Origin of the sequence: Neorhizobium sp. R1-B (genome assembly GCF_004368875.1) — a bacterium.
In the GTDB taxonomy this organism is placed as follows: domain Bacteria; phylum Pseudomonadota; class Alphaproteobacteria; order Rhizobiales; family Rhizobiaceae; genus Neorhizobium; species Neorhizobium huautlense.
Genome location: NZ_SOEM01000002.1, coordinates 53,433 through 452,771, shown reverse-complemented (window position 1 = coordinate 452,771; position 399,339 = coordinate 53,433). Strand labels below are relative to the sequence as shown.

General features: G+C 59.0%; 376 protein-coding genes, 7 tRNA genes, 3 pseudogenes and 1 other annotated feature (1 of these 387 cut by a window edge). Of the genes and pseudogenes, 203 read left to right on the top strand and 183 right to left on the bottom strand.

All coding sequences use genetic code 11. The annotated features are described in order from the left end of the window. From EDE05_RS04935 to EDE05_RS04920, 4 genes are all read right to left on the bottom strand, one after another. Positions 1-94 (bottom strand): GTP-binding protein (locus EDE05_RS04935; protein WP_018010120.1); only part of this gene is annotated, 94 nt, incomplete at its 3' end. Between the two features lie 266 nt (positions 95-360). Continuing rightward, a complete protein-coding gene (locus tag EDE05_RS04930) occupies positions 361-858 on the bottom strand; it encodes a histidine kinase (RefSeq protein ID WP_105374386.1) in 498 nt (165 codons plus the stop codon). 124 nt (positions 859-982) lie between these two features. Beyond that, positions 983-1,056, bottom strand: a tRNA-Gly gene (locus EDE05_RS04925). A gap of 25 nt (positions 1,057-1,081) precedes the next feature. After that, positions 1,082-1,166, bottom strand: a tRNA-Tyr gene (locus EDE05_RS04920). A gap of 203 nt (positions 1,167-1,369) precedes the next feature. Between EDE05_RS04920 and rlmB the strand changes: the two genes are divergently transcribed. From rlmB to EDE05_RS04890, 6 genes are all read left to right on the top strand, one after another. After that, positions 1,370-2,248, top strand: a complete 879-nt coding sequence (rlmB, locus tag EDE05_RS04915) for a 23S rRNA (guanosine(2251)-2'-O)-methyltransferase RlmB (RefSeq protein WP_134100512.1) — start codon at positions 1,370-1,372, stop codon at positions 2,246-2,248. 19 nt (positions 2,249-2,267) lie between these two features. Next, entirely contained in the window at positions 2,268-3,062 is a 795-nt protein-coding gene (gene cysQ, locus EDE05_RS04910; protein WP_134100508.1) for a 3'(2'),5'-bisphosphate nucleotidase CysQ, read from the top strand. A gap of 238 nt (positions 3,063-3,300) precedes the next feature. Further along, entirely contained in the window at positions 3,301-4,605 is a 1,305-nt protein-coding gene (locus EDE05_RS04905; protein ID WP_112802304.1) for a UDP-glucose/GDP-mannose dehydrogenase family protein, read from the top strand. 313 nt (positions 4,606-4,918) lie between these two features. Beyond that, on the top strand, positions 4,919-5,920 hold the full coding sequence (locus EDE05_RS04900) for an ABC transporter substrate-binding protein (protein WP_105374383.1): 1,002 nt from the start codon (positions 4,919-4,921) through the stop codon (positions 5,918-5,920). A gap of 58 nt (positions 5,921-5,978) precedes the next feature. Further along, the gene (locus EDE05_RS04895) at positions 5,979-6,866 is read left to right on the top strand and encodes a proline/glycine betaine ABC transporter permease (protein WP_105374382.1); all 888 of its coding nucleotides are present in this window, start codon (positions 5,979-5,981) and stop codon (positions 6,864-6,866) included. A gap of 620 nt (positions 6,867-7,486) precedes the next feature. Continuing rightward, complete coding sequence (locus EDE05_RS04890) at positions 7,487-8,575, top strand: Fic family protein (protein ID WP_134100505.1); 1,089 nt, start codon at positions 7,487-7,489, stop codon at positions 8,573-8,575. A gap of 568 nt (positions 8,576-9,143) precedes the next feature. Here EDE05_RS04890 and EDE05_RS27395 read toward each other — a convergent pair. Continuing rightward, complete coding sequence (locus EDE05_RS27395; protein WP_281033679.1) at positions 9,144-9,275, bottom strand: hypothetical protein; 132 nt, start codon at positions 9,273-9,275, stop codon at positions 9,144-9,146. Positions 9,276-9,903: 628 nt separating this feature from the next. Here EDE05_RS27395 and EDE05_RS04885 point away from each other — a divergent pair. Continuing rightward, on the top strand, positions 9,904-11,253 hold the full coding sequence (locus tag EDE05_RS04885; RefSeq protein ID WP_134100502.1) for a site-specific integrase: 1,350 nt from the start codon (positions 9,904-9,906) through the stop codon (positions 11,251-11,253). Between the two features lie 5 nt (positions 11,254-11,258). On the opposite strand, the gene EDE05_RS04880 is transcribed toward EDE05_RS04885, so the two are convergent. Then, a complete protein-coding gene (locus EDE05_RS04880) occupies positions 11,259-11,543 on the bottom strand; it encodes an Arc family DNA-binding protein (protein ID WP_134100499.1) in 285 nt (94 codons plus the stop codon). Between the two features lie 97 nt (positions 11,544-11,640). Here EDE05_RS04880 and EDE05_RS04875 point away from each other — a divergent pair, with 97 nt between their 5' ends. The 9 genes from EDE05_RS04875 to EDE05_RS04835 all read left to right on the top strand — a co-directional run bounded on the left by EDE05_RS04875 (position 11,641) and on the right by EDE05_RS04835 (position 16,524). Beyond that, on the top strand, positions 11,641-11,805 hold the full coding sequence (locus EDE05_RS04875; protein ID WP_112802290.1) for an Arc family DNA-binding protein: 165 nt from the start codon (positions 11,641-11,643) through the stop codon (positions 11,803-11,805). Next, positions 11,802-12,002, top strand: a complete 201-nt coding sequence (locus tag EDE05_RS04870) for an AlpA family phage regulatory protein (RefSeq protein WP_112802287.1) — start codon at positions 11,802-11,804, stop codon at positions 12,000-12,002. The genes EDE05_RS04875 and EDE05_RS04870 overlap by 4 nt, the downstream gene beginning before the upstream one ends. Then, complete coding sequence (locus tag EDE05_RS04865) at positions 11,999-12,187, top strand: hypothetical protein (RefSeq protein ID WP_112802285.1); 189 nt, start codon at positions 11,999-12,001, stop codon at positions 12,185-12,187. Before EDE05_RS04870 ends, EDE05_RS04865 begins: the two co-directional genes overlap by 4 nt. A gap of 259 nt (positions 12,188-12,446) precedes the next feature. Next, positions 12,447-13,409, top strand: coding sequence for a hypothetical protein (locus EDE05_RS04860; protein WP_134100495.1), 963 nt, complete (start codon positions 12,447-12,449; stop codon positions 13,407-13,409). A gap of 592 nt (positions 13,410-14,001) precedes the next feature. Next, positions 14,002-14,220 (top strand): hypothetical protein, encoded by a 219-nt coding sequence (locus tag EDE05_RS04855; protein WP_134100491.1) that lies wholly within the window; start codon positions 14,002-14,004, stop codon positions 14,218-14,220. A 201-nt stretch (positions 14,221-14,421) separates the two neighbouring features. Further along, positions 14,422-14,670: a hypothetical protein gene (locus tag EDE05_RS04850; protein WP_134100488.1), complete on the top strand. Its 249-nt coding sequence runs from the start codon at positions 14,422-14,424 to the stop codon at positions 14,668-14,670. Between the two features lie 5 nt (positions 14,671-14,675). Beyond that, the gene (locus EDE05_RS04845; protein WP_134100485.1) at positions 14,676-15,245 is read left to right on the top strand and encodes a hypothetical protein; all 570 of its coding nucleotides are present in this window, start codon (positions 14,676-14,678) and stop codon (positions 15,243-15,245) included. Beyond that, positions 15,232-15,843, top strand: a complete 612-nt coding sequence (locus EDE05_RS04840; RefSeq protein ID WP_134100481.1) for a hypothetical protein — start codon at positions 15,232-15,234, stop codon at positions 15,841-15,843. Before EDE05_RS04845 ends, EDE05_RS04840 begins: the two co-directional genes overlap by 14 nt. 315 nt (positions 15,844-16,158) lie before the next feature. Beyond that, complete coding sequence (locus EDE05_RS04835; RefSeq protein WP_134100478.1) at positions 16,159-16,524, top strand: hypothetical protein; 366 nt, start codon at positions 16,159-16,161, stop codon at positions 16,522-16,524. A 78-nt stretch (positions 16,525-16,602) separates the two neighbouring features. On the opposite strand, the gene EDE05_RS04830 is transcribed toward EDE05_RS04835, so the two are convergent. Beyond that, positions 16,603-18,015, bottom strand: a complete 1,413-nt coding sequence (locus tag EDE05_RS04830) for a hypothetical protein (protein ID WP_134100475.1) — start codon at positions 18,013-18,015, stop codon at positions 16,603-16,605. 142 nt (positions 18,016-18,157) lie between these two features. Between EDE05_RS04830 and EDE05_RS04825 the strand changes: the two genes are divergently transcribed. The 7 genes from EDE05_RS04825 to EDE05_RS27140 all read left to right on the top strand — a co-directional run bounded on the left by EDE05_RS04825 (position 18,158) and on the right by EDE05_RS27140 (position 22,855). Then, positions 18,158-20,221: a hypothetical protein gene (locus tag EDE05_RS04825; RefSeq protein WP_134100471.1), complete on the top strand. Its 2,064-nt coding sequence runs from the start codon at positions 18,158-18,160 to the stop codon at positions 20,219-20,221. A gap of 27 nt (positions 20,222-20,248) precedes the next feature. Beyond that, positions 20,249-20,449, top strand: a complete 201-nt coding sequence (locus EDE05_RS04820; protein WP_134100468.1) for a hypothetical protein — start codon at positions 20,249-20,251, stop codon at positions 20,447-20,449. Beyond that, complete coding sequence (locus tag EDE05_RS04815; protein WP_134100465.1) at positions 20,436-20,654, top strand: hypothetical protein; 219 nt, start codon at positions 20,436-20,438, stop codon at positions 20,652-20,654. Before EDE05_RS04820 ends, EDE05_RS04815 begins: the two co-directional genes overlap by 14 nt. 107 nt (positions 20,655-20,761) lie before the next feature. Then, entirely contained in the window at positions 20,762-21,430 is a 669-nt protein-coding gene (locus EDE05_RS04810) for a hypothetical protein (protein ID WP_134100461.1), read from the top strand. A gap of 5 nt (positions 21,431-21,435) precedes the next feature. Continuing rightward, a complete protein-coding gene (locus EDE05_RS04805; RefSeq protein WP_134100459.1) occupies positions 21,436-21,945 on the top strand; it encodes a helix-turn-helix domain-containing protein in 510 nt (169 codons plus the stop codon). Between the two features lie 56 nt (positions 21,946-22,001). Beyond that, complete coding sequence (locus tag EDE05_RS04800; RefSeq protein WP_134100457.1) at positions 22,002-22,277, top strand: hypothetical protein; 276 nt, start codon at positions 22,002-22,004, stop codon at positions 22,275-22,277. A gap of 278 nt (positions 22,278-22,555) precedes the next feature. Continuing rightward, positions 22,556-22,855, top strand: coding sequence for a winged helix-turn-helix domain-containing protein (locus EDE05_RS27140; RefSeq protein ID WP_245519866.1), 300 nt, complete (start codon positions 22,556-22,558; stop codon positions 22,853-22,855). Positions 22,856-22,861: 6 nt separating this feature from the next. Here the strand turns inward: EDE05_RS27140 and EDE05_RS04790 are convergent, their stop codons facing one another. The 4 genes from EDE05_RS04790 to EDE05_RS04775 all read right to left on the bottom strand — a co-directional run bounded on the left by EDE05_RS04790 (position 22,862) and on the right by EDE05_RS04775 (position 24,949). Beyond that, the gene (locus EDE05_RS04790; RefSeq protein WP_134100455.1) at positions 22,862-23,383 is read right to left on the bottom strand and encodes a hypothetical protein; all 522 of its coding nucleotides are present in this window, start codon (positions 23,381-23,383) and stop codon (positions 22,862-22,864) included. A 3-nt stretch (positions 23,384-23,386) separates the two neighbouring features. After that, positions 23,387-23,731, bottom strand: coding sequence for a hypothetical protein (locus EDE05_RS04785; RefSeq protein WP_245519865.1), 345 nt, complete (start codon positions 23,729-23,731; stop codon positions 23,387-23,389). A 301-nt stretch (positions 23,732-24,032) separates the two neighbouring features. Then, positions 24,033-24,716 carry a hypothetical protein gene (locus EDE05_RS04780; RefSeq protein ID WP_134100451.1) on the bottom strand — a complete coding sequence of 228 codons (684 nt, stop codon included), beginning with the start codon at positions 24,714-24,716 and terminating at the stop codon, positions 24,033-24,035. Next, positions 24,713-24,949 carry a helix-turn-helix transcriptional regulator gene (locus EDE05_RS04775; protein WP_134100449.1) on the bottom strand — a complete coding sequence of 79 codons (237 nt, stop codon included), beginning with the start codon at positions 24,947-24,949 and terminating at the stop codon, positions 24,713-24,715. The genes EDE05_RS04780 and EDE05_RS04775 overlap by 4 nt, the downstream gene beginning before the upstream one ends. A gap of 111 nt (positions 24,950-25,060) precedes the next feature. Here EDE05_RS04775 and EDE05_RS04770 point away from each other — a divergent pair, with 111 nt between their 5' ends. Beyond that, positions 25,061-25,456, top strand: coding sequence for a hypothetical protein (locus EDE05_RS04770; RefSeq protein WP_134100446.1), 396 nt, complete (start codon positions 25,061-25,063; stop codon positions 25,454-25,456). 83 nt (positions 25,457-25,539) lie between these two features. On the opposite strand, the gene EDE05_RS04765 is transcribed toward EDE05_RS04770, so the two are convergent. Continuing rightward, positions 25,540-25,615, bottom strand: a tRNA-Thr gene (locus EDE05_RS04765). A gap of 245 nt (positions 25,616-25,860) precedes the next feature. On the opposite strand from EDE05_RS04765, the gene EDE05_RS04760 reads away from it, so the two are divergent. Then, positions 25,861-26,634: an NAD kinase gene (locus EDE05_RS04760; RefSeq protein WP_134100555.1), complete on the top strand. Its 774-nt coding sequence runs from the start codon at positions 25,861-25,863 to the stop codon at positions 26,632-26,634. A gap of 46 nt (positions 26,635-26,680) precedes the next feature. Here EDE05_RS04760 and EDE05_RS04755 read toward each other — a convergent pair whose 3' ends face one another. Beyond that, the gene (locus EDE05_RS04755; RefSeq protein ID WP_112803618.1) at positions 26,681-27,337 is read right to left on the bottom strand and encodes a TetR/AcrR family transcriptional regulator; all 657 of its coding nucleotides are present in this window, start codon (positions 27,335-27,337) and stop codon (positions 26,681-26,683) included. A gap of 166 nt (positions 27,338-27,503) precedes the next feature. Here EDE05_RS04755 and EDE05_RS04750 point away from each other — a divergent pair, with 166 nt between their 5' ends. Next, the gene (locus EDE05_RS04750) at positions 27,504-28,706 is read left to right on the top strand and encodes a multidrug effflux MFS transporter (RefSeq protein WP_134100443.1); all 1,203 of its coding nucleotides are present in this window, start codon (positions 27,504-27,506) and stop codon (positions 28,704-28,706) included. Between the two features lie 71 nt (positions 28,707-28,777). On the opposite strand, the gene prfB is transcribed toward EDE05_RS04750, so the two are convergent. From prfB to EDE05_RS04735, 3 genes are all read right to left on the bottom strand, one after another. Further along, a protein-coding gene (gene prfB, locus EDE05_RS04745; protein ID WP_162712562.1) for a peptide chain release factor 2 occupies positions 28,778-29,909 on the bottom strand; the annotation gives its coding sequence in 2 pieces (ribosomal slippage) (positions 28,778-29,839 and positions 29,841-29,909; 1,131 coding nt in all). Positions 29,910-30,017: 108 nt separating this feature from the next. Next, positions 30,018-32,474, bottom strand: a complete 2,457-nt coding sequence (locus EDE05_RS04740; RefSeq protein WP_112823792.1) for a penicillin-binding protein 1A — start codon at positions 32,472-32,474, stop codon at positions 30,018-30,020. A gap of 253 nt (positions 32,475-32,727) precedes the next feature. Continuing rightward, the gene (locus EDE05_RS04735; protein ID WP_134100552.1) at positions 32,728-33,891 is read right to left on the bottom strand and encodes an N-acetylmuramoyl-L-alanine amidase; all 1,164 of its coding nucleotides are present in this window, start codon (positions 33,889-33,891) and stop codon (positions 32,728-32,730) included. Between the two features lie 710 nt (positions 33,892-34,601). On the opposite strand from EDE05_RS04735, the gene EDE05_RS04730 reads away from it, so the two are divergent. The 6 genes from EDE05_RS04730 to aat all read left to right on the top strand — a co-directional run bounded on the left by EDE05_RS04730 (position 34,602) and on the right by aat (position 41,649). Next, positions 34,602-37,532, top strand: a complete 2,931-nt coding sequence (locus EDE05_RS04730; RefSeq protein WP_134100440.1) for an Rne/Rng family ribonuclease — start codon at positions 34,602-34,604, stop codon at positions 37,530-37,532. Between the two features lie 306 nt (positions 37,533-37,838). Continuing rightward, positions 37,839-38,600, top strand: a complete 762-nt coding sequence (locus EDE05_RS04725) for a DsbA family protein (RefSeq protein ID WP_134100437.1) — start codon at positions 37,839-37,841, stop codon at positions 38,598-38,600. A 131-nt stretch (positions 38,601-38,731) separates the two neighbouring features. Continuing rightward, the gene (gene aroQ, locus EDE05_RS04720) at positions 38,732-39,169 is read left to right on the top strand and encodes a type II 3-dehydroquinate dehydratase (protein WP_105371865.1); all 438 of its coding nucleotides are present in this window, start codon (positions 38,732-38,734) and stop codon (positions 39,167-39,169) included. Between the two features lie 28 nt (positions 39,170-39,197). Then, complete coding sequence (accB, locus tag EDE05_RS04715; RefSeq protein WP_105371866.1) at positions 39,198-39,662, top strand: acetyl-CoA carboxylase biotin carboxyl carrier protein; 465 nt, start codon at positions 39,198-39,200, stop codon at positions 39,660-39,662. A gap of 10 nt (positions 39,663-39,672) precedes the next feature. Beyond that, complete coding sequence (gene accC / locus EDE05_RS04710; protein WP_105371867.1) at positions 39,673-41,019, top strand: acetyl-CoA carboxylase biotin carboxylase subunit; 1,347 nt, start codon at positions 39,673-39,675, stop codon at positions 41,017-41,019. Positions 41,020-41,031: 12 nt separating this feature from the next. Continuing rightward, positions 41,032-41,649, top strand: a complete 618-nt coding sequence (gene aat / locus EDE05_RS04705) for a leucyl/phenylalanyl-tRNA--protein transferase (RefSeq protein WP_112800489.1) — start codon at positions 41,032-41,034, stop codon at positions 41,647-41,649. Positions 41,650-41,652: 3 nt separating this feature from the next. Here the strand turns inward: aat and EDE05_RS04700 are convergent, their stop codons facing one another. The 3 genes from EDE05_RS04700 to EDE05_RS04690 all read right to left on the bottom strand — a co-directional run bounded on the left by EDE05_RS04700 (position 41,653) and on the right by EDE05_RS04690 (position 43,165). After that, positions 41,653-42,072, bottom strand: coding sequence for a DUF2155 domain-containing protein (locus tag EDE05_RS04700; RefSeq protein ID WP_134100549.1), 420 nt, complete (start codon positions 42,070-42,072; stop codon positions 41,653-41,655). A gap of 76 nt (positions 42,073-42,148) precedes the next feature. Next, on the bottom strand, positions 42,149-42,547 hold the full coding sequence (locus EDE05_RS04695) for an NADH:ubiquinone oxidoreductase subunit NDUFA12 (protein ID WP_112800493.1): 399 nt from the start codon (positions 42,545-42,547) through the stop codon (positions 42,149-42,151). A gap of 105 nt (positions 42,548-42,652) precedes the next feature. Then, on the bottom strand, positions 42,653-43,165 hold the full coding sequence (locus tag EDE05_RS04690; RefSeq protein WP_134100434.1) for a GNAT family N-acetyltransferase: 513 nt from the start codon (positions 43,163-43,165) through the stop codon (positions 42,653-42,655). A 14-nt stretch (positions 43,166-43,179) separates the two neighbouring features. Between EDE05_RS04690 and EDE05_RS04685 the strand changes: the two genes are divergently transcribed. Then, a complete protein-coding gene (locus EDE05_RS04685; protein ID WP_134100431.1) occupies positions 43,180-43,608 on the top strand; it encodes a hypothetical protein in 429 nt (142 codons plus the stop codon). A gap of 9 nt (positions 43,609-43,617) precedes the next feature. Here the strand turns inward: EDE05_RS04685 and EDE05_RS04680 are convergent, their stop codons facing one another. The 3 genes from EDE05_RS04680 to EDE05_RS04670 form a co-directional block, all read right to left on the bottom strand. Next, positions 43,618-44,121 carry a GNAT family N-acetyltransferase gene (locus EDE05_RS04680; RefSeq protein WP_134100427.1) on the bottom strand — a complete coding sequence of 168 codons (504 nt, stop codon included), beginning with the start codon at positions 44,119-44,121 and terminating at the stop codon, positions 43,618-43,620. Positions 44,122-44,125: 4 nt separating this feature from the next. Beyond that, positions 44,126-45,628 carry an Asp-tRNA(Asn)/Glu-tRNA(Gln) amidotransferase subunit GatB gene (gatB, locus tag EDE05_RS04675; protein ID WP_132409691.1) on the bottom strand — a complete coding sequence of 501 codons (1,503 nt, stop codon included), beginning with the start codon at positions 45,626-45,628 and terminating at the stop codon, positions 44,126-44,128. Between the two features lie 68 nt (positions 45,629-45,696). After that, positions 45,697-46,206, bottom strand: coding sequence for a GNAT family N-acetyltransferase (locus EDE05_RS04670; protein ID WP_105371875.1), 510 nt, complete (start codon positions 46,204-46,206; stop codon positions 45,697-45,699). A gap of 282 nt (positions 46,207-46,488) precedes the next feature. Here EDE05_RS04670 and EDE05_RS04665 point away from each other — a divergent pair, with 282 nt between their 5' ends. Beyond that, positions 46,489-46,746: a YjhX family toxin gene (locus EDE05_RS04665; RefSeq protein ID WP_105371876.1), complete on the top strand. Its 258-nt coding sequence runs from the start codon at positions 46,489-46,491 to the stop codon at positions 46,744-46,746. A 225-nt stretch (positions 46,747-46,971) separates the two neighbouring features. Further along, on the top strand, positions 46,972-47,367 hold the full coding sequence (locus tag EDE05_RS04660; protein WP_207914823.1) for a hypothetical protein: 396 nt from the start codon (positions 46,972-46,974) through the stop codon (positions 47,365-47,367). Positions 47,368-47,400: 33 nt separating this feature from the next. Here EDE05_RS04660 and EDE05_RS04655 read toward each other — a convergent pair whose 3' ends face one another. The 5 genes from EDE05_RS04655 to EDE05_RS04635 form a co-directional block, all read right to left on the bottom strand. After that, positions 47,401-47,667: a hypothetical protein gene (locus EDE05_RS04655; RefSeq protein WP_112800500.1), complete on the bottom strand. Its 267-nt coding sequence runs from the start codon at positions 47,665-47,667 to the stop codon at positions 47,401-47,403. Between the two features lie 17 nt (positions 47,668-47,684). After that, entirely contained in the window at positions 47,685-48,155 is a 471-nt protein-coding gene (locus tag EDE05_RS04650; protein WP_134100425.1) for a GNAT family N-acetyltransferase, read from the bottom strand. A 20-nt stretch (positions 48,156-48,175) separates the two neighbouring features. After that, entirely contained in the window at positions 48,176-49,657 is a 1,482-nt protein-coding gene (gene gatA / locus EDE05_RS04645; protein WP_134100423.1) for an Asp-tRNA(Asn)/Glu-tRNA(Gln) amidotransferase subunit GatA, read from the bottom strand. Positions 49,658-49,712: 55 nt separating this feature from the next. Continuing rightward, positions 49,713-50,000, bottom strand: a complete 288-nt coding sequence (gene gatC / locus EDE05_RS04640) for an Asp-tRNA(Asn)/Glu-tRNA(Gln) amidotransferase subunit GatC (RefSeq protein WP_112800507.1) — start codon at positions 49,998-50,000, stop codon at positions 49,713-49,715. 112 nt (positions 50,001-50,112) lie between these two features. Continuing rightward, a complete protein-coding gene (locus EDE05_RS04635; RefSeq protein WP_112803707.1) occupies positions 50,113-50,817 on the bottom strand; it encodes a metal-dependent hydrolase in 705 nt (234 codons plus the stop codon). Positions 50,818-50,933: 116 nt separating this feature from the next. On the opposite strand from EDE05_RS04635, the gene ruvX reads away from it, so the two are divergent. Next, a complete protein-coding gene (gene ruvX / locus EDE05_RS04630; RefSeq protein ID WP_134100421.1) occupies positions 50,934-51,425 on the top strand; it encodes a Holliday junction resolvase RuvX in 492 nt (163 codons plus the stop codon). On the opposite strand, the gene EDE05_RS04625 is transcribed toward ruvX, so the two are convergent. The 3 genes from EDE05_RS04625 to EDE05_RS04620 all read right to left on the bottom strand — a co-directional run bounded on the left by EDE05_RS04625 (position 51,365) and on the right by EDE05_RS04620 (position 52,633). Continuing rightward, on the bottom strand, positions 51,365-51,694 hold the full coding sequence (locus tag EDE05_RS04625; protein ID WP_134100418.1) for a DUF6105 family protein: 330 nt from the start codon (positions 51,692-51,694) through the stop codon (positions 51,365-51,367). The two genes, ruvX and EDE05_RS04625, sit on opposite strands and share 61 nt — an antisense overlap. After that, on the bottom strand, positions 51,691-51,861 hold the full coding sequence (locus EDE05_RS26715; RefSeq protein ID WP_166675433.1) for a hypothetical protein: 171 nt from the start codon (positions 51,859-51,861) through the stop codon (positions 51,691-51,693). The genes EDE05_RS04625 and EDE05_RS26715 overlap by 4 nt, the downstream gene beginning before the upstream one ends. A 127-nt stretch (positions 51,862-51,988) precedes the next feature. Beyond that, positions 51,989-52,633: a TetR/AcrR family transcriptional regulator gene (locus EDE05_RS04620; RefSeq protein WP_134100415.1), complete on the bottom strand. Its 645-nt coding sequence runs from the start codon at positions 52,631-52,633 to the stop codon at positions 51,989-51,991. A gap of 184 nt (positions 52,634-52,817) precedes the next feature. On the opposite strand from EDE05_RS04620, the gene EDE05_RS04615 reads away from it, so the two are divergent. Continuing rightward, positions 52,818-53,753: an AEC family transporter gene (locus tag EDE05_RS04615; RefSeq protein ID WP_134100412.1), complete on the top strand. Its 936-nt coding sequence runs from the start codon at positions 52,818-52,820 to the stop codon at positions 53,751-53,753. Here EDE05_RS04615 and EDE05_RS04610 read toward each other — a convergent pair. After that, on the bottom strand, positions 53,735-55,387 hold the full coding sequence (locus EDE05_RS04610; RefSeq protein ID WP_134100410.1) for an acyl-CoA dehydrogenase family protein: 1,653 nt from the start codon (positions 55,385-55,387) through the stop codon (positions 53,735-53,737). The genes EDE05_RS04615 and EDE05_RS04610 overlap by 19 nt on opposite strands. Before the next feature lie 199 nt (positions 55,388-55,586). Here EDE05_RS04610 and EDE05_RS04605 point away from each other — a divergent pair, with 199 nt between their 5' ends. The 4 genes and pseudogenes from EDE05_RS04605 to dprA all read left to right on the top strand — a co-directional run bounded on the left by EDE05_RS04605 (position 55,587) and on the right by dprA (position 59,610). Then, on the top strand, positions 55,587-56,528 hold the full coding sequence (locus EDE05_RS04605) for an aspartate carbamoyltransferase catalytic subunit (protein ID WP_105371887.1): 942 nt from the start codon (positions 55,587-55,589) through the stop codon (positions 56,526-56,528). After that, positions 56,525-57,811 carry a dihydroorotase gene (locus tag EDE05_RS04600; RefSeq protein WP_134100407.1) on the top strand — a complete coding sequence of 429 codons (1,287 nt, stop codon included), beginning with the start codon at positions 56,525-56,527 and terminating at the stop codon, positions 57,809-57,811. Before EDE05_RS04605 ends, EDE05_RS04600 begins: the two co-directional genes overlap by 4 nt. Positions 57,812-57,824: 13 nt before the next feature. Next, on the top strand, positions 57,825-58,442 hold the full coding sequence (gene plsY, locus EDE05_RS04595; protein ID WP_112802233.1) for a glycerol-3-phosphate 1-O-acyltransferase PlsY: 618 nt from the start codon (positions 57,825-57,827) through the stop codon (positions 58,440-58,442). A 1-nt stretch (position 58,443) separates the two neighbouring features. Next, positions 58,444-59,610, top strand: a pseudogene (gene dprA, locus EDE05_RS04590) (DNA-processing protein DprA). Here the strand turns inward: dprA and EDE05_RS27485 are convergent. Continuing rightward, a pseudogene (locus tag EDE05_RS27485) lies at positions 59,505-59,773 on the bottom strand (hypothetical protein). The pseudogenes dprA and EDE05_RS27485 overlap by 106 nt on opposite strands. 242 nt (positions 59,774-60,015) lie before the next feature. Here EDE05_RS27485 and topA point away from each other — a divergent pair. The 6 genes from topA (at position 60,016) to rpmG (ending at position 67,627) form a co-directional block, all read left to right on the top strand. Beyond that, entirely contained in the window at positions 60,016-62,673 is a 2,658-nt protein-coding gene (topA, locus tag EDE05_RS04585) for a type I DNA topoisomerase (protein ID WP_132409695.1), read from the top strand. Positions 62,674-62,759: 86 nt separating this feature from the next. Beyond that, positions 62,760-65,036, top strand: coding sequence for a ribonuclease R (rnr, locus tag EDE05_RS04580; RefSeq protein ID WP_245505102.1), 2,277 nt, complete (start codon positions 62,760-62,762; stop codon positions 65,034-65,036). A 2-nt stretch (positions 65,037-65,038) separates the two neighbouring features. Beyond that, entirely contained in the window at positions 65,039-65,491 is a 453-nt protein-coding gene (locus tag EDE05_RS04575) for a DUF983 domain-containing protein (RefSeq protein ID WP_112802227.1), read from the top strand. A 32-nt stretch (positions 65,492-65,523) separates the two neighbouring features. Continuing rightward, positions 65,524-66,174 (top strand): NUDIX domain-containing protein, encoded by a 651-nt coding sequence (locus EDE05_RS04570; protein WP_245519870.1) that lies wholly within the window; start codon positions 65,524-65,526, stop codon positions 66,172-66,174. 10 nt (positions 66,175-66,184) lie between these two features. After that, positions 66,185-67,369, top strand: a complete 1,185-nt coding sequence (locus EDE05_RS04565; protein ID WP_112802223.1) for an MFS transporter — start codon at positions 66,185-66,187, stop codon at positions 67,367-67,369. Between the two features lie 90 nt (positions 67,370-67,459). Beyond that, the gene (gene rpmG, locus EDE05_RS04560; RefSeq protein WP_003547442.1) at positions 67,460-67,627 is read left to right on the top strand and encodes a 50S ribosomal protein L33; all 168 of its coding nucleotides are present in this window, start codon (positions 67,460-67,462) and stop codon (positions 67,625-67,627) included. A gap of 770 nt (positions 67,628-68,397) precedes the next feature. Here rpmG and EDE05_RS04550 read toward each other — a convergent pair. Next, entirely contained in the window at positions 68,398-69,768 is a 1,371-nt protein-coding gene (locus EDE05_RS04550; protein ID WP_105372059.1) for a PleD family two-component system response regulator, read from the bottom strand. A gap of 16 nt (positions 69,769-69,784) precedes the next feature. Further along, entirely contained in the window at positions 69,785-70,156 is a 372-nt protein-coding gene (locus EDE05_RS04545) for a response regulator (protein ID WP_085423079.1), read from the bottom strand. Positions 70,157-70,286: 130 nt separating this feature from the next. Here EDE05_RS04545 and EDE05_RS04540 point away from each other — a divergent pair, with 130 nt between their 5' ends. Beyond that, positions 70,287-70,595: a DUF3572 domain-containing protein gene (locus tag EDE05_RS04540; protein WP_112802217.1), complete on the top strand. Its 309-nt coding sequence runs from the start codon at positions 70,287-70,289 to the stop codon at positions 70,593-70,595. Between the two features lie 158 nt (positions 70,596-70,753). Here EDE05_RS04540 and EDE05_RS04535 read toward each other — a convergent pair whose 3' ends face one another. Further along, on the bottom strand, positions 70,754-71,335 hold the full coding sequence (locus EDE05_RS04535; protein WP_112802215.1) for a GNAT family N-acetyltransferase: 582 nt from the start codon (positions 71,333-71,335) through the stop codon (positions 70,754-70,756). A gap of 77 nt (positions 71,336-71,412) precedes the next feature. Here EDE05_RS04535 and EDE05_RS04530 point away from each other — a divergent pair, with 77 nt between their 5' ends. Further along, positions 71,413-72,705: a DNA polymerase IV gene (locus tag EDE05_RS04530; protein ID WP_134100401.1), complete on the top strand. Its 1,293-nt coding sequence runs from the start codon at positions 71,413-71,415 to the stop codon at positions 72,703-72,705. Positions 72,706-72,814: 109 nt separating this feature from the next. Beyond that, positions 72,815-74,164, top strand: coding sequence for a L,D-transpeptidase family protein (locus EDE05_RS04525; RefSeq protein ID WP_134100398.1), 1,350 nt, complete (start codon positions 72,815-72,817; stop codon positions 74,162-74,164). Positions 74,165-74,168: 4 nt separating this feature from the next. On the opposite strand, the gene dnaE is transcribed toward EDE05_RS04525, so the two are convergent. The 28 genes from dnaE to EDE05_RS04385 all read right to left on the bottom strand — a co-directional run bounded on the left by dnaE (position 74,169) and on the right by EDE05_RS04385 (position 103,504). Further along, positions 74,169-77,666, bottom strand: a complete 3,498-nt coding sequence (gene dnaE / locus EDE05_RS04520; RefSeq protein ID WP_134100395.1) for a DNA polymerase III subunit alpha — start codon at positions 77,664-77,666, stop codon at positions 74,169-74,171. 336 nt (positions 77,667-78,002) lie between these two features. After that, on the bottom strand, positions 78,003-78,719 hold the full coding sequence (locus tag EDE05_RS04515) for a phosphatase PAP2 family protein (RefSeq protein ID WP_112802207.1): 717 nt from the start codon (positions 78,717-78,719) through the stop codon (positions 78,003-78,005). 31 nt (positions 78,720-78,750) lie between these two features. After that, positions 78,751-79,569: a DUF1206 domain-containing protein gene (locus EDE05_RS04510; RefSeq protein WP_132409703.1), complete on the bottom strand. Its 819-nt coding sequence runs from the start codon at positions 79,567-79,569 to the stop codon at positions 78,751-78,753. A gap of 126 nt (positions 79,570-79,695) precedes the next feature. Continuing rightward, the gene (locus EDE05_RS04505; RefSeq protein WP_162712514.1) at positions 79,696-80,379 is read right to left on the bottom strand and encodes an ABC transporter ATP-binding protein; all 684 of its coding nucleotides are present in this window, start codon (positions 80,377-80,379) and stop codon (positions 79,696-79,698) included. 11 nt (positions 80,380-80,390) lie between these two features. Next, on the bottom strand, positions 80,391-81,698 hold the full coding sequence (locus EDE05_RS04500) for a lipoprotein-releasing ABC transporter permease subunit (protein WP_112802201.1): 1,308 nt from the start codon (positions 81,696-81,698) through the stop codon (positions 80,391-80,393). Between the two features lie 80 nt (positions 81,699-81,778). Further along, positions 81,779-83,104 (bottom strand): proline--tRNA ligase, encoded by a 1,326-nt coding sequence (gene proS / locus EDE05_RS04495; protein WP_134100392.1) that lies wholly within the window; start codon positions 83,102-83,104, stop codon positions 81,779-81,781. A 523-nt stretch (positions 83,105-83,627) separates the two neighbouring features. Continuing rightward, on the bottom strand, positions 83,628-83,897 hold the full coding sequence (locus tag EDE05_RS04490) for a DUF1467 family protein (protein ID WP_134100389.1): 270 nt from the start codon (positions 83,895-83,897) through the stop codon (positions 83,628-83,630). A gap of 160 nt (positions 83,898-84,057) precedes the next feature. Further along, entirely contained in the window at positions 84,058-84,462 is a 405-nt protein-coding gene (gene mce, locus EDE05_RS04485) for a methylmalonyl-CoA epimerase (RefSeq protein ID WP_134100386.1), read from the bottom strand. 24 nt (positions 84,463-84,486) lie between these two features. Beyond that, positions 84,487-86,154: a ribonuclease J gene (locus EDE05_RS04480; protein WP_105371909.1), complete on the bottom strand. Its 1,668-nt coding sequence runs from the start codon at positions 86,152-86,154 to the stop codon at positions 84,487-84,489. Between the two features lie 7 nt (positions 86,155-86,161). Beyond that, the gene (locus EDE05_RS04475) at positions 86,162-86,932 is read right to left on the bottom strand and encodes a biotin--[acetyl-CoA-carboxylase] ligase (protein WP_134100383.1); all 771 of its coding nucleotides are present in this window, start codon (positions 86,930-86,932) and stop codon (positions 86,162-86,164) included. 2 nt (positions 86,933-86,934) lie between these two features. Next, positions 86,935-88,377 carry an NADH-quinone oxidoreductase subunit NuoN gene (gene nuoN, locus EDE05_RS04470; protein WP_112802190.1) on the bottom strand — a complete coding sequence of 481 codons (1,443 nt, stop codon included), beginning with the start codon at positions 88,375-88,377 and terminating at the stop codon, positions 86,935-86,937. Positions 88,378-88,395: 18 nt separating this feature from the next. Beyond that, positions 88,396-89,907, bottom strand: a complete 1,512-nt coding sequence (locus EDE05_RS04465) for an NADH-quinone oxidoreductase subunit M (RefSeq protein WP_112802188.1) — start codon at positions 89,905-89,907, stop codon at positions 88,396-88,398. Continuing rightward, positions 89,907-91,907, bottom strand: coding sequence for an NADH-quinone oxidoreductase subunit L (nuoL, locus tag EDE05_RS04460; protein WP_112802185.1), 2,001 nt, complete (start codon positions 91,905-91,907; stop codon positions 89,907-89,909). Before nuoL ends, EDE05_RS04465 begins: the two co-directional genes overlap by 1 nt. A gap of 7 nt (positions 91,908-91,914) precedes the next feature. Beyond that, a complete protein-coding gene (gene nuoK, locus EDE05_RS04455; RefSeq protein WP_085423062.1) occupies positions 91,915-92,223 on the bottom strand; it encodes an NADH-quinone oxidoreductase subunit NuoK in 309 nt (102 codons plus the stop codon). Positions 92,224-92,244: 21 nt separating this feature from the next. Then, positions 92,245-92,859: an NADH-quinone oxidoreductase subunit J gene (locus EDE05_RS04450; RefSeq protein ID WP_105371914.1), complete on the bottom strand. Its 615-nt coding sequence runs from the start codon at positions 92,857-92,859 to the stop codon at positions 92,245-92,247. Between the two features lie 147 nt (positions 92,860-93,006). Next, entirely contained in the window at positions 93,007-93,498 is a 492-nt protein-coding gene (gene nuoI, locus EDE05_RS04445; RefSeq protein WP_105371915.1) for an NADH-quinone oxidoreductase subunit NuoI, read from the bottom strand. 40 nt (positions 93,499-93,538) lie between these two features. Then, a complete protein-coding gene (gene nuoH, locus EDE05_RS04440) occupies positions 93,539-94,582 on the bottom strand; it encodes an NADH-quinone oxidoreductase subunit NuoH (RefSeq protein WP_112802280.1) in 1,044 nt (347 codons plus the stop codon). Positions 94,583-94,590: 8 nt separating this feature from the next. Then, positions 94,591-96,672: an NADH-quinone oxidoreductase subunit NuoG gene (nuoG, locus tag EDE05_RS04435; protein ID WP_134100380.1), complete on the bottom strand. Its 2,082-nt coding sequence runs from the start codon at positions 96,670-96,672 to the stop codon at positions 94,591-94,593. Between the two features lie 58 nt (positions 96,673-96,730). After that, positions 96,731-97,399 carry a 5' DNA nuclease gene (locus tag EDE05_RS04430; RefSeq protein ID WP_134100377.1) on the bottom strand — a complete coding sequence of 223 codons (669 nt, stop codon included), beginning with the start codon at positions 97,397-97,399 and terminating at the stop codon, positions 96,731-96,733. Between the two features lie 4 nt (positions 97,400-97,403). After that, positions 97,404-98,708 carry an NADH-quinone oxidoreductase subunit NuoF gene (gene nuoF, locus EDE05_RS04425; RefSeq protein ID WP_105371918.1) on the bottom strand — a complete coding sequence of 435 codons (1,305 nt, stop codon included), beginning with the start codon at positions 98,706-98,708 and terminating at the stop codon, positions 97,404-97,406. Between the two features lie 89 nt (positions 98,709-98,797). After that, entirely contained in the window at positions 98,798-99,742 is a 945-nt protein-coding gene (gene nuoE / locus EDE05_RS04420; RefSeq protein ID WP_112802177.1) for an NADH-quinone oxidoreductase subunit NuoE, read from the bottom strand. 16 nt (positions 99,743-99,758) lie between these two features. Next, on the bottom strand, positions 99,759-100,022 hold the full coding sequence (locus tag EDE05_RS27135; RefSeq protein WP_205839330.1) for a hypothetical protein: 264 nt from the start codon (positions 100,020-100,022) through the stop codon (positions 99,759-99,761). Continuing rightward, the gene (locus tag EDE05_RS04410) at positions 100,019-101,209 is read right to left on the bottom strand and encodes an NADH-quinone oxidoreductase subunit D (RefSeq protein WP_105371921.1); all 1,191 of its coding nucleotides are present in this window, start codon (positions 101,207-101,209) and stop codon (positions 100,019-100,021) included. Before EDE05_RS04410 ends, EDE05_RS27135 begins: the two co-directional genes overlap by 4 nt. Positions 101,210-101,284: 75 nt before the next feature. Then, positions 101,285-101,887 (bottom strand): NADH-quinone oxidoreductase subunit C, encoded by a 603-nt coding sequence (locus tag EDE05_RS04405; RefSeq protein ID WP_112802278.1) that lies wholly within the window; start codon positions 101,885-101,887, stop codon positions 101,285-101,287. A 31-nt stretch (positions 101,888-101,918) separates the two neighbouring features. Then, the gene (locus EDE05_RS04400; RefSeq protein ID WP_105371922.1) at positions 101,919-102,500 is read right to left on the bottom strand and encodes an NADH-quinone oxidoreductase subunit B; all 582 of its coding nucleotides are present in this window, start codon (positions 102,498-102,500) and stop codon (positions 101,919-101,921) included. Further along, positions 102,491-102,856, bottom strand: coding sequence for an NADH-quinone oxidoreductase subunit A (locus EDE05_RS04395; RefSeq protein WP_105371923.1), 366 nt, complete (start codon positions 102,854-102,856; stop codon positions 102,491-102,493). The genes EDE05_RS04400 and EDE05_RS04395 overlap by 10 nt, the downstream gene beginning before the upstream one ends. 423 nt (positions 102,857-103,279) lie before the next feature. Next, positions 103,280-103,356, bottom strand: a tRNA-Asp gene (locus EDE05_RS04390). A gap of 71 nt (positions 103,357-103,427) precedes the next feature. Continuing rightward, positions 103,428-103,504: transfer RNA gene (locus tag EDE05_RS04385), tRNA-Asp, on the bottom strand. A gap of 263 nt (positions 103,505-103,767) precedes the next feature. On the opposite strand from EDE05_RS04385, the gene EDE05_RS04380 reads away from it, so the two are divergent. After that, positions 103,768-103,843, top strand: a tRNA-Val gene (locus tag EDE05_RS04380). A gap of 500 nt (positions 103,844-104,343) precedes the next feature. Next, positions 104,344-104,718: a hypothetical protein gene (locus EDE05_RS04375; RefSeq protein ID WP_134100374.1), complete on the top strand. Its 375-nt coding sequence runs from the start codon at positions 104,344-104,346 to the stop codon at positions 104,716-104,718. Between the two features lie 510 nt (positions 104,719-105,228). On the opposite strand, the gene EDE05_RS04370 is transcribed toward EDE05_RS04375, so the two are convergent. Beyond that, complete coding sequence (locus EDE05_RS04370) at positions 105,229-108,444, bottom strand: calcium-binding protein (RefSeq protein ID WP_134100371.1); 3,216 nt, start codon at positions 108,442-108,444, stop codon at positions 105,229-105,231. Positions 108,445-109,166: 722 nt separating this feature from the next. Between EDE05_RS04370 and EDE05_RS04365 the strand changes: the two genes are divergently transcribed. From EDE05_RS04365 to EDE05_RS04325, 9 genes are all read left to right on the top strand, one after another. Next, positions 109,167-110,735: an MBOAT family O-acyltransferase gene (locus tag EDE05_RS04365; RefSeq protein ID WP_134100368.1), complete on the top strand. Its 1,569-nt coding sequence runs from the start codon at positions 109,167-109,169 to the stop codon at positions 110,733-110,735. A gap of 23 nt (positions 110,736-110,758) precedes the next feature. Beyond that, entirely contained in the window at positions 110,759-111,955 is a 1,197-nt protein-coding gene (locus tag EDE05_RS04360) for a TonB-dependent receptor (protein ID WP_134100365.1), read from the top strand. Positions 111,956-112,019: 64 nt separating this feature from the next. After that, positions 112,020-112,265, top strand: a complete 246-nt coding sequence (locus EDE05_RS04355) for an acyl carrier protein (RefSeq protein ID WP_112802167.1) — start codon at positions 112,020-112,022, stop codon at positions 112,263-112,265. Positions 112,266-112,333: 68 nt separating this feature from the next. Continuing rightward, positions 112,334-114,238 (top strand): HAD family hydrolase, encoded by a 1,905-nt coding sequence (locus EDE05_RS04350; RefSeq protein ID WP_134100361.1) that lies wholly within the window; start codon positions 112,334-112,336, stop codon positions 114,236-114,238. Between the two features lie 370 nt (positions 114,239-114,608). Then, entirely contained in the window at positions 114,609-115,508 is a 900-nt protein-coding gene (locus EDE05_RS04345; RefSeq protein WP_166675432.1) for a sulfotransferase domain-containing protein, read from the top strand. A 224-nt stretch (positions 115,509-115,732) separates the two neighbouring features. Then, on the top strand, positions 115,733-117,052 hold the full coding sequence (locus EDE05_RS04340; protein ID WP_134100546.1) for an oligosaccharide flippase family protein: 1,320 nt from the start codon (positions 115,733-115,735) through the stop codon (positions 117,050-117,052). Positions 117,053-117,461: 409 nt separating this feature from the next. Next, positions 117,462-118,292, top strand: coding sequence for a sulfotransferase (locus tag EDE05_RS04335; RefSeq protein WP_134100355.1), 831 nt, complete (start codon positions 117,462-117,464; stop codon positions 118,290-118,292). Positions 118,293-118,364: 72 nt separating this feature from the next. Next, positions 118,365-119,645 (top strand): O-antigen ligase family protein, encoded by a 1,281-nt coding sequence (locus tag EDE05_RS04330; protein WP_134100352.1) that lies wholly within the window; start codon positions 118,365-118,367, stop codon positions 119,643-119,645. Between the two features lie 85 nt (positions 119,646-119,730). After that, a complete protein-coding gene (locus EDE05_RS04325; protein ID WP_134100349.1) occupies positions 119,731-121,707 on the top strand; it encodes a polysaccharide biosynthesis tyrosine autokinase in 1,977 nt (658 codons plus the stop codon). 89 nt (positions 121,708-121,796) lie between these two features. Here EDE05_RS04325 and EDE05_RS04320 read toward each other — a convergent pair whose 3' ends face one another. The 3 genes from EDE05_RS04320 to EDE05_RS04310 form a co-directional block, all read right to left on the bottom strand. Next, complete coding sequence (locus EDE05_RS04320; protein ID WP_134100543.1) at positions 121,797-123,206, bottom strand: pectate lyase; 1,410 nt, start codon at positions 123,204-123,206, stop codon at positions 121,797-121,799. A 186-nt stretch (positions 123,207-123,392) separates the two neighbouring features. Beyond that, complete coding sequence (locus EDE05_RS04315) at positions 123,393-124,331, bottom strand: sulfotransferase (RefSeq protein ID WP_166675430.1); 939 nt, start codon at positions 124,329-124,331, stop codon at positions 123,393-123,395. A gap of 128 nt (positions 124,332-124,459) precedes the next feature. After that, positions 124,460-125,311, bottom strand: a complete 852-nt coding sequence (locus EDE05_RS04310; RefSeq protein ID WP_112802154.1) for an ATP-binding protein — start codon at positions 125,309-125,311, stop codon at positions 124,460-124,462. 544 nt (positions 125,312-125,855) lie between these two features. Between EDE05_RS04310 and EDE05_RS04305 the strand changes: the two genes are divergently transcribed. Further along, positions 125,856-127,046, top strand: coding sequence for a calcium-binding protein (locus tag EDE05_RS04305; RefSeq protein ID WP_134100343.1), 1,191 nt, complete (start codon positions 125,856-125,858; stop codon positions 127,044-127,046). Positions 127,047-127,142: 96 nt separating this feature from the next. Here EDE05_RS04305 and EDE05_RS04300 read toward each other — a convergent pair whose 3' ends face one another. The 7 genes from EDE05_RS04300 to cysD form a co-directional block, all read right to left on the bottom strand. Further along, positions 127,143-128,321, bottom strand: a complete 1,179-nt coding sequence (locus tag EDE05_RS04300; RefSeq protein ID WP_162712510.1) for a glycosyltransferase family 4 protein — start codon at positions 128,319-128,321, stop codon at positions 127,143-127,145. Between the two features lie 78 nt (positions 128,322-128,399). Continuing rightward, positions 128,400-129,386 (bottom strand): NAD(P)-dependent oxidoreductase, encoded by a 987-nt coding sequence (locus EDE05_RS04295; RefSeq protein WP_134100340.1) that lies wholly within the window; start codon positions 129,384-129,386, stop codon positions 128,400-128,402. A 134-nt stretch (positions 129,387-129,520) separates the two neighbouring features. Further along, a complete protein-coding gene (locus EDE05_RS04290) occupies positions 129,521-130,513 on the bottom strand; it encodes an ATP-grasp domain-containing protein (protein WP_112802146.1) in 993 nt (330 codons plus the stop codon). Further along, positions 130,510-131,250 carry a PHP domain-containing protein gene (locus EDE05_RS04285; RefSeq protein ID WP_112802144.1) on the bottom strand — a complete coding sequence of 247 codons (741 nt, stop codon included), beginning with the start codon at positions 131,248-131,250 and terminating at the stop codon, positions 130,510-130,512. The genes EDE05_RS04290 and EDE05_RS04285 overlap by 4 nt, the downstream gene beginning before the upstream one ends. A gap of 83 nt (positions 131,251-131,333) precedes the next feature. Beyond that, positions 131,334-132,143, bottom strand: a complete 810-nt coding sequence (cysQ, locus tag EDE05_RS04280) for a 3'(2'),5'-bisphosphate nucleotidase CysQ (RefSeq protein ID WP_134100337.1) — start codon at positions 132,141-132,143, stop codon at positions 131,334-131,336. Next, complete coding sequence (gene cysN, locus EDE05_RS04275; protein ID WP_134100334.1) at positions 132,140-134,032, bottom strand: sulfate adenylyltransferase subunit CysN; 1,893 nt, start codon at positions 134,030-134,032, stop codon at positions 132,140-132,142. The genes cysQ (EDE05_RS04280) and cysN overlap by 4 nt, the downstream gene beginning before the upstream one ends. Then, complete coding sequence (cysD, locus tag EDE05_RS04270; RefSeq protein WP_134100331.1) at positions 134,032-134,931, bottom strand: sulfate adenylyltransferase subunit CysD; 900 nt, start codon at positions 134,929-134,931, stop codon at positions 134,032-134,034. Before cysD ends, cysN begins: the two co-directional genes overlap by 1 nt. Before the next feature lie 361 nt (positions 134,932-135,292). Between cysD and EDE05_RS26710 the strand changes: the two genes are divergently transcribed. Next, complete coding sequence (locus tag EDE05_RS26710) at positions 135,293-135,463, top strand: hypothetical protein (protein WP_162715288.1); 171 nt, start codon at positions 135,293-135,295, stop codon at positions 135,461-135,463. Positions 135,464-135,514: 51 nt separating this feature from the next. After that, a complete protein-coding gene (locus tag EDE05_RS04265; protein ID WP_134100328.1) occupies positions 135,515-136,426 on the top strand; it encodes a methionyl-tRNA formyltransferase in 912 nt (303 codons plus the stop codon). A 105-nt stretch (positions 136,427-136,531) separates the two neighbouring features. Here the strand turns inward: EDE05_RS04265 and EDE05_RS04260 are convergent, their stop codons facing one another. The 4 genes from EDE05_RS04260 to EDE05_RS04245 all read right to left on the bottom strand — a co-directional run bounded on the left by EDE05_RS04260 (position 136,532) and on the right by EDE05_RS04245 (position 140,559). Next, on the bottom strand, positions 136,532-137,710 hold the full coding sequence (locus EDE05_RS04260; protein ID WP_112802270.1) for a DegT/DnrJ/EryC1/StrS aminotransferase family protein: 1,179 nt from the start codon (positions 137,708-137,710) through the stop codon (positions 136,532-136,534). 80 nt (positions 137,711-137,790) lie between these two features. Further along, the gene (locus EDE05_RS04255) at positions 137,791-138,477 is read right to left on the bottom strand and encodes a PIG-L deacetylase family protein (protein WP_134100326.1); all 687 of its coding nucleotides are present in this window, start codon (positions 138,475-138,477) and stop codon (positions 137,791-137,793) included. 113 nt (positions 138,478-138,590) lie between these two features. After that, positions 138,591-139,262, bottom strand: coding sequence for a sugar transferase (locus EDE05_RS04250; protein ID WP_112802268.1), 672 nt, complete (start codon positions 139,260-139,262; stop codon positions 138,591-138,593). 46 nt (positions 139,263-139,308) lie between these two features. Continuing rightward, positions 139,309-140,559, bottom strand: coding sequence for a polysaccharide biosynthesis/export family protein (locus tag EDE05_RS04245; RefSeq protein ID WP_245519864.1), 1,251 nt, complete (start codon positions 140,557-140,559; stop codon positions 139,309-139,311). Between the two features lie 748 nt (positions 140,560-141,307). Between EDE05_RS04245 and EDE05_RS04240 the strand changes: the two genes are divergently transcribed. The 7 genes from EDE05_RS04240 (at position 141,308) to EDE05_RS04210 (ending at position 152,183) form a co-directional block, all read left to right on the top strand. After that, complete coding sequence (locus EDE05_RS04240; RefSeq protein WP_134100323.1) at positions 141,308-143,506, top strand: nucleoside-diphosphate sugar epimerase/dehydratase; 2,199 nt, start codon at positions 141,308-141,310, stop codon at positions 143,504-143,506. 283 nt (positions 143,507-143,789) lie between these two features. Then, a complete protein-coding gene (locus EDE05_RS04235) occupies positions 143,790-144,938 on the top strand; it encodes a glycosyltransferase family 4 protein (protein WP_245519869.1) in 1,149 nt (382 codons plus the stop codon). Positions 144,939-145,160: 222 nt separating this feature from the next. Next, on the top strand, positions 145,161-146,240 hold the full coding sequence (locus tag EDE05_RS04230; RefSeq protein ID WP_134100537.1) for a glycosyltransferase: 1,080 nt from the start codon (positions 145,161-145,163) through the stop codon (positions 146,238-146,240). A 186-nt stretch (positions 146,241-146,426) separates the two neighbouring features. Next, entirely contained in the window at positions 146,427-147,665 is a 1,239-nt protein-coding gene (locus tag EDE05_RS04225; RefSeq protein WP_134100316.1) for a glycosyltransferase family 4 protein, read from the top strand. An 874-nt stretch (positions 147,666-148,539) separates the two neighbouring features. Continuing rightward, positions 148,540-148,797 carry a DUF982 domain-containing protein gene (locus tag EDE05_RS04220; protein WP_134100313.1) on the top strand — a complete coding sequence of 86 codons (258 nt, stop codon included), beginning with the start codon at positions 148,540-148,542 and terminating at the stop codon, positions 148,795-148,797. Positions 148,798-150,665: 1,868 nt separating this feature from the next. After that, positions 150,666-151,388 carry a LuxR family transcriptional regulator gene (locus tag EDE05_RS04215; RefSeq protein WP_134100310.1) on the top strand — a complete coding sequence of 241 codons (723 nt, stop codon included), beginning with the start codon at positions 150,666-150,668 and terminating at the stop codon, positions 151,386-151,388. Positions 151,389-151,463: 75 nt separating this feature from the next. After that, complete coding sequence (locus EDE05_RS04210) at positions 151,464-152,183, top strand: acyl-homoserine-lactone synthase (protein ID WP_134100307.1); 720 nt, start codon at positions 151,464-151,466, stop codon at positions 152,181-152,183. 62 nt (positions 152,184-152,245) lie between these two features. Here the strand turns inward: EDE05_RS04210 and EDE05_RS27390 are convergent, their stop codons facing one another. Continuing rightward, positions 152,246-152,716 carry a helix-turn-helix transcriptional regulator gene (locus tag EDE05_RS27390; RefSeq protein ID WP_105371925.1) on the bottom strand — a complete coding sequence of 157 codons (471 nt, stop codon included), beginning with the start codon at positions 152,714-152,716 and terminating at the stop codon, positions 152,246-152,248. A 51-nt stretch (positions 152,717-152,767) separates the two neighbouring features. Here EDE05_RS27390 and EDE05_RS04200 point away from each other — a divergent pair, with 51 nt between their 5' ends. Beyond that, positions 152,768-153,124, top strand: coding sequence for a hypothetical protein (locus tag EDE05_RS04200; RefSeq protein ID WP_134100304.1), 357 nt, complete (start codon positions 152,768-152,770; stop codon positions 153,122-153,124). A gap of 178 nt (positions 153,125-153,302) precedes the next feature. Here the strand turns inward: EDE05_RS04200 and EDE05_RS04195 are convergent, their stop codons facing one another. After that, the gene (locus EDE05_RS04195; RefSeq protein WP_134100301.1) at positions 153,303-154,280 is read right to left on the bottom strand and encodes a sensor domain-containing diguanylate cyclase; all 978 of its coding nucleotides are present in this window, start codon (positions 154,278-154,280) and stop codon (positions 153,303-153,305) included. Between the two features lie 263 nt (positions 154,281-154,543). Continuing rightward, positions 154,544-155,164 (bottom strand): hypothetical protein, encoded by a 621-nt coding sequence (locus EDE05_RS04190; RefSeq protein WP_245505093.1) that lies wholly within the window; start codon positions 155,162-155,164, stop codon positions 154,544-154,546. Positions 155,165-155,304: 140 nt separating this feature from the next. On the opposite strand from EDE05_RS04190, the gene EDE05_RS04185 reads away from it, so the two are divergent. From EDE05_RS04185 to EDE05_RS04125, 12 genes are all read left to right on the top strand, one after another. Then, positions 155,305-156,258, top strand: a complete 954-nt coding sequence (locus tag EDE05_RS04185) for a lytic transglycosylase domain-containing protein (RefSeq protein WP_245519863.1) — start codon at positions 155,305-155,307, stop codon at positions 156,256-156,258. Between the two features lie 13 nt (positions 156,259-156,271). Further along, positions 156,272-156,613 (top strand): TrbC/VirB2 family protein, encoded by a 342-nt coding sequence (locus EDE05_RS04180; protein ID WP_112802106.1) that lies wholly within the window; start codon positions 156,272-156,274, stop codon positions 156,611-156,613. Between the two features lie 3 nt (positions 156,614-156,616). After that, positions 156,617-156,919 (top strand): VirB3 family type IV secretion system protein, encoded by a 303-nt coding sequence (locus EDE05_RS04175; protein ID WP_134100298.1) that lies wholly within the window; start codon positions 156,617-156,619, stop codon positions 156,917-156,919. A 2-nt stretch (positions 156,920-156,921) separates the two neighbouring features. Then, on the top strand, positions 156,922-159,381 hold the full coding sequence (locus tag EDE05_RS04170; protein ID WP_134100296.1) for a VirB4 family type IV secretion/conjugal transfer ATPase: 2,460 nt from the start codon (positions 156,922-156,924) through the stop codon (positions 159,379-159,381). Then, positions 159,378-160,466 carry a lytic transglycosylase domain-containing protein gene (locus tag EDE05_RS04165; protein WP_134100293.1) on the top strand — a complete coding sequence of 363 codons (1,089 nt, stop codon included), beginning with the start codon at positions 159,378-159,380 and terminating at the stop codon, positions 160,464-160,466. The genes EDE05_RS04170 and EDE05_RS04165 overlap by 4 nt, the downstream gene beginning before the upstream one ends. A gap of 11 nt (positions 160,467-160,477) precedes the next feature. Then, positions 160,478-161,179: a type IV secretion system protein gene (locus EDE05_RS04160; RefSeq protein WP_105371933.1), complete on the top strand. Its 702-nt coding sequence runs from the start codon at positions 160,478-160,480 to the stop codon at positions 161,177-161,179. 228 nt (positions 161,180-161,407) lie between these two features. Next, the gene (locus EDE05_RS04150; protein ID WP_134100288.1) at positions 161,408-162,436 is read left to right on the top strand and encodes a type IV secretion system protein; all 1,029 of its coding nucleotides are present in this window, start codon (positions 161,408-161,410) and stop codon (positions 162,434-162,436) included. A gap of 34 nt (positions 162,437-162,470) precedes the next feature. Next, positions 162,471-163,166 (top strand): type IV secretion system protein, encoded by a 696-nt coding sequence (locus tag EDE05_RS04145; RefSeq protein WP_105371936.1) that lies wholly within the window; start codon positions 162,471-162,473, stop codon positions 163,164-163,166. After that, complete coding sequence (gene virB9 / locus EDE05_RS04140) at positions 163,163-163,975, top strand: P-type conjugative transfer protein VirB9 (RefSeq protein WP_134100285.1); 813 nt, start codon at positions 163,163-163,165, stop codon at positions 163,973-163,975. The genes EDE05_RS04145 and virB9 overlap by 4 nt, the downstream gene beginning before the upstream one ends. After that, positions 163,972-165,177, top strand: a complete 1,206-nt coding sequence (virB10, locus tag EDE05_RS04135) for a type IV secretion system protein VirB10 (RefSeq protein ID WP_134100282.1) — start codon at positions 163,972-163,974, stop codon at positions 165,175-165,177. The genes virB9 and virB10 overlap by 4 nt, the downstream gene beginning before the upstream one ends. Next, complete coding sequence (virB11, locus tag EDE05_RS04130; RefSeq protein WP_134100279.1) at positions 165,158-166,186, top strand: P-type DNA transfer ATPase VirB11; 1,029 nt, start codon at positions 165,158-165,160, stop codon at positions 166,184-166,186. Before virB10 ends, virB11 begins: the two co-directional genes overlap by 20 nt. Next, entirely contained in the window at positions 166,183-167,913 is a 1,731-nt protein-coding gene (locus tag EDE05_RS04125; RefSeq protein ID WP_245519862.1) for a type IV secretory system conjugative DNA transfer family protein, read from the top strand. Before virB11 ends, EDE05_RS04125 begins: the two co-directional genes overlap by 4 nt. A gap of 1,003 nt (positions 167,914-168,916) precedes the next feature. Here EDE05_RS04125 and EDE05_RS04120 read toward each other — a convergent pair. The 4 genes from EDE05_RS04120 to EDE05_RS04105 all read right to left on the bottom strand — a co-directional run bounded on the left by EDE05_RS04120 (position 168,917) and on the right by EDE05_RS04105 (position 175,441). Then, a complete protein-coding gene (locus tag EDE05_RS04120; protein WP_134100276.1) occupies positions 168,917-169,903 on the bottom strand; it encodes a GDP-L-fucose synthase in 987 nt (328 codons plus the stop codon). Further along, complete coding sequence (gmd, locus tag EDE05_RS04115; protein ID WP_105371942.1) at positions 169,896-170,999, bottom strand: GDP-mannose 4,6-dehydratase; 1,104 nt, start codon at positions 170,997-170,999, stop codon at positions 169,896-169,898. Before gmd ends, EDE05_RS04120 begins: the two co-directional genes overlap by 8 nt. Positions 171,000-171,494: 495 nt before the next feature. Further along, positions 171,495-171,896 (bottom strand): hypothetical protein, encoded by a 402-nt coding sequence (locus tag EDE05_RS04110; RefSeq protein WP_134100273.1) that lies wholly within the window; start codon positions 171,894-171,896, stop codon positions 171,495-171,497. A gap of 203 nt (positions 171,897-172,099) precedes the next feature. Next, the gene (locus EDE05_RS04105; protein ID WP_134100270.1) at positions 172,100-175,441 is read right to left on the bottom strand and encodes a M10 family metallopeptidase C-terminal domain-containing protein; all 3,342 of its coding nucleotides are present in this window, start codon (positions 175,439-175,441) and stop codon (positions 172,100-172,102) included. Between the two features lie 267 nt (positions 175,442-175,708). Between EDE05_RS04105 and EDE05_RS04100 the strand changes: the two are divergent. Further along, a pseudogene (locus tag EDE05_RS04100) lies at positions 175,709-176,691 on the top strand (IS66 family transposase); the annotation flags it as partial. 119 nt (positions 176,692-176,810) lie between these two features. On the opposite strand, the gene EDE05_RS04095 reads toward EDE05_RS04100, so the two are convergent. The 5 genes from EDE05_RS04095 to EDE05_RS04075 all read right to left on the bottom strand — a co-directional run bounded on the left by EDE05_RS04095 (position 176,811) and on the right by EDE05_RS04075 (position 183,683). Beyond that, entirely contained in the window at positions 176,811-178,298 is a 1,488-nt protein-coding gene (locus EDE05_RS04095; protein ID WP_134100267.1) for a SulP family inorganic anion transporter, read from the bottom strand. 74 nt (positions 178,299-178,372) lie between these two features. Further along, positions 178,373-178,428: a sequence feature (sul1 is cis-regulatory element that is thought to sense ions involved in sulfur or methionine metabolism; They are found in Alphaproteobacteria), on the bottom strand. Positions 178,429-178,920: 492 nt separating this feature from the next. Beyond that, a complete protein-coding gene (locus tag EDE05_RS04090) occupies positions 178,921-181,143 on the bottom strand; it encodes a xanthine dehydrogenase family protein molybdopterin-binding subunit (RefSeq protein ID WP_134100264.1) in 2,223 nt (740 codons plus the stop codon). Positions 181,144-181,146: 3 nt separating this feature from the next. Then, positions 181,147-181,605 carry a (2Fe-2S)-binding protein gene (locus tag EDE05_RS04085; protein WP_105371947.1) on the bottom strand — a complete coding sequence of 153 codons (459 nt, stop codon included), beginning with the start codon at positions 181,603-181,605 and terminating at the stop codon, positions 181,147-181,149. 224 nt (positions 181,606-181,829) lie between these two features. Next, positions 181,830-182,792: an AraC family transcriptional regulator gene (locus EDE05_RS04080; RefSeq protein ID WP_134100261.1), complete on the bottom strand. Its 963-nt coding sequence runs from the start codon at positions 182,790-182,792 to the stop codon at positions 181,830-181,832. A gap of 420 nt (positions 182,793-183,212) precedes the next feature. Then, positions 183,213-183,683, bottom strand: coding sequence for a helix-turn-helix domain-containing protein (locus tag EDE05_RS04075; RefSeq protein ID WP_105371949.1), 471 nt, complete (start codon positions 183,681-183,683; stop codon positions 183,213-183,215). A gap of 386 nt (positions 183,684-184,069) precedes the next feature. Here EDE05_RS04075 and EDE05_RS04070 point away from each other — a divergent pair, with 386 nt between their 5' ends. The 4 genes from EDE05_RS04070 (at position 184,070) to EDE05_RS04050 (ending at position 187,504) form a co-directional block, all read left to right on the top strand. Continuing rightward, positions 184,070-185,359 (top strand): aminotransferase class I/II-fold pyridoxal phosphate-dependent enzyme, encoded by a 1,290-nt coding sequence (locus EDE05_RS04070; protein ID WP_245519861.1) that lies wholly within the window; start codon positions 184,070-184,072, stop codon positions 185,357-185,359. 376 nt (positions 185,360-185,735) lie between these two features. Continuing rightward, positions 185,736-186,266, top strand: coding sequence for a GNAT family N-acetyltransferase (locus EDE05_RS04065; RefSeq protein WP_105371952.1), 531 nt, complete (start codon positions 185,736-185,738; stop codon positions 186,264-186,266). Positions 186,267-186,292: 26 nt separating this feature from the next. Further along, positions 186,293-186,478 carry a hypothetical protein gene (locus EDE05_RS04060; RefSeq protein ID WP_112823799.1) on the top strand — a complete coding sequence of 62 codons (186 nt, stop codon included), beginning with the start codon at positions 186,293-186,295 and terminating at the stop codon, positions 186,476-186,478. Positions 186,479-186,748: 270 nt separating this feature from the next. Continuing rightward, positions 186,749-187,504: an SDR family oxidoreductase gene (locus EDE05_RS04050; protein WP_105371954.1), complete on the top strand. Its 756-nt coding sequence runs from the start codon at positions 186,749-186,751 to the stop codon at positions 187,502-187,504. A 302-nt stretch (positions 187,505-187,806) separates the two neighbouring features. Here EDE05_RS04050 and EDE05_RS04045 read toward each other — a convergent pair whose 3' ends face one another. The 5 genes from EDE05_RS04045 to EDE05_RS04025 all read right to left on the bottom strand — a co-directional run bounded on the left by EDE05_RS04045 (position 187,807) and on the right by EDE05_RS04025 (position 193,402). After that, positions 187,807-189,384, bottom strand: coding sequence for a M81 family metallopeptidase (locus tag EDE05_RS04045; RefSeq protein WP_132409748.1), 1,578 nt, complete (start codon positions 189,382-189,384; stop codon positions 187,807-187,809). After that, positions 189,365-190,408 carry an ABC transporter substrate-binding protein gene (locus tag EDE05_RS04040; protein WP_245422831.1) on the bottom strand — a complete coding sequence of 348 codons (1,044 nt, stop codon included), beginning with the start codon at positions 190,406-190,408 and terminating at the stop codon, positions 189,365-189,367. The genes EDE05_RS04045 and EDE05_RS04040 overlap by 20 nt, the downstream gene beginning before the upstream one ends. A 108-nt stretch (positions 190,409-190,516) precedes the next feature. Next, positions 190,517-191,401: an ABC transporter permease gene (locus tag EDE05_RS04035; protein ID WP_105371957.1), complete on the bottom strand. Its 885-nt coding sequence runs from the start codon at positions 191,399-191,401 to the stop codon at positions 190,517-190,519. Next, positions 191,391-192,299, bottom strand: a complete 909-nt coding sequence (locus tag EDE05_RS04030) for an ABC transporter permease (RefSeq protein WP_162712505.1) — start codon at positions 192,297-192,299, stop codon at positions 191,391-191,393. Before EDE05_RS04030 ends, EDE05_RS04035 begins: the two co-directional genes overlap by 11 nt. After that, positions 192,296-193,402 carry an ABC transporter ATP-binding protein gene (locus tag EDE05_RS04025; RefSeq protein ID WP_105371958.1) on the bottom strand — a complete coding sequence of 369 codons (1,107 nt, stop codon included), beginning with the start codon at positions 193,400-193,402 and terminating at the stop codon, positions 192,296-192,298. The genes EDE05_RS04030 and EDE05_RS04025 overlap by 4 nt, the downstream gene beginning before the upstream one ends. Before the next feature lie 255 nt (positions 193,403-193,657). Between EDE05_RS04025 and EDE05_RS04020 the strand changes: the two genes are divergently transcribed. From EDE05_RS04020 to fabG (EDE05_RS04005), 4 genes are all read left to right on the top strand, one after another. Beyond that, positions 193,658-194,338, top strand: coding sequence for a GntR family transcriptional regulator (locus EDE05_RS04020; RefSeq protein ID WP_134100258.1), 681 nt, complete (start codon positions 193,658-193,660; stop codon positions 194,336-194,338). Between the two features lie 99 nt (positions 194,339-194,437). Continuing rightward, positions 194,438-195,781 (top strand): aspartate aminotransferase family protein, encoded by a 1,344-nt coding sequence (locus EDE05_RS04015; protein WP_134100255.1) that lies wholly within the window; start codon positions 194,438-194,440, stop codon positions 195,779-195,781. Continuing rightward, positions 195,778-197,487, top strand: coding sequence for an acetolactate synthase catalytic subunit (locus EDE05_RS04010; protein ID WP_134100252.1), 1,710 nt, complete (start codon positions 195,778-195,780; stop codon positions 197,485-197,487). The genes EDE05_RS04015 and EDE05_RS04010 overlap by 4 nt, the downstream gene beginning before the upstream one ends. Next, entirely contained in the window at positions 197,484-198,260 is a 777-nt protein-coding gene (gene fabG, locus EDE05_RS04005) for a 3-oxoacyl-ACP reductase FabG (protein WP_105371962.1), read from the top strand. Before EDE05_RS04010 ends, fabG (EDE05_RS04005) begins: the two co-directional genes overlap by 4 nt. A 7-nt stretch (positions 198,261-198,267) precedes the next feature. Here fabG (EDE05_RS04005) and EDE05_RS04000 read toward each other — a convergent pair whose 3' ends face one another. From EDE05_RS04000 to EDE05_RS03990, 3 genes are all read right to left on the bottom strand, one after another. After that, entirely contained in the window at positions 198,268-199,122 is an 855-nt protein-coding gene (locus EDE05_RS04000) for a GntR family transcriptional regulator (protein WP_105371963.1), read from the bottom strand. Positions 199,123-199,161: 39 nt separating this feature from the next. Next, the gene (locus EDE05_RS03995; protein ID WP_134100249.1) at positions 199,162-200,997 is read right to left on the bottom strand and encodes a hypothetical protein; all 1,836 of its coding nucleotides are present in this window, start codon (positions 200,995-200,997) and stop codon (positions 199,162-199,164) included. Positions 200,998-201,163: 166 nt separating this feature from the next. Continuing rightward, positions 201,164-201,631 carry a hypothetical protein gene (locus EDE05_RS03990; RefSeq protein ID WP_157949028.1) on the bottom strand — a complete coding sequence of 156 codons (468 nt, stop codon included), beginning with the start codon at positions 201,629-201,631 and terminating at the stop codon, positions 201,164-201,166. Between the two features lie 509 nt (positions 201,632-202,140). On the opposite strand from EDE05_RS03990, the gene EDE05_RS03985 reads away from it, so the two are divergent. Then, positions 202,141-202,926, top strand: a complete 786-nt coding sequence (locus tag EDE05_RS03985) for a metallophosphoesterase family protein (protein WP_134100246.1) — start codon at positions 202,141-202,143, stop codon at positions 202,924-202,926. 153 nt (positions 202,927-203,079) lie between these two features. Here EDE05_RS03985 and EDE05_RS03980 read toward each other — a convergent pair whose 3' ends face one another. Beyond that, the gene (locus tag EDE05_RS03980; RefSeq protein WP_134100243.1) at positions 203,080-204,408 is read right to left on the bottom strand and encodes a dicarboxylate/amino acid:cation symporter; all 1,329 of its coding nucleotides are present in this window, start codon (positions 204,406-204,408) and stop codon (positions 203,080-203,082) included. A 258-nt stretch (positions 204,409-204,666) separates the two neighbouring features. Between EDE05_RS03980 and EDE05_RS03975 the strand changes: the two genes are divergently transcribed. Both EDE05_RS03975 and EDE05_RS03970 read left to right on the top strand, forming a co-directional pair. Then, positions 204,667-206,511, top strand: a complete 1,845-nt coding sequence (locus tag EDE05_RS03975; RefSeq protein WP_245519860.1) for a sensor histidine kinase — start codon at positions 204,667-204,669, stop codon at positions 206,509-206,511. Further along, complete coding sequence (locus EDE05_RS03970) at positions 206,508-207,872, top strand: sigma-54 dependent transcriptional regulator (RefSeq protein ID WP_134100238.1); 1,365 nt, start codon at positions 206,508-206,510, stop codon at positions 207,870-207,872. Before EDE05_RS03975 ends, EDE05_RS03970 begins: the two co-directional genes overlap by 4 nt. A gap of 40 nt (positions 207,873-207,912) precedes the next feature. On the opposite strand, the gene EDE05_RS03965 is transcribed toward EDE05_RS03970, so the two are convergent. The 4 genes from EDE05_RS03965 to EDE05_RS03950 all read right to left on the bottom strand — a co-directional run bounded on the left by EDE05_RS03965 (position 207,913) and on the right by EDE05_RS03950 (position 219,067). Beyond that, on the bottom strand, positions 207,913-208,698 hold the full coding sequence (locus EDE05_RS03965) for an SDR family oxidoreductase (RefSeq protein WP_134100235.1): 786 nt from the start codon (positions 208,696-208,698) through the stop codon (positions 207,913-207,915). A 64-nt stretch (positions 208,699-208,762) separates the two neighbouring features. Then, positions 208,763-210,193, bottom strand: a complete 1,431-nt coding sequence (locus EDE05_RS03960; protein ID WP_134100233.1) for an aminotransferase class I/II-fold pyridoxal phosphate-dependent enzyme — start codon at positions 210,191-210,193, stop codon at positions 208,763-208,765. Beyond that, the gene (locus EDE05_RS03955) at positions 210,193-217,647 is read right to left on the bottom strand and encodes a type I polyketide synthase (RefSeq protein ID WP_134100231.1); all 7,455 of its coding nucleotides are present in this window, start codon (positions 217,645-217,647) and stop codon (positions 210,193-210,195) included. The genes EDE05_RS03960 and EDE05_RS03955 overlap by 1 nt, the downstream gene beginning before the upstream one ends. 229 nt (positions 217,648-217,876) lie before the next feature. Next, positions 217,877-219,067 (bottom strand): polysaccharide biosynthesis/export family protein, encoded by a 1,191-nt coding sequence (locus tag EDE05_RS03950; protein WP_165924141.1) that lies wholly within the window; start codon positions 219,065-219,067, stop codon positions 217,877-217,879. Between the two features lie 397 nt (positions 219,068-219,464). Here EDE05_RS03950 and EDE05_RS03945 point away from each other — a divergent pair, with 397 nt between their 5' ends. Beyond that, positions 219,465-220,307, top strand: coding sequence for a DUF6030 family protein (locus EDE05_RS03945; protein ID WP_134100228.1), 843 nt, complete (start codon positions 219,465-219,467; stop codon positions 220,305-220,307). On the opposite strand, the gene EDE05_RS03940 is transcribed toward EDE05_RS03945, so the two are convergent. Both EDE05_RS03940 and EDE05_RS03935 read right to left on the bottom strand, forming a co-directional pair. Next, the gene (locus EDE05_RS03940; protein ID WP_134100225.1) at positions 220,304-223,756 is read right to left on the bottom strand and encodes a YhaN family protein; all 3,453 of its coding nucleotides are present in this window, start codon (positions 223,754-223,756) and stop codon (positions 220,304-220,306) included. The two genes, EDE05_RS03945 and EDE05_RS03940, sit on opposite strands and share 4 nt — an antisense overlap. After that, positions 223,756-224,988 carry a DNA repair exonuclease gene (locus EDE05_RS03935; RefSeq protein WP_134100222.1) on the bottom strand — a complete coding sequence of 411 codons (1,233 nt, stop codon included), beginning with the start codon at positions 224,986-224,988 and terminating at the stop codon, positions 223,756-223,758. The genes EDE05_RS03940 and EDE05_RS03935 overlap by 1 nt, the downstream gene beginning before the upstream one ends. Before the next feature lie 110 nt (positions 224,989-225,098). Here EDE05_RS03935 and EDE05_RS03930 point away from each other — a divergent pair, with 110 nt between their 5' ends. Further along, positions 225,099-226,085: an aldo/keto reductase gene (locus tag EDE05_RS03930; protein WP_134100219.1), complete on the top strand. Its 987-nt coding sequence runs from the start codon at positions 225,099-225,101 to the stop codon at positions 226,083-226,085. A 61-nt stretch (positions 226,086-226,146) separates the two neighbouring features. Here the strand turns inward: EDE05_RS03930 and EDE05_RS03925 are convergent, their stop codons facing one another. The 5 genes from EDE05_RS03925 to clpP all read right to left on the bottom strand — a co-directional run bounded on the left by EDE05_RS03925 (position 226,147) and on the right by clpP (position 233,974). After that, positions 226,147-228,339, bottom strand: a complete 2,193-nt coding sequence (locus EDE05_RS03925; RefSeq protein ID WP_134100217.1) for an esterase-like activity of phytase family protein — start codon at positions 228,337-228,339, stop codon at positions 226,147-226,149. A gap of 145 nt (positions 228,340-228,484) precedes the next feature. Then, positions 228,485-228,760 carry a DNA-binding protein HupB gene (gene hupB / locus EDE05_RS03920; protein WP_007753405.1) on the bottom strand — a complete coding sequence of 92 codons (276 nt, stop codon included), beginning with the start codon at positions 228,758-228,760 and terminating at the stop codon, positions 228,485-228,487. Between the two features lie 200 nt (positions 228,761-228,960). After that, entirely contained in the window at positions 228,961-231,381 is a 2,421-nt protein-coding gene (gene lon / locus EDE05_RS03915) for an endopeptidase La (protein ID WP_105371979.1), read from the bottom strand. Between the two features lie 402 nt (positions 231,382-231,783). After that, the gene (gene clpX, locus EDE05_RS03910) at positions 231,784-233,061 is read right to left on the bottom strand and encodes an ATP-dependent Clp protease ATP-binding subunit ClpX (RefSeq protein ID WP_105371980.1); all 1,278 of its coding nucleotides are present in this window, start codon (positions 233,059-233,061) and stop codon (positions 231,784-231,786) included. A gap of 280 nt (positions 233,062-233,341) precedes the next feature. Continuing rightward, positions 233,342-233,974, bottom strand: coding sequence for an ATP-dependent Clp endopeptidase proteolytic subunit ClpP (gene clpP, locus EDE05_RS03905; RefSeq protein WP_105371981.1), 633 nt, complete (start codon positions 233,972-233,974; stop codon positions 233,342-233,344). Between the two features lie 376 nt (positions 233,975-234,350). Here clpP and EDE05_RS03900 point away from each other — a divergent pair, with 376 nt between their 5' ends. The 3 genes from EDE05_RS03900 to EDE05_RS03890 all read left to right on the top strand — a co-directional run bounded on the left by EDE05_RS03900 (position 234,351) and on the right by EDE05_RS03890 (position 238,718). Then, entirely contained in the window at positions 234,351-235,601 is a 1,251-nt protein-coding gene (locus tag EDE05_RS03900) for a GGDEF domain-containing protein (protein ID WP_166675429.1), read from the top strand. 66 nt (positions 235,602-235,667) lie between these two features. After that, positions 235,668-237,425 (top strand): gamma-glutamyltransferase, encoded by a 1,758-nt coding sequence (ggt, locus tag EDE05_RS03895; RefSeq protein ID WP_112801955.1) that lies wholly within the window; start codon positions 235,668-235,670, stop codon positions 237,423-237,425. Positions 237,426-237,464: 39 nt separating this feature from the next. Then, positions 237,465-238,718: a cytochrome P450 gene (locus EDE05_RS03890; protein ID WP_134100211.1), complete on the top strand. Its 1,254-nt coding sequence runs from the start codon at positions 237,465-237,467 to the stop codon at positions 238,716-238,718. Here the strand turns inward: EDE05_RS03890 and EDE05_RS03885 are convergent, their stop codons facing one another. Beyond that, positions 238,719-239,537 carry an SDR family oxidoreductase gene (locus EDE05_RS03885; protein WP_134100209.1) on the bottom strand — a complete coding sequence of 273 codons (819 nt, stop codon included), beginning with the start codon at positions 239,535-239,537 and terminating at the stop codon, positions 238,719-238,721. A gap of 151 nt (positions 239,538-239,688) precedes the next feature. On the opposite strand from EDE05_RS03885, the gene EDE05_RS03880 reads away from it, so the two are divergent. Then, positions 239,689-240,156, top strand: a complete 468-nt coding sequence (locus EDE05_RS03880) for a MarR family winged helix-turn-helix transcriptional regulator (protein ID WP_112801949.1) — start codon at positions 239,689-239,691, stop codon at positions 240,154-240,156. Positions 240,157-240,166: 10 nt separating this feature from the next. On the opposite strand, the gene EDE05_RS03875 is transcribed toward EDE05_RS03880, so the two are convergent. Both EDE05_RS03875 and EDE05_RS03870 read right to left on the bottom strand, forming a co-directional pair. After that, on the bottom strand, positions 240,167-240,511 hold the full coding sequence (locus tag EDE05_RS03875; RefSeq protein WP_134100207.1) for a cupin domain-containing protein: 345 nt from the start codon (positions 240,509-240,511) through the stop codon (positions 240,167-240,169). Between the two features lie 7 nt (positions 240,512-240,518). Further along, a complete protein-coding gene (locus EDE05_RS03870) occupies positions 240,519-241,802 on the bottom strand; it encodes an O-acetylhomoserine aminocarboxypropyltransferase (protein WP_132409798.1) in 1,284 nt (427 codons plus the stop codon). A 135-nt stretch (positions 241,803-241,937) separates the two neighbouring features. Between EDE05_RS03870 and EDE05_RS03865 the strand changes: the two genes are divergently transcribed. After that, positions 241,938-242,366: a DUF6455 family protein gene (locus EDE05_RS03865; RefSeq protein WP_112801943.1), complete on the top strand. Its 429-nt coding sequence runs from the start codon at positions 241,938-241,940 to the stop codon at positions 242,364-242,366. Between the two features lie 5 nt (positions 242,367-242,371). Here the strand turns inward: EDE05_RS03865 and EDE05_RS03860 are convergent, their stop codons facing one another. Further along, positions 242,372-242,800 carry a CoA-binding protein gene (locus tag EDE05_RS03860; protein WP_134100204.1) on the bottom strand — a complete coding sequence of 143 codons (429 nt, stop codon included), beginning with the start codon at positions 242,798-242,800 and terminating at the stop codon, positions 242,372-242,374. Between the two features lie 87 nt (positions 242,801-242,887). Between EDE05_RS03860 and EDE05_RS03855 the strand changes: the two genes are divergently transcribed. The 3 genes from EDE05_RS03855 to rpsI all read left to right on the top strand — a co-directional run bounded on the left by EDE05_RS03855 (position 242,888) and on the right by rpsI (position 244,831). Continuing rightward, complete coding sequence (locus EDE05_RS03855) at positions 242,888-243,238, top strand: hypothetical protein (protein WP_134100202.1); 351 nt, start codon at positions 242,888-242,890, stop codon at positions 243,236-243,238. Between the two features lie 658 nt (positions 243,239-243,896). Beyond that, entirely contained in the window at positions 243,897-244,361 is a 465-nt protein-coding gene (gene rplM, locus EDE05_RS03850; protein ID WP_105371991.1) for a 50S ribosomal protein L13, read from the top strand. 2 nt (positions 244,362-244,363) lie between these two features. Further along, a complete protein-coding gene (gene rpsI, locus EDE05_RS03845; RefSeq protein ID WP_105371992.1) occupies positions 244,364-244,831 on the top strand; it encodes a 30S ribosomal protein S9 in 468 nt (155 codons plus the stop codon). A 76-nt stretch (positions 244,832-244,907) separates the two neighbouring features. Here the strand turns inward: rpsI and EDE05_RS03840 are convergent, their stop codons facing one another. Further along, complete coding sequence (locus EDE05_RS03840) at positions 244,908-245,369, bottom strand: Lrp/AsnC family transcriptional regulator (protein ID WP_112802260.1); 462 nt, start codon at positions 245,367-245,369, stop codon at positions 244,908-244,910. Between the two features lie 147 nt (positions 245,370-245,516). On the opposite strand from EDE05_RS03840, the gene EDE05_RS03835 reads away from it, so the two are divergent. From EDE05_RS03835 to EDE05_RS03820, 4 genes are all read left to right on the top strand, one after another. Next, a complete protein-coding gene (locus EDE05_RS03835; RefSeq protein ID WP_134100199.1) occupies positions 245,517-246,308 on the top strand; it encodes a phenylalanine 4-monooxygenase in 792 nt (263 codons plus the stop codon). Positions 246,309-246,386: 78 nt separating this feature from the next. After that, a complete protein-coding gene (gene speB, locus EDE05_RS03830; protein ID WP_112801935.1) occupies positions 246,387-247,337 on the top strand; it encodes an agmatinase in 951 nt (316 codons plus the stop codon). A 73-nt stretch (positions 247,338-247,410) separates the two neighbouring features. Next, positions 247,411-248,343, top strand: a complete 933-nt coding sequence (gene argC / locus EDE05_RS03825) for an N-acetyl-gamma-glutamyl-phosphate reductase (RefSeq protein ID WP_134100196.1) — start codon at positions 247,411-247,413, stop codon at positions 248,341-248,343. Next, positions 248,343-249,182, top strand: a complete 840-nt coding sequence (locus EDE05_RS03820; protein ID WP_134100193.1) for an aminoglycoside phosphotransferase family protein — start codon at positions 248,343-248,345, stop codon at positions 249,180-249,182. Before argC ends, EDE05_RS03820 begins: the two co-directional genes overlap by 1 nt. Here EDE05_RS03820 and EDE05_RS03815 read toward each other — a convergent pair. From EDE05_RS03815 to EDE05_RS03800, 4 genes are all read right to left on the bottom strand, one after another. After that, complete coding sequence (locus EDE05_RS03815) at positions 249,179-249,604, bottom strand: DoxX family protein (protein WP_134100190.1); 426 nt, start codon at positions 249,602-249,604, stop codon at positions 249,179-249,181. The two genes, EDE05_RS03820 and EDE05_RS03815, sit on opposite strands and share 4 nt — an antisense overlap. A gap of 127 nt (positions 249,605-249,731) precedes the next feature. Continuing rightward, entirely contained in the window at positions 249,732-250,202 is a 471-nt protein-coding gene (locus EDE05_RS03810; protein ID WP_166675428.1) for a cupin domain-containing protein, read from the bottom strand. Beyond that, positions 250,195-250,803, bottom strand: a complete 609-nt coding sequence (locus tag EDE05_RS03805) for a TetR/AcrR family transcriptional regulator (protein WP_166675427.1) — start codon at positions 250,801-250,803, stop codon at positions 250,195-250,197. Before EDE05_RS03805 ends, EDE05_RS03810 begins: the two co-directional genes overlap by 8 nt. A 115-nt stretch (positions 250,804-250,918) precedes the next feature. Continuing rightward, entirely contained in the window at positions 250,919-252,019 is a 1,101-nt protein-coding gene (locus EDE05_RS03800; RefSeq protein WP_134100181.1) for a COX15/CtaA family protein, read from the bottom strand. 135 nt (positions 252,020-252,154) lie between these two features. Between EDE05_RS03800 and EDE05_RS03795 the strand changes: the two genes are divergently transcribed. Further along, complete coding sequence (locus tag EDE05_RS03795) at positions 252,155-252,370, top strand: DUF2842 domain-containing protein (RefSeq protein WP_112801920.1); 216 nt, start codon at positions 252,155-252,157, stop codon at positions 252,368-252,370. Between the two features lie 115 nt (positions 252,371-252,485). After that, positions 252,486-253,727, top strand: coding sequence for a GNAT family N-acetyltransferase (locus EDE05_RS03790; RefSeq protein WP_134100179.1), 1,242 nt, complete (start codon positions 252,486-252,488; stop codon positions 253,725-253,727). A gap of 4 nt (positions 253,728-253,731) precedes the next feature. On the opposite strand, the gene EDE05_RS03785 is transcribed toward EDE05_RS03790, so the two are convergent. After that, positions 253,732-255,948: an exopolysaccharide transport family protein gene (locus EDE05_RS03785; RefSeq protein WP_134100176.1), complete on the bottom strand. Its 2,217-nt coding sequence runs from the start codon at positions 255,946-255,948 to the stop codon at positions 253,732-253,734. Between the two features lie 184 nt (positions 255,949-256,132). Here EDE05_RS03785 and EDE05_RS03780 point away from each other — a divergent pair, with 184 nt between their 5' ends. The 7 genes from EDE05_RS03780 to EDE05_RS03750 all read left to right on the top strand — a co-directional run bounded on the left by EDE05_RS03780 (position 256,133) and on the right by EDE05_RS03750 (position 262,004). Next, on the top strand, positions 256,133-256,723 hold the full coding sequence (locus EDE05_RS03780; protein WP_105372004.1) for a polysaccharide biosynthesis/export family protein: 591 nt from the start codon (positions 256,133-256,135) through the stop codon (positions 256,721-256,723). Positions 256,724-256,730: 7 nt separating this feature from the next. Beyond that, complete coding sequence (locus tag EDE05_RS03775; protein WP_134100173.1) at positions 256,731-257,891, top strand: glycosyltransferase family 4 protein; 1,161 nt, start codon at positions 256,731-256,733, stop codon at positions 257,889-257,891. Positions 257,892-257,971: 80 nt separating this feature from the next. Beyond that, complete coding sequence (locus EDE05_RS03770; protein WP_134100170.1) at positions 257,972-259,525, top strand: undecaprenyl-phosphate glucose phosphotransferase; 1,554 nt, start codon at positions 257,972-257,974, stop codon at positions 259,523-259,525. A gap of 5 nt (positions 259,526-259,530) precedes the next feature. Then, positions 259,531-260,787, top strand: a complete 1,257-nt coding sequence (locus EDE05_RS03765) for an O-antigen ligase family protein (RefSeq protein ID WP_134100530.1) — start codon at positions 259,531-259,533, stop codon at positions 260,785-260,787. Between the two features lie 30 nt (positions 260,788-260,817). After that, on the top strand, positions 260,818-261,114 hold the full coding sequence (locus tag EDE05_RS03760; RefSeq protein WP_105372007.1) for a helix-turn-helix transcriptional regulator: 297 nt from the start codon (positions 260,818-260,820) through the stop codon (positions 261,112-261,114). A 207-nt stretch (positions 261,115-261,321) separates the two neighbouring features. After that, on the top strand, positions 261,322-261,510 hold the full coding sequence (locus EDE05_RS03755; RefSeq protein WP_105372008.1) for a hypothetical protein: 189 nt from the start codon (positions 261,322-261,324) through the stop codon (positions 261,508-261,510). A gap of 173 nt (positions 261,511-261,683) precedes the next feature. Continuing rightward, positions 261,684-262,004 carry a hypothetical protein gene (locus EDE05_RS03750; protein WP_132409835.1) on the top strand — a complete coding sequence of 107 codons (321 nt, stop codon included), beginning with the start codon at positions 261,684-261,686 and terminating at the stop codon, positions 262,002-262,004. 92 nt (positions 262,005-262,096) lie between these two features. Here EDE05_RS03750 and EDE05_RS03745 read toward each other — a convergent pair. The 8 genes from EDE05_RS03745 to EDE05_RS03710 form a co-directional block, all read right to left on the bottom strand. Then, a tRNA-Pro gene (locus EDE05_RS03745) sits at positions 262,097-262,173 on the bottom strand. Positions 262,174-262,320: 147 nt separating this feature from the next. After that, on the bottom strand, positions 262,321-262,803 hold the full coding sequence (locus EDE05_RS03740) for a BA14K family protein (protein WP_132409837.1): 483 nt from the start codon (positions 262,801-262,803) through the stop codon (positions 262,321-262,323). A gap of 111 nt (positions 262,804-262,914) precedes the next feature. Next, on the bottom strand, positions 262,915-263,451 hold the full coding sequence (locus tag EDE05_RS03735) for a MerR family transcriptional regulator (protein ID WP_105372011.1): 537 nt from the start codon (positions 263,449-263,451) through the stop codon (positions 262,915-262,917). 156 nt (positions 263,452-263,607) lie between these two features. Beyond that, entirely contained in the window at positions 263,608-263,946 is a 339-nt protein-coding gene (locus EDE05_RS03730) for an integration host factor subunit alpha (protein ID WP_105372012.1), read from the bottom strand. A 119-nt stretch (positions 263,947-264,065) separates the two neighbouring features. Continuing rightward, positions 264,066-265,037 carry a beta-ketoacyl-ACP synthase III gene (locus EDE05_RS03725; protein WP_132409839.1) on the bottom strand — a complete coding sequence of 324 codons (972 nt, stop codon included), beginning with the start codon at positions 265,035-265,037 and terminating at the stop codon, positions 264,066-264,068. A 19-nt stretch (positions 265,038-265,056) separates the two neighbouring features. Further along, the gene (gene plsX, locus EDE05_RS03720; RefSeq protein WP_105372070.1) at positions 265,057-266,103 is read right to left on the bottom strand and encodes a phosphate acyltransferase PlsX; all 1,047 of its coding nucleotides are present in this window, start codon (positions 266,101-266,103) and stop codon (positions 265,057-265,059) included. A 148-nt stretch (positions 266,104-266,251) separates the two neighbouring features. Further along, a complete protein-coding gene (locus EDE05_RS03715) occupies positions 266,252-266,818 on the bottom strand; it encodes a DUF177 domain-containing protein (RefSeq protein ID WP_112801906.1) in 567 nt (188 codons plus the stop codon). 6 nt (positions 266,819-266,824) lie between these two features. Further along, entirely contained in the window at positions 266,825-267,361 is a 537-nt protein-coding gene (locus EDE05_RS03710) for a ubiquinol-cytochrome C chaperone family protein (protein WP_134100166.1), read from the bottom strand. 223 nt (positions 267,362-267,584) lie between these two features. On the opposite strand from EDE05_RS03710, the gene EDE05_RS03705 reads away from it, so the two are divergent. Continuing rightward, positions 267,585-268,118, top strand: a complete 534-nt coding sequence (locus tag EDE05_RS03705; RefSeq protein WP_105372016.1) for an outer membrane protein assembly factor BamE — start codon at positions 267,585-267,587, stop codon at positions 268,116-268,118. Between the two features lie 87 nt (positions 268,119-268,205). Here the strand turns inward: EDE05_RS03705 and EDE05_RS03700 are convergent, their stop codons facing one another. The 4 genes from EDE05_RS03700 to ribH all read right to left on the bottom strand — a co-directional run bounded on the left by EDE05_RS03700 (position 268,206) and on the right by ribH (position 272,745). Continuing rightward, complete coding sequence (locus EDE05_RS03700; protein WP_105372017.1) at positions 268,206-270,347, bottom strand: sodium-translocating pyrophosphatase; 2,142 nt, start codon at positions 270,345-270,347, stop codon at positions 268,206-268,208. A gap of 216 nt (positions 270,348-270,563) precedes the next feature. Further along, a complete protein-coding gene (locus EDE05_RS03695) occupies positions 270,564-271,787 on the bottom strand; it encodes an MFS transporter (RefSeq protein ID WP_132409847.1) in 1,224 nt (407 codons plus the stop codon). 15 nt (positions 271,788-271,802) lie between these two features. Further along, positions 271,803-272,282, bottom strand: coding sequence for a transcription antitermination factor NusB (gene nusB / locus EDE05_RS03690; RefSeq protein WP_105372071.1), 480 nt, complete (start codon positions 272,280-272,282; stop codon positions 271,803-271,805). 4 nt (positions 272,283-272,286) lie between these two features. Continuing rightward, the gene (gene ribH / locus EDE05_RS03685) at positions 272,287-272,745 is read right to left on the bottom strand and encodes a 6,7-dimethyl-8-ribityllumazine synthase (RefSeq protein ID WP_112801900.1); all 459 of its coding nucleotides are present in this window, start codon (positions 272,743-272,745) and stop codon (positions 272,287-272,289) included. Between the two features lie 175 nt (positions 272,746-272,920). Here ribH and EDE05_RS03680 point away from each other — a divergent pair, with 175 nt between their 5' ends. Continuing rightward, the gene (locus EDE05_RS03680) at positions 272,921-273,433 is read left to right on the top strand and encodes a GNAT family N-acetyltransferase (protein ID WP_112802258.1); all 513 of its coding nucleotides are present in this window, start codon (positions 272,921-272,923) and stop codon (positions 273,431-273,433) included. A gap of 94 nt (positions 273,434-273,527) precedes the next feature. After that, positions 273,528-274,682, top strand: a complete 1,155-nt coding sequence (locus tag EDE05_RS26705) for an HD domain-containing phosphohydrolase (RefSeq protein WP_166675426.1) — start codon at positions 273,528-273,530, stop codon at positions 274,680-274,682. A 1-nt stretch (position 274,683) separates the two neighbouring features. On the opposite strand, the gene EDE05_RS03670 is transcribed toward EDE05_RS26705, so the two are convergent. The 7 genes from EDE05_RS03670 to EDE05_RS03640 form a co-directional block, all read right to left on the bottom strand. After that, positions 274,684-275,298, bottom strand: coding sequence for a riboflavin synthase (locus EDE05_RS03670; protein WP_134100163.1), 615 nt, complete (start codon positions 275,296-275,298; stop codon positions 274,684-274,686). Further along, positions 275,298-276,395, bottom strand: coding sequence for a bifunctional diaminohydroxyphosphoribosylaminopyrimidine deaminase/5-amino-6-(5-phosphoribosylamino)uracil reductase RibD (gene ribD / locus EDE05_RS03665; protein ID WP_134100160.1), 1,098 nt, complete (start codon positions 276,393-276,395; stop codon positions 275,298-275,300). Before ribD ends, EDE05_RS03670 begins: the two co-directional genes overlap by 1 nt. 3 nt (positions 276,396-276,398) lie before the next feature. Next, a complete protein-coding gene (gene nrdR, locus EDE05_RS03660) occupies positions 276,399-276,878 on the bottom strand; it encodes a transcriptional regulator NrdR (protein WP_105372023.1) in 480 nt (159 codons plus the stop codon). Positions 276,879-276,894: 16 nt separating this feature from the next. Continuing rightward, on the bottom strand, positions 276,895-278,184 hold the full coding sequence (gene glyA / locus EDE05_RS03655) for a serine hydroxymethyltransferase (RefSeq protein WP_134100157.1): 1,290 nt from the start codon (positions 278,182-278,184) through the stop codon (positions 276,895-276,897). Positions 278,185-278,360: 176 nt separating this feature from the next. Beyond that, on the bottom strand, positions 278,361-279,692 hold the full coding sequence (locus EDE05_RS03650; RefSeq protein WP_112802254.1) for a L,D-transpeptidase family protein: 1,332 nt from the start codon (positions 279,690-279,692) through the stop codon (positions 278,361-278,363). Between the two features lie 343 nt (positions 279,693-280,035). Continuing rightward, the gene (locus EDE05_RS03645) at positions 280,036-280,551 is read right to left on the bottom strand and encodes a MarR family winged helix-turn-helix transcriptional regulator (protein WP_105372074.1); all 516 of its coding nucleotides are present in this window, start codon (positions 280,549-280,551) and stop codon (positions 280,036-280,038) included. A 240-nt stretch (positions 280,552-280,791) separates the two neighbouring features. Beyond that, positions 280,792-281,223, bottom strand: coding sequence for a DUF6163 family protein (locus tag EDE05_RS03640; protein ID WP_105372025.1), 432 nt, complete (start codon positions 281,221-281,223; stop codon positions 280,792-280,794). A 119-nt stretch (positions 281,224-281,342) separates the two neighbouring features. Here EDE05_RS03640 and EDE05_RS03635 point away from each other — a divergent pair, with 119 nt between their 5' ends. The 6 genes from EDE05_RS03635 (at position 281,343) to EDE05_RS03610 (ending at position 284,927) form a co-directional block, all read left to right on the top strand. Then, entirely contained in the window at positions 281,343-281,723 is a 381-nt protein-coding gene (locus EDE05_RS03635; RefSeq protein WP_132409851.1) for a cupin domain-containing protein, read from the top strand. An 87-nt stretch (positions 281,724-281,810) separates the two neighbouring features. Further along, the gene (hemB, locus tag EDE05_RS03630) at positions 281,811-282,821 is read left to right on the top strand and encodes a porphobilinogen synthase (protein ID WP_134100155.1); all 1,011 of its coding nucleotides are present in this window, start codon (positions 281,811-281,813) and stop codon (positions 282,819-282,821) included. Positions 282,822-282,881: 60 nt separating this feature from the next. Then, positions 282,882-283,340 carry an RDD family protein gene (locus EDE05_RS03625; protein WP_105372028.1) on the top strand — a complete coding sequence of 153 codons (459 nt, stop codon included), beginning with the start codon at positions 282,882-282,884 and terminating at the stop codon, positions 283,338-283,340. A 127-nt stretch (positions 283,341-283,467) separates the two neighbouring features. After that, a complete protein-coding gene (locus EDE05_RS03620; protein ID WP_134100152.1) occupies positions 283,468-284,229 on the top strand; it encodes an arginyltransferase in 762 nt (253 codons plus the stop codon). Between the two features lie 90 nt (positions 284,230-284,319). Beyond that, positions 284,320-284,541, top strand: coding sequence for an AbrB/MazE/SpoVT family DNA-binding domain-containing protein (locus tag EDE05_RS03615; protein WP_105372030.1), 222 nt, complete (start codon positions 284,320-284,322; stop codon positions 284,539-284,541). Further along, the gene (locus EDE05_RS03610; RefSeq protein ID WP_134100149.1) at positions 284,538-284,927 is read left to right on the top strand and encodes a type II toxin-antitoxin system death-on-curing family toxin; all 390 of its coding nucleotides are present in this window, start codon (positions 284,538-284,540) and stop codon (positions 284,925-284,927) included. The genes EDE05_RS03615 and EDE05_RS03610 overlap by 4 nt, the downstream gene beginning before the upstream one ends. Here the strand turns inward: EDE05_RS03610 and parC are convergent, their stop codons facing one another. Next, positions 284,928-287,180 carry a DNA topoisomerase IV subunit A gene (gene parC, locus EDE05_RS03605; RefSeq protein WP_134100146.1) on the bottom strand — a complete coding sequence of 751 codons (2,253 nt, stop codon included), beginning with the start codon at positions 287,178-287,180 and terminating at the stop codon, positions 284,928-284,930. It lies immediately after the preceding gene. A gap of 231 nt (positions 287,181-287,411) precedes the next feature. Here parC and EDE05_RS03600 point away from each other — a divergent pair, with 231 nt between their 5' ends. After that, entirely contained in the window at positions 287,412-288,605 is a 1,194-nt protein-coding gene (locus EDE05_RS03600) for a hypothetical protein (RefSeq protein WP_134100143.1), read from the top strand. Positions 288,606-288,677: 72 nt separating this feature from the next. Here the strand turns inward: EDE05_RS03600 and EDE05_RS03595 are convergent, their stop codons facing one another. Next, a complete protein-coding gene (locus tag EDE05_RS03595) occupies positions 288,678-288,998 on the bottom strand; it encodes a DUF1236 domain-containing protein (protein ID WP_112801882.1) in 321 nt (106 codons plus the stop codon). Between the two features lie 187 nt (positions 288,999-289,185). On the opposite strand from EDE05_RS03595, the gene EDE05_RS03590 reads away from it, so the two are divergent. Genes EDE05_RS03590 through EDE05_RS03580 form a run of 3 tightly spaced genes read left to right on the top strand, consistent with a single transcriptional unit; the run spans position 289,186 to position 292,794 of the window. Further along, entirely contained in the window at positions 289,186-290,598 is a 1,413-nt protein-coding gene (locus EDE05_RS03590) for a cytochrome P450 (RefSeq protein ID WP_134100140.1), read from the top strand. A 9-nt stretch (positions 290,599-290,607) separates the two neighbouring features. Then, entirely contained in the window at positions 290,608-291,612 is a 1,005-nt protein-coding gene (locus tag EDE05_RS03585) for a hypothetical protein (RefSeq protein ID WP_134100137.1), read from the top strand. Between the two features lie 36 nt (positions 291,613-291,648). Next, a complete protein-coding gene (locus tag EDE05_RS03580) occupies positions 291,649-292,794 on the top strand; it encodes a serine hydrolase domain-containing protein (protein ID WP_134100134.1) in 1,146 nt (381 codons plus the stop codon). Between the two features lie 108 nt (positions 292,795-292,902). On the opposite strand, the gene aspS is transcribed toward EDE05_RS03580, so the two are convergent. Continuing rightward, entirely contained in the window at positions 292,903-294,693 is a 1,791-nt protein-coding gene (gene aspS, locus EDE05_RS03575) for an aspartate--tRNA ligase (protein ID WP_134100131.1), read from the bottom strand. Between the two features lie 159 nt (positions 294,694-294,852). Next, positions 294,853-295,131 (bottom strand): isoprenylcysteine carboxylmethyltransferase family protein, encoded by a 279-nt coding sequence (locus tag EDE05_RS27115; RefSeq protein WP_245519859.1) that lies wholly within the window; start codon positions 295,129-295,131, stop codon positions 294,853-294,855. A gap of 403 nt (positions 295,132-295,534) precedes the next feature. On the opposite strand from EDE05_RS27115, the gene EDE05_RS03565 reads away from it, so the two are divergent. From EDE05_RS03565 to EDE05_RS03555, 3 genes are all read left to right on the top strand, one after another. After that, positions 295,535-296,773, top strand: a complete 1,239-nt coding sequence (locus EDE05_RS03565; RefSeq protein ID WP_134100129.1) for an MFS transporter — start codon at positions 295,535-295,537, stop codon at positions 296,771-296,773. 77 nt (positions 296,774-296,850) lie between these two features. Beyond that, positions 296,851-297,996 carry a ribonuclease D gene (gene rnd, locus EDE05_RS03560; protein WP_105372076.1) on the top strand — a complete coding sequence of 382 codons (1,146 nt, stop codon included), beginning with the start codon at positions 296,851-296,853 and terminating at the stop codon, positions 297,994-297,996. A 4-nt stretch (positions 297,997-298,000) separates the two neighbouring features. Continuing rightward, positions 298,001-299,005 carry a DUF2891 domain-containing protein gene (locus EDE05_RS03555; RefSeq protein WP_134100125.1) on the top strand — a complete coding sequence of 335 codons (1,005 nt, stop codon included), beginning with the start codon at positions 298,001-298,003 and terminating at the stop codon, positions 299,003-299,005. An 8-nt stretch (positions 299,006-299,013) separates the two neighbouring features. Here EDE05_RS03555 and EDE05_RS03550 read toward each other — a convergent pair whose 3' ends face one another. Beyond that, positions 299,014-299,421, bottom strand: coding sequence for a DUF2000 family protein (locus EDE05_RS03550; protein ID WP_134100122.1), 408 nt, complete (start codon positions 299,419-299,421; stop codon positions 299,014-299,016). Between the two features lie 106 nt (positions 299,422-299,527). Between EDE05_RS03550 and EDE05_RS03545 the strand changes: the two genes are divergently transcribed. The 3 genes from EDE05_RS03545 to EDE05_RS03535 all read left to right on the top strand — a co-directional run bounded on the left by EDE05_RS03545 (position 299,528) and on the right by EDE05_RS03535 (position 302,299). Continuing rightward, on the top strand, positions 299,528-300,316 hold the full coding sequence (locus tag EDE05_RS03545; RefSeq protein WP_166675436.1) for an AraC family transcriptional regulator: 789 nt from the start codon (positions 299,528-299,530) through the stop codon (positions 300,314-300,316). A 122-nt stretch (positions 300,317-300,438) separates the two neighbouring features. Beyond that, positions 300,439-301,797 carry an esterase-like activity of phytase family protein gene (locus tag EDE05_RS03540; protein WP_112801864.1) on the top strand — a complete coding sequence of 453 codons (1,359 nt, stop codon included), beginning with the start codon at positions 300,439-300,441 and terminating at the stop codon, positions 301,795-301,797. Positions 301,798-301,948: 151 nt separating this feature from the next. Further along, on the top strand, positions 301,949-302,299 hold the full coding sequence (locus tag EDE05_RS03535; RefSeq protein WP_134100116.1) for an AraC family ligand binding domain-containing protein: 351 nt from the start codon (positions 301,949-301,951) through the stop codon (positions 302,297-302,299). A gap of 25 nt (positions 302,300-302,324) precedes the next feature. Here the strand turns inward: EDE05_RS03535 and ppx are convergent, their stop codons facing one another. From ppx to EDE05_RS03515, 4 genes are read right to left on the bottom strand one after another with little or no spacing between them, the layout of a single operon-like run. Next, positions 302,325-303,845: an exopolyphosphatase gene (gene ppx, locus EDE05_RS03530; protein WP_105372046.1), complete on the bottom strand. Its 1,521-nt coding sequence runs from the start codon at positions 303,843-303,845 to the stop codon at positions 302,325-302,327. Positions 303,846-303,850: 5 nt separating this feature from the next. Next, positions 303,851-306,043: an RNA degradosome polyphosphate kinase gene (locus EDE05_RS03525; RefSeq protein WP_134100113.1), complete on the bottom strand. Its 2,193-nt coding sequence runs from the start codon at positions 306,041-306,043 to the stop codon at positions 303,851-303,853. A gap of 59 nt (positions 306,044-306,102) precedes the next feature. Further along, positions 306,103-306,810, bottom strand: a complete 708-nt coding sequence (gene hdaA, locus EDE05_RS03520; RefSeq protein WP_134100110.1) for a DnaA regulatory inactivator HdaA — start codon at positions 306,808-306,810, stop codon at positions 306,103-306,105. Further along, positions 306,807-307,976: an AI-2E family transporter gene (locus EDE05_RS03515; protein WP_132409883.1), complete on the bottom strand. Its 1,170-nt coding sequence runs from the start codon at positions 307,974-307,976 to the stop codon at positions 306,807-306,809. Before EDE05_RS03515 ends, hdaA begins: the two co-directional genes overlap by 4 nt. 183 nt (positions 307,977-308,159) lie before the next feature. Here EDE05_RS03515 and purM point away from each other — a divergent pair, with 183 nt between their 5' ends. After that, positions 308,160-309,233: a phosphoribosylformylglycinamidine cyclo-ligase gene (gene purM, locus EDE05_RS03510; protein WP_112801854.1), complete on the top strand. Its 1,074-nt coding sequence runs from the start codon at positions 308,160-308,162 to the stop codon at positions 309,231-309,233. Then, positions 309,230-309,892: a phosphoribosylglycinamide formyltransferase gene (purN, locus tag EDE05_RS03505; protein WP_134100107.1), complete on the top strand. Its 663-nt coding sequence runs from the start codon at positions 309,230-309,232 to the stop codon at positions 309,890-309,892. Before purM ends, purN begins: the two co-directional genes overlap by 4 nt. A gap of 28 nt (positions 309,893-309,920) precedes the next feature. Here the strand turns inward: purN and EDE05_RS03500 are convergent, their stop codons facing one another. Continuing rightward, positions 309,921-310,514 (bottom strand): NUDIX domain-containing protein, encoded by a 594-nt coding sequence (locus EDE05_RS03500; protein ID WP_134100104.1) that lies wholly within the window; start codon positions 310,512-310,514, stop codon positions 309,921-309,923. After that, the gene (locus tag EDE05_RS03495; protein WP_134100102.1) at positions 310,511-312,649 is read right to left on the bottom strand and encodes a molybdopterin oxidoreductase family protein; all 2,139 of its coding nucleotides are present in this window, start codon (positions 312,647-312,649) and stop codon (positions 310,511-310,513) included. Before EDE05_RS03495 ends, EDE05_RS03500 begins: the two co-directional genes overlap by 4 nt. An 83-nt stretch (positions 312,650-312,732) precedes the next feature. Here EDE05_RS03495 and EDE05_RS03490 point away from each other — a divergent pair, with 83 nt between their 5' ends. After that, positions 312,733-313,581: a 23S rRNA (adenine(2030)-N(6))-methyltransferase RlmJ gene (locus EDE05_RS03490; RefSeq protein WP_134100099.1), complete on the top strand. Its 849-nt coding sequence runs from the start codon at positions 312,733-312,735 to the stop codon at positions 313,579-313,581. Positions 313,582-313,587: 6 nt separating this feature from the next. Here EDE05_RS03490 and EDE05_RS03485 read toward each other — a convergent pair whose 3' ends face one another. After that, positions 313,588-314,553: a lysylphosphatidylglycerol synthase domain-containing protein gene (locus EDE05_RS03485; protein WP_134100097.1), complete on the bottom strand. Its 966-nt coding sequence runs from the start codon at positions 314,551-314,553 to the stop codon at positions 313,588-313,590. 147 nt (positions 314,554-314,700) lie between these two features. Here EDE05_RS03485 and EDE05_RS03480 point away from each other — a divergent pair, with 147 nt between their 5' ends. After that, a complete protein-coding gene (locus tag EDE05_RS03480; RefSeq protein ID WP_245519867.1) occupies positions 314,701-315,294 on the top strand; it encodes a ribonuclease in 594 nt (197 codons plus the stop codon). Between the two features lie 19 nt (positions 315,295-315,313). Beyond that, positions 315,314-315,910 carry a glutathione S-transferase gene (locus EDE05_RS03475; RefSeq protein WP_134100524.1) on the top strand — a complete coding sequence of 199 codons (597 nt, stop codon included), beginning with the start codon at positions 315,314-315,316 and terminating at the stop codon, positions 315,908-315,910. Between the two features lie 60 nt (positions 315,911-315,970). On the opposite strand, the gene EDE05_RS03470 is transcribed toward EDE05_RS03475, so the two are convergent. Beyond that, positions 315,971-316,609, bottom strand: coding sequence for an outer membrane protein (locus tag EDE05_RS03470; protein ID WP_105375086.1), 639 nt, complete (start codon positions 316,607-316,609; stop codon positions 315,971-315,973). 669 nt (positions 316,610-317,278) lie between these two features. On the opposite strand from EDE05_RS03470, the gene uvrC reads away from it, so the two are divergent. The 4 genes from uvrC (at position 317,279) to EDE05_RS03450 (ending at position 320,722) form a co-directional block, all read left to right on the top strand. Next, positions 317,279-319,315, top strand: coding sequence for an excinuclease ABC subunit UvrC (uvrC, locus tag EDE05_RS03465; RefSeq protein ID WP_134100091.1), 2,037 nt, complete (start codon positions 317,279-317,281; stop codon positions 319,313-319,315). A 99-nt stretch (positions 319,316-319,414) separates the two neighbouring features. Beyond that, positions 319,415-320,002: a CDP-diacylglycerol--glycerol-3-phosphate 3-phosphatidyltransferase gene (gene pgsA, locus EDE05_RS03460; RefSeq protein ID WP_112801837.1), complete on the top strand. Its 588-nt coding sequence runs from the start codon at positions 319,415-319,417 to the stop codon at positions 320,000-320,002. Beyond that, on the top strand, positions 319,999-320,256 hold the full coding sequence (gene moaD, locus EDE05_RS03455; RefSeq protein ID WP_105375083.1) for a molybdopterin converting factor subunit 1: 258 nt from the start codon (positions 319,999-320,001) through the stop codon (positions 320,254-320,256). The genes pgsA and moaD overlap by 4 nt, the downstream gene beginning before the upstream one ends. A 4-nt stretch (positions 320,257-320,260) precedes the next feature. Beyond that, on the top strand, positions 320,261-320,722 hold the full coding sequence (locus EDE05_RS03450; RefSeq protein WP_134100088.1) for a molybdenum cofactor biosynthesis protein MoaE: 462 nt from the start codon (positions 320,261-320,263) through the stop codon (positions 320,720-320,722). A 29-nt stretch (positions 320,723-320,751) separates the two neighbouring features. Here the strand turns inward: EDE05_RS03450 and EDE05_RS03445 are convergent, their stop codons facing one another. Together EDE05_RS03445 and EDE05_RS03440 are read right to left on the bottom strand one after the other, a co-directional pair. Next, on the bottom strand, positions 320,752-321,240 hold the full coding sequence (locus EDE05_RS03445) for a ricin-type beta-trefoil lectin domain protein (protein WP_166675425.1): 489 nt from the start codon (positions 321,238-321,240) through the stop codon (positions 320,752-320,754). A gap of 129 nt (positions 321,241-321,369) precedes the next feature. Further along, positions 321,370-322,266 carry a branched-chain amino acid ABC transporter permease gene (locus tag EDE05_RS03440; protein ID WP_112801831.1) on the bottom strand — a complete coding sequence of 299 codons (897 nt, stop codon included), beginning with the start codon at positions 322,264-322,266 and terminating at the stop codon, positions 321,370-321,372. Positions 322,267-322,330: 64 nt separating this feature from the next. Between EDE05_RS03440 and EDE05_RS03435 the strand changes: the two genes are divergently transcribed. Both EDE05_RS03435 and EDE05_RS03430 read left to right on the top strand, forming a co-directional pair. Then, positions 322,331-322,879, top strand: a complete 549-nt coding sequence (locus tag EDE05_RS03435; RefSeq protein ID WP_132409907.1) for a CGNR zinc finger domain-containing protein — start codon at positions 322,331-322,333, stop codon at positions 322,877-322,879. Then, positions 322,879-323,379 (top strand): hypothetical protein, encoded by a 501-nt coding sequence (locus tag EDE05_RS03430; protein WP_105375087.1) that lies wholly within the window; start codon positions 322,879-322,881, stop codon positions 323,377-323,379. The genes EDE05_RS03435 and EDE05_RS03430 overlap by 1 nt, the downstream gene beginning before the upstream one ends. Before the next feature lie 74 nt (positions 323,380-323,453). Here the strand turns inward: EDE05_RS03430 and ndk are convergent, their stop codons facing one another. Both ndk and EDE05_RS03420 read right to left on the bottom strand, forming a co-directional pair. Then, on the bottom strand, positions 323,454-323,876 hold the full coding sequence (gene ndk, locus EDE05_RS03425; protein WP_105375079.1) for a nucleoside-diphosphate kinase: 423 nt from the start codon (positions 323,874-323,876) through the stop codon (positions 323,454-323,456). An 81-nt stretch (positions 323,877-323,957) separates the two neighbouring features. Further along, on the bottom strand, positions 323,958-324,647 hold the full coding sequence (locus EDE05_RS03420) for a glutathione S-transferase family protein (RefSeq protein ID WP_134100081.1): 690 nt from the start codon (positions 324,645-324,647) through the stop codon (positions 323,958-323,960). Positions 324,648-324,873: 226 nt separating this feature from the next. Here EDE05_RS03420 and EDE05_RS03415 point away from each other — a divergent pair, with 226 nt between their 5' ends. From EDE05_RS03415 to EDE05_RS03380, 8 genes are all read left to right on the top strand, one after another. Continuing rightward, on the top strand, positions 324,874-325,902 hold the full coding sequence (locus EDE05_RS03415; protein WP_166675424.1) for a GGDEF domain-containing protein: 1,029 nt from the start codon (positions 324,874-324,876) through the stop codon (positions 325,900-325,902). A gap of 78 nt (positions 325,903-325,980) precedes the next feature. After that, positions 325,981-327,864, top strand: a complete 1,884-nt coding sequence (locus EDE05_RS03410) for an ABC-F family ATP-binding cassette domain-containing protein (protein ID WP_105373652.1) — start codon at positions 325,981-325,983, stop codon at positions 327,862-327,864. 58 nt (positions 327,865-327,922) lie between these two features. Beyond that, on the top strand, positions 327,923-328,180 hold the full coding sequence (locus tag EDE05_RS03405; RefSeq protein WP_134100075.1) for a type II toxin-antitoxin system VapB family antitoxin: 258 nt from the start codon (positions 327,923-327,925) through the stop codon (positions 328,178-328,180). Further along, positions 328,180-328,572 carry a type II toxin-antitoxin system VapC family toxin gene (locus EDE05_RS03400; protein WP_134100072.1) on the top strand — a complete coding sequence of 131 codons (393 nt, stop codon included), beginning with the start codon at positions 328,180-328,182 and terminating at the stop codon, positions 328,570-328,572. The genes EDE05_RS03405 and EDE05_RS03400 overlap by 1 nt, the downstream gene beginning before the upstream one ends. Before the next feature lie 47 nt (positions 328,573-328,619). Beyond that, complete coding sequence (locus EDE05_RS03395; RefSeq protein WP_134100069.1) at positions 328,620-330,677, top strand: prolyl oligopeptidase family serine peptidase; 2,058 nt, start codon at positions 328,620-328,622, stop codon at positions 330,675-330,677. Between the two features lie 165 nt (positions 330,678-330,842). After that, positions 330,843-332,201, top strand: coding sequence for a TadE/TadG family type IV pilus assembly protein (locus tag EDE05_RS03390; RefSeq protein ID WP_245505100.1), 1,359 nt, complete (start codon positions 330,843-330,845; stop codon positions 332,199-332,201). A gap of 5 nt (positions 332,202-332,206) precedes the next feature. Continuing rightward, positions 332,207-332,716 carry a TadE/TadG family type IV pilus assembly protein gene (locus EDE05_RS03385; RefSeq protein WP_132409919.1) on the top strand — a complete coding sequence of 170 codons (510 nt, stop codon included), beginning with the start codon at positions 332,207-332,209 and terminating at the stop codon, positions 332,714-332,716. A gap of 10 nt (positions 332,717-332,726) precedes the next feature. Continuing rightward, positions 332,727-333,317 carry a TadE/TadG family type IV pilus assembly protein gene (locus EDE05_RS03380; RefSeq protein ID WP_166675423.1) on the top strand — a complete coding sequence of 197 codons (591 nt, stop codon included), beginning with the start codon at positions 332,727-332,729 and terminating at the stop codon, positions 333,315-333,317. A 24-nt stretch (positions 333,318-333,341) separates the two neighbouring features. Here the strand turns inward: EDE05_RS03380 and EDE05_RS03375 are convergent, their stop codons facing one another. Together EDE05_RS03375 and EDE05_RS03370 are read right to left on the bottom strand one after the other, a co-directional pair. Beyond that, the gene (locus EDE05_RS03375) at positions 333,342-333,791 is read right to left on the bottom strand and encodes a DNA polymerase III subunit chi (RefSeq protein WP_132409923.1); all 450 of its coding nucleotides are present in this window, start codon (positions 333,789-333,791) and stop codon (positions 333,342-333,344) included. Between the two features lie 45 nt (positions 333,792-333,836). Next, the gene (locus EDE05_RS03370; protein ID WP_134100063.1) at positions 333,837-335,330 is read right to left on the bottom strand and encodes a leucyl aminopeptidase; all 1,494 of its coding nucleotides are present in this window, start codon (positions 335,328-335,330) and stop codon (positions 333,837-333,839) included. Between the two features lie 251 nt (positions 335,331-335,581). Here EDE05_RS03370 and EDE05_RS03365 point away from each other — a divergent pair, with 251 nt between their 5' ends. The 7 genes from EDE05_RS03365 (at position 335,582) to rsmA (ending at position 343,992) form a co-directional block, all read left to right on the top strand. Continuing rightward, positions 335,582-336,373 carry a phosphatase PAP2 family protein gene (locus EDE05_RS03365; protein WP_134100060.1) on the top strand — a complete coding sequence of 264 codons (792 nt, stop codon included), beginning with the start codon at positions 335,582-335,584 and terminating at the stop codon, positions 336,371-336,373. A 90-nt stretch (positions 336,374-336,463) separates the two neighbouring features. Next, positions 336,464-337,636, top strand: coding sequence for an LPS export ABC transporter permease LptF (lptF, locus tag EDE05_RS03360; RefSeq protein ID WP_132409927.1), 1,173 nt, complete (start codon positions 336,464-336,466; stop codon positions 337,634-337,636). After that, a complete protein-coding gene (lptG, locus tag EDE05_RS03355) occupies positions 337,636-338,724 on the top strand; it encodes an LPS export ABC transporter permease LptG (RefSeq protein WP_112802247.1) in 1,089 nt (362 codons plus the stop codon). Before lptF ends, lptG begins: the two co-directional genes overlap by 1 nt. Then, positions 338,724-341,048, top strand: a complete 2,325-nt coding sequence (locus EDE05_RS03350; RefSeq protein ID WP_134100057.1) for an LPS-assembly protein LptD — start codon at positions 338,724-338,726, stop codon at positions 341,046-341,048. Before lptG ends, EDE05_RS03350 begins: the two co-directional genes overlap by 1 nt. Positions 341,049-341,178: 130 nt before the next feature. Then, entirely contained in the window at positions 341,179-342,120 is a 942-nt protein-coding gene (locus EDE05_RS03345) for a SurA N-terminal domain-containing protein (RefSeq protein WP_134100054.1), read from the top strand. Positions 342,121-342,145: 25 nt separating this feature from the next. Next, positions 342,146-343,159, top strand: coding sequence for a 4-hydroxythreonine-4-phosphate dehydrogenase PdxA (pdxA, locus tag EDE05_RS03340; protein ID WP_134100051.1), 1,014 nt, complete (start codon positions 342,146-342,148; stop codon positions 343,157-343,159). Beyond that, positions 343,159-343,992, top strand: coding sequence for a 16S rRNA (adenine(1518)-N(6)/adenine(1519)-N(6))-dimethyltransferase RsmA (gene rsmA, locus EDE05_RS03335; protein ID WP_134100048.1), 834 nt, complete (start codon positions 343,159-343,161; stop codon positions 343,990-343,992). The genes pdxA and rsmA overlap by 1 nt, the downstream gene beginning before the upstream one ends. 29 nt (positions 343,993-344,021) lie before the next feature. Here rsmA and EDE05_RS03330 read toward each other — a convergent pair whose 3' ends face one another. Next, on the bottom strand, positions 344,022-344,660 hold the full coding sequence (locus tag EDE05_RS03330; RefSeq protein ID WP_134100043.1) for a glutathione S-transferase family protein: 639 nt from the start codon (positions 344,658-344,660) through the stop codon (positions 344,022-344,024). A 293-nt stretch (positions 344,661-344,953) separates the two neighbouring features. Here EDE05_RS03330 and EDE05_RS03325 point away from each other — a divergent pair, with 293 nt between their 5' ends. Further along, positions 344,954-345,397 carry an SRPBCC family protein gene (locus EDE05_RS03325; protein WP_132409937.1) on the top strand — a complete coding sequence of 148 codons (444 nt, stop codon included), beginning with the start codon at positions 344,954-344,956 and terminating at the stop codon, positions 345,395-345,397. A gap of 90 nt (positions 345,398-345,487) precedes the next feature. Here the strand turns inward: EDE05_RS03325 and EDE05_RS03320 are convergent, their stop codons facing one another. The 8 genes from EDE05_RS03320 to fabD all read right to left on the bottom strand — a co-directional run bounded on the left by EDE05_RS03320 (position 345,488) and on the right by fabD (position 352,766). Next, positions 345,488-346,123: a YcxB family protein gene (locus EDE05_RS03320; protein ID WP_134100040.1), complete on the bottom strand. Its 636-nt coding sequence runs from the start codon at positions 346,121-346,123 to the stop codon at positions 345,488-345,490. Between the two features lie 110 nt (positions 346,124-346,233). Continuing rightward, positions 346,234-346,914, bottom strand: a complete 681-nt coding sequence (gene gmk, locus EDE05_RS03315) for a guanylate kinase (protein WP_132409941.1) — start codon at positions 346,912-346,914, stop codon at positions 346,234-346,236. Positions 346,915-346,917: 3 nt separating this feature from the next. Beyond that, the gene (locus EDE05_RS03310) at positions 346,918-347,805 is read right to left on the bottom strand and encodes a YicC/YloC family endoribonuclease (RefSeq protein WP_132409943.1); all 888 of its coding nucleotides are present in this window, start codon (positions 347,803-347,805) and stop codon (positions 346,918-346,920) included. A gap of 34 nt (positions 347,806-347,839) precedes the next feature. After that, positions 347,840-349,039, bottom strand: a complete 1,200-nt coding sequence (gene mltG / locus EDE05_RS03305) for an endolytic transglycosylase MltG (protein WP_112801789.1) — start codon at positions 349,037-349,039, stop codon at positions 347,840-347,842. A 120-nt stretch (positions 349,040-349,159) separates the two neighbouring features. Then, positions 349,160-350,422 (bottom strand): beta-ketoacyl-ACP synthase II, encoded by a 1,263-nt coding sequence (gene fabF / locus EDE05_RS03300; RefSeq protein WP_105373673.1) that lies wholly within the window; start codon positions 350,420-350,422, stop codon positions 349,160-349,162. A 110-nt stretch (positions 350,423-350,532) separates the two neighbouring features. Next, the gene (locus EDE05_RS03295) at positions 350,533-350,769 is read right to left on the bottom strand and encodes an acyl carrier protein (RefSeq protein WP_003502080.1); all 237 of its coding nucleotides are present in this window, start codon (positions 350,767-350,769) and stop codon (positions 350,533-350,535) included. A 285-nt stretch (positions 350,770-351,054) separates the two neighbouring features. Further along, a complete protein-coding gene (gene fabG / locus EDE05_RS03290) occupies positions 351,055-351,795 on the bottom strand; it encodes a 3-oxoacyl-[acyl-carrier-protein] reductase (RefSeq protein ID WP_134100038.1) in 741 nt (246 codons plus the stop codon). A 26-nt stretch (positions 351,796-351,821) separates the two neighbouring features. After that, on the bottom strand, positions 351,822-352,766 hold the full coding sequence (fabD, locus tag EDE05_RS03285; RefSeq protein ID WP_134100036.1) for an ACP S-malonyltransferase: 945 nt from the start codon (positions 352,764-352,766) through the stop codon (positions 351,822-351,824). Between the two features lie 160 nt (positions 352,767-352,926). Between fabD and EDE05_RS03280 the strand changes: the two genes are divergently transcribed. The 8 genes from EDE05_RS03280 (at position 352,927) to EDE05_RS03245 (ending at position 360,445) form a co-directional block, all read left to right on the top strand. Next, positions 352,927-353,970, top strand: coding sequence for an aldo/keto reductase (locus EDE05_RS03280; protein ID WP_134100034.1), 1,044 nt, complete (start codon positions 352,927-352,929; stop codon positions 353,968-353,970). 105 nt (positions 353,971-354,075) lie between these two features. Beyond that, positions 354,076-354,351 (top strand): helix-turn-helix transcriptional regulator, encoded by a 276-nt coding sequence (locus EDE05_RS03275; RefSeq protein ID WP_105373677.1) that lies wholly within the window; start codon positions 354,076-354,078, stop codon positions 354,349-354,351. A gap of 298 nt (positions 354,352-354,649) precedes the next feature. Further along, positions 354,650-355,126 carry a 30S ribosomal protein S6 gene (rpsF, locus tag EDE05_RS03270; RefSeq protein WP_105373678.1) on the top strand — a complete coding sequence of 159 codons (477 nt, stop codon included), beginning with the start codon at positions 354,650-354,652 and terminating at the stop codon, positions 355,124-355,126. 22 nt (positions 355,127-355,148) lie between these two features. Further along, positions 355,149-355,397, top strand: a complete 249-nt coding sequence (gene rpsR / locus EDE05_RS03265) for a 30S ribosomal protein S18 (protein ID WP_105373679.1) — start codon at positions 355,149-355,151, stop codon at positions 355,395-355,397. Between the two features lie 162 nt (positions 355,398-355,559). Further along, positions 355,560-356,534: a DUF2232 domain-containing protein gene (locus tag EDE05_RS03260; protein WP_134100032.1), complete on the top strand. Its 975-nt coding sequence runs from the start codon at positions 355,560-355,562 to the stop codon at positions 356,532-356,534. Between the two features lie 21 nt (positions 356,535-356,555). Further along, the gene (gene rplI, locus EDE05_RS03255) at positions 356,556-357,131 is read left to right on the top strand and encodes a 50S ribosomal protein L9 (RefSeq protein WP_105373680.1); all 576 of its coding nucleotides are present in this window, start codon (positions 356,556-356,558) and stop codon (positions 357,129-357,131) included. A gap of 175 nt (positions 357,132-357,306) precedes the next feature. Beyond that, a complete protein-coding gene (locus tag EDE05_RS03250; RefSeq protein ID WP_132409955.1) occupies positions 357,307-358,290 on the top strand; it encodes a TAXI family TRAP transporter solute-binding subunit in 984 nt (327 codons plus the stop codon). A 103-nt stretch (positions 358,291-358,393) separates the two neighbouring features. Next, a complete protein-coding gene (locus EDE05_RS03245) occupies positions 358,394-360,445 on the top strand; it encodes a TRAP transporter permease (protein WP_134100030.1) in 2,052 nt (683 codons plus the stop codon). 76 nt (positions 360,446-360,521) lie between these two features. Here the strand turns inward: EDE05_RS03245 and EDE05_RS03240 are convergent, their stop codons facing one another. Then, the gene (locus EDE05_RS03240; protein ID WP_134100027.1) at positions 360,522-362,102 is read right to left on the bottom strand and encodes an alpha/beta hydrolase; all 1,581 of its coding nucleotides are present in this window, start codon (positions 362,100-362,102) and stop codon (positions 360,522-360,524) included. Between the two features lie 402 nt (positions 362,103-362,504). Between EDE05_RS03240 and EDE05_RS03235 the strand changes: the two genes are divergently transcribed. From EDE05_RS03235 to EDE05_RS03215, 5 genes are all read left to right on the top strand, one after another. Further along, complete coding sequence (locus EDE05_RS03235; RefSeq protein ID WP_166675422.1) at positions 362,505-363,059, top strand: class I SAM-dependent methyltransferase; 555 nt, start codon at positions 362,505-362,507, stop codon at positions 363,057-363,059. A gap of 228 nt (positions 363,060-363,287) precedes the next feature. Continuing rightward, positions 363,288-364,790 carry a replicative DNA helicase gene (locus tag EDE05_RS03230; protein ID WP_105373685.1) on the top strand — a complete coding sequence of 501 codons (1,503 nt, stop codon included), beginning with the start codon at positions 363,288-363,290 and terminating at the stop codon, positions 364,788-364,790. Positions 364,791-364,943: 153 nt separating this feature from the next. Then, positions 364,944-365,741, top strand: coding sequence for a transporter substrate-binding domain-containing protein (locus EDE05_RS03225; RefSeq protein ID WP_134100021.1), 798 nt, complete (start codon positions 364,944-364,946; stop codon positions 365,739-365,741). Between the two features lie 70 nt (positions 365,742-365,811). Beyond that, complete coding sequence (locus EDE05_RS03220) at positions 365,812-366,483, top strand: amino acid ABC transporter permease (protein WP_134100018.1); 672 nt, start codon at positions 365,812-365,814, stop codon at positions 366,481-366,483. Beyond that, positions 366,480-367,139, top strand: a complete 660-nt coding sequence (locus EDE05_RS03215; RefSeq protein ID WP_134100015.1) for an amino acid ABC transporter permease — start codon at positions 366,480-366,482, stop codon at positions 367,137-367,139. The genes EDE05_RS03220 and EDE05_RS03215 overlap by 4 nt, the downstream gene beginning before the upstream one ends. Positions 367,140-367,335: 196 nt before the next feature. On the opposite strand, the gene EDE05_RS03210 is transcribed toward EDE05_RS03215, so the two are convergent. The 8 genes from EDE05_RS03210 to EDE05_RS03180 all read right to left on the bottom strand — a co-directional run bounded on the left by EDE05_RS03210 (position 367,336) and on the right by EDE05_RS03180 (position 371,543). Beyond that, positions 367,336-367,695 carry a hypothetical protein gene (locus tag EDE05_RS03210; protein ID WP_245519858.1) on the bottom strand — a complete coding sequence of 120 codons (360 nt, stop codon included), beginning with the start codon at positions 367,693-367,695 and terminating at the stop codon, positions 367,336-367,338. A 419-nt stretch (positions 367,696-368,114) separates the two neighbouring features. Continuing rightward, on the bottom strand, positions 368,115-368,831 hold the full coding sequence (locus EDE05_RS03205; RefSeq protein ID WP_134100012.1) for an FkbM family methyltransferase: 717 nt from the start codon (positions 368,829-368,831) through the stop codon (positions 368,115-368,117). 94 nt (positions 368,832-368,925) lie between these two features. Further along, the gene (locus EDE05_RS03200; RefSeq protein ID WP_245519857.1) at positions 368,926-369,456 is read right to left on the bottom strand and encodes an acyltransferase; all 531 of its coding nucleotides are present in this window, start codon (positions 369,454-369,456) and stop codon (positions 368,926-368,928) included. A gap of 239 nt (positions 369,457-369,695) precedes the next feature. Beyond that, a complete protein-coding gene (locus EDE05_RS03195) occupies positions 369,696-370,037 on the bottom strand; it encodes a DUF6572 domain-containing protein (RefSeq protein ID WP_134100009.1) in 342 nt (113 codons plus the stop codon). A 396-nt stretch (positions 370,038-370,433) separates the two neighbouring features. Continuing rightward, positions 370,434-370,703 (bottom strand): hypothetical protein, encoded by a 270-nt coding sequence (locus EDE05_RS26700; protein WP_166675421.1) that lies wholly within the window; start codon positions 370,701-370,703, stop codon positions 370,434-370,436. A 21-nt stretch (positions 370,704-370,724) separates the two neighbouring features. Next, on the bottom strand, positions 370,725-370,847 hold the full coding sequence (locus tag EDE05_RS27385) for a hypothetical protein (RefSeq protein WP_281033718.1): 123 nt from the start codon (positions 370,845-370,847) through the stop codon (positions 370,725-370,727). Then, positions 370,844-371,122: a hypothetical protein gene (locus tag EDE05_RS03185; protein ID WP_134100006.1), complete on the bottom strand. Its 279-nt coding sequence runs from the start codon at positions 371,120-371,122 to the stop codon at positions 370,844-370,846. The genes EDE05_RS27385 and EDE05_RS03185 overlap by 4 nt, the downstream gene beginning before the upstream one ends. Positions 371,123-371,147: 25 nt before the next feature. Further along, positions 371,148-371,543: a hypothetical protein gene (locus EDE05_RS03180; RefSeq protein WP_134100003.1), complete on the bottom strand. Its 396-nt coding sequence runs from the start codon at positions 371,541-371,543 to the stop codon at positions 371,148-371,150. Positions 371,544-371,623: 80 nt separating this feature from the next. Here EDE05_RS03180 and alr point away from each other — a divergent pair, with 80 nt between their 5' ends. The 16 genes from alr (at position 371,624) to EDE05_RS03100 (ending at position 385,879) form a co-directional block, all read left to right on the top strand. After that, positions 371,624-372,787: an alanine racemase gene (alr, locus tag EDE05_RS03175; RefSeq protein WP_134100001.1), complete on the top strand. Its 1,164-nt coding sequence runs from the start codon at positions 371,624-371,626 to the stop codon at positions 372,785-372,787. Positions 372,788-372,888: 101 nt separating this feature from the next. Then, entirely contained in the window at positions 372,889-374,292 is a 1,404-nt protein-coding gene (radA, locus tag EDE05_RS03170; RefSeq protein WP_112802239.1) for a DNA repair protein RadA, read from the top strand. An 86-nt stretch (positions 374,293-374,378) separates the two neighbouring features. Further along, entirely contained in the window at positions 374,379-374,966 is a 588-nt protein-coding gene (locus tag EDE05_RS03165) for a CvpA family protein (RefSeq protein ID WP_105373690.1), read from the top strand. Positions 374,967-375,114: 148 nt separating this feature from the next. Continuing rightward, a complete protein-coding gene (purF, locus tag EDE05_RS03160; protein WP_134099998.1) occupies positions 375,115-376,617 on the top strand; it encodes an amidophosphoribosyltransferase in 1,503 nt (500 codons plus the stop codon). A gap of 95 nt (positions 376,618-376,712) precedes the next feature. Then, the gene (locus tag EDE05_RS03155) at positions 376,713-377,453 is read left to right on the top strand and encodes an SDR family NAD(P)-dependent oxidoreductase (RefSeq protein WP_134099995.1); all 741 of its coding nucleotides are present in this window, start codon (positions 376,713-376,715) and stop codon (positions 377,451-377,453) included. 142 nt (positions 377,454-377,595) lie between these two features. Continuing rightward, the gene (locus EDE05_RS03150) at positions 377,596-377,976 is read left to right on the top strand and encodes a hypothetical protein (RefSeq protein WP_134099992.1); all 381 of its coding nucleotides are present in this window, start codon (positions 377,596-377,598) and stop codon (positions 377,974-377,976) included. 211 nt (positions 377,977-378,187) lie between these two features. Continuing rightward, on the top strand, positions 378,188-379,573 hold the full coding sequence (gene cysS, locus EDE05_RS03145) for a cysteine--tRNA ligase (protein WP_134099989.1): 1,386 nt from the start codon (positions 378,188-378,190) through the stop codon (positions 379,571-379,573). A 33-nt stretch (positions 379,574-379,606) separates the two neighbouring features. Further along, positions 379,607-380,005, top strand: coding sequence for a VOC family protein (locus EDE05_RS03140; RefSeq protein WP_134099987.1), 399 nt, complete (start codon positions 379,607-379,609; stop codon positions 380,003-380,005). Further along, positions 380,002-380,487, top strand: a complete 486-nt coding sequence (locus EDE05_RS03135) for a GFA family protein (RefSeq protein WP_134099984.1) — start codon at positions 380,002-380,004, stop codon at positions 380,485-380,487. The genes EDE05_RS03140 and EDE05_RS03135 overlap by 4 nt, the downstream gene beginning before the upstream one ends. Next, positions 380,484-380,978 carry a GFA family protein gene (locus EDE05_RS03130; RefSeq protein ID WP_134099981.1) on the top strand — a complete coding sequence of 165 codons (495 nt, stop codon included), beginning with the start codon at positions 380,484-380,486 and terminating at the stop codon, positions 380,976-380,978. The genes EDE05_RS03135 and EDE05_RS03130 overlap by 4 nt, the downstream gene beginning before the upstream one ends. Beyond that, positions 380,975-381,445 carry a GFA family protein gene (locus tag EDE05_RS03125; protein ID WP_132409985.1) on the top strand — a complete coding sequence of 157 codons (471 nt, stop codon included), beginning with the start codon at positions 380,975-380,977 and terminating at the stop codon, positions 381,443-381,445. Before EDE05_RS03130 ends, EDE05_RS03125 begins: the two co-directional genes overlap by 4 nt. A gap of 162 nt (positions 381,446-381,607) precedes the next feature. Next, the gene (gene pip / locus EDE05_RS03120; protein ID WP_134099978.1) at positions 381,608-382,567 is read left to right on the top strand and encodes a prolyl aminopeptidase; all 960 of its coding nucleotides are present in this window, start codon (positions 381,608-381,610) and stop codon (positions 382,565-382,567) included. 192 nt (positions 382,568-382,759) lie between these two features. Continuing rightward, positions 382,760-384,376 carry a citramalate synthase gene (gene cimA / locus EDE05_RS03115; protein WP_134099975.1) on the top strand — a complete coding sequence of 539 codons (1,617 nt, stop codon included), beginning with the start codon at positions 382,760-382,762 and terminating at the stop codon, positions 384,374-384,376. A 21-nt stretch (positions 384,377-384,397) separates the two neighbouring features. Further along, a complete protein-coding gene (locus EDE05_RS03110; protein WP_112802235.1) occupies positions 384,398-385,018 on the top strand; it encodes a YdeI/OmpD-associated family protein in 621 nt (206 codons plus the stop codon). 157 nt (positions 385,019-385,175) lie between these two features. Continuing rightward, positions 385,176-385,661: a VOC family protein gene (locus EDE05_RS03105; protein ID WP_134099972.1), complete on the top strand. Its 486-nt coding sequence runs from the start codon at positions 385,176-385,178 to the stop codon at positions 385,659-385,661. Further along, the gene (locus tag EDE05_RS03100) at positions 385,658-385,879 is read left to right on the top strand and encodes a DUF4287 domain-containing protein (protein ID WP_132409993.1); all 222 of its coding nucleotides are present in this window, start codon (positions 385,658-385,660) and stop codon (positions 385,877-385,879) included. The genes EDE05_RS03105 and EDE05_RS03100 overlap by 4 nt, the downstream gene beginning before the upstream one ends. Before the next feature lie 47 nt (positions 385,880-385,926). Here EDE05_RS03100 and EDE05_RS03095 read toward each other — a convergent pair whose 3' ends face one another. From EDE05_RS03095 to EDE05_RS03080, 4 genes are all read right to left on the bottom strand, one after another. Continuing rightward, complete coding sequence (locus EDE05_RS03095; RefSeq protein WP_134099969.1) at positions 385,927-386,160, bottom strand: zinc ribbon domain-containing protein; 234 nt, start codon at positions 386,158-386,160, stop codon at positions 385,927-385,929. Between the two features lies 1 nt (position 386,161). Beyond that, a complete protein-coding gene (locus EDE05_RS03090) occupies positions 386,162-386,767 on the bottom strand; it encodes an OmpA family protein (RefSeq protein ID WP_166675420.1) in 606 nt (201 codons plus the stop codon). Positions 386,768-386,793: 26 nt separating this feature from the next. Then, positions 386,794-387,273, bottom strand: a complete 480-nt coding sequence (locus tag EDE05_RS03085) for a hypothetical protein (protein ID WP_134099964.1) — start codon at positions 387,271-387,273, stop codon at positions 386,794-386,796. Positions 387,274-387,474: 201 nt separating this feature from the next. After that, the gene (locus EDE05_RS03080) at positions 387,475-388,350 is read right to left on the bottom strand and encodes a methyltransferase domain-containing protein (protein ID WP_134099961.1); all 876 of its coding nucleotides are present in this window, start codon (positions 388,348-388,350) and stop codon (positions 387,475-387,477) included. A 151-nt stretch (positions 388,351-388,501) separates the two neighbouring features. On the opposite strand from EDE05_RS03080, the gene rarD reads away from it, so the two are divergent. After that, positions 388,502-389,419 (top strand): EamA family transporter RarD, encoded by a 918-nt coding sequence (rarD, locus tag EDE05_RS03075; RefSeq protein ID WP_134099958.1) that lies wholly within the window; start codon positions 388,502-388,504, stop codon positions 389,417-389,419. A 17-nt stretch (positions 389,420-389,436) separates the two neighbouring features. Further along, complete coding sequence (locus tag EDE05_RS03070) at positions 389,437-389,766, top strand: DHCW motif cupin fold protein (RefSeq protein WP_132410003.1); 330 nt, start codon at positions 389,437-389,439, stop codon at positions 389,764-389,766. 31 nt (positions 389,767-389,797) lie between these two features. Here EDE05_RS03070 and EDE05_RS03065 read toward each other — a convergent pair whose 3' ends face one another. Continuing rightward, on the bottom strand, positions 389,798-390,403 hold the full coding sequence (locus EDE05_RS03065) for a TIGR00730 family Rossman fold protein (RefSeq protein ID WP_134099955.1): 606 nt from the start codon (positions 390,401-390,403) through the stop codon (positions 389,798-389,800). A gap of 212 nt (positions 390,404-390,615) precedes the next feature. Here EDE05_RS03065 and EDE05_RS03060 point away from each other — a divergent pair, with 212 nt between their 5' ends. From EDE05_RS03060 to EDE05_RS03050, 3 genes are all read left to right on the top strand, one after another. Beyond that, positions 390,616-392,394, top strand: coding sequence for a LysM peptidoglycan-binding domain-containing protein (locus tag EDE05_RS03060; RefSeq protein ID WP_134099952.1), 1,779 nt, complete (start codon positions 390,616-390,618; stop codon positions 392,392-392,394). 546 nt (positions 392,395-392,940) lie between these two features. Beyond that, the gene (locus EDE05_RS03055) at positions 392,941-393,345 is read left to right on the top strand and encodes a VOC family protein (RefSeq protein WP_134099949.1); all 405 of its coding nucleotides are present in this window, start codon (positions 392,941-392,943) and stop codon (positions 393,343-393,345) included. Between the two features lie 508 nt (positions 393,346-393,853). Next, a complete protein-coding gene (locus EDE05_RS03050; protein WP_134099946.1) occupies positions 393,854-394,078 on the top strand; it encodes a hypothetical protein in 225 nt (74 codons plus the stop codon). A 115-nt stretch (positions 394,079-394,193) separates the two neighbouring features. Here EDE05_RS03050 and EDE05_RS27480 read toward each other — a convergent pair whose 3' ends face one another. After that, positions 394,194-394,631 (bottom strand): helix-turn-helix domain-containing protein, encoded by a 438-nt coding sequence (locus tag EDE05_RS27480; protein ID WP_348631311.1) that lies wholly within the window; start codon positions 394,629-394,631, stop codon positions 394,194-394,196. A 469-nt stretch (positions 394,632-395,100) separates the two neighbouring features. On the opposite strand from EDE05_RS27480, the gene EDE05_RS03040 reads away from it, so the two are divergent. Together EDE05_RS03040 and EDE05_RS03035 are read left to right on the top strand one after the other, a co-directional pair. Beyond that, complete coding sequence (locus EDE05_RS03040; RefSeq protein ID WP_105373714.1) at positions 395,101-395,469, top strand: response regulator; 369 nt, start codon at positions 395,101-395,103, stop codon at positions 395,467-395,469. A gap of 183 nt (positions 395,470-395,652) precedes the next feature. Next, positions 395,653-397,542 (top strand): ABC transporter ATP-binding protein/permease, encoded by a 1,890-nt coding sequence (locus tag EDE05_RS03035; protein WP_105373715.1) that lies wholly within the window; start codon positions 395,653-395,655, stop codon positions 397,540-397,542. A gap of 215 nt (positions 397,543-397,757) precedes the next feature. Here EDE05_RS03035 and EDE05_RS03030 read toward each other — a convergent pair whose 3' ends face one another. Then, entirely contained in the window at positions 397,758-397,955 is a 198-nt protein-coding gene (locus EDE05_RS03030; RefSeq protein ID WP_105373716.1) for a hypothetical protein, read from the bottom strand. Positions 397,956-398,462: 507 nt separating this feature from the next. Here EDE05_RS03030 and EDE05_RS03025 point away from each other — a divergent pair. Further along, a complete protein-coding gene (locus EDE05_RS03025) occupies positions 398,463-399,161 on the top strand; it encodes a phosphatidylserine decarboxylase (protein ID WP_105373762.1) in 699 nt (232 codons plus the stop codon). A 19-nt stretch (positions 399,162-399,180) separates the two neighbouring features. Then, positions 399,181-399,339 carry the start of a CDP-diacylglycerol--serine O-phosphatidyltransferase gene (gene pssA / locus EDE05_RS03020; protein WP_105373717.1) on the top strand. 678 nt of this gene lie beyond the right edge of the window, so 159 of the gene's 837 nt are visible here — the first part of the coding sequence; it begins with the start codon at positions 399,181-399,183; its stop codon lies off the right edge, out of view.

The following is a 399,339-nucleotide window of genomic DNA, read 5'->3' as shown; positions in this document are numbered from 1 at the left end:
TCGCGGCCGTCAGCGACGTCTTGCCATGGTCAACGTGACCGATCGTGCCAATGTTGACGTGAGGCTTGTTGCGCTCAAACTTGCTCTTTGCCATTGAAAGCTTCCTGTGAACATAAGAGGTGAACCCGGCGGGCGGGTTTGGTGTCGCCGTTTAAGGCTTTCCACCAGAATGCGCAAGACATAATTACGACGCGTGCCGGGACAAGGGCATCGCGTAAAATGGATGCGGAAGGCCCACGGAATATGCGCTTTCGGCAGCGAACAAAGCGTAGGAAACGGCGTAGATGACGGGCAGACGAAATCAGGACCGGGAATCGCCCCGACGGAAATGCTGGCCGCTGGCCGCCGTTTCATGGAATCCTATTTGCCGGCAGCTTTCAGAGAGCTGATGAGCGCCAGCAGCTCTTCGGCATGCTTTTCCTGCTCGCCCTTGGTCCCCCAATAGGTGATGACCAGCAGCTTGCCCCGCTTCGGCGAGACGAGCGACAGGCCGATGCTCGCCGGGCCGTCCTTGTCCGTACCGCTCCAATCGAAATTCGACATCTTCATGCCGTTGAAGGTATCTTCCGACTGCTTCTGGGTGGCTGGATCGATCGTCACGCCATTGTCGTCCAAAAAGGCGATCGCATCCTCAATCACCTTGTCGGTCGTTTTTTCGTCGGCGACATCGATCGAGAGATAGATCGCTTCATCCTCCGACGTCGCCTGGATTCCGGTCTCGGTTTCTTCCGGGCTCCAAGAGTCGGGGATGGTGATTTCTGCAACAGGCGCATCGCTTGGAAACCGCATGGTTTCTGCGAAGGATACAGACGGCAGCAGCATGGTCGCGAATGCCGCGGCGGCAATTATTTTCTTCATGGACGAACTTCCATTCAAGGAGGAGGCGGCTTCAGGAGCCAAACATGAAGCTTTTATCCGGAATGGCTTAAGAAGTCTCAAGCAACACACCGAAAAAGCCAAGCAACCACGAACAAGCAGTGAATGGAGCGGGTAGCGGGAATCGAACCCGCGTATTCAGCTTGGAAGGCTGCTGCTCTACCATTGAGCTATACCCGCGGGGTGGTCCGATCCGGCGACAGAATGGTGGAGGGAGTTGGATTTGAACCAACGTAGGCTGAGCCAACGGATTTACAGTCCGTCCCCTTTAACCACTCGGGCATCCCTCCAGTTTTCCGTCTGGATCAGCGACCAAGCTCGTCAGACCTAGGAGCATTTCCGTGCCCCTCGATCTGCGCCGCGTATATGACCGCACCGTTCTCGTCTGTCAACACGAGGTTTTTGGAAAAATGAGGAAAAATAATCACCGCTCACTGGACTGCGCGCCGCTCGTGGGGCTTTGCCGAACGAGCCGGCATCGTTATAAGGCGCCATGAGCAAGGACAGCAAACAAGACAAATCCGGCCGCGACGGCCACTATGCGACGCTGAGGCGCGCCGTGCGCGACGCCAAGCGCGAGCGCGGAGAAATTCCGACGCCGCAACAGAAGCGGCAGAAATCCAATAAGGATTGGAAGCCCCCACAGCTGCAGCTTGAACAGGTCTTCCTGTATGGCCTGCACACGGTGCGAGCTGCAATTGAAAATCCCGAACGCAAGCTGATCAAACTGTCCGTGACACAAAATGCCTTTGCGCGTCTGGACATCGGAGAGGCAGACGCAATGCCCTTCCCGATCGAATTCGTCTCCCCTCAGGATATCGACAAGGTGCTGGGTCCCGAAGCCATCCACCAGGGAGTCATGCTGGAAACCCGGCCCCTGCCCTCGCGCCGGCTGGAGGCATTGAAGGAAAGCCCACTGCTTCTGGTGCTCGATCAGGTGACCGACCCGCATAATGTGGGAGCGATCATGCGTTCGGCCGTCGCCTTCGGCGCCGGCGCCATCATCACCACACAGAGACATAGCCCGACCGAATCCGGCGTACTTGCGAAATCCGCCTCCGGTGCGCTGGAGCTCATACCTTATATACAGATCACCAACCTGGCCGACGCTCTCGGTGAACTCCACAAGCTCGGTTTCCAGACGATCGGGCTCGATTCGGAAGGTCCAGCCGCGCTCGAAGGCACTTTTGTGGCCGACAAGGTCGCGCTCGTGCTCGGCTCGGAGGGCAAGGGATTGCGGCAAAAGACCCGCGAGACGGTGACGGCATTGGCGAGGCTCGACATGCCGGGTGCGATCAAATCGCTGAACGTGTCGAATGCCGCGGCGGTAGCGCTTTACGCCACCCGCCAGCATCTGGCCAAATCGAAATAAGCCGCTCGGGATCGCGCTGATGTCCATGTTGGCCGCTTTCGAACACGCCGCCCTGCTCGCCGGAAAAGTGATTCTCGATGTCTACGAGGCGGGACCGACCGCAAGTTACAAGGAAGACCGCTCGCCGGTCACCGAAGCGGATGAACGAGCCGAAGCCATCATCCTTTCCGAACTTGCAAAGGCATGCCCGGGAATTCCGGTCATTGCGGAAGAATCGGTTGCAGCAGGCCGAGTGCCGCGGATTGAGGGAGGAGCGTTCATCCTCGTCGATCCGCTGGACGGCACCAAGGAATTCATCAGCAAGCAGGTGGACTTCACCGTCAATATCGCCCTGGTGGAAAATGGAACGCCTGTGCTCGGTGCCGTCTACGCCCCCGCTCTCAAGACGGCTTATCTCGGGGGAAATGGAACCGCTGAAAAACTGGTGATTGGCGACGATCATAGGGTTTTACGCCGCGAGAGAATTTCGACGAGAGCGGTCTCCACGCCGCCTGTCGCGGTCGCAAGCCGATCGCACGGCTCCGCCGAGACTGAGGCCTTCCTGAGGCGATCGGGTGCCTGTGATATCCGCTGCATCGGGTCGTCCTTGAAATTCTGCCTATTGGCCGAAGGGGCTGCCGATCTCTACCCCCGCTTCGGACGGACGATGGAATGGGATACGGCGGCAGGCGACGCGGTTTTGCGCGCAGCCGGCGGCGTCACGCTCGATCTTGACGGCGAGCCGCTTTCCTACGGCAAAATCGGCCGGACGGGTATGATCGACTTCGCCAATCCCGATTTCATCGCCTGGGGAAGGCGCGTGGCGGAGGCATAAGATGCCTTCACTCACCGACAATTGTCTCCAGACCCTCATATCGAGATCATGCGCAACGCCGACATTCGCGAGCACCACAGTATGCTTAACTGCCGCTTGAGAATCCAGCTCTGGCAAACCGCGCGGTGGGTGCGGATCGATGCTGCACCTTTGATACATTGCAATAAAACCTGGATGCGCTAGGAAAAATGATAGTTGACAGCAGAAGGCCTTGCTCGGCCGCTATGAGGACTTGCAGATGCATATTGTAATGGTTGGATCGGGTTATGTCGGTCTTGTTTCCGGAGCTTGCTTTGCCGATTTCGGACATCACGTCACCTGCGTCGACAAGGCTGTCGAAAAAATCGAAGCCCTGAAGAAGGGCGTGATCCCGATCTTCGAACCGGGGCTCGATGCATTGGTCGAATCGAATGTCAAAGCTGGACGCCTTTCATTCACGACCGATCTGAAGGGCGCCGTTGCCAAGGCAGATGTCGTCTTCATCGCGGTCGGCACCCCCTCCCGCCGCGGAGACGGTCACGCCGACCTCGGTTACGTCTATGCTGCCGCGGGGGAGATTGCCGAAGCGATCAATGGTTTCACGGTCGTCGTCACCAAGTCCACCGTCCCCGTCGGTACCGGCGACGAGGTGGAACGGATCATTCGCGAAGCCAATCCGCAGGCCGATTTCGCGGTCGTCTCCAATCCTGAATTTCTCCGTGAAGGCGCCGCAATTGAAGACTTCAAGCGGCCGGACCGTATCGTCGTCGGGCTGTCCGACGAGCGCGCCCGCTCCGTGATGACGGAAGTCTACAGGCCGCTCTACCTCAACCAGTCGCCGCTGCTCTTCACGAGCCGCCGCACATCCGAGCTCATCAAATATGCGGCCAACGGCTTCCTTGCGATGAAGATCACCTTCATCAACGAAATAGCCGACCTTTGCGAGCGCGTCGGTGCCGACGTTCAGGATGTCTCGCGCGGCATCGGCCTCGACGGTCGCATCGGCTCGAAATTCCTGCATGCCGGCCCTGGCTACGGCGGCTCCTGCTTTCCGAAGGACACGCTGGCGCTGGCCAAGACTGCGCAGGACAACGAAAGCCCTGTCCGTCTAATCGAAACGACGATCGCCATCAACGACAACCGCAAGCGCGCCATGGGCCGCAAGGTGATCGCCGCTGCCGGCGGCGATGTACGGGGCAAGAAGGTCGCGATCTTCGGCCTTACCTTCAAACCAAATACCGATGACATGCGCGACAGCCCGGCGATCGCTGTTGTCCAGACCCTCAAGGACGCAGGTGCGATCGTATCCGGCTATGATCCCGAGGGAATGGAAAATGCAAGGCGGATGATGGATATCGAATTCGCCAGCGGCCCGTACCAGGCCGCGGAAGGGGCCGATGTTGCCGTCCTCGTCACGGAATGGAACGAATTTCGGGCATTGGATCTCCAACACCTCAAATCCATAATGAAGAGCCCGGTTCTGGTCGATCTGCGCAACGTCTACCGCAAGCCGGAAGTGGAAGCCCATGGCTTCACCTATTCCGGCATCGGCAAGCCGTTCTGACGACACCAGTAGAAAGCGATCTTGAAGGACGCCCGTAACGCCATGCGTTGCGGGCGTTTTGCGTCCCGGTCTCTGGAGGAGGTTGCTGCGATCCCGGCAGACGCTATTGTAGGCGCTACATCCAGCTCGAGGAGACAAGATAGCCGCGCCTCACTACACGGCGAACTTCGCCTCTTCCTTTTCGCCGACGTGGCGGAAAAAGGATCACGATCGGCGTGATTGAAACAGCGTCATTTCTGGACCTTGCAAAACTGTCCTAGGAGGGGCTCAATCTGCCTCTTCTTAAAAACCATACAGAAGAGGGAACTGCGAAATGAACAAGCTACTCGCCTCCACCTGCCTTGCCTTGGGCATGTTCGGAGCCTTTGCGGGCGCCGAAGCAGCGGAATGCGGTGACGTCACGATCGCGAGCATGAACTGGCAGAGCGCCGAGGTGCTGGCGAGCCTCGACAAGATCATCCTGACCGAAGGCTACGGCTGCGACGCGGAAATCATTGTCGGCGACACGGTTCCCACCATCACCTCGATGGTGGAAAAGGGTGAACCCGACATCGCACCTGAAGGCTGGGTAGATCTGTTGCCGGAAGTCGTCAGCCGCGGCATTGCCGAAGGCAAGCTGGTCGGAGCCGCCGTGGCGCTTTCCGATGGCGCCGTGCAGGGCTGGTGGATTCCGAAATATGTGGCCGATGCCCATCCCGACATCAAGACCATTCAGGACGTCCTCAAGCATCCGGAACTTTTCCCGGATCCGGAAGACAAAAAGAAGGGTGCCGTCCACAATGGCCCGCAGGGCTGGGGCGGAACGGTTGCCACCACACAACTCTATAAGGCTTATGGTGCCGAAAAGGCCGGCTTCACGCTTGTCGACACCGGATCGGCTGCCGGTCTCGACGGCTCGATCGCAAAGGCTTACGAGCGCAAGGAGGGTTGGGTCGGATATTACTGGGCGCCGACAGCGCTTCTCGGGAAGTATCAGATGGTAAAGCTCGGTCATGGTGTGCCGGCCGACATGGCCGAATGGAAGCGGTGCAACACCGTCGCCGACTGCCCGGATCCGAAGCCGAACGACTGGCCGAAGGACAAGGTGCAAACGCTTGTCACCAAAGCTTTCGCGGATCGGGCCGGCGCCGATGTCATGGCCTATCTCAACAAACGGTCGTGGAGCAACGATACCGTCAATGCCCTCATGGCCTGGATGACCGACAATCAGGCGAGCGGGGACGACGGCGCCAAGCAGTTCCTCAAGGAGCATGAAGATCTTTGGACCAAGTGGGTGACGCCGGAAGCGGCTGAAAAAATCAAGTCATCGCTCTGACCAGACGCGCCGTCGCCAGCACCCGTTGGCGACGGCTCTTTTAAGGATGGAGCAGGCGATGGACTGGCTTACCAAATTCCCGCATATGGACGACGAGACGCTGCGGAACCTCAAAAAAGGTATCGATGAAGGATTCCGCGCCTTTACGCGCACCTATGGCGATGCGATCGAATCGTTCTTCGATCCGCTGCAGTTCTTTCTGATCTACGCCGAGCGGATCATGGTCCGAACCCCTTGGCCGATCATCATGCTGGCGATTGCCGTCATCGCCTGGTTCGCCAGCCGCAATTGGAAGATCGTGGCAGGCTGTGTGGCCACCTTGTTTGCCATCGGTTACTTCGACATGTGGGAAGACACGATGAAGACCATGTCGATGATCTTCGTCTGCACGGTCCTGTCGATTGTGATCGGGCTGCCCATGGGGATTGCCATGTCGCGGTCGGAGCGGCTGCAGAATACCATCAATCCCGTGCTCGACGTGATGCAGACGATGCCGAGCTTCGTCTATCTCATACCTGTCGTCATGCTGCTTGGCATCGGCAAGGTGCCCGGATTGATCGCCGTCGTGATCTACGCGATCCCGCCGATGATACGGCTGACGAACCTCGGAATCAGGCTGGTGGACAAGGAAGTGCTGGAGGCGGCCAACGCCTTCGGCTCCTCGAGCTGGCAAAAGCTGCGCGACGTGCAGATGCCGCTTGCCCTGCCGACGATCATGGCGGGGATCAACCAGACCATCATGATGGCCCTGGCCATGGTTGTCATCGCGTCGATGATCGGCGTTCAGGGACTCGGTCAGCCGGTCCTGAAGGCTATCGCCAACCAGTACTTCACACTCGGCATATTCAATGGGATGGCGATCGTCGGCATCGCAATTGTGTTCGACCGTATCAGCCAGGCCTATGGCCGCCGTCTCCAGAGGCATATGGAGATGACGCATCAGTGATGGGTGATGGGAATGCCTGCCGGAACTGCAGTGCCGTCTACGCGCTCAATCACTGCTCGGATTTACGGTTTCGTGAGGCTGCGCTCTGCTGAAGCCAGGCCCATTACGGGTATTCGGATATAGAGGGCTTAGTGGGGCAGGAAGTCGCATCGTATGGACTTATAGACCCGCGGGCCCTTCTCACTCTAGTCGGATCGGCTTGGCAGCCGGGTCTCGCCACCTGCCTCAGGCTCCCTCTCGCTGAAGTGGCCGCAGTCTGGTTCCTGTGAGAATCCACTAACGGAAGTCAACTACGTCTTCATTTCCACCACTCCGACGCTAATTTTCGCAGCCCTTCGCTATCGACGGGTCCCAATATGGAGGGCCAGATTGGCAGGGGAATGGGCGCTGAAGCCGTCAGAAAACCCTGAATTTCAGCGCATGCCGGCCACTGCAAGGCAGAGAGACAAGGCCCAGAGACGTTAACAAATGATCGTTTACCTACATCTTCTGAAATGACCAGACCGGTTGCCAGCGATACAATATGTCGATAAATTCCGTTTCTATCGACACGTTTTAGCAACATGTCGCCGCCGTCGACATATCCGGAAATCCCACTGACCGGAAAAGGAAGCTTCAGAATGCCTTTCCGGCCGGACCGTCCCTATAATGATCTACCAGCGTTGCCCCCGAAAGAGGATGTCGAGACGAAAGCCGTTCTCAAAGCCTGCATAGCCGCGCGGGCCGCTCTGGCAGAGCTAAAAGTCTCTGGCGAGCTGATCCCGAACCAGTCGGTGCTGATCAATTCGATTCCCTTGCTCGAAGCGCAGGCGAGCTCTGAAATCGAGAATATCGTCACGACGACCGATCGGCTGTTTCGCTTTGCCGGCGAGGACGGAAATCCTCCCGACGCCGCCACGAAGGAAGCTCTGCGCTATCGCACCGCGTTGCACCAGGGATTCCGAATGCTAAAGGAGCGGCCGGTCTCCACCACAATGGCAGTCCAAATGTGTCGGACGATAAAGGGTATTGACCTCGATATACGATCCACACCGGGGACCGCGCTCTACAACGAAGCCACTGGGGAAGTCATTTACACCCCTCCCGAAGGACGCGACCTCCTGAAGGACAAGCTTTCGAATTGGGAGCGTTACATTCACGAGGCCGAAGAGATAGATCCGCTCATCCGCCTGGCAGTCATGCACTACCAGTTCGAGGCCATTCACCCTTTCACTGACGGTAATGGTAGGACTGGGCGCATTCTCAATCTGCTTTATCTCGTCGACAAGGGCCTGCTAGAGATCCCGGTGCTATATCTCAGCCGCTACATCATCGGCAATAAGCGCGCCTATTACGAGAAGCTGTTGAGAGTGACCACGGAGGGTGCTTGGGAAACGTGGATCCTCTACATGCTCGAGGCAATCAGAGAGACGGCAGAATGGTCGAACAGGAAGATCCACGCAATCCGGGATCTGCTCGGTGAGACGGGCGCCCGGATGCGCCGCGACTTGCCGAAGATATATTCGCGCGAGCTGGCAGAAGTGATCTTCGTCAATCCCTATTGTCGGATCGCCGACGTCGTGTCAGCCGGCATCGCCAAGCGACAGGCCGCGGCAGTTTACCTGAAGGCCCTCGTCGACGCCGGAATTCTGGCGGAGATGAAGGCCGGTCGCGAGAACTTGTATATCAATCCCGCGCTTCTTGAGCTCCTGACGGGAACTCGCCCGTGAATTCTTCTGCTCGTGGCCGCCTGATTGGATAGCCGTCGCTCAATCAGGTATCCTCACTGTGTCAGGGTTTCATCCTGTGCGCCGCGGCGACAGTATCTAGATCAATCGATATTCTCGTCCCATGCCCGTGAACGCGGTACCTTTCGCGTAAGCAATGAACTGCCAGCGATGGGTACCCAAAGATGCTGCGATGCAAAGCCTGTCGGGATACGGGATGGGTTTGTGAGATGCACCCCGATCGCCTTGGACGGGAACGCACGGTTGCGGATGTGGGTCGGCCGGGATGCCCTGTCCTGCATGCAACGAGACCGGCAAGAGCTTTCCCGATGTGTCGAAGGTTTTCCGGTCGGTGATTGATTTGGCCGGGAAGATGGTGAACTAGTTTTAGGACGATGGCTATCATGATCTTCATGGCCGCGCCTTTCAAGCGCATGAGACCACGGAACTGCCGCAAGCGGCTGCTGCTCCCGAGACTGCTCGGATCATAATCATCACAGAATTGCGAGTGGAACATTGGCGGCTTCTTTTGTATCCCAAAAGAATGCTCCAGAATCATAATGCGGCTGCGTCAGCGATAGAGCCGAACGAGCTCCAGATGCTTCAGCGTGTCTTCGACCTCGCATGCCAACGGCGCGGTATTGCCAAAAACACCAGCAAAGCGCAATTGCTGGCCGCTGACGTCATAGATCTCTTCCAGCATGGAGTTCGGAGTGAGGCACAGCTCATCGCGATGCTTTCCGGGGACAGGGATTACCCTTAATCGGTTCTGTGAAGCGGCTTAGTGGCTACGCGCTTTCAGTGTAGATCGTGGAGGCCGGAACGTTTCCCGATCGAGTTGGTTTGGGCCGGGAAGCGGGTTATCCCCCCGCACGATCCATTGGCCCGCTTCGCCCTGATGATGTTGACGGAAAGGTCTGCTTTCGGGCAGGCCTTTCCTTTCAAGGCCGCGAGACTTTGCATGAAAACGAGATGATCTTTCCAGCGTCCGCTTCGGATTAGCGAAGCGGATTTGACAGGCGTTTATCAAGTGCTGAAGAGACGGTTGCGGCCACCTTATTTGCCCCCTTTGTGCCCCCGGTTATTTTTCTTGGACGAGGCGGAGGCATAAGTGCCTCAAAATTAATGGTGCCCCCGGCAGGGTTCGAACCCGCGACCCCCTGATTACAAATCAGATGCTCCGCTGTTCGCATGAATTCATATGCATTCGTGCTACCAGCGCCGACCGCCGGAAACACTTGCCTTCCGGCGGTTTTAGTGTTCGTATGAATTCGTGCGAATTCATATGTAGCCCCGGCTTTTCGTAGCCCCGGCGTAGCCCGAGATCAAAGATGGCGAAAGAGAACCTTACCGACCGGCGTCTAAAGGCGCTGAAGCCTGCACCGAAAGACGTCGGCCGGTACGAAATCGGTGATGCGATTGTGCCGGGTCTTCTGGTCCGGGTTACCTCCGCCGGCAAGAAATCGTTTGTGCTGTACACGCGGTTTGGCGGGAGTAAGAAACCTACTCGGCGTCTCATCGGAGAATACGGCGCGATTACGCTGGAGGATGCACGGCGGATCGCACGCGACTGGCTGGACATGCTTGGCAAGGGTGTCGATCCAAAGATCCACATCGCCGAGACCAAAGCCAAAGAAATCGAGCGTCAAGACAACACGTTTCGGAGTGCGGTCGAAGACTACCTTTCGATCGTGGTCATCGGTAGCGACCCAGACAACCCGATACTTCGTCAGGGCAACGAGGTTGCTCGATGCCTGAATTTGGAGTTCGTGGAAGATAGGATTGATCCACGCCCGGGGAAAGCAAAGCGGCCCGGCCTTGGTGATCGGCCAATCAGCGGAATCACGAAAGCTGACATCATGCGCGTTATCGACGACGCCATGGCTCGTGGCGCCAAAACCATGGCTCATAACCTTCTCGCCTACGTCAGAGCGTTCTTCAATTGGGCTGTTGATTCCGAACGATACGGGCTTGAGTTTTCGCCGTGCGACCGGATCAACGCGAAGAAGGTGATCGGCAAAAAGGTCAAGCGGAAGCGTGTTCTGGATGAGGACGAGCTGGCGGCATTTTGGGAAGCTACGGCAGTCATGGGCTATCCCTACGGTCCCGCCTACCGACTTCTGCTGATAACCTGCCTACGCCTCAATGAAGTCGCGGAGGTACCAGAAACGGAGCTTCGCCTTGAAAAACGAATGTGGTCGATCCCTGCCCTTCGGATGAAGAAGGACAATGATCATCACGTTCCACTAAGCGACCTCGCCTACGACATCTTCAAAGCCCTCCCCGAGCATAAAGATGGACCGTTCCTCTTCACAACGACGAAAGGCGTGAAGCCGATCAACGGTTTCAGCAAGGCAAAGGTGATCCTCGATCGCGAGATGCTGACCGTGCTGAAGCGTAAGGCGGGAGAAGCCGGGCGAGATCCTGAGCAAGTCACGCTCCGCCCCTTCGTGAACCACGATCTGCGCCGGACGGCTCGCACCTGGTTATCCGGGCTCAAAGTGCCGAAGGTTGTTGCCGAACTGATCATGGCCCATACCCAGAAAGACCTGGATGCGGTTTATGATCAGTGGGCGTTCATCGACGAGCGGAAGGACGCGCTGCAGCGGTGGGCGAACAAGGTGCGGTCGGTGGTCGAGCCACCGCCGGAAAACGTGGTCCCGATCCGGAAACGCCGCTGACGCTCTTAGTCATTACTCTCCGGGTAAAGCTTCATCTTCCGATTGATCTCCTCGATATTGGACATCAGGTAATCGAAATCCCTCTTCGGAATCGTTACCGCTGTGACCTTACCATCCGTTAGGTGCAGATTGGTGAAGCTTGCCTCGAGCCGTGCAACGATCTCGGCGTTCATGCTGCGATTGTTTTCTTGAGCAGCGGCCTCAACACGCTGCTTCAGTTCGGGGAGCATACGCAGACCGAACGGTGCAATGCTGCCGATCTTCTCTTCTGGTGTCTTCTTGTTACTCATGACATCACTATGTAGCTAACCAACGTTGACGGCAATAACTTCACACTGTAGCTATAGCTACACAGTGATGTTAAACGAGTCGTTAACGAGGTCAGCGATGACAGACAAGAAGATTTTCGGGCTACGTCTGCCTGATGATGTCCGGCGGTGGCTGAAAGCATCCGCCGAACAAAACATGCGCTCTCAGAACGCGGAGATCACCGTCATTCTCCGGGAGAAGATGCAGCGAAGCGCCGCCATTGAAAATGGAGGCGCGAAATGACGCAGCGCGCGATCCCCCGGAGTAGCCTTCCCGAAAAAGGCATCACCATGAAGAACACCAAGCTTTGGCAAATGGTCAAAGCGGGGCTTTTCCCCAAACCGTTCACCAATGGCGGCCGGGAGCGCGTCTGGCTCGAAGCAGACATCGACCGCTGGCTCCTAGAGCGAGCGGACCAGGGCAAAGGGGACGCACCATGACCGGCGCCGATCACGAGCAAAGCGATTCCGTCGTCGTCGCGGCACAATGGCTTGCTGACGAGCAGCAGCCACCGCAGCCAATCATTCCCGAACTGCGTCGTCGTTTCGGGCTGTCGGCGCTCGAGGCGTGCGAAGCTTCAGCAATGGCACAGCGCTTCCGGATCTACCGGAGGGCGCACGGATGACAGCGCGCGATTTCGCAAAGAACCGTGTGCGTCAGCGCATGTCCCGGAAAGGCGCCGAGTGCGTCACGGGCGGCGGCCCCTGGCTGGGTGAAGGATCACCGCCTCGCCGTCTGAAATCCAAGATCGAGGCACGGCAGGAGGCGTCTGCGCTGACATCGCCTTCCACTATGATCACCAAGACAATCATCTGCCGGTGCGGCCACAAGGGGAAGGTTCGCATTCCTGTCGCGCGGGCTGAGGGACCGTTCAGGTGCGTGAAGTGTCAGACAAGGAAGCCTTGAACAATCCCGACCGTTTCGCCGATATCAACGCGCGCTTTTTCAAGGTCGACATGCATGCGTTCCGAGTTGCTGCGGCGCTGGGGAGCAATCAAGCGGCCTCGTACCTGGTTCTCGCCTGCGGCACCGGTCCAGACCACCGCACGACGGGTTGGTCGGCAAAAGCCATCGAAGACCGAACCAGCTTGAAAGGCACGAAGGCGAAAGAGGCCATACATCAGCTCGCCGACGCCGGCCTGCTGCACATCGTGAGAGACGGCACGCGCCCTCTATACGAGTTGAATGTCTTCCAGGGCGAGCAGCCGCAAGAGGCTTGGATTCCGCAATCGTTCATTGGGACGAAGGAAAACAAGGGGCCGCTTAAGTTCTTTCGTTCGCAGAAGAACACATCGCAGCTCGAAATGATGCTTGAGATCTACAGTCGGACCAACATGGACATCTCCTGTGGGGTGGACTGGAGGTTGCCGTCGAACCCGAGAATGCTCTACGAAAAGCGAGTCATCCGGGTGTTGTCCGAATACATTGTGCACGGCTTCAGATCAGATCGATGGGCCGGTAGCGACATGGACTATGGGCTGCTCAACAGCCTCGTGAATGCCAGACAAGTCGTTGTTGCCCCGCATATTGTCGAGCATGACGGATCAGGTGCGGAGATCATCACTCCGATCGGCCGGGGCTGGAATTGTCTCGATTGGGAAAACAAGATCGGGTTCGCATACCAGAACGCTGGCGATGCCATGCTGCAGAGACTTGAGTTCGAGCAGAAGGCCAATGAACTCATCGTTCCATTTTCACGCTTTCTGCCCGATATCGAGGTCGTCGGCATCGTCCGGCCATACCTGCTTCCCGCAACTGCGCCCACGCTGAAATGGTCGATGAACCGCGCCGAGTGGATCGCCGGCGCCGACCGGTGCAATGAATTGGCGCAGAGCTTCACCTTCTGATCAACCCCATCGAAATCTTCCGACATTAAGAGCCGGAGTAATCTTCCGACATTAAGAGGTTTGACCCGCTTTCCGACATTAAGGAGAGATCAAGGGGATACTAACAGTTATGATTATTCATCGCTCCGCTCTTCATAATCATGACCATGCGATGAGATCGTGCTCCGCACGACGATACCCTCGGCAAGACATCCTCATCCCATTCGAATGCTATCCCCATGGCATCCATAGCCCATAGCCAAGGCTTTGACAGCGACACCCTTCTCGCCCTCAGTAGCTGATTTGGGGTCAATGGTCGTGTCTTGAACACGCGCCAGAGGGCCGCCAGCATTTCTCCCTTACGAGCCGAAATTCATGGTCGGCTGTTGATGGAGCAGCTGATCCACAATCAGTAGGGACTGTTCAACTAATTCCGTTGCATGTCCCCTATTTCATAGGCATATTGCTCTTGCATTGTCTTCGTCGCGTATCGTGGAAATCTCGACTCGGGCTACCATGGGGCTACGCCAAGTGAGATTTCAGCTACGTTTTTCGAGGAATTGCCGATTGAGCGATGGCAATCGATTGCAAAAGAGCAACGGAGATAGCTGCAATGACCCATTCGGTTGAATCGCGCGCCCATTACGGCACCACCCAGATCAAGGTTCATCGGATCAACGGCGAGAGCGCCTGGCAGGCCTCCGTCGACGCCCGCCAGACAGTCCGCGAACATCCGGATGAATGGTCCTTTACGCCCTTCTCTGCAGCCGAGCAGCGGGCAGCACAGCGGGATATCCCAGCTGATCCTGCCTTGCTCGATCGGGCGTCATGATCCCACTGGCTTAGCGTCATCTGCGGAGCCATCGAACCGCGGGCCGACGCAAGCCACCCCCACCCCCTTCAAACCCGTGTGGGATGGACTGAGGGGGGTGGGGGGCAAAATTGGGCGCGAGATTTCCAGTTCCACCCCCACACTGTATTCGGCCTCCCCCAGATGTTCGGGCTCGAATTTTTTAAACCAAGGAGAATTCCGATGCCCGATATGGCCATTGATCGAGGTCGCGAACTTCAAGGTCGGAAGCAAGTCGTAGTCTTCCGAGCGACAGGGGGCGAATCCGTATGGATGGACGTGCTGGACGCGAAGCAACTGGTCGCCCGCCTACCGGCCGAATGGTCGAAAGATCCGTTTGGAGGCCAGACCTATGGTGTCGCGAAAGATCCCTGGGCAGTGGAAGCGCTTCGCGGCGGAGTAACAGCCATAGAGCGTCCCTGGGGCTACTGAGAGCGATGGCTGTCCGGCACGATGCAGATCCGAAGGCCCTGATTTCCGCTCGAAAGCGCGAGGCGTCGAAGCCTGGCCGTCACAAACCTGCTGGTCGAGGGTCGGGGTGCACCCCGCGCGTACGCAAAGCCATTGAGCTGATGATCTTCGGTGGCGATGACGGCACCATGTACGCCAGCGATCGGGAGGCAGCGCCGGCCGCGGGCTTGTCAGTCCGTGCTCTGCGAGCGGCGATGTTGAAGCCATCGGTCGAAGCGTATCATCGGCAGCAACTCATAGCCAAGCGAAACGGAATGAAGGCGCTCGGACTAAACACGATCGAGGGCGTCATGACCGATCCGGAGCTGAAGAAGACGGCAGCTGGCGCCAAGGTCCGCGTTGACGCCGCGAAGGTCGTCCTCGTCGACCCCCCTGGTGCGCAGGTGAACCTTCAGATCAACAACAATCTCAATGTGACACCAGGATATGTCCTGGATCTTACGCCTGATTCGCCGCCGGTGGCGATCGCGCACGACGAGATCATCACAATTGAACAGGTTACGCATCCTGCGGAGATCGATCATGAACGGATCTGAAGTCAGCAATACGGACGCAAGCGCAGGTCAGGCGTCCGAAGTGTCCCCGGCGATCGAATCGGCGCCGGCACCACCAGCATTTCCAGACACGCCTATGGGCTACGAAGTCCGCTTACCGGGCGATTTCGCGCTCCCAGACGGTATTGACGTCGGCGATGGCCTGATCAAGGTCGATGACCCGCGGATTGCAAACCTCCGGGAATTTGCTCACGCGAACCAGCTCACCCAGGAGCAGTTCGAGAAGATGGTCGGTCTCGGCGCGCAGATGGAAATTGCCGAGCACAATGCGCTCCGGGAAGCTATGGGTCGCCAGATCGAAGCACTCGGACCGAAGGCGCAAGAGCGGATAGGCGCGGTCAAGCAGTGGGTCGCGGCAAAGCTGCCGGCGGATCAGGCAGAGTCCCTTCTTGGCGTCTTGTTTACTGCCAGACAGATCGAGGCGATGGAAACACTGATGCGGCTCAATCGCGGCGCGGTGCCGGGCAATCCTGGCGCCGGGCGCGATATCGGCCGGCAGGACCTTTCAGACGAGGAATGGGACAAGATGTCCGCTGCCGATCGGATCACTTACGCTCGCGAAACCTCGCCAAGAAGATGATCGCCAGTGAAAGCGGCAGAATGTCGTTTGGAACAGCCGTTGTAGTAGCGGCGATCCGACATATATCGAAAGGCCGTGCGTGCCAATTGTGTCATCTTGTTACGACGGCGAGACACGCGCATTGATCGATACCTCGCACATTTGCGGTAAGTCGCCCACGCCGAACTCCGGCCAAGTGGAGACGGCACGACTGGCAACGCAGATGGTCGAGGAATAGTGGGACAGGTGCAAGGCGGTAATGACGCCGCGGTAAGATCACTTTGACTGTGTGAAGGATTTCTGTCAGCCTGCGATTGCAACTATGGGGGGCAATCAATGGAACTTCTTAAAGGGCTAGCCGGAGGCTTCTTATTTCTGGCCGTGATGGGTATTTGTCTCGTCGTTCTGGGCTTCTATGTCCTGGCTGCGGCAGCCGGCGTAGAGGAATTGCTTGGCTGGTCCGGCTGGTGGGTCGGCGCCATTCTCTTCCTGATGATCTCGATGCGTGTCGGCTTTTTCATCATCAGTTGCCTTGGGGCATACGGTGCCTATGCGGCATGGGGCTGGGATTGGTATTGGGTGGCCGGCGTATTCTTCCCATTTCTAATCATCGCCATCGCGGCGACCCTTGGAGGCGGGATTTTGGCTATCGCTGGCGGGTTCTATCAAAAGATTTTCGGCGGGAGACGGGCGGGCGCGTAATCATGCGCCCTTCCCCTTCCTCGGCCGTGGCGGCAAATCGACAAACAGTAGTTGAATCGCGGTGGTACGGCCGCGTTCCTATTCTAGCTTAGCGCGCTTGAGACCTGCGTTTATGACCTCAGTAAAGTCAGGTGGCTCTATACCGTCCGGTCCATGTCCAGGGGTCTGGCGGAAGAGCGCCCAAAGAACAAGCGGCCGGTCGCGTTCGTCAGCTCGCCCTTTCTCGCTCAACAAGAAGTAAGTATCCAGCATCGTCTGCCGCTGCCGGGCGTCATCCATCAAGAGCATCGATCGCATGAAGTAGCGCATCAACGCCCGTCCTGCCCAAAGCCACACGAAGACCGGCACAGAGAACACGATCAGCCGGCCGAATTGATGAATGATCGCGATCGCGACCGAGTCCTCCTTCGGGATCGCAAAAGTTGGGATTGGAGGGGGTGCCGCCGGCGCTGCTGAGCCGGCCTGGGCTGTCGCGGGGGTAATTGCCACTCCCTGGGCATCGGCAACTGCCTTCTGCTCAATACTGGCGAGAGCCTGGACGATGGGAATTCCCCAGTGCGCAGCGACGCCGATGGTGATCACGAGATAGGCCAACAACAACCCGCAGGCGATGCCGAAAGCTAACCTGGCTTCTTCAAAACGGCCGGCCCAGCTGCGGCGAACGCTCTCAAGCTTCAGCTGCTCACGGGTGGTCGTTTCGAAATTTTGAAGTTCCTCACGCCTCTTTTCGATGTCGCTATGGAAATCGGCGCGCAGCGCATCGATCTCAACTTGAGCTTCATCAATGGTATGGTCGATCTTGTCCTTCGTTTCTGAATTGGCTTGTGTCAATTGAGCGGCGGCCGCGGCAAGTGCGTCCAGGCGGCTGCGGTAATCAGTGACCTCGCGCTCAAAAGCGGCTCGATGGTTGTCGATGTGACCTTTTGCTTTCGCAATCTCGTCTTGGAGAGAGACTTCGACAGATCTCGCAACGGCTCGCGATTCCTTAGCCGCAACGTAATTTGCGAGACCGATAAGCAGACGTCCGCGCTCGCTGTCATGAGTTCGGCTCTCGGCAATTTGCATCATATTTGCGTTGGGCATCTCGACCGCGAGCGCCGACGCTGAGATAAACATGTATTGGTGCGCCTCTTCGGCAGTACGCCGCCCTGATATGCTGGTGACAAATCGCGCCAGGGCTTGAACTTCTTCATCCCGTAAAATTGGCCAAGTAGACGTAACAACGGTCTTGTCATCGGTCTGGACCACCGGGGGACTACTCTGCACAACAGCCACAGCATTGCCAAATAGCGCCTGACATAGCGCGGAGTTTCCAACGGATCCTTTATTCCGCAAGTCGCTAAATGGCACCTCCCTAAAGGTTTGGCCTAGGGTTTTGTAAAGGCCTTGCTGCTGGGCGATCAACGCCCTGGCCTCGCCGCCGCTGGAATTGGTGAATTCTACCTGCCTTGTTGAAAGCAGCTTGATCAACCTGTCGAGCAACTCTTCCACAGTTCCCCCCACATATGATGAACAAAGCTACCGTTAGAAGTAACAAAAATGGAATGCAACCTAAGTCTGCTACCAAGGTAAACTGAGGCGCACGCTACGTGTGCTTTGTGCAACTCAAGAATGACAGGGATAAATCCCTGTCATGAGCATCACAGCCCCTGACACTCGAATTTCCGAATATAATCCTGTTGTCGCGACGACTGAGTTTGCGGCAAACTTTCCTGTCTTCGACAATGACGACTTGATCGTTGTCCATGATGGGTTGGAGCGGGATGACTTCGCGGTCTCAGCGACCTATGCGGAAGGCGTTTCGAGCAACGCCAAGGCAGTCTTTGCTGTCGGCATTACCGGAAACGTCAAGGTAGTCGGTCGACGAGATCCGCACCGCACAAGCCGCTTCGTCAACGGTGGCGCCCTCCCAATCCGCGACTTCAACCTCGCGCTCGATACGCTTCAAGCGGAGATGCAAGAGGCGCGGCGAGATATCGCTCAATCGTTCAGGGCGCCATATGGACTTGCCCCGCCGGAAATCCCGGGGTCTGTTGATCGCAGAGTTCTTGGCTGGAACGGTCAGGTTCTTTCGAACATCGATCCGGCCGAGTTCGTCAATGATGCGGGCTTTGCTACCGCGGCTCAGGGCGCGAAAGCGGATAGCGCGTTGCAGCCCGAAACCCTTTCCGTTGATGACGATCACCTGGCCGCGCCTTCCCGCATCCGGAACAAGCTCGATTTCTGGACGATTTACGATTTCTTCTCGAGCTACAATGAGGCTCAGGCGGTCAGGGCCGGATCTGCGACAGGTGACCATCTCGCCTTCCTGCAAGCTGCTGCCGATAGCCAAGAGGTCGTGCAGTTTCCTCCGCGCGTCTTCAACGTTTCCAATGAACTGGTGATCAAGGACGGAACGAAGCTTATCGGCTCCGGCGCCAACTGGAAGCGACGGACGGGCTATTCCCGCCCGACAGATGGCAACTTCACATGCTTCAAGTGGATTGGCGCGGATGCGTCCCTAACGGCAGTCGTTCGTGTATCCAGCGAACCTGTCGGCACGGCTGGAGACGATTTCAGTGCACCTGGAACTGACGACCTGGTCAACGTCATCTTGCGTGATATCCACGTCGATGCCGACAATAAGGCGCGGTATGGTTGGTATATCTATCGCGTTGGCAATCAGAGCACGATAGGCAACCTGACAGCGGAAAAAGCACGTCTCAGGAACTTCGTGTTTCTCGGCTGCTTCGCGTCACGCTTCGGGCATTTCGGAGCTTACGAATGCCAAAGCCACGGCGTTAGCGTTGGTGAAGACTTGTTTGCGTTCGGCGTTGAGGCGGCTTGTTTTGAGTTCTCTGCGAGCTTCCATTTGTGCAACAACGGCACGAATGGAACATTCGTTCTGAATAATGCCAACCCAGGTTCTGGTTCGGATTACGCCGAAAGCGGCGGCATATTCTGCCTCGGGCGAGGCAGTTCCGTTATAATCACTTCCGAAGGAAATTTCGGACGCGCCGCCATCCTAAAGCCATCATCCCAGGCGTCGGGAACGGATGGCCCCGCCGACTACCATGTGCCCTATATCGAGGGCAACGGCGGCGGCATAGCTATCGACTACCGACCGGGAACGCGAGGGCATCGCATCTACAACGGATTCATTCACCCTGGTAACGGTTCGTCCCTGATTTCGCAGGATATCTGCATCCGGTCTTTCAACTCCGCAGGCGTCGAGACTGACAACGAAGGACCGACCGATAGCGGGCAATGGCTGGTGCTTGAGCGGCTATTCGGTGAGCTCTCCGGCGTAGGGTTCGCGGTCCATTCGAACACTTACAAATACCGCGCCCGCGACTGCGCGAGGACGATCGTTTTTTCGGAGAAGTACCCCGCTTCGGAAGGCGTCTTTGCAAGGGCCTTCTTCAAGGCCGATGCGACGCTTTCCGACACGCGTTTGGTCGCGGGGGGCACGCTGACCCGTCAGTCTGCCGGTCGCTTCAGGCTGACGTTCATCGCACCGCAAGCCGATGCAAACTACAGCGTTTCGATCCAACGTATGGGCTCTGGCACTGTGACACACTTCCTGCAGATCGGCCCAAACAAAGGGACCGATTTTGTGGAGATCGAGCAATTTGCTTCGGGCGCTCTCGGCACACCTGTCGATACAGCCACGGGCTTCGTCGAGATCGTATGTATGCGGCTTGAGGACGGCAGATAGCCGGTTGGCGGGGTCATTGAGGTCATCATGAAAAAGTCATCCATCGAAGAACTATCGGAAAAGAGATCGGTCATTGATGTCCAGGTCACTCGGCTCATTGAAGAAGATGTCTCTTCGGTTCTTGCCGGCGGGACGATCAAGAACAGCGCCCTGATCAGCAGGCTCGGCCAGGATCGCAATACACTCGATGCTGCGATCGACCGGCTGCGCGACGATGAGCAGCACTGACGACATCGTCCTGAACTCCGCCTGCTTCCCCCAGATCAATGGCATGCGTTTCAACGGCCACCGCTGGGTGGCTGCGGATAGCCTCGACAGCGTTCGCGCCGCTGTACCCAAAGACCCTTCGGAATACTTCGTCGGGGTCGCACAGCGCCGGCCGCCCTCCCCGCTTCCAGAAAAGCCGAAAAGCCGCCGCCGAGGTGGCTTTTAGCTCTCGTCTGCGCAACATTTTACGTGCTCGGAAGGTGTGCTTTGCGGGCCGGAGTTCCGCTTGTTACCGATTGTTACCAATCGATGTTACCTAACGGAGAAAAAATCGTGTCCCAGGATACCCGCGAAAAACTGGCTTTCCTCACCGCCCAGCGCACCTCGATGGTGAGCGAGAGCAAGACCCTTACGAAGCAGCGCGCAACCGCAAAGCTAAACGGTACCGAGTTCGCGGGCGCCTTCCGCCTGGAAGAGCTGACGCGGGAACTTCAGGAGCTTGACGACACTATCGAGTTGGCCACCAAAATGGTCGCCGACGACGAGGAGCGTGAGATCGCACTTGTCCAAGCCGACCGCGTCGAACAGCAGATAGCGAGCCTTGAGGATGTCCGAGAGCAGTACCTCGCCGAGGTGGAGCGGCTGCAGAAAAACGTTGAGGGAATCGCTGGATCATTATCGAGCATTAATCAGCTAATGCCCAAACTCGCAGCACTCGGATACGACATCTCGGGGTTCACAAACATGCCGGACCTCCAACCCGTCGGTTATGAAGCTCGTTTTATATCCCGGATCGCGGAAACGACTGCCGGATTTTTCAAGAGCACCGACGCGTTGGGCCGGTTCCGCGTCGCGAGGGTTGATTCCGAAAAGTGGCTTCCGTCCTGGGCAGACGACGAGCGCCGCCGGTTGTCGAACCTTCTCGGCACTCCAGTACTCAAAGCTCGGAAGAAGGCGGAACAGCTACGCCTTGCCGCAGCAAGCGTCGGCGCCGACGAGTGACCGCCATGAAGCTGGGTGAACGTCACCTCGATAGCGCGCAAGTCCTGGCGCGCTTCGGCGTCTGCAAGATGACGCTCTCTCGCTGGCTCAAAGATCCCGAGCTGGGGTTTCCAAAGCCGGTGCGGATCAGAAAGCGGTATTACTTTTCCGAGGCTGCTATCGTGGCCTGGGAGGTCAAGCAGGGGAAGATCGATCAGCCGGAACCAGAAACCGTCGGCGGCCGCCCAGTCGTTTCTGGCGTCATTCAGGATTATGGCGATTTCGTAAAGGCAATGACAGCCCGCAGGAAACAATTGGATATGGCTTGTCTTGAGGTCGACCTATTGTCTGGGATGCAGGAAGGTTATGCCAACAAGCTAGAGAACTGGAAAAAGGGCTATGGCAGAGGTATAGGGCCAGAGACGCTGCCCCTATGGCTGGGCGGATTGCGCGTCGGGATCATCCTGGTGGATCTGCCGCGCCGGCCGAGGAAGCCGCGGTCGCATCCCCAGCTTGACGCATCGGCTGCAGCCTGAATGATCCTCCTGCCAATAAAGGGGTATCCGGATTTTGACGTGTAAAGGGAGCAGTGATGTCCAACTTGTATTCGTGGAAAGAACTCATCATCGCCGAGATGAACCATCACGGCGATGATTGGTCTAAACTCGTATCGATTACCCTTAGTGACGAAGAGGCCTACCAGAAATTTGATAGTGGTTACGGCGTCACGAACGGAAAACCTTTCACTGCCTGGACTGATGCCCGGGTCTACTTTCCCCTCTGCCACGATGGGGCTGAGTGGTGCGGCAGCGCTCCTCGAAATCCGAATGGAGAAGCGCTCGACCATCTGGGCGCTGACATACCCTAGGCCTGCAAGCATTGCGGCGTGGTCGGACGGTTGTACCGTGACGGCGTTACGATGCTGGACTACAAGCACCTCCCGGCCTATCGCCACCGCGTTATCATTCGCGCAAAGGTCGTTCGGTATCGAAGCAGTGACTGTGGCAAGACGATAATGGATCCGTGGGCCACGCCGAAGCCCATTCTTTGCCAGCGCTGCACACCCAAATTCCACGTGGAAGAGAACTGGAAGCGAGCAATCGAATCCACAGGAAAATCCGGATAGCTCAATAAAGAGGTTCCATCATGGCAAGATCAGACACCCTTTTCGTCACCGAGGCCCAGTGTGCCAATCGCCTGGGCCTTTCCCTTGAGCAGTTTAAAATCGCGCTTCATGCAGCGACGCAGGCGGGCTTTCCGATGAAGGACCCGCTCTTCGCTGATCGCCGGTATTGGCCTGCAGTTCGGGCTTGGCTCGATCGCAGGTATGGAATGCATGATGGCGCCGGCAAGTTCGGCGCAGCCGATCAGGTCGAACCGTGGCGTGGCCGCCGCGGTATCACAGCCCCACCTGGGTTCGATGGCGAAGAGAACTGGAAGAAGTAGCGCCCATTACCTCTGCTTCTCGTCGGCGTAGCTCAGGCGAATGCGATTTTTCTCCCGGAGAAAGTCAATGGGAGATAGGGCGATCTTATGATCCATCCTCATGTACGGCCCAAAAACGTCAGGCGCGTCCCTGTAGAACCGCTGAATCGTCCCAAACGTTTCTACGCGCTTTTTTGCACTCGACACCACCCCGCTTTTTATCTCCTCGTTTAGGCTGTTCAGCCTAATGAACTCGGTCCATATCGACATCAGGTAGAATTTGACCTCCGTTCCAAATAAGAATGTGGATCGGTCAATCGCATCCATGATCTTCTTTTCGGAGTCGGGAGAGCATTTGCCTTGAGCGAGCACCATTCCAACGGCATTCTTGGCAGAGGCATAAACCTCGATCCGCTTATCAAAAAGATCTAAGACCGATTTGTTGTGTGCGGTCCGCCACTGCATGAAGGCGACGCCCCCCACCGCGATAGCTACCGCTGGGGTCAACAGAGCTTGCAGGAGTTGGATCCAGACGGGCAGATCTGTCATATCTTAGCCGCACACATTCACGCCATCTTTAACGATCGCGGACCACTTTGGTCCGAGTGTTTCCCGAGCCGAAAGGGCTTGCTGCGAACCCGGCTCGCCTTCCTTGAACATCCGGACGCCAACGGCTTGATCGTGAGTCCCGGCATAAACGACGGGACCGGGCGTATAAGTAGTTGTCGCGTTCATGGTGCCGTATCCGCCATAGGAATTCACGGTCCCGTAGGTCTGATAGCTGCCAGGCATCCGCGTCGCGCGAACGTTGTTTGCGGATGACGCTGCGGTGATAACGTAGCGGTCATAGCCGGCCTTGATGGTTTCGATCGCGGCCTGCTTTTCAGCCGCCTTCATTGCACCAGTTCCGCCACAGACTGGTGCAGCGCTTGTTTTAATGATGGCCTCGTTCTGCGAAACTCGCATCGTGCTGGATTGCACGCACGAAGAAAGAGGCAGCACTACGCATGCGACTGCAATAACCGTTCTTACCATAGAAATTCCCCAACCCTGCACCGAGGGGAGCTTGTCAGGTTGGGAAGAAGAGTCAATCTGGCCGATAGTCGATTTCGTCGCTAGCCGTCTAGGTCATCTCGGAAGACAACCGGACAACTCAGATCAAAGGGAAGTTGGAAATTGAATTCCGGCTGGCGATCGGTCACTTGAGTTGGCACCCAAATGGATGTCCCAGTTCGTGGCTGCTGATAAGGTGAATTTGGCGGAATGGCATTCCGGCCGCGCGTGCCCGAAGTTTTTCGAATACCGGTAGCCAGCGTTCACGCGGCAATCGAAAAACCGGCACCTCAACCAGCAGATCCAGCCCTTCATAACGGGCTTGGTCTTTTCCATCTAGACAGTCGAGTACCGCACGAGTCGTGAGATCAAATAGCTTTGACGTTTCGATCATCCTACTAGGGCGGCTTGCCCACTCATCGAATTCTCTTTGGGACGCACCATCGCGAAGATGCGGATGGCCGGGACTGGCACCCTGCCTGTTGAGTCGACGTCCACCCTCAAATTGAGCTCTCGACAATGCGATTGTCACCTCTATTCCTACTTCTTCTTGGCCGTTGAGCCGCAGCCAAGCGTCGGGAGGATCATTGTTCAAGCTGAACCTGACCTCACCCATGAAGCCACGAGCGCGCAAATGGTTGTACACCGGTACGATCTCATCTCTCAGCCGCTTTAGCCTCCCTCGCTTTTCTCGATACGCCTCCACCTCCGCATGCTGACGCTCCGAACGGAAATACGAATCATGGAGTTCGGCGAAGGTGGGCATATCGGTCCATTCTCGCAGCCTTTCCAGCATCGCTTCGAGACAAGGGTTTTCGACATGCGTCATTTGCGAAGCCTCACCCCTGCCCCGCCATCGACCAAGACCCCATCTTCGAGAAACACGACGCCCGCGGCTTCGAGCGCAGCCTTGATCGCCGCCAGGTTATTGGTGCTCGGCACGCGCCTGCCCTTCTCGAAATCTCGAACTGTGCTTTCGCCCAAGTTCGAATGCCCGGCCAACTGGGACTGGGACCAGTCTAGAAGCCCCCGGGCGGCTCGTGATTGTTCTTTCGTGATCATGCTTCCCTCATATCAACGTTTATCGTTTACCAGAAACGAAAACCGTTGACATCAAGTTAATTCAACGCTATCCGTTTATCGTCAACGAATATCGTTAATGGAGCAATTCATATGCCGAACACCACCGTTCCGGCCGCCGCCGAAGGCGTGCCAACTGATCCGATCCTTTATAATCGCATTCGCGAGCTGATGAAGGAATTGGCGACGCTGCTAGATCGCACAAGATCTGGCGCCGCGTCATTCGCGACGGTCCACGCGGCGAGTAGCGGGAGAGCCAACATCATCGGTTTCGACCTGGATCTAGATGAGCCTTCCCTGTCGACGCTGTTGATTCGCGGGGAGGATGATCTGGACGATGCTAGCTCGTTCGTTGATCTCGTGCATTGCGCCTTGGAGGGGATGGCCCCCGATCGCGACATCAATGCCCTTCAGTACGGGGTGCGAGAGATCCGGAAAGCCCTGGGCAGAGCACACGAGGCGATCGAAGCGGCACGGGACCAAATCTAGCCGATGTAGCCCAGGAAGTAGCCCCGATCGCCTGATAAGACGGATATCGGCCTACAAATTCCCCGTAACCTGTTGAAATCTTTTGGTGCCCCCGGCAGGGTTCGAACCCGCGACCCCCTGATTACAAATCAGGTGCTCTACCAACTGAGCTACAAGGGCACTCTCCAGACGGGGAGTTACCAGATTTTCTCTTTCTGTAAAGGGAAAATCGCCCGCCGCCTCCGGCTGAGATGCGATCTTCACGCAAAGACGGAACGGTTGGGCAGCGGAAGGCGCTTGTCCAGAAGCCGGTTTCTCCTGTACCAAGGCGCTCTCACCGGCAGGCTTCATCCGGAGCCGTGCCAGATCAACCCGTCAAGCGGCCCTGCGCGCCTTCGGGCGACGGCGCCGTCGAAAGCTCGTTCATGTCGCTGCAGTCGAAAAAGCTTTCCTTCATAGCATCCGCGACGCCGGAGGCGCAGTCCGGACTGGAGGAATTAAGCCGATTGTACGGCAATGTTCCGACGGCGGAAGCCGATGTACTCGTTGCGCTCGGCGGCGACGGCTTCATGCTGCAGACGTTGCACGAGACGATCAACACCGCAAAACGTGTCTATGGCATGAATTGCGGTTCGGTCGGGTTTCTGATGAACGACTACCGCACAGAAAACCTTCACGAGCGGATCGCCTCCGCCATCGAGAATGAATTTCATCCGCTCAAGATGACGACCACCAATGCCGACGGGACGACCTCCGTCGCGCTGGCCATCAATGAGGTCTATCTCTTCCGCCAGTCCTATCAGGCAGCCAAGCTCAAGGTCGTGATCGACGGTCATGTGCGGTTGGAGGAACTGATCTGCGATGGCCTCATGATTGCCACTCCAGCCGGATCGACCGCCTACAATCTCTCCGCTCACGGACCGATCCTGCCGCTGGAAGCGCCTCTTCTGGCCATGACGCCGGTTTCGGCTTTTAGGCCGCGGCGCTGGCGCGGGGCGCTGCTCCCGAACCATGTCTGCGTCGACATAGACATCCTCGAACCGGAAAAGCGGCCGGTCAACGCCGTTGCCGACAATGCCGAAGTCAAGTCCGTGCTGCATGTGAGGATCGCGCAATCCGCCGAGGTTACCGCGCGCATCCTCTCCGATCCGGATCATTCCTGGTCGGATCGCATCCTGGCGGAACAATTCAACAACTGACTCTGCGTCAGGCGACCTTACGGAAGCGTCTGACTCTGCGGGAGGATCAATGCCTGCGGGCGAAGGCGCGCAGAAAGGTGCGCGTTGCGTTGGCAGCCATCTGGTCGATCTCGGATTCCGGCGTCTGCCGTCCAAGCTGCTGGTCGATGCGAAGATCAGCACCCAGCAGAGCCATATATTGACGGGCAGCGAGAGCCGGGTCGTCGAGGTCCAGATAGCCCGCAAGGGCAAGCTGGGCGAGACGGGCGGCAACGGCCGGATATTTCTTTCCCGGACCATATTCCTTCCAGGTTTCGAAGAGCTTTGGAAAACGGGCGCCTTCTGTTTCCACGAGCTTGCGCAACCAACGGCCGTTCGGGTCGCACATCGCCTTGCGCAGAAGCCGAGCGGAAAATTCGGTCAGCTCCTTTTCAAGGTCCTGCGGCGCAACAGGAAACGTGTCCAGAACCCGAAAGAAACCTGCGGTCGAACGTTCGGTAATCTCGGTCACGACAACTTTGAAGAGATTATCTTTGTCACCGAGCTGATTGTAGATCGTCTGCCGCGATACCCCTGCCCTCACCGCAATCGCATCGATGCTCGCTCCAGCAAACCCTTCTTCGGCGAAAATATCAGCCGCGGCATTCAGGATTGCCTGACGCTTGTTTTGCGCCGGCGGCCATGTGTCCTGGTCCTGACTGCGTTCGGCAGACGAATTTTTCATGACACTACCATACCGGCACTTGACGAATTGGACAATTGTGTCCAAAATATTTTACATGACTGCTGTGCACCCGTCATATTCACGCCGGCTCTCATATTCATCTTCCATAGTCGTCTTCCGCCCTGCCGTACCACGGCAGATGTGGTGACGGGAAAGGTTTTTTCCAATGCCAAGCAGAGCCTCTTCGCATGCCCTTTCGCTCGGGCTGCTCTCGGCCATCGGGCTTTTTGCCCTCGACATGTATCTTCCATCGCTTCCCACCATCAGCGCCAGCCTGAATGCCGACACGCACGCGGTACAGGCGAGCCTGATTTCCTTTTTCGCAGCCATGGCGGTCTCGCAGATCGTCTATGGCCCACTCTCCGACATGTTCGGACGCAAGCGGCCTCTTTATGCCGGCCTTGTCCTTTACAGCATCGGCGCAATCGGCTGTGCTCTGTCGCCCTCCATCGAATGGCTGATTGCGTTCCGTTTCCTGCAGGGCATGGGCGCCTGCGCCGGCGTCGTCATCTCTCGCGCCATCGTCCGCGATCTCTATACCGGTCCTGCCGCGGCCCAACTAATGTCACGGCTGATGCTGGTCTTCAGCGTATCGCCGATCCTAGCCCCGCTTGCCGGCAGCATGATCACGGCCTTCGGCGACTGGCGGGTGATCTTCCTCGTCATGGTTGGCGCCGGGGCTCTGGGGCTTGTCGTTGCGATCTTCTTCCTTGAAGAAACGCGACTGCCGGCCGCCCGCAGCGAAAGCAGCATCGCCAGCGCGCTTTCGTCCTATACGACGCTGCTCAAGGATCCCTACTATCTCGGACTCGTGCTGATCGCTTCCTTCGGCATGTCCAGTTACATGATCTATGTCGCAAACTCGTCCTTCGTACTGATCAATCATTACGGTCTGTCGCCATCCTTCTTCAGCGTGGTCTTCTCCTGCAACGCGGTCGCCTTCATCGGCATGTCTCAGATGAACGGCTGGCTTTCCCGCAAGATCGGGCTCAAAAGGGTCATTCGCGGCGCGGTCGTCGGCTATTCCACGATGATGGTCATGCTGGCGCTCGTCACCTCGCTCGGATTCGACCGGCTCGAGGTGATGGCGGTTTTCTTGTTTGGAGGTTACGGCTTCCTCGGCATGATCATTCCGACCGCCGCGGTGCTGGCACTCGAACATCACGGCCGGATCGCAGGTACGGCTTCCGCCATGATGGGCACTCTCCAGCTCGTGGCATCGGCGATCGTTGTCGGTATCGGCGGCCTTTTCACCGACGGCACTTCGAGACCGATGGTGACCGTCATCGCGATCTGCTCGGTGGTGGTCCTCATGCTGTCGCTGATGGTGCTGCGCAGCCAGCGTGGCGCCATGGCTGCCGCGGAATAGGCCCCTTCGCCCAAACGAAAGCGGCCGGGTTTTGAAGCCCGGCCGCTTTTTTGTCTCGTGAAGACGAACCGTCAGTCGACGTCGGCCACTTCCACATCCGCCTTGCCGCTGATGCGGTGTGCGAGCGCTGCCTCCATGAACTCGTTCAAATCGCCATCCAGCACATCGCCGGGCGCCGTGCTTTCCACGCCGGTGCGCAGATCCTTCACCAGCTGATAGGGCTGAAGCACGTAAGAGCGAATCTGATGCCCCCAGCCGATATCCGTCTTTGACGCGGCTTCCGCGTTCGCAGCCTCTTCCCGCTTCTTCAGCTCCGCTTCGTAGAGGCGGGCCCGCAGCATGTCCCAGGCCTTGGCACGGTTCTTGTGCTGTGACCGCTCCTGCTGGCACTGAACGACGATGCCGGAGGGAATATGCGTGATGCGCACGGCGGAGTCGGTGGTGTTGACGTGCTGGCCGCCTGCACCGGAGGAACGATAGGTATCGATGCGGCAATCGCTCTCGTTGATATCGATGTTGATCGAGTCGTCGACCACCGGGTAAACCCAGATCGAGGAGAAGGATGTGTGGCGGCGCGCATTGCTGTCATAGGGCGAAATGCGGACCAGGCGGTGAACGCCCGATTCGGTCTTCAGCCAGCCATAGGCATTGTGGCCCTTGACGAGGATCGTCGCGGACTTGATGCCGGCCTCTTCGCCGTCATGCACTTCCAGAAGTTCGACCTTGAAGCGCTGACGTTCGGCCCAGCGGGTGTACATGCGAAGCAGCATGTTCGCCCAATCCTGGCTCTCGGTGCCGCCGGCGCCGGAATGGACTTCGAGATAGGTGTCGTTGCCGTCCGCCTCGCCGGAAAGCATTGCCTCCACCTGACGGCGTCCGGCTTCGACTTTCAATGCCTTCAGCGCATCTTCGGCTTCCTTGACGATCGCCTCGTCGCCCTCTTCCTCACCGAGTTCGATGAGTCCGATATTGTCGTTAAGCTGCTGGTCGAGAGCCTTCACCCCGTTGATGCCGTCATCGAGCTGCTGACGCTCGCGCATCAGCTTCTGCGCTTCCGCAGCATCGTTCCAGAGGTTGGGATCCTCAGCCTTGTTGTTCAACCAGTCCAGTCGTCTTACCGCCTGGTCCCAGTCAAAGATGCCTCCTCAGCAGGCTTATGGCCTGCTTGATTTCGTCGACTATATTGATGATTTCCGCACGCATGGCGCTTGCTTTTCACTCTTCATTTTGGGTGTTTCTCGGTGCCGAGGACATAGTTGCACCGGACCGGGATGTAAAGCCCAGGCCCGATGGCTATCCGTCATCGACGGGTCAGAAGAGACCCGGCATGCCCGAAGTCACGGCCTGCTGAGCCTGGGGCGAGTTGTTGAAGATCTGGTCCTGGGTCAGGTATTCCCCTTCGCCGATGACCTGGAAGACGTCAGCCGGGCCGGTGCCGGGTTTGAAGCCTTCGACGATCGTATCGGGTTCGCCTTCCATTGCAGCCATGCCGGTCTTGCGGTTCACGGCGACGAACTGCATGCCTTCCGGAACATGGAACTTTTCGGCCGGCGTCAGCTTGGCGGCTTCGGCCAGGAACTTGCCGAAGATCGGAGCGGATAGAGACCCGCCGGTGCCGCCTCTGCCGAGAGGGGCAGGCGTGTCGAAGCCGAGATAGAGGCCGGCGACCAGGTTCGGCGTGTAACCGACGAACCAGGCGTCCTTCTCGTCATTAGTGGTGCCGGTCTTGCCGGCGACCGGGCGATCCTTGACCGGAATCTTGCCGGCGGCCGTACCACGCGTAACCACGCCCTCCATCATCGAGGTGATCTGATAGGCGGTCATCGGGTCGAGAACCTGTTCGCGGTTATCCACCACGGTGGGCTCTTCCTGGTTCGCCCAATCATTGGCGTTGCAGCCTTCGCAGGTGCGCTCTTCGTGGCGGAAGATCGTCTTGCCGTAACGGTCCTGGATGCGGTCGATCACGGTCGGCTTGATCTGCTTTCCGCCATTGGCAAACACGGCATAGGCGGAAACCATCCGCATGACAGTCGTTTCGCCGGACCCGAGGGACATGGCCAGGACGGGCATCATTTTGTCATAAATGCCGAAGCGCTCGGCATATTCGGCAACGAGCTCCATGCCCATGTCCTGCGCCAGGCGCACCGTCATCTGGTTTCGCGACTTTTCGATACCCGTGCGCAGCGTCGAGGGGCCGGCGGATTCGCCGCCGTAGTTTTCTGGCCGCCAGACCTGGCCGCCAGAGACGATTTCAATTGGAGCGTCCATGATGACCGACGCGGGCGTATAGCCGTTGTCGAGCGCTGCGGCATAAACGAAAGGCTTGAACGAGGAGCCCGGCTGGCGCATCGCCTGGGTGGCGCGGTTGAACTCGGATTGCGAATAGGAAAATCCGCCGACCATGGCGAGCACGCGGCCCGTATTCGGGTCCATCGCGACCAGACCGCCCTGCACTTTCGGCGGCTGACGCAACCGGTAGGTCTTAGATGCCTCGTTGATCGGTTCGACGTAAACGACATCCCCCGGCTTCAGCACACCGTCCGGCGACTTCGCCGTCTTGCGGGTGCCGGAGGCATCACGGAACGCCCACTTCATATCGTCTGCCGCGATCACGCCGGTCTCGCGGGCAGGATCAACCTTGCCGCCCGCGTCGGTCGAAGGCTGTAGCCCGATCGAAACCGATTTGGCTGAAACCTCGGTGACGACGGCAAGCTTCCACTCCGGCACATCGCGCAGCGGGGGCAGCTTGGCGAGTTCAGGTCCCCAGTCACCCGTCACGCTGATCTGAGCGGCAGGGCCATGGAAACCGCGACGTTCGTCATAATCCAGGAGACCCTCCTGGAGGACCCGACGCGCGATGACCTGGAGATCGGGATCAAGCGAGGTGCGCACCGACAGGCCACCTTCGTAGAGCGACTTGTCGCCGTAACGCTCAATGATTTGGCGGCGAACCTCTTCAGAGAAATAATCGGATGCAAAGAGATGCGTGCCCGTACGGCGCTGCTTGACGCCAAGCGGCTGCTTCTTGGCATCGTCCGCATCGGCCTGGGTGATGTAACCATTCTCCGCCATACGATCGATGACCCAGTTGCGGCGCTCGAGCGCCTGCTTTTCGCGACGGAACGGGTGATAGTTGGCAGGTCCTTTGGGAAGCGCGGCAAGATAGGCCGCCTCCGCCGTGGTCAATTCCGTTACCGATTTGTCGAAATAGGTCAGTGCGGCGCCGGCAATGCCGTATGAGTTAAGGCCGAAGAAGATTTCGTTCAAATAAAGCTCGAGAATCTTGTCCTTCGAATAGGTCTGCTCGATGCGGAACGATAGTATGGCTTCCTTGACCTTGCGGTCGATGGTCTGGTCGGCAGTCAGAAGAAAGTTCTTCGCGACCTGCTGGGTGATCGTGGAAGCACCCTCTGGGCGCCTGCCCGAACCGAAATTCTGGAGGTTGGTCAGGATCGCACGGCCGAGGCCGGTAATATCGATGCCTGGGTGGTTGTAAAAATTCTTGTCTTCCGCCGAGAGAAACGCCGCCTTCACGCGATCGGGAACCGCCTGGATGGGCAAAAACAGCCGCCGCTCTCGTGCATATTCTGCCATCAACGCGCCATTGCCGGCGTGAACACGCGTTGCAACCGGCGGCTCGTAGGACGCCAGCACCTCGTAATTCGGCAATCCCTTGGTCATCCCTGTGAGGTAGATACCCACACCGGCGGCTACGACCAAAAACAGGACGCAAGCCAATCCAAAGAGATAACCAATCAATCTGATCATATCGAAGCTACCGTTCAGCTTTCATTCGGCGCACGAAACGCACCATCGCATGGTTTGACGCGTTTTGCACGGTGATTGCGGCAACGCAAGGTGGAAGCGGATCAAACGTCCGTCATAAATTGCATCTCACACCCACTGAGTAATCGCTGGAATGTGAGTAAAATAGGGCTCCGACATCCGTTTTGGATCAGGCCGTGCGGTTCCGCAGACATTCCAAGGGTCCTGTGGCAGGCAGGCCACGGAACAGCCTGTCTCAACCGCCGTTAGCCAGCGCCCGGTCCCGATAGCGTCGCACGGCGTCAGCTAGCCGATCGGTGACCTTTGTACGCCAGGCCTCATCGAGCAGGAGCTTCTCGTCTTCGGTATTGGAAAGGAAGCCCAACTCGAGCAGGACGGAGGGGATGTCAGGGGCGCGCAAAACCTGAAAACCGGCATAGCGATGCGGGTTGTTGATCAAACCGATCTGACCTTCGAAGGATTCAACGACATTCGAGGCGAGCGCGACGGAAAAGGCCTGCGTCTCGCGCCGCGCCAGATCGAGCAGAATGTCGGCCACTTCCGGCGGACCGCTGTGGATGCTGAAACCTGCGAGTTCGTCCGAGAGGTTTTCGCGCGCCGCGAGATTTTCGGCCATGCGGTCGGAGGCCCGGTCGGACAAAGTATATACGGTTGCGCCGCGGATATCCTTCTGCGCCAGCGTATCGGCATGCAGTGAAACAAAAAGGTCCGCATGTCCCTGGCGAGCGAGCGTGACGCGCTCGGACAACGACAGGAAGGTGTCGTCGTCGCGGGTCAGGAATGCCTTGATGCCCGCGATCTTGTTCAGCCGCTCGGAAAGCATCCTGGCGAAAGCCAGCGTGATCGTCTTTTCCGACGTCTTGGTCGCCGCACCGGTCGCGCCCGCATCGATTCCGCCATGTCCGGCATCGACTGCGACCGTGAAAACATTGTCCTGTTCACCCGTGGCCAAGGCGTTCGGTGCGGGTTCGACCGGCATCTGCCAATCCTGCGTCTTAACGAGGTCGCTGAAGATCTCCTTCGAGGTCATCTCCGCGTCCAGCACCAGACGGAAGGTGCCGTTTTCATTCGGCTGCGTTTCGGCGAGCACCAGCTTAACCGGCTTCTTCGCCGTCAGCACGATGCGGGCGCTCGATTCGTCCATCGTACCGTAGCGAATGTCCCTGAAGAGCCCACGGGCGGAAAGATCCTCGGCGGGAAAGCCGAACGCTGTTGCGGGCAACTCGACGACCACCCGCTCGGGTGCAGCGACATAATGAACGGAAAATTCCGGTTTCTTCTCGAAATCGATTACGATGCGGGTGCGCGCGTCGTCACCTGCGACCCGTGCGCTGAATGCCAGAAGGGTCTGCGTCGAGGCATGCGCCGGCAGCAACGGCAAGGCGACTGCAACGACCATTAGAAAGAGCAGTGCAGGAATGATTCGCGCCAACGCCAGCTTCGGCCGACCGTTATGGGCTACGACCGCCCTTGCCTTCACACTCGCCCTCAACTCGAAACCCGCATCAAAGACCCGCCACCTGCCTATAAGATCCGCCGCCAAGCGCCCGCTTCGGAAGGAGTTTACCCCTCCGGACACGCGAATCATTCACCCGTTCCATGCCACTCATAAGAGCGCTAATTCCATCCAGAATATGGCAAACTTGGCTTTTCCCTTGCTATTGTGACAGATAAACCATACAACGCGAATGAGGGTTAAAGTGTTGACGGGATAGTCTGTCGATAGGCCGCCAGCCACAGTGGAAACTGGCGCCGAAGACCGGCAGTCATCCGCCGTCGTTACACTTTGTCCTGATACTCGATCCATCCGGCGGTGGCCGGAACAATCCCGGGTGGCATGCCACCCACCGCTCATATGGAGCACATTCATCGGGCCTTTTTCAGGGCCTATAGTATCGTCATTCTCGTTTGGTCTTTGATGTCACGGCACAAATTTCAGAACCTGGAAGGACTGAGGGAGCGAGGAGCCCCGTCATCTTTCCGGTTGCCGTCACAGCCGCGCCTGACGGGAGCATATTTATCCGGCGCAACGACCGTACTGCATGACGGCCCAGTCCTCGCGGCAGGCTCTACTGCACCCTCCCGGCGGCGCCGAGGAGCAGAATTTCAATGGCAGACAAAATGCTTATCGATGCGTCTCACGAAGAGGAGACGCGCGTAGTCGTCGTTCGCGGCAACCGGATCGAGGAATTCGATTTCGAATCGCAGCATAAGAAGCAGATACGCGGCAACATCTATCTGGCAAAGGTAACGAGGGTCGAGCCCTCATTGCAGGCCGCCTTTGTCGATTATGGCGGCAATCGCCACGGCTTCCTGGCCTTCGCGGAAATCCATCCGGACTATTACCAGATCCCGCTTGCCGACCGTCAGGCCCTGATGCAGCAGGAAGCGGAAGACCAGCGCAAGATTGCAGAAGCCGAGGCAGCCGACCCGGCGACCGATCCCGCCCAACAGGAGCAGCCGGATATCGGCATTGCTTCCGTTCCGCCCCCGGCGGATGAACCTGTCAGCGAAGCCGGATCGGAAGCAACCGAAGCCAGCCCGAACGAAGCGGCCGCGGAACAAAAGAGCGAAAAGCCGAAAGCCAAGCCGAAGCGCAGTCGCTCCCGCAAGAAGCCGGTCGAAGCCGCTGCGGAGGAAACTCCAACAGCCTCCGAGGATGCGCCGAGCGAAGGTGACGTCCCCTCGTCCAGCGAGACCAGCGGCGACGACGAAGGATCCACGCCTGGCGAAATGGCTGCGATGGTCGATACCGATTCGATTTCGGAAGATGTCGATATCCGTCGCGGCCGCGACGACGTGGACGACGACGATGACGACGACCACGGTGAGAAGGAAGTTATCGAATCGGTCGGCGCCGAAGACGCGATGGAAGAAGTTCCGGACCGGATCGTCCGCAAGCCGCGCAAGCAGTACCGCATCCAGGAAGTCATCAAGCGCCGCCAGATCCTGCTTGTGCAGGTCGCCAAGGAAGAACGCGGCAACAAGGGTGCTGCCCTCACGACTTATCTTTCGCTTGCCGGCCGCTATTCGGTGCTGATGCCGAACACGGCGCGCGGCGGCGGCATTTCCCGCAAGATCACCCAGCCGCAGGACCGCAAGCGCCTCAAGGAAATCGCCCGCGAACTGGACGTGCCGCAGGGCATGGGCGTCATCCTGCGCACCGCCGGCGCCAACCGCACCCGCGTCGAGGTCAAGCGCGACTTCGAGTACCTGATGCGCCTGTGGGAAAACGTCCGCACGCTGACATTGAACTCGACCGCACCCTGCCTCGTTTATGAAGAAGGTTCGCTGATCAAGCGCTCGATTCGCGACCTCTACAACAAGGATATCTCTGAGATCATCGTGTCGGGCGAGGAAGGCTATCGTGAAGCGAAAGACTTCATGAAGATGCTGATGCCGAGCCATGCCAAGGTGGTCCAGCCCTATCGCGACCTGCATCCGATCTTCTCGCGTTCCGGCATCGAGGCGCAGCTTGATCGCATGCTGCAGCCGCAGGTGACGCTGAAGTCCGGCGGCTACCTGATCATGAACCAGACGGAAGCGCTCGTCGCCATCGACGTCAACTCCGGCCGCTCGACCCGCGAACATTCCATCGAGGAAACGGCGCTCCAGACGAACCTCGAAGCCGCCGAAGAGGTGGCGCGCCAGCTTCGCCTGCGCGACCTTGCCGGCCTGATCGTCATCGACTTCATCGACATGGAAGAGAAGCGCAACAACCGCGCTGTCGAGAAGAAGCTGAAAGATTGCCTGAAGAACGACCGCGCCCGCATCCAGGTCGGCCGCATCTCGCATTTCGGCCTGCTCGAAATGTCGCGCCAGCGCATCCGCGCCTCGGTGTTGGAATCGACGACCCAGATCTGCTCGCATTGCGGCGGCACCGGCCACGTGCGCTCACAGTCGTCGGTCGCGCTGCATGTGCTGCGTGGCGTCGAGGAATATCTGCTCAAGAATACCACGCATGACATCAACGTCCGCACCACGCCGGACATCGCGCTCTATCTCCTGAACCACAAGCGCGGCACGGTCGTCGATTACGAGAACCGCTTCGGTGTCTCGATCTTCATCGAGTCGGATGTCAGCATCGGCTCGAACCATTTCGCGATCGACCGCGGCGAGCCCGTGGAGAACCCGGTCAAGATCGAAAGCCTGATGCAGTTCGCCGCCATCCCCGTCGAAGAGGATGATGACGACGTCATCATCGAAGCCGACGAGGACGAAGAGGAAGAGATCGCGGCCTCGGCCTCGCAGCCTGCTGCCGCCAGCGCGGAGCGTACTCCGCAGGGCGACGACCAGAATGGCCGCAAGCGCAAGCGCCGCCGCCGCCGCCGCAACCGCAATGGCGAACGGGGCACGGACGCCCAGGCAGCACAGGGCGGCAGCGAGAATGTCATCGGCGAGGACGAAGATGGCGACGAAGGCGAAGACGACGTCGCGGAAGTCTCCGACGTCGATGCTGCCGCGGACACCGATGAAAACAACCGCCGCAAGCGCCGCCGCCGCGGCAAGCGTGGCGGTCGTCGCAACCGCAATGGCGACGACGAAGGCAGTGAATTGAGCGCCGACGATGCCGGCGATACGGATGAAGTTGAGAGCGACGAAACGGCAGTTGCCATCGAAGTCTCTGAAGAGACTCCGGCTGAGGCAGTCACCGTCGCCGCCGAGCCGGAAGCAGCTCCGGTTCTTGAAACCCCGGCAAAACCCCGGCGGTCGCGTCGTGGAAAAGCTACCGTGGTAGACGCTCCGGCTATCGAGGACGTATCGCCGCCGGTCGAAACCATGGTGGAACAGGTCGAAGCCGCGCTTGGCGAAGAGCCTCAGGCACCTGCGGCAACAGCCGTGCAGGACATCGCGCCTGACGAGGTAGAGCAAGCGGATGCCGAGGACGCAAAGCCGGTGCGCGCCAACCGCGCATCGAATATCTCCTCCTCGTCCGAAGCTGTTGTGAAGAGTTCGGATCCTGCCGCCGCGCAGGAAACCGATGGCGAAGCCGCAAAGCCGAAGAAGGCCGGCTGGTGGCAGCGCCGCGGCTTCTTCTGATTTGCCAGAGTGATAACTTTTGAAGACAACGGCCGCGCCAGACGCGGCCGTTTTGCGTTGGCGGCGTCCGAATCGCGCATGAGAAACTGAATCAACCGGATAAGGGATCGATTCCGAAAAACTCGCTATCGTCTTGAAGACGAATCAATTTTCCGGATTCGAGAAGCCCGCCTATACGCAGTTGTGATGAGCCCAAATTGCCGAGATGTGATTTTGCGGCTTTTCGAAAGGTACGCCTGGCTTATTTTGGGCGCAAACCGAAACAATGGTCGCAGGATTCGCTTGCGCCGACCAATGAGGATAAGGATGACCCACACCTTGAAAACGCTCGCCACCAGTTCGATGCTGGCATTGGCTGTTTTTTCTGCCGCGCCGGCCGTCGCATTGGATGAGCAGCAGAAAAAGGAGATGGGCGCTTTCATCCGCGAATACCTCATCGAGAATCCCGAGATTCTCATTGAAGCGCAGAACGCGCTGGAAGCGAAACAGCAGTCGAAGCGCGTCGAGCAGTCCATGAGGGGCATTGCCGACAACCGCCAGCAGATTTTCTCCTCCCCGACCGACATCACACTCGGCAATCCAAAGGGCGATGTCACGGTCGTTGAGTTCTTCGACTACAATTGCGGCTACTGCAAGCGTGCGCTCAGCGACATGGAGGAGATTCTTGCCAAGGATAAGAATGTCCGCTTCATCCTGAAGGAATTCCCGATTCTTGGACCGGATTCACTTGCCGCGCACCGTGTGGCCAATGCGGTGCGCCTTCTCGCACCGGAAAAATATGCCCAGTTCCATCGCACGCTGCTCGGCGCAGAGGAGCACGCGTCGGAGGCCACCGCAGTTGCAGTCGCTACCTCCCTCGGGCTGAGTGAGGCCGCAATCCGCAAATCCATGGCCGAGAAGCCGAACGACGATATCGTGCGGCAAGCCTACCAGCTCGCCAACAGCATCGGCATTACCGGCACCCCGACCTATATCCTCGGCGACGAGGCTGTCTTCGGTGCCGTCGGCTCCGAAGTGATCGAGGAAAAGGTCGCCAACGTCCGCGCCTGCGGCAAGGCAACCTGCTGAGCGCGCCATATTACTCATCAAATGTTCCGTCGCAGTGGACGCCCCGGCTTTCGGCATGCCGGGGGCTTTTCCTTGCGCGCTTGCCGGTCTATAGGTGGCCCTGAATTTCTGGATGGAACAACAGATAACTGATGAGCAAGACGGTCTTCGTCCTCAACGGCCCCAACCTCAACATGCTGGGAAAGCGCGAGCCCGGCATCTACGGCGGCAAGACACTCACGGATGTTGAAAACGACTGCATCGCGGCTGGTCGGGATCTGGGTTTCGATGTCGATTTTCGCCAGAGCAATCATGAAGGCGACCTCATCGGCTGGATCCACGAAGCCGGCGAGAAGGCCGTGGGCGTCGCGATAAACGCGGGCGCCTATACCCACACTTCGATTGCGTTGCATGATGCGATCAAGGCCATTTCCGTTCCCGTGGTGGAACTTCATATTTCGAATGTGCATGCACGGGAGGAATTCCGTCACCATTCGATGATCGCACCGGCTGTAAAGGGCGTGATCTGCGGCTTTGGTACCGCAAGCTACATTCTTGCGCTTCACGCCTTGAAATCCATTACCGCCTGACAAGATAAACAGAACAATAGGGTTTGCCATGTCTGAGAAGAAGAATGGGATCGACAAAGGATTGATCCGCGACCTCGCGAACATCCTCAACGAGACCGACCTGACCGAAATCGAAGTCGAGCAGGAGGACCTGCGCATCCGGGTCTCGCGCGCCGGAACGACACAGTATGTTCAGGCACCAATCGCATCCGCTCCGGCATTTGCTCCTTCGGCGGTCGCCGCAGCGCCGACCCCTGCAGCTCCGGCACCGCAGGACAACAAAAACGCCGTGACGGCGCCGATGGTAGGCACCGTCTATCTCGCGGCCGCCCCGGGCGCCCGCGCCTTCATCGAAGTGGGCGCTACCATCAAGGAAGGCCAGACGCTGCTGATCATCGAGGCCATGAAGACGATGAACCAGATCCCATCGCCGCGCTCCGGCAAAATCACGGAGATCCTGGTCAACGACTCGCAGCCTGTCGAGTATGGCCAGCCACTCGTGATCATCGAGTAAGGCCCGGTCCATGATTTCCAAGATCCTCATAGCCAACCGCGGTGAGATTGCACTTCGCGTGCTTCGCGCCTGTAAGGAACTGGGCATCGCGACCGTCGCGGTCCACTCCACCGCAGACGCAGACGCCATGCATGTGCGGCTTGCCGACGAAAGCGTCTGCATCGGCCCGCCGCCGTCACGAGAGAGCTATCTGAACATCCATCAGATCGTTGCGGCCTGCGAAATCACCGGCGCCGACGCCGTTCATCCGGGCTACGGTTTTCTGTCGGAAAACGCCAAGTTCGCCGATATCCTCGACGCGCACGGCATCACATTCATCGGCCCGACGGCCGAGCACATCCGCATCATGGGTGACAAGATCACCGCCAAGCTGACCGCGCAGGAACTCGGCATTCCCGTCGTTCCGGGTTCCGATGGCGAGGTCAAGCCGGAAAACGCTCTGGAGATCGCCCGCAAGATCGGTTTCCCTGTGCTTATTAAGGCCACAGCCGGCGGCGGCGGTCGCGGCATGAAGGTCGCCAAGACGGAGGCGGATCTCGAAGAAGCCGTCTCCACGGCACGCTCCGAAGCTTTGGCCGCTTTCGGCAATGACGCGGTCTATATGGAGAAGTATCTCGGCAAGCCGCGCCATATCGAAATCCAGGTGGTCGGCGACGGCGAAGGCAATGCGATCCATCTCGGCGAACGGGATTGCTCGCTGCAGCGCCGGCACCAGAAGGTTTGGGAAGAGGCCAACTCGCCTGCCCTCAATGTCGAACAGCGGATGAAAATCGGACAGATTTGCGCCGATGCGATGAAAAAGCTGAAATACCGCGGCGCCGGCACCATCGAATTCCTTTACGAGAACGGCGAGTTCTATTTCATCGAGATGAACACCCGCCTGCAGGTGGAGCATCCGATCACGGAAGCCATCACCGGGATCGATCTCGTCCATGAACAGATCCGAGTGGCATCGGGCGGCGGGCTATCGGTAAAGCAGGAAGACATCGTCTTCTCCGGCCATGCCATCGAATGCCGCATCAATGCTGAAGACCCGCGTACCTTCGTACCGTCACCTGGGACGATCACCCATTTCCATGCCCCCGGGGGCCTCGGCGTGCGCGTCGATTCCGGCGCCTATGCGGGCTACCGTATCCCGCCATACTACGACAGTCTGATCGGCAAGCTCATCGTGCACGGGCGCACCCGCGTCGAATGCATGATGCGTCTGCGTCGCGTTCTGGACGAGTTCGTTGTGGACGGAATCAAGACAACCCTGCCGTTGTTCCAGGACCTCGTTTCAAACCCGGACATAGCCAACGGCGATTACGACATCCACTGGCTGGAGGATTATCTGGCCGGGGACAAAGCGCACTAGAGAAAGACCTGAATGGCAGGGCGGCGCGGCAGATATTACCCGGCGATCACTCCGGACATACTGCTGCGCGCCTATTCCATCGGCCTTTTTCCGATGGCCGAATCCTCCGACGACCCGGAAATCTTCTGGGTCGAACCGGAAATGCGCGGCATCCTGCCCCTTGACGGTTTTCATATCTCGAAAAGCCTTGCCAAAACGGTCCGAAAGAGGCCGTTCGATATTCGCTTCGACACGGCCTTCGAGCGGGTGATCACCTACTGCGCCGAACCCGCTGAAGATCGGCCAAGCACCTGGATCAACACCACCATTCGCAAACTCTACACGGAGCTTCATCGGATGGGGCATGCGCACAGTGTCGAGGCGTGGGAAGACGAGGAACTGGTAGGTGGTCTCTACGGCGTATCGCTGGGTTCAGCCTTTTTCGGGGAAAGCATGTTTTCCAGGCGCACCAACGCCTCGAAGATCTGCCTTGTTCATCTTGTCGAACGTTTGAGAGCAAAGGGCTTTACGCTGCTCGACACGCAGTTCACCACCGAACACCTGAAGACTTTCGGTGCGATCGACATCCCCAAGGATGAGTATCTCAAGCTTCTCAAGAAAGCGGTCGATGTGCCGGACAAAGAGTTCTGACGCCTAGTTCGTCGCCTTGGGCGGCGGCACGTCCGAGCTCGGCTTGCAGCCGGTCAGCCAAACGTCATAGATCGGGTGCTCGACGGCATTCAGGCCGGGGCTGTCGGCAAACATCCAGCCAGTGAAGATGCGCCGGATCTTGCGGTCGAGCGTGATCTCATCGACTTCTATAAAGCCGTCTATCTTCTGTGCTTCCGTATCGTCGCGCGAATAACAAACCTTCGGCGTCACCTGAAGCGCGCCATACTGCACGGTCTCGTCGACATAGACGTCGAAGGTCGTGATGCGGCCGGTAATCTTGTCGATGCCCTTGAATACGGCAACAGGATTGGAGATACGCGCAGCAAAAGCCCCTTCCCCCGCAAAAACGGAGACTGCCGCCATCACCGTGCCGGCGACCAGTTTTCGTGGGGAAAGCTTCATCCGTGTCATTCCGTGTCCCGTTCTCGACAACATGTCAGAGTCGACGCCTAAGGCCCGAATATGGCCAAAACAGGTGTCAGTTGCCGGGGGTCCAGGCGTCATAATCGCCGGTCACGCGCGGACGTTCGCCGGTCGCGGCAAGCGAGCCCTTGGGACGATATGCGAGCGGCGTACCGGTCATGTTCGGCTTGTGGGACTTTTGCCACTCACGCGCCTTGTAGTCTTCCTGCGACGGGGCAATGTCGGTGCGATAGTGCATCCAACCGTGCCAGCCCGGCGGAATGGCGGAGGCTTCGGCATAGTTCTTGTAGATAACCCAGCGCTTGGGAGGCCCCCAGGACGTCAGAGGGCCTTCGTAATAAACGTTGCCCAACTCGTCTTCACCAACCTTCTTGCCGTGACGCCAGGTGAAGAACCGCGTCCCGATCGTCTGTCCATTCCACCAGGTGAAAATCTGCAGCAGGAGGTTTTTCATGAATATTCCGTCGGCTTGGCAAACAGGAGAGATACCATAGACATGGCTGATCCGCTTATGCCGCTTGATCTTAGGGATGTCCAGTGATTCCCGTTGTCGCAGCCCTCATTTGAGCCGCATCTTGAAGCCGAAATGGCTCTTGGCGAAGCCGAGGCGCTCGTAAAAACGGTGCGCATCGACGCGCGCCATATTGGAGGTGAGCTGGACGGACCGGCAGTCGCGGCGCCTGGCCTCTTCGATCGCGTAGCCGATCATCTGCGCACCGATCCCTTGGCCGCGCATGTCGGCTCGCGTCTGCACGGCTTCTATAATCATCGAGAGCGATCCCCTGCCCGTCAGGGTGCGGTTGAAGAGGACCTGAAAGGTGCCCACCACTTCGCCCCCACGTTCAGCCACGAAAAGCTGCTCGTTCTGGGAGGCGTCGATCATGTGGAAAGCGCGCAGATAGTCCTCGAAAGCCTCGTCCGCCATCGTGTCTGCGTGGCCGCCGATAGCGTCTGCGGCAAAGAGGGCAATGAGTGCGGCAAGATCCGTTTCCCGTGCCCGGCGGATCAGCAGATTATCCGTCACCTGTTTTCCTTTCCGACAAGAATCAGCAATGATCGGTACGGGGACCATAGAGGGATCGGGTAATGGGACAAAGGCTTGCGGCGGTATTATTCTCACTGGGAGTAGCCGCGTTCACAATCACCAACGCTCAGGCCCGCAACGCGATCGCCTTTTCGCAGGCGCCTGAAATGAGCAGCGGCACCTGCGTCGGCAAGTCGATCCGCAAAGCGCTGGACTGCGCAAAGAAGCAATGCGTGGACGGCGGCGGCACGGCGGAGGATTGTCTCGAAACGACCGCTTGTTTTCCCGCCGGTTGGAGCATCGACATCTTCGTACAACAGAAAGACGGACCGCATTGGCATGAAGTGCACTGCGGTTTCGACAGCAAGGAAACAGCACTGCAGGCTTCCAAATCCGTCTGCGATCGCAAACGGCGCAAGGATCTCATCGAATGCAGTATAGTCACGATCTACAACGAGGACGGCAAGGCACTCGAGCCTCCCGCCGAGTGAGCCGATTTTTCAGGCTGGCAGGCGCTTCTCCAGAATGACCGCCGGCAGACCGGAATTGGGAGCTCCCCATTCCTCCATGCGGTCGACCTGGGAAAATCCGAGCCTGGTGTAAAAGGAAATCGCACGGACGTTTTGCAGCGCCACCTCGACGCGCATGATCTCCGCATCCGGAAAACAGGTTTCGAGTTCGGCAAAGATATCGCGCCCGATGCCTTCGCTCTGGCAGGAGGGCCTGACGTAAAGCTGGTGAAGCATCGCCGTCTTGGCCATCTTCGGATACACGGCGGCGTAACCGATGCCGCCGATGCCCTTGCCGTTGTCGGCAACCAGGAATTCGCCTTCTCTTTTTTGAATTCGCGATCGAATGGCGGCAAGGGAATGCCAGCCATCAATCATCTTCTGCACCCGTTCGGACCCGTAAAATGGATCGTAGGTGGCATGAAACGTTTCCGCCAAAAGGCTGCGGATTTGCTCCACATCCCGTTCTCCGGCGGTGCGTACGAAGTAGACCATGGGTCTATTCTTCTATGCCCAGTTTGGCTTTTACGAGGGCTTGGACAGCCTGCGGGTTGGCCTTGCCGCCGGTCGCCTTCATGACCTGACCCACGAACCAGCCAGCGAGCGTCGGCTTTGCCTGCACCTTGGCAACCTGATCCGGGTTGGCGGCAATGATCTCGTCGACAGCTTTTTCGATCGCGCCGGTGTCGGTCACCTGCTTCATGCCGCGGGCTTCGACAATCTCGGCCGGATCCCCGCCCTCGTTCCAGATGATCTCGAAGAGATCCTTGGCGATCTTGCCGGAGATAGTTTCGGACTTGATGAGATCGATGATCGCGCCGAGCTGAGCGGGCGAAACCGGAGTCTGATCAATGTCTTTGCCGGCTTTGTTCAAGGCGCCAAGCAGGTCGTTGATGACCCAGTTCGCAGCGATCTTGCCGTCGCGGCCTTCGGCGACGGCTTCGAAATAATCGGCGATCGCCTTTTCCGAAACGAGAACCGAGGCATCATAGATCGACAAGCCGAGGTCGCGTACGAAGCGTGCCTTTTTATCGTCCGGCAGTTCGGGAAGATGCTCTTTCAATTCGGCAATGAAAGCGTCGTCGAATTCGAGCGGCAGCAGGTCAGGATCGGGGAAATAACGATAGTCGTGTGCGTCCTCCTTGGAGCGCATCGAGCGGGTTTCGCCCTTGCCCGGATCGAAGAGACGGGTTTCCTGGTCGATCGATCCACCGTCCTCGAGGATGGCAATCTGGCGACGTGCCTCGTATTCGATCGCCTGGCCGATGAAGCGGATCGAGTTGACGTTCTTGATCTCGCAACGGGTACCGAATTCCGCGCCCGGACGGCGGACCGAAACGTTGACGTCGGCGCGCATCGAGCCCTCGTCCATGTTGCCGTCGCAGGTGCCGAGATAACGCACGATCGAACGCAGCTTGGTCATATAGGCCTTGGCTTCGTCGGACGAGCGCATGTCGGGCTTGGAGACAATTTCCATCAGCGCCACGCCGGAACGGTTCAGGTCCACATAAGACATGGTCGGATGCTGGTCATGCATCGACTTGCCGGCGTCCTGCTCCAGATGCAGGCGCTCGATGCCGACCTCGATATCCTCGAATTGACCCTGGCGGTCCGGGCCGAGCGAGATGACGATCTTGCCCTCGCCAACAATCGGATCCTTGTACTGGGAGATCTGATAACCCTGCGGCAGGTCCGGATAGAAATAGTTCTTGCGGTCGAAAACGGAGCGCTTGTTGATCTGCGCCTTGAGGCCGAGGCCGGTGCGTACCGCCTGCTTGACGCATTCCTCGTTGATCACCGGCAGCATGCCGGGCATGGCGGCATCGACCAGCGATACGTTGGAATTGGCAGGCTTGCCGAATTCGGTGGAAGCGCCCGAAAAGAGCTTGGAATTGGACAGAACCTGGGCGTGCACCTCCATGCCGATGATAACCTCCCAGTCGCCGGTTGCACCGGGAATGAAGCGTTTCGGGTCAGGCGTGCGGACGTCAACAATGGTCATCTGATGCTCGTGAAATGGTCTCGATTATTTTGTCTGGAGGTAGAGCAAATGGCGATGAGGCGCAAGCTTTAGAAGCTCGGTCCATAGGTATCCGGCGCTTCCACCACGAGACGCTTGGAGAGCCCTACCGATTGCACATCCCGGTCGATCTTGGGCGAATAGGCCACAGTCAGCCAGTTGACCGAATAGCCGTGCTTTTCGAAGAAGCCGACAGCCTCCGTATTGCGGGCGTGGGTTTCGACCCGCGCAACCTCAAATCCCTGATGGACGATCTGTGCTTCAATCTCTTCCAGAAGCAGCTTACCGAGCCCCTGGCCCTGAAATGCCGGATCGATCCAGAAATCGGAAATCAACTCGTCCAGCTTCTCGCGCGCAGCCCAACCGGCGACATTGCCGCCCTGCTCTACGATCGTAATCGTGAGCCACGAGGAATGGGTGAAATTCTGGAAGGCGGAAAAGGCGCTTTCCCGCATATCGGTCATCTCGCCGATCGAGATCATGGCCTTTTCCCAAGCGCGAAATCCCACTTCCGCAAGGGTATCCACTTCATCTTCACGCGCATTGCGAATGCTGGCCATGGCACCCCCTGTTGTTGCGCCAGTAGAACACTGAGTCTTGCCTTTTGCCAGCAGAACATCGGCCGGACTGCATAATGCAGCTTGACGCTTGGGGAAAACGTGCTAGCAGCGAATTCGTACCGATGGAGTTTTGATGTTCTCTTCCGTGGAGACCTTCTAAGGGGCCGGTCAGCGACGTAAGCCGCACCGGCCCAGACAAAAACGAGAGCCCCGACGCCAACCAAAGCGCCGGCAACGTTTTTGTGCGCTCGCGAGCGAGCGCCTATCCGGACATCAAGACCAATGGACATCTCCCGCGCCGAACAGCGCATCCTCCACCTGCTCGCCCAGGGCGGCAGGATCGAAATCACCCGCGACGAAAACCGCAAGATCGAAAAGCTGCAGCTCTTTACCCGCGAAGGCTGGGTTTTCTCCCGCATCGATCTGATCACTTTCCGCAAACTCAAGCAGAAGAAGGCGATCCGATCCAAAGCTGGCAAGCCTTACCGCATCACCGAAAGGGGGTTGGTGCTGGTGAGAGCCGAACAGGACAACCGGTAGTCAGGAACCGATATCCCGCGTCGATATTGACGCGGGATATCCACTGCGAGCTGCGTCCCGGTCCGCCATCGGCGGCCTAACCATGCTCTCGTTCGCCACCCATTCCTGCACTACAAAAGGCGTCATCTCAACCGCCCTCCAAGAACCGGCAACTCGTCCCAGAAAGACTCGGAACAAACCAACGCCGGTCGTGTTGATCGAGCATCTGGATCTGGAGGCCTCCAAATGAAACTGCTTGCCCTCACCACAGCCGCCGCCCTCTCCTTTTCGGCGAGCGTGCCCTATGCTCAACAGACCCCTGAGACGCCACCGAGTTCCCCGCCCCAGGCGGATGCGCCTCCCCGCGACGCGCCACCGCCCGCAGCACCGGCCGAACAGGATCAGGATACGGTCAAAGGCGAATGGCGGATGCATCCGCCGCTCCGTGAGAGAGGGGCGCGCTTCCGGATCGAGACAGGCCGTACGACCATCGATCTTCGCTGCCCAGACGGAGAGCCGGCGAAAGACTGCGCCGATCTCCTCCTGCAGGTGCTTGACCGGCTACAGGGGGACACGTCCTCGGACAGCAACGACCGCCGCGACTATGACCAGGACCGTCAGCGTTCCCGCTGGGATAGATGAGAAGATAACGGCGGCATCTGGGCCCACCGCCTATCAAGCGAGCAACTCCGCCTTCATCGCCGACCATTCCTCGGCGACCGTTCCCACACGTGCTTTACCGGCGCGGCGATACCAGTAGTCCGCATTCCAATCATCGCCTTCGATGCGATGGCAAAGCGCGTGGCCCCAGTCGAAGGGCTTTTCGCCCTCGTGAGCCTGGCAGATTTCATGGACCGCCTGCCAATCCGCGCCCATTGTGAAGCCGGCAGCCGCAAGACGGTCGAAGGCTGCGACCAATTTTGCCAAATCTGAGTTCTCCATGACCGTTTCCTCCTCCGTTAAGGGCGGCCAAGCATCTTTTCCAGATGCACCTTTTCCAGCTCGACGCCCATGGCTTTGGAATGTTCAAAACCGCGCCAGACAATAGCAAAGCCGCAATGCTCATACAGACGGATGGCGCCGAAATTCTTTGCATGGGTATCGAGGCGGACCGTCCGCAGACCTTCCGCTGCGATCACGTCGCAAAGATGAAGGAGCAGCGACCGACCGACACCGCGGCCCTGGCGATCCGGGCGAACCCAAAGATCCGACACATAATTCGGTGCGTTTTCGCGCGCGCCCCAACCGACAATCTCTCCATCCAGCTCCGCGACATGGATCTCGGCGCCACCTTCTGACGGAAAGATCGCGAACTCATGTTTTACCCGGACAACCACCTCGGGATCGAGATAGCTCTCCTCGAACGCATCACTGGCGGACCAGGCCGCAAAACCGACTTCGCCGACCACGTGGTGATCGGCGATTATCATTTTCCGGATTTTAAGACCGCTTACCACCACTTTGCCGGCGTGAACCGACCGGCGGCCTGTTCGATGACATGGGCAGTGCGGAACAGCGTTTCTTCCTCAAAGGGTTTGCCGATCAGCTGCAGACCGAGCGGCAGGCCCTTGTGGTCCAGACCGGCAGGAACGGCAATGCCCGGCAGGCCGGCCATGTTCACGGTCACGGTGAAGATGTCGTTCAGATACATCTTCACCGGATCGGAAGCCAGATCCTCGTCGGCGACGCCAAAGGCAGAGGACGGGGTAGCGGGCGTCAAGATGGCATCGACGCCGGCATCGAAGACGAGTTCGAAGTCGCGCTTGATGAGGGTGCGGACCTTCTGCGCCTGCAGGTAATACGCATCGTAGTAGCCAGCGGACAGAACGTAGGTGCCGATCATGATGCGGCGCTTGACTTCCGTACCGAAGCCGGCGGCGCGAGTCTTTTCGTACATATCGACGATGTCCTTGCCGTCGACGCGCAGGCCGTAGCGCACGCCGTCGTAGCGAGCGAGGTTCGAAGAGGCTTCCGCCGGCGCCACGATGTAATAGGCCGGAAGTGCGTATTTGGTGTGCGGCAGGGTGATGTCGACAATCTCGGCGCCGGCATCTTTCAGCCAGGCGATGCCCTGCTGCCAGAGCTTTTCGATTTCGTCCGGCATGCCGTCGACACGGTATTCCCTGGGAATGCCGATCTTCATACCCTTCAGCGACTGGCCGAGCGCGGCCTCGTAATCCGGCACTGGCAGATCGACCGAGGTCGTGTCCTTGGCATCGACGCTTGCCATGGATTTCAACATGATGGCGGCATCCCGCACGTCACGGGCGATCGGGCCTGCCTGATCCAGTGAAGAGGCGAAGGCGACGATGCCCCAGCGGGAGCAGCGGCCATAGGTGGGCTTGATGCCGACGGTGCCGGTGAAGGCTGCGGGCTGGCGGATCGAGCCGCCGGTATCGGTCGCCGTCGCGCCGGCGCAAAGATGTGCCGCAACGGCCGCGGCCGAACCACCGGAGGAACCGCCCGGCACCAGCTGCTGATTGGAGCCCTCGGCCTTCCAGGGGTTGATCACCGCACCGTAATGCGACGTCTCGTTGGAGGAGCCCATGGCGAACTCGTCCATGTTGAGCTTGCCCAGCATGACGGCGCCATCGTCCCAGAGGTTCTGAGAGACGGTCGATTCATATTTCGGTTTGAAACCGTCGAGGATATGCGAGCAGGCTTGAGTATGGACGTCGCGGGTGGCGAAAAGATCCTTGATGCCGAGCGGAATGCCCTCCAGAGCACCGACCTTGCCGGCAGCACGGCGCTCATCCGAAGCCTTGGCCATATCCAGGGCCTTTTCCGGCGTGACGGCCACATAGGCGTTCAGCACGCCGTTAGCCGCTTCGATCGCATCGAGATAAGCCTGCGTCAGCTCGACGGACGTCAATTCCTTGGCCTTCAGTTTTTCGCGGGCTTCGGCAATGGTGAGGCTGGTGAGTTCGGTCATGGTCTCTTCAAAATGTTCGAATACGTGAAAAGGAGAGAAGCGGCGCTGTCCGCGCTCACTCGACGACCTTCGGCACCAGGAAGAAATTGTAGTCGGTGGACGGCGCATTGGCCACGATGTCGTCCGCCTTGTCGCCATCCGTGACATTGTCGGTGCGCTTGCGCATTTCCATCGGGGTCACGGAAGTCATCGGCTCGACACCGGCGACGTCGACTTCGCCGAGCTGCTCGACAAAGCCGAGGATACCGTTCAGCTCGCCGACCATGCGATTGGCATCTTCCTCGGTGACCGCAATGCGGGCAAGGCGCGCGACGCGCTTCACAGTGGCGAGATCGACGGACATGGCATAACTCCGGGCAAGAAAAATCCTCCCCGCTATAATGGCCACGCCCGCCCTTCGCAACAGGATAACGCGCGCCAGCTCAACGCGCGGCCACTCCCCGCTCGACCAAGCCTCAATAGCTCAGGCTGGCCCCCACGGACGGCGTTTCCACGCGGGTGCGGGTGCCTTCCATGCCTTTGACGAATTTTTCCGGCGTCTGGTCGATGATGGGGAAGCTTCCGTAGTGGCAGGGAATGGCGTGCTTGAAATCGAAGAAGCGTTGGCAGGCAAGCGCGGCGACGGCCCCGCCCATCGTGAACCGGTCTCCGATCGGCACGATGCCGATATCCGGCTGGTGCAGTTCGTTGATCAGCCCCATATCGGTAAAAATGTCGGTATCGCCCATATGCAGCACGGACGGTTCGTCGTCAAAATGCAGCATCAGTCCATTTGCATTGCCGAGGCTATGGGAAACGCCGTCCTCGGTGATCTGCGCAGAGGAATGGTGCGCCTGAGTGAAGGTCGCGGTAAAGCCGTCAAAGGCCACCGTTCCACCGGTATTGCCCATTTCAAGCTTTTCGACGCCCTTGCTGCCGAGCCATGCGGCAAGGTCGGCATTGGCAAGAACCGTTGCGCCGGTTTCCTTAGCAATCCTGACGGTATCGCCGACGTGATCGCCATGGCCGTGGGTCAGCAGAATATGGGTCACTCCCTCTGCCGCGGCTTTTGCATCCTGCCCGCTAAAGGCGGGATTCCCTGTGAAAAATGGGTCGATCAGTATCTTCGCCTTTGCGGTTTCTAGGCGAAAGGCGGAATGGCCGAGCCAGGTCAGCTTCATGAAATTACTCCTGCTATACGGGTCAACATGGTAACGACAGATAGCCGATATGGAGCTAAAGGAAAGGGGCGGAGCGAGGAACCAGCGGCCGCTTCACCACAGGGAACGGAGAGCAAATGGCAGTGATGACGATCGAGGAACTGGCCGAAGCCCTCGAGCCCGCGCAGGCAATCGCCGGTATCGATCTCGGCACGAAAACGATCGGGCTTGCCATGTCGGACATCGGCCGGCGGTTTGCCTCCCCTCGTCCGGTCATCAGGCGGGTGAAATTCACCAAGGACGCGGAACTGATGCTGAATTTCGCGGAAAAGGAAAAGGTGGCGGCTTTCATCATCGGCCTGCCGGTAAATATGGACGGTTCGTCCGGGCCTCGCGTCCAGGCAACCCGAGCCTTCGTGCGTTCTATGGGCGAGAAGACCCCCATTCCCTTTGTCTTCTGGGACGAACGGCTTTCCACGGTCGCGGCCGAGCGGGCGCTTCTTGAAATGGATGTTTCCCGGGCAAAGCGGGCCGAGCGGATCGATTCCGCTGCGGCAAGCTTCATTCTTCAGGGAGCTCTCGACAGACTTTCCTCGCTCGGCAGGGAAATCTCCTCCCGCGACGCCTGACGCTGACGCCACCAGGCAGCAATCTGCCGGCGCTTGCGGAACCCGATGATCGCAAAAACGATCAGACTGTCGAACGCGATGGCACGGGCCACCAGCGGGGGAATGGTCTCCGGCGGTATGCCCAGGACATGCCCGTATATCTGAAAGACCAGATCATGCGTCTGACGCGTCAGCATGAAGAAGCCGAAGCTCATGTCGTAGTAGGAGAGCCCGTACCAGCTGGTCAGCAGCAAGACGGGCCCGGCCCATAAAATCAGGAACCACTTCATGCGGTCCTCCCCCTCGGCTCGACCGGATACATCTCCGGCGCCATGAGCCATCTCGTTAGCGCCATGACACTCAAAACCACAGCCGGAACGGCAATATTCAGTGCCAGCATGGCGAAGATTGCGGTCAGGGCGACCAGCAATGCCTTACCCCTTACTGCAGTTCCCATGTCGTCCGCGTCCCGATCATCTTTGGTTAATGATGCGTTAACGTCAAACTTAGAGGGCCAGAGATTTACCGCAACGGAAACCGCGGCGCATGGTTAATTCGAAGAGGCGGGACTGTGGAAAAGTCGATCAGCCATAGATGGCGCGGACCAGGCGGGAGATGGCGCCCACGACCTTGTCCCAGTCCTTGTTGGTGCGCAGCGCAACCCCGGCGAACTGCCCGCTCACGGCGGCCGAAATCACCAGATGCTGGATTGCGGCAAACAGGATCGCGTTGGTGGTCGTGGCGTCGACACCCTTGGGCGGTGTCAGCGATCCCCGCATCCGGTCCAGCCATTTGCCGAGAGCCTTCGTTCGGGCTTCCGAGAGGCGGCGAACCTGCGGCGTGTCCTGCGAGACCTCCCAGGCAACGATCTTGCAGACGAGTGGATCGTCGCGCAGCGCCTCCATGAAATAGATCGCAAGCTTCTCCATCAGGTCGCCATAGGTCAGCAGGAACATGCCGCCGGTGTCTTCCGGTATCCGTTCCTTGACCCAAGTGCCGAGATCAGCGCCGATCGCCTCGACCAAACCTTCGAGGCCGCCGTAGTAGCGGTAGATAAGTTGTTTGTCGCAACCGGCCTTGCGGGCGATGGCATTGATACCGAAGCCCTGGAATCCCTGTTCGGCCAGAAGATTACGCGCAGCGAGAAAGATCGCGCGTTCCGTGCTGGCGCGATTGCGCACTTTTGCAGCCGGACTTGCCTGCGCCGTGACTTCGGGGATCTGGAGCATCTGTCGCCTGTACCAATTGAGCTTGTCATCGCGATAAAGCGGGGCCTCGGGCACTGCAAGCCGTCCGAAGAGCCATGCACAAGATTGCGGCGCATTATGATATGTCGTTCAGCAACTGTCTGATTGCACAAGGGCTTGCGAGGGACTAACGAGGGGAACACCTCCTCGATCCCGTTACTGGCAAATGCTCCTGATATTCGAAAGTATCCTGCCGATCTTCCTTCTGGTGCTACTCGGTGCGGCTTTGAAGCGAAGTTCCTTCATCAATGCGACGCTTTGGGACGGGCTTGAGCAACTGGGCTACTACGTCCTGTTTCCGGCCCTGCTTTTTTATACGCTGGCGACCGCAGACTTCACGAAAATCGATATAGGACTGATCGGCGCGGTAGCGAACGGCGCAGTGATACTGATGGCGGGCCTGGTTCTGGCTCTTTGGCCAGTCCTTCGCCGAGCCGGCGTTGGCGCGCCGGCCTTCAGTTCGCTTTTCCAGTGCTCGACCCGCTGGAATGCGTTTGTCGCTCTTGCAATCGGTCAGAAAATTTTTGGAACTGAGGGGATTGCGATAATCGCCGTCATCATGGCAGCGATCATCGTGCCCATCAACCTGATCAACGTCTCGGTGCTGCTCTGGTTTTCCGGTCGATGGCAGGGATATCGGATATTTGCCCTTCGTATCGTGACCAATCCGCTGATTTTCAGCAGTGTTGCCGGCATCGTCGTCAATCTTCTGAACATCCCGATCTATCAGCCGTTAATGGTGACGGTCGGGCTCGTCTCGCAGGCATCGCTAAGCCTTGGCCTGATCGCCGTCGGCGCCGGTCTGCGGATCGCCGATGCCCTCAAGCCAGGCGCCATGGTGATGCTCGGCACCGCGCTGAAGCTCTTGATGTTTCCGGCAGTCATGGTCGGCTTGGCGATTCTTTGCCGTGTCGGCGGCGAAACGCTCGTGCTGCTCGCCTTGAGCGCAAGCGTGCCGACGGCCATGAACGGATATCTGCTCGCCAAGAAGATGGGCGGCGACGCGGACCTCTATGCCGCGACCGCAACAGTGCAGACGGTCGCCTCGTTCTTCACCATCCCGCTGGTGATGATCGCTGCCAGTCAGCTTGCCGCGGGATAAAGAAGATCGATGATGTAGCGGGCATCGAATCTCGCATCAAGCATGCCGTAGGTCGAACGCCAGCCGCCCGCCAATCGGGTTTCAAGAAACGCATCGGCGATCTTGCCCGCGCCGAGGCGCATGAGTTCGGATGCACCGGCTGCGAGAGCGAGCTGCTCGACCAGGAGGCGCGCCGCCCCCTCATCGGTTTCGCAGAGCGCCATGGCGGCGCGCAGCACCTCCACCGTCTTTCTGCCGGACGCACCGAGATCGCGCTCGAAACCGGCGAGCACCGTGTTGAACAGGTCCTTGCCGCGCGACAGCACACGCAGCACGTCGAGCGCCATTACGTTGCCGGAGCCTTCCCATATCGCGTTGACCGGAGCCTCGCGGTAGTGACGGGCGATCGGCCTCTCTTCGACATAACCGTTGCCGCCCAGGCACTCCATCGCCTCGTAGATGAGCGAGGGCGCCAGCTTGCAGTTCCAGTATTTGACCACAGGGGTCATGACACGGGCAAAGGCAGCGTCCGCCGGATCGGAGGCGGCGCGGTCGAAGGCATCGGCCAGCCTGAAACTGAGTGCCGTTGCCGCTGCGACATCCAGGGCCATGTCGGCCAATACGCGCGTCATCAAAGGCTGGTCGATCAGCTTTTTGCCGAAGACACCGCGGCCCCGGCAATGGTGCACCGCCTCGGCCAGCGAAGCCCGCATAATACCAGCGGATGCCAGGGCGCAATCGAGCCGCGTCAGCGTCACCATGTCGAGGATGGTGCGGATACCGGCGCCCGGATCGCCGAGCAGATAACCGAAGGCATCGGTGAATTCGACTTCCGACGACGCGTTCGAGCGGTTGCCGAGCTTGTCCTTGAGCCGCTGAAACTGCAGGCCGTTCGCCGATCCGTCTTCCAGAAGACGCGGAACAAGGAAGCAGCCGATGCCCTCGTTCGTCTTGGCCAACATGACGAAGCCGTCGCTCATCGGTGCCGACATGAACCACTTGTGGCCGGAAAGCCGGTAAATGCCCTCTCCCACCCGCTCGGCGGTCGAACGATTGGCGCGTACATCCGTACCGCCCTGTTTCTCCGTCATGCCCATGCCAAGCGTGACGGCGGTTTTCTGCAGCGCCGGGCGATTCGTCGAATCGTATTTGCGCGACAGGATCTTCGGCGCCCATTCCTTCTGGACGCGCGGAGAGGCCATCAGGGCCGCGACCGAGGCGCTGGTCATCGTCAGCGGGCAAAGATGGCCGCATTCGAGCTGCGCCGTCAGATAGAAGCGCGTTGCGCGCGCCTTGTGCTCATGGCCCTTGGCTTCCGGTATGTTTTCCCAGACGGAGGAATGCAGTCCCGCCTGCATCGAGCGGCGCATCAGCGCATGCCAAGCCGGGTGAAACTCCACGGTGTCCAGCCGCTCGCCACGCGGGCCATGGGTCTTGAGCTTCGGCGGATTTTCGTTCGCCATGCGCGCAAGTTCCTGCGCCTCCGGCGAAGTCACGTAACGGCCCAGCTGGTCGTATTCCTCCCGAACCGTACGATGCAGGCCACTCGTCAGGTCGACAACCAACGGATCGGATCGATACGCATTGATCCCCGACCAGGGTTTCGGCTGGTTCAGTTCGACAAATTTTTCTTCGGCGCGCGATATCTGGTTCATGAGGCGGTTCTAGCGGAAGTTACAGAGTCTGGAAACGGCAGCCTTTAACGATTTCGGTCGTTCTGCACAAAAGGCCGCGACGGGGGCAGAGAAGATCTGCCGGCACGGCCCGAACAAGTGGTGAGATAACTCTTCTGCCGCTTGCGACCTTCACCATCAGACCTTATAGACCGCCGAACGCAAGCGGAGACATGATCTTATGGTCTTCTTCCCCCATCGCCATCTCCTTGGCATCAAGGGCCTTACCGAACAGGACATCACCTTTCTTCTCGACAAGGCCGATGAGGCCGTGAAGATTTCCCGCCAGCGGGAAAAGAAGACGTCGACCTTACGCGGCCTCACGCAAATCAACCTCTTCTTCGAGGCCTCTACACGCACCCAATCCTCATTCGAACTCGCCGGCAAACGGCTTGGCGCCGATGTGATGAACATGTCGGTGGGCAATTCGTCGGTAAAAAAAGGCGAGACCCTGATCGACACGGCGATGACGCTCAATGCGATGCGTCCCGACGTGCTGGTGCTGCGCCATTCCTCGGCGGGTGCGGCCGCACTGCTTGCACAGAAGGTGGCCTGCTCGGTCGTCAATGCCGGCGATGGTCAGCACGAACACCCGACCCAGGCCCTGCTCGACGCGTTGACGATCCGCCGCGCCAAGGGAAAGCTGTCGCGCATCATCGTGGCGATCTGTGGCGACGTGCTGCACTCGCGCGTCGCCCGCTCCAACATCCTTCTGCTCAACGCGATGGGCGCTCGGGTTCGGGTGGTCGCGCCGTCGACGCTTTTGCCCTCCGGCATCCGGGAGATGGGCGTGGAGGTCTTCCACTCGATGGAGGAAGGCCTGAAGGATGCCGATGTGGTAATGATGCTCAGGCTTCAGCGAGAGCGCATGGCCGGGGCGTTCGTACCCTCCGTGCGCGAATATTTCCGCTTCTACGGTCTCGACGCGGAAAAACTCAAGGCGGCCAAAGAGGACGCACTCGTCATGCATCCCGGCCCGATGAACCGCGGCGTTGAGATTGCCTCCGAAGTGGCGGACGGACCGCAGAGCGTCATAGAGCAACAGGTGGAAATGGGGGTCGCGGTGCGCATGGCGGTGATGGAGACCTTGCTCGTCTCGCATAACCAGGGAGAGCGCGCATGACCGCGACTGTTCTGAAGAACCTCCGCATCATCGACCCCTCACGTAATCTTGATGAGACCGGCACGATTCTAATCGGCGACGACGGCCGCATCCTCGCCGCCGGCAAGGACGCTCAGAACCAGGGCACACCGGAAGGCGCAACGATCAAGGATTGCCTGGGTCTCGTCGCGACGCCGGGCCTCGTGGACGCCCGCGTCTACGTCGGTGAGCCGGGCGCCGAGCACACCGAGACGATCGAATCGGCGAGCCGTGCGGCCGCCGCCGGAGGGGTCACCTCCTTCATCATGATGCCGGACACCGATCCAGTGCTGGACGATATCGCGCTGATCGAGTTCGTGCAGAAGACGGCGCGCGACAAGGCGCTGGTCAACGTTCATCCGGCCGCAGCACTGACCAAAGGGCTTGCCGGCGAAGAGATGACCGAGATCGGGCTGTTGCAGCAGTCCGGTGCGGTTGCCTTCACCAACGGTCGCCATGGCCTTTCCGACAGCCTGCTTCTTCGCCGCGCCATGACCTATGCGCGGGAATTCGATGCGGTCATAGCTCTCGAATTACGGGAACGATATCTCGGCAACGGGGTCATGAACGAGGGGCTGTTCGCGAGTTGGCTCGGTCTGTCGGGCGTGCCGAAGGAAGCGGAGATCATTCCGCTCGAGCGCGATTTACGAATCGCCGGCCTGACCGGTGCGAAGTATCATGCGGCCAAGATCTCCGTGGCGGAATCGGCTGAGGCGGTCCGTGTCGCTCGCTCGCGCGGCGCGAAGGTCACCTGCGGCGTATCGATCAATCATTTGTCGCTCAACGAGAACGACATCGGCGAATACCGGACGTTCTTCAAGCTTTCGCCGCCGCTGCGCTCCGAAGACGATCGCGTTGCGATGGCCGAGGCAATTGCCGACGGCACGATCGACATCATCGTGTCCTCGCACGACCCGCAGGATGTCGACACCAAGCGCCTTCCTTTTGCGGATGCCGCCGACGGCGCGATCGGGCTTGAGACGATGCTCGCCGCGGCCCTCCGGCTGCATCACGACGGCCGGGTGCCGTTGATGCGCCTGATCGACGCCATGTCTACCCGTCCGGCGCAGATTTTCGGCCTCGACGCCGGCACGCTGAAACCGGGGGCCAAGGCTGATATCACGCTCATCGATCTCGACGAGCCTTGGATCGTATCGAAGGATATGCTTTTGTCCCGTTCGAAGAACACGCCTTTTGAAGACGCGCGTTTCTCAGGTCGCGCCATGGCGACCTACGTGGCGGGCAAATGCGTACATTCGCTTTGATGGGGGACGATGCTTGAGTGAGCTATTCAACTGGCAGATCACGCTGCCTATCGCAATTGCAGTGCTCATCTTCGGCTACCTGCTAGGCTCCATTCCCTTCGGCCTCATCCTCACCCGAGCGGCGGGCCTCGGCGATATCCGGTCGATCGGTTCCGGCAATATCGGCGCGACAAACGTTCTGCGCACCGGCAACAAGAAGCTCGCGGCGGCAACTCTTTTGCTCGATGCTCTGAAGGCCACGGCCGCGGCCGTGATCGGTTGGTATTTCTTCGGTGAAGAAGCGGGGCTGCTGGCGGGATCTGCAGCCTTTTTGGGCCACCTCTTCCCCGTCTGGCTGGGTTTCAAGGGCGGCAAGGGCGTCGCCACCTATATCGGCACCCTGCTCGGCGTGGCGCCGATGATGGTTCTCGTCTTCGCCGCGATCTGGCTTGCAACCGCGAAGCTCAGCAAATATTCCTCGCTGTCCGCTCTGGTTGCAACTCTTGTCATCCCGGTTGTGCTGTGGTTCATAGATGAGCCGAAGATTGCACTGATCATGGCGATCATGACAGTCATCTCCTGGTGGAAGCACGAAACCAATATCAAGCGGTTGATCGCCGGTACGGAAAGCAAGATCGGCCAAAAGGGATAATATGGATGGCAGCGCAAGGCGGACTGGGATTGCGCTGACGGAAAGACGAAGAATCGCCTGGCTCAGGCTGATCCGTTCCGACAATGTCGGCCCCGCGACCTTTCGCGACCTCATCAATCATTGCGGTTCCGCAGAAAAAACGCTCTCGCCATGTTGCCGGAACTTTCCAAACGCGGTGGTGCGGCAAGAGCGATCCGCATCGCCACGGTCGCGGAAGCAGAAAGCGAGCTCGACGCCACCCGTCGCCACGGCGCACGGTTTATCGGCATCGGCGAACCGGATTACCGGCCAGCTCTTCGCCAGATCGATGGCGCCCCACCGCTATTGGCCGTCAAAGGTCACCTCCCGGCGGCAACGCGCCCGTCAGTCGGTGTCGTGGGATCACGCAATGCCTCGATTGCTGGCGCCAAGTTCGCGGCAATGATTGCCCGCGATTGTGGTCGCGCAGGCTATACAGTCACGTCCCGCCTCGCTCGGGGGATCGACACCGCAGCGCATCGCGCCAGCCTCGAGAGCGGAACGATTGCGGTGCTTGCCGGAGGGCTCGACCAGCCTTACCCGCCGGAAAACAGTCCGCTTGTCGACGAGATCACCGACCGCGCCGGCCTGGCAGTGAGCGAAATGCCCTTCGGCTGGGAACCCCGCGCAAGGGATTTCCCCCGTCGCAACCGACTGATTGCCGGCATCTCGCTTCGTGTCGTCGTGGGGGACGCAGCAGAACGCTCGGGCTCGCTCATCACCGCGCGGATTGCCACCGATTTCGGTCGACTGGTCTTTGCCGTTCCCGGCTCGCCGCTCGACCCCAGGTGTCACGGCACAAACGGCCTGCTTAAACAGGGCGCTTATCGTAACCACCGCCTCGACCGACGTCATCGAGGCCCTAGCGCCACTTTCCGAGCTTGATCTTTTCGACGGATCGGTCGTGGAAGAACCGGACAAGACGAGCGGCAGCATGCTCCCGCCCGATGACGACGACCGCGCAAGGATCGTTTCCGCGCTCGGACCGACGCCGGTGGAGGTGGATGACGTCATCCGGCATACCGGACTGCCCGCCTCCTGCGTTTACCTGATCTTGCTTGAGCTCGACCTGGCCGGCCGTCTACACCGACACGTTGGGGATTTGTCTCGCTCGCGATGGAGGAATGACCTGGGACGGCGCCCGGCCTGAACATCCCCGCCTCGACATAGGCCATTTTGATCAGATAGCAGAGCATATCCGCCCCCTCCCCAAGAGCAACCTGCCTCAATTCTCCAAGCATCTGCCGGATATAGGCAATATTCTCCCTGGTATTCTCCTCACGCCGACCGTTCATCTCATTTTGAGGGACCATGTTACATTCCTGTCGAGCAACGCGGCGGGTTGGATGCCACGCATAGCAGCATGTGCAACCGACCATATAGCATTTATTTAAGATTGCAACCGATTGGAAATCTTCCTTGGGTTGCATTCCGTTGTATCCCGATTTTGTCGATCACCTCTTGACCGCGGGGCAAACGCCCTCCATGTCGGGAGGTCAAGATTTCCGCCTGGCCGCGACCGCTGCTGGGCGAAGCCTCTATTCAGAGAAAAAAGATGAATGTTGTTGTTGTAGAATCTCCAGCCAAAGCCAAGACGATCAATAAGTATCTCGGTTCCGGCTACAAGGTTCTCGCCTCTTTCGGCCACGTGCGCGATCTTCCAGCGAAGGATGGGTCCGTGCTTCCCGACCAGGATTTCGAAATGTCCTGGGAGGTCGATGGTGCGTCCCAGAAGCGCATGAAGGATATTGCCGACGCGGTGAAGGGTTCGGACGGGCTGTTTCTGGCGACCGACCCTGATCGCGAGGGTGAAGCTATCTCCTGGCATGTGCTCGATCTTCTGAAGAAAAAGCGAGTGATAGGCGACAAGCCGGTCAAGCGGGTCGTCTTCAACGCTATCACCAAGAAAGCCGTGCTTGATGCCATGGCCAATCCGCGTGACATCGACGTGCCTCTGGTCGATGCTTATCTCGCCCGCCGTGCGCTAGATTATCTCGTCGGCTTCAATCTTTCGCCGGTTCTCTGGCGCAAGCTGCCGGGCGCACGCTCGGCGGGCCGCGTTCAATCCGTCGCGCTGCGGCTCGTCTGCGACCGGGAATCGGAAATCGAACGCTTCGTCTCGGAAGAGTATTGGAACCTGTCCGCCCTGCTGCGCACCCCGCGCGGGGACGAGTTCGAGGCCCGCCTCGTTTCCGCAGACGGGAAACGCCTGCAGAACCGCTCCATCAAAAACGGCGAGGACGCCAATCGGCTGAAGACGCTCCTCGACGGCGCCAGCTATGTCGTTGACACGGTCGAGGCAAAGCCCGTCAAACGCAATCCTGGCCCGCCCTTCACCACTTCAACCCTGCAGCAGGCTGCGTCCTCCAATCTCGGCTTCAATGCCTCGCGTACCATGCAGGTCGCGCAGAAGCTCTATGAGGGCGTGGATATAGGCGGCGAAACCGTCGGTCTCATCACCTATATGCGTACCGACGGCGTGCAGATGGCGCCCGAAGCCATTGAAGGGGCCCGTCACGCTATCGCCGACCAATTCGGAAACCGCTACCTGCCGGAAAAGCCCCGCTTCTATTCCACCAAGGCGAAGAACGCACAGGAAGCGCACGAAGCCGTTCGCCCCACCGATTTCAACCGCTCGCCGGACAAGGTGCGCCGCTACCTCGATGCCGACCAGGCCCGGCTTTACGAACTGATCTGGAAGCGCGGGATCGCAAGCCAGATGGCATCCGCCGAAATCGAGCGCACCACGGTCGAGATCCTTGCAGACAACAACGGCCAGCGGGCCGGTCTCAGAGCAGTGGGCTCCGTCATTCGCTTCGACGGCTTCCTTGGCGCCTATATGGACCAACGCGAGGACGGCGAAAAAGGCGACGATGATGAGGACGACGGCCGGCTTCCTGAAATCAATGCGCGCGAAAAGCTCGACAAGAGCAAGGTGAATGCCAGCCAGCACTTCACCGAGCCCCCGCCCCGCTATTCGGAAGCATCGCTGATCAAGAAGATGGAAGAGCTCGGTATCGGCCGGCCCTCCACCTATGCCGCGACACTGAAGACGTTGAGCGACCGTGAATACGTGACGATCGACAAACGCAAGCTCGTTCCCGAGGCGAAGGGCCGGCTGGTAACCGCCTTCCTCGAGAGCTTCTTCACCAGATACGTGGAATACGACTTTACCGCCGACCTTGAAGAGAAGCTCGACAAGATTTCCGCCGGTGAACTCGACTGGAAACAAGTCCTGCGCGAATTCTGGCAGGATTTCTTCGCCCAGATCGAAGACACGAAGGAGCTGCGTGTCACCAACGTGCTCGACGCGCTGAACGAGGCTTTGGCGCCGCTCGTCTTCCCGAAACGGGAGGACGGCAGCGACCCGCGCACCTGTCAGGTCTGCGGCACCGGCCAACTATCGCTGAAACTCGGCAAATACGGCGCCTTCGTCGGCTGCTCGAATTACCCGGAATGCAACTATACGCGCCAGCTTTCCTCAGAAGGCGGCGCGGAGGCGGAAGCGAACGGCCTGAACGAACCGAAGGCACTGGGCGCCGACCCGCATACCGGCGAGCAGCTGACGCTGCGTTCCGGCCGGTTCGGTCCCTATATCCAGCGTGGCGAGGGCAAGGATGCCAAACGCTCGTCGCTGCCGAAGGGCTGGAAGCCGGAGGAGATCGATCACGAGAAAGCGCTCGCTCTGATTAGCTTGCCGCGCGATGTGGGCAAGCATCCCGAAAGCGGCAAGATGATCTCGACCGGCCTTGGCCGTTACGGTCCCTTCGTCCTGCATGACGGCACCTATGCCAATCTCGAATCTATCGAGGACGTCTTCACAATCGGACTTAACCGGGCCGTGACGGTGCTTGCGGAGAAGCAGAGCAAGGGTCCCGGCGGGAGAACCCGAGGAACACCTGCGGCTCTGAAGGAGCTCGGCGACCATCCCGATGGAGGATCGATCACGGTGCGTGACGGCCGCTACGGCCCTTACGTAAACTGGGGCAAGGTGAATGCCACTCTGCCGAAGGGCATGGACCCGCAAGGGGTCACCCTGGAACAGGCGCTCGCGCTGATTGTTGAAAAGGGCGGCAAGGCGCCTGCAGGCAAAGCCACGCCGAAAAAGGCAGCCGCCAAGGCGGGCACCGGCGCCAAGAAAGCTGCGCCGAAGGCAAAGGCAAAAGCGCCTGCCAAGAAGGCGGCGCCCAAGGCGAAGAAGACGGGAACGTGAGAGAACCGCGCGACAGATCGAAACACCACGGCAAACGGCAGGACAGAACTGTCGGCGCGACTACCTCTTCCGCCGGCGAGAAGCGCGTGATCATTCACGGCGCGGTGCCGCCCCGGGAGGTCCTGCTCGAATTCATCGCCGAAAACCCCGACAAGGCTTCGAAGCGGGAGATTGCCAAAGCCTTCGGCCTGAAGGGAGAAACGCGAGTCGAGCTGAAGGATCTTTTGCGGACGCTGGAGGATGAAGGCCTTCTCACCAAGAACCGCAAGTCGCTGACACGCCCCGGCGCATTGCCCCCGGTGACGGTGCTCGACATCACCACTCGCGACAAGGACGGCGAATTGATAGGCCGTCCCGCCGAATGGCCGGAAGAACAGGGCGCCGCACCCGCTGTTCTCATCCGCCAGCCTTCGGAAAACCGTGGCAAGGGCAAGACGCCGGCCGCAGGCCTCAACGACAGGGTGCTGGCAAAAATCTTCGCGAACAAGGACCGCTCCGGCCCCGCCTACACGGCCCGGATCATCAAGGTTATCGACAAGCGCCGCGGTGCCTCGCTCGGCGTCGTCAAAAAGCTCGCCGATGGTGAACTGCGCCTGCTGCCGACCGACCGGCGGGGCGAGGAAATGGTGATCGAGAGCACCGACATCGGCGACGCCAAGGACGGAGACCTGGTCGAGACGGAAGTCGTCCGTTCAGGCCGTTTCGGTCTTCCCCGCGCCCGCGTGCTATCCGTTGTCGGCTCCGTCGGGTCGGAGAAGGCGATCTCGATGATCGCCATTTATTCTCACGGTATCCCGCATATTTTCCCTCAGGCGGTTCTCAATGAGGCAGAAGCCGCCAAGCCCGCGACCATGTCCCGACGGGACGATTGGCGCGATCTTCCGCTCATCACCATCGATCCGGCCGACGCCAAGGACCATGACGACGCCGTCTACGCCGAACCGGACCCCTCCCCTGACAACCCGGACGGCGTGATCGTCACGGTCGCGATAGCCGACGTTTCCTGGTATGTCCGCACCGGTTCGCCGCTCGACCGGGAAGCGCTGAAGCGCGGCAATTCCGTTTATTTTCCGGATCGCGTCGTGCCGATGCTGCCTGAACGTATCTCGAACGATCTCTGCTCTCTTCGTGAAGGCGAGGACCGGCCGGCACTCGCCGTGCGCATGGTTTTCTCCAAGGAAGGTCGAAAATCCGGCCACACGTTCCATCGTGTTATGATGAAGAGCGCCGCCAAGCTCTCGTACCAGCAGGCGCAAGCGGCGATCGACGGAAAGCCTGACGATAAGACCGGGCCACTGCTGGAGCCGATTCTCAAGCCCCTATGGCACGCCTATCGCATCCTGAAACGCGGCCGGGACCGCCGTCAGCCGCTCGAACTGGACATGCCCGAACGCAAGATCATCTTGAAGCCGGACGGCACGGTCGACCGTGTTCATGTGCCCGAACGCCTCGACGCGCACAAGCTCATCGAGGAGATGATGATCCAGGCTAACGTCGCTGCGGCCGAGACCCTTGAGAAGAAGCGCCAGCCGCTCGTCTATCGCGTTCACGACACGCCGGCTCTTTCCAAACAGGAGGCGCTGAGGGAGTTTCTGGCTACGATCGGCATTTCGATGGCCAAAGGCGGGCAAATGCGGGCAAATTCCTTCAACGGCATCCTCGCCCGCGCGCTCGATACGCCGCATCAGAGCATGGTCAACGAGATGGTGCTGCGCTCCCAGAGCCAGGCCATCTACAGCCCCGAGAATATCGGCCATTTCGGCCTCAACCTGATGAAATACGCGCATTTCACCTCACCGATCCGCCGTTATGCAGATCTGATCGTGCATCGTGCGCTGGTCGGCTCCCTGGGGCTCGGCGAAGGCGGGATTACGCCGGACGAAGAGGCACAGCTCGACGATATTGCTGCGGAAATTTCAACGTTCGAGCGCCGCGCCATGGCGGCGGAGCGTGACACGATCAACCGGCTGATTGCCTATCATCTCAGTGAAAGGGTCGGCGAGGAATTCGAAGGCCGCGTCTCCGGCGTCACGAAGGCGGGACTATTTGTCTCGCTTCCGGCCTATGGTGCCGACGGTTTCATCCCTATATCTACCCTCGGCAACGACTACTTCATCTACGACGAGGCGCATCAGGCGCTGTCCGGCGAGAAAACGGGAGTAGGTTATCAGCTCGGCGATACCGTCGATGTGAAGCTTGTGCAAGCCATCCCGCTTGCCGGTTCGCTGCAGTTCGAAATGCTGAGCGAGGGTAAAAAACTGCCCACGGCGAGCCGCTCCTTCCACAAGTCGGGACGGCGCGACCGATCCAGCGGCCGAGCAAAGCCCGGTACGCGGCCGCCACGCAGCGGCCGGAGGAGATAGGAATGGAAAGACAGGACGAGCAGACGGTCCGGTACGGAAGTGCCGTGGAAGCCGGGAGGCCGCTCGGGCGCTCGATAAAACGGGGTATGCTGAACCGCTGTCCGAACTGCGGGACCGGCCGTCTTTTTCGAGCCTTTCTGAAACCGGTGGATGCTTGTGCTGCCTGTGGCGAGGACATTTCTCATCACCGCGCCGACGACCTGCCGGCTTACCTGGTCATCGTCGTCGTCGGGCACGTTCTGCTTACAGGTTATATGCTGACCGACATGGTCTTGCTCGTTTCCCCATGGGTGCACCTTGCGATCTGGGTGCCGCTTGCCGTGCTCGCCGCACTGCTGACCATTCAGCCGATCAAAGGCGGTGTCATCGGCCTGCAATGGGCGCTAAGGATGCACGGCTTCGGCGGTGAGGACGGCGGGGTAGCAGATCCCGGCCGCGGCGGACCGATCGCATGATTTCCTCTGCCGAGGAACAGATGCCGTCGGCAATGGACTCGCTGAAGCATGCGCCCGTCGCCGGCGTGCGGCCGAAAGATGCAGCGTCGCTCATCCTGATCGATCGCTCCGCAGGCGGTGCGCGCGTCCTCGTGGGCCGGCGCGGCAGCGGCCATGTCTTCATGCCGGATGTCTATGTCTTTCCCGGCGGACGGCGGGATGCACGGGATCATGCCCTGCCCTTCAGCGCCGATCTCGATACGCTTGTTCTGGAAAAACTCCTTCTCGGCACATCGTCCCGCTTGACCCCAAATCGCGCGCGGGCGCTCGCGCTTGCCGCATTGAGGGAGCTTCGTGAGGAGACGGGAATAGCCAGCGGGATGGCACCGGACCTTTCACGTCTGCGTTATGTCGCACGCGCGATCACTCCTCCCGGCAATGTACGTCGCTACGACACGCGCTTCTTCCTTGCCTTTTCGGACGAGACTGTCTTCGACATGACGAGTTTGGGAGATTCCAGCGAACTTCAGGACGTGCGCTGGCTTGACATCGCCGACCTTTCCGGTCTGAAACTCCCGGCCATTACGAAGACGGTCTTGGAGGACGTGAAAAGTCTCATGACAGCCGATCCCTCTTTGTCGTTCGGAAATCCGGTGTCCTTCTACTTCATGCGCCATGGACGATTCGTCCGCAGCCGACTGTAAGGAATATCGAATGCCCCAGCCGACGACCGACGCCAACGGCCATGTCGAGCGGATCCATTGGCCGTCGCTCATCGCCGCTATCGCCGCCATCAGCGCAGTCGGGATTGCCATCGGGCTCGGTCTGCCGCTCCTCAGCATTATCCTGGAGAAGCGCGGAATTCCCTCAACGCTGATCGGGCTCAACGCGGCCATGGCGGGCGTCGCTTCAATGCTTGCCGCCCCCGTCACGACCAAACTCGCGCATGACTACGGCGTTGCAAGGACCATGATATTCGCCGTCGTGGTGGCGGCATTGAGCGCTATCGGCTTTTATTACGCCGACGCCTTCTGGATGTGGTTCCCGCTTCGATTTACGTTTCATGGCGCGACCACCACCCTCTTCATCCTATCGGAATTCTGGATCAACGAGGCCGCACCTCCGCGGCGACGCGGGCTTGTGCTGGGGATCTATGCAACCGTCCTGGCAATCGGCTTTGCGAGTGGCCCCTTGCTTTTCTCGGCGCTCGGCAGCGATGGCATCCTGCCCTTCCTGGTGGGTGCCGGCATCATCATGCTCGCGGTGATCCCGATCTTCATCGCCCGGCACGAAAGCCCGGTGCTCGACACCAAGCCCGACCGGCATTTCTTCCACTATATTTTTCTGGTGCCCACCGCGACGGCAGCCGTCTTCGCTTTCGGGGCAGTTTCGGCAGGCGGCCTCTCACTCTTCCCGATCTATGCGCTTCGCGAGCAATTGAGCGAGCAGCAGGCTGCGGTCCTTCTCACGGTAATGGGAATCGGCAACATGGCTTTTCAGATTCCCCTTGGCCTGATTTCCGATAAAATGCGCGACCGCCGACCGCTTCTGACCGCTATGGCAGCGCTGGGAGTTGCAGGCTCGCTGGCGCTCCCCATGCTGATCGAAAACTGGATCCTGATGGCCGTCGTCCTGTTTTTCTGGGGCGGCTGTGTGTCCGGGCTCTATACAGTGGGCCTGGCGCACTTGGGCGCAAGGCTGAGCGGCCCGGATCTTGCAGCCGCCAATGCGGCCTTTATCTTTTGCTACGCAGTGGGTACGGTCGCAGGACCGCAGAGCATCGGGGCCGCGATGGACGTCGGCGGCAATGACGGTTTTGCGTGGGCACTGGCCGGTTTCTTCGGCTTCTATGTGGTGGTTTCGGGCTGCCGCTTACTTTTCCGATCAAAACGAGGTTGACTTTTCGGGCGCGATTTGTAATTTCGCGCCAGATTTTGCCGTGGAGCTCACCCGCGTCCACGGCTTCATTTTTTTAGAGGCAGAACGACCATGGCGAAAGCTACGACCATCAAGATCAAGCTGCTGTCGACGGCTGACACCGGTTTCTTCTACGTCACGACGAAGAACAGCCGCACGATGACGGACAAGATGACAAAGACCAAGTACGATCCGGTTGCCAAGAAGCACGTTGAATTCAAGGAAACCAAGATCAAGTAAACCTTGATCCGAGGTTGTCAGAAGGCGCCGGCCGTCAGGCTTCAGGCGCCTTTTCTTTTGGCCGAGGTTCGGCCTTCGCTGCTCGACGCACTCGCATAAAAGAAAAGCGCCGCTCCCATGACATGGAAGCGGCGCTTTTTAAATGGGGGTCGACCAGCTTGCAATCACGGCACGAGGAACCGCTTTGGTATGCCTGCCAGTCGACCGACCCCACGACCCAGGAGATGCGGCGGACCTGAACATCATGGGGTATGACGATCCCTTTAGGGAACCCATAGTTTCGGTTGCGGCCAAAATTGCTCAAAACGAAAAGAAAATCAACAGATTCTTAACTCGATGTTCAATCCACATACCTTGTTGGTTAAAATTCACGCTGGAACATCTCCACGTCATCTGACTTTTGGAGAAACCCATCAACAATTGATGAAAATCAACCTTTTCTACTCAGGTAATTTTCAACAAACTATCGGCCGTTCCAAGAATAAGCTTTAGCGTCAGAGTGTTTTTTCTGCGCCCCGCAAAAAACGTGAAGCTGCATCAGCCCGCTAGTTTCATTCCACTTGGGAAATGGGTAGGCGATACAGCTTAAGACTTCTCGAAGCTGTTCAACCAGAAGATTTATGGTCTTCCTAGCAAGGTCTTTTTCTGTGCAAACTTTAATCCCCAAAAACCCTGCGCGAGGGGCAAATAATGAGGGATGAACAGCAGTGATTGCCGAAATCGAAAATCCATAGGCGTTCAAATAGGTATTTTAGAATTAAATGATTCTCTTATGCTGCGGCGGCGACTACTCGGTTGCGCCCGCCGTTCTTGGCTTCGTAGAGCGCCCGATCGGCCTGCTTCAAGAGTTGTTCCGGAGTTTCGGCTCCGTACGTGTTGCACGCGATTCCGAGTGACGCAGTGACGTTGAGGGCAGCGCCCGCACTCTTCAGAGAGAATGGTTGGCTTTCGATGATGCCGCGCAGGCGCTCGGCGATAGCGGTCGCGGCCACGGCATCGGTATCGGGCATCACGACCACAAATTCCTCGCCGCCGTATCGGCAGGCAAGATCGGCTCCCCTCACAGTGGAGCGTATGCGCGCAGCAAACTCTCTCAGCACCTCGTCTCCGGCATCATGCCCGTAGGTATCGTTGACGGACTTGAAGCGATCGATGTCGGTGATGCAAACGGAGAGTGGCCGGCCCCGCGCCGCGGCGCGGTTGAACAACACCTTCAGGTGGTTGTCGAGATAGCGGCGGTTATTGAGGCCGGTCAGCCCGTCGGTTACAGCAAGTTCGATCGTCTGGCGGACGCTCATCCTCAGGCGATCGTTATAGCGCTTGCGCTTGATCTGCGTCAGGACGCGGGCGATCAGCTCGTTCGGGTCAAGCGGTCGTACGATATAGTCATTGACGCCCAGATCCAGCGCCCGAACGATCAGGTCGTCGGCCCCCAGCTCCGTCACCAGCAATAGCGGGAGGAAGCGGGTACGCTCCAGCGAACGAAGCTGCGAGCAGAGACGCAAGGGATCATATTCGTCGAAATTGGCGTTGACGATGACCAGGTCGACCGGATTTTCCGCGGCTTCGAAGAGCGCCGCCTGCGGGTCGGACATTGCGATGACTTCGGCAATCGGCTTCAATGCCTTGACGATCCGCTCCTGAGAGCTTGCACGTCCATCGACCAGCAGGACCTGGGCAGGCTCCTCACGACCGTCTACCCCCTTCAATACATCTTCAAGCACGATATTGTGGGCGGTGTCGGCACGGATACGCAGCTCGTCCGTCAGGGCTTTCAATCTTACCAGGCTTTTTACGCGGGAAATGAGCTGCAGGTCATTGACCGGCTTGGTCAGGAAATCGTCGGCGCCGGCTTTTAAGCCCCGAACCCTATCGGAAGGCTGGTCGAGCGCGGTGACCATGACGACCGGAATATGGGCAGTCCGCGGATTGGCCTTCAGCCGCTCGCAGACTTCGAAACCATCGATGCCGGGCATCATGATGTCGAGCAGGATCAGATCGACATGGGTGCTTTCACAGATCGCAAGCGCCTTGTACCCGTCATCTGCCGTCAGCACATCGAAATACTCGGCGAGCAGCCGCGCTTCGAGCAGCTTCACATTTGCAGGAACATCGTCGACTACCAACAGGCGTGCGGTCATGCCATCCGATCCGATTTCACGCGTCACCCAGATAAGTCTTGATCGTCTCTATGAATTTCGGGACCGAAATCGGCTTGGAGACATAGGCTTCGCAGCCGCCCTGACGAATGCGTTCTTCGTCCCCCTTCATCGCGAAGGCAGTTACGGCGATCACGGGGATAATGTGAAGCTCATCATCCTCCTTCAGCCACTTGGTGACTTCGAGGCCCGAAACTTCCGGGAGCTGGATGTCCATGAGGATGAGGTCCGGCCGATGCTTGCGGGCGAGGTCGAGCGCCTCCATGCCATTGCGGGTCTGGATGGTATCGTATCCCGATGCTTCGATCAGGTCGCGGAAGAGCTTCATGTTCAGCTCGTTGTCCTCGACGATCATGACCCGTTTGGGCATAGCGATCCGTTCCTTAATCCCGCCTTGCAAGCGTGCCTTCTGTATATAAGCTCTGCCAACGGTCGATTCCACAGGCCTTATTTTAGGCATAGTAAGACGATTTGGTTGAAGAAAAGGTAACCTTCAGACGATGCGCCGCGAACCGACAAGAACCAACACCAGCGCGGCCAATGCGGAGGAAACGGCTGCCGCTGTGCTCGGCTGGCTGGCCAACGAGCCGGAGATGCTCGGGCGCTTCCTTGCTTTATCGGGCCTGCAGCCCAATCAAATGCGCCATGCCGTCAACGATCCGGGCTTTCTTGCGGGCATGATCGACTTCCTGATGGGGCATGAGCCCACATTGCTTGCGTTCTGCCAGGCAACGGATACCAGGCCGGAAACCGTGGCGGCGGCCTGGCAGCACTACGCCGGGACCAGCTTCGATTCCAGCGAATACTGAAATGACCAACCGCTCGCGTCCCTCCTCTCCATAAGATGCTCGACTCACCGCTGCCATCGTCCCGCTCCGAAACCCGCTGGAAGGCGCTGGGCGAGCGATCGACGGATGTCATGCGGTAAACTCGTGCGGACCTATATCCGTTCCGAGGACGCCCGACGTCAAAGCTCCAGCCGCATCAGCGGCCGGCCATCCTTGCGGCGGGCTATCACTTCGAAGCCGGCGGCGTCGAAGATCGCCGTCGAGCCGATGCACAGCGTCACCGATTTCGACTGCTTAACATGATCGATCGGACAGGCATCGACGAACCGCGCTCCCATCCGGCGCGCATAGTCGATGGCACCCGACAGCAGGCGGTGGCTCAGCCCTTTGCCCCGGAGCTTCGGCGTCAGGAAAAAACAGCTGACCGCCCAGACAGAGGGATCGGTTGCATCCGCCTCGTCCAGCGGGCGCGAGACGGTACGCGGCGAATTGAACTGCGGCACATCATGGCGCGGTCCGACCTGTACCCAGGCGACCGGCCCGCCATCCGCGTAGGCCAGAATGCCGGGCGGCGGACCAGCATTTATGCGGTTGTGGATATGATCCTTCCGCTCTTGCGGCTGCATCTTGGTGCGCACCGCATGCGGCAGGCGCAGAGCGACGCACCAACAGTGGCAGAAGGCACCCTGCGGGCCGAAGAGCATCTCGAAATCCTCCCAGCGCTCCGCTGTCACAGGCTCGAAATGAAGCTCGATATCCACGCCAAACCTCCACATCGCCCCTTGTGACTCGCGAGCTTAGGCCTTAACGTCGCGGTGTTCAACCTTTGTTCTCTGTCATGACGCCCACGCCTGATACGACATCCGGCTTCTGTCGCGACTGCCTTGCGGAGCAGAAGGCGCAAACGCGCCGGTGCCGCAGTTGCGGCAGCCCCCGCCTCCTATATCACAAGGAACTTTATGGGCTGACGCTGGCGCATATCGATTGCGATGCCTTTTATGCGACGATCGAAAAACGCGATAATCCAGACCTTGCGGACAAGCCGGTGATCATCGGCGGAGGCAAGCGAGGCGTCGTCTCGACTGCCTGCTATATCGCGCGGATCAACGGCGTTCGCTCTGCCATGCCGATGTTCAAGGCGCTGGAACTGTGCCCGGATGCGGTCGTCATCCGACCGAATATGGACAAATATGTCCAGGTGGGGCGCCAGGTGCGGCAGATGATGATGGATCTGACGCCATTGGTTCAGCCACTTTCCATCGATGAAGCCTTTCTTGAACTGGCTGGAACGCAGCGGCTGCATCACGATCCGCCGGCTCGCACGCTCGCCCGGCTCGCTACGCGGGTGCAGAGCGAACTCGGTATTACCATCTCGATCGGTCTTTCCTATTGCAAGTTTCTCGCCAAGGTCGCTTCCGATCTCGACAAGCCTCGCGGGTTTTCCGTCATCGGCCGCGAAGAAGCCCTGGAATTTCTCATGGCGCGTCCGGTGACGACCATCTGGGGGGTCGGCAAGGCCTTCAATGCCACCCTGGAGGCCGACGGCATCCGCACCATCGGCCAACTTCAGAGTATGGAGGAAAGCGACCTGATGCGTCGGTACGGGAGCATGGGGCAGCGCCTTTATCGCCTGGCGCGAGGCATAGACGACCGCGAGGTGCATCCCAACGAGGCGGCAAAGAGCGTCTCTGCCGAGACGACGTTCTTTGACGATATTTCGAGCCACGATGAACTGGTGCCGATCCTGCGCCGGCTTTCGGAAAAGGTCTCCACACGCCTTAAGAAACATGGAATCGCCGGGCAGACCGTCGTCCTGAAGATGAAGACTGCCGACTTCAAGGGCAGGACGCGCAATCGGCGGCTCGAGGATCCGACGCAGCTTGCGGATCGGATCTTCCGCACAGGCCTCTCCTTGATGGAAAGAGAAACCGACGGTACCAAGTTTCGATTGATCGGAATCGGGGTCACCGACCTCACCGATCCGGCCCTTGCCGATCCGCCGGACCTCGTCGACCAACAATCCGGCCGCCGCGCCGCAGCGGAGGCGGCGATGGACAAGCTGCGCGACAAGTTCGGCAAGGCGGCAGTGGAGACCGGTTACACCTTCGCAGACCGCCGTCGGGATCAATGAAATGTGATCCGTTTTCAACCACCACATTCGAACTTTTCGACCCGCGGAAAATCTTCGTTAAACCTCGTTAGCTAATATGCCGCCTGTGTATTGCGTATAGGGTCGAGACATGCTGCGTCGTATTGCGTTCGGAATTGGGCTCTTGTCTGCGACCATGCTGTCGCATCCGGCTTTGGCGGAAGGCGCCCGCACACTTCAGATCATCGTTTCCAAGGACAAGCAGCAGCTGGTCGTCTATGACGGAGCCAACGTCGTGACCACCTCCAAGGTGTCGACCGGCAAGGCCGGACATACGACACCGAGCGGGATCTTCTCGATCCTCGAAAAGCGCAAGTATCACGAGTCGAATCTCTATTCGAATGCGCCGATGCCGTGGATGCAGCGGCTGACATGGTCGGGCATTGCGCTTCACGAATCCAACAGCGTGCCCAATTATCCGGCGTCGCACGGCTGCGTCCGTATGCCGGGCGCATTTGCGAAGTCCCTCTTTCAGATGACCGAGCAGGGCGCGCATGTGATCATCACCGACGCGCCGGTCGAGCCCGAGCGGATAGACCATGCCGGTCTGTTCCGCCCCCGCAAACCGCTTCCGACCGGTCCCTTGATGTCCGACGTGGAGCTGCGCGCCTCTGCGATCCGCGCGGGCGATAGGCCCGTCGAAGTGGCCATGAACATCGTGCCGGGCAATCCTGCCGCCCCCCATCCAGCCCCTGCCCCTGCAATCGCCGCCACAGACCCTGACGCCGCCCCGCTCCGGATCCTGATCACCCGTCGAGGTGAACGGGAGACGCTGATGGATGCCCAGCTGCTGCTTCAGGATCTGGGTTTCGCGACAGGCGGATCGGACGGATATTCAGGGCCGCTTACCCGACAAGCCATTGCGGGCTTCAAGCGCTGGAAGGGGCTTTCCCAAAAGGGGCCGTTGCTGACACCTGACTTTCTGACCGCCCTTTACGAAGCGGCCGGCAAACCCCAGCCGCCGGCGGGTCAGATCATGGTGCGCCGGAATTTCGAGCCGCTGTTCGAAGCACCTGTCGGCATCAAGAATCCCGAAATCGCGCTCGGCACCCATTTCTTCACGGTGGACAAGGTGGAGCGTAACGCAGAAACGGCCGAATGGACCGCTCTGACGCTGCCGAATCAACTCGGCGAGGCGACCGAGCAGCGGCTCGGCATCACTGTCACCGTAGATCGCTCCGCACCGGCAACCGCTGCCAGCGCGCTCGATCGGATCGAGATCCCTGCCGATATTCGCGACCGGATCGAGACGCTTATGACCGACGGCACATCGGTAACGATAAACGACCAGGGTATCGGGCCGGAGACCGGCAAGGGGACGGATTTCGTCACTGTCACCCATCCGCAGCGCCAAGCAGCGGCCCAGGCATCCGTTACGAAGGTCCGCCCGGTGCGTCAGACATCCGCTGCCTTGAAGCCCCGCGGGATCGGGCTGTATTGAAAGCCTAAACCAATTCCACGTCGAGAACGCCCGGCGCTGTTCTGAGCGCTGCGGCTATCTCGGGGGAAATGCGGTATTTCTCCGTCAACTCCACCTCGATCTCCCGCTTGCCATCATCCTTGATGACGACGAAGGAGACGAGGCCGTCGCCCCTTGCGTTGAGGTGCCGCGCAACCGCCTTCAACGGACCGGAATCCCGGACATAGACACGCAGCGCCTTCTGCATCTGCACCGACTTCTCTTCAAGAGACTGGGCCGTCTGAATCCGCAACCCGATGCCTTCCGGCCGTTCTTCCGCCTGCACGGTAATCACCAGGGATTTGCCCGGCTCGAGGAGATCTCGATACTGCGCCAATCCTTCCGAAAACAGCACGGCTTCGAACTGGCCTGACGAATCTGAAAAAGCGACAATGCCCATCTTGTTGCCGGTGCGCGTCTTACGCTCCTGCTTGCTCGTTACCGTGCCGGCCAGGCGGCCGGCCGTAGCACCCTGCTTCACGGCAGCGGAAAATTCCGCAAAGGTCTGGACACGCATCTTGGCGAGCACGGCGGCGTAAGAATCAAGAGGGTGAGCCGACAGATAGAAGCCCAGGACCTGATACTCGCGCATCAGCTTTTCCGATGGCGTCCAGGGATTGAACTGCGGCAGGATGAGCTTCTCCGGGCCGGCGCTCGCCGACGATCCGAAGAAATCAGACTGGCCGCTAACCTTCTCCTCCTGCGCGCGCTGTGCATAACCGATGATGCGATCAAGACCGCCGAGGAGTTCGGCACGGTCTATTCCAAAGCAGTCAAACGCACCGGCGGAGATGAGGCTCTCCATCACGCGACGGTTGATCTGTTTCGGGTCGATACGAAGGCAGAAGTCCTCGATGCTCTTGAACGACCGATCGCCGCGCACGGCGGTAATATGATCAACGGCCGCTTCGCCCACACCCTTGAGAGCCGCGAGTGCGTAGTAGATCTTGTTTTCACCCGTTTCGAAATGCCGAAAGGAGGTCTGGACGGACGGCGGAACGACGTTAATCCCGAGACGACCGGCATCCTGGCGGAAGTCGTTCAGCTTCTCGCTGTTTGCCATATCGTAGGTCATCGATGCGGCAAGGAACTCGACGGGGAAATGCGCCTTCATATAGGCGGTCTGGTAAGAGACAATCGCGTAAGCGGCGGCGTGCGACTTGTTGAAGCCGTAATTGGCGAACTTGGCCAGAAGATCGAAGATATTGTCGGCCTGCGGCTTCGAAACGCCGTTCTTCACCGCACCGTCGACGAAACGGGCACGCTGCTTGTCCATTTCCTCCTTGATCTTCTTACCCATGGCGCGGCGCAGAAGATCGGCCTCGCCGAGCGAATAGCCTGACAGGACCTGGGCGATCTGCATGACCTGCTCTTGGTAGACGATGACACCCTGCGTCTCCTTGAGCAGATAATCGATCATCGGATGAATCGATTCGATCTCCTCCTCGCCATGCTTGCGGGCGTTATAGGTCGGGATATTCTCCATCGGTCCCGGACGGTAGAGCGCCACAAGCGCGATGATATCCTCAATGCAGTCCGGCCGCATGCCGATCAGCGCCTTGCGCATGCCGGCACTTTCCACCTGGAACACGCCGACCGTCTCGCCGCGCGACAGCATCTCGTAGGTCTTCTGATCGTCGAGCGGGATCTTTTCCAGCTCGACTTCGATGCCGCGTTTCCTGCAGAAATCCACCGCCGTTTTCAGCACTGTCAGGGTCTTCAGGCCGAGGAAGTCGAACTTTACGAGACCCGCCTGCTCCACCCACTTCATGTTGAATTGGGTCACCGGCATATCCGAGCGCGGGTCTCGATACATAGGCACGAGCTTGGACAACGGCCGGTCGCCGATAACGATGCCGGCAGCATGCGTCGAAGCGTGACGGTAAAGACCCTCGATCTTCTGCGCGATGTCCAGCAGTCGCGCGACGACAGGTTCCTTCTCGGCCTCCTCCCGAAGCTTCGGCTCCTCCTCGATCGCCTTGGAAAGCGGCGTCGGGTTGGCTGGGTTGTTCGGCACCAGCTTGCAGATCTTGTCGACCTGCCCATAGGGCATTTCCAGCACGCGACCGACGTCGCGAAGCGCGGCACGCGCCTGCAGCGAACCGAAGGTGATGATCTGCGCCACCTGCTCGCGACCGTATTTCTGCTGTACGTAGCGGATCACCTCTTCTCGGCGGTCCTGGCAGAAATCGATGTCGAAGTCCGGCATCGAGACGCGGTCGGGATTGAGGAAGCGTTCGAACAGAAGCGAGAAGCGCAGCGGATCGACGTCGGTAATGGTCAGCGCATAGGCGACAAGCGAGCCCGCACCTGAACCGCGGCCAGGCCCGACCGGGATGCCCTGCTGTTTCGCCCATTTGATGAAGTCGGCAACGATCAGGAAGTAGCCTGGAAACTTCATCTTCTCGATGACGCTGAGTTCGAAATCCAGTCGCTCCCGATAATCCTGTTCGGTAAAACCGCGAGTCATGCCCAGCGTGGCTATACGCTCTTCCAGACCTTCGATCGATTGACGACGAAGTTCGTCCGCCTCGGCACGTTCGGCTTCTGCCGGATCGTCGGTGGCGCCAGTAAAGCGCGGCAGGATTGGGTTGCGTGTCTTCAGAACGAACGAACAACGCCTGGCGATTTCGACGGTGTTTTCCAGCGCCTCCGGCAGGTCGGCAAACAGCGCGGACATTTCGGCACGGCTTTTCAAATAGTGGTCCGGTGTCAGGCGGAAACGGCTGTCGTCGGAAACGATGGCATTGTGAGCAACCGCCATCAGCGCGTCATGGGCGTCGTAGTCGGCTTTGGACGGAAAGAAGGCTTCGTTCGTGGCGACCAGCGGCAGGTCATGGTCGTAGGCAAGCGTCACGACCTTGTGCTCGTGGCGCCGGTCGTAGGCGCCGTGGCGCTGCAGTTCGACATATAGCCGGTCACCGAATATCTCCTTGAGCTTGAGCAGTCTTGCTTCGGCAAGCGTTGCGTTGCCTTCTTTCAGGACTACGTCCACCGGGCCGGTGCCGGCGCCGGTCAGGGCGATCAGGCCCTCGGTGCCGCCTTCCTCCAACCAGGAGCGGCAGATATGGGTGGAGTGATGCCCCTCACCGCTGAGATAGGCGCGGCTGATGAGGTCAACGAGACGTTCGTAACCGACGGCATTTGCCGCCAGCACGACGATCGTCGGTAGCTTGGCGAGTTGCTGGTGGCTGTTTCGCCGTTCATCCGAATGATCTTCCATATCGATCGACAGTTGGCAGCCGATGATCGGCTGTAACCCGTCGCCGACTGCCTTCTGGGCAAATTCCAGTGCAACGAAGAGATTGTTCGTGTCGGTGATGGCGATCGCGGGCTGATTGTCCGCTATCGCCTTGGAGAGTATCTTCTTAAGAGGCAGCGCTCCTTCCAGGAGCGAATAGGCAGAATGAACCCGAAGGTGCACAAATTGCGGGGAATCCCCTTGCCCTTCGGCACCCGATCCCATCTGCGTCAAATCTGCCATGTCCGCGCCATACCCATTTCCTGAATCGGGTCATTTTCCAGTGCGGCGTCCAGAGAGTCCAGATCGGATTTCCTTGCTCAACGTCTTTCGGAGACAGGCCGGGATGTCACATTGCCATGACGATCATGGAAAGGCTGGCCACGAAGGTGGCGATGGAAGCAAATGCGGCAATGTCACGAAGAAGGTCAGTCATCGTCGTCTCCCTTGTTCCTTTATGTTTTCAATTTGTTCTCATTTTGTTTGAGAGTCAACAGAGGAACAAAACGGGAATTGCGGATTTTGAATTATAGTTAAGAGGCGGGCATATGCGCCCTTTTCGCACGCTTGCGCGGCCAATCAGGCGTTTGCGGACGGCTTTGCAGAAATGAAGCGGCGCGCGATCATCCAGCAACCGACAGCCCAGGTGGCACCGCCGCACCAGCCGCCCAGCACATCCGTGGGGTAGTGGACGCCCAGATAAATCCGGCTGAAGCCGATTAGAAGCGTAAGAAATATAGCGGCGGCGATCAGGAAGATGCGGGTGGACCGATACTGCTGCGCTCGCGACAGGAGTGCTCCGAGCGTCAGATAGGTAACGGCGGAAAGCATGGCGTGACCGCTCGGAAAACTGAGGTCATGAACTTCGATCAGATGAGGCACGATATCCGGCCTCGGTCTCGCGACGCCAAGCTTCAAGGCGTTGCTGACCAGCCATCCGCCGAGGATCGACAGGAACATGAAGATCGCGATCGCCCTTTGCCTGGCGAGCAGAAGGTAAGTGGTCCCCATGATAGTCATCAGCGACAGCACCGTGGTGCCGCCGAGCGCGGTGATGTCATCGAAGGCATGGCTGAGCCAATAGGGACCCACCGGTATCGACAGGTCGGCTGTCGTCCTCAGGGCAAGCAGAATACGCTCGTCAAACGCACGCGTATCGCCTTCAACGACCTCGCTTGTCAGGTTGAAGAAGATAAACAGACCGCCCGCCAGAAATGCGAACATCATCAAACCGATCGGCTCGAAGGTCATGAACCTTTCGACGATCCTCTGTCTCATCCGAGAATGGAAGACCATGTTCTCCTTCCTGTTGTACTTTGTGCTGGTCTCAGACCGGGAGCGCATGACGCGCGTCGGAAAGCGTTGGCGGTGCGATGTTCCTGAAGCGGGCCTCGATCAGGCCATAGGCGCCGAAGGCGAAAAGACCAAGAGCCCCCAAGGCATACAAAATGGAACCGAATGGCAGCTGGCGTATCCAGGCGAGCGCGTCTGCCAGGCTTCCCGCTTGCGACGGGTCAACCGCGAATGCTGCATAGAGGAAAAATCCGCCGAGGATCAGAAAAACTGCACCCCGCGCCACGAGCCCATACATGCAGATACCGTTCAGGAGCGACCTCCGCTCCCAATCCGCGCCGAAATATTTCAAATAACTCTTTCTCATTCCCTTGACGATCTGTGCCACTCCGGCCGCGATGATGGCAATGCCCACCATCCCCACCAGATAGGGACCGAAGGGCTGCTGTATCAACCATGCAGCCCAGCTTTTTTCGTCGCCCGACTGGCTGCCGCCAAGCCCCACCTGCATTGCCTGCCCCAGGGCATAAAACGCCAGACTGGTATAGGTGGCTGCACTGACGAAAAGAGCGGCTCTTACCGCATAACCTTTGGCATCGGAGGCGTGCCGGTCGGTGTTGAAGACCGCCTGCACCACCCGCCACAGGACGAAACCAATCAGCCCGATGCCGATCAGCGCCAGCCAGATCGCACCGAGCGGTTGCTCCAGTACGAGCTGCAGAGCAGACTTGCTGTCAGGCTCCCCGCCGCCAAAGCTCGTCAACAGCGCCATGCCACCAATGAGAACATAAACGATACCGCGAGCAGCATAACCAAAGCGTGCCAGCCGTTCGAACTTCGCTTCCTTCAGCATCCGGCTCCTCCATGAGGCAGATGCAACGCATGTCTGCGATCCCTGTTCCACCCGGCCGTTAGGAAGTGGTGAGGTCAACGGTCCGGCGAGGGTCGGCAAAAGACCTCCGTATTGACCGGAGGTTCGTCACATTTCCACGACTTTGCCGCCTTGGATCGTCACGCGGCGGTCCATACGTTGAGCAAGATCATGATTGTGAGTGGCGATCAGGGCAGCCAGACCTGATTGGCGCACCAGTGCTTCAAGCGCCTCGAAAACGTATGATGCCGTCTTCGGATCGAGATTGCCCGTCGGCTCGTCTGCCAACAGCACGCGCGGCGCGTTCGCCACGGCTCGTGCGATTGCCACGCGTTGCTGCTCGCCGCCGGAAAGCTCCGCCGGACGGTGGTCGGCCCGGTGGCCTATGCGCATGTAGTCGAGGAGCTGGCTTGCTCGCTCCTTGGCCTCGGTCTTGGCAAGACCCGCAATGAGCTGCGGCATCATGATGTTTTCCAAAGCCGAGAATTCAGGCAGGAGATGATGGAACTGGTAGACGAAGCCGATCTGGTTGCGCCGGATGGCTGTGCGTTCGTCGTCGCTCAGATCGTTGCAGGGCTGGCCGGCGATGAAGACTTCGCCACCGTCTGGATGTTCCAGCAGACCGGCAAGATGCAGCAAGGTCGATTTACCGGTGCCGGACGGTGCAACCAGGGCAACGGTCTCTCCGCTTCTAAGCTCGAAGTCAGCCCCCTTGAGGATCGAAAGCGTGGTCTCGCCCTGGCCGTAAATACGTTCGACGCCAGAGAGTTGCAGGACGGGTTTACGTGCCAAGGATGCGGGTCCTATTCGTACCGAAGGGCCTGGACTGGATCGAGCTTCGAGGCCCGCCATGCAGGGAAGATCGTCGCGATGAAGGAGAGCGCCAACGCCATGATCACGACCGACAGGGTTTCGCTAAAGCTCATCTCGGCCGGCAGCTGGCTCAAGAAATAAAGCTCCGGATCGAAGAGCACGGTGCCTGACAACCACGAGAAGAACTGCCGGATCGACTCGACGTTGAGACAGACGACGACGCCGAGCACCACGCCTGCGATCGTACCGACGATGCCGATCGCAGCCCCGGTCATGAAGAAGATCCGCATGATTGCGCCGGCCCCCGCGCCCATGGTGCGCAGGATCGCGATATCGCTGCCCTTGTCCTTCACGAGCATGATGAGACCGGAGATGATGTTGAGCGCTGCCACCAGCACGATCAGAGTCAGGATCATGAACATCACGTTCCGCTCTACCTGTAGCGCGGAGAAGAAGGTCTGATTGCGCTGGCGCCAGTCGGTGATGAATATTTGTCGTCCGGCGGCTGCTTCCACCAGCGGGCGCAATGCATCGACATTATCCGGATTGTCGACGAAGAGCTCGATCGATTGCACGATGCCATCGGCGTTGAAATAGAGCTGCGACTCCTCAAGCGGCATATAGATGATCGTCGCATCGTATTCCGACATGCCAATCTCGAAGATGCCGGATACGGGATAGGATTTCACGCGCGGATTGACGCCCATGGGAGTAACGTCTCCCTCGGGCGAAATAAGTGTGATCTGATCGCCTGCACTCAGGCCGAGCTGCGCCGCGAGCCTTGAACCAACAAGCACGCCCTGCCCCGAGGCAAAACCCACCATGTCGCCGGATTTTACGTTTCCGGCGACCTCGGCCAGCTTTTCAAGATCTTCCGGACGGACGCCGCGAACCAGGGCTCCAGACCCCGCACCGCCGCGACCCGAAGCCAGTGTCTGCCCCTCCACCAGGGGCAGAGCCATCTTCACCCCAGGGACGGCCGCGAATTTCCGCGTCAGCTCGGCGTAATCGTTAAAAGGACCGTCGATCGGCTGGACGATCATATGGCCGTTGATGCCAAGGATCCGGGAAATGAGCTCGGTGCGGAAACCGTTCATTACCGCCATGACGATAATGAGCGTTGCAACACCGAGCATGATGCCGACGAAGGAGAAACCAGCAATGACGGATATAAACGCCTCGCGTCGCCGAGAGCGGAGGTAACGCCAGGCGACCATGCGCTCGAAGGCCGAAAAAGGGCCTGCCGAAGGGGAGCGCCCCGCCTTTTCCGCTTCACCATTCGTCGCGACGCTCGCCATGCCGTCTCCTCAACCAGCCCAGTCTCTGTCTTTGACAGTTCCAGACAGATGATCTGGAACTGCTCCGGCAAATCGCCGTATCAGGCCCCGGCGAGCTTGTTCATGGCCGCTTCGAGGGTAAGCACTTCGCGCTCGCCCGTCTTGCGGTTCTTAAGCTCCACCTCGCCGTTGCCGGCGGAGCGCGGACCGACAATCACCTGGAACGGCACGCCGATCAAATCGGCCGTGGCGAACTTGGTCCCGGCGCGCTCGTCGGTATCGTCATGAAGTACGTCCTTGCCAATCGTCGTCAGCCCGCTGTGAACGGTTTCGGAGAGACGATCGCAGGCGTCGTCGCCCGGCTTCATGTTGATCACCACGACGTCAAAGGGCGCCACCGATGCCGGCCAGATGATTCCATTCTCATCATGCGATGCTTCTATGATGGCGGGAACAAGGCGGGTCGGTCCGATACCATAGGAACCCATGTGAACAAGGTGTTCCTTGCCGTCCGGACCTTGCACCTTGGCGCCCATGGGCTCTGAATATTTGGTGCCGAAATAGAAGATATGGCCGACTTCGATACCCCGGGCTGAAAGCCGGTCGCCTTCGGGGATGGCATTGAACGCTGCCTCATCATGCATCTCGGAGGTCGCCGCATAAACCGACGTCCACTTGTCGAAGATCGCCTGCAGGCCTGCGACATCGTCAAAATCGGTTTCCGCACCGGGAATTTCGAAATTTACGAAATCCTTGTGGGAAAATACTTCCGACTCGCCGGTCTCGGCCAGGATGATGAATTCATGAGAAAGGTTGCCGCCGATCGGGCCGGTATCGGCGCGCATCGGAATGGCGCGCAACCCCAACCGCGAGAACGTGCGCAGGTAGGCGGCAAACATCTTGCGATAGGAATGTTCGGCAGCTTCCTTCGTCAGATCAAACGAATAGGCATCCTTCATCAGGAACTCGCGGGACCGCATGGTGCCAAACCGCGGACGGATCTCGTCACGGAACTTCAACTGGATGTGGTAGAGGTTGAGCGGCAGGTTCTTGTAAGATTTGACATAGGACCGAAAGATGTCCGTGACCATTTCCTCGTTGGTAGGACCATAAAGCATCGGCCGATCCTGGCGGTCCTTGATGCGCAGCATTTCCTTGCCGTAGGCGTCGTAACGACCGCTTTCCTGCCAGAGTTCGGCTGACTGCAGCGTCGGCATCAAAAGCTCGATCGCACCGGAGCGGTTCTGCTCCTCGCGAATGATGGCGTTGACCTTGTCCAGAACCCTCTTGCCGAGCGGCAGCCACGAATAGATGCCCTGGCTCTGCTGGCGGATCATGCCCGCGCGCAGCATCAGCCGGTGGGAGACGATTTCCGCTTCCTTGGGATTTTCCTTCAGAATGGGCATAAAATAGCGGGAAAGGCGCATCGAGATTTCCGAGGTTGCCGGGCCGATTTCTCGGTCGAGGAATCAGGCCATTTTGTAAGGATATCGCGCGGCTACATAGCGGTTTCAGAGAAGGATGGGAACCCGCTCCCGCAGGAATCGCGAGAAAGCCGACGATTCGAGACCGCGCTTGAAGATCGCGAAAAAGTGGGGATTTCATGGCAAGTCCGCGACATTTGTGTCAACGAAAAAATTTTATCGAAGTGTGTCAAAAATACAAAAAAATCGAGTGACAAAGCCCAACCGTTGAGCTAGGTTCAGCTCACAAAAGAGGCAAGGAGTTCAAATTCTTGCCATTTCGCGGTCAAGTCTTGGGAGGATCAGATCTTAGGCGCGCTTGTTCGCTGCCCCGGTAACGGTTAAGGATCACGCGAAACTAGAAACAAGGCTTAACCGCCTTGTTTTTTTTTGCCTTTAAATCCCAAAGCGCCTCTGCGGCGTGATTGACGCGCCCGCTATGCATAGGAAACGTAACAGGAATATGACATGCTTCGTGCGGTAGTTTCTATTCGAAGCTTGGCACGATGTTCGGAATATTGGTGATCCCGAAACCGAACCAGGTCGAAGCCAGATAATAGGTAGCGTAAAGCAAAGCGGAGATCAGAGTTGTGAGTATCACGACCCGGCCGCCGCGGAATTTGGTAGGAGCACTCTCGACCGTTCCGACAGTCACTTCGCCGTCTTCCTGCTGACTGCGGTAGCCAAGCGGCAGGACCATGAAGAGGACAGTCCACCAAAGAATAAAATAGATGGCCGCGACCGTCAGCAGGGACATGATCTCTTTCCCGAATTTAAGAAACAGGCGGCGTTATAGGACGAAAGCGTGTGAAGCTCAAACGACGGCGGCGGACGGGATGTCGCAGCTTGCGAAAGTGAATCCGGGTCGGCGCTTAACTCGCGGAAGGAACTGTGATTTCCGGATTCTTGGTACTAGTTCAGACCTCTTCGAGTTCGATGAGGGTGCCGTTAAAATCCTTGGGATGAAGGAAGATGACCGGCTTTCCGTGTGCACCAGTTCTCGGATTGCCGTCACCAAGCACACGCGCGCCCCCTGCCTTCAGCCGGTCGCGCGCAGCCAGGATATCGTCCACTTCGTAACAGATGTGGTGCATGCCACCCGCCGGGCTCTTCTCCAAAAAAGCGGCAATGGGTGAGTCCGCGCCAAGGGGCTCGAGAAGCTCGACCTTGGTATTTTCGAGCTCCACGAAGACCACCGTGACGCCGTGTTCCGGAAGAGCCTGGGCCTGGGATACGCGCGCCCCCAAAGTGTCGCGATAGGTCGCGGTGGCGGCAGATAGGTCCGGCACCGCGATGGCTATGTGATTGACGCGTCCCAGCATGATCTCTTCCTTCCGGCCTGACCTTTAAAGCCGCGTGACGAATACCGTGACGACCGGCTTCTTGCCCCATGTTTCGTTGGCGGCGGCGCGCACTGCCCGGCGGACCGCCTCGCGCAGCATGTCGAGATCCTTGCGGCGGGCGCGAGGAATGCTTTCTACGGCTCCAAGCACGGCATCGTAGAGTGCATCCTCCATGTCCTCGCCTTCGTCATCAAATTCCGGCAGGCCGAACGATACCAGATCGGGATCCGTCAGGAACTCATAGCGGTTGTCGAGAAGCACATTCACTGCCACATGACCGACATAGGAGAGCTTGCGCCGATCGCCGATGCCCATTTCATCGAAATCGCCGATGAGCTTGCCGTCCTTGAATATCCGGCCGTGCGGCGCCTCGTCGACGACTTCAACCGGTCCCGGCGCAAGCCGAAGTATATCGCCGTTGCGCACCCGCGGCACGGTCTTGATACCGGCCGATGCAGCAAGTTCGGCCTGCGCCGTCAGGTGCGCAGCCTCGCCATGCACGGGCACCAGAATCTGCGGCCGCGTCCACTCGTACATCTTGAGGAGTTCATTGCGCCTCGGATGGCCCGAAACATGCACCAGCGCATCTGAATCCGTGACGATCTTGATGCCCTGCTCGATGAGGCCATTCTTGATTTCGATAATGGCCTTTTCGTTGCCCGGAATGGTACGCGATGAGAAGACCACCGTATCTCCGGCCGACAGCGCAACGTTGCGCATCTCGTCGCGCGAGATCTTGGCAAGCGCTGCGCGCGGCTCGCCCTGGCTGCCCGTGAGGATAACGACGATCTTGTCGCGCGGAATATAGCCATATTCGTCTTCGGCTATGAACGGCTTCAAGCCTTCCATAATGCCGATGTCGCGGGCGACATCGACGACGCGCTTCAAGGAGCTGCCGAGCAGCAGCACCTCCCGGCCTGCTGCCTCCGCGGCCTGCGCGATCGAGCGGATGCGGCCGACATTCGATGAAAAGGTTGTAATCGCAACGCGGCCTTCGGCTTCTTCGATCACCTTGCGCAGTCCCTCGGAGACCTCCTCTTCGGAAGGCGACACGCCTTCGCGCATCGCATTGGTGGAGTCGCACATGAGGGCCAGCACGCCCTCGTCTCCCAGCTGACGGAACCGATGTTCGTCGGTCAGCGGCCCGAGTGTGGGCGCCGCATCGATCTTCCAGTCGCCGGTATGGACGACATTGCCGAGCGGCGTGCGGATGACGAGCGACATCGGCTCGGGGATCGAATGATTGACCCCCACCGCCTCGATTTCAAAGGGGCCGATATTGATCCGGTCACCCGCCTTGAAGATCGTGACGGGAATATCGGCGCGGGAGCCTTCGTAGTTTCGCTTCGCTTCCAGCATGCCCGCCGTAAACGGCGAGGCATAGACCGGTACGTTGAGACCCGGCCACAGGTCGTTCATCGCACCGTAATGATCCTCGTGGGCATGTGTGATGATCATGGCCTTGAGGTTGTTGCGCTGACTTGCGAGATAGCGGATGTCCGGGAGAACCAGATCGACACCCGGCAGGTCAGGCCCCGGAAAGGTAACCCCGCAATCGACCATGATCCACTGGCGCTTCTCCGGCGAACCATAGCCGTAGAGGGCGAGGTTCATGCCGATCTCGCCCACGCCGCCGAGCGGCAGAAACACCAGTTCTTCCTGTTTTGCCATTTCTCTCTTATTCCGTTCTGTCGAAAAATACATCACCGGCGGCAATCGGCAAAATCTCGCCGTGCCCGGTGTCCAGCATCAGAAACCCCTTGTCATCGATACCTGCGAATGTTCCGACAAGCGAGCGGTCGGACAGGTTTACGGTGATTTTTTCGCCGATGCCACAGGCGACGGCACGCCAGCGCCTGCTGATCTCTGTCATGCCACGCCCCTCGTCCCAAACTTTCAGAACATCGGCCATCTCCCTGAAGAGATGAGCAAAAACCTCTTCCGGAGACGCGCCAAAGCCATGATCGGCGAGCCGGGTGACACCATAGGGCACATCCTGCGGCATGTGGCGGATATTGATGCCGATACCGATGACGAGTGCACGGCGGCCGTCCGGCAGCCCCTCGCCTTCCAGTAGAATGCCGCAGGTCTTCCTGCGTCCGATCAAGATATCATTCGGCCATTTAACTTCGACCGGATCGCCACCCGGCGGCAGCACGGCTCGGATCGCCGCATGCACGGCAACAGCGACGGCCAGGGGCAGCGAGGCCAAACGTTCAGGCGGAGCCGGGTCGATCAACAGCAAGGAGGCGTAGAGGTTGCCGGGCTCCGACGTCCAGGCGCGCCCTCGCCTTCCGCGTCCGGCAAGCTGGCGGCTGGCGGTGATCCACGACAAACCGAAATCGCCCGCGCGAGCGCGGGCGAGACATTCGCTATTTGTCGAACCAACTTCGCTCAGAGCTTCGTGGCGAAACTCATCAAGCGAAAAGCGGCTGCCCCGACTTGGCATCCTCAGAAGAAGGACTTGGCTGCCGCATTTGCAGCGATGCCGATCGGGCCACCAAAGAGTACGTAGGCTGTGACGAAGAGCCCGGAAAGGCCAAAGACAAGGCGCAACTCACCGGAAATGCGGGCAAATTCGCCTTGGGCTTCATCAAACCACATGAGCTTGACGATGCGCAGGTAATAATAGGCACCCACGACGGACGAAAGTACGCCGATGACCGACAATGCATAGAGCTTGGCTTCGATCGCTGCCACGAACACGAAATACTTGGCGAAGAAGCCTGCCAGCGGCGGGATACCCGCCATGGAAAACATCAGCGCCGTCAGCACGATCGCCATGAAAGGCTTGGTGGAAGAAAGCCCGGCGAGATCGTCCACGTTTTCGACATTGCCGCCTTCCTTGCGGCGCATCGCCATGATGCAGGCGAAGGTTCCAAGCGTCATGACCATGTAGATCGTCATGTAGAGGACGACGCCGGATACGCCGGTTTCGGACCCTGCAGCAAGACCTACCAGTGCGTAGCCCATATGGCCGATCGAGGAATAGGCCATCAGCCGCTTGATGTTGCGCTGGCCGATCGCGGCGAAGGAACCGAGCAGCATCGAGGCGATCGACACGAAGACGATGATCTGGCGCCAGTCGGCCAGGATCGGCAGGAAGGCTTCCGATACGATGCGCACCAGGATCGCCATCGCAGCAACCTTCGGGCCAGCCGCAAAGAATGCCGTGACGGGGGTTGGCGCGCCTTCATAAACGTCCGGCGTCCACATGTGGAACGGCACAGCCGAAATCTTGAAGCAGGCGCCGGCGAGTATGAAGACCATGCCGAAGATGAGGCCCATATGCCGGGGCTCAGAGCTCAGTATGCCGGCGATTTCGTCGAAACCGGTATTACCGGTGAAGCCGTAGACCAGCGACATGCCGTAAAGCATCATGCCGGAAGACAGGGCGCCGAGGACAAAATATTTAAGGCCGGCTTCCGTCGAGCGGATGCTGTCGCGGTTGAAGGCCGCGATGACATAGAGCGCCAGCGACATCAATTCGAGGCCGAGATAGAACGCAATGAGATCGTTTGCCGAGATCAGCAGCATCATCCCGAGCGTCGAAAGCACCAGCAGAACCGGAAATTCGAAGTGGTCGAGCTGATCCGACTGGGCACGGCCAACCGACATCACCATGGCGGTGATCGAACCGATCAGAGCGATGACTTTCATGAACCGGGCAAAGGGATCAAGCATGAATGCGCCGCCATAGGCTTCGCCCTCGCCCGGCATGAAGATCAGCCACAGTCCGGCGACCAAAAGCAGCGCCACCGCAAGACCCGTGACCGTCGACGTCGACTTGTCGCCGGAGAAAACTCCGATCATCAGGAGAGCGAGCGAACCCACGGCCAGAATGATCTCCGGCATCGAGAGCTGCAGGCTTAGAGAGAGTATTTCAGCGGTCATGTCCTGTCGTGTCCCGTCTCAGTGCACATTGAGTGCAAGGTCTTTCGCCGCCTGCAGGGCTGCGGAATAATTGTTCACCAGCTGGTCTACCGAGGCCGCCGTCGCATCGAAGATCGGGGCCGGATAGAAGCCATAGAAGATGGTAAGTGCGACCAGCGGATAGAGAATGAGCTTCTCACGCGCCGAAAGGTCGAGCAGACCTTTAAGGCTTTCCTTTTCCAGCGCGCCGAAGATCACCCGGCGGTAGAGCCATAGCGCATAGGAGGCCGAAAGGATGACGCCCGTGGCAGCGAAAAGCGCGACCCAGGTATTGACCCGAAAGACGCCGATGATCGTCAGGAATTCGCCGACGAAACCGGAGGTGCCCGGCAAGCCGACATTCGCCATCGTGAAGATCATGAAGGCGACGGCATATTTCGGCATATTGTTGACAAGCCCGCCATAGGCCGCGATTTCGCGGGTGTGGAGGCGATCGTAAACGACGCCGACGCAGAGGAAGAGCGCGCCGGAGACGATGCCGTGCGACAGCATCTGGAAGAGCGCTCCCTGGAGGCCCTGCACATTGGCCGCAAAGATGCCCATGGTGACGTAACCCATATGGGCAACGGAAGAATAGGCGATCAGCTTCTTGATGTCGTCCTGCATCATCGCGACCAGCGAGGTATAGATGATCGCCAGCACCGACAGCGTGAACACGAAAGGCGCGAAGTAGTCGGATGCCAGGGGGAACATGGCAAGCGAGAAGCGGACGAAACCGTAGCCGCCGAGCTTCAGCATGACGCCGGCCAGGATGACCGATCCGGCCGTCGGAGCCTGGACGTGGGCGTCCGGAAGCCAGGTATGGACAGGCCACATCGGCATCTTGACCGAAAAGGCCGCAAAGCAGGCGAGCCACAGCCAGGTCTGCATGCCGGCCGGGAAGCCGTATTTCAGGAGTTCGGTGATATCGGTCGTGCCGGTCTGCCAGTACATGGCCATGACGGCAAGCATCATCAGCACGGAACCGGTCAGGGTGTAGAGGAAGAACTTATACGACGCGTAGACCCGGTCCTTGCCGCCCCAAACGCCGATGATGACGAACATCGGAATGAGGGTCGCTTCGAAAAAGACGTAGAAGAGTACGATATCCAGCGAAACGAAGACGCCGACCATGACCACTTCCAGGAGGAGGAAGGCGATCATGTATTCTTTGAGGCGCTTGCCCACGGAATCCCAACTGGCAAGTACGCAGAAGGGCATCAGGAAGGTGGTGAGGATGACGAACAGCATGGAAATGCCGTCGACGCCCAAATGATAAGAGATGCCGGTGCCGAGCCAGGCATGCTTCTCGACCATCTGGAAGCCCGGATTGGAATTATCGAAACCGATCCAGATGAACAAGGATACCACGAAGGTGAAGGCCGTCGTGAACAGGGAGACGTTCAGGATATTGCGGCGACCGTAGGGACCCTCCTCCCGCGTGAGCAGCAGCAGCAGGACGCCGACCAGCGGCAGGAAGGTGACCGTCGAGAGAATTGGCCAGTCGGTCATTACATTGAGCTCCCGAGCATCATCCAGGTGACGAGGGCGGCGATGCCGATCAGCATCGCGAACGCATAGTGATAAAGGTAACCGGACTGCAGCTTGACGACCCGGTTGGTGACGTCGACCACGCGGGCGGCAACGCCGTTCGGGCCGTAGGTATCGATGACGCCGATGTCACCCTTCTTCCACAGGAACCGGCCGAGCGCCTTCGCGGAGCGGACGAAGAGGAAGTCGTAGAGTTCGTCGAAGTACCATTTGTTGAGCAGGAACTCGTAGAGGACCTTTTGCGACTGCGCCAGACGATGCGGCGTCGAAGGCGACTTGATATACATGTACCAGGCCGTCACGAAGCCGATCGCCATGGCGATGAAGGGGCTCCACTTCACAAGCGCCGGCACATGGTGGAATTCTTCAAGAATTTCATTTTCCGGCAGCGTGAACAGGGCGCCCTTCCAGAACTCCGCATATTCGTGACCGAAGAAATAACCTTCGAAGAGAACACCGGCCAAAACGGCGCCGACCGCCAGCACGTAGAGTGGCGCCAGCATGACCATCGGCGATTCATGCACATGGTGCATCACGTCGGCGGAGGCGCGTGGCTTGCCGAAGAAGGTCAGGAAGGCCAGGCGCCAGGAATAGAAGCTGGTGAAAAGCGCGGCGATCACCAGAAGCGTGAAAGCAATGCCGGATACCACCGAATGGGAGGCATAGGCACTCTCAATGATCACGTCCTTGGAGAAGAACCCGGCGAAGCCGAACATGGTGCCTGGAATGCCGACGCCAGTCAGCGCAAGCGTGCCGATCGTCATCATCCAGAAGGTGATCGGGATATGCTTCCGCAAGCCGCCCATGTAGCGCATGTCCTGCTCACCATCCACAGCGTGGATGACCGAGCCGGCGCCGAGGAACAGCAGCGCCTTAAAGAAGGCGTGCGTGAAGAGGTGGAAGATCGCCGCGCCATAGGCACCGACCCCGAGCGCCACAAACATGTAACCGAGCTGCGAGCAGGTCGAATAGGCAATGACGCGTTTGATGTCGTTCTGCACCAGGCCGACCGTCGCTGCGAAGAAGGCGGTGATTGCACCGATGAACGTCACGACAACGAGTGCATCGTGCGACAATTCGAAGATCGGGGACATGCGGGCGACAAGGAAGACGCCGGCCGTGACCATGGTTGCTGCATGGATGAGAGCCGAAACCGGAGTCGGGCCTTCCATCGCGTCCGGCAGCCAGGTGTGCAGGAGAAACTGGGCCGACTTGCCCATGGCGCCCATGAAGAGCAACAGGCAGACGACGGTTATCGCATTGGCCTTGTCGAGCGTCATGCCGAAGATGTTGACGATCGCCTGTCCAGCCTCCGGGGAGCCTTCGGCTGGCAGATAGCTGGCGGCAGCGGCAAAGATCGTTTCGAAGCTGATCGAGCCGAACAGGACGAACACACCGGCAATGCCAAGGACGAAACCGAAATCGCCGACGCGGTTGACGATGAAGGCCTTCATGGCTGCGGCTGAAGCCGACGGCTTCTTGTACCAGAAACCGATCAGCAGATAGGAGGCGAGACCGACGCCTTCCCAGCCGAAGAACATCTGGGCGAGGTTGTCGGAGGTCACCAGCATCAACATGGCAAAGGTGAAGAGCGACAGATAGGCGAAGAACCGCGGCCGATGCGGATCGTGATGCATGTAGCCGATCGAATAGATGTGCACCAACGTCGAGACGGTATTGACGACAACGAACATGACCGCCGTCAGGGTATCGACGCGGAAGGCCCATTCGACATCGATGCCGCCGGACTGGATCCAGCGCATGACCTCGACCTTGATGACCTCATGGCCTTCACCATGGGCAAGGGCCACGTTGAAGAAAACGATCCAGGAGAGGATGGCCGCGATCACCATGAAGCCGCTGGTGACGTATTCGGACGCCTTGGCGCCGATCGAGCGACCGAACAGGCCGGCGATCAGGAAGCCGATCAGGGGAAGGAAGACGATTGCCTTGTAGATCATGACCTGATCAGCCCTTCATCATATTGACGTCTTCGACGGCGATCGAACCACGGTTGCGGTAGAAGACGACGAGAATTGCAAGACCGATGGCCGCTTCCGCAGCAGCAACGGTCAGAATGAACAACGCGAAGACCTGGCCGACGATATCGTTCAGGAAGGAGGAGAAGGCCACCATGTTCAGGTTGACCGAAAGCAGGATCAGTTCGACCGACATCAGGATGATGATGACGTTCTTGCGGTTCAGGAAGATGCCGAAAACGCCGAGAATGAAGAGGATGGCGCTGACCGTGAGATAATGGGAAAGTCCGATTTCCATTTCTTTTTTCCTTTTTCCGCCTCAGACGCCCTGACCCGGCTTGACCTTGACCACCTCGACGGCGGTCGCGGGCGTACGGGCCACCTGCTTGGAAATATCCTGGCGTTTGATGTTGGTGCGGTGACGCAGCGTCAGCACGATCGCGCCAATCATCGCCACAAGAAGGACAAGGCCGGCGATCTGGAAGAAATACACATAATTCGTATAAAGCACGTCGCCGAGGGCGGCGGTGTTGGTGCGCACCGTCGGGTTCGGGATCGGCATGGTGATCGACCGCGCCGCATCGGGAGTCAGGACACTGCCGCCAATGACGACGATCAGTTCCGCCGCGACGATCAATCCGATGAGTATCCCGACCGGCGCGTATTGCAGCACGCCCGAGCGCAGTTCCGCGAAGTCGATATCGAGCATCATGACGACGAAGAGGAAGAGAACCGCAACCGCGCCGATATAAACGACCAGCAAGATCATCGCCAGGAATTCGGCGCCCGTCAGCAAAAAGAGCCCGGCCGAATTGAAGAAGACGAGGATGAGGAAGAGCACCGAGTGGACCGGGTTCTTGGCCGAAATGACCATAAACGCCGACGCCACCGCGATGAACGCGAAGAGATAGAAGAAGATAGCCTGCAGACCCATCGTGGTGCCTTTTCGTCCCTCAGCGGGATCGGAGCGAGTGCCCCTTCCCGTCGAAACCCGGCCGCGTTCTACGCACCGGGCATTTCATCCAGATATCATCGGCGCACTGCCCGCAGACGCGGCGGCACCGACAGATGCGTCCCGCCCTTAGCGATAGGGCGCATCCAGAGCGAGATTGCGGGCGATTTCCCGCTCCCAGCGGTCGCCGTTCTCGAGAAGCCGCGCTTTGTCGAAATAAAGCTCTTCGCGCGTCTCGGTCGAGAACTCGAAGTTCGGTCCCTCGACAATCGCGTCGACCGGGCAGGCCTCCTGGCAGAAACCGCAATAGATGCACTTCACCATGTCGATGTCGTAACGCACGGTGCGGCGGGTGCCGTCGTTGCGGCGCGGGCCTGCTTCGATGGTGATGGCCTGGGCAGGACAGATCGCCTCGCAGAGTTTGCAAGCGATGCAGCGCTCCTCCCCGTTCGGATAGCGGCGAAGGGCGTGCTCGCCGCGGAAGCGCGGCGAATAATACATCTTTTCGAACGGGTAGTTGATCGTTGCCTTCTGCTTGAAGAAGTAGCGCATCGACAGGAAGAACGCGCCTACAAACTCCTTTAGGAACAACGAATTAATGGCTTGGCCGAGACTTGCCATCCTTATTCTCCAATGATGCCAGAAGCCAAGATGGTCATAGTCATGCCCACCCTGCCAGCTTCAGCACGAATGCGGTGATGATGACCATGGCAAGCGACAGCGGGAGGAACACCTTCCAGCCGAGCCGCATGAGTTGGTCGTAGCGGTAGCGAGGCACGAAAGCCTTCACCATTGCAAAGAGGAAGAAGACGAACGATCCCTTCAGCACGAACCAGATAATGCCGGGAACCCAGTTGAGAACGGCAATATCGAGCGGCGGCAGCCAGCCTCCCAGGAAAAGGATCGTCGTCAGCGAGCAGATAAGCAGGATGGCGGCATATTCGCCAAGCATCAGCATCATGTACGGAGCGGAGGAATATTCCACCATGTAGCCCGCAACCAGCTCCGATTCCGCTTCCGGAAGGTCGAATGGCGGACGATTGGTTTCCGCCAGTCCCGAGATGAAGAAGATCACGAACATCGGGAACAGCGACAGCCAGTGCCAGTCGAGGAACGAGTTCGGCAGGCCGACCATCGTGCCGAGACCGTCCTTCTGTGCATAAACGATGTCGGTGAGGTTCAAGGAGCCCACGCAGAGGAGAACCGTCACGATCACGAAGCCGATCGACACTTCGTAAGAAACCATCTGCGCCGCAGAACGCAAAGCACCGAGGAACGGATACTTCGAGTTCGACGCCCAGCCCGACATGATGATGCCGTAGACTTCAAGGGAAGAGATCGCGAAGACGTAGAGAATGCCGACATTGATGTTGGCGATCACCCAGTTTTCGTTGAGAGGGATGACGGCCCAGGTGGCCAGCGCCAGCGTCACGGACACGAGCGGAGCCAGAAGGAAGACGCCCTTGTTGGCACCGGCCGGAATGATCGGTTCTTTGAAGACGAATTTCAAAAGGTCGGCGAAAGACTGAAAGAGGCCAAACGGACCGACGACGTTCGGACCGCGGCGCAACTGCACGGCTGCCCAGATCTTGCGGTCGGCAAGCAGGATATAGGCGATGAAGACGAGCAGGCAGACCAGAAGCAGCAGCGACTGCGCGACCATGATCAGGCCCGGCCAGACATAGATGGAAAAGAACGAGTCCATGTTCAAAATTACTCCGCCGCAGCCTGGAAATTGTTGCGGGCCAATGCCGAGCACTCGGCCATCACTGCCGAAGCCCGTGCAATTGGGTTCGTCAAATAGAAGTCTTTGACCGGCGACGCAAACCCGGACTTCGACATCTCACCGGCTTTTTGGCCGAGTATGGCAATTTCGTTCACCGAACCAGCCGCGATCTCGTCCAAAGCGGCAAAATGCGGATATGCTTCGTAGAGCTTTGCGCGCAGTGCGCTCAGCGAATCGAACGGCAGCTTGTTTCCAAGCACGTCCGAGAGCGCACGCAGAATTGCCCAATCTTCGCGTGCTTCGCCCGGGGCAAACCCGGCTCGCGTGCTCATCTGGACACGTCCTTCGGTGTTGACCCAGGTCCCGGACTTTTCCGTATAGGCCGCACCCGGCAGAATAACGTCCGCATTATGCGCACCCGCATCACCGTGGCTGCCGATATAGACGGTAAACCTGGCACCCTTCTTCGAAAAATCGAGCTCGTCGGCACCGAGCAGGAAGAGGACATCCATGCCGGTGAGCATTTTCGCGGCATTCACGCCCTTGGATCCCGGAACGAAGCCGAGATCAAGGCCACCGACGCGGGCGGCAGCCGTGTGCAGCACGGCAAAGCCGTTCCAGTCTTCCGTCAATGCGCCGACCGAGCCGGCAAGCTGGGCGGCCGCGGCAAGAACCGCAGGGCCGTCCGGACGCGCGAGAGCCCCCTGCCCTATAATGATCATCGGGTTCTTGGCATTGCGAAGCTTATCAGCAAAGCTGTTCGCCCCGGAGGCAAGCTCGGAGAGCGTTTCCGGGCCGGCGCCGAGATAATCGTAGGCATAACGCAGTTCGCTGACTTCGCCGATCACGCCGATCGGGAAGTTGCCGCGGCGGAAACGCTTGCGGATGCGGGCGTTGAGAACAGCAGCCTCGAGGCGCGGATTAGCGCCGATCAGAAGCAGCGCTCCGGCCTGTTCAATGCCTTCGATCGTGGGGTTGAAGAGGTAGCTTGCGCGGCCGATCGACGGATCAAGCGCCGTCCCGTCCTGCCGACAGTCGAGGTTTTCCGATCCGAGCGAGCGGATCAGTTCCTTCAAGGCATACATTTCTTCGACAGATGCCAGGTCACCGGCAATCGCCCCAATCTTCTGCGCCGACGTTGCCGAGACCGCAGCCTTGATGGCGCCGAAAGCCTCACCCCAGGATGCAGCCTGAAGGCGGCCGTCCTTGCGAACGTACGGACGGTCGAGGCGTTGCGTCTTCAAGCCGTCCCATATGAAGCGGGTCTTGTCGGAGATCCACTCTTCGTTCACCTGCTCGTTGACGCGCGGCATGATGCGCATCACTTCCCGACCGCGAGTATCGACGCGGATAGCGGATCCGACCGCATCCATGACGTCGATCGATTCGGTCTTGCCGAGCTCCCACGGACGCGCAGTGAAGGCGAAGGGGCGCGAGGTCAGCGCGCCAACCGGGCAAAGGTCGATGACGTTGCCCTGCAACTCGGACGTCATGGCATGCTCGAGATAAGTGGTGATCTCGGCATCCTCGCCGCGGCCGATCAAGCCGAGCTCCGAAATGCCGCCGACTTCAGTCGTGAAGCGAACGCAGCGCGTGCAGTGAATACAGCGGTTCATCACCGTCTTGACGAGCGGCCCAATATATTTGTCTTCGACGGCGCGCTTATTCTCCGTGTAGCGAGACGAGTCGATGCCAAAGGCCATCGCCTGGTCCTGCAAATCGCATTCGCCGCCCTGGTCGCAGATCGGGCAATCCAGCGGGTGGTTGATCAGCAGGAATTCCATCACGCCTTCGCGGGCCTTCTTGACCATTGGCGTATTGGTGAAGATTTCCGGCAGTTCACCATTCGGTCCGCCGCGAACGTCGCGCACGCCCATGGCGCAGGATGCCGCCGGTTTCGGCGGTCCGCCCTTCACCTCGATCAGGCACATGCGGCAATTGCCGGCGACCGACAGGCGTTCGTGGAAACAAAAACGCGGCACCTCAGCGCCGGCTTCCTCGCACGCCTGAAGCAGCGTGAAATGATCCGGAACCTCGATCTCCTTGCCGTCTACCCTCAGCTTTGCCATCGTATCACTTACGTCCCTAGTTCCATCCCTTGAGCCGAAGGCCCGGGACATAATCCTTTTATTTCAACAGAGCTTTCGCCTGGCCTACCCAGTCGTCCCGCTTGATGCGTCCTTCGAAACCCAGTTCCTTGTCAAAACGGGTGATGTCCGCATCCTTCCAGGCGGCAATCTGAGACACGCTCGTCACGCCAAGCCCCTTCAAGACAGCTTCCAGCTTTGGGCCGATCCCGGAAATTCGCTTCAAATCATCGGCGCCCGACACAGCGGCAGACTTCCCTGTAACCGCCTTCTTGGCTTTGACAACAGGGGCCTCTGGTTGCACAGGCTTTGCAGCAGTTTTCTTTTGGGCGGCAGGTTTGCGAGCCGGCTTCGCCTTGGGCTTTTCAGGCGCCACGCCAGAGGTCTTGGCAACGGACGGTGCGTCGACTGCAAGACCGGCGGCCGAAGCGGGCGCCTCAGGCGCTTCCACCGTCCTCGATGCCTCGGCTTGCTTCTCGGTACTCTTCTGACCGGCGGTTTCCAGCGCCCCCTGCAAGGCTCCGAAGAAGGCGCTTGCCATCTGGTTCGCGAAACCAAAGCCTATCGCCGTCGCCGCGGCCATGGCTGCAGCCGAGTGCGCAAACAGCGGGTTGAGCGACAATGCCTCGGAAAAATCAGGCGCGCGCGCGCGATCGACCGTAGGATCGTCCGCCGTTCCTATCTTCCGCTCGTCACTCTTCTTGGCCAAGTGCTTACTCCGCGGCTTCCATGACAGCGCCATGCGCCATGGCGTTATAGGTATACTGGTCGATACGTGCCTCGATCTCCGGTCGGAAATTGCGGATGAGGCCCTGGACAGGCCAGGCAGCCGCATCACCGAGCGCGCAGATGGTGTGCCCTTCGATCTGTTTCGATACCTGCAAGAGCATGTCGATCTCGCGCTTCTGGGCATTGCCCTTCACCATGCGCTCCATGACGCGCCACATCCAGCCCGTACCTTCGCGGCATGGCGTGCACTGTCCGCAGCTTTCATGCTTGAAGAACGCCGAGAGGCGGGCAATCGCCTTGATGACGTCGGTCGACTTATCCATGACGATGATCGCAGCGGTACCGAAGGACGACTTCTTGTCACGCATCCCGTCGAAGTCCATGATCGCGTCGCCCATGTCTTCGCCCTTGATGACCGGGCAGGATGCACCGCCCGGAATGACGGCAAGCAGGTTGTCCCAGCCACCGCGGATGCCGCCGGCATGCTTATCGATCAACTCACGGAACGGAATGCTCATGGCCTCTTCGACCGTGCAGGGCTTGTTCACATGGCCGGAGATCATGAAGAGCTTGGTGCCGACATTGTTCGGCCGACCGATCGAGGAAAACCAGCCGGCGCCGCGACGCAGGATTGTCGGGGCAACGGCGATCGACTCGACATTGTTGACGGTCGTCGGGCAACCATAGAGGCCCATATTCGCCGGGAACGGCGGTTTAAGGCGCGGCTGCCCCTTCTTGCCTTCGAGGCTTTCGAGCAAGGCGGTCTCCTCGCCGCAGATATAGGCGCCGGCACCGTGGTGCACGTAAATGTCAAAATCCCAGCCGTTCTTGTTGTTTTTTCCCAACAATCCGGCATCGTAGCATTCGTCGATCGCCGCCTGAAGCGCCTCACGTTCGCGCATATATTCGCCGCGGACGTAGATGTAGGCGGTATGTGCGGCCATCGCAAAACCGGCAATCAGGCAACCTTCGATCAGCGTGTGCGGATCGTGGCGCATGATTTCGCGGTCCTTGCAGGTACCGGGCTCGGATTCGTCGGCATTGACCACCAGGTAATGCGGACGACCGTCCGATTCCTTCGGCATGAATGACCATTTGAGACCAGTCGGGAACCCGGCACCACCGCGTCCACGAAGACCGGAGGCCTTCATCTCGTTGATGATCCAGTCCCTGCCCTTCTCGATGATGGTCTTGGTGCCATCCCAGTGGCCGCGGCTCATCGCGCCTTTCAGGGACTTGTCCTTGAGGCCGTAGATATTGGTAAAGATGCGATCCTGATCTTTCAACATGATCTATTCCACAAGTCCGCCGAGATTGAACCGGTCATTGTTTAGCATCATGCAGCCGTTTTCGAAGGCCGCACAAGATTTCTCGATGATCACGACGACTCACCTTCCGTGGTCGTCTTACGCCTGGTGCGCTTCGGCTTCAAATCGCCAGATACCGCACCCGGTTCCGGCGGAGCACCCTCTGCGACGCTGCCCGCCGCCTTGGGATCAGGCTTGCTTTTCGCCGTTCCCGAGAGCGGCTGCTTCTCCGCAGTCTTGGCGCGCTTCCTGGCGCCTTCCTTATCCGTCGCCGGCGTCTTCAGGGTCGGATTGGTTTCCGGCGCCGTGTCTTTGGGACGTGCGGCATCGGCCGGCGGCACGGTAGTGGCAGCCGCAGTCTCCGCCAGATCGCGCTGCGGTTCCAGATTGGTGCGAACCGGCTTGACGTCTTCGAGAAGCGTCAGCGGGCCTCCTTCAGGTGCTGCGAAATGACGGTCGATCTGCGGGCCCGGCTTGATTTGGTCGCCTTTGCCGGCCTCGAAAGCGTCGATGATCTCCTCCAGCCGCTGTGGCGTCAGGTCCTCATAGGCATCCTTGAAGATGATGACCATCGGCGCGTTGACGCAGGCGCCCTGACATTCGACCTCTTCCCAGGAGAGCGTACCCTCGGCGTTCAACGCAAAGGGATCGTGATGGATCTTGTGCTGACAGACCTTCATCAGGTCTTCGGCGCCGCGCAGCATGCAGGGGGTGGTGCCGCAGACCTGGATATGGGCGCGGGTGCCGACCGGCTTCAGCTGGAACTGCGTATAAAAGGTCGCAACTTCCAGCACGCGGATATAGGGCATGTCCAATCGATTGGCGACATGCTCGATTGCTGCCCGGGTCACCCAGCCGTCCTGCTCCTGCGCGCGCATCAGAAGCGGAATCACGGCAGATTGCTGCCGGCCTTCCGGATATTTCCTGATCGTTGCCTCGGCCCAGGCCGCATTCTCCTCGTTGAAGGCAAACGCTACCGGCTGGACGCTATCTTCGGCTAATCGACGAACGGACATTCTTTTCCACGCCTTATCAGTTTATGGATCCACACCTGGTTTTCGTGAGCGTCACGAATTCGCAGGCATAGGCAGACTTCTCTTTCTGCATGAACACTATGAACTTTGTTCCATTCGGAACGCTTGCCTTGATCTCGTACCCTTCCGACAAAAGATCAGGCATTGATCTGGACCCGCCGCTGACCGTCGACCCACCGGACACCTGCGCCTGATCCTGCTGCGCGAAAGCAACAGGAGCCGCAAGGACCATTCCGGCAGCGACGATAGCGCGGATCATCAGCGGTCGACCTCACCGAACACGATATCCAGAGAGCCGAGGACCGCCGAAACGTCCGCCAGCTGATGCCCGCGACAGATGAAATCCATCGCCTGCAGATGGGCATAACCCGGCGCGCGAATCTTGCAGCGGTAAGGCTTGTTCGTACCATCAGCAACGAGGAAGACGCCGAACTCGCCCTTCGGCGCTTCGACTGCCGCATATACCTCTCCGGCCGGCACGTGGTAACCTTCGGTGTAGAGCTTGAAGTGGTGGATCAAGGCTTCCATCGAGCGCTTCATCTCGCCACGCTTCGGCGGCACGACCTTGCCGTCTGTGGAGGAGAACGGTCCGGTCTTGGCATCGCCCAGCAGGCGGTCGACGCACTGCTTCATGATCTTGCAGGACTCGCGCATCTCGATCATGCGGATGAGGTATCGGTCGTAGCAATCGCCGTTCTTGCCGATCGGGATATCGAAATCCAGCTCCGAATAACATTCGTAGGGCTGCGCGCGGCGCAGGTCCCAGGCAGCGCCCGAACCGCGAACCATGACGCCTGAGAATCCCCAGGCCCAGGCGTCTTCCAGCTTCACGACGCCGATATCGACGTTACGCTGTTTGAAGATACGATTGCCGGTGAGCAGGTCGTCGATGTCGTCCAATTTTGACGGAAATTCATCGCACCACTTGCCGATGTCTTCCACCAGTTCGGGCGGCAGATCCTGATGAACCCCGCCTGGACGGAAGTAGGCGGCATGCATGCGCGCGCCTGAGGCACGCTCGTAGAACACCATCAGCTTTTCACGCTCTTCGAAGCCCCAGAGCGGCGGCGTCAAGGCGCCCACGTCCATGGCCTGAGTGGTGACGTTCAGCAGATGCGAGAGGATGCGGCCGATTTCGGAATAGAGCACGCGGATCAGCTGCCCCCGGATCGGGATCTCAAGGCCGATCAATTTTTCGACGGCCAAGGCAAAAGCGTGCTCCTGGTTCATCGGCGCGACGTAATCGAGCCGGTCGAAATAGGGAATCGCCTGCAGATAGGTCTTGGTTTCGATCAGCTTTTCGGTGCCGCGATGCAAAAGACCGATATGCGGATCGACACGCTCTACGATCTCGCCATCCAGCTCCAGCACAAGCCGCAACACGCCGTGCGCCGCCGGATGCTGCGGTCCGAAATTGATGTTGAAGTTGCGGACGTTGTGTTCAGTCATACTGCTTGCTCCATGCCGGGCGAAGACCGAGCGGGAAGGAATGCGTTTGACCGGCGCTCACCGCGCCGGTTTTTCTTAAACCTTGGCTTTTTCATCACCTGGAAGGACGTAGTCGGTGCCTTCCCAGGGAGAAAGAAAGTCAAAGCTGCGGAATTCCTGGCGAAGCTCGACCGGCTCGTAGACCACCCGCTTGGCGCTGTCGTCATAACGAACTTCGACAAATCCGGTGGTCGGGAAATCCTTGCGGAGCGGATGACCTTCAAAACCATAATCGGTCAGGATGCGGCGCAGATCGGGATGGCCGGTAAACAGAATGCCGTACATATCCCACGCTTCGCGCTCGAACCAATCGGCTCCCGGATAAACCGAGCAGGCAGACGGGACCGGTTCATCCTCAGCGGTTGCTACCTTCACACGGATACGCAGATTCTGGCGCGGCGAAAGCAGATGGTAGATCACGTCGAAACGCTTCTCACGCGCGGGATAATCTACACCGCAGATGTCGATGAAGCTCACGAAACCGCACTGCACGTCGTCCCTGAGAAAGGTCAGCAGGGACAGAAGGTTTTGCGATGCCGTCGTCAGCGTCAGTTCGCCATAGGCAATCGTCGCGTCCTCCACGAGCGACGGACGCGCTTCGCGGATATAGGTCGAAAGCTCATTCAGGGCTTCACTCATGATCTTGTCCAATTACCCTTAGCCTTTGGCCTCAACGCTCGATCGTGCCGGTCCGCCGGATTTTCTTCTGCAGCAGAAGCACGCCGTAAAGGAGCGCCTCCGCCGTGGGGGGACAGCCCGGAACATAAATGTCGATCGGCACGACCCGATCACAGCCGCGGACCACCGAATAGGAATAGTGATAATAGCCGCCGCCATTGGCACAGGAGCCCATCGAGATCACGTAGCGTGGCTCCGGCATCTGGTCATAGACCTTGCGAAGCGCCGGCGCCATCTTGTTGGTCAACGTGCCCGCGACAATCATCACGTCCGACTGACGCGGCGACGCGCGGGGAGCAAACCCGAAGCGCTCCACATCATAACGCGGCATCGAGAGCTGCATCATTTCCACGGCGCAGCACGCAAGGCCGAAGGTCATCCACATCAGCGAGCCGGTACGGGCCCAGTTGATCAGCTCGTCGGTCGAGGTGACGAGAAAACCCTTGTCTGCGAGCTCGTTGTTGATCTCGCCAAAGAAGGCGTCGTCGCTGCCGATGGGCTTGCCGGTATTGGGATCGATGATCCCCTTCGGCTTTGGCGCCACCAGGGTATTGCCGCTATCGACTACTCCCATTCCAGCGCTCCTTTCTTCCATTCATAAATGAAGCCGATCGTCAGAACGGCAAGAAAAACCATCATGGACCAGAAGCCGAACCAGCCGATGGCACCGAAGGACACTGCCCAGGGGAACAGGAAGGCCACTTCCAAGTCAAAGATGATGAAGAGAATCGAGACGAGGTAGAACCGAATATCGAACTTCATGCGCGCATCATCAAAGGCGTTGAAGCCGCACTCGTAGGCTGACAGCTTTTCCGAGTCGGGGGCCTTGTAGGCAACAGCAAACGGCGCGATCAAAAGCGCCAATCCGATCACCATGGAGATGCCGATAAAAATCGCGATCGGGACATAGGAAGTGAGGAGTTCACTCATGATATTCGATCCCTGCTTGCCACAGCGCCGGGGCGGCGCTCATCATTCGTACGCGGCAAGCGAACGTGCATTGCAATAAGCCGTGACTAGCGCAGCCGAAGGCGCGGCGCAAGACTTTTGAACGGCAGCCCCTGCACCAAAATGAAGCAGTTCCAAAGCACAATTTGCAATGAGCGCGTGGCTTGGGCCGAAGGACCGGCATGAGTGCCCTCGGCAGAAACCTGCCGAGCTCCAAAAGGATCACGAAGTTGGACAGACGACGCTTCCTAAAGCTCGCCTCGACAGACACATCGCTCAGCCGCAAGCGACGCCGCGGAAATATGCAAATCGCGCTTCGGATGCAATAGTCGGAGGGATAAATATTTTAGAGGACGCTCATTTACATAAGATCAACAGCAACAAATGGAGATGAGTCCCGAAAAATGGCGCGAGTGACGGGGCTCGAACCCGCGACCTCCGGCGTGACAGGCCGGCACTCTAACCGACTGAGCTACACCCGCGCATATTGCCGATTTTCGGCGTCCGCTTCATCACGCTGATCGCGCGACTGGCGGATATTCGAGGAGGAGAATGGCGCGAGTGACGGGGCTCGAACCCGCGACCTCCGGCGTGACAGGCCGGCACTCTAACCGACTGAGCTACACCCGCGCATCTCTCAAGGGCAAAGAGCCCTCCCCTTGCGGCCTCGACCGCTCGGTTGAGCGGCTAACTAAGAGGTTCGTGATCGGGTGTCAAGCAGGTTTCAAGACAAAAGGATGACGCCTCGCCTGTTTGCCCTGCTCCACCTGTTGATTATAAAGGTCTGCCCAAAAATTTCAAAAAAACATCACGAAGGCTCTTGCGGTTTTCCCACGATCCGCATAGATCACGGCCACCGACGCGGCGGGACATCTTCTCCCGAAGCCGCAGACGGGCGATTAGCTCAGTTGGTAGAGCGCCTCGTTTACACCGAGGATGTCGGGAGTTCGAGTCTCTCATCGCCCACCATTGCCCCCCCGCAATCGATCGACTTTTCTACGTGGACCATCACTTGGTTGACGCTGATTTGTCTGCCACATCAAGGCCTGATCCTCAGGTCTCAGTCAAACCGAGCCCAATGAACCTGAGACTTTCGGCGGTATCGGGTGAGACTGAGGTCCCACCCGCTCGGGTCTTTAGTCCTATGGCGGGAACTGGGGCTTTCTTTTTTCGATTAGCCAAACGTAAGATAGCGGCTTCGGCCGGCTTGACGGCTACCGGAGGCACAGCAGGCCAATCGATCGATCAAGTTGACCACATCCCCAGGATGGCGTTCACGTCGATCATCGCCCCGGACCCCTTTTGGCGTCAGCGGCAACAGGAGGCTTCAATGCTCTCTCGCAGACAGCTTTTCATCCGTTCATTGTCCTCGGTCGTCGCGTTGACTACTGCGCGCACTGCCTTGGGCAGTGTGGCCCTTATTGCAAGCGAGATGCCCGCCCAAGCTCAGCAGGGCGGTGGAAACGGAAATGCCGGCAACGGGAATGGGGGCGGCAACGGGAACGGGGGCGGCAACGGGAACGGGGGCGGCAACGGGAACGGGGGCGGCAACGGGAACGGGGGCGGCAACGGGAACGGGGGCGGCAACGGAAACGGGAACGGGGCGTCCAACGGTAATGCAAGCGGAAATTCAGGTGGCCAGCAAGGCAATTCAGGCGGCAGCAGCCCTGCGTCTGCAACGCCCGACCTCCATGCGGCTGACGGCCCGCCTTTGGAAGTCCGCCACCGAAATGGTGCCCGCGAGCGCCTCGCCAACGGCCGCTATGTTATGCGCGACCCTCGCGGCCGGAAAATTGTCGATCGGTTGGCCACGGGGACCGATAGAACGCGGCTCCGGTCCTTGATCGACCAATGGTCTTCGGATTGATCCACGACAGCCGAAGCTACCACACCCCTCCTCCCGCCTATTCGATCGTAGACGGGCAGCAAGGGCGTTGCGAGGATTGCCTATAACTTGAGGGCAACCAGCAGCCTCAGTCGATCGACAGCTTTTCGGATACCCGGTTACATAACGAAAAACTGGCTGCATCGGTGATCTGAGAACTGTCACGACCATGACAGCACCGTCCACTTGTTGACGGCCAGGAGAACCTTCCCCGCCAGCGAGGTTCAAACGGGAAAGGCAGCGGCAGGCAGATCAGCCTCATGTCCAAAACTCGCCCACAGTGGCAGACGAAACCTGCAAAGGGCGACAGTTTGGCGAGGCTTCTCGGCAGGAACCTCCCCTACCATTTCCCTCCGTTCGAATGATTGGCTCCCTCCCCTAAAATCCCCACCAATGCTCATGCAGCGTTTCAGAGTGCATCTTGCTGAATACTCCGACATGGCTCTCTTATTGGTAGTGACTGGCGCAACTAAACCAGGACAAAATCCCCCGCCGTCAGGCCCGGATTCGTCGCAAGCATGGCAAACTGAACCGCGGCATGCCCAGAAAGGCTTCCGTCTGCGTCATAGTAGAGAGCCCCAGTTGTCGTGTCGTAGATGACTTTCTGGTTCGCATTTTGCGCCCCGGTAGCACCGGCCGCGGCGTAAAACTGCGTCGCAGACAGCGAACCGCCACTCAACGAGGTAAAGACACTCTTCGATAAAAAGAGCCTGTCTCCCGATGTAAAGTCCGAAATTGAGTCAACATTGGTTGCTCCGAGAGCGAAATCGAATTGGAAGATATCCGCGCCCGCTCCGCCGAAGAGCGTGTCACTCCCGCCGCCGCCAGAAAGGAGATTGGCGTTCAAATCACCGATCATGCTGTCATCGCCGGTTCCGCCCCAGATGTTCTCGATATTGCGGATCGTATCCTCAGCCAGGCCACCGACCGTGACGGTTGAAAAGGTGACGCCATTAAGCGTCACGGAGATCGATGCCGTCTTGTCTCGATAGTTGGCAGTGTCAGATGCCACACCGCCGTCGAGAGTGTCTGCGCCGCCGCCACCGCTAAGCAAATCCTTGCCCTCGTTGCCGTTGAAGGTGTTGGCGAAGTCGTCGCCCGTCAGCGTGTCATTACCCTTGCCGCCGAACACGACCTCGATATTGCGGACTGTGTCTTCAACAATTCCGCCCACGAAGACGAAGCTGTCATTGCCGCCAAAGAGGGTCACATTCACGGAGGTGCTTTTTTCCCGGTAATCGGCAGTGTCCACGCCTGCACCACCGTCGATCAGGTCGGCGCCGAGCGCCCCGCGGAACATGTTGTTGGCGGCGTCGCCGATTAGAGTATCGTTACCAGAACCTGACAGGATACCCTCCACACTGCGAATGGTGTCTTCGGCAACGCCACCGACAACGACGGTGGCGTTGGCCGCTCCGTTGAGGGTGATGGAGATCGCGCCAGTCTTCTCGAGAAAATCCGCGATATCCACGCCGATGCCACCATCCAAGACGTCGTTGCCAAGGCCGCCTTTGAGTGTGTCGGCGCCGTCGTTGCCGGACAGAACATTGGCAAGGCTGTCGCCGGTGAGCGTATCGGCGGCGGAGCCGCCGGAGATGTTTTCAATATTGCGGATCGTATCCTCTACTAAGCCGCCCAACCTAACCGTTGCGGGGTTGGCCCCATCTAGGGTGACGACCACGGACTTGATCTGGTCGCGATAATCGGCCGTGTCCATACCGGCACCACCATCCAGACTGTCGGCGCCGGCACCACCGCGGATCGTGTTGCTGTTATTATCGCCTGTGAGCGTGTCGGCGGCGGAACCGCCGAAAATGTGTTCTATATTGCGGACGGTGTCCTCGGCTACTCCGCCGATCGTCGCGATTGCATTGGCTGCGCCCGCCAGCACCAGAACGACCCCTGCAGTCTTGTCGCGGAAGTCGATCGTGTCCGATCCGATGCCGCCGTCGATGACGTCTTGTCCGCCTCCGCCCCTTAGCAGATCTGCCCCGCTTCCTCCGAGGATGGAGTTTGCCTGTACATCACCGTTTACCACGTCCGAGAGGTCCGTCCCGATGACGTTTTCAACGTTGCGCAACGTGTCCTCCGCAGCCCCGCCAACACTCACCGTTGCATCAATGGCGCCATTAAGCGTCACTGCGATTCCCTTGATTGAGGTTGAATAGTCGACGGTGTCGTTGCCGCCGCGGCCATCGAACAGGTTTTGGAAACCATCACCAGAAAATAGGTCATTGGCTGAACCGCCAATAATATTCTCGATGTTGCGTAGCCCATCCTCAGCCACGCCGTCGATCATGACGGTGGCCAAATTTGCGCCGGCGAGTGCCACGACCAAAGGCCCCGTCCTGTCGCTGTAGTCCGCTATGTCGCTGCCGGCACCTCCATCCAGCAGGTCGGCGCCCAAGCCGCCATTGAACATGTTGGCGAAAGCATCTCCGGTCAGTTCGTCGTTGCCCGATCCACCCATGATGTTCTCGATATTGCGGACGGTATCTTCCGCCGTTCCACCGATTGTCACAAGAGCGTCAACCGCACCGTTGAGGGTGAGCACCACGGCCTCCGTCTTATCGCTGAAGTCGACCGTATCGCTGCTGCCTCCGCCGTCGAGGACGTCGGCACCGGAGCCTCCGCGAAACGTGTTGGCAAATGTATCGCCGGTGATCGTGTCTGCGCCCGAGCCACCGACAATGTTTTCGATCTTTGCGATCAAGTCCTCCGCAATGCCGCCTACAGTCACTGTGACGGCATTGCTCCCGTTCAAGGTCACAGCGATTGCTGCCGTTTTGTCGCTATAACTGGCCGTATCGATGTCTTCGCCACCGTCCAAAGTATCGGCGCCGTCTCCACCCATGAGCAAGTCATTGCCGCGGGCGCCAGAAAGCTTATTTCCAGCCCCATCACCAAGGAGCGTATCGCCAGCCAACCCGCCGACGATGTTCTCAAAATTCGCGATGGTGTCCTCCGCGGCGCCGCCCACGAAGACTGTGGAGGCATTTGCGCCGTTCAGCTGCACCACAATTGAAGATGTTTTCTCGCGCAGATCGAAGGTGTCCACCCCAACGCCGCCGTCGGCGGTGTCGTCGCCGCTGCCGCCGAAGATCGAATCGTCGCCGGCTCCGCCGTTAAGAATGTCATCTCCACTTTCGCCGCGAAGGATGTTGTTTCGGTCGTCACCGGTCAAGGCGTCGTTGCCCGCCCCCCCATATACATTTTCAAAGTTGCTGATTGTATCCTCGGCGACCCCATCCACGAAGACCGTCGAAGGGACCGACCCCATAAGCGTAACCACGACCGAGGTGGTCTTATCTGTGTAATCAACTGTGTCGTTTCCGCCGCCGCCGTCGAGCACATCGCTTCCACCACCTCCCCTGATGAGGTTGTTTTGCGCATCCCCGGTGATTTGGTCGTCACCCGCGCCGCCGTAGACGTTTTCGATCGCGCGCAGGATGTCCTCGGCAGCGCCGTTGACCAATACCACGGCATCGTTCGTCCCGTTGAGCGTAACGATGATTCCCGCTGTCTTCTCACGATAGTCGACCGTATCGACGCCGGAGCCGCCGTTGATGATGTCTGGTCCTGCAAGCCCCTGAATAAGATCGTCGCCGGCCAAGCCGTTGATCGTGTCATCCAGAGCCGTTCCAATGATGACGTTGTTTCCGGATGTGCCGTTGATGACTGCCATGGGTAATGTCCTCCATATACCCGTGCTCCCCGGCGGAGAGCGTCGCAAACCCCGCCCGATGTTTCTGGCTGCCGCTTTTCTTTGCAGCCGGCTCGAACGTTCTTTTACTCAGCCACATGTTAGCCCTTGCAGCGCCACTGACCTTCACGTGCAGTCAATTTGTCACTGCATGCCGAGCGGCAAAAGTGAACCGTACACGGCATTCTCACCGCGCTAGAGGCTCACGGAAGCATTCTAGCTGCTGAAGAGGTAGAAGGAGACGGGGCCAGCACCTGCTCCGCCCAGTGCTTTGCGCATTCGCTTAACGCAATAAACATTGTCACGCAGGTGTTGCTGCGGGGTAATCACGATTGCACGGAAGCGTTGGCTTGCAAATATATCGGACGATTTAGCCCAATCCTCTGCGGTTATCCGATCGGGCCGCGAAGATAATTCTATCGAGCTATACCTCGAAGAATCACTCTATTGGCTTGGATTCATGAGTGAGAAAAGAGTTTACAATGGCTGTTTAAGATGTTTTCTTAGTAAGCAAACGCTAAATTGCACTCCCACCTAAAGGATGCTTGAGCTACGGGCACTTCCTATGGGTAACGTGCTGGCACGCGCAACACGCGAATTGGTGGGCTAGGAGAAGCCGCTTAACCCCACGCCAGAATGGATAGCGAAAATATTTCCAAGCAATCGGAGCAGATGCTGGGCAATTGAGTAGTGAGGATTCTGGTATGATATTTATCGATCCACTATTTCTTTTTTTATTTCTTCCCGCTGTTTTGTTTACATTCTACACTGCCGCCGCCATTTGGGGGAGAAGCTGCGCATTAATCGTTTTGTTTATTTCTTCCCTCATATTCTATATTCCGTATGGAATCTTCTCGGCCATCTTATTGCTGACGGCATTGCTCGTCAATTTCGCCATCGCTGCTGCGCTTTTACGGTTGCCTGACGAAAATCAATGGAGGGCGAAACTGTATGGCGTGGGACAATGCTACAACATTTTCTCCCTCTTATACTTCAAATATAAAATTGTTTCAGTACTCCTAAATACCAGCGGTTGGCTCATGACCGATGTGGCCGCTGTGGCAATTCCAGCGGGCATCTCATTTTACACTTTTCACCAAGCGGCGTTCCTGGCAGACGCCTATGGACGCGAAAAAAGCGTCGTGGAGCTCTTTAGGGAAGCCCGCTCTTGGAGAGCAGGTTTTTGGACGTTTTGCCGCTATGGCGCCTTCGTCAGCTTTTTTCCGCAACTGATAATCGGGCCGATTACGTATTTCCACGAATTCCACCCACAGGTCAGATCGAAAAAGTTTCTGCGCTTCGATCCCGTAAACATCGCCGTAGGGTTAGCGTTCATCTCAATCGGCATGTTCAAAAAGATCGTCATAGCTGACAACATTGCGCCAACGGTGGATCGCGTGTTCGGCGCGGCACAGGCCGGCGCTGTTATGGACCCCGCTCACGCGTGGATCGGCGCACTTTCGTACATGGCGCAACTCTACTTTGATTTCTCTGGTTATTCCGATATGGCACTCGGACTGGCACGTATGTTCGGCTTGCGCTACCCCATTAATTTTTTCTCACCCTTCAAGGCGGTCGGCATCATCGACTACTACCGGCGATGGCATATGACATTGACGCGGGTGATCGCGCGATTTCTCTTCACACCCTTATCTATCGCTGGGACAAGGTACAGCGTACAGCACAGGCTTTCCCCGGTGCCTACGCAAATTCTGAGCCTGTGGATCCCGATTATAATCAATTTTCAAATCATCAGCCTTTGGCACGGCGCGACATGGACGTTCGTCGCGTTCGGTCTGATACACGGCTTCTGGTATGCCGCCGAAGCGCAAATCCGGTCCAGCAAAAAATATAAAAGCCTCAGCAAAACAACGAACCCGGCCATCCGGCGGCTGGTTGAGCGGGCAATATTCTTCTTGCTGCTCTGCCTCAGTCTCTCGATGTTCCGCGCAGATAGCCTCGGGGCGGCGTTTCATCTCTATGCACAGATGTTTGGAGCCTCACCGGGAGCGCCATCCACCTTCGAAATGCGCGAGCCTGTCTTCATGCTGCTCTGCGCATTTTCCATCATTTATGGGATGCCGAACGGCGTCGAATTGCTTCGTCGTTATCGTCCGGCGATCATGACCTATGACAACGAAAGTTACGGCTTCCAATTCCTGCGCATCCTTTGGAGGCCATCGTGGACTTGGGCGACGTTTGCAGGCGTTCTTGCGCTTTCGTCGATGTTCTATGTCAGTCGGCAGCCGCCATTTCTCTATCAGGGTTTTTGAGCAACAACAGGGGGAACTTTGTCATGTCCGCAGAGGCGCCGTCCCCATCGGGAATAACCAGATTGGTGGGGGTTCGCCGAAATCCTGTGTCGAAAGGCAAAACGCCAAATCCTCAAGGCCGGGGGCGATTGCACGCCGTAAAGCCCATGCTGGCCGTCTTCGCAGCGATTTGGCTGACATACCTGTCCGTCGTTGCAATGGTTCTAGCGATAGATCCCTACGACATTTACCGTTGGGGCTCGAAGGTTCAGTTCGCTATGAACGATGTGCCGCGGGACAATGTCGTTCGCTTGATTGACGCCTTAGCGAAAAATCGCGACATCAAAACATTCCTTGTCGGCGGTTCGACGACTGCCATGTATTCTCCCGATGACATTGAAACTGCGCTTGGCGGAAAGACGGTTGCATATAACCTTAGTTATGGCGGGCCTCGACCGATGGATCGCGACATCGTTCTTGACCAACTCGCTGCAAACGCCCGTAGTGAGCGTATCATCATCACGTTTGACTGGATGTACATCCTCGAGTCGGAGACTATGCGTCCCGATTTTCCCCAGTTCCTCTATGATCATGAGATCACCGACGATATCCGAATGGTGGATCTTCCCGCCATCTCCCGGACGCTGGAAATTTTGGCTGGCCAAGTTCAATACGATTCCGGCGATCACGATCGATATAGCCGGTTCGTCAGTCGCCAGTACAGAGGGTTCCAAACGCCGGCTCAGATGGCCAAGCTTCAAACGCTCATCCGACAATACCGTCCGATGATAGACGCTCCTAGCGGGCGGTCTTGCTCAAGCTTCACTGCCATAAACGAGCAGCTTGTGCCAAGGATTCGCAGATTTGCAGAAACGGGCGTCGAGATTGATATACTGATACCCATTCTATCTTACGCGAACTACTATCTACGTATGAGCGAAATAAGCCCGACGCTGCTCGATGAAGTTTTGCTTTCGCGACGGTGCCTCGTCGAGGCTGTAGATGGCCTGAGAAACGTCCGAGTTTTTGCGTTCGATGACGACCCGCAGATCGCAGGAGATCTAGGTAATTTTCGGGATCCGGGTCATGTCTACGATCCGGATCTGCTGAAGAAAACCCTCGCATCTATCTACAGCGGCAAGGGCATGCTTTCCAAGGCAAATATAGATAGCTACGAGAGAAGGATCCGGCAGGAAGTCAAGAACTACAACGTTTGGAACAGCTACTTGCGCATACACTAATAGCTTTGGACGATTATTAAAACGATCACCCTGCATCAATGTAACTGTGTAAAACGGGGACAAAATGCCGACACGCGAGGCTTACTTAACTCAACTTACAGAACTGATCCTCAACCTGTTCGACGAATTTGACGGTCGAATTACTGAGGAAACGACGGCGAGGGATGTTCCGCAATGGGACAGCCTTTCGCATGTGAAGCTAATGGTGCTTGTCGAGCAGGAATTCGAGGTCCGCTTCAGCACTGCCGAAGTTCAGGGATTTAAAAACCTTGGAAGCCTGATTGACGCACTGGTCACCCGTAAAGGTTAGCTAGGTTGGGTTACGCGGCCAGCTTTTCTGGGAGCGCATGCCATGAATAAACATAGCCAGGACGCCTCATGAACACGCTCTTTCCATGGCGAAAGCCGCTCGATCGTGATTGGGATGCGCAGGCCGCGGCAATTGAAGACGCCCTGCGCAAGGGAGAGATCCCTCCGTATGAGCGCATCAAAGGCCTCGCTAACCAACAGCTACGTTTGCGTGAGCAACTCAAAACAGAGCGTGTGGCCGAGCGTATCGATAACGCCGACGTCAACGGTTTCACCCGGATGGAAATCGGTCTCCTTGGCAGCCGTACGTTGACTTACCTCATAAGCCCCCTTCGGGCTGCGGGTCTGGCGCGGGGCCTCCTGCTAAGGCCTCACGAAGCGCCTTACGATCAGGTCGCAAGCTTTGCCTATTCAGCCTATAACTGCTTCAACCGCCAACTCGATGCACTCCTCGTTGTTTTGGACGAAAGCGCCTTTCCAAGTCCGCGTCCGTTATTGAACAGGGAAGCAGAAGACGAGACGCTTCGGCAGGCGGAGATGCTCATTGACGCGATTGCAGCGGCCGCACGGGCCAAAACGGACGGTCCGGCAATCATTGCTACCTTGCCGCTCCTGTATCCTATTTCCTCGATGGACACTTCTACACCTGGTTCAAACCTTCGCTTCAGGTTGCGGTTCAATCTGATGCTTGCCGATGGGGCGGCGCACGGGCGCTGGCTGCTTTGGGACCAAGCAGCCCTTGCAGCAAGGGTAGGACTCGAGCGTTGGCTCGATCCTATCTCCTTCTATTCGGCGAAAGTTCCCTTCAGTATTCAGATGTGCCCGTTAGCAGCGGACAATATAACGGCGTTGCTCGCCGCGATGAAAGGCAAGTCGGCGCGTGCCCTTATACTTGACCTCGACAACACGCTTTGGGGCGGAGTGATTGGCGATGATGGAATAGCCGGAATCCGACTTGGCCAAAATTCCGTTGAAGGCGAAGCTTTCATCGCATTTCAGTCCTTTGTGCTAAATCTGAGAGAACGCGGCGTCGTCTTGGCGGTTTGTTCAAAAAATGACGAGCCGGTGGCCCGTGCGCCCTTTGCAGATCACCCAGAAATGGTTCTGAGGGAGCAGCACCTTTCAGTGTTCCAAGCCAATTGGAACGACAAGGCGACCAACATCAGCTCAATTGCGCAGCAGTTGAACCTCGGCTTGGAGTCTCTTGCCTATGTCGACGATAATCCCGCCGAGCGGGAGCGAGTACGGCAGGAACTCCCACTTGTGGCAACGATAGAAGTCGGCGAGGATCCCTCCCTCTTCATAGACCGGGTTGTGCAGTCTGGACTATTCGATCATTTACCTTTGAATTCGGACGACTTGGCACGAGCCGACAGCTATAAGGGTCGCGCCAAAGTGGCGGAGCTGCGTGCACAGATAGGCAACTATGACGAATACCTGACTTCGTTGGAAATGCGAATGGCCATTTCACCTTTCGATGACATCAACCGGCCTCGCATCGTGCAGCTCATAAACAAGTCTAATCAATTCAATCTGACGACACGTCGATACAGCGATGAAGACATCAGGCGGATGGAGGGCGATGCGAGCGTTGTCGGTTGGCACGTCCGTCTCGACGACAAGTTCGCGAATCATGGGATAATCGGTATCGTCATCATCCGATTACGAGGGTCAGATTGGGAGATCGACACGTGGCTCCAGTCGTGCCGCGTGCTGGAACGCGGCGTCGAACAATGCCTGATGAACACGCTTTTCGAGGAAGCATCCAAGGCAAAGGTTGAGCGGGTGATAGCCCGATACATTCCAACCAGCCGCAATCAAATGGTAGCGGGATTTTATCCGCGCCTCGGCTTCGAAGTGTCCGCCCGCAATTGCGACAACTCTGTCGATTTTCATTGCGCCGTACGCACATACGCCCCTCACCCTGTATTCATGAAAGTGATTGGCCCGTCTGGGTATGCCTCTCCCTATTGACGGATCGGCCAGGGCGGCCACGATTTGGATCCTGTGATCGTAAGCGTCCGACGCCACAACGTCTCCGCGTCGCGCTCCAACTCTGGTCATAGCAAGTGCATTCAATTGATCTGACGTCGGCCCCAGTGGAGTCCTCGGGAGCTGGAATGCTTATGATACTGCGCCGGCGTTCTCTTCCCAAGCCTTTCGAAGTAGATGAGCGCCCTCTGGCTTCCTTCTTTTTGCTGAGCGCCAAAACCCCTTGGTTCCAGTATAGCCTGTAGTGTCAATTGCCGGTCGAAGCTTTTGAAAGTAGCTTTAACGCTAGCCATGCATCACCGGCGACGGCATGCTATCCAGGAGATCTCCGCTCAGGACCGGGGAGAGGCACGTGAAACCTAACCTTTTCATCGTTGGGGCACCCAAATGCGGCACAACTGCTTGGGTGAAATACCTTGGGTCCCATCCGCGCATCTTCTTTTCGAAGGCGAAAGAGCCGCACCACTTCTCGCACGACTTTCCGAAATGGTGCTGGGCCCGAACGCGGGAGGATTATCTCGCTTTGTTCCACGAGAGCGGGGACGCGCCTGTGGTTGGCGAGGGCTCGGTTCGCTACCTTTATTCGCGAGTGGCCGCGCGGGAGATTGGTAAGTTCAATCCCAATGCCAAAATCCTCATATTCTTGCGAAGTCAGGAAGATTTTCTGCCAAGTCTCCATAACCAGCAGCTTTACAATCGCGACGAGTCGATTGAAAATTTTGAAGAGGTCTGGCGGCTTTCCGGCAAGCGCCCCGTAGACACCATACCGGCATGTTGCCGGGAGATTACCTTTCTAGATTACAAGGCAATGGGCCGGTTCCGCGAGCAGGTGGAACGGTATCTTGCTGTTTTCCCCGTCGAACAAATACGGATATTTGCGTTTCGCGATTGGATCGCCAATCCGCGTGAGACATATCTTGAAATCTTGCAATTTTTGAATTTGGAGGACGATGGACGGACAGAGTTCCCGCCCGTCAATGAAGCTAAGCACCACAAAAGCAAGCTGGTGGCTACGCTGACGCAGAACCCAGCGCCATGGGTGCGGGGGATTTCAACACGTCTGACACAAGCGGCAGGCCGACAGCTTGGCCTTTTATCGTGGCTACGCGAATTGAACCGCGGTGCTGGATACCGGTCGTCATCGATCAACCCCTCCCTTAAGCAGGAAATCAAGGAGTATTATAAGGACGAAAACTCGTCGCTGCTACCTCTGATCAGCAGTCGTGGCGCCGGTCACGACCAGCGCCTTTAAAGCCGCTCAAGCCAAGCTGCCTGTGGTGGCTAGATCGCCTCGAGCCGCCCCAACTGGTTCGGTGAATGTTTCTATTACTTCCGGCGACGGATGTATATTCGCTATATCTTGCGGCAAAACGCTTGATAAAAGAATTTGAATATTCAGCTGAGCTATAATTTCGAAACCGGTCTAGCTTACGCTTTCTTCATGCGGAAAGGCCTGCCTAGGTGATTTTCAACAAGATGAAGGGGAAGTTCGCGAAGTTGTGGCGATCGCTTCACAAGGAGCGGCGGCTTCGAGATCGGCTAACACACATTGGACATCTTCTAACCGGTAGTTTCTTATCTTCGATTATCGGACTTGTCGGTTTCGCTCTAACAGCTAGAGCTCTCGGCCCGCAAGATTACGGAATACTCGCCCTTTGTCTTACCTATACCAGCGCAATTGAAGGATTGGTCAGCTTTCAGTCGTGGCAGCCGCTCATAAAGTACGGCGCTGAAGCAGATCGCGTCGGAAACATTGAGGAGTTGCAGTCTCTCCTGAAGTTCGGCTGGTTGCTCGACATCTCTGCTGCGGTCGTCGGTTGGCTGATCGCGGTTATTCTAATCCTGAGCGCCGGCGCGTTTTTTGGAATTTCCGGACAGTACTCAAATCTGGCAATCATGTTCTGTTCTATCCTTCCCCTGCGGATCTCGGGAGTGCCGCTGGCGGTGCTGCGGCTGTTTGGGCGCTTCAGATCCGTCGCCTACGGTCAGGTGATCTCAAGCATTCTTCGTTTAATTCTCTGTGCCCTAGGGATAATCTCGGGGGGCGGCCTTTTCGAATTTGCTCTAATCTGGATGGCATCTCAGACAATAAATTCACTCATTATGGTCACATTTGCCCTCTTAGAGTTACGCCGGCAAAGAATACTAGCGGGCCTTTTTAGAGCGCCGCTGCGAGGCATTACATCCCGTTTCCCCGGGATTTGGCGTTTTGCTATATCTGCGAATCTTTCTCTCACCATTGGCTCGAGCGCCAATCAAATTGATATCCTTTTGGTCGGATATCTCGCAGACCCGGCATCCGCCGGGTTGTATCATATTGCAAAGCGTATTGGACGCATTGCGCGACAAACTGGCAATCAAGTTCAGGCCGTGCTTTATCCAGAGCTGGCTCGCGCCTGGGCATCTCAGGCGATCGACGAATTCCGGCGCGCGATATCACAAATGCAGGGTCTGCTCTTGATCTTCGGCCTAGCGCTAGTCGTGGGCCTGTATTTCACGATTGCTCCGGTGCTTCGTTGGGCGGCAGGCCCTGGATTTGTTGGAGCGGCCCCGCTGGTGATCGTTCAGTCCATCGCCGTTACGCTAACCTTGTGCGGCGCGGTTACACGCTCCGCACTTCTTGCCATGGGGCGTGAAACTCAAATACTTTGGACGGTATTGATAGCCACTGCTGCCTTTTTCTCGACCGCGTTCATTTTAGTGCCGCAGATGGGTGCCATCGGCGCAAATATCGCTCACGTCGTTCTCGCATTTATCTGGGTGAGCATGATGACCTGGCAGAGCCGTCGTGAATGATGGTAGACAAAACCGCGCTGAGGTTAGGTTTTCTCTTTCCCCTGGCGGCCATAGCCCCTTTTCATCAGTCATCTAGCGCACTATCCACGATCCAGCTGGTGCGGCCGCAAGAGACCAATGTGGTAAGGAACGGCATTGTGGCCTGGTGTCGGGTTCCGTAAAAAACTCTATTGCATCCTGCCTCCGACGGGTGTGAAATACCTCAAGGAATTTCCGCTCAATACTTTCAGGCTTGGCGGATAAACTGTGGTCTTGTGGCTCGCACTTCACCGACAGGCGTCGTCCGGCGACCTCCACTGGTGGTGTGCCAGCAAAACGTACGACGAGATCGGCCAGTGTATTGGAGAAACGCGTTCAAGACAGGACGCAAGCCAGCTCATTAGTGGCTAGCACACGGTGGGGAATGGACGTGCAATTTCGCGACATCGACTTCCTCATTATCGGCGCGACGAAGAGCGCGACAACTTGGCTCCAGCAGTCCTTGCAGCAGGATGCCAACATATTCATGCCAGACCCCGAGTTGCACTACTTCAGCCGCTATTACGACCGAGGAGACGATTGGTATTTATCGAATTTTGTTGGGCAAGAGCACCGGCGGCTGCGAGGCGAAAAATCCAACTCCTATCTCGGTATGTCCCAGTCGGCAGAAAGGATACGTCAAAAGCTGCCTCAGGCCCTCCTTGTCGCGCAACTTCGCAACCCTGTAGACCGGGCCTATTCCGACTACTGCATGCTTTATCGCCGGGCTGAGGTCAGTCGTGACATCGCGCAGTACCTGGATCCGCGCCAGGCCGCGGGTGGCCGATTCTTGGATCGCGGCCTGTATTACCAGCAGTTGCAACGCTACATCGACCGATTTCCGATGGAGCAGCTTCTTGTACTATTCTTCGAGGACCTAAAGGTCGATGCCGGCGCGCAACTTTCTCGTGTGCGCCGCTTCTTGAACCTCAACGACGACTTCCCGCCCCAGCCACTCGCGAAAAAGGTGAAGGACAAGTCGCAACCGATTATCGGCCCAAGACTGCGCCTCCTCCTGCGCCCAGTGAAACCAGCTCTGGCTCCCTTTAGACAGACTGCAGGCTTTAGACGGCTGCACTCAATGATGACCAAAGAGCTTCAATATGAGCCGCTCAGCGGAGATCTGCGCGAACGAATGGTTGAATATTATGCCTCTGAGACGGAAAAGCTTGGAGCCCTGGTCGGCAGAGATCTGACTGGTTGGTTAATGCAGGGGAAGTGACACCGCTTGAGCTAAGATCAAGCCGGCGACGGTGACGATCTGCGATCAAACAGGAACTCGTGGGGATTGGTGATGTTAGATTCCAACAAGGCGGCCGCTCCCCAGCGATATCTTGGAGAACGCTCAACCACCTCTGATCCCTACTTAGCAAAAATTGAACGTCCTGTTGTTTATGCCGCCGTTTTTTTAGCGCCCTACGCGACTTTTCGGTTTTCGGACTTATTCTTTACGGTTAGCGATTTTTTCTTCTGCGTTAGCCTTATCCTTCTGCTCGTCAGCGGGCGAACCAATAGCAAGCCGCTCGATAATTTGACTGGGCTCTGGCTTTTGGCATTCATGTTCCTCTTCGTTGGAATAATGGTGAGCAGCTTGGCTCGCGGCAGTCCCGAGCGTGGGCTGATTGTGATGGCGCAGTATGTCTTTGCGTACCTCATCTTGATGCTCATTTTAATGCGTCACGATCATAGAGAGATCTACAAACTAGCCGCAATATTCCTCGTCAGCGTTCTCATAGTAGATGCGCATGGAATTATCACTTTTTATACTGTTGGATACGTCGCAGGGGAGGGTAAAGGGGTCGTAACCGGAGGAAAACGCCTTGCCACGGCGCTTCGAAATCCAAATCTAGCGGCCTCGATCAACGCATTGACGTTGCCAATTCTTCTATACTTCTGGTCTTCCGGCAGGCTTAAATTCTTTATTGCTTTGCCGGCAGCCGGCCTCATCCTTGTCACCGTTGTTCTGACAAGTTCCAACAGTGGCCTTTTCGTGACTATTCTTACCATGGCAGTGTTTACCGCCGGCATCTCTACGCCACGGCTTCTTCTGCGGCTCACGTTCGGAGCGGCCATCTTGATTGGAGCATTTGCTCTGTTTGGCAATAAAGAAATGCTGCCAAAGACATTTCAAACCCGCGTTCTGAGCGCGCTTTCGTCGGGTGACATTTCTGAAGCAGGAACCTTTGCATCGCGAACTGACCTTATGCGCGAGGCAATTCAGATGATTTCTGATCAAGGTATCTGGTTTGTTGGGGTTGGGGCTGATCAATTCCGAGAGAAGAGTGTACAGGATGCTCCCGTTCACAATCTCTATCTTCTTCTTTGGGTAGAAGGTGGATTGCTCGCCTTGATCGGCTGGTTGATGTTTTCGGGAGTTGGCTTTCTGCTTTGGCTTGCGGTCAAAAGGGCTGGCGGCGACAGGTATGCAATGGCCGCAGTTTCGACGACCGTCGTGGCGCTCTTGACCATCGCGATGTCTAATCCGCACATGTACGCAAGATACTGGACGATACCGGTCTTCTTGTCCTTCGCGCTAGCGCTTGTAGGATTGAAGCGCGCTGCACTTCGCAGCTGAGGCTAACGCCATCGAGCCGATGCCACCAATGGAGTAATTGCGCCACATCTAACATTCAAATAGACTTTCGGAACGGAGAGGGTCGATGACAACATTCGTTTCGAATGACAGCCTAACCGCTCGCGCCCGATATCGCGAAGGCGTGGAATTTGCCATGGATCAGAATGGCCAGACGGTGGGCCTGTCTGACGTCTGGGCATCAATAAAGCGCCGTCGTTGGCTTATTTTTTCGGTAGTCGTCGGGTGTACTTTGTTGGCTGTGGCTGCCTGCTACGTCCTTCCGACGACATACACGGCGAGTTCCGTCGTAGTACTGGAGCGGAAAGACATTCGACCGTTCGCCACTGATGCGGCGTTAACCTCCCTTGAGCGTGATCGCTCGGCTGCGGAGACCGAAATGGACGTGCTTCAGTCGCGGCAGTTCGCGGGTCGTATCGTGGACCAATTGAATTTGATCAGGAATCCGAGCTTCAATCCATACGCTACCAATGGGCCAGAACCGAAGTCTCTTAACCAGCAGCTTCTCGAATATCCGAAAAAAGCCATGGGGGTTGCTCCCTCGACCAAAGCTGCCAGAATCGTTCCGGATGAACAAGAACAGCGAGATCGCGCGATCTCTGTGCTGCTTTCTCAAATCGATGTCAGCCGCACCGGAGAAAGCCTTGCCGTTCGGATCACGGTGTCAAACCCCGAGCCTAGGCTTGCAGCGGAAATTGCAAACACCATGGCAAAGCTCTACGTGGAATCCTCGCTTGAATTTAAACAAGACGAGCGGATCGCCGACACGCAGCGCGCGCTCAATACCGGCGGAGCCGTGGCATTTCTTCGCCAAAGCACCACCCAGCCCCTATTGATCACCTTGCGCAACGAAGAGGCTCGGCTGCTGCAGAACAAGGCCGAGCTCGGAGCCAAGTTCGGCAAGAACCACCCGCAAATGATTGAGGCGGATTCCCAATTGGCAGGCGTCCGTGGAATGATCGGAGATGAAGTTCAACGCATCTTGTCTGACCTGGAGGCCGAGTCACTGAAGCCCAGCGCGCGAATTGTTTCAACCGCAGCTCTTCCCACCTCTCCCTCGTTTCCCAAGCCGGAGATCATTATTCCGGCGGCGTTTGCCAGTTCCACACTTCTTGGCCTATTGCTCGCCCTCTTGTTGGAGAGCACTGACACTCACGTTCGCAGTGGTCAACGCACCGCACAACTCCTACGCGTCCCTCACCTTGGCTATGTTCCTAGAATTCCAAAGCAGAGGATGAAGCGATTTCACTCTAGTCCCGGCTGGAACAGTGTCACGTTTGCAGAAGCAGAGCGGGCCGTCTACATGGCCTGCCGCTATTCAGATGCAAAACAGGCTCATCGCACCCTGATGATAACGTCGTGTCGTCCCGACACTGCGAACGCGTCAACGGCGTGGGGGATCGCGACGGCCGCAGCATCTGACGGCCGGACCACTGTATTCGTGAACCTAGATGTTCACCAACCCAATGCGCCAGCGTCTTATCCGGGCTCTATCCCACGTGCGGAACGGATAGAAAGCTATCTTAGGAAAGAAGCTCCATTGCAGGAGATTATACAAACCATTCCTACGTTGCCCGGATTTGGCTTCATCGATATGGCACCAATAATGATCGAGCCATTCATAACGATGGACGCAGATAGACTAAGCGAATTGGTAGCAGACCTGAAGCAGAGCGGTTACGATCTGATCGTGCTTCACGCTCCGCCAATCCTTGCAACGGGGGACGCGAGCTGGCTGTCACCCTTCGTTGATGGAGTCGTCGTCATTGCCAATTGGGGCAAAACGACGGAAGAGGAACTGTTAGATGCGGTGTCGCAGCTGAGGCTGAACCACGCGAACCTGATCGGCACCGTCATCAATCAAGTGAACGCGAAAATTCATGCACGGCATCACTACGGCGGGTTTGTTTTGACGGCCAAACGCGCGCCCACTCCGTTATGGAAACAAGGACGCCTACGCGGCCGGAATGGTAGCTCGACGCGGTGGGAGGCAACCATCGATCCCTCGCCTGCTCCAACGACACGAAGTTCGCTCGATGGTTGAACGCACCTAGGCCTCAGGCGATGTCGCGAAAATTCACCTGATCAAGGCTTCAGGAAGGCGCAAGGTTTCTTGAGCTCGAACCCCAATCTCTATTTTGTTGGTTCTTGAGGCGTTCTTGCACTGACGTCGCCCGCCATGAAATGGAGAAACTCTTCGAGATTTGTCCATCCGTCGCCGTCCAGATCCTGGCGTCCATCGTCGGAATTTTCAGGATCCAGCGAATTTTCAAACTCCCAATCATCTGCAATGCCATCGTTATCCCGATCACTGTAGGGTGCTCCGGCAGCAAGTTCTGGCCATCCACCGACCTCAGTCGGATCCGTTTTGAGCAACTGGCCGCTACGGCTTTTGACCAGTTCAACAATTCGTCGATCGACCGCATCACGTTTGGGCTTCGTTGCTCCAGCGCTTTTCAGGACATCCTCGTAAGCATGCCTCGGGTCGGATGTGCGGACGGCGGGGGCATCAAATCGAGTTGATGTGATAATTTTTCGCTGCTCCGCGGCGATCACCAAAGCATCAGGTTGCTGGGCTTTGGTGCGATAAGGTTCGTCGTAGTTGTCTTTGAGATAAATCGAGTGTCCGAGCCCGCTTTCGTCAAAAACATGCACGGTATGGGCGTCATTGTTTTTTCTGCCTGCAATCTTGTAATTGCCAACAACGTTGGCCTGGGTCCGAGCCCATTCATCGCCAAAACTTACAACATATTGCCACACTGGTGAGAAGAACACGTTGTTTACAACATCCGCCACTGCCCCAGGTATTTTCATTTTGATTTGTGGATTTCGAAACTTTCCGAGGGCAAAGAGGGAGTGATGTACAGAGATGTTGCCCCCTTTTGTGAACAACATGTTTCGCGCCCGGTTCCTTTTTTTTGGCCCGCCTCGTAACAGTGGCTCGCTCGTAATACCCCATTGCCAAGTGACGTTGGTGGCGTCTTCTGCATCGATCGTCTCGTCGGATCCCCAACTCGCAGAGATATGATCCAGCATGATATTTCTTGCCGCCGGAGTGTACATCCCGAGCCCTCCCGAACAGCAAGCCGCTATGGCATGGGGACCCGGGCGCAGGCGGAGGTATCTGACGATAACATCATTCGTTACGATCTCGATCGATGGACGGATTTGTTTTTCACCGTTGCGGATCGCGATCCCGCCACCGGGCGCGGTCTCTCCGGCGATAGTCAAGAACGGGTTGCTGACAACCAAAGACTGCTCACGAAGAACAATAGTGCCGCCGGTGCGGAAGACGCACACTCGAGGTCCGGATGCTTCTATACAGTCGCGCAATGAACCGGGACCTGCCTCGTTTGTATTAACCACCTGGATCACCCTTCCCGCCCTGCCTCCAACAGCGGCGGCGCCAAACCCTTCAGCCGTTGGAAAGGCGCGCTGTCGACCATCCGGAAGCTTCGGCGAAAGCGGCTCCTGAGCTTTTGCCTGCCAAGGCCCTGAGGCAAGACCGATAATGATCAGTGCTCCAAAAGTTCGACGACGCATGCTCTCCGAGCGACAGATGCTGGCAGCGCGCACTTGGCTTTTGATTTTCATGCACATGTCCCGCCTCTTAGAAAACTCATATCCGGCAGCATCTCTCGAAGCTGTGCCCCCGTAGAAGCGCAAAGCGAAAGAAGCGTTCGACATTGCCCCGACCGAGGTCGGTAGACAGAGGTCAGTTAAACGTACTCAGAGATAGCCATAGCGCCTTAGCATCCAACCGCCCAACCGCTGGAACGATAGCTGCTGACTGACCGGCATCCGCGTTTGCCAGGACTCGTCCTTTTTAAGTTCGATGGACGACGTCATCCGCAATCGGTTGCCGGCGACTTGGTGGCCCGGCCCCATCGGCTCGCCTCTTTGCAGAGATGAGCCGATCTGACTGAGGTCGAGCTTGAGAAATGAGCCTATTTGCTGTAGCGTCGCCGCCGGGTTGGAGGTGAAATCCTCGTATCTCACGCGGATGATCCTTTCCGGGCCTAATGTTCGCGAGAGATATTCGACCGCCAAATTGACAATGCTCCATCGCAACGCTGTTCGAAATACAGATTTAGGCTTGATTTCTTTCTGTAGTCCCGATTTCGCGTCTCGCTCATAACCTTTGAGCAGCGACCAAGCCACTCCGCGCCCGTCGCGCACCAGATGGATGATACGCATGTCGATCCCCGGCATCCGGGAAAGGGCAATTGCCCTTCCCGGTAATTTTGAGGAGTCGACGATCATCTCCTTGTTGGAATAGGAGAGCATGGTGGTAAACAGCCTTGTCGTATGCAGTGAGTATTCTTCAAACTGCGGGCCGAGCCCTATTCCAGAGATCGATTTCAACAACATTGAGAGCCCTTCGAACTTCTTTTGAAGAACGCAATAGTCCCGAATGAACTCTGCTTCGCGACCGTTGGACCAGTGTCGGCTAACGGTGCTCCAAAAACCGCAATCGGTTATTGCACTTCCGCAGGCACAATATTCATTTTGGGCCAAAACGTGTCGTGTAAGCGCTGCAATCTCACCTGCTCCGACTACCGCAGCATGTTGTCCCAAGGCGATATCAAGGATCGTCGAACCGCTACGTCCATAACCGGCAATATAAGCAATGCGAACTGACTGCGACGGCATTTGGAAGCCTTCCATTGAGCGACATGTTCGGTGTGGTTTAAGGAGCCACCCCTCCTGAACTATTCCTCTGCGCTTCAGGTGATCCGCGACCGTCCCCAACCTTTAGGTTTGTGTTATCTTCGACGACATGACACGGGCGCCGGTTATGTCTTCCGAAAGTCCAGAAGAAGCCTTTCAATCTCTGAGCCGCCTCGCACACGCCCCAAGACGGCAAACGAGCCGTCATCCTTCAGTTCAAACAGCGTCCCATTGTTTTCCTGCGTGCGACTAGTCCTTGTGACCATGACCATAGCTCCAGGGCCTCGGAGATAAGAATAGACGTTGGCAATAGCTGTCTTGAGCTGATCGACGGAAAAATAGTTGGTATTGAGGATATTGGCGGCTCTTACCAAGTCAAAACGGCCGCGGAGATGCTCCGAGGGGCTCATTATATCATCCTCGATGAAGTCTATCTCACAGTGCTGTGGCAGCGACCGCGTAATCATTTGCACCTTGTTGCTCCTACCCGCGCGAATTCGCGAACACAGTCGTGGTTGCAGCGTGGTGCGCGCCAGAAGCAGTGGGATGAAGGCGAAAGTTGCGTAGTCTAGCCTCCTGATCCAGGGACGAATGGGAACGCCGAAGAGCTCATATTGCAGGGGCCAGCCCTCGGGGTCACAGAAGACCGTGACTTCCGGGAAGAGTTCGACGATATGAGCCTGCACGAAAAGATCTGTCGCCGTGATTTGAACTGTGGCTCCGCAGTCTTTCAGGAAGTGCGCAAGTTCAACTGTCGTCAGCCCAGTGGAGACGCCGACATCCAGAACCTGATGCAGAGAATGAGCACGATCCATAATGATCGACCTAAAGGCGACCTCTAACTCGCGGAATCTCGAGACCTGAGTCAACTTGAAGGTGCCATTTCGCATCTTCAGTCGTGAGAAGAAAGCTGACTCCGCCGCCAAATCAGCCGCGTTGAAATTGGCTGAATAGAACTTTCTGGCACTGACCGTCATGGCCCCCACTCCAACCCAATCCTCCTCAGCGGAAACTTAATCGCGCTTTAAGTGTCCCATCCCAGGGTTCCGTAATGCCACTCACTATTCACATCTGGACAATCCTCGCACAACGCGGAAGGCCCGCGAGTGAAAAGGCGGAATAACGTCCTTCAGGCTCATCCAGGTTAGTGAAAATTCTTACGCGATAGTCTGTGAACCTGACGTGTTTACTGCCCCCAGTCTCACAACTTGGGTCGAGGTTTTGCTCAAGGCGAGGTAACGCCCCCTCCTACTGCCGAAGATTGGGTGCCCGTCTCAAATCTCCATTTAGGTTAGTAAATGGGGAATATATCGAGTATAATGTACTTCATCCCCGTCTCTTCGCCAACTCTTATATTAGAGAAATAGGGGTCACGAAGCTTCGCTTTCACTCGCCGCGATTGTGATAGACATTGGGCCTTCGCATGAAGATCCCTCGCCAAAGCAGGCGCGGAGCCGGCCTCTGTAGTGCCTCATTTTCGACTTTTAACCAGCGACCTCGCAAGTTCTAAAGGAGAAGACGGTGAAACTTAACGGGAACAATGCGGCCAACCAGCTTCATGGGACGAGCCTCTCGGATACAATCCGTGGCTACGACGGCGACGACGAAATTTGGGGCTACGCGGGCGATGACTACCTTGATGGTGGTTTTGGAAATGATCGGCTGTACGGAGGGATCGGAAACGACTTCTTCAAGGCCGGCAGCGGAGATGACTATGCCGAAGGCGGGGATGGTAACGACCGCTTTGACGGTGGCGCGGGTGCAGACACTCTCCTAGGTGGACTGGGCAATGACACTTTCGACGGCGAAGACGGAGACGATACCATCGACGGCGGTGACGGTCACGACCAAATCCTCGGGGGAGCCGGCAACGACACGATCTATGGCGGAGCTGGTGAAGAATACATCGACGGCGGAATTGGCAACGATGTCATCTATGCGGGATCTGGAGACGACGGATTCCTCAACCGGATAAACCCCGCTACCGGCAAACTCACCCAGCAGGCGGTCGGCGGGGGGGCCGGCAACGATACGATCTACGGTGAAGAAGGCAATGACGCGCTGAAGGGCCAGTCAGGTGACGACAAGGTTTATGGCGGTATCGGCAACGATGTCGTCGACGGCGGTGACGGAAACAACTACCTCGACGGCGGTGACGGCAACGATATCCTCGATTCCGAGGCTGGTGTGGACGTCGCACGGGGCGGCCAAGGATCCGACAGGATCAGCGTTGGCGGAGGCAACGACCGGGCAAATGGCGACGCCGGCAACGATTCTATCGCCGGCGAAGCTGGCGCGGACATCCTCGACGGTGGCGTCGGCAACGACCTCCTCTACGGCGGTGACGGCAACGACACCTTGTTAGGTTCTGCAGGTGAAGACACTTTGCTTGGTGATGCCGGAGCTGACATTCTCTGGGGCGGGTCCGACACCGACCGATTTGTATTTAAAAAAACGAGCGCATTGGCGGGTCAGGATGTCGTAATGGACTTCCAAGACACGATGGATTTACTCGTCTTTGAGGGTCTTGGAATCAAGCAGTATTCGGGCTCCAATGCAGCGGGGACGGTGTATGCTTACGACGTGGTAGATGGCGATGTCCTGCTGAAGGGCTTTGATGCCACTGGCCAGTCCGTGTCGGTGCTCATCGATGATCCTGCGGGTCAGTTGACAGCTTCCAACTTCTCGAGCGCTGATTTTCTATTTGCCTAACATCGAGGAGGAAGGACGCTGGGTGTTGCGCACCGAGATTCTGCCTCGGAAGGATCCCGGAATTCATCGGGATCCGGCACAGATACTTCAAGCTATTCATCGATTTTCAACGCTGCGGGTAGGTGCTGCCGCTCCCCCTGAAGCCAGCAACGCGTCCCAAGCCTGCAATACATGTTCCTGCGAATAGGCCTTGGCGCTGCAGACCGCATTCCTCGCCAGGCTTTCCCTCAGTCCGCTATCGCGCAGAAGCAAATCAAGTGCATCGGCAAGATCATCGACACTTTCTGGTTCGACCAAGATCCCGTCGTGTCCGTGGACAACCATTTCGCCGGGGCCCCATTTGCAGTTATAGCTGACTACCGGAATGCCCGCTGCCATCGCCTCAAGAAGGACAATACCCCAACCTTCATAGCGCGACGAGAGAACGAAAACATCTGCTGTCTCGACCCATTGCCCAGGCGATGAAGTAACACCTGGCATCTCCACCCGGTGCTGCAGTCCAAGTTGAGTGCAAAGAGCCTGCAGCCGGCCGCGCTCTTCGCCCTCGCCCCAGATGACGAGCTTCCACTCCCGGTGCTGCTCGGAAACTTTTGCGAACGCTTTTAGGAGCAGATCAAAACCCTTCTGATGGGTCAGCCTGCCGACCGCTGTCAGCGTGCTGCCGGTCCGCCGATCAGTCCAATTTGCCGGAAGATCGACCGCGTTTGGAATGACGCGCGCCTTTCGTTTGACGGCGTCGGGGAAATAGGCAAGCGCCCCATGCGTCATCGTTACAAGGCAAAAAGCACGGGGATAAAGCAAGTTTCTCAGCCGCCGCCATATTGCTCCGAAGGGCTGAGCTGCGGGGTTATTGCGTTCTGAAACGGCAGTTGGAACATCTGAACCCAACATCGCAATTAGCGTAATGACGTTTGTGCGCGTGAGGAAACTGACTACGAAAGCCGGGTCAGCTTGGCGGATTGCGCGTCGCAGGCGCCAAATCCGCTGCCAGACCGAAGTGGCGGAGGAGAGCCTGCTCCTCTGCCCAGGAGGCAGGCCGAGCCGGATTATGCGGACATCGCTCCGGAAGCTGTAGTAGGGCTTAGTGCCCTGCGCTTCGAACGTTATGATTGTCACGGCATAGCCCAATTTTGCCCAATGGTTTGCAATAAGGCTAACCACATGTTCTGTGCCGCCTGCGGATAAGCCGGGGATTACAATGGCCACCCTGGCGTTCGGCGCTTTGCCGGGGATAGGAGCTGACGCAGTGTGCAGACTGCTATTTGCAAAAGTCATTGCCGGTCCCTTCCGGCTCGCCATCCCTGGAAAGCTGCCTTCTTAGTCAGCTCAATCGCGTTAGACCACATGACCGGATCATTTCGCATCGCCTAGACCCCGCGCCAACCTTGGCGATAAGCCGAGCATGTCAACATGCTGGCCGATTTCAAAACAATCGGCAAAGCCAGTCTCCACTTTCCAAGCTTCGATCCCCTCACGGAAAGAACGCGGCCGATATCCCAGTTGCTCGGTTGCCTTGGTAATGTCCATCGCCGAAAATCCGATCATTGTCCCGTCCTTGCGTTCTCCTTCGACGCTGATAAGGCACGGGTCCGCGCCGAGCGCGCCGGCTATGATGCGAGCCGCCTCTAACGACCTGCACGCTTGGCCGCTGCCCGCATTAAACACCCCGGCACACTCTTGCTCTACGGCCGCCAAAGCCAACGCGATCACGTCGTCAACGTGGACGAGGTCGACGCGGTAATGTCCGCCGTCCTTAAGAATCACGGAGCGCCCGTTGCCGAGCGCACGGATAAACGTGAGGACCATGCCGGCACCATGCATTGCCGGCCCATAGACCGAGCCGAGACGCAGTAGCGTAACAGGCAGTGCGTTTGCGGCTCCAAAGGCAGACAAGCATATCTCCGCTGAAAGCTTACTCGCGAGATAATAACTGCCACGATGGATGGGAAAGGTCGGGCTGGTCTCAGACACGGGGGTAAGAGAGGGCGTGTAGACCTGACCCGATCCGAAGAATATCAACCGCCTTACGCCCTGTGCTAGGGCATCCATCGCGATCTGTAATGCCCCATTGGTATTGACGCTGAAGCATTTTGCAGCCTGGTTGGCGTCGTTGAAATCGGTGGGAATAAAGGCAGCGAGATTAAGAATGGCATCGGCTTTACCCACCGCCGGTAAGGGATCGCCACTCGCCCACTTTTCGACAGTTAGTAGAGGGCTTTGTCTCCGCGCCATCTGCTCCGGGTCCCGCGCCAGGGCCGTAACGCGGTGACCTTTCAAAAGCGCGTGGTCGATCAATCTGGAGGAGATGAAACCTGTCGCGCCGGTAACAACGAGCTGCATCGACGTCAGTCCCACATTGCCTGATAGCCCGAGAAAATCATGCCGGTTCGATAAAGCCGCAGGGACACCCCGATGACTCCGTGGTTTTTCAACACCTCAACCAAAGACAAATGCGCAGGTCCGGCAAACATACGTCATGCCTCTTCCTGCAGCGACTTTGATGGGGTGATCAACTGGGCGGGCGTCACGACTGTCTCCGACCAGTGCCGCAAGATCGTTACCTGTCTGATCTCTGGCTGCTCAATTGGTTCGTCAAAGAGGATATGCCGGATGCACATCTCCACCTCATTGAAACCCGCATGGAGCCTAATGGCCGTAGTCCCGGAAAAACGGGCATTGATCTCGAAAATACGTGGAACGCCGTCATCCAGGCGGAACTGGAAATTTGCCGGGCCATGTGCGCCCAGAGCATTGGCGGCCTGTATCATGGCGGCGTTCAGCTCGGGGAAACGTTCGGCAAAAGCCCTGTAGGTGTTGCCGTCCCGCAAGTCTCTTCGCATGACAATTGTCGCATGACATTTTCCACCGAAGGTGAGAGTCCCTGCGGTATATTCGGTCTGGTCTGAACCGACATATTTCTGGATGACCACATTAGATTGCGCTGCGATCGCGCGCTCCAATTGTTCCCGGCTATGTACAACGTTAACCCCGATTGATCTCGCGCCGACGCGGGGCTTAACGACAAGAGGATATCCAAATTGTTCGAGTAGCGCTTCCTCGCCGCCGGGCAGGCACGACGGAACATAACCCAACCCTTGCTCCCGAAGGAACTCGGAGGTCATCCATTTGTCGTTCGCGATCGATACAACACGTGGGGAACTGATGATCACCTTGGCGCCATAAGTTTGCTCAATCAGCTCTCGATTGGCTGCAATGATGGGGAGTTCCACGTCGGTCCCGGGAATGAGTACGTCAGGCCGTTCTACTTGCAAAAGTTCGAGCAGGCGGTTGAGATAGTCGGGATCTCTGGCCATCGGCAAGAGATGGGCTATATCGCCCCAATAAAGTCCGGCAGAAAGGGGGCTTGGGTCGCCCACGACAACCGTCGCATTCAAGCTCGAACGCTTTAATGCGCGGATGATCCCTTGCCCTAGGAGGGCGCCGGCGCCGGTGATAAACACCTTCATGACGTGCCTAGCCCCAGTGCCATTAGCTGGTCCCTGCAACGCGCGAGTTCGCTCACCTTATGGGCATCGGATCCAATCGAAACGAATGGATTGACCTCTTCGCACAAAGTTAAAAAAGCCGGCATATCCACGAGATAGGAGGAATTGATCTCGATGGCGATCTGCCTGTCGAGGGATGTGTTCATCAGGGCTCGAAAATACGCCTCCGGAAAATGGCCATGCCGCCTTAGGCTCATGCCCCCTGGATGCCCTAAAACGTCAATTGGGGCCTTGGCAATCATCCCCATCGACAGCCTGTACTCCATCTCAGAGGTCTCATCGGCGGAAAGGTGCTTGAAGTCGAGGTAGCCGCCCCGGCTGTCGGGCAAGCGATGAACAACTCCCAAGACTATGTCGCAAGCGTTGATCACTGTGTCCGATACGTCCAATCGACCGTCATAGTCCGTCGCCTTGGTCTCACAGCCGACATAAATTCTCATCCCTTCGAAACCTGGCGCTGCCGAAACAACTTCGTCTCTAAACTCTGAAAACCACGACGTCTCTTCCCGAACATGCTCCGTGAACGCCAGGGCGCCGAGATCGAGTTCCTTCGCTGCTCGTAAGATCTCCAGTACTGATGCCTGCCCATCGGTCCAGTTGGTGTGGACCTGGAATTCGACATTCAATTGCTCTCGAGTGAGATCACGAAACCTGCAAAAGGTAAGTTTATGGGTTTGTCTTCTGGCTTGCAGGTTCATTGCTCGGTCTGCCTTTTGTCTTTTGGGCGGTGAGGTTTGCCTGTTTGAACCCGCCGCAATCAAGCGAGCAGCAAAACGAGCGATCAGACTAGTGTAGCCGGAGCGGCTGCCATTCCGCCCCAAGCGACGAAGTGTGGATTGGCAAAGTCGCTGTCTTCGGTCTGCCCGGTCTTACCGTAGAGCAGTCGCGAGCCGTCGAGCCGCAAGACTGAGCCGCCGGCGCAGCTCAAGACGGCATCCCCGGCCGCCGTGTCCCACTCCATCGTTCGGCCAAAGCGCGGATAAACGTCCGCTTTGCCCTCAGCAAGCATGCAAAATTTCAGCGACGAGCCAACGGAGGCATATTCAGTAATCCGGTGCTCGATCAGGAACGCTTCAGTCGCGGAATTATCGTGCGAACGGCTGACGATCCCCGTAAGCCCTGCGCCAGGCTCTCTCACGCGTATCGCCTGCCTTTGCTCAATATCATGACCGTGACCGATGAAGAGCTTCTCCGATCTACCCCCGTCGGCCACATAGGCGCAGCGTTGCGCGGGCGCATAGACGATACCGGCGATTGGCACACCTCCCTCAATCAGTGCGATATTCACCGTAAAATCGTGGCGCCGGTTGATGAACTCCTTTGTCCCATCCAGAGGATCGACAAGGAAAAAGGAGCCGTTGCGGATGTCGGGAACGTGACCGGATGAAACAGCCTCTTCCGCAACAGCTGGAATAGTGGGAAACGCGGAGGCAAGACAGCCGAGAATGATTTCCTCAGCCCTTTCATCCGCCTCAGTGACGGGCGAATGGTCATCCTTGTAGGAGATATTGGGGCCGTGATCGTAGACTTCGAGGATAGCTGCGCCTGCCTCAAGTGCAATTCGTTCAAGCAGTTCACAAAGAGGTGTCATTTCTCCCCCAATCTCAAGTCAAGAAATTTGTCGATCTTGAGTGCGAGGGCGATCGGCTCGTTGCCGACTGTGTGAAGATGCAGTTCCGGATTGTTAGGGGCCTCATACGGCGAGGAGACACCAGTGAAGTTGGCAATCTTCCCCGCGAAAGCTTTCTCATACAATCCCTTCGGATCACGGCGCGCGCATTCCTCGATTGGAGTATCGACGAAGATCTCGAAAAATTCGCCCTCGTCCATCAGTTCGCGCGCCATCCGTCGCTCGTCGCGAAACGGTGATATGAAGGAAACGAGAACGATCAGACCGGCATCTGCCATAAGCTTCGCCACTTCTGCCACGCGCCGAATATTTTCAACCCGATCCTCCTCAGTGAAGCCGAGATCACGGTTGAGGCCATGGCGGACGTTATCGCCATCTAGAAGATAAGTATGTTTACCCCTTACATGCAAAACCCGCTCAAGTGCGTTGGCAATGGTTGACTTGCCGGAACCTGAGAGCCCTGTAAACCAGAGCACCGCGGGCCGCTGGTTCTTCATCGCACTGCGGGCATTTTTGCTGACATCGGTTGCCTGCCAATGGACATTGTCCGCCCGCCGTAGCGGGAAATCTATCATGCCGGCGCCGACGGTTGCGTTTGTCAACCGATCGACGAAGATGAAGTTGCCGGTCGCGCGGTTCTCGCTGTAGGCGTCAAAGGCGATGGGCGACTGGGTTGAGATGTTGCAGACACCGATCTCGTTCATTCGCAGGGATTTTGCAGCTTCGCGGATGAAGCTATTTATGTTCACGCGGTGCTTCAGCGCCGTTACCGTCGCACTAACGCTGTCGTTTTCGGTCCGCAGAATATAGCTTCGCCCAGGCTTCATGGAATTGCCGTCGAACCAAACGACGTTTGCTTGAAATTGGTCTGCCACGAATGGCCTAGCCGTCGGCGAAACAAGCATATCGCCTCTCGAGGCATCGACCTCATCGGAAAGAACCAGCGTGACGGCCTCGCCTTCCTCTGCCGAGGTGAGGTTTCCGTCCTGCGTCACGATCGATTTTACCGACGAACATTGCCCGGATTTTGCGACCAAAACGGCGTCGCCGACAGAAACCCGCCCCGAGGCAACCTGCCCCGCGTATCCGCGAAAATTCGCGTTGGGCCGCATCACCAACTGCACTGGGAAACGGAGCGGCTTGTCCAGTTCTAAAGGACCTAGTTCTACCGTCTCTAAGTAATCTAGTAGGGCTGGCCCGCGGTACCAAGGCGTGAATTCCGACAGCCGTATGACATTGTCGCCCAAGCTCGCCGACATAGGGATCGGCTGAATGCAGGTAAACCCCAGATCCTCAGCGAATACGTTGTAATCGGCGACGATGTCGTCAAAGACCTGCTGACGGAAATCGACCAAATCGATCTTGTTGATCGCGAGGACAATATTTCGAATGCCAAGCAATGACGCGATATAGGAATGGCGCCTGGTTTGCGGCAGGATACCCCGGCGGCTATCGATGAGAACGACAGCTAGATCGGCAGTCGAGGCACCCGTCACCATGTTTCGGGTATATTCCTCGTGGCCTGGGGTGTCGGCGACGACGAACTTGCGCTTCGCTGTAGCGAAGTAGCGATAGGCGACGTCGATTGTGATTCCCTGCTCTCGCTCCGCTTCAAGCCCGTCCAGTAGGAGGGCTAAATCTAGCTCTTTGCCGTTGGCAGTGCCTACTCGACCGAGGTTTGCAAGCTGGTCCTCAAAGATCAACTTCGCATCGTAGAGCAGCCGTCCGATAAGCGTCGACTTCCCGTCGTCTACGGAACCGCACGTAATGAATCTAAGGATCGATTTGTCGTCTTGCTCGGCCAGCCGAGCCTTGATCTCCTGCTGGCGTACAGTTTGAACATACGACATCAGAAGTATCCCTCACGCTTCTTTTTCTCCATGGCACCGGTCTCATCGGTGTCGATGAGGCGACTGTGCCGCTCGGAGGTGCGCACGCTCAGCATTTCGTGCAAGATGTCTGGAACCGTGGTCGCCTCGGACTCGATTGCGCCAGTTAGCGGGTAGCAACCGAGCGTGCGGAAGCGGATCATCTTCTTCGAAACGACCTCGTCCGGCTCAAGCGGCATCCGCTCATCATCGACCATGATAAGCATGCCATCGCGGCGAACGACGGGCCGGCGGGCCGCGAAATACAGCGGCACAATCGGAATGTTTTCAGCCAGAATGTACTGCCAGATGTCGTATTCGGTCCAATTGGAGAGCGGAAAGACCCGCATCGTCTCGCCCTTGCCGATGCGAGTATTATAGGTCTTCCACATTTCTGGGCGCTGGCGTTTGGGATCCCAACCATGCTGTGCGTTTCGAATGGAAAAGATGCGTTCCTTCGCACGCGCTTTTTCTTCGTCCCGCCGAGCTCCAGCGATCGCCGCGTCGAAACCATATTTTTCCAGCGCCTGCTTGAGCGCGATTGTCTTCATAATGTGGGTGTGAAGGTTTGAGCCGTGGGAAAAGGGGCCGATGCCTTGATCGATACCGTCTTGGTTGGTGTGAACAAGGAGGTTAAAGCCAAGCTCTCGTGCCATGCGGTCGCGGAACTCGATCATTTCACGGAACTTCCACGTGGTATCCACGTGGAGGAACGGGAAAGGTGGTTTACCGGGGTAGAACGCCTTCATGGCCAGGTGCAGCAGAACCGAGGAGTCTTTGCCGATCGAATAGAGCACCACAGGTTTTGAGAAAGTTGCGGCAACCTCGCGAACGACATGGATTGCTTCAGCTTCCAGCCGCCTCAAATGAGGAAGAGACATGTCATCATCCCTTTAATCTTGGACGAGAAGTTCTTGCCTGCAACGAAGCTTTGCAAAACGACTTACAAGCGTGGTCAAGTAATTAGGGGTCAGACAATGCTGCCATCTCGCGCAACCATTTGGCGCCATGAGGAGAGTATTTAGGGGGGAGACTTTCCGCAACCTAACAAAAAGAGCGATTTTTGCTGCCCCCCTCGTCCGAAAGGATGAAGGAGGCTCAGCCTTTGCCAGCCGACTAATGGGACACAGCAAACTCTCAATGGTAGGCTGAGGTGCCCGACCGTCAGATCGAGCCATTTAAGGTTGCTAAGATATTCGTGGTTGCTGACAATGGTTCCCCCACGATAGGTCTGCCGGATTCATGCAAAAGATGCAGCGGCTCTTTCACAGACACATCGACATCATGCAGACTGTCGTGCTGCGCTTTGCCTATTACGGCGGCTGCTCAATAGACACCGCTTCCCTTATGGTGTTTGATGAAGCAACTGCTTTGGCTGTCGATCAGGATCTCGCTCGTTCCTGGTTCCAATAAAGCAGTCTGAGATTTGGAAGCGACCCTTGCTGTTTGCGTTGGTGCCCGCTCATGCGTATTGCACTTGTTGGTGCGGTTGAAGCCTCCAATATTGCGTTGAAAGCGCTAATCGAAGCGGGGCACGCGCCTACGCTGGTTGTGACACTGCCCGAGGATGCATCGGCGCGACATTCCGACTTCGTTGACGTCGGCGAGCAAGCGCGTGCAGCGGAAAGCCTCATTCACTACACCACTGATATCAATGCGCCCGACACCATAGAGGCTCTGAAACTCACCTGTCCCGATTTAACCCTGGTGCTCGGTTGGTCGCAGGTGTGCCATAAACCGTTTCGAGATATTGCCCGCCATGGTACTGTCGGCTTCCATCCCGCTGCGCTTCCCCGCTTCCGTGGGCGGGCTGTCATTCCTTGGACAATCTTGCGTAGCGAGCGCGTCACCGGCTCCACATTATTCTGGCTCGATGACGGTGTGGATTCCGGGCCAATCCTGATCCAGAGACTTTTCCCGGTCTCCGCTGACGAGACAGCCCGCAGCCTCTACGACAAGCATGCGCTAAACCTTGCCGCGATGGTCGTCGAGGCCGTTGCCCTCTTTGAAACGGGGAGAGCGCCTCGGATAATGCAGGACGATCGCCAGGCTAGCTATTGCGCCAAGCGAACACCGGAGGATGGTCTCATTGACTGGAACGCGTCAGCCGAGGCGGTGCAGCGCCTGATCCGGGCGGTCGGCGACCCTTATCCTGGTGCTTACACCTGGTATAGGGATGACAAGATCCACATCTACCATGCAAGACGACTTGAAAATTCCGATCGATTCGTGGGTCTTGTCGGCCAAGTCCAGGCTCACACCGAGCGCGCCTTCATCGTCCTATGTGGAGGCAACGACTGCGTTGAAGTGTTGGAGTGGGCTTCGTCCTCGGGAAAGCGCCCCCCGGTCCATTGCAAGTTAGGGAGTATGCAGTAACTTCGGGGCAACGTCAGCGGGCGCCGGCGAGTGGCTCCAATTAGAGATTTGGGCTAAGGAGCGGCACAACGGCCAGGCTTGCAGGTGCCGTTCGAATGAGTTTCGTCAAGCACCCACCATCCTCCCGATGCTGGCGCTGGCACACACCTCTTGTAAGACATGCGCTGCCTTCTCCAACGCTGAGGATTCTTGCGAGGGGTCGACTAAAAAAGCAAGGCTGGTCTCGCCAAGCTCGCGCGCAACAGGCAGTCTTTCCGCAGGCGCCATTCCAATGGCGGTAAAAGCCTTCTCCAGATAGATTTCGGAGCAACTACCGCTGAAGCAAGGGACGCCGGCCGCGTTGATCTCGGCGATGATGCGATCTCTGCTCCAGTTCGGCTTGAGACGTTCCGGTCTAACGAAGGTGTAAAATCGATACCAGGCGTGGCGTATTCGCGTTGGCGGCCGCGGGGTGCGCAACACCTCGATTTCTTCCGTCGCTCTGGCAAGGATCGCGGCGTTATGCGCTCGCATCCTCCTGTACTGCGTCAGACGTTGCAACTGCCGAACGCCTAAAACCGCCTGGATCGAAGTCATCCGCCAATTGGTGCCGATCGTCTCGTGCAGCCAACGGAAACCCGGCGGGTGCGCTTTGTTATAGACGGCTTCGTAAGACTTGCCGTGGTCCTTCCGACTCCAGGCCCTCTTCCATAGTTCGTCGTCATTCGTTGCCACCAATCCGCCCTCACCTCCTGTGGTGATGATTTTGTCCTGGCAAAAGGAGAAGGCAGCTACATCGGCGAAACTACCCACCGGCCGACCGTCGATCTCGGCGCCATGGGCCTGTGCACAGTCTTCTATGACCCACAATCGCTTTTCCCGCGCTAGCGCCATGATGGCGGGCATATCGCATGGCCAACCGGCAAGATGCACGACGATGATCCCTCGGGTACGTGCGGTTAGCTTTGCGCGTATGGTTTCCACTGTTATATTCTGGCTCTCAGGATCGACGTCTGCAAAGACGGCCACGCCGCCTGCCATTGGAACACTCGAGGCAGAAGCAATGAAACTTCGAGGCGTTACGATCACCTCGTCACCGGCCTGAAGCCCAAGGGCGAACAATGCCAGGTCAAGTGCGACAGTGCCGTTTGCAACGGCAACGGCATGCTTAACGCCTAGAAACCGCTCGTATTCAGATTCAAAGTTACGCACGTGAGGCGCCGTCCAAGCATTCACCTCACCCGAACGAAGTACGGAAACGACGTCTTCGATCTGCTCTTCGTCATATACTGGCCACCGTCCCACTTTCGCCTCCTGCCTTTGGTGCCCCGAGCAGATTGGCAGCGTCAAGCGCTGGCATCTTCTCAAGTGCCAACTCCTCGGCGTCAGGCGATATGCCTGACCAACACAAATGCTTCCGCGGCCTCCAGCATTACGGTCGCTCCGCGAAGTGTCGCCAGCGCGCGCAAGGCGTGGAGCGACCGCTCGTGCGGCGGCTCGCGCAGCTGCGACGCGAAACTCTCCATCGCCTTTAGTTTGGTTTCGACGTCCTTCGAGATATCGACGAAGACGTTCGGAGCGAATGCGGGCGATAGGTATGGCGCATTCCAATTTGTCTCCGACAAGGTCTCGTAGGCCAGGATGAGTTTTGGAAACTCCAATTGGTGCGGCCGGCAGGCAACCAGCGCTGAATTGAAGGTCAGTTGATGGTCGAAATGCATATCGCCTATGAAGGGCAGAAGCACCGTTTGTGGGCACAAATGGCGAACGATTTCGGTCAAGGCTCCGTTGACGGTTGCATGTGGCGTTTCGGCAAGTTGCGCCGCCGGCAATCTCAGCCAATAGGTATCCTTAACGCCCAGCACGCGGTGCGCGTCGACCGCTTCGGCCTGCGTGCGAACGACGTCCGAAGAACTGAATGTCGGTGGCTTGCCTTCTGTCATGATGACGACAAAGACTTCTTGGCCTTCGCGCGCTAGCCTTGCGATCGTACCGCCAGCGCCAAGCACCTCGTCATCGGGATGCGGTGCTACGACGAGAGTTCGTCCGAAATTAATCTGCGAGCCAGTCATCAAAACCCTCAGCTATTTCTGCAATCGCATGCATCCAAGAACCAGGTTCTAAAGCCGCTCGCGATCAGCGTCGTCAGAACGTCGTGTCCGCAGTAGTATGGATCTATCGTTCCCTATTCGGCCGATGACATCCATCGATCTGACAGAAACTCCTTGGCAAGTCTCAGACGACCGACATGCACCCGCTCTCCTGCTAAGAGCATTTTGAGCGTCAGCAGGAGAATTTTGATATCAAGCCAGAGACTGGCATTGGCGACGTACCAGAGATCAAGTGCCACCTTGTCTTGGTCAGACAAACGCGTATTGCCGTTAACCTGCGCCCAGCCGGTTAGGCCAGGAGCGACTAAACTGCGTATGCGGCCAAGGTCACCGAACGCGGCGACCGTCGCGAAGGGAAGCGGGCGTGGTCCGACCAGCGACATGTCGCCGGAAAGCACCGAAAGCAACTGCGGCAGTTCATCCAAACGTAGTCGGCGCAAAAGGCGCGTTGCTCCGGTCTGCCGCATATTGTCGGGCAACAATAGACCATCTGGACCGCGCTGATCGGTCATCGTGCGAAACTTGCGAACCGTGAAAACCCTCATTCCCGCACCAACTCGGGCCTGATGGAAAAACAGGGGGAGCCCTAAACTCGTCCAAACAACGAGGGCCGTTACGGCCATTAGCGGCAGGCATAGGACGAAAAGGATGCCGGCTAACAGGCATTCAAGCCGCCGCTTGAAACTGTGAGGTCCCGAGGCGGCAGGAAAATCAAAAGCGGCGGCATGCTCTCGACGAGATTTCAACGCAATGCCCCTCGGCGTAAGTACAACCATTTTCCCGTGACGATGATCACGTTCCGGCAATAGCCACCAAAAGCACATCGCCAGGCAGCAGTTCCGTCAGAGGCGAGGCCTTAATGCTGGTATGGGAGCCGTCTAAAATCTTTCGCCGGACCTCGTAGGTATAGGAGACTTCGTTTTCCTTGGCTTCTTCGTCAGCCTCTACTGCAGCGAGCAACAAGATTTGCTCTTCAGCTGCGCGCTTTTGCGAGATCAGCTTCTGAATGGCGATCTCACGAGCTTGGAGCTGCGTTAGGATGTCCTTTTCCCGATCGGCCGCGAGCTTTGCCAACTGCAGCTTCAACGCACTGACCTCTTGGCGCGACCGCTCTAGGGAGGCGAGGATTTCAAGAAGATGGGCCTTCTCAGTTGATTCGGTATTCTCTGCGCGAGAAAGGTCGCTTTCCGTTGTTAGACCGCGCTTGCGAAGATCGGCGACGCGCCGCAAATCATCCTCGCTGTTCTTGATCACTTGCCTTTGTTGCAGAACAAGTTCATCCAATAGCTTGATGCCATTTTCGGAATGCATGATCCCCTCGGCCAGAATCTGGGATTGAGACGTCCTTGCGGTCAGATCCGCCTTAAGGATCTTCTCCTCCACCTCCACCAAGCCCTCCAGTGGTGCTCCGTCCACATAGGCGCGCGCGATCTTCGGCACGGCACTTAGATCGACTTTGTCACTGGACTTTAACTGCGCCACCAGTCTGGCGGCATAAATGGCCTCGTGGACGATCTCGGCGGTCGCCGATTCGATGTCTCCACGCAAACGGGCCCGCAGGATAATCCGGTCTGAGGCGTTTGCTGCAACCACCTGCGTCCCACCGGCAAGGCCAATCGCCTGATCAACGGTCAGGTCGGAAAAGAATGCGAACGAACCCGGGTTCTTCACCTCGCCAAGAACAAAAACCGGTCGAAACGTCGCAACCTCCAGCGACACCTTCGGGTCGACGAGGAGATCGCGGGTTCGGTATTCGCCCTTGAGTTTCGCCAGCGCCTCGGGAATTGTAAGACCCATGACAGTTACCGCACCGATAAGCGGAAATGAGGCCTCGCCGTTGCGGGCGACCGTTGCAGTCACAGGCAGTTCAGTGTCATCGAGGAAGTCGAAGGTAAGCGCATCGCCCGCGCTTAGCCGGTAGTCTGCCGCGATCGAAAGCGACACGGGGCCGCCAGCAGAATACGCAATTCCAAGGCAGGCCACAAGGAGCGGACGTACGGCTTGGCGCATCCTGAAGGTCATCCAGGTGAAGGCCTGTGACACATTCATCTCAGCAGCACTCCATCAGAGTCGACAGGGATGTCTTAGAAAATTGTATTACGCCCCGTGCGATCTCGTCAAAGGAATTTCAAGTACATCCTGGAGATCGGCAACGCGGCGCAGAGCCCGCATCCCAATCCCTAGGCGAACGCCCGCCTTGATTAATCCAGAACACCTAAGTGAAAATCTACATGAATTTTCCTTCTTTCGAACCTATTTATGAACTATTCCGAAATACGAACAATTATTATCTGTATTCTTTGCATAAATAATTTGAACATTTACGTACAAAATCAATTTAAGTCCGAACCTATATCTATCTGGGTCGAAATTATTCATGACAACTCTACAGATAATTACTATAAGTTCATCTTGTCGACGCGAAATTGCCGGTAGACCCGAAGCACCATCCATAAAGCACCTACACCTTAAGGAGTAGGTTAGGGCAATATAGCAACCCCCTTACGTACTTTGAATTAGATTAATGTGACTATGGCTGTCGGACGGATGGGCGGTTTACAACCAACCCGTTCGATGCTTTTACTATGACCCCAAGATTAAGCCGAGTTCGTCGCCATCTAAACCATGGTGAACGCGATGTTTCTTGACGTTATGACGTCGCGCGTGTCGGGGTCGCATCCACGATAACAATGTCGGAAGCACTTTGAGTTCTCCCCCCATGAGCTTTGCGGGGAGTGTGCTGCCGTTTTTTGTGGGTGCGGCGGGCTTATCGACGTTAGGAGGGGCACTAATGCCGCGCATCCACGCCGCCGCGAAGGCAGTTCGTGATCAATTCCTAGGGCTACAGTCGATTATATCAGAAGGCAAACGCACGCGAGCAACTGGCGACGCTCTCGTAGCAATGCGCGATGCCGCCCTCGATATCGGCATATGTCGTCTACAGACAGCCATTCGCCGGGTGCGCAAATATTGCGCATTGTATATCGCTGACCTCGGGTCTGCCAGCCTTGCACTGGCCACCGCCCTGCTGCTTCGTTACGGCCCAGCAGAACTGAATGCTCGGCCAGAACTGATCTCGATTCTCCTATGGTCCGGAGCACAATATCTCTTCGTCTGCGCGCTCGTTTTTCCCTTGTGTGGCCTTTACAGTCGCAACTGGCGGTATGGCTCTGTTTCCGACCTCTTCACTATTTTGCGTGCGGTGCTGCTAACATCCATGCTGCTGGTTTCGCTACTGTTTTTCTCTACTCGCTTGAGCGACATGCCGCGCACAGTCGTTCCAATGCAGTCCCTCCTGCTGATCGCGTTCTTGTCCGCTGCCCGACTGAGTTTTCGCGCGGGTGAGTTTTCGCTGGCCCGCCCTGGTTTCAAGACTCGACGCAGTAATGCGGTGATCGGGGATCACCATATACCGCTGCTGCTGGTTGGAGCCGGTGACGCTGCCGACCTCTATCTGCGCGCGCTCTGCCGCGATCCCAATTCCACTTATTTGCCAGTTGCCTGTATCGACAAGAACGAGGATCAGATCGGTACGAGCTTGCGTGGCGTGCCGGTCGCAGGTCGCATCGAAGATTTCGAGCGGGTGGTGGCGGAGCTGCAGCGAGCAAACAAGCAGCCGCGTCATGTTGTTTTCACGGAGGCGCCAGCAGCCTTTGGCGAAGCCGCCTCGGATAACCTTCTGCGTTCGGCCGAACGGCTCGGGATTGCCGTCTCGCGCTTGTCGCAGATAACGGAGTTCCAGCGCGCCGAAGGACACAACCCGTACGAGTTGCACTCCATCGAACTCACTGATCTCTTGGAACGACCACAGGCAACGCTCGATCGCGAGGCGATTGAACGGCTCGTGCGCGGACGGCGAGTCCTTATTACAGGCGCCGGCGGCTCCATTGGCAGTGAGCTAACGTTACAGGTGGCTCGGTGCCGCCCGGCAGAACTCGTGCTCGTCGACAATACCGAATACAACCTCTACGAGATCGATATGACACTTTCGGAGCAGGCACCGGAAGTGCCCCGGCGGAGCTATCTCTGCAGCATTCGGCGTAGCCAGAGGGTTGAGCAAGTTTTCAAGCGGCATCGACCCGAACTGGTCTTTCACGCCGCGGCTCTCAAACACGTCCCCATGGTGCAAATGAATTCGTGTGAGGGAATTCTCACCAACGTCATCGGCACGATGAATGTCGCCAATGCGTCGAAGAAATATGGCGCACTCGCCATGGTTCAGATATCAACCGACAAGGTCGTGAACTCGACAAGCGTTATGGGCGCAACCAAACGCCTGGCCGAGCTTTACTGCCAAGCTCTGGACCTCGACGGCCTCAAGGCTGAAGGGGGGACCCGATTCATGACCGTACGGTTTGGAAACGTGCTTGGCTCGAGTGGTTCGCTCATTCCGCTCTTCAAACGTCAACTGACGAAAGGTGGCCCGCTCACCGTAACGGACCCCGGCATGACACGGTTTTTCATGACGATCCGCGAGGCGGTCGAACTGACGTTGCAGGCTTCCGCCTACGGCTTCGAAAAGCAGCTCGGCCAAGGTGAGATCTTCGTTCTCGACATGGGAGAGCCGATCAAGGTCATCGATATAGCAAAGCGTATGATCCGGCTGGCGGGTTTTTCCCCAGACAAGGACATCAAGATCAAGATCGTCGGCTGCCGTCCTGGGGAAAAGCTCTTTGAGGAGCTTTTCGACGAGACTGACAAACGCATAGACTCGCCCGTTCCAGGCGTTCTGGGAGCGGTACCGGCGCCTGTACCGTTGCCGACGCTGAAGAATGCTTTCATGCGGCTGCAGCATTACGCGGAGAGAGGTAACGAACCGGCAGTGGTTTCTGTCATGCGCGAACTGCTCCCGCGTTACGAGCATGAGGCCACGACAAAGTACAGGCCATCGAACGAAAGCAAACTAGTGGGCCCCTCACGGAAGAGCAGGCCAAAAGTCCCTGGTTCCGGGAATATCCAGCAGTCAAATGCGCAGAAAACTGCCTATTAAGGATGTCTATGGGTAACGATAAGCGAGAGCGAGGCAAGCAAACTAAATGCGAGGTGCCGCTTGCAGGTCGCTCTCAGGAAAAGTTTTTTGCAATCCCCAGCAGATCCAGTTCATCCGCTGGCCGTTTAGCATCGCGTGTCGGTCCCTTTCCGTTCGGCGCAGACGGCGCCAAGTTTTGGCGGGAGATTTTGTCTTGAGTCCAAAGCTCTCTTTGAAGCTCGTCACCGCTGACCACCTTGTCCTCCTACCCCCTGCGCGACTAGGGGAAGAACCGGATTACGAAATACAATCAGAGCAACGCAAGCGAGTGATTGCAGTCATAGCAAGCCTGACCGTCTCATTGACAATTTTCCGACTAGAATTGCTCAAACGAATGGTACGGGCTGGCCATAAGGTTTTCGCCTTCGCTCCCGACAACGATGTGCGGGTTGAACGCCAACTGGCTGCGATCGGTGTCGATTTCGTTCGCATACCGATGGCGCGCACCGGCCTCAATCCGTTTCAAGATTTGGCCACTTTGTGGGCGCTGCGACGGCATCTACGGCAACTGAAGCCAGACATGGTGCTGCCTTACACCATGAAACCGATCATCTATGCCGGGATCGCAGCCAGGACATTAGCGGTCAAGGAACGCTGTTTCCTTGTCACTGGACTTGGACACGTGTTTTCCGACCAAACTACACCGGTAATGAGATCCAAGGTCATTCGCCAACTCTGTGTTGTCCTCTATCGGATTGCGTTTCGAGGTGCCAAGGTCGTCTTCGCCTATAACGAAGCTGATGCCGATGACCTGCGACGGTACCGGATGCTGGAGGACAATTCCAAGATCGTATTAGTCTCTGGTTCCGGCGTTGACCTTGAGCACTTCGAGCTTTCAAGGCCACCTCAGCGAGGCCCAGTTTTCCTTATGATTGCGCGTCTTTTGCGTGACAAAGGAGTAGCAGAGTTCGTAGACGCTGCGCGGCGGTTGCAGCGTGAATTTCCTCAGGCACGGTTTCAGCTCCTGGGACATTTCGATTGCAATCCGACGTCCATTTCGCACGATCAGATCAACAGCTGGGTGAACGAAGGCGTCCTCGAATACCTAGGACACACTGACGATGTCCGCCCCTATCTTGCAGCGTGCACTGTCTTTGTCTTGCCCTCCTACTATCGCGAGGGCATCCCCCGAAGCATCCTAGAGGCGCTGGCGACCGGGCGGCCCATCATCACAACCGACCTGCCGGGTTGCCGTGAAACCGTGCAGCCTGGAGTGAATGGATTCCTGGTCGAGCCTCGCGATGCTGAGAGCCTTGCCGATGCAATGGCCGCTTTTGCTCGCCAACCAGAATTGGCTGTGACGATGGGACAGCGTTCGCGTGAGTTAGCAGAAGCAAGGTTCGATGTGCACGAGATCAATCGGGTCCTATTTGCTTGGATGCAGCTTGAATGACTGGCCTCCCTACGGCTCCTCCGCTTTACGTTGGCGGCCACAGAATATGCACCCGTCCATGCTCTGCGATCGTCACCTCCAATGGGACGTTGCTCGATATCCGGTTAAGCCTTCCGTCTGAGGATAGAACCGATGGCCGTTGATATGAAATTGAGCCCCTCCCAGAGCAATCTGGCCGGCAAAGCCAAACCGTCAAGCCGCCATGCTCCACTTAGGACGATTATGCATATCATCACCAACTTTACCGCGAGCGCCGGGGCCGAGACAATGTTGGCTCGCCTTCTCAGAGAATCGCGCACCGAGCGCATTATCGTTGTCTCTTTGCTGGATATTTCGGAGCGGAACCGAAATCTCGCCGATAACCCCAACGTATTCTACTTTCCGCTCAAGGCGGGTGGCGCTGCAACTTTTCCGATGGCGATACTGCGCTTGGCCCAGCTCATTCGCGAGCATCAGCCTGATCTAATCCTATGCTGGATGTACCACGCGATGGTCGCTGGAACTATCGGAGTTCGCGTTGCGCGCAAGCGTACTCCTATTTTCTGGAATGTCCGCCAATCATTGGACGACCCCGCGTCGCTCTCGCGAAGTTCACGCGCGGCTATCACGATGGGAAAGTGGCTATCGGGGACTGCCTCTGGCGTTATCTACAACAGCTATCGCGCTCGCGAATTGCACGAGGTTTACGGCTATAGCAGGCGCAACGCGGTGGTCATCCCGAACGGGGTTGACTTACCCCCCTTGGTTCAGTCGAAGCCTAGAGAGTTGCTGCGCATCGGCATCGCCGGCCGATTTCATCCGCAAAAGGACCATGCCACGTTTTTTCACGCAGCTGCATCCGTCCTGAGAACGCACCCCAACGTCAAATTTTATGCCGCCGGCCACGGTCTAACTCTCGACAACCCAGCCGTTAGAAGCCTCATCGCTGAGGCAGAGCTCCCGCTAAACTCCATCGAATTTTGGGGTGAAGTCTCGGACATGTCGAGGTTCTATGATAGCATTGACCTCTTCGTACTTTCGTCAAGGACAGAAGGGTTTCCAAACGTCATCGCGGAGGCCATGAGTCACTCAAAGCCCGTTGTTACCACCAATGTGGGAGACGCAGCGGCTTTAGTTGGAAGAGCCGGGGTAGCAGTTCCCTCTCGACGTCCAGAGGCTCTGGCATCGGCTATTCGTGCGATGATTGACTTGTCTCCCGACGAATATGCACGCTTGGCTCGCCGTGCACGCAGACGGATTGAAGTTGAATACACGCTGGCAGCAGTTGCGCAGAAATACGACGAGTTTTTGCACCCAACTTGATGACGTCTCCCTTATCGGTCCCCCAGACCCCGATAAAAAAGGCACAGTGATGATAGGATCAACGTCAGCGTTTCGTTTCGGTGAAAGCAGCTCCGCCTGGACAATGGTACCCGCGCTTATCTGCATGAGAACCAGTCTAACTACGAAATCAAAATATCCTGTCAGGTAGATTGGGGATAAATTTCCGTGCTCCTCGCCGAAAAAACCATGGAACAACACGGTCCGCTCCCGCGCAAAATTACTATCGCTTTTCCGTTCGTGGGCGACAAGTTAGGGGGAAGCCATATTTCCGCGGCCGGCCTCATTGCGGGCCTCGACAGGACAAGGTTTGACCCGCTAATCGTTATCCACAGAAGCGGCTTGGTCCTTGAGAGATACATGCACGAGCGTGGACTTCCGGTCACCCTGGCCCCGGAGGTCGATATCTTATCTCCGACGAAAGATCGAGGACTAAAAGGCGGCATTGCGAGGGCTCGTTCGCTCATGCGGAACACCGCTCGTCTAGTTCCATTTCTGCGGGCCAACGCAGTCGACATCGTACACACGAACGACAGCGAGATGCACGCGACCTGGGCTCTGGCGGCACGTCTGTCTGGCGGCAAGCTCCTGTGGCACCACCGGGCAGATCCGCTAGCGCAAGGCGTCAACACTCTAGCGCCCCTCTTGGCAAATCACATCGTGGGGGTGTCAAGGTTTGTTCAACCGGCGAGACCCCTTTTGCCGATTGGCCACAAGTTCACGGTGCTCCATAGTCCGTTCGACCATCCCAGCTCATTGCCCGACCGCGAGGCCTGCCGTAGAGCATTTGTCGACGAATTGCGCCTCCCCCTCAATACACGTTTCGTCGGGTATGTCGGCGGATTGGTCGCACGCAAGCAACCGGTGGCATTCGTTGAGGCGGTACACGCGTTCCTTCAAAGCTATCCCGACTTCGCTCTTGCCGGCCTGATCTTTGGCACGTCTCCTCCCAACAGGCCGGATCTTGGCGAAGATGTTAAACGGCGCGCAAAGGCGCTCGGGATATCGGATCGGATTCATCTGATGGGCTTTCGAACGCCGGTGGCTCCTTGTATGGGTGCCCTGGAAGCTCTCCTGGTTCCCGCTTTGAACGAACCATTTGGGCGCACGCTGATCGAAGCCATGCTGCTCGGGACGCCTGTTATTGCGACTAATCATGGAGGAAATCCGGAGGCCATTGAAGATGGAATCACGGGTTACCTAGTAGAGCCAGGAAAGCCGGACGCATTCGTCGCGCCACTGACATGGCTTCTCACCGATCGGCAGCAATGGCACCATATTAGCAGCACGGCGCGAACTCAGGCGCTGATCAAATACGGGGATAAAGCGCATATCGATGGGATTAGTAAGCTATACGAACGCCTCGTCGCCCATAGAACCCAGTCGGAATGCAGTCAAAGCAGATGATCATCATTTTAGCGTCCGTCTTTCGTGCTGGGCCGTGGCGATATGGGGGCGCGATCGCAACGAAGAAGAGCCGCGCTTACCGCATCTGGCTAGCCGAGAAAGAAAGGTGAGCTGGGGCAAGGAAACGGCTGTTACCGTTTTTTCGCTCTGACAGTCAGGACCGCCTACGTCCGTATCGTCCGAAGCGACAGCGAAATTTCTCGAAGGGCATAACCTACGCCTTTCGGATGAAGTCTGAAACAAGTCGGGAAATGGTCAGTTCTGTTAGGTCACGGCGGCGGACGCCCCCTTCCCTCCATCATTTTCTGTGTCCGTCTCCGTGGCGATCGACAGAGACGATGCGGAGTGCAGGGTCATACCTGCTTGCGAAAGCGCGGTGTCCCCCCCGCCGCGACCCTGCGCTCCACCACTTCCAAGCCGTCGCTTTCGCGCGGCGGCGCAAACCGCTTGGAACTGTGGAATTGACCTGACAATATAGGTTAGATCGGGACGCCCCTGACGCCATAGCAATCCTAGTATTGCCACCGACTGGCAGACTTTGCGGGTCTAATTATTTGGTACCTATCCAAACATAGCCCTCATTCGTCGATATGCCTATCATTTGATTGATGCCGATCTCAGTTTATCATTCGGATGGTTAATTGCCTCTGCGATCTGATAGCAGTATACTTACGGTCTGGTGGGCGACTTCGAAAATAGACCTAGGGATAAACACAGATCAGACGCCGTTTCGTCTCTGTTTTGACCTGCGCAGGCCGCATTGTCCTATGGCGAGTTCATGTAAAATACTACGACGATCTAATTTTTTGCGCAAGCCGGCAGAACTGTTCGTTTCCGTCGCGCTCCTTGTGTGAAATACGATGGAGGAGGAAAAATGACTGTTCAACAAAATTATGAAGTCGGCCTTTGGCAAGTCCCAGTCTATGTCAGGATTGGCTACGGTGCCTCCGAAAGCGTTCACGGTCCGAACGAGGCACTAACCTATCTCGAGGATCGATGGCCGGCCGAACGCGGGCCCCACTACGATCGGGCTCACCAGACCTGCCAGCTGGCGACCATAAGAAGGAGACCGGGTGAGCTGGCGAGAGAGGCCTTCATTGCCGCCGCAATCGAAGCGAGAATCATCGCCTAATTGTTGCTTCGTGCTCCATCCCTCGCAGCACTGCTTTATCAGCACCCATTTGTTAGTCAGCCCAACCGCGTTCGCCACAAGGTTACCAACGTCGCGTTGACGTTGATGGCTCGCGATATGGTTTATAGATCCTCAGCTCTCGCCTCACCAAGCGGTTGATTGGAGGTCTCTGACCGAATTTCAGCGGAGTTTACGGGGGATAAATGAACGGCGGCCGGGTGGTGAAACTCGTCGGTACCGTTGGGTCTGACAGGCTTGCCTGAGGCCGGGGTCCTTATTTTGTCAGCCCATCCAAACGGCCAGTTTGATCGTGCATCGGTGTTTGGATGGAGTGATTTTCCTGAGAACTTGCGGTCTACCCCCGACCAGCAATCTCAGCGGTCAGCGCCTGCGGCGCTGGCCGTCTTTTCGGTAGCTGATCGTTTGCTCTAATTCTTTCTAGTTAGTTTGCGGCTGCAGCCGGCTAAGCTACCATCATTGCATCACTAGGCCGAGCATAGAAGAGTCTCAGGCTTAGGAAGAGCCCGCGCCGGGGGTCTGCGCGGGCTCTTTATGTCTGCAAAGACCATCAGCGGCAGCCCTTTGAAAAGCGCCTGCTACCCGAGCGGATCGTGGTTGAACCAGTACCCCAACGAAGTCCTGCTCAATTTCAGAGATTTGCGGGATGTGACAGAATTCCGGGCGTCGGGGCGTACCGCCATCGCAAGGGCTGTCCGGCGCGTCGGCGAAAGCGCGTGTTCTGACGTTCTGCACCGAAGCACGCAAATTAAATCATTTCCCACCTCGACGACCGGCAAAGTAGCCAACTCGGTCGGCTGACGTAAACGATCTACGAAATCCACCGTCGCCCCGGCTTATTCGAACCGGAAACTCTCGTTCGCGATATGCGCTCGAGTTAACTGCGCACCGTCGTGCTTTCGACGCCAATCTGCTCGGCGATCGCGGACACCGACGCCAATAAAATTTCCAGAACCATCGTTGTCGCCCTTCAGATCGGATCTCCGACTTCCGCTTCAGACTATCGGAAAGAGAATTGGTAATGACGTGCCGCCGCTCTTCTGGGGCACCGGAAGAACACCCGCACTCAGACCGCGCGAGAATCAGACGACGCCTCCGGGGAAAATCTTCCGGTAGTAGCAAGACGCTGGCGCCAATCATCGGCTTGGAGTGATGGCTGGCGGGGAAGGCGTGGTTACGGGCGGAGGCGTATCAGCCGGCGCTACCACACCTGATCGGCTTGGCTGGCTTGGTCCACGCATCAAAACCGCCGCCACCAGAACTATAACCACGATCAGGAGCAGGCCTATCATCCCATTCTTCGTCATGGGGCCGTCCTCGCATGGTTGGCCGATGTACCGGTCCTAATCTGCAACTATGTTAGAACCGATTTTGAGGCACGCGGGTTCCCTAACGAAAGCTCCGCTCGATTGTTTGGACGGCCATCTGGCGCGGACTCAACCGACGGGACGAAACGGATGGGTTTGAACGGTAGCGAGCCCAGCATCGTGGCCCGCGAAGCCACCATTCTTGCGGATAGAAGATGGCCTGGCGCGAACATGCGAAATCTCGCAATTTACAGTGGCAGCGGCGCTTTAATAAGATAGGGGCTTTACTGGCAGCGGGAGTGGTGTCGTCTTGATCGACCGGTCCTGCGAAAGACTGGAGGTAGTCGGAGCTGACCTCGATAACTCAGCGTCGCACCTCTCGGCCGGCTCATCGAGCTCTGGTCTGAGAGGCGTCCCGCTGCCATGGATGGGTTCAGGTGGGCCGCCACAATTATATCTAAATCTCCAGCGGCTCCCCCGCCCTATGGGACATATCGTCAGCGGCTCTGCCAAGATCACCAGCAATGGAGCGCGGAGTTTGAGATGTTATCGGCGAGTTTGCTGCTTCAGTTTTGCGAAGCTTGTACCGCAGCGCGGAGCCCAGCGGAAGTTTCGGCTTTGGTCGAGCGCGTCACCGCATCGTTAGGTTTCGAGCGATTTGCCATGGCAGGATATCCCCTCCCTCATGAGAGTCTGGAGGCCTACTTTCTCTTGAACGGCTGGTCCCCTGGATGGTTTAAGGTTTACGTTGAGAAGAACTACTTTTTTAGCGACCCGATCGTAAACCTTGTCCGTCGCGCCGACCGCACAATCGTCTGGTCGGAGGCCATCAGGGGGCAGGCCCTGTCGTCCAAAGGCCGTAAGATCATGCGCGAAGCTGCCGATTTCGGGCTAGTGGACGGCGTGACGGTCCCTATTTTCTCGCGGTGCGGTCTTGTAGGTCTCTTTTCTCTGGCCGGCCGCCAAGTCTCATTGTCTGTCGCCCACCGAGACCTCCTGCGAATTATTGCAATATGCGCCCACACCCGCCTTCAAGATCTCAGGGGAACAAACGACAAAAAGATGACCGATGTCATGATTACGCCCAGCGAGAGTGAATGTCTCGCCTGGTGTGTTGCTGGCAAGACGGCCAAGGAAATAGGAAGCTTAATGCGACGCTCGGAGCGAACCGTGGAGACGCATCTCGCCAACCTGCAGCGCAAGCTCGATGCAGGAAATCGGGCTCAGCTAATTGCAGAGGCGTTTCGACGCGGACTGCAACGATGAAATCTACGAACTTTTACGGATAGAATTCAGTCACCTCCGGTTGCACAATGACCACGCTCGATCGGAGGAAATTCGATGCTTGAAATCATAACAGGCAGCCAAATCGGACAAAAACGGACAACCATGGAGAAGGTCTGGCGTTTTCGCCATCAGCGCTTTGTCGAAGAGCTTGGCTGGGAAGCACTCCGACGGTCCGATAAGCGCGAACAGGATCAGTTCGATACGCGGTCCACCATTCACCTGGTACTAATGGAAATGAGCGAGGTCGTTGGATATTCTCGCCTGCTTCCGACGACAAAACCGCACCTTCTCTCCCATATTTATCCGGAATTACTTGGTGGAAAGAGTTATCCAAAAGGACGGCATGTCTTCGAATGGGGACGTTGTGCAACCGACGCTCGTGTTCCTTGTATCGGGGATGTCGCAACCGCGGACATCTTGATGACCGGAGTTCTTGAATTCCTTGTCCGTCTGAGAGTGGAAACGGTCATCATCCAGACAAATCCGATGCTCGTAGAGATGATCCGGAAGAGAGGCTACCCTCTGCAGGTTCTTTGTGAACCGATGTTTTCCTGCGGCGAAATGCTCATGGCGATTGCCGCCAAACCCTCGCCCCAACTGCTCGAACTGCACCGGAAAACGCATGGGATACGGCAATCCCTGTTATCCATGCCATCTGCCGAGCAACCGAAGAACGACGTTCCGTTCAGAAGAGACGCAGACAGTGATGTGGCGCTCAACTTCTCAGACGGCGTCGTGAGCACGGGATGCGTCGAAAACGGACACGGTCTGTGAGGAACTTCGTGACTTTTTTGACGAATGCAGACAAGGGCTGCAATGTCACAGTCGCTGCGCCATTAGTTTTCTGTTTTCGGCGGCAATCTGGTCATTGCATCGACCAGCGATAACAATGAATCCACGGCGTCGGCCGGAAGGGTTTCGACAATCTTGATCAGTTCCCGGCGCCTTTCTGCTTCGCGTTCAGTTTTCCCAAATCGATATGGGGCGGCGGCCATGACGACATCAATCGGCGAAAAATCCAAAAGCTCACTCAGATGAATGAGCCGCGTGACATTCATCTTCGTCTCGTTGCGCTCATATCGACCGTAGACTTGAGGGTGAAGTCCAAGCAAAGGCGCAACATCAGCATGGGTAAGTCCGGTCCGCTCCCGCGCCTGCCTCAGCGCATCCGAAATTCGGCTGTCGAGTTCGGAAAACTCAGGCACCCCTTCAAACCCCGGCCCCCGAAAAATCGGCTTGTCGACCTCGGGATCTCTCGTCTGAAGGAGACCTTTGTCCTCAATGTATTTCTCAACTCTGCTTCTCATGAAAGGCGCCTATCATTGTTTTCTAACCCTCATACATCAACGGCGCTTCCAATGGCCAGACGCGAAGGTCCGGCGTCAACCGAGAGTGACAACCAAGCGATCAAATCAGGTTGGACGATGGATGATAGTAACGTTCTGGACAATCTTACGACCCTCATCGCGCTCCATCGGAGGCTCCTCCTTGCACTGAAGGGGCAGCGCAATCCTGCTCGAGACAACCCATTTGCCGCGCAGCTTCGGAACGCCGAACGTGACGTTCGCAGCAGGATCGTGTCATGGCAACCCTTGGATGAACACGAAGCCCACCTGAAACTTGAGCACTTGGCGAGCTACATATTGGCGACCGGGACTCATCTTGATGCGGTGGAGATCAAAGCCATTTGCCGATCAGTGGCAAGATTCTTCTGAGCTTACTCTTAGAAACATCGCTTTGATTGAAGACGGATCGAGTTGCCGGCAGACTTCCAGACGCTATGAATGCGGGATCCTCGGGGTCAGAACCACGCTACCATTACGCCCTTGGTCATCTCTTTTTCGAAGCCATTTAGCTGCTTCAGCACATTACCGTTTTGGCGAGCTTTTAGCCTTATTGCCCGGTCAAACTTTGGCGCAACTCTGGTTCTCGCTCGTCCTGGCGAACACGGTTTCGGCCGGCGGACTTCGCCTCGTATAGCGCCTTGTCGGCATTCGAGTATAGGGCGTCGAAGGAACTGTCGGCTGCCCTTTGCCAAGCCAGACCAATGGAGACTGTCATCCGGCATGTCCCCGCCGCCGATAAGACGGGCCGCTCCTCGATCTCACGCCTCACCTGTTCGCATATCTTAAGTACTTTGGCCGGTTCGACAGCCGGAAACACGATCATGAATTCCTCACCACCGACACGGGCAAAGGTCATCTCGCTGGACGGATCGGCGGCGATGATCTCCTGGATCGACCCCGTCAAGGATTTCAGAGCGGTGTCGCCTGCTGCGTGGCCGAAGGTGTCGTTTACGCGCTTGAAATGGTCGACGTCGAGGACAGCCACGGCGAGTTTGCGGTGACCGGCTTTCGCTTCGTTGAACAAACCGTGGCCAACTGCGAAAGCATGGCGGCGGTTGAACGCACCGGTCAGTTCATCGGTCACGGCCAAGAGGTGTAGTCTGTCCTGGATCATCTTTAGATCGGTAATATCCTGTAGGAGAAGCTGAACGACTGGGTTGCCTTCCCAAGGCAAGGCGCCTGCGATCAATTTAATCGTCCGTGTTTCACCCGCGGCGGTTTTGACCTCAGCCTCGGTCGGCTCAACACTGATCCGCCCGTCAAAGGCCTGCTCCATCTGTCGGGCGGCGTCTTCAGCATGTGTGGTCAAAAAATCGAGGAAGTGTTTGCCGACGACTTCACTTTGCGGCACTTGCAATAGGCGTGCCGCCTCCTGGTTTCCGAAAATGATTCCCTGCCTGGTATGAATGAGCAGCCCCATCGGCATGAGATCGAGCATCATGCCCATCCTCTCCTGTGTGTCGACAAGTGTCTGCTTGGTAAGCTCTGCTGCTTCGAGTGCTTCGTGATCTTCATCCAAGAACATGGCTGGACTTTCGTAGAAAAATCTTCCGGCTCGGCATTCGAGGGGCGCCACAGATCGGACGATAGTGATGAAAACATAGATAACTTAATTAGAAATAACGTACCGACGCCTCCTGGAAAAAAGTGTAAGTCCTCAGGTACTACGAGCCTTCATACAGACAGTGCGTCAGCGACCATCAGCTGACACATGGCCTGCCCGTATCCGATGAAGGCGTCTCTATCGCCGGCGAGAAACAAACGCGCTAGCCACCCCCCGCCCTTAAATCAACGCTGACCTGCTCCCGGATCGGCCCACATCCCAAAGGAGCCATTCTTGCCGATTTCCTCCGCCGGTTTAAGATCTGGACGGGCTAAGGTTCCATCGGGCTTTTTTATAAGACGGAGCGCGCCAAGCGATACAAGCTGCTCCTCGAACATGTCGATGCTGTCGAGACTGCCCGGAAAATAGTGATACGCATAACAGGTGGCGTTTTGAATCGGCGCGTTCGTTTCAGTGAAGAACGCCCGACAGAAGACCACCTTGGGATTTTTCAGCATGATTGCGAGCTGTTGACGGGCAAAATCAATGCAGCGTCCGGCAAAGCCGTCCCGCCGATTGACCATCTCGCCTTCGCAAGGCTCGACACCATAGAGATGGATGACCATCGTATCGTGGACGCGGAAGTCGGTCCCCGACAGCACTTCAAAAGAGCCTGAAGTTGCATATCCCTTCCGCTCCAACACCTCGCCCTGGCCTTCGTAATATTCGATCACCAACACAACCTTTCCTGGTGCCGCCAGCGACCGAACATAGTTTTCGTCGATCGGCTGAACGGCCCACGTGGGACGGGCGAGAAGGCCGCTGCCAATCGCAACAACCATCACAAGCCTTACGAGACGTACCATATCAACTCCGTATACAATTTTCCCGAGAAAGGGTCTTGAAATTCTATTCTCTCTCTGCAAAACTATACTCATACAGTATAGCACCTCGGACTGTAGCCTACCCAACATCGGAGCTCAAGTCAAAAGCGAGCCAGAGAAAAATGCGCCACGACCGTCGCCTTTCCCGATGCGTATGCAGGGCGTTCCTAGCCCTCACGGCAGGCTTCGCAGCTGCGACAGGTGAAACTAATGCGGAGGAAATTTTCCAAAAAACTCCTTTACTTTCTGGTATTTACGCGATCTCACCTCTTTCATCGGGGAAGATTTCCCAATCTCTCATCTCTGCGCCTTCGGGTGACACGAACCAGCCCCCCTGCCCTTCATCTAAAAAGATCGTCAGCGCTGCCGGCGTAAGCTGCGGACGCTCGATCATTGATAACTATTTCAGTGATATTCCACTTCAAAGAAAAAGAATACTAAATTCGTCTTCAAACATGACGAGTGGTGCCAATCCTGAAGGGTCCGGCGTCAGACCCTCAAGCTTAAAACCTCCAAGGATCAAAAGTGGGCAACGGGCTCTCGAATGCGGTCCCTCGCCGTTGATGCCAGCCGACGTCCAACGTCTCGTCGCCGAAACCGCGAGACGCTACGAGGTCAACGAAGACTTGGCAGTGGCAATTGCTTGGGCCGAGAGCGATTTCGACACGAAGCGAAATTCCCCGAAGGGCGCGCGTGGTCCGATGCAACTGATGCCCGAAACCGCTGCTCGCTTCGGCGTTGAGGACATTTGCGACCCAACACAAAACGTCGAAGGCGGGGTAAGATACCTGCGGGTACTACAGGAGGAATTTAAGAATCCTCTCTTGATTGCGGCCGCTTACAACAGTGGCGAGCAGCGCATTTACCAATATGCCGGGATTCCGCCCTTTCCCGAAACCGTCAGATATGTCGCAAAGGTAATCAACTATCAACTCGGTCTGAGGATGCCCACGCCGAAATCTCGCGTTGGGATCAGCGGGGCTCGCACGTTTGCGGGGACCGATCGCGGCAAAGATATACGCATTGTCCCGATTGAAAAGAATGGCCGGTTTATCGGCGGTGTGATGCATTTTTGAAGGAGAAAAATCGATGCATACCCCATTGCAGAAGATCGAGCGACGGGCACCGAAAGTTGTAGCCCTGATAGGCATCATCGCCCTCCTCCAGATCATCACCGCCGATGCCGTCCTGGCCCAAACCAGCGGTGGCGGTGCTTTCGCACCGCTTGAAACGGCCGTTCAGATGATCGTTGATTTCATTACCGGCCCCTTTGGCCGGCTTTTGGCGATCATTGCAGTGATCGGGCTTGGATTTTTGGCCTTTGCTGGTCGCCTTTCCTGGTTCACGGCTGGGGCCGTCGTCATCGGTATCGGCTTGGTATTTGGCGCACCGGCGATCGTCGACCAGATGATATCAGCGGTCGGACAGTGACCGATGACTGCACTTGTCGAAGATGAAAGGCCAACTCTCACGCCACTTGCGGTCGGCTTGACTAGGTCACCGACGTTATGGGGCGTTCCCTATATGGCGGTCGTCATCATCGTGGGCATCACCATTATCGGCTGGCTCGCGACGAACGATCTTTTGGCACTCTTGATCGCACCAGCCACCTATCTTGTCTTATTCTCGCTCTACGCCTTCGACAGCAAGATACTCGACGTGCTGCAAGTGGCCTCTCGCACAACCCCCCGGACGCCTAACAAGCATTTCTGGGGCTCGAACTCTTACGGGCCGTAACCATGCTGAAGGTGGTCAGGCAAGAGCTTGGTTTCGGCCCCATCGCCCGAAGGGAGCGGCCGATGTCGCGACATATCCCGTATCTGCGGCATGTGTCGGATACCATCATTGGACTTGAAGACGGATCGCTCCTGAGCGTCATCAAGTTGCAGGGGTTATTCTTCCAAACGGAAGACCAGGCTGAACTCAATATGCGTTCAGTCGTACAAAATACAATGATCCGGGCTCTCGGCTCCAGCCGCTATTCACTTTGGTCGACGGTCGTGCGGAGAGAGGTCGAAACCGACCTTGATGCCACCTTCGATGATGGGTTCTGCGATCTTTTGAACAGACGCTATATGGACCAATTGCGCGACAAGCGCATGTTCAAAAACGAAATCTACCTTACCATCATACGCTCGGGGATGCGTGGTGTTCTCGGCATTGGTGATCGTTTCAACAAGATTTTCAGGCGTTCGGACAGGCGTGGCAAACGACAGCAGAGCCCTGACGACATCACCGAGCTTGAGGAGCTTGTTGCCACCATCGTGCAGGATCTCAGCAAATATGGTGCGCATGCGCTTGGCATCACCCATCGGACGCGTCACGACGACCCCATACCTGCAGAAGAGCAGACGGACGGGACGCGGGCAGAACCTTTTTCTGAACCCTGTGAATTCTTCAATACGATCCTGACCTGCGGCGCGCCAAAAAAAATGCGCTTGCCGCGCATGGGGATCCGCAACTTTGTCGGCAGCTCACGACTGCATTTCGGCAAGCGGACCATGCAGGCGCAAGCGGCTGTCGATGAAGACAGTCGCTATGGCGCTATATTGTCGATCAAGGAATATCCCCCTTTTACAGGCCCCGGCATGCTGGATGGTCTTTTACAGGTCAACCACGAGTTTATACTTACCCAGTCATTCACCATCGCCGACAAGCCGATTGCGCAGGAGCGGATTTCCCGACTGCAAAGACAAATTAGGGCCTCGGATGAAGCCGGCAGCTCGGTCGAACTTGAGATCGACTATGCGCTAAATAGCCTGATGAACCAGGAGGCCGTATTTGGCTTCCATCACCTGTCGTTACTTTGCCTGTCGCGCGATCTGGACGGCATCAGCCGCAGTGTTTCTGAGCTTGGCGCCTGCCTCACCGATATGAACATCAATTGGCTGCGCGAGGACCTCAACCTTGAAGCGGCATTTTGGGCGCAGCTTCCAGGCAATCATTCCTACATTGCGCGCAAGGCGATGTTATCGAGTGCAAATTTTTCGGGCCTGTCCTCTATGCATAATTTTGCCACCGGACAGGCGGATCGCGCACATTGGGGCCTGCCGATCACCATCCTCGAGACGACGTCGCAGACCCCCTACTGGTTCAATTTTCATCGCCGTGACATCGGCCACTTCTTGGTCACCGGCCCGACGGGATCGGGGAAGACTGTTGTATTAACCTTCCTACTTTCGCAGGCCATGCGTGTTTCACCGAAGCCAAAGGCTGTATTCTTCGACAAGGATCGGGGCGCAGAGATCTTCATAAGAGCGATCGGGGGCTCGTACGAGATCTTGGTGCCGGGAACGCCGACCGGCTTTAACCCGCTGCAACTCGACAATACAGGTCCGAACCGTGATTTCCTCCTCCGGCTCACCAAGGCGATGCTGCGATCTGGCGATCGCAGCGAACTCACCCAGGAAGACGAGGACACACTGGAAAGGGCAATCCTGCGCCTGATGCAAGAGCCGCGGGCCGAGCGAAACCTTATAAACCTCGCAGGCCTTCTGATCGGCCGCTCACGGGCGGATGCCAATGACCTTCATTCTCGCCTTCGCGCTTGGATCGATGGCGAGAAGGCCTGGCTGTTTAATGCCGCAGACGACGTCCTGTCGCTGTCGTCCCGTCGCGTCTTCGGTTTCGACATGACCCACATTCTCGCAAACGAGGACGTCCGCACGCCAGCGCTGATGTACCTTTACCACCGCCTTGACGAGCTGCTCGATGGAAATCCCGCGATGTTCTTCATGGACGAAGGTTGGCAGCTTTTAATGGACGAGACGTTTAGCAACTTCATCATCGACAAGATGAAGACGATCCGAAAGCTGAACGGCATTGTCGGCTTCGGCACACAATCTGCGGCCGACATCGCTAAGGCGAAAGCCTCCAATACGTTGATTGAGCAGACGGCCACCCATATTCACTTTCCCAACCCCCGAGCCGACGAAGAAAGCTATATCAAACGCTTTGACCTCACGATGAAGGAATTCAACTTCATCAAGGCCACGCCTCCGGAAAAAAGGACCTTCCTGATCAAGCACGGCAATGACTCCGTCATCGCCAGACTCGATCTGTCGGCCATGCCCGATCTCGTCAAGGTTCTGTCTGGGCGTAAAGAGACGATCGAGGAATGTGCACGCCTGCGCGAACTTCATGGCGAGGAACCGGAGCGTTGGCTTGCTCGGTTCTGTGGATGGGAGACGGGCGAATGAAGGGGCGGTCTGTCCTATGGCTGTTGAGCAGCGCACTGGCGCTCTCGATTGTAGATCCGGCCTCTTCTCAAGTTCCGGTCATCGATCGGGCGGTCCTGACAATCGATACCCACCGGGACCGGATTTCCTCAAATATTGAGGAAACGGATTATAACCGTTTTTCCGTTGGCAAGAGCGTGACCTGCTCGATTTATCAGCCCGGTCGCACCGGAGATGCCGCCTCGACCGCGGCGGCCAATCCAGAGATCACGGAGCTCGTGAGGCGTATCGCTCGGGAGGAGGATGTCAACGAGAGCCTGTTTTTAGCTTTGGTTTATCAGGAGAGCCGTTTTAATCCCTGTGCCAGATCGCCGGCCGGAGCAATCGGACTAGCGCAGCTCATGCCGGAGACGGCAAGAGAGCTTGGGGTCGATCCCTATGACATGGAAGACAACCTGTCGGGCGGAGCCCGATACTTAAAACAACAGCTGCAACGGTTTGGCGGTAATCCAAAACTTGCATTGGCGGCCTATAACGCCGGTCCTGGCCGTGTTGTCACATATGGCGGCATTCCGCCTTTCAAAGAAACACAAGGTTATGTTGCGGCTATAACCCAAAAATGGCTGCCCGCCTTCGGCGGGGCGAACGTTGCCGGCATACCGGCTCAGTATGGTGGCGATGCGACCGCTTTTAATCAGATGCGAAATTCCGCCATTAGGTCGATGGCGACAGGACAAGCTATCTCCGATGGGAGCGGCAACGTTACCTCGTGGTTTCAGCAGTTGGGCCAGATGCCGAGCGGCGCCGTGCAGGATAGTTGGGATCATAATTCGGGCGCCCGGAACGCAAATCTTGAAATGCTGAACCAGGTCATTCGTCTTGGGATAACGATCGCAGATCTCGCCAACTCCCGGAATGCTCTTCAGATCAGCGGCTTGTCCGGCTCATCGCACACGGGAAGCTATAGCCAAAACGGCGGCGATGGCGATCCCGGGGCTGGTTTTTGCGATGGCCGTCGGGGGGTTGCATGGAACCCGAAGGAAAAGGCTTGCGTGCAGGTGCGCGAACGGTTGGCCGATATAGCACTGATGTTGAACGCTCGATGAGGAGACATGCCATGAAGAGAATGATGTTCGTTGCATTCCTGCTGCCCATTGCATCCGCCGCATTCGCGCAGGTGCCTGTCATCGACAATGCAAATTTGCGCGTTGCTAGAAAAACCTCTGAGACAACAGACAAGATCCTCGAAACCAACAGGCAAGTTCTCAAGACGGCCGAGGAAACCTTAAAGGCCGTAACTGGCGATCGCGGCAACGACGCCAGCCCTCTGCAAAACCTTGCGGTGGGCCGGGGTTTCAGTGTCTCGCAGCTACCGTCTTTTGACCGCCTGATGTCAGGTGGGGCCGCAAATCTCGGGAGCGTGAGCCCAGATGTCGCGGAGGTCGCAACGACGCTCATCAATGGCCTCAAGCTCGTCAAAAACCTTTCGGGCCGCGAGGACAGCTCGTTTTCGGGAGACAAGTCCTACGAAGAGATGGTGAAGACGGTAGTTGGCGTGGCCGCCCTTGTCGCCGGCTCGCAGCAAGCCGTTCAGACCCGCCGCACGTCGCTTGAACAGGCGGGTTCAAAAATTGGTCAAGCCAAGGATATCAAAGGCTCGATCGACCAGAATACGCAGCTCCAGGTCCAAGCCGGCCTCACCATCAACGAATTGATCGGCGTCATGAATGGCGCTGTGTCTTCGCTGCAGGCCGACAATCAGCGTCGGCTGACGGACATGTCTAACTCCAAAAAAGCACTCAGCTATACCGAGGAGTGAGCTCATCATGACCGCCAGGATGTTTGCTTTCCTACTTGCTGCTGGCGCCCTTGCCGGGTGCGGTAGCGCTTACAAGGAAAAGACCGCGCCCTGCAGAAGACCCGCCAATCTGATCTCCTATGCACCTCATCCTCGGCCGGATTGCGGTCCGACGGCGAGGATAAATAGCAACGCATCGAGCGTTTTGGCGGCGATCGATGCGATGGTGGTAAGATAGGAGCTGTCGGCATGCACGATTTCCTTGGTGATCTTCTGGCAAGAGTTGAAAAGACGGGAGCAAACTTCACTGAAGAGGCCTTCGGAATCGTCGGCGACGAAGTCGTGCCATTCCTCACCATCCTCTTCATTGCCTATGTCAGTTATTACGGCGTCCAGCTGGTGATGGGAACGGCGCGGGTCAGCATCAGCGAGATCATCAGCCGGGTCGTGCGGATGCTGGTCATCCTAACGCTTGTCAGCGAGTGGAGAAATTTCAACAGCCTTTTTTACGCCTGGCTGACGGATACGCCCGAAGATGTCGGACGGGCGATTCTAACCGCCACTGGCACCGGCATCACCGAGCCCACCAACGGGCTTTCGCTGATCTGGAAAACGGCAAATGAAGCCGCCTCTGCTTTTGCCGAGCAGTCTGGTTTTCTTTCCGTCCTTCCTTCCATGGTCGGATTTTTAATCCTGCTGTGTGTTGCGGTCTTCATCGCGGTGGCGCTGGCTATCCTTTTGCTTGCAAAGGTAATGATGTGGGTGCTGATCGGCACTGCTCCGATCTTCATCGCCTGCATGCTTTTCGAACGGTCCCGAGGCCTCGGCGTTGCCTGGTTTCAGCAGGTACTGATGTATGCGCTCATTCCTTTGTTCGTCTATGTCGTTGCCGCTTTCTTGATTGCAGCGCTGGATCCAGAGCTGACCAAGGTGACGAACGCCGCTGGTCAGAAAGAGCTTCGGCTGAGCGACATCTCCGCCCTTCTTCTGCTCTGCTGCGCCGGTGCGTTTGTGCTTTTCAACATCCAGGTGCTTGCGCAGGGCATTACCGGCGGGGTTGCCGCTGGAATCGGAAGAGTTGCCCGCGACACGGGACGGTTCGTGTCCTGGACGCTGCCGAAGGCGGCGGTCGGGGTGGGGCGTACATTATTAGGGATTGCTGGTGATCTCGGGATGAAAGCGAAAGCCAGAACGATGGAAGGCATGAGAACAAATATTCGAAATGCAACTGCCGAAGCGATGCAGAACCGCATCAGCAGCAACAGCCTTCCCCGTTGAACCCGTTATTCGTCATTGTCTTGGAGTACCACGGATGACCCAATCGCATGAGGCTGCTCTTTATAGCTATTTTCAAGATGGCCAGCGCTGGGAACAGGAAATCTTGAAGCAGGCGGAGCGATCGCGAACGATCGCCTGGTTCCTTACCACCATCTTCGGCACGATCACATTGTTGTCGTTGACGGCACTCATCATGCTCGTGCCACTCAAGACGTTTGAGCCCTATATCATCGAAGTCGATAAAAACACGGGCTACCTCGAGGTTAAATCCGGTCTCACCCGATCTGGGAAGCTGACCGACCAGCAAGCCGTCACCCAGGCCAATGTCGTGCGCTACATTCGTGCGCGCGAGAGCTACGATCCTTTTGCGATCACGGAAAATTTCGGCATTGCCGCACTTCTTTCTGCGGAGCACGCGGCCCGGGAGCTGCAGGAGCTTTATAGCGCGGCCAATCCGGATAATCCAGCAAAGGTCTATGGCAAAAACCGGCAAGTGACAGTCGAGATCAAGTCCGTCTCCTTCCCAAATTCTAGCACCGCCTTGGTCCGGTTTTCGACCACCGAAAAGTCAGACACCGATCAGATCATGCGCCATTTTATTTCGGTGGTTCGGTATCGTTACACCGAAACCCCTGCCACCAATGAGTGGCGGTTTGAAAATCCGCTCGGCTTCCAGGTCTATAACTACCGTCGCGACCAGGAGACGGTGACGCCGGGAGAGGCCGGATGATGAGGCGACTTACCCTCCCAGCGACCTTTATTGTCGCCATGGCCAGCGAGGCTCTTGCCGCCCAAGTGCCGCGAGCGGGCTCGCTTGATCAACGGGTTACCAGCGTCGTCTACCAGGGCAACAATGTGGTGAAGGTTTCCGCCACCTACGGCATCTCGACAATGATCATTTTCGACGAGGACGAAAAGTTCGAAACCATCTCACTTGGTGACACTGATAGCTGGCAGGTCGCTCCATCGGAAAAGGGCAATATCCTATTTGTAAAACCGGTCGCAAAAGATGTCGCCACCAACATGAATGTGGTGACCTCGAAGCGGATCTATTTCCTCGAACTCAATGACCACGCACCGAGCGACGACAAGCAGGTATTCGGTATCCGCTTTATTTATCCCGAGAAGGATCTGAATGCGCGATTGCGTAAAGAAGCCGAACATAGGGCGGTTTTTCCCAATGTCTGGAATATCGACACGGCAAACCTCAACATCGACTATTCGTTTTCGGGCGATCCGGCGCTGAAGCCGCAGATGATCTTTGATGACGGCAAGAAGACTTTCTTCAGGTTCCAAAGGCGGGTACCGGCCATTTTCGCCGTCCAATCCGATTTTTCCGAATCGCTGCGCAACTTTCGCAAAGAGGGCGACTACATCGTCGTCGATGGCGTTGCCACACAATATACACTGCGCGATGGCGACCAATGGACCTGCATTTTTAACCTCAAAAGATCTGACTTCGCTGTTTCGGACCCAGACACCCTGGGGCCGGTTTTCGACACGCAAGCAACCACGCGTTGGAGGAGCGGCAATCGATGAAGCTAAGCCCCGAATTGCAGGCAATGGTTGCGGCGGACGACGCGGCAGTCAGCGACAGGAACGCCGCACGCAATCAGACGCTGGGAATGGCGACCCTGTTACTGGGTGGCGTCATCGCTGCCTATTTTGCCCTTACAACCTCGACGCAAAAGCCCGAAAACAATGTCCAGAGCGACGAGGAGTTTCAAACAACGACTTTTCAGCCGCCGTCATTTTTAAGAGAGACCGAAAAACCGAACCCTGAGCCTCCACAACCGGTCATCCATCTGCCGCCTCCCCCACCGTCGGTCGAACCGTCACCTCAAACGACGACATTCGACGTTCCTCCACCGCCCGATGTAATTTCGCCGCCACAGGCCTCGCCACCTGTCGAGCAGGCCTTCCCGGAGCGATACAAGTCAAAGCTGGTCACGCTTAGTCAGGGCAAGCCGGGTGGAACAGGAAGCGAAAGCGAGGAAGATCCGTCAGGACTGGTGGTTGCCGGAGAAGACCGCAACAGCAAATATCTTAACGCTGCTGCCGGTCTTTCCGACCGCAGTGCAAGGGCAGGCCGGATCGAGCGGATTGATGCCATGGTCCCGGAGGGGACCTTGATTCCCGGTATTTTGGAAACCGCGATCAACAGCGACCTGCCCGGCCAGATCAGGGCACTTACATCTGAGGACGTCTATTCGTTTGATGGACGGCGTATCCTCGTCCCGGCTGGCACACGCCTCATTGGCGAATATCAGTCGGAATTGACGCGGGGCCAAAAGCGGATTTTTGTCATCTGGAGCCGCCTAATTCGCGATGATGGCGTGTCCATCCGGCTCAATTCGATCGGCGCCGATAGCCTGGGGCGTTCAGGGCTGACCGGCCATGTGGACAACAAGTTCCGTGAACGGTTCGGCGCGTCAATGATGCTGTCGATCGTTGGTGCCGGTGCCAGCTATCTGACCGGCTACGGAAGCAGACAATCGTCCGGTAACCGCGATGACGCCGAGCGCGGCGCAGAGCTTGCACGCGAAACCATCGCCGAAACTTTCAGCGATATGGCAAATACGGTCCTTGCCGAAAACCTACGCATCCCACCGACAATCAGTGTTGATCAAGGGGAGCGCATCTTCGTCTATGTGCGCCAGGACCTCGATTTCAGCGGCCTTTACGACGATCCCGTAACCGAAGCGATGAAGGAGATCAGACGTGAACGTCGCGGCAGGTAATCCAACCAGGATCAGGCACGATCCCCATTATTTCCTCAATCGCGCTCTTGAACCGATCAGGCAATTTCTCGACGATCCAAACGTGGTTGAAATCGCGGTAAACAAGCCCGGCGACGTTTATGTCGAACGTTTTGGAAGCGACCATATGGAGCATCATCCGATCGTTGCTCTGACGGCCGACGAGATCCAGAACATCGGCGAGCGGGTTGCCGCTGCCACCAACCAGTTTATCAGCCGCGCAAAACCGATTCTCAGCGCCTCGCTTCCGACCGGCGAACGCATCCAGGTCGTCTTGCCGCCTGCAGCGCCGCAGGGCGGCTCTATTTCGGTCAGAAAACAGGTCGTCAGTAATTTCGCGCTCGAGGACTATCGCGACAGAGGCTTTCTGGACCAGGTGTCGGTTGCGGTCGGCGGCCTCAGCGAGGTCGATCGAGAACTGATCGAGCATCTGCATGAAAACAGGATCTACGACTTTATCCATACTGCCGTTACCAGGCGGGTTTCGATCCTGATCAGCGGCGGCACGTCTTCAGGCAAGACGACATTCCTGAATGCCTGCCTGAAATGCGTGCCGGCATCTGAGCGGATCATTACGCTCGAAGACACACGTGAACTGTTTCCGCCGCAAACCAATATAGTCCACCTGATAGCCTCAAAAGGCGATCAGGGGACGGCGGACGTGACGATCCAGAACCTGCTTGAAGCCTCGCTACGCATGCGGCCAGATCGTTTGTTTGTGGGAGAAATCCGAGGCACAGAAGCTTTTTCCTTTCTGCGCGCCATCAATACCGGTCATCCCGGCAGCATGTCGACGATCCACGCCGATACGCCGGTTGGCGCCTACGAACAGATCATCATGATGATGCAACAGGCTGGCATGTCTGCGAGCGTCTCAAAGCTGGATCTTATGTCCTATATCCAGATGGTCATCCCGATCGTCATCCAACTTCGCCGCGAGGGGGGAAAACGCAGTGTCTGCGAAGTCTTCTTTGCTCGGGATGCATCATGACCAAAGGCCTGCGAACCATTTATCTCATCTTCTGTGCCGGGATAGCATTTGTCGGCTGGATGCTCGGTTATGGTCTTGGGCTTCAGTTTTTTTACAAAGACGGGCGGATACTAGAAGCCACGATCAGCAGCAATCCGCTGGCGCCGATTGAGCAATTGTGGTTTTACAAAACGAACCCCACCCTGCAGAAAGTAGCGCTCGGATCGGTGATGCCGGCGCTGTTTCTAGCCGGTCTTGTCGCCTATGCTGGTCTGAAGTCCGCGAGCAATCCTTTGGGTAACGCGGCGTTTCAGAACATGGCTTCGCTTCGGCGCGGCAAGTGGTTCCAAAAGCAGGGTCACGTCTTCGGCCGAGTGGGACGGCGCCTTCTGCGCGTCAAGGATGACCGCCATCATGTGATTATTGGCCCGACGCGCTCGGGCAAGGGCGCCGGTTACGTCGTCCCCAATGCCCTGATGCACGAGGGATCGATGATCGTCACCGATCTCAAAGGTGAGATATTTAAAGCAACAGCCGGATACCGCCGCCGACAAGGCTCCCAGGTCTTTTTATTTGCGCCGGCGTCAGAGAGGACAAACCGCTATAATCCGCTTGACTTCGTGCGGGCGGAACGCGGCGACCGCACCACAGATATTCAAAACATCGTCAGCATCCTTGTCCCTGAAAACATAGACTCTGAAAATTCAGTCTGGCAGGCGACTGCGCAACAGGTTCTGGCCGGCGTCATCAGCTACATTCTGGAAAGCCCGCTTTATAAGGATCGCCGCAATCTCGGCGAGGTCAATTCCTTCTTCAACACGGGACAGGATCTCCAGTCCTTGATGAAGCTCATCAAGGAGAAAGAGCCTTTTCTTTCGAAGTTCACTGTGGAGAGCTTCAATTCCTATATCGCGCTTTCCGATCGCGCTGCAGCTTCCGCTCTTCTCGATATCCAGAAGGCCTTGCGTCCCTTCAAGAATGAACGGGTTATTGCCGCGACCACCGTCACCGACATGAATATCCGTGCCTTGAAGCACCGGGCGATCTCGATCTATCTGGCGCCCAATATCACCGATCTGACGCTATTGCGTCCCCTACTAACCCTGTTCGTGCAGCAGGTGATGACCATGCTGACGCTAAACCACGACCCAAGGTCTGTGCCGGTCTATTTCCTCCTCGACGAGTTCGTTCAGTTGAAGCGGATGGACGAGATCGTGACGAAGCTTCCCTATGTCGCGGGCTACAATATCAAGCTCGCTTTCATCATCCAGGACCTAAAGGCCCTCGATGAAGTTTACGGCGAAACCGCGCGCCATTCGTTGCTTGGCAATTGCGGTTATCAGCTGATTCTCGGGGCCAATGACCTGGTGACGGCGGACTATGTGTCCAAGGCGCTCGGCAAGCGTACGATCCGCTATCAATCGGAATCGCGAACGGTGGAATTGCTCGGCCTGTCGCGGCGGACCAAGATGGAGCAGATCCGTGAACGGGATCTGATGATGCCGCAGGAGGTCCGGCAAATGCGGGAGGATAGGATGGTGCTCCTCGTCGAAGGGCAGATCCCGATCTTCGGAGAAAAGCTTCGGTTCTTCCAGACGCGTCCCTTCAAATCAGCAGAAGCCTATTCGCAGGCAAACATTCCAGATGTGCCGCAGGTTGAATACTTCTCGCCAAGACCGGTTCCGGCGACGACCGCGCAATACGCAAGTCAGGGGGATTCGTTATTCGAGCCGCCTCTTGCCCCATGATGTTGCAAGAGAAATACCCACTGAGACCGGAGCAATCCAGGGGATGATCTCGATCTGAACAGTTAGTCGGAAGTTTCCGGTAAGACCGGCGCTTCGCTTTCAAAAAAGACCACCTTAATCCCAATACACATATCTCGTTCAATGCCGCAATGCTGCAAAGGCAACATCAGCCGGAACCTTCTGCGTAAAAATATACAAAGCCGATTTTGCCCCGGGCAGTAACATCATGGCAGATAGCACGCCCGTAAGCCAACGAAGACCGAAAGCAGCGTGAGATGCTGCTCAGCCCATTGTAGATCTGACCCCTGCTTACCCCTCAAGCAAGTTGTTCAGCCTGTTATGAATGTGCAGGTTCGATATGATGCCGTTCGAATGTGCAAATCGGTAGCTCTCGCGAAGTACAAAGAAGCTCGTTGACCATAACAGGAGACTGATCAGCAACGCAATTATATACGCCTGAACTCTCATATCGCTCCTCCTCTTGCCTTCCCAGCGTGATATTGTCCCATTCTGGAAAGCATGTCGAGGTTCAAACACGCGCTCGCCGTTCGGCTGACCTTTGCGTTTGTCCCCTCAAGGTGAGGTGGTGACTAGCCGATTATCGGAATACCAAACGAAACGAAGGGCATAGCTCTGCATTGGGGAGAGACTGCCGCAGATACACGGCTCTTCTTTATTGGCGAAAGCCATCTCATCGGCAGCAAACAAGTTACCTGCCATCGGATACATCCGTAGGTCGACTTCCCGGACTTGCTGACCAGCGCGCCGGGTCACCATCGTTATTCGTCGTAACAGCCTCCTGAATTTTGCCAGTAGCCCACCGGCCGCAGCATGTGTGTGGGCGCCCATTGGCGTGCCTATGATTGGCACGACACCCGGCTAAACACGCGCGGTACCGGCCAGGGCAAGGCGACTAGGTACATTCAATCTTGTGGTCCGTGTTTGCGGTGGCCTACGGCGCAAATCAACACATGCGTCAAACCGTTGCTCGGAGGCCATTCCATCAACAGTCCGCGCCTGTTCGCGTGTTCGTGCTAATCACGCCGACATGGCTCTCCTCGAGAAACGACCGATAGACGCTCTCAATTGCCTGTCTCAGCTCAAACTTCGGAAACCACCCTAGACTAAGAAGCTTTTCGGAGCTCATCATCTTGCGAGGCGTACCGTCTGGCTTTGAAAGATCCTTGACTATGGCGCCCTGAAATCCGACGATCTTGCAGACTAGCCGCGCCAATTCGAGGATCGTCAAGTCTTCACCAGATCCCACATTGACATGAGTGTCACCAGAGTAAACCTTCATCAGGTGGACGCAGGCGTCAGCGCAGTCATCCACATGTAGAAACTCGCGCCGTGGCGTTCCCGTGCCCCAGATGGTAATTTCAGGCAGATTGTTTAGCTTGGCCTCATGCGCCTTGCGGATCAGAGCCGGCATAACGTGGCTGGAATTCAGGTCGAAATTATCACCGGGACCAAAGAGATTGGTCGGCATCGCGGAGATAAAGTCGCTCCCATGTTGCTTACGATAGGCCTGGCACAACTTGATGCCGGCGATCTTAGCAATCGCATACCATTCGTTGGTCGGCTCTAGCGGCCCAGTCAGCAATGCTTCTTCGACGATCGGCTGGTCAGCAAATTTCGGATAAATGCAGGATGAGCCGAGAAACAGGAGCTTTTCTACGCCCACCTTGTGGGCAGCGTGTATGATGTTCGCCTCGAGGATCAGGTTGTCGTAAAGGAAATCGGCGGGATAGGTATCGTTGGCGAGGATGCCGCCAACCCTGGCAGCCGCCAGGAAGACAGCATCCGGTTGATTCTTCTCCATCCAGGCCTCGACCTCGCTCTGGCGGGTCAAGTCCACTTCGGAACGTGTTGCCGTTAGAAGTTCGCAATCTTCAGCGACCAGGCGACGAACGAGCGCCGAGCCGACCATGCCGCGGTGGCCGGCGACATAGACCCTTTTGCCGGCAAGGCTGTAGATCACTTCAGGCATGGGAAAGACCCTTGTTGCCGCCGGCGGTCGGCACATTGCGCGCCATGACCTTCAAATCTTCGCGGACCATTTCAGCAACGAGCTGGTCAAGATTGGTCTCATGCCTCCAGCCAAGCTTCTGATGGGCTTTCGCGGGATTGCCTATCAGCAGGTCCACTTCCGTCGGCCGGAAGTAGCGGGGATCGATTTCGACAACACACTGGCCGGATGTCACGTCATATCCTTTTTCGTCGACGCCCTGCCCCCGCCATTCGATCGGCATGCCGACCTTGGCAAAGGACTTTTCAACGAAGGAACGGACGGTGTGTGTTTCGCCGGTTGCGAGCACATAATCGTCGGGCTCGTCTTGCTGCAGCATCAGCCACATGCCGCGCACATATTCGCGCGCATGGCCCCAGTCGCGCTTGGCATCCAGGTTGCCGAGGAACAGCCGCTCCTGAAGGCCCAAATGAATGGCAGCCGCTGCACGGGTGATCTTGCGGGTGACGAAGGTTTCGCCGCGGATCGGGCTCTCATGGTTGAACAGGATGCCATTGGATGCATGCATGCCGTAGGCTTCGCGATAATTCACGACGATCCAGTAGGCGTAGAGCTTTGCTACGGCGTAAGGAGAACGCGGATAAAAGGGTGTCGTCTCACTCTGAGGCACTTCCTGTACCTTGCCGTAAAGCTCGGAGGTGGAGGCCTGGTAGAAGCGCGTCTTCTTCGTCAGCCCCAAAAGGCGGATCGCTTCCAATAGACGTAGCGTTCCAGTACCGTCTGCATTGGCAGTATATTCAGGCGTTTCGAAGGAAACCTGGACGTGGCTCTGCGCCGCGAGGTTATAGATTTCATCCGGCTGCGTTTCCTGCACGACGCGAATGAGATTGGTCGAATCCGTCATATCGCCGAAATGCAGGATGAAGCGCGGATTCTCGATATGCGGATCCTCGTAGAGGTGTTCGATGCGATTGGTATTGAAACTTGAAGAGCGCCGCTTGATGCCGTGAACGGTATAGCCCTTCCGGAGAAGCAGTTCGGCAAGATAGGCACCGTCCTGGCCGGTGACGCCGGTGATCAATGCAACCTTGCCGTTGCCCTTCGAAATTTCGCTCATAATGTCCCTCTGCCAAATGCGTCCGCTATCGAAGCACTGCTTCCTTGATTCGCATCATTTTGACGCGGGAAGTTGGCATCAACCTTGCGCAATACCATCGAAGCGGTGCTCCGTGCGCGAAGTGTAGTCATTGTGATCGGTTACGTCGTGTCAAAATTCGTTTTCTTCTCCGATGCCATGCAGGTTCGAGCCAAGGAGGATGTCGTAGCCGGAGCGGTAACCGCTCTTATGATCTTCCACCAGCCACGGCGGGCAGCTCAAAAACAATCTAGATTGATAGTTCTCACTGCTAGAACATTATAGGAACTTGCAAGGTGAGCTGGACGCGGTCATCCACATGTTATCCACAGCTTAAGAACGTGCAATTCACACGTTTGACGACCGTTGCCATTGGCCTGAAAGCAGACATGTCGAGCTTGATTGAGACTGCGCAGGCCTTCCCCTCGATGATGCTATCGGCGATCTCGACTGGCGTTGAAGGTTGATTTCTACCTCCTAATACATAACGGTGTTGAGCGTCACATGAACAGGTTCGCCCGCCTTGAATTGTGTGCTGCCCCGCGCCAGCAGCCAGCCATCCGCGCGCTCCAGGCGCGCAATGATCTGCAACGTCGGCGACGCACTCGAGCTGACCGGCGGCGTCAAGGAAAAGGCTATCGTCTTCGACCCGCCATTGCTTTTGACGCGCGTCTCCGTGACGCGACGTCGCTTACTATCCTGAACGGCGGGGTCCTCCAGATATATCTCGATATGACCTTCCGGGATAACAGCGCTGCCCTCGAACGTGACTGCGCCGCGAATATCCGCCGATTGCCCAGCGGCTGGGCCTGCGACCGCGGCGACAGCCGCAACTCCGACGGTCATCAATACTGTGCGGCGGTCGGTCGGGCGCTTCATTCCACATTCTCCACTATCGCCCCGCAAGGCGCTTAGCGGCACTGCCGCTCATCTTGTGGTTCGAAAATCGTACGGTTGCATGTTTCCGGCAAACATAGGCCGTTTCAAGGATGAAACGCTGGCGCCGGAGGATGCCGCACTTTTTGGGCATCTGAAAAGATGGTCGCGGGAGGGCGTCTCAACGGCGCCCTCCCGGAGTTACGCTAGATGATAATGAAATCGGACGCCGACAACCTCAGATTTGCGTTCAACTGCGCAAACTGAATGGCTTCGCCTTCTCCACTGCCATCGATGTCATAAAACAGGGCGCCGCTGTCGGTGTCATAGACGATGCGATCATCGGCGTCGTGAGCGGCGCCTGCCGCATTCCCGTAAAACGCCCCCAGACCTAGGACTCCGTCGACACCCACAGTCTCAAAGATGAGATTGTCCAGGAGGATCGTGTCGTCGATGACGTTGAAGTCTCTGATCCAGTCGATATTGCCGTTCCCAATCTCGGTCGAGAAGCGGAATGTATCCTCTCCTGCGCCGCCGATGAGCGTGTCGGCCGCCAGACCGCCATCCAGCAGATCGCTGCCGGCACCGCCGGTGAGCTTATCGGATCCCGCCTCTCCTGGCTGAGCCGGTGCCGGGGGAAACTCGACCGATACGTTCAACTCGTATGTCGAGCCGTCCGGTACAGCTTCCGCCCAGCCGTCACCCGGCACATCGGGGGACCAACTGCCCTCCAGTATGTAATAGGATCCGGTCTCCTGAACGACGAATACCAGGCTTGAATCCCGGTTGCTCGCTGAGCCCGGATCGCCGCCGCCATCGTCATTCTGAGCGACTATGTTGCCGGCGCTGTCGAGCAGCCTGACCCAGCTGTCGTGGACATTGGGATCGGCAATCCCGTCAATATCGATCGTAATGACCGTACCGGCGGCCAGATCGACCTTGTAATATCCGCCCTGGCCGTTGCCCGTGGCGTTGACGGTCGTATGAAGAACGGTCGTCGAATCGAAGATATCGGGATCGCTGGCGAGCGAAAAATTATTAGAAATGTCGAACGCGGCTGCGACCGAGTTGTTGGTCGCGTCCGGCCCCAGCGTAGCATAACCGGTTCCCATGCCCGGACGTGGCGGCGCGTCGCCCTGATAGGCGAAATCGCCGAGCAGGATGTCGTCGCCGCGGCCGCCATCGAGCACATCGTTCCCGCCCTGGCCGGTCAGGACATTGGCTGCGCCGTTGCCGGTCAGACGGTCATTGAATCCAGAGCCTGCAAGGTTTTCGATGGAGATATATCTATCTCCGCCGGACCTGCCCCCGGCAAGACTAAGCCTTAGTCCACTTGTCGCGTCAGCATAGTCTGCCGTGTCGCTTCCGGCGCCGCCATTCAATATATCGGCCCCGCCGCCGCCGGTCAGCGTGTCGTCGCCGGTGCCGCCGGAGAGCTCGTTGGCGAGCGTATTGCCGATGAGGTGGTCGTCGAAAGATGACCCGACGGCATTTTCGAAGCCGACGAGTATATCATGACGGATTACTGCACCTCGGCCAACGATTTGCACCGGGCCATCACCATCGCCACCATTGGCCGTGCCGTTCATAAGATCGATCGTCACACCGTCGGAACTGCCGGCATAGACGACCGTGTCGATACCGGAACCACCATCCAGATAGTCCTGGCCGGCGCCACCGATGATCGTATCGTCGCCCTCCTCGCCATAGAGGATATCGCCGTCATTGCCGCCATCCAGGATGTCATTGCCGCCGCCGCCGTTGAAATAATCACCGCCGCCCTGCCCCCAGAAATGGTTTGCGTCGGCCGTGCCGATAAAGCGGTCGATGCGGTCGTCGGAACCGATCAAGTTTTCGATACTGTAGAAAGTATCTCCCGAGGCGGTGCCTCCGCTGGCGACATTGGTGGCAAGGTTGACGAGCAGCTGGAAAGGGCTCTCCTTGCTGTAATCGACCGTGTCGACGCCAGAGCCGCCCCTGAATATGTCAACGCCGTCCTGGCCGCTCAGCGTATCGTCGCCGGCGCCGCCATCCAGAATATCGTTGCCCCGGCCGCCAAGAATGGTGTCATTGCCGCCGCCGCCGTAGAGCGTGTCGTTACCGTCATCGCTTTCGGTCTGGTCTTCAAGATCCTCGACATCGATCGTGTTGTTGATGTCACGGCTGGCGAGCGAGTCGCGGCCGCCGATGATCAGGTCGTCACCGCCCTGGCCGAAGATCGTGTCGTCGCCGGCGCCGCCATCAAGCGTGTTGTTTCCATTGTCGCCGAAGATGATGCTCGTCAGTGTATTGTCGCCAAAAACGGGCGCGGGTGCGTTGTCGCCCGCGGGCGGCTGAAGCGTCGATTCGTCGGCATAGATGATATTTTCGACGTTGGCGATTCTCCGAATCCTCAGATCTCGGGACAGCAGAATGACCGTGTCGTTGCCGCCGTTGGCCTCTTCGCGAACGATGTCATCCAACGAGTCGACGAAATAGATATCGTCGCCGCCGTTGCCGGCCATGCGATCGGCGCCGTATCGGCCGTCGAGAACGTTGGCGCCGTCATTGCCGATCAGAATGTCATTGTAACCGCTGCCGATACCGTTTTCGATGTAGTAGTCGGTCCCATCCGCATTGTGTCCGGCAAAGATCGATACATTGTTGCTATGACCGTTGACGCTGGAGAACTGTCCCGCACGCAGGTCAAGGATCGTGCCAGCCGTCGAGCCCGAGAAGTCGATCGTGTCGGTGCCGCCGGTATCATGGATCGCAAAACCGATGTCATGTTGCATGCCTGATGCGGTCAACTGATAGCCATACTGCGTGCTCCCGAAGCCGTAAACATTGTCCCCGGTGTTGAGGTCGATGTGCTGATAGGTGCGCACGCCGTTCTCGTCGACGGTTGAAAAGAAGCGACGAATGACGGCTTCGATGTCAGCCATAAGCGGCGTCGCTGCAGACCAGCGGGTGGTTTCGCCGACATCGATCCCATCGAAATAGGACATGACGCTGTATTGCTGGCGGTCATAGGTCCAGGTCGCATTGTTCAGATAGTTGATCTGCACGCCACCGGGGCCGCTGTAGTTGTAGAGCCCGGGATGGTTCAGGCCGAATTCATGGCCGAATTCGTGGATGAAGGAATCGAAGACATATCCGCCGATATCGGTCTTGTTTGGCTCCGTATCGTGAAAACGCTGACCGATGCTGACATAGCGATTGCTCGAATAAGCGCTGCCATCGTCCTCCTCGCCGAGTTCGGGGCTGACAACCTCCATCCAGTCCGTTGTGCTGTCGAACGGCACGTCGTCGACGATCTCGAATTTCAAGGGCGTGACGGACGCCCACATCTGTAAGGCGCCGATCGCGGCGGCCTTGTACTCTGGATGGTCATTGAGCTCGTAAACGTTGATCCTCAGCGTACCCGCGGCGATCTCGGGCGTCAGGCTGCGCGGCAATGCCCCAAGATAATCGAGAAAGGATTCATAATCCTCGCTTTTCCCATAAGGGTTGTCCGGTGTCTGATCGTTTTCCCACCATTCGTCGCTGGTCTGGCTTGGGTTCGGCATCGTGAGGCTCCTCTCCGACGATTGTGCGCAGTAACGGCTAACCCGTTCTGCGGCGGCCAATTTTCAACAGGCAACGCATGCGTCTGCCTGTCGGTCCCGACACCCCTTGAAGTAGTGTAGTGGGAAACTTCAACTTGTCACCCCTGCAAAGGCGCCTGGGCCACGGTAGATCTAGCAATTGAAAATCCGGTCAGCTGCCCTAGCGCGGCGTAACCGGTGTTCTCCCTTCACATTGTCCTCCGCCGTCTGATCTGTGATCGGCTGTCCATGGAAGAGGTGATCGAGCCGGAAAGCCTGATCTGCGGCGGTTGCCTGCATTGCATCGGCGAGGATGTGTCCGAGCGCTTGGACGTGGTCCCGGCGCAGTTCCGGGTTATCGTCACGCGTCGTCCCAACTATGCATGCCGCGCCTGCACCGACGGCATCGTTCAGGCCCCGGCTCTACCAAGGCTGATCCCGGCAGGACTACCGACCGAAGCGACCGTCGCCCATGTGCTGGTCTCCAAGTATGCCGATCACCTTCCGCTCTATCGGCAGGCTCAGATCATGGGCCGCCAGGGCATCAATCTCGACCGCTCCACGCTTGCCGACTGGGTCGGCCGGGCAGCATTCGAACTGCCCCCGTCTTCGATGCGCTGATCGCCGACCTCAAGCTCTCGACCAAGCTCTTCATGGACGAGACCCGTGCTCCGGTTCTCGATCCCGGCTCGCGGAAGACCAAGACTGGATACTTCTGGGCGCTGGCGAGGGATGATCGTTCATGGGGCGGCGATGCTCCGCCAGGTGTCGCGTTCACCTATGCGCCCGGTCGCGGGGGCATTCATGCCGAACGGATATTGCAGGGCTTCTCGGGCGTCCTGCAGGTCGATGGCTATGCCGGATACAACAGGCTGATCGCACCAGAGCGCGTCGGCCCGGACATTCGGCTTGCCTATTGTTGGGCGCATGCCCGTCACAGGCTGGTGGAGATCACCCGAAACGCAACAGCGCCGATTGCTGAGGACGGCGTTAAACGGATCGGCGAGCTATATCGGATCGAGGCCGTACTGCGGCCTTGATCCGCAGGCTCGTCTTACTGGTCAGCGCCACTGGTCGCCGAGATGCAGACTTGGCTTGTCCATCACCGTGCCCGTGTCGCCAGGAAGTCCCCACTCGGCGAAGCTTTGGCCTACCTCGCCAAATACTGAGATGGTTTGAAGCTCTTTCTGACCGACGGGCGTATCGAGATCGATACGGATGTTGGTGAACAGCCCCTTTCTCAGCCCTTTTGTGGTTTTGTGGCCTATTTCTCCAGGCTTCGACCATGGCCGCGTAGGCTGCCTCCGCCTGTGCAACGAGCTCCATCTCTCGATGGCGGCAGCCATGTTGTTCAGTGTAGTGAAGCGCTTGCCGCAAGCCGCTCATCCTTGTCGTGCAGCGCGAAGCGGTCAATCATATCAGCACTCGCTTCGTTAAAGCCGAGAACCTCGACCTCGTCGCCCGCCTCACGGAACTTCAGCACGATCTTATCCAACGCGCCAATTGCGGTGATGTCCCAGAGGTGGGCCCCTGTGAGATCGATGATAATCCGCTTACCCTTATCCGTGAAGTCGAACGCGTGGATAAAGGCTTCTGCCGAGGCAAAGAAGACCTGCCCCACCACTGCATAGGTGACACTGTTCTGTTCGGGATTCTCCCGGCGCGTGATCCTGAACAGACGGGCTACCTTGCCAGCAAAAAAGATGCCGGACAGCAGGACGCCAACGATCACGCCTTTTGCCAGATCATGCGTTGCGACGACGGTGATGACCGTCGCCAGCATGACGACGGATGACGGAAGCGGATGGCGTCTCAGGTCGAGGATCGACCGCCAGGAGAAAGTGCCAATGGAAACCATAATCATAACCGCAACAAGCGCGGCCATGGGGATGATCTGGACGAGGTCGTTAAGGACGACGATCAGGAATAACAGGAAAGCACCCGCGACGAACGTTGAAAGCCGTCCTCGACCGCCAGATGTTACGTTGATGACCGACTGTCCGATCATGGCGCATCCGCCCATGCCGCCGATCAGTGCCGAGGCGATATTCCCCGCGCCCTGTCCAACGCATTCCTGACTCTTGTTGCTGGGCGTATCCGTCATGTCGTCGACGATCTGCGCGGTAAGCAGCGATTCCAGCAGTCCTACGGCGGCGAGCGTCACTGAGTATGGGAAGATGATCTGCAGCGTTTCCCAGGTCAACGGAACCTGCGGAAGCATCAGGAATGGGATCGAAGACGGAAGTTCGCCGAGGTCGCCGACGGTGCGCAGGTCCATGCCGAACCACCACGCCATGGCCGTGAGGACCGCGATGGCCACGAGCGGCGATGGAATAGCCTTGGTCACGTATGGAAAGAGGTAGATGATGGCGAGGCCGCCCGCGATCATCACGTAGGTGAGCGTCGGGACCCCAATAAGTTCAGGCAACTGGGCCATGAAGATCAGGATCGCAAGTGCGTTAACGAAGCCCGTGATGACCGACCGGGAGACGAAGCGCATCACGCGGCCGAGCCTCAGCCATCCCGCGACGATCTGGATGGTGCCCATCAGGATGGTCGCGGCGAACAGATACTGAAGGCCGTGCTCCTTGACCAGGGAGATCATGACGACAGCGGTCGCGGCCGTTGCAGCAGAGATCATGCCGGGCCGGCCGCCCACAAAGGCCGCCACGCAGGCGATTGCGAAGGAGGCGTACAGGCCAACCTTGGGATCGACACCCGCAATCACCGAAAAGCCTATCGCTTCCGGGATAAGCGCGAGAGCGACGACGATACCCGAAAGCACGTCGCCACGGATGTTGGAGAACCACTCCTGACGGTAGTTTGAAAGAGTTCGCATTGATGATTTTTCACAGTTGAGGCAACGGGCCGAGCAAAACTCGGTCCTCGAAAATGGAATAGGTTGCGTTGCTGTGTTGTCTGGCGGATCGGCGGCCAGAAGAGCCACCCGGAGTTTCACCGGGTCCTTGTGGATGACGCTAAGTAGCTCACGCAGTCCAGTTTTGCAATTACGTCTCGGTCTGAACCAGCCACAAAACATAGGACGCGGCGGTCAAGGTGCGGATGCGACACCGGTTACAGCGCGGCAGGTGAGGTCCGATGCCGTTAGCTGCGCCCGACCAGCTCTTACCGCCGGGTGTTCTGCGGTCGCGCTATCGAAGGCTGGGCGTGTAATTTTTCTATCGGCGTCTACTTAAAATCCATCTCCGCGCGGCAATTGCATGCGCACGATTGGTATGATGGTCTTGCCGCTTTCGGGATCGTGGATCGCCTGGTTGATCTGGCCAAAGTCACAGAACTTCATCAGCTTGGCCGAAGGGGAAGCGGCTCTCAGGCGTAGAGTTCGGCCAGCATAGGAATGAAAGCCGGAGATTTGCCTCAGCCGAGGCACTCAGGCGCGCCGAAGCCGAGCTCTATCACGCGGTAACATCTCCGGCCGCGTGAGGCGGCCGGAGATCAAATCATGCATTTAATGTCTTGGTGAAGGGCATGACGCGGATCCGTTTGCCCAACGCTTTGTAGATGGCATTGGCAACTGCAGGTCCGATCGGCGGAACACCCGGCTCGCCGATACCTGATGGCGGATTTGTGGAGGCAAGAATGTGAACCTCCACCGCCGGCATCGCATCGATCCGTAAAGGCGTGTACGCGTCGAAGTTACCTTGATCGACCTTGCCTGCGGTCAAAGTGATCTCTTCGCCCAAAATGGCGCCCAAACCGAAACCTATGCCTCCCTCAACTTGGGCACGCACCTGATCCGGATTGACTGCAAGGCCGCAATCGACGGCGGCAACGACACGTTCGACCTTGATGCCCCCGCTGCCATCGAGAGAAACTTCGGCAATCTGTGCAACGACCGACCCGAAGCTCTCCGCCACGGCAACTCCGCGGAAACGGCCTTCCGGCAAGGGCTTTGTCCATTCGGCCTTTTCTGCTGCGAGCTTGAGGACCACCGCGTGACGCGATTCCGGCTCAAGCATCGACAGGCGGTATTCGATCGGATCACGCCCTGCCGCTTCGGCCACTTCGTCAATAAAGGCTTCGGCGGCAAAAGCGGTATGCGTCGAACCCACCGAACGCCACCACAGAACCGGAACCCCGACCTCGGTGGTCGTCAGGCCGACCATCTGGTTGGGAATGGCATAAGGCAGGTTGTTTGCCCCTTCCACAGACGTCGGGTCGACGCCGTTCTGTACCATGCCGTCAAAGGCCGTCTTGGCCATGATCGACTGACCCACAATGTGGTCGCTCCAGGCCACGAGCTTCCCGTCACCATCGATCCCGGCTTTGAGCTTATGCACATAGGATGGCCGATAGCGACCGGCGCGCATGTCGTCCTCGCGGGTCCATTGCACCTTTACAGGCGCCCGGAAGCCGATTGCCTTGGCGACATAGACGGACTCGACGACCACGTCGCCGTCGAACACCGCGCGCCGACCAAAGCTGCCGCCTGTTTTCATGACATGCAACTGCACCTTGTCGGGCGCAATACCGACGATCTGGCTGGCAAGCATCTGATAAACATCGGGGAACTGATGTCCGCCCCAGATCTCTAGCGTGCCGTCATCGTTTTTGCGCGCCACCGCGTTGAGCGGCTCCATCGCGGAATGCGCCAGATAGGGGAACTCGAAACTCGCCTCGATGACCTTGGCTGCTGCCGCAAAGCCGGCATCGGTATCGCCGTCCTTGCGCGCAACGGCTACTGGGGCCTTGTCTGCGAGTTCGTTATACATCGTCATAAGTTCAGCTGTGCTGCGCTTTTCGGCGCCTGTCTCGTCCCAAACGACAGTGACCACTTCGCGGCCCTTGATCGCGGCCCACATATGCTCGCCGACGACGGCAATACCGCGCGGCGTCTCGACGACATCGACAACACCTTTGACGGAACGTGCGGCCGCAGCGTCGAAGGATTTTACCTTGGCGCCGAACATGGGCGGATGGATCATCACGGCCGTCAGCATTCCCGGCAGCTTGATGTCGATCGTATATTGCTCGGTTCCGTTCGTCTTGCGCGCGCTATCGAACCGCTTCAGTTTGGCGTTGCCGATAAGCTTCCAATCGCCGGGCTGCTTGAGTGTTACATCGCTCGGCACAGGCATCGCCGCTGCCTTGGCGGCAAACGCTCCGAACCCGCCGCTCTTGCCCGATGGATGCGCCAGGACCCCGTTTTCGACGGTAATCTCTGCCGGTTGGACACCCCATTCGGATGCGGCGGCAGCCACCAGCATGGCGCGCGCCGCCGCGCCTGCCTTTCGATAGCGCTCCCAGGAAGTGACCATGGAGGTGGACCCGCCCGTTCCTTGAATGGTACCGCCGAAGGCGACGTTGCCATAAGCCTTGACGTTGCCGGCGACGCCGCGGACATCGATGGAATGCCAATCTGCGTCGAGTTCTTCTGCAACAAGGGTTGCAAGGCCGTTATACGAGCCCTGCCCCATTTCGAACTGGGAGGAAAGCACCACGACTTTACCGTCACCGTCGATGGTGAGGTAGGGTGTAAAGGCGGCAGCTGCTTTATTAGCATCAGCGGCAGTTTCGCTCGCGGCCGCAGGCGACGAAGCCAGAACCTGGTAGCCGATGGCGAGACCGCCACCAGCTGCGAGCGCGCCGAGCATGAACTGCCGGCGAGACGCCGGTGTCTTTGCGACGGGAAGGGCAAGCGATTGCATCAGTTTCGGGATCATGGTTCAGGCCTCCAAGCGCTTGGCAGCTTCGTGAATCCCGGCACGGATTCGGTGATAGGTGGCGCAACGACAGAGATTGCCCGCCATCGCAGCGTCGATATCATCATCGGTCGGCTTTGGATTGTTGGTAAGTAAATCGGTGGCCGAGATGATTTGGCCAGACTGACAGTAACCGCACTGGGGTACGTCGAGATCGGCCCAGACGATCTGCACGGTTTCCGCCACTTTGCCCGCAAGCCCCTCGATGGTCGTCACCTTTGCGTTGTCGATATCACTGACGAATGTCTGACAGGAACGCACCGGCGCGCCGTCCAGAAGAACGGTGCAGGCGCCACATTGCGCCATCCCGCAGCCGAATTTCGTTCCCGTCAATCCGACTAGATCGCGGATCGCCCAGAGCAGCGGCATATCCGCTTCGGCTTCGATTTTATGTTCTTTGCCGTTGATCGTTAAAGTCACCATGGCGTTCGTCCTACGTTGCGACGGGCGGAATTTCGCGCCAACCCGACCGGTTTCGACCTTCCGATTTCGTCATTTGCGCCGCAAACTTAAAAGACGACGCTCACTGCCGATAGGTTCGATCCTGCCTGATTATTGCTCAATCCTGTCGTGATCAGTCACGTTCTGTTTATTTTACCCGTTACACTACAGGCAGCCCGGATCGCTTCATCCGATCGCCGATCGCTCTAACCGACGGAGTTGCGCCTGTTCGGCTGATCCGAATTGAGGATTGCCTTGACGGCACGTAGCGGCGGGTGACCGAACATTCGCCGGTATTCCCGGTTGAATTGAGTCGGGCTCTCGTAGCCGACCCTGAGCGCGGCCGTCGCCGCATCGAGGGATCCTGACAGCATCAGTTCCCGCGCATGATGCAGCCGCAGATGCTTCTGGAATTGCAGCGGGCTCATGGCCGTCATCGCCCGGAAATGATGATGCAGCGTGGACACACCCATATTTGCAATCTCCGCCAGTTCGTCGAGGCGAAGCGGCAGAACGTAATTCTCCTTTAGCCAGGCGACCGCCTTCGCCACCCGATTGCTATTCGTTCCGGCAAGTGCATAACGGCGCAGCCTGGCCCCCTGTTCGCTGGTCAGCAGTCGGTAGAAGATCTCATCTTGGATGTGTGCTGCCATGAAGGGCATGTCGTCAGGCGAATTCGCAAGCGAAATCAAGCGCAAGAAGGCGTCGAACAGTTCCGGCGTGGCCCGACCCACCACGACGCCGCGGTCTTGGTCACGGTCAGATGAAACTGGCGGATGCAATTCGTAGTTTACGATCAGGCGCCGAAGTGCCTCAAGATCCAGGCGCAGCATGGCGGCCACATACGGCTCCGACTTGCTCGCTTCGCAGATCTGACCTGTCATCGGCAGACCGATGGGGGTTAGGAAGAAACAGGACTCGTCGTAGACAAGCGTTTTATCCCCGACGCTGACGCGCTTGCTTCCTTTGATGATGATCGAGAGACTGGGCTCATACAAAGTGAAAAAAGGCCCGACGGGCTCAACGACGCTATAGAGCGAAAGCCCTGGAATTTCATGCTTGAACCTGAGGCCATCCCACGGCAATTGCGCCAGGACATCAAGGATGCGGATGCGAATTGCGCTCGCTTGAGCTTGAAATTCGTCTTGGTCGCGCAAAATTTTCTCCATCAAACCTTTATTTCCAACTATCGCTGAGCAGAAAGAGCCGTCGCCACATTATCATATCGGTTTGATTTCAACAGTATCAGGCAATGATGACTGCGCCCACACAGTGCCTATGTGGCGGTAGTGCGGATTCGCCAACGATGCGGAGGCCCAGCGACCGCCACTGTCAGTGTTCCGGACCTATTTATATGTACCGTCAGCGAGCCCCATTGGGCTCAACCGATGTTTCGCCACGAAGACCGAGTTGGCCGCTTGGTCCTGACTTTTTCCTGTACAATCTGCTGGACTATTCCAGGACATTGAAGTGGGTTTTAGGCAAGTTCGTTGCTGACGAGGAATGGCCTTTCCCAGGTTCGATCGCGCCGCGATAGGCATCAGCCAGCAATCGCGACAAGTCTTAAGAACAGCTAATAAAAACTTCTGTCAGGCAACAGATTCGGCGGCTGGACGCGTCAGTTCATCCGCCGCCAGGCCTCCCACTCTTGCCAGGGTTCGCACCATCCCCAAAATACTGGCGCGAACCGGTATCGGCAGATCCTGGAAGGCATCCACAAGGTGCTGCCCCTCGGGCGTCGAGATATAGGCAAGCCTTCCTGCCCATTCAGGCCCCATTTCGGCTCCCTCGCGCATTGGATTTGGCAGCGCACTGAAGAAGAATTCGACGGGAACTTTCAAAATGAGGCTCATTTCATAAAGGGTCGAGGAATTGACCCGATTGGCGCCGGTCTCATATTTCTGCACCTGTTGAAATGAAACCCCCAGCCGCTTTCCGAGCCCTGTCTGCGTCAAACCGCAATGGGTGCGGCGGAGTCGGATTTGCTGGCCAACCAACTGATCGACGGTTTTTTCCCCTGCTTGCAATGATAGGGCTCGGCGAACGACTGCATGCGTCATGAACTCCTCCAGGGCGGACGTTTCGCCCGCTGGTTAGAAAACCTGGTGATCGGGGAGTTCGAATGCCGATAGATTCAGCCCCTGCGGCCTTCGGCTAAGCCTGTTTTATACGCCGCAGGCTCCCCGACCATAGAGGAGTGTTGCCTTCCGGTGGCACGGACCGACCTATGGGGATTCGAAGCCCCAAGCAGCATGGCTGCTCAATATTCTTATACACTATCAGATTTCCAATGCAAGCATTACGAGCATAAAATTCTCGATTTTTTGACTGTCGAAAGAACAAGGAAGCTCTTCGTCCCAAAACATGCCGAACTAAACAGAGGATATTCGATAGATATATCAAGATGATATAAAAGATATCACTTTCTCCGTCTAGCTTCGCCCCTATGCTCGTTACAGTTGATCTGGAGGGTAAAATGGCCATAAATTCAATTCATGAGGGAGCCGCTGCTGTCTCCATCACAGCCACACGCAACACCCGTGCAATGATCGACAAGGCCCGCCCGCATTTTGATCTCGCCTACCAAACAGAAGTGATGGGATTGTCTGCCAGACCTTTGGAGAAAAGGCACGTTTCTGTTGATCTTAACTCTGGTGCTCGCAGTCTCCTGGATTTCGTTCGTTGCTCCTATCTCGGTCTAGACAACCATCCAGAAATCGCCGCTGGCGCAATCGACGCCGTAAAAGACTATCGCTGCCTGCATTGGTCTTGCGCCCGTACGCGTCTCAATTTCGCATTATCGACGACGCTTGAGGAGGATCTCGCCGATCTGTTTGGGGCTTCCGTGATTGTCTATTCGAGCGTTCTTGCGGCCAATATGAGCGCACTTCCGCTTCTTGCATCGGGCCATCTCACAAAAGAACAGAAACCGGTCATCGTCTTTGACCGCTTCGCGCATGCAACGCTCGCGTTTCATAAGGCAACGCTTGGCGCAGAAACCGCCGTTGTCACGATCGACCACAATGACGTTTCCACACTCGAAGAGATCTGCAGACAAAATCCCCTCGCTGCATATATTTGTGATGGTGTCTATTCCATGGGTGGCGCAGCACCTCTTGATCAGCTTCTATCCCTTCAACAGAAATATGGGCTTTTCCTTTACATCGACGATGCGCATGGCATCTCGCTCTTTGGCCGCCAGGGAGAGGGTTTTGCACGTTCGCAAATTCGAGGTGCTCTAGGCGATCGGACGATCATCGCCGCCTCTCTCGGTAAGGGTTTTGGCGCGTCAGGCGGTCTTTTGATGTTTGGTAGCGAGAACCATGAAAAACTCTTCCGCCAATTTGCGATAGCACATGCGTTTTCCGCCTCCCTCAACGTGGCCGGTCTCGGCGCTGCACTTGCCTCAGCAAGACTGCATCGCAGGGTTGACCTCTTGCACCGCCAGATTGCCCTTGGCGAACGAATTGAGCAGTTCGACCGGCTATTTGAGACACCTCAGCGGGGCCTGCCGCTTCCCATCCGCACCATCAGGATCGGCGATGAGGCAAGCGCGATCAGCACGGCTCGAAAGCTGATCGATCGAGGCTTTTACACCTCCGCAATCTTCTTTCCGACGGTACCGCAAGGTGAGGCGGGTCTGCGGGTTTGCGTAACGGCAAGCCATACCCAGGAAGAGATCGCAAGTCTCTGCCGTGCGCTCATTGAGGTCCTGCCGCAAGGTAAGGAGCCCTAACGATGTCGGTTGAACGTTCACGAGCCGCATATTTGCAAGCGCTGGATGTCATGCCGGGCGGCAATACCCGCGCATCAAACTTCGAATGCCCGCACCCAAGGCGCGATCACCGGCCAAGGATCGCTTTTCCGCCTCTTTATCGGCTCTGAACAGATTTCGAGTTACGCCGACACTTTTGGGTAAGCGCGCGATCCCCGACTGAAATCAGTTGTCATCCGAATGCGCCAAAACGGAGTGTTGTTGTCGCCGATCGGTCTTGGAGCACTCTCCACTGCGATGACGGAGACCGACATTTCACATCTTGGCGAAATTTTCGAAACGGTGCTGCGATCACTGAAACGCTAAGGTAACGCTGGATAGCGATGGAGAGAGCGTGATGAATCTGGAAACAGAAAGGCTGTTCATGCGGCCAGTTAGCGCGCGCGACGGCGATGCGCTTTATAGACTGCATTGCGATCCGCTGGTGGTGGAGTTGATCATGCAGGGCAAGCCGCTGAGCCGCGAACAATCCGACGCAAGGCTTGCGCTTTATCTCGATGAATGGCGGCGGTACGGCTACGGCTTTTGGATGCTTTACCAGCGCCAAGCCAATGGCGACCTCACCTTTGTCGGGCGGGCAGGTCTCAGACACTATGATGAACACGATATCGAGATCGGCTGCTGCCTCTTTGGGTTCAGTTCCGGCAAGAAGATTGCGCTAGAGGCTCTAAGACCAATCGTCGCCTATGCGTTCGAACGTCTTCCGATCGATAGGCTCGTCTCCGTTATTCGACCGGAAAACATCCGCTCCCAGAAGATGACAACGGCACTTGGCTTTTCCTATCGCGGCATGACCGAACATCGGGGCGTAACTTTCCGATTTTACGAGATGAAGCGCTCCGACACCTCTCTGCCTTCCCCACATTGAGTGGATCGCTGCTATAGAAATTAGCCTTGGAGGCGTTTTGTGGCCGCAATCCCGACCAAGCCAGAGACGCGTTACCGGCTCGTCTTGCGGCCTATAAGCTCTGGTTTAATCGTAATGTGCGGAACGCCTCGCTTTCCGTCGAGCAGATCGAGGATCAGTTTACCCGCGCGTTCGCCGATTTCGTGGGCAATCAGCGCGCCGATGAAGACTAAACGGCCCGCGCGTGTCTCGGCGGTGACATGAGCTTGCAATGATAGCCATTACTGCCAAGGAACCGGATCTGCGCATTTCCACGAAGAATTTGCAACCACGATCCGTTTGATGCAGGGCAGCCTGATCGATGTCAATCCGTTGATGACCCATACCTTGCCACTACCGGATACGCGCAAAGCCTTCGAGATGGCCTCACAAGGGACAATCGATCAAAACCCAGATCGACTTCAGTTGATATACGAAGCAACGAACCGCTTCGGGAGGAAAAGATGAGCACTGAACTTTTTGATCTAAAGGGCAAACGCGCGCTTGTCACTGGCTCCTCACAGGGCATCGGCTTTGCCTTGGCGCGCGGTCTGGCGGGGGCCGGTGCGGAGATCGTTTTGAATGGTCGAGACCAGGCTAAGTTAGAGGCGGCCGCCGAAAAGCTGGGAGCAAAGCATATACTCGCTTTTGACGCCACCGATCACCAGGCCGTGCGCGCAGCTATCGACACTTTCGAGGCGCAAGTCGGGGCGATCGACATCCTCGTCAACAATGCCGGGATGCAGCACCGGACACCGCTGGAGGATTTTCCCGCAGATGCCTTCGAGCGCCTCTTAAAAACGAATATCTCGACCGTCTTTCATGTCGGCCAAGCCGTTGCACGCCACATGATCAAGCGCGGGGCGGGCAAGATCATCAACATTGCGAGCGTGCAGACCGCACTTGCCCGTCCCGGCATTGCCCCCTATGCCGCGACCAAAGGCGCCGTCGGCAACCTTACCAAGGGTATGGCGACGGATTGGGCGAAATACGGCCTGCAATGCAATGCGATCGCGCCTGGCTATTTCGATACGCCATTGAACGCCGCGCTCGTGGCTGATCCGGCCTTTTCCACATGGCTCGAAAAGCGCACGCCAGCCGGCCGCTGGGGCAAGGTGGAAGAATTGGTCGGCGCTTGCATCTTCTTGTCCTCCGGCGCGTCCTCCTTTGTGAACGGACACGTGCTTTACGTCGACGGCGGCATCACAGCTTCGCTTTGAGCTGCCGCGACGTATCGTCCTCACGGGCGTCGCCGGTTCGGGCAATCCGTCGTGGGTGCTGCGCTCGCCGAGCGGCTAAGCGCGTCCTATCACGATGGTGACGGCCTGCGCTCATCGAAAATCGTCGCCCAAATGAGCCGTGGCCAACCACTGACGGATGACGATCGCTGGCCGTGGCTTTCCCTCTTGCGTGGACCAAGGCGCCATATTTTCAATCTCCTTAGCCATTGGCGTCTGCGCCAGGATATACGGCGGATCACCGTGGAGGATCTATTCTCCCTCAGGATGGAGCGCTCATACTGCTAAGCAACGGCTTGGCATTTGTTGTCGGTCATCGCCCTGACACCAGCGTAAACTACCGCAGTGATCTTAGATGAATCGACTTCATGCTCGGGCCAAAAGCGAGACTTTTCATATGAAAAGATACCCTTCTTGTAGTAGCCCACTCCCGGTGTTTCGACGAGCAGCGGCGTTGCGATACCGGCAAAGTTCATCGTGAAATGGTATCCGGATTTGACAACCACAAAATCCATGGCGCCGATGTCAATCCCTTGGCTGGTGAAGACTGCCGGATCATGGCTGAAGGCCGGTTTGCTGGTTAAAACCAGGAATATCCGTTCCTCGATCAACAGGACAGCCGTGTCACCGAGCGAACTGGCCTCGCCGCCATGAAACGGACCAGCCAGAGTGAAGGTGCCATCGCTGACATGGATCACCTTTCCCGTCACCTGGCGCGGAACAAAGCCCGGTGTGATTTGCCCTCCGACCTCCAAAGTTACCGTAGCCCCCATCCCGGCAGCGACGGCAGTCCTGGCGTTATCCGGATCGGTGATCGTCAACGCGCCCTTGAGATCGGTGAACTGGTCGAGTGCAGCCGACAGCAAAATTACGCTATCGCCTGGAGCGCCGGCAAGAATACGGTCGCCCATATCCGCCATGACATAAGGCCTTGCTTGCGCGTGATCGCGAATCCTTAAGAAAGCAGCGTCAACCGACAATAGGTCATCCTTGAACCGTTCCCGGTATTGCCAAAAGTCTGCGGCCAGATCGCTTGCGATCTTCGCTGCAACGGGTCGGGGTCCATTCGTCATCACCGTAATGACCTGGCCGATATGGCGATCGTCTGCGTAACGAAAGACATTGTAGATCGACAGATCGATGATCTCAGGCAAGACCTTCTGGATCGCTCTCGCTTTTGCATGGATTTCCCCAAGCGGCCCGGAGGCGGTTTCGCCAGCCCCGGGCAAGATCATTGGCACGCGAATACTGGTGGTGACGGGTGACAGCGAACCCCGAAGAACCTCAAGCACAAGCTTTGCAACCTTGGCGCCGCATTCTACCACATCGGAATGCGGATTTTCCTTGCAGGCAATGCAGATATCGGTGCTGCGTAGCATCGCATCGGTAAGATGCGCATGGAGGTCGAGACCAATACCGATTGGCACCGCCGGCCCAACCAACGCCCGCAACCTCGAAAGGAGATCCCCTTCTAGGTCGGCAAGCCGACTCGTGGCAGCAGCGCCATGCAGGTCGAGGACCACCGCATCAGGCTTCAGTTTTTCGATCTCGTCCAAAAACTCCTGGGCGACCTGTTCGTAAAACTCATGGTCGATCAAGCCGCTCGGCGGCGCGGCGACGGAGACTGTCGGCTGGACGATCGCCTCGCCCTGAAGTTCGCTCACAATTCCGGCCAAGGTTGAACCGGAAGCGTTCAAAACGGCCCCGCCCCGCTCGATCTCAAACTGCTCTTGTGCAGCCGGTTGCGGGTTAAGCCGATTGGACTCGTGATAGAACCGACCGACAGCGATGCAAAAAGGTCCACCTGTCATCATATACCTCCCATAGGTAGCCAAATGAAAACTATTGTTGGTTCCATTCATTCCAGCGCTCGATCAAAAGCTGGGTATTGGCATTGATCCATTCCGCATCCGGCTTGATCAGCCGGTCGAACACTTCCGGCGACGTCGGAACCATGGCGCGTGCCGCCTCCCCCATGGCCATCGCCGCAGAATTACGAGCAGGCGTGCAGACCAGCGCCTCACACACCTTGGCTTGTGCATCTGGATGATCGAGGAAATAGCGAAGAAAACGGATCGCGTTATCGCGATTGGGTGCATTCTTGATCAATGCCCATCGGTCCCCGACCAAAAACGCCTGGTCTTGGCGCCAGGCGAGCGGCTGGCCTTCCTGCTTCAAAGCCGCCGCACGGGTCTGCCAGATTTGCCCGATCACATATTCGCCGGTCCTGAACCCTTGCGTCGACTGATCGCCGGTCTTCCACCAAAGCCCGACATGCGGCCTCAGGTCATTAAGCTTCTTCAGGGCCCGATCGACATCCAGCGGAAAGAGGACTTTTGGCTCGACACCGTCGGCAAGTAGCGCTGCTGCCATGACCCGCCAGGGATCGTTGAAATTCGGTAGGGCCCTTGGACCTGGATATCGCTCGACATCGAAAAAGTCCCTCCAGTTCGAAGGTCCACCTTTGGGAAAACTCTCCGTGTTATAGACCATCAATGTCGTGCCGTAGCCAGACAGCACGCCAGACCGGTTGCAGGCATCTGGAAGCAGATCTTTGTCAGCCAGATAGTCGGCGCAAAACGCCGTCATGTCTTCGTTGAGGGTCCGGTGCAGGTCCGAGGCGGCTTGTATCTCGCCTGCCTGATAAAGATCCCATTCGATCTTGCCGGTCGCCACCATCGCCTTGACGCGGGCGACATTTTCCGTCCCCGTGCCGGAGACCGTCACGACCTTGATGCCGGTTTCTTTGGTGAAGGGGTCAAAGAAATGCTCCCGCATCTGGCGTTCCCAGGTGCCGCCGGTGGTGGCAATCACGATCTGCTGGTCCGCGAACGAGGGGTTAGCCGCAGCAATGGAGAAAGCAAGCAAGCACGTGGCAAAATTCAAATGCGCTCGAGGCGCCGAGATAGCTTGGTTGTTCGATCTGCACAAATGAACAGGCACAATAGACATTGGAATGCCCCCTTTGGTTTATGCTGTTGATGATCTTTGTGCTCAGCGCTGTGCTGAGACGGTAGCGCGGTTGAAGGCCTGCAATACGCCCATCACGATCAGCGATATGACGGTGAGTACCACCGACACCGCAGCGATGACTGGCGTCAGATTAAAGTCGATGTCCTCGAACATTTTTCGGGTAATGGTCTTTCCTTCGACGCCGGACAGGAAGAACGCAACCGTCGCCTCGTCGAAGGAAGCCAGGAACGCAAATACGGCTCCGCTGGCAACGCCGACCCGGATATTGGGCAAGACAACTGAGAAGAAGGCGCGGATGCGACCGGCGCCGCAATTGAGAGCTGCAAGCTCGAGGGTCGTGTCGAAACGCTCAAGGGCGGCAACCACCGTCAGCACGACATAGGGCACCGCAAGCATTGTATGGGCGATCAAAAAACCGAAGAAATTACCGGACAGATTGAGCGGCGAAAAAGCGATAAACACGGCCACCGCGATGACGATGTGGGGAATGATCATCGGGCTTAGCGTCAAGGCCTGAAACAGGCTTTTTCCCAAAAACTTGCCCCTTGCGAAGGCGATGGCGGCAAGCGTGCCGACCATCGTCGCCGAGAAGGTCGTCGCCAGCGCAATCTTGACGCTGAAAAAGGTGGCGGCGCGCCAGTCCGGATCCGACAGATATTGCCGATACCAGTTCAGCGTCAGGCCGCGCGGAGGAAACTCAAGATAGCTGGCGCTGCCAAACGACATGGGAAAAATGACAATGATCGGCAAAACCAGGAAGAGCAGAATGAGGAACAGAAAAAAGCCTGCAACCGTCGAAGTGAGGAAGTTTGAAAGCGACCGGCGGCGGCGAGGCAGCAGCAAAAGGCCCTCACCACCCTCTTCCACTTGGCGCGTTGCAAGCGCGAACTCCGCGTCAGGCGACATTGGAAATCCCCCTATTGTAAGAAAGTGCTTTGCGGAACAAGAGAACGATCAAAAGGGTAACGCAAAGCAGGACGGTGGAAAGCGCGCCGGCAAATCCCCAATCGAGCGTCTCTGTTGTCTGCTGGCCGATTAGGGTTGCCATCAGGAGGCTGCTTGGACCACCGACGAGAGCCGGCGTCACGTAAAAGCCAAGGGCAAGGATGAAGGTCATGAGGCAGCCGGCGAAGATACCGGGCAGACTGAGCGGGAGGAGGACTTTTGCAAATACCGTCGTCTTGCCCGCTCCGAGATTTCGCGCCGCCTGTACCAATTCCGGCTGGATTGCCCGGATCGCTCCGAAGACCGGCAGGATCATGAAGGGCACGAGCACATGCGTCATTGCCAGGATGACGGCACCTTCGGTATATATGAGCTTGATCGGTTGGGAGATCACGCCCGATGCCAAAAGCACGTCGTTGACCAGACCGCGCCGTTGCAGGATCACGATCCACGCATAGGAGCGCACCAATGCCGAGGTCCAAAGCGGCAGCAATACACAGGCCATGACCAGGTTTGAAAGACCGCGCCTCAGCCTTGCCATGGCCAATGCCACCGGATAACCGAGGACCAGGCTTGCCGACATTACTACCAAGGCAACGAAGACCGTTCGGGCCAGTACGCGCATATAAAGTGGTGTTTCGAGAAGGCGGCGATAGTTGTCCAGCCCGAATTCCGGCGCAAAGAAGCTTTGGCCCAACAGGCGCCCCACCGGATAGACAAATCCGAAACCGAGTAGCAAGCAGAGCGGCGCGATTAAAAATACCGACACGCCGAGAGGATATTGGCGCCATGATGGACTGCTGGTCATGGATGCAGCAGCCCGCCCAGCAAATTTTCCGATGCGCATTGGTGTCGTCATGCCGCTTGCCTTTTTTGATTGACAAAGACCCGCAGCGCATGCGGTTCAAAGGTGATGTTCACTCGGTCGCCCGCAACGAATGGCTGCGCCCCGCCGGCGGCTGGCAACCGTGCCTCAAAGACCTTGCCGGGACGTTCCTCAATCGCAACCAAGACGATATAGACCGCCCCCACAAAGAGGGCCGCTTCAACTGTGCCTGCTAAGCCCTGCGACGATGAACCTTCGCGTGGCGTGACGTTTAAATCCTCGGGACGAATGGCAACGGTCAAACGCTGACCGACAGCCGCAGGTGCGATGGAAACCGGGCCCTTTATCGTCGCTGTTTGGGTAAGGCGGACCACCGCCTCACCGCCATCTTGACCAAGATATTCACCGTCGAGGAAATTCATCTTGCCGATGAAACCGGCAACGAATGCATTGGTCGGCCGGTGATAGAGGTCGGCCGGAGCGCCGATCTGCATCAATTCACCCTCCGCCATAACCGCTATGCGATCCGACATTGTCAGCGCCTCCTCCTGATCATGGGTGACGTAGACGACCGTGACGGCGAGACGTTTTTGGATCCGCTTGATCTCGATCTGCAGGGTTTCACGCAGCTTCTTGTCAAGGGCGCTTAAGGGCTCGTCCATCAACAGGACCGGCGGCTCGGCAACCAGGGCTCTTGCGAGCGCGACCCGCTGCTGCTGTCCGCCCGACAATTGCTGCGGCAAACGGTTGGCAAACCCCTCTAGCTGTACCGTGGCCAGCATCGCGTCAACACGATCGCGAGCCTCCGCTTTACCAAAGCGGCGCATTCGCAGTGGAAAAGCGATGTTCTGCGCTACCGTCATGTGTGGGAACAGCGCATATCTTTGGAACACCATGCCCACGTCGCGTTTGTTTGGAGCTTCAAAGGTGATATCCCGCGCCCCGACACTGATGCGCCCGCGATTGGGTGTCTCAAATCCTGCGATCATCATTAGCAGGGTTGTTTTCCCAGAACCTGATGGACCAAGCAGCGACAAGAACTCGCCTGCCTGGACGGCAATCGAGACGTTGCGAACGACCGCAGTCTTAGCAAAGCTCTTATCAATTTCTTCAAGCGTTACCGCTTCACCTTTCATGTTCAACCTCCTCCTCACGAAAAATTTAAGATCAGAAAGCCTTAGAGCGACTACCAAAGAATACTATTTATTCATTTTTCAAATTATACGAGATATATATTTGAGTATATTCCGTAGATTGATTTTTTTACTACAAGATCGCTCGAACTATCGCGATAGTAGAAGACTTAATTCTCTATGATTTCTTAAAAATACATCGTTATTGACTTTGATGCAACAAAATTGTTTCGGCAAACCGAGAAGGGCAGGAAAAGTATGAGCCAGAACCACGATCCGCGAGACGAGACATCGGGAAAAGGCAACGCCTTAGGGGATCAGGCCTATGCCGTCCTCAAGGAAAAGTTGCTTCGCGGCTCGTTCCGACCGGGCGAAAAACTCACGGTGAGGAAGATCGCCCAAGAGTTTGGCTTATCCAGCACACCCGCCCGCGACGCACTAAACCGCCTGGCGATCCAACACGCACTGGTCTACGCCGGCCCCAAAACAGTGGTCGTTCCAAACCTGACACTTTCGCAATTGCGAGAGGTCACGGAAATGCGGCTTGCACTTGAGGGCTTGGCAGCAGAAAAGGGTGCGGCAAAGGCCTCACCCGAGATCCTTTTTCAACTCGAAGAGGCCCAAAACCGTATCAACTCAGCGCTGGACAAGCACGCCTATACAGATGCCCTGTGGGCCAACAAGGAGTTCCACTTCCTCCTCTACGGCTGCTCGAACATGCCGATCCTGATCTCAACGATTGAGCAACTGTGGCTGCGCATAGGCGCAACCCTCCACCATCTTTATCCAGACTTTGCGATTTCCAGGTCAGGAGTGACTAATCATCGCGCCGCGATGGAAGGCCTTCAAAACGGCGAACCAGCCGAGGTGCGCGCCGCCATCGAAGCCGATATCCGCGACGGCTACCGCCAGTTGCGGCGGGCTATTTCCGAGCAGTAACCACAAAAACAACCTAAGCTCGCAATTTTTTGTTGCATCAAAATTGAAAATCTGGCTTCCTTTACATATTGCTGGCTTACCGCCGGCGCGGAGGAGCCTATGCCGATACGAACACCAGCCCCACAGCAAGCGAGTCTTTCGGAGATCTCTAAGAGACTTTTCGAACGGGCATGCATCGTTATCCCCGATGGCGTCAATCGCGCCACGGTCGATCGCGACCCCTTCCCCGACTACGTGGGTTGGGGCCGAGGCGCCTATCTCTACGACGTCGACGGCAGTAAATATCTCGATCTCAACAACAACTTTACCACGCTCATCCACGGCCATGCATTTGAGCCCGTGATCGAGGTCGCCCGCCGCGTGCTCAAAGACGGCAGCTGCTTTTCCAATCCCACGTTACACGAGATCAATCTCGCCGAACTTTTGTGCGAGAGAATCCCGGCTGTCGAACAGGTCCGGTTCGTCAATACCGGCACTGAGGCCGTGATGTTTGCGATCAAGGCGGCGCGGGCGGCAACCGGTCGTCCCGCGATCGCCAAGATTGAAGGCGCCTATCACGGTGCCTATGACTGGGCGGAGGTCGGACAAGCTGGGACACCCGACACTTGGGGGGCACCCGAGGCGCCCATCACGGTTCCCAATTATGCCGGCCAGCCCCGCTCGGTCACGGACGACGTTATTCTGCTTCGTTTCAACGACGCTGCGGCGGCTCGTCGCCGCATTGCGGCCAATCACCAACGACTCGCCTGCATCTTGATCGATCCGGTACCAAGTCGCGCTGGACTTTTGGCGCCGGATGACAGTTTTCTTGCGGCTATCGTTGAGACAGCAAGACAGTACGGAATTCTCGTTATCGCCGACGAAGTTCTCAATTTGCGACAGGGTTATCAGGGTGCATCAGCCCGCTTCGGGCTCAATCCCGATTTGATTTGCATGGGTAAGATAATCGGTGGGGGATTTCCGATCGGTGCAGTCGGCGGAACGAAGACTGCCATGGCCGTGTTCGGCGGAAGCGGCGGTCCGCCTTTGCTCCCACAAGCGGGCACTTTTTCTGCCAATCCAATTTCCATGGTCGCCGGTCTTGCCAGCATGACGGCCATGACGGTCGAGCAATTCGACCGGCTCGAGCGACTTGGCGATCATCTGCGTGCGCGTTTGCGGCAGGTGATCGCAAAATACGAAGCGCCATTCAGCGTCACCGGCTCGGCATCACTGTTTCGCCTTCACCCAAAGCCCGATGCACCGCGAGAATATCGAGATGCCTATCTTTCAAAAAGCGAGGCCGAAACCATGCGCCTGCTTGGGCGGCATTTCAAAAAACATGGGATTATCCTGCCTTTTGCCGCTGCCGCCAGCCTCTCGACGGCGATGGGCGATACCGAAATCGAGCTGATCATCCAGACCTTCGAGCATGCTCTGGCTTACGAGGAACTGACCCTATGAATTGCGAACCGAATCCCACTGTGGCCGAACGTATTGCACTTGCGCTAAAACGACATGGCGTCGAAACGATTTTCGCCCAGAGCCTCCCGTCGGCGGTTATCCTCGCGGCCGAAGCGATGGGGATCCGCCAAATCGCCTACCGGCAGGAAAATATGGGGGGTGCCATGGCTGACGGTTACGCGCGCCGCATAGGTAAGGTGGCGGTCGTGGCGGCGCAGAACGGTCCGGCGGCAACGCTGCTCGTGCCACCACTTGCGGAAGCGATGAAGGCAAGTGTTCCAATCGTTGCCCTCGTCCAGGACGTCGAACGCGATCAGGCCGATCGCAATGCATTTCAGGAACTCGATCACCTGGATCTCTTTCGGGCCTGCGCCAAATGGGTGCGCCGTGTGATCACTGCCGGGCGGATTGATGGTTATATCGACATGGCATTCACTGCCGCCGCCTCCGGCCGCCCTGGGCCGGCCGTGCTGCTTCTGCCCGCCGATCTCTTGCGTGAGCCAGGAGCACCTGTACTATTTAGCCGCAGCTCCAGTCTCGGATCTTCACCGATCGATATTACCCGACCGGCCGACACCCTGATTTATGAAGCTGCCGAACGCATCGCAACGGCACGCTCGCCTGTCGCAATCGTGGGAGGTGGCATCCACAACGGTCAGGGCGTTTCGGCGCTTGGCGGACTTCAAGAACTTGCCAGCCTCCCGGTGTTCACCACCAATATGGGCAAGGGCGCTGTCGACGAAAATCATCCTCTTTCGGCGGGCGTCATCACCATGACCGGTCCGAGATCCCTCGGCAGCCATTCCCGCGCTTTGATCGACGACGCGGATCTGGTGTTACTGGTGGGCACTCGTACCAATCAGAATGGCACCGACAGCTGGCGGCTTATCCCTCAAGCCGCAACTGTCATTCATGTGGACGTTGACCCACAGGAGATTGGACGCAGCTATGAAGCGATCCGGCTGGTCGGCGACGCCGGCGAGACACTTTCGGCGCTTTGTGCGGCTCTTGAAACTCACGATCTTAGTATCCGCCACGCCAACCGCAAACCAGTAGAGGACACGATTGCGGCAGCCTGGGCAAGTTTTGAGGACGATCGCCGATCGCTCATCGATCCCCGTCAATCGCCTCTTCGTCCCGAACTTGTCATGATCGAACTGCAAAAGCGATTGACCCCGGAAACAACGGTTGTGGCGGATGCCAGTTATTCCTCCATGTGGATCGTTGGCCAATTGCGCAGCCTTAAAGCCGGGATGCGGTTCATCAGCCCAAGGGGACTTGCCGGGCTCGGCTGGGGCCTCCCGCTCGCCATCGGCGCGAAGGCGGCGGTGCCGGAACAGCCTGTTGTCGTCGTCGCGGGTGACGGCGGCTTCGCCCACAGCTGGGCCGAGATGGAAACTCTGGTGCGTTGCAATCTGCCGGTGATCATTATCGTGTTGAACAACGGGATCCTCGGCTTTCAAAAACACGCGGAGACCGTGAAGTTTGGACGCTTCACCAGCGCCTGCCACCTTAACGCCGTCGACCATGTAAAAATCGCCGAAGCCTGCGGCTGCACCGCTTTGCGTGTCGCGGAACATTCAGCTTTAATTGACGCGCTCGACCAGGCCTTTGCGTATGAAGGGCCTCTATTGATCGAGGTCATGACGAGCCCCCACGCCTTCCCGCCCTTGTCGCTATTCGCCCATCTGGAGGATGTGGCATGACAGATGACAACCCTTTGCGCGTCGCTGTCGTCACGGGAGGAACGACAGGGATAGGCCTTGCCTGCGCACAACGGCTCCTGCGAAGCGGGCATCGCGTCGCCGTGTTCAGTCAAAATAGGGAAAAAGTCGACCACGCCCGTAGACTTCTCGTTGAGGCGTTCGGCACTGATCGCGTCATCGCTGCGGAGGTCGACATCCGCAACCTCGACGCTCTCGAGGGTTTTTTCGTCAAGGTGAAGTCGCTCTGGGAGCATCCGAAAGTTCTTGTCCTCAACGCCGGATCGTCGCCCAAATCAAATGGCAAAAGGACCGCATTTGGTTGTATTTCGCAGCAGGAATGGAACGACACGTTAGCGGTCAACCTGACAGGAGCGATGGCATGTTGCCAGCTTGCTGCGCCAGCCATGTCAGCGGCTGGTTTTGGCCGAATTGTCTTTATTGGATCCGTCGCGGCGCGTACCCTTCCGCGCATTGCGGGAACAAGCTACGTAGTGTCAAAGTCCGCTTTGGCCGGTCTGGCTAGATCACTGGTGGGCGAATATAGCGCACTAGGCGTCACCATCAACACAGTTGCGCCCGGGCGCATTCTTACCGATATGACGGGTCCCGCAGATAGTCCGGAAAACACCGCCGCACGTCATCGCATACCCCTTGGACGTTTAGGCCGCCCGGATGAAGTTGCAGCGGTCGTTGATTTCCTCACCTCCGATAGCGCCAGCTTCGTGAACGGCGCAGTGATTGACGTCAATGGAGGAGAATTCGTGCCCCTGTGAACGATGCCTAGACGAGCTCCTCGAGAGGCGTCGGAACATGTTGCGCGCGCAGATGAATGGTTTTCACAAGTTCGGGGAGCATCGACATCGTTTCCTGACATCGTAGCTCAAGCATGCGTAGCGCTTGCTTGCGCGAGCCACTTTGCAAAAGGTGAGCGAGCCTATTGAGATCCGATGGAACGTCAAGTGGGCGGGGCATCGACTTCAGCGCCAGGAGGTGGACAACTCGAGCTCGGTCATTGAATTGGCGCACCGAATGCACGAGACGGAGATTGCCGCCCATGAGCGCAATCCGTTCGTAGAAACTCTCCACATAAGCGGCGCAGGCTCGGGCCAAATCACCTTCGTCCGGCATATGGCTATGATTTGCTGGAAGAAGAGGCAAATCATGTGGGTCGAACGGGTTGGCGCTTCTTTCGATCGCAAATCGAAGCATTAGGAATGTCAATTCATAGTCAGCGCGCAAATCATCGAGATCGAGCGGTTTGACGTAATAGCCCCTACCCGGAACGAAGCCGATCACTCCTTCATGCACAAGCTTGATCAACGCCTCCCGGATCGGCGTCGGGCTCACCTTCATTTTCTCGGCAAGTGTCCGAATGTTAAAGAATGTTCCGGGAAACGACCTATAACTCATCACAGCCGCTTTAAGCCGGGTGTAAGCGTCCGTTGTTTTGTCAGGTGATGAGGGATCTCCAGAAATCGATTTCATAATATGCAGCTGCCATTGATCGAATGCCGTCCAAGGTGATTCCAAATACACGCTGTGGTAGATTAGCACGATCTGCTCTTCCGCCGTGGTATATCCAGCTGATATCGCCGATATATGATTGGTATTTGGATGCCTGACTGAGATACCCATCAGGATCGACAACCGCTCACGGGGAGCCAAAGCGTCGCCTTACCGTTCGTAGTCATCGCGGTTTAATTTGCGCTCACTTGGAGCGCGGCCCCTTTCAACAGTTTGAGACGTTATCCTTGCAGCCGCATCTGGACTTCCTTCACGAGCTGACCGCTCTGTCTCGCCGCCCCTATCCTCCCGAGTTTGAATTGAAGTAGCATCTCGCGCCTGCTCCGGTGAGCGGGGGGGCCGTGGAGCGTTTGGCTCCTCAATTGGAGAGTCACGTTTTTCGCCCAGGATTTCGGCGAATCTGGAGATTCCTGCCTCAATCATGCGTTTAGCGTCCGATCTTGCGGCATCACCGTCATAGTCGTCGGAATGGAAAGAAACCCTCGCTTCACGTGCTCGTCCGATCGCGTCGAGCAATGAGGCCGCTGCGCTTGAAACTGATCGAACGGACCGCTTTTTTTGAACGTCTGTCCCCTCCTTTTCCTGTCGCCTCTGGGGATCGGCGTGGCCCTGTTGGTTTGGGACCGGTGACGACCTCCCCCGTTGCTGTCCGTTGTTTACCGTCGATCCTTCCTGCTCAAAGCGGTGTTGAATTTCCGGTTTTGCGTTTCCTGATTGCTTGCCGGCTGCGCTGGGAAACCCCTCGGCTCCGAGCGATGGAGTTCGCAAGAATGCTGCCTGTTGGCCGTTCCGTCGATCTGCCTCCTCAAAACGAGCCAGAGTGCGCATTGCAAATTGGCGAACCGCTTCTGTACGGCCTTCAATAGCAAGCATCTGCCAATTCTGCCTTGCGAGTTCACTGTGTCGGCCGTAATCCGAACGCGAAAGATGCGGAACCTCCCACCGCTTGTTTTCATATCGGTGCTGTCCCGCGGCACTGGTACCCTCAAACGTGGTGCGTCCCACGTAGTTGGTAGGACGAACTTGCTTATGAGAATAAGCGGGTGAAGAAGCCGTTTCGCGGCGCTCGGTCATTTCCAGGTCGATACCGTTGGCACGCGCATTTTCTGCAAACCGCGTCCGCCACCGCGCCAAATCCGAAATCCAAACCTTAAGCCGATCCCCATAGTCGGAGAGCGTTGCGATCACCGCATGAGCATGCGGGTGGGGCCTTTTGCCTCCGTCATGTAGCGGTCTCGGATCGTTTTCCGGATCATGCACGGCGAAAATATACCGATGCCCCCTGAATTCATGTGCCAGAAAATTTCGGACTGCATCTTGGAACCGCGTCGCGTCGGTTCCGAGGGGAGCCGCAACCAGGACATGGATGGTGTCGCGAGGCCCCCGGCTTTGAAGGCTTGAGCGCCATTCACGCTGGACGAGCGACTTGGCTGCTTTAACGTCTGCGACAATCTCCCCGCGATCGTTACGAACTTGACCCGTGCGGCTTTCAACAAGCCGCCGGAGCAGTGCTGTGCCAAAGCGAACACCATGCCCCTGACCGGTAATGCGAAGTTCAAGCGCATCAGCCTTTTCCGCCAGCGCGTTCTTCAACCGCTCTTTTGCGGCATCGTAATCATCCCCTGTGGCGACAAGACGGCCTTGAGTTGGTGAATAGAGGACGACCACGCCCTCGATCTTGGTCGCATGAGCGGCCTGGCTCACGGCGAATGCGAACGGCCTGTCAGTGAAAACAGATTTCAAGATAGCCTGACTGTCGCTCGGCAGTCGGAGATCAGGAGACCGCCACGAAATCTCGACGGTGAAAAGCCCGATGTCCCGGCTCGCGTGGCGATTGCCAAGAACGGGCCGCCAATCGGAGAAGATGGCGGCCGGCGCGTCCTGCCCGCCATATCTCTCGCCACGTTCGTTCTCGATCGCAATCTCACCACCCCTCGAGACATATTTTACGAGCTTTTTGACACCGGAGCTTTCTCCGAAGCTCAAAACCTTCACAACGGCAGGCTGTGCGCCTGCCGCAAGGCGCGCGAACCTTTTCCGCATGTCAAGTTCAAGACCGCGGTCCTTGCTGCCAGTCGCCGAACGACGAGGCCCCGCTCCGAACCCAGCCGGAGGCTCAGCCGAACCCGCTCTTCCACGCCGCCACCACTCCTCATCGAGAGATGGTGGTTTCGTCGACAGTTCCAGAATAAGACTCTGACGCCGAGCGAGCCACTCTTCCTCGAAGTGATGTAAGCTGGTCCACATATGAGGTGGTCCTCCGCTGTCTCGTTTCCTTTCTCGCGCATCCCGATAGTTCAATGCACAGTGCAGCGATTACGCGCTGCATCGACAAAATTTCCTTCTTCAACGGCAAGTCAGAAAAGCGCTCGGCACGGTTAAGAGCAATCAATGCACCGGTAAGATTGAAACCTTCAGCTCGCAACTCGTCACGCAGATGGAGCAGTAACAAGCGATCCTCGTCGGAGAAAAATGGTTGGATCCCCCCGAATTCGAGAGCAGCCGTTCTACAGAAATTGGAAACCGTCATTCCCGCCTGAGCCGCAGCTTCCTTAATCATCTGCAACTCATGCCGTCCAATCCAGACCGCAACGGTGGTACTCTTATCGCGCTGTCCCATCATGACCTACCTTGACAACTTAGGCTTTAACAACTTGGCCTCGCGAAGATACGAGCAGCCTGAGGCGGATATACCGAAGGCCGCGTGGAAAAGAATTAATAACTTATATAGTTATCACGTCAAGACCACAGAAGGCGAGGCCGCAAGTTTTTATTGCCGTCACGATGCAGTAAATGTCTGTTTTATATAATTTTCTTACTCTCGTGTCGCAACGTTGATAAATTTAATCCCCTCACATACGAATACTAAATTCGTCACAATTATGCAGCTGACATTGACTGTTAGCACTCATGCCTAAGAGAACAGCAGATCAAAGAGTGGGCATGCCCCGCCTGCGGCTCCTCTTCAAAGGAGTGCCATAACGAATAAGAAATCACCTGTTTCCGAGGATCTTTATCGTCTTCCTGCAATAGGTCTGATAGTCCCATGCAAATCCTTCTTAAGACTCCCTTAGGCGCCAATTCCCATTGTCATCGTTGATGACCTTAATAAGACTGACGGCAGCGAGAATGCGCAAACTCAAAGACTGGTTTTCGGGACGTCGCTCCACAAGTGTCGGTAATCTCAAGCGCCGCCGGATCGATCTTGGCCGCGCCATCCCGAGCTATCCGATCTATGTCATCGGTGATGTGCATGGATGCCTCAAAGAGCTTAAAAATGCCGAGGCGCAGATCGCAGCGGATATCAACTCATCCGAGCGGGCCGGCCCTATCGTGCTGCTTGGCGATTATGTTGACCGCGGTCCAAGCTCTAGCCAAGTTCTGGAATATCTCATCAGGCCGAGCGAGTTTGGGCTGAAACGACTTCCTCTGTGCGGCAATCACGACGACATCTTCCTCAAATTCCTGAATGAACCCGAGCTTTATTCCGAATGGCTAGGTTTAGGCGGCGAACAGACCTTGATGTCTTACGGCATCGACCTGCATCACTTGGGCGTCCGTCAGAAATATCGGAATGCGAAACTGACTGAACTGCTGACGGAGGCTGTGCCTGACAGCCACAGACAATTTCTCGCCGATCTGCCCATCTGTCTAAAAATCGCCGACTTGTTCTTTGTTCATGCCGGGATCAGACCCGGCGTCCCGCTCGATGAACAGGATGACGAAGACATGCTGTGGATTCGCGATCCTTTCCTGAGCGAAGGGCCTAAACTCCCGGTTCTCGTCGTACACGGGCATACGCCACACCTGTCCCTGAACCTTGGCCCCGGAAGAATTGGCATCGACACCGGCGCCTATTATACCGGCAACCTTACCGTCCTTAAAATCGACGGCGGACGAGCGACGGTTCTCTAGACTTCGAAAGCTTGGGCGAGCTTCAACCGAAGGCGGCCCAACCGAAGAGAGCTCGGCCTGTGCGTCACCATGCCGGGCGCCCCACTCGGAAACGCCGCGCCCTTAGAGGGCGCGACTGCTTTTGCCTATTGGTCTTCCACTGGATATTTGCTTTTACTCCGCTGCCTGCAGTGCCGGCAGGGCGGCAGCGTCCAGCGAATCTCCCGCCAGTGCCGCGGCAAACTTTGTTTGATCCAACTCGTTCTCCCAGCGCGCGACGACAACCGTGGCAACGGCATTTCCGACGAAATTCGTCAGAGCGCGGCATTCCGACATGAAGCGATCGACACCAAGGATGAGCGCCATGCCGGCGACGGGTACCGAGGGAACCACAGACAGCGTTGCAGCAAGCGTGATGAAACCCGCGCCGGTAATCCCTGCTGCACCTTTCGAACTCAGCATCGCGACCAGCAACAGCAGGACCTGGTCGGCGAAGGAGAGCGGCGTATCCGTTGCCTGAGCAATGAACAGGGCTGCCAGCGTCATGTAGATATTGGTGCCGTCGAGGTTGAAAGAATAGCCGGTCGGAATGACGAGACCGACAACGGAGCGCTTGCAGCCGGCGTGTTCCATCTTGGCCATCAGGCCAGGAAGTGCAGCCTCTGACGACGACGTGCCAAGAACCAGAAGCAATTCTTCCTTGATGTAGCGGATCAGCGCCAGGATCGAAAACCCGTTGTAGCGGGCGACCGCGCCGAGGACGACCAGCACGAAAAGTAGCGAGGTCAGATAGAAGGTGCCGATCAGCATGGCCAGGTTGGCGATTGAGCCGATGCCGTATTTGCCGATCGTAAAAGCCATCGCGCCGAAAGCGCCGATTGGAGCAGCCTTCATCAGGATCGCTACAAGACGAAAGATCGGGGTCGTTAAGGCTTGCAGAAAGTCCACGACCGGACGGCCGCGGTCACCGACCATCGCAAGAGCAATACCAAACAATACCGAGAAGAACAGAACCTGCAGGATGTCGCCATCAGCAAAAGCGCCGACGATGGTCGTCGGGATGACGTTCATCAGGAAGCCGGTGATCGTTGCGTCATGGGCTTTCGCAGTATAAGTCGCGACCGCCTGGGCATCGAGGCTCGCCGCATCGATATGCATGCCGGCACCTGGTTGGATGACGTTTGCAACGAGAAGACCAACGGCAAGCGCCAGGGTGGAGAAGGAGAGGAAATAGATCATCGCCTTGCCCGCGACGCGTCCGACCTTCTGGAGATCGGACATGCCGGCTATGCCGGTTGCGACGGTGAGAAAGATGACTGGGGCAATAATCATCTTGACGAGCTTGATAAATGCGTCGCCCAGCGGTTTCAGCGTCGTACCGATCTCAGGATAGAAATGACCCAAAAGGATGCCTGCGAAGATTGCGCAAATGACCTGCACATAGAGATGGCGATAGACGGGAACTTTGCCGCGCGTTGACGCGGCTGGAATTGCTATGCTCATGGTAATCCTCCATAAAGCCCCCAACCGACGACGGCCTCCCGGGGCAGATAAGCTGGCGATTCAACAGCCTGCGGCGGCTGCATGCATAGCTTCTGCAACCGGCGTGCCAGTCTGAGGCCTATCGCCAACATATTGTTTTGCCTGATACTTTTCCGATTAGCTTAAGAAAGCAGCCCGATTTGCGCGTCTTTTCGCACAAATTCATTTGACCCGTGTGCGAAATTACGCACATTCTCCGCCATGCATCAGCGATCCACCATGCAGAGCTTCCAAACGCAGAAGGACCTCAACTCGCAGACGCGACGGGTCTGGTTCTTCTTCCTGGTCGTATCTGCAACCCTTACCGCCGCAGCACTCGCCGGAGGGGAATACTACGGCCGGCGTTTCGCCATCGAGACACTGGGAAACCAGGGCCGCACCGACGCCAATCTCAAAATCGCGTTGTTGACGGCGGTGCTAGAGCGCCCCCGCGCGCTGCCGCTTCTGCTTTCGGAGGACCAACAGGTTCTCGATGCGCTCTCATCGGCAAATGGCGACGCAGCCGATCGCTTGAACCGCAAATTGGAACGCCTCGTCGCCGGCACGCAAGCCGCCGTGCTCTATGTCGTTGGCCCGAATGGGATAGCAGTCTCCTCAAGCAATTGGCGCGAACCTATCAGCTTCGTCGGCAACGACTACGCGTTCCGGGACTATTTCCGTCGCGCGATGGAGGACGGCACAGCCGAACATTTCGCGCTTGGCAGCGTCAGCAAACGCCCCGGCCTTTACATCTCCCGCAGGGTTGGCAGCGCGGCAGCTCCTCTTGGCGTCGTGGTCGTCAAAATGGAATTCGACCGCTTGGAAAATGACTGGCGCGACGCCAGTCGGCCCGTCTACGTCACGGACGAACATGGAGTCGTTTTGATCACGAGCATACCTTCCTGGCGTTTCATGACGACACGACCAGTACAGCGGCAGGATCTCGCCTCCATTCGGAACAGTCTCCAGTTTGGAGATGCGCCGCTGGCACAGCTTCCCATCATGCCTGCGGTAGCCACCAATACGGACGTATCGATCGTTTCCGCCGTACTGCCTGGTCGCGGTGAAGCCCTGTATCTCCACCTCTCCGCGGCCGTACCGACGACGCCATGGCGGCTGGAATACCTACTGCCGACCGAGCTACCGGTCGCGTCCGCCGTGCGGGAGATGCGACTTATCTCGGTAGCGTTCTTGCTGCCTATTTTTGCAATCGCCGCTTTCTTGCTGAGACGACGGCAGGTCTCGCTAATGAAGATAGCCAGCGAACAAGCCATGCGCGAAGAACTGGAACGGCGGGTTGTCGCCCGGACAGAAGAACTAAGCCGCGCTCGTGATCACCTGCAGGCGGAAATTGTCGATCATCGCGATACGGAAACGAAGCTGCAAATCGTGCAACAAGAACTCGTTCAGGCAAACCGGCTCGCTATCCTCGGCCAGGTAGCAGCTGGCGTCGCCCATGAAATCAACCAGCCGGTCGCCACCATTCGCGCTTATGCAGACAATGCCCGGGTCTTCCTTCAGCGCAAAGAGCCAGGCCCGGCGGATGAAAACCTTGGCGCCATTGCCGAGCTCACCGAAAGAATCGGCACGATCACCGATGAATTGAAAGCCTTTGCGCGCAAGGGAAGGACCGCGGCTGAGCCCGTTGAGCTACGCTCTATCATCGAAGGCGCCATCGTCTTGCTGAAGAGCAGATTTGCCGGGAAGCTAAATGCGCTTGACGTTCGATTGCCGCCGGCAGGCCTTTTGGTGCTGGGTAATCGGATCCGGCTGGAACAGGTCCTGATCAATCTCCTCCAGAATGCGCTTGAAGCGCTCGACGACCGCGCGGACGCAAAGGTGGAGATATCCGTTGCAGAAACGCCCGAACTTGTCGCGGTGGCTGTTTCCGACAATGGCCCCGGCATTCCACCGACAATTCTCGGCACACTATTCACACCGTTCCATACATCCAAGGAAAAAGGCTTGGGCCTCGGCCTCGTGATTTCGAAGGATATCGTTGCCGATTATGGCGGCCGGATCGATGTTACGAGCAACGACAACGGCAGCTGTTTTACCGTCCACCTTTTGAAAGCAAAAGCATGAGCGATCCGTTATCAATCTTTCTTATCGATGATGACAGGGACCTTCTGCGGGCCACCCGGCAAACACTTGAGCTTGCGGGGTTCAAGGTTTCGGCCTTTTCGGTGGCAAGTGAAGCACTTTCTGCTCTTGAGGGCGATCTCATAGGCGCGGTCGTTTCCGACATACGCATGCCGCACATCGACGGGTTGCAGCTCTTCAGGCGCGTACAGGAAGAAGACGAGGACCTGCCGGTGATCCTGATCACCGGCCACGGCGATATTCCGATGGCCGTGAAGGCCATGCAGGACGGCGCCTATGACTTCATTACCAAGCCGTTTGCGACCGAAAGGCTGGTCCAAGCAGTCAAAAGAGCGGTAGAAAAGCGCCGCCTCATTTTGGAAAACAGGGTCTTGCGCCAGGCAGCCGATCAAGCACGCGACGACCTGCCGCTGATCGGGCAGACGCCGACCATGGAGCGGCTGCGTCGAACTTTGCGGCAGATCGCCGACACCGAGGTCGACGTGCTTGTTATGGGCGAAACCGGCAGCGGCAAAGAAGTCGTCGCCAGCCTGCTGCATCGATGGAGCCGTAGAGCATCCGGCAACTTTGTTGCGCTCAACTGCGGAGCTCTGCCTGAGACGGTCATGGAAAGCGAGCTCTTCGGCCACGAAGCCGGCGCCTTTACGGGAGCGCAGAAGAAGCGCGTCGGACGCATCGAGCATGCGAACGGCGGCACGCTTTTCCTGGACGAAATCGAGAGCATGCCGCCATCGACCCAGATACAGATGCTGCGCGTTCTGGAGATGCGGGAAGTGACGCCCCTCGGAACCAATGAAGTCCGGCCCGTTGACCTTCGCGTTGTCGCCGCCGCAAAGGTGGATCTTGGAGACCCGCAACGGCGTGGGGATTTTCGCGATGATCTCTATTACCGGCTCAACGTTGTGACGATCTCCATTCCGCCGCTTAGGGAGCGCCGCGACGACATTCCGCTCCTCTTTGGCCATTTTGCCGAGCGTGCGGCTACTCGCTTCAAACGAGAGGTTCCGGCGATCTCGTCGGCCGTTCATCGCCATTTGCGGGATCATGATTGGCCCGGCAACGTGCGCGAGCTGTCACATTTTGCAGAGCGTTTCATCCTTGGCGTTGAGCAGTTGCCGGCAAAGCTCCCTCTGTTGGAGACAGAAACGGCCGAGACGCTTTCCTTGCCCGAACGGATGGACCGCTATGAAGCCAACATCATCCGGGAGGCGCTCGATTCCAATGGAGGCGACGTCCGCCGTACGATCGCGGAACTCGGCATACCACGCAAGACGTTCTACGATAAGCTCCAGCGCCACGGCATCGTCCGCAGCCGATTTGCAGCCAAATCCGGGCAGCTTTAAAATCAGACGTACCCAGCCTTGCGATAGAGAGATTAAATCATCACATCAGCCGGCGCTGATACCACCACAGCAGAAACGGCTTGATCAGAGAACCGAAGAAGCCGAGGGCGGTGATCGAGAACCCGAAATAGACCTTGGACCTGCGCCGATCGATGCCATCGACAATACGCTCCGCAACGGCCTTTGCGGTCCAGGGCAGAGCTTTGCCCATCAGCAGTTGCGCCTCGGCGGGGCGTTTGGCCAATTCCCGCTCGAACTGCGGCGTGAACGTGTCGGGAGGAAAGCAGATCGAGACGCAGATGCCCGATCCCGCCGCCTCAGATGCAAGGGCTTCGACAAAACCAACCAGTGCGGATTTGGAGGCGCAATAGGCCGTGTAACCATAAAGACCGATGAGCGCTGCACCGGATGAGACAACCATGATGCGCCCCTGTCCGCGCCGCTTCATTTCCGGATAAACGGCACGGACTGCGCTGACAACGCCCAGGAGATTGACCGTCACCTGTTCGGTAAAAGCGGCGCTGGAAAGCGCTTCGAATCGTCCTGGTTCAACGACACCTGCCGATGCGACCAACACGTCGCACGGGCCTAGCGTCGCCTCGGCGGAGCTGATTGCGCTTAAGACCTCGTTCTCGACGCCTACATCGGCCGTGGCGATGTAGACATCCGTCTCCGACATTTCGTTAGTTGAAAGCAGCTCCTGCCTGGCCAGTTCAAGCCTCGCCGGATCTCGGGCGATGAGCGTCAGACGTGCGCCGCGGGCTGCATAGAGCCGTGCGACATCGAACCCGATGCCGCTCGATCCACCAGTAACGATGACGTGCATGAACCCTCTCGTCCGGCGCCGCCGAGACACCCAGCGCTATTGTATGGATAAGTATCAGCGCGGCCTAAGCTTCACCAGTGGTCTGAAACAGCGGCGAAAGCTTCATCACCTTGTCCATATCAAGCGACGCCAGACCGAAATTGCGATCCATCAGATCCTTGAGCCTGCGGGCCGTGACCTCCACCGAATGGCGGATCTGATCTTCGGTGTGATCGCAGGTGATGAAAAACCGGAGCCTTGCCATGCCCTCCGGCACCGCGGGATGGATAATCGGCAGCACGTTGATCCCCTCCTCCAGCAGCTCATTGGAAAGCTGCACGGCGCGAAGGGAATCACCCACGATGACAGGCACGACGGAATAGCCCAGGCTGAGGCCGGTATCGAGGCCCGCTTCCCTGGCGTATTTGAGAAACAGCGCGCCGTTTCGATGCAGTCTCTCGGTGCGTTCCGGCTCGGTGCGCAGAATATGCAGACCGGAGCGGGCTGCCGCGGCAAGAACGGGCGCCAGCCCGACGCTGTAGACGAACCCGCCTGCCTCGGCCTTCAGGACGTCGACAAGTGCCTGCGAGCCGGCAATATATCCGCCGCAGCTCGAGGTCGTCTTGGAGAGTGTTCCCATCCAGATATCGACGTCGCGGGGATCGGTGCCGAAATGCTCGAAGGTACCCCGCCCCGTCTTACCGAGCACGCCGAGCGCATGAGCCTCGTCCACCATCAGCCAGAAGCCGTAACGGGACCGCAATTCCATCAGCGCCGGCAGATCGGCAACATCGCCGTCCATGGAATAGACGCCTTCGACGATAACCAGGATGCGCCGGAAATCAGCGGACAGCGTCCGGAGCACAAACTCCAGATTATCCATATCGTTGTGGCGGAAAAGGCGCCGCGTCGCACCAGATTGCTTGATGCCTGCCAATGCGCTGTTGTGAATGAACTCGTCGTGGATCACCAGGTCCAACGGCCCCATGAGACAGCTGATCGCTGCAACATTGGTGAGATATCCGCTCACGAAACAGACGGCTGCATCAACGCCGTATACGGAGGCAAGGTCGGCCTCCAGGTCGGTATGCACCGGTCGCTCGCCGGCGACCAGGCGGCTTGCCGAGGCCGAAATGCCAAAGCGGTCGATGGCCGCTTTTGCCCGTTCCGTCGTCTGCGGATCCGTATTGGTGGCCAGATAGTCGTAGGATGCGAAATTGATGAATTCGCGCCCGCCGATTTCCGTGGTGGCGCCGGCTGCCTTGTCATGCGAACGGTAGAAAGGATTGGCAACGCCGATCATTTCGCCTGCCATCCGCTGGACATGCACGCGCTGATATTCCGGCAGCTCGTCAAAGCGTAGTACCTGGCGGACTTGCGGCGCGGGCTGCCGGCTCAGCCGGGCCGCGCGGTTGCGGCCGGACGTTTCGCTCGCCTGACGCATCTTGTCCAGCAGGCCGCGCTTTCCCTCCACGCCGAGGCCGGCGGAGATTTCGTCATCCGGACCTTTTTTCATCACTGCGTCGCTGCTTTCTGCGGCTGGGTGGTGGAGTGGCTCTTCACCAGCCGGTCGACCACCTCATTTTGAGGCTCAGCCGCATCTTCCGCCTCATCATTGTGTTTCGATACACGTTCACGCAAGCGCGTGACGACATCACCGACGGTCGTGTCGTCCCCAACGCCGCTCAATGGGATATCAAATCCGGTCTTCTGTTGGAAGCCCATGCCGAGTTCCATGGCCATCAAGCTGTCGAGGCCGATGTCCTTGAGCACCTTGTCAGGTGTGATCGTATCTTCGGTTACCCTCAGGATCGCCGCAATCTCACCGGCGACGAATTTGTGAAGAATCTGCTGCGCCTCTTCCGCAGATTTGCCGTGGATCAGTTCCTCCAGATCGACGGTATCGCCGTCGGCAACAGCATTGCCGCTGCCTGCCTGGCGGACAATCGTCTCGAAGATCGCACCCTTGGCAATCGGCAACATGCGGATTGCATTCCAGTCGAGCTCCGCGATCATGACGGCTGCGGCGTCGATACGTCCGGTATCCGCCACGATATAACGCTCGACCTGCTCCAGCGCCTCACGCGCCTTCATGGCCGTCTTGCCGATGCGCTTGGCAAGTATCTCGTTGACTTCAGCGTTGCGGGCAAGGAAGCCGGTGTCCGCGATTGCGCCGAAGCCGACAGCGAGCGCCGGCAGGCCTGCAGCCCGCCGCTTGCGCGCAAGGCCCTCCAAGTAGCCATTGGCAATAACGTAGTTTGCCTGACCGGGGTTGCCGATCATCGTCGTTGCGGAGGAGAACAGCAGGAAGAGTTCCAGAGCATCCTTGGAGGTCAAGCGGTGCAGGACTTCGGCACCCCTGACCTTCACGTCTACGACCGGTTTGTTCCGTTCGGGCGTCAGATTCGAGAGCAACGCGTCATCCAGCACCATGGCCGCATGAATAACGCCCTTCAGCGGCGCTTCGGAGCGAAGAAACTCAAGCAGCGAAGCGGTTGCCGCTTCGTCCGTGATGTCGCAGGCATATACGGTCGCGTGGACACCCTTCTTTTGCCATTCTGCAATCGCTGCCGTCGTCTCCTCGTCCGCGACGCCGCGGCGCGAGCAGAGCGCGATACGCCGAGCACCCTTGGCCACCAGCCAGTCTGCCGCCGACAGGCCGAACCCACCAATGCCTCCCGCAACCAGGAAAATGCCCTCGGCCGAGAACCGCAAGGGCTTGCCTGCAGCGGCAAGCACTTTGTGTTTGCCCGAAACCGGCGGCCGAACAACGATCTTGCCGATGTGACCCGCATTCTGCATCAGACGGAACGCGGTCCCGATTTCGTCGTGGCCGAAGGCGCGATAGGGAAGCGGCGTCAGCTTACCATCGGCGAACAGGCGCCCGATCTCTGCAAAGATCTTCTTGGTGACTGCCGGCAGGTTGACGAGAAGTTGATCCGCGTCGATCCCGAAATAGCTGATATTGCGCCGGAACGGCCGAAGTCCGATCTTTCGATCGGAGTAATAATCGCGCTTGCCGAGTTCGAGGAAACGGCCGAATGGCTTCACCAGTTCGATGCTTCGCTCCATGGCCTCGGAGAAGAGCGAATTCAGGACAAGATCGACGCCCTCGCCGTTGGTAATGCTGCGGATATGCGTCACAAAATCCAGCGACCGCGAATCGAAGATATGATCCGCTCCGAGCGCCTCCAGGAAGCGCCGTTTCTCCACCGTACCGGCGGTGGCGATCACGGTCGCGCCCTTCAACTTGGCAATCTGCAGCGCCGCAAGCCCGACGCCGCCTGCGGCGCCATGGATTAGGATCGTCTCGCCCTTTTCGATGTGGCCGAGATGGACCATCGCATAGTAGGCCGTCAGGAATGCAACCGGGACCGTTGCCGCGGCGGCAAAATCCATCCGTTCGGGTAATTTTGTCACGCCGTCGCGGCGAACGCGAACATGCGTGGAGAAGGCCGCCGGCGCGATGCCCATGACCCGGTCGCCGGGCTTGAGGTCGGTTACAGCGGACCCCACCTCGATCACGCGCCCGGCGAGCTCCATGCCGATTGTAGCGCCGGCAAAACCGTCCTCCAACGCTTCCTCAGGCAGAAGGCCCATGGCCCACATGACATCGCGGAAGTTGAGGCCGGTCGCCTCAACCGCAATCACAACCTCATCCCTGTCCACTCTCGGCAGGTCGCACTCTTCCCAGGCGATACTGTCCACGCGGCCGCTGACGAGCTGCCGGATGGTCGCCGCGGAATAATCGGAAACCATTACATCGGCAGACGGGAACGGACCGACTGCGGCGCGAACTTCGCGGAGGTGGTCATCGACCAGCATCCACTCGCGATTGGCCGTCGAAGCGGAAAACACTTGGCTCAGAACTGAAGACGTAACGGCGCCCTCAGTTTCGGCATCCAGAAGATGGACGTCGAAGGTGTCGTATTCGTTCTGCAGGACGCGGGCGAATGCCCAAAGGCCGGCATTGGCCTCATCGGTACGCTCCGCTGCCAGAGGTGATCCACCAGGAGCCAAGATGAGAAGCTGTGGTTTTTCGGCTGTCGCAGCGGCATTCCGAAGGTGGGCCGACAACGCCTCTGCCAGAAAGCCCAGCCGGCGCAGGCGATCCTGCTCCAGCGCAGAGACGTCACGCGTCCCCTTACGCTCGGCAGCGTAGAGCAGACGGAGCTGTTGTCCGTCGGCTCGCGCAAAGGCTTCAGCGAGCCCCGCTCCGTCGGCCTCGATATCAAGCACCTCGATCTTCGCCTCGCCAACAGCAACGGCTCGGTCGGGAGATTCGTTGAGCACCAATATGGAGCCGATATGGGCACCTGCGACCGGCTGCTGCGCAGAATCATGCGTCTCGGCCGATGCCAGGATCAGCGCCCCTTCCGGATAGGTCCGCTCCTCCACCTGCGGCTTTTCAAAGCCCAAGGTAACGATCATGTCCTCTATCTGACGCGAGGTGCCAAGCTGACCAACAGGGAAATCCGCAGATTGGCTGCCTGCGAACCAACCCTCCGACTGACCGAATACGAATTCGTTGAACGCAGACGGAGCGCGATCGGCAAAAACGAGAACAGCACCCCGCTCAGAGGCGGCACGGATCGCCGCCCGCACCCCTTCGTGGCTCGACAAGAGAGCCTGACTTTGCGTGCCTGCGGATACGATCAAGTCGACAACCGGATGCCCCGCCAGTTTCTCAATTTCCGGCAGGACGATATGGACATCCTGTTCGAAGGCAATTTCCAGCGTGCGGCGGACGCTCTCGCGCGGCTCGGCGATGATCAGCGAGGCGCCGTTCTGCGCCACGACGGCTGCCAGACGGCGACTGAAGGCAACGGACGCTGTGCCAACCTCCAGAACGTGACGAACCCGGCCCTTGCCGGCAACAAGAACGCCCTCGACAGCCTCAAGAATGGTCGAGAGCCGTCTTTCCGCCAGAGGCGAATGAACGAGGACGTGATCGAGCGTCGCTTCACTGACGGCATCGATCCATCCGGCCTGTTCGGCGTCATCGCGCAGTGCAGTTACGGACAGACGCTCAATTATCGCTCTGTAGGCGTCGTTAACGAGAACCGCCTCTGCCACGCGACCAGCGTTTTCCCGGCATGCCTCCTGCAGGATTTCGCTCACCGGCGGCAGCGTGAACTCTTTCGGGATGTGCCACTCACCTTCATCCGCCGTCGCAATGCCTGCGTCCTCGAGAATGAACAGGCAGTTGGTCAGGAACGAACGAAGCAGCGTATCTGCCGGCAAACGTCTTGCCGAAACGATGCCTCGGTGATCTGCCAGCGTCGCCGCGATTTCATGACAGGCTCTATAGATCGCGGCATCGAGAAGCAGTGTCGCGTTGTCGGTCGTGCCAGCTGGAAAATTGCCAAATGCTGCGGCAAGGCCAGGGCCCAGCTCTCTTGCCGACGGAGGCAGCGAAGCCGGTACCGTTTCATAGTGGAACGCCACGGAAGCCAAAGTATGATGACGGCGCAGCGACGTACGGCGGAAGCGGCAGTCATCAAAGCTTGCTACGGTATTGCCGGATGCGTCCAGCATCTGAAAGCGGACCTTGATGGAGAAGCCGCTAAAGCGTTCGATTTCGATCAATGCCTTGGCGATCGGAGTCTTTTTGCCCGTCACCCGGATCGAGCCGAAGCGGACGGGGATATAGGGGGCTCCCCCTTCATTGCCCGAAAGTTGGTCGAACAGCGCCACCAGGCCGTGGAAGGCGGCATCCACCGAAAAGGGGTTGAGGTTATATTCCACGAAGGGATGAGCCGGCTTGCCGGCCAGTTTCAGATTAACCTCGATAAACGTGCGCCCAAACGCCTCGGCGCTGGAAAGAAGCTGGAACCGAGGACCATATTGAAGCCCGAAACGCTCCGCTGTCCCGTAGGCCAGATCCGACGTTACAAGTCTACCCTCTTCGCCCGCAGGCCGGTTCATCGGCTTGTCGGCTTCAAAACCGATTGAGTGACGGCTACGGGCAATTGCATGCACGGTCCAGTCATCATTGCTGAGCCGCTCGCGGGACCGGATTTCGATATCGCCGGTCTCCGGCGATAGCAACGTCGACAGTTCCACGACCCGGTCTTGACGCAATTCCAGCGGCCGAACAATTTCAAGGTTGGAAATCTCGGCTGAATCCGTGCCGTAATAGCGTTGCGCTGCCGTCACCGCGATTTCGATGAAGCCGCTGCCGGGCAGGATCGGACGCGAATCCACCACATGCTCGGCGAGATCGGGAAAGAGCCGGGAATCGATGTGGTTCTTCCAATGGGAGGCATTGGGATCACTACGCCAGCCCAGAAGAGTGTAGGGTTGGCTGGCGTTGCGGCCGAAGAGATCGATTTCGTCACTTGTCGCTGGCGTCCTCAGATCCATCGGTTCGAACGGCAGGGTCGGCAAATCGACGGAGGCGTTGCGCTTTCCGCTATGGCGAGACAGAAGCGGCGATGCGCCGTTGGCGACAGCACGGGCGAAAGACTGCGCCACCGGGTCCCTGCCCGGCATCGGTGTCTCGCGCTGCAGTGTCGCCGTCACCACGGCCTGCGCTGATTGGCTCTTTGCGATATCGCTGACGTAATTCGAAAGGATCGACCTGGGAGAAATCTCGATGAACAGGTTGCAGCCCATCTCCAATGCGGCCTCAACGGCGGCTTTGAAGAGGACTGGTTCGCGAACATTGTGCCACCAGTATTCGGCATCCAATCCACGGCCATCCTGAATCGTGCCAGTCACCGTCGAGACATAGGTGTAGACGCCGGTCTCCGGTTCGATCTGCGGCAGGTCGGCAAGAAAGGCTTCCTTGGCGCTGTCGATGATCGGGTGATGGAAGGGATAATTGATGTCCAGGACATGCGCGACGATCTGCGCCTTTCGGGCGGCGTCGCGAAAGGCCTGGATTTCCTCCGTGGGGCCGGAGATGGTCACCGAATTCGGAGCATTGATCGCAGCGACACAGACATTGTCAAGACCATGCGATCTGGCAAAGGCAAGCGCAGCCTCGTCGTTCAAGACGACAGCCGCCATCTTGCCCTGGCCTGCAAAGAGATCCTGATACCTCGACCGCTTCGCCACGATCGCAACGGCCTCGGCCGCCGTAAGCGCCTTTGCAGCGTAGGCCGCCGCGATCTCGCCCACCGAGTGACCAAAAACGGCTTCCGGTTTGACGCCTAGTGCGACCAGGCAATCGGAAAGTGCTGCTTGCACTGCAAAAAGCAGGGGCTGGGCAATTTTTGTGTCACCGAGCCTAAGAGCCAGGTCCGGGGAAACGAGCAAATCCGTGAGCTTTTCGCCGAGATGATATTCGAAGAGGGCGCTGAACGACTGGAAACATTGGCGGAAATGCTGGTTTTCCTGATAGGCCTCGACACCCATTCCGGCCCATTGAGCGCCGTTCCCGGAAAAGACAAAAGCGATTTTCGCGGCTTGAGACGGAGCCTCGCCGCGTTCTCCCTGGGAGGTTTCTCCGGCCAGGTGGGCCTCGATTGCCCGCAACACGCCGTCAGTATCCTTGGCCTCCACGGCAAAGCGATGGCGAAGCGTCTCGCGGTTGGCCGCCGTCGCACTAATCACGCAGCGAGCGTGATCCGGCGCCGCGGCAGCGAGGCGCTCGCGGTAGTCCTCAAGAAGTTGCGACAGAGCAGACGCCGTGTGGGCACTCGCAACAAACAGGGAGCTTTCGCCCTTCGGCGGGTCGAGCGGCGCCAGCCGCTCCGGATCGCTGATCACCACATGCGCATTCGTCCCGCCAAAACCGAACGAATTTATGCCCGCAAAGCGGATTTCCTTAGCGGGCAACAATTTCACTGCGGAGGTATTCACCCGAACATTCAAGGCCTCGAAGTCGATATCTTCGTTGACCTTTTCGATATGAAGGGAAGCCGGCAGGAAATTGTTCTGAAGCGCAATCATCGCCTTCAGCAGACCGAACAGACCGGAAGCCGGCTCGGTGTGACCAATGTTCGTCTTGATCGAACCGAGTGGCACCGGCGCGCGCCGCCGCTTGCCGATGACGGTTCCAATCGCCCAGACCTCGGCCGGATCCCCGACGCGCGTGCCCGTACCGTGGCCTTCGATGAATGCGATGCGGTTCACATCGATGGCACTGTCTTCGTAGATCGATTGCAAAAGCGCCGCCTGGGCTTCGCGCGAAGGCAAACTGATGAAATTCGTGCGACCGGAGGAATTGACCGCCACGGCATGGAGCGTAGCGTAACTCCGGTCCCGCTCCCGCCTTGCCTTGTCTGTGCGGCGAAGGACAATCGCAACACCGCCTTCAGAGCGCACGTAGCCGTGGCCATTGGTGTCATAGGCTCGGCAAAGCCCTTCCGGAGAAAGCATGCGCGCCTGGGCAAAACCCACGAACGACAGCGGATGAACGAGCAGATTTATGCCGCCGACGATTGCGGTATCGATATCGCCTTTTTCCAAGGCCGCCACCGCCTGATCCAGCGCGACCAGCGATGAAGAACAGGCCGTGTCGATCGTCATACTCGGCCCCTTCAGGCCGAAGATGTGCGAAATGCGATTGGAAACGATCGACAGCGTATTGCCCGTCATGAAATACGGGCTGCCCGCGGCTGGATCTTCGGAGAGCAGGTTTCCGCTTTCAAGGCTCGATGCGCCGATATAGACGCCGACGCGCTCGTCCGTGAGCTTGCTTGCCGGCAGATTGGCGTCTTCAAGCGCCTGCCAGACCAGATTGAGGAGAATACGCTGCTGCGGGTCCATCTGCATCGCTTCGCGCTGCGACAGGCCGAAAGCTGCCGGATCGAAAGCGTAGATGTCGTCGAGAACACCCGCGGCGAAGGTATAGGTCTTGCCCGGCACACCCTGTCCCGGATGCCAGAAACGAGCCCGATCCCATCGATCGGCTGGTATCTGAGTGATCGTGCAGCGCCCTTCGCTCAGAACCTTCTGCAAGTCATCTACAGAATTTGCGCCTGGGGCAACACTGGCCCTGCCGATGATTTCGATCGTCATGGTCACTCGAATTTTGTTACGTCTAGTCCTAGCGAACCGTTTAACACCCTTATTCGCCGGATCCCTCTAACAACATACTTATCGAAAGTTGTCACTCAAAAATCTGGTACGGTCGACACCTAACGGAGCTAAGATGCCGCAAACTTCTTCGCGGCATGCATGCCCAGCATCGCACCAACCCGGACAATCTAGCTTGATTTCAAGTACAGTGCCTTGGCGGCGAGAGGTTTTAGTTGCCAACGCGCTGAATATTGTAGGCCGCCCCCGCGCCTTGCGCTGCAACTCCCAATGGTGCTCCAACGATCCCCAGGAATTTGGCGAAGTCGACAGACATATGCCGTGCGGCATAGATCACGTCGCGGCTCTTGACCGGGAATGTTTGCCCAACGACGAGGCTGTCCGGATTTCTCATATTGAAGCGATAGACGATCGGATAGCGCCCATCCTTGTTCGGCTTCATGCCTTTGCGAACGAGTTCATCAAAGCGCTGCCGACCGATCAGGCCAAGAACCACGTCGGGTTCCTCGTAACGGAAAAGGAAGTATCCTTCCGTGTCGACGGCATTGTCGTTGCCGCCGCCGCCAAGCGCAACCGCCTCAAGCAGGTTGAGGTCATTGGCTCCAAATTCAACACGGGCATTGCCCTTGATCGCGCCGAGCAAGGTGAATGTGCGCGGATCGCGCGTGACAAAAACCTGGTCACCTGGCTGGACGTAGATATTCTCCGATGGATTGTCGATGACCGACTTCAGCAAGACGGTGCCGGTGCGTTTGCCACGTACGAGCGTCACATAGCTTTCGTAGGGCTGGGCGACCGGACCGCCCGCCTTGGCGATCACGTCAGTGATCTGCTCACCAGTAAGATTGAGTGGAATTTGGGCCGATTTGGCGACAGCTCCCGATACGGTTACACTTCTCGACGGCGTATTGAGGCTGGATACGATGACATCCGGCTCGACAGCTTTGCTTGCCAAAGCGGCCAAGATTGCCTGGCGCGCCTCCTCAAGGGTCTTGCCCACGAAACGTACGGAACCGACATAGGGGATAGCCGCAGTTCCATCGGGCTGCACGACGACGTCAAGGCTCGTCTGCTTCGATTCACTGGTGGAGAACAGACCGTCCGCGCCGGCTTCGAAGATCGTCACTTTCAACTGGTCGCCGACGCCGATAACAGCTCTGCCAGCCCCGCCGCCGCCAAAACCGAAGCGTCTTTTCAAAGCCGTCGATACATAGTCGGATACCAGACGCGCCGAACGGCCATCCACATCAACAACCTCGAACACGGCCGCGTTCGGACGGCCGATTTCGGGCCCGGACCGGCCACTATCGGCGTTGATTGCGGAAGCCAAAGGACCCTCGCCAGGTACGCTCTGGCAACCAGCCAGAACCGCACAGATCATGATCGCAGTCACTCGAACCAAATTCCGACACTCCAAGTCAGCACCGATGCCGTCTGCCGACGATTCAGCACCACACATCTTCCATGAATCCGACTGCCCCTGAAAAGCACAGCGAGCACCGAACAACAAGAAGGATTCCTAACGGTTACCCAAAATAAAATTTCTGTGCGCTTTTAAGGCCATAGTCGCATACAACCTAATATCCGACCTCGAACCTAAACAAGTTGAGTTAAATGCCTTTTAAGTGATTTGGTTAATGCAGAGCCTGTGAAGCCGGCATTTGAAACCGACATCTTTGGTACGAAACAGCTTCATGACCTCAGTTCGACCGGGCCGGCAGAAACTGTTCCGGGCGGCTCGGCAATGTGTTATGCGCCTTGACCATCGAAGGGATATCCATCGGTAGGAAATGAGGTTGATGCCGAAAGAGGCCGAGGCAAATATCGTGACACCTGCCGATCAGCGCCGAAAGCAGCGCTCGGCCGCAATTGTCTTCGGCGTGTTCCTGGTGGTGGTTCTGGCGGCACTCGCGGCAACGGTACTCCTGGTCAACGATGGACGAAACTACAAGCGCATGGTTCGCGAATTCGGATTGGAAGAATACCTTCTTCCTGCGCCGCCGGATCTGCGTGTCGACCGACAACGGCAGATTCGGCCTGCCGGCCGCTATCCATCCTGGCTGCTGAGGGCCAGGCTGGAACGGAAAGCCGTCTTCGAAAACAGCGTGTCATTTTCCCCCGAGGAGCGCTGCGATCGGTTGGGCGAGGAGCGAAATGCCGATCCCGAATTCAGAAGTACCAAGGACGATTGGGAGTGCCTGTTCTTTGAGAGCTTCGGAACAGCAACGGAACCTGCCTCCATTTTTGTTCAGGCCAGAGGCATCTTGCCCGACACGCTTCATAGCTTTCGCGTGAAGCTCAGCTTGATCGATCCGCTCGTGGAACGCGCTATTGCCGACGAAGCCATGGCCACCATCAATCGCTTTGGCATTCCGATGACGGCGGAAACGCGGAGTTACCTAGAAGACAAGATTTCAAGGCGTGAAGACTTCACGTCGGTGCTCGAAAACTACCGACTGACATTCACCCGGGAAATGACGGACGATCGGCGCCACAACCTGCTTATTCTGCCGCGGCCGCCGAAAATCGCCTGCGGCGAACCGGCACTTCCCTCGCCGGATAAGTGGTTCAGACCGATCCATCGAATGCCGATTGGTTGCCTGGCCTTGACCGGCCCGTCTAAGGGCCTGCCCGAATCCTAAAGCCTTTCCAACTGAATGAGATCCAGTCGATCGCCGATTTCCCGTCGGGCAATGTCTACCAGGCTCGTCTGATGCGTGAAGAGCACCGTCTGGAAGATCTTGCCCCCTTCCGCCAACACCCGAATGCCGGCTGCCGTGCGCTCGTCGTCGAATGTCTGGAAAATATCATCGAGGATCAGCGGTACCGGTTCGTTGCGGCTGCAATAGTCCTCCAGGAATGCGAGGCGCAACGCTAGATAAAGCTGATCGCCAGTCCCTTCGCTCAACCCCGGAAGCGGCACCTGCTCGCCCGTCCTGCGCTCCACGGCAAGCTGCAATTCGTCTTTCTCATCGTAAACCTGCACCAGGCGGGAAAAGCGCCCGCCGGTCAGATCGGCAAAAATCCGACCGGCCCGCTTCATCACCGGATCGGCCTGTCGTTCCCGATAGGCTTCCATCGAATTTGCAAGCAGGCTTGACGCGAGCTTCAGCACCACCCAGCGCCGCGCGAGCTCCTTCGCCTCCTGCTCGGCGGCGAGCTTCTGGAAAACCGCGCGCTCGGCGCCGATGCCTGTTTCCAGCTCCCGGCGGCGACGAATATTGTCGGCCTCGGCAGTTCGCAGGGCGGAAATGCGATCGACCTGCCGATTGTCATCCGCGTCTAAATTTTCGATTTCGAGCCCCGCCGCTATCCGGTCGAACGCAACAAGCGCGGCGCGCACCTCATCCTCGTCGGAACCGTCCGCCTGCTCGAAAAACCGGGCGCGACACTGGCGAAGATCCGCTTCGATGCGGCTGCGCTGCCGCAGGTCTTCAAGCACGGTCTGGAGATCGGAAACTGATTTCAATGCCAATGCGGCCAATTCTTCCAGTTCCGACTGACGATCGCTCATTTCCTCGGAAAGCCTGGCCAACGCCAGTTCGGCACGCTGCAGCGCCGCCGACAATGTCTGCCGCTGGTTCTCCTCCGCCTTGGCGGCCATTGCGCGCTCGTTCATCAGACCGGCTGCGACATCTGCAGGTAAACCGGCCAGATCCGGCGCGACGTCACTGCAAATTGCTCTTACCTCGGCTTCGAAATTCTCCATATCACGCGCCATTCCGCGCACGCGGCGGTCGCGGTTTTCCCGTTCCGACAAAAGATCGGGGACCGTTCGCCACACCTCGAGTGCTGCTGAAGCCATATCCACCGTCGCGTCCTCGGAAAGCCCCGCGAGAACGGCGGCGTTGGCGAAATCGGCGCGCCAGCGCAGGATATCACGGCGCAATTCGGCCTCTCGTTCCTCCATCTTGTCGAGCGCCTCCTGAGCGGAATGACGCTTGCCCTCGCGCGAGCGGCTTTCGTTCCAACGATCGGTGATTTCGCCGATCCGACGCTCGAGCGCGCGGGCAAGAGCAATCGGCGGCAGAGCGGTCGAAGCGGGCTCGATCGCCTCGGCGATCGCGAGAAGGGCAGATTTTATCCCCTCTTCCTTGATCCGCAGCGTCTCCAACTCATCCTTTGCCTCGTCCAGCGTTTCGGAAAGCACAAGAATCCGATCCACGGCACGGCGCCATTCGATCATTCGATCGGGGTTGGAGGGCAAAACGGGGGCTGCGTGAAAGAGGTCTTCGAAGTCCGTAACGGCGTCGGATGCTGCAATTTCCGCCTCCCTTGCGGCCATTTCCGCCGCGGTGATCGCCTCTTCGAGATCTCTCCGCCTCAAGGAAAGCTGGGCGTGCCGGGAAACGCGCTCGGCATCCGAGAGTGCGACATCGGAAAGACTATCGGCCTCCCTGATTGCGCTCTTTACCTCGCCCAATATATCCGCGGAAGGTTTTCCGCCTGACGTGTCGATCAGGGCGTCGCGCCTCGCCCGGGCAGCGGCGATATCCTCGCGGGAAACGATCCTCCCCTCACCTTCCAGTATCAAAAGCTGGCCACCGACGGACTTCGCTTCCTCGCGCAGCGTCGCAAGCTTTTGCGCTGCCTTCATGCTTTCGGCTCTCGCAGCTTCGACAACGCCTCGGTGTTTGGTAAGCGTCGCTATATCGGGCAGTGGCGCGGAAAGAAGGCGGGCAATATCCCTGACCGGCGGATCGAGGCGGTCGCAGGCTGCTGCAAGATCGGATTCTGCCCGCGCGACACGCACTTTCGAAGAGTCCATGCCCGAAAGCTCACCGAGCTCGGGACGTAGCGCCGCAAGCTGGTCCGCCCAAGGTTTCGGATCGATCAGCCGTCCATTCGGCCCATCGCTTTCTAGCCGGCGCAATACGTCCTGCGCATCTTCGAGCTGTCGGCGATGCAGCTTCAGGCTGCGATCGAGTTCCATCCCTTCATCCGCAAGCCGCCTGAGGCGGGCAAGGTCGGCATCGGCCGGCTGGGCCTGTTGCAGAAGGTCGAGCCCTGCAAAACCGAGACGCCGCGCGGCCTGCGAAAGGCGCATATCAAAACCGTCGACCTCATGCCGGACCCTGGCGATATCCTCTTTCGCGTTGAGATACGCTCCCTTTTGAGCATGCATGGCAACTATTGTCGGCGCGGCTGCGATCAACCCCTCATCGACTTGGATGGCTCTGATCTCATCATTGAGCCGCGCCACTTCCGCCTCGGCAATATCCCTGGCCTCGACATTCTTGCGGGTGGCCTCGAGTGCGTGTGCAAGCCGCGCTTCGAAGTCGGCCGACAAGCCTTCGAGCGCCTCGTACTGCGCCAGCAGCGCGCGTTCACGATCGATCTCGCGTAATACCGGCTCCAGGCGCATGAGCTTGCGCAATCGATCCAAAGCTCGTTTGGTTTCCTCCCGTTGCGCTTGAACCGCTTTCAGATCGGCCTCAATCTCGGTCTGCTCGGCCAGCAACTTCTTCCAGTCCGCGGACTTCAGCTCATTGTCGCGTTCGGCTTTGCGGGCATCTTCGTGGGCGTCGAGCACCTGGTAGAAGAGCCTGTCCTTCGACTTTCGCGGCGCGTAAATACCGTCCGCTTCCGCCTCGAACTGCCTGCGCAGATCCGAAAGCCCGGTGAGCCCCGAGGCTGCGGAAAATAACAGGCTGCCGATCTCCCCGCCGCTCTTCAGCATCGTTTCTCCGCCAGCTCGCAGAGAAGCGGAATCAAGACCAAAAGCACGTTCGAAGACTTCCCGCGAGAGCGCGCCGAGGAAACGTGCCAAGATATCCTCGGGCAAGGCGTCTTCACCTTCGCTCGCGGCCAGCAGGGTATTCTTGCGGCCTCGCCTGCGGCGGAAAGAAAGCGTCTCCCCGTCGCGCGCAGTTATTTTTGCCCCCACCCGCAATGACGCCGGATCATGGAGAAAGCTGTATTCCGCCGCGTTGGGAAAGCCGAACAGCAGATCCGATATTGCCGAGAGGGCCGACGACTTTCCGGCTTCGTTCGGCCCATAGATCACGTGAAGCCCGGCGTCGGGCCGGAACGCCAGCACCCGGTCCGTCAGCACGCCGTAACGCAGAATATCGAGGCGGTCGAAACGCATCAATCCCTCGCCGCCCGTGCAAGGAGAAGATCGCGAGCCTCCGCCAGCAGCGCTTCTGCGTCATTGCCGAGCGCCAATTCGCCCGCACCGATGCCGCCGGGAAGGCGCGCGGTGATCTCGGCGATCTTGGCATTCGCGTCGGCGAGCAGTTCCGCGGGAAAGCCGGCCACGGGGATGAGGCCTTCGAGGCCGAGCATATCGGTCGCGATCCTTGTTCCATTCGTTTCCGGTTCAAGCCGCATATCGAGCTTTTCCAGCCAGATATCCTCGTGAGAGCGGTGGCAGGCCGCCTGTACCTCGTCCCGGAAATCCTCGGCACGCGCCACGACTTCGTGACGGAAGCGGCTCATGCCGGTCAGCCGGATGCGCAGAGCGAGCGGCCTGCCCTCCATGCGCTCGACAACGTCGTCCAGTGCATTTTCAATACGGCGAAGAATTGCCGGGATATCGGCATCGGGTTCTATCCCGACGGCAAGTTCAGCGAAACGGGCGCTATCGGTAATGATCCGCTCGTGGGTGACGCGGCCATCCTCTACTGTCACCAGAACAGCTCCCTTGGCGCCTTGTTCGCGGATGGAGCGGCCCTGCAGATTGCCAGGGAAAATCACCAGCGGATCGCTCGAAACGACCTCGAAATCGTGGACATGGCCAAGCGCCCAATAGTCGTAACCGCGCGAACGCAGGTCTTCGACCGAGCACGGCGCATAAGGCGCATGCGGTTCGCGGCCGGTGAGCGAGGTATGCAATACGCCGATGTTGAACCAGCCGGGCTCCGGCTTTGGATAGGCAAGTGCGAGGTTTTCGCTTGCCGAACGTTCGGCAAAACCCTGACCATGCAAAGCCACCTTCAACTGCTCCAATCGGAACGTGCCGGGCTTGTTGACCGGGAATTCGCTGACATTCTTCGGCAGCGTGATCGTCCTGGTGATGACGCTTTCGGCGTCATGATTGCCTTTCAGCAGGAAGACTGGAATTCCGGCGCGCTCCAGCCGCGCCACTTCGCGGTTGAAGAACAGCCCGATCTTGTTGTCCTTCCAGTTGCCGTCATAAACGTCCCCGGCTACGACGAAAAAATCCACCTTACGCTCGACCGCCTGGTCGACCAGCGCCGAGAACGCCTTGCGGCTCGCCTCGATAAAAAGTTCGGCAATTGCAGCATCCTTTGCCGCCAGCCCCTGAAACGGACTGCCAAGATGAAGGTCGGCGGAATGGATGAAACGGAAAGAACTCATCGAATCGCTTGTTTTGATTGCCCGATAGGAACAGGTGTTTTAGGCAAATGCCGGGCACGAAGAAAGCTTAAGGCGCCATATCCTGTGGATAGGCCATTTTGGAGGTTATCATGAGAAACCATTCGTTCGGGCGCACAGCCTTCAACGTCAGCGAGATCGGCTTCGGCGCTTGGCAGATCGGTGGTTCTTGGGGTGATGTCAGGGAGGCGGACGGCAGGGCGGCACTTGAAGCCGCGCTCGATGCCGGCGTCACCTTCATCGATACGGCGGACGTCTATGGCGACGGCCGCTCCGAAAAGATCATCGCAAACGCACTTAAATCCCGGGGCGGTGCCCGTCCGATGGTAGCGACCAAGGCTGGCCGCCGGCTTAGCCCGCATGTGGCGGACGGCTATACCAAGGCCAATCTCGAAAGCTTCATCGACCGCAGCCTCAAAAATCTTGAAGTCGACTGCCTAGACCTCGTGCAGCTCCACTGCCCGCCGACGGAAGTCCTTTACCGCCCGGAAGTCTTCGGCGCTCTCGACGACCTTCGCCACGCCGGCAAGATCAAAAACTACGGGGTCAGCGTCGAGAAGGTCGAGGAAGCGCTGAAAGCCATCGAATATCCGGATGTCGTCAGCATCCAGATCATCTACAATATCTTCCGGCAGCGCCCGGCCGATCTATTCTTCAAGGAAGCCAAGCGAAAGAACGTTGCCGTCATCGTGCGCGTGCCGCTCGCAAGCGGGCTGCTCTCCGGCAAGATCAGCCGCGAAACCGCCTTTGCCAAGGATGACCACCGCAATTTCAATCGCCATGGTGAGGCCTTCGACGTCGGCGAGACCTTTGCCGGTGTGCCCTTCGAGGTGGGCCTGGAAGCCGTCGAGGGAGTGCGCAAGCTCGTGCCCGCCGGCGCATCGATGGCAGCTTTCGCTCTCAAATGGATCCTGATGAACGAAGCGGTTACTGTCGTGATCCCCGGCGCCCGCAACGCCGCCCAGGCCAAGGCCAACGCGGCAGCCGCCGAGCTTGCCGCGATTTCCGACGACGTGATGACCGCTGCAAGAGAGATCTATGCGCGGCTCGTCGCTCCGCATGTGCACCAGCGCTGGTAGGAGCGAGTGAACATAAAAAAGGCCGGACAACGCCCGGCCTTTCCATATCTCTTCGTGATGCTCAGTTCGTTCCCTTCAACTCGACCGGGAAGAGTAGCGTCTCGCCCGAGGAATCGTCGATGCCGTCGTTGTCGGTGACGGCAAAGGCCTTGCCGGACTTGTCGAAGGTAAAGCCTTCCAGCTTGTCGAGGACATAGCCGTTGGTCGCCTTCAGATCCGGAATGAAGTCGTGGACTTCTTCCTTCTTTACCAGTGGCAGTTCGCCGCCGAGCTTCACCGGCTTCAGGTCGGCGATCGCGACGCGATAGAGCTTCTTCAGCTTGGCATTGTCGCCGATCTGGTTGTCGCGCTCGACGATATAGACGTGGTCACCGTGCGCGGTGATTTCCGACAGGCCGACCCAGCCGGCATCCGCCTTGTCCAGCGGATAACGGACGGCGCCCCATTCCTTGCTCTTCGGCTTGTAGGAGACGAGCTTCACTGTACTTTTCGGATCGTCCTTCCACTCGCGCTGGATTGCCATCCAGAGCGTGAGGTCGTCGCCGGAGCCGACGGTTGTCACACCCTCAAAGCCGAAGCGGGTTTCGCCGGCAAGGAGGTCGGCCGGCAGGCCGATTTCAGCCTTGATCTCACCTTTGGCGTTGACGTTGTAGAGGCCGTGGCCGGTCAGCTTGGCCGAATCGCCTTCCGACGCCAGCCAGAAACCACCCTTTCCATCAAGCGCTACACCCTCGATATCAAGCTTTTGGGCCGGCTGTCCGTTGCGGGTCACCCGCAGGACATTGGTAATCTCGGCCGGCTTCCTCGTCGTATCGATGGTGAAGATCGACGGCTGCATGTTGTAGACGCTGTCGCTGACCGCATAGAGAATGCCATCCTTTTCAGCGTCGCCGACAAGGCCGGAGAGAGCGCCCCAGCCGACTACATTGCCGTCGACATCCTTCGAGACGAGCGTCGGATAGCTAGGCCGGCCTTCGGCAAGCTCATAGATCATCACATGTGAGCGGGCGCCGCCGTCTTCGCCGAGATCGGCTTCATTGGCCGTGGCGAGCAGGTTGCGGCCAGGAATGGCGACAGCACCTTCCGGCGAGATGCCCGAGGGCAGAAGCTGGGCAAGTTGCGGTTCGGCGCCGGTATCCTTGTAAACGGCCACGACGGAAGCGCGTTCGGAGAGAACAAAAATGTAATTGCGGCCGTTGAAGGAAGCGAACTCCATACCTTCCAATTCGACACCCTTTGACTTCGCACGCTTGTCCGGAAAATGGCCGATTCGAGCGATCTCGCGCTCCAGCGAGGCGCCGGATTCATAGAGGACCTTGCCGCTGCGGTCGAAGATGGTGAAGCTGCGCGAACCGCCCTTCCAGTCGCCTTCGTTGGCGACAGCCAGACGATTGTGGTCGAGCCACTTGATCGCGTCGGGCTCGCGGAGCACGCCTTCGGCCTTGCCCGTAAACGCAAGCTGGCCGTCGGTCTTGTTGTCGATGCCATCCAAGTCGGTCTTGCCGGCGGAGAAGTGACCGATGACCTTGGCCGTCTTGCCGTCGATGATAGCGATATGGTTGTTTTCCTGCAGCGTCACGGCGATTTCGCCGGCATCGTTGATGGCGACGAATTCGGGCTCCGGATCTTCCGGCGCGACTTCGGCAATGCCCCTCAGATCGACATGCTTGATCGACGCGCAGTCGGCAGTGCCCCCCTTGAGCGACACGATGACGAGGTCGCCGGCCGGCATCTGCGGGAGAGCTCCGTCGTTCACATCCTCGTCGCGCTCGTTTTCGATCGCGATCGCCGCAAAGGTCTTGTCCCTGGAGACTGCGATCGAATCCGGCTGGCCACCCAGATCGCAGGTCAGGTCGACCTTCTTCGTGGCGATGTCGACGACGGCGAGCATGCCGGTTGGCTTGGCCTTGCTTTCGCCGGTATTGACGGCTGCAAGGACCTTGTTGCCGACCGCGGCAACCGACGTTGGTTCGCCCTTGAAAGTCACGGCGCCGAGTGCCTTCGGAGCCTTGGGATCGGTGATGTCGATGAAACCGATCGCGCCGAGCGGGCTGTCGGAATAGATGAGCGTCTTGCCGTCTTCGCTGGCGGTGATGATCTCTGCCGATGTGGTTGCCTTCTTGTCCTTATCGGCAGGAAGATTGCTGACAACGGGGAAAGATGCAATGCGGTTGAACACCTGCTCGGCGCTGGCCGGCACTGAGACCGACGCCAGAAGCGCAGCGGTCATGGCGGCACGAAGTGAAAATGTCATGGGAAGCCCCTCCTGTCCTGGAAACGAACAGATGGCTTGTGGGCCAGATGCGTGACAGGCAGATGACAATGCCGCCAAAAGGAAAAGGCCCGGAAACCGGGCCTTTTCTTGTTCGAGACTGTAAGGGTGCCTGAAAGGCAGCGCGTTAGCTGTTGACTGCGTCCTTCAGGCCCTTACCGGCCGAGAACTTCGGCACGTTGCGTGCCGGAATGTCGACTTCAGCGCCGGTCGAAGGGTTACGACCCTTGGACGCTTCGCGACGGGAAACGGAGAAGCTGCCGAAACCGGCAAGACGGATATCGCCGCCCTTCTTCAGTTCAGCCTGTACGGTCTCAAAAACGGCATCAACAGCGGATGCGGCATCGGCCTTGGAGAGGCCAGCCTTTTCGGCCACTGCGGATACCAGCTCGTTCTTGTTCATGTTTCCACCCCTTTCAACGGTTTTGGAACGACTCATGTATTTCGGGGCCGACAATAGTTTTCCGTCCGGCCTTGGCAACCCAAAAGCTCCGCAATCGCCTGAAAAACAAGGGGTCTCCGAAAGTTTTCACAAAAAAAGCCGGCTTTAAGCCGGCTTTTTCAGTGGTCAGTGCCAAATTGGCATATACGGAAGCCTGTCGATCAATGCGCGATCGCGGCGCCGACGTCGTCAACGCCCTCGACTGTGGCGATGACCGGCGTTTCCACCGTGCCGTCCCATTCAATGGGCTCGGGCTGGCGAACGAGCGCATGGCGGATCACTTCTCCCATGCGGGAAACCGGAATGATCTCCATGCTGTTCTTCACATTGTCCGGAATTTCAGCCAGATCCTTGGCATTCTCTTCCGGGATCAGAACCTTGGTGATACCGCCCCGGAGAGCTGCGAGCAGCTTTTCCTTGAGGCCACCGATCGGCAGCACACGACCGCGAAGCGTAATTTCACCGGTCATCGCCACATTTTTGTTGACCGGAATCCCGGTCATGGTCGACACGATGGCGGTTGCCATGGCGACACCTGCGGACGGACCGTCCTTAGGGGTCGCCCCCTCCGGCACGTGAACGTGGATGTCGGACTTGTCGAATCGGGGAGGCTCGATGCCGAAATCGACGGCGCGCGAACGGACATAGGATGCCGCAGCCGAAATCGATTCCTTCATGACCTCCTTGAGGTTGCCGGTGACCGTCATACGGCCCTTGCCCGGCATCATCACCCCTTCGATGGTCAGCAGTTCACCGCCGACCTCGGTCCAGGCAAGGCCGGTAACGACCCCGACCTGATCCTCGCGCTCTGCTTCGCCATGGCGGAAGCGGGGCACGCCGAGATAGTCGTGAATGTTGGCCGCCGTGATTTCGACCGATTTCGTCTTGCCTTTGATGATCTCGGTGACCGCCTTGCGGGCGAGCTTCATCAATTCGCGCTCGAAGTTACGGACACCCGCTTCACGGGTATACTGCTGAATCACCGCCATCAGGGCATCGTCGCTGACCGAGAACTCGTTCGGCTGCAGCGCATGTTCCTTGATTGCCTTTGGCAGAAGGTGACGCTTGGCGATTTCGCGCTTTTCGTCTTCCGTGTAACCGGCGATGCGGATGATTTCCATGCGGTCCATCAGCGGTGCCGGAATGTTCAGCGTGTTCGCCGTGGTGATGAACATCACATCCGACAGGTCGTATTCGACCTCCAGATAGTGGTCCATGAACGTCGAGTTCTGCGCCGGATCAAGCACTTCGAGCAGGGCCGAAGACGGGTCGCCACGGAAATCCATGCCCATCTTGTCGATTTCGTCGAGTAGGAAAAGCGGATTGGATTTCTTCGCCTTCTTCATCGACTGGATGACCTTGCCGGGCATCGAGCCGATATAGGTACGGCGATGGCCGCGGATCTCGGCCTCGTCACGAACGCCACCGAGCGCCATGCGGACATATTCGCGGCCGGTCGCCTTGGCGATCGACTGAGCCAGCGAAGTCTTGCCGACACCCGGAGGACCGACCAGGCACAGGATAGGACCTTTGATCTTGGTGGCACGGGCCTGCACCGCGAGATACTCGATGATGCGCTCCTTGACCTTGTCGAGACCGAAGTGATCCTGCTCGAGGATCTTTTCGGCATTGTGGAGGTCGGCCTTGATCTTCGACTTCTTGCCCCACGGAATGCCGAGCAGCCAGTCGAGATAGTTGCGCACGACGGTGGCTTCCGCCGACATCGGGCTCATCTGCCGGAGCTTCTTCAGCTCGGCATCGGCCTTTTCCTTGGCTTCCTTGGACAGCTTCGTCTTGGAGATGCGCTCTTCCAGTTCGGCCATCTCGTCGCGGCCTTCCTCGCCGTCGCCGAGCTCCTTCTGGATCGCCTTCATCTGTTCGTTGAGGTAGTATTCGCGCTGGGTCTTTTCCATCTGGCGCTTGACGCGCGAGCGGATGCGCTTTTCCACCTGCAGGACTGAGATCTCGCCTTCCATGAAGCCGAGCGCCTTTTCGAGCCGCAGCTTGACGGAAACCGTCTCGAGCATTTCCTGCTTTTCGGTGATCTTGATCGACAGATGCGAGGCGACCGTGTCGGCAAGCTTCGAATAGTCTTCGATCTGGCTTGCAGCACCCACCACTTCAGGGGAGATCTTCTTGTTCAGCTTGACGTAGTTTTCGAATTCGGAAACCACGGAGCGCGACAACGCCTCCACCTCGACCGCATCTTCGTCAGGTTCGGCCAGCACATCGGCCTTTGCTTCGTAGAACTCTTCCCGATCGGTATAACTTTCGATCTTGGCGCGGGCGCGCCCTTCGACAAGCACCTTCACGGTACCATCGGGAAGCTTCAGGAGCTGCAGCACATTGGCGACTGTGCCAACCTTGTAGATCGCGGACGGTTCGGGATCATCGTCGCTGGCATTGATCTGGGTGACGAGCATGATCTGCTTGTCGGATCCCATGACCTCTTCAAGCGCGCGAATTGATTTTTCCCGTCCGACGAACAGGGGCACGATCATATGCGGAAAGACCACAATGTCGCGCAGCGGCAGCACCGGATAGGTTTCGCCGCCAGATGCCGCAGACGTTGAATTCGTCATTTCATTTCCTTTCCATCGTCCCGTTTCCGGGAAACGTTCTGGGCAAATCACCCAGGTATTTCACTCCCGCTCAAAGTGGAGTGTTTGAAAATCGATTTCAAGCCTTGCAAGCCTGCTGCCTCGGAGGATTGTGACAATGCTATTGCAAAGCGTGCTTCAACTCAAACGCTTACGCAGAACGCCAAGGATACGGACATGATCGCCGACAGTCCCACTTGCAATCGCAAACAAACGAAGCAGCCGTAACAACGATGATCTTCCCGCGCCGCTTCTAATGCAAGGCGAATATCGTGCAATTCTTCGCCATGGAAAAATCATGGATAATCAAAAAACAGGAGGTCATGCTGCTTAGCAAAGAGGCCCCATTGGGGCCTCTTCAAGGTTATTGTCAGGTCACTCGGATCAGGCGGAAACGTTCGCCTTCTCATCCTGGCGATCCGCGTAGATGTAGAGCGGACGCGCAGTGCCGCGCACGACCTCTTCGGAAATCACCACTTCACGGACGCCTTCCAGAGCCGGCAGTTCGAACATCGTGTCGAGCAGGATCTTTTCCATGATCGACCGAAGGCCACGAGCGCCGGTTTTGCGGACGATCGCTCTCTTGGCGATTTCGCGCAACGCGTCTTCGTGGAAAGTCAGCTCCACGTCCTCCATCTCGAACAGGCGCTGGTACTGCTTGACGAGCGCGTTCTTCGGTTCGGAAAGGATCTGGATCAGTGCATCTTCGTCGAGGTCTTCGAGCGTCGCCAGAACCGGCAGCCGACCGATGAATTCCGGAATCAGGCCGAACTTCACGAGATCTTCCGGCTCGAGTTCGCGCAGCACTTCGCCGACGCGGCGCTCATCCTGGGCACGAACCGTTGCGGCAAAGCCGATCGAGGTCTTTTCGCCGCGGGCGGAGATGATCTTGTCCAGACCGGCAAAGGCACCGCCGCAGATGAACAGGATGTTCGTCGTATCGACCTGCAGGAATTCCTGCTGCGGATGCTTGCGGCCGCCCTGCGGCGGAACCGAGGCAACCGTGCCTTCCATGATCTTCAGAAGCGCCTGCTGGACGCCCTCGCCCGACACATCACGGGTGATCGAAGGGTTGTCCGACTTGCGGGAGATCTTGTCGACTTCGTCGATATAGACGATGCCGCGCTGGGCGCGTTCGACATTGTAATCCGCAGCCTGCAGGAGCTTCAGGATGATGTTTTCGACGTCTTCGCCGACATAACCGGCTTCGGTCAAGGTCGTCGCGTCCGCCATCGTGAAGGGAACGTCGATGATGCGGGCGAGCGTCTGGGCAAGGTAGGTCTTGCCGCAGCCGGTCGGACCGACCAACATGATGTTCGACTTCGCGAGCTCGACATCGCCGCCCTTGGAGGCGTGCGCGAGGCGCTTGTAATGGTTATGCACGGCAACCGACAGGATGCGCTTGGCCTGTTTCTGGCCGATGACATATTCGTCGAGAACCTTGATGATGTCCTGCGGCGTCGGAACCCCGTCGCGCGACTTGACCATCGAGGTCTTGTTCTCTTCGCGGATGATGTCCATGCACAGTTCGACGCATTCATCGCAGATGAATACCGTCGGTCCGGCGATCAGCTTCCGGACCTCGTGCTGGCTCTTTCCGCAGAAAGAGCAATACAGGGTATTTTTCGAGTCGCCGCCGTTGCTGCCGCTGACTTTGCTCATATCACTTTCCTTCCAGCACTCCGCGCTCACGTCAAACGGGCGCGGTCCACTCTACAGCCCGCCGGCACGCGTCCTGACGGACTGACGCACCGCCTGCCCTAAGGGTACTCTACCGATCCGGCCACACCATGCAGATCGGCGGCAACGAAACCCTCAAGAAACGCATGCTATGTCACAAAAGTTCAACACAGCATTAATAGGTACTAATAGCGCTTTCCGTGCGACTTGAAACCCTTTTTTGCTCACAACGGGGTGAGACGCACAGGATCCGCCATCACACTCAATCTGCAGCGCCACCCTCAAGTTCCAGACGCGAGGTCAGGATCTTGTCGATGACGCCCCAGTCCTGGGCCTCGTCAGGCGCCATGAAGTGGTCGCGGTCGAGCGTCTTCTCGACCTCTTCATAGGTGCGGCCCGTGTGCTTCACATAGACCTCGTTCAGGCGTCTTTTCATCTTCAATATGTCACGGGCATGGCGCTCGATATCTGACGCCTGGCCCTGGAAACCACCCGAGGGCTGGTGCACCATGATGCGGGCGTTCGGGGTTGCAAAACGCATGCCCTTTTCGCCGGCGCAAAGCAGCAGCGAGCCCATCGAAGCCGCCTGGCCGATGCAAAGTGTCGAAACTGCAGGCTTGATGAACTGCATCGTATCGTAGATCGCCATGCCGGCGGTCACGACGCCGCCGGGCGAATTGATATACAGGGCGATTTCCTTTTTGGGATTCTCGGCCTCGAGGAAAAGGAGCTGCGCGCAGACGAGCGACGCCATCTGATCCTCCACCGGACCGGTCAGGAAGATGATGCGCTCCTTGAGAAGCCGCGAAAAGATGTCGTAGGAGCGCTCACCGCGATTGGTCTGTTCGACGACCATCGGCACCAAGGCCATTGCGGTATCAACTGGATTTCTCATGTCCGTCCTTTGTCAAGCTTCTCTTGATCCCGGGCCGAAGGCAGAAAGGCGCTCCGGAATCAAATGGAATGGGTCATCCCTACATAGAGTGTCAACGCCCGGTACTTCAAGACGGAGCATCCGATATCCTTAATCGCCGTAGGATGTGCGAAACTGACCGCTATCGCGATTTTCCCGAGATCGCAGCCGGCCAGAACCTGGTTTTGTCAAGCCGCACAAGTTTTTGACGGATCAGAGTAAAGCGGGGGTGAAGATCGAGAGCGTATTTAAAATCCCTGCTCGATTCCCTCGGCGGATCCGAGCGTGGTCGGCAACGTCATTTTAAAGACTTTCCGTCATGCTGGCCGTGCCCGAAGCTGGGGCGTGGGGGTTTGATGTGGATATTTTGACGGGCCTGGTGATTTGGGCTGCCGAGGCGATGACGCTTGCTGTGCTTCTCTGGTCACGCTGGTTCTATGAGCGAGAACGCTTTTACCTGAGTTGGGGTGGCGGTTTTGCGCTCCATGGGTTGGGTGTGACGCTGCTGGCCCTGCGCGGCTATATCCCCGACTTCGTATCGATCGAGATCGCCAATACTGTCGTCTTCACGGGCGTCGGCTTTTGGATCGCCGGTTTTCTGCAGTTCGATGGCAAATCAGTCGGAGGTTTTGTCGCCATTCCGGCACTCATCTGGATCGCTGGCATGTTTCTCGACCCGGTGCGCGAGAGCTTCCCTAACCGCGTCGTCCTCTACAACGGCGCGGCCATAGTCGGCTATGCGATCCTGATCGGCATACTTGTGCGAAACAACGGCCCCTCCCGCTCGACCCGCCGCTTCCTGGCGGTCTTGATCGGCATCCAGCTTCTCGCAAACGGGGTCAGCGCCGTATTGGCGATCATGCGTCCCCCGGTGTCCTTCGCATCCGCCCCGAATGCCGCGCTCCTCTTTTTTCCCGCCGCCTTCTGCTTCATCGCCTTCGTCGCCGGCACTGCAAGGCTGCTGACGGAACGCTCGGAGGAAAAGCTGAAGGCATTGGCCCTGACTGACCCGCTGACGGGCGCGCTCAACCGGCGCGGCCTGATCAACGAATTCCACGGGCTCTGCGGCGTTTTGAGGAGTGACAGGCCACTGATCGCCATGCTGCAGTTCGATCTTGACTGCTTCAAACAGATAAACGACCGCTGCGGCCATCAGGCGGGCGACGCCGTTTTGGTCGCTTTCTCGATGGTCGGCCAGACGTCGCTGCGAGGCCGCGGTTCGTTCGGCCGGATGGGCGGCGAGGAATTCGCGTCCATCCTGCGGGTGGGCGATATGGTGGAGGCAGCCAGCATCGCGGAAGCAATCCGGCTCACGCTAAAGCGACAGACGATCAACGCCGGCGACCACCAGATCAAGGTCACGGTGAGTGTCGGGATCGCCCTTGCAGTGGCCGACAATGCCGATCTCGATCTCCTGTTCACCGCGGCCGACCGGGCTCTCTATACCGCAAAGGAGTGCGGCCGCGACCGCACCGCGATCGATACCGGCATAGAAGCCTTCATCGTTCCCGCCGTCGATCGGCAGGGCGAAGTCGAATCCCCGACCGACCTGCGCGCCGACCGCCAAGTGGTAGCGCTCAAACAACTGGCCGCCCTCGGTCAGCGCTGACCTCTTGCCCTTCGCGTCCGGACGCCCACATTCCGGTGATGGGCAAAGCGTTGCGGAGGATGCATCATGCGGACGGGACTTTTCAGTGGCATTGTATTTTCCTTGGTGCTTTGGGCTGCGCCGCTGCCGGCCCAGCAAGCATCCGACACCGTGGCGCCGGAACGAGCGACGGGCTTCACCGCCGCAAAACGCGTAGAAACAAAGGACTTCATGGTCGCGGCGGCCAATCCGCTCGCCGCAGAGGCAGGCCGCGAGATCATCGCCAACGGCGGCAATGCGATTGATGCTATGGTCGCCGTCCAGACGGTGCTGGGGCTCGTGGAACCGCAAAGCTCCGGCCTCGGCGGGGGCTCCTTCCTCGTCTATTACGATGCGGGATCTGCTAAGCTGACCACGTTCGACGGCCGCGAGACCGCGCCGATGGAGGCGACACCGAAACTCTTCCTCGATGCGCAGGGCCAGCCGTTGAAATTCATGGACGCCGTGGTCGGTGGGCGTTCGGTCGGCACGCCCGGTACAGTGCGCCTGCTTGAAGACGTGCACAAACGCTATGGGAAGGCGGAATGGGCCGGTCTTTTCCAACCGGCAGAAAAGCTTGCGGCGGAGGGCTTTTCCGTTTCTCCCCGCCTTGCCTCACTCCTTGCGGCCGAAGGCGAACGACTGAAGAAATACGACGGGCCTCGGGGTTATTTCTATGATGCCGCCGGAGCGCCATTGAAAGCCGGGATGACACTCAAGAACCCCGCCTATGCCGATACGCTGAAGGCGATTGCATCGGGCGGCGCCGACGCCTTCTACAAGGGGCCGATTGCAGAGGCCATTGTGAAGACCGTTCGCGAGGCGGCCGGCAATCCGGGCGTTCTGTCGCTTGCCGATCTCGCCAATTACCGGATCAAGGAACGAGAGTCCGTCTGCTTCAACTATCGCGCGCTGGATGTCTGCGGCATGGGGCCTCCCTCCTCCGGTGCGGTTGCCATCGGGCAGATGCTCGGCGTCATCGAGAATTTCGACGTAAAGGCGCTCGGGCCGCAAAATGTGGAAAGCTGGCGGATCATCGGCGACGCCCAGCGCCTGGCCTTCGCAGATCGCGAACGTTATCTCGCCGACGCCGATTTCACGCCCCTGCCGATCAAAGGCCTCCTCAAGAAAGACTATCTCGGCAAGCGCGCCGACCTGCTCGACGGTGGCAAGCCGCTTGCCGCCGATGCGGTGAAGGCTGGCGAGCCGGAATGGGACCATGCCCTGCTCTTCGGCCGCGACGCGGCGATCGAACTGCCCTCCACCAGCCATTTCGTGATAGTGGACAAGGAAGGCAATGTCGTCTCGATGACCACGACCATCGAAAGCGGCTTCGGTTCACGGCTGATGACGAACGGCTTTCTGCTCAATAACGAACTCACTGACTTCTCCTTCAAGACCCATGACGGCAGCCTGCCGGTCGCCAATCGCGTCGAGCCCGGCAAGCGGCCTCGTTCGTCTATGTCGCCGACGATCGTCATGAAGGAGGGCAAGCCGTTGCTCGCCATCGGCTCGCCGGGCGGCAGCCAGATCATCGGCTACGTCGCGCAAGCGCTCATTGCCTATATCGACTGGGGCATGCCGGTGGAGCAGATCGTCGCGCAGCCGCATCTCATCAACCGGTTCGGCACCTACGACATCGAAGCCGGGACCGACGCCGAGAAGCTTGCCGAGCCGCTGAAGGCGCTTGGATACGAGGTGAAGGCCGGCGAGATGAATTCCGGCCTGCATGCGATCGAGATCACCGCAAATGGACTGGCCGGCAGTGCCGATCCTCGCCGCGAGGGAGCCGCGGTCGGGCAATAGCGGCTTTCGCGGTAGAAGAGATTGCGATAGGCATCGGGCATGACAGCACTGCCCGATTTCCTCCGCATCGACCTGAAAGTCCGCCGCGTCTTTCTCGACGGCCGCAACCCGGCATTTTACAGTAATCCCAACCGCGTCTATGCGGCTCTCCACGAGCACTGCCCGACCTTCTATTGGGCGGAGCAGAAGCAATGGTTCTTCACCGGTTACGACCACGTGAACGCGCTTCTACGTGACCGGCGATTCGGCCGCCAGATCCTGCATATCGCCAGCCGCCAGGAGCTTGGCTTACCGGAGCCAGAGCTGCATCTGAAAAATTTCGATCTGGCCGAGCGTCATTCCCTGCTGGAGCTTGAACCGCCGGAGCACACGCGGCTGCGCACGCTTGTCAATCGCGCCTTCGTTTCCCGACACATCGAAAAGCTCCGGCCGGAAATCGCGGACCTTGCGGAGCGGCTGATCGACGGGTTCGAGAAGGAGGGCAAGACGGAACTCCTGTCATCCTTTGCCGACATCATTCCGGTTACCATGATCGCCCGAATGATCGGCATTCCGGACGAGATGGGGCCGCAACTTCTCAAGTGGTCGCATGCCTATGTGGGCATGTACATGTTCAAGCGCAGCCGCGAGGACGAATACGCCGCAGACCGTGCCGCCAAAGAATTCGCCGATTACGTCAGGCGACTGATCGCCGAACGGCGCCGTCAGCCGCGAGAAGATCTTCTGACTCACATGATCCACACCGAGCACAAGGGCCAGTACCTCACCGATGACGAACTGGTATCGACGACCATCGTACTCCTGAACGCCGGGCACGAGGCGACGGTCCACCAGATCGGCAACTCGGTTCGCGTGATCCTGGAAAGCGGACTGCCGGCGACCGATCTCTTCCGCGACGAGGCGGCAACGGAACGGACGGTCGAAGAGACGCTACGCATATGCGCGCCGGTGCATATTTTTCAGCGTTGGGCTTTGGAGGATGTCGAAATCGACGGCGTCACATTCAAGCGTGGCGACAAGGTAAGCCTCATCCTCGCCGCCGCCAATCTCGATCCGGCAAAGTTCCCAAATCCGCTGGCCTTCAAACCAGACCGGCAGGAGGCGCCGAACCTTTCGTTCGGCGCCGGCATCCATTTCTGCATCGGCGCGCCATTGGCAAGGCTGGAGTTGAATACGGTACTGCCGATCCTCTTCCGGCGGCTGCCGGGGCTCAATATCGCCAAGCCGCCGTCGGTCAAGGATGTCTACCACTTCCATGGGTTGGAGAGACTTGATCTTTCGTGGGGACGTTGATCAGGTCGCTGCCGTCTCCGCTCCGACTCCATAACGGGAAGCCGGCTTGCTGAGTGAGAGATGCGGTTGCAATTCGCTCCGCGCCTTTTCAAAGCTGTCATAGAGTGTCTTGTCCGAAAGCGACGGGATGGTGACCAGTTCGCCCTGATCAAAACCGGCCAGCGCGGCATCGACCAGATCGCCGACATTCATCACCATGTTCGGATCCATGTTGTCGAACGATCCGCCGACCCGATCGAATAGTTCCGTCCGGGTGAGCCCCGGTAGAACCGCCTGGATACGCACACCGGTCCCCGCGAGCTCGGTCGCCAGCGATTCCGTCAGGCTCAGAACAAAGGCCTTGCTTGCCGTATAGGTGCCGCTGAAGACCTGAGGCCACAGCGCAACCACCGAGGCCGTATTGATGATAGCGCCCCTGCCGCGACCGACAAATGCCTGCGCTGCGGCAACCGCAAGCCGATTTGCCGCCGTGACATTGAGATCGACCATCTGGTCGAGATAGTCGAGCTCGGTCTTGAGCAGCGGGCCTTTAGGGCCAATGCCGGCATTGTTGACGAAAAGTGTGATCGAATCGTCTCGCCGCAGGCGCATCTCGACCGCCGCGACGTCCCCACGCTGCGTCAGATCTGCGCGAAGCACATCAGCCTTGACGCCTGTCTCACGTGACAAACGCCCGGCGGTGGTCTTCAGACGATCCTCGTCGCGGGCAACAAGGACGAGATCGTAGCCGCGGCGCGCCAGCCGCTCGGCATAAGCCGCGCCGATGCCGGAGGATGCACCTGTCACCAAGGCGGTTCCGAGTTTCAAGGTTTCAGTCATTGTTTATCTCCTGATCTGGATTTTACTGGCATATACCACTAAATAGATGAAAGCGACCAGACGACTGTGCAAGAGGCGCGAAGATTTTTTATTGGCGGTAGCAGAGCCAGGGAAAATCGGGCACTCTGCGTCGCGACGAAACAGAAGTCCCATGACGAAAAAAGATCAGCTCGAGGACGGTATTTGGCTTCACTGCAGCAACAGCGCAGTACGCCGCGCCGCCAGACAACTTGGCCAGCTCTATGAGGATGCCATGGGGGATACCGGCCTTAAGGGCACACAATTCTCACTCATGTCGCAGATCGCCCGCTCCGGCGAACCAACTCTGAAAAGCCTCGCGGAAACCATGGTCATGGACCTTTCCGCGCTTGGTCATACGCTGAAGCCGCTTATCCGCGACGGATATGTCGAACTTACCCCCGACCAGACGGACCGTAGGGTGAAGCGGGTGCGGCTGACGGATGCGGGTACCGCGAAGCAGCGGGACCTAACCGCCCGTTGGCAGGTTGCCCAGGATCACTTCGACAAAGCTTTTGGCAAGGAGAAGTCCGAGGAATTCCGGCGCAGCCTTGCCTTCATCTCCTCGCCTGAATTCGCTAAGGCTTTCAACAAAGAATGAAATCCGCCTCTTAGACCCTGATCACATAGTCCTTGCGAGTCGTTTCAATCACTTCCCAGGTTCCGTTGAAGCCGGGTCTCAGTACCATGCTGTCGCCCGCTTTCAACTGGATGGCCTCGCCGCCATCCTCCGTCACGATCGAATGACCTGAGAGAATGTGGAAATATTCCCATTCGTCGTAAGAGATCTGCCACTTGCCGGGCGTTGCCTCCCATATGCCGGCATAGAGGCCGTCATCGGCCTCTTCGAAATTCCATGTGCGAAAGGTGGGGCTACCGGAAATGACCCGGTCGAGCCCCGGAGCGCCCTCTTCCGCCTCGATCGCAGCAGCGTCGAAAGTCAGCCAGAATGCCATTTTTTCCTCAGATTTTTGACAAAGCCTGTTCGAGATCGGCGATAATGTCGGCAGCATCCTCGATGCCGATCGACAGCCTCACCACGTCCGGACCGGCGCCGGCGGCGATCTGCTGTTCTTCGGTCAGTTGTCGGTGGGTCGTGGAAGCCGGGTGGATGACCAGCGAACGGGTGTCGCCGATATTGGCCAGATGGGAGAAAAGCTGCAGGCTTTCGACAAAGGTCTTGCCCGCCTCGTAGCCGCCGGTGATGCCGAAGGTGAAGACCGAACCGGCGCCTTTCGGCGAATACCGCGTCTGCAGGGCGTGGTTCGGATCGCCCTCCAGACCGGCATAGCGAACCCAGGCAACCTTCGGGTGCCCCTTCAGCCATTTGGCGGCCGCGGCGGCATTGTCGCAATGCTTCTGCATGCGCAAAGGCAAGGTCTCGATGCCGGTCAGGATCATGAAGGCGTTGAAAGGCGAGATCGCAGGGCCGATATCGCGCAGGCCCAGCACGCGGGCTGCGATGGCAAAGCCGATATTGCCGAACGTCTGGTGCAGCACGACACCGGCATATTCCGGCCGCGGCTCCGAAAGCATCGGATAGTTGCCCGATTTCGACCAGTTGAACGTGCCTCCGTCGACGATCACGCCGCCCATGGAGTTGCCATGGCCGCCCATGAACTTGGTCAGCGAATGGACGACGATATCGGCGCCGTGTTCGAGCGGCCGGACGAGATAGGGCGTCGCCATCGTGTTGTCGACGATCAGCGGAATGCCGCGCCGCTGCGCCACCTCGGCGATTGCCGCGATATCCACGAATGTGCCGGCGGGATTAGCGAGACTCTCGATGAAGATTGCGCGGGTGCGGGCGTCGATCTGGCTGTCGAAGCTTGCCGGATCTTCCGTATCGGCCCAGCGTACATGCCAGTCGAAATTCCTGAACGCATGGCCGAACTGGTTGATTGACCCGCCGTAAAGTTTTCGCGCAGCGACGAAATTGTCGCCCGGCTGCATGATCGTGTGGAAAGTCAGCATCTGCGCCGCATGGCCAGACGCGACCGCGAGCCCCGCGGTGCCCCCCTCGAGTGCCGCCACCCGTTCCTCCAGCACCGCCTGGGTCGGGTTCATGATGCGGGTATAGATATTGCCGAACTGCTGCAGGCCAAACAATGCCGCGGCGTGATCGGCATCGTTGAACACGAAGGATGTGGTCTGGTAGATAGGCGTCGCCCTGGCTCCGGTCGTCGGATCAGGCTGTGCGCCCGCGTGAACTGCCAGAGTTGAAAAGCCCGGATTGATTGTCGGCATAGTCTCTCTCCCTCAATGTCTCTCGTATCTTTTCCAAGCCCTGTTATCAGGCTTCCCAAAACCAAACTGGTTGATCTTGGTCAACGACTGCTGTTCTTGTGGGCCTATCCTCTCGACAATAGAGAGGAGAATACCATGACCGATCAAGCCCCTATCCGCCATGAAAGCCTCGCTTCCAGAATTGCCCGCTGGTGTTCCTCGGCGTGGGACACGGTCGAGGAGGCAAAGATCCTCGCAAGCCTTGATAACGAGATGGTCGAAGTGCTCGCCCGCGACAATGCACTATCGAAGGACGAATTCGTTTCTCTGATCCGTCGCGGACCTCATGCAGCAGACGAAATGCTGACCCTCATGCGGGTCCTGAATATCGATCCGGAAGAGGTAAGGCTCCTGGAACCCCTGGAATTCCGGGAAATGCACATCAACTGCTCGAACTGCGGAGAAAAGGGCCGCTGTCGCAGGGAACTGGCCGACGGAACTGCCGCCATCGATTTCGCGAGCTTTTGCGGCAATGCCGATCATCTCAACGAGATGCGCGCCCGGCCGGAACTGTTGGCGGACTGATACCGTCAGGCGACAAGCCGTGGATATTCGATCGCCGGGCATCGGTCCATTACGACCTTGATGCCGGCCGCTTCCGCCTTTGCCGCCGCCCTGTCGTCCCGTACGCTGAGCTGGCCCCAGATGACCTTGGGCTTCGTTTCAAGAGCGATGGCCTCGTCGACGACGCCATCCAGATACTCGGCGGCGCGGAAGACGTCGACCAGGTCGACCGGTTGCGGCACGTCGCCAAGGGTCTTGTACACCGTCTGACCGAGAATCTGCTTGCCTGCCTGACCGGGATTGACCGGATATACCGTGTATCCCTTGCCAAGCAGGAACCCCATAACACGATTGCTTGGCCGGTCCGGATTTGGCGAAGCCCCCAGAAGAGCGATCGTCCTGGTGTTCTTGAGGATGTCGGCAATATATCCGTTATCATAATGGTCGTGGTTCATGACGGCAGCTCCGGTGATGAAACGCCTCTGGCGGCGCGGTCGCTTCGCTCTATGTATGGCTCTATCTCTGTAAATGGGATGCAGGTCATGAAAAAATTTCTCGCAAGCCTTGCGATCGCCTGCGCCGTCGCCGTTGCGTCGGCTGAACCCGCCTTTTCTATCTCACGCTATAATTCGGCAGGCATGTCCTGCGCCGCAGTGCAACGTGTGATCGACCGGGAGGGCGCGGTCATCCTGCGTTATCCTTCCCGAAACGTACGCGGGATGACCCTTTACGACCGCTATGTTGCAGACAGCGGCTTCTGCGATGGCCACGAATTTGCAGATCGCGTCACCGTCCCGACGATGGACACTCCTCGCTGCCCCGTCCGCGCCTGCAAAAGGCGCCCCGATCCCGAAGACTGTTTTCCGCTGCAGCCGGGATGCACCCGGTTCTGACCGGAGGATGGCAGACAGGCCGTGTTCAATAGATGTTCTCGCAATTTTCCGCTTCCGTACGAAGCATATTAGAAGCATCTTATAGTTGAATTAGGCGCACCTACTATTCATCACCCGTGAAAAATCATAGCCATTGATTTTTCGGCCGACATTTTCTTGATGCGCAAAAATAATACTTATCACAAGGCGTTGACAGGAAAATTCGATGTTCACCTCTTTTGCCGATAGCCTGCTATCGGTTTCCGCGGCGCCTCGACGATCTGTGCCCACAGGTTGTATGCAGCATTAGGCCGAAGGTTCTTCGTTCCAGCCGCAGATGTTCCGTTGCCGCAACGGCATCTCTCAGCAAAAACCCACATCTGACCTAGAGTAGCCTGCAAAAGCAGTTCCTACACCATCTGCCGCAAAGAGGCCTGCATGCGAAAATTAAGTGTGGTAAATGCATACCTCATAGATAAACCATTGAAATGTTTGGGATTATTTTTTCTAAGTCAAGATCGGTTGCCTTGACGCATCCTTATCTCACCGGTATAAGCCGCCACAGATTGCGGACCCCTGTGGCCCGCATTCTTTTTGGCGGTTCTGCCGTCGAACCAAGCAACAAGAAACGCCCTGTGTCCGATATCGGATGTCACGGGTCCAGACGAAAGAGAAAACCATGTCAACCTTCGTTCAGAAGCCCGCCGAGGTGGAGAAGAAGTGGGTGATCATCGATGCCGAAGGCCTCGTAGTCGGTCGCCTCGCCACCATCGTAGCAAACCGCCTGCGCGGCAAGCACAAGGCCACTTACACCCCTCACGTCGATGACGGCGACAACGTCATCGTCATCAATGCGGAAAAGGTTGCCCTCACCGGCAAGAAATATTCCGACAAGACCTATTACTGGCACACCGGTTACCCGGGCGGCATCAAGGAGCGCACTGCGCGCCAGATCATCGAAGGCCGCTTCCCGGAGCGCGTCATCGAAAAGGCCGTTGAGCGCATGATTCCCCGCGGCCCCCTCGGTCGTCGCCAGATGAAGAACCTGCGCGTTTACGCCGGTTCCAACCATCCCCACGAAGCCCAGCAGCCGGTCGCTCTCGACGTGGCCTCGCTGAACAAGAAGAATGTAAGGAGCGCCTGATCATGGCCGATCTCTCCTCTCTGAAGGATCTCGCTCCGGCGGCCGAAAGCCAGGCTCCGGTTCACGTCCGTAAGGTCGACAATCTTGGCCGTTCCTACGCGACCGGCAAGCGCAAGAACGCAGTCGCCCGCGTTTGGGTCAAGGCTGGTTCCGGCAAGATCATCGTCAACGGCAAGGACTTCTCGGCTTATTTCGCCCGTCCGGTCCTGCAGATGATCCTGCAGCAGCCGATCGTTGCAGCTGCCCGCACCGGCCAGTTCGACATCATTGCGACCGTCACCGGCGGCGGCCTCTCCGGTCAGGCTGGCGCTGTGCGCCACGGCCTTTCCAAGGCTCTCACCTATTTCGAGCCGGGCCTGCGTTCGGTTCTCAAGAAGGGTGGCTTCCTGACCCGCGACAGCCGCGTTGTCGAGCGTAAGAAGTACGGTAAAGCCAAGGCTCGCCGTTCCTTCCAGTTCTCCAAGCGCTAATCGTCTCTGGATCTTGCACTTTCAAAAGGCGGGGCTTCGGTTCCGCCTTTTTTCGTTTGGGGCTTTTGACATCTCTTCAGATCGGCAGTTCGGTCGTCGACTTCAGTTCGCGCAGGACGAAGCTGGAAACCACGTTGCGCACATGCGGATTGCGCATCAGATGGCGGGTCATGAAGGCTTCATAGGCTTCGACATCGGCTGCCCTGATCTTCAGCATGTAGTCGAACGTTCCAGACAGCGCATAACATTCCATGATCTCCGGTCGATCGCGCACGACGTTCGCAAAAGCTTCGATGGCCTCCTCGTGGTGATCCTCCAAGGTCACATGGGCGATGATGCAGAGCTTGAGATCGAGCTTGGCAGGATCAAGAAGGGCAACCCGCTTTCTGATCACACCATCTGCCTCCAGTTCCTGGATCTTACGCCACGCGGTGCTTTGCGACATCCCGGCTTTCTCCGCCAACTCGGCAAGCGAGAAACCGTCTCCCGCCTGCACGAGCTGAAGGAGTTTTCGGGCGGCCTTCAAAGTTTCTTTCATTCCGGCGCCTCCTTTCGGGATATTTTCCCATCCTTGCATCATAAACCGGCAAAGCTGAAAAGTTTATCCGTGTTTTTCGGGATATTGTGGTGACAGCAGGCCAAGGCTGGAGGAGCCCGGCTGCGGGATCGAAATCGGGAGGCGCTCATGCCCAAGGAAAGCACCTATACGGCGAAGCTGCCGGATGCGGACGGTACCTATCATTACACGACCGAAGAAGATGGGATCTGGAGCGAACTCTACCAACGCCAGATGACGCTGCTGGCCGACAAGGCCTGTAAGGAATATCTGGATGGGGTAAACCTGCTCGGCTTGAAGCCTGACAAGGTTCCTCAGCTTCACGATATCAACCGACGCCTCAACGAAACCACCGGCTTCGGCGTGGAAGGCGTGCCGGCACTTATCCCGCCGTCGCGCTTTTACGAATTGCTGTCGCAGGGCAAGTTTCCGCTGGCGACCTTCATCCGCCGCCGGGAGCACATCGACTACATCGAAGAGCCGGATATCTTCCATGAGGTCTTCGGCCACTGCCCTCTGCTGACGAACCAGAGCTATGCCAATTTCGTTCGCCGCTTCGGTGAGAAAGCCGTCGGGCTCGGCAAGGAATATTCCTGGCACTTGTTCCGGATATTCTGGTTCACTGTCGAATTCGGTCTCATCGACACGCCGCAGGGACGCCGCTGCTTCGGCGCCGGTATCGTCTCTTCTCCCAACGAGACGCGGGCAGCGATGGGAGGCAGAGGAAGCGAATTCCGCCCCTTCGACCTGATGACGGTGCTTAGAACGCCCTATCGAATCGATATCGTCCAGCCGATCTACTACGTCATCGACAGCTTCGCGCAGCTGGAAGCAATCATTGAGGAGGATATCGGCGCTCGCATCAGAGACGCCAAGGCCCTTGGCGATTTTCCGCCCGCCTTCGAGGCCAAGGCCTCCTAAGCATGCCACTTTTATCAGAAGGAGGCTTGCCTTGTCGGCCCTCATTGGCCAACGTCCCCCAAATGATGGAGGGACGCAATGGTGGAAAAGTCGATCGATCACGCCTTCACGGCAACCAGCCTTACCTCTGCCGCGACCGATCCCACCTTTGCGGGCGCGCTGTCTTTCATGCGGCGACGCTTCGCGAAAGATCTGGCGGGTGCCGATGCGGTGGTGTGGGGCATCCCCTTTGATGCGGCGACCTCCAACCGGCCGGGCGCGCGCTTTGGACCGCAGGCGATCCGCCGGGCCTCCGCGATCTTCGACAACGACCCCCAGTATCCGTTCTCCCGCGATCTCTTTTCGGAAATGGCGGTGATTGACTATGGCGACTGCCTGCTCGACTACGGGAACCATCAGAAGACGCCGGCGGCAATCGAGGCCCAAGCAAATGTGATCCTCGACAGCGGTGCTTTTCTGCTGACGCTCGGAGGCGACCATTACGTCACCTGGCCGCTGCTCAAGGCGCATGTGGCCAGGCACGGCCCTCTTGCCCTTGTCCAATTCGATGCTCACCAGGATACGTGGCTCGACGACGACCGTCGTATCGACCACGGTTCTTTCGTAGCGCGGGCAGTGCGCGACGGCATTATCGATGCCACGCGCTCGATCCAGATCGGCATCCGCACCCATGCCCCGGAAACTTTCGGCATCCGCCTCCTCTATGGCCATGAGATCGAGGAAATGAGTGCAGCCGAAATCGCCGCGACGATTCTCGACCATACCGGCGGAAAACCGGCCTATCTCACCTTCGATATCGATTGTCTCGACCCTGCTTTTGCGCCAGGCACCGGAACGCCCGTAGCCGGCGGTCCCTCGAGCGCCAAGATCCTCTCGGTTCTGCGCCAGCTCGGCGGCCTCGATATCCGTGGCGCGGATGTGGTTGAAGTCGCGCCCGCCTATGATCATGCCGATATCACCGCCATTGCCGGAGCGACCGTTGCGATGTATATGCTCGGGCTTCGCGCGGAGCGGCAGGCACTGCGTTAAACTTCTGAATCAAGCGGCTGGTAAACTGAATCCGGCCGTCAAGCCAAGGCACTGACATCACAGGATAAAGACAATGGCAGCGAAAATCTTCATCGATGGCGAACACGGCACCACGGGACTGCAGATCCGCACCCGCATGGCCGGCCGCCGCGACGTCGAACTGCTGTCGATCCCGGAAGCCGAGCGGCGCAATGCCGCGATGCGCGAGGATCTCCTGAACAGCGCCGACATCGCCATCCTCTGCCTGCCGGACGACGCCTCCCGCGAGGCCGTCTCCATGCTTTCCGGCAACAACAAGGTGCGGGTGATCGACACCTCGACGGCTTTCCGTGTCGATCCGTCCTGGGCCTATGGTTTTGCCGAGATGGATCAGGCTCAGGCCGACCGGATCAAATCCGCCCGTTTGGTTAGCAATCCGGGCTGCTATCCTACCGGCGCCATCGGTCTCATCCGGCCGTTGCGCGCTGCCGGCATCCTGCCGGACGGTTATCCGGTAACGGTCAACGCCATCTCCGGTTATACCGGCGGCGGAAAGCAGATGATCGCACAGATGGAGAATCCTGACCATCCGGAGGCTATCAGGGCCAATAACTTTCTCTATGGCCTGCCGCTCAAGCACAAGCACGTCCCGGAGATGAAGGTTCACGGCCTGCTCGATCGCCCGCCGCTGTTCTCGCCGTCCGTCGGCCGCTTTGCGCAAGGCATGATCGTGCAGGTACCGCTGTTCCTGGAGGACTTGAAGGGTGATGCGACGGTTGAGGGCATCCACAGAGCGCTTGTCGAGCATTATGCCGGGCAGGACATCGTTACGGTCGTCCCGCTCGAAGAGAGCAAGGCGCTTCCTCGCGTCGATGCGGAAGAACTGGTCGGCAAGGACACGATGAAGCTCTTCGTGTTCGGAACGCCGGGCGGTGCGCATGCCAACCTCGTCGCCCTGCTCGACAATCTCGGCAAGGGCGCTTCGGGTGCGGCCGTTCAGAACATGGATCTGATGCTCTCGGCCTGATGACCGGCAGCATTCCCTTCCCCTTGGAATGGCGGATCGAAGGCGCCCGCCAAATCGCCGATACGATCGTCGGCACCGTCTACGAAGTGACGCGTGCCGGCGGCGAACTCGATATCGTCAAAGTCCTTAAACCCAGAGCATTGGAAGACAATCTTCGCGGCGCCGATTTTCTTGCGTGGCGCGATGGTGTCGGCTGCGTTCGGCTGATCGGGCGCTCCGGCAACATCCTGTTGATGGAACATGCCGGCGGGGCGACGCTCCGCGATCATCTTGTCGCTCACAGCGACCGCGACGCCACCCGGATCGCGAGCGAGGTGCTGACGGAATACCACCGCCCATCGGACACACCGCCACCCGCTAGCCTGCAGCCGCTGTCCCGTTACTTCGCGAGCCTGTTCAACAAGGCAGAAGCCGACCGCCACCTTGGTGTTGCCAGCCCCTTCGTCGAGGCGGCCGCTATGGCGGAAGACCTGATCGGCAATCAGCAGGACATCAAACCGCTACACGGGGACTTGCACCACGAGAACATTATGCTTGGGCCACGCGGCTGGCTGATCATCGATCCGGCCGGCCTGATCGGCGACGCCGCGCTCGATGTCGCCAACATGTTTTCCAACCCGCTCGACCGTTTCGACCTGACACGCAACGAGGAACGCATCGCTTCCATGGCCGAGGTGTTCTCCGGAGCGCTGAGGCGCGATGTCCGCACCATCCTCCGTTATGGCTTTGCCTATGGCTGCCTTTCCGCCGCCTGGCATTACGAAGACGGCAACGCCAAAGATTGCGAAGACGAGCTTGCCGTCGCTGCAGCGATTGGCAGCGTATTGCGGCAGGCCTAGGCGACCCGCCTTACCGATCCGAATGTCTGTTTCAGACCAAGGTTGAGCGCGAGCCTCTCGCCCGGTCCGTGTACGGCAGCGAACAGCAGACCGGCGAGAAACGTGAAATGATCGACGAAGAAGCCGAACTCCGCCTGATTGCCTTCCCAATGGCTCGGCCCGTGAAAGGCGAATGCCAGAAAGATGACATAGATGCCCGCAAGCAGCGCCGCTTCCGAAAAGAAGGCGCCGGTCAGGAAAGCAACAGCCAATCCCGCTTCGAAGATCGCAGCGGACCATGCGAGGACGAGCGGAAACGGAAAACCGGCGCCGGCGATATAGCCCGCCGTCGACGGCATATCGAAGAATTTGAAGCTCGTCGCCATGACGAACAGGCCGCAGAAAATTAGCCTTGCAACGAGAACCGCGATTGTCCTTGCCATTGTCCTGCCCTCGCTCCTTGGTGCAGCCGTGCGGCTATGCTCCAAGGACGGGTGGTCAGAAGATTTGCCGACAGTCGGGTTGAGACAATTACCCAAAACGGGGCCATTGGGTGATGCCCGTCCCACTTCAGGCTGCCTGCAGGATGTGAATGCCGTGGGTTTCGGTCAACGCCATGATCCGCTCGATTACCTCCGGCGTTGGCGGGCCTGCCGGCGGTTCATGGCTGGCGGCGGCTTCGAAGAAACCCATCATCCCGTCATCAACGATGGCCATCATTATCGCCGGCTCGGAAGAAGAATTACGATAGGCATGCGGCGCATGGGCAGGAATGGTGACGACATCGCCGACCACAGCTTCGATTTCGGCGGGCTTTCCGTCCACCATACTCCATATGGTCATAGTACCCTCCAGAATGCGGAAGATTTCCGGAGAGGCGTGCATATGCGGCGGCGTGCCGCTTCCCGGGGGCACCAGCACGTCGATGACGTTGAACCCGGTGCCTTCCAATTTGCCTCGCTTCATCACCTGGTCGCCCATGACCCAGAAGACGCCGGCGCTCGCGGCCGGATGGACCCTTGCGGAAAAATTATCATTCATCTCTTTCGTCCTTCGATATGCGCCCTTCGCGTCTTGCCGCATCGAGCAGAGCGCCGATCGCCCATGCGGCCGCTCTTCCCGCCTCTTCGCCGGATAGCCCCCAATAATCCTTCATGGTCTGCCAGGCCGTGGCACTGAAAAGCAGCTGGACCGTCGCCTCCAGCTGTCGCGCCCGTTCGGGTTGGAGAAGGCTCGACACGTCCGAGAGACTTCTTTTGAAGGCTGCCTGCCGCTCGTCGTTGGCCTGCAGCCGCATCTGTCGGCCCGGGCCGCTCGCATGGGAGGCGCGCACGATGCCTTCGATGCCATCCAGCGAAGTGAAGAGTGCCGGCGGCAGATCGACGAGATCGCGCTCGCTCTCTGGCCAGAAGCGCACGCCGAGCGAGGCATTGGTGCTCTGCCAGAAGGCCGAGAGCAGATCCTCTTTGGTCGGGAAATGACGAAAGATGGTCCGGCGATTGACGCCACTCACCTCCGCCAGTTCGTCGAATCCGAGAGCGCTGTCCGGATCGCTTTCCAGTATTGCCCTGACGCCGGCCAGGATGCGCTCTCGCGTTTGCTGTGCCTGTTCCGTCCGTAGCGGACTTTCGTACTTTGTCACTTTTAGTGCATTCATGTCACTTGTAATGACATTAATAACGAGAGCCGTCAACCCAAAAAAAAAGGCGGACGGAACTAGATCCGTCCGCCTTGGAAAGGCCTTTGATGATGGGAGATCAGCTGCGGGTAACGACCGCCGTTTCGGGAGGATATTCTCCGATGAAACCGCGCCAGTGGGCTATGGCAAATCCGAGAACGATCATGGCCATGGCCTGATGGGTAAGCGCCAGATGCATCGGAACCTGCATCACCAAGGTTGAAATCCCGATCAGCGCCTGGATGCCGACCAGCACGAAGAGCAGGATTGAACGGCGGGCATGGGTGCTGCCCGGCGCCTTGGAGAGCGAAACGATCATGTGAACGAGTGCGACGGCAAACAGCAGATAGGCGCCGCATCGATGCGCGAACTGCACCGTCTTCGGATTTTCGAAAAGATTGATCCACCAGGGCTCTTGAATAAACAGGTCGCCCGGCACCAGCGCGCCGTCCATCATCGGCCAGGTCGTGTAACTAAGGCCGGCATCGAGACCTGCGACCAGGGCGCCAAGATAGATCTGAAAGAGAACGAGGAGAGCGATGCCACCCGCTGCCCAGACGGACTTTCCAGTCGGTGGCGCGTCATGGCTATGAGGCGACAGGCCACGCATAATCCAGACACAGGCGGCGAAGATCAGACAGGCAATCGTCAGATGCGTGGCGAGCCGGTATTGCGAGACGCTGACGAGTTTGCTGAGGCCGGAGGAGACCATCCACCAGCCGATAAAGCCCTGAAAACCGCCAAGTGCCAGGACGCCCACCAGCGGCCAGCGCAACCGCTTTTCAATGCGGCCCGTTAGCCAGAAGAAGACAAGCGGAGCGGCAAAGACCACGCCGATGGAGCGGGCCAGGAAGCGGTGTGCCCATTCCCACCAGAAGATCGACTTGAATTCGTCAACCGTCATGTCCCTGTTGACCTGCTGGTATTGCGGAATGCGCTGATAAAGGCGGAACTCCTCCTCCCACTCCTCCGCCGAGAGCGGCGGTATCACCCCATGGATCGGCTTCCATTCGGTGATCGAGAGTCCGGAATCGGTGAGCCTGGTCGCTCCCCCGACCAGCACCAGACAGAAAAGCGTGAAGATAACGACCCCCAACCAGATGCGCACCGCCTTGCGGTCGCGCTCGAGGCGCTTCGTCTGTTTCACGACATCGATGATGACTGCGTTCGTCGCGGACATGGGATACTCCCGTCGCTCGTGGCGAAAAGACGTCTTCAGACGCCTTTTGTTCTTTGGCGTTGCTTTGCCTCATCGCCCCATGCAAAACAAGCCCCGACACTTTGCGGCATGCCGTCGCGGATAGGAGAAAACGTCTTGGTCCCGCGTTTGAGAAGTTTCATCGGTACTATTCTCATCATCTTTCTGGTGGTCATTTATGCGTTGGCCGCCACGACCGTCGCCACCTTCATGCTCGCCACCTCGCCATGGTGGGTGCATTTTCTCTATTTCCTGTTCTCCGGCCTGCTCTGGATCCTTCCGGCCATGCTGATCATCAAGTGGATGGCAGGTCCCAGACCTCCCAGGAGCTGAATTTACGGGCGGTTAACCAGCCGCTGCGGTTTGTCCGCAAACCGGACCAACGATAAACGGATTTTTGGCTCCTCCTCCCTATCGTGCCGGCAAAACGGCATCAGCGGGCGAAGCCATGCAGCAGCGGGGAACCCAATACAAAGAACAGATCGTTCCGATGCCCGGAGGCCCGGCGGCGGGCGACGTGGTGCGATTTGCCGATCTGACACTGCACGTCCTCGACAATCCACAGCCGATCGAACCCGAGTGGCGCCGTCTGGAGAAGCAGGAAAAGAACTCCCTGCACCAAGGGTTCGATTGGTGTCTTTCCTGGACGCAGGCACACAAGAGCGAGCTCGCCATCCTTCAGGGTGTGGCCGAAAATCGCACGCATCTCATCCTGCCGCTCGAAATCCTCGCAGAAAAAGGCGTGAAGATCGCGCGCTTTCCTGGGGACCGGTTCAACAACCTCAATTCCGGCCTCTTCGCCAATCTCGCCGAGCCCGACACGGAGGAGCTTCAGAACTTTGTTCACGCCGTGCGGACGGCGTTGAAGGACAAGGCCGATCTGATCGTCCTCGACAATATCCCGCTTGCCTGGCGCGGTACCCGGCATCCGCTTCGCGGACTGGCAACGACCGAAAACCAGAACCGCTCCTTCCAGCTTCCGTTGCTTGGCGATTTCGAGGCGACCATTGCGCAGCTCAACGCCAAAAGCCGTCGCAAGAAATTCCGCTCCTCAACCCGCAAGCTCGAGGCAATCGGCGGGTATGATTACGTCTGCCCCGAAAGCCGCGCCGAAAAGCATGCGCTCCTCGATCTCTTCTTCCAACAGAAGGGCGAGCGGCTTGCACAGCTTGGTCTGCCGGATGTGTTCCAGCCGGACGATATCCGGCAATTCTTCCACTGGCTGCTGGACGTGCCGACCGAAGGTTTCGACACTCCGCTCCGCCTTTTCGCCATCCGCCTGCGCGGCGAACATCAAGGCCATGTCGCCGCGATCGCCGGTCTCTCCCGCAAGGGCGGCCACGTCATCTGCCAGTTCAGTTCCATCGACGAAAGCGTCTGCCCCGAAGCCAGCCCTGGCGAACTGCTGTTCTGGCTGACCATCGAACAATCCTGCCGCGAGGGCGCCGCAGTCTTCGATTTCGGCGTCGGTGATCAGCCTTACAAGCGAAACTGGTGCACGCAGGAAACCGTCCAGCACGACATCCTGCTGCCACTGACTTGGAAGGGATTGCTGCTGCGTCCGCTGATGATGGGATTGACCAGGGGCAAGGCGATGATCAAACGCAATCCCCACCTCTACTCCCTGGTTCAGCGCTGGCGAGCAGGGCATAGCCCGAAAGGGCCAGCGCCCGCCTCGGAAGCGGAATGACCAATCAGGCCGCGCGGCGGCGACCGCGCCGCGGCGAATGCAGGTCCCCCGCTTCGCTCATGACCAACAGGTGCCGATAGCCGGCCATCTCGAAATCAGTGACGAGTTTCGCCACCTCGTCGTCCTTGAAGCCCGGAACCGAGAGAATGATATCCGCAGTCTCATCGCCCGCCAGACGCGAAATGCCGGAAATCTCGGCAGGCCCGCATTCGACCAGCACCAGATCATAGGCGTCGGCCAGCGCATCGATGATCATCGTCAACCGATCGGCGCCGCGCATGGCCTTGCCCGGATCGGAAGCGCCATGTGGTATGATGTGGGCATCGGAGAGACGATCCCGGTGGATCGCGTCGCCGAACGCGGTCTCGCCGCAGAGCAGATCGGTAATGCCCGGTAGTTTCGGATTTTCAGCCATCAGGCGCGTTGGGCAGGCGGAACCGGTCATATCAATCAGCGCCACGGTCCGCCCATGTTCGGCAATCTCGCGGGCCAGCATCACGGTTGCCGTCGAACCTTCGTCACCGCGCGGTGAAATGGCGATCGCCACCGGAACATCGTGACGTTCAAGATAGTGGGCAACCGAACCGATCGTGAAGCCTTCGTCCTTGGCTTCGACCTGCTCCACCCGCTCCTCTGCCGTCGGAAAGACGAATCTTTCCGAGACCTTGGCGCGTGCCTTGGCCGCGGCCTCGCGCACGTCGAAACGGGCGGCTTCGGCCTGCATCTGATGCACCGGCAAGGGGGAATCGGCGGGAGCGACGGCTGCGGGAACCGGTGCCGGCAAGGTTTTCGCCTCACGGTCAAACTCGACATCGCCCACACCGGAAGGCCGGAGCGCGCGGCCGCTGAAGAGCTCGATGATCATGACGATCAGGCATCCGAAAATGAACGTCGCGAGCGACACCACGGTTACGATCGGAATGATTTTCGGAAAATAAGGTTCGGACGGCTCCACAGCGCGGGAAACGATGCGCGCGTCGGCCGGGCTCGCATTGCTGTCGAGACGCGATGTCGCCTCGCGGAAACGGGCGAGATAGGTTTCGAGAAGCTGGCGCTGGGCGGTGGCCTCACGCTCAAGTGCCCGCAGCCCGACCTCCTCCTCTCCGGACTTGGCCGAATCTGCCTTGAGGCCGTTCAGCTGCGTCATCAACTGACGCTCACGCAGCCGCGCCACCTCCGCATCGTTTTCAAGACTGGCAAGTATCTTCTTGGTTTCACTGTCGATCTGCTGGCGAATGCCACCCAGCTGGGCGCGCAGGCCTTTCAGCCGCGGATGGCCCTCCAGCAATTGGGTGGATTGGTCGGATATCTGGGCCTGCAGATTGGCTTCAGCTTCCTTCAGGCGCTGGATGACCTGCGATCCGACGACGTCGGTCAGCGTATCGGATGCCCGCCCCGCTTTCAGCGCCGCGCGAACGTTTTCAGCCCGCGCTTCGGCATTGGCCCGCTCGGCCCGGACACGGGCGAGCTCGGTTGAAATGTCGTTGAGTTGCTGGGTGGAGAAGCTATTGGTTTCGGTCGTCTGGAAAAGGCCGTTGGAGGAGCGGTAGTCCGCGACTTTCTTCTCCGCCTCCTGAACCTTGCCGGTCAGCCGGACGATTTCCGGTTCGAGCCACCTTGCGGTCTCGGAATGGGTGTCCAGCTTTGCGCCGCTCTGAATCTCGAGATAGACCTCCGCCATCCTGTTGGGAATGTCGGCGGCGAGCTTCTGATCATGCGAGGAAAACTCGATCGCGATGACGCGGGAGTTTTCGACGGGATAGACCTGCAGCTTTTCGCGAAATTCCTGGATGACCCGGTCCTCGGCCTCGAGCGTCATCGGATCCTGTTTGAGGCCGATCAGAACCAGGGGATCGGGCAGCAGGGACTGGGCCGCCGGATCGAATTCCTTCAACTGCGCCAGCTTCAGCTCGCGGACCACGCGCTTGATGAGATCGCTCGACTGCAGGAGCTGCGCCTGGCTGGTGACGTTCAGCGAGTCGAGAACCGGATCGTTCGCCTGCGGCGCGCCCTCTCCTCCCGACAGGTTTGGCGAACGAGATTCTATGAGGAGCCGCGTCTCGCCTTTGTAGCTCGGCTTCATCAGGCTCGCCCCGACAAGAGCGACGGCAGCGGCTATGACGGTGGCGCCGATGATCCTGGCTTTGCGTTCCCATACGGCCGCGATAATCCGCCCGAGATCGATATCCACGTCCTGATTGCTGCCGTTTACGCCTGACATGATACGCTCCAACTACCGGTTTGGGCGGATGGTAAAGGATCATGGTAACGCGAGGGTTAATGGCGGTCCGGGCGACCGTTGCTCGTTAACGCTCGCGAAATTGCGCCGTTCTTTACCGGGCATTAACCCTAACAGACCGATAACGGACGCAATGGTATGAACAGCCGGAGCCCGGAACGCGAAAATGTCCTTCGCCCCCATCAGACACGTGACGGTCAAACACGTGCTTGTGCTCGCACTTGGCGTGGCAGCGACGGCACTGGCCGGCTGCACAAGCTACGCCCCGGCACCGAAAAGTTTTCAGGAGGCGACGATCCAGCCGTATCGGCTCGACAGCGGCGACCGGCTGCGCATCAGCGTCTTTGAGCAGCCGGGCCTGTCGAATTCCTATACGGTCGACCAGGCTGGCTACGTAGCCTTCCCGCTGATCGGACAGGTCGCGGCCCGCGGCCAGACCTTGCCTGCGCTGGAGGGCGCAATCGCGTCCCGCCTGAAGCAAGGCTATCTGCGCGACCCCGACGTCACGATTGAGGTTGACCGTTATCGTCCCGTCTTCGTGATGGGCGAAGTGGGGCGGCCGGGGCAATATTCATATGTGCCCGGCATGACGGCCCAGAACGCCGTTGCAATCGCCGGAGGCTTCACCTCGCGCGGCAACCAGCGGGATGTGGATGTCACCCGCAAGATCAACGGACAGGTGATTACCGGCCGAACGACGATTGCCGCTCCGGTGCTGGCTGGCGATACGATCTACGTCCGCGAGCGGCTCTTCTGACGAACCAATGACGGAGAGCGCTCCCCTGCGGATACTCCATTGTTTCCGGTCTCCCGTCGGCGGGATCTTCCGCCATGTGCGCGATCTCGTCGAAGAACACCGGGCACTCGGCCACGAGGTCGGCATACTCTGCGACAGCTCGACCGGCGGTGCGCATGAGGACCGCCTCTTCGACAGCATAAGGCCGCAGCTTTCGCTCGGCCTGATCCGCATTCCGATGCGTCGCGCGATCGTTCCGTCGGATCTCGTGGCCATCTACAAGAGTTACAAGCACATCAGGAGCTTGCAGCCGGATATACTGCATGGGCATGGTGCCAAAGGCGGCGCCATTGCCCGGCTGATCGGCTCAGCACTGCGGGTAAACAGGTATCGCGTAGCCCGCCTCTATTCGCCGCATGGCGGCAGCCTGCATTTCGACCGGAACACCTTGTCTGGTCAGGTGGTGCTGCGGCTGGAACGTTTTCAGGAGCATTTTGGAGACGCGCTTGTCTTCGTCTGTGACTACGAAAGGCGGGCCTACGAGAGGAAAGTCGGCAAGCCGCGCAAAATATCGCGGGTGATCTACAACGGCATCAGGGACGCTGAATTCGAATCGGTCGAAACGGAACCGGCCGCCCCGAATTTCCTCTATATCGGCATGCTTCGCGACCTGAAGGGACCGGATGTCTTCATCGATGCCTTCGCCCGCACGGAACGGGCCGTCGGACGCCCCCTGTCTGCCCTCATGGTCGGCGACGGACCCGACCGGGACCGCTACGCGGCGATGATGGCCGAGCGAGGGCTCGCACGGCGTATCTTGATGCGGCCGGCCATGCCGGCTCGCGAGGCCTTCGCATTGGCGAAGGTCGTCGTCGTCCCCTCGCGTGCCGAGGCGATGCCCTATATCGTGCTGGAGGCCTTGGCGGCCGGCAAAGCCGTGATTGCCTCGCGCGTCGGCGGAATTCCGGAAGTACTGGGACACGCAAGTGCCGCGCTCGCCCAACCCGGAGACGCGGAGGATCTCTCCCGCGTCATGAGAGAGGCGATCGCCACGCCCGATTGGCGGGAGCACGTCATGCCAAAGCCGGACGCCTTCAAGGCAGTCTTTTCCGCCTCCGTCATGGCCCGGGAGATGCTCGGCCTGTACCATAATCTGCTGGGCTCGGACGCTTTGGCAGACCGGCGCTAAAGGCTTCCTTCACCTCTTTTTGCTAGGTCCTTTTTCAGTGCCTCCGTCTTCCTTAGACCGGAGGCGAAAAGGATTGGGCCATGAACAAGCCGAGCAAGTCCGAACAGTTCGACGTCGATAACCTTCGCAGGAAGGTTTCGGAAATCCGTTCCAGCGAAAAAACGCGCGCCGCGGAGGAAGCAACCGTCCTCAATCCGCTCGCCCGGCAGATTGCAGAGCAGTTCCGCAACGACAGCACCTCTCCGGCCATGCTCATCGGCCAGTTCCGCCTGTTCGAGCTGGCAGCAATGCTCGCGATCGGCCTGCTCGTCGGAGCGTTAATGGCTCCCACCGATGCCAGTGGCTTCCTCGCCCGCTTCGCCCTGATCGCCACCGGCGCGACCGTCACCGTTCTATTGCTGCAGCTTGCGGATGCCTATCAGATCCCGTCACTGCGCGGCGCCAGCCGCACGGCCAGGCGTGTTTTCGTCGGCTGGACGATCGGCTTTACGCTGACGGCGGCTGCCCTTCACGTGGCGGAAACGGAGCCCTATTCCGTTGCTGCTCTCCTCGTCTGGTTCGCAACCGGCACCAGTTTCCTGCTTCTGGAGCGAAGGCTTACCGCCTTCGCCATCCGCAACTGGGCGCGCAACGGCGTCATGGAGCGGCGTGCCGTCATTGTCGGCGGCGGGGAGCCGGCAAAGCAGCTCGTGCGCCAGCTGGAACAGCAGCCAGACAACGATATCCGCATCTGCGGCATTTTCGATGACCGAAACAGCGAGCGCTCTCCAACTGTCGTGGCCGGTTATCCGAAGCTCGGCACCTTCGCGGAACTGGTCGAATTCGCCCGTCTTGCGCGTATCGACATGCTGATCATCGCGCTACCCGCGACCGCCGAGCAACGCATCCTCCAGCTTTTGCGCAAGCTCTGGGTCCTGCCGGTCGACATCCGGCTTGCCGCCCATGCAAACCGCCTGCGCTTCCGCCCGCGCTCCTACTCCCATGTGGGCGCGGTGCCGATGTTCGACATCTTCGACAAGCCGATCCGCGATTGGGATTCGGTTGCCAAGCGGGTCTTCGACATCCTGTTTTCGCTGGTCGCGATCAGCCTGCTCTGGCCGGTCATGCTCATCGCGGCAATTGCCGTGAAGGCAACGTCCAAAGGACCTGTACTCTTTCGGCAAAAGCGCCACGGCTTCAACAATGAGGTGATCCAGGTCCTGAAATTCCGCTCGATGTACACCAATATGAGTGATCAGAGTGCGATTAGGGCGGTCACCAAGGGCGACCCTCGCGTGACGCCAGTCGGGCGCTTCCTTCGGAAATCCTCGATCGACGAACTGCCGCAGCTCTTCAACGTCCTGCGCGGCGAACTCTCCCTCGTCGGGCCGCGCCCGCACGCGGTGAGTGCCCAAACCGGCGAGCGCAAATATGTGGACGTAGTCGAGAGCTATTTTGCCCGCCATCGCGTCAAACCGGGCGTTACCGGCTGGGCGCAGATCAACGGACTGCGCGGCGAATTGGACAGCGACGAGAAGATCCGCGCCCGCACAGCCTACGACCTCGATTACATCGAGAACTGGTCCCTGCTCTTCGACCTGAAGATCCTGTTCCTGACGCCGGTCCGGTTGCTTAACACGGACAATGCCTATTGAACGCCATTGCCAACGATCATCCGGCCCTCGGTTATCCGCGCCATTTTGACAGCCGGCTCGCCGCCCTGAGGCTTGCCGGCACCGGCCTGATTGCGTTCGGCGTCTTTCTATCCGGTTTCGTGATTTCGGAGCCCGCCCCCTATGAACTGATCATGGTGATCCAGATCGGCATCTGGTTCCTGATCGGTCTGACGATATCGCGTACCGTCGCACCGCTTCTCGTCTTGCTGCTGGCCTTCAACCTCAGCGGTCTGACGTCCATGTTCGTGATGAAGGACATGAGCGGGGCGCCGATGTATTTCGCGGTCTCGATCTTTCTGGCGCTCAGTTCGGTCTTTTATGCCGCCGTCATCGAAAGCGACCACCGGCGGCTGAACCTTATCTTCAAGGCCTGGGTGACCGCCGCGATCATTACCTCGCTGCTCGGTATCCTCGGCTATTTCAATGCGTTTCCAGGCGCGCATGTCTTCACCCGCTACAATCGCGCCATGGGCGCCTTCCAGGATCCCAACGTCTTTGGCCCATATCTCGTCGCGCCGCTGCTCTATCTTCTCTATCGGATGCTGACCGGCCGGCTCATTCAGGCGCCGCTCCTGATCCTCGGAATTCTAATCCTGGCCCTCGGGATCTTTCTTTCCTTTTCGCGGGCAGCCTGGGGGCTGCTTCTCTTTGCCGGCGCCGCGCTCGTCATCGTTATGCTGCTGAAGGAACGCACAGCGGCCTTCCGATTGAAGATCCTGGCCATTGCTGTGGGCGCAGTCGTCTTTCTCGCCCTCACGCTGGCAATTGCGCTTCAGTTCGAACAGGTCTACGACCTCTTCATGAACCGGGCAAAACTGGTTCAGGAATATGACGGTGCGCGTCTCGGGCGCTTCGAGCGTCACAAGATCGGCTTCCTGATGGCCATGGAACGGCCGCTCGGGCTCGGGCCGATGGCGTTCGGAAAGATGTTCGGCGAAGACGAACATAACATCTGGCTGAAGACGCTCACCACCTACGGCTGGCTCGGTGCCGTCACCTATCAGGTCATGATCTGGTCGACGCTCTGGTTCGGCTTCCGCTATATGCTGCGCGAACGTCCCTGGCAGCCTTATCTGATGATCGCCTGGGTCATGATCCTCGGCCATGCGATCATCGGCAACGTCATCGACACCGACCACTGGCGGCACTTCTACCTGCTGCTCGGTATCGTCTGGGGCTGCGCGGCACTCGAACATCGGTTTCGTCGCATAGGATCGTCCCTACGCCCCGCGAGCACTTGACTTGGGCTCCCGCCGCGCCAAATTGTTCCCATGCTGACAGCTTCTCAACTGCGTGCTGCACGCGCCATGACGGGGATAACGGTGGAGGAACTTGCCGCCGCTTCCGGTCTTTCAAAATCCGTGATCGAGGAAGCAGAGGCGGCCCAGGTCTTCGCAGGCTCCGATGTCACCGAGCGCCTGCGCACCATCTTCGAATCAAGAGGCATTCTCTTTCTCGGTGCCGGTGAAGGCGACGATGCCGGCGCCGGTCCCGGAGTCAGGCTGCGCCAGAAGTCCCACGACGAAGGCATCCGGCCGCAGAACCTGAACGCGGCAAACGACGACTGAAGCCGCCCTACAACGACGATACGTCGGTTGGGCAATTGCGGTCCCGGCATCTCACCTTTCCCCGGTAAAAAACGAGCCGCAACGCGAAGCTAATATCGCAAAAATTGCCGTTTCGACCGGTTACAATTTTTAACGATAAAAGCGCAAAATTCCCAGGAACAAAAATTCACCATGTGAGTTGACGTTCCAATAATTAAGGGGAAGCTGATGACAACGTATCTCAAAACGGATGAGATCGAGGACCGGGGCCTCAAGAAAGTCTGGAGCGTCGCGGAATTCGCCAAGCGCTACCGACTGGACCGAGAAGAGGAAGCCCGCCTTTTGAAACTACTTGGGCCTTTCGCCTCTCAGCAAGAACTGCTGATGAATGCAAGCCGGGCGCCGCGCTTCAGATAGGCTTTCCGACTGTTCTTCCCATCAATTGAACCGGCTCGGTTCGACGCCTGAAACCCGAGCGGATGTAGTTCGATCTTTCGCCCCATACTTTTCCATCCAGCGGAACCTTTACCCTCCTCCCGTCGTTCGCCAAGCGTGACCAGTTCGCGCCGCAGTGCGCAAGGAGGAACAAGATGATGAAAATGTTGTCGAGTACGGGGCTGATCGCAGCCCTTTCGTTTGGCGCCCTTGGCGCCCTCCCTACGTCCGTTTCCGCGCAGGATCTCGAGCTTCGTCTCGGACCGGACGGCGTCCGGCCGGTTATTCGGGACAGAGACCGCGAATATCGCCGCGGCTGCAGCCCCGGCGAAGCACGGGCCGCAGCCCGCGACGAAGGCTTCCGTCGTCCGGAAGTTATCCGCGTGACCGACCGAAGCGTGACAGTGGAGGGCATGACCCGCAACGGTCGGGATCGCATCCGCTTCGCCAATCGACCGGGATGCCCCGAGATTTAATCGGCCAGCAAAAATGGAGATACGAAAGCCCTGCTTCGGCGGGGCTTTTTCCGTGGTAAGTCCGCTCAATCAGGCAATGGGGGAGAGGTAAATGGTCGGGGCGACTGGACTTGAACCAGCGACCCCTTGACCCCCAGTCAAGTGCGCTACCGGGCTGCGCTACGCCCCGACCAGCTTCTGAACGAAGCATGCCTTCCTTACTGACATGCCACTGTCGGCGCAAGAGAAAAATCCGCCAAAAACAAATCTGTTCAACCTGCAGGAAAGACCGGCATGACCCGCCCTGCCGATCCGGCAGGGCGGGCCCTTGTCGAGATCACGAATACGGCGAATAGCACTGACGGCGCGGGCCGCCGTAAGGCTGGTAGGTATTGTCGTAGGCCCTGTAGGATCGGTAGCGAGAGTAGCACCAGTTCACGTGGGCATTGCCTCCGACATACCGGCGGGGTGTGACGTAACGCGGCTGCGCCAAAGCTCCGCCGATGATGGCGCCGGCGGCAAGACCACCGATGATCGCACCGACATTAGAATCGCGGTGGCGGCGATAATAGCGATCCCGGTAGTAGCTATCCCGATAGTAGCGATCACGATAATAGCGCCGCGGACCGCCGTCCCGGTACCGCCAATAGCGGCGGCTCTCCAAGCGGGGGCTCAAAGCGTTCTCGCTCCACTGGACGGTTTGGATCGCCTGCGGGGCTTCGATTTTCGGCGCGCCGACCGTTGGAAAGGCCTGGGCCGGCGCAATGCCGCTCAAGGCTGTAATCAAGGACAGCGCGACGACGGCAAGTTTCTTCCTCATAATTCACCTCCTTTGATCCTGTGGAGGAAATGATCCTCCTTTTCGTATGAACAAAGGGTGAATGGTAAATTTGAGGTAACGTTCCCCGGTCGAGAAAAATTGAGAACCCGCTTATCGGACCTGGTCAAGCAACCGCTTGCATTCCAGAAGGTCGAACAGCGCCTCCTGGAGCAGCGCCCTATCTTCCTTGCCGACACTCGACTTGCCGATCGACACCTCGGGCAGATCATCCTCATGAGAGGAGCCGAAACCGAAGAAACGTCCGCTTGGCTTTACCTTGGGCCGTCCTACGACCTGGTCCTCTTCCGAGGCGCTGATCTTCGGCTCGACATGCTTCTCGCTGTTTGCCGCCATGATTGCTTCCATGGTGGCAAGATCGCCCGAAGCGATTGCGGCGACAAACTTGTTGCCGTTGGTCTTCAGGAGCTTCTGGACGCCCTTGATCGTATACCCATGGTCGTAGAGAAGGTGTCGGATACCCTTTAGCAGATCGACGTCTTCCGGACGATAATAGCGGCGTCCGCCCCCGCGCTTCATTGGCCTGATCTGCGGAAAACGCGTCTCCCAGAAGCGCAGCACATGCTGAGGCAGGTCGAGATCATCGGCGACCTCGCTGATCGTACGAAAGGCATCCGGGCTCTTATCCAAGATCAGTCTCCAACAGCAGCCTGCCGACACCGCGGAGGGCGGCGGCCTTTCACTCATATGGAATTATGCGACGAATCGAACATATCTCAACGGTTTGCGCCGAAAGATTCAAGCATGTTCACAGGATTGGAATGATTGCAGCCGGGGCGGCTCGCATCAGGCAACGGGGCTTGGCGGTTTCTGCTTGGCCTTGCGCGCCGTGTGAGCCTTGAGAATGCGCTGCTTCAGGACGTTCGACGCCTTGAAGGTCATGACACGGCGCGGAGAGATCGGCACTTCCTCGCCGGTCTTCGGATTGCGACCAATACGCTCGTTCTTCGCCCGCACCTGGAACGTGGCAAACGACGAAAGCTTGACCATTTCGCCGCGCACGATGGCGTTGCAAATCTCATCGATGACGGTTTCGACAAGTTCGGCCGACTCCGTTCGGGATAGCCCGACCTTGCGGAATACCGACTCTGCCAGATCCGCGCGTGTTACTGTCTTGCCGGCCATGATCCCCGCCCAATTTTCGAAATTGATCTTGTCAAAGCCGATAGAGAGTATTTTGCTTGAGCGCGAGGGTCAAGCACCTGTGCGCAATGACATATTTGCGTTTCCGCTCAAATTACGCCTCACCAGCGAAGAAGGAGCGCACCCCAGGTGAAGCCGCCGCCCATGGCCTCGAGCATGACCAGGTCGCCCTGTTTGATCCGTCCGTCGCCTGCGGCCACCGAAAGCGCCAGCGGAATCGAAGCCGCCGACGTGTTGCCATGCAAGTCGACCGTCACAACGACCTTTTCGGGCGGGATTCCGAGCTTCTTGGCCGAACCGTCGATAATGCGCCGGTTGGCCTGGTGCGGCACCAGCCAGTCCAGATCTTCCGCGGTCGTGCCCGTTGCAGCGAAGGCGGCTTCGATCACGTCGGTGATCATCCCGACTGCGTGCTTGAAGACCTCGCGGCCCTCCATCCGCAGATGGCCGACGGTTCCGGTGGTGGACGGCCCACCGTCGACATAGAGCTTTTCCTTATGGGTGCCGTCAGAACGAAGATGCGCGGTCAAAACGCCTCGGTCGGCGATCGTCCCCTCGCTCTCCTGCCCCTCCAGCACAAGCGCGCCAGCGCCGTCGCCGAAGAGAACGCAGGTGGTGCGGTCTTTCCAGTCGAGAATCCGGGAAAAGGTCTCCGCGCCAATCACCAGCACACGCTTGGCCATGCCGCCGCGAATATGCATGTCTGCAGTCGCCACTGCATAAACGAAGCCGGAGCAGACAGCCTGCATATCGAAGGCATAACCATGTGTCATGCCGAGGCGATTTTGGATGTTCACCGCGGTCGCCGGAAAGGTGTTGTCAGGCGTCGAGGTGGCGACCAATACCAGATCGATATCGTCCGGGGTCAACCCGGCATTGGCGAGCGCGGCGCGAGCGGCTTGCTCACCAAGCGACGCCGTCGTCTCCCCCTCGCCTGCGATGTAACGTTGGCGGATGCCGGTGCGCTGGACGATCCATTCATCGGATGTTTCGACGATGCTTTCCAGCTCTTTGTTAGGCACTACCCGCTTCGGCAGAGCTGCCCCGTAACCGCGAACCACTGAACGGATCATTCTCTTTCACATCCTGTCGTCATGCTGCTTCGGGGCCAGCAGGCGGCTGGCGGCGGGCATGATAAACCTTCAAATCCTGTACAATCTTGGCGTTCAGGTCGTTACGCGCCATGTCGTAGCCGACATCGATCGCGGCCGCGAAACCGTCGGCATTGGTGCCCCCATGGCTCTTAATGACGATGCCGTTCAAACCAAGGAAAACCCCGCCATTGACCCTGTTCGGGTCCATTTTCTCGCGCAGCCGGTCGAACGCGCTTTTGGCGAGCAGATAGCCGATCTTGGCAAAGATGGTCCGCGACATGGCTTCACGGAGAAGCGTCGCGATCTGCCGCGCCGTTCCCTCCGCCGTCTTCAAGGCGATGTTGCCGGTGAAGCCCTCGGTCACCACCACGTCCACGGTACCCTTGCCGATGTCATCGCCCTCCACGAAGCCGTGATAAGCGATGGTGGGCAGATTGGCTTCGCGGATCAGCCGTCCGGCCTCCCTCACCTCTTCCTGGCCTTTCACCTCCTCAACGCCGACATTGAGAAGGCCGACGGTCGGCCGGTCCACCTCAAAGAGCGCGCGGGCCATGGCACCGCCCATCAGGGCGAAATCGAGGAGCTGCTGCGAATCGGCACCGATCGTCGCGCCGATATCCAACACGATGCTTTCGCCCTTTAACGTCGGCCAGATGCCGGCGATCGCCGGGCGCTCGATATTGGCCATGGTGCGCAGACAGAATTTTGCCATGGCCATCAGCGCACCGGTATTGCCGGCGGAAACCGCGACATCGGCCTCGCCGAGCTTCACCGCCTCGATCGAACGCCACATGGTCGAGACATAACGGCCACGGCGCAACGCCTGGCTCGGTTTCTCCTCCATGCTGACGGCAAGTTCGCACTCATGAAAGACCGATTTATCGCGCAGCTTTGGGTATTTGGCCAGCCACGGCTCACATTCGGCCTTCAGCCCATAGATGAGGAACGTCACATCCGGATGGCGATCCAGCGCCTTGGCGGCGCCGGGAATGACGACCTCGGGCCCAAAATCGCCACCCATGGCGTCAAGAGAAATTCTGACCACGCGTTCCTGATCCTTATCCTTCGCCGTGCACATGATCCAATTACAGGTCATGCGCCGGTTCTAGCGTCTTCTGTGGCCTTGCTCCTGCGCGGCGCTGCCGGCGAATTCGTGGCCAAAATATAGTTTTTGTCGCTGCTTACAACGGCCGTCAGTCCTTTTTCCAGTCTTTCAGGGCAGCAAAGGGATTCGGGCGGCCCGACGTCCCGTCTTCATCGCCTTCCAAATGGGTGGCAAATTCGACACCGGCCTTGCGCGGATAAGGATCGATGGCAAGGGCCGCAAATTCGGCAACGGCCACGCCGGCGTCTATGGTGTCGCCGGCAAATGTTTCCGGGAGGTCTGGCCCTTCCGGATCCAGTACCATCTCGGCTGCCTCGTTCGTAACGATCCGGGCAAGCTTGGAACCCTCCGGCACGAATATCTGCTCGAAATCCTCATCGATCTTCGATTCGACCGGATCGAGCGTCACGACGCAGGACTGCACGATATCTGCCGTAACCCGCCCCTTCAGCCGAACACCGTCCTTTTTCCAGCGCGTAATCTGCAGGTCCGCTATCAACGATTTTACGGACACGACCTGCCAAAGCGTCGCCAGGTCGGCACATTCCCGTTCATTCGCCTCCAGATGCACGGTCACCGGATTGGCCGATATATGCCCTACCTTCACAGGATAGGAAAAGGGAGGCTTCCCGCCCCCGTCATGGATGTTCTTCATGCAACCTCACTTCCCCGGCAAAGGCAGAACGGCCTGCCCGCGGGAAATCTCATCTTCGGATACGCCGGCAAGTGCTGCTTCCGTCGCGATCATCCATCCTGCAAGCCCAAGCATTGCGGGTGCATCTGCCGTTTCCGGATAGATATTGCGCCGAAGCGCATCCGCAAGCTTTTCGGTGTCGCCTGCCTCGAGAGCGGCAGCATAGGTCTCGAGCCTTCCATAAAACATGCCCGCAAGCCTCTTCATGCGCTTGGGCACACCCTGGTCGCCGATTCCGAGTTCGCGGATGGAGTGGTCGATATCCAGGAAAAAGGCGTCGACAATTTCCTGGGCAAGCTCTTGTCCGCTTGCTTCGGACTTTGCGGTGCGGCGGAAGAACAGGATCATCACGATCGACAGCATCTCGAAACGGCCCATGACAGTGTCGGGCACGTCGAGGTCACTGTAGAAGAAAGGAATGCGCGCAGCCGAGGTCAAAGCGGCATATTGCCGATCAACGATCGCGCGGTTGTGGTTCTTCTTCTTGAAAAGCCTGAAAATCATCTGAATTCCCGTTATTTGCCTCCCCGAAGATCTCCGGCTGACGTCGGCCATGTTGCATGGAAACGAAAGCTGGTTTACCGAAGCAGGCACGAATTGCAATGCCGTTCCGCCGGTCAGCGAACGGGGTCGTGATCCTTTCGCCCCGCATAACGGCAAGGATCAGCCTGATGTCCCCGAATAGCCACAATGGTATGAACAGCAGGGACGGGTCGAGTTTTGGGGGATGCGGTTGAACAAGCGGGTTTTCGGGTACGAGATGACATTCTTGAGTAAGACCGCGACGGCGATTGTCGTCGCATCCATGACCGTGTCCGGCTGCACATCGATGCAGCTTGGCGATACCATGTACAACGGCTACGTCATCGACCAGCAGTCGCTGAACCTCATTCCTGAGGGGTCGAGCCGCGAACAGGTGCTGCTGACCATGGGTACGCCGTCGACGACGGCGACCTTCGATACCGAAGTGTTCTATTACATTTCCCAGAAGCGTGAACGCGCCGTGGCGTTCATGAAGCCCCGGCTGGTCGATCAGACCGTGCTGGCGATTTATTTCGACAAGAACGGCACGGTGGCCCGCAAGGCCAATTACACCATGCAGGACGGCAAGGTGTTCGACACCATTTCCCGGACGACGCCGACAGGCGGCCGCGATCTGACCTTCCTGCAGCAACTTCTTTCCGGCGGCGCTGGCGCTGCAGGCGCAGGTGCGGCAGCAGCGCGAAACCTCCTCGGCGCGGGCGGGCTCGGCAACCGCTAAGCGCCGGTCTTATCTATAGAAAAGGCCCGCGGGAGACGCTCCCGCGGGCCTTTTGTTTGTGAGACACGTTTTTTGTCAGGCGGGCTCTCAGCCGGCAAGAACCGCAAGCAGCAGAAGAGCTACGATGTTGGTGATCTTGATGGCCGGATTGACGGCAGGACCGGCTGTATCCTTGTAGGGATCGCCCACGGTGTCGCCGGTGACGGATGCCTTGTGCGCCTCCGACCCTTTGAGGTGCCGAGTGCCGTCCTTGTCCACGAAACCATCTTCGAAGCTCTTCTTGGCATTGTCCCAGGCACCACCGCCTGATGTCATCGAGATCGCCACGAAAAGGCCGTTGACGATCACCCCGAGCAGCGAGGCGCCAAGTGCTGCAAAGGCTGACGCCTTGTCGCCACCGGAGATCAGCAGAACGCCGAAATAGACGACGATCGGCGCGAGGACCGGCAACAGCGACGGAATGATCATCTCGCGGATCGCTGCCTTGGTCAGGATATCGACGGCCCTGCCATAATCCGGACGCTCCGTTCCCTGCATGATGCCCGGCTTGTTGCGGAACTGCATGCGCACTTCCTCAACGATGGAGCCGGCAGCGCGCCCGACGGCAGTCATCGCGATGCCGCCGAAGAGATAGGGGATAAGACCACCGAAGATCAGGCCCGCAACGACATACGGGTTTGAAAGATCGAAATTGATCTCGCCGACGCCGTTGAAATAGGGATACTGGGCGCTGTTGGCGACGAAATATTTCAGGTCGTTGGAATAGGCCGCGAAAAGCACCAGGGCGCCAAGGCCAGCCGAGCCGATGGCATAGCCCTTGGTGACCGCCTTGGTCGTGTTGCCGACCGCGTCGAGCGCATCGGTAGACTTGCGCACTTCCGGCGGCAGATGGGACATTTCGGCAATGCCGCCGGCATTGTCGGTGACGGGGCCGAAGGCGTCGAGCGCAACGATCATGCCGGCAAGGCCGAGCATGGCGGTAACCGCGATCCCGGTCCCGAACAGGCCGGCAAGCTGATAGGTCGCAATGATGCCGCCGACGATGACGATCGCAGGCAACGCGGTCGATTCGAGCGAGACGGCGAGCCCCTGAATGACGTTGGTGCCGTGACCGGTTACCGACGCCTGGGCGATGGAATTGACCGGGCGCTTGTTCGTACCCGTATAATATTCGGTGATGACCACGATCAGTGCCGTCACCACGAGGCCGAGAAGGCCGCAGATGAAGAGGTTTGTGCCGGTGATTTCCCGGCCGGCCACGGTACCGATCGTGCCCCAGCCGATGGTCAGCGAGGTGGCGGCGCCAAGCCCCAGGATCGACAGAAGCCCGGTGACAATCAAGCCCTTGTAAAGAGCGCCCATGATGGAGCCATTGGCGCCAAGCTTAACGAAGAAGGTGCCGATGATCGAGGTAACGATGCAGGCGCCGCAGATGGCCAGCGGATAGATCATCGCGGTTTCCAGCACCGGTGCGCCGGCAAAGAAGATTGCAGCGAGGACCATCGTGGCGACGACGGAAACGGCATAGGTTTCGAAAAGGTCGGCCGCCATGCCGGCGCAATCGCCGACATTGTCGCCGACATTGTCGGCAATCGTCGCGGGGTTGCGCGGATCGTCCTCCGGAATGCCCGCTTCGACCTTGCCGACCAGGTCGCCGCCGACATCGGCTCCTTTGGTGAAGATGCCGCCGCCGAGACGGGCAAAAATGGAGATCAGCGAAGCGCCGAAGCCGAGCGCCACAAGGGCGTCAATGACTTCGCGCGAGCCGCTCGGGTGCCCCAAGCCTGCGGTCAGCACCCAGTAATAGATGGAAACGCCGAGGAGAGCGAGACCCGCAACCAGCATGCCGGTGATGGCACCTGATTTGAAGGCGATGTCGAGACCGGCAGCGAGGCTCTGCGAGGAGGCCTGGGCGGTGCGGACGTTGGCGCGAACCGAGACATGCATGCCGATGAAGCCCGCGGCGCCTGAAAGCACGGCACCGATAATGAAGCCGAGCGCGGCGGTGCCGGATAGAAGCAGCCAGGCGAGAATGGTGACGACAACGCCGACCATGGCGATCGTCATGTATTGGCGCGTCAGATAGGCCTGTGCGCCTTCACGGATATAGCCGGCGATTTCCTGCATGCGCTGATTGCCCTGGTCGGCAGCCAGAACTGAACGCGTCGCCCAGGCGGCATAAATGATCGATAGCAGGCCGCAAACGATCACACCTAAAATTACGGTCATTCGCTTCTTCCTCTCCCTAAGCCCAGGCGGAACATTCCACCGGCCATGCACCCCACAACGTACCACCCTGTCCCCGGGACATTCTGGACCGTCGCTGTACTCCACGCGCATTCTCGCGCAAACGACCGAATCCCCTCCCAAGAATCCAGGGTCGATCACGCGGAGGCGAGATTGCGGTGGACTTGAATTGGCGTCAAGCCCCGAGAGGGCAAGTCTCTAGGCGGATTTTGCGGAAGTGGATTTCAGCATCAAGGCCAGCACGAGAACCAGGCAGACAATGGCAACTGGCCAGATGATCAGGTTCATGAACGACCACCCATAGGCCGTGAATATCTTGCCGGACGAGAAGGAGGAGAGAGCGACCGCGGTGAAGAGGATGATGTCATGGAACCCCTGCACCTTATCGGCCTCATGGGGCCGATAGCTCGAAGCGACGATTGCCGTCGATCCGATGAAACCGAAATTCCAGCCGATGCCGAGCAGCACCAAGGCTCCCCAGAAATTCCAGAGCTCAATGCCCATATGCGCGATGACCGCACAGCCCATCAGTATGACGAAGCCGGCAGCCACAATCTTTTCCACGCCGAAGCGGGAAATCAGCATGCCGGTGAAGAAACTTGGAGCGAACATGGCAAGCACATGCCACTGGATACCAAGCGTCGCCATCTCGGTCGGGAAGCCGCAACCGATGACCATCGCCAGCGGCGCGCCCGTCATCATGAATGTCATCAGCGCATAGCTGCTGATGCCGCAGATCATGCCGGTCAGGAATCGTTGGCTAGTGACAATTTCAGACAGCGGGCGAGCCGGCATGGTTGCCGTCGAGTTGGAGGTCATTGCCGGCAGTCTGAGCGGCAGGAGCATCAGAACCGCAATGAGGAACAGGGGTATGATCGCGATGAAGGCACCGGCAAAAAGCACCGGCGCCGCCAGGTCCTTTGTCCAGATGGCCAGCTGCGGGCCGAGGATGGCCGAAACGATCCCGGCCGCGAGAATCCAGGAAATTGCCTTCGGCTTGTAGAAGGAGGGCGAAGCGTCTGCAGCGGCAAAGCGGATCTTCTGCGTGGCGCCGCCACAAAGGCCCATCAGCAGCATCCCGAGCGCAAAAAGCCAGAAGTTCGATTGAAACAGCGCGACCGCGCCAATGCCGGCGCCAACCGCGCCGAGAACAGCTCCGAGCATGAAACTCTGTTTGCGGCCCAAAAAACGGGACGCAACGGCAATGGCGACGGCACCGACTGCCATGCCGATATTGAAACCGGTGAGAGGAGCCGTCGCCAGCGACTTGTCGTCGCTCAGCAGCTGGTAACCGACCAGGCCGCCCAGCGAAAAGACCACCGGCGGCGCCGATCCCAGGATTGCCTGGGCCGCGGCAAGCAAGGCGACACTGCGACGGGCCGTGCGCAACTGTGTCTGAAGTCCGTCCACCACGCCGTCCATGCCGCTATCCTTCGCTTACTTCTTGGTGTCGCCACGCACCTGCTTGGCGATGCGGTCGAGAACCGCGTTGACGATCCGCGGTTCTTCCTCCGCGAAGAAGGCACGCGCGATCTCGACATACTCTGTCACGATGACCGCGACCGGCACGTCTTTGCGCTCGAGGATCTCGAAGGTGCCCGCACGCAGAATGGCGCGCAGCGTCGAATCGAGGCGGGAGAGCGGCCAGTCCTCCTGGAGCGACGAACGGATCAGCGGATCGATCTTCACCTGGTCGCGGACGACGCCTGCGACGATCGAGCGGAACCAGGACGGGTCGGCCTTCAGATACGTGTCGCCGTCCAGTTCCTGGCCGAGCCGGTGCGCCTCATATTCGGCCACGACTTCGAGAACGCCCGTGCCGCCGATATCCATCTGGTAAAGCGCCTGCACGGCCGCGAGACGGGCCGCGCCCCGCTGGTTGGCCGGCTTCACCGGATGTTCGTCTTCCTTCGCCATAAATTCAACCACCATTCAGCTTTTCGCGCAGCGCGATCATGCTCAGCGCCGCACGCGCGGCAAAGCCGCCCTTGTCCTTGTCCGCCCGGCGCGCACGCGCCCAGGCCTGGTCGTCGTTCTCGACCGTCAGAATGCCGTTGCCGATCGCCAGCGATTCCGAAACCGCAAGATCCATGAGAGCCCGAGAAGACTCGTTTGCAACGATGTCGAAATGATAGGTCTCGCCGCGAATGACCATGCCGAGCGCAACGAAGCCATGGTACTCCGTACCGCCCTCTTCCGCCGCATCGAGCGCCATGGCGATTGCCGGCGGAATTTCGAGCGCGCCGGGTACGGTGACAACGTCATAGGTCGCACCGGCTTCTTTGAGGGCATGGGTCGCGCCGTCGAGGAGCGCATCGGCCATGTCATCGTAGAAACGTGCCTCGACGATCAGGATGTGTGGAGCGGTTTCACGCGACATGGTTCACCTTCATGATATCGGGCCGGTTGAGATCTGGCTTCGGCAGGCCGCGGTCAAAACACGCGACGGACAGAATGGCAAGCGAATTTAGCTGATCGCAGGGATGCGAATCAGGAATATCTCCTTCGGCGGCGTTGTGGAAGCGGCCGCTTTTGATCCACCGGAGTTCGCGACAATGATTCCGACCATCGAAACCGAACGACTGATCCTTCGCCCGCATCGGCTCGACGAATTCGAAGCCTATGCCGCTTTCTGGGCTGATCCCGACGTGGTTCGCTTCATCACCGGCGTCCCCTCGACACGCGAAAACAGCTGGGGGCGAATGTTGCGGGTCACCGGCATGTGGCATCTGTTGGGATTCGGCTTTCTGGCAATCGAGGAAAAAGGCACCGGCCGCTTCCTCGGCGAGGCCGGTTTTCAGGACATGCGCCGAGACTTTCAGCCGACGATTGAGGGGACATTGGAGACCGGATGGGCGCTCATTCCTTCCGTACATGGCCTTGGCTACGCAACTGAAGCTGCCGGCGCCATGGTCGAGTGGGGTGCGGCACACTTTCCGGATATGGAGATGACCTGCATCATCAGCCCCGAGAACGGCGCATCGCTTCGGGTTGCCGCCAAGCTGGGTTTCCGCGAAATCGCAAGGGCCGACTATCACGGACCAATCGTGGTAATGTCGCGCCACTGAACCGACGCTTCCATAGTGTTAATTCTGGCACTTTTCTTCTATTAGTCAGTTTTCATATATAATGAACCAGACAAGCGGGAAGATGGACGGCCTCGTGAATCAGAATCCTTTTCCAGCCAACCGCGTGGACGACCTGATCTTGCAGATGTCCATGGCGCGCGGCATCGACGGGATCATAACAGTGCTGCGTCAGTCCGCCCGCGACTTGATCGGTGCCGATGGCGTGAGCTTCGTCCTTCGGGAAAACGACAGGTGCTACTATGCCGATGACGACGCAGTCGCGCCGCTCTGGAATGACCGACGCCTCCCATCGGAAAGCTGCATTTCCGGCTGGGCCATGAAACATGGCGAACTGGTCGTCATCGAAGATATCGCTCGGGACGACAGGATCCCACACGCCGCCTATCAGGGCACCTTCGTTAAAAGTCTGGTTGTGGTTCCGGTACGGAAGGAAGATCCGGTTGGCGCAATCGAAGCCTATTGGGCCAAGGCGGAGCGCCCCTCGGAAGAGTCCGTCCGCCTTTTGCAGCGGATAGCCAATAGCGCCGCCGTCGCGATGACCAATGTTGCGCTGATCAACGCTCTTGCTGCCGCAAAGGAGGAAGCTGCACGCGCCCGCGATGCGTTGATCCTGGCCATGGCTTCGCTTGCCGAAACGCGTGACTATGAAACCGGCAATCACATTCGCCGCACCCAGCACTATGTGCGTGCGCTCGCCGAAGCTCTGAAGGAACAGGGAGTATATGCCGAGGAGCTGAGCGACGAGGCGATCGACCTGCTCCATAAGTCGGCGCCGCTGCACGATATTGGTAAGGTCGGCATTCCCGACAGTGTCCTCCTGAAACCGGGCAAGCTCGATCCGAAGGAATACGAGGTCATGAAGAGCCATGCCGAGCTCGGCCGGGCGGCCATAGCCACCGCGGAACGCTATATGGGATCGGCCACGCCCTTCCTAAGCGTCGCCAGGGAAATCGCCCATACCCACCATGAAAAGTGGAATGGTACAGGCTATCCCCGAGGACTCCAGGGGGAGGATATCCCGATCGGCGGCCGGATCATGGCGATCGCCGACGCCTATGACGCCCTGGTCTCCGAGCGGATATACAAACCCGCCATGTCGCATGACGAAGCCGTCGACATCATCGTCAGGGACGCCGGAACACATTTTGATCCCGGCCTGGTCGAGGTCTTCGCGAAGATCGCTCCGCGGTTCAAGGAGATCCATGGGCAGTTCACCGACAAGGAATAACTCAGGCCCTCGCCGGAAACTCCGCAAGGCGTGCTGCATAACGCGCCATGGTATCGACCTCGAAATTTACCAGATCACCGGCCTTGCGGTCGCCCCAGGTGGTGACCGCAAGCGTGTGACGGATCAGCAGCACGTCGAAATCCGTCCCATCCACCGCATTGACGGTAAGCGAGGTACCGTCAAGTCCGACGGATCCCTTTGGTGCGACGAAACGGGCAAGATGTTCGGGAGCGCGCAACCGGATACGGACCGCCTCGCCCTCAGGCTCGACCGACAGGATTTCAGCAGTGCCATCAACATGCCCGGAGACAATGTGACCGCCGAGTTCGTCGCCGATCTTCAGAGCCCGCTCGAGATTGACGCGGGTGCCTTGCTTCCAGCTGCCGATCGTCGTCAGCCGCAGCGCCTCTTCCCAAGCTTCAACCTCGAACCAGCGTTCGTTGCTGCCATCCGCCGGCAGGTTGGTGACCGTGAGGCAGACGCCGCCATGGGCGATCGAGGCTCCCATGTCGATGGTCTTCGGATCGTAGTTCGTCGCGATACGAAGCTTGATGCCCTCGTCCATCGGCGTCGTTGCGGCAACCGTGCCGACATCGGTGACAATTCCGGTAAACATCAAAAACCTCTTTCGTAATCGAAACAACGGTCGGGGCCGAAGTTATCCTCTCGGATCAGAGCAAATCCAGCCGGCATATCGGGTGGCGTCAGCGGCGATTCAAGACCGCCCTCTCCGACCGTGCCCATCCCCTGAAACAGCAGGATGCGATCAACAAGACCGGCATCGAGGAAGGCTTTTGCGATAACAGCCCCGCCTTCGATCAAGAGCGAAGAGATGCCTCTGGCGGCGAAAACGGCGAGCAGGATGTCGAGATCACTCGCGTCCATGATCTCGGCGCCGGCCTTGATCAATCGTTCGCGCTTCATCGAGGGCGCAGATCCGCGCGCTGCCTCCGCACCGAATGGAGGTAAAGCAACGACGATGACCGGCACGTCTCTCGCCGTTTTTACAAGTTTGGACTCGAGCGGCAGCTGCAATTGGCGATCCAGCACGATGCGGATCGGCGATCGGTTTTCGAGGCCGGGAATGCGCACGGTCAGTTCAGGGTCGTCCGAGAGCACGGTGCCGATGCCGACGAGGACCGCGTCCGACCTGGCTCGCAACCGATGTACCTCGGCCCTCGCCTCAGGCCCTGTAATCGCCACTTCCTCGCCGCGCCGCCCAAGCATTCCATCGGCGGAAACTGCAAGCTTCAGAGTCACATGTGGGCGACCCTTCGTCTGGCGCATGAGGTAGCTGGCATGTGCCCGCCGCCCCTCGTCCTCCATCAGCCCGGACTCGACCGCAATGCCCGCATCGCGAAGGATGGCGAGCCCTCTGCCCGAAACCCGCGGGTCTGGATCGGTCAGGCAGACCACGACACGCGCGACGCCGGCTTCAACCAGGGCGTTGGCGCAAGGGGGCGTCCTGCCGTAATGCGAACAGGGTTCCAGCGTCACATAGACCGTCGATCCGCGTGCTTTCTCACCGGCCATTTCGAGAGCCTGCGTTTCCGCATGCGGACGACCGCCGGGTGCCGTCACCGCCTTGCCGACCACTTCGCCGTTCTTGACGACCACGCAGCCGACAGAGGGGTTGGTGCCCGTCAGCCCGGTATTCTGTCGCGAAAGGCGCAACGCCTCTGCCATGAACCGCCGGTCGTCAGAGGCGGTCATTCCTCATGGCTCCAGGCCGGGATCGCGGGCGATCTTGGCGTTGATCTCTTCGATCACCTTCTCGAAATCTTCCGCATGGGAAAAATCCCGGTAGACGGAGGCGTAGCGGACGAAGGCCACGTCATCGAGACTCTTCAGCGCCTCCAAGACCTGCAGGCCGATCTCTTCGGACGAAATCTCGCTTTCGCCGGAACTTTCCAGGCGACGCACGATGCCCGATACCGCCCTCTCGATCCGGTCATTGTCCACCGGACGCTTGCGTAGCGCGATCTGGAAGGACCGCACCAGCTTATTACGGTCGAACGGCACCTTCCGGCCGGTCTTCTTCGTGACCATCAACTCACGAAGCTGCACCCGTTCGAACGTAGTGAAACGGCCGCCGCAATCCGGGCAGATGCGCCGCCGGCGGATGGAGGTAAAATCCTCCGCCGGACGCGAATCCTTGACCTGCGTGTCTTCCGAACCGCAATAGGGGCAGCGCATCGCCTCTCCTTAAGGATCACATATACGGGTACATCGGGAACCGGTCGGTAAGCGCTACCACCTTCTCCCGAACACCAGCCTCTACAGCCGCGTTGCCCTCGTCGGAATTGGCGATCTTCAGCCCGTCGAGGACCTCGACGATGAGATTGCCGATCTCCTTGAATTCCGCTTCCTTGAAACCGCGGGTCGTGCCGGCCGGGGTGCCTAGGCGGATACCTGACGTAACGAAGGGCTTTTCCGGATCGAAAGGAATGCCGTTTTTGTTGCAGGTGATGTAGCCGCGGCCGAGCGCTGCCTCCGCCCGCTTGCCGGTGGCGTTCTTCTTGCGCAGGTCGACCAGCATCAGGTGGTTGTCTGTGCCGCCGGACACGATGTCGAGGCCGCCAGCCTTCAGTGCCTCGGCAAGCGTCTTGGCATTCTTGACGATCTGGGCGGCATAATCCTGGAACTCGGGCTTCAGCGCTTCGCCGAAGGCAACGGCCTTGGCGGCAATGATGTGCATCAGCGGACCCCCCTGGAGGCCGGGGAAGACGGCCGAATTGAACTTCTTGGCCAGCTCCTCGTCATTGGTGAGGATGACGCCGCCGCGCGGGCCGCGGAGCGACTTGTGCGTCGTCGTCGTGGCCACATGGCAGTGCGGGAACGGCGACGGATGCTGGCCACCGGCAACGAGGCCGGCGATATGAGCCATGTCGACCATGAGATAGGCGCCGACCGAATCGGCAATCTCACGAAAGCGCTTCCAGTCCCAGATGCGCGAATAGGCGGTGCCGCCGGCGATGATGAGCTTCGGCTTGTGCTCTTCGGCCTTCCTCTGGACCTCGTCCATGTCGAGCAGGTTGTCGCCTTCGCGTACGCCGTAGGAAACGACGTTGAACCACTTGCCGGACATATTGACCGGCGAACCGTGCGTCAGGTGACCGCCCGAATTGAGATCAAGGCCCATGAAGGTGTCGCCCGGCTGCAGCAGCGCCAGAAAGACGGCCTGGTTCATCTGCGAACCGGAGTTCGGCTGGACGTTGACGAAGTTGACGCCGAACAGCTTCTTGGCGCGTTCGATTGCGAGTTCTTCGGCGATGTCCACGAATTGGCAGCCGCCGTAATAGCGCTTGCCCGGATAGCCTTCCGCATACTTGTTGGTCATGATCGAGCCCTGCGCTTCGAGCACGGCGCGAGAGACGATGTTCTCCGAAGCGATCAGCTCAATCTCGTGGCGCTGGCGACCCAGCTCCTTCTCGATCGCGCCAAAAATCTCCGGGTCCGAGTCGGCAAGCGGGCGAGAGAAGAAAGCATCGGTGTTCGACATGGGCGAGGCTCCTCAAAGGGGTGTGCATGCGATTGTCGCGTCTTAGCGTTCCGCCTTCCTGAGAGCAATACGGGGAACGACATTTGCCGGCCGGAAGACGCGGGCGGAGCCGTATGGAAACGAAAAAGCCGCACCCTTTGACGATGCGGCTTTCCAGACGGCAAATCCTCGCGCGCTTATTGCGGCAACATGTCGTCCTCGATGGAGCCCGCGGGTTTTTCGATACCGGTCGTGGTCTGAAGCGCCAGTTCCTGATTGCCGTCGCGCTCGTAGATGTCGTCGCGGAACTGGACGACACGGTCCCTCGCCGACCACGCCGTGATGTAAACGATATAGACCGGCACTTCCTGGGTAAGCTTGATCGGGGTGTTCTGGCGGGTCGAGATCACGCGTTCGATCTCCTGACGCGACCAGCCGGTCGTATCGCGCAGCAGCCAGGTGATGAGATCCCGAACGTTCTGCACCCGCACGCAGCCGGATGATTCGAAACGCATCAGCTTGTTGAACAGGCCCTGCTGGGGCGTGTCGTGCATGTATTCGTTGTTCGGATTGTGGAAGTTGATCTTCGTCGAGGCCATGGCATTGATCTTGCCGGGGTCCTGCCGGAACATCAGGTTCGGCGCCTTGGGCGCGAACCAGTCGACCGTCTCCGGGGCAACTTCGTTGCCCTTGCCGTCGATCAGGCGAATGTTGTTGCGCGCCAGATAGGTCGGGTCCTTGCGCATCAGCGGCACGATGTCTTTTTCGACGATCGAGCGCGGCGCGGTCCAATACGGATTGAGGATGACCTCGTAGATCTTTGAGTTGATGGCGTGTGTCGGTCGGTCGATGCGGCCGACGACTGCGCTGTTGCGCAGCGCCACGCGGTCGTTTTCCACGGCCTCGATATAGGCGGCGGGAATATTGACCATCACATAGCGGGGACCGAGATCACCCGACATGGACTGCAGCCGAACCAAGTTGGTTTCCAGCTGGCGCAGACGCACATCGGCCGGGATATTCATGGCCTTTACCGTGAATTCGCCGAGCACGCCATCGGCAGGAAGGCCGTGACGCGCCTGGAAGCGTTTTACCGCTCCATCGACATAGGAATCGAAGGAAGACGACATCCCCGCCTCGCGCGGCAGATCGCCGGAAATCGCAAGGCGCTGGCGCAGCACCTGCACGCTCGGATCCACCACGCCGAGCCTCAACCGCTGGCCGGCGGGATTGACTTCCGGCCAGCCGCCGCCCGAGACGATCTGCTGGTAGTCCATGATCGCTTGCTGGATATTGGCCGGCCCGCTTGGCCCCAGAACCGGATTGTTGGAGACGACGTTGACGGCGGTGCGCGACGCAGCCTTCGCATCGAACTGGTCGTCCCAGGTGCCGCGGCGCGGCGCATTGATCAGATCGTCGACTGCCGACTGGGCGAAAGCCGGTGCGGCGAGCGCGGCAGCACCAGCGGAAACGGCCGAACGCAGCAACGCGCGGCGGGAAAGAGCTTCAGATCCAATCTTCTTCGACATCATCCTACCCATCTGGTCCCGAGCATCATCACGACGCCTACAGGGATATGGTTAACAAACGCGCAAAAATAAAGCGCTGCCGGCAAAGGCCTCATCGTCATCGCGGTGTCGTGAAGAGAGAAATGTCCGCCGGCCCATTCCATTCAGCCGGTCCCATAGCAATATGGCGAATTGGTGTCAGGTATCCCTGCGTCACAAAGCCGTGTTGGTCCGTGAATTTCCTCTTTTCAAGATGAAAACGCGAGAGCCGGATACGCAGGGACGCATCCGGTTCCGATCGCTGATGGAGGTCTTCTGGGCGGCCGCCGCCTCGTGGATAAGGCGGCAGACGGGGTTTTGCCGATTACAGGCGATAGAGGATCTGGTCGTTCCAGAAGCGGTCGAGACGCTGCAGGAGCTTGTTCATCTGGCCGAACTCGCCTTCGCCGATGCCGCCGACCTTTTCGATGGAGCCGATATGGCGCTCGTAGAGCTTGGCGACGGTTTCTGCGATCTCCTGGCCGTCCGGCGTCAGGCTGATGCGGACCGAGCGGCGGTCGATGCGCGAACGCTGGTGGTTGATGAAGCCGAGATCGACCAGCTTCTTCACATTGTAGGAGACGTTCGAGCCGAGGTAGTAACCGCGGGAGCGCAGTTCGCCGGCGGTCAGTTCGGAATTGCCGATGTTGAACAGCAGGAGAGCCTGCACCGCGTTGACATCGTCTCGGCCCTGGCGGTCGAACTCGTCCTTGATCACATCAAGAAGACGGCGGTGGAGACGTTCCACCAGGTGCAGCGACTCCATATACAGGGAGCGGATGGTTTCTTCATGCGTATCTGCTACTGCCGGTGCCGCCTGCGGCTTCAGTTTCGTGTTCATCATGACTGCCTCACTCTGTTTTGTTTGGCGGTGTTTGTTTTCTTCCCGCCTTGAGACAGACACTATCCAATACGCATAAAATTCGACTTAAAACATAGACCTAACAAAAGCTTAACGCCATCGTTCGAATTCCCGCCGCCCTTTGCAGCACTTTGGCGCCGCCTCCATCGCCTGTTATTTTTCAATGGTTTAGCGTGATTTTTTCCGTCAAAACCGGCCGCCAAAGCTTTAATTTCAGGGTTACTCAATCCTTACCCGCTCGGCTTTGCGGCGCGCTTCGATCCATAAAGAGAGGCGGAAAACGACATAAAGCGCAGCAATCAGCCCATGCATCAGGGGCACGAGCCGGTTGTGTCCGAAGATGTCCGGCCAGACCATATACATCAGGACTTGCGAACCAGCGGCGAGCGCCCAGAGCACCGGTCCCCAGGAGACCGTCAGCCAGAGACCGAGCGAGGCGACCGGGAAAAGCACGGCAAGCGAAGAGGCTGCCACCTTCCAGGGAAGAGTCAGCAGATCGAAGCGGGCCGCGCCATGCAGCGAATAGCCGACGAGCATGGCCCAGTATTGCAGCCCGAACCAGAAGCAGGCGACCGCAATCATCCGCAGGAAGACCACATAAAGGATTTCAGTGAGCGTACGCTTCGGCGCCATCGGTGAATCAGGTTCCATACGCTCCACCTTATCGGGGTGTCACCTCCCCTGCCAGTATCTGTGTCGCGGACTGCACGAACGTTCAAGAGCACATTCGAACCGGCTGTTAGATATCGCTACCCACTGAAGGAGCCGACATGAGCAACAACAACCTTTCCCGGACGTCGATCAACCTGGCCGAAAAGCTCGGACGAATTAAAGACTTCTGGCAGCCCCGCGTCGTTGCCGAAATGAACGATTACCAATTCAAGCTGGTGCGCATCTCAGGCGACTTCATCTGGCACGACCACCCGGAGACCGACGAAACGTTCATCGTTCTGGAAGGCGTTCTGCGCATCGACTTCCGCGACGGCTCCGTCACGATCGGTGCGGGAGAGATGTTCGTCGTTCCCAAGGGCGTGGAGCACAAGCCGTTTGCGGAAAACGAGGTGCAGATGATGCTGATCGAACCACGCGGCACCCTGAATACCGGCCATGAGGGCGGCGACCGGACTGCTCAGAACGATCTCTGGATCTGATCACGGCGCTGCGGCGATCCCGCCCATTCATAAACACGGAACCTCGTGTTATGGAGCGGCCCAACCGCACAATTACGGAGATCAGCCATGGACAAGACGCATCTCGTCGACGAGATCACCGGCCACCGCCGCATGCGGCGCAACCGCAAGGCCGACTGGACGCGCAGGCTGGTTCAGGAAAACCGGCTGACGGTCGACGATCTGATCTGGCCGATCTTCATCGTCCCCGGCAGCGGCATTGTCGATCCGATCGCCGCCATGCCGGGCGTCAGCCGCATGAGCATCGACAAGGCGGTCGAAGCGGTGAAAGAGGCCGCCGATCTCGGCATTCCCGCGATTGCCACCTTCCCGGATATCGAGATGGAGTTGCGCGACGAAACCGGCTCCAACAGCCTCGTCGCCAACAACCTGATCAACCAGACGACTGCGGCCATCAAAGAAGCCGTTCCGAATATCGGCGTCATCACGGACGTTGCGCTGGACCCCTTCACCAGCCATGGCCACGACGGCATCCTGCGCGACGGCGTCATCGTCAACGACGAGACGGTCGACCAGATCGTCAGGGCGGCGGTTATGCAGGCGGATGCCGGTGCCGACATCATTGCGCCGTCGGAAATGATGGACGGCCGCATTGGCGCAATCCGCCGCGGGCTCGATGCCGCCGGCCACCAGAATGTCGGCATCATGTCCTATGCGACAAAATTCTCCTCCGGTTTCTACGGACCCTATCGCGAGGCGATCAACACGAGCGGTCTCCTGAAGGGCGACAAGAACAGCTACTACATCTCGCCTGCCAACGGCACCGAGGCGGTTCGCGACGCAGCCCTTGACGTGGAGGAAGGCGCCGACATGCTGATGGTGAAGCCGGGCATCGCCTATCTCGACATCTGCTGGCGCATCAAGGAAGCCTTCGGGCTTCCCGTCTTCGCCTACCAGGTTTCCGGCGAATACACGCAGATCAAGGCAGCCGCGATGAACGGTTGGATCGACGGCGACCGTATCATGATGGAGACGCTGCTATGCTTCAAACGCGCCGGCTGCGACGGCATCCTCACCTATTTCGCCATGGACGTCGCAAAGAAACTGGCGAAGGGGTGAGCCTTGTGGCGGCCGATCGGGCCCCCCATATTCATCCTGACCAACAGGAGCCCGACACCGATGAGCCTCGACCCAAATCCGACCTATGCCGCACCGGATGACTGGCGCGCCTATAGCGGCGTGCTCTCCCGCCGGGTCTTCGCCTTCATCATCGATTACCTCATCGTGCTGCTGCTCTGCATCCCGGCCGCGGTTGTCGTTTTCTTCCTCGGCATCATCACGCTCGGCCTCGGCTTCATGCTCTACCCGGCCCTCTTCGTGATCGTGGCGCTGCTCTATTTCGGCCTGACGCTCGGCGGGCCCAGCCAGGCCTCGCCCGGCATGCGTGCGATGGGCCTTGCCATGACGCGCCTCGACGGACGACGGATCGACTTCCTGACGGCGGTTGCTCACACCGTAATCTTCTGGATCATCAATTCGGTGCTGACGCCGCTGATTCTCCTGGCGGGCCTCTTCATCGAACGCTCACGCCTCGTTCACGACCTGCTGCTCGGCACCGTCGTCATCCGAACGGCTTAAACATCGGTCAATGGCGAAAAGTTTATCAACCAGGTTATGCTGCCGGAGGCGGCATATGGTTGACGTTTTACTTTTATGCGCCATGCTATGACATTTACGTCAATAAAGACGGGACAACCGCGACTCGATGAACACCCAGGCGACGCCCTCACCGCAGTTTTATCTGACGGCTCCGGCAGTTTGTCCGTATCTACCGGGTGAAATGGAGCGCAAGGTCTTCACGCACCTGGTAGGCCCGCGGGCGGCGGAGATGAACGATCTTCTGACGCAAGGCGGCTTCCGACGATCGCAGAACATCGCCTACCGTCCCGCCTGCGAATCCTGCCGCGCCTGCATTTCCGTCCGCATCCTCGCCAATGATTTCGAGCCGAACCGCTCGATGCGGCGGGTGCTTGCCACGAATAACGACCTCGTCTCGACCATCTATCCGGCTCAGCCCTCCACGGAACAATTTTCGCTCTTCCGCCGCTATCTGGACGACCGGCATCAGCGGGGCGGCATGTCCGACATGTCCGCGCTCGACTATGCGATCATGGTCGAAGACACGCATGTGAACACGCGCATCATCGAATACCGCAAACGCGAGCCTGGCTCCGGCATCAGCGAGCAGCCGAAGGGCGAGTTGATGGCGGTGGCGCTCACCGACATGATGAGCGACGGGCTTTCGATGGTCTATTCGTTCTTCAATCCCGAGCACGAAAAACGCTCGCTCGGAACCTTCATGATCCTCGACCACATCGAGCGCACGCGGTCGCTCGGGCTGCCCCATGTCTATCTCGGATACTGGGTCAAAGGCTCCGCGAAAATGGGCTACAAGACCCGCTTTCAGCCGCAGGAGCATCTCACCCCAAGGGGCTGGGAGATTTTCGATTCCTCGACCGAAACCTGAATTAGGTCCGTTGGGAGACCAGCGAACATTGATTTGTCCGCGAGCTTCCGGCATGTTATAACGCCGTTCCAACAAGCAGGAATTCGAGCCATGAACGTGACTATCCGCAGAATAGGAAATTCCGAAGGTATCATCATTCCCAAGGAGGTTCTGGATCGTATGGGACTGAAGACCGGAGACAGCCTGGAAGTTCGGGAAAACGGCGCCAACATCGAACTCGTTCCAGAGCATGCTGATCTATCTGAGCAATTGAAGGCCGCTAGGCTTGGCATGCAGAAATATCGCGTCGCCTTGAAAGAACTTGCCAAGTGAAAGCCGTCAAATGGCTTTTACGGCAGGCCATTGAAACAATCCATCAGGAACAACTGGCGGAGCATGGCGGCCTGCCCGGACTCAAGGACGAGAACGCCCTGGAAGCGGCACTTGCCCGGCCCCTTCACAAACACGCTTATGGAGAAGACGACCTCTTTCTCCTAGGGGCGTCGTATCTTTACGGTTTCGCCCGCAACCATCCGTTCTCCGACGGCAACAAGAGAACCGCCTATCTGGCCGCCTTTACCTTCTTGCTCATCAACGGTTACCTCATCGAAGCAGGTCAGGCCGATGTTATCGAGTTCGTCCTCGCCGTGGCAGCCGGCGAGATCGACGAGGAAGGTGCGACTCGTTTTCTGCGCGATCACACCGTTCCCTATCCCTGATTACCCCGCAAATTTGCCGCTTCTCGGAAAGCCCTTGGGCACGGCGCGGCCGGCGGTGGCGCGATCGCCCATCCATTCCAGGAGCTCTTCCTTGTTGCGGGTAAACGAGCGGCCGGCGCTGTCTTCCCAGGAAAGACCTTCCGCCATTGCAAAACACTTGATGTCGGAAATGCCGCCGTCCTTGTAGCGCTGCAGTCGCACGCCCTTGCCGCGGGTCATCTCCGGCAGCTGGGCAAGCGGGAAGACCAGCATCTTGCGGTTTTCGCCGACGACAGCGACGTGGTCTCCGGAAACCGGCACGGCCAGCTTCGCCTCGTCCGGCATAGCAACGTTCATGATCTGCTTGCCCTTGCGGGTATTGGCGATCATCTCGCTTTCCGCCACCACGAAGCCGTTGCCGGCGGTCGAAGCCAGGATCAGCTTGCGCGATGGATCATGCACGAAGGCGGTCAGGATGTCCTGGTCATTCTCCATGTCGACCATGATGCGGACCGGTTCGCCATGGCCGCGTCCGCCGGGCAGCTTGTCGGCACCGAGCGTATAGGCCTTTCCGCCTGTCGTGACGAGCAGAAGCTTATCAGTCGTCTGCGCCGGGAAGGCGAGCTTCGGCCCGTCTCCTTCCTTGAAGGTCAGACTCGACGTATCCGACATATGCCCCTTCAATGCGCGGATCCAACCCTTCTGGGAGATGACGACGGTGACCGGCTCTTTCTCGATCATCGCCTGCTGGATCGCGTCGACATCGGCTTCCGGCGCCTCAGCGAACTGGGTGCGGCGACGGCCGAGCTCGGTCGCCTTGGCATATTTCTTCTTCACCTCCTGGATTTCCCAGGCCACGGTCTGCCACTGCTTGTCGTCTGAGGCGAGCAGCGCCTCGATGTCTGCTTTCTCCTTGGAGAGGTTGTCGTGTTCGGTCCGGATCTCGAACTCTTCGAGCTTGCGCAAGGCGCGCAGGCGCATGTTGAGGATCGCCTCGACCTGCACGTCGGTGAGCGACCAGCGGGCCATCATCACCGGCTTCGGATCGTCCTCCTCGCGGATGATACGGATCACTTCATCAATATTGAGATAGGCGACCAGCAGGCCGCCGAGAATTTCCAGGCGCCGATCGATTGCCGCCAGCCGGAAGCGGGAACGGCGGACCAGCACATCCTTGCGATGGGCTAGCCATTCGGTCAGCACTTCGTTGAGCGCCATGACCTTCGGCACGCGCCCCATGGAAAGCACGTTCATGTTGAGCGGGAAACGATTCTCAAGCTCGGTCAGCCTGAAGAGCGATTCCATAAGCAGCGTCGCGTCGACCGTCCGGCTCTTCGGCACCAGCACGATCCGGACGTCTTCCGCCGATTCATCGCGAACGTCCTCGAGCAGCGGCAGCTTGCGGGCGATCAGCAGCTCGGCGATCTTTTCGATTAGCCGCGACTTCTGCACCTGGAACGGAATTTCGGTAACGATGATCTGGTATCCGCCGCGGCCGAGATCCTCCGTCTCCCATTTGGCGCGCACGCGGAAACCACCGCGACCGGTCTTGTATGCCTCGATGATCGACTCACGGCTGTCGATGATGATGCCGCCCGTCGGCAGATCCGGGCCGGGTACAAACTCGACGAGCTTTTCGACCGTTGCGTCGGGATGCTTGATCAGATGCAAAGCTGCATCGCAGAGCTCATGGGCGTTGTGCGGCGGGATCGAAGTTGCCATTCCGACGGCAATGCCGGACGTGCCGTTCGCCAGAAGATTGGGAAAAGCACCCGGCAGGACGACAGGTTCGTCATCTTCCTCGTTATAGGTCGGCCGGAAATCGACAGCGTCCTGCTCGATACCCTCGAGCAGCAAGGCCGCCACATCGGTCATTCGGGCTTCGGTATACCGGTAGGCGGCGGCGTTATCGCCATCGATATTGCCGAAATTGCCCTGTCCGTCGACCAGCGGGTAACGCTGGGAAAAATCCTGCGCAAGGCGCACGAGCGCGTCATAGACCGACTGGTCGCCGTGCGGATGGAATTTACCGATGACGTCGCCGACGATACGCGCGCATTTCTTGAAAGCGGAGTTCGGGCGGATGCCCATCTCGCTCATGGCGTGGATGATGCGCCGGTGCACCGGCTTCAACCCGTCGCGCACGTCCGGCAGAGCGCGATGCATGATGGTGGAAAGCGCATAGGCGAGATAACGCTCTTCGAGCGCTGCCTTGAGGTCCACCGGAAGAATGTGGTCGCCGCCGTCACCGGGCGGATTTACTATTTGTCCCATTCCCCTTGACTAGCGGAAAGCCTGATTCACGGCAAGAATCACCGGCAAAGCGCCTGTGGAGAACAGCCGTCGGAAGCAGCTTTATCTTTTGTTTACCCTCCCGGGGAAGCCGCAATTTTGCCCAGAGGAATGTGGAACAAAGCAATGGACCTTTTAATGCCGTCGCCTATAACTGCCGCCCTCAACTTCGACATCCGCAAATTGCGGGCGCCCTGCCCCAGGAGGAATATTATGAAATACTACAACAAAGCCCGGCTTCTTCTCGCTGGTGCAGCCTTCGTGTCTTTCTCCGGGCAGGCCCTCGCCCTGGATGGCAACGATGTTGTGGCCAAGATCAACAACGCCCTCTCTGTCCAAGGCGGTACGGGCCTTTCCGCCGAAAAGGTCGTGACAACCGGTTCAGACGTCACGCTGACCAATGCCAAATTCACGGTGGCCGCCGCCAAGGAAAGCGGTTTTCCGCTCGGCACCATCGTCCTAAAGGGGGTGGAGGAAGACAACGGCAGCTATCTCGTGGAGACGGTGACTTTCGACGATGTCGACATCGCGCAGGACGGTCTCGGCTTCAAGGCGTCTGGCCTGTCGATCAGCGGCCTTTCAGTTCCGGCGGATCCGACCGGTAATACGATCGACGCCGTGCTGCTCTACAATGAGGCTCATGTCGGAGCGACGACGGCGACGTTCGATGGAAAGCAAGCCTTTTCGGTCGGTGAAATGGTCATGACTTCAGAGGTTGCGGACGACGACTCCGCGGTCAATTTTGACCTTAAGGTCAAGGACATCAAGGGTGACCTGAGCCTGGTCGAGGACGCCAAGGGGAAGGACGCGCTCCAGCAGCTCGGCATAAAGGCGCTCGATGGCAGCATCAGCATGGTGGGCAGCTGGGAACTTGAACCGGGCACTCTTGAACTCGAGGAGTATGCGTTCGACTTCGCCAATATCGGCCGCCTGAATCTTGCCATGAGCTTCTCCGGCTATACGCTGGATTTCATCAAATCCTTGAACGAAACGACAAAGGCCATGGAAGCGAACGCCAACAAGGAAGAAGCCCAGCAGGCGGCCGGCCTTGCCATGCTCGGTCTCATGCAGCGGCTGACTTTCAACAGCATGGAAGTCCGTTTCGAAGACGCGGGTATTACCAAGCGCGCGCTCGACTATGCGGGCAAGCAACAGGGCACGACGGGCGAGCAGATGGCGCAGATGCTCAAGGGCATGACGCCGCTCATGCTCGCGCAATACAACGTCCCGGAACTGCAGAACATGCTGAGCGCTGCCGTCAATACCTATCTCGACAAGCCCGGCAGCTTCACCGTCACCGCCGAGCCGGCGGAGGGCGTGCCTTTCCCGATGATCATGGGCGCCGCCATGGGTGCGCCGAACACCTTGCCGCAAGTGCTTGGCGTCAAGGTCACGGCGAACGACTGATATTCGCAAACAGCAAAAAACCCGGCGACCGCTCGCCGGGTTTTCCGTTAAAGGATGTCTCTGATCTGAAACTCATTCCAGAACCTGGATCACGGTCCGGGTCTGCGGGTTCACGATAACGCGGCGGTCGTTGACGACCGTGTAGGCATAGTCGGAATGACCTTCGACGGTGTGAACCTCGACGGTTTCCGGCAAGGGTGTGCCGACGGCAATCGTGCCTTCATAAGCCACCGAAGGAACGCTCTGCTCCATGACATAGGTGCGGACTTCGCCCGGCAGGACGACCGTGGAGTTGGTTGTCACCGGATCCTGGGTGATAACGGTCGTCTGGGCGTAGGCAGCACCGGAAAGGCCAATCAAAGCCGCGGATGCAGCCAGCAAAATCTTGCGCATGTTCTTTTCTCCCTGTTCTCTTGCTGCCCTAACAACACAAGCACCGTGAGATGGTTCCGCAATCTTCCCATCACGTCAGATGAATACCCGTCTGATGCCTTGACCCGGAATGAGGTGCAGGCGAAAACCGCTACGGCGGCGCTGCGGGATATCCGTGACCGTCGATTTGACGAAAGGCCCCTAACTGATGCTGTCGTGGCTTGCTGCGGAAACCCGAACGATCGAGACGCTCAACACGCCCCAAAAGCGGCTGGAGCCGGCGCGAGCCTCCTATTACAACGGCCAGCCCGGCAATCAATTGCAGCGGCTTCTGACTGCCCGGCGTGATTTCCTGTCGATCTGGCGGCAGAACGACTATTCCGAACGCAACTCCGAGATCAAGCTTCTCGGGCGCCAGGTCATGGTGGTGAACTCTCCGGAAGCGATCAAATACGTGGTCGCGACACGTCATGACAATTTCGAGCGCAAATCGCCACAGATGCGCCGCGCGCTGGAATATCTCCTAGGTGACGGCCTGTTCATCTCGGATGGCGAGACCTGGAAGCAGCGACGCCCGCTCGTCTCGGACATCGTCCACAAACATCGCGTTCCTGCCTTCGGCGCGATCATGACCGATACTTCGCTCGAACTTGTCGAGCGCTGGAACGCCCTTGGCGACGGCGCCACGGTCAACGTCCTCTACGAAATGGCCGGACTGACCGCCGAAATCATTTCCCGCAGCGTGTTCGGGAACGATCTGGGCCAGGAAAGCGCCGACATGGTGACCGAAGGCTTCACCAGCTACCAGGCACTGATCGATTCCATCAATATCGGCTATTTCCTCGGTTTCGATGAAGGCCTGCCGCAGCTTCGCACACCGTCGCTCCGCCGCTCGGTCAAGCGCATCCACCGCATCATCGACCGCGTGATCGAGGATCATCTGGCCGGCAAGGGCGACGACAATTCCATGGTGGAATTGCTGATCCGCCGGCAGAAGCGCAATCCGGAACTCAACCTCGATGTCGTCGCACTGCGCAACGAAGCGGCGACCATCTTCATGGCCGGTCACGAGACGACGGCTGCGACCCTGACCTGGGCATGGTATCTCCTGTCCAAGGCTCCCTGGGTGGAAGAGGCGGTGCATGCGGAGATCGACCAGGTCTGCGGCGGCAATGTGCCAACGGTCGAGGACGTGCCGAAGCTGAAATGGTGCACGGCGGTCATCGAAGAAACGCTGCGGCTCTATCCGCCGGTCCCGATCCTCGCGCGGCAGGCCAAACAGGCCGATCGCGTCGGCGATATCGACGTGAAGCCGGCTGCACTGGTCATGATCGTGCCGTGGCTTTTGCACCGGACACCCTCGCTTTTTGAAGATCCTCACCTCTTCAAGCCGGAGCGCTTTATCGAAAGACGCCCGGTGCCTTATAGCTACATTCCATTTGCGAGCGGCCCGCGCATATGCCCGGGCCTCCAGTTCGGCCTGACGGAGGCGATCCTCTGCCTCGCGGTCCTGGCGCAGAGGTTCCGCCTGCGGGTGCCGGAAGACCACCAGGTGGAGCCGGTCTGCCGCCTGACGCTGCGGCCGCGCGGGGGGCTGCCCGTAACCCTGCATCGGCGGTAGGGCGAACTGATGCTGGACAGGAATAATCCCGAGCCATCACTGAGAAAACGCAAGGCGTGGCGGTTTGCGGTGGAGCAAGCTCCACCCATCTCCGATCTTTTCTCAACCGCAGACCAGCGAAGGAAATTCCGCCGCTACTGGATCGACGACAACCTCGGCAATGCGGTTGATCTGTTCGTGCATTTCGGGCTCAAGCTGCTGACGATGGATGCATGCTCCAATTTCGGCCGCTGGCTTGGGCCCTTCGCAATCCCGAGGTTCCACCAGGTCGCCGTCAGACGAGGCCGCGCGACCCTTGCGCGCCTGCTACCCGGCAAAAGCGAAGTCGAACGGGAAACCATCCTGCGCCTAAACCAGGAAGCCCAGGGCAGGATCATAACGGAGTTTTCGGTGATCAACCGGCTTCTTCGTCATCCGGACCGGATCAAGCTTCACGATTTCCACCGCCTGGTCGATTCTGTCCGTGCCGGCCCGACGATCATCGTCGGGATGCATCTGGGCAATTGGGAGATCGGGCCAACGATTCTCCACAACGAGGGGATCCGCCCCTATGCCAACTACATCCCCCCGAAAGGCCGGGCAAAGGCGTGGATTTCGGAGCGCGTGAGGCGCAAGGGCGGTCTGAACTTCCTGCCGCCCGGCGTTCAGGGCATAAGGCCGGCGGTCAAGGTGCTGAAGGAAGGCGGCGTCATCTCGATGTTCTGCGACGAGGGCGTTTCCGGAAAGATCCGCGGGCCATTCTTCGGCCGCAAGCCGCATCTGGAAGGCAATCTGGCCGTTGCAATCCGCCTGGCAAGGTTGTCCGGCGCCAGGATCTGCCCCTGGTTCAATATCAGGACCGAAGGGTTCCGCTTCGAGGCGCATTTCCTGCCGCCCATCACATTGCCCGCGGAAGAGAAACCCGGCTCACGCCTGCTGGACGACGTGATGCTGCTCAACGACGCGATCGAACCCGTCATCCGCGCGCATCTCGATCAGTGGTATTTCCTCGACAACGCCTTAACTGATGCATGAGCCTTAATTCCTGTCGTCAGCAAAAGGGTTTCCGTCATGAATCTTTCCTTTTCCGAGACACGCTACCCCGCCATTGATGAAGCGATCGATACAGCGCTGACTTCGAAACGGCTGGTTGGGACCGTCGTTCTCATCGCAAAGGACGGCGAGACCGTCTATCGCCGGGCCGCAGGTTTTGCCGACCGCGAGGCCAGTATTCCGGTCAAGGAGAATACGATCTTCCGGCTTGCCTCCATCACCAAGCCGATCGTGACGATCGCGGCCATGCGGCTGGTGGAACAGGGCAGGATCGGTCTCGACGACCGGGTGACGAAGTGGCTGCCGGATTTTCGCCCGCGCCTCGAAGACGGCCGCGAGCCGGTCATCCTGATCCGTCATCTGCTGACCCACACATCCGGCCTCAGCTATTGTTTCACAGCGGAGAACGGCCCTTATGTTCGCGCCGGAGTATCCGACGGCGTCGATCAGCCGGGCCTGTCGCTTGCCGAAAACCTGCGCCGCATCGCGAGCGCGCCCCTGCTCTTCGAACCCGGCACCGGCTGGCAATATTCCGTCTCGATGGACGTCCTCGGTGGCGTCATCGAGAAGGAAACCGGCAAACGGCTGGGCGACGTGGTCGCGGAACTCGTCATGCGGCCGCTTGGCCTCTCCGATACGGCATTCACCGTCGTCGATAGAAATCGGCTGGCTGCCGCCTATGTCGACGGAGCGCCTGAGCCGAAGCGCATGGGCGATACGGAAAAGCTATGGGCGCTGGACGGGTTCGTGACCTTTGCGCCCGACCGCATCTTCAACCTCGACTCCTACCATTCCGGTGGCGGCGGCATGGCTGGCACCGCCGCCGACGTGCTCACCATATTGGAGACGATCCGCAAGGGCGGTGCGCCGCTGCTTTGCGAAGCGACGGTCCGCCAGATGACGACCAATCAGGTCAGCGCCCTGCTCGAACCGACGCGGCCGGGTTTCGGTTTCGGCTTCGGATGGGCGGTCATCCTTGACCCCCAAGCCGCAGGCCTGCCGGTCTCACCCGGCAGCCTGCAATGGGGCGGCGTCTACGGCCACCACTGGTTCATCGATCCCGTCAGGAATGTCACCGCCGTCGGGCTCACCAATACGACACTCGAAGGCATGTGGGGCCAGTTCACGCTCGACCTGAAAAAAGCCGTCAGCGCGTCTTTCTAGCGGATCTCGGAGCGCTATGAATCAAAATGCCCGGCTCATTGAACCGTCCAACTTTATGGGGTCAGTTCACATCACCGGGCTTTTCTCTATTCTAACGCCTCGTGGTGCTCAGTCCTTCTTCGCCTGGGGCATGACGCGAAGCGAAAGTTCCATGAGCTGCTTCGGGGTCGCCGGCGACGGCGCGTTCATCAACAGGTCCTGAGCCTGCTGGTTCATCGGGAACAGCGTGATTTCGCGCAGGTTTTTGGCGCCGAGCAGCAGCATGACGATACGGTCGATCCCGAAAGCGCAGCCGCCATGCGGAGGGGCGCCGTACTGGAAGGCCCGGTACATGCCGCCGAAACGCTCCTCGACATCCGCCTGGCTGAGGCCTACCAGCTCGAAAGCCTTGACCATGGCTTCCGGCGACTGGTTACGGATCGAGCCCGAGGCGATCTCAAAGCCGTTGCAGACTGCGTCGTACTGATAGGCCTTGAGCGATAGCGGATCCTTGGTCTGCAGCGCCTCGAGGCCGCCCTGCGGCATCGAGAACGGATTATGCGCGAAGTCGATCTTCTTGTCCTCGTCGCTCCATTCGTAGAACGGGAAGTCGATGATCCAGCACAGCTCGAACCGGTCGCGATCGATCAGATTCAGATCCTCGCCAGCCTTCGTGCGCGCTTCACCTGCGAACTTGTAGAACTTCGCCGGTTCGCCGGCGACGAAGAAGCAGGCATCGCCCGCATCAAGGCCAAGCTGGGTGCGGATCGCGTCGGTGCGTTCTTCCCCGATGTTCTTGGCAAGCGGTCCGGAACCACCAACCTTGCCGTCCTCTTCCTTCCAGAAGATATAGCCGAGGCCCGGCTGGCCGAGCGACTGCGCCCAGGCATTCATGCGGTCGCAGAAGGCGCGAGAGCCGCCGGTCTTGGCCGGAATCGCCCAGACTTCGACCTTCGGATTGGAAGCGATCATGCCGGCGAAGACCTTGAAGCCGGAGCCGGCGAAATGTTCGGTGACGGCCTGCATCTCGATCGGATTGCGCAGGTCCGGCTTGTCGGAACCGTATTTGCGGATCGCGACGTCATAGGGAATGCGCGGCCATTCCTTGGTGACCGGCTTTCCTTCGGCGAACTGCTCGAACACCGAGGTCATGATCGGCGCCATTGTATCCCAGACGTCCTCCTGGGTGACGAAGCTCATTTCCAGGTCGAGCTGGTAGAACTCGCCCGGCAGGCGGTCGGCGCGCGGGTCTTCGTCGCGGAAGCAGGGCGCGATCTGGAAGTACCGGTCGAAACCGGCGACCATCAGCAGCTGCTTGTACTGCTGCGGCGCCTGCGGCAGCGCGAAGAAGGTGCCGGGATGGATGCGACTCGGGACCAAGAAGTCGCGTGCGCCTTCCGGCGAAGACGCGGTCAGGATCGGGGTCGTGTATTCGCCGAAACCTGCGGAAGCCATCCGGTTGCGGATATCCGAAATGATCTGGGTACGCTTGACGATGTTCTTGTGCAGCGTGTCGCGGCGCAGGTCGAGGAAGCGGTATTTCAGACGCACGTCCTCGGGATAATCCGGCTCGCCGAAGACCGGCAGCGGCAGTTCCTTGGAGGCGGCAAGGACCTCGATCTCCTGCGCATAAAGCTCGATCTCGCCGGTCGCCATGCCCTTGTTGACGGTGTCGTCCGAGCGCGCCTTGACGAGGCCGTCGATGCGGATAACCCATTCACCGCGCACGGTCTCGGCGACCTTGAAGGCCGGGCTGTCCGGATCGGCAACCACCTGGGTCATGCCGTAGTGGTCGCGAAGGTCGATGAACAGCACGCCACCATGATCTCGCACGCGATGCACCCAGCCGGACAGGCGGACGGTGGAACCGACATCGGACTTCCGAAGGGCGGCACAGGTGTGGCTGCGGTAACGGTGCATTTCAAATATCCTGGACTGGTACGGTTTGCGGCAATCGGCGTGCGAAGCACGGCTAGCCGGCTTTAAGGAAAATCGGCGGGAAAAGCGCATGGTGGGCCTGCTTTGTCAAGGCAGAACCGATTTTCTAGGCGAAAACGAGAGCGGCAGACGGCAGCCCGTTCAGCGCTTCGCGACCACCCGGAACAGATCCCTCATTGCCCTTTCCTCCTGCACGATCCGGACGACCAGGATGACGAGATAGACCGGCTGCCCTATTGCAAGGGTAAAATAGGCGTGGAAGATCAAGGCGTAGCCGACAAGTTCCGGCAGTATGTTCAGGAAATAATTAGGATGGCGGACCGTGCGAAACAGCGCATGCCTGCTCACCGGATGGTTCGGCGCAATCATGATCTTCACCGTCCAAACCTCCCCCAGGAGCCGGACGATCCAGACAAGCATCAGCATTGCCTCACGAAGATGACCAGACCGGACCTGGAAACGGCGTCGAACTCGGCGCCCCTCACCCATCCTTCTGCGAACGCCGCGAAATAAAAGGCCGTATGGGCGAGAGCGAGCAATTTGGTGTTCGACGGCTCCCTCTGTCCGCAGTTTCCTTTCATGCCGTTTGGACACCAGGACGCTGGCGATTCGGACTGCGGCGGCAGCCAGGAAGATAACGACAAGAAGGGACTCATGGGCCGACCTCCGCTCCTGTCTCGCATTACTGCAGCGGTTGTCGCCAAGCCAAGAGGGATCGACACCAAGATGCAGGATTTCCAAAGACAAACGTGAGGTCATTCGGCTATGACTCGTTCCGATCGCGTTACGGCGCGGTCAAGCAGCGCCTTCCGCGAAAGCCTCCATGAGCCACATCCGTCCGCTGATCCCCCTTCTCGTCACCGCAGGCATCCTGATCGGTGGCAATGGGCTGCAAGGCACGTACATCGCGTTACGCGGCTCCGCCGAGGGCTTTTCCCCCTCCATCATCGGCATGATCGGCGCGGGCTACAGCGTCGGTTTTGCGGTCGGCTGCATCTATGTGACCCGCCTCTTGCGCGCCATCGGCCATATCCGGACCTTCGCCGCCATGGCGGCTATCGCCGCATCCGCGTCGCTCAGCGTCTCGATGATCATCGACCCGGCGTTCTGGTTCGTGATGCGCTTCGTGATCGGCATTGCCGTCGCGAGTCTCTTCGCCACGGTGGAAAGCTGGATCAACGCCAAGGTCACGAACGCCAACCGGGCTCGAACCCTCTCGGTCTACCGTCTCGTCGACCTGAGTTCGGTAACGATCGCCCAATACATCATTCCCGCGGCCGGCATAGACGGCTCGGTGGTCTTCAACATCATCGCAATTGCGCTGACGCTCTCGCTGGTGCCGATTTCGCTTGCGGATAAATCAGGGCCAGCGCCGCCTGAGGCTGTCGCCTTCGACCTGAAGGCGGTCTGGCGCATTTCCCCTCTCGCCGTCGTCGGCGTCGTCTCGGTCGGCCTGTCGATGGCGGCTTTCCGCAACATCGGTCCGATCTATGCGGAAGCGATCGGCATGAGCATCACCTCGATCGCCACGTTCATGAGCGCCGGCATCATCGGCGGCGTCGTGCTGCAATATCCGCTCGGCATCTATTCCGACAAGCTCGACCGCCGGCGCGTCATTCTCTGGACGACGATCGGTTCCATCGTCACCGGCGCCTATCTCTCCTTCGGCGCCGGTGCGAGCGAGACGGCCAATATCATTGCCGTATTCCTGTTCGGCGCCTTCTCCATGCCGCTCTATTCGCTCTGTTCCGCTCATGGCAACGACTATGCCAAGCCTGGCGAACATGCGCTGGTTTCGGCAGGCCTGCTTTTCTATTGGTCGGCCGGAGCCACCGTCGGCCCTCTTCTGGCCTCCATTCTTCTCGATTATTACGGGCCGCAGGCTTTCTTCGCCTATACCTCCTTCATCTTCCTCGGCTTCATGATCTTCACGCTGAGGCGGATGCGGGCGCGGCCCTCCGTGCCGCCGTCGCAGCGGACCTGGCGCTTCCGCGCGCTCTTGAGGACGTCGGCCTATTTCAACAAACTGGCCGGGCCGCCAGATAAAGATGAGCGAGAGTAACGCTCAAGCCTTCTGCTGTATTGACATATGCGGCGGGAAGGAGAAGGAAAGCTGAGCACCCTCATGTGAATGAAACGATGATCCAAACGACCGCCGCACTCGAAGAAGCCTGTATCAAGCTGGCCCAATCGGACTTCATCACCATCGATACCGAGTTCCTCAGGGAGACGACCTTCTGGCCGGAACTCTGCCTAATCCAGATGGCAAGCCCCACGCTCGAAGTGCTGGTCGATCCGCTCGCCAAGGGGCTTGACCTCAAGCCGTTCTTCGAGCTGATGGCGAACCCGGCGGTTACGAAGGTCTTCCACGCCGCAAGGCAGGATATCGAGATCGTCTACCATCTCGGAAACCTGGTGCCGCATCCGATCTTCGACACCCAGGTCGCGGCCATGGTCTGCGGCTTCGGCGACTCGGTCTCCTATGATCAGCTCGTCAGCCGCATCAAGAGCGTGCATATCGACAAGTCCTCGCGCTTCACCGACTGGAGCCGTCGGCCGCTGTCGGAAAAGCAGCTCGAATACGCTCTCGCGGATGTCACCCATCTGCGCGACGTCTATCTGTTCCTGAAGGAAGAGCTGGAACGAGAAGGGCGGGCTTTGTGGCTGTCGGAAGAGATGGCGATCCTGGAGTCGCCCGCGACCTATGACCTGCATCCCGACGATGCATGGTTGCGCCTGAAGTCCCGTCTGAGAAAGCCTGCGGAGCTTGCAGTCCTCAAATTCGTCGCGGCCTGGCGGGAGCGCGAGGCGCGCAGCCGGAATGTGCCGCGCTCGCGCGTCTTGAAGGATGATGCGATCTACGAGATCGCCCAGCAGCAGCCAAAGGACACGGAAGCCATGTCACGCCTCAGGACGATTCCCAAGGGTTGGGAGCGTTCGGCCTCGGGCGCTGCAATCATTGAAGCGGTGAATGCCGCGCTCGCCCTGCCGAAGACCGAGATGCCGCATGCGCCGAGGCATGTGCATGTACCGGAAGGCACGGCTGCGGCAGTGGAACTCCTCAAGGTTCTGCTGAAGCTGATCTCGGACCGCGAAGGCGTGGCTGCCAAGATCATCGCCAATACCGACGATCTCGAGAAGATCGCATCCGAGGGCGAAAAGGCGGAGGTGGCGGCGCTCCACGGCTGGCGGCGCGAACTCTTCGGCGAAACCGCCCTGAAACTGATCGATGGCGGCGTAGGGCTGCGTTTTGTCAACAAGAAGGTCGAGGCCGTCGAGTTCTAGCGCCATGCATCAGTCCCTCACCGCAGAAACCGCCCAGCAATTTGCGACGATTGCGCTCGGGCATGTGCGGCGGGAGTATCCGAACAAGCCTGCCAATGCCTTTGCCGGCCCGGAAGACGCCAGGACGCCCAGCCAGCTGCATCCGATCTTCTACGGTAGCCTCGACTGGCATTCCTGTGTCCACGGCTACTGGATGTTGGCCTATATCCTGCGCAAGTTTCCCGAAATTCCGGCCTCCGAAAGCATTCGCTCCTTGTTTGACGAGATGCTGGTGCCGGAAAATGTTGCCGGTGAATGCGCCTATATGGCGGCGCCGCTCGCCCGCGGATTCGAACGGCCTTATGGCTGGGGCTGGCTTCTCAAGCTTTCGGCCGAATTGTATCTGCTCGAGGAGCGTGTCTGGTTCGATAACCTGAAACCGCTCTCCGACGTGTTCGTCGGACGCTTTGCCGAGTTCCTGCCGATCGCCACCTATCCGGTCCGGGTCGGCACGCATTTCAACACCGCCTTCGCCCTCAGGCTCGCAGCCGACTATGCCGACGCGGTCGGCGACGCCGCCATCGGAGATCTACTCCAGAAGACCGCGATGCGGTGGTACGGCGGAGACGTAGCCTGCCCGGCCTGGGGCGAGCCTTCCGGCGATGATTTCCTCTCATCCGCACTGATCGAGGCAGAATGCATGCGTCGGCTGATGCCGGAATATGCCTTTATCCGGTGGTTCGACGGCTTCCTGCCAGCGATCAAAGGCGAGCAGCCCGCAACGCTCTTTTCGCCGGCCTCCGTTTCGGATCGCTCGGACGGTAAGATCGCCCACCTGGACGGATTGAATCTTTCCCGCGCCTGGTGCTGGCGTTCGCTTGCGAAAGCGCTGCCGGGAGCCGATCCCCGGCGGTCCGTCATGGAAAGAACCGCCGCGGAACATCTCGCCCATGCTCTCCCTCATGTCGCCGGCGACTATATGGGCGAACATTGGCTGGCGAGCTTTGCCGTGCTGGCGCTGGAGGCCTAGTCCGTTGCTCAACGGTGCATCTTCGCGCCCTTGGTGATCTTGTCGACGATCTTTTTCTCCGCTCTCAGCGCCAGACCCACCAGCTTCGCGTCGTCAGGCGCGAACTTTGCAAAAACCTCGCGGTTGGCAGCATCGTGGCCGGTCGCAAACATTTCCTCGATATAGGCCGAACTCGTCACCTCGCGCTCCAGTGTGCGGCGGTGGACGGCCCGAAGCGTCTCCCGGTCCGCCGCCAGAATGACGATCGGCTGGATGCTCATCGGATTGTAGACATGGCCTGCCGCATCCCGATATGCTTCGCCGATGACCGCTGGATGCTGGGCGATGATGCCGCTCGTCAGGAATGCTGTCACGTTGAGCTCCTGCCAGGGAGCGAGGTCATCGCGAAGCACGATCGCGATCTTGGTATCGAACATGAAGAATAACTCCGTCGAAGGTTATGCGAGAGGCAACGAGATAACGGCGGCGCCTGCCGGCGGTCTTGAACGTTCGTGCGGAGCGCTGGAGAAGCCCGACGGCATCGTGCAGGCTCCTTCCTCCCTCGGCATCGAACGGATAGAAGCGCGCTTCCATGGGAACGGTTTTTCTCCCCACCGGCACGATACCTATGCACTCGGTTTCACGGTTTCCGGGGTGCAGACCTTTCAGTATCGGGGCGCACTGCGCGCCAGCATGCCGGGCAATGTCATCGTGCTGCATCCGGACGAAGTGCATGACGGTGCCGCCGGCACGGAAGACGGCTTGCGCTACCGCATGCTCTATCTGCCGCCCGAGCGGCTGATCGAGGCGAACGGAGGCGCAAGCAGCCTGCCCTTCGTGCCCTCGCCTGTGGTCGAAGATCCGGATTTCCGCCAGTGTCTCGCCGAGGCGCTTGACGATCTCGAGGCCGAACCGCAGGAACTGCTGCTGGACGATATCGTCGTTCGTCTCGCCCAGAGCCTCTGGCGTCACGCCGATAGCCGCGGCGGAGCCTCCGGCGCGTCGACGGCCCGGAAGGCCATACTCCGCTGCCGAGACTATCTTCAGGAAAATTGCGACCGCGCCGTCTCTTCCGAGGAACTGGAGGCGGTCAGCGGCCTTGACCGCTATACCACCGCGCGGCAGTTCCGCCGCCTTCTCGGCACCAGCCCGCACCGCTACCTCGTCATGCGCAAGCTTGACCGCGCCAAACTCCGGCTGTCGGAAGGCGACAGTCTTGCGGATGCGGCGGCCGATGCCGGCTTTGCCGATCAGGCCCATTTCACCCGCCATTTCAAGAAGACGTTCGGCATGACGCCAGGCCGGTGGGTGGCGCTGCGGCAAAGCACATAACGAGCCTTTTAGCGTTTAAAAATCCCGTCACCAAAGCTTCATCGAAGCTTCAAAGTTCCATCACCTGCCCGTCATGCGCCCTCCTTAAGCGGTTGTCATCACGCCAACCCAAAGGGTGCTCCATGACCAGACTCCTTCTCGCTTCCGTCGCGCTCGCCACACTCTTCGGCGGTTCTGCCTCAGCCGAAGAAAAGGCCTATCCGGCCAAACTCGTCGGACAGGCGGTCCTGCCGGCCAACACGGTCGTGGCGGCACCTGCCGATGCCCCGGCCTTCCTGAAGACCTCCGGCAAGTTCACCACGCCCGACCGCAAGCGCACCGAAGCCCTCGGCACGCTGCCGGGCAAGGACGGCGCCCGTATCACCGACGTCAAACTGCCGCTCGACGGCCAGCCGATCCAGGGCTTTTCCGGCATCAAGACCATGGCCGACGGCACGTTCTGGACGCTCTCCGACAACGGCTTCGGCTCGAAAGCCAATTCCTCCGACGCCATGCTCTTCCTGCACCAGATGAAGTTCGACTGGACCGGCAACAAGACTGAAGTGCTCAAGAACGTCTTCCTCTCTGACCCGAACAAGATCGCGCCGTTCCCGATCGCCATGGAAGCGTCCGAGACGCGTTATCTCACCGGCGCCGATTTCGATATCGAATCGATCCAGCCGGTGGCCGACGGTTTCTGGCTCGGTGATGAATTCGGCCCCTATCTGATCAAGGTCGACCTGCAGGGTCGCCTCACCGATGTCGTGCCGACGCTGCTCGACGGCAAGCCGGTTTCCTCGCCGGACAACCCCACCCTCACGACGCCAGCCAATCCCGCTGCCAAGATGGGCGCCTTCAACCTGAAGCGCTCCGGCGGCTACGAGGGGATGGCCATGTCGAAAGACGGCTCCAAGCTCTATGGCCTTCTGGAAGGCGCAATCTACAAGGAAGACGGGCAGGTAGAACAGGTGGACGGGCAGACGGCGCTGCGGGTCATCGAGTTCGATGTCGCCTCCAAAAAGTGGACGGGCCGTTCCTGGCTCTATCCGCTTTCCAAGGGCGGTGAGGCGATCGGCGATTTCAATATGATCGACGAGACGACCGCACTTGTCATCGAGCGCGACAACGGGGCCGGCGCCGCCGACCGCGCCTGCGCCGATCCGACCAAGCCGGAAGCCACCTGCTTCAACGCGCCGGCGAAGCACAAGCGCGTCTACAAGATCGAGATGAGCGATGCCAATGTCGGCCAGGCGGTCCGCAAGATCGGCTATATCGACCTGATGAAGATCCAGGATCCCGAGGAAAAAAAGAAGGCAGGCAATATCGAAGGTATCTACGACATGCCTTTCGTGACGATCGAGAACGTCGACATCGTCGACGCCACACATCTCGTCATCGGCAACGATAACAACCTGCCCTTCTCTGCCGGCCGCGCCGTCGACAAGGCCGACAACAACGAATTCAGCCTCATCGAAGCCGGTGAATTCCTGGCCGCGAAATAAACGCCATTTCAACACAGCAGAAGGCGCTCGGTGAAGCCGGGCGCTCTTTTTTTCGGGGGCTCGGACATCCGAACATCCTTCTCAAAAGTTTGTACCCGTCTTGGCGCAACGGTGCTCCGCGCTACCTGTGCACACAACATGGAGAGAGACGATGAAAATCCGTAAGCTCACGATCGACGACGCGCCGTTGGAACGCTCCCCCGGACAGCAGGCAGACGTGTTTGTCGGCAATCTGGTCGACGAACGGCACGGGGGGCCGATCACCATCGGTTATGGACGCTATGCGCCTAATCAGAGCCTCACAGAGACGATGGCAGTGGATGATGTCATGATCATTCTGGAAGGACGCCTTTCGGTCTCGACTGACGCCGGTACGGTCACGGCGGGACCCGGCGAGATTGTTTACATGCCCAAAGGCGAAGCGGTGACCATCCGGTCGCACGAAGAAGGCGCGGTGACGGCCTATGTCACCTATCCGCATTGGCGGCCGGCACATGCGTAAGCCATGACGGCGCGCCTGCCCTAGCCTACTCGAACACAAATGCCAGCCGCTTGCCCGTCAGCCTTGCCAGTTGCTGCAGCCGTCCATCCAACCGCTCGCCGGCAAAATTGCTGTAGGCGTGCGGCACGACGAATTCGAGGTCGAGGTTCGGGTTGGACGACGGCCGGAAGGTCAGGTTGTGGACCAGACCCGGCATGGACGCGGAAAACAGGTATACGACCCTGAGCAGGCCGCCGAGCAGTTTGGCAAGGTCGAGAAGGCGCGGCGTCGCGATCGTGGCGAGCGGGCCGGTTTCGCCGTCGTCGTGCAGGCCCTCGAAGCGATGGTAGTTGGCAAGCGCCAGATAGGCCCGGCCCGCATGGGTGATGCCCACAAAGGATGAATGGGCAATCAGGTTCAATGCCTGCAGGCCGCGATAGTCCGGATGAGCCCGCCAGCTGATATCGGCAAGCAGGCAGGCCGCCTGGCGATAGCGGCTTTCCTCTTCGGTCTCGGTAATTCCGAAAGCCGGCACCATCCGGCCGGTCCAGTCGGCAAGCTCGCGGGCGTGTTCGGGCGATCGGGCGCGCAGGATGGCGAGCTGATCGGCGGCAACCAGAAGCGGATCGCTCGCCTTCTCCTCGTCCGGCAACAAGGAATAGAGATAACCTTCGCGGACGCCCTGGGCCGAAAAGCTCACCCGCGCCGGTTTCATCACATTCAGCACTTCCTGCATGGCGATGGCGCCGAAGGGCAGAAGCGAGCGACGACTTTTCGATACCGCCTGCCAGGCCGGATCCTTGGAATCCTTGGCCGCAACTACCTCGTCGAGGAACCTCTGCATCTCTTCGAGCGGCAATTCGTAGCCCTGCATCATATGCAGAGGATATTTGCTGATCTCCATGTGGAGCTTGGCGATGTTTCGCCATGTGCCGCCGACGGCATAGAAGGTGCGGCCTGCGCCCTCTTTCAGGAAGCGGGCGGTATTGACCTGCTTGCGGGCAAACGCGCGGGCCTTGGAGAGCGAATTTCCGGAGGATTCGGACAACCGCAGCCCCCCGAGCGGCAGGGTAATGCCTCGGCCGAATTCCTGGCCCCTTATGTCGATCAGTTCCAACGAGCCGCCGCCGAGATCACCGGCGATCCCGTCGGGGTCGTGGAAGCCGCTGATGACCCCGAGCGCCGAGTAGCGCGCCTCTTCCTCGCCCGAGAGGACCTGAACCGGCTGACCGAGAATCTCTTCCGCCTCGCGGATGAAATCGGGGCCGTTCGAAGCTTCGCGCGCAGCGGCGGTGGCGAGCACATAGACCTGGCTTGCCTGCGCCTGTGCCGAAAGCGCCCGGAAACGTTTCAACGCCGCCAGCGCCCGCGCCACGCCTTCGTCGTCCATACGGCCGCTCGAGCCCAAGCCTTTGCCAAGCCCGCAAAGCACCTTCTCGTTGAAGAGGATGGTCGGCGCCCGCGACATGCCTTCATAGATGACGACACGGACCGAGTTCGAACCGATGTCGATGACGGAGACAGGGGCAATGCCCGGAAGGCGCCCCTGGGCTTCTGATCTTACCATATTGCCTATTTCTTGCGTCCCGACATCACGCCGGCAATCAGTTTCGGAGCACTCGATTTCAGAGCTTCACCGCGCCCGGACAGGCTCGGATTGGTCATAAAATAGTGCTGCGCGTTAAAAGGTTCCTCGCCCTTGCGCACTTCCATGCGCCGCGACGTGCCGTCGGGCAATATCTCGTAGCTTTGCTGGTTGTCAATCAGGTTGCCCAGCATGATCTGCGAGAGGACCTGCTCATGCACAGTCGGGTTCAGGAGCGGCACGAGCGTCTCGACACGCCGGTCGAGGTTGCGCGGCATCATATCGGCGGAGCCGATATAGACGAGCGCCTTGTCGGACGGCAGGCCATAACCGTTGCCGAAGCAGAAGATGCGGCTGTGCTCCAGGAAGCGGCCGACGATCGACTTGACGCGGATATTGTCGGAGAGCCCTGGCACCTGCGGACGCAGGCAGCAGATGCCGCGCACCACCAGATCCACTTCGACACCCGCGCGGCTTGCCCTGTAGAGGGCGTCGATGATTTCCGGATCGACCAGCGAATTCATCTTCATCCAAATCGCCGCCGGCTTTCCAGCCTGCGCGTGGCAGATCTCCTCCTCGATATGTTTGAGGATGCGCGGGCGAAGCGTATAGGGCGAAACCGCAAGCTTCATGCTTTCCGCCGGTTCGCCGTAGCCGGTGATGAAGTTGAAGATGTTCGCCATGTCATGGGCGATCTTCGGGTTGCAGGTGAAGAAGGAAAGGTCGGTGTAGATCTTTGCAGTCACCGGGTGATAGTTGCCGGTGCCGAGGTGGCAATAGGTTCTGAGCTTGCCGTCCTCGCGGCGCACCACCATCGACATCTTGGCATGGGTCTTCAATTCGATGAACCCGAAGACGACCTGAACGCCGGCGCGCTCCAGGTCGCGCGCCCAGCGAATATTGGCTTCTTCGTCGAAACGGGCCTTCAACTCCACCAGCGCCGTCACCGACTTGCCCATTTCGGCTGCGTCGATCAGCGCTCGGACGATCGGGCTGTCGTTGGAGGTTCGGTAGAGCGTCTGCTTGATCGCGAGGACGTCCGGATCGCGCGCCGCCTGCAGAAGAAACTGCACAACCACGTCGAAGGACTCGTAAGGATGGTGGACCACCATGTCCTTTTCGCGAATGGCTGCGAGGCAGTCCCCGGCATGCTCACGGACGCGTTCCGGAAATCGGGCATTGTAGGGCTCGAACCTCAGGTCGTCGCGCGGCGCCTTGGCGATTTCCGAAAGCGTATTCAGCGCCAGCAGGCCCGGCAGAACGGCAACCCGGTTTTCCGGCACGCCCAATTCCTGAACCACAAACTGGCGCAGCGAAGCAGGCATTTCCGAATCCGTCTCGATGCGGATGACCTTGCCGCGGCGGCGGCGTTTCAGCGCCGTCTCGAAGAAGCGCACCAGGTCTTCGGCCTCTTCCTCCACTTCGATATCGCTGTCGCGAATGATGCGGAAGGTGCCGGCGCCCCTCACCTCATAGCCGGGAAACAGCCTGTCGGTGAACATGCCGACCACGTCTTCGAGCGTGATGTAGCGGATCGTGGCGCCGTCGTCGGGGAGACGGATGAAACGGTCGAGCGTCGTCGGCAGGCGCAAGAGCCCTGTCATCGGCTCCTTGCCGTGCATGCTGTGAAGCTGCAGGCCCATGGAAAAGCCGAGATTGGGAATGAAGGGAAACGGATGGGCCGGATCGATCGACAGCGGCGTCAGGATCGGGAAGAGTTCGGCATCGAAGGAATTGGCGAGCCAGGCGCGATCCTCCGGCGCAAGCGCCCCCGGCCGCACGATAAGAATGTCTTCCTTGGCGAGATATTGTTGCAGCACGGCAAGCGAGGCTTGCTGCTCCATCTGCAGGTTGTCGATCTCCTGCAGGATCGCATCGAGCTGTTCGGCCGGCGTCTTGCCGTCCGGGCTGCGGATGGCTATTCCCTGCCGCACCTGTCCTTCGAGGCCCGCAACGCGGACCATGAAGAATTCATCGAGGTTGGTGGCCGAAATGGAGAGGAAGCGCACTCGCTCCAGAAGCGGGTGGGCCGTATTCAGCGTTTCTTCGAGAACACGGCGGTTGAACTGGAGCCAGGAGAATTCACGGTTGATGAAGCGATCCGGGCTCGACAGCAATTGATCGGCGGCATCTGCGGCCGTCGGCTCGGGCTGCTGCGTTTCCGTCGTCATCGAATCCATCTGGTCACCTCCGCTAACCCCTTGGGGCCGAACATAATTCGACGAGCGAACTGTCACAGTCAATCGCCGGGGCCTGAATTTCCATAATCGTTAAGCACTTCCGCGGCCATCGACCGTGTGATCCGAGTGCCACGGGCAAGTGCCAGACGGTCCAGCCGCTCGACGATCGCCTGGGCAGCGCCGAGAGAACGCTCCATGCGGTTGACGATATAGCCCACCAGTTTGTCATCGATATAAAGCTGCCGGTCGGCAAAAAGTTTCACGATCACCTGCGCCAGCAGTTCCTCGTCCGGTTCGCCGATCTCCACGACGGTCGCCGCTTTGAGGCGCGACTTGAGGTCCGGCAGTGTCACGCCCCATGACATCGGCCAGAGCCTCGACGTCATCAGCAGGCTATGGCCGTTCTGCCGCACGCAGTTGATCACGTGGAAGAGTTCCGTCTCGTCAAAACCGCGCCGCTCGGCATCTTCGAAAAGCACCGGGCCGGCCGCTGCCAGTGCGGCGGCATTCGAACCCGCGACGGGGTGAATGTCGACCGCGCTGGCCTTTTCGCGCCAGATGTGGGCAAGGTGCGACTTGCCTGATCCGACAGGCCCAGCCAGCACGACCACCGGCGATGGCCAGGCCGGCCATTCATCGACGATCGCAACGGCCGCCGCCAGGCGCTCGGAAACCAGCAGGTCATCCCGGCCTTTCGCCGCATCATGGGTGAATTGCAGCGGCAATTGCTCGCTTTTACGCCGCTCGCGTTCGCTTGCTTGTGTCATTGGTCTTTCGGTGCGCCGATCTGGGCGTCGTTTCCGCTGTGCTCCAGCACATGGGGCGGTGGCTCTTCCTGCCAGGGAAGCGTGGCCGTCCGGCCGTAATAGATGTCGCTGTCAAGATACCGCGACAGGGCGAAGCGGACAAGCACGCCGACCACAGCCGCGGCCGGTACCGCGATCAAAAGACCCACGAAGCCGAACATCGCGCCGAATGCAAAGAGCGCGAACATCAGCCAGACGGGATGCAGCCCGACGCTTTCGCCCACCAGCTTCGGCTGCAGAATGTTGCCCTCGACAAACTGGCCGACGAAGAAGACGCCGGCAACCGCCAGTATCCACGGATAATCCGGCCAGAACTGCACCAGCGCCACGCCGACCGAAAGCACCAGCCCGATCAGCGAACCGATATAGGGAATGAAGCTGATCATGCCGGACACAAAGCCTATCAGGAGCCCGAAATTGAGGCCGACGATCGACAGGCCCACCGCGTAGAAGATACCGAGGATAAGGCAGAGCGAACCCTGGCCGCGGATGAAACCGGCAACCGATTCATCCATCTCGCGGGCAATCCGGCGCACGGTATGCACCTGATCGCGCGGAATCCAGTTGTCGACCTTCGCCACCATCCGGTCCCAGTCGAGCAGGATGTAGAAGGCAACCACGGGCGTGACGATTAGCAAGGAGACCACATCGACGATCGCCTTGCCGGAATTCCAAATCTGGCCGAGCAGCGAACCTATAAAACCGGCGCCCTGGCTCAACACTTCGGAGAAGTTCTGTTTGATCGTCTCGATCTGGCTGCCGACCCAAGAGGGCAGGAAGGAGGTTTCGGGGCTGGAAATGATCTGCTGCAGCTGGGAGATATAACCCGGCAGAGCTGCGGCAAATTCGGTGAACTGGTTGATGATGATCGGGATCACCAGCATCAGCGACAGCACGAAGACCAGCACGAAACAGACGAGGATCACCACGGTCGCCATCAGCCGGCTCAGTCCGCGCCGCTCCAGCCAGTCGGCAACCGGATCGAGAAAATAGGCGAGCGCCATGCCCGCTACGAAAGGCAGCAGAATGGAGCGGAAGAACCAGAGAAAAACGACGACGACCGCCAGCGCGCCGACCCAGAAAAGAATGTGGCGCCTGAGGTTTGCACCGTTGACATGGTATGGCATCGCCGCTCCCTTCAAGCGTGACCGCGGTCGCAGACAGGGATAGGATGCCCGCGCCCGCGTGGTCAAGAGTTCGATCGCAGTGCAGCGAGCGCTGTGAAAAGCCTTCAAAAGCGCTGGCAACGCTTGCATCCGACGCCATGTCGTGCAATGGCGGGCCGCTAAAATGGCCATTGGAGACGGACGATGAGCGAGGCGGGCAAAAACGGTCTCACCTATAGCGATGCCGGTGTCGATATCGACGCGGGCAACCTCTTGGTCGAGAAGATCAAACCGGCTGTGCGCTCCACCCGCCGGCCGGGCGCGGACGGTGAGATCGGCGGCTTCGGCGGCCTCTTCGATCTCAAGGCCGCAGGCTTTACCGATCCGATCCTGGTTGCCGCAAATGACGGCGTCGGGACGAAGCTGAAGATCGCCATCGACGCCGATTTCCATGACACGGTCGGCATCGACCTCGTCGCCATGTGCGTCAACGACCTCGTCGTGCAGGGCGCAGAACCGCTGTTGTTCCTCGACTATTTCGCCACCGGCAAGCTCGATCCCGACCAGGGTGCTGCGATCGTCACCGGCATCGCCGCCGGCTGCCGCGAGGCGGGCTGCGCGCTGATCGGCGGAGAGACCGCCGAAATGCCGGGCATGTATTCCGACGGCGATTACGATCTCGCAGGCTTTGCGGTGGGTGCGGCCGAACGCGGTCAGTTGCTGCCGGTCGGAGACATCGCCGCCGGAGACCTTATTCTCGGCCTCACCTCTTCAGGGGTCCATTCGAACGGCTTTTCTCTGGTCCGCAAGATCGTAGCGCTTTCCGGCCTCGCCTGGGATGCACCTGCCCCCTTCCGTGACGGCATGACTCTGGGTGAAGCGCTGCTCACGCCCACCCGCATCTACGTGAAGCCGCTCCTGAAGGCGATCCGCGAGACCGGCGCGCTGAAGGCGCTCGCACATATCACCGGCGGCGGTTTCCCTGAAAACATCCCGCGCGTGCTGCCGAAGAACCTTGCGGCCGAAGTCGACCTCGATTCCATCCCCGTTCCGCCCGTCTTCTCCTGGCTGGCCAAGACGGGAGGCGTGGAGCCCAAGGAAATGCTGCGGACCTTCAACTGCGGCATCGGCATGATTGTCGTGGTCGCCGCCGAAAACGCGCAAGCCGTCAGCGACATTCTCCGGGCGGAAGGCGAAGTGGTCGTTCCGCTCGGCCGCATGGTCGATCGCCCCGAGGGCGGCGCCGGCGTGATCTACCAGGGCACACTCGGCCTATGATCGGCACGCCGCGCAAACGCGTCGCCGTCTTCATTTCCGGCGGCGGCTCCAACATGCTGTCACTCGCGGATGCCTGCGCCGCACCGGACTTTCCTGCCGAAATCGTCGCGGTCATTTCAGACAAGGCTTCGGCCGGCGGACTTGCCAGGGCGGAAGCGCGCGGCATCAAGACCTTCGTCTTCGAACGCAAGAACTTTGCGAGCAAACAGGACCATGAGGCGGCGATGCTGTCGGCGCTGGATGAAATCCGGCCCGACATCCTCTGCCTTGCCGGCTTCATGCGGCTCCTGTCAGGAGACTTCATCAGCCGCTATGAAGGCCGCATCCTCAACATCCACCCTGCCCTCCTGCCGCTTTTCGCCGGCCTCAACACGCACCAACGCGCCATTGACGCGGGCATGAAGATCGCCGGCTGCACAGTACATTACGTTACGGAAGGCATGGATGAAGGCCCTATCCTCGCCCAGGCCGCCGTGCCGGTGCTTGCCGGCGATACCGCCGAGACGCTCGCCGCCCGGGTGCTGACCGTCGAGCACAAGCTCTACCCGCTGTCGCTGAAGCTATTGGCCGAAGGAAAGGTGCGGATGGAGGGTGCCCGGGCTGTGTTTTCCGCAATCGCGGAAAAAGACGAAGCCAAGCTCATCTCGCCGGCTATGTAGCTCGTCGCGATACGGGCTACAGCAGCGATCAAACCGCCAGTCTGCCGCGATTGATCGCCGCCCACTGCAGCAGCATGATTGTCTTGGCGTCGCAGATCTCGCCGCTTTCGATCATCGCGAAGGCTTGGTCGAGCGGCAATTCCAGAACCTCGATATCCTCGTGCTCGTCGGCCAAGCCACCGCCGCCGTTGATGCGGTCGGCAAGATCGACCGGCGCGAAGAAGAAATGGATGTGTTCCATGATCGCGCCGGGCGACATGAAGGCCTTGAAGAGGAAACGCACCTCACGCAAACGATAACCGGTCTCCTCCATCGCCTCGCGGCGGATCGCATCCTCCGGATGATCTTCGTCGAGAAGGCCGGCGGGCACCTCGACCAGCCAGGCGGGTTCGCCGGCAAGATAGGCCGGCAGCCGGAATTGCTTCACCAGCACGACCGTATCGCGCTTCGAGTCATAAAGCAGAATGCAGGCCGCGGGCATGCGGTGATAGATCTCACGGCGCAGCCGATGGGTGGCGCCGTCGCGGTCGGTATAGTCGAGTTCGTAGCTTGAAAGCCGCGTCCAGCCATCCGACAGCGTCTTTTCGCTGACGATCGTCACCCGGTCGTGTCTGTCCGTCATGCGACGTCCCTGCGAAGCCAGACCTTGTTGTCGTGGAAAGCCGCTCCGCCATAGGGCGCAACCGCGTCGGCGCCGGTCAAAACGTTGATACCCTCTCCGTCGAGATGCGCCTTGTTGGGCCACAGGCCTTCGGCGATCAGCACGCCCGGGCGCGCGCCGGGCACCAACCGAGCATGCAGACGGATTTCGCCGCGCATATTGCCGAGACGGACGATATCGCCGTCCACGATCCCCAATCGCGCTGCGTCGGAGGGCTCGATCATGACTTCCGGCCGCCCCTCCTTCTGGATCGAGCTTCTCGTTTCCGCGAATGTGGAATTCAGGAAACTGCGCGAAGGCGAGGTCGCGAGCCGGAAGGGATGCGCCTCGTCCACCAACTCGATCACGTCGACCTGATCTGGAAATTTCGGCAGATCCGCCACTGGTCCCATAGCCCCGAGGTTCTTCGGCGGCTTGTTGGGCGACGGACCATTCGCCCAGTCCGGGCTGAAACGGAATTTTCCGTCCGGATATCCGAAACCCTTCAGATAGTGAGCGGTCTCGAAATCAGGCTGCGCATCGATCCAGCGATCGCGTTTCAGCGCGTCGTATCCCGACCAGCCGCTAGCCCTTAGCAGGCGGTCGATATGCTCGCGTTCACCGAGGCCGAAACCGGAATAATGATCGACACCGAGCCGCTTTGAGAGCTTCTCGATGACGAAGAGGTTGGTGCGCACGGTTTCCGGCGGTTCAACGAGCTTCGGTCCGAGCAGGATATGGTTCTGCCCGCCCGCGCGATAGATGTCGTCATGTTCGAGGAACATGGTGGCCGGCAGCACGATATCGGCGACCTCCGCAGTATCGGTCATGAACTGCTCGTGCACGGCAACGAACAGGTCGTCACGCATGAAGCCTTGCCGAACCAGCCGCTGCTCCGGCGCGACATTCATCGGATTGGTGTTCTGGATCAGAAGAGCTGTCACCGGCCCGCCATATCGAAGGGCTTCGGCGTCGCCGGTCAGGACCCGGCCGATTTGCGACTGATCGAGCTGGCGGATATCGGGATCAGCGTAGGCGGTCCCCATCAGCTCCGACTTGTTGAGCCGAAAAATATCGCCGTTGTTGTGAAAGGCGCCGCCACCTTCGTATTGCCAGGAGCCGAGCACGGTCGCGATCGACAGCGCCGCATGCATGGCGGCGGTGCCGTTGCGCTGGCGGGCGAATCCGTAGCCCAGCCGGAAGAATGTCTTCTTCGTCGTGCCGACGAGGCGGGCGAAGGTTTCGATCTCGTCTACCGAAAGCCCGGTGATCGCCGAGGCCCATTCCGGCGTCTTCGATTTCAGATGCACCTCCAACCCCGCCGGATCGTCCGCGTATCTTTCCATGTATCCGCGGTCGGCATAACCGTCCCGGAAGGCGATGTGCATCACCGCGCAGGCGAGCGCCGCATCGGTGCCAGGCCTCACCACCAGCGCCATGTCGGCCTGCTTCATGGTCGGGTTGTCGTAGATGTCGACCACGACGATCTTGGCGCCGCGTTCCTTGCGCGCCTTCACCGCGTGGGTCATCACGTTGACCTGGGTGGAGACTGCGTTGGTGCCCCAGATCACCACGCAGTCCGACTTCGCCATCTCGCGCGGATCGGGACCGCGAAGCGCTCCGGTCCCCATCACATAACCGGTCCAGGCCATGTTGGTGCAGATCGTGCCGAAGAAGCCGGAATATTTCTTGGCGTGCCGCAACCGCTCGATCGAATCGCGCTGCACCTGCCCCATCGTGCCGGCATAGAAATAGGGCCAGACAGCTTCGGACCCGTGCTTGGCTTCCGCCTTGACGAAGGCGTCGGCAATCTCGTCCAGCGCCGCTTCCCAGGAAAGCTCCTGCCAGTCGCCCTCGCCCTTCCGGCCCTTGCGCCGCTTCGGCACCATCAGCCGACCGGGATGGTAGATCCGCTCGGAATAACGGGCGACCTTGGCGCAGATGACGCCGGCCGTATAGGTATTGTCGGCGGAGCCGCGCACGCGGCCGATGCGGCCGTCGGGCGTGAGATCGACATCCAGCGCGCAGGCGGACGGACAGTCGTGCGGACAGACGGTGTGGCCGACCTTGGTCGGCTCGGCGGCGGTTTTCGCGGTGATCGGGGTCGCAACGTTCATTCCTTTTCTATATTGCAAGCCGAGCCCTGCAAAAAGTGCGATTTGCGGCGCATCAATATTATTCACGCGGGACAGCAGCGACGATGAACTACCGGCATATCTATCACGCAGGCAATTTCGCGGACGTCCTCAAGCACGCCATCCTGGCGCGGTTGATCCGCTACGCCCAGAAGAAGGACAAGGCATTCCGCGTCCTCGATACCCATGCCGGCATCGGGCTCTACGACCTTTCCTCCGACGAGGCGCAGAAGACCGGCGAATGGCGCGACGGCATCGGCCGGCTGATGGAAGCCGAGCTGCCCGCAAAAATATCGGAGCTGCTCGAGCCCTATCTGACGGCGGTCAAGGACCTGAATCCGAATGGCGGGCTGAAATTTTATCCCGGCTCTCCGAAGCTTGCGCGCATGCTGTTCCGCCCGCAGGACAGGCTTTCTGCGATGGAACTGCATCCGGAGGACTTCAACCGCCTGCACAATCTCTTCGAAGGCGACTTCCAGGTACGGGCGACGGAACTCGACGGCTGGCTGGCGCTTGGCGCGCATCTGCCGCCGAAGGAGAAGCGCGGCATCATCCTCGTCGATCCGCCCTTCGAGGAGGAAGGAGAATATACCCGCCTCGCCCAGGGGCTCGCCCATGCCTGGCGTCGCTTCCCGGGCGGCACCTACTGCCTCTGGTATCCGATCAAGAAGGGCGCGCCGATCAAGGCCTTTCACGAGGAACTGCAAGCGCTGGAAATCCCGAAGATGCTCTGCGCCGAACTCACGGTGAAAAGCGACCGGGAAGCGACCGGGCTATCGGGCTCGGGCCTCGTCGTCGTCAATCCCCCCTTTACGCTGAAGGACGAGCTGCACGCACTCCTGCCGGTGCTGAAGGACATTCTGGCGCAGGACCGCTTTGCCTCGCAGCGGGCTTTCTGGCTCCGCGGAGAATAACCGGCTTCAGGAGTTTTCCCGCTTGCCGCGCTCGAGGTCCGGCGGATGCTCGATCCGCCACCGCGACCGCTCGAAGAACAGGACCACCACCAGCGCCATCGCAAACGGGATAAGAAGATAGAAGAGCCGGAAGATCAGCAGGGCAGCAATCACATCGGCCTGGTCCATGTCCGGCAGTCCCGTGATGAAGACAAGCTCGAGTACGCCAAGCCCGCCTGGCGCATGGGAAATCAGTGCAGCCGAAAAGGAGATCAGGAAGATGCCGAGGACGATCATAAAGCCCGGATTTCCCACCTCAGGCAACGCGAAATAGATGATTCCGGCAGCCCCTATGAGCTCGATCGGGGCGATCAGCAGCTGCGGCAGCACGACCGGCGGCTCGGGATAAAATATCTTCAGCGAGCCGATCTGAAGCGGCCGGAGCTTCATGAAACTCGCCGCGACATAGAGCGCCACAAACCCGAGCAGCACATATCCCGTCGCCGCTGTTGCCTCCAATGGAAGGAGGTCGCCGAAACGGCCCGTAACCTCGGGCTCGATGATCAGCACGATGCCGGCGAGAAAGAGTGTGCCTAGAATGAATGTGAACGAGCAGACGGCGATCAGCACCCCGATCTCGGCCGGCGTCAGCCCTTTGGCGGAATAGGCGCGATACCGCACCACGGCGCCCGATACGACGGATGCGCCGATATTGTGGGAGAGCGCATAGGTGGTGAAGGAACAGAGGGTGATGAAAAACCAGTTTACCCTGCGGCCGAGATGCATCAGCGCGATCCGGTCATAACCGGCGAGCGCGGCATAGGCCAGCAATGTGGACAACCCACAGAGTACCCAGTTTCCTGCCGAGATCGCCCCGAAGCTGTCTCCCAGCTCGTCGAGCGACAACCCGCGAAGCTCCTTGTAGAGAAACCTTGCCGAAACGACGATGGTTATGGCTCCGACCACAGGCCAGAAGTACTTCTTGAATTTCATTCCGATATTGCCGTTCCTCCCGCCCCTGTTTAAATCAATACCGTTAAGGCTTCGGTCGCTTAATTCACTCAGGGGGCACCTTTGACCGATCAACTTCGCCGGCGCGCTTTTGGTTGCCTCCTTGCCTGTTTTCTTGGCTCCGCTTCAATAGCGCCCGCGCAGGATCAGGCGGGGAAATTCGATTTCTACGTTCTGTCGCTCTCCTGGTCTCCGACCTTCTGTGCCTTGCAAAATGGTGGCCGGAACGAGCAGCAATGCGGCGGCAACGAGGATTTCCGTTTCATCGTCCATGGGCTCTGGCCGCAATATGAAAAAGGTTATCCCGATTTCTGCCAAACGCGTGAACCGGAGCGCGTGCCGCGCTCGCTCGGCCAGACCATGTTCGACATCATGCCGTCCATGGGACTTGTCGGTCATCAATGGCGAAAACATGGAAGCTGCACGGGTTTGAACCAGCGCGACTATTTCGCCAAGGTCCGCGAGGCCTTCCGGCGCATCCGCCTGCCATCCGATCTCTCCCGTGGAGAAACCTCCTTAACGGTCTCGGCCGATCAGATCGAAGAGAGATTCATTGCCGCGAATCCGGGTATGAGCCGCCGGGGAATTGCTGCAAGCTGCGAAGGAAAGCGGCTGGAAGAGGTGCGCATATGCCTGACCAAGGACCTGTCTTTCCGCGATTGCCCGGAGGTGGACGGCGACGGCTGCAAGATTAGCCAGATCACCCTGCCTCCCGCTCAATGACTTCAGAAGAGGATCAATGATGAAGCTATTATACTCGCCGGCCTCCCCCTATGCCGCCAAGACGCGGATGGCCGCCCGCTATCTCGGCATCCGGATTACCGAGGTGAAGACCGACACCAACGCCAATCCCGCTGAACTGATCGACAACAATCCGCTCGGCAAGATTCCGGTGTTGATCCGGGACGGCGAGCCGCCGATCTATGACAGCGTCGCAATCATGCATTATCTCGACCGGCTGTCGGGCGGAAAGCTCTATCCGAGGAAGGATGAAAAGCGCACCGAGGCCGAAGTTCTGGAGGCCTTGTGCGATGGCATCATGGATTGCCTGCTGGCGATCATCTACGAGCGCCGTCTCCGGCCTGAAGACAAGATCTACCAACCCTGGATCGACAAGCAGTGGGAAAAGACCGTTCGCGGCCTCGACTATCTGGAAAAGAACCTGCCGAAGACGGGCAAGAAACTGCATGGCGGCCATTTCGCACTGGCGGCACTGATCGGTTATCTCGACCTGCGCTTCAATGGACAGTGGGCCGAGGGTCGTCCGGAACTGGCTTCTTGGCCGGATGTTTTTAGCAAGCGCTTTTCGCACTATGGCGAGATGAAATCGGCCGGCTGAGCATGAAAAAAGCCCGGACCGAGAAAGTCCGGGCTTCCCAAGCCTGTAAAGGCGATGGACTTAGAACTTGACGCCGATACCGACCTTGACACTGTGATCGTCGTAGCCCTTGGAAACCGACCCGGAATCCAGGCTGTAACGGTCCGAACCGAAGTCCGTATAGCGGTACTCGACACGAGCGGTGATGTTGTTGGTGACCATGGCTTCTGCACCGGCACCCACAGTGTAACCGACTGCGGTCTTGTTTTCCGAAGAGGTCGCGTCGCTCAGTTCGTTGTCCTGAAGGGCGACACCGCCGGTACCGTAGATCAGGAAGGGGTTCAGGTCGTAACCGACGCGGGCACGAACGGAGCCGTTCCAGCCGGCCTTGCCTTCGTAGCCTTCGATGGTGGTGTTCTTTTCGCCGTTGTAGCCGACATCGGCTTCAACACCGTAAACGATCTGGCCGGACTGCCAGTTGTAGCCGGTGTAGGCACCGCCGCCGAATGCGCCATCGCGATCGCCAGCACCACCGAAACGGCCCCAATCATAAGAACCGTAACCACCGAGGTAGAAACCTGCCCAATTTGCGACCGGTGCCGGCTCTTCGACTGCTGCCGGAGCCTGCGGAATCTGGTCGACGGCATCAGCGGCATTGGCCGCGGAGATGGCGATGAAGCTGGCTGCCGAGGCCATCAGAGTTGCGATAAGAGTACGCATACATTTTCTCCTTTTACTGCTGTGCCGGGATCCGTCGCGACCAAATGCTGCGACGGCTTTGTTCCCTGCCCGCTGAGGCCGAATGTGGATGCGAATTGAGGAAATGAAAGAGCCGAAATGTGAATTGATTGTGGCGCGTGAAAGGCCAAAATTTGATGTTGCTATAGCGCAACATGTATAACATTAACCTTACTTATCCATTAATTTAAATATACGCGTCTTTACTCCGATTAATTACTTCTTAAATTCAAAGAACTCCTTCGTCAATATGTTTCCCCTCGCCTGCTGTACGCGGCCAACGGTGAATTTTCGACTTCTGTCTTCAGAACAGTGGAGACGAAGGCGGGAAAAATCGAAGTTCTGCACTGCAATAATAGCTGGCCGCCTGCATCTCCTGTCGAAGTCTGCCAGCACTGGTGGCGTCCGCTGCCAAATTTCCGCCTCAAACAATCGCCCCCTCCGGCGCGCCCGTGGCTACGGCCACAAATGCCCGGAGAGCGTTCTTCACTTTCCAAACAGGAGGCGATTTACTATCTCTGCCTTGGGACCCGATGTCAGGCCAGCCCATTCGCCCGCAAAACTTTGACAAGCTGCCAATCACGGGCTCATGGTTCGAATCGGCGATGGCCAGCGACCGGCTCCGTTCCGGCATCTGGCGGAGACTTTGGAATGAATGGAACGAAGCTGCCGGATGGCGGCGTTCTTTATGACGAAACGGAAGAGGATGACGACGACGCTCCGATGAGCGAGCCCGTCGAAGGGATCGTCGCGTCGGTCGACTGGAACGAAGCGCCCAAGAACGAGAGCGGCCTGAAGGGTGCCGAGCTGATCGCCGAATTCGTCAAGCACCTGCCCAACGCGCCCGGCGTCTACCGGATGTTCAACGAAGCGGCCGACGTGCTCTATGTCGGCAAGGCGCGCAGCCTCAAGAAACGCGTCGGCAACTATGCCCAGGGCCGCGTCCATTCCAACCGCATCGCCCGCATGGTGCGCGAGACGACGCATATGGAATTCGTCACGACGCGGACGGAAACCGAGGCACTGCTGCTCGAGGCGAACCTGATCAAGCGCCTGCGCCCGCGCTTCAACGTGCTTCTGCGTGACGACAAGTCTTTTCCCTATATTCTGATCACCGGCGATCACCGGGCACCGGCGATCTTCAAACATCGGGGCGCGCGTGCCCGCAAGGGCGATTATTTCGGCCCGTTTGCCTCGGCTGCAGCCGTCGGCCGCACGATCAACTCACTGCAGCGCGCCTTCCTGTTGCGCACCTGCACCGACAGCGTCTTCGAAACCCGCACCCGTCCTTGCCTGCTTTACCAGATCAAGCGTTGCTCCGGCCCCTGCACCCACGAGATAAGCGACGAGGGTTATGCCGCGCTCGTCAGCGAGGCGAAGGACTTTCTTTCCGGCAGAAGCCAGAATGTGAAGGCGGCGATTGCCAGCCAGATGGCGGAAGCCTCCGAAGATCTCGATTTCGAGCGCGCGGCGGTCTATCGCGACCGGCTCGCCGCGCTGTCGCATGTCCAGAGCCACCAGGGCATCAATCCGGCCGGCGTCGAGGAGGCGGATGTCTTCGCCATCCATCATGAGGGCGGACTGTCCTGCATCCAGGTCTTCTTTTTCCGCACCGGCCAGAACTGGGGCAACCGCGCCTATTTCCCGAAGGCCGACCCGCAGCTTTCTCCCGCGGAAGTGCTCAATGCCTTTCTCGCGCAGTTCTACGACGACAAACCGGTGCCGCGGCAGATCCTGCTTTCCGAGACCGTGGAGGAACAGGAACTGCTCGCGATGGCCTTCTGCGAAAAGGCCGGCCACAAGGTGGTGATCTCGGTGCCGCAGCGCGGCGAAAAGAGGGACCTCGTCGATCACGTTCTGGCGAATGCCCGCGAGGCGCATGGCCGCAAGCTCGCCGAGACGGCTTCGCAGGCGCGGCTTCTTGCCGGCTTTGCCGAAACTTTCGCCCTTCCCTACACTCCGCGCCGGGTCGAGATCTACGACAACTCCCACATCATGGGCACCAATGCGGTAGGCGGCATGGTGGTGGCGGGGCCGGAAGGCTTCGTGAAGAACCAGTACCGCAAGTTCAACATCAAATCGACCGATATCACCCCCGGCGACGACTTCGGTATGATGCGGGAGGTGATGACGCGCCGGTTTTCGCGCCTCATCAAGGAAGAGGGCCTCCCCGACCGCAGCGGATCGGCGGCCACAGCCGAAGATGCCGCAGATGCCGCCTTCCCCGCTTGGCCGGATGTGATCCTCATCGACGGCGGACAGGGACAGATGACCGCCGTCCGCTCCATTCTCGACGAACTCGGCATTCGGGATGTCGTAACGGCGATCGGTGTTGCAAAGGGCGTCGACCGCGAGGCCGGCCGCGAACGTTTCTTCGTGGACGGAAAGAGCGACTTTTCGCTGCCGCCGCGCGATCCGGTGCTTTATTTCATCCAGCGGATGCGCGACGAGGCGCACCGCTTCGCGATCGGCTCGCATCGAGCCCGCCGCAAGAAGGAGATGGTCCGCAATCCCCTGGACGAGATTTCCGGCATCGGACCCGGCCGCAAGCGCAAACTTCTGCAGCATTTCGGCACGGCAAAAGCCGTATCCCGCGCTGGCCTTACGGATCTCATGGCGGTGGAGGGTATCTCCGAAGCCGTGGCGAAACAGATCTACAATCACTTTCACGAGAACCGCGCCGGGTAAGCGGCTCTGCCGCAATCCTTTTCAAAAAAGCCGCGAAGGCATGTTGACGGGCGCGGCTTCAGGCATCAACTAGGAACAAATAGAGCTAACAGGTCGTCCATGGCTTCGCGCGCATACAACATCCCCAACCTGCTCACCTATGCGCGCATCGTTGCCGTGCCCGTCATCGTTCTCTGCTTCTTCGTGGAGGGCCGGCTCGAAAGTTCGGATTTCGCCCGCTGGGCGGGCCTGACGATCTTCGTGATCGCTTCCCTCACCGACTATCTCGACGGCTATCTCGCCCGCATCTGGAACCAGACATCCAATATCGGCCGGATGCTGGACCCGATTGCCGACAAGCTTCTCGTCGCCTCCGTGCTGCTCCTGATGGCTGCGGACGGGACGATTGCCGGCTGGTCGCTCTGGGCGGCGATCACCATTCTGTGCCGCGAAATCCTCGTCTCCGGCCTGCGCGAATATCTCGCGGCACTGAAGGTGTCGGTACCGGTGACGCGCATCGCCAAGTGGAAAACGACCATCCAGATGGTGGCGATCGCCTTTCTGCTTGCCGGCCCCGCCGGCGACAAGATCATGCCCTATATTACCGAAATCGGCATCGCGCTTCTGTGGATTGCGGCGATCCTCACCTTTTACACGGGCTACGACTACTTCAAGGCCGGCCTGAAACATCTGGTTGACGAAGAATGAGCACCAAACTCGTCTATTTCGCCTGGGTGCGCGAACGGATCGGCAAGCCGGAAGAGGAAATCACCATTCCGGAAAATGTCGTCACCGTGCGCGACTTGCTGAATCATCTGAAGGGCTTGGGCGAGGAATACGAGAACGCGCTTCAATATCCGGAGGTGATTCGGGTGGCGATCGACCAGGAGCATGTCGAGCATTCGGAAAAGATCGCCGGCGCGCGGGAAATCGGCATTTTCCCGCCGATGACCGGAGGGTGAAACCGTGACAGTCGAACCGCGGATCCAGGTGCAGAGCCAGGACTTCGACCTCCGATCCGAGGTGGAAATCCTGACTGCCGGCCGCAGGGACATCGGCGCGATGGTTACCTTCAGCGGTCTCTGCCGCGACGAGCAGGGCATGCTTTCCGCGCTTGAGCTTGAGCATTATCCCGGCATGGCGGAGGCCGAAATGCGCCGTATCGCCGAGATCGCCATCGAACGCTTCTCGCTCCTGGGGCTCACTGCCATCCACCGCTACGGAAAAATCACGCCGGGCGAGAATATCGTGCTGGTGGTCGCGGCAGCGCCTCATCGTCAGGCTGCCTTCGACGGCGCCAGCTTCATGATGGATTTCCTGAAGACCTCCGCCCCGTTCTGGAAGAAGGAGCATGCGGCAGACGGCACGGCCCGCGACTGGGTATCCGCCAAGGATGCGGATGACAGAGCGCGGGACAAGTGGATGTAGCCGCCGGGCCAACCAGTCCTGTTGTTTTCCTAAGGCCGCACCTGCCACAGCTGGCCGGAGTAGTTGGCGCAGGGAACCATGTGCGCCAGATTGTCCGCCATTCCGCCGTTGACGATATCAAGGCACATTCCTTCGCCCAGAAATTGCGTCGTCAGCCTGATGTCGTTGCCATCTCCGCGCATATGCCAGAACTGGCCGGAATAGTGGCCGCAAGGCCGCATTTCCACAAAATGGTTGCGGTCACCACCATTGATCACGTCGAGGCACATCCCGTTGCCGGTCTGCTCGTTGCGCAATCGCAGCCAGTTGCCTTCCGACGAGATCATCCACCGCTGGCCCGGATTGCCATCGCGCGAGGTCAACTGCCCCAATCCCGCGAAAGGACCATCGGTCACAGCCTCGAGCGCCATGCCGGACCCTCTGAACTGGGTAGTCAATTCAACGGACTGCGCCCGAACGGTCGCCGGCAGCAGCATGATTGAAGCCGAGAAAAGCAGGCAAAGAGACTTGCTGAGCATGATCGTATGTCCTGGAGGGTCGGTGGGGAGACTTAGCGGCATGGCGACATTAGCCAAGTGACGATCGAATGGAACTCGCAAAAGCGCTTTTCCCCGAAAGAAGCATGGAAGCCGCTGCAAGCCGTCCGCTCAGGGGATCGCCCTCTCCCGCCTGCTTATCACCAACACGCCCACAAGCACCGAAACGATGAACAGGTCGCGCCAGACGATCGGGCCGTAACCGCTCCAGAGCGTTTCGGCAAAGCCGATGACGGCGGCGCCGGCGGCTGAGCGCAAGGGGTTGGAATGGCCGCCGGCGGCGGCAATCAGCACCACCTTCAGCCCGAACAGCAGGCCTGCGCCAAAATCCATCGTGCCGTAATGGGAAGTCGCGAGCACCCCGCAGACAGAGGCATAGAGTGCCGCCGCCACATAGGAGATGACGAAGACCAACGAGGAATTGGTGCCGGAGAGCTCTGCCGCCAGCGGATCGTCTGCGACCGCCCGCCAGACACGGCCCCAGCGGGTATTGGCGAGCACAAGATAGCCGGAGGTGATCATCATCAGCATTGCCGCGACATTGATGAGCTGGATCAGCGTCAGCGTGACCGGAAATCCGTCCCCGCGCCAGAAAACTAGGGGATTGTTGAGGAAAGGCGGCAGCCAGAGCTCGCGCGTGTTTGCCGCAAGCCTTGCCCCCTCCATCAGCACCATCAGCACGCCAAGCGAGGCGACGATTACCGCGTTCGGCGAAATTCTCGCAAGCGGCCGCATGACGAACCGGCCGGCGATCACCCCTGCTCCGAGACCGCCGGCCAGTGCAGCTGCGGCACCAAGGCCAAGTGCTGCGGGAAAGATCAGCCACAGCTGGTTCCAGCCGAAATGGGCAAATATCAAATAGACATGCCCGGAAAAGGCGAAGATCGCGCCATAGGTGATGTCCGCACGCTTGGTCACGGCAAAGGCAATGGAGTAGCCGAAGGCAAGCGCCGCATAAAGCGCTGCCAACGGCAAGGCATTCGCCAGTTGCTGCAGTAGATAAGCCATCGATCCTTCCCGAACTCGGCCTAATATAACTGGTAAAACGGCTTTCGCCAGTTATAATGATGACATGAGCTTTTCGTGGACCCCGCACCGTTTTGCCGGAGGCGCTCTGGCGCTCGATGTTGCCAACAGCGTCATCCTGCGTTTCGATCCCGCACGTAGTGTCGATCGTTTCGCCGAGCCGGAGCAGATGGACGCCTTTGCGAAGGCAACAGGCGTATTTTCGGCCGAACGCTCCCTGTTCGGTGAGCTTGCACCGGTGCCATCCCGAAACCGGTTGCCCTTCCTAGCCTTGCGGGAGGCCATCGACCGTTATTTTCGCGCCCGTATTCTGGAGAATGACGGATATGGTCTTTTAGCCGATCTTCTCGAAGCGACTGCCGCCGTCCTGCGCCGTGCGGACAAAGGTTCGCTCGAGGCGGCCACCGCGCATTCCGCCCTTCGCCTTCTCGCGGATGGAGAAATCACACGGCTGAAGATCTGCGGCAATTGCGGCTGGCTGTTCGTCGACCGCAGCAAGAACCGCAGCCGCACCTGGTGCGACATGACCGTCTGCGGCAACCGGGCAAAGGCCAGCCGCCACTATCATCGAAAAAAGAAGGAAGCCGCGCCATGATGAGACGGCTGATTGTCTGTAGTCTTGCCGCGCTTCTGCTGACCGCCTGTCAGCGCGAAGCCGAGCAGCAGCTTGCCGAGCTTTCCGGACGGATGTTCGTCTTCAACTACCGCGTGGCGACAGCGAACTATCTGGTGACGCTGAGACGAATTGGCACTCTTCCCGAAGACGGTTCTGTCGAGGCAGAGTTCGAGAATCCGCGAGGCGGAGACCCGTTGACCATCCGGGAGAAACTGTTTCCGAGGATGGACAAGATTTCGCTTGCCAGCCCGCCGATCGAATGTGTCCGGCAGGACCGCCCCTATGCGGTGACAATCCGCATTCTCGACAGCAACGGCACACCGCTCCAGACGATCGAAACCACCGTCACATCGGATGTCGATCAAAGCGTACTGCCCGCAAAACCGCTGGTGGTCGGTCCGGGCTATGATCCGAACCCCGACGTGTTCAAGCCCGATGGCAGCGCTGACTATTCGCCAGTGGCCGATTGTCCGGCCTGAAGATTAAATGAGAGGGGCATGAAAAAGCCGGAGCTTTCGCCCCGGCCCATTTCTCGATCACTGCCTTGCGGCAATCAGCCGACGATTTCGGTTTCGGAGAACCAGTAGGCGATTTCCTGGGCAGCAGTTTCCGGAGCGTCGGAGCCGTGAACCGAGTTTTCGCCGATCGACAGCGCGAAGGTCTTGCGGATGGTGCCTTCGTCAGCGTTGGCCGGGTTGGTGGCACCCATGATTTCGCGGTTCTTGAGGATGGCGTTTTCGCCTTCGAGAACCTGAACGACGGTCGGGCCGGAGGTCATGCCTTCGACGAGCTCGCCAAAGAACGGGCGCTCCTTATGGACGGCGTAGAAGCCCTCGGCTTCGCGCTTGCTCATCCAAACGCGCTTGGAAGCGATGACGCGCAGGCCGTTGTCTTCAAACACCTTGGTGATGGCGCCGGTCAGGTTGCGCTTGGTGGCATCCGGCTTGATCATCGAAAACGTGCGTTCAATCGCCATTGTTGTAATCCTTTGTCTCGAACGGAAAGTGGGCGGTGTTTACCCGCCCCTTTCGCTGGAAACAAGGGGGTTTCGGCAATTTCACGCGGCTGTCACACGCCGCCCGGCCCCTTCATGCAGATCCAGGCAGCGCTCGAACCAGCGTCCGACGGGATCATCGTCCTTGAAGACATCCGTGCCGGCGGTGATGCGCATCCACTGCAGGGCGCCAAAGAGGATGTAGTCCGCAAAGAGCGGTCCGTCGCCGCCGATGAATTCCTGATACTTCAGCGTATGGCGGATCGGCTCGAGCTTTGCCGCGAAAGCGGCGATCTCGGCGGAGCGGCCGGCTTCAAGCTCCTCCAGCGTTTGGCCGAGACGGGCCTCGCGGCTCTGACGGAAATAAACCCGATCGGTCTCGCCCAACATGTCGTGGATGTTCTTCACCGCGATCTTCGTGATCGCCGTATGGATCACCATCTGCGAGAAACCCTCGACAAACCGGGCCAGGGCCTTGCCGCCTTCGCCACCGAACAGAGTCGGACGGTCCGGATAGGTGTCCTCAAGGTAAAGCGCGATATCGAAGCTGTCGCGGATCAGTTCGTTACCGTCCCTCAGGATCGGAACAGTCTTCGAAAATCCGTTCTCGACCTTCGGTATATCGGTAAAAGGCATCGGCTTCTCGATGAACTCCAGGCCCTTGTGATGAAGCGCCAGCACGATCTTCCAGCAATGCGGGGAAAACGGGCGCGTCTCGTCAGCGCCGCAGAGGGAATAAAGAATTCGAGTCATGTCTGGCTCCCTTGTCAAAGATGCGCGGATATTGAAGGCAAAGCCCCAGAGGAATCCAATCAGGAAAATTCATGAATGGCATCACGGAGATAGGCGCACCGCCCACCTCGTCCATTCTCTCTTAACCTTGGGAACAGAGGCCGCACCGTTCTTCAGCAGATGTTAAACGCCACGCGTCATGGCTGGACTTGGTATCGAACAACCCGATCGGATTTTGGGGCAAGATATGACGAGCGAAGTCAGCAAAGCGGTGCGCGACCGAACCCTGCAGGTGGTGAGCCAGCACATGGCGAAGCTGGAGGTCAACGGCCTGCCGCGCAACTACGAACTCTTTCACGAGGCTTTGTCCGGCGGGGACACTGCCCTCTCCCGCGAGGTGCTGGCCCTGCCGCTCGCACCTTCGCAAACGCTGCTCGATGAAATCGGTCTGCGGTATCAACTTCCAGGCTTTGTCGCGCTTGCTCCCGCCAGGTCGCGCGACCACGAGATCAATCTGCTCCGGGAGTTGCGGGAGAAGATGACCAGCGGCGTAACGCAAAAGCAGGGTTTTACGCGCGTGCTGGAAGCCGTCGCCCGCAGCCTTCGCGAAGACAGCAATGCCGGACCGATGGATATCCTCGCCGAGATCGAATACTTAAGCGTTTCCTTGTCGGATGCCGTCGTGGCCGAAACTGAGCTCGAAGCCGTGCTCAAGGCCGGGGTGGATCGCCTGGTCACCTCGGAGCAGAAGACCGCAGCCGCCCGGGCGATTACCCTTAGGGATCGCCTGACCGCGCTGCCGAACCACGCCGCCTTCGCCGAGCGCCTGGAGATGCTCTATGGCGCAGAGGCCGACAAACGCGACGTCGCGCTCTTCCTGGTCACCATCAACGACCTGTCGGACATTGCCCAGACCTATGGCGAGCCGGCTGCCAACCGCATCGTGAGGAAAGCCGCCTCGATTTTCCGCAAGGCGATCAAGAAGAACGACTTCCTCGCCCGCATCGGCAAGGGGGATTTCGCCTTTCTGTTCAAGGATGTCGGTCGCGACAGCATATATCCGATTGCCGAACGCCTCTCTGCTTCCATTGTCGACAACCTCGTCTTTGCGGTGTCCGACAGAGCGACGGCAACGCTGACGCTCTCGATCGGCGTCGCGCTCGCCGGGGACGCCTTCTCGCCGCAGCAACTGCGCCTGCAGGCAACAGCGGCCTTGGAAACTTCGAAGGCGAACGGACGCCCGGCGGTATTCATGCCCGATCAGGCCAGCCAGTAGGCCCCCGCCCGGAACTCGTTTCGGCAGATGTTTGAGGCCGTCTTGCCTTCACCGGCAGTTTCGGCCAAAACCGCCGCCATGATCACGATTACCGACCTTTCCGCCCGCATTGCCGGGCGCCTTCTCCTCGACAATGCCAGCGTAACGCTTCCGGCCGGCGCGAAGGCCGGGCTTGTCGGCCGCAACGGCGCCGGCAAATCGACTCTCTTCCGCGTGATCACCGGCGAGCTTGCGGCCGAAAGCGGTTCGGTGACCATTCCAAGGAATGCCCGTATCGGCCAGGTGGCGCAGGAAGCGCCGGGCACGGAGGACTCGCTGATCTCGATCGTGCTTGCTGCCGACAAGGAGCGCAGCGCGCTTCTCGAGGAAGCCGAGACCGCAACCGATCCGCACCGCATCGCCGAAATCCAGATGCGGCTTGTCGACATCGATGCTCATTCAGCGGAAGCGCGCGCCGCCAGCATTCTTTCCGGCCTCGGCTTCGACCACGAGGCCCAGCACCGCCCTGCCTCCTCCTTCTCCGGCGGCTGGCGCATGCGGGTGGCGCTCGCATCCGTCCTTTTCGCAGAGCCCGACCTTCTGTTGCTCGACGAGCCGACCAACTATCTCGACCTTGAAGGCACGATGTGGCTGGAGGATTATGTCCGGCGGTATCCGCACACCGTCATCATCATCAGCCACGACCGCGACCTTCTGAACAATGCCGTGAACTCGATCGTCCATCTCGACCAGAAGAAGCTCACCTTTTATCGCGGCGGCTACGACCAGTTCGAACGGCAGAAGGCCGAGGCAGACGAGCTGCAGATGAAGGCGAAGGCCAAGAACGAAGCGGCCCGCAAACACCTGCAGAGCTTCATCGACCGGTTCCGCGCCAAGGCTACGAAAGCCCGACAGGCCCAAAGCCGTGTTAAGGCTCTGGAGCGCATGGGCACCGTTGCCGCCGTGGTGGAAGACCATGTTCAGCCGATCATTTTTCCCGAGCCGGAAAAGCAGCCCGCCTCGCCGATCGTGGCGATCAGCAAGGGCGCGGTCGGTTATGCTCCGGGCAAGCCGATCCTGAAGAATATCAGCCTGAGGATCGACAACGACGACCGCATCGCCCTGCTCGGCTCGAACGGCAACGGCAAGTCGACCTTCGCAAAGCTGGTGTCCGGTCGGCTGGAACTCGAAAGCGGCGAAATGAAACTCGCGCCGGGCCTCAAGATCGGCTTCTTCGCCCAGCACCAGCTCGACGATCTCATCCCCAACGAAACGCCCGTCGACCATGTTCGCCGGCTGATGCCGCAGGCGGCGGAAGCCCAGGTGCGCGCGCGTGTCGCCCAGATGGGACTTGCGACCGAAAAAATGAACACGGCCGCCAAGGATCTTTCCGGTGGGGAAAAGGCGCGCCTTCTGATGGGCCTTGCGGCCTTCCACGCGCCGAACCTGCTGATCCTCGACGAACCGACGAACCATCTCGACATCGACAGCCGCCGGGCGCTGATCGAAGCGCTCAACGATTACAACGGCGCCGTCATCCTGATTTCCCACGACCGCCATCTGATCGAGGCGACCGTCGACCGCCTCTGGCTGGTCAACGAAGGCACCGTCAAAACCTTCGATGGCGACCTTGAGGAATACCGCGACCTGATCATCTCTGCGGGGCGAAAGAAAGACGAGAAGGCGCAGACAGCAGACGAGCCCGCCTCCAAGGCCGATCAACGCAAGGTCAATGCCGAGAAGCGCGCCTCGCTTGCCCCGCTCAGAAAAAAGATCAACGAAATCGAATCCTTGACAGGAAAGCTCGAGAAACAGATTCAGGCTCTTGATAAAGAGCTTGCGGATCCCGCACTCTACGAGAAGGCGCCGGCCAAGGCAGCGCAGAAAGCCAAGGAGCGCGGCGAGGCCGCAGCCAAGCTCGCCGCCGCGGAGGAGGAATGGCTGATGCTGTCGTCGGAATACGAAGAGGCGATGGCGGGCTGAACCTTGTCCGCCTCGTGAATATACACTACCTTCCGATGTATATTCACGAGGTGCCGCGATGCCCCTTTACGTCCGGGACGAACGCGTCAACGAACTGGCCGAGCAGGCCCGTAGAATCCTCAACGCGCCCACCAAGACGGATGCGATCCGACAAGCGCTGCAGCCCGTGGTGGAAACGGCCGAAGCGTCGAATACCTCGGAGAAGCCGTCGCTTCGCGAGCGGCTGAAGGCAATCCAGGACGAAGTGAAAAGGCTCGGAAAACCGAATCCGGATTTCGATGACAAAGCCCTCCTCGACGAGATGTGGGAAATCTGATGTTTCTGGATACGTCGGCGATCTTCGAAATCCTGCTTAGCGATCCAAAATCAGACGATTTGATCCGGCGACTGGAGGCATCCGACGGCCCGCGATCGACAGGGCCCACCGTGGTGTATGAGGCTGCCGTCGTGCTGTCAGGGAAAGAAAACCTGTCCGTTCCGGAATCCGAGCGGCTTGTCCGCTCATTGTTATCTGAACTGAACGTCACGGTCCTGCCGGCAACGGATCAAATTGCCTCGAAAGCCCTCGACGCATTCGACCGCTACGGCAAGGGCCGTCATCCGGCGAAGCTTAATTTCGGCGATTGCTTCAGGTATGCCGGCGCGAAGGCCGCAGGGGCTGGTCTGCTCTATGTGGGCGACGACTTTACCCTCACGGACCTTGCCTGAGTTGGCGGTCGTTTTTGAAAGCCCATTGAACGTTGAAGAGCTTTGCCATGGATCTTTTTCTCGAAACCGACGATGACCAGAAGACGCTCGCTTTCATCACCGACCGAAACGAGGCGTCCCGCCGGAAACTCTGGACCGCGGAATTTGAAAAGGATCGCGACGCGATCAAGGCGATGATCGAGCGCGACGACCGGCTGATCATCCCGACACGACGCGGCAAGTGGCTCTTCGACTTCCACCGCAGCAAGGACAATCCGCTCGGTGTCTGGCGGCGCCTGCCGGCCGATCAGGAAGCTCGAGCCGACGCGGCCTGGGAGCCCGTCTTCGATCTCGATCACTTCTGCCAGAAAGAGGGCAAGCGCTGGATCTATAACGGAGCGGTCACCTGTCCCTGGGAGCCGACCCGCGTTCTCCTGCAGCTTTCCGACGGAGGCTCCGATCTGCAGCGCCTTCTCGAATTCGACGCGGAAACCAAATCGGTCGTTGACGGCGGTTTCGACACGCCCGGGGTGCGCTCGCATGCGAGCTGGCTCAGCCGCGACGAGATCTGCTATTTCGGCTCCATCGATGACTTTTCCGCGACCCGTTCGGGCTGGCCGCGGGTGGGCCGGCGTCTGAAGCGCGGCCAGACGCCGCGGGACGCGCCGGTCCTCTTTGAAGCGGCCGACAGCGACGTTTACGGCTACGGCTTCGTTATCGACCCGATGTTCTGGAACAGCGCGGCCGGCGAACGGCAGATCGAGATCTTTGCGGCCTGCCATGAGATCGGCAAGCAGAGCATCCATGCCAGGGGTGGCGACGGAAATCTGCGCCGCCTCGACCTGCCGAGCGAGATCGACTTCTCGATCAACCACAATCACGTGCTCTGGCGGGCAAAAACGGACGAACGTTTTCCAATTGGGAGCCTGATCCTGCAACGCTTCACGCCGTTTGGCGACGAGCCACTCGAAAAGCCGGAGCGTATCCTGTTCACACCTGGCGAGGGGCAGTCCGTTTCGCAGTTCTCGCTGCTCACGACCTGGTGCGTCTTCATCGTCAGCGACCGCCTGGAGCCGCGATTCTTCCTCCTCGACCTGACCAAGGCCGATGCCGCGCCGGAGGAGCTTGCTCTCCCGGCTGAAGTGCAGTCGGTCTCCTTCCGGACGCTCGATGCCGATCTCCATCAGGGAGAGGAAGTGCTGCAGGTGATCGGCCAGGGCTTCCTCAAACCTCCCGCCCGCTACATCCTCGACCTTTCGGACCGCGCCAGCAGGGCGACGCTTCGGCAGACCGCGACGGCTCCTGCCTATTTCGACCCAGAGGGAATGCGCTCGGAACTCCTCGAGGCCATATCGGAAGACGGCACCCGGGTGCCTTATCATATCGTCTTTCCGAAAACCTGGGCGAAGGGCGAGCTACCGGTTCTGATGTACGGCTATGGCGGTTTCGAAGCGCCTCTCTCCCCCTATTATTCTGGTGCCAATGGCATCTGGCTCGAACAGGGCGGCGCCTATGTCCAGGCTTACATCCGCGGCGGCGGTGAATTCGGGCCGGACTGGCATCGCGTCGCCAAGCGCACCGGCAGGCACAAGGCATTCGAGGATTTCGTCGCGGTTGCCCGCGATCTCGTCAGGCGCGGCTATACAAAGCCGTCGCGGATCGCCTGCACCGGCGGCAGCAACGGCGGGCTGCTGACTGCGGTCATGCTGACCCGCTATCCGGAAGATTTCGGGGCGGTCTGGACGCGCGTCCCGGTCATCGACATGGCGCGCTTCCATGTGTTTCCTGCCGGCAAGGCCTGGATGGACGAATATGGCAATCCGGACGAACCGGCCGACCTCGACTACATGCTTTCCTACTCGCCGCTGCACCAGGTGAAGGATGCCGGAACGATCGAATACCCGCCCGTCTATATCGAGAGTTCCTCCAATGACGACCGCGTGCATCCCTCGCATGCCCGCCGGTTTGCCAAGCGCCTGGAGGACAGCGGTCATAAGCCGCTTTTCCACGAGTTCGGCTCCGGCGGCCACGGCGGCGCCGGCGATTCCAGCGAACAGGCGGCACGCCCCGCCATGGGCTACAGCTTCCTGCGCCAGACGATCATGGGATCAACCTCATCGGGCTGACGCGCGAAAACGCGATAATTGGCGCGCCGTGCATCCAGACGAACGTACAAACAACATTTAATCTTGGTAAATCTACCCGTCGGCATCGTTCCAATGCGATTAATCGTTGCATTACACTTTGCCGCTATAGTCCGGTTATCTCTTTGTTAATTGATGGTCGGCTTCATGTTGCGTTCGGGCCTGTTTCGTATTTCTTCCCGCCTGCTTGCCGATCGCCAGGGCAATATTGCGATCATGTTCGCCATCGTGCTGGTGCCGCTGATCGCCGCTATCGGCGCGAGCCTCGATTACGTCCGAGCCTATAATACCCGTTCCAAAATGCAGGCCGACCTCGATGCCGCCCTGCTGGGCGCCGTCAGAAGCGTCGGCACGCTGAACGAGATGGCGCTCGAGACGCGGATCAAGGAATGGTTTGCCGCCCAGACCAATCTCGGAAGCGGCGGCTACACGCTTGACGATATCGATATCGATACCTCCAACCACAAGATCACCGCGACCGCCCATGCGTCGGTGGCGACGACCCTGCTCAAGGTCGCGGGCATAAATGATGTTGCCGTCGGCGTTGCCTCGTCAGTGGAAGGTCCCGGCCGCGCCTATCTCAATGTCTATGTCGTTCTCGACAAATCCGCATCCATGCTGCTTGCCGCCACGAGCGCCGGACAGGCGAGCCTAAGGGCCTCTAAGGCTGGCTGTGCGTTTGCCTGCCACACGCCCGAGGGCGGCCCTTTCAATTACAAGAGCAAGAACTATACGAACGTTTATGACCTCTCGGTCGCGATGGGGATCAAGTTGCGGGCCGATGTTTCGGTCGACGCAGTGGATGAAGTGCTCGATCTTATCGATACCGCGGACGCCTCCCATGAACGCATCAAGGTCGGGCTCTACACGATGGGGCAGACCGCAAGCCAGGTGCTGGCGCCGACATTTTCAACCACCAATGCACGGAAGAAGCTCAGCGACAAGACCAGCGGCCTGACCAGCGCGACCTCGGAGGAAGCGACCTATTTCGATTATTCGTTCGCCGCCCTCAAGGCTCTCGTGGGGACGGCGGGGGACGGATCGAGCGAAAGCAACCCTCTGAAGCTGGTGCTGCTTCTGACGGACGGCGTTCAGTCGGAGCGCAACTGGGTGCTGCAGGGAAATTCCGGCATCCGCTTCCCGACCTCCAAGAGCTATCTGCAATCAGCCGTCTCTCCGATCAATTCCGCATGGTGCAATCAGGTGAAGGCGCTCAATGCCACGGTCGGCGTGCTTTATACGGAATACCTGCCGATGCCCTGGGACTGGGGCTACGAGGCAACGCTTGGCAAAACGATGACCAGCAGCGGTTATGCTTCGACCTGGGGAGGCACCATCGTGCCTGGAAAAGGTAACACAAGCCGCACCAATTACATCCCGACCGCGCTTGAACAGTGCGCGACGAGCGGCGACCTCTTCCTGCAGGCAAACTCCGCGGAGGAGATCGAGGCGGGCCTATCGGCACTCTTCAAACAATATCTCTCCAAAGTAAGGCTGACGAGTTAGGCCTCATGAATCGTTTAAAAGCCTTTCTACGCAACGATGACGGGGTGGCGGCGGTCGAGTTTGCGCTGCTGATTTTTCCGTTCCTGCTCTTCCTGTTTTGCATCCTCGACATGGCGCTGATGTTCTTCGTCGACAGCGCGCTCGATTCGGCGCTTCACATGGCGGCTCGCGATGTGCGCGTCGGCATCGCCCATTCCGGGAACTGGGACCTCGACAGATTCAGGAGCGCGGTCTGCGGCAACATGGCACTCGCCTTCGGCTGCGAGGACGAACTGCTGATTACGACGACCACCATGTCGGACTTCTCCTCCATGGCTTTCACATCCGCCGTCAGCGGCGGCGTCCTTTCCGTCACGGAAAGTTTCTCTCCGGGATCGTCGGGGGACTACGTGATGATCCAGGCATTTCTGCCCTGGAGCAGCCTGCTTGCCAAGATCGGCGCGAACGTCAACACGCTTGCCGACGGCAGCTATGTCCTTTCCGCCGCGGCGGTTTTCAGAAACGAACCCTTCTGAGGCGGGCGCGATGGCACAGGCAAGTGGTCAAAAGGACGAACAGCAGGGACCGGGCCGCAAAGGCGTATGGAGCCTGCTCGCCGATCGCGGTGGGCAATCGGCAATCGAATTCACGCTGCTTCTGCCTTTGATGGCTCTGATGTTTGCCGGCACCGTCGACCTCGGCGAAGGTCTCATGGTCCAACGGAAGATCAACCAGATCGCGGAAGTCGCGAGCGACATCGTCGCGCAGGAAGCACGCTGGAATGCGAGCGACCTTCGCACTCTCCTTGAGGGGACCGCAGCCATTCTCACGCCCTTCGACAGCACCGAACTCGACATCCAGGTTGCGATTGTCGATTTTGATGCCGCGGGCAATGCAAGCGTCAACTGGTCTCGCGCCTATCAGGCAGACCAGCTGGCTTCCGGCACGCCGCCGCCATTCGACATACCCGACGACGTCGTCGAGAGCGGCGTCCAGCTGGTGATTGCCAAAGTGGACTACACGATGACCACGCCTTTTACATCGCTATTGTCGAGCATCACCGGCAATACCGAATACAGCTTTGTCGGAAAGGCGATTTCACGGCCGCGCGTGGGCGACAAGATCTCCCTGAAATAGCCAACCGGGAAATAACCAAACCGGTCAGGCTTTCTTGACCCAGCGCCCTTCTTCCGACTGCTGCCAATAGGTCAGCGTGTGGCCCTCGCCCTTCAGCCTTTTCCACTGGGCACGGGCATTTTCGAGCTGTTCGGCGTCATATCCGTCGAACATGAAGACGACGCGCTCGTATGTCTCGACAGGCGGCGGATCGGCGCCGTCGACCACAAACCGCACGCTTGCCCCATTGCCGTTTTCGCTGCCTGCGGTCAAAAGCACGGGCTGCGCGTCAGCCATAGGCGAAACATCGGTCCCGTGCGGCAGGAAACTGTCCTCGCGGAAGCTCCACAGATGCGCGTCGAGAAAATCCCGACGCGCCTCCGCATTAGTCTGCACCACGACCTTCCAGCCGCGTTCGACGCTCTTTTCGAGCAGCGCCGGCAGCGCGTCTTCCAGTTTCGATTCCGTCAGATGATAGAACAGGACCTCGGTCATCACGTTTGAGAACCCATATTTAGTCGAACCGACAAATGTGGGTTCTCAACCCACCTCGTAATGCGCGCGCACCAATTCGTCCAGAAGCCTTACGCCATAACCGGAACCCCAGGACTGGTTGATTTCGTTGGCGGGCGAATTCATCGCCGTCCCGGCGATATCGAGATGAGCCCATGCTGTCTCGCCGACGAACCGCTTCAGAAGCTGAGCGGCCGTGATCGAGCCGGCGTTGCGTCCGCCGGTATTCTTCATGTCCGCGAACTTGGAATCGATCATCTTGTCGTATTCCTTGCCGAGCGGCATGCGCCACAGCTTCTCCCCCGTTACCTCGCCGACCGAAGCAAGCTGGCCGGCAAGCGTGTCGTCGTTGGAAAAAAGCCCCGCATGCTGGTTGCCAAGCGCCACCACGATCGCGCCGGTGAGGGTCGCAAGGTTGATCATGAAACGCGGCTTGAACCGATCCTTGCAATACCAAAGCGCGTCGGCAAGCACGAGGCGGCCTTCCGCGTCGGTATTGATGATCTCGATCGTCTGGCCCGACATGGTGGTGACGATGTCGCCCGGGCGCTGCGCATTGCCGTCAGGCATGTTTTCGACGAGGCCGATGATGCCGACCGCGTTCACCCTGGCCTTGCGGGCCGCCAGCGTGTGCATAAGCCCCGTGACGGCGGCGGCGCCGCCCATGTCGCCCTTCATGTCTTCCATGCCGGCGCCCGGCTTGATGGAAATGCCGCCCGTATCGAAGACCACGCCCTTTCCGACGAAGGCGACTGGCGCATCCTTCGCCTTGCCGCCCTTCCAGTGCATGACGGCGAGCCGCGGCGGCCTGACCGACCCCTGCGCCACGCCGATCAGCGCCCCCATGCCGAGCTTCTTCATCTCCTTCTCGGTGAGGATTTCCACCTCGACACCGAGCTTTTCGAGCTCCTTGGCCCTGTCGGCAAATTCCAGGGGGCCGAGCGCATTCGGCGGCAGATTGACGAGTTCGCGCGCCAGGTTGACGCCGCCGGCGATGGCCTCCGATTCGCCAAAGGCATTCTTTGCGGCGGCGGGATCGCCCGTGACGATCGTGACCTTGACGGTTTTCGGCGCCTTGTCATCGTCATCGTTCTTCTTGGTCTTGTAGGCATCGAAGCTATAGGCGCGCAAAAGCATGCCGAGCGCAAAGCCCGCCGCCCGGGCGCCGCCAACCTCGACACCCGGTACATCGAGGAAGATCACCACCTTGCTCATCGATTTTACGGAAGCGGCCGCAACGCCGCCGGCCTTTAGCCAATCCTGAGCCGTCAGGGCGTCCGCCTTGCCGAGGCCGAGCACGACCAGCCGGTCGGCAGCCGAACCTTGCGGCGCGATGATGTCGAGCGTCGTCATGGCCTTGGCGGAAAACTTCGCGATCTCGGCCGCACGGGCTCCGACGCCGGCGGGATCTGCTTCGGCAACACCCGCCGCAGGCCCGTCGCCGGAAAGCTTCAGCTGGATGACGAGGCCACCGTCGATCTTGGCGGACTTGGCGAAGGAGATATCGAATTTCACGGACATTGCGACTCCAGAAGGCTCTCGGACAGGAAGCCGCGATCATCCCCGTTTCGGGCTCGAACGCAAGGTCGAGAGACCTCAACTCTGCCGTGATGTGCTTGATGCGAGCCGTCCCGGACGCCTTTCGGCACTGGCCCCCGCGCCAAAAAGGCTCTGTTCCTCCGACTGACACCGACGATATCGCCCCGATACCTGTTCAAATCGTCCGTCTCTTGGATTAGGGTCGCGCCGCCCGATCAACCGGATAGGACTGCATGCCCCTCCACTCCCGCACCGCCCCCCATTGGCGAATCGCCACGCGGCGCTTTTTCGCCAGGCCGACGGGCTGGCTTCTGACGTTGATGATCCTCTGGTGGGTGCTGCTCGCGACCTTTTACCTGTTCCCGCAGATCGACCTCGCCGTCGCACATGCCTTCTTCGAGGAAGCGGTCTGCGGTCAGGCCGTGGAACAGGGCCGGGTCTGCGGCAGTTTCCCCTATGGCGCCGAAACCGTCTTCGTGGTGATCCGGCGCATTCTTTTTTATCTGCCGTCGCTCACCGCGATCTACATCCTCTACCGGCTGATCGCCAATCTCCAGCATCACGGAGCGACCTACAGTCCCCGCAAGACGCGGGACTACTCGATCGCATTGATTGCCTTCCTGATCGGGCCCTACGTGCTGGTCAATCTCATCCTGAAACAGATCTCCAACCGGCCCCGCCCCTACGAGACCGATCTCTTCGGCGGCGGGGAGGCGTTCGTCCCGGCCGGAGACTTCCAGGGCGCCTGCGTCGGCAATTGCTCCTTCATTTCCGGGGAAGCCGCCGGCGCCGGCTGGCTGGCCTGCCTGATCGTGCTGCTGCCGAAGCCGCTGCGCCCGGTCCTCGGCCCCCCGCTCATCGCCGTCTCGCTCGTCTCGCCGGCTCTCAGGACCTCGTTCGGCGGCCACTATTTTTCGGACGTTACGCTCGGATGGCTGTCATCCCTGGTGATCTATGCCGGCGTGGCGGCGTGTTTCGAAATGTCACAGCGGCGAGGAAAACAGAATTCGCAAACAAATTTGTGACGCACCCCCTGTCGCAAACGCCGCGCCGATCGCTTAGATAGGCGCAACCGCCGTCTCGCTGCGGCGGCATGCAGGAAGTCCAGGGCAGGAATGAAGCTTCTCGAACGCTACATATTGCGCCGGGTTTTCCAGATGTTTCTGGTGACGCTCTTGCCGGTTCTCACCATCATCTGGACCATCCAGGTGCTTGGACGCATCAATCTGGTCACGGATACGGGCCAGTCGATGGGCTCGTTCGCGACGCTTGCCACTTACATCCTGCCCACCATCATCCCGGTCGTGCTGCCGTTCGCGCTCGTCATCGGCATCACCCAGACGCTGACGGCGATGAACAACGATTCGGAGCTGCCGGTCATCGACGCGGCCGGAGCCACCCGCAGCATCATCTACCGGCCGGTGCTGATGCTGGGCCTTGCGCTCAGCCTGTTCTCCTTCCTCGTCACCAATTTCGTCGAACCGCCGTCGCGGGTGGCCGCGCGTCAGATGGTCGCCGCCGCCTATGCCGACCTGCTCTCCTCGGTGATCGAGGAGAAAACCTTCCGCAGCATCGAAAACGGTCTCTACGTCCAGATTTCCGAGCGCCATTCCGGCCGCGTGTTGAGAGGGCTTTTCGTCGTCGACTACCGCGACCCGAATTTCGACCTCATCTATTACGCCCGCGAGGGATCGATCGACGAAAGCGGCACGTCGCTGACCATGCGGGACGGAGAGGTTCACCGCAAATCCGCCGATGGCCGAATTTCGATCATCAAATTCGTTTCCTACGCCTTCGACCTTTCCGCCATGGCCAAATCGGAAGGCGGTCTGCCGCAATATTCCACCGACCGCAGCCTGGCTTTCCTGCTGAACCCGGATCCAAACGACCCGCTCTACCAGAAATCGCCCGACAGCTACCGCGCCGAACTGCACAGGCGCCTGTCGGATTGGCTGTTCCCGATCACCTTCGCGCTTCTGTCGCTGGTGGTTGCAGGCAATACGCGCTCGCATCGGCAGACGCGCGTGCATCCGATGGTCTATGCGCTCTTCCTTGCCTTTGCCATCCGCTGGCTCGGCTTCTCGGCCACCAATCTCGTGGAACGCCACCCGCTCTACGCACCGGTTCCCTATGCGGTGCCGCTCTTCTTCTCGCTGATCGCGATCTACATGCTGGCGACCAACCGGCATTTTTCGACGCCCGCATTCCTCTCCCGCGGGATGTCGCGCCTGACACGCAATCTGCAGCGCCGTTTTGCGTCCGGCAGAGCGGATGGAGGCGTGGCATGATGATCTTTTCGACGCTCGGGCGGTATTTCTTCCGCCGCTACATCGTGACCGCGCTCTGGTTCCTGCTCGGCGTCAGCGCCATTATTTTCCTGGCGGACTTCAGCGAGACGAGCCGCCGCATGTCCGGCTTTGTCGGTTATACGGTGTCGGCCGGCCTGCTGATGACGGCGATGCGCGTGCCGCTCATTCTGCAGCAGACCATTCCGACCCTTAGTCTCTTCATCGGCATGACCGTGCTGATCGCGCTCAACCGCCGCTACGAACTGGTGGTGACGCGGGCGGCAGGCATATCGGTCTGGCAATTCGTCTCCCCCTTCGTCGCCGGCGCCTTCCTGGTTGGGCTTGCCGTTCTCCTGGTGATCAATCCCCTTGCGGCCTGGGGCCAGCGCGAATCGGCCTCCATGGAGGCGAGCTGGCGAGAGGCGAGCAACCGGGCGCGCGCCTCGGCCTTCGTGCCCTGGATCCGCCAGATCAGCGGCGACGACGATACGATCATTGGCGCCAAGAGCTATCAGGAGCAGGGAACATTCCTGATCGACGTGGTCGTTTTTCGTTTCGACAAGGACGGCCGCGTCACCATGCGGCAGGACGCCAAGACGGCAAAGTTGGAAGATGGTTACTGGCTTCTTAACGAGGTTTTGGAGAACCGGCCGGGCGAAATTCCGGTGCGTCGCGAGACTGCACAGGTTCGCACCAACTTGAAACAGGAATATATCCAGGAAAGCCTGGCGCAGCCGGAAAGCGTTGCGTTTTTTGATCTTTCCAGAAAAATCGAGGTCGGCAAATCTTTCGGCATATCCACAAAGGCGCTCGAGACGCAGTATCACTCGCTGCTGTCGCTCCCCCTGCTGCTCGTCGCCATGACTCTCATTGCTGCAACAGTTTCATTAAAATTCAGTCGCTTCGCCCAGTCCCGCTCCGTGATTCTGGGTGGAATAGTTTCCGGCTTCGTGCTTTATGTCGTAACCGTGCTTGTGAAGGCATTCGGGAGCAGCGGGGCGATTCCTCCCTTCGTGGCGGTCTGGGTTCCAGTCATCGTCGCGACGGCGCTTGGGACGACGATACTGCTTCACCAGGAGGATGGCTAGTGGCGGTCAGTAACCGCAAACATATAAGACGGCTCGCCGCCGCCCTGCTGACAGGTGTGTCTGTATGCGTACTCGGCGTATCCGCAATGCCCGTGCATGCGCAGAATCTGGTGCCCGCTCCTGCGGATGGCGCCAAGCTTCTGCTGCGCGCCAATGAGCTCGTCTATAACCAGGATGCCCAGCAGGTCACCGCCACCGGTGGCGTGCAACTCTATTATAACCGCTATCGGATGGTGGCGCAGCGCGTTCAGTACGACCAGAAAACCGGGCGCGTCATGGCGACCGGCAATATCGAGCTGATTGAGCCCGGCGGAAACCGCGTCTATGCAGACGAACTCGATGTCACGGACGATTTCGGCGAAGGCTTCCTCAATACGCTTCGTGTCGAAACCACCGACAACACCCGGCTTGCCGCCGAAAGCGCGGAGCGCCAGCCAGGTGACCTGATGGTGCTGAACAACACCGTCTACACGGCCTGCCTGCCTTGCGCCAAGCAGCCCGGCAAGGCGCCGCTCTGGCAGGTCAAGGCCGAACGCGTCATCCGCAACGGCCAGACCCACACGATCCGGCTGGAAAACGCCCAGTTCGAGCTGTTCGGCCTGCCGATCGGCAGGCTTCCTTTCGCGATCGAGGTGCCGGACGAGACGGTGGAACGCAAGTCGGGCCTGCTCTTCCCGCAGTTCAGCGCCAGCGACAACCTCGGCGTCGGCGTGGCGGTTCCCTATTATCACGTGTTCTCGCCGAGCATGGACGCGACGATCACCCCCACCTACTATTCCAATCAGGGATTGTTGTTGCAGGGCGAGATTCGCAACAAGTTCGAGACGGGCGAACACACATTCCGGTTCGCCGGCATTCACCAGACGAATCCGGACGCTTTCGATTCCGGCACCAGCGACTATGAGGCTGAAAACCGCTTCATGGTCGCCTCGAAGGCTGAATTCCAGATCAACCCGCGCTGGACCTTCGGCTGGGACGTGATGACCCAGAGCGACAACAACTTTTCCAAGACCTACAAGTTGGAAGGTGTCGATAACGACACGTTTACGAACGATGTCTATCTGACTGGCCTCGGTACGCGGAATTATTTCGATCTGCACGGCTATTACTTCAACGTGCAGGACAAGGCGCCCCGCAACACGCTGGAACAGCAGCAGGCGATCGTCTATCCGTCGCTCGACTACAGCTATTATGCCCCGGAACCGATCCTTGGGGGCGAGCTTTCCATCAATGCCAACCTCACCAACCTCTCCCGCCGGGAGGACGACTGGTACACGGAAGGCACCACCAATCGCTTCCCGGGCCTGGAAGGCAGCTATAGCCGCTTCACGGTGGAAGCCGAGTGGAAGCGCACCTTCAACATGGATGGGCTATTGCTGACGCCGATCCTTGCCGCGCGGGGCGACGGCCTGCGGCATACCGGCTCCGGCACGCCTGCCTTCTACACCGGTGATCTCGAACCGGAAGGCGGCGACAGCCGCTACATGGTCACCGCAGGTCTGGAAGCCCGTTATCCGATCCTGCTGACAACCGAAAACAGCAGCCACGTCATCGAGCCGATCGCGCAGATCTTCGTCCGTCCGGACGAGCAGATGGCCGGCGGACTGCCGAACGAGGACGCGCAGAGTTTCGTCTTCGATGCTACGTCTCTGTTCGAGCGCGACAAGTTCTCCGGCTACGACCGGATCGAAGGCGGTACCCGCGCCAATGTCGGCCTGCGCTATACCGGCACATTCGACAACGGCATCGGCGTAAGGAGCATCGTCGGCCAGTCCTTCCACATATCCGGCCAGAACTCGTTTGCAACGGAGGACCTGGTGCATGCGGGAGCGAACTCCGGACTGGAAACCGATCGTTCGGATTATGTCGCGATGGCCGCGGTCGATCTTCCGCAGGGCTTCACGGTTGGCGTAAATACGCGCTTCGACGAGAAGACCTTTGCCGTCAAACGCACGGATGCGTCCCTCGGTTACACGACGCCCCGCGTGCAGGGCACCCTCGTCTATACGCAGGTCGATCCGCAGCCGGAATACGGCTCGGAAGAAGCGACCGACGTATTGAAGAACTCGATGACCTTCCGGATCAACGAGAACTGGGCGCTTGCCGGCACGGCGACCTGGGATCTGGCGGAGAAGGAGATCATCAAGCGCGGCATCGGCGTCAGCTATGCCGACGAGTGCACGATCTTCACGCTTGCCTATACCGACAAGCCGCAAAGCACTGCCGCCAACGACTGGACAGTCAGCGCGCGCCTGAGCTTCCGTACCCTCGGCGACATCAACATCGGCTCGACGAAGGAATACGATCAGGACTACCGCTATTAACGCGCGATGGTTCTGATCGGCCCCGTCATCGTTTCGCCGCAAGAATTGTGCAAGCGGACGCAAATATAGTAAGAGTAAGGCGAGGCCGACCGGGCAAGCAACCGGTCGGGGCGGGAAAGGAATTGGTATCATGTTTGCAATGACCGCAACGCGCAGACTGGCGCTGGCGGCGGCCGTCCTGGCGGCCTCTATCGTCGTACAGCCGGTTTTCCAGCAGGCACAAGCGGCAAGCGGTATCGCCGCCGTCGTCAACCGGACTCCCATCACCAGCAGCGACGTTTCCCGTCGGGCAGCCTTCCTGCGTCTGCAGCGCCAGAAATCTGATACGAAGACGGCGCGCGAGGCAATGGTGGACGAGATCCTCAAACGCCAGGAAATCGCCCGCAACAGGATGTCGGTCAGCACCGAAGAGGTCGACAAGGCCTTTGAGCGTTTTGCCGCCAGCAACAAGATGAACCCGCAGCAGATGAGCCAGATCCTCGAAAAGGCTGGCGTCGGCGTGGAGCATTTCAAGAATTACATTGCCGTGCAGATGAGCTGGCCGCGCCTGGTCAACTCCCGTTACGGCGGCGCCCGTGGTCGTATGTCGAGCCAGGAACTCGTCACCCGCATGATGGAAAACAAACAGAAGCCGGTCACCACCGAATATTTCCTGCAGCAGGTGATCTTCGTGGTGCCGGCGGCCAAGCGCAACGCCGTTCTCGGCAAGCGCCAGAAGGAAGCAAATGCCGCGCGCGGCAAGTTCCCCGGCTGCGAGCAGTCGAAGGAATTTGCCGCCGGATATCTCGATGTTTCCATCCGCAGCCTCGGACGCGTTCTCGCCCCGGAACTTCCGGAAGAATGGAAACCGCTGATCGAGAAGGCCTCGGGCGGCACCACGGGAACCAGGGTCACCGAACGGGGCGTGGAATTCCTCGCAATCTGCAACCAGCGCCAGGTCTCTGACGACTTTGCAGCCGAAGTGGTCTTCCGGGCGGAGGACCTCGGCAAGGAGCAGAAGTCCGGGCAGAACCCCAACGAGAAGAAGTTCCTCGACGAACTGCGCTCCAAGGCGCAGATCGAATATCGCTGATCCAATCGCCGGTACCGGAGTGCCCATGCCGCTTGATCGTCCGCTTGTACTCACCCAGGGCGATCCGGCCGGCATCGGCCCCGACATCACCCTCGCCGCCTGGGCTTCCCGGGAGCGACACGGCCTGCCGCCCTTCCTGTTCCTCGGCGATCCCGCCGTTTTGAAATCACGGGCGGCACTTCTCGATCTCGATATCCCGATCCGCGAAGCCGACGCGGGCAGTGCATTGTCGGTCTTTGCCGATGCCCTTCCCGTCCTGCCGATCCCGGCTGGCGCCGAGGTCGCCGCGGGCGAACCGCATGTGGCAACGGCCAAGGGCACAATCGCCGCGATCGAACAGGCTGTCTCCCTGTGCTTCGAAGGCAAGGCGGCCGGCACGGTCACAAATCCGATCGCCAAGTCCATTCTCTACCAGTCAGGCTTCGGTTTTCCCGGCCATACCGAATTCCTCGCCCACCTCGCCGAAAAGGCGACGAGCCGGAAGCTGATGCCGGTGATGATGCTGGCCGGACCGAAGCTGCGCGCCATCCCGGTCACCATCCACATTCCCTTGAAGGATGTTCCAGGCGCACTGACCGAGGCATTGATCGAAGAAACCTGCCGGATCGCCCATCACGATCTCATCACACGCTTCGGCATCGCAAAGCCGCGCCTGGCAGTCGCCGGCCTCAATCCGCATGCGGGAGAAGACGGCGCGATCGGACAGGAAGACCAGGATATCATCCATCCGGTGATCTTCAAGCTGCGCGCCGAAGGCCTGCATGTGTTCGGGCCGCTGCCGGCCGATACCATGTTCCACGACGAGGCCCGCGGCCGCTATGACGTCGCGATCTGCATGTATCATGACCAGGCGCTGATCCCGGCCAAGGCGCTGGGCTTCGATACCTCCGTCAACGTGACGCTCGGCCTGCCCTTTATCCGCACCTCTCCCGACCATGGCACCGCCTTCGGCATCGCCGGTCAGGGCGTTGCACGGGAGACAAGCCTTGTCGAAGCCATCAAGCTTGCCGGCGAACTTGCCGCGAGGGCTTCTACCTGATGGCCACACTCGACGGCCTGCCGCCGCTGCGCGACGTGATCCAGCGTCACGGCCTCGATGCGAAGAAAGCGCTTGGGCAGAACTTTCTGCTCGACCTCAACCTCACCCAGAAGATAGCGCGCAGCGCCGGACCGCTCGATGGCGTGACCGTATTCGAGGTCGGCCCCGGACCTGGCGGGCTCACCCGCGCGATCCTCTCCCTCGGCGCCAAAAGGGTGATCGCCGTCGAGCGCGACAGCCGCTGCCTTCCTGCATTGGCAGAAATCGGCAAGCATTATCCGGGCCGGCTGGAAGTGATCGAAGGCGATGCGCTGAAGACGGACTTTTCCGCCCTTGCACCCGAAGGCCCCGTCAAGATCATCGCCAATCTGCCGTACAACGTCGGCACCCAGCTTTTGATCAACTGGCTGCTTCCGGAGAACGGCCAATGGCCACCCTTCTGGGAAAGCCTGACATTGATGTTCCAGAAGGAAGTCGGCCTGCGCATCGTTGCCGATGAAGATGACGACCACTATGGCAGGCTCGGCGTCCTCGCCGGCTGGCGGACCGATTCGCACATGGTCTTCGACGTGCCGCCGCAGGCCTTTACCCCGCCGCCGAAAGTCACCTCGACCGTGGTGCATCTGATACCCCGCACAAATCCCCTTCCCTGCGAAGTCGGCAAGCTGGAACGCGTAACGCAGGCCGCATTCGGCCAGCGCCGCAAGATGCTGCGCCAGAGCCTCAAACCGGTCGGCGGCGAGGCGCTGCTGGTGAAAGCCGGCATCGACCCGGCCCGGCGGGCGGAAACGCTGTCGGTGGAAGAATTCGTACGGTTGGCGAACTCTCTCTAAGCCAACGCCCAAGGCGAGCGATCCCCTGCCTAATCCGGCAATGGCGGCAGATCAGGTGCGCTCAGTCCATCGAAGGGGTTTTGCCAGGCCTCGATGTCTTCAAGCTGCCCGTACCAGCGACGGAGCGACGGATAATCATCGATCGGCAGCCGTGCGGCATCGTTGAACGGCAGAAACGTTCCCATACGAAAATCGGCAAAGGAGACGGAATTTCCAACCAGCCATGTGCGGGCCGATAGCTTGGCTTCGAGAATTCGGGCGGCCACATGAAACTGCCTCAGCCCCTCCTCGACCATCGCCTGGTCGCAGGGGCCGATGCCATATCGTTGCTTCGTCCCGCGCTCCCAATGCACCATGTCACAGGCCTTGACGAAGTTCTCCTTCCCCCAGCTGATCCATCGGATCATCTCGGGTTCATCGTCATCGATGCGCCAGAAATTGGAACCCGCGTGGCGGGAAAACCAGCACGCAATCGCGTCGGCTTCCCAAAGAGGTTTTCCGGGACGCTCGAGGATCGGCAACAGCAGGTTGGGGTTGAGAGAAAGATAGCGACTGGCTTGACCCGGAGCCTGCGGCGAGGCGAATTCAAAGTCAACTTCCGCATTTAGATAGCGCGCGACGGCGACTGCGAGGCGGGGATTAGGATTGCGGCTGAAATACATCTTCATTAGCTAAACTCCTTAGGACTATGATGAAGACGTGCGGCGCCACGACTTTCCGACATGCGCTCGGCAGAAAATCCGAGCCGGGGAAGCCCGGCGCTTTGGAGATATCGTGCCCCCGGAGCGGCACGGAAGTGGCCGCCGCTTCGCAGTTTTCAGTTGCCGGTAAACCACCGATAAAGTTCGTACAGCGGCAGGCTTGTATAATTTTATCTCAGAACGGGCGTGATCCTTGTCGGATTGGCAAAGCCGCGTTCGTCCTTAGAGCGTCTATTCCATCCATTCAAAGGATCACAGTCATGCCAAGTACCATACGCCTGCACCGCGTCCTGGCGACCAGCCCGGAAAAAGTCTATCGCGCCTTCATCGAGGCGGACGCAGTCGCCAAATGGCTTCCGCCCAACGGCTTCGTCTGCACCGTGCATCATCTGGAACCGACCGTCGGCGGCACCCACAGAATGTCGTTCCGGAACTTCACGACGGGCGCAAGCCACGCCTTTGGCGGCGAATATCTCGAGCTCGTCCCAGGCGAACGGCTACGCTACACGGACAAATTCGACGACGCAAACCTGCCCGGTGAAATGGTGGTCACCGTGACGCTGAAGAAGGTTTCGGTCGGCACCGAGGTCGACATAGTGCAGGCCGGCGTGCCGGATCTCATCCCGGCCGAGGCTTGCTATCTCGGCTGGCAGGAGTCGCTGCGAAACCTGGCGAAGCTTGTCGAGCCGGACATCAAGGAATAGCACATCGGATCGGGGCTAAAGCTGCCAGGACCGGGTCGCGACGGCGATTTTCGCGATCCGGTGGCAGAGGATACCTGACCTCCGTTATCCTCAATCGGGAAGGTTGAGTCTGCCGGCGGCTCCGAGGCGGGCCAGAACGGGCGGTGAAAAGGGGCGGCCCGCCCATTCCATCACGCTCTGGCGAAAAGTCTGCCGTTCCTCATCCGAGGCGAACACTCTCGCCGGCCACGGATGGGCGACTATCTTGGACATCCAGAAACAGAACGTTCCGTCGGCCTCTTCGAGGGCATAGAGCGAGTCCCACGTGCAGGTGACCGTCTGTCCCAGCACCGTGTAGCAAATTCCATTTCTGTCCACGGTCGACTCGACAGGCTTGCCGATTACGCCGAACCTGGTCAGTCGTCGACGATACATGAACCGCAGAAGCTGCCGGGCAGGATTGAGCAGGAGAACTGCAAGGAGCGCGCAAACAACGACCGACGCACCGATATAGATGGTCGACGTCACCACGTCGCCTTCCCGCCACCTATCGAAATTCAGGATCAGCGCGACGAAAAGTGCAACGGCTCCCACTGCTGCCACGGTCGGGCCGAGCGGCAGCAACTGGCGCGTCGCATGCTGGATATCGAGATGGTCGTCGAGGTTCAACTGGAAGGATTTGTGGAAGCCGGGTCTATTGGCAGAAGGCCAGATTTTCGGAACGGAGCTGGGGTGACGCTCGGACATGGCTCAACCTTCCCGTATTGAGAGCGCGGAACTCGATCCTGAGTTTAGTACCGACGACCCTTTTTTACGTCAACAAGGCGCAATGACCGGCCCGAACCACCCCATTCGCCTTAAAGCTTCGGCTCCTCCTGAAGCAGTCCCTCGACAAAGTCGAACAGTCCGTATCGGCGGTCCCGCCGGATCCGCTCCGCCTTGACGATGCAGCTGACATAACCGAAAGCCTCGTCAAGATCGTCATTGACGATCACGTAGTCGTATTCCCGCCAGTGCTCGATCTCGGCGCGGGAATTCAGGAGCCGCGTGCGGATGACCTCTTCGGAATCTTCGGCGCGGCGGTGCAGACGCGACTGCAGTTCCGTCATCGACGGCGGCAGTACGAAGATCGACACCACGTCCGCTTTCATCTTCTCCTGCAATTGCAGCGCGCCCTGCCAGTCGATGTCGAACAGCATGTCGCGGCCTTCCGCCATTGCCTGCTCGACCGGCTCGCGCGGCGTGCCGTAGAAATTGCCGTGAACCTCGGCCCATTCAAGCAGGTCGCCCGCATCCCGCATCCGTTCGAACTGATGGACGCTGATGAAGTGATAGTGCTTGCCGGCGATCTCGCTCGGCCGCTTTGCGCGCGTCGTGACGCTGACGGATATTTCGAGGCTCCGGTCTTCGTCCAGCAGGTTTCGCGCAATCGTCGATTTGCCGGCGCCGGAGGGCGAAGAGAGGACCAGCATCAGCCCGCGGCGGGCGATCTTCACGGGCGGGGACGAATTGCCCTTGGACGATTGGGCCGGGCTCATGAACTACTCCAAATTCTGGACCTGTTCGCGGAACTGGTCGATGACGACTTTCAATTCGATACCTGCCGCGGTTACAGCAGCGGCGTTGGATTTGGAACAGATCGTATTCGATTCCCGGTTAAATTCCTGTGCAAGGAAATCGAGGCGTCGTCCTACAGGCCCGCCCTTATCGATCAGCTCGTTCGCCGCGGCGACATGGGCCTTCAGCCGGTCGATCTCCTCGCGAAGATCGGCCTTGGTGGCGAGAAGGGCCGCCTCCGCATGCAAGCGGTCGCGATCGAGCGTCGGCGCCTCCTGCAGGAGTGCTGCGAGCTGGAAGGACAGCCGCTTGGCGATCTCTTCCGTCGAGCGGGAGGGATCGGCCTCAACGACCGCTGCAAGTTCTGCGATCCGCTCGACATGCCCCTTCAGGACCGCAGCAAGAGCCGCCCCTTCTCCTTCGCGCATACGTCGGAGATGGTCCAGAGCCTCGCCGAGGCAGCCAAGGATCGCCGCGTCGCGGGCGGCGACCGCCTCCTCGCCCTCCTCGGCCTCCCGGATTTCCACAAGCCCGCGAATGCCCATCAGCGTATCCAGCCGCAGCGGAGCGGGGTCGACGACATCGCCGAGCTCCTTTCGCAGGGCAAGTACGGCGGCAAGCGCGTCGCGGTTCAGCACCGCCTCCACCTGGGTTTCGGTCACCGTCAAATTCAGGGTCGCCTGCAGGTTTCCGCGGGAGAACTTTTCCGAAATCAGCCTCCGCACGTCCGGCTCCAGCCGCTCGAGGCCCGGCGGCAGGCGCAGCCTGAGGTCGAGACCTTTGCCATTCACCGACCGTAGCTCCCACGAAAAGCGGTTGCGCCCGCTCGATCCTTCGCTGCGGGCAAAACCGGTCATGGACTGCAAGGTCATCGAACTCTCCAGGTGAACTGACGCGGGAAGCGGATCAATTGCTCTTCGGCGGCTTTTCCGCTTCTTCGCCATCCGGCTGGCCGTCCACGACGACTTCGGGATTGGCGGGGGCTCGATCAGCTTCTATCCTGCGCCAACGGCGGACATTGGCGTTGTGTTCCTCGAGCGTCGCGGCAAACACGTGGCCACCGCTGCCGTCGGCTACGAAATAGAGGTCGTTGGTGCGCCATGGATTGGCAACCGCCTCCAGAGCAGCCCGTCCGGGATTGGAGATCGGCGTCGGCGGCAGACCCTTGATCTGATAGGTATTGTAGGGGGTCGGCTTGGCGAGGTCGGACTTGAAGATCGGCCGGTCGCCCGGCTTTCCATCTCCGCCGAAAAGCCCGTAGACGATCGTCGGATCCGATTGCAGGCGCATGCCCTTCTGAAGCCGGTTCATGAAAACCGAAGCCACATGGGCGCGCTCGTCTTCCTTGCCGGTCTCCCGCTCGACGATCGAGGCCAGCACGACGAACTCTTCCTTCGTCTTGATCGGCAGGTCCGGATCGCGCCGTTCCCAGATCTGGTCGATCATCTTCTGCTGGGCGACGCGCATCTGGTGGATGATATCGGCGCGCTTGCTGCCGCGCGAGAACTTATAGGTGTCCGGACGCAGGCTGCCCTCCGGCGGCAATTCGGCTGGAAGATCGCCTTCGAGCACCGGGTCTTCGGCGAGCCTCAGCATCATCTGCCGTACCGTCAGGCCCTCGGGCAGGACGACGGAATAGAGGATCGACTTGCCCGATTCCAGCAATTCCATGATGTCCTTCATGGAGGCGCGGGCCTTGACCTCGTATTCGCCGGCCTTGAGCGTCGAACCGTCGCGCAGATAGGTGGCGGTCACGTAGCGGAAGACACGCGCGTCGGAGATGATCCCGTTGCGTTCGAGATTGCTGGCAATCTCGGCAACGCCCGTGCCGGGGCGGACCATGAAATGCGCGTTGGCTTCCAGCGGGCCGGGTTCCTGGAACGTCGAGATCATATAATAGAAGCCGGCGACACCCGCGATGCACACGAGAACCACCATCGTCATCACGAAATTCAGGAAGATGACGAGCTGGCTGCGCGCCTTCTTCGAGCGTCGCGGCGGTTCGGGCACACGTTCGGGCTTCAGTGCCTCGTTCGGCGACTTCGGAATGATAGGGCCCCTACCATTGCCGGCAGAAGGGTCACTCACATGATTCGTATCGCTCAACCGCGCCCCCCAAGAGACTCAAAACTTCGCCCGCTGTTTGGCCAAGCAATGCGGCAAAAAACAGGTCCAGAAGATGATATGCGCCGGCCTCGAAAGTCCAGCGGCATTTGCCACGACCAACTACGCGTCGTAACGGCGGAGCACCAGGGAGGCGTTCGTGCCGCCGAAACCGAAGGAATTGGAGAGCGCCACGTTGATCTCGCGCTTGCGTGCCTTGTGCGGCACGAGATCGATCGCGGTCTCGACATCGGGATTGTCGAGGTTCAGTGTCGGCGGTGCGATATTGTCGCGGATCGCCAGCGTCGAGAAAATCGCCTCGACCGCACCGGCGGCACCGAGCAGGTGGCCGATCGCCGATTTCGTCGAGGACATGGAAATCTTCGATGCCGCGTTGCCGACCAGGCGCTCGACGGCGCCGAGTTCGATCGTGTCGGCCATGGTCGAAGTGCCGTGGGCATTGATGTAATCGACATCCGACGCCGCCAGACCGGCCCGCTTCAGCGCGGCCGACATGCAGCGATAGGCGCCGTCGCCGTCTTCCGAAGGCGCGGTGATGTGGAAGGCGTCGCCAGAAAGACCGTAACCCACCACTTCCGCATAGATCTTTGCGCCGCGTGCCTTGGCATGCTCCAGCTCTTCCAGCACGACGATGCCCGCCCCCTCGCCCATGACGAAGCCGTCACGGTCGCGGTCATAGGGGCGCGATGCCTTTTGCGGGTCGTCGTTGTGCTGCGTGGAAAGCGCCTTGCAGGCGGCAAAGCCCGCAAGCGAAATACGGCAGATCGGCGATTCGGCGCCACCCGCGACCATCACGTCAGCATCGCCGAGCGCGATCAGGCGCGCTGCATCGCCGATCGCATGGGCGCCGGTGGAACAGGCGGTGACGACGGAATGGTTCGGGCCGCGCAGCTTGTGGCGGATCGACACCTGACCGGACACCAGGTTGATCAGGCGGCCGGGAATGAAGAAGGGAGAAATGCGGCGCGGGCCCTTGTCGCGCAGCGTGTAGCCAGCCTCAACGATGCCTTCGAGGCCGCCGATGCCAGAACCGATCAGCACGCCCGTGGCAATCTGGTCCTCGTCGGTCTTCGGATGCCAGCCGGCATCCTCCAGCGCCATGTCGGCCGCGGCCATGCCATAGATGATGAACGGATCGACCTTGCGCTGTTCCTTAGGCTCCATCCAGTCGTCGACATTGAAGGTGCCGTTGGATCCGTCACCCACCGGTATGCGGCAGGCAACCTTGGCAGGCAGGTCCTCGACCTCGAATTCCGTCACGACCCGGGCTGCGTTCTCGCCGGCCAGCAGACGCTGCCAGCTTGCTTCCGTTCCGCATCCAAGGGGAGATACCATGCCGGTACCGGTGATAACGACCCGTCTCATCGCCAGCGTTCCGCCTTAATTTCGCATGTTCTATTTGCTGAAACGGCCCGAGCAAGCGGGCCGTCGTCGGGATCTGCCTTGCAGGCGTTATCCCAGATGTTTGGGATCGATCAGGCCTGGGCCTTTTCGATGAACTTGACGGCATCGCCGACGGTCAGAATAGAATCGGCCGCGTCGTCCGGGATCTCGACGCCGAATTCTTCTTCGAAAGCCATGACCAGTTCGACGGTATCGAGCGAATCCGCGCCGAGATCGTCGATAAAGCTTGCGCCCTCGACAACTTTGTCGGCATCGACGCCGAGATGGTCAATAACAATTTTCTTCACGCGTTCTGCGATATCGCTCATGTCGGTTTCCTCGACCTTTGTCTTTCCGAATGCCCGAATAGCATCCGTACCCTGTTTAAAACCTGCAGCCGCCGCCTCTCGACGCGGATGCCGGCAAACCCGTTCGCCCCTCGTCAGGTTCCAGTCATGCCGCGCTCACGCAATATGACGGCCCGCATTTCGGGGTGACTATTCACAGTCATGGCCCGCTTAACATGGTTTCCGTGTTCCGCAAAGCCAGAATTTGTTCCATTTCGCCGCCGCCAACAGGCGATTGCGACAGGACATGCAACGCTGCACCGCAGCCTAGATCATCGCCATGCCGCCGTTGACGTGAATGGTCTGGCCCGTGACGTAGCCTGCTTCGTTCGAAGCGAGATAAAGGACCGCAGCAGCGATGTCCACGCCGGCGCCCATCCGCTTCATCGGGATCGCGCCCAGGATCGCATCCTTCTGCTTGTCGTTCAGCTTGCCGGTCATGGCGCTCTCGATGAAGCCGGGGGCGACGCAGTTGACCGTCACGTTGCGGGTGGCGATCTCCTGGGCCAGCGATTTCGAAAAGCCGATCAGGCCCGCCTTGGAAGCGCAATAGTTCGCCTGGCCGGGATTGCCGGTGACGCCGACGACCGAGGAAATGTTGATGATACGGCCATGGCGGCGGCGCATCATGGGATGGGTAAGTTCCCGAGTCAGGCGAAAGACGGCCGTCAGATTGACTTCGAGCACCGAATCCCAGTCCGCATCGCTCATCCGCACGAACAGGCCATCCTTGGTGATGCCGGCATTGTTGACGAGGATGTCGACACCTTCAAGTTCGGCTTCGGCCTTTTCGCCGAGCGCCTTCACTTCGTCGCGATCGGAGAGATTGGCCGGGAAAATCTTGACGCGATCGCCTCCGAGATCAGATGCCAGCGCCTCCAGCTTCTCGACACGGGTGCCGTGCAGGCCGACAATGGCGCCCTGCTTGTGCAGCAGCCGAGCGATCTCTTCGCCAAGCCCGCCGGTTGCGCCGGTCACCAAGGCCTTGCGGCCAGTCAAATCAAACATGATCGAATCCTCTAGAGTCTTTTTCGTCAGCCAAGAATGGCAGCGAGCGCGGCATCGATATCGGCCGGCGCGTTGACGGCAACGCCGGAAATATTCTTGTCGATGCGGCGGGCAAGGCCTGTCAGAACTTTTCCCGAGCCGATCTCGTAGAGCGTCGTGACGCCATTGGCGCCGAACCACTCCACCGTTTCGCGCCAGCGCACCTGGCCGGTCACCTGGGTGACGAGCAGCGTGGCGATCTCATTGGCGTCGTAGACCGGAGCAGCGCGCACATTGGCGACGACTGGGACGACCGGGTTCTTCTTCTCGACCTTGTCCAACGCGTGACGCATCGCGTCCGCCGCGGGCGCCATCAGGTCGCTGTGGAAGGGTGCGGAGACCGGCAGCATGATGGCCCGCTTGGCGCCCTTTTCGGTCGCAAGCGCCGCAGCCTTCTCGACTGCCGCCTTGGAGCCGGAGATAACAAGTTGCCCGCCACCGTTGTCGTTGCCGATCTGGCAGACGCCTTCCCGCCGTGCCTCGGCACAGACTGCATCGACATCGCCATGTTCCAGACCGATGATCGCGGCCATGGCGCCCGCGCCCACGGGCACTGCGCTCTGCATCGCGTCGCCGCGAATACGAAGCAGCTTTGCGGTATCAGCAAGCGAAAAGGTCCCGGCGGCACAGAGCGCGGAATATTCGCCAAGCGAGTGACCGGCGACATAGGCGACCTTGTCGGCGAGCTTCAGGCCGCGGGCTTCCATGACGCGCATGGCGGCAATCGAAACGGCCATCAGCGCCGGCTGGGCATTGGCCGTCAGCGTCAGCGTTTCTTCCGGGCCGTTCCACATGATATCGGAGAGTTTCTGGCCGAGCGCTTCGTCGACCTCTTCGAAGACGGCGCGGGCTTCGGGATAGGCTTCCGCGAGGTCTTTCCCCATGCCGACGGACTGGCTGCCCTGTCCGGGGAACGTGAATGCGATGCTCATCGGTGTTTCCTTCCCGTATGTTTTGCCTCTCCATTCACATTTGAGCCCGGAGTGTCAAGGGCGAGGCGGCTTTCCGGGCCTTTTCCGCCCTGTTCTCCCCTTGCGCTCTGTCAAATCCTGCTTAGAGTGCCGCCGACTTTTCAGGACGGGATTTTACTCCATGCAATATAAGCGACTCGGACGAACGGATATCTCCGTATCGGAAATCTGCCTTGGCACGATGACCTGGGGTACGCAGAACTCCGAAGCCGAAGCCCATGAACAGATGGACTACGCGGTCGGTAAGGGCGTCAACTTCTTCGATACCGCCGAACTTTATCCGACGACGCCCGTGAGCCCGGAAACCTACGGCCGCACCGAAGAAATCATCGGCACGTGGTTCAAGAAGAGCGGCAAGCGAAAAGATATAGTCCTTGCCTCGAAGGTTGCCGGAAGCGGCCGCCCGCATATCCGCGGCGGGCGCGACATTGGCGCCGAAACCATCCGGGAAGCTGTCGACGCCAGCCTCAAGCGGTTGCAGACCGACTATCTCGACCTTTACCAGATCCATTGGCCAAACCGGGGCACCTTCCACTTCCGCAACTCCTGGACTTTTGATGCCTCGGCCCAGGACCGGGAAAAGGCTCGGGCGGAAATTGCCGAAATCCTGGAAACCCTTGGCGGACTGGTCAAGGACGGCAAGGTCCGCGCCGTCGGCCTTTCAAACGAAAGCGCCTGGGGCACGCTGAAATACCTGCGGCTCTCAGAGGAGAACGGCCTGCCGCGCGTCGCCTCGATCCAGAATGAATACAACCTTCTCTACCGGCAGTTCGATCTCGATCTGGCCGAAGTCGCCCATCACGAGGATGTCGGGCTGCTGGCCTATTCGCCGCTTGCCGCCGGTCTTTTGACCGGCAAATACCAGGACGGTTCTAGGCCGGCCGGTTCCCGCGCAACGATCAACGGCGACCTCGGCGGCCGCCTGACACCCTATCAGGAACCGGCGGTAAAAGCGTATCTGGAGATAGCGGGAAAACATGGCCTCGACCCCGCCCAGATGGCGCTGGCCTTCTGCCTGTCGCGACCCTTCACGGCCTCCGTCATCATCGGCGCGACGATGATGGAGCAGATTAAGACCGATATCGGTTCGGCGGATGTCAAGCTATCCGACGACGTGATGCAGGAGATCGCTGCGATCCATCGGCAGTATCCGATGACGCTATAGCAATGCCACGGCCGGAGGACGTCTACCTCCAATGGGCAACTTGCTCCGGCCCCGAAAAAGGCAGCTAATCAGGCTCCTCCATACTTGGAGCGATGCGCTGAAGCCATGCAATCCGTTGTTCACCGAAGAGAGTTCATCCGGCGTCGGAAGCAACTTAAACTGACGCAAAAGGAACTTGCCTCGGAACTGGATCTGCCCTCGGACGAGCTGCGCAAGCTGGAAAGGGGCGATCAGCCGGTGCGCAGGCTTCACCTTCTGGCACTCGACCAGCTCAGACTGGAGGCCGCCGTCAAGGATTCCGGCCTCGTCACCGCCGCGATGCTTTTGAATGCCGAGCAGCTGCTGGAAAGTGTCGGCTACCGGGTCATCCGAACTCAATGACAGCAACAAGTGTCGGGACCTCGCCGGTTTTTCAACACTCCCCTTGCCTTCCCGCCAAAAATCCGTATAAGCGCGCTGTTCGAAACACCCGGTCTTCTGGCTGGTGGCTGAACGGAGGGCTGGTTTTCCCAAACAGGAACGCCGCATGGACCAAAGGGTCCGAGCCTCCCGTGTCTCCGCTCTCGACCGTCTCGATCAAACAACTTTTCTTGCCGGGCCTTGCCCATCAAGAGCAGTCGTTGAGGCTTAGCCGCCGAGGTCCGGGTCCGTTCAACCGCAAGAAAAGGCAAAAGCTTACATGGCTCTTTACGAACACGTATTCCTTGCCCGGCAGGATATGTCCCCGCAGCAGGTTGATGCCCTCGTCGAACAGTACAAGGGCGTCCTCGAAGCTAACGGCGGCAAAGTCGGGCGCGTAGAAAACTGGGGCCTCAAGTCCCTCACCTACCGCATCAAGAAGAACCGCAAGGCTCATTACGCTCTGATGGACATCGACGCGCCGGCTGCTGCCGTGCACGAGATGGAGCGCCAGATGCGCATCAACGAAGACGTCCTGCGCTACATGACGATTGCCGTCGAAAAGCATGAGGAAGGTCCCTCCGCGATGATGCAGAAGCGCGACCGCGACGATCGTCCGCGCCGCGATGGCGACGACCGTGGCCCGCGCCGCGAATTCGGCGACCGTCCGCCGCGCCGCGATTTCGGCGACCGTCCGGACCGTGGTCCGCGTGAAGGCGGCTTCGAGCGCGCCCCGCGCCCGCCGCGTGAAGCGTAATTGGCTTTAAGGAGAAGAAAAAATGGCTGACGTATCCTCCTCTCCGGCTCGCCGCCCGTTCCACCGCCGCCGCAAGACCTGCCCGTTCTCGGGCGCCAATGCGCCGCGGATCGACTACAAGGACGTGCGCCTGCTGCAGCGCTACATTTCCGAGCGGGGCAAGATCGTTCCGTCCCGCATCACGGCCGTTTCCCAGAAGAAGCAGCGCGAACTCGCCCAGGCGATCAAGCGCGCCCGCTTCCTCGGCCTGCTGCCTTACGTCCTGGCGTAGTTTGAACTTCTGGACCCGCTGATCAAAAGTCGGCGGGTCCATGTCCCTTTCGCGATGGGCGCGGATCGGAAGCTTTCTCAATCCCATGTTGGGGATGAAGTGCCTGAGAAACAGATCCAGGCGTGATCCCCTAACTGCTTGACTGAGCAGGACAGCGAGACCGTGACGAACAAGATTCAAACCGTACTGCCGATCGGCATCATTGCCGGCATTGCCGCTACCCTGCTTGTGCTGGGTGCGAATGCGCAGTCGTCTTTTGCGTCGCTTCTCTATGCCGCTTCCGCGCTTCCCATCCTGATCGCCGGCCTCGGTTGGGGCAATCGCGCTGCCGTCGTCGGCGTCCTGACAGCCGCCCTGCTCGGTTCCGTCCTGGTCTCTCCGCTTTTTGCGCTCGCCATGGCGTTCTTCACGCTGATCCCCGCCGGCTGGCTTTCGCATCTCGCCAACCTGGCACGGCCGGCATCGGAACTCGGCGGCCCGGACCATCTGATGGCCTGGTATCCGATTTCGGACATTCTTCTGCATCTGTGCGGCCTCGTCACGATCGCCGTCATCGCGCTCGGGATCGCGATCGGTTACGGCCCGGGACTGACCGACCAGATGGTCGAGGCCATGATCGAAGTTTTCAAAGCCCAGGAGCCTGCCTTCACGGCAGATCCGTCCGCCATGGCGCAGACCAAGGCGATGATCGTGCTGATGCTGCCGCTGGTGCAGGGCGGCGTCTGGGTCATGCTGCTGTTTGCGGCATTCTATCTCGCCGTTCGCGTGGTTTCCCGTTCGGGCCGGGCGCTGCGTCCGCGCGAGGACATGCCCTCGGCGCTGCGCATGAACCGGCATGCCATCTTCATCTTCCTCGCCGGTATCGTGCTGACCTTTCTGGGCGGCGTGCCGGCAATGGTCGGCGCCGTGATCTGCGGCACGTTCGGGGCCGGCTTTCTGATGGCGGGCTTTGCCTCCGTCCATTTCCGCAGCCAGGGCAAGGACTGGCGCGTGCCGGTGCTCATTCTTTGCTACCTCTCATCCATGCTTCTCCTGCCGGCGATCGGCATCCTCCTGCTCGGCCTGTCCGACACGCGGCGGACGATCGCACTCACGCCGGCGAAGTCTCCTGCCAATCCCAATGAAAACAAGAATTGACTGATCGAAAGGAACTCAACCATGCAAGTCATTCTGCTTGAACGCGTACCGAAGCTCGGCCAGATGGGCGAAGTCGTAAAGGTCCGTGACGGTTATGCCCGTAACTTCCTGCTGCCGCAGGGCAAGGCATTGCGCGCCAACGACGCCAACAAGAAGCGTTTCGAATCCGAACGCGCTACGCTCGAAGCCCGCAATCTCGAGCGCAAGGGCGAAGCCCAGAAGGTTGCCGAAGTGCTCGACGGCAAGTCCTTCATCATCGTCCGCTCGGCTGGCGAAACCGGCCAGCTCTACGGTTCGGTTGCCGCCCGCGACATCCTTGAGACGCTGGCTGCCGAAGGCTTCAACGTCGGCCGCAACCAGGTCGACCTCAACCACCCGATCAAGACCATCGGCCTGCACAAGGTGACGCTGCACCTGCATGCCGAAGTCGAGATTTCGATCGAGGTGAACGTTGCCCGTTCGCCGGAAGAAGCCGGCCGTCAGGCCAAGGGCGAAAGCCTCACCTCCGTTGATGCCATCTACGGCGTCGACGAAGACGCTCTGCGTCCGGAAGATTTCTTCGATCCGGAAGCCGATCGCGACAACGACGAAGAATAATCGTCATCGCTTTGCTGTTTCAGCCCTCGGCTCACGCCGGGGGCTTTTTCTTTTCCAGCCGATCGTCCGCGCTGCTGCGGCTCCGTCCTGGATTATGGCAACAATTTGTCGACCGAAGGTTGACAGGCGACGCACCCCTTCTCCATGTTGCTCGAAACAGGAAAGGGAGCATCCAATGACAATCAGAAAGAAGCTACTCGCGGTGGGCGCCGTCATCGGCCTCGCAGCGGCAGGCGCCGGTTTCGCGGTCGCCCAATCGCCGGCCTTTTTTCGCATCGGGACTGGCGGCACGGCAGGCACCTATTATCCGATCGGCGGACTGATCGCCAACGCCATTTCCGGTGCGGGAGACAAGGGCGTCCAGGGCCTCGTTTCGACCGCGGTCGCGTCCAACGGCTCCGTCGCCAATATCAATGCCATCCAGGGCGGCTCGATGGAATCGGGCTTCACCCAGTCGGATGTCGCCTATTGGGCGCATAGCGGCACCGGACTCTACGAAGGCAAGGGGAAGGTGGAAGACCTCCGCCTGATCGCTACCCTTTATCCGGAAACCATCCATCTTGTCGCCGCCAAGAACTCCGGCATCAAGTCGGTTGCCGATCTCAAGGGCAAGCGTGTCTCGATCGACGAGCCCGGCTCCGGAACGATCGTCGACGCCCGAATCGTGCTCGGCGCCTATGGTCTCACCGAAAAGGACATCAAGGCGGAGCATCTGAAGCCCGGCCCCGCCGGCGAGCGCCTGCGTGACGGCGGCCTGGATGCCTATTTCTTCGTCGGCGGCTACCCGACCGGCGCCATTTCCGAACTTGCTACCTCTTCCGGCATCTCGCTCGTGCCGATCACGGGACCGGAAGCGGACAAGCTGCTCTCGGAATACAAGTTCTTCTCGAAGGATACGGTGCCTGCGACCGCCTATCAGGGTGTGGCCGAAACGCCGACCATATCGGTTGCGGCCCAGTGGGTCACCAGTTCAAAGCAGCCCGATGACCTCGTCTACAACATCACCAAGGTGATGTGGAACGACGCAACGCGGAAGGCGCTCGACGCAGGCCACGCGAAGGGCAAGATGATCACGCTGCAGAACGCAGTCACCAGCCTCGGCATTCCGCTGCATCCCGGTGCCGAGCGCTTCTACAAGGAAGCCGGCGTCCTCAAGTAAGGCGATCATCTGCTGATCAATATGGCGGCGGTCGGCATCAGGCAGACCGCCGCTTTCCGTCTGGAACACAATAACAAGACAAACATATCAAGGGAAAAACGACATGGCCGCGGACAACGAGGGCAAGGTTGCTCCCATGGAGCTGGACGAGGCGAAGGCACGCGAACTGGAAGAGCAGTTCGATTCGGAAATCCGTTTCCGGCCGCTCGCGCCATTGACTGCCAGACTTGTCGGTGCGCTGCTGGTAGCGCTTTCGATCTTCCACTACTACACGGCCGGCTTCGGCCTTCTTTCGGAAGTCGTGCATCGCGGCATCCACCTTTCCTTCGTGCTCGGCCTGATCTTCCTAGTATTCCCGTTTTCCCGGAAGGGCTATGACGAGCCGGCGCAGTCGAGCCTTGTCCGGCCGCTCGGCATTTCGCTCTTTGATTGGGCGCTGGCGATCGGCGCCGTCGTCGCGGTTCTCCATGTGCCTTTCATTCCACTGGACGACCTCGCTTTCCGGGTCGGCAATCCAACCACGACAGATGTCGTTCTCGGCGGCCTGCTGGTGCTGGTGCTACTGGAGGCGACACGCCGTTCCGTCGGCTGGCCGCTGCCGATCATCGCCATCCTCTTTATGGCCTATTCCATCTGGGGCCCTGCGATGCCGGGCATTCTGGTTCACCCGGGCGCCACGTTCTCGCAGCTGATCAACCACCTTTATCTTACGACACAGGGTATCTACGGCATCGCGCTTGGCGTTGTAGCCACATATGTCTTCCATTTCGTGCTGTTCGGCGTCTTCGCCACCCGCATCGGGCTGGGACAGCTCTTTCTCGATTGCGCCGCCTGGGTTGCCGGACGTTATGCCGGCGGGCCTGCCAAGGTATCGATCTTCGGCTCGGCACTGTTCGGGATGATTTCCGGCTCGTCGGTCGCAAATACCGTTACCGTCGGATCGCTGACGATCCCGGCGATGATCCGGCTCGGTTACAAGCGGCCATTCGCCGCTGCGGTCGAAGCAGCCTCCTCGACCGGGGGGCAGATTACCCCGCCGATCATGGGCGCGGCCGCCTTCCTGATGATCGAGTTCCTCAACCTGCCCTATACGACGATCATCCTGGCCGCGATCGTGCCTGCCTTCATGCACTTCTTCGGAGTCCTCATCCAGGTCCATTTCGAAGCCAAGCGAAACGGCCTGCGCGGCATGACTCGCGAGGAGCTTCCCGATCTGAAGGCGGCGTTCAAGCGCGACTGGCCAACGGTCATTCCACTTGTCGTACTGATCGCCGTGCTGCTTTCCGGCTACACCCCCTATCTCGCCGCCTTCTGGGGCATAACGCTCTGCGTCGCCGTCGGCCTGCTCAATCCGCGCCGGCGCATGTCCTTCACCGACGTGTTTGAAGGGCTGCGCGACGGCGCCAAATATGCGCTCGCCGTCGGTGCCGCTGCAGCCACTGTCGGCATCATCGTCGGCGTCGTGACGCTGACCGGCGTCGGCTTTAAGATCTCCTTTATCGTCACGTCGACGGCAGCGCAGATGGCCACCTTCGTCGGAGGCATCCTTCCGGTCGATTGGTTCGGGCCGCAGACGCTGACGCTGCTCTTCACGCTCATCATGACCGGTGTCGTCTGCATCCTGATGGGTTGCGGCATCCCGACGACAGCGAACTACATCATCATGGCGACGATTGCCGCGCCGACGCTTGGGCTTCTCGGCGTCGAGCCGATCGTGGCGCATTTCTTCGTCTTTTATTATGGCGTTCTGGCGGACATCACCCCGCCCGTGGCGCTCGCGGCCTATGCGGCGGCGGGGATGGCCGGCGCCGATCCCTTCAAGACCGGCAATACAGCCTTCCGATTGGGACTCGGCAAAATCCTGGTGCCGTTCGTCTTTGTCTTCTCCCCGTCCCTGCTGCTCGTTACGAGCGGCTTCAACTGGAGCAACTTCCTTATTGCCTTTATCGGCTGCACGCTCGGCATCACATGCCTCGGGGCCGCCCTCTCGGGCTTCATGCTGGTGCGGACTGTGGCCTGGGAGCGATTGCTGCTGATAATTGCAGCAATATTGCTGGTCGTACCCGAATTGATTTCGTCACTGATCGGCGTCGCGCTGATCATCCCGGTCATACTTCGCCAGATCGCCGGCCATCGCCTGCAGCCGGCCTTGTAGCAAACCTCCGCTTGTTTGCGGAAGCCGGGGCAGCCCTTCGATGGTTCTGCCCCGGTCAACCCGGCCGCGATTCATGTCAAGAGGTCGCTGCGGCTTCGATTTCGCAGATCAGCGGCTCCTGATCCCCAATCCAGAACCAGTGATCGTCGCCCTCCTGAAGAAGATGCCGGGCCCCCGGAATTCTCTCGGCCATGTAGGCGGCCGCTTCGACCCTGACGGCTCTATCTCCCTTCCGATGCATTACCGTCGTCGGGACGGAAATCTCCGGGAGAAGGGCGCGGACGTCGACGTCGCGCAAAGCCGACAAGACCGTCCGCATCGAACCCGGACTGGAGGCGGCGCGCAGCAGGCTGGCCCACCAGCGCTGCACGAGCGGGTCGTCCCTGACGCTCGGCGCAAATATCGACAGATCCACCGGCCCGCCCCATTCCTTCGTGATCCGTGCAAGCCATAGGTCGAACTGCTGCCGTTCCAGCGCGAACGGATAGTCGGGGCTTCTGCAGCCCTTGGCCATCGCTCCCCAGAGGATCAGCCGGTGAACGCGACTGGCGCAGCGAGCGGCAAAGAAGATGCTTCCCGGCCCCCCTTCGGAGGCTCCGATGATGATCGCCCTTCTGCTCTGCACTGCGTCCAACACCGCCCCCATGTCCCGTGCGACTGCCTCTGGCGTCGGGCGGGCCTCGGCTCGGTCCGAGAGGCCGACGCCCCGCCGGTCGAACAGGATCACTCGCCCGGCCCGCGCAACGCGCTCGACCCATCTGCGGCAATGCTCGTCCTCGAACACCCTTTCGACATGGGAGACGAAGCCGGGGACCAGCAGGATGTCGAGCGGCCCCTCCCCTACAGTTCTATAGGCCACATGCAGCCCGTCGACCGCCACGTATCGGACCGGCGAAACGGGGACCGCGGACGGATGAGCCGCAACCGCATGTAGATCCAGCACGGCGCGTGTTTCCTTTGAGGGTACAATGCCGAGGCTGCGCCTCAGCAGATCGGCGCAAAACTGATAATGCCGCCGCGCCGAAACGAGGTCGCCGGCCTCGGCGGACGCTCTAATGAGCTGGCGGTGCGCAGCCTCATTGAGCGGATCGCATTCCACCAGCCGCCGAGCGAATTTGGCGGCATCCGGATAGCGTCTTTCATCGAAGGCCGTCTGGATGAGCCGTTCGAGAGCATGCACCAGCCGCCCCTTCAAAGCTTCGCGACGGAAGAATATCCATTCCTCCAGCTCAGACGCATCATCGAGGTGGAACCCCTCCAGGAAATCGGCGGAGTAGACCATCTCCGCCTCCGTGAAACGGTGCTGTGTCAGCAGGTCTTCGAAAACGATGACGTCGCAATCCACGGCGACGCGATCCGAAAGGCGGATATTGACGCGGTCGCTCTCCACGGCATCGATCCCGGCCGCCTGCCGGATCTTGTAGATGAGGCGCCGCAGCCGGGCACGGGAGGTTTCGCTGTCGGCCTCCGGCCATAGAAGAGCCGAAACGGCCTCGCGGGAAACCGGGGCCTTTGCCGTGGCGATGTAGATGATGAGCGCCAGCGCTCTGCGCTCCCGCAGCGCCAGCGCAGCGTCGTCAAAGCGGACATCCGGATAGCCGAAAAGACGAAGCCGCAATTGCAACGGCAGCTCGGCACTTGCCGCAACTTTCGTCATCGCACCCCCTCGCCAGGGGACGGTCAGGGGACTCCAGGCAACTAGGGTCCTCTCCGTCCGACAAGGCAACCATTATATGAAGAAAGGCTCGTCCAATGAATATCAATCACGCCAAGGTGCATTCTTCCACCCGCTTCGGCATTGCGGATACTTCGATGATCGACGTCACCGCTCTTGCACACCGAGCGTCACTACGGAGGTCGTCCCGTTTGTGCCGGGCCCCTGCATACCCGGGACCAATCCCGGCACCCTGGATGCTTCTGCTTCCATCCCGATCATCCATGACTTCTGTCAACAGCCACGAGCAAGAGGTGCGTGATGTGCAGTCTGTGTGAGAGAATGTTCGGACCCGTGGGCCGGTTTGTCGTTACCAAAGCATGCGGCGCACCACCGTTCAGGACCATGCGCGAACGCATGATACCGGCCGCGGCCGGGGATGTGCTGGAGATAGGGATCGGATCAGGCCACAATCTGGAGCTCTACGACCGGGACAGGATCAGCACGCTGGTCGGCGTTGATCCGGATACGAAACTGCTGGCATTGGCTCACCGCAGGTCCTGTGACCTGCAGCGGGATGTCCGGCTGATCGAAGGAGCCGCCGAGCGGTTGCCGGTCGAAATGCATTCGATCGACACCGTCGTCGCAAGCTACGTCCTCTGCACGATTCCCGATACGCAGACGGCGCTCGCCGAGATCAGGCGGGTGCTGCGGCCGCAGGGAAAGCTCATCTTTCTCGAACACGCCGTGGGGCGGGGAAATATCCTCCCGCATGTCCAGAGGAAGATGAATGCAGGTTGGCGGCTTCTTGCCGGCGGCTGCAATCTGGTCCGCGACCCAGTGTCCAGGATCACCAGCAGCGGCTTCGGTATAGAGTCCCTGATCGAAAATGACTTTGCGGGCCGCATGCGCTTCCTGGGCCGCCATATCGCGGGGATTGCCGTTTCAAATACGCAATGATGCCTTGTCGCGAATCTGCGGAAGGCCTATTTTAGAAAGACCGTGGCAAAGCGGATGACCGTTTTGTCACGGTCAAATCATCTTGTTCGATTGGCAGCGCGTTATCCACAAACTCGAAGCGGGACTGTGGAGATCGTCGGATTCTAGAGATTATCTTCGGGCGGTCCGTTCATCCGCCGCAAACTGCTGTAGGATCGCGCCGATTCAAAAAAGACCTGATTGGGTAACATGCAGGACGTAGCACGCAAGCTGACGGCGATCAGCAACAAGGACGCGGAGCCCCATTACCGGGAAGCGCCGAACAATATCGAGGCCGAACAGGCGCTGCTCGGCGCGATCCTGGTCAATAACGACGCCTATTACCGTGTTTCGGACTTCCTGAAGCCGGTCCACCTCCACGAGCCGCTGCACCGCAGGATCTTCGAGGTTGCCGGCGACATCATCCGCATGGGCAAGACCGCCAACCCGGTGACGATCAAAACCTTCCTGCCGGCCGACGACAAGGTCGGCGACCTGACGGTCGCCCAGTATCTCGCGCGCCTCGCCGCCGAGGCGGTGTCGATCATCAACGCCGAGGACTATGGCCGGGCGATCTACGATCTGGCGCTGCGCCGCGCGCTGATCACTATCGGCGAGGACATGGTCAACATTGCCTATGACGCGCCGCTCGACATGCCGCCGCAGACGCAGATCGAGGATACCGAACGCCGCCTCTTCGAGCTTGCCGAAACCGGTCGCTACGACGGCGGCTTCCAGTCCTTCAACGATGCCGTAGCACTCGCCATCGACATGGCGGGCGCTGCCTTCGAGCGCGACGGCCACCTCTCCGGCATCTCGACCGGCATCATGTCGCTCGACAACAAGATGGGCGGGTTGCAGCGCTCCGACTTGATCGTGCTCGCAGGCCGCCCCGGCATGGGCAAGACCTCGCTTGCGACCAACATCGCCTACAATATAGCCGCGGCCTACGAGCCGGAAGTGCAGCCGGATGGCTCCTTCAAGGCGAGGAACGGCGGGGTCGTGGGCTTCTATTCGCTCGAAATGTCGGCAGAACAGCTCGCCACCCGTATCATTTCCGAGCAGACGGAAGTCTCGTCCTCGAAAATCCGCCGCGGCGACATCACCGAAGCGGATTTCGAAAAGCTCGTTGCCTGCTCCCAGATGATGCAGAAGGTGCCGCTCTTCATCGACCAGACCGGTGGCATCTCGATCGCTCAGCTTTCCGCCCGCGCCCGCCGGCTGAAACGCCAGCGTGGCCTCGACTGCCTGGTGGTCGACTATATCCAGCTGATGACCGGCTCCGGCAAATCCGGCGAGAACCGCGTGCAGGAAATCACCCAGATCACCACGGGTCTCAAGGCGCTCGGCAAGGAACTGAACGTGCCGATCATCGCGCTGTCGCAGCTTTCGCGCCAGGTGGAAAGCCGCGACGACAAGCGACCGCAGCTCTCCGACCTTCGCGAATCCGGCTCGATCGAGCAGGACGCCGACGTGGTGCTTTTCGTGTTCCGCGAGGAATATTATGTGAAGAACATGGAGCCGCGCGACATTTCCGATCCGAAATATCCGGAATGGGAAGCGCATATGGACAAGGTGAAGGGCACGGCTGACGTGATCATCGCAAAGCAGCGCCACGGGCCGACCGGCACCGTCAAACTCGCCTTCCAGTCGGAATATACTCGTTTCGCGGACCTCGCTGACCCGAGCTTCACGCAGTACGAAGAGCACTGATGGCGGCCGGCCTGCCTGTTTATTGAGCACCAGGAACCCTGCATTCCTTTCGTAAGCTGCGGGTTCCCCGCGATTGCCGGCAATTCGGCTGTCGCTAATGCAATTGGCATGAGGATTGCTCTTCCTGTTTCCAGATCAAACAGGGGAGCATTCATGCAACGTCGAACCTTCATCTCACGCGCCTTGGCGACAACCGCCGTTATCGCCGCCACTCTTGCAGGGCCGCTTCCGGCGCTTGCCGATGCGCTGGAGACTATCAAGTCCAGCGGCAAATTGCGCGTCGCGGTACCGCAGGATTTCCCGCCTTTCGGCAGCGTCGGCGCCGACATGACCGCGAAAGGCTACGATATCGACATGGCGACGCTGATTGCGGAAAAGCTCGGCGTGAAGGTTGAACTCGTGCCGGTGACGAGCGCGAACCGCATTCCTTATCTGCAGACCAACAAGGTGGATCTGGTGATCTCGAGCCTCGGCAAGAATCCAGACCGCGAAAAGGTCGTCGATTTCTCCACCGCCTACGCGCCCTTCTACAACGGCGTCTTCGCTCCGGCGGGGCTTGAGATCAAGTCCACCGACGATCTGGCAGGCAAGACCATCGGCGTAACGCGCGGAGCGATCGAAGACCTCGAACTGACCAAAGTCGCGCCGGCAAGCGCCACCATCAAGCGCTACGAAGACAACAACGGCACGATTTCCGCCTTCCTGTCCGGCCAGGTGGAAGCCGTCGCGACCGGCAATGTGGTCGCCGCCGCTATTCTTGAACGAAACCCGCCCAAGCGTCCCGAACCGAAATTCCTCATCAAGAACTCGCCCTGCTATATCGGCCTCGGAAAGAACGAACCCGCCCTGCTCGAAAAGGTCAACAGCATCATCGCCGCCGCCAAGACCGATGGCTCGTTGAACAAGATCGCCGAAAAGTGGCTCGGGACTTCGCTGCCGGCGGATCTCTGATCTTTTCCTCAGACTGCCCGCCGCCTGTTTGCCCAGGCGGCGGACCGATCTACCGACACGGGCGGGCGCAATGCACTATATCTTCGATTTCAGCTGGATCTGGGACTATGGTCCCGTCATCCTGAAGGGGCTTTTCGTCACCGTCGAACTGACTTTGGTCGGCGCGGTGGCCGGGGTGTTTCTCGGAATCTTGTGCGCATGGATCAGGACGCTCGGGCCCGAGATGCTGCGCCCGCCGGTGGCGGCCTATGTGGAACTGATCCGCAACACCCCCTTCATGATCCAGCTCTTCTTCATCTTCTTCGGCCTGCCGTCCGTTGGAGTTCAGCTCTCGGAACTGCAGGCAGCAAACCTCGCGATGATCATCAATCTCGGCGCCTATAGCTGCGAAATCATCCGTGCCGGCATCGAGGCCACACCAAAGGGCCAGTTCGAAGCCGGCGCGGCGCTGGCGCTGAGGCCCCTGCAAACCTTCCGCCTGGTGATATTGGTGCCTGCCCTGCAGCGCATCTGGCCGGCGCTCTCCTCCCAGATCGTCATCGTCATGCTGGGATCGGCAGTCGTCTCGCAGATCGCCGCCGAGGACGTGACCTTCGCGGCCAATTTCATCCAGTCGCGGACGTTCAGGGCTTTCGAGGCCTATATGCTCTCCACCGCCATCTACCTGCTGTTTGCCATTGCACTGCGTCAATTGCTCAATCAGCTTGGCCGCTGGATCTTTCCGAAAATGGCCGCCCGATGAGCGATTTCACCACCTGGGACATCCTGCGCAACCTGCTGCTCGCCACCCGCTGGACGCTGGTGCTGTCCCTCATATCCTTCCTCGGCGGTGGCATTCTCGGTCTGGCGATCCTGTTTCTCCGAATCGGAAAGTCGCCCGTCGGTCGGTATTTCGCACGTGGTTATGTGGAGCTGTTCCAAGGCACCCCGCTGCTGATGCAGTTGTTCCTGGCCTTCTTCGGTCTCGGCTTATTTGGCATCGACGTGCCGGCCTGGCTGGCGGCGGGCGCGGCGCTGATCTGCTGGACCGCGGCATTCCTCGTCGAAATCTGGCGCGGCTGCGTCGAATCCATCCCGAAAGGGCAATGGGAGGCAGGACAGAGCCTCGCCCTCAACCATTTCCAGCAGATGCGGCTGATCATTCTGCCCCAAGCGCTTCGGATCGCCATACCGCCGACGGCCGGCTTTTCTGTCCAGGTTATCAAGGGAACCGCGCTCACCTCCATCATCGGTTTTGTCGAACTGTCGAAGGCCGGCACGATTGTCACCAATGCCACCTTCCAGCCGTTCGTCGTCTACGGCTTCGTGGCGCTCATCTACTTTGCGGTATGTTTTCCGTTGTCGAAATTCAGCAAACATCTGGAACGCCGGGCTGCCGCCGCCTATGCGGCCCGCTGACTGCCGCAGCCGCACAGGTCTTCGCGACTTTGCTGTTGTATCAATAAAACACGATTTCAATTACTTGGCGTCTGGTGCGACCAAAGACCGGCCCATTGATATCATTGTCGAATTGAAAATCCCCGGTCGCACCTGTTGACCCATCCCCCGATCTGCGTTTGCCTTGGGCATGGTAGATATCCCTCCCCCAACCGTTCTACCTGATGACGAGAACCGTCACCTGCACTGCCAGATGGCGGTCGAGCTTCCCATACAAGACGTGATCGAAGCAGCCGTACGCCAAGCCGCCGAGCATGGCTGCGAAGGTGAGCGCTACACCCAGCGCCTGCCATTGCGGTCGGCTTCTTTCGGCCAGGTTAGCCGAGAGCGCGGCTACTGAGCTACGCATCTCAGACGACAAGGCCGTCATGGAGGATTCGATCTGCTTGAACCCCGACCGCATTTCCGGCTCGAGATCGGATTGCCGCCGATTTAGGTTCGTCACCCTCTCCCCAAGCCGGGCAGTATGCGCATCGGTATAGGTTCGATTTACGTCGGACCCGTTTCCGTTATTCATATCGTCATTCCCTGCCATCAGTCCCCAGGTCCTTTCAATGCTTCATCAGGTATTTCGTGCCGGATGGTGTCTCTATTCAGCGTCCGGATCCCGAAAGAAAAACCGCCCGGAGGCGGTTTTCGACAAGAATATAGATCAAACGGTGTATCCCCCCTTGAGGCTTACCGCAGGGTGTGGCACCGAAAGAGCGGGTAGGTTTTTGATCAAGGGGTGGAAATGCTGTCGGAGATCGCAAAGTGGATCTGGGATTTTAAGAACCACTGCCCCGAAACGTACAATCCGGATCCCCACTGGGGACTTATCCTTCGAGCCTGGCGATGGGGAGTCGAACCCAAGGTTGCCGCCCAATATCTAACCGAAGGCCGCGTCGACGACCTGGCGAGGCTGACACAGTAGTCTCCTACTGCCGATTCATTCCCTCAAAAAGCGACGTGACGCTCTCGCCTGAAATGGTACGTCTTTCTATCGCTAGACGCCTCTCGAAACCCGGTGCGGCTGAGAGAGTGCTTTATTTCATCTACCCTCTCCTGCCCTATGATGTGTGGGTGAAGCTCGACGATGATATCGGTGATGGATTTCAGGTCCTCCGTCCTCAAGAGTTCGTATTCCGCGCCTTCCACGTCCATGATGAGCACGTCCGGATTAAGAGCGTTCAGAACTGCATCGAACGGTTCGCTCTTTACCAGGACGCGCTCCCCTGGGACGCCACGATCAAACGCGCTGGAAGCAATGATGCTGTCTGCCGCATGAAACGAAAGATCTCGGCCATCTTTAGTCACGGCGCGCATATGAAGCGTTGGCGACATGTTGTTCAGCGCGAAGTTATCGCGAATGAGGCTTTCGACCTTCGGGTTTGCCTCGAATGTCACCACATTATGCGGGCCGCAAATCTTCGATGCCAGTAGAGCGATGAACCCCATGCCTGTCCCGATCTCCACAACTTTCGTCCCGGGTTTCAGCACCTGCAGGAGAATGTTCCGCTCGGTATCTTCGTACCCGTCGCGATACATAAGATCACGAACCTTCCGCGGGACCCTTTTCTTGTCAGCCACCAACGTGATGCCATTGACGGCCACTGTGTTTGGATTGAAAGCAGCTCTAATTCTCTTCCGGATCGACCGACCAAGGTTCCGCATTGCATCTCTAACTTGAGTTCTTGGACTTACACGCCTGACTACTACTCATCTTCCGGATGCACGTCTATGCCGTGACAGGGATCCAGGCCTGTGATTATTCACCCCTGCGTTTCAATAGCCGCGCAGGTATGCCCCCGTATATTCCGTAAGGCTCCGTCTCGCCCTTGACGACCGCGTTGGCGGCAATGACGCATCCCTTCGAAATATGCGCGCCTGCAAGCACCTTGGCACCGCTTCCTATCCAGACGTCATCTTCGATGGTGATCGGCTTCAGGGTCACGCCTTGATCAGTGATAGCCTTGCTGGTGTCGCTGTAATTGTGTTCGAAAGACACGATGACCACGTGGGCAGCAATGCGCACCTTGTTGCCGACCTTTACTCCCCCAGCGCCGTAAATGATCGAGTACGGGTTAAGAGAAACGGAATTGCCCAGCTCAATGGTACCTCTTTGGGCATCCAGTAATGCGCCCGGGTGAATTTTCGCTCCCCGCCCGATCACGATCTTTCCGCGACGAAAGAGGATCCGCGCACCTCGCATAATGTTGCTGCGAGATCCGATCTTAAGCCTTCCTGGAACGAAAAGGGATTTAAATTTCAGATAGAGAATAGCTGGCGATATCTTCACGGACGGCTTTCGGGTGCAACAGACATTCCGCCAATTGGCGGAATGATCAGGCTAACGAGGTTTCCTTTCCACAAACCCCTATTCGGCTCACCGTGCAGGAGCAATACCCTCGCCCCCCTTCGTGTTTAGGGCGGCGGGCCTGCTATGGCCCCGAAGCGGTCATCGATGCTCTTTGTGCTTGCGAGTTGGGTATGTTTCGGAATCAAAGCTGTCTTCCGTGATCGCTCCGGAGCTAGTTTTCAATTCACGCTCTGAGAGTCGAACATGGTAAATCGCAGCTGAAAACCAGCCCCCCGAATTGCCGCTTCCGCCAACCTATAAAATTCGCCAGCGTGGCGACTTAGGGGAAACTTCGCGACCCAGCTAATAACGATGCCACGCCCGATTGACTGAGGAAACCTCTCTACGATTTCGCCGCTCTCGATGAACGCTAGGTAGACGTTTATCTTCTCTTGAATGAGCGTCAAATGCTCATCGTCGTGCTTACCCCACGGCAAATGATCCGTAATTATCAGCAGAGCCTCTCCGGTAACATCGTCTATTGCGAAAAAGTCTAGCACCTTGGTCTGTTCAATAGACATGCTGAAACCTGCGGAATGAGCCCTCTGACAAGATCACCTAGCATCATCACCGCTTGGACACCACGATTGATGGCCGCATGCTCTGGCGCAAAGTTGCCGTCAAGACGCCCCACCGCCCTGCCTTTGGGCGCCAAGGGAGAGGGAGAGAGAAAGGGAGAGCGAACCCATTAGCGCGACATCCTTGATTTCAGGTCGTCGTAGAAGCCAGCGCATCGGCCGGTTCGAGCATTCTGCTTAATCGAGTTGACTGCGTTCTCGGATAAGGACCGATCGAGCCTCCGCGCCTTCCGTGAGGGCTGCATGCGCTTCCGTCTTGCGGCAGTCGTCTGCCAGTCATGGAGCACAGCGCCCGCCTGCGCCTTCCCCTGCGTCGTGGCGGTTTTGTTCAAGCGCTTCTCAAGGGTTGCGCAGGATTGCGTCAAGATCGCTACGATCGAGAGTGCAACGGCGGTTCGCTTGGGAAAGCCGCACCTCATATTCGAATATCCTCTGTTCACGGTCTTTCTCCCGCTGTGCATCTTCTGCGGTGTCCTTGGTAATTTGCTCCAGTAGGGATTGCTTGGCGCTGTCGGCCGCCTGTAGCTGGCGCTGCAGTTCGTTTGCGAGTGCTTCGGCCGCCGTCTTCTCTGCCAGGAGGACGTAGCCTTGGCGGGCCTCGTTCGCCACCGATCGGTCATGAGCCGCAAGTCATGTCCGGAAGCCAAGATAGGCGATGAATACCGCGGCAACGCCGCCGAGGAAGAGCATAATAGCGCGGCCCGCTTGCGACGACAGGATCCTCTTCGCGATCCCGGCAAAAATCGCGGTCATGGTTCCACCTTCACCGTCGTATCGGCTGAGCCTTGGTCTATCGCCTGTTGCGCGATCTCAGTTTTGCGCTCGATATTCCGTTCCCAGACCGCGCCGAAGACGTAGGAGCCGATGATCCCGCCGATAAGCAGGATGAGGTTCCTGGCGACGGTATCGCTGAGTGCGATCGGGCGTCCCCACACAGCTAGGTAGGTGACCAGCAGACCGCTCCACAGAAGCGAAATGATGATGATGCGGCGACGGACAGCCCAATCAGGCGAGGCTCTGTGATCCATGAAGAACTTCATCCGAGGTGCGCCTTCACTTCCGCCCGCATCTTGTCACCGCAGGCCTTCGCGCCGACACTGAAGGATCAAAGGCAAGCATTTGCCGGCTTGCTGAATGCCCAGAATAGGCTCGGATAGTGATCGTATCCGTTGCAATGTCGTACAGATCTCGCGTGAAATCCCACACCTCAATCTGCGTCGAGCTGACGATTCTGGCGATTTCGTGCAATTCGCCGCAGGTATCGATTCCTCGACTATCATAGTACCAGAGCTGGTTTGAGACGATCTCGATCATCATCCCGGCGGCAAGCAAGGAAGTGTCGGAGAGCGTGATCCGCTTTTGGCCTGGAGTGATGGAGGCGGTTAGCGTAATTACCCCCGCAGGAACAATAACGCGCTGGCTTGCCAAGTGGTCGCGAAAAGACCTCATTCGGCGTTTCCACCTTGACGTGAATGGATAGTTCAGGCTTGAGCCACAGCAGGACACACCGCCGCATGGAACACCGACCGATGACCAATCCCGATGATCCCTTCGCCGAAGCAGACGACTTCGAGATCGCGCCCGTGCGGCTGACGGTCGATCTCGGCGCGCTTGCCGACAACTGGAGGGAGATGGCGCGCCGCTCCGGCTCCGCCCGCACCGCCGCCGTGGTCAAGGCGGACGCCTATGGCCTCGGCATCGAGGATTGCGGCACGGCGCTTTATGAAGCCGGCGCGCGCGACTTCTTCGTGGCGGTGGTGCAGGAGGGTGTGACGCTCCGCACCTATGCGCCGGATGCGCGGATCTATGTGCTTTCCGGCATCTGGCCCGGCCAGGAGCAACTGTTCTTCGAGAACGGCCTCGTGCCCGTGCTCGTCTCCGAAGAGCAGCTTGCTTTCTGGATGTCGGTCACCGCCGAACACGGCGATCATCCTTGCGCGCTTCAGGTGGATACAGGCTTCAACCGGCTCGGCATTCCGCTCGAGGACGCGATCGCCTTTACCGACGACGTGTCGCGGCCGGCGAGCTTTTCGCCAGTGCTGGTGCTGTCGCACCTCCATAGCGGCGACACGCCCTCCTCCGAGCTCAACCAGAAACAACTGGAATCCTTCCGAAGGGTTGCCGACGCTTTCGAAGGTATCGAAACAAGTCTTGCAGCCTCCGCCGGGATCTTTCTCGGCTCTGACTATCATTTCGATCTCACCCGGCCCGGCATTGCGCTTTACGGCGGGGAAGCCGTGAATGGCGGGAAAAATCCGATGCGACCGGTCGCCAAGGCTGAGGCGCGTATCATCCAGATCCGTGACGCGAAAAAGGGCGAAACGGTCAGCTATGGCGGCACCTATCAGCTTTCGCGCGACAGCCGGCTCGCCATCGTCGCCGCGGGTTATGCCGATGGCTACCTGCGTTCGCTTTCCGGTTCCGGGGTGCCGCTTCGCCAGAACATCGGGCATGGCGCCTTCGGCTTTGTCGCCGGACGCAAGGTGCCGGTCGTCGGCCGCCTCACCATGGATCTGACGATCTTCGACGTGACGGACGTTCCGGCAGCGGAAATCCGCTCTGGTGACTATGTCGAACTCTTCGGCCCGAACATGCCGCTCGACGACGTCGCCCGCGCGGCGGGCACGATCGGCTACGAGCTCCTCACCAGCCTGGGGCTGCGTTACGAGCGGCGGTACATCTATCCCGAATAACCGCAAATCTTCTTGCCAGTGAAGGGATTTCAGGATTAAAAGCACATGTTCCGCTTTTGTTCTGCGCGGAAAACGTGACTATCGAAAGCGGCGGCTACTTCATGGCAAAACCCAAAACCCAATTCGTCTGCCAGAACTGCGGCACGGTGCACAACCGCTGGGCCGGCAAGTGCGACGGCTGCGGCGAGTGGAACACGATTGTCGAGGAAGATCCGATGGGCGGCATCGGCGGCGGTCCCGGCAAGGTGCCGAAGAAGGGCCGTGCGGTGTCGCTGACCACGCTTTCCGGCGAGACCGAGGAAGCTCCCCGCATCCATACAGGCATTTCCGAACTCGACCGGGCGACCGGCGGCGGTTTCGTTCGCGGCTCGGCCGTCCTGATCGGCGGCGATCCCGGCATCGGCAAGTCGACGTTGCTGATGCAGGCGGCGGCCGCCCTTTCCCGCCGCGGCCACCGGATCATCTACGTGTCCGGCGAAGAGGCCGTCGCACAGGTGCGGCTGCGCGCCCAGCGGCTCTCCGCCGCCGACAGCGACGTGCTGCTCGCCGCCGAAACCAATGTCGAAGACATTCTTGCAACGATCGCCGAGGGCAAGCGGCCGGATCTCGTGATCATCGATTCGATCCAGACGCTCTGGAGCGATACGGCCGATTCGGCGCCCGGCACCGTCACGCAGGTGCGCACCGGCGTCCAGGCGATGATCCGTTTCGCCAAGCAGACGGGCGCTGCGATGGTCCTCGTCGGTCACGTCACCAAGGAAGGCCAGATCGCCGGGCCGCGGGTCGTCGAGCACATGGTCGACGCAGTCCTCTATTTCGAGGGCGACCGCGGCCACCACTACCGCATCCTGCGCACGGTCAAGAACCGGTTCGGTCCGACAGACGAGATCGGCGTCTTTGAAATGTCCGATAAGGGGCTGCGGGAGGTGTCGAACCCGTCCGAACTCTTCCTCGGCGAGCGCAATGCCAAGGCGCCCGGCGCCGCCGTTTTTGCCGGCATGGAGGGAACGCGCCCCGTCCTGGTGGAGGTGCAGGCCCTCGTGGCGCAGACATCGCTAGGAACCCCCAGGCGTGCCGTGGTCGGTTGGGATTCGTCGCGGTTGTCGATGATTCTCGCGGTTCTGGAGGCCCATTGCGGCGTCAGGCTCGGCCAGCACGACGTGTATCTGAACGTGGCAGGCGGCTATCGCATCTCCGAACCGGCCGCCGATCTTGCGGTCGCTTCGGCGCTCGTCTCGTCACTTGCCGGGCTTGCCCTGCCCGCCGATTGTGTCTATTTCGGCGAAATCAGCCTCTCGGGCGCGGTGCGGCCGGTTTCGCAGACCGCCCAGCGGCTCAAGGAGGCGGAAAAACTCGGGTTTGCGGGTGCGATGCTGCCGGCCACGTCCGCCGAAGTGCCAAAGGGCGCGAACGGACGCTGGGTCACCATCGAAGACCTGCCGGACCTGGTGTCTCGGATCGCAGGTTCCTCGTCGAAGCTGCGCCAAACACCGGAAGATGATTGATCTTCCGTTAACAGGTCCGCTGTTGTATGACGGCTGCGAGACAGCGGGGGCTGTCGCGCATTCGGCAAGTCTGGAGTAGTTCTTATATGCCCATCACGATTTTCGACGGTATTGTCATCGGCGTGACGCTGTTTTCCGCCGTGCTCGCCATGGTTCGCGGGTTTTCGCGGGAAGTGCTGTCGATCGCAAGCTGGGTGGGCTCGGTCGCCGCGGCCTATTATCTCTATCCGCTGCTTCTGCCTTACGCCAAGAACTATACGACCGATGATCGCATCGCGATCGCCGCCTCCGCCGGCATCATCTTCCTGCTTGCGCTGATCGTCATCTCCTTCATCACCTCGCGTATTGCCGATTTCATCATCGACAGCCGTATCGGCGCGCTTGACCGGACCCTCGGCTTCCTGTTCGGCGCCGCCCGCGGCATCCTTCTTCTCGTTGTCGCCGTCGCCTTCTGGAACTGGCTCGTCGACGTGCGCTCACAGCCGGAATGGGTCACCCAGGCGAAGTCGAAGCCTTTCCTCGATACGCTCGTCGCGCGCCTCGAGGCGGTGCTCCCCGACGATATCGAGCCACAGATCCGCGCCCGCATCCTCGGCCGCGAGGCGGCGCCCACAGAAGGCGCGCCCGCCCAGGAGCAACCACCGGCGGAAGATGCGCCGGCAACAAATAATTGACGTTATCTTGCGCTTGATGCAGCGCGAAACGTCACCATTTGTGGTATCATTCGCATAAAGTGCAAAACGGGCTGGGCTCGGGGAATTTTCTCCGGCCCGCCTTTCCATTTTCCGAAGGGACAAATCGTCCGAAAGGGATAAGGGCCAGATGAGAGAGCCGGTTTCTGAGACGTTCGCCGACAACAAGGTCAACGAGTGGGATGGCGATACGCTTCGCGAGGAATGCGGCGTCTTCGGGATTCTCGGCCATCCGGATGCGGCAACGCTGACAGCGCTCGGTCTGCACGCCCTCCAGCATCGCGGCCAGGAGGCCGCCGGTATCGTCTCCTTCGACGGCTTGCGGTTCCACTCGGAACGGCGCATGGGCCTTGTCGGCGACCATTATACCGACCCCGCCACGCTTGCCCGCCTTCCCGGCAACATCGCCATGGGCCATGTCCGTTATTCGACCACTGGGGAAGTGGCCCTGCGCAACGTGCAGCCGCTGTTTGCCGAACTGGAAGTCGGCGGCATCGCGATTGCCCATAACGGCAATTTCACCAACGGCCTGACGCTCCGCCGCCAGCTGATTGCAGGCGGCGCCATCTGTCAGTCCACCTCCGATACGGAAGTGGTTCTGCATCTCATCGCTCGCTCCCGATACGCCTCGACGGCCGACCGTTTCATCGACGCGATCCGGCAGATGGAAGGCGGCTATTCCATGGTGGCGATTACCCGCACCAAGCTGATCGCCGCCCGCGATCCCACCGGCATCCGCCCCCTCGTGATGGGCGAGCTTGATGGCAAGCCGATCTTCTGCTCGGAGACCTGCGCGCTCGACATCATCGGCGCGAAGTTCGTCCGCGACGTGGAGAACGGCGAAGTGATCATCTGCGAGATCCAGTCTGACGGCTCGATTACCATCGATGCCCGCAAGGCCGGCAACGGCCAATCCGAACGGCTCTGCCTGTTCGAATATGTCTATTTCGCCCGGCCGGATTCGGTGGTCGGCGGCCGCAGCGTCTATGTCGCGCGCAAGAACATGGGCATCAACCTTGCAAAGGAAGCGGCGGTCGACGCCGATGTCGTCGTGCCGGTGCCGGATGGCGGCACGCCTGCAGCCCTCGGCTTCGCTCAGGAAAGCGGCATTCCGTTCGAATACGGCATCATCCGCAACCACTATGTCGGCCGCACCTTCATCGAACCGACGCAGCAGATCCGCGCCTTCGGCGTCAAGCTCAAGCACTCCGCCAACCGCGCGATGATCGAAGGCAAGCGAGTCGTGCTGGTCGACGATTCGATCGTGCGCGGCACGACTTCGCTGAAGATCGTCCAGATGATCCGCGATGCGGGCGCCAAGGAGGTGCATTTCCGCGTCGCAAGCCCGATGATCTTCTACCCGGATTTCTACGGCATCGACACGCCGGACCGGGAAAAGCTGCTTGCCAACCAGTATGACAGCCTGGACGCCATGTGCCGGTATATCGGCGCCGATTCGCTGCAGTTCCTGTCGATCAACGGCCTCTACCGCGCCGTCGGCGGCGAGGACCGGAACGACGCGCGTCCGCAGTTTACCGACCACTATTTTACCGGCGACTATCCGACCCGCCTGCTGGACAAGGATGGCGAAACGATGGGACGCAAGGTTTCGGTTCTCGCCAGCAACGGCTGAGACAAACGGACCCGTTTGCATTTCGCACCGAACGCTCTAGAAGGCTGCGGCAACGCAGCCTTCTTTTTTATGCCGCGACAGGGTGAGGTGACGAGATGGACATTGACTTGAAGAACAGGATCGCGCTGGTCACCGGCGCCTCGCGCGGCATCGGCTATTTCACCGCGCTGGCGCTCGCCAAGGCCGGCGCGCATGTGATCGCGACCGCCCGCACCGTCGGCGGGCTCGAAGAACTCGACGATGCAATCAAGGCGGTCGGCGGCACGGCCACGCTGGTCCCCTTCGACCTCACCGACATGGGCGCCATCGACCGGCTCGGCGCCTCGATCTTCGAGCGCTGGGGCAAGCTCGACATTCTCGTGGCCAATGCCGGCATTCTCGGCGTCATTTCGCCGCTCGGCCATATCGAGGCGAAGGTCTTCGAAAAGGTGATGCTGACCAATGTCACGGCCACCTGGCGGCTGATCCGTTCGGTCGAACCACTGCTGACGAAATCGGATGCGGGCCGCGCGCTCATCCTGTCGTCCGGCGTCGCCAGCAATCCCCGCGCCTTCTGGGGCGCCTATGCCATGTCCAAGGCAGCCGTGGAGACCATGGGGCGCATCTGGGCTGCCGAAACCGAACACACGCCGCTCAAGATCAATCTCGTCAATCCGGGCGCCACCCGCACGGCCATGCGCGCCCAGGCCGTGCCCGGCGAAGACCCGCAGACGCTGCCGCATCCTTCAGAAGTCGCCGAAAAGATGCTTTTCCTCGCTTCCCCCGAGATGAAGGAGAGCGGACGGCTCTTCGTGGTGCGCGAGAACAGATTTGTGGATTTCAAGGCCCCGGAATGAGGGACTACCGTCGCAGGCGGCGGCACGGGGAATGCCTCACCCTCCCCAATAGATAATGCACCACCCATCCCGGAAAATCCGATTTTCGGTTATCCTCTGAGTCCTGCGGTGGGACGCAGGACATCACGTGGGGGACAATTACATGAGAAACATCGCTTTCTGTTTCTTCGTCGCGGCCGTGCTTTGCGTTACGACCGGCATGTTCTGGGGCATTCAAATGGCGATCTCCGGCGATCATCTGATGGCACCGGCGCATGCGCATCTCAATCTCGTCGGCTGGACGACGATGGGCCTTTTCGGGCTCTACTACACGGTCACGCCCCAGGCAGCCGATACCATGCTGGCAAAAGTCCATCTCGGTTTTGCAATCCTCGGCGTGCTCTGTCTCGTGCCGGGCATCGCAATGGCGGTGTCTTCCGGCGGCGAAGCGCTTGCTGCGATCGGATCGATCCTCACGGTCATCTCCATGCTGATCTTCTTGGTGACGGTCGCCCGCAACGGCATCGGCCGCCGGGTGGCTTGACGCCATTGATCATGGCGCGGGCAAAGGGCCTTGACCAAAGTTCCTGCCCGCGCCATAACCTCTTCCATGAAAACGGCGATTTCCATTTGCGGGATCATTATTCGCTAGCGCAGTCGCTGGCCCGGCCGTTTTCGTCTCTCGAAAAGCCTTGAAGACAAACGTCCCGGTCCGGCACCGGCCGCTTTCTATGCAAGGTTTTGGGGAGATTTCGATGGGCGCCTCGCTCAAGTTCTACAATACGCTGACCCGCGAAAAGACGGCGTTTTCGCCGATCGATCCCAAGAGCGTGCGCATGTATGTCTGCGGCCCGACCGTCTACGACTACGCCCATATCGGCAATGCGCGGCCGGCAATCGTCTTCGACGTGCTCTTCCGGCTGCTGCGACATGTCTATGGCGAAGCGCATGTTTCCTATGCCCGCAACATCACCGACGTGGACGACAAGATCAACGCCCGCGCACTGCGTGATCACCCCGGCCTGCCGCTCAACGAGGCGATCCGCGCCGTCACGGAACGGACCGAGACGCAGTATCACGAGGATGTCGCGGCGCTGGGTTGCCTGGAGCCGACCGTCGAGCCCCGCGCTACCGACAATATTCCCCAGATGATCGAGATCATCGAGAAGCTGATTGCGCGCGGCCATGCCTATGTCGCGGCCGGCGAGGTTCTTTTCGATACGAAGTCGATGGGCGATTACGGAAAGCTCTCCAAGCGCCCGCTCGACGAACAGCAGGCCGGCGCCCGCGTCGCAGTCGACGCGCACAAGAAGAACCCTGGCGATTTCGTGCTCTGGAAGCTCTCCTCCGACAACGAACCCGGCTGGCAAAGTCCCTGGGGCCGCGGCCGCCCGGGCTGGCATATCGAGTGCTCGGCGATGAGCCGGCGCTATCTCGGCGAAGTCTTCGACATTCATGGCGGAGGGCTCGACCTCATCTTCCCGCACCATGAAAACGAGATTGCCCAGTCGCGCTGCGCCCACGACACGGAAGTGATGGCGAATGTCTGGATGCATAACGGCTTCGTGCAGGTTGAAGGCCGCAAGATGTCGAAGTCGGAAGGCAATTTCATCACCATCTACGACCTGCTTCACACGGAACAATTCGGCGGCCGCCAATGGCCGGGCGACGTGCTCAGGCTTGCCATGCTGATGACGCACTACCGCGAGCCGATCGATTTTTCGGTGAAGCGGCTGGAAGAGGCGGAGCGGCTGATTTCCCGCTGGCCGGCTGCCGATCCGGGCGGTGCCGCGCCTTGCGATACGGTGATCGAGGCGCTCGGCGACGATCTCAACACGGTGGCCGCCATCCAGGCGCTGCATGCGCTTGCCCATGAGGCACATGCCGACAAGACCCTTCTGCCGATCTTTGCGGCGAGCGCCAATCTGCTCGGCGTGCTGCCGCAGAAGACGGAAGTGGACGAGGCTCTCGCGTCTGCCGTCGATGCGCTGGTCTCCATGCGGCTCGAACTGTTGAAGGCGAAGAACTTTGCCGAGGCCGACAAGATCCGAAATGAACTGTCGGAGAAAGGCATCCAGCTCAAGGACGGCAAGGACGCCTCGACCGGCGAGCGGGTGACGACCTGGGAACTGAAGCGGTAAGATCAAATCGGCACTTGAGGAGGAAAAAGCGCGATGATCGACCACATGGGCATCACGGTTGCGGATTTCGACCGCGCCAAGGCGTTCTACAATGCGGCCTTTGCGCCGCTCGGGGCCTCGTTGCTGTATATGGTGCCGACGGAATATACGGGCGGCGTCAAGGTCGGCGGCTATGGCCGGGAGCGGCCGGTCTACTGGCTGCATGAGGGCACACCGCCAGCCGGCTACCACCAGCATATCGCCTTTACCGCCAACAGCCGCGCCGAGGTCGACGCGTTCTACAAGGCCGCAATCGCCGCCGGCGGCCGCGACAACGGCCCGCCGGGCCTGAGGCTACATTATCATCCGAACTACTACGGCGCCTTCGTCTTCGATCTCGACGGGAATAATATCGAGGCGGTTTGCCACTCGGCGGAGGGAAGTCCGGAATGACTGACAAAATCCATACCGGGGGGTGCCAGTGCGGCGCGGTGAGATATCGCGCGACGGGCGAGATCGGCTTTCCGCATCTTTGCCATTGCCGCATGTGCCAGAAGGCGGCGGGGAACTATTTCATGCCGCTCGGCGGGGTAAAGTGGGAGGATTTCGCCTTCACTCGCGGAGAGCCGGCCTGGTTCCAGTCCTCCAAAACCGTGCGGCGCGGCTTTTGCGAAAAATGCGGCACCCCGCTCTTTTACGACGGCAGCAGCGACCATATCAGCATCACGCTGGGTTCGCTCGACGATCCGCAAAACGTGAAGCCGCAGCTTCAGACCAACCTCGCCCGCAAGGTGTCCTGGTTCGGAGAACTCGACCACCTGCAGCACGACGCGGAGATGGACATGACGCCGGACCAGGAAAGGGCGGTGGCCGAAAGCACCCGGCAGCATCCGGATCACGACACCGACGCCTGGCCGCCGGAGGAAAAGCCATGAGCGATGCGACAAGAACCGGCGGCTGCCAGTGCGGCGCCATCCGCTTCCGGCTCGAAGGCGAGCCCTTCGAACCCTCGATCTGCCATTGCCGCATGTGCCAGAAGGCCTTCGGCGCCTATTATGCGCCGCTGGTGGCGATCGGCGAGGCGAGACTTGTCTGGACGCGCGGAACGCTCAAATATTTCCAATCGTCCAATCACGTCCGGCGCGGCTTCTGTGCAGATTGCGGAACGCCCATGACCTACGAGGCGGCGGACGGAATCGCCATCTCGGCCGGCAGTTTCGACGACCCGGCATCGCTGCCGCCGGTCATTCAGTTCGGCGTCGAGGGCAAGCTTCCCTTCGTCGACCGGCTGCATACGCTGCCCGAGCGCCACACCCTTGATGATATCGACTCGGCTCCCTTCCTGAGCGACATTGTTTCCTACCAGCATCCTGATCACGATACCGAAACCTGGCCTATCGAACGGCCCGCGGAGAACAAGCAATGACAGAGACTTTGAGAACAGGCGGCTGCCAGTGCGGCGCCGTGCGCTTCCGGATCCATGGCGAGCTCGGCCGCGCCTCCATCTGCCATTGCCGCATGTGCCAGAAGGCTTTTGGCGGCTTTTTCGGGCCGCTCGTCAGCGCACCCAAGGACGGCGTCGAATGGACCCGCGGGGAGCCGAAATATTTCCAGTCGTCGGTCAATATCGATCGCGGCTTCTGCGAAAACTGCGGCACGCCGCTGACCTACCGCTATCCCGGCGGGCTGGAGCTTTCGATCGGCTCCTTCGACAATCGCGACGATCTCGCGCCGAAGATCCAGGTCAATTATTCGGCGCACATCCCCTGGGTAACGACGATCTTTGACCAGCCGGTCCGCGATGCGGCGGAAGACGCGGCCAAGCAGGAGCAGATCATTTCGTTCCAGCATCCCGACCACGACACGACCGCCTGGCCGTCCAAGGGCTTCTGACATGGTCGACAATCCGAACCTGAAGATGCCGAAATGGCTTCTTTACGGGCTGATCGCCAAGGGCGCAGTGGTGGTGCTGGTCACGGCGGCGATCGTCGCCTACGCCTTGCTCGGTTAGCCGCGCTTGCCGCCAAAGCGCAAACGATCAATGAAGGACTTTTCATGACGGACATTTTTCGCACGCCCTATCCGGAGATCGAACCCTACGAGACCGGACAGCTCGATGTCGGCGACGGCCACGTCATTTATTGGGAACGGGTCGGCACCAAGGGCGCCAAGCCCGCCGTCATTCTGCATGGCGGACCGGGCGGCGGCTGTACGCCTGCCCAGCGGCGGATGTACGATCCGGCGCTCTACGACGTTTTGCTGTTCGACCAGCGCGGCTGCGGCCGCTCCACGCCGCATGCGAACCTTGAGGCCAACACGACCTGGCATCTCGTCGCCGATATCGAGCGCCTTCGCGAAATGGCCGGCGTCGACAAATGGCAGGTCTTCGGCGGCTCCTGGGGCTCGACGCTGGCGCTCGCCTATGCCGAAACCCATCCCGAGCGCGTCACCGAACTTCTGCTACGCGGCATCTATACGCTGACCAGGCCGGAACTCGATTGGTATTATCAGTTCGGCGTCTCGGAAATGTTTCCGGACAAGTGGGAAGCCTTCGTCGCCCCCATTCCGGAAAACGAACGCCACGAGATGATGGCCGCCTATCACCGCCGCCTGACGGGATCCGACAAGGCGGAGCAGATCCGCTGCGCCAAGGCCTGGAGCGTGTGGGAAGGCTCCACCATCACGCTTCTGCCCGACCCGTCTCTCGCCTCGAGCCATGACGACGACCATTTCGCGCTCGCCTTCGCCCGCATCGAGAACCACTATTTCATGAATGCAGGCTGGCTCGAAGACGGCCAGTTGCTGCGCGACGCGGTGAAGCTCAAAGGTATTCCCGGCGTCATCGTCCACGGCCGTTATGACATGCCCTGCCCGCTGAAATACGCCTGGCAGCTTTCGAAAGTCTGGACGGATGCGGATTTCCACATCATCGAAGGTGCTGGCCACGCGATGTCGGAGCCGGGCATCACCGACCGGCTGATCCGGGCGACAGACAGGTTTGCGGGGAAGAGTTGACAGCATTGCCATGCAGCCCCCTCACCCGTCCTCCGCTCCGCTCGGCCACCCTCTCCCCAAGGGGAGAGGAGGGAATTGGGATCTCGCGGCAATTCCACCTTCCCCCTCTGGGAGAAGGTGCCAAAGGGCGGATGAGGGAGCAGCGGAATTCGGCTGCAGTCTCGAAATAACCTTGCTCCAGGAGGAGCACCCATGACACGCGAACGCATCTATCTCTTCGACACCACCCTCAGGGACGGGCAGCAGACGCCCGGCGTCGATTTTTCCGTCGAGGACAAGATCGCCATCTCCAACCTGCTCGACGAGTTCGGCCTCGATTATGTCGAGGGCGGTTATCCGGGGGCCAATCCAACCGACACCGCCTTCTTTTCCCAGAAACGGACCGTGAAGTCGAAGTTCGTCGCCTTTGGCATGACGAAGCGCGCCGGCATTTCCGCCTCCAACGATCCGGGCCTCGCCGTGCTGCTGCAGGCGAAAAGCGACGCGATCTGTTTTGTGGCAAAGAGTTGGGACTACCACGTGCGCGTCGCGCTCGGCTGCTCCAACGAGGAGAACCTGGAATCGATCCGCGACAGCGTCGAGGCCGCGCAGCAGGCGGGAAAAGAAGCGCTCGTCGATTGCGAGCATTTCTTCGACGGCTACAAGGCCAATCCGGACTATGCGATTGCCTGCGCCAGAACCGCCTATGACGCCGGCGCCCGTTGGGTGGTGTTGTGCGACACCAATGGCGGCACGCAGCCGGGCGAGATCCGCGCCATCGTCGAGGCGGTGATCGCGGCCGGCATCCCCGGCGCCTCGCTCGGCATCCATGCCCATGACGACACCGGCCAGGCGGTCGCCAACTCGCTCGCCGCCGTCGAGGCGGGCTGTCGGCAGATCCAGGGGACGCTGAACGGCATCGGCGAACGCTGCGGCAATGCCAATCTCGTGACGCTGATCGGCACGCTGGCGCTGAAGGACGCCTATTCCTCCCGCTTCGAGACGGCGATCGACGCCGAGCGCCTCACCGGCCTCACCCATCTCAGCCATGCCTTCGACGAATTGCTGAACCGCTCGCCGCACCACCAGGCGCCTTACGTCGGGGCATCGGCCTTCGCCACCAAGGCCGGCATCCATGCCTCCGCCCTGCTCAAGGACCCGCGCACCTATGAGCACGTGACGCCGGAAAGTGTGGGCAACTTCCGCAAGGTCATGGTGTCGGACCAGGGCGGCAAGTCGAACTTCATCAACGCGCTGAAGCGGCGCGGCATCGAGGTCGGCAAGGAGGATCCGAAGCTCGACCAACTGATCTCGATCGTCAAGGAACGCGAGGCGTCGGGCTATGCCTATGAGGGGGCGGATGCGAGTTTCGAGCTACTCGCCCGCCGCACGCTCGGCACGATCCCCGAATTCTTCTCGGTCGAAGGTTTCCGGGTCATGGTCGAGCGCCGGTTCGACAGCCACGGCCGCATCAAGATCGTCTCCGAAGCGGTCGTGAAGATCGCCGTCGACGGCGAGACGCATATGTCGGTCGCAGAAGGCGACGGCCCGGTCAACGCGCTCGACAAGGCGCTGCGCAAGGATTTCGGCAAATACCAGCACGAGATCGACGACCTCGTGCTCGCCGATTTCAAGGTGCGCATCCTCAACGGCGGCACCGAGGCGATCACCCGCGTCCTGATTGAATCGACCGATTCGAGCGGCGTGCGCTGGTGGACGGTCGGCGTCTCCGAAAACATCATCGACGCCTCCTTCCAGGCGCTGATGGATTCGGTGATCTACAAACTGATGAAAAACCGGGAGCTGGCGGGCAAGATCGCCGCTGAGTGAGGCCGGGCAATGGCAAGGGAAATGATCACCGACATCGAGGACTTCTTCTCGAAAGGATGCGGACGCTGCGACCGCTTTGCGACAGCTGATTGCTCGACGCGGCAATGGGCTCACGGACTGAACGAGCTTCGCCGGATCTGCCTTGCCTCAGGGCTCGTCGAGACGGTCAAATGGGGGCATCCCTGCTATATGCATGCGGGCCGCAATATCGTCATCATCGGCGCCTTCCGCGGCGATTTTCGCCTCAGCTTCTTCCATGCGGCACTGATGAAGGACCCCGAAGGCGTGCTCGAAAAGCAGGGGCCGAATACCAAGCATCCGGACATGATCCGCTTTGTGGACAATGCACAGGTGACAAAGATGGAGCCGGTCATCCTCTCCTATCTGAAGGAGGCGATGGGCTATGCGCAGGCTGGCGTCAAACCGCCGAAAGAGGAAAGCGAAATCGAACTGCCGGACGAACTGATCGAGGCGCTGGATTCCGATCCCGAGCTGGCAGAAGCCTTTCACGGCCTGACGCCAGGGCGAAAGAAAAGCTATGCGATCAATCTCAACTCGGTGAAAAAGTCCGAAACCCGAGTTTCGCGCATTGCAAAATTCCGCGACCACATTCTGGCGGGGAAAGGCGCATTGGAGCGGTAAGGCAAGTTTCGCAAGTGCCAATCGGCTCGCAGCGGCGAGACGGGTAAAAAAAAATGCGACGATCTCGATCACGATGTCGGATCGCCGGCGGCTGGTACGTCATCTTGTTACCAGGTCGGGATCAGACCTGAAGGACAACCACCAGGAGGACGACACGATGTCTAAGAACACCATTTGCCTGTGGTACAACAAGGACGCGGAGGACGCGGCCCGCTTCTATGCCGATACCTTTCCGGACAGCAAGGTCGGAGCCGTCATCCGCGCGCCCGGCAACTATCCCAGCGGAGAAGAGGGCGACGTCCTGGTCGTCGAATTCACCGTGGCAGGTGTGGCCTGCATCGGATTGAACGGCGGCCCGGCGTTCAAGCATAGCGAAGCCTTCTCGTTCCAGATCAGCACCGAGGATCAGGAGGAAACGGACCGCTACTGGAACGCAATCGTCGGCAATGGCGGGCAGGAAAGCGAATGCGGCTGGTGCAAGGACAAATGGGGTATATCCTGGCAGATCACACCTCGTATCCTGACCGACGCGCTTGCGGCGGGTGGCGAAGAAGCCAAACGCGCATTCGACGCGATGATGACCATGCGGAAAATCGATTCGGCCGTGATCGATGCGGCACGAAAAGGCAAAGGCGCGCCATGACTGCCGAGAAGATCAAAGGACCCGCTTCCTATTTTCCATCGATCGAGAAGAAATACGGCCGTTCTATCGGTGACTGGCAAGCGTTGGTAAGACAGCGCTACCCCGCCAAGCACATGGAGCTTGTCGACTTTCTGAAGAACGAACACGGAATGGGCCACGGACATGCAAATGCCCTCGTGGCTTATACGCTTGCCGAAGACAAGCGGGCCGCTTCGTGACGGAGCGGGCGTGAGTGGAGCGCCCGTTCTAAATCTAAGCGACTTGGCTACGAACTCAAAACGGCGACGATCATGATGGCGGCAAAAGCGATGAACATGATGCTTCCGACTATGATCGTAACCAGCGCCTGCGCCGAAATATATGTTCCGGCCACCCCACCAAGCACGGCGGGCCAGGCACGTCCGCCCTTTTGCTGTCCCAGTGGATAGCCGCATGCCGGGCAAGCGACAGCCTTGTCGGACACCTTACCGTCGCATTCCGGGCAAACTGTCAGCGCCATGTCATTCGTCTCCAATGATAAACTGGACGCGGCGGTTCAACTGCCGGCCTTTTGGATCATCCATACCGCCCGCCGTATTATTGGGCGCAACAGGAAATCGTTCACCTTTTCCCTCTGTCGTCATCTCTGACGTCACGCCGCTTTCTGAAAGCCAGTTTTTCACCGAAATGGCCCGGCGGTTCGACAGGCGGTCGTTATAATCATCGCTTCCTTTAGAATCTGTGTGGCCGATAATGGAAACGCGGCTTTCCTTCATCGCGCTCAAAACTCCGGCCAGCTTCGAAAGAACCGGACGCGCGTCGGGCCGGATGTCGGCCTTGTCAAAGTCGAAAAGGATATCGCTCGGCAGGTCGACGATAATGCGACCGCCTTCCGGTCTGGCGCCGAGTTCGGAAAGGGCCGCTTCCGTCCTCACCCGCGTCTCCTCATTCATATCTTGCAATCCAAACGAGGAACCTGCGGTTGAAAACGATCCGCTGCTCGGCTCCATCTTCTCGGCAAAAGTCGACCCCGGAAACTCCATTTCGCGAAATACCGATTGCTGCTCCCCTAGGGACTCGCCGATGATCGTTACCGAGTAGTCCGACCCGGTGGCCGGAGTGGCCATGAGGAAAGCAAGGATGACAGCTGCCCTCATTTCTTCAGTTCCAAAGGGATCGTCACCCCTGGCGCATTTGTGTCATCACCTGAATTTCCCGCATTAAAGACGAGTGCTATCTTCGTGACGCCTGCAGGAATGACACCGGGAAAAATAAGATCGCCTTCCATCGTCGTCCCATTGACGACCCTCATCCACTTGTTGTCCGCGATCTGGCGCATGTGCAGGCGGTCCTGCTCCCCGTCGCCCCAGGATATGTAGGCGTTCTCCTGATCGTTCATGTTGACGAAGTTGGTCTTGTGGCTGTCAAAGCTCGCCTGAAGGCGAACTTTCGTTGCATCACTGCCAACGGTTACGGCCTTGACTTGTACGGTGAGGCCGACCGGCACGCTAACCTGTCCCCCTGACAGCAAGACGTTCTGCTCTTCCGCTAGCGCAAAACTGTTGAAGAACATTGTCGTGATAAAAACCAGATTTTTCAGCAAAAACGCCTCCTGCCGCACAAACCGAAACATCGCTATATCCCCTGGTGACGGAGACGATCGCGAGTTCCTTGCTACCTAAGTCGCTCCGTGTTTTCAACGTCGGGCTGTAAAGAGTCGGCACTGGCGAGGGGCGGACCCAACTCTCAAATAAGTGGGTGAAGAGCCCGATGTGGCAGCAGCAAGAATGGCGTGGCGTCGAGCGATCTCCCGCAAAAAACATGCCCCTCCCCCTCAAACCTCCTCGAATGAAAGTCCCCAGTCCTTTTCGCCATACCATTCCTCCCCTTCAGGCGGTGTTTGCCAGCGAAAACTGCGCACCCGGTAGCCCCGTCGGCTCTGGAATGCCTCGGCAAGCCGCTCATGGCGGCCGGCGGGAGGGGGTTCCTGTCCCTCCGCCCAGACGAAGGAAACCGGCTGCAGGAAACGCGCGCCGAAGCTTGCCGCCCGCCGCCGGTCGATGAGAAGAAACCCGGCCCGGCGGGTGAAGCCGGTCGGCTGGCCGTTCTCGATCGCCGGCACGCCGAGTGGAAACAGCAGCCGTCCGCCGATATCAAGATTGTCGATCCAGGCTTCGGGCGGGTGGTCGAGCGCGAAATTGGCGTAGATGACATCCGTATCCTCCGTCGGCCATTGCGTCGCATCGCCCTGGAAGACCTCGACCTGCGGATAAGGAGCAAGGTTTTTCCGCGCGCTTTGTGCCAGCGCCTCGTCGTATTCGACCGCAACGACCCGCCCCGTCGGGCCGACCAGCTCGGCGATGATCGCCGTATAATATCCGGTCCCGGCGCCGAGATGGGCAACCGTCTCCCCTTCCCTGATTCCAAGCGCGTGAAGGGCGCCCGCATGCAGCGAGGGCATGCCGTTGTTGACGCCGCGCTTGACGTCGATGCCGATCAGCGCGTCCTGATAGAGAACAACGGGATCGCTGGAAGCCAGCTGCCTGTAGTTGCGGAAATCGTTATAAAGCCAGGGCGGCGGTCCGACGAAATCTTCCCGCGCGACGGCGGAAAATGCAGCCAGCAGCCGGTCGCTGTCGGCAACTCCCGCCTTCGCTAATATCTGCCTGGCATAAAACTGGCGGTGCAGCGGCGCATCTTCGAAAGCCATTCAACACTCCACTTTTACGACACTGCGACGATACGATCTGAAGCCCATAAAATCGTGACAGATCATGGATCCTTCACCGAAATGAATTGGTTCAACTCAACCTATTCGTTTAGACCGGGCAATCACAGAACAAAATGTTGGAAACACCCTCATGGCTACCGATACCATTCCGGCTCCCGTCAAGAACGAGGATACGCCGCGCGGCTTCGCTTTCGGGCTGGCAGCCTATTTCCTGTGGGGGTTCCTGCCGATCTACATGAAGGCCGTCGCCCACATTCCGGCGCTGGAGGTGCTTTCCCACCGTGTGATCTGGTCTGTACCTGTCGCCGGCATCGTGCTGTTGGCCCTCGGTCGGACGGGCGACGTTAAGGCCGCGATCCGCTCGCCCAGAACGCTGGCGATGGCCGGCCTTACCGCCGCGCTGATCAGCGTCAACTGGATGACCTATATCTGGGCAATCAGCGTCGGCCGCGCGCTCGATACCGCGCTCGGCTATTTCATCAATCCGCTCTTTAGCATCTTCCTGGCAGCGGTGCTGCTGAAGGAAAAGCTTTCCGCTGTCCAGCTGGCAGCGATCGGGCTGGTGGCGGCGGCAGTCGCGATCCTCACCATCGATGCGGGCGGACTTCCCTGGGTTTCGCTGATATTGACGGTCAGCTGGGGATTCTATGCCTTTTTCCGCAAAACCCTGCCGGTCGGGCCTAACCAGGGATTCTTCCTGGAAGTCGCAATCCTCAGCCTGCCTTGCCTGTTTTACATCATCTATCTCGAAACCAGCGGTCAAGGCCACCTGATGCAAACGGGGCTTTCCGACAGCCTGCTGCTGCTGGTAAGCGGACTGGTGACCGCGGTGCCGCTGATCATGTATGCCAACGGCGCCAAGCTCCTGACCCTCTCAACGATCGCGATCATGCAATATATCGCGCCGACGATGATCTTCCTGATCGCCGTCTTCGTCTTCCACGAGCCGCTCAGCCTCGTGAAGCTCGGCGCCTTCGTGCTCATCTGGTCGGCACTTATCATCTACACCTGGTCGATGCGGCGCCAGACGCGCGGCAGCAGGGCCTGACCCCTCCGGAGAGAGCCATGCAGATCAGCGATATTCCCTTCGGCACCACCGACTGGAGCGCCGTGCCCAAAACGGAGCACAGTGGCGAGACCGGCCTTGCCGTCTGGCAGACACGTCATTTCGGCGGCATCAGGGCGCGGATGGTGGAGTATACGCCGGGCTATCTGGCGGACCACTGGTGCGTCAAGGGCCATATCCTGCTCTGCCTTGAAGGCGAACTGACCACCGAACTAGCCGACGGCCGCATTTTTACCCTGAAGCCCGGCATGAGCTATCAGGTTGCAGACGACGCCGAGCCGCACCGCTCCTCGACGGAGACCGGCGCGAAACTCTTCATCGTCGACTGAAGCCGGGTTCTCGCGCCGGAGCCCGCACGTCTCACAGACGCGAAATCACCGAGTCCTCGCCGCCCAGGCGGCCGCGGTCCTCGCGATGTTCGAGGATCGCCGGGACGATATCCTCAATATCGGGAATGATGAGCGGCTGCACGAGATGAGCGCGGTGAATGAAGCCCTGTTCGCGCATGTGATGGATCAGGTCCAGCATCGGGTCCCAGAAGCCGCCGATATTGGCAAAAACCATCGGTTTTTCGTGCCGGCCGAGCTGCGCCCAGGTCATGATCTCGACGATCTCCTCCAGCGTGCCGATGCCGCCCGGCAGGGTCACGAAGGCGTCGGAGCGCTCGAACATATTGTGCTTGCGGGCATGCATGTCCTCGGTCACGATCAATTCGTCGAGCTGACCCAGCGAATGGCGGGTCGCCTCCATATCGACAAGAAATTCGGGAATGATGCCGGTAACCTGACCGCCGCTCGACAGAACGCCGGCCGCGACCGCGCCCATGATGCCCTTGGTGCCTCCGCCATAAACCAGCCGAAGCCCGTGGGCGGCAATGGATTTCCCGAGCGCGCGGCCCGCCGCGATATAGGCGGGGTCACGTCCGGGTTGCGAGCCGCAATAGACGCAGATGGATCGAATCGGCACAAGTTTTCTCCGTCACGCATTCAAAGGGAGGCATAGGCATGCCCGAATGTCGAAATTGACGGGAAACACCCGGAAGAGCAAGGGTTTATACCGTGAAAAGCTTGTGAAGACAGGAGGAAAGGGTTAATCCGAATATGCGACGCTAGGCCTAGTTCCTTTGATCCGGATCCTTCTGCCGGAAGGACTTTTGAGGCCCGTCGGGAGAGACATTGATGATAAAAAACCGTGCGGGCTTGCTGGCCCTGATCGTACTTGCCGCTGCATCGCTTCTGATGGTGTTCTTCGTATTGCCGAGGATCAGCCAGGACGCAAAGCCGATCGGCGAAGCGATCAATGCTGCAGGCGACGCCGTTAAGGAAGCAATCACCGATCCGCAGCAGACGGCCAAGGCGCCGGAAGCGCCCAAGACGGGCGATCAGGCGGCGGCTTCTGCCTCATCCTCTTCCACAAAACCCGACGCTGCAGCCTCGTCCACGCAACCGGCCACCCAGGCTGCGGCTGCGACACCCTCCTTCGACGTGCTGCGCGTCGAACCGGACGGCTCGACCGTGATCGCGGGCCGCGCCCAGCCGAATTCCAAGCTTGAAATCACCAATGGTGCCGCCGTCGTTGCCAAAGTCGATGTCGGCCCGAGCGGCGATTTCGCGGTCGTGCTCGACAATCCGCTGCCGCCCGGCGACCACCAGCTCGTGCTGAAGGCGATCGGCAAGGACGGCACCGCCGTCACGTCGGAAGAGACCGCGACCGTTTCCGTTCCCGCCGACAAGAGCGGCGAGCTGCTTGCCATGGTGACCAAACCGGGCAAGGCAAGCCGGGTGATGACCATGCCGGGGCAGAACCCGGCCTCTCCGTCGCAGCCCCAGGCATCGCAGCCAGGAGCCGGCCTGCCGGCGACGATTTCTCCCGCGTCTGCGCCCGCCGCTGCGGTCTCCGATGCCGCCGGAGCGCTGCCTGGCCTGCCTGCAGCCTCCTCGAACCTTGCCTCCTCGGCACCGAATGTCGGCGCTGCCTCGCCCGTCCCCGACAACGGCGCTTCCGCCGATCTGCGGGTGACCGCCGTCGAGATCGAAGGCGCCAAGCTTTTCATCGCCGGCGTCGCGAAACCGGGAGCGTCGCTTCGCGGCGAGGCCGACGGCAAGCCGGTCGGCAATGCGAAGGCCGGCCAGGACGGCAGCTTCGTGATCGAGGGGCTGACGGACCTTTCGGTCGGCGATCACCGGATCAGCGTCGAATCCCTTTCGGCCGCCGGTCAGGCGCTGTTGCGCGTCGAAGTGCCGTTTAATCGCCCGGCGGGCGAACAGGTTGCCGCAGTTGCCGGCTCGTCGGTCTCGACCTCGATGAGCGGTGTCGATGGCGGCGCCTTCGACAAGCTGCGCAGCGAGACGGCCCGCGCCTTCTACCTCCTCAAGGGCCTCTATGAGGGAGGCAAGACGCCGACAGCCGAAGAGGTCGCCGCCGCCCGCTCAGCCACCGGCATCGCGCTGAAGTCGCTGGCAGAATATCAGCTGCCGGCAGACGCATCGGCCGCCGCCCGTCCGATCACCGACGCCGCCGCCAAGGACGCCGCAGCGGCACTGGCGGCGCTCGACGCCTTGCCGAAAGATGCGGCAACCTTTGGCGCCGGCCTCAATCAGATCGCCGGCATGGTCGGCAAGGCGGTCGGTCCTGTCATCGCCTACCAGCTCAAGAGCGGCGCCGAAATGGCCGCCGCCGGCACAGGCGACACTGCCGGCGCAAAGACGATCCAGCAGGCGCCGCTCACCCAGAGCGAGCGCAATTCCGTGATCATCCGCCGCGGCGACACGCTGTGGCAGATTTCCCGCCGCCTCTACGGCCAGGGCGTCCGCTACACGACGATCTACCTCGCCAACCAGGATCAGATCGGCAACCCGGACATCATCCAGCCAGGCCAGATCTTCGGCGTGCCGGAGGAGTACCGCCCCGATTCGGAAGAGCTGCATCGGCAGCGCCTACGCCCGAAGCGGTCGTAACCGGCCGCCTGCGTCCCAACCGTTGAAGAGACACCCTTCCGGCCTGCCGGGAGGGGATAAATTCTCTGCGCTCCAAAATTCTTTCGTCACGTCTCAATCGCTTAACGGCTTTTTCTTCCCCACCTCGTCCCCGCCTTCCGGACTTGCGCAACAATCATAGCGTCATCGGATGGGAAACCGGGTTCCGGAACCGGTCGCATCCACGGGTTCGAAACTCGGTTTCCGATGGCGGCTGCGCAAGGCGAAAACGGAGGGCTGGGAAATCCTCCAAAAAGCACCAGACGCAGCCGGGGCAGGCGGAAAGCCTGAAATACCAATACCCCTCGAATACCCCGCCTGCCCCATTCCCCATTCCACCGCCCCGGAGATGTCCGGCGCGGATGAAGGTGTTTGCACCTTCCTGGCTGGAACAGGGCAAAACGATGCAACTCAGCAAGACGTTGCCAGCAACGCGGATCCCGACGATTGCGGCCTATGCCTGCTTCAAATAGCTTGCCGATCGCCCGCCCGCCGCTCCAGGCGGATGCTCAAGCAGGAGAGCCAAAGATGAACCAGACACTCGCGCTGATCGCCCTTGTCGTTCGCGACTATGACGAGGCGATCGGCTTCTACGTCAACAAACTGGGCTTCGTCCTGATGGAAGACACCTATCAGCCGGAACAGGACAAGCGATGGGTGGTCGTCAAGCCGCAAGGAGCCGGCAGCACGTCGCTGCTGCTTGCCCGCGCCTCCACGGCCCATCAGAGCGAATACATCGGCGACCAGGCTGGCGGCCGGGTTTTCCTGTTCCTGCGCACGGACGATTTTTGGCGGGACTACAACAATCTGGTGGGCGGCGGCATCGAATTTGTCCGGGAGCCGAAGGAGGCCGACTACGGAATCGTGGCGGTCTTCAAGGACCTCTACGGCAACCTGTGGGATCTGATCGAGTTTACGGACGGCAGAGCGTGAACCTCCACCGCTGCTGACGCCCAACTCGGGTTTGGCATTACATCTCCCGAACGGGACGTCCGCTCGGCGGATAACGCAAAGGCACTACTGGACATCGACAATGGTGAGTATGTATCAGTCTGCCATTCTTACAACTTATGAGGACAATGATGAGCCTTTTCAGGCGTACTCTTCTGGCCGCCGCGTTATTGCCCACGATCGCCCAAGCAGCGGACTGCCCGTCGTCGAAAACGGCAAAGAACGGTTTCATACTCGGGCGCCTTGAAGCGCTGAGTGAATTTCGAAAACTAAAGGACCCCTTGTCCAAATAATCACCTCTTTTGGTGGACCGGACAAGCAGGTCGTCTATTCGTTCGAAGGACTGTTCGATCTTTCCCTTGAGGATCGAAAGGAAAGATATGCCAGATATCCCCTATCGGATCTGAGCAACATCCTTCCCCTCAAGAAGGGTGATCGTCATACTATCAATTTCGTGCCCTTTGACGCGAAGCGATCAGCAGACGACTGGGTGCTGGAACTCACCGTTACAGCAGAGGAAACGGTCGCCCTCGGTCGCTGCAAGTATGACGTGTTTCGTGTAAAACAGGAAACAAAGCAGAACGGGAGGACGACCGAAAACCTGAGCGTCCTTTATTCACCCGATCTTCATGTGACCCTTGCAAAGATCTATGACGAAGGCACCAGCAACCAAGTCATCGTCAGCTACGAGCACATCCGACCTTTGGTGCGTTGAAAAGACCAGGTCTGCGATCAGGCGCTCCCCAATGTTTGGCAGGCTGGGAGCCTTGATCGGTCCCTTCCTGGGAAGGCGCCGTCCTTGAGGCTTGCGCTGGATCTGCGCCCGGCGCTCACATTTCCCCCAGAAGCTCCCGATACTCCTCCTCGGGCCTGCCATAGGCGTCCCGGGCATAATCCTTCATCGCCTCGCGGTTTCTAATGACGATAAGGCCGCGTTCGGAGCGGATGAACCCGTTTCCTTCCAGGACATGAAGAGCCGTGGTGACGCTCGGACGTCTAACCGCCAGCATCAGCGCGATGTACTCGTGGGTGATAGCCAGTTCCGACCCGCCGACACGATCCTGCGCCATCAGCAGCCATCGTGCCAGCCGCTCATCGACCTGATGCACCGCATTGGAGAGGGCGGTATAGCTTACTTGAGTGGCCAGAACATGTACCGATTTCGCCAGCAGGTCCGCGAAGGGGCGGCTTTTTGCAAGCGCATGCCCAAAGGTCGCAATGTCGAGACGGTGACCCCAGCCTGGAGACTGAATTAGGACTTCATGCAAACTTTTCGCGCTGCTCACAGAGGGCGGCGTTGGGGCAAATCCATCTCGCCCCAACATTCCGGCTTCCGCCTTCTGTCCCTCTGCTGAAACCGAGACAATCGAGGCAAGCCCGCTTTCGAGAAAGTAGACATGTTCGATACTTCCCCCAGCTGGTGCAAGAAGAAAGTCCTTGGGGAGCTCGATCCTCTCCAGAGAAGACGAAAATAGTGAAAGCTCCGTGTCCGGAAGCAATCGAAGAAGTCTGTTCTTGAAATTGGAATTTTGCGGCGACGGCATAGTCTTGCCCTCCACTGGGGCAAGAGTAAATGCATCTCCTAGTCGCCCGCGCCCTTTTTATTCAAAGCAGACGATGACGATCCATATATCAACAATGAGGCCGAATGAAGCGCTCCGTACGACACCGGACTAAGCCGGACCTGCGATAGGAAGACAATTATATTCGATGCGATAATAAGAGGTATCAGCCGCTATGAAGCGCCCCACGATCCTACTGCTGGAAGATCAGCCGCTTGTTTCTTGGGACGTTGAGGAAATGCTACGCGATGCAGGTTTGGGCGAGGCAGTGATGATGGCTTCGTGTCGCGATGCGGAGGCCTGGCTGGTTGACAGATCACCGGACGCGGCCGTCCTGGACATCTTCCTGCGCGACGGCGAATGCGTTGAAATCGCGGAAACCCTCGTGAGGCGCAATATTCCCTTTGTCGTCCACAGCGCCCACAGCGAGCCGTCCGACGCCCACGCCGTGTTTCTCCACGGTCAGTGGATTTCCAAGCCGGCCGACCCGACCGAATTGCTCCACGCCATCCGCTTGTGCCTGCTGCAGGCTCATTGCGCCTGAGGAACAAAGCTCCACCCGCTTTCTGCCTGGCGGACGGCTGAGGTTCACACACCTCCCCCGCAAGGGCCCTGTACCGCAATAGCGAGCCGGAGGGCCGCATGTTTCATCAAACCGTCATTGCAACATTCTCCTCCGACCCTTATGTGCCGGGTGGCGTTTTGACGCGCCCTCGCGGAGACTTTCATGGCGGACAAGAAAAAGACCGTATCGGCGGATGCCAGCAATCCGCTCGGCACCCTCGTCAACCTGTGGCCCTATATGTGGCCGGAGGGCCGTGCGGATCTGAAGGCGCGCGTGCTCTGGGCGACCTTCTATCTTTTTCTCGCCAAGTTCGTGCTGCTCGCCGTTCCCTATTTCTTCAAATGGGCAACGGATGCGCTGAACGGCAGGCTGGACATGGCGGGGATCCTGCCGGCCTTCCTGCTCGGCGCCGTCATCCTTGTCATCGCCTATAATTTTACCCGCATCCTGCAGGTGGGGCTCAACCAGCTCCGCGACGCGCTGTTTGCCTCGGTTGGGCAACATGCGGTGCGCCAGCTCGCCTACCGTACCTTCGTCCATATGCACCAGCTGTCGCTGCGCTTTCACCTCGAGCGCAAGACGGGCGGGCTGTCGCGCGTCATCGAGCGCGGCACCAAGGGGATCGAAACGATCGTGCGCTTCACGATCCTCAACTCCGTGCCGACGCTTCTGGAATTCCTGCTGACGGCGATCATCTTCTGGGTCAGCTACGGCTTCTGGTACGTTCTCGTCACCGCCGTGACCGTCTGGCTCTATATCTGGTTCACCATCAAGGCGAGCGACTGGCGCATAGGCATCCGCCGCTCGATGAACGACAGCGATACGGACGCCAATACAAAGGCGATCGATTCGCTCCTCAATTTCGAAACGGTTAAATATTTCGGCAACGAGGAGATGGAGGCCAGGCGCTTCGACACGTCGATGGCGCGCTACGAAAAAGCCGCGACCGACGTCTGGACCTCGCTCGGCTGGCTGAACTTCGGCCAGGGGGTGATCTTCGGCCTCGGCCAGACGGTGATGATGGTCATGTCGGCGCTTGCCGTGCAACGCGGCGAGCAGACGATCGGCGATTTCGTCTTCGTCAACGCGCTGCTGATGCAGCTTTCCGTGCCGCTCAATTTCATCGGCTTTGTCTATCGCGAAATCCGTCAGGGACTGACGGACATCGAGCAGATGTTCGACCTTCTGGAGGTGGAGCCGGAAGTGGTCGACCGGCCGGACGCGAAGAAACTGGATATCCGCCAGGGGGCAATCGCGTTCAGGGACGTGCATTTTTCCTATGATCCGGCGCGGCCGATCCTCAAGGGCGTTTCCTTCGACGTGCCAGCCGGCAAGACGGTGGCGATCGTCGGCCCGTCGGGCGCCGGCAAGTCGACCATCTCCCGCCTGCTCTACCGCTTCTATGATATCCAGGACGGCACGATCACCATCGATGGCCAGGATGTCCGTGATGTCACTCAGCATTCGCTGCGGGCTGCTATCGGCATGGTGCCGCAGGATACCGTCCTCTTCAACGACACGGTCGCCTACAACATTCGCTACGGTCGCCCGAGCGCGACCGAAGAGGAGGTCCAGACGGCTGCCGAGGTGGCGCAGATCAGCCATTTCATCCGCACGCTTCCCGAAGGTTTCGATACGAAGGTGGGCGAGCGCGGCTTGAAACTTTCCGGCGGCGAGAAACAGCGCGTGGCGATTGCCCGCACGATCCTCAAGGCCCCGCCGATCCTGATCCTCGACGAGGCGACCTCCGCGCTCGACACCACGACCGAGCATGAAATTCAGTCAGCGCTCGATACGGTTTCGAAGAACCGCACGACGCTGGTCATCGCCCACCGGCTTTCGACCGTCATCAATGCGGACGAGATCATCGTGCTGCGCGACGGCCTGATCGCCGAGCGTGGCACCCATGCCGGGCTGCTCGCCCAGGACGGGCTCTATGCCTCAATGTGGAACCGCCAGCGCGAGGCGGTGCAGGCCGAAGAGCAGCTCAGGAAAGTGCGCGAAAGCGACGATCTCGGCATCATCCTGCGCGGCGCCCCCGCGGCGGAATAAGCTCTCCACGGATAAAAGGAAAACAATGCGATCTTCCTGGAAAAGAATGGCGGTGTTCGGCGCCATTGCGCTCGCCTATCTCCTCGTCCTGACATTTTACAGCTCGCCGCTTCTGGCATTCACGACCTGGATGGGCTGGGTCCCGCCGCAGCCCTGAAGTTGCCGGCCGTTCGGCCCTGAGCGGCGCGCCTAGTCCTTTTTTCAGAAGGAACGGCTCATTTACGATAGTCGAGCAGCCACTTCACGCCTGCGACGGACACCGTGATAAAGCCCATCCATCCTGCCCACATCTCGACATAGACCGGCGGGCTTGCCGGAACCGTTCCCTCGATGTCGTAGTAGCCGGCAGTGACGATTGCTGCGCAGGCCATGAAGGCAACCGTGGCTACGATCCAAATGCGCAGATATGTCATACATCCTCCCGTCCAGGTGCGTCATCTCTTGCGGCACGCGGCGCAATGCGCCGGACGCAATCAATAGCGGGTTTCGGGCGGTCTGGCAGGTCGTCCGATAGATGTAGGTTCTCCTTCAGCCCAGCGACGGGTTCTCCCTCCGCCGATCAATCCACCTGCATTTTTTTGCGGAAAATTACCACGAATGAGCACGAATGGCGGTCCCGTTCACGCGCCTTTCACGCGCGATTGACGGCGAGGTTGTTATCTCACAATTGCCAACAGACTGCTTGGTGGCTCGGACGGGAAAAACGGTCGAGCCACCTCTTTTTGTTGGTGAGTACTGCGTTGGGGGCATGGGGATGGGGCTCGCGCTCGGGCGGACCAGCGCGGGTCCTATCGCTCAGGCCGATGCGATGGCGACGACGCGACCGTACTGGTCTTCGCCACAGAGCGACGGAACCGCATTGCCGCAAAAACGGTTTCCCTGTAGTCAGTTCGGGCTGACCATCCAGGAGAAAACGGTTGATCAATCTCTTCGACACCATCCGCAACACGCTCGTGCCGATCCACAAGGAAGGTTATGTCTTCGTGGCGGCCTTCTTCATCGCCTCGCTGATCCTCGGCTGGATCGCCGAACCGCTGTTCTGGATCGGCCTCGTGCTGACCCTCTGGTGCGCCTATTTCTTCCGCGATCCCGAGCGCGCCGTGCCTCAGGATGACGACCTCGTGCTCAGCCCCGCCGACGGCCGCATCTCGCATGTCGCCTTCGTCGTGCCGCCGGCCGAGCTCGAGCTTGGCTCGGAGCCGATGCTGCGCATCTCGGTGTTCATGAATGTCTTCGACTGCCATATCAACCGCTCGCCGGTGCGCGGCCAGGTGACCCGCATCGAATACCGCCCCGGCCAGTTCATCAATGCCGAACTCGACAAGGCGAGCGAGGACAACGAGCGAAACGGCCTGGTCATCGAAACCCGCCACGGCAAGGTCGGTGTCGTGCAGATTGCCGGTCTCGTGGCGCGCCGCATCGTCTGCTGGGTGAAACCGACGGAACCGGTCAACGCGGGCGAACGCTTCGGCCTCATCCGCTTCGGGTCGCGCCTAGACGTTTTCGTGCCTGCCGGCGCCCAGCCACGGGTCTCGGTCGGCCAACTGGCCCTCGGCGGCGAAACCGTGCTTGCCGAATTCGGTTCGTCCAAGGGTCCGACCATCAGCCGCCGCGTATAAAGGAGCACGAGACAGCATCATGGAGACGCCAGCCCCCGACGCCTCGACCTCTTCCCCCCATGAGCCGAACCGGCCGAACGACGAGGCCCGCGGGCCTCGTCTGCGCGAGATTCCGCTGCGCCTCATGGTGCCGAACCTGATCACGGTGCTGGCCATCTGCGCGGGCCTGACGGGCATT

What these genes read in the sequence shown, in the direction of transcription:
- purN (WP_134100107.1), top strand. Translation starts at nt 309,230, where the DNA reads ATGATCGGCACGCCGCGCAAACGCGTCGCCGTCTTCATTTCCGGCGGC.
- EDE05_RS04570 (WP_245519870.1), top strand. Translation starts at nt 65,524, where the DNA reads ATGGACTCGCTGAAGCATGCGCCCGTCGCCGGCGTGCGGCCGAAAGAT.
- fabF (WP_105373673.1), bottom strand. Translation starts at nt 350,422, where the DNA reads ATGAGACGGGTCGTTATCACCGGTACCGGCATGGTATCTCCCCTTGGA.
- EDE05_RS04045 (WP_132409748.1), bottom strand. Translation starts at nt 189,384, where the DNA reads ATGAATGGAACCAACAATAGTTTTCATTTGGCTACCTATGGGAGGTAT.
- EDE05_RS04030 (WP_162712505.1), bottom strand. Translation starts at nt 192,299, where the DNA reads ATGACGACACCAATGCGCATCGGAAAATTTGCTGGGCGGGCTGCTGCA.
- nuoG (WP_134100380.1), bottom strand. Translation starts at nt 96,672, where the DNA reads ATGGCAAAGCTGAGGGTAGACGGCAAGGAGATCGAGGTTCCGGATCAT.
- rpmG (WP_003547442.1), top strand. Translation starts at nt 67,460, where the DNA reads ATGGCGAAAGCTACGACCATCAAGATCAAGCTGCTGTCGACGGCTGAC.
- EDE05_RS04600 (WP_134100407.1), top strand. Translation starts at nt 56,525, where the DNA reads ATGACCGCGACTGTTCTGAAGAACCTCCGCATCATCGACCCCTCACGT.
- EDE05_RS04090 (WP_134100264.1), bottom strand. Translation starts at nt 181,143, where the DNA reads ATGATCCCGAAACTGATGCAATCGCTTGCCCTTCCCGTCGCAAAGACA.
- EDE05_RS04450 (WP_105371914.1), bottom strand. Translation starts at nt 92,859, where the DNA reads ATGGGTCTGCAGGCTATCTTCTTCTATCTCTTCGCGTTCATCGCGGTG.
- EDE05_RS03245 (WP_134100030.1), top strand. Translation starts at nt 358,394, where the DNA reads ATGGCCGCGGACAACGAGGGCAAGGTTGCTCCCATGGAGCTGGACGAG.
- EDE05_RS03280 (WP_134100034.1), top strand. Translation starts at nt 352,927, where the DNA reads ATGCAATATAAGCGACTCGGACGAACGGATATCTCCGTATCGGAAATC.
- aroQ (WP_105371865.1), top strand. Translation starts at nt 38,732, where the DNA reads ATGAGCAAGACGGTCTTCGTCCTCAACGGCCCCAACCTCAACATGCTG.
- EDE05_RS04490 (WP_134100389.1), bottom strand. Translation starts at nt 83,897, where the DNA reads ATGTCCCTGCTGACGGTCGCGGCCATCTATTTTATTCTTTGGTGGACT.
- EDE05_RS03070 (WP_132410003.1), top strand. Translation starts at nt 389,437, where the DNA reads ATGCAGATCAGCGATATTCCCTTCGGCACCACCGACTGGAGCGCCGTG.
- EDE05_RS04900 (WP_105374383.1), top strand. Translation starts at nt 4,919, where the DNA reads ATGAACAAGCTACTCGCCTCCACCTGCCTTGCCTTGGGCATGTTCGGA.
- fabG (WP_105371962.1), top strand. Translation starts at nt 197,484, where the DNA reads ATGACAGATGACAACCCTTTGCGCGTCGCTGTCGTCACGGGAGGAACG.
- EDE05_RS03410 (WP_105373652.1), top strand. Translation starts at nt 325,981, where the DNA reads ATGATCACGATTACCGACCTTTCCGCCCGCATTGCCGGGCGCCTTCTC.
- pgsA (WP_112801837.1), top strand. Translation starts at nt 319,415, where the DNA reads ATGGCTTCGCGCGCATACAACATCCCCAACCTGCTCACCTATGCGCGC.
- EDE05_RS03130 (WP_134099981.1), top strand. Translation starts at nt 380,484, where the DNA reads ATGAGCGATGCGACAAGAACCGGCGGCTGCCAGTGCGGCGCCATCCGC.
- alr (WP_134100001.1), top strand. Translation starts at nt 371,624, where the DNA reads ATGACCAATCCCGATGATCCCTTCGCCGAAGCAGACGACTTCGAGATC.
- EDE05_RS03880 (WP_112801949.1), top strand. Translation starts at nt 239,689, where the DNA reads ATGACGAAAAAAGATCAGCTCGAGGACGGTATTTGGCTTCACTGCAGC.
- rpsF (WP_105373678.1), top strand. Translation starts at nt 354,650, where the DNA reads ATGGCTCTTTACGAACACGTATTCCTTGCCCGGCAGGATATGTCCCCG.
- EDE05_RS03600 (WP_134100143.1), top strand. Translation starts at nt 287,412, where the DNA reads ATGAAATACTACAACAAAGCCCGGCTTCTTCTCGCTGGTGCAGCCTTC.
- EDE05_RS03420 (WP_134100081.1), bottom strand. Translation starts at nt 324,647, where the DNA reads ATGACTCGAATTCTTTATTCCCTCTGCGGCGCTGACGAGACGCGCCCG.
- EDE05_RS04010 (WP_134100252.1), top strand. Translation starts at nt 195,778, where the DNA reads ATGAATTGCGAACCGAATCCCACTGTGGCCGAACGTATTGCACTTGCG.
- EDE05_RS03515 (WP_132409883.1), bottom strand. Translation starts at nt 307,976, where the DNA reads ATGCCATACCATGTCAACGGTGCAAACCTCAGGCGCCACATTCTTTTC.
- EDE05_RS03875 (WP_134100207.1), bottom strand. Translation starts at nt 240,511, where the DNA reads ATGGCATTCTGGCTGACTTTCGACGCTGCTGCGATCGAGGCGGAAGAG.
- EDE05_RS04695 (WP_112800493.1), bottom strand. Translation starts at nt 42,547, where the DNA reads ATGAAAAACCTCCTGCTGCAGATTTTCACCTGGTGGAATGGACAGACG.
- EDE05_RS03760 (WP_105372007.1), top strand. Translation starts at nt 260,818, where the DNA reads ATGCTGACAGCTTCTCAACTGCGTGCTGCACGCGCCATGACGGGGATA.
- EDE05_RS04835 (WP_134100478.1), top strand. Translation starts at nt 16,159, where the DNA reads ATGGAACTTCTTAAAGGGCTAGCCGGAGGCTTCTTATTTCTGGCCGTG.
- EDE05_RS04890 (WP_134100505.1), top strand. Translation starts at nt 7,487, where the DNA reads ATGCCTTTCCGGCCGGACCGTCCCTATAATGATCTACCAGCGTTGCCC.
- EDE05_RS03730 (WP_105372012.1), bottom strand. Translation starts at nt 263,946, where the DNA reads ATGGCCGGCAAGACAGTAACACGCGCGGATCTGGCAGAGTCGGTATTC.
- EDE05_RS04475 (WP_134100383.1), bottom strand. Translation starts at nt 86,932, where the DNA reads ATGCCAAGTCGGGGCAGCCGCTTTTCGCTTGATGAGTTTCGCCACGAA.
- EDE05_RS03390 (WP_245505100.1), top strand. Translation starts at nt 330,843, where the DNA reads ATGTTGCGTTCGGGCCTGTTTCGTATTTCTTCCCGCCTGCTTGCCGAT.
- EDE05_RS03090 (WP_166675420.1), bottom strand. Translation starts at nt 386,767, where the DNA reads ATGGCCACTCCGGCCACCGGGTCGGACTACTCGGTAACGATCATCGGC.
- EDE05_RS04635 (WP_112803707.1), bottom strand. Translation starts at nt 50,817, where the DNA reads ATGAAGCTGACCTGGCTCGGCCATTCCGCCTTTCGCCTAGAAACCGCA.
- EDE05_RS04410 (WP_105371921.1), bottom strand. Translation starts at nt 101,209, where the DNA reads ATGACTGAACACAACGTCCGCAACTTCAACATCAATTTCGGACCGCAG.
- EDE05_RS04750 (WP_134100443.1), top strand. Translation starts at nt 27,504, where the DNA reads ATGCCAAGCAGAGCCTCTTCGCATGCCCTTTCGCTCGGGCTGCTCTCG.
- EDE05_RS03230 (WP_105373685.1), top strand. Translation starts at nt 363,288, where the DNA reads ATGCAGGACGTAGCACGCAAGCTGACGGCGATCAGCAACAAGGACGCG.
- cysN (WP_134100334.1), bottom strand. Translation starts at nt 134,032, where the DNA reads ATGTCGTATGTTCAAACTGTACGCCAGCAGGAGATCAAGGCTCGGCTG.
- rlmB (WP_134100512.1), top strand. Translation starts at nt 1,370, where the DNA reads ATGAGCAAGGACAGCAAACAAGACAAATCCGGCCGCGACGGCCACTAT.
- EDE05_RS03890 (WP_134100211.1), top strand. Translation starts at nt 237,465, where the DNA reads ATGACAGCACTGCCCGATTTCCTCCGCATCGACCTGAAAGTCCGCCGC.
- EDE05_RS03945 (WP_134100228.1), top strand. Translation starts at nt 219,465, where the DNA reads ATGCCGAAAGAGGCCGAGGCAAATATCGTGACACCTGCCGATCAGCGC.
- EDE05_RS03790 (WP_134100179.1), top strand. Translation starts at nt 252,486, where the DNA reads ATGCAGCAGCGGGGAACCCAATACAAAGAACAGATCGTTCCGATGCCC.
- EDE05_RS03125 (WP_132409985.1), top strand. Translation starts at nt 380,975, where the DNA reads ATGACAGAGACTTTGAGAACAGGCGGCTGCCAGTGCGGCGCCGTGCGC.
- EDE05_RS04760 (WP_134100555.1), top strand. Translation starts at nt 25,861, where the DNA reads ATGTCGCTGCAGTCGAAAAAGCTTTCCTTCATAGCATCCGCGACGCCG.
- EDE05_RS03310 (WP_132409943.1), bottom strand. Translation starts at nt 347,805, where the DNA reads ATGACCTTGCAGTCCATGACCGGTTTTGCCCGCAGCGAAGGATCGAGC.
- EDE05_RS04000 (WP_105371963.1), bottom strand. Translation starts at nt 199,122, where the DNA reads ATGGGTATCTCAGTCAGGCATCCAAATACCAATCATATATCGGCGATA.
- EDE05_RS04895 (WP_105374382.1), top strand. Translation starts at nt 5,979, where the DNA reads ATGGACTGGCTTACCAAATTCCCGCATATGGACGACGAGACGCTGCGG.
- EDE05_RS04680 (WP_134100427.1), bottom strand. Translation starts at nt 44,121, where the DNA reads ATGGTCTACTTCGTACGCACCGCCGGAGAACGGGATGTGGAGCAAATC.
- purF (WP_134099998.1), top strand. Translation starts at nt 375,115, where the DNA reads ATGAGAGAGCCGGTTTCTGAGACGTTCGCCGACAACAAGGTCAACGAG.
- EDE05_RS04510 (WP_132409703.1), bottom strand. Translation starts at nt 79,569, where the DNA reads ATGCTGAAGGAAGCGAAGTTCGAACGGCTGGCACGCTTTGGTTATGCT.
- virB10 (WP_134100282.1), top strand. Translation starts at nt 163,972, where the DNA reads ATGAAGCTAAGCCCCGAATTGCAGGCAATGGTTGCGGCGGACGACGCG.
- EDE05_RS03640 (WP_105372025.1), bottom strand. Translation starts at nt 281,223, where the DNA reads ATGGAACCTGATTCACCGATGGCGCCGAAGCGTACGCTCACTGAAATC.
- EDE05_RS03405 (WP_134100075.1), top strand. Translation starts at nt 327,923, where the DNA reads ATGCCCCTTTACGTCCGGGACGAACGCGTCAACGAACTGGCCGAGCAG.
- EDE05_RS03375 (WP_132409923.1), bottom strand. Translation starts at nt 333,791, where the DNA reads ATGACCGAGGTCCTGTTCTATCATCTGACGGAATCGAAACTGGAAGAC.
- EDE05_RS03990 (WP_157949028.1), bottom strand. Translation starts at nt 201,631, where the DNA reads ATGGGACAGCGCGATAAGAGTACCACCGTTGCGGTCTGGATTGGACGG.
- EDE05_RS03595 (WP_112801882.1), bottom strand. Translation starts at nt 288,998, where the DNA reads ATGCGCAAGATTTTGCTGGCTGCATCCGCGGCTTTGATTGGCCTTTCC.
- EDE05_RS04220 (WP_134100313.1), top strand. Translation starts at nt 148,540, where the DNA reads ATGACTGTTCAACAAAATTATGAAGTCGGCCTTTGGCAAGTCCCAGTC.
- EDE05_RS03740 (WP_132409837.1), bottom strand. Translation starts at nt 262,803, where the DNA reads ATGAGGAAGAAACTTGCCGTCGTCGCGCTGTCCTTGATTACAGCCTTG.
- EDE05_RS04085 (WP_105371947.1), bottom strand. Translation starts at nt 181,605, where the DNA reads ATGGTGACTTTAACGATCAACGGCAAAGAACATAAAATCGAAGCCGAA.
- EDE05_RS04330 (WP_134100352.1), top strand. Translation starts at nt 118,365, where the DNA reads ATGTTAGATTCCAACAAGGCGGCCGCTCCCCAGCGATATCTTGGAGAA.
- EDE05_RS03770 (WP_134100170.1), top strand. Translation starts at nt 257,972, where the DNA reads ATGAACAAGCCGAGCAAGTCCGAACAGTTCGACGTCGATAACCTTCGC.
- EDE05_RS04025 (WP_105371958.1), bottom strand. Translation starts at nt 193,402, where the DNA reads ATGAAAGGTGAAGCGGTAACGCTTGAAGAAATTGATAAGAGCTTTGCT.
- EDE05_RS04530 (WP_134100401.1), top strand. Translation starts at nt 71,413, where the DNA reads ATGACGCCCACGCCTGATACGACATCCGGCTTCTGTCGCGACTGCCTT.
- EDE05_RS03815 (WP_134100190.1), bottom strand. Translation starts at nt 249,604, where the DNA reads ATGGCAAGGACAATCGCGGTTCTCGTTGCAAGGCTAATTTTCTGCGGC.
- EDE05_RS04375 (WP_134100374.1), top strand. Translation starts at nt 104,344, where the DNA reads ATGCCGGCAACGGGAATGGGGGCGGCAACGGGAACGGGGGCGGCAACG.
- EDE05_RS04240 (WP_134100323.1), top strand. Translation starts at nt 141,308, where the DNA reads ATGCCGCGCATCCACGCCGCCGCGAAGGCAGTTCGTGATCAATTCCTA.
- nuoI (WP_105371915.1), bottom strand. Translation starts at nt 93,498, where the DNA reads ATGGCAAGTCTCGGCCAAGCCATTAATTCGTTGTTCCTAAAGGAGTTT.
- EDE05_RS27115 (WP_245519859.1), bottom strand. Translation starts at nt 295,131, where the DNA reads ATGCTTGTCTGGATCGTCCGGCTCCTGGGGGAGGTTTGGACGGTGAAG.
- EDE05_RS04865 (WP_112802285.1), top strand. Translation starts at nt 11,999, where the DNA reads ATGACCGGCGCCGATCACGAGCAAAGCGATTCCGTCGTCGTCGCGGCA.
- EDE05_RS03540 (WP_112801864.1), top strand. Translation starts at nt 300,439, where the DNA reads ATGACCAGACTCCTTCTCGCTTCCGTCGCGCTCGCCACACTCTTCGGC.
- EDE05_RS04655 (WP_112800500.1), bottom strand. Translation starts at nt 47,667, where the DNA reads ATGGAGAACTCAGATTTGGCAAAATTGGTCGCAGCCTTCGACCGTCTT.
- EDE05_RS03615 (WP_105372030.1), top strand. Translation starts at nt 284,320, where the DNA reads ATGAACGTGACTATCCGCAGAATAGGAAATTCCGAAGGTATCATCATT.
- EDE05_RS04815 (WP_134100465.1), top strand. Translation starts at nt 20,436, where the DNA reads ATGAGCAGCACTGACGACATCGTCCTGAACTCCGCCTGCTTCCCCCAG.
- EDE05_RS03430 (WP_105375087.1), top strand. Translation starts at nt 322,879, where the DNA reads ATGAGACGGCTGATTGTCTGTAGTCTTGCCGCGCTTCTGCTGACCGCC.
- EDE05_RS04105 (WP_134100270.1), bottom strand. Translation starts at nt 175,441, where the DNA reads ATGCCGAACCCAAGCCAGACCAGCGACGAATGGTGGGAAAACGATCAG.
- EDE05_RS03330 (WP_134100043.1), bottom strand. Translation starts at nt 344,660, where the DNA reads ATGAAGATGTATTTCAGCCGCAATCCTAATCCCCGCCTCGCAGTCGCC.
- EDE05_RS03535 (WP_134100116.1), top strand. Translation starts at nt 301,949, where the DNA reads ATGAAAATCCGTAAGCTCACGATCGACGACGCGCCGTTGGAACGCTCC.
- rpsI (WP_105371992.1), top strand. Translation starts at nt 244,364, where the DNA reads ATGGCCGATCTCTCCTCTCTGAAGGATCTCGCTCCGGCGGCCGAAAGC.
- EDE05_RS04550 (WP_105372059.1), bottom strand. Translation starts at nt 69,768, where the DNA reads ATGACCGCACGCCTGTTGGTAGTCGACGATGTTCCTGCAAATGTGAAG.
- EDE05_RS03325 (WP_132409937.1), top strand. Translation starts at nt 344,954, where the DNA reads ATGCCAAGTACCATACGCCTGCACCGCGTCCTGGCGACCAGCCCGGAA.
- EDE05_RS04295 (WP_134100340.1), bottom strand. Translation starts at nt 129,386, where the DNA reads ATGCAGCTCGTTGTTACCGGCGCGACAGGTTTCATCTCCTCCAGATTG.
- EDE05_RS04500 (WP_112802201.1), bottom strand. Translation starts at nt 81,698, where the DNA reads ATGGCGAGCGTCGCGACGAATGGTGAAGCGGAAAAGGCGGGGCGCTCC.
- nusB (WP_105372071.1), bottom strand. Translation starts at nt 272,282, where the DNA reads ATGGCGAAGGAAGACGAACATCCGGTGAAGCCGGCCAACCAGCGGGGC.
- EDE05_RS03865 (WP_112801943.1), top strand. Translation starts at nt 241,938, where the DNA reads ATGACCGATCAAGCCCCTATCCGCCATGAAAGCCTCGCTTCCAGAATT.
- EDE05_RS04340 (WP_134100546.1), top strand. Translation starts at nt 115,733, where the DNA reads ATGAAGGGGAAGTTCGCGAAGTTGTGGCGATCGCTTCACAAGGAGCGG.
- EDE05_RS03380 (WP_166675423.1), top strand. Translation starts at nt 332,727, where the DNA reads ATGGCACAGGCAAGTGGTCAAAAGGACGAACAGCAGGGACCGGGCCGC.
- EDE05_RS03700 (WP_105372017.1), bottom strand. Translation starts at nt 270,347, where the DNA reads ATGACCGTAATTTTAGGTGTGATCGTTTGCGGCCTGCTATCGATCATT.
- cysD (WP_134100331.1), bottom strand. Translation starts at nt 134,931, where the DNA reads ATGTCTCTTCCTCATTTGAGGCGGCTGGAAGCTGAAGCAATCCATGTC.
- EDE05_RS04370 (WP_134100371.1), bottom strand. Translation starts at nt 108,444, where the DNA reads ATGGCAGTCATCAACGGCACATCCGGAAACAACGTCATCATTGGAACG.
- moaD (WP_105375083.1), top strand. Translation starts at nt 319,999, where the DNA reads ATGAGCACCAAACTCGTCTATTTCGCCTGGGTGCGCGAACGGATCGGC.
- EDE05_RS04740 (WP_112823792.1), bottom strand. Translation starts at nt 32,474, where the DNA reads ATGATCAGATTGATTGGTTATCTCTTTGGATTGGCTTGCGTCCTGTTT.
- EDE05_RS04775 (WP_134100449.1), bottom strand. Translation starts at nt 24,949, where the DNA reads ATGATCACGAAAGAACAATCACGAGCCGCCCGGGGGCTTCTAGACTGG.
- lon (WP_105371979.1), bottom strand. Translation starts at nt 231,381, where the DNA reads ATGACGAATTCAACGTCTGCGGCATCTGGCGGCGAAACCTATCCGGTG.
- ribH (WP_112801900.1), bottom strand. Translation starts at nt 272,745, where the DNA reads ATGTCGCGTGAAACCGCTCCACACATCCTGATCGTCGAGGCACGTTTC.
- EDE05_RS04605 (WP_105371887.1), top strand. Translation starts at nt 55,587, where the DNA reads ATGGTCTTCTTCCCCCATCGCCATCTCCTTGGCATCAAGGGCCTTACC.
- EDE05_RS03370 (WP_134100063.1), bottom strand. Translation starts at nt 335,330, where the DNA reads ATGTCCGTGAAATTCGATATCTCCTTCGCCAAGTCCGCCAAGATCGAC.
- EDE05_RS03445 (WP_166675425.1), bottom strand. Translation starts at nt 321,240, where the DNA reads ATGCTCAGCAAGTCTCTTTGCCTGCTTTTCTCGGCTTCAATCATGCTG.
- EDE05_RS03925 (WP_134100217.1), bottom strand. Translation starts at nt 228,339, where the DNA reads ATGACATTTTCACTTCGTGCCGCCATGACCGCTGCGCTTCTGGCGTCG.
- EDE05_RS03275 (WP_105373677.1), top strand. Translation starts at nt 354,076, where the DNA reads ATGCAATCCGTTGTTCACCGAAGAGAGTTCATCCGGCGTCGGAAGCAA.
- lptG (WP_112802247.1), top strand. Translation starts at nt 337,636, where the DNA reads ATGATCTTTTCGACGCTCGGGCGGTATTTCTTCCGCCGCTACATCGTG.
- EDE05_RS03975 (WP_245519860.1), top strand. Translation starts at nt 204,667, where the DNA reads ATGCAGAGCTTCCAAACGCAGAAGGACCTCAACTCGCAGACGCGACGG.
- ggt (WP_112801955.1), top strand. Translation starts at nt 235,668, where the DNA reads ATGCGGACGGGACTTTTCAGTGGCATTGTATTTTCCTTGGTGCTTTGG.
- EDE05_RS03080 (WP_134099961.1), bottom strand. Translation starts at nt 388,350, where the DNA reads ATGGCTTTCGAAGATGCGCCGCTGCACCGCCAGTTTTATGCCAGGCAG.
- EDE05_RS04610 (WP_134100410.1), bottom strand. Translation starts at nt 55,387, where the DNA reads ATGAACCAGATATCGCGCGCCGAAGAAAAATTTGTCGAACTGAACCAG.
- EDE05_RS03400 (WP_134100072.1), top strand. Translation starts at nt 328,180, where the DNA reads ATGTTTCTGGATACGTCGGCGATCTTCGAAATCCTGCTTAGCGATCCA.
- nrdR (WP_105372023.1), bottom strand. Translation starts at nt 276,878, where the DNA reads ATGCGCTGCCCCTATTGCGGTTCGGAAGACACGCAGGTCAAGGATTCG.
- EDE05_RS03385 (WP_132409919.1), top strand. Translation starts at nt 332,207, where the DNA reads ATGAATCGTTTAAAAGCCTTTCTACGCAACGATGACGGGGTGGCGGCG.
- uvrC (WP_134100091.1), top strand. Translation starts at nt 317,279, where the DNA reads ATGAATGGAACGAAGCTGCCGGATGGCGGCGTTCTTTATGACGAAACG.
- EDE05_RS04545 (WP_085423079.1), bottom strand. Translation starts at nt 70,156, where the DNA reads ATGCCCAAACGGGTCATGATCGTCGAGGACAACGAGCTGAACATGAAG.
- EDE05_RS03100 (WP_132409993.1), top strand. Translation starts at nt 385,658, where the DNA reads ATGACTGCCGAGAAGATCAAAGGACCCGCTTCCTATTTTCCATCGATC.
- EDE05_RS03030 (WP_105373716.1), bottom strand. Translation starts at nt 397,955, where the DNA reads ATGACATATCTGCGCATTTGGATCGTAGCCACGGTTGCCTTCATGGCC.
- EDE05_RS03485 (WP_134100097.1), bottom strand. Translation starts at nt 314,553, where the DNA reads ATGAAATTCAAGAAGTACTTCTGGCCTGTGGTCGGAGCCATAACCATC.
- EDE05_RS03855 (WP_134100202.1), top strand. Translation starts at nt 242,888, where the DNA reads ATGAAAAAATTTCTCGCAAGCCTTGCGATCGCCTGCGCCGTCGCCGTT.
- EDE05_RS03105 (WP_134099972.1), top strand. Translation starts at nt 385,176, where the DNA reads ATGTCTAAGAACACCATTTGCCTGTGGTACAACAAGGACGCGGAGGAC.
- EDE05_RS03295 (WP_003502080.1), bottom strand. Translation starts at nt 350,769, where the DNA reads ATGAGCGATATCGCAGAACGCGTGAAGAAAATTGTTATTGACCATCTC.
- rnd (WP_105372076.1), top strand. Translation starts at nt 296,851, where the DNA reads ATGATCCAAACGACCGCCGCACTCGAAGAAGCCTGTATCAAGCTGGCC.
- EDE05_RS04400 (WP_105371922.1), bottom strand. Translation starts at nt 102,500, where the DNA reads ATGGGAGTAGTCGATAGCGGCAATACCCTGGTGGCGCCAAAGCCGAAG.
- EDE05_RS03565 (WP_134100129.1), top strand. Translation starts at nt 295,535, where the DNA reads ATGAGCCACATCCGTCCGCTGATCCCCCTTCTCGTCACCGCAGGCATC.
- EDE05_RS03210 (WP_245519858.1), bottom strand. Translation starts at nt 367,695, where the DNA reads ATGAATAACGGAAACGGGTCCGACGTAAATCGAACCTATACCGATGCG.
- EDE05_RS04770 (WP_134100446.1), top strand. Translation starts at nt 25,061, where the DNA reads ATGCCGAACACCACCGTTCCGGCCGCCGCCGAAGGCGTGCCAACTGAT.
- EDE05_RS03625 (WP_105372028.1), top strand. Translation starts at nt 282,882, where the DNA reads ATGAGCCTCGACCCAAATCCGACCTATGCCGCACCGGATGACTGGCGC.
- EDE05_RS03320 (WP_134100040.1), bottom strand. Translation starts at nt 346,123, where the DNA reads ATGTCCGAGCGTCACCCCAGCTCCGTTCCGAAAATCTGGCCTTCTGCC.
- virB9 (WP_134100285.1), top strand. Translation starts at nt 163,163, where the DNA reads ATGATGAGGCGACTTACCCTCCCAGCGACCTTTATTGTCGCCATGGCC.
- clpX (WP_105371980.1), bottom strand. Translation starts at nt 233,061, where the DNA reads ATGAGCAAAGTCAGCGGCAGCAACGGCGGCGACTCGAAAAATACCCTG.
- EDE05_RS03840 (WP_112802260.1), bottom strand. Translation starts at nt 245,369, where the DNA reads ATGAAAGAAACTTTGAAGGCCGCCCGAAAACTCCTTCAGCTCGTGCAG.
- EDE05_RS03885 (WP_134100209.1), bottom strand. Translation starts at nt 239,537, where the DNA reads ATGACTGAAACCTTGAAACTCGGAACCGCCTTGGTGACAGGTGCATCC.
- gmk (WP_132409941.1), bottom strand. Translation starts at nt 346,914, where the DNA reads ATGAGCCCGGCCCAATCGTCCAAGGGCAATTCGTCCCCGCCCGTGAAG.
- EDE05_RS27385 (WP_281033718.1), bottom strand. Translation starts at nt 370,847, where the DNA reads ATGACCGCGATTTTTGCCGGGATCGCGAAGAGGATCCTGTCGTCGCAA.
- lptF (WP_132409927.1), top strand. Translation starts at nt 336,464, where the DNA reads ATGAAGCTTCTCGAACGCTACATATTGCGCCGGGTTTTCCAGATGTTT.
- EDE05_RS04480 (WP_105371909.1), bottom strand. Translation starts at nt 86,154, where the DNA reads ATGGCAAAACAGGAAGAACTGGTGTTTCTGCCGCTCGGCGGCGTGGGC.
- mce (WP_134100386.1), bottom strand. Translation starts at nt 84,462, where the DNA reads ATGCTGGGACGCGTCAATCACATAGCCATCGCGGTGCCGGACCTATCT.
- EDE05_RS03620 (WP_134100152.1), top strand. Translation starts at nt 283,468, where the DNA reads ATGAACACCCAGGCGACGCCCTCACCGCAGTTTTATCTGACGGCTCCG.
- EDE05_RS04300 (WP_162712510.1), bottom strand. Translation starts at nt 128,321, where the DNA reads ATGACTTTTGCAAATAGCAGTCTGCACACTGCGTCAGCTCCTATCCCC.
- EDE05_RS04185 (WP_245519863.1), top strand. Translation starts at nt 155,305, where the DNA reads ATGCGCCACGACCGTCGCCTTTCCCGATGCGTATGCAGGGCGTTCCTA.
- EDE05_RS03525 (WP_134100113.1), bottom strand. Translation starts at nt 306,043, where the DNA reads ATGGATTCGATGACGACGGAAACGCAGCAGCCCGAGCCGACGGCCGCA.
- hdaA (WP_134100110.1), bottom strand. Translation starts at nt 306,810, where the DNA reads ATGACACAAGCAAGCGAACGCGAGCGGCGTAAAAGCGAGCAATTGCCG.
- EDE05_RS04175 (WP_134100298.1), top strand. Translation starts at nt 156,617, where the DNA reads ATGACTGCACTTGTCGAAGATGAAAGGCCAACTCTCACGCCACTTGCG.
- EDE05_RS04615 (WP_134100412.1), top strand. Translation starts at nt 52,818, where the DNA reads ATGCTCCTGATATTCGAAAGTATCCTGCCGATCTTCCTTCTGGTGCTA.
- nuoL (WP_112802185.1), bottom strand. Translation starts at nt 91,907, where the DNA reads ATGATCTACAAGGCAATCGTCTTCCTTCCCCTGATCGGCTTCCTGATC.
- cimA (WP_134099975.1), top strand. Translation starts at nt 382,760, where the DNA reads ATGACACGCGAACGCATCTATCTCTTCGACACCACCCTCAGGGACGGG.
- EDE05_RS03955 (WP_134100231.1), bottom strand. Translation starts at nt 217,647, where the DNA reads ATGACGATCGAAATCATCGGCAGGGCCAGTGTTGCCCCAGGCGCAAAT.
- EDE05_RS04525 (WP_134100398.1), top strand. Translation starts at nt 72,815, where the DNA reads ATGCTGCGTCGTATTGCGTTCGGAATTGGGCTCTTGTCTGCGACCATG.
- EDE05_RS03820 (WP_134100193.1), top strand. Translation starts at nt 248,343, where the DNA reads ATGACCGGCAGCATTCCCTTCCCCTTGGAATGGCGGATCGAAGGCGCC.
- EDE05_RS04405 (WP_112802278.1), bottom strand. Translation starts at nt 101,887, where the DNA reads ATGAGTGAAGCCCTGAATGAGCTTTCGACCTATATCCGCGAAGCGCGT.
- EDE05_RS04885 (WP_134100502.1), top strand. Translation starts at nt 9,904, where the DNA reads ATGGCGAAAGAGAACCTTACCGACCGGCGTCTAAAGGCGCTGAAGCCT.
- EDE05_RS03555 (WP_134100125.1), top strand. Translation starts at nt 298,001, where the DNA reads ATGCATCAGTCCCTCACCGCAGAAACCGCCCAGCAATTTGCGACGATT.
- fabG (WP_134100038.1), bottom strand. Translation starts at nt 351,795, where the DNA reads ATGTTTGATTTGACTGGCCGCAAGGCCTTGGTGACCGGCGCAACCGGC.
- rplM (WP_105371991.1), top strand. Translation starts at nt 243,897, where the DNA reads ATGTCAACCTTCGTTCAGAAGCCCGCCGAGGTGGAGAAGAAGTGGGTG.
- argC (WP_134100196.1), top strand. Translation starts at nt 247,411, where the DNA reads ATGGCAGCGAAAATCTTCATCGATGGCGAACACGGCACCACGGGACTG.
- gatC (WP_112800507.1), bottom strand. Translation starts at nt 50,000, where the DNA reads ATGTCCGTCGATCTCGCCACTGTGAAGCGCGTCGCGCGCCTTGCCCGC.
- EDE05_RS04285 (WP_112802144.1), bottom strand. Translation starts at nt 131,250, where the DNA reads ATGAACCTGCAAGCCAGAAGACAAACCCATAAACTTACCTTTTGCAGG.
- EDE05_RS04625 (WP_134100418.1), bottom strand. Translation starts at nt 51,694, where the DNA reads ATGAAGTGGTTCCTGATTTTATGGGCCGGGCCCGTCTTGCTGCTGACC.
- cysS (WP_134099989.1), top strand. Translation starts at nt 378,188, where the DNA reads ATGGGCGCCTCGCTCAAGTTCTACAATACGCTGACCCGCGAAAAGACG.
- EDE05_RS04780 (WP_134100451.1), bottom strand. Translation starts at nt 24,716, where the DNA reads ATGACGCATGTCGAAAACCCTTGTCTCGAAGCGATGCTGGAAAGGCTG.
- EDE05_RS04875 (WP_112802290.1), top strand. Translation starts at nt 11,641, where the DNA reads ATGACAGACAAGAAGATTTTCGGGCTACGTCTGCCTGATGATGTCCGG.
- EDE05_RS03415 (WP_166675424.1), top strand. Translation starts at nt 324,874, where the DNA reads ATGACGAGCGAAGTCAGCAAAGCGGTGCGCGACCGAACCCTGCAGGTG.
- EDE05_RS27390 (WP_105371925.1), bottom strand. Translation starts at nt 152,716, where the DNA reads ATGAGAAGCAGAGTTGAGAAATACATTGAGGACAAAGGTCTCCTTCAG.
- EDE05_RS03870 (WP_132409798.1), bottom strand. Translation starts at nt 241,802, where the DNA reads ATGCCGACAATCAATCCGGGCTTTTCAACTCTGGCAGTTCACGCGGGC.
- EDE05_RS04075 (WP_105371949.1), bottom strand. Translation starts at nt 183,683, where the DNA reads ATGACGCATGCAGTCGTTCGCCGAGCCCTATCATTGCAAGCAGGGGAA.
- EDE05_RS27140 (WP_245519866.1), top strand. Translation starts at nt 22,556, where the DNA reads ATGGCAAGATCAGACACCCTTTTCGTCACCGAGGCCCAGTGTGCCAAT.
- EDE05_RS03215 (WP_134100015.1), top strand. Translation starts at nt 366,480, where the DNA reads ATGAGCGATTTCACCACCTGGGACATCCTGCGCAACCTGCTGCTCGCC.
- EDE05_RS04230 (WP_134100537.1), top strand. Translation starts at nt 145,161, where the DNA reads ATGCATATCATCACCAACTTTACCGCGAGCGCCGGGGCCGAGACAATG.
- EDE05_RS04690 (WP_134100434.1), bottom strand. Translation starts at nt 43,165, where the DNA reads ATGGTCCCCGTACCGATCATTGCTGATTCTTGTCGGAAAGGAAAACAG.
- EDE05_RS03970 (WP_134100238.1), top strand. Translation starts at nt 206,508, where the DNA reads ATGAGCGATCCGTTATCAATCTTTCTTATCGATGATGACAGGGACCTT.
- EDE05_RS03365 (WP_134100060.1), top strand. Translation starts at nt 335,582, where the DNA reads ATGCCCCTCCACTCCCGCACCGCCCCCCATTGGCGAATCGCCACGCGG.
- EDE05_RS04355 (WP_112802167.1), top strand. Translation starts at nt 112,020, where the DNA reads ATGCCGACACGCGAGGCTTACTTAACTCAACTTACAGAACTGATCCTC.
- EDE05_RS03940 (WP_134100225.1), bottom strand. Translation starts at nt 223,756, where the DNA reads ATGCGTTTCGACCGCCTCGATATTCTGCGTTACGGCGTGCTGACGGAC.
- radA (WP_112802239.1), top strand. Translation starts at nt 372,889, where the DNA reads ATGGCAAAACCCAAAACCCAATTCGTCTGCCAGAACTGCGGCACGGTG.
- EDE05_RS04685 (WP_134100431.1), top strand. Translation starts at nt 43,180, where the DNA reads ATGGGACAAAGGCTTGCGGCGGTATTATTCTCACTGGGAGTAGCCGCG.
- rsmA (WP_134100048.1), top strand. Translation starts at nt 343,159, where the DNA reads ATGGCCACACTCGACGGCCTGCCGCCGCTGCGCGACGTGATCCAGCGT.
- EDE05_RS04080 (WP_134100261.1), bottom strand. Translation starts at nt 182,792, where the DNA reads ATGGAGAAAATTTTGCGCGACCAAGACGAATTTCAAGCTCAAGCGAGC.
- EDE05_RS04200 (WP_134100304.1), top strand. Translation starts at nt 152,768, where the DNA reads ATGGCCAGACGCGAAGGTCCGGCGTCAACCGAGAGTGACAACCAAGCG.
- accC (WP_105371867.1), top strand. Translation starts at nt 39,673, where the DNA reads ATGATTTCCAAGATCCTCATAGCCAACCGCGGTGAGATTGCACTTCGC.
- EDE05_RS03140 (WP_134099987.1), top strand. Translation starts at nt 379,607, where the DNA reads ATGATCGACCACATGGGCATCACGGTTGCGGATTTCGACCGCGCCAAG.
- EDE05_RS03345 (WP_134100054.1), top strand. Translation starts at nt 341,179, where the DNA reads ATGTTTGCAATGACCGCAACGCGCAGACTGGCGCTGGCGGCGGCCGTC.
- nuoF (WP_105371918.1), bottom strand. Translation starts at nt 98,708, where the DNA reads ATGTTGAAAGATCAGGATCGCATCTTTACCAATATCTACGGCCTCAAG.
- ndk (WP_105375079.1), bottom strand. Translation starts at nt 323,876, where the DNA reads ATGGCGATTGAACGCACGTTTTCGATGATCAAGCCGGATGCCACCAAG.
- EDE05_RS03960 (WP_134100233.1), bottom strand. Translation starts at nt 210,193, where the DNA reads ATGAAAAAAGGTCCGGATGACGAAATCTCCGCCGGCCTCGGCGTGGAG.
- accB (WP_105371866.1), top strand. Translation starts at nt 39,198, where the DNA reads ATGTCTGAGAAGAAGAATGGGATCGACAAAGGATTGATCCGCGACCTC.
- EDE05_RS03695 (WP_132409847.1), bottom strand. Translation starts at nt 271,787, where the DNA reads ATGGACGGCGTGGTGGACGGACTTCAGACACAGTTGCGCACGGCCCGT.
- EDE05_RS04855 (WP_134100491.1), top strand. Translation starts at nt 14,002, where the DNA reads ATGACCCATTCGGTTGAATCGCGCGCCCATTACGGCACCACCCAGATC.
- EDE05_RS03060 (WP_134099952.1), top strand. Translation starts at nt 390,616, where the DNA reads ATGATAAAAAACCGTGCGGGCTTGCTGGCCCTGATCGTACTTGCCGCT.
- EDE05_RS04395 (WP_105371923.1), bottom strand. Translation starts at nt 102,856, where the DNA reads ATGAGTGAACTCCTCACTTCCTATGTCCCGATCGCGATTTTTATCGGC.
- EDE05_RS04350 (WP_134100361.1), top strand. Translation starts at nt 112,334, where the DNA reads ATGAACACGCTCTTTCCATGGCGAAAGCCGCTCGATCGTGATTGGGAT.
- EDE05_RS03155 (WP_134099995.1), top strand. Translation starts at nt 376,713, where the DNA reads ATGGACATTGACTTGAAGAACAGGATCGCGCTGGTCACCGGCGCCTCG.
- clpP (WP_105371981.1), bottom strand. Translation starts at nt 233,974, where the DNA reads ATGAGAAATCCAGTTGATACCGCAATGGCCTTGGTGCCGATGGTCGTC.
- EDE05_RS04735 (WP_134100552.1), bottom strand. Translation starts at nt 33,891, where the DNA reads ATGGTCGTTGCAGTCGCCTTGCCGTTGCTGCCGGCGCATGCCTCGACG.
- EDE05_RS03055 (WP_134099949.1), top strand. Translation starts at nt 392,941, where the DNA reads ATGAACCAGACACTCGCGCTGATCGCCCTTGTCGTTCGCGACTATGAC.
- pdxA (WP_134100051.1), top strand. Translation starts at nt 342,146, where the DNA reads ATGCCGCTTGATCGTCCGCTTGTACTCACCCAGGGCGATCCGGCCGGC.
- EDE05_RS04565 (WP_112802223.1), top strand. Translation starts at nt 66,185, where the DNA reads ATGCCCCAGCCGACGACCGACGCCAACGGCCATGTCGAGCGGATCCAT.
- EDE05_RS04620 (WP_134100415.1), bottom strand. Translation starts at nt 52,633, where the DNA reads ATGCTCCAGATCCCCGAAGTCACGGCGCAGGCAAGTCCGGCTGCAAAA.
- EDE05_RS04840 (WP_134100481.1), top strand. Translation starts at nt 15,232, where the DNA reads ATGAACGGATCTGAAGTCAGCAATACGGACGCAAGCGCAGGTCAGGCG.
- EDE05_RS03680 (WP_112802258.1), top strand. Translation starts at nt 272,921, where the DNA reads ATGATTCCGACCATCGAAACCGAACGACTGATCCTTCGCCCGCATCGG.
- EDE05_RS04850 (WP_134100488.1), top strand. Translation starts at nt 14,422, where the DNA reads ATGCCCGATATGGCCATTGATCGAGGTCGCGAACTTCAAGGTCGGAAG.
- hemB (WP_134100155.1), top strand. Translation starts at nt 281,811, where the DNA reads ATGGACAAGACGCATCTCGTCGACGAGATCACCGGCCACCGCCGCATG.
- EDE05_RS03800 (WP_134100181.1), bottom strand. Translation starts at nt 252,019, where the DNA reads ATGTCCGCGACGAACGCAGTCATCATCGATGTCGTGAAACAGACGAAG.
- EDE05_RS04820 (WP_134100468.1), top strand. Translation starts at nt 20,249, where the DNA reads ATGAAAAAGTCATCCATCGAAGAACTATCGGAAAAGAGATCGGTCATT.
- EDE05_RS27395 (WP_281033679.1), bottom strand. Translation starts at nt 9,275, where the DNA reads ATGCTGGAAGAGATCTATGACGTCAGCGGCCAGCAATTGCGCTTTGCT.
- EDE05_RS03195 (WP_134100009.1), bottom strand. Translation starts at nt 370,037, where the DNA reads ATGTCTATTGAACAGACCAAGGTGCTAGACTTTTTCGCAATAGACGAT.
- EDE05_RS03435 (WP_132409907.1), top strand. Translation starts at nt 322,331, where the DNA reads ATGAGCTTTTCGTGGACCCCGCACCGTTTTGCCGGAGGCGCTCTGGCG.
- EDE05_RS26715 (WP_166675433.1), bottom strand. Translation starts at nt 51,861, where the DNA reads ATGGGAACTGCAGTAAGGGGTAAGGCATTGCTGGTCGCCCTGACCGCA.
- EDE05_RS04665 (WP_105371876.1), top strand. Translation starts at nt 46,489, where the DNA reads ATGGACATCTCCCGCGCCGAACAGCGCATCCTCCACCTGCTCGCCCAG.
- nuoE (WP_112802177.1), bottom strand. Translation starts at nt 99,742, where the DNA reads ATGTCCGTTCGTCGATTAGCCGAAGATAGCGTCCAGCCGGTAGCGTTT.
- EDE05_RS04265 (WP_134100328.1), top strand. Translation starts at nt 135,515, where the DNA reads ATGCGTATTGCACTTGTTGGTGCGGTTGAAGCCTCCAATATTGCGTTG.
- EDE05_RS03775 (WP_134100173.1), top strand. Translation starts at nt 256,731, where the DNA reads ATGACGGAGAGCGCTCCCCTGCGGATACTCCATTGTTTCCGGTCTCCC.
- EDE05_RS04870 (WP_112802287.1), top strand. Translation starts at nt 11,802, where the DNA reads ATGACGCAGCGCGCGATCCCCCGGAGTAGCCTTCCCGAAAAAGGCATC.
- EDE05_RS04660 (WP_207914823.1), top strand. Translation starts at nt 46,972, where the DNA reads ATGAAACTGCTTGCCCTCACCACAGCCGCCGCCCTCTCCTTTTCGGCG.
- EDE05_RS04650 (WP_134100425.1), bottom strand. Translation starts at nt 48,155, where the DNA reads ATGATAATCGCCGATCACCACGTGGTCGGCGAAGTCGGTTTTGCGGCC.
- EDE05_RS03035 (WP_105373715.1), top strand. Translation starts at nt 395,653, where the DNA reads ATGGCGGACAAGAAAAAGACCGTATCGGCGGATGCCAGCAATCCGCTC.
- EDE05_RS04210 (WP_134100307.1), top strand. Translation starts at nt 151,464, where the DNA reads ATGCTTGAAATCATAACAGGCAGCCAAATCGGACAAAAACGGACAACC.
- EDE05_RS03185 (WP_134100006.1), bottom strand. Translation starts at nt 371,122, where the DNA reads ATGGATCACAGAGCCTCGCCTGATTGGGCTGTCCGTCGCCGCATCATC.
- EDE05_RS03495 (WP_134100102.1), bottom strand. Translation starts at nt 312,649, where the DNA reads ATGAACGTTGCGACCCCGATCACCGCGAAAACCGCCGCCGAGCCGACC.
- EDE05_RS04700 (WP_134100549.1), bottom strand. Translation starts at nt 42,072, where the DNA reads ATGAAGCTTTCCCCACGAAAACTGGTCGCCGGCACGGTGATGGCGGCA.
- EDE05_RS03715 (WP_112801906.1), bottom strand. Translation starts at nt 266,818, where the DNA reads ATGAAGAACATCCATGACGGGGGCGGGAAGCCTCCCTTTTCCTATCCT.
- EDE05_RS04755 (WP_112803618.1), bottom strand. Translation starts at nt 27,337, where the DNA reads ATGAAAAATTCGTCTGCCGAACGCAGTCAGGACCAGGACACATGGCCG.
- EDE05_RS04070 (WP_245519861.1), top strand. Translation starts at nt 184,070, where the DNA reads ATGCTCGTTACAGTTGATCTGGAGGGTAAAATGGCCATAAATTCAATT.
- EDE05_RS04825 (WP_134100471.1), top strand. Translation starts at nt 18,158, where the DNA reads ATGAGCATCACAGCCCCTGACACTCGAATTTCCGAATATAATCCTGTT.
- EDE05_RS04320 (WP_134100543.1), bottom strand. Translation starts at nt 123,206, where the DNA reads ATGCGTCGTCGAACTTTTGGAGCACTGATCATTATCGGTCTTGCCTCA.
- EDE05_RS03645 (WP_105372074.1), bottom strand. Translation starts at nt 280,551, where the DNA reads ATGAACACGAAACTGAAGCCGCAGGCGGCACCGGCAGTAGCAGATACG.
- EDE05_RS04360 (WP_134100365.1), top strand. Translation starts at nt 110,759, where the DNA reads ATGTCCGCAGAGGCGCCGTCCCCATCGGGAATAACCAGATTGGTGGGG.
- EDE05_RS04160 (WP_105371933.1), top strand. Translation starts at nt 160,478, where the DNA reads ATGAAGAGAATGATGTTCGTTGCATTCCTGCTGCCCATTGCATCCGCC.
- EDE05_RS03785 (WP_134100176.1), bottom strand. Translation starts at nt 255,948, where the DNA reads ATGTCAGGCGTAAACGGCAGCAATCAGGACGTGGATATCGATCTCGGG.
- EDE05_RS03475 (WP_134100524.1), top strand. Translation starts at nt 315,314, where the DNA reads ATGAAGCTATTATACTCGCCGGCCTCCCCCTATGCCGCCAAGACGCGG.
- EDE05_RS03810 (WP_166675428.1), bottom strand. Translation starts at nt 250,202, where the DNA reads ATGAATGATAATTTTTCCGCAAGGGTCCATCCGGCCGCGAGCGCCGGC.
- gatA (WP_134100423.1), bottom strand. Translation starts at nt 49,657, where the DNA reads ATGACCGAACTCACCAGCCTCACCATTGCCGAAGCCCGCGAAAAACTG.
- EDE05_RS04035 (WP_105371957.1), bottom strand. Translation starts at nt 191,401, where the DNA reads ATGTCGCCTGACGCGGAGTTCGCGCTTGCAACGCGCCAAGTGGAAGAG.
- EDE05_RS04125 (WP_245519862.1), top strand. Translation starts at nt 166,183, where the DNA reads ATGACCAAAGGCCTGCGAACCATTTATCTCATCTTCTGTGCCGGGATA.
- EDE05_RS04170 (WP_134100296.1), top strand. Translation starts at nt 156,922, where the DNA reads ATGCTGAAGGTGGTCAGGCAAGAGCTTGGTTTCGGCCCCATCGCCCGA.
- EDE05_RS03110 (WP_112802235.1), top strand. Translation starts at nt 384,398, where the DNA reads ATGATCACCGACATCGAGGACTTCTTCTCGAAAGGATGCGGACGCTGC.
- EDE05_RS04365 (WP_134100368.1), top strand. Translation starts at nt 109,167, where the DNA reads ATGATATTTATCGATCCACTATTTCTTTTTTTATTTCTTCCCGCTGTT.
- EDE05_RS04905 (WP_112802304.1), top strand. Translation starts at nt 3,301, where the DNA reads ATGCATATTGTAATGGTTGGATCGGGTTATGTCGGTCTTGTTTCCGGA.
- cysQ (WP_134100337.1), bottom strand. Translation starts at nt 132,143, where the DNA reads ATGACACCTCTTTGTGAACTGCTTGAACGAATTGCACTTGAGGCAGGC.
- EDE05_RS03440 (WP_112801831.1), bottom strand. Translation starts at nt 322,266, where the DNA reads ATGGCTTATCTACTGCAGCAACTGGCGAATGCCTTGCCGTTGGCAGCG.
- EDE05_RS04145 (WP_105371936.1), top strand. Translation starts at nt 162,471, where the DNA reads ATGACCCAATCGCATGAGGCTGCTCTTTATAGCTATTTTCAAGATGGC.
- EDE05_RS04465 (WP_112802188.1), bottom strand. Translation starts at nt 89,907, where the DNA reads ATGACCGACTGGCCAATTCTCTCGACGGTCACCTTCCTGCCGCTGGTC.
- EDE05_RS26710 (WP_162715288.1), top strand. Translation starts at nt 135,293, where the DNA reads ATGCAAAAGATGCAGCGGCTCTTTCACAGACACATCGACATCATGCAG.
- nuoK (WP_085423062.1), bottom strand. Translation starts at nt 92,223, where the DNA reads ATGGAAATCGGACTTTCCCATTATCTCACGGTCAGCGCCATCCTCTTC.
- EDE05_RS03985 (WP_134100246.1), top strand. Translation starts at nt 202,141, where the DNA reads ATGCGCAAACTCAAAGACTGGTTTTCGGGACGTCGCTCCACAAGTGTC.
- dnaE (WP_134100395.1), bottom strand. Translation starts at nt 77,666, where the DNA reads ATGGCAGATTTGACGCAGATGGGATCGGGTGCCGAAGGGCAAGGGGAT.
- EDE05_RS03590 (WP_134100140.1), top strand. Translation starts at nt 289,186, where the DNA reads ATGCTGTCGTGGCTTGCTGCGGAAACCCGAACGATCGAGACGCTCAAC.
- ruvX (WP_134100421.1), top strand. Translation starts at nt 50,934, where the DNA reads ATGGCAGTGATGACGATCGAGGAACTGGCCGAAGCCCTCGAGCCCGCG.
- gatB (WP_132409691.1), bottom strand. Translation starts at nt 45,628, where the DNA reads ATGACCATTGTTGACGTCCGCACGCCTGACCCGAAACGCTTCATTCCC.
- EDE05_RS04515 (WP_112802207.1), bottom strand. Translation starts at nt 78,719, where the DNA reads ATGGTCTTCCATTCTCGGATGAGACAGAGGATCGTCGAAAGGTTCATG.
- gmd (WP_105371942.1), bottom strand. Translation starts at nt 170,999, where the DNA reads ATGAGCGAAATTTCGAAGGGCAACGGCAAGGTTGCATTGATCACCGGC.
- EDE05_RS03205 (WP_134100012.1), bottom strand. Translation starts at nt 368,831, where the DNA reads ATGCGGAACCTTGGTCGGTCGATCCGGAAGAGAATTAGAGCTGCTTTC.
- EDE05_RS03490 (WP_134100099.1), top strand. Translation starts at nt 312,733, where the DNA reads ATGAACTACCGGCATATCTATCACGCAGGCAATTTCGCGGACGTCCTC.
- EDE05_RS04195 (WP_134100301.1), bottom strand. Translation starts at nt 154,280, where the DNA reads ATGTTCTTGGATGAAGATCACGAAGCACTCGAAGCAGCAGAGCTTACC.
- EDE05_RS04020 (WP_134100258.1), top strand. Translation starts at nt 193,658, where the DNA reads ATGAGCCAGAACCACGATCCGCGAGACGAGACATCGGGAAAAGGCAAC.
- EDE05_RS03095 (WP_134099969.1), bottom strand. Translation starts at nt 386,160, where the DNA reads ATGGCGCTGACAGTTTGCCCGGAATGCGACGGTAAGGTGTCCGACAAG.
- EDE05_RS04065 (WP_105371952.1), top strand. Translation starts at nt 185,736, where the DNA reads ATGAATCTGGAAACAGAAAGGCTGTTCATGCGGCCAGTTAGCGCGCGC.
- EDE05_RS03930 (WP_134100219.1), top strand. Translation starts at nt 225,099, where the DNA reads ATGAGAAACCATTCGTTCGGGCGCACAGCCTTCAACGTCAGCGAGATC.
- EDE05_RS03225 (WP_134100021.1), top strand. Translation starts at nt 364,944, where the DNA reads ATGCAACGTCGAACCTTCATCTCACGCGCCTTGGCGACAACCGCCGTT.
- EDE05_RS04310 (WP_112802154.1), bottom strand. Translation starts at nt 125,311, where the DNA reads ATGACGGTCAGTGCCAGAAAGTTCTATTCAGCCAATTTCAACGCGGCT.
- EDE05_RS04165 (WP_134100293.1), top strand. Translation starts at nt 159,378, where the DNA reads ATGAAGGGGCGGTCTGTCCTATGGCTGTTGAGCAGCGCACTGGCGCTC.
- parC (WP_134100146.1), bottom strand. Translation starts at nt 287,180, where the DNA reads ATGGGACAAATAGTAAATCCGCCCGGTGACGGCGGCGACCACATTCTT.
- EDE05_RS03220 (WP_134100018.1), top strand. Translation starts at nt 365,812, where the DNA reads ATGCACTATATCTTCGATTTCAGCTGGATCTGGGACTATGGTCCCGTC.
- EDE05_RS03180 (WP_134100003.1), bottom strand. Translation starts at nt 371,543, where the DNA reads ATGAGGTCTTTTCGCGACCACTTGGCAAGCCAGCGCGTTATTGTTCCT.
- EDE05_RS03635 (WP_132409851.1), top strand. Translation starts at nt 281,343, where the DNA reads ATGAGCAACAACAACCTTTCCCGGACGTCGATCAACCTGGCCGAAAAG.
- EDE05_RS03780 (WP_105372004.1), top strand. Translation starts at nt 256,133, where the DNA reads ATGTCCTTCGCCCCCATCAGACACGTGACGGTCAAACACGTGCTTGTG.
- EDE05_RS04805 (WP_134100459.1), top strand. Translation starts at nt 21,436, where the DNA reads ATGAAGCTGGGTGAACGTCACCTCGATAGCGCGCAAGTCCTGGCGCGC.
- EDE05_RS03835 (WP_134100199.1), top strand. Translation starts at nt 245,517, where the DNA reads ATGCCCAAGGAAAGCACCTATACGGCGAAGCTGCCGGATGCGGACGGT.
- rpsR (WP_105373679.1), top strand. Translation starts at nt 355,149, where the DNA reads ATGGCTGACGTATCCTCCTCTCCGGCTCGCCGCCCGTTCCACCGCCGC.
- ribD (WP_134100160.1), bottom strand. Translation starts at nt 276,395, where the DNA reads ATGACCGCCTCTGACGACCGGCGGTTCATGGCAGAGGCGTTGCGCCTT.
- EDE05_RS04725 (WP_134100437.1), top strand. Translation starts at nt 37,839, where the DNA reads ATGACCCACACCTTGAAAACGCTCGCCACCAGTTCGATGCTGGCATTG.
- pip (WP_134099978.1), top strand. Translation starts at nt 381,608, where the DNA reads ATGACGGACATTTTTCGCACGCCCTATCCGGAGATCGAACCCTACGAG.
- EDE05_RS03580 (WP_134100134.1), top strand. Translation starts at nt 291,649, where the DNA reads ATGAATCTTTCCTTTTCCGAGACACGCTACCCCGCCATTGATGAAGCG.
- ppx (WP_105372046.1), bottom strand. Translation starts at nt 303,845, where the DNA reads ATGGTAAGATCAGAAGCCCAGGGGCGCCTTCCGGGCATTGCCCCTGTC.
- EDE05_RS04095 (WP_134100267.1), bottom strand. Translation starts at nt 178,298, where the DNA reads ATGCGAACTCTTTCAAACTACCGTCAGGAGTGGTTCTCCAACATCCGT.
- EDE05_RS03500 (WP_134100104.1), bottom strand. Translation starts at nt 310,514, where the DNA reads ATGACGGACAGACACGACCGGGTGACGATCGTCAGCGAAAAGACGCTG.
- EDE05_RS03705 (WP_105372016.1), top strand. Translation starts at nt 267,585, where the DNA reads ATGCGGTTGAACAAGCGGGTTTTCGGGTACGAGATGACATTCTTGAGT.
- glyA (WP_134100157.1), bottom strand. Translation starts at nt 278,184, where the DNA reads ATGTCGAACACCGATGCTTTCTTCTCTCGCCCGCTTGCCGACTCGGAC.
- EDE05_RS03585 (WP_134100137.1), top strand. Translation starts at nt 290,608, where the DNA reads ATGCTGGACAGGAATAATCCCGAGCCATCACTGAGAAAACGCAAGGCG.
- EDE05_RS03135 (WP_134099984.1), top strand. Translation starts at nt 380,002, where the DNA reads ATGACTGACAAAATCCATACCGGGGGGTGCCAGTGCGGCGCGGTGAGA.
- EDE05_RS04180 (WP_112802106.1), top strand. Translation starts at nt 156,272, where the DNA reads ATGCATACCCCATTGCAGAAGATCGAGCGACGGGCACCGAAAGTTGTA.
- EDE05_RS04880 (WP_134100499.1), bottom strand. Translation starts at nt 11,543, where the DNA reads ATGAGTAACAAGAAGACACCAGAAGAGAAGATCGGCAGCATTGCACCG.
- EDE05_RS04290 (WP_112802146.1), bottom strand. Translation starts at nt 130,513, where the DNA reads ATGAAGGTGTTTATCACCGGCGCCGGCGCCCTCCTAGGGCAAGGGATC.
- EDE05_RS03395 (WP_134100069.1), top strand. Translation starts at nt 328,620, where the DNA reads ATGGATCTTTTTCTCGAAACCGACGATGACCAGAAGACGCTCGCTTTC.
- EDE05_RS04215 (WP_134100310.1), top strand. Translation starts at nt 150,666, where the DNA reads ATGTTATCGGCGAGTTTGCTGCTTCAGTTTTGCGAAGCTTGTACCGCA.
- EDE05_RS03150 (WP_134099992.1), top strand. Translation starts at nt 377,596, where the DNA reads ATGAGAAACATCGCTTTCTGTTTCTTCGTCGCGGCCGTGCTTTGCGTT.
- EDE05_RS03650 (WP_112802254.1), bottom strand. Translation starts at nt 279,692, where the DNA reads ATGTCGAAGAAGATTGGATCTGAAGCTCTTTCCCGCCGCGCGTTGCTG.
- EDE05_RS03935 (WP_134100222.1), bottom strand. Translation starts at nt 224,988, where the DNA reads ATGAGTTCTTTCCGTTTCATCCATTCCGCCGACCTTCATCTTGGCAGT.
- EDE05_RS03550 (WP_134100122.1), bottom strand. Translation starts at nt 299,421, where the DNA reads ATGTTCGATACCAAGATCGCGATCGTGCTTCGCGATGACCTCGCTCCC.
- proS (WP_134100392.1), bottom strand. Translation starts at nt 83,104, where the DNA reads ATGCGCCTTTCCCGCTATTTTATGCCCATTCTGAAGGAAAATCCCAAG.
- EDE05_RS03085 (WP_134099964.1), bottom strand. Translation starts at nt 387,273, where the DNA reads ATGTTTCGGTTTGTGCGGCAGGAGGCGTTTTTGCTGAAAAATCTGGTT.
- EDE05_RS03755 (WP_105372008.1), top strand. Translation starts at nt 261,322, where the DNA reads ATGACAACGTATCTCAAAACGGATGAGATCGAGGACCGGGGCCTCAAG.
- EDE05_RS03165 (WP_105373690.1), top strand. Translation starts at nt 374,379, where the DNA reads ATGCCCATCACGATTTTCGACGGTATTGTCATCGGCGTGACGCTGTTT.
- EDE05_RS04120 (WP_134100276.1), bottom strand. Translation starts at nt 169,903, where the DNA reads ATGCCTGAAGTGATCTACAGCCTTGCCGGCAAAAGGGTCTATGTCGCC.
- EDE05_RS04015 (WP_134100255.1), top strand. Translation starts at nt 194,438, where the DNA reads ATGCCGATACGAACACCAGCCCCACAGCAAGCGAGTCTTTCGGAGATC.
- EDE05_RS03040 (WP_105373714.1), top strand. Translation starts at nt 395,101, where the DNA reads ATGAAGCGCCCCACGATCCTACTGCTGGAAGATCAGCCGCTTGTTTCT.
- EDE05_RS04255 (WP_134100326.1), bottom strand. Translation starts at nt 138,477, where the DNA reads ATGACTGGCTCGCAGATTAATTTCGGACGAACTCTCGTCGTAGCACCG.
- EDE05_RS04325 (WP_134100349.1), top strand. Translation starts at nt 119,731, where the DNA reads ATGACAACATTCGTTTCGAATGACAGCCTAACCGCTCGCGCCCGATAT.
- EDE05_RS03240 (WP_134100027.1), bottom strand. Translation starts at nt 362,102, where the DNA reads ATGACGAAAGTTGCGGCAAGTGCCGAGCTGCCGTTGCAATTGCGGCTT.
- EDE05_RS04790 (WP_134100455.1), bottom strand. Translation starts at nt 23,383, where the DNA reads ATGACAGATCTGCCCGTCTGGATCCAACTCCTGCAAGCTCTGTTGACC.
- topA (WP_132409695.1), top strand. Translation starts at nt 60,016, where the DNA reads ATGAATGTTGTTGTTGTAGAATCTCCAGCCAAAGCCAAGACGATCAAT.
- EDE05_RS04315 (WP_166675430.1), bottom strand. Translation starts at nt 124,331, where the DNA reads ATGGAAGGCTTCCAAATGCCGTCGCAGTCAGTTCGCATTGCTTATATT.
- EDE05_RS04845 (WP_134100485.1), top strand. Translation starts at nt 14,676, where the DNA reads ATGGCTGTCCGGCACGATGCAGATCCGAAGGCCCTGATTTCCGCTCGA.
- EDE05_RS04540 (WP_112802217.1), top strand. Translation starts at nt 70,287, where the DNA reads ATGCGCCGCGAACCGACAAGAACCAACACCAGCGCGGCCAATGCGGAG.
- EDE05_RS03710 (WP_134100166.1), bottom strand. Translation starts at nt 267,361, where the DNA reads ATGATTTTCAGGCTTTTCAAGAAGAAGAACCACAACCGCGCGATCGTT.
- hupB (WP_007753405.1), bottom strand. Translation starts at nt 228,760, where the DNA reads ATGAACAAGAACGAGCTGGTATCCGCAGTGGCCGAAAAGGCTGGCCTC.
- EDE05_RS04670 (WP_105371875.1), bottom strand. Translation starts at nt 46,206, where the DNA reads ATGGCCAGCATTCGCAATGCGCGTGAAGATGAAGTGGATACCCTTGCG.
- rarD (WP_134099958.1), top strand. Translation starts at nt 388,502, where the DNA reads ATGGCTACCGATACCATTCCGGCTCCCGTCAAGAACGAGGATACGCCG.
- EDE05_RS03250 (WP_132409955.1), top strand. Translation starts at nt 357,307, where the DNA reads ATGACAATCAGAAAGAAGCTACTCGCGGTGGGCGCCGTCATCGGCCTC.
- EDE05_RS04110 (WP_134100273.1), bottom strand. Translation starts at nt 171,896, where the DNA reads ATGAAGCGCCCGACCGACCGCCGCACAGTATTGATGACCGTCGGAGTT.
- aspS (WP_134100131.1), bottom strand. Translation starts at nt 294,693, where the DNA reads ATGCACCGTTACCGCAGCCACACCTGTGCCGCCCTTCGGAAGTCCGAT.
- EDE05_RS04785 (WP_245519865.1), bottom strand. Translation starts at nt 23,731, where the DNA reads ATGAAGGCGGCTGAAAAGCAGGCCGCGATCGAAACCATCAAGGCCGGC.
- cysQ (WP_134100508.1), top strand. Translation starts at nt 2,268, where the DNA reads ATGTCCATGTTGGCCGCTTTCGAACACGCCGCCCTGCTCGCCGGAAAA.
- EDE05_RS03980 (WP_134100243.1), bottom strand. Translation starts at nt 204,408, where the DNA reads ATGAGCATAGCAATTCCAGCCGCGTCAACGCGCGGCAAAGTTCCCGTC.
- EDE05_RS04730 (WP_134100440.1), top strand. Translation starts at nt 34,602, where the DNA reads ATGGCAGACAAAATGCTTATCGATGCGTCTCACGAAGAGGAGACGCGC.
- nuoH (WP_112802280.1), bottom strand. Translation starts at nt 94,582, where the DNA reads ATGGACTCGTTCTTTTCCATCTATGTCTGGCCGGGCCTGATCATGGTC.
- EDE05_RS03670 (WP_134100163.1), bottom strand. Translation starts at nt 275,298, where the DNA reads ATGTTTACCGGAATTGTCACCGATGTCGGCACGGTTGCCGCAACGACG.
- rplI (WP_105373680.1), top strand. Translation starts at nt 356,556, where the DNA reads ATGCAAGTCATTCTGCTTGAACGCGTACCGAAGCTCGGCCAGATGGGC.
- EDE05_RS03470 (WP_105375086.1), bottom strand. Translation starts at nt 316,609, where the DNA reads ATGCGTACTCTTATCGCAACTCTGATGGCCTCGGCAGCCAGCTTCATC.
- purM (WP_112801854.1), top strand. Translation starts at nt 308,160, where the DNA reads ATGAGCGAGGCGGGCAAAAACGGTCTCACCTATAGCGATGCCGGTGTC.
- EDE05_RS03965 (WP_134100235.1), bottom strand. Translation starts at nt 208,698, where the DNA reads ATGCACGTCATCGTTACTGGTGGATCGAGCGGCATCGGGTTCGATGTC.
- EDE05_RS04575 (WP_112802227.1), top strand. Translation starts at nt 65,039, where the DNA reads ATGGAAAGACAGGACGAGCAGACGGTCCGGTACGGAAGTGCCGTGGAA.
- fabD (WP_134100036.1), bottom strand. Translation starts at nt 352,766, where the DNA reads ATGAGCATCGCATTCACGTTCCCCGGACAGGGCAGCCAGTCCGTCGGC.
- EDE05_RS03235 (WP_166675422.1), top strand. Translation starts at nt 362,505, where the DNA reads ATGCGCGAACGCATGATACCGGCCGCGGCCGGGGATGTGCTGGAGATA.
- EDE05_RS04190 (WP_245505093.1), bottom strand. Translation starts at nt 155,164, where the DNA reads ATGGTACGTCTCGTAAGGCTTGTGATGGTTGTTGCGATTGGCAGCGGC.
- aat (WP_112800489.1), top strand. Translation starts at nt 41,032, where the DNA reads ATGGCAGGGCGGCGCGGCAGATATTACCCGGCGATCACTCCGGACATA.
- nuoN (WP_112802190.1), bottom strand. Translation starts at nt 88,377, where the DNA reads ATGACCGCTGAAATACTCTCTCTAAGCCTGCAGCTCTCGATGCCGGAG.
- EDE05_RS03750 (WP_132409835.1), top strand. Translation starts at nt 261,684, where the DNA reads ATGATGAAAATGTTGTCGAGTACGGGGCTGATCGCAGCCCTTTCGTTT.
- EDE05_RS03725 (WP_132409839.1), bottom strand. Translation starts at nt 265,037, where the DNA reads ATGATCCGTTCAGTGGTTCGCGGTTACGGGGCAGCTCTGCCGAAGCGG.
- EDE05_RS04150 (WP_134100288.1), top strand. Translation starts at nt 161,408, where the DNA reads ATGCACGATTTCCTTGGTGATCTTCTGGCAAGAGTTGAAAAGACGGGA.
- EDE05_RS04930 (WP_105374386.1), bottom strand. Translation starts at nt 858, where the DNA reads ATGAAGAAAATAATTGCCGCCGCGGCATTCGCGACCATGCTGCTGCCG.
- EDE05_RS03860 (WP_134100204.1), bottom strand. Translation starts at nt 242,800, where the DNA reads ATGAACCACGACCATTATGATAACGGATATATTGCCGACATCCTCAAG.
- speB (WP_112801935.1), top strand. Translation starts at nt 246,387, where the DNA reads ATGGTGGAAAAGTCGATCGATCACGCCTTCACGGCAACCAGCCTTACC.
- EDE05_RS04800 (WP_134100457.1), top strand. Translation starts at nt 22,002, where the DNA reads ATGTCCAACTTGTATTCGTGGAAAGAACTCATCATCGCCGAGATGAAC.
- EDE05_RS04050 (WP_105371954.1), top strand. Translation starts at nt 186,749, where the DNA reads ATGAGCACTGAACTTTTTGATCTAAAGGGCAAACGCGCGCTTGTCACT.